403 protein-coding genes, 4 tRNA genes, 1 other RNA gene, 2 pseudogenes, 1 riboswitch and 2 other annotated features (2 of these 413 cut by a window edge) are annotated in these 461,373 nt (G+C 44.1%); of the genes and pseudogenes, 77 read left to right on the forward strand and 333 right to left on the reverse strand.

The features are described from left to right. The 5 genes from MHI15_RS04890 to MHI15_RS04910 form a co-directional block, all read right to left on the reverse strand. A protein-coding gene (locus MHI15_RS04890; protein ID WP_341164170.1) for a metal ABC transporter substrate-binding protein crosses the window boundary here: on the reverse strand, positions 1–606 show its 5' portion. The gene continues 393 nt to the left of window position 1, outside the view; only the first 606 of its 999 coding nucleotides appear in the window; it begins with the start codon at positions 604–606; its stop codon lies off the left edge, out of view. 203 nt (positions 607–809) lie between these two features. Continuing rightward, a complete protein-coding gene (gene metG, locus MHI15_RS04895) occupies positions 810–2,843 on the reverse strand; it encodes a methionine--tRNA ligase (protein WP_341164171.1) in 2,034 nt (677 codons plus the stop codon). Between the two features lie 47 nt (positions 2,844–2,890). After that, positions 2,891–3,151: a binding site (T-box leader), on the reverse strand. Positions 3,152–3,191: 40 nt separating this feature from the next. After that, complete coding sequence (gene yidD, locus MHI15_RS04900) at positions 3,192–3,455, reverse strand: membrane protein insertion efficiency factor YidD (protein WP_036682893.1); 264 nt, start codon at positions 3,453–3,455, stop codon at positions 3,192–3,194. Positions 3,456–3,457: 2 nt separating this feature from the next. Then, positions 3,458–3,919 carry a Fur family transcriptional regulator gene (locus tag MHI15_RS04905; protein WP_036682896.1) on the reverse strand — a complete coding sequence of 154 codons (462 nt, stop codon included), beginning with the start codon at positions 3,917–3,919 and terminating at the stop codon, positions 3,458–3,460. 219 nt (positions 3,920–4,138) lie between these two features. Beyond that, the gene (locus tag MHI15_RS04910; protein WP_341164172.1) at positions 4,139–6,373 is read right to left on the reverse strand and encodes a copper amine oxidase N-terminal domain-containing protein; all 2,235 of its coding nucleotides are present in this window, start codon (positions 6,371–6,373) and stop codon (positions 4,139–4,141) included. A gap of 346 nt (positions 6,374–6,719) precedes the next feature. On the opposite strand from MHI15_RS04910, the gene MHI15_RS04915 reads away from it, so the two are divergent. From MHI15_RS04915 to MHI15_RS04925, 3 genes are read left to right on the forward strand one after another with little or no spacing between them, the layout of a single operon-like run. After that, complete coding sequence (locus MHI15_RS04915) at positions 6,720–8,489, forward strand: sensor histidine kinase (protein WP_076134511.1); 1,770 nt, start codon at positions 6,720–6,722, stop codon at positions 8,487–8,489. 12 nt (positions 8,490–8,501) lie between these two features. Beyond that, positions 8,502–9,746, forward strand: coding sequence for a response regulator (locus MHI15_RS04920; RefSeq protein WP_341164173.1), 1,245 nt, complete (start codon positions 8,502–8,504; stop codon positions 9,744–9,746). 18 nt (positions 9,747–9,764) lie between these two features. Beyond that, complete coding sequence (locus MHI15_RS04925) at positions 9,765–11,048, forward strand: ABC transporter substrate-binding protein (protein WP_076281379.1); 1,284 nt, start codon at positions 9,765–9,767, stop codon at positions 11,046–11,048. Between the two features lie 73 nt (positions 11,049–11,121). On the opposite strand, the gene MHI15_RS04930 is transcribed toward MHI15_RS04925, so the two are convergent. The 19 genes from MHI15_RS04930 to MHI15_RS05020 all read right to left on the reverse strand — a co-directional run bounded on the left by MHI15_RS04930 (position 11,122) and on the right by MHI15_RS05020 (position 41,896). Next, entirely contained in the window at positions 11,122–12,720 is a 1,599-nt protein-coding gene (locus tag MHI15_RS04930) for an ABC transporter substrate-binding protein (RefSeq protein ID WP_076193080.1), read from the reverse strand. A 94-nt stretch (positions 12,721–12,814) separates the two neighbouring features. Next, the gene (locus MHI15_RS04935; RefSeq protein ID WP_235219483.1) at positions 12,815–13,777 is read right to left on the reverse strand and encodes a carbohydrate ABC transporter permease; all 963 of its coding nucleotides are present in this window, start codon (positions 13,775–13,777) and stop codon (positions 12,815–12,817) included. A gap of 15 nt (positions 13,778–13,792) precedes the next feature. Continuing rightward, entirely contained in the window at positions 13,793–14,785 is a 993-nt protein-coding gene (locus MHI15_RS04940; protein ID WP_305953563.1) for an ABC transporter permease, read from the reverse strand. 787 nt (positions 14,786–15,572) lie between these two features. After that, the gene (locus tag MHI15_RS04945; RefSeq protein ID WP_036682908.1) at positions 15,573–16,364 is read right to left on the reverse strand and encodes a response regulator transcription factor; all 792 of its coding nucleotides are present in this window, start codon (positions 16,362–16,364) and stop codon (positions 15,573–15,575) included. Next, positions 16,342–18,195 carry a cache domain-containing sensor histidine kinase gene (locus MHI15_RS04950; RefSeq protein WP_076179044.1) on the reverse strand — a complete coding sequence of 618 codons (1,854 nt, stop codon included), beginning with the start codon at positions 18,193–18,195 and terminating at the stop codon, positions 16,342–16,344. The genes MHI15_RS04945 and MHI15_RS04950 overlap by 23 nt, the downstream gene beginning before the upstream one ends. Before the next feature lie 28 nt (positions 18,196–18,223). Next, a complete protein-coding gene (locus MHI15_RS04955; protein ID WP_036682912.1) occupies positions 18,224–19,054 on the reverse strand; it encodes a carbohydrate ABC transporter permease in 831 nt (276 codons plus the stop codon). After that, positions 19,054–19,938 carry a carbohydrate ABC transporter permease gene (locus tag MHI15_RS04960; RefSeq protein ID WP_036682917.1) on the reverse strand — a complete coding sequence of 295 codons (885 nt, stop codon included), beginning with the start codon at positions 19,936–19,938 and terminating at the stop codon, positions 19,054–19,056. The genes MHI15_RS04955 and MHI15_RS04960 overlap by 1 nt, the downstream gene beginning before the upstream one ends. Before the next feature lie 128 nt (positions 19,939–20,066). Beyond that, entirely contained in the window at positions 20,067–21,473 is a 1,407-nt protein-coding gene (locus MHI15_RS04965; protein ID WP_076129628.1) for an extracellular solute-binding protein, read from the reverse strand. A gap of 435 nt (positions 21,474–21,908) precedes the next feature. Next, complete coding sequence (pflA, locus tag MHI15_RS04970; RefSeq protein ID WP_036682920.1) at positions 21,909–22,646, reverse strand: pyruvate formate-lyase-activating protein; 738 nt, start codon at positions 22,644–22,646, stop codon at positions 21,909–21,911. Between the two features lie 217 nt (positions 22,647–22,863). Beyond that, on the reverse strand, positions 22,864–25,125 hold the full coding sequence (gene pflB / locus MHI15_RS04975) for a formate C-acetyltransferase (RefSeq protein WP_248548410.1): 2,262 nt from the start codon (positions 25,123–25,125) through the stop codon (positions 22,864–22,866). A 254-nt stretch (positions 25,126–25,379) separates the two neighbouring features. Then, positions 25,380–28,001 (reverse strand): bifunctional acetaldehyde-CoA/alcohol dehydrogenase, encoded by a 2,622-nt coding sequence (adhE, locus tag MHI15_RS04980; protein WP_036682925.1) that lies wholly within the window; start codon positions 27,999–28,001, stop codon positions 25,380–25,382. A gap of 408 nt (positions 28,002–28,409) precedes the next feature. Then, a complete protein-coding gene (locus MHI15_RS04985) occupies positions 28,410–29,876 on the reverse strand; it encodes an ABC transporter substrate-binding protein (RefSeq protein WP_076129626.1) in 1,467 nt (488 codons plus the stop codon). A 132-nt stretch (positions 29,877–30,008) separates the two neighbouring features. Further along, positions 30,009–30,881: a carbohydrate ABC transporter permease gene (locus tag MHI15_RS04990; RefSeq protein WP_076278411.1), complete on the reverse strand. Its 873-nt coding sequence runs from the start codon at positions 30,879–30,881 to the stop codon at positions 30,009–30,011. Position 30,882: 1 nt separating this feature from the next. Further along, complete coding sequence (locus MHI15_RS04995; protein ID WP_370510708.1) at positions 30,883–31,710, reverse strand: carbohydrate ABC transporter permease; 828 nt, start codon at positions 31,708–31,710, stop codon at positions 30,883–30,885. Between the two features lie 210 nt (positions 31,711–31,920). Continuing rightward, positions 31,921–33,249 carry a response regulator gene (locus MHI15_RS05000; RefSeq protein WP_076278412.1) on the reverse strand — a complete coding sequence of 443 codons (1,329 nt, stop codon included), beginning with the start codon at positions 33,247–33,249 and terminating at the stop codon, positions 31,921–31,923. 19 nt (positions 33,250–33,268) lie between these two features. Then, complete coding sequence (locus MHI15_RS05005; RefSeq protein ID WP_076193077.1) at positions 33,269–35,062, reverse strand: cache domain-containing sensor histidine kinase; 1,794 nt, start codon at positions 35,060–35,062, stop codon at positions 33,269–33,271. A 1,577-nt stretch (positions 35,063–36,639) separates the two neighbouring features. Beyond that, positions 36,640–37,278, reverse strand: a complete 639-nt coding sequence (pgmB, locus tag MHI15_RS05010; protein WP_076130680.1) for a beta-phosphoglucomutase — start codon at positions 37,276–37,278, stop codon at positions 36,640–36,642. A gap of 32 nt (positions 37,279–37,310) precedes the next feature. After that, positions 37,311–39,593 (reverse strand): glycosyl hydrolase family 65 protein, encoded by a 2,283-nt coding sequence (locus MHI15_RS05015; protein ID WP_076130681.1) that lies wholly within the window; start codon positions 39,591–39,593, stop codon positions 37,311–37,313. Continuing rightward, positions 39,590–41,896 carry a glycoside hydrolase family 65 protein gene (locus MHI15_RS05020; protein WP_341164174.1) on the reverse strand — a complete coding sequence of 769 codons (2,307 nt, stop codon included), beginning with the start codon at positions 41,894–41,896 and terminating at the stop codon, positions 39,590–39,592. The genes MHI15_RS05015 and MHI15_RS05020 overlap by 4 nt, the downstream gene beginning before the upstream one ends. A 422-nt stretch (positions 41,897–42,318) precedes the next feature. Here MHI15_RS05020 and MHI15_RS05025 point away from each other — a divergent pair, with 422 nt between their 5' ends. After that, on the forward strand, positions 42,319–43,044 hold the full coding sequence (locus MHI15_RS05025) for a Crp/Fnr family transcriptional regulator (protein ID WP_036682945.1): 726 nt from the start codon (positions 42,319–42,321) through the stop codon (positions 43,042–43,044). A 179-nt stretch (positions 43,045–43,223) separates the two neighbouring features. On the opposite strand, the gene MHI15_RS05030 is transcribed toward MHI15_RS05025, so the two are convergent. The 11 genes from MHI15_RS05030 to MHI15_RS05080 all read right to left on the reverse strand — a co-directional run bounded on the left by MHI15_RS05030 (position 43,224) and on the right by MHI15_RS05080 (position 52,660). After that, the gene (locus MHI15_RS05030) at positions 43,224–44,015 is read right to left on the reverse strand and encodes a formate/nitrite transporter family protein (protein ID WP_076280502.1); all 792 of its coding nucleotides are present in this window, start codon (positions 44,013–44,015) and stop codon (positions 43,224–43,226) included. A 52-nt stretch (positions 44,016–44,067) separates the two neighbouring features. Beyond that, positions 44,068–44,388, reverse strand: a complete 321-nt coding sequence (gene nirD / locus MHI15_RS05035; RefSeq protein ID WP_076193069.1) for a nitrite reductase small subunit NirD — start codon at positions 44,386–44,388, stop codon at positions 44,068–44,070. A 32-nt stretch (positions 44,389–44,420) separates the two neighbouring features. After that, the gene (gene nirB, locus MHI15_RS05040) at positions 44,421–46,844 is read right to left on the reverse strand and encodes a nitrite reductase large subunit NirB (protein ID WP_312150459.1); all 2,424 of its coding nucleotides are present in this window, start codon (positions 46,842–46,844) and stop codon (positions 44,421–44,423) included. A 231-nt stretch (positions 46,845–47,075) separates the two neighbouring features. Beyond that, on the reverse strand, positions 47,076–47,786 hold the full coding sequence (locus MHI15_RS05045) for a hypothetical protein (RefSeq protein WP_076310104.1): 711 nt from the start codon (positions 47,784–47,786) through the stop codon (positions 47,076–47,078). Between the two features lie 150 nt (positions 47,787–47,936). Then, complete coding sequence (gene ric, locus MHI15_RS05050; RefSeq protein WP_076218902.1) at positions 47,937–48,632, reverse strand: iron-sulfur cluster repair di-iron protein; 696 nt, start codon at positions 48,630–48,632, stop codon at positions 47,937–47,939. A gap of 382 nt (positions 48,633–49,014) precedes the next feature. Then, positions 49,015–49,407, reverse strand: a complete 393-nt coding sequence (locus tag MHI15_RS05055) for a hypothetical protein (protein WP_341164175.1) — start codon at positions 49,405–49,407, stop codon at positions 49,015–49,017. A gap of 27 nt (positions 49,408–49,434) precedes the next feature. Further along, on the reverse strand, positions 49,435–49,728 hold the full coding sequence (locus tag MHI15_RS05060) for a hypothetical protein (RefSeq protein ID WP_076218895.1): 294 nt from the start codon (positions 49,726–49,728) through the stop codon (positions 49,435–49,437). A gap of 270 nt (positions 49,729–49,998) precedes the next feature. Next, positions 49,999–50,724 (reverse strand): hypothetical protein, encoded by a 726-nt coding sequence (locus MHI15_RS05065; RefSeq protein WP_076130692.1) that lies wholly within the window; start codon positions 50,722–50,724, stop codon positions 49,999–50,001. Between the two features lie 211 nt (positions 50,725–50,935). After that, positions 50,936–51,253, reverse strand: coding sequence for a winged helix-turn-helix transcriptional regulator (locus tag MHI15_RS05070; protein WP_036682958.1), 318 nt, complete (start codon positions 51,251–51,253; stop codon positions 50,936–50,938). Positions 51,254–51,377: 124 nt separating this feature from the next. Next, positions 51,378–51,701 (reverse strand): hypothetical protein, encoded by a 324-nt coding sequence (locus MHI15_RS05075; protein WP_076184188.1) that lies wholly within the window; start codon positions 51,699–51,701, stop codon positions 51,378–51,380. A 23-nt stretch (positions 51,702–51,724) separates the two neighbouring features. Next, positions 51,725–52,660: a Gfo/Idh/MocA family protein gene (locus tag MHI15_RS05080; RefSeq protein ID WP_076280504.1), complete on the reverse strand. Its 936-nt coding sequence runs from the start codon at positions 52,658–52,660 to the stop codon at positions 51,725–51,727. A gap of 163 nt (positions 52,661–52,823) precedes the next feature. Between MHI15_RS05080 and MHI15_RS05085 the strand changes: the two genes are divergently transcribed. Together MHI15_RS05085 and msrA are read left to right on the forward strand one after the other, a co-directional pair. Then, entirely contained in the window at positions 52,824–53,444 is a 621-nt protein-coding gene (locus MHI15_RS05085) for a TVP38/TMEM64 family protein (RefSeq protein WP_076193058.1), read from the forward strand. A gap of 98 nt (positions 53,445–53,542) precedes the next feature. Further along, the gene (gene msrA, locus MHI15_RS05090; protein ID WP_076280505.1) at positions 53,543–54,529 is read left to right on the forward strand and encodes a peptide-methionine (S)-S-oxide reductase MsrA; all 987 of its coding nucleotides are present in this window, start codon (positions 53,543–53,545) and stop codon (positions 54,527–54,529) included. Between the two features lie 97 nt (positions 54,530–54,626). Here msrA and MHI15_RS05095 read toward each other — a convergent pair whose 3' ends face one another. Further along, positions 54,627–55,742: a DUF4349 domain-containing protein gene (locus tag MHI15_RS05095; protein ID WP_175620038.1), complete on the reverse strand. Its 1,116-nt coding sequence runs from the start codon at positions 55,740–55,742 to the stop codon at positions 54,627–54,629. Positions 55,743–56,170: 428 nt separating this feature from the next. Here MHI15_RS05095 and MHI15_RS05100 point away from each other — a divergent pair, with 428 nt between their 5' ends. Beyond that, complete coding sequence (locus MHI15_RS05100; protein ID WP_076098619.1) at positions 56,171–56,323, forward strand: DUF1540 domain-containing protein; 153 nt, start codon at positions 56,171–56,173, stop codon at positions 56,321–56,323. A gap of 146 nt (positions 56,324–56,469) precedes the next feature. Here the strand turns inward: MHI15_RS05100 and metE are convergent, their stop codons facing one another. The 8 genes from metE to MHI15_RS05140 form a co-directional block, all read right to left on the reverse strand. Then, positions 56,470–58,773, reverse strand: a complete 2,304-nt coding sequence (gene metE, locus MHI15_RS05105; RefSeq protein WP_076130698.1) for a 5-methyltetrahydropteroyltriglutamate--homocysteine S-methyltransferase — start codon at positions 58,771–58,773, stop codon at positions 56,470–56,472. Positions 58,774–58,928: 155 nt separating this feature from the next. Next, positions 58,929–59,134: riboswitch (cobalamin riboswitch) on the reverse strand. Positions 59,135–59,233: 99 nt separating this feature from the next. Then, on the reverse strand, positions 59,234–60,094 hold the full coding sequence (locus tag MHI15_RS05110; protein WP_341164176.1) for an undecaprenyl-diphosphate phosphatase: 861 nt from the start codon (positions 60,092–60,094) through the stop codon (positions 59,234–59,236). A gap of 50 nt (positions 60,095–60,144) precedes the next feature. Then, the gene (locus MHI15_RS05115; protein ID WP_076281532.1) at positions 60,145–60,768 is read right to left on the reverse strand and encodes a DedA family protein; all 624 of its coding nucleotides are present in this window, start codon (positions 60,766–60,768) and stop codon (positions 60,145–60,147) included. Between the two features lie 17 nt (positions 60,769–60,785). Beyond that, positions 60,786–62,735 (reverse strand): FtsX-like permease family protein, encoded by a 1,950-nt coding sequence (locus MHI15_RS05120; RefSeq protein ID WP_076304674.1) that lies wholly within the window; start codon positions 62,733–62,735, stop codon positions 60,786–60,788. Beyond that, entirely contained in the window at positions 62,710–63,480 is a 771-nt protein-coding gene (locus MHI15_RS05125) for an ABC transporter ATP-binding protein (protein WP_076304673.1), read from the reverse strand. The genes MHI15_RS05120 and MHI15_RS05125 overlap by 26 nt, the downstream gene beginning before the upstream one ends. 85 nt (positions 63,481–63,565) lie before the next feature. Continuing rightward, entirely contained in the window at positions 63,566–64,573 is a 1,008-nt protein-coding gene (locus tag MHI15_RS05130; RefSeq protein WP_076130702.1) for a sensor histidine kinase, read from the reverse strand. Further along, positions 64,570–65,271: a response regulator transcription factor gene (locus MHI15_RS05135; protein ID WP_076280510.1), complete on the reverse strand. Its 702-nt coding sequence runs from the start codon at positions 65,269–65,271 to the stop codon at positions 64,570–64,572. The genes MHI15_RS05130 and MHI15_RS05135 overlap by 4 nt, the downstream gene beginning before the upstream one ends. 162 nt (positions 65,272–65,433) lie before the next feature. Then, positions 65,434–65,880: an NlpC/P60 family protein gene (locus MHI15_RS05140; protein WP_341164510.1), complete on the reverse strand. Its 447-nt coding sequence runs from the start codon at positions 65,878–65,880 to the stop codon at positions 65,434–65,436. Positions 65,881–66,108: 228 nt separating this feature from the next. On the opposite strand from MHI15_RS05140, the gene MHI15_RS05145 reads away from it, so the two are divergent. Beyond that, positions 66,109–66,678, forward strand: a complete 570-nt coding sequence (locus MHI15_RS05145) for a hypothetical protein (protein WP_341164177.1) — start codon at positions 66,109–66,111, stop codon at positions 66,676–66,678. Between the two features lie 791 nt (positions 66,679–67,469). Here the strand turns inward: MHI15_RS05145 and MHI15_RS05150 are convergent. After that, positions 67,470–68,264: a TIGR00266 family protein gene (locus MHI15_RS05150; protein ID WP_038572584.1), complete on the reverse strand. Its 795-nt coding sequence runs from the start codon at positions 68,262–68,264 to the stop codon at positions 67,470–67,472. A gap of 300 nt (positions 68,265–68,564) precedes the next feature. Between MHI15_RS05150 and trhO the strand changes: the two genes are divergently transcribed. Continuing rightward, a complete protein-coding gene (trhO, locus tag MHI15_RS05155; RefSeq protein ID WP_076302702.1) occupies positions 68,565–69,461 on the forward strand; it encodes an oxygen-dependent tRNA uridine(34) hydroxylase TrhO in 897 nt (298 codons plus the stop codon). Positions 69,462–69,716: 255 nt separating this feature from the next. Here trhO and MHI15_RS05160 read toward each other — a convergent pair whose 3' ends face one another. The 5 genes from MHI15_RS05160 to MHI15_RS05180 all read right to left on the reverse strand — a co-directional run bounded on the left by MHI15_RS05160 (position 69,717) and on the right by MHI15_RS05180 (position 75,140). After that, positions 69,717–70,388 carry a YitT family protein gene (locus MHI15_RS05160; RefSeq protein WP_076130250.1) on the reverse strand — a complete coding sequence of 224 codons (672 nt, stop codon included), beginning with the start codon at positions 70,386–70,388 and terminating at the stop codon, positions 69,717–69,719. A 315-nt stretch (positions 70,389–70,703) separates the two neighbouring features. After that, positions 70,704–71,204: a Crp/Fnr family transcriptional regulator gene (locus MHI15_RS05165; RefSeq protein ID WP_076134543.1), complete on the reverse strand. Its 501-nt coding sequence runs from the start codon at positions 71,202–71,204 to the stop codon at positions 70,704–70,706. Positions 71,205–71,379: 175 nt separating this feature from the next. Continuing rightward, positions 71,380–73,308 carry a PTS fructose transporter subunit IIABC gene (locus MHI15_RS05170; RefSeq protein ID WP_341164511.1) on the reverse strand — a complete coding sequence of 643 codons (1,929 nt, stop codon included), beginning with the start codon at positions 73,306–73,308 and terminating at the stop codon, positions 71,380–71,382. Between the two features lie 38 nt (positions 73,309–73,346). Beyond that, positions 73,347–74,258, reverse strand: coding sequence for a 1-phosphofructokinase (gene pfkB, locus MHI15_RS05175; protein ID WP_076279191.1), 912 nt, complete (start codon positions 74,256–74,258; stop codon positions 73,347–73,349). A gap of 117 nt (positions 74,259–74,375) precedes the next feature. After that, a complete protein-coding gene (locus MHI15_RS05180; protein ID WP_339244350.1) occupies positions 74,376–75,140 on the reverse strand; it encodes a DeoR/GlpR family DNA-binding transcription regulator in 765 nt (254 codons plus the stop codon). 251 nt (positions 75,141–75,391) lie between these two features. On the opposite strand from MHI15_RS05180, the gene MHI15_RS05185 reads away from it, so the two are divergent. Together MHI15_RS05185 and MHI15_RS05190 are read left to right on the forward strand one after the other, a co-directional pair. Next, entirely contained in the window at positions 75,392–75,664 is a 273-nt protein-coding gene (locus tag MHI15_RS05185) for a hypothetical protein (protein WP_076130246.1), read from the forward strand. Between the two features lie 190 nt (positions 75,665–75,854). After that, positions 75,855–76,964, forward strand: a complete 1,110-nt coding sequence (locus tag MHI15_RS05190) for an AI-2E family transporter (RefSeq protein WP_076130245.1) — start codon at positions 75,855–75,857, stop codon at positions 76,962–76,964. A 110-nt stretch (positions 76,965–77,074) separates the two neighbouring features. Here MHI15_RS05190 and MHI15_RS05195 read toward each other — a convergent pair whose 3' ends face one another. Genes MHI15_RS05195 through rnhA form a run of 3 tightly spaced genes read right to left on the reverse strand, consistent with a single transcriptional unit; the run spans position 77,075 to position 78,879 of the window. Beyond that, the gene (locus MHI15_RS05195; protein WP_036683006.1) at positions 77,075–77,479 is read right to left on the reverse strand and encodes a hypothetical protein; all 405 of its coding nucleotides are present in this window, start codon (positions 77,477–77,479) and stop codon (positions 77,075–77,077) included. A gap of 30 nt (positions 77,480–77,509) precedes the next feature. Further along, positions 77,510–78,178 carry a uracil-DNA glycosylase gene (gene ung / locus MHI15_RS05200; protein WP_340010869.1) on the reverse strand — a complete coding sequence of 223 codons (669 nt, stop codon included), beginning with the start codon at positions 78,176–78,178 and terminating at the stop codon, positions 77,510–77,512. A 44-nt stretch (positions 78,179–78,222) separates the two neighbouring features. Next, a complete protein-coding gene (gene rnhA / locus MHI15_RS05205; protein WP_076184205.1) occupies positions 78,223–78,879 on the reverse strand; it encodes a ribonuclease H in 657 nt (218 codons plus the stop codon). Between the two features lie 208 nt (positions 78,880–79,087). On the opposite strand from rnhA, the gene MHI15_RS05210 reads away from it, so the two are divergent. Continuing rightward, positions 79,088–79,681 carry a hypothetical protein gene (locus MHI15_RS05210; RefSeq protein ID WP_076130242.1) on the forward strand — a complete coding sequence of 198 codons (594 nt, stop codon included), beginning with the start codon at positions 79,088–79,090 and terminating at the stop codon, positions 79,679–79,681. A gap of 65 nt (positions 79,682–79,746) precedes the next feature. Here MHI15_RS05210 and MHI15_RS05215 read toward each other — a convergent pair whose 3' ends face one another. The 4 genes from MHI15_RS05215 to MHI15_RS05230 form a co-directional block, all read right to left on the reverse strand. Then, positions 79,747–80,319 carry a type 1 glutamine amidotransferase family protein gene (locus MHI15_RS05215; RefSeq protein ID WP_076184206.1) on the reverse strand — a complete coding sequence of 191 codons (573 nt, stop codon included), beginning with the start codon at positions 80,317–80,319 and terminating at the stop codon, positions 79,747–79,749. Next, positions 80,316–81,434 carry a hypothetical protein gene (locus tag MHI15_RS05220; RefSeq protein ID WP_341164178.1) on the reverse strand — a complete coding sequence of 373 codons (1,119 nt, stop codon included), beginning with the start codon at positions 81,432–81,434 and terminating at the stop codon, positions 80,316–80,318. Before MHI15_RS05220 ends, MHI15_RS05215 begins: the two co-directional genes overlap by 4 nt. Before the next feature lie 97 nt (positions 81,435–81,531). Beyond that, positions 81,532–82,065 carry a hypothetical protein gene (locus MHI15_RS05225; protein WP_076134553.1) on the reverse strand — a complete coding sequence of 178 codons (534 nt, stop codon included), beginning with the start codon at positions 82,063–82,065 and terminating at the stop codon, positions 81,532–81,534. A 118-nt stretch (positions 82,066–82,183) separates the two neighbouring features. Then, the gene (locus MHI15_RS05230) at positions 82,184–82,498 is read right to left on the reverse strand and encodes a hypothetical protein (protein ID WP_076130239.1); all 315 of its coding nucleotides are present in this window, start codon (positions 82,496–82,498) and stop codon (positions 82,184–82,186) included. Between the two features lie 205 nt (positions 82,499–82,703). On the opposite strand from MHI15_RS05230, the gene MHI15_RS05235 reads away from it, so the two are divergent. Continuing rightward, on the forward strand, positions 82,704–82,913 hold the full coding sequence (locus tag MHI15_RS05235; protein ID WP_036683023.1) for a hypothetical protein: 210 nt from the start codon (positions 82,704–82,706) through the stop codon (positions 82,911–82,913). Positions 82,914–82,990: 77 nt separating this feature from the next. On the opposite strand, the gene MHI15_RS05240 is transcribed toward MHI15_RS05235, so the two are convergent. The 3 genes from MHI15_RS05240 to MHI15_RS05250 are packed head-to-tail and all read right to left on the reverse strand — an operon-like array spanning position 82,991 to position 85,918. Then, positions 82,991–84,004 carry a Gfo/Idh/MocA family protein gene (locus tag MHI15_RS05240; protein WP_076302700.1) on the reverse strand — a complete coding sequence of 338 codons (1,014 nt, stop codon included), beginning with the start codon at positions 84,002–84,004 and terminating at the stop codon, positions 82,991–82,993. 31 nt (positions 84,005–84,035) lie between these two features. After that, positions 84,036–85,049: a Gfo/Idh/MocA family protein gene (locus MHI15_RS05245; RefSeq protein ID WP_341164179.1), complete on the reverse strand. Its 1,014-nt coding sequence runs from the start codon at positions 85,047–85,049 to the stop codon at positions 84,036–84,038. A 20-nt stretch (positions 85,050–85,069) separates the two neighbouring features. Then, positions 85,070–85,918: a sugar phosphate isomerase/epimerase family protein gene (locus MHI15_RS05250; RefSeq protein ID WP_341143383.1), complete on the reverse strand. Its 849-nt coding sequence runs from the start codon at positions 85,916–85,918 to the stop codon at positions 85,070–85,072. Positions 85,919–86,100: 182 nt separating this feature from the next. On the opposite strand from MHI15_RS05250, the gene MHI15_RS05255 reads away from it, so the two are divergent. After that, positions 86,101–87,006, forward strand: coding sequence for an AraC family transcriptional regulator (locus MHI15_RS05255; protein ID WP_341164180.1), 906 nt, complete (start codon positions 86,101–86,103; stop codon positions 87,004–87,006). 467 nt (positions 87,007–87,473) lie between these two features. Here MHI15_RS05255 and gnpA read toward each other — a convergent pair whose 3' ends face one another. The 4 genes from gnpA to MHI15_RS05275 form a co-directional block, all read right to left on the reverse strand. Then, entirely contained in the window at positions 87,474–89,633 is a 2,160-nt protein-coding gene (gene gnpA / locus MHI15_RS05260) for a 1,3-beta-galactosyl-N-acetylhexosamine phosphorylase (RefSeq protein ID WP_341164181.1), read from the reverse strand. 26 nt (positions 89,634–89,659) lie between these two features. Next, positions 89,660–90,514: a carbohydrate ABC transporter permease gene (locus MHI15_RS05265; protein ID WP_076130233.1), complete on the reverse strand. Its 855-nt coding sequence runs from the start codon at positions 90,512–90,514 to the stop codon at positions 89,660–89,662. Positions 90,515–90,523: 9 nt separating this feature from the next. After that, positions 90,524–91,465, reverse strand: coding sequence for a carbohydrate ABC transporter permease (locus tag MHI15_RS05270; protein WP_244886367.1), 942 nt, complete (start codon positions 91,463–91,465; stop codon positions 90,524–90,526). Positions 91,466–91,555: 90 nt separating this feature from the next. Further along, entirely contained in the window at positions 91,556–93,031 is a 1,476-nt protein-coding gene (locus tag MHI15_RS05275; RefSeq protein WP_341164182.1) for a carbohydrate ABC transporter substrate-binding protein, read from the reverse strand. A 347-nt stretch (positions 93,032–93,378) separates the two neighbouring features. Between MHI15_RS05275 and MHI15_RS05280 the strand changes: the two genes are divergently transcribed. Continuing rightward, positions 93,379–95,118 (forward strand): cache domain-containing sensor histidine kinase, encoded by a 1,740-nt coding sequence (locus MHI15_RS05280; RefSeq protein ID WP_076130231.1) that lies wholly within the window; start codon positions 93,379–93,381, stop codon positions 95,116–95,118. Positions 95,119–95,122: 4 nt separating this feature from the next. Further along, a complete protein-coding gene (locus MHI15_RS05285; RefSeq protein ID WP_341164183.1) occupies positions 95,123–96,739 on the forward strand; it encodes a response regulator transcription factor in 1,617 nt (538 codons plus the stop codon). Positions 96,740–96,756: 17 nt separating this feature from the next. On the opposite strand, the gene MHI15_RS05290 is transcribed toward MHI15_RS05285, so the two are convergent. From MHI15_RS05290 to MHI15_RS05300, 3 genes are all read right to left on the reverse strand, one after another. Further along, complete coding sequence (locus MHI15_RS05290) at positions 96,757–97,350, reverse strand: DinB family protein (protein ID WP_076130254.1); 594 nt, start codon at positions 97,348–97,350, stop codon at positions 96,757–96,759. A gap of 67 nt (positions 97,351–97,417) precedes the next feature. After that, positions 97,418–98,365: a helix-turn-helix transcriptional regulator gene (locus tag MHI15_RS05295; protein WP_076310120.1), complete on the reverse strand. Its 948-nt coding sequence runs from the start codon at positions 98,363–98,365 to the stop codon at positions 97,418–97,420. Next, positions 98,362–99,558, reverse strand: coding sequence for a macrolide family glycosyltransferase (locus MHI15_RS05300; protein ID WP_076217957.1), 1,197 nt, complete (start codon positions 99,556–99,558; stop codon positions 98,362–98,364). Before MHI15_RS05300 ends, MHI15_RS05295 begins: the two co-directional genes overlap by 4 nt. A 147-nt stretch (positions 99,559–99,705) precedes the next feature. Here MHI15_RS05300 and MHI15_RS05305 point away from each other — a divergent pair, with 147 nt between their 5' ends. The 3 genes from MHI15_RS05305 (at position 99,706) to MHI15_RS05315 (ending at position 102,907) form a co-directional block, all read left to right on the forward strand. Further along, complete coding sequence (locus tag MHI15_RS05305) at positions 99,706–100,896, forward strand: coenzyme F420-0:L-glutamate ligase (protein WP_076130227.1); 1,191 nt, start codon at positions 99,706–99,708, stop codon at positions 100,894–100,896. Between the two features lie 91 nt (positions 100,897–100,987). Then, a complete protein-coding gene (locus MHI15_RS05310) occupies positions 100,988–101,887 on the forward strand; it encodes a LysR family transcriptional regulator (RefSeq protein ID WP_076194987.1) in 900 nt (299 codons plus the stop codon). Positions 101,888–101,965: 78 nt separating this feature from the next. Then, a complete protein-coding gene (locus MHI15_RS05315; protein WP_076217959.1) occupies positions 101,966–102,907 on the forward strand; it encodes an NAD(P)H-binding protein in 942 nt (313 codons plus the stop codon). Between the two features lie 445 nt (positions 102,908–103,352). Here MHI15_RS05315 and MHI15_RS05320 read toward each other — a convergent pair whose 3' ends face one another. The 5 genes from MHI15_RS05320 to MHI15_RS05340 all read right to left on the reverse strand — a co-directional run bounded on the left by MHI15_RS05320 (position 103,353) and on the right by MHI15_RS05340 (position 106,940). Continuing rightward, the gene (locus tag MHI15_RS05320; protein ID WP_076281355.1) at positions 103,353–104,492 is read right to left on the reverse strand and encodes a 5-methyltetrahydropteroyltriglutamate--homocysteine S-methyltransferase; all 1,140 of its coding nucleotides are present in this window, start codon (positions 104,490–104,492) and stop codon (positions 103,353–103,355) included. Positions 104,493–104,667: 175 nt separating this feature from the next. Then, positions 104,668–105,429 (reverse strand): GNAT family N-acetyltransferase, encoded by a 762-nt coding sequence (locus tag MHI15_RS05325; protein ID WP_341164184.1) that lies wholly within the window; start codon positions 105,427–105,429, stop codon positions 104,668–104,670. A 244-nt stretch (positions 105,430–105,673) separates the two neighbouring features. Next, the gene (locus MHI15_RS05330; RefSeq protein WP_076104342.1) at positions 105,674–105,865 is read right to left on the reverse strand and encodes a hypothetical protein; all 192 of its coding nucleotides are present in this window, start codon (positions 105,863–105,865) and stop codon (positions 105,674–105,676) included. A 77-nt stretch (positions 105,866–105,942) separates the two neighbouring features. Continuing rightward, entirely contained in the window at positions 105,943–106,293 is a 351-nt protein-coding gene (locus MHI15_RS05335) for an MmcQ/YjbR family DNA-binding protein (protein ID WP_076281353.1), read from the reverse strand. A 23-nt stretch (positions 106,294–106,316) separates the two neighbouring features. Then, entirely contained in the window at positions 106,317–106,940 is a 624-nt protein-coding gene (locus tag MHI15_RS05340) for a hypothetical protein (RefSeq protein ID WP_076217963.1), read from the reverse strand. Between the two features lie 97 nt (positions 106,941–107,037). Here MHI15_RS05340 and MHI15_RS05345 point away from each other — a divergent pair, with 97 nt between their 5' ends. Further along, positions 107,038–107,235, forward strand: a complete 198-nt coding sequence (locus MHI15_RS05345; RefSeq protein ID WP_076130220.1) for a hypothetical protein — start codon at positions 107,038–107,040, stop codon at positions 107,233–107,235. A 139-nt stretch (positions 107,236–107,374) separates the two neighbouring features. Here the strand turns inward: MHI15_RS05345 and MHI15_RS05350 are convergent, their stop codons facing one another. The 20 genes and pseudogenes from MHI15_RS05350 to MHI15_RS05440 all read right to left on the reverse strand — a co-directional run bounded on the left by MHI15_RS05350 (position 107,375) and on the right by MHI15_RS05440 (position 128,430). Further along, positions 107,375–107,950 (reverse strand): dihydrofolate reductase family protein, encoded by a 576-nt coding sequence (locus MHI15_RS05350; RefSeq protein ID WP_076307288.1) that lies wholly within the window; start codon positions 107,948–107,950, stop codon positions 107,375–107,377. Between the two features lie 199 nt (positions 107,951–108,149). Next, positions 108,150–109,490, reverse strand: a pseudogene (locus MHI15_RS05355) (amidase family protein); the annotation flags it as partial. Beyond that, positions 109,486–109,947 (reverse strand): GNAT family N-acetyltransferase, encoded by a 462-nt coding sequence (locus MHI15_RS05360; RefSeq protein WP_341164185.1) that lies wholly within the window; start codon positions 109,945–109,947, stop codon positions 109,486–109,488. The gene MHI15_RS05360 and the pseudogene MHI15_RS05355, both read right to left, overlap by 5 nt. A 154-nt stretch (positions 109,948–110,101) precedes the next feature. Beyond that, positions 110,102–111,211 carry a hypothetical protein gene (locus MHI15_RS05365; RefSeq protein WP_076194982.1) on the reverse strand — a complete coding sequence of 370 codons (1,110 nt, stop codon included), beginning with the start codon at positions 111,209–111,211 and terminating at the stop codon, positions 110,102–110,104. 114 nt (positions 111,212–111,325) lie between these two features. Beyond that, complete coding sequence (locus MHI15_RS05370; protein ID WP_341164186.1) at positions 111,326–112,390, reverse strand: serine hydrolase domain-containing protein; 1,065 nt, start codon at positions 112,388–112,390, stop codon at positions 111,326–111,328. 201 nt (positions 112,391–112,591) lie between these two features. After that, positions 112,592–113,776 carry an MGDG synthase family glycosyltransferase gene (locus tag MHI15_RS05375; RefSeq protein ID WP_341164187.1) on the reverse strand — a complete coding sequence of 395 codons (1,185 nt, stop codon included), beginning with the start codon at positions 113,774–113,776 and terminating at the stop codon, positions 112,592–112,594. A gap of 223 nt (positions 113,777–113,999) precedes the next feature. Continuing rightward, the gene (locus MHI15_RS05380) at positions 114,000–114,623 is read right to left on the reverse strand and encodes an HXXEE domain-containing protein (protein WP_076281346.1); all 624 of its coding nucleotides are present in this window, start codon (positions 114,621–114,623) and stop codon (positions 114,000–114,002) included. Positions 114,624–114,646: 23 nt separating this feature from the next. After that, positions 114,647–115,228 carry a TetR/AcrR family transcriptional regulator gene (locus MHI15_RS05385; protein ID WP_076184227.1) on the reverse strand — a complete coding sequence of 194 codons (582 nt, stop codon included), beginning with the start codon at positions 115,226–115,228 and terminating at the stop codon, positions 114,647–114,649. 183 nt (positions 115,229–115,411) lie between these two features. Next, a complete protein-coding gene (locus tag MHI15_RS05390; RefSeq protein WP_081386470.1) occupies positions 115,412–115,852 on the reverse strand; it encodes a DUF6678 family protein in 441 nt (146 codons plus the stop codon). 95 nt (positions 115,853–115,947) lie between these two features. Then, positions 115,948–116,391 (reverse strand): GNAT family N-acetyltransferase, encoded by a 444-nt coding sequence (locus MHI15_RS05395; RefSeq protein ID WP_076130210.1) that lies wholly within the window; start codon positions 116,389–116,391, stop codon positions 115,948–115,950. Between the two features lie 178 nt (positions 116,392–116,569). Continuing rightward, positions 116,570–117,424, reverse strand: coding sequence for a hypothetical protein (locus tag MHI15_RS05400; protein ID WP_341164188.1), 855 nt, complete (start codon positions 117,422–117,424; stop codon positions 116,570–116,572). A gap of 737 nt (positions 117,425–118,161) precedes the next feature. Next, positions 118,162–118,617 (reverse strand): hypothetical protein, encoded by a 456-nt coding sequence (locus MHI15_RS05405; protein ID WP_139331142.1) that lies wholly within the window; start codon positions 118,615–118,617, stop codon positions 118,162–118,164. A gap of 919 nt (positions 118,618–119,536) precedes the next feature. Further along, positions 119,537–120,676: a DUF4367 domain-containing protein gene (locus tag MHI15_RS05410; RefSeq protein ID WP_341164189.1), complete on the reverse strand. Its 1,140-nt coding sequence runs from the start codon at positions 120,674–120,676 to the stop codon at positions 119,537–119,539. After that, positions 120,658–121,206, reverse strand: coding sequence for an RNA polymerase sigma factor (locus tag MHI15_RS05415; protein ID WP_076279283.1), 549 nt, complete (start codon positions 121,204–121,206; stop codon positions 120,658–120,660). Before MHI15_RS05415 ends, MHI15_RS05410 begins: the two co-directional genes overlap by 19 nt. 65 nt (positions 121,207–121,271) lie before the next feature. Next, the gene (locus MHI15_RS30760) at positions 121,272–121,505 is read right to left on the reverse strand and encodes a pyridoxamine 5'-phosphate oxidase family protein (RefSeq protein ID WP_143759939.1); all 234 of its coding nucleotides are present in this window, start codon (positions 121,503–121,505) and stop codon (positions 121,272–121,274) included. Between the two features lie 656 nt (positions 121,506–122,161). Further along, on the reverse strand, positions 122,162–123,331 hold the full coding sequence (locus MHI15_RS05420; protein ID WP_076217973.1) for an MFS transporter: 1,170 nt from the start codon (positions 123,329–123,331) through the stop codon (positions 122,162–122,164). A 23-nt stretch (positions 123,332–123,354) separates the two neighbouring features. Beyond that, on the reverse strand, positions 123,355–124,173 hold the full coding sequence (locus MHI15_RS05425; RefSeq protein WP_076194965.1) for a MerR family transcriptional regulator: 819 nt from the start codon (positions 124,171–124,173) through the stop codon (positions 123,355–123,357). A gap of 648 nt (positions 124,174–124,821) precedes the next feature. Next, complete coding sequence (locus tag MHI15_RS05430; RefSeq protein ID WP_076277409.1) at positions 124,822–125,799, reverse strand: phosphotransferase enzyme family protein; 978 nt, start codon at positions 125,797–125,799, stop codon at positions 124,822–124,824. Between the two features lie 249 nt (positions 125,800–126,048). Further along, positions 126,049–126,972 carry a helix-turn-helix transcriptional regulator gene (locus MHI15_RS05435; RefSeq protein ID WP_076218443.1) on the reverse strand — a complete coding sequence of 308 codons (924 nt, stop codon included), beginning with the start codon at positions 126,970–126,972 and terminating at the stop codon, positions 126,049–126,051. A gap of 276 nt (positions 126,973–127,248) precedes the next feature. Continuing rightward, positions 127,249–128,430: an MFS transporter gene (locus tag MHI15_RS05440; protein WP_076277410.1), complete on the reverse strand. Its 1,182-nt coding sequence runs from the start codon at positions 128,428–128,430 to the stop codon at positions 127,249–127,251. Between the two features lie 181 nt (positions 128,431–128,611). On the opposite strand from MHI15_RS05440, the gene MHI15_RS05445 reads away from it, so the two are divergent. The 3 genes from MHI15_RS05445 (at position 128,612) to MHI15_RS05455 (ending at position 130,519) form a co-directional block, all read left to right on the forward strand. Then, positions 128,612–129,472, forward strand: a complete 861-nt coding sequence (locus MHI15_RS05445) for a LysR family transcriptional regulator (protein WP_254847659.1) — start codon at positions 128,612–128,614, stop codon at positions 129,470–129,472. Positions 129,473–129,552: 80 nt separating this feature from the next. Then, positions 129,553–129,960 (forward strand): VOC family protein, encoded by a 408-nt coding sequence (locus MHI15_RS05450; protein ID WP_076277412.1) that lies wholly within the window; start codon positions 129,553–129,555, stop codon positions 129,958–129,960. Positions 129,961–130,042: 82 nt separating this feature from the next. After that, a complete protein-coding gene (locus tag MHI15_RS05455) occupies positions 130,043–130,519 on the forward strand; it encodes a hypothetical protein (RefSeq protein ID WP_341164190.1) in 477 nt (158 codons plus the stop codon). A gap of 103 nt (positions 130,520–130,622) precedes the next feature. On the opposite strand, the gene MHI15_RS05460 is transcribed toward MHI15_RS05455, so the two are convergent. The 6 genes from MHI15_RS05460 to MHI15_RS05485 all read right to left on the reverse strand — a co-directional run bounded on the left by MHI15_RS05460 (position 130,623) and on the right by MHI15_RS05485 (position 135,832). After that, positions 130,623–130,973, reverse strand: coding sequence for a DUF6678 family protein (locus MHI15_RS05460; protein WP_217696514.1), 351 nt, complete (start codon positions 130,971–130,973; stop codon positions 130,623–130,625). Between the two features lie 323 nt (positions 130,974–131,296). After that, positions 131,297–132,442, reverse strand: a complete 1,146-nt coding sequence (locus MHI15_RS05465; RefSeq protein WP_139332058.1) for a hypothetical protein — start codon at positions 132,440–132,442, stop codon at positions 131,297–131,299. Positions 132,443–132,765: 323 nt separating this feature from the next. Then, a complete protein-coding gene (locus MHI15_RS05470; RefSeq protein ID WP_076218439.1) occupies positions 132,766–133,269 on the reverse strand; it encodes a DinB family protein in 504 nt (167 codons plus the stop codon). 425 nt (positions 133,270–133,694) lie between these two features. Further along, positions 133,695–134,414, reverse strand: a complete 720-nt coding sequence (locus MHI15_RS05475; RefSeq protein ID WP_076130262.1) for an SDR family NAD(P)-dependent oxidoreductase — start codon at positions 134,412–134,414, stop codon at positions 133,695–133,697. A 292-nt stretch (positions 134,415–134,706) separates the two neighbouring features. After that, complete coding sequence (locus MHI15_RS05480; protein WP_076186911.1) at positions 134,707–135,060, reverse strand: VOC family protein; 354 nt, start codon at positions 135,058–135,060, stop codon at positions 134,707–134,709. 160 nt (positions 135,061–135,220) lie between these two features. Further along, the gene (locus MHI15_RS05485) at positions 135,221–135,832 is read right to left on the reverse strand and encodes a DedA family protein (protein ID WP_341164191.1); all 612 of its coding nucleotides are present in this window, start codon (positions 135,830–135,832) and stop codon (positions 135,221–135,223) included. A gap of 86 nt (positions 135,833–135,918) precedes the next feature. Between MHI15_RS05485 and MHI15_RS05490 the strand changes: the two genes are divergently transcribed. Together MHI15_RS05490 and MHI15_RS05495 are read left to right on the forward strand one after the other, a co-directional pair. Beyond that, positions 135,919–137,364: a hypothetical protein gene (locus MHI15_RS05490; RefSeq protein ID WP_076194767.1), complete on the forward strand. Its 1,446-nt coding sequence runs from the start codon at positions 135,919–135,921 to the stop codon at positions 137,362–137,364. A gap of 244 nt (positions 137,365–137,608) precedes the next feature. Beyond that, positions 137,609–137,821 carry a hypothetical protein gene (locus MHI15_RS05495; protein ID WP_038572647.1) on the forward strand — a complete coding sequence of 71 codons (213 nt, stop codon included), beginning with the start codon at positions 137,609–137,611 and terminating at the stop codon, positions 137,819–137,821. An 85-nt stretch (positions 137,822–137,906) separates the two neighbouring features. Here the strand turns inward: MHI15_RS05495 and MHI15_RS05500 are convergent, their stop codons facing one another. From MHI15_RS05500 to MHI15_RS05605, 22 genes are all read right to left on the reverse strand, one after another. Next, entirely contained in the window at positions 137,907–138,218 is a 312-nt protein-coding gene (locus MHI15_RS05500; protein WP_076194804.1) for a hypothetical protein, read from the reverse strand. A gap of 120 nt (positions 138,219–138,338) precedes the next feature. Further along, positions 138,339–139,214, reverse strand: coding sequence for a cysteine ABC transporter substrate-binding protein (locus tag MHI15_RS05505; RefSeq protein ID WP_036683125.1), 876 nt, complete (start codon positions 139,212–139,214; stop codon positions 138,339–138,341). A gap of 19 nt (positions 139,215–139,233) precedes the next feature. Continuing rightward, entirely contained in the window at positions 139,234–139,989 is a 756-nt protein-coding gene (locus MHI15_RS05510) for an amino acid ABC transporter ATP-binding protein (RefSeq protein WP_076134604.1), read from the reverse strand. Positions 139,990–140,011: 22 nt separating this feature from the next. Next, positions 140,012–140,689, reverse strand: a complete 678-nt coding sequence (locus MHI15_RS05515) for an amino acid ABC transporter permease (RefSeq protein ID WP_340392536.1) — start codon at positions 140,687–140,689, stop codon at positions 140,012–140,014. Next, positions 140,670–141,335: an amino acid ABC transporter permease gene (locus MHI15_RS05520; RefSeq protein WP_340010914.1), complete on the reverse strand. Its 666-nt coding sequence runs from the start codon at positions 141,333–141,335 to the stop codon at positions 140,670–140,672. The genes MHI15_RS05515 and MHI15_RS05520 overlap by 20 nt, the downstream gene beginning before the upstream one ends. 218 nt (positions 141,336–141,553) lie before the next feature. Next, positions 141,554–142,669: a glycoside hydrolase family 88 protein gene (locus MHI15_RS05525; RefSeq protein WP_341164192.1), complete on the reverse strand. Its 1,116-nt coding sequence runs from the start codon at positions 142,667–142,669 to the stop codon at positions 141,554–141,556. Beyond that, positions 142,659–144,524: a DUF2264 domain-containing protein gene (locus MHI15_RS05530; RefSeq protein ID WP_341164193.1), complete on the reverse strand. Its 1,866-nt coding sequence runs from the start codon at positions 144,522–144,524 to the stop codon at positions 142,659–142,661. Before MHI15_RS05530 ends, MHI15_RS05525 begins: the two co-directional genes overlap by 11 nt. A gap of 24 nt (positions 144,525–144,548) precedes the next feature. Then, positions 144,549–146,147 carry a response regulator transcription factor gene (locus MHI15_RS05535; RefSeq protein WP_076194771.1) on the reverse strand — a complete coding sequence of 533 codons (1,599 nt, stop codon included), beginning with the start codon at positions 146,145–146,147 and terminating at the stop codon, positions 144,549–144,551. Next, a complete protein-coding gene (locus tag MHI15_RS05540; RefSeq protein ID WP_341164194.1) occupies positions 146,122–147,921 on the reverse strand; it encodes a cache domain-containing sensor histidine kinase in 1,800 nt (599 codons plus the stop codon). The genes MHI15_RS05535 and MHI15_RS05540 overlap by 26 nt, the downstream gene beginning before the upstream one ends. A 104-nt stretch (positions 147,922–148,025) precedes the next feature. After that, complete coding sequence (locus MHI15_RS05545) at positions 148,026–149,390, reverse strand: ABC transporter substrate-binding protein (protein ID WP_341164195.1); 1,365 nt, start codon at positions 149,388–149,390, stop codon at positions 148,026–148,028. Between the two features lie 140 nt (positions 149,391–149,530). Continuing rightward, positions 149,531–150,313 carry a carbohydrate ABC transporter permease gene (locus MHI15_RS05550; protein WP_052097522.1) on the reverse strand — a complete coding sequence of 261 codons (783 nt, stop codon included), beginning with the start codon at positions 150,311–150,313 and terminating at the stop codon, positions 149,531–149,533. Between the two features lie 63 nt (positions 150,314–150,376). Next, the gene (locus tag MHI15_RS05555; protein WP_036683142.1) at positions 150,377–151,282 is read right to left on the reverse strand and encodes a carbohydrate ABC transporter permease; all 906 of its coding nucleotides are present in this window, start codon (positions 151,280–151,282) and stop codon (positions 150,377–150,379) included. Positions 151,283–151,472: 190 nt separating this feature from the next. Beyond that, positions 151,473–152,855, reverse strand: coding sequence for an MATE family efflux transporter (locus MHI15_RS05560; RefSeq protein WP_076130275.1), 1,383 nt, complete (start codon positions 152,853–152,855; stop codon positions 151,473–151,475). An 18-nt stretch (positions 152,856–152,873) separates the two neighbouring features. After that, positions 152,874–153,305: a MarR family winged helix-turn-helix transcriptional regulator gene (locus MHI15_RS05565; protein ID WP_341164196.1), complete on the reverse strand. Its 432-nt coding sequence runs from the start codon at positions 153,303–153,305 to the stop codon at positions 152,874–152,876. Between the two features lie 156 nt (positions 153,306–153,461). Beyond that, a complete protein-coding gene (locus MHI15_RS05570) occupies positions 153,462–156,392 on the reverse strand; it encodes an insulinase family protein (protein ID WP_341164197.1) in 2,931 nt (976 codons plus the stop codon). 71 nt (positions 156,393–156,463) lie between these two features. Next, positions 156,464–158,605 carry an S-layer homology domain-containing protein gene (locus tag MHI15_RS05575; protein ID WP_341164198.1) on the reverse strand — a complete coding sequence of 714 codons (2,142 nt, stop codon included), beginning with the start codon at positions 158,603–158,605 and terminating at the stop codon, positions 156,464–156,466. Between the two features lie 167 nt (positions 158,606–158,772). Then, on the reverse strand, positions 158,773–160,578 hold the full coding sequence (locus MHI15_RS05580; RefSeq protein WP_340892339.1) for a DUF4838 domain-containing protein: 1,806 nt from the start codon (positions 160,576–160,578) through the stop codon (positions 158,773–158,775). A 26-nt stretch (positions 160,579–160,604) separates the two neighbouring features. Next, positions 160,605–161,765 (reverse strand): N-acetylglucosamine-6-phosphate deacetylase, encoded by a 1,161-nt coding sequence (locus MHI15_RS05585; RefSeq protein ID WP_341164199.1) that lies wholly within the window; start codon positions 161,763–161,765, stop codon positions 160,605–160,607. Further along, a complete protein-coding gene (locus MHI15_RS05590; RefSeq protein WP_339244405.1) occupies positions 161,762–162,550 on the reverse strand; it encodes a glucosamine-6-phosphate deaminase in 789 nt (262 codons plus the stop codon). The genes MHI15_RS05585 and MHI15_RS05590 overlap by 4 nt, the downstream gene beginning before the upstream one ends. Positions 162,551–162,587: 37 nt before the next feature. Beyond that, positions 162,588–164,150 carry an extracellular solute-binding protein gene (locus MHI15_RS05595; protein ID WP_341164200.1) on the reverse strand — a complete coding sequence of 521 codons (1,563 nt, stop codon included), beginning with the start codon at positions 164,148–164,150 and terminating at the stop codon, positions 162,588–162,590. Between the two features lie 43 nt (positions 164,151–164,193). Then, positions 164,194–165,063, reverse strand: a complete 870-nt coding sequence (locus MHI15_RS05600) for a carbohydrate ABC transporter permease (RefSeq protein ID WP_341164201.1) — start codon at positions 165,061–165,063, stop codon at positions 164,194–164,196. Between the two features lie 15 nt (positions 165,064–165,078). After that, positions 165,079–166,059 carry an ABC transporter permease gene (locus tag MHI15_RS05605; protein WP_081386549.1) on the reverse strand — a complete coding sequence of 327 codons (981 nt, stop codon included), beginning with the start codon at positions 166,057–166,059 and terminating at the stop codon, positions 165,079–165,081. A 263-nt stretch (positions 166,060–166,322) separates the two neighbouring features. On the opposite strand from MHI15_RS05605, the gene MHI15_RS05610 reads away from it, so the two are divergent. Continuing rightward, positions 166,323–168,611, forward strand: a complete 2,289-nt coding sequence (locus MHI15_RS05610) for a helix-turn-helix domain-containing protein (protein WP_341164202.1) — start codon at positions 166,323–166,325, stop codon at positions 168,609–168,611. 76 nt (positions 168,612–168,687) lie between these two features. Here the strand turns inward: MHI15_RS05610 and MHI15_RS05615 are convergent, their stop codons facing one another. From MHI15_RS05615 to MHI15_RS05635, 5 genes are all read right to left on the reverse strand, one after another. Continuing rightward, on the reverse strand, positions 168,688–170,691 hold the full coding sequence (locus tag MHI15_RS05615) for a beta-galactosidase (RefSeq protein ID WP_076306420.1): 2,004 nt from the start codon (positions 170,689–170,691) through the stop codon (positions 168,688–168,690). Positions 170,692–170,717: 26 nt separating this feature from the next. Beyond that, positions 170,718–172,142: a family 43 glycosylhydrolase gene (locus MHI15_RS05620; RefSeq protein ID WP_076130285.1), complete on the reverse strand. Its 1,425-nt coding sequence runs from the start codon at positions 172,140–172,142 to the stop codon at positions 170,718–170,720. An 86-nt stretch (positions 172,143–172,228) separates the two neighbouring features. Continuing rightward, positions 172,229–173,902 (reverse strand): hypothetical protein, encoded by a 1,674-nt coding sequence (locus MHI15_RS05625; RefSeq protein WP_341164203.1) that lies wholly within the window; start codon positions 173,900–173,902, stop codon positions 172,229–172,231. A 41-nt stretch (positions 173,903–173,943) separates the two neighbouring features. Beyond that, on the reverse strand, positions 173,944–174,813 hold the full coding sequence (locus MHI15_RS05630) for a carbohydrate ABC transporter permease (protein WP_081383383.1): 870 nt from the start codon (positions 174,811–174,813) through the stop codon (positions 173,944–173,946). Positions 174,814–174,855: 42 nt separating this feature from the next. Beyond that, a complete protein-coding gene (locus MHI15_RS05635) occupies positions 174,856–175,812 on the reverse strand; it encodes an ABC transporter permease (protein ID WP_081382600.1) in 957 nt (318 codons plus the stop codon). 228 nt (positions 175,813–176,040) lie between these two features. Here MHI15_RS05635 and MHI15_RS05640 point away from each other — a divergent pair, with 228 nt between their 5' ends. The 3 genes from MHI15_RS05640 to MHI15_RS05650 all read left to right on the forward strand — a co-directional run bounded on the left by MHI15_RS05640 (position 176,041) and on the right by MHI15_RS05650 (position 180,061). Beyond that, positions 176,041–177,771 (forward strand): sensor histidine kinase, encoded by a 1,731-nt coding sequence (locus tag MHI15_RS05640; protein WP_076302658.1) that lies wholly within the window; start codon positions 176,041–176,043, stop codon positions 177,769–177,771. Further along, positions 177,752–179,107 carry a response regulator transcription factor gene (locus MHI15_RS05645; RefSeq protein WP_341164204.1) on the forward strand — a complete coding sequence of 452 codons (1,356 nt, stop codon included), beginning with the start codon at positions 177,752–177,754 and terminating at the stop codon, positions 179,105–179,107. The genes MHI15_RS05640 and MHI15_RS05645 overlap by 20 nt, the downstream gene beginning before the upstream one ends. Positions 179,108–179,182: 75 nt before the next feature. Then, positions 179,183–180,061 carry a helix-turn-helix transcriptional regulator gene (locus tag MHI15_RS05650; protein ID WP_076130289.1) on the forward strand — a complete coding sequence of 293 codons (879 nt, stop codon included), beginning with the start codon at positions 179,183–179,185 and terminating at the stop codon, positions 180,059–180,061. Between the two features lie 1,393 nt (positions 180,062–181,454). Here MHI15_RS05650 and MHI15_RS05655 read toward each other — a convergent pair. Beyond that, positions 181,455–183,644 carry an alpha-galactosidase gene (locus tag MHI15_RS05655; RefSeq protein ID WP_076304597.1) on the reverse strand — a complete coding sequence of 730 codons (2,190 nt, stop codon included), beginning with the start codon at positions 183,642–183,644 and terminating at the stop codon, positions 181,455–181,457. Positions 183,645–183,879: 235 nt separating this feature from the next. After that, positions 183,880–186,345, reverse strand: coding sequence for a beta-mannosidase (locus tag MHI15_RS05660; RefSeq protein WP_341164205.1), 2,466 nt, complete (start codon positions 186,343–186,345; stop codon positions 183,880–183,882). Between the two features lie 133 nt (positions 186,346–186,478). Between MHI15_RS05660 and MHI15_RS05665 the strand changes: the two genes are divergently transcribed. Next, a complete protein-coding gene (locus MHI15_RS05665; RefSeq protein ID WP_076128941.1) occupies positions 186,479–187,330 on the forward strand; it encodes a helix-turn-helix domain-containing protein in 852 nt (283 codons plus the stop codon). A 71-nt stretch (positions 187,331–187,401) separates the two neighbouring features. Here MHI15_RS05665 and MHI15_RS05670 read toward each other — a convergent pair whose 3' ends face one another. The 3 genes from MHI15_RS05670 to MHI15_RS05680 all read right to left on the reverse strand — a co-directional run bounded on the left by MHI15_RS05670 (position 187,402) and on the right by MHI15_RS05680 (position 191,027). Next, positions 187,402–189,015 (reverse strand): extracellular solute-binding protein, encoded by a 1,614-nt coding sequence (locus tag MHI15_RS05670; RefSeq protein WP_076194808.1) that lies wholly within the window; start codon positions 189,013–189,015, stop codon positions 187,402–187,404. Positions 189,016–189,153: 138 nt separating this feature from the next. After that, positions 189,154–190,044, reverse strand: coding sequence for a carbohydrate ABC transporter permease (locus MHI15_RS05675; RefSeq protein WP_036683186.1), 891 nt, complete (start codon positions 190,042–190,044; stop codon positions 189,154–189,156). 26 nt (positions 190,045–190,070) lie between these two features. Further along, a complete protein-coding gene (locus MHI15_RS05680; protein WP_051491272.1) occupies positions 190,071–191,027 on the reverse strand; it encodes an ABC transporter permease in 957 nt (318 codons plus the stop codon). A 257-nt stretch (positions 191,028–191,284) separates the two neighbouring features. Here MHI15_RS05680 and MHI15_RS05685 point away from each other — a divergent pair, with 257 nt between their 5' ends. Continuing rightward, positions 191,285–193,009, forward strand: coding sequence for a cache domain-containing sensor histidine kinase (locus MHI15_RS05685; protein ID WP_175623557.1), 1,725 nt, complete (start codon positions 191,285–191,287; stop codon positions 193,007–193,009). Between the two features lie 1,017 nt (positions 193,010–194,026). Here MHI15_RS05685 and MHI15_RS05690 read toward each other — a convergent pair. From MHI15_RS05690 to MHI15_RS05700, 3 genes are all read right to left on the reverse strand, one after another. After that, positions 194,027–199,006, reverse strand: a complete 4,980-nt coding sequence (locus MHI15_RS05690) for an S-layer homology domain-containing protein (RefSeq protein WP_076281320.1) — start codon at positions 199,004–199,006, stop codon at positions 194,027–194,029. A gap of 382 nt (positions 199,007–199,388) precedes the next feature. Beyond that, on the reverse strand, positions 199,389–200,930 hold the full coding sequence (locus MHI15_RS05695) for a response regulator (protein WP_076281319.1): 1,542 nt from the start codon (positions 200,928–200,930) through the stop codon (positions 199,389–199,391). Between the two features lie 242 nt (positions 200,931–201,172). Next, positions 201,173–203,494, reverse strand: a complete 2,322-nt coding sequence (locus MHI15_RS05700) for a glycoside hydrolase family 95 protein (protein ID WP_076281318.1) — start codon at positions 203,492–203,494, stop codon at positions 201,173–201,175. A 214-nt stretch (positions 203,495–203,708) separates the two neighbouring features. On the opposite strand from MHI15_RS05700, the gene MHI15_RS05705 reads away from it, so the two are divergent. Beyond that, positions 203,709–204,578 (forward strand): helix-turn-helix domain-containing protein, encoded by an 870-nt coding sequence (locus tag MHI15_RS05705; protein ID WP_076128933.1) that lies wholly within the window; start codon positions 203,709–203,711, stop codon positions 204,576–204,578. Positions 204,579–204,633: 55 nt separating this feature from the next. On the opposite strand, the gene MHI15_RS05710 is transcribed toward MHI15_RS05705, so the two are convergent. From MHI15_RS05710 to MHI15_RS05750, 9 genes are all read right to left on the reverse strand, one after another. Further along, positions 204,634–206,688 carry an alpha-galactosidase gene (locus MHI15_RS05710; RefSeq protein WP_076281317.1) on the reverse strand — a complete coding sequence of 685 codons (2,055 nt, stop codon included), beginning with the start codon at positions 206,686–206,688 and terminating at the stop codon, positions 204,634–204,636. A gap of 249 nt (positions 206,689–206,937) precedes the next feature. After that, positions 206,938–209,322, reverse strand: coding sequence for a glycoside hydrolase family 95 protein (locus MHI15_RS05715; RefSeq protein ID WP_076281316.1), 2,385 nt, complete (start codon positions 209,320–209,322; stop codon positions 206,938–206,940). A gap of 11 nt (positions 209,323–209,333) precedes the next feature. Next, the gene (locus MHI15_RS05720) at positions 209,334–211,049 is read right to left on the reverse strand and encodes a right-handed parallel beta-helix repeat-containing protein (RefSeq protein WP_139332056.1); all 1,716 of its coding nucleotides are present in this window, start codon (positions 211,047–211,049) and stop codon (positions 209,334–209,336) included. Positions 211,050–211,115: 66 nt separating this feature from the next. Further along, positions 211,116–212,249: an SGNH/GDSL hydrolase family protein gene (locus MHI15_RS05725; RefSeq protein WP_076128927.1), complete on the reverse strand. Its 1,134-nt coding sequence runs from the start codon at positions 212,247–212,249 to the stop codon at positions 211,116–211,118. A gap of 96 nt (positions 212,250–212,345) precedes the next feature. Further along, a complete protein-coding gene (locus MHI15_RS05730) occupies positions 212,346–213,971 on the reverse strand; it encodes an extracellular solute-binding protein (RefSeq protein ID WP_076281524.1) in 1,626 nt (541 codons plus the stop codon). A 136-nt stretch (positions 213,972–214,107) separates the two neighbouring features. Next, entirely contained in the window at positions 214,108–215,010 is a 903-nt protein-coding gene (locus MHI15_RS05735) for a carbohydrate ABC transporter permease (RefSeq protein WP_036683268.1), read from the reverse strand. Positions 215,011–215,025: 15 nt separating this feature from the next. Next, on the reverse strand, positions 215,026–215,880 hold the full coding sequence (locus MHI15_RS05740) for an ABC transporter permease (RefSeq protein ID WP_038574727.1): 855 nt from the start codon (positions 215,878–215,880) through the stop codon (positions 215,026–215,028). A gap of 350 nt (positions 215,881–216,230) precedes the next feature. After that, the gene (locus MHI15_RS05745) at positions 216,231–218,441 is read right to left on the reverse strand and encodes a helix-turn-helix domain-containing protein (protein ID WP_341164206.1); all 2,211 of its coding nucleotides are present in this window, start codon (positions 218,439–218,441) and stop codon (positions 216,231–216,233) included. A gap of 338 nt (positions 218,442–218,779) precedes the next feature. Further along, positions 218,780–222,679, reverse strand: coding sequence for a X2-like carbohydrate binding domain-containing protein (locus MHI15_RS05750; protein ID WP_341164512.1), 3,900 nt, complete (start codon positions 222,677–222,679; stop codon positions 218,780–218,782). Between the two features lie 365 nt (positions 222,680–223,044). Here MHI15_RS05750 and MHI15_RS05755 point away from each other — a divergent pair, with 365 nt between their 5' ends. Then, positions 223,045–223,887 carry a hypothetical protein gene (locus tag MHI15_RS05755; RefSeq protein ID WP_076128919.1) on the forward strand — a complete coding sequence of 281 codons (843 nt, stop codon included), beginning with the start codon at positions 223,045–223,047 and terminating at the stop codon, positions 223,885–223,887. Positions 223,888–224,145: 258 nt separating this feature from the next. Here MHI15_RS05755 and MHI15_RS05760 read toward each other — a convergent pair whose 3' ends face one another. From MHI15_RS05760 to uxuA, 14 genes are all read right to left on the reverse strand, one after another. Next, positions 224,146–224,544 carry a hypothetical protein gene (locus tag MHI15_RS05760; protein WP_341164207.1) on the reverse strand — a complete coding sequence of 133 codons (399 nt, stop codon included), beginning with the start codon at positions 224,542–224,544 and terminating at the stop codon, positions 224,146–224,148. 422 nt (positions 224,545–224,966) lie between these two features. After that, a complete protein-coding gene (locus tag MHI15_RS05765; RefSeq protein WP_341164208.1) occupies positions 224,967–227,012 on the reverse strand; it encodes a carbohydrate-binding protein in 2,046 nt (681 codons plus the stop codon). 200 nt (positions 227,013–227,212) lie between these two features. After that, on the reverse strand, positions 227,213–228,196 hold the full coding sequence (locus tag MHI15_RS05770) for a glycoside hydrolase family 43 protein (RefSeq protein WP_076219248.1): 984 nt from the start codon (positions 228,194–228,196) through the stop codon (positions 227,213–227,215). 46 nt (positions 228,197–228,242) lie between these two features. Next, complete coding sequence (locus MHI15_RS05775; protein WP_341164209.1) at positions 228,243–229,802, reverse strand: glycoside hydrolase family 43 protein; 1,560 nt, start codon at positions 229,800–229,802, stop codon at positions 228,243–228,245. A gap of 30 nt (positions 229,803–229,832) precedes the next feature. Next, the gene (locus MHI15_RS05780; RefSeq protein ID WP_076128910.1) at positions 229,833–230,672 is read right to left on the reverse strand and encodes a carbohydrate ABC transporter permease; all 840 of its coding nucleotides are present in this window, start codon (positions 230,670–230,672) and stop codon (positions 229,833–229,835) included. Then, entirely contained in the window at positions 230,665–231,609 is a 945-nt protein-coding gene (locus MHI15_RS05785) for a carbohydrate ABC transporter permease (protein ID WP_076128908.1), read from the reverse strand. Before MHI15_RS05785 ends, MHI15_RS05780 begins: the two co-directional genes overlap by 8 nt. A gap of 164 nt (positions 231,610–231,773) precedes the next feature. Continuing rightward, positions 231,774–233,045, reverse strand: a complete 1,272-nt coding sequence (locus MHI15_RS05790) for a response regulator (protein WP_076310150.1) — start codon at positions 233,043–233,045, stop codon at positions 231,774–231,776. After that, positions 233,038–234,840, reverse strand: a complete 1,803-nt coding sequence (locus tag MHI15_RS05795; RefSeq protein ID WP_076219245.1) for a cache domain-containing sensor histidine kinase — start codon at positions 234,838–234,840, stop codon at positions 233,038–233,040. The genes MHI15_RS05790 and MHI15_RS05795 overlap by 8 nt, the downstream gene beginning before the upstream one ends. 152 nt (positions 234,841–234,992) lie before the next feature. After that, complete coding sequence (locus MHI15_RS05800; RefSeq protein WP_341164210.1) at positions 234,993–241,730, reverse strand: pectinesterase family protein; 6,738 nt, start codon at positions 241,728–241,730, stop codon at positions 234,993–234,995. Between the two features lie 38 nt (positions 241,731–241,768). Then, positions 241,769–243,526, reverse strand: a complete 1,758-nt coding sequence (locus MHI15_RS05805) for an S-layer homology domain-containing protein (protein ID WP_341164211.1) — start codon at positions 243,524–243,526, stop codon at positions 241,769–241,771. 81 nt (positions 243,527–243,607) lie between these two features. Continuing rightward, positions 243,608–248,689 carry a pectinesterase family protein gene (locus tag MHI15_RS05810; protein ID WP_341164212.1) on the reverse strand — a complete coding sequence of 1,694 codons (5,082 nt, stop codon included), beginning with the start codon at positions 248,687–248,689 and terminating at the stop codon, positions 243,608–243,610. Between the two features lie 150 nt (positions 248,690–248,839). Further along, a complete protein-coding gene (locus MHI15_RS05815) occupies positions 248,840–250,219 on the reverse strand; it encodes an ABC transporter substrate-binding protein (RefSeq protein ID WP_076128897.1) in 1,380 nt (459 codons plus the stop codon). 221 nt (positions 250,220–250,440) lie between these two features. Next, on the reverse strand, positions 250,441–252,051 hold the full coding sequence (locus MHI15_RS05820) for a mannitol dehydrogenase family protein (RefSeq protein ID WP_340392563.1): 1,611 nt from the start codon (positions 252,049–252,051) through the stop codon (positions 250,441–250,443). Further along, complete coding sequence (gene uxuA / locus MHI15_RS05825; protein WP_076128893.1) at positions 252,052–253,128, reverse strand: mannonate dehydratase; 1,077 nt, start codon at positions 253,126–253,128, stop codon at positions 252,052–252,054. Positions 253,129–253,347: 219 nt separating this feature from the next. Between uxuA and MHI15_RS05830 the strand changes: the two genes are divergently transcribed. Beyond that, a complete protein-coding gene (locus MHI15_RS05830) occupies positions 253,348–254,001 on the forward strand; it encodes a GntR family transcriptional regulator (protein WP_076128891.1) in 654 nt (217 codons plus the stop codon). Positions 254,002–254,159: 158 nt separating this feature from the next. On the opposite strand, the gene MHI15_RS05835 is transcribed toward MHI15_RS05830, so the two are convergent. The 13 genes from MHI15_RS05835 to MHI15_RS05895 form a co-directional block, all read right to left on the reverse strand. Continuing rightward, complete coding sequence (locus tag MHI15_RS05835; protein ID WP_341164213.1) at positions 254,160–255,620, reverse strand: glycoside hydrolase family 1 protein; 1,461 nt, start codon at positions 255,618–255,620, stop codon at positions 254,160–254,162. An 18-nt stretch (positions 255,621–255,638) separates the two neighbouring features. Continuing rightward, complete coding sequence (locus MHI15_RS05840; RefSeq protein ID WP_076128887.1) at positions 255,639–256,937, reverse strand: PTS sugar transporter subunit IIC; 1,299 nt, start codon at positions 256,935–256,937, stop codon at positions 255,639–255,641. Positions 256,938–256,940: 3 nt separating this feature from the next. After that, positions 256,941–257,246 (reverse strand): PTS sugar transporter subunit IIB, encoded by a 306-nt coding sequence (locus MHI15_RS05845; protein WP_036683292.1) that lies wholly within the window; start codon positions 257,244–257,246, stop codon positions 256,941–256,943. 1 nt (position 257,247) lies between these two features. After that, positions 257,248–257,586, reverse strand: coding sequence for a PTS lactose/cellobiose transporter subunit IIA (locus MHI15_RS05850; protein WP_038572728.1), 339 nt, complete (start codon positions 257,584–257,586; stop codon positions 257,248–257,250). A gap of 29 nt (positions 257,587–257,615) precedes the next feature. Next, positions 257,616–259,538 carry a BglG family transcription antiterminator gene (locus tag MHI15_RS05855; RefSeq protein WP_076191835.1) on the reverse strand — a complete coding sequence of 641 codons (1,923 nt, stop codon included), beginning with the start codon at positions 259,536–259,538 and terminating at the stop codon, positions 257,616–257,618. A gap of 327 nt (positions 259,539–259,865) precedes the next feature. Continuing rightward, entirely contained in the window at positions 259,866–260,324 is a 459-nt protein-coding gene (locus MHI15_RS05860) for a hypothetical protein (RefSeq protein WP_341164214.1), read from the reverse strand. A gap of 88 nt (positions 260,325–260,412) precedes the next feature. Beyond that, positions 260,413–262,371, reverse strand: coding sequence for a carbohydrate-binding protein (locus tag MHI15_RS05865; RefSeq protein WP_076279257.1), 1,959 nt, complete (start codon positions 262,369–262,371; stop codon positions 260,413–260,415). 381 nt (positions 262,372–262,752) lie between these two features. Next, positions 262,753–263,763: a glycoside hydrolase family 130 protein gene (locus tag MHI15_RS05870; protein WP_143759935.1), complete on the reverse strand. Its 1,011-nt coding sequence runs from the start codon at positions 263,761–263,763 to the stop codon at positions 262,753–262,755. A 56-nt stretch (positions 263,764–263,819) separates the two neighbouring features. Further along, on the reverse strand, positions 263,820–264,656 hold the full coding sequence (locus MHI15_RS05875) for a carbohydrate ABC transporter permease (protein WP_036683306.1): 837 nt from the start codon (positions 264,654–264,656) through the stop codon (positions 263,820–263,822). Between the two features lie 14 nt (positions 264,657–264,670). Then, positions 264,671–265,573, reverse strand: coding sequence for a carbohydrate ABC transporter permease (locus tag MHI15_RS05880; RefSeq protein ID WP_036683309.1), 903 nt, complete (start codon positions 265,571–265,573; stop codon positions 264,671–264,673). 104 nt (positions 265,574–265,677) lie between these two features. Further along, complete coding sequence (locus tag MHI15_RS05885; protein WP_036683312.1) at positions 265,678–267,060, reverse strand: ABC transporter substrate-binding protein; 1,383 nt, start codon at positions 267,058–267,060, stop codon at positions 265,678–265,680. Between the two features lie 172 nt (positions 267,061–267,232). Further along, positions 267,233–268,864, reverse strand: coding sequence for a response regulator (locus tag MHI15_RS05890; protein ID WP_341164215.1), 1,632 nt, complete (start codon positions 268,862–268,864; stop codon positions 267,233–267,235). Positions 268,865–268,867: 3 nt separating this feature from the next. Beyond that, positions 268,868–270,676, reverse strand: coding sequence for a cache domain-containing sensor histidine kinase (locus tag MHI15_RS05895; protein ID WP_341164216.1), 1,809 nt, complete (start codon positions 270,674–270,676; stop codon positions 268,868–268,870). A gap of 200 nt (positions 270,677–270,876) precedes the next feature. Between MHI15_RS05895 and MHI15_RS05900 the strand changes: the two genes are divergently transcribed. Next, entirely contained in the window at positions 270,877–271,164 is a 288-nt protein-coding gene (locus MHI15_RS05900) for a hypothetical protein (RefSeq protein ID WP_036683320.1), read from the forward strand. A 175-nt stretch (positions 271,165–271,339) separates the two neighbouring features. Here the strand turns inward: MHI15_RS05900 and MHI15_RS05905 are convergent, their stop codons facing one another. The 5 genes from MHI15_RS05905 to MHI15_RS05925 all read right to left on the reverse strand — a co-directional run bounded on the left by MHI15_RS05905 (position 271,340) and on the right by MHI15_RS05925 (position 273,924). After that, positions 271,340–271,585 (reverse strand): helix-turn-helix domain-containing protein, encoded by a 246-nt coding sequence (locus MHI15_RS05905; protein WP_340976653.1) that lies wholly within the window; start codon positions 271,583–271,585, stop codon positions 271,340–271,342. Between the two features lie 205 nt (positions 271,586–271,790). Beyond that, the gene (locus tag MHI15_RS05910) at positions 271,791–272,051 is read right to left on the reverse strand and encodes a hypothetical protein (protein WP_340977048.1); all 261 of its coding nucleotides are present in this window, start codon (positions 272,049–272,051) and stop codon (positions 271,791–271,793) included. Next, positions 272,045–272,260: a hypothetical protein gene (locus tag MHI15_RS05915; RefSeq protein ID WP_076128872.1), complete on the reverse strand. Its 216-nt coding sequence runs from the start codon at positions 272,258–272,260 to the stop codon at positions 272,045–272,047. Before MHI15_RS05915 ends, MHI15_RS05910 begins: the two co-directional genes overlap by 7 nt. A 275-nt stretch (positions 272,261–272,535) precedes the next feature. Continuing rightward, entirely contained in the window at positions 272,536–273,222 is a 687-nt protein-coding gene (locus MHI15_RS05920) for a cyclase family protein (RefSeq protein ID WP_076310155.1), read from the reverse strand. A 183-nt stretch (positions 273,223–273,405) separates the two neighbouring features. Then, positions 273,406–273,924, reverse strand: a complete 519-nt coding sequence (locus MHI15_RS05925; RefSeq protein WP_076128868.1) for a TetR/AcrR family transcriptional regulator — start codon at positions 273,922–273,924, stop codon at positions 273,406–273,408. Positions 273,925–274,123: 199 nt separating this feature from the next. Between MHI15_RS05925 and MHI15_RS05930 the strand changes: the two genes are divergently transcribed. Continuing rightward, positions 274,124–275,149: a ketopantoate reductase family protein gene (locus MHI15_RS05930; protein WP_076302547.1), complete on the forward strand. Its 1,026-nt coding sequence runs from the start codon at positions 274,124–274,126 to the stop codon at positions 275,147–275,149. A 198-nt stretch (positions 275,150–275,347) separates the two neighbouring features. Here the strand turns inward: MHI15_RS05930 and MHI15_RS05935 are convergent, their stop codons facing one another. Next, positions 275,348–276,940, reverse strand: a complete 1,593-nt coding sequence (locus tag MHI15_RS05935) for a sensor domain-containing diguanylate cyclase (RefSeq protein ID WP_340976656.1) — start codon at positions 276,938–276,940, stop codon at positions 275,348–275,350. Positions 276,941–277,343: 403 nt separating this feature from the next. Beyond that, positions 277,344–279,011, reverse strand: coding sequence for an ATP-dependent nuclease (locus MHI15_RS05940; protein ID WP_340976657.1), 1,668 nt, complete (start codon positions 279,009–279,011; stop codon positions 277,344–277,346). Positions 279,012–280,181: 1,170 nt separating this feature from the next. Here MHI15_RS05940 and MHI15_RS05945 point away from each other — a divergent pair. Then, entirely contained in the window at positions 280,182–281,039 is an 858-nt protein-coding gene (locus tag MHI15_RS05945; RefSeq protein ID WP_340976658.1) for a discoidin domain-containing protein, read from the forward strand. Positions 281,040–281,379: 340 nt separating this feature from the next. Here the strand turns inward: MHI15_RS05945 and MHI15_RS05950 are convergent, their stop codons facing one another. The 12 genes from MHI15_RS05950 to MHI15_RS06005 all read right to left on the reverse strand — a co-directional run bounded on the left by MHI15_RS05950 (position 281,380) and on the right by MHI15_RS06005 (position 295,977). Then, entirely contained in the window at positions 281,380–281,664 is a 285-nt protein-coding gene (locus MHI15_RS05950; RefSeq protein WP_341164217.1) for a M15 family metallopeptidase, read from the reverse strand. A gap of 247 nt (positions 281,665–281,911) precedes the next feature. Further along, positions 281,912–282,082 (reverse strand): hypothetical protein, encoded by a 171-nt coding sequence (locus MHI15_RS05955; protein ID WP_143759088.1) that lies wholly within the window; start codon positions 282,080–282,082, stop codon positions 281,912–281,914. A gap of 804 nt (positions 282,083–282,886) precedes the next feature. After that, on the reverse strand, positions 282,887–283,771 hold the full coding sequence (locus tag MHI15_RS05960) for a hypothetical protein (RefSeq protein ID WP_340976665.1): 885 nt from the start codon (positions 283,769–283,771) through the stop codon (positions 282,887–282,889). Between the two features lie 64 nt (positions 283,772–283,835). Next, entirely contained in the window at positions 283,836–283,997 is a 162-nt protein-coding gene (locus tag MHI15_RS05965) for a hypothetical protein (RefSeq protein ID WP_340976667.1), read from the reverse strand. A gap of 165 nt (positions 283,998–284,162) precedes the next feature. Further along, entirely contained in the window at positions 284,163–285,296 is a 1,134-nt protein-coding gene (locus tag MHI15_RS05970) for a hypothetical protein (protein WP_340976669.1), read from the reverse strand. A gap of 1,535 nt (positions 285,297–286,831) precedes the next feature. Further along, positions 286,832–287,437, reverse strand: coding sequence for a site-specific integrase (locus tag MHI15_RS05975; RefSeq protein ID WP_340976670.1), 606 nt, complete (start codon positions 287,435–287,437; stop codon positions 286,832–286,834). Between the two features lie 565 nt (positions 287,438–288,002). Further along, positions 288,003–289,040 (reverse strand): reverse transcriptase family protein, encoded by a 1,038-nt coding sequence (locus MHI15_RS05980; protein WP_341164218.1) that lies wholly within the window; start codon positions 289,038–289,040, stop codon positions 288,003–288,005. Positions 289,041–289,308: 268 nt separating this feature from the next. Beyond that, on the reverse strand, positions 289,309–291,393 hold the full coding sequence (locus MHI15_RS05985) for a retron Eco8 family effector endonuclease (RefSeq protein ID WP_341164219.1): 2,085 nt from the start codon (positions 291,391–291,393) through the stop codon (positions 289,309–289,311). A 203-nt stretch (positions 291,394–291,596) separates the two neighbouring features. Beyond that, positions 291,597–292,172 (reverse strand): DUF6037 family protein, encoded by a 576-nt coding sequence (locus MHI15_RS05990; protein ID WP_341164220.1) that lies wholly within the window; start codon positions 292,170–292,172, stop codon positions 291,597–291,599. Positions 292,173–292,404: 232 nt separating this feature from the next. Continuing rightward, a complete protein-coding gene (locus MHI15_RS05995; RefSeq protein ID WP_341164221.1) occupies positions 292,405–294,273 on the reverse strand; it encodes a DUF3732 domain-containing protein in 1,869 nt (622 codons plus the stop codon). Positions 294,274–294,278: 5 nt separating this feature from the next. Continuing rightward, positions 294,279–294,737, reverse strand: a complete 459-nt coding sequence (locus MHI15_RS06000) for a three component ABC system middle component (protein WP_315415650.1) — start codon at positions 294,735–294,737, stop codon at positions 294,279–294,281. Next, entirely contained in the window at positions 294,721–295,977 is a 1,257-nt protein-coding gene (locus MHI15_RS06005) for an ABC-three component system protein (protein WP_341164222.1), read from the reverse strand. The genes MHI15_RS06000 and MHI15_RS06005 overlap by 17 nt, the downstream gene beginning before the upstream one ends. 447 nt (positions 295,978–296,424) lie before the next feature. On the opposite strand from MHI15_RS06005, the gene radC reads away from it, so the two are divergent. The 5 genes from radC (at position 296,425) to MHI15_RS06030 (ending at position 298,852) form a co-directional block, all read left to right on the forward strand. Then, positions 296,425–297,021: a RadC family protein gene (radC, locus tag MHI15_RS06010; RefSeq protein ID WP_341164223.1), complete on the forward strand. Its 597-nt coding sequence runs from the start codon at positions 296,425–296,427 to the stop codon at positions 297,019–297,021. 177 nt (positions 297,022–297,198) lie between these two features. Next, the gene (locus MHI15_RS06015; RefSeq protein ID WP_341164224.1) at positions 297,199–297,549 is read left to right on the forward strand and encodes a helix-turn-helix domain-containing protein; all 351 of its coding nucleotides are present in this window, start codon (positions 297,199–297,201) and stop codon (positions 297,547–297,549) included. 70 nt (positions 297,550–297,619) lie between these two features. After that, positions 297,620–298,432, forward strand: a complete 813-nt coding sequence (locus tag MHI15_RS06020) for a stalk domain-containing protein (protein WP_341164225.1) — start codon at positions 297,620–297,622, stop codon at positions 298,430–298,432. Positions 298,433–298,517: 85 nt separating this feature from the next. Next, complete coding sequence (locus tag MHI15_RS06025) at positions 298,518–298,697, forward strand: hypothetical protein (RefSeq protein ID WP_339192131.1); 180 nt, start codon at positions 298,518–298,520, stop codon at positions 298,695–298,697. A gap of 29 nt (positions 298,698–298,726) precedes the next feature. Beyond that, positions 298,727–298,852, forward strand: a complete 126-nt coding sequence (locus MHI15_RS06030; RefSeq protein ID WP_341164226.1) for a hypothetical protein — start codon at positions 298,727–298,729, stop codon at positions 298,850–298,852. A 122-nt stretch (positions 298,853–298,974) separates the two neighbouring features. Here the strand turns inward: MHI15_RS06030 and MHI15_RS06035 are convergent, their stop codons facing one another. Beyond that, positions 298,975–300,039 (reverse strand): hypothetical protein, encoded by a 1,065-nt coding sequence (locus tag MHI15_RS06035; RefSeq protein ID WP_076276768.1) that lies wholly within the window; start codon positions 300,037–300,039, stop codon positions 298,975–298,977. Between the two features lie 149 nt (positions 300,040–300,188). Then, positions 300,189–301,250, reverse strand: coding sequence for a hypothetical protein (locus MHI15_RS06040; RefSeq protein ID WP_341164227.1), 1,062 nt, complete (start codon positions 301,248–301,250; stop codon positions 300,189–300,191). A gap of 350 nt (positions 301,251–301,600) precedes the next feature. On the opposite strand from MHI15_RS06040, the gene MHI15_RS30765 reads away from it, so the two are divergent. From MHI15_RS30765 to MHI15_RS06050, 3 genes are all read left to right on the forward strand, one after another. Beyond that, positions 301,601–301,801, forward strand: a complete 201-nt coding sequence (locus MHI15_RS30765; RefSeq protein ID WP_076276766.1) for a helix-turn-helix domain-containing protein — start codon at positions 301,601–301,603, stop codon at positions 301,799–301,801. An 80-nt stretch (positions 301,802–301,881) separates the two neighbouring features. Beyond that, a complete protein-coding gene (locus MHI15_RS06045; RefSeq protein WP_341164228.1) occupies positions 301,882–303,051 on the forward strand; it encodes a tyrosine-type recombinase/integrase in 1,170 nt (389 codons plus the stop codon). Further along, positions 303,048–303,242 (forward strand): hypothetical protein, encoded by a 195-nt coding sequence (locus tag MHI15_RS06050; protein ID WP_341164229.1) that lies wholly within the window; start codon positions 303,048–303,050, stop codon positions 303,240–303,242. The genes MHI15_RS06045 and MHI15_RS06050 overlap by 4 nt, the downstream gene beginning before the upstream one ends. Before the next feature lie 162 nt (positions 303,243–303,404). Here the strand turns inward: MHI15_RS06050 and MHI15_RS06055 are convergent. The 3 genes from MHI15_RS06055 to MHI15_RS06065 form a co-directional block, all read right to left on the reverse strand. Beyond that, a tRNA-Leu gene (locus MHI15_RS06055) sits at positions 303,405–303,490 on the reverse strand. Between the two features lie 159 nt (positions 303,491–303,649). After that, positions 303,650–304,126: a WGxxGxxG-CTERM domain-containing protein gene (locus MHI15_RS06060; RefSeq protein ID WP_076136668.1), complete on the reverse strand. Its 477-nt coding sequence runs from the start codon at positions 304,124–304,126 to the stop codon at positions 303,650–303,652. A 75-nt stretch (positions 304,127–304,201) separates the two neighbouring features. Continuing rightward, positions 304,202–304,888: a M15 family metallopeptidase gene (locus MHI15_RS06065; RefSeq protein ID WP_076220018.1), complete on the reverse strand. Its 687-nt coding sequence runs from the start codon at positions 304,886–304,888 to the stop codon at positions 304,202–304,204. Positions 304,889–305,005: 117 nt separating this feature from the next. Between MHI15_RS06065 and MHI15_RS06070 the strand changes: the two genes are divergently transcribed. Then, positions 305,006–305,170, forward strand: coding sequence for a hypothetical protein (locus tag MHI15_RS06070; protein ID WP_169744799.1), 165 nt, complete (start codon positions 305,006–305,008; stop codon positions 305,168–305,170). Here MHI15_RS06070 and MHI15_RS06075 read toward each other — a convergent pair. Both MHI15_RS06075 and MHI15_RS06080 read right to left on the reverse strand, forming a co-directional pair. Continuing rightward, positions 305,167–305,502, reverse strand: coding sequence for a YolD-like family protein (locus MHI15_RS06075; protein WP_076185234.1), 336 nt, complete (start codon positions 305,500–305,502; stop codon positions 305,167–305,169). The two genes, MHI15_RS06070 and MHI15_RS06075, sit on opposite strands and share 4 nt — an antisense overlap. A 214-nt stretch (positions 305,503–305,716) precedes the next feature. After that, positions 305,717–306,277, reverse strand: a complete 561-nt coding sequence (locus MHI15_RS06080) for a hypothetical protein (RefSeq protein WP_076128860.1) — start codon at positions 306,275–306,277, stop codon at positions 305,717–305,719. A 117-nt stretch (positions 306,278–306,394) separates the two neighbouring features. Between MHI15_RS06080 and MHI15_RS06085 the strand changes: the two genes are divergently transcribed. Then, positions 306,395–306,886: a PH domain-containing protein gene (locus MHI15_RS06085; protein ID WP_339188114.1), complete on the forward strand. Its 492-nt coding sequence runs from the start codon at positions 306,395–306,397 to the stop codon at positions 306,884–306,886. Between the two features lie 73 nt (positions 306,887–306,959). Here MHI15_RS06085 and MHI15_RS06090 read toward each other — a convergent pair whose 3' ends face one another. Both MHI15_RS06090 and MHI15_RS06095 read right to left on the reverse strand, forming a co-directional pair. After that, positions 306,960–308,435 (reverse strand): glycosyl hydrolase, encoded by a 1,476-nt coding sequence (locus MHI15_RS06090; RefSeq protein WP_339188116.1) that lies wholly within the window; start codon positions 308,433–308,435, stop codon positions 306,960–306,962. A gap of 174 nt (positions 308,436–308,609) precedes the next feature. Then, positions 308,610–309,026 (reverse strand): cytidine deaminase, encoded by a 417-nt coding sequence (locus MHI15_RS06095; protein ID WP_076128854.1) that lies wholly within the window; start codon positions 309,024–309,026, stop codon positions 308,610–308,612. A gap of 100 nt (positions 309,027–309,126) precedes the next feature. Here MHI15_RS06095 and MHI15_RS06100 point away from each other — a divergent pair, with 100 nt between their 5' ends. Continuing rightward, positions 309,127–309,564, forward strand: a complete 438-nt coding sequence (locus tag MHI15_RS06100) for a NucA/NucB deoxyribonuclease domain-containing protein (RefSeq protein WP_076128851.1) — start codon at positions 309,127–309,129, stop codon at positions 309,562–309,564. An 81-nt stretch (positions 309,565–309,645) separates the two neighbouring features. Here the strand turns inward: MHI15_RS06100 and MHI15_RS06105 are convergent, their stop codons facing one another. Next, entirely contained in the window at positions 309,646–309,795 is a 150-nt protein-coding gene (locus tag MHI15_RS06105) for a hypothetical protein (RefSeq protein ID WP_155288175.1), read from the reverse strand. Positions 309,796–309,944: 149 nt separating this feature from the next. On the opposite strand from MHI15_RS06105, the gene MHI15_RS06110 reads away from it, so the two are divergent. The 7 genes and pseudogenes from MHI15_RS06110 (at position 309,945) to MHI15_RS06140 (ending at position 313,809) form a co-directional block, all read left to right on the forward strand. After that, the gene (locus tag MHI15_RS06110; RefSeq protein WP_076098563.1) at positions 309,945–310,121 is read left to right on the forward strand and encodes a YjfB family protein; all 177 of its coding nucleotides are present in this window, start codon (positions 309,945–309,947) and stop codon (positions 310,119–310,121) included. 163 nt (positions 310,122–310,284) lie between these two features. Then, on the forward strand, positions 310,285–310,836 hold the full coding sequence (locus MHI15_RS06115) for an ImmA/IrrE family metallo-endopeptidase (RefSeq protein WP_036683410.1): 552 nt from the start codon (positions 310,285–310,287) through the stop codon (positions 310,834–310,836). A 66-nt stretch (positions 310,837–310,902) separates the two neighbouring features. Next, a complete protein-coding gene (locus tag MHI15_RS06120) occupies positions 310,903–311,064 on the forward strand; it encodes a hypothetical protein (RefSeq protein ID WP_155288176.1) in 162 nt (53 codons plus the stop codon). Positions 311,065–311,428: 364 nt separating this feature from the next. Further along, complete coding sequence (locus MHI15_RS06125) at positions 311,429–311,764, forward strand: DUF3139 domain-containing protein (RefSeq protein ID WP_076302540.1); 336 nt, start codon at positions 311,429–311,431, stop codon at positions 311,762–311,764. A gap of 115 nt (positions 311,765–311,879) precedes the next feature. Further along, positions 311,880–311,999: pseudogene (locus MHI15_RS06130) on the forward strand (phosphomethylpyrimidine synthase ThiC); the annotation flags it as partial. A gap of 329 nt (positions 312,000–312,328) precedes the next feature. Further along, positions 312,329–312,823, forward strand: a complete 495-nt coding sequence (locus tag MHI15_RS06135) for an RNA polymerase sigma factor (protein WP_076220021.1) — start codon at positions 312,329–312,331, stop codon at positions 312,821–312,823. Beyond that, the gene (locus tag MHI15_RS06140) at positions 312,820–313,809 is read left to right on the forward strand and encodes a hypothetical protein (protein ID WP_341164230.1); all 990 of its coding nucleotides are present in this window, start codon (positions 312,820–312,822) and stop codon (positions 313,807–313,809) included. Before MHI15_RS06135 ends, MHI15_RS06140 begins: the two co-directional genes overlap by 4 nt. A gap of 729 nt (positions 313,810–314,538) precedes the next feature. On the opposite strand, the gene MHI15_RS06145 is transcribed toward MHI15_RS06140, so the two are convergent. Continuing rightward, entirely contained in the window at positions 314,539–315,042 is a 504-nt protein-coding gene (locus MHI15_RS06145) for a hypothetical protein (RefSeq protein ID WP_076128844.1), read from the reverse strand. A gap of 409 nt (positions 315,043–315,451) precedes the next feature. Between MHI15_RS06145 and MHI15_RS06150 the strand changes: the two genes are divergently transcribed. After that, positions 315,452–315,817 (forward strand): hypothetical protein, encoded by a 366-nt coding sequence (locus MHI15_RS06150; protein WP_076128842.1) that lies wholly within the window; start codon positions 315,452–315,454, stop codon positions 315,815–315,817. A 114-nt stretch (positions 315,818–315,931) separates the two neighbouring features. Beyond that, a complete protein-coding gene (locus tag MHI15_RS06155; protein ID WP_254847654.1) occupies positions 315,932–317,068 on the forward strand; it encodes a sialidase family protein in 1,137 nt (378 codons plus the stop codon). 436 nt (positions 317,069–317,504) lie between these two features. Here MHI15_RS06155 and MHI15_RS06160 read toward each other — a convergent pair. Beyond that, positions 317,505–317,570: transfer RNA gene (locus MHI15_RS06160), tRNA-Met, on the reverse strand. Between the two features lie 194 nt (positions 317,571–317,764). On the opposite strand from MHI15_RS06160, the gene MHI15_RS06165 reads away from it, so the two are divergent. Next, on the forward strand, positions 317,765–318,817 hold the full coding sequence (locus tag MHI15_RS06165) for an MBL fold metallo-hydrolase (protein ID WP_341164231.1): 1,053 nt from the start codon (positions 317,765–317,767) through the stop codon (positions 318,815–318,817). Continuing rightward, complete coding sequence (locus MHI15_RS06170) at positions 318,818–319,033, forward strand: DUF3006 domain-containing protein (protein WP_076220886.1); 216 nt, start codon at positions 318,818–318,820, stop codon at positions 319,031–319,033. It abuts the gene before it with no gap. Positions 319,034–319,236: 203 nt separating this feature from the next. Here MHI15_RS06170 and MHI15_RS06175 read toward each other — a convergent pair whose 3' ends face one another. Next, positions 319,237–320,274 carry a hypothetical protein gene (locus tag MHI15_RS06175; RefSeq protein WP_340033457.1) on the reverse strand — a complete coding sequence of 346 codons (1,038 nt, stop codon included), beginning with the start codon at positions 320,272–320,274 and terminating at the stop codon, positions 319,237–319,239. A 783-nt stretch (positions 320,275–321,057) separates the two neighbouring features. Here MHI15_RS06175 and MHI15_RS06180 point away from each other — a divergent pair. After that, complete coding sequence (locus MHI15_RS06180; protein ID WP_076219548.1) at positions 321,058–322,188, forward strand: thermonuclease family protein; 1,131 nt, start codon at positions 321,058–321,060, stop codon at positions 322,186–322,188. 61 nt (positions 322,189–322,249) lie between these two features. Here the strand turns inward: MHI15_RS06180 and MHI15_RS06185 are convergent, their stop codons facing one another. Next, a complete protein-coding gene (locus tag MHI15_RS06185; protein WP_076219549.1) occupies positions 322,250–322,537 on the reverse strand; it encodes a hypothetical protein in 288 nt (95 codons plus the stop codon). A gap of 524 nt (positions 322,538–323,061) precedes the next feature. Here MHI15_RS06185 and MHI15_RS06190 point away from each other — a divergent pair. Then, positions 323,062–323,607: a hypothetical protein gene (locus tag MHI15_RS06190; protein WP_076219551.1), complete on the forward strand. Its 546-nt coding sequence runs from the start codon at positions 323,062–323,064 to the stop codon at positions 323,605–323,607. A 77-nt stretch (positions 323,608–323,684) separates the two neighbouring features. Further along, positions 323,685–324,401, forward strand: coding sequence for a hypothetical protein (locus MHI15_RS06195; protein WP_076219552.1), 717 nt, complete (start codon positions 323,685–323,687; stop codon positions 324,399–324,401). Positions 324,402–324,726: 325 nt separating this feature from the next. Here MHI15_RS06195 and MHI15_RS06200 read toward each other — a convergent pair whose 3' ends face one another. The 13 genes from MHI15_RS06200 to MHI15_RS06260 form a co-directional block, all read right to left on the reverse strand. Further along, positions 324,727–325,464, reverse strand: a complete 738-nt coding sequence (locus MHI15_RS06200) for an N-acetylmuramoyl-L-alanine amidase (protein WP_076219553.1) — start codon at positions 325,462–325,464, stop codon at positions 324,727–324,729. Continuing rightward, positions 325,461–325,736, reverse strand: coding sequence for a phage holin family protein (locus MHI15_RS06205; RefSeq protein WP_076219554.1), 276 nt, complete (start codon positions 325,734–325,736; stop codon positions 325,461–325,463). Before MHI15_RS06205 ends, MHI15_RS06200 begins: the two co-directional genes overlap by 4 nt. A gap of 15 nt (positions 325,737–325,751) precedes the next feature. Next, positions 325,752–326,030, reverse strand: coding sequence for a hypothetical protein (locus MHI15_RS06210; protein ID WP_076219555.1), 279 nt, complete (start codon positions 326,028–326,030; stop codon positions 325,752–325,754). A 117-nt stretch (positions 326,031–326,147) separates the two neighbouring features. Further along, positions 326,148–326,750 (reverse strand): hypothetical protein, encoded by a 603-nt coding sequence (locus tag MHI15_RS06215; RefSeq protein ID WP_076219556.1) that lies wholly within the window; start codon positions 326,748–326,750, stop codon positions 326,148–326,150. 5 nt (positions 326,751–326,755) lie between these two features. Next, on the reverse strand, positions 326,756–330,166 hold the full coding sequence (locus MHI15_RS06220) for a pyocin knob domain-containing protein (RefSeq protein ID WP_179087529.1): 3,411 nt from the start codon (positions 330,164–330,166) through the stop codon (positions 326,756–326,758). Then, positions 330,156–330,479: a hypothetical protein gene (locus MHI15_RS06225; protein ID WP_076219557.1), complete on the reverse strand. Its 324-nt coding sequence runs from the start codon at positions 330,477–330,479 to the stop codon at positions 330,156–330,158. The genes MHI15_RS06220 and MHI15_RS06225 overlap by 11 nt, the downstream gene beginning before the upstream one ends. Next, positions 330,479–331,024, reverse strand: a complete 546-nt coding sequence (locus MHI15_RS06230) for a DUF2313 domain-containing protein (RefSeq protein WP_076219558.1) — start codon at positions 331,022–331,024, stop codon at positions 330,479–330,481. Before MHI15_RS06230 ends, MHI15_RS06225 begins: the two co-directional genes overlap by 1 nt. Beyond that, positions 331,021–331,851, reverse strand: coding sequence for a baseplate J/gp47 family protein (locus tag MHI15_RS06235; RefSeq protein ID WP_076219559.1), 831 nt, complete (start codon positions 331,849–331,851; stop codon positions 331,021–331,023). Before MHI15_RS06235 ends, MHI15_RS06230 begins: the two co-directional genes overlap by 4 nt. Further along, positions 331,848–332,285, reverse strand: a complete 438-nt coding sequence (locus MHI15_RS06240) for a contractile injection system sheath initiator (protein WP_256715244.1) — start codon at positions 332,283–332,285, stop codon at positions 331,848–331,850. Before MHI15_RS06240 ends, MHI15_RS06235 begins: the two co-directional genes overlap by 4 nt. After that, entirely contained in the window at positions 332,275–332,616 is a 342-nt protein-coding gene (locus MHI15_RS06245; RefSeq protein WP_076138588.1) for a hypothetical protein, read from the reverse strand. Before MHI15_RS06245 ends, MHI15_RS06240 begins: the two co-directional genes overlap by 11 nt. Before the next feature lie 2 nt (positions 332,617–332,618). Next, a complete protein-coding gene (locus tag MHI15_RS06250; RefSeq protein WP_076219560.1) occupies positions 332,619–333,599 on the reverse strand; it encodes an XkdQ/YqbQ family protein in 981 nt (326 codons plus the stop codon). Positions 333,600–333,613: 14 nt separating this feature from the next. Then, complete coding sequence (locus MHI15_RS06255; protein WP_076302520.1) at positions 333,614–334,264, reverse strand: hypothetical protein; 651 nt, start codon at positions 334,262–334,264, stop codon at positions 333,614–333,616. Positions 334,265–334,266: 2 nt separating this feature from the next. Then, the gene (locus MHI15_RS06260) at positions 334,267–338,460 is read right to left on the reverse strand and encodes a hypothetical protein (protein WP_076302519.1); all 4,194 of its coding nucleotides are present in this window, start codon (positions 338,458–338,460) and stop codon (positions 334,267–334,269) included. Positions 338,461–338,663: 203 nt separating this feature from the next. Here MHI15_RS06260 and MHI15_RS06265 point away from each other — a divergent pair, with 203 nt between their 5' ends. Beyond that, the gene (locus tag MHI15_RS06265) at positions 338,664–339,131 is read left to right on the forward strand and encodes a hypothetical protein (protein WP_076302518.1); all 468 of its coding nucleotides are present in this window, start codon (positions 338,664–338,666) and stop codon (positions 339,129–339,131) included. 205 nt (positions 339,132–339,336) lie between these two features. Here MHI15_RS06265 and MHI15_RS06270 read toward each other — a convergent pair whose 3' ends face one another. The 25 genes from MHI15_RS06270 to MHI15_RS06390 form a co-directional block, all read right to left on the reverse strand. Beyond that, the gene (locus MHI15_RS06270; RefSeq protein WP_076138584.1) at positions 339,337–339,747 is read right to left on the reverse strand and encodes a hypothetical protein; all 411 of its coding nucleotides are present in this window, start codon (positions 339,745–339,747) and stop codon (positions 339,337–339,339) included. A 62-nt stretch (positions 339,748–339,809) separates the two neighbouring features. Further along, a complete protein-coding gene (locus tag MHI15_RS06275) occupies positions 339,810–340,253 on the reverse strand; it encodes a phage tail tube protein (RefSeq protein WP_060622117.1) in 444 nt (147 codons plus the stop codon). A 3-nt stretch (positions 340,254–340,256) separates the two neighbouring features. After that, positions 340,257–341,609 carry a phage tail sheath subtilisin-like domain-containing protein gene (locus MHI15_RS06280; protein ID WP_341164232.1) on the reverse strand — a complete coding sequence of 451 codons (1,353 nt, stop codon included), beginning with the start codon at positions 341,607–341,609 and terminating at the stop codon, positions 340,257–340,259. After that, positions 341,590–341,826 (reverse strand): hypothetical protein, encoded by a 237-nt coding sequence (locus tag MHI15_RS06285; RefSeq protein WP_341164233.1) that lies wholly within the window; start codon positions 341,824–341,826, stop codon positions 341,590–341,592. The genes MHI15_RS06280 and MHI15_RS06285 overlap by 20 nt, the downstream gene beginning before the upstream one ends. A gap of 104 nt (positions 341,827–341,930) precedes the next feature. Beyond that, entirely contained in the window at positions 341,931–342,983 is a 1,053-nt protein-coding gene (locus MHI15_RS06290; RefSeq protein ID WP_341164234.1) for a hypothetical protein, read from the reverse strand. Positions 342,984–343,136: 153 nt separating this feature from the next. After that, positions 343,137–343,604 (reverse strand): hypothetical protein, encoded by a 468-nt coding sequence (locus MHI15_RS06295; RefSeq protein WP_341164513.1) that lies wholly within the window; start codon positions 343,602–343,604, stop codon positions 343,137–343,139. A gap of 5 nt (positions 343,605–343,609) precedes the next feature. Next, a complete protein-coding gene (locus tag MHI15_RS06300; RefSeq protein WP_341164514.1) occupies positions 343,610–344,098 on the reverse strand; it encodes an HK97 gp10 family phage protein in 489 nt (162 codons plus the stop codon). Then, positions 344,091–344,417: a hypothetical protein gene (locus MHI15_RS06305; protein ID WP_341164235.1), complete on the reverse strand. Its 327-nt coding sequence runs from the start codon at positions 344,415–344,417 to the stop codon at positions 344,091–344,093. The genes MHI15_RS06300 and MHI15_RS06305 overlap by 8 nt, the downstream gene beginning before the upstream one ends. Next, positions 344,414–344,800, reverse strand: a complete 387-nt coding sequence (locus MHI15_RS06310; protein ID WP_341164236.1) for a hypothetical protein — start codon at positions 344,798–344,800, stop codon at positions 344,414–344,416. The genes MHI15_RS06305 and MHI15_RS06310 overlap by 4 nt, the downstream gene beginning before the upstream one ends. Then, positions 344,778–345,083, reverse strand: a complete 306-nt coding sequence (locus tag MHI15_RS06315) for a Rho termination factor N-terminal domain-containing protein (protein ID WP_076220670.1) — start codon at positions 345,081–345,083, stop codon at positions 344,778–344,780. The genes MHI15_RS06310 and MHI15_RS06315 overlap by 23 nt, the downstream gene beginning before the upstream one ends. Continuing rightward, on the reverse strand, positions 345,083–346,030 hold the full coding sequence (locus tag MHI15_RS06320) for a major capsid protein (RefSeq protein ID WP_076220671.1): 948 nt from the start codon (positions 346,028–346,030) through the stop codon (positions 345,083–345,085). The genes MHI15_RS06315 and MHI15_RS06320 overlap by 1 nt, the downstream gene beginning before the upstream one ends. A 21-nt stretch (positions 346,031–346,051) precedes the next feature. After that, positions 346,052–347,278 carry an XkdF-like putative serine protease domain-containing protein gene (locus MHI15_RS06325; RefSeq protein WP_076220672.1) on the reverse strand — a complete coding sequence of 409 codons (1,227 nt, stop codon included), beginning with the start codon at positions 347,276–347,278 and terminating at the stop codon, positions 346,052–346,054. 245 nt (positions 347,279–347,523) lie between these two features. Further along, complete coding sequence (locus MHI15_RS06330) at positions 347,524–348,000, reverse strand: GNAT family N-acetyltransferase (RefSeq protein WP_076220673.1); 477 nt, start codon at positions 347,998–348,000, stop codon at positions 347,524–347,526. Positions 348,001–348,311: 311 nt separating this feature from the next. Continuing rightward, a complete protein-coding gene (locus tag MHI15_RS06335) occupies positions 348,312–348,752 on the reverse strand; it encodes a GNAT family N-acetyltransferase (protein WP_341164237.1) in 441 nt (146 codons plus the stop codon). A 269-nt stretch (positions 348,753–349,021) separates the two neighbouring features. Further along, entirely contained in the window at positions 349,022–349,852 is an 831-nt protein-coding gene (locus MHI15_RS06340) for a phage minor head protein (RefSeq protein ID WP_076219677.1), read from the reverse strand. Continuing rightward, on the reverse strand, positions 349,845–351,323 hold the full coding sequence (locus MHI15_RS06345) for a phage portal protein (protein WP_076219676.1): 1,479 nt from the start codon (positions 351,321–351,323) through the stop codon (positions 349,845–349,847). The genes MHI15_RS06340 and MHI15_RS06345 overlap by 8 nt, the downstream gene beginning before the upstream one ends. Positions 351,324–351,326: 3 nt before the next feature. After that, positions 351,327–352,562 (reverse strand): PBSX family phage terminase large subunit, encoded by a 1,236-nt coding sequence (locus MHI15_RS06350; RefSeq protein ID WP_445667997.1) that lies wholly within the window; start codon positions 352,560–352,562, stop codon positions 351,327–351,329. Between the two features lie 67 nt (positions 352,563–352,629). Next, entirely contained in the window at positions 352,630–353,529 is a 900-nt protein-coding gene (gene terS, locus MHI15_RS06355) for a phage terminase small subunit (protein ID WP_341164239.1), read from the reverse strand. Between the two features lie 48 nt (positions 353,530–353,577). Then, entirely contained in the window at positions 353,578–353,847 is a 270-nt protein-coding gene (locus MHI15_RS06360; RefSeq protein WP_341164240.1) for a hypothetical protein, read from the reverse strand. Positions 353,848–353,929: 82 nt separating this feature from the next. After that, positions 353,930–354,139: a hypothetical protein gene (locus MHI15_RS06365; RefSeq protein ID WP_076220554.1), complete on the reverse strand. Its 210-nt coding sequence runs from the start codon at positions 354,137–354,139 to the stop codon at positions 353,930–353,932. 180 nt (positions 354,140–354,319) lie between these two features. Next, positions 354,320–354,790, reverse strand: coding sequence for a hypothetical protein (locus MHI15_RS06370; protein WP_341164241.1), 471 nt, complete (start codon positions 354,788–354,790; stop codon positions 354,320–354,322). A 43-nt stretch (positions 354,791–354,833) separates the two neighbouring features. Next, entirely contained in the window at positions 354,834–355,883 is a 1,050-nt protein-coding gene (locus MHI15_RS06375) for a DNA cytosine methyltransferase (RefSeq protein ID WP_341164242.1), read from the reverse strand. Then, the gene (locus MHI15_RS06380; protein WP_341164243.1) at positions 355,880–356,416 is read right to left on the reverse strand and encodes a transcriptional regulator; all 537 of its coding nucleotides are present in this window, start codon (positions 356,414–356,416) and stop codon (positions 355,880–355,882) included. The genes MHI15_RS06375 and MHI15_RS06380 overlap by 4 nt, the downstream gene beginning before the upstream one ends. A 62-nt stretch (positions 356,417–356,478) precedes the next feature. Continuing rightward, entirely contained in the window at positions 356,479–357,168 is a 690-nt protein-coding gene (locus MHI15_RS06385) for a hypothetical protein (RefSeq protein WP_076219669.1), read from the reverse strand. Between the two features lie 255 nt (positions 357,169–357,423). Continuing rightward, entirely contained in the window at positions 357,424–358,146 is a 723-nt protein-coding gene (locus MHI15_RS06390) for a hypothetical protein (protein WP_341164244.1), read from the reverse strand. Between the two features lie 620 nt (positions 358,147–358,766). Between MHI15_RS06390 and MHI15_RS06395 the strand changes: the two genes are divergently transcribed. Together MHI15_RS06395 and MHI15_RS06400 are read left to right on the forward strand one after the other, a co-directional pair. After that, complete coding sequence (locus tag MHI15_RS06395; RefSeq protein WP_341164245.1) at positions 358,767–359,186, forward strand: hypothetical protein; 420 nt, start codon at positions 358,767–358,769, stop codon at positions 359,184–359,186. Between the two features lie 256 nt (positions 359,187–359,442). Continuing rightward, a complete protein-coding gene (locus tag MHI15_RS06400; RefSeq protein ID WP_341164246.1) occupies positions 359,443–360,507 on the forward strand; it encodes a GTP pyrophosphokinase in 1,065 nt (354 codons plus the stop codon). 235 nt (positions 360,508–360,742) lie between these two features. On the opposite strand, the gene MHI15_RS06405 is transcribed toward MHI15_RS06400, so the two are convergent. From MHI15_RS06405 to MHI15_RS06415, 3 genes are all read right to left on the reverse strand, one after another. Continuing rightward, positions 360,743–361,216 carry a hypothetical protein gene (locus MHI15_RS06405; protein WP_341164247.1) on the reverse strand — a complete coding sequence of 158 codons (474 nt, stop codon included), beginning with the start codon at positions 361,214–361,216 and terminating at the stop codon, positions 360,743–360,745. A 116-nt stretch (positions 361,217–361,332) separates the two neighbouring features. Beyond that, entirely contained in the window at positions 361,333–361,920 is a 588-nt protein-coding gene (locus MHI15_RS06410) for an HNH endonuclease signature motif containing protein (protein WP_341164248.1), read from the reverse strand. A gap of 2 nt (positions 361,921–361,922) precedes the next feature. Beyond that, positions 361,923–362,153 carry a hypothetical protein gene (locus tag MHI15_RS06415; protein ID WP_341164249.1) on the reverse strand — a complete coding sequence of 77 codons (231 nt, stop codon included), beginning with the start codon at positions 362,151–362,153 and terminating at the stop codon, positions 361,923–361,925. A gap of 139 nt (positions 362,154–362,292) precedes the next feature. Between MHI15_RS06415 and MHI15_RS06420 the strand changes: the two genes are divergently transcribed. Continuing rightward, positions 362,293–362,580, forward strand: a complete 288-nt coding sequence (locus tag MHI15_RS06420; RefSeq protein ID WP_341164250.1) for a hypothetical protein — start codon at positions 362,293–362,295, stop codon at positions 362,578–362,580. Positions 362,581–362,612: 32 nt separating this feature from the next. On the opposite strand, the gene MHI15_RS06425 is transcribed toward MHI15_RS06420, so the two are convergent. The 20 genes from MHI15_RS06425 to MHI15_RS06520 form a co-directional block, all read right to left on the reverse strand. Next, complete coding sequence (locus MHI15_RS06425; RefSeq protein WP_341164251.1) at positions 362,613–363,047, reverse strand: DUF5348 domain-containing protein; 435 nt, start codon at positions 363,045–363,047, stop codon at positions 362,613–362,615. 4 nt (positions 363,048–363,051) lie between these two features. After that, positions 363,052–363,234, reverse strand: a complete 183-nt coding sequence (locus MHI15_RS06430; protein WP_341164252.1) for an IDEAL domain-containing protein — start codon at positions 363,232–363,234, stop codon at positions 363,052–363,054. 32 nt (positions 363,235–363,266) lie between these two features. Beyond that, complete coding sequence (locus MHI15_RS06435; RefSeq protein ID WP_341164253.1) at positions 363,267–364,103, reverse strand: hypothetical protein; 837 nt, start codon at positions 364,101–364,103, stop codon at positions 363,267–363,269. 23 nt (positions 364,104–364,126) lie between these two features. After that, positions 364,127–364,540 carry a RusA family crossover junction endodeoxyribonuclease gene (locus MHI15_RS06440; protein WP_076302491.1) on the reverse strand — a complete coding sequence of 138 codons (414 nt, stop codon included), beginning with the start codon at positions 364,538–364,540 and terminating at the stop codon, positions 364,127–364,129. After that, a complete protein-coding gene (locus MHI15_RS06445) occupies positions 364,491–364,688 on the reverse strand; it encodes a hypothetical protein (protein ID WP_143766465.1) in 198 nt (65 codons plus the stop codon). Before MHI15_RS06445 ends, MHI15_RS06440 begins: the two co-directional genes overlap by 50 nt. Further along, positions 364,669–364,872, reverse strand: a complete 204-nt coding sequence (locus MHI15_RS06450) for a hypothetical protein (protein WP_076302490.1) — start codon at positions 364,870–364,872, stop codon at positions 364,669–364,671. The genes MHI15_RS06445 and MHI15_RS06450 overlap by 20 nt, the downstream gene beginning before the upstream one ends. A 2-nt stretch (positions 364,873–364,874) precedes the next feature. After that, positions 364,875–365,036: a DUF6906 family protein gene (locus MHI15_RS06455; RefSeq protein ID WP_179089428.1), complete on the reverse strand. Its 162-nt coding sequence runs from the start codon at positions 365,034–365,036 to the stop codon at positions 364,875–364,877. Positions 365,037–365,048: 12 nt separating this feature from the next. After that, the gene (locus tag MHI15_RS06460; protein WP_081383356.1) at positions 365,049–366,335 is read right to left on the reverse strand and encodes a DnaB-like helicase C-terminal domain-containing protein; all 1,287 of its coding nucleotides are present in this window, start codon (positions 366,333–366,335) and stop codon (positions 365,049–365,051) included. Further along, positions 366,301–367,326: a replication protein gene (locus MHI15_RS06465; RefSeq protein ID WP_076302488.1), complete on the reverse strand. Its 1,026-nt coding sequence runs from the start codon at positions 367,324–367,326 to the stop codon at positions 366,301–366,303. The genes MHI15_RS06460 and MHI15_RS06465 overlap by 35 nt, the downstream gene beginning before the upstream one ends. Before the next feature lie 17 nt (positions 367,327–367,343). Next, entirely contained in the window at positions 367,344–367,529 is a 186-nt protein-coding gene (locus tag MHI15_RS06470; RefSeq protein WP_076302487.1) for a hypothetical protein, read from the reverse strand. After that, entirely contained in the window at positions 367,526–368,233 is a 708-nt protein-coding gene (locus MHI15_RS06475) for an MBL fold metallo-hydrolase (RefSeq protein ID WP_076302486.1), read from the reverse strand. The genes MHI15_RS06470 and MHI15_RS06475 overlap by 4 nt, the downstream gene beginning before the upstream one ends. Then, positions 368,233–369,282, reverse strand: coding sequence for a recombinase RecT (locus tag MHI15_RS06480; RefSeq protein ID WP_076302485.1), 1,050 nt, complete (start codon positions 369,280–369,282; stop codon positions 368,233–368,235). Before MHI15_RS06480 ends, MHI15_RS06475 begins: the two co-directional genes overlap by 1 nt. After that, complete coding sequence (locus MHI15_RS06485) at positions 369,283–371,271, reverse strand: hypothetical protein (RefSeq protein WP_341164254.1); 1,989 nt, start codon at positions 371,269–371,271, stop codon at positions 369,283–369,285. Beyond that, entirely contained in the window at positions 371,268–371,528 is a 261-nt protein-coding gene (locus MHI15_RS06490; RefSeq protein WP_341164255.1) for a hypothetical protein, read from the reverse strand. Before MHI15_RS06490 ends, MHI15_RS06485 begins: the two co-directional genes overlap by 4 nt. A 99-nt stretch (positions 371,529–371,627) precedes the next feature. Continuing rightward, the gene (locus tag MHI15_RS06495) at positions 371,628–371,840 is read right to left on the reverse strand and encodes a hypothetical protein (protein ID WP_341164256.1); all 213 of its coding nucleotides are present in this window, start codon (positions 371,838–371,840) and stop codon (positions 371,628–371,630) included. 141 nt (positions 371,841–371,981) lie between these two features. Next, entirely contained in the window at positions 371,982–372,236 is a 255-nt protein-coding gene (locus tag MHI15_RS06500) for an AbrB/MazE/SpoVT family DNA-binding domain-containing protein (protein WP_076302481.1), read from the reverse strand. Position 372,237: 1 nt separating this feature from the next. Continuing rightward, positions 372,238–372,510, reverse strand: a complete 273-nt coding sequence (locus tag MHI15_RS06505) for a hypothetical protein (protein WP_076136484.1) — start codon at positions 372,508–372,510, stop codon at positions 372,238–372,240. Beyond that, complete coding sequence (locus MHI15_RS06510; RefSeq protein ID WP_076220922.1) at positions 372,507–372,779, reverse strand: hypothetical protein; 273 nt, start codon at positions 372,777–372,779, stop codon at positions 372,507–372,509. Before MHI15_RS06510 ends, MHI15_RS06505 begins: the two co-directional genes overlap by 4 nt. A 9-nt stretch (positions 372,780–372,788) precedes the next feature. Beyond that, positions 372,789–373,304: a transcriptional regulator gene (locus MHI15_RS06515; protein WP_076136489.1), complete on the reverse strand. Its 516-nt coding sequence runs from the start codon at positions 373,302–373,304 to the stop codon at positions 372,789–372,791. A gap of 128 nt (positions 373,305–373,432) precedes the next feature. Beyond that, the gene (locus tag MHI15_RS06520; RefSeq protein ID WP_076220921.1) at positions 373,433–373,735 is read right to left on the reverse strand and encodes a hypothetical protein; all 303 of its coding nucleotides are present in this window, start codon (positions 373,733–373,735) and stop codon (positions 373,433–373,435) included. A gap of 244 nt (positions 373,736–373,979) precedes the next feature. Between MHI15_RS06520 and MHI15_RS06525 the strand changes: the two genes are divergently transcribed. Then, the gene (locus tag MHI15_RS06525) at positions 373,980–374,561 is read left to right on the forward strand and encodes a hypothetical protein (protein ID WP_076302478.1); all 582 of its coding nucleotides are present in this window, start codon (positions 373,980–373,982) and stop codon (positions 374,559–374,561) included. Between the two features lies 1 nt (position 374,562). Here the strand turns inward: MHI15_RS06525 and MHI15_RS06530 are convergent, their stop codons facing one another. Then, entirely contained in the window at positions 374,563–374,790 is a 228-nt protein-coding gene (locus MHI15_RS06530) for a helix-turn-helix transcriptional regulator (protein WP_076302477.1), read from the reverse strand. Positions 374,791–374,837: 47 nt separating this feature from the next. Here MHI15_RS06530 and MHI15_RS06535 point away from each other — a divergent pair, with 47 nt between their 5' ends. The 3 genes from MHI15_RS06535 to MHI15_RS06545 all read left to right on the forward strand — a co-directional run bounded on the left by MHI15_RS06535 (position 374,838) and on the right by MHI15_RS06545 (position 377,710). Next, entirely contained in the window at positions 374,838–375,308 is a 471-nt protein-coding gene (locus MHI15_RS06535) for a helix-turn-helix domain-containing protein (protein ID WP_305953962.1), read from the forward strand. Between the two features lie 339 nt (positions 375,309–375,647). After that, complete coding sequence (locus MHI15_RS06540) at positions 375,648–376,529, forward strand: ImmA/IrrE family metallo-endopeptidase (protein WP_341164257.1); 882 nt, start codon at positions 375,648–375,650, stop codon at positions 376,527–376,529. Between the two features lie 20 nt (positions 376,530–376,549). Further along, the gene (locus tag MHI15_RS06545; protein WP_076302473.1) at positions 376,550–377,710 is read left to right on the forward strand and encodes a site-specific integrase; all 1,161 of its coding nucleotides are present in this window, start codon (positions 376,550–376,552) and stop codon (positions 377,708–377,710) included. A gap of 119 nt (positions 377,711–377,829) precedes the next feature. On the opposite strand, the gene MHI15_RS06550 is transcribed toward MHI15_RS06545, so the two are convergent. The 14 genes from MHI15_RS06550 to lspA all read right to left on the reverse strand — a co-directional run bounded on the left by MHI15_RS06550 (position 377,830) and on the right by lspA (position 393,918). After that, a tRNA-Ile gene (locus tag MHI15_RS06550) sits at positions 377,830–377,903 on the reverse strand. A gap of 44 nt (positions 377,904–377,947) precedes the next feature. After that, positions 377,948–378,024, reverse strand: a tRNA-Met gene (locus MHI15_RS06555). 82 nt (positions 378,025–378,106) lie between these two features. Next, positions 378,107–378,271, reverse strand: a complete 165-nt coding sequence (locus MHI15_RS06560; RefSeq protein ID WP_167347621.1) for a hypothetical protein — start codon at positions 378,269–378,271, stop codon at positions 378,107–378,109. A 112-nt stretch (positions 378,272–378,383) separates the two neighbouring features. Further along, positions 378,384–379,871, reverse strand: a complete 1,488-nt coding sequence (locus tag MHI15_RS06565) for an ABC transporter substrate-binding protein (RefSeq protein WP_341164258.1) — start codon at positions 379,869–379,871, stop codon at positions 378,384–378,386. Positions 379,872–381,140: 1,269 nt separating this feature from the next. Next, positions 381,141–381,779, reverse strand: coding sequence for an orotate phosphoribosyltransferase (gene pyrE, locus MHI15_RS06570; protein ID WP_076128834.1), 639 nt, complete (start codon positions 381,777–381,779; stop codon positions 381,141–381,143). After that, a complete protein-coding gene (gene pyrF / locus MHI15_RS06575; protein ID WP_076146022.1) occupies positions 381,776–382,522 on the reverse strand; it encodes an orotidine-5'-phosphate decarboxylase in 747 nt (248 codons plus the stop codon). Before pyrF ends, pyrE begins: the two co-directional genes overlap by 4 nt. Positions 382,523–382,633: 111 nt before the next feature. After that, a complete protein-coding gene (gene carB, locus MHI15_RS06580) occupies positions 382,634–385,861 on the reverse strand; it encodes a carbamoyl-phosphate synthase large subunit (protein ID WP_076185242.1) in 3,228 nt (1,075 codons plus the stop codon). Position 385,862: 1 nt separating this feature from the next. Beyond that, a complete protein-coding gene (carA, locus tag MHI15_RS06585; protein WP_051491286.1) occupies positions 385,863–387,044 on the reverse strand; it encodes a glutamine-hydrolyzing carbamoyl-phosphate synthase small subunit in 1,182 nt (393 codons plus the stop codon). A gap of 115 nt (positions 387,045–387,159) precedes the next feature. Beyond that, positions 387,160–388,443 (reverse strand): dihydroorotase, encoded by a 1,284-nt coding sequence (locus tag MHI15_RS06590; protein ID WP_076128828.1) that lies wholly within the window; start codon positions 388,441–388,443, stop codon positions 387,160–387,162. Positions 388,444–388,552: 109 nt separating this feature from the next. Continuing rightward, positions 388,553–389,458, reverse strand: a complete 906-nt coding sequence (locus MHI15_RS06595; RefSeq protein WP_036683376.1) for an aspartate carbamoyltransferase catalytic subunit — start codon at positions 389,456–389,458, stop codon at positions 388,553–388,555. A 4-nt stretch (positions 389,459–389,462) separates the two neighbouring features. Further along, a complete protein-coding gene (gene pyrR / locus MHI15_RS06600) occupies positions 389,463–390,026 on the reverse strand; it encodes a bifunctional pyr operon transcriptional regulator/uracil phosphoribosyltransferase PyrR (protein ID WP_036683379.1) in 564 nt (187 codons plus the stop codon). 956 nt (positions 390,027–390,982) lie between these two features. Further along, complete coding sequence (locus MHI15_RS06605; RefSeq protein ID WP_076098555.1) at positions 390,983–392,236, reverse strand: LL-diaminopimelate aminotransferase; 1,254 nt, start codon at positions 392,234–392,236, stop codon at positions 390,983–390,985. Positions 392,237–392,441: 205 nt separating this feature from the next. Beyond that, positions 392,442–393,413 carry an RluA family pseudouridine synthase gene (locus MHI15_RS06610; protein WP_076192046.1) on the reverse strand — a complete coding sequence of 324 codons (972 nt, stop codon included), beginning with the start codon at positions 393,411–393,413 and terminating at the stop codon, positions 392,442–392,444. Next, positions 393,406–393,918 (reverse strand): signal peptidase II, encoded by a 513-nt coding sequence (gene lspA / locus MHI15_RS06615; RefSeq protein ID WP_036683603.1) that lies wholly within the window; start codon positions 393,916–393,918, stop codon positions 393,406–393,408. The genes MHI15_RS06610 and lspA overlap by 8 nt, the downstream gene beginning before the upstream one ends. A 246-nt stretch (positions 393,919–394,164) precedes the next feature. Here lspA and MHI15_RS06620 point away from each other — a divergent pair, with 246 nt between their 5' ends. Continuing rightward, positions 394,165–394,887 (forward strand): TraR/DksA C4-type zinc finger protein, encoded by a 723-nt coding sequence (locus MHI15_RS06620; RefSeq protein WP_341164259.1) that lies wholly within the window; start codon positions 394,165–394,167, stop codon positions 394,885–394,887. Between the two features lie 92 nt (positions 394,888–394,979). On the opposite strand, the gene MHI15_RS06625 is transcribed toward MHI15_RS06620, so the two are convergent. The 37 genes from MHI15_RS06625 to MHI15_RS06805 all read right to left on the reverse strand — a co-directional run bounded on the left by MHI15_RS06625 (position 394,980) and on the right by MHI15_RS06805 (position 437,778). After that, the gene (locus MHI15_RS06625; protein WP_282579970.1) at positions 394,980–395,270 is read right to left on the reverse strand and encodes a DUF5665 domain-containing protein; all 291 of its coding nucleotides are present in this window, start codon (positions 395,268–395,270) and stop codon (positions 394,980–394,982) included. A 335-nt stretch (positions 395,271–395,605) separates the two neighbouring features. Further along, entirely contained in the window at positions 395,606–398,698 is a 3,093-nt protein-coding gene (ileS, locus tag MHI15_RS06630; RefSeq protein WP_076128823.1) for an isoleucine--tRNA ligase, read from the reverse strand. 922 nt (positions 398,699–399,620) lie between these two features. Further along, positions 399,621–399,895: a binding site (T-box leader), on the reverse strand. A gap of 185 nt (positions 399,896–400,080) precedes the next feature. Beyond that, complete coding sequence (locus MHI15_RS06635; RefSeq protein ID WP_051491297.1) at positions 400,081–400,593, reverse strand: DivIVA domain-containing protein; 513 nt, start codon at positions 400,591–400,593, stop codon at positions 400,081–400,083. A gap of 227 nt (positions 400,594–400,820) precedes the next feature. Next, positions 400,821–401,603 carry a YlmH family RNA-binding protein gene (locus MHI15_RS06640; RefSeq protein WP_036683613.1) on the reverse strand — a complete coding sequence of 261 codons (783 nt, stop codon included), beginning with the start codon at positions 401,601–401,603 and terminating at the stop codon, positions 400,821–400,823. Between the two features lie 9 nt (positions 401,604–401,612). Then, complete coding sequence (locus MHI15_RS06645; RefSeq protein WP_036683616.1) at positions 401,613–401,879, reverse strand: YggT family protein; 267 nt, start codon at positions 401,877–401,879, stop codon at positions 401,613–401,615. 7 nt (positions 401,880–401,886) lie between these two features. Continuing rightward, positions 401,887–402,327 carry a cell division protein SepF gene (locus tag MHI15_RS06650; protein WP_036683619.1) on the reverse strand — a complete coding sequence of 147 codons (441 nt, stop codon included), beginning with the start codon at positions 402,325–402,327 and terminating at the stop codon, positions 401,887–401,889. Between the two features lie 11 nt (positions 402,328–402,338). Then, entirely contained in the window at positions 402,339–403,025 is a 687-nt protein-coding gene (locus MHI15_RS06655) for a YggS family pyridoxal phosphate-dependent enzyme (RefSeq protein ID WP_340394477.1), read from the reverse strand. A 3-nt stretch (positions 403,026–403,028) separates the two neighbouring features. Beyond that, positions 403,029–403,886 carry a peptidoglycan editing factor PgeF gene (gene pgeF, locus MHI15_RS06660; protein ID WP_340394480.1) on the reverse strand — a complete coding sequence of 286 codons (858 nt, stop codon included), beginning with the start codon at positions 403,884–403,886 and terminating at the stop codon, positions 403,029–403,031. Positions 403,887–403,990: 104 nt separating this feature from the next. Then, the gene (locus MHI15_RS06665; protein WP_036683628.1) at positions 403,991–404,335 is read right to left on the reverse strand and encodes a YlmC/YmxH family sporulation protein; all 345 of its coding nucleotides are present in this window, start codon (positions 404,333–404,335) and stop codon (positions 403,991–403,993) included. 130 nt (positions 404,336–404,465) lie between these two features. Then, complete coding sequence (gene sigG, locus MHI15_RS06670; protein WP_036683631.1) at positions 404,466–405,248, reverse strand: RNA polymerase sporulation sigma factor SigG; 783 nt, start codon at positions 405,246–405,248, stop codon at positions 404,466–404,468. A 78-nt stretch (positions 405,249–405,326) separates the two neighbouring features. Beyond that, entirely contained in the window at positions 405,327–406,049 is a 723-nt protein-coding gene (gene sigE, locus MHI15_RS06675) for an RNA polymerase sporulation sigma factor SigE (protein ID WP_036683937.1), read from the reverse strand. A gap of 92 nt (positions 406,050–406,141) precedes the next feature. Beyond that, entirely contained in the window at positions 406,142–407,089 is a 948-nt protein-coding gene (gene spoIIGA, locus MHI15_RS06680; RefSeq protein WP_076129086.1) for a sigma-E processing peptidase SpoIIGA, read from the reverse strand. Between the two features lie 269 nt (positions 407,090–407,358). After that, positions 407,359–408,480, reverse strand: coding sequence for a cell division protein FtsZ (ftsZ, locus tag MHI15_RS06685; RefSeq protein ID WP_076129065.1), 1,122 nt, complete (start codon positions 408,478–408,480; stop codon positions 407,359–407,361). Positions 408,481–408,541: 61 nt separating this feature from the next. Further along, complete coding sequence (ftsA, locus tag MHI15_RS06690; RefSeq protein WP_341164260.1) at positions 408,542–409,804, reverse strand: cell division protein FtsA; 1,263 nt, start codon at positions 409,802–409,804, stop codon at positions 408,542–408,544. 343 nt (positions 409,805–410,147) lie between these two features. Continuing rightward, positions 410,148–410,903, reverse strand: coding sequence for a cell division protein FtsQ/DivIB (locus tag MHI15_RS06695; protein WP_339188128.1), 756 nt, complete (start codon positions 410,901–410,903; stop codon positions 410,148–410,150). 65 nt (positions 410,904–410,968) lie between these two features. Beyond that, positions 410,969–412,252 carry a UDP-N-acetylglucosamine 1-carboxyvinyltransferase gene (murA, locus tag MHI15_RS06700; protein WP_036683642.1) on the reverse strand — a complete coding sequence of 428 codons (1,284 nt, stop codon included), beginning with the start codon at positions 412,250–412,252 and terminating at the stop codon, positions 410,969–410,971. Between the two features lie 205 nt (positions 412,253–412,457). Next, the gene (gene murG / locus MHI15_RS06705; protein WP_341164261.1) at positions 412,458–413,570 is read right to left on the reverse strand and encodes an undecaprenyldiphospho-muramoylpentapeptide beta-N-acetylglucosaminyltransferase; all 1,113 of its coding nucleotides are present in this window, start codon (positions 413,568–413,570) and stop codon (positions 412,458–412,460) included. 5 nt (positions 413,571–413,575) lie between these two features. Beyond that, positions 413,576–414,673: a stage V sporulation protein E gene (gene spoVE / locus MHI15_RS06710; protein WP_036683647.1), complete on the reverse strand. Its 1,098-nt coding sequence runs from the start codon at positions 414,671–414,673 to the stop codon at positions 413,576–413,578. A 49-nt stretch (positions 414,674–414,722) separates the two neighbouring features. After that, the gene (murD, locus tag MHI15_RS06715; protein ID WP_341164262.1) at positions 414,723–416,144 is read right to left on the reverse strand and encodes a UDP-N-acetylmuramoyl-L-alanine--D-glutamate ligase; all 1,422 of its coding nucleotides are present in this window, start codon (positions 416,142–416,144) and stop codon (positions 414,723–414,725) included. Positions 416,145–416,147: 3 nt separating this feature from the next. Further along, complete coding sequence (gene mraY, locus MHI15_RS06720) at positions 416,148–417,113, reverse strand: phospho-N-acetylmuramoyl-pentapeptide-transferase (protein ID WP_036683653.1); 966 nt, start codon at positions 417,111–417,113, stop codon at positions 416,148–416,150. A 21-nt stretch (positions 417,114–417,134) separates the two neighbouring features. Further along, positions 417,135–418,541: a UDP-N-acetylmuramoyl-tripeptide--D-alanyl-D-alanine ligase gene (locus MHI15_RS06725; RefSeq protein WP_340011009.1), complete on the reverse strand. Its 1,407-nt coding sequence runs from the start codon at positions 418,539–418,541 to the stop codon at positions 417,135–417,137. Continuing rightward, positions 418,538–420,025, reverse strand: coding sequence for a UDP-N-acetylmuramoyl-L-alanyl-D-glutamate--2,6-diaminopimelate ligase (locus MHI15_RS06730; RefSeq protein WP_038572864.1), 1,488 nt, complete (start codon positions 420,023–420,025; stop codon positions 418,538–418,540). Before MHI15_RS06730 ends, MHI15_RS06725 begins: the two co-directional genes overlap by 4 nt. 55 nt (positions 420,026–420,080) lie before the next feature. Continuing rightward, positions 420,081–422,006, reverse strand: a complete 1,926-nt coding sequence (locus tag MHI15_RS06735) for a stage V sporulation protein D (protein WP_076136530.1) — start codon at positions 422,004–422,006, stop codon at positions 420,081–420,083. 79 nt (positions 422,007–422,085) lie between these two features. Further along, positions 422,086–424,320: a penicillin-binding transpeptidase domain-containing protein gene (locus tag MHI15_RS06740; protein WP_076179292.1), complete on the reverse strand. Its 2,235-nt coding sequence runs from the start codon at positions 424,318–424,320 to the stop codon at positions 422,086–422,088. A gap of 46 nt (positions 424,321–424,366) precedes the next feature. Continuing rightward, positions 424,367–424,759: a septum formation initiator family protein gene (locus MHI15_RS06745; protein ID WP_036683668.1), complete on the reverse strand. Its 393-nt coding sequence runs from the start codon at positions 424,757–424,759 to the stop codon at positions 424,367–424,369. Between the two features lie 23 nt (positions 424,760–424,782). Continuing rightward, a complete protein-coding gene (rsmH, locus tag MHI15_RS06750) occupies positions 424,783–425,736 on the reverse strand; it encodes a 16S rRNA (cytosine(1402)-N(4))-methyltransferase RsmH (RefSeq protein ID WP_036683671.1) in 954 nt (317 codons plus the stop codon). Between the two features lie 36 nt (positions 425,737–425,772). Continuing rightward, positions 425,773–426,210, reverse strand: a complete 438-nt coding sequence (gene mraZ, locus MHI15_RS06755; protein ID WP_036683674.1) for a division/cell wall cluster transcriptional repressor MraZ — start codon at positions 426,208–426,210, stop codon at positions 425,773–425,775. A gap of 262 nt (positions 426,211–426,472) precedes the next feature. Further along, positions 426,473–427,744 carry an adenosylhomocysteinase gene (locus MHI15_RS06760; RefSeq protein ID WP_179087396.1) on the reverse strand — a complete coding sequence of 424 codons (1,272 nt, stop codon included), beginning with the start codon at positions 427,742–427,744 and terminating at the stop codon, positions 426,473–426,475. A gap of 166 nt (positions 427,745–427,910) precedes the next feature. Next, positions 427,911–429,542, reverse strand: coding sequence for a bacillithiol biosynthesis cysteine-adding enzyme BshC (gene bshC / locus MHI15_RS06765; protein ID WP_076179290.1), 1,632 nt, complete (start codon positions 429,540–429,542; stop codon positions 427,911–427,913). A gap of 230 nt (positions 429,543–429,772) precedes the next feature. Further along, positions 429,773–430,693 carry an ABC transporter ATP-binding protein gene (locus MHI15_RS06770; RefSeq protein WP_036683682.1) on the reverse strand — a complete coding sequence of 307 codons (921 nt, stop codon included), beginning with the start codon at positions 430,691–430,693 and terminating at the stop codon, positions 429,773–429,775. After that, positions 430,690–431,685 carry an ABC transporter ATP-binding protein gene (locus MHI15_RS06775; protein ID WP_036683686.1) on the reverse strand — a complete coding sequence of 332 codons (996 nt, stop codon included), beginning with the start codon at positions 431,683–431,685 and terminating at the stop codon, positions 430,690–430,692. Before MHI15_RS06775 ends, MHI15_RS06770 begins: the two co-directional genes overlap by 4 nt. A gap of 11 nt (positions 431,686–431,696) precedes the next feature. Continuing rightward, complete coding sequence (locus MHI15_RS06780) at positions 431,697–432,632, reverse strand: ABC transporter permease (protein WP_036683689.1); 936 nt, start codon at positions 432,630–432,632, stop codon at positions 431,697–431,699. A gap of 3 nt (positions 432,633–432,635) precedes the next feature. Then, positions 432,636–433,568: an ABC transporter permease gene (locus MHI15_RS06785; RefSeq protein WP_036683691.1), complete on the reverse strand. Its 933-nt coding sequence runs from the start codon at positions 433,566–433,568 to the stop codon at positions 432,636–432,638. Between the two features lie 221 nt (positions 433,569–433,789). Beyond that, on the reverse strand, positions 433,790–435,499 hold the full coding sequence (locus MHI15_RS06790) for a peptide ABC transporter substrate-binding protein (protein ID WP_076129042.1): 1,710 nt from the start codon (positions 435,497–435,499) through the stop codon (positions 433,790–433,792). Positions 435,500–435,649: 150 nt separating this feature from the next. Beyond that, positions 435,650–436,036, reverse strand: a complete 387-nt coding sequence (locus MHI15_RS06795; protein ID WP_076129040.1) for a DUF3397 domain-containing protein — start codon at positions 436,034–436,036, stop codon at positions 435,650–435,652. Between the two features lie 21 nt (positions 436,037–436,057). After that, positions 436,058–437,020: a ketopantoate reductase family protein gene (locus MHI15_RS06800; protein ID WP_076129038.1), complete on the reverse strand. Its 963-nt coding sequence runs from the start codon at positions 437,018–437,020 to the stop codon at positions 436,058–436,060. 107 nt (positions 437,021–437,127) lie between these two features. Then, positions 437,128–437,778 carry an RsfA family transcriptional regulator gene (locus tag MHI15_RS06805; RefSeq protein ID WP_036683702.1) on the reverse strand — a complete coding sequence of 217 codons (651 nt, stop codon included), beginning with the start codon at positions 437,776–437,778 and terminating at the stop codon, positions 437,128–437,130. Between the two features lie 345 nt (positions 437,779–438,123). Between MHI15_RS06805 and MHI15_RS06810 the strand changes: the two genes are divergently transcribed. Both MHI15_RS06810 and MHI15_RS06815 read left to right on the forward strand, forming a co-directional pair. Then, complete coding sequence (locus tag MHI15_RS06810; protein ID WP_036683705.1) at positions 438,124–438,360, forward strand: DUF2626 family protein; 237 nt, start codon at positions 438,124–438,126, stop codon at positions 438,358–438,360. Between the two features lie 167 nt (positions 438,361–438,527). After that, a complete protein-coding gene (locus MHI15_RS06815) occupies positions 438,528–439,628 on the forward strand; it encodes a coiled-coil domain-containing protein (RefSeq protein ID WP_341164263.1) in 1,101 nt (366 codons plus the stop codon). On the opposite strand, the gene MHI15_RS06820 is transcribed toward MHI15_RS06815, so the two are convergent. Together MHI15_RS06820 and MHI15_RS06825 are read right to left on the reverse strand one after the other, a co-directional pair. Further along, positions 439,620–440,846, reverse strand: a complete 1,227-nt coding sequence (locus MHI15_RS06820) for an extracellular solute-binding protein (protein WP_076185253.1) — start codon at positions 440,844–440,846, stop codon at positions 439,620–439,622. The genes MHI15_RS06815 and MHI15_RS06820 overlap by 9 nt on opposite strands. A gap of 380 nt (positions 440,847–441,226) precedes the next feature. Then, complete coding sequence (locus MHI15_RS06825) at positions 441,227–442,558, reverse strand: PhoH family protein (RefSeq protein ID WP_036683710.1); 1,332 nt, start codon at positions 442,556–442,558, stop codon at positions 441,227–441,229. 107 nt (positions 442,559–442,665) lie between these two features. On the opposite strand from MHI15_RS06825, the gene MHI15_RS06830 reads away from it, so the two are divergent. Further along, complete coding sequence (locus MHI15_RS06830; RefSeq protein WP_076129034.1) at positions 442,666–443,241, forward strand: YhcN/YlaJ family sporulation lipoprotein; 576 nt, start codon at positions 442,666–442,668, stop codon at positions 443,239–443,241. A 55-nt stretch (positions 443,242–443,296) separates the two neighbouring features. On the opposite strand, the gene MHI15_RS06835 is transcribed toward MHI15_RS06830, so the two are convergent. The 6 genes from MHI15_RS06835 to MHI15_RS06860 form a co-directional block, all read right to left on the reverse strand. Further along, a complete protein-coding gene (locus tag MHI15_RS06835; RefSeq protein ID WP_076129033.1) occupies positions 443,297–443,749 on the reverse strand; it encodes a pyridoxamine 5'-phosphate oxidase family protein in 453 nt (150 codons plus the stop codon). Positions 443,750–443,850: 101 nt separating this feature from the next. Further along, complete coding sequence (locus MHI15_RS06840) at positions 443,851–444,951, reverse strand: LCP family protein (protein WP_076129031.1); 1,101 nt, start codon at positions 444,949–444,951, stop codon at positions 443,851–443,853. An 82-nt stretch (positions 444,952–445,033) separates the two neighbouring features. Next, entirely contained in the window at positions 445,034–445,330 is a 297-nt protein-coding gene (locus MHI15_RS06845; protein WP_036683721.1) for a YlaH-like family protein, read from the reverse strand. Positions 445,331–445,459: 129 nt separating this feature from the next. Next, positions 445,460–447,301 carry a translational GTPase TypA gene (gene typA, locus MHI15_RS06850; protein WP_076129029.1) on the reverse strand — a complete coding sequence of 614 codons (1,842 nt, stop codon included), beginning with the start codon at positions 447,299–447,301 and terminating at the stop codon, positions 445,460–445,462. A 205-nt stretch (positions 447,302–447,506) separates the two neighbouring features. Continuing rightward, on the reverse strand, positions 447,507–448,016 hold the full coding sequence (locus tag MHI15_RS06855) for a hypothetical protein (RefSeq protein WP_076217856.1): 510 nt from the start codon (positions 448,014–448,016) through the stop codon (positions 447,507–447,509). A 220-nt stretch (positions 448,017–448,236) separates the two neighbouring features. Continuing rightward, complete coding sequence (locus MHI15_RS06860; protein ID WP_076136549.1) at positions 448,237–448,896, reverse strand: TerC family protein; 660 nt, start codon at positions 448,894–448,896, stop codon at positions 448,237–448,239. A gap of 171 nt (positions 448,897–449,067) precedes the next feature. Here MHI15_RS06860 and MHI15_RS06865 point away from each other — a divergent pair, with 171 nt between their 5' ends. Continuing rightward, a complete protein-coding gene (locus tag MHI15_RS06865) occupies positions 449,068–449,760 on the forward strand; it encodes a TerC family protein (protein ID WP_076278783.1) in 693 nt (230 codons plus the stop codon). Positions 449,761–449,827: 67 nt separating this feature from the next. Here MHI15_RS06865 and thiI read toward each other — a convergent pair whose 3' ends face one another. The 6 genes from thiI to MHI15_RS06895 all read right to left on the reverse strand — a co-directional run bounded on the left by thiI (position 449,828) and on the right by MHI15_RS06895 (position 454,551). Next, entirely contained in the window at positions 449,828–451,114 is a 1,287-nt protein-coding gene (gene thiI, locus MHI15_RS06870) for a tRNA uracil 4-sulfurtransferase ThiI (RefSeq protein ID WP_445667998.1), read from the reverse strand. 3 nt (positions 451,115–451,117) lie between these two features. Continuing rightward, positions 451,118–452,269 (reverse strand): cysteine desulfurase family protein, encoded by a 1,152-nt coding sequence (locus MHI15_RS06875; RefSeq protein ID WP_341164264.1) that lies wholly within the window; start codon positions 452,267–452,269, stop codon positions 451,118–451,120. Between the two features lie 82 nt (positions 452,270–452,351). Then, entirely contained in the window at positions 452,352–453,056 is a 705-nt protein-coding gene (locus MHI15_RS06880; RefSeq protein ID WP_038572880.1) for a lytic transglycosylase domain-containing protein, read from the reverse strand. 186 nt (positions 453,057–453,242) lie between these two features. Further along, entirely contained in the window at positions 453,243–453,653 is a 411-nt protein-coding gene (locus MHI15_RS06885) for a hypothetical protein (RefSeq protein ID WP_038572882.1), read from the reverse strand. A 12-nt stretch (positions 453,654–453,665) separates the two neighbouring features. Further along, entirely contained in the window at positions 453,666–453,854 is a 189-nt protein-coding gene (locus tag MHI15_RS06890) for a DUF1540 domain-containing protein (RefSeq protein ID WP_370511262.1), read from the reverse strand. 199 nt (positions 453,855–454,053) lie between these two features. Further along, positions 454,054–454,551, reverse strand: coding sequence for a YpuI family protein (locus MHI15_RS06895; RefSeq protein ID WP_036683764.1), 498 nt, complete (start codon positions 454,549–454,551; stop codon positions 454,054–454,056). Positions 454,552–454,867: 316 nt separating this feature from the next. On the opposite strand from MHI15_RS06895, the gene MHI15_RS06900 reads away from it, so the two are divergent. Then, entirely contained in the window at positions 454,868–456,802 is a 1,935-nt protein-coding gene (locus MHI15_RS06900) for a S8 family peptidase (RefSeq protein WP_341164265.1), read from the forward strand. 5 nt (positions 456,803–456,807) lie between these two features. On the opposite strand, the gene pdxR is transcribed toward MHI15_RS06900, so the two are convergent. After that, a complete protein-coding gene (gene pdxR, locus MHI15_RS06905) occupies positions 456,808–458,238 on the reverse strand; it encodes a MocR-like pyridoxine biosynthesis transcription factor PdxR (protein ID WP_248549389.1) in 1,431 nt (476 codons plus the stop codon). A gap of 93 nt (positions 458,239–458,331) precedes the next feature. Here pdxR and MHI15_RS06910 point away from each other — a divergent pair, with 93 nt between their 5' ends. Continuing rightward, positions 458,332–459,552 carry an aminotransferase-like domain-containing protein gene (locus MHI15_RS06910; RefSeq protein ID WP_341164266.1) on the forward strand — a complete coding sequence of 407 codons (1,221 nt, stop codon included), beginning with the start codon at positions 458,332–458,334 and terminating at the stop codon, positions 459,550–459,552. 1,005 nt (positions 459,553–460,557) lie between these two features. On the opposite strand, the gene MHI15_RS06915 is transcribed toward MHI15_RS06910, so the two are convergent. The 3 genes from MHI15_RS06915 to MHI15_RS06925 form a co-directional block, all read right to left on the reverse strand. Further along, a complete protein-coding gene (locus tag MHI15_RS06915) occupies positions 460,558–460,713 on the reverse strand; it encodes a hypothetical protein (RefSeq protein ID WP_341164267.1) in 156 nt (51 codons plus the stop codon). A gap of 71 nt (positions 460,714–460,784) precedes the next feature. Further along, positions 460,785–461,187, reverse strand: an RNA gene (gene rnpB / locus MHI15_RS06920) — RNase P RNA component class A. A gap of 64 nt (positions 461,188–461,251) precedes the next feature. Next, positions 461,252–461,373: the 3' end of a Nif3-like dinuclear metal center hexameric protein gene (locus MHI15_RS06925; protein WP_076098536.1), read on the reverse strand. It continues 994 nt past the right edge of the window; the window shows 122 of its 1,116 coding nt (coding positions 995–1,116); its start codon lies beyond the right edge, outside the window; it ends in the stop codon at positions 461,252–461,254.

Below are 461,373 nucleotides of genomic sequence, written 5' to 3' on the forward strand. Positions count from 1 at the left end.
CGCAAGCTTATTGTAACGCTCTTCATAACCTTCTTTATGCTCAGGATCCACGGACTGAAGGCTTTCTTTAATATTCTGAGCCATGACAATGGCTGATTTTGGACTTACCCAAGTATGCGGGTCTGTATGCAGGCTGTCTCCTGAGGCATTACTGTTATGATCCGTGTCCTCATTTTGATGAGACTCTTCCTCACTTGCCCCATGATCATGCCCGTCATCTTCATCGGTCATGATATAATCAATACCTTGACTTACTTCAACCGCCTTAACTTTACTGCTGCTATCAAGGCCTTTTAAAAAGTTAGGAACCCAGCCTTCTAAGCCTGCACCGTTATATAGAAATAGCTGTGCCTTAGAAGTGTTGATAATATCTTGACTGCGCGGTGTCCAATCATGTGGCTCCACACCCACTGGAAGCAGGTTAATAGCATTGATATCTTCCCCGCCAATCTCCTTAGCAAACTCGTAAATAGGATAAAAGGTTGTAACTACATTTACTTTCCCTTCAACTATACTTCCACTGCTCTTAGGTCCGCATGCACTTAGTGTAAATACAAGTATCAGTGCAAGGACGAGCAAACTTATACGTGATTTCATTGCCGCCATTATATTGATCTACCCCTCAAATCGTAAATTTTACTATTAGTAGTATAATAGTAATCGTTACGATAAGTCAACAAAGAAACCTCACTCAGAAGAAAGACGGTATCGTCCTTTATAAAAAAGAAATGCTCCCACAACCAACCCGGCTGAAGGAGCATTCCCTTGTTCAAGCAACCTCATTAAAAAATTTCTACAACAGTATTGTCTTATTTCACTACTGCTCCGTTTGGCATACTGTCCGGCACGGTAGCGATCGTTAGCTGGTCATCTTTAGAAGCCGCCAAAATCATCCCTTGGGACAACTCCCCACGCAGCTTCACCGGTTTAAGGTTTACGATACAAATCACTTTACGTCCCACCAGCTCTTCCGGTGTATAGAATTTCGCGATACCAGAAACCACTTGACGTTGTTCATAACCCAGATCCAGTTGCAGCTTCAGCAGCTTGTCAGCTTTTTTCACTGGCTCTGCAGCAATAACCTGGGCTACCCGCAGCTCTGCTTTAGCGAAATCGTCAATGCCGATTTCCTCTTTATGCTCTTCCACTGGCTCGGAGTCCTCAGCAGCAGGAGCAGCCGCTTCCGCCACTTCAGCAGCCGCTTCCGCCACTTCAGCAGCCGCTTTGCCAGCACCCATAGCCTCGGCAATATAAGCTACCTCTTGCTCCACATCCAGACGTGGGAAGATTGGATTGCCTTTCACCAGCTTTGTTCCTGCCGGAATCAGGCCAAAGGTCTTACCGCTATCCCAAGTCGTTAACTCACCAGGCTCAATACCCAGCTGTTCCCAGATCTTCGCTGGTGTTTGTGTCAAGAACGGCTGCAGCAGGATTGAAGCGGTACGCAGACCTTCCACCAGATGTCTCATCACAGAAGCCAGCTCGGCAGTTCTATTTTCATCTTTGGCAAGCACCCAAGGTTGTGTCTCATCGATATATTTGTTGGTGCGGCTAATGAATATTCCGATAGCTGTCAGCGCCACGGAAAACTCCATTTTTTCCATAGCTTCTTCTACTTTGGCATAAGTATTCTCAGCCGCAGCTTGAAGCTCACCATCAAATGCTGTTACATTTCCTTCATATGCCGGAATCTCGCCTGCAAAATACTTTTCAACCATAGCCCCTGTACGGTTCAACAGGTTCCCAAGGTCGTTGGCAAGATCATAGTTAACCCGGTCTACAAAGCTTTCCGGTGTGAACGTGCCATCCGAACCAAACGGTACTTCGCGCAGCAGGTAATAACGCAATGCATCCAAGCCATAACGATCAATCAGTGTCACAGGATCAACTACGTTACCTTTAGATTTCGACATTTTTCCATCTTTCATGAGCAACCAGCCATGGGCAAATACCTTTTTCGGAAGGGGTTCCCCAAGCGCCATCAGAATGATCGGCCAGTAAATCGTATGGAAACGAACGATTTCTTTACCAACGATGTGTACATCCGCAGGCCAGAACTTGTCATACAAGGTGCGATCCTCGGAACCATAACCCAGAGCAGTAATATAGTTAGTCAAAGCATCAATCCACACGTACACGACATGCTTCTCGTCGCCCTTAACTTTTACGCCCCAATCAAAGGTTGTACGGGAAACTGCAAGGTCTTCCAGTCCGGGTTTGATGAAATTGTTAATCATTTCGTTCTTACGGGATTCCGGCAAAATAAACTCTGGATTCTCCTCGTAAAATTGCAGCAAACGATCCGCATATTTACTCATCCGGAAGAAATAACTTGCTTCCTTCACCAGCTCAACCGGGTGGCCGCTATCTGGGCTTTTTGCACCAGTAATCACACCGTTGTCATCACGCACTATATCAACTAATTGCGTTTCTGTGTAAAAGGTTTCATCTGGGATACTATACCAGCCTTCATATTCACCTTTATAGATGTCTCCTTGCTGCAGCAACCGATCAAAAATATCCTGTACCACTTTTTTATGACGCTCTTCCGTAGTACGGATGAAGTCATCGTTCGAAATGTCCAGCTTACGCCATAGCTCCTTAATACCAACAACAATGTCGTCTACGAACTGCTGAGGGGTCTTTCCTGCTTCCTCTGCCTTCCGCTCGATCTTTTGTCCATGTTCGTCTGTACCGGTTAGATAACGCACTTCGTAGCCGCGCAGACGTTTGTAACGGGCCATTGCGTCTCCTGCCACGGTTGAATAAGCATGTCCGATATGTAGCTTGTCACTTGGATAATAAATTGGTGTCGTTAGGTAAAACGTTTTTTTCTCACTCATTCAGTAATCATCCTTTCTTATTAAAAAACAAAAAACTCCCGCCCCCATAATGGGGCGAGAGTATAACTCACGCGATACCACCCAAATTTCCTGTCTCTTCACAGAGCGCAGGCTTCGCCAGTTCCCTCGCGGGAACTGTCCATTAACGCTGGATCACGCTGTTATCTTACGTGAACCACAATTGCAGTTCCCGCTCGAACACAGTTCCTCCCGGACCATATTCAATCTAACGCTCCATACCGGATTTCAGCATATTCCGGCTCTCTGTAATGGACGTAACGATTTACTTATCCGTTCTTCGGAATTCATACTATTACTTGTGAATATACCCAATGGTAAGGCCCCATGTCAAGTCGCAGGGGCAGAATCCTTCTCAGCAGATTCATCTTGAAGAGGCGGCACAGGATCAAGTCCTCCAGGATGAAAGGGATGACATCTGGCAATCCGCTTAGCTGCAAGCCATGAGCCTTTCAATGGACCATGGACTTCAATGGCTTCCAGGGCATAGGCAGAGCAGGTTGGATAGAAGCGGCAGGTTGCAGGTTTAATAGGGGAAATGTACCTGCGATACACCCGAATAGGCGCCTGAATCGTTCTGCGTAGGGTCACCATTTCTAAAGTCCCTTTTGTTTATCTGATGCTGCAACTAATTCTTCTTCCCGGTTCTCTTCACATTCTTTGCAATAACCGAACACCTCAAATTTATGCTTGACTACCCGGAATTGATCGGGTGTATCCGTTAAATTCATCGGGCAGAAATTAATCGGGTAGGTCTTTTGGCATTGAAGGCAGATCATATGATGGTGATGATCCTGATGATTGCAGCTTCCCTTGAACTTCACTCCGTCTTCAAAGACAATCTGTTCAAGCACACCAAGCTCTTCCATTACACGAAGATTGCGGTACACCGTATCAAAGCTAAGTCCGCTATACTTACGGCCCATATGCTCATATACATCCTTCGCTGACAAATATCCCTTATTCTCGCCGAATAACTGGGCAAGCGTTTTGCGTTGGTCGGTGATTCGCAGTCCTTGCCCCGACATGACTTCTAATATTTGTTCTGTCGACAGCATACGCTCATCTCCCATAAGATCAGTTCATTTATATTTCACTCTCTTAATAATGCCCCAAAATAAATGCCCCGTCAATGAAGCACCATGATGCGCCCCTACGCAACCTCTGAATTATTATATTTAAACAAAAGCCCGGCTGCGTATTCCTTTACGGAATATTCAGCCGGGCCTTTATTGTAGATAATTCCCCAATAGAGCTTATAGGGATATTCCTATTTGTTATTTCTTTGCTGGAAGTGGAGTGATGAGGAAATTGACCGGCAAGTTACTGCCTGAAGCTGCTGTGAACAAAATCTCCACAGAACCTCCATACTCACCACTACGATAAACCACACTGTTCATGTCAGCGTTCGAGAGACTTCCCACGCTTGGCATATGCACGATTTGGTTATTAACCATAACCGGCCCCATATAGTTACCGCCACGTGGATTAAACGTAATCAATGAGTTTGGTGCAACATTTTCGAATCTGATCTTGTATAATACCCCGAAATTACCGGCATTGGATGCTTCCGTACCTGCCATTGGGTCTACGCCAGCCAGGTTCTTATCACTGTAATTATCGCCTAGCAGAAGTTTTGCAGGAGTTTTTCCTACCTCATCGGTAACCGTGATAATACGAGTAGAATCTTCGTAAGTTCCCCGATTATGCACTCCGTCTCGATCCAGAACTGGAAGTGTTGGAAGTGTAGTCAGTGGATCTTTATTCGCATCAATCAACATGACATTATAATCGATTGGATAATCACTAAATAAGTCCGCTTGAAGTGAAACAATTTCACTTGGTTTCATAGCAATTTGGTTTAGATCGGTCAGAATTGAGACACTTTCCCCTGGTTGCAGAACAATCGTTTTATAATGCTCATTTGTAAGCATAGATTTCCAATAACGTTCTACAGACATTTTACCAGTACCTTCAGGATATGTGCTTGGGCCTGCAAAGCCCACATATTCGGTTGTAAGCGTCGTTGGGTACAAATTGTTATTCGTAGCAATCACATACACTTTAGCTTTAATATTCAGGTTATTCTTGTGGTGAATCAAGAAGCGGGTTTTACCCAAAGAAGTCTCACGGTAAGTAACACCTTCTGTATACACCGTTTCTGGGCTGTTGCTGCGAATTAGTTTATAAGGCTCGGAAGAAAGATTATAAGCTACTTGCTGCCAAGTAGGAACCATCGATCCATCGATGCTAAACACACTGCCCGGAGATGCAAATAATCTGTTGAAATCTTCTTTACTGTACAAGATTTCATCCGAAATATTAACGGTTTTCTCAAACGTGCTGATCGCGCCATGTGAATCTTTTACTTGGACAGCAATTGTCGCTGGACCCGGAGTAAAGAAAGCCTCGGCCTTGTTCGTCCAAGTTACGGTAATTTCATCACCATCAGGATCGCTACTTAGATCGGTATAAGTAATCATTTCACCCATCTTGTATGAATCCTTGTCTGTAGTGAAATTAGCAACTGGAGGTGTATTAGGTTTAAGCACTGTGATGGTCATGGTGTAAGGATCACTCCACTGTTGATTCGCATCCATTACGGAATAGGTTACTACATAATATCCTGGTTGATCATAGATATCCTGCTTGTTACCTCCCCAGCTTTCATCCACAATAGCTACACCATTTGGTGACGAGCTGGAGGTTACGAAGGTCACTGGTTCACCGGCGTAAATTTCAGTTGGCACTGTGAAGGAAGCTTTAGGTTTGTTGTTTAATGTAAGGATTACTCGTTTTTGCACATTATCAACGGTATATGGAATGCCCAGTGCTCCAGTTATGGATGTCAATGGAACCATGAAAGTCCCCTTGTATTGGTAAGCTGGACCTTTCATCGTCTTCTTCTCACCATTAACTGTATAGACCTTGCTGTCGGTCTTAAAGCGCATAACGTCGCTTCCCTTGGTAACAATGGTTTCTTTCGTTTTATAATCATAAACGTATTTCACGCCTACACGTTCTACCATAGCCCGGATCGAAACGTAGGATACGCCGTTTTTCACTGCCATAGGCTGATTAGCTAAATATTCCTGGCCGTTCTGATACATTTTGTTGCTGTTCATCATAAGAATAAGCTGACTGTTAGCCGCAGCACGAGCACCATCTGTTGTTGTAGGTTCTGTAGTAACTCCAGGTGTTGCAGTCGGAAGCGGTGTTGCAGTAGGTGCAATTGTTGCTGTAGGTTCAACAGTAGCCGTAGGATCAACTGTCTCTGAAGGAATTGGAGTAGGTGTTGGTGTCGGTGACACTACTCCTCCTGGCGTCTCCGTCGGCAATGGCGGCAATGGATCAGTAGATTCTGGCATTACCTCCGGCGCAGCTGAAACAACTGTCCCAACTACAGTAGTATTACTTGGGGTATTATTGACAGCTTCAGCAAAAGCCGGCACTGCCGCGGCGGCCTGAGATACGGCCAAAACAGCAACTAACGTTAACTTTTTCAAATCCATGATATAACTCCTCTGCTCCTATTTGTAAATATAAGTAGGTCTCTGTCTTTTTCATACTCCTCTTATATTCCCCGCAAAATGCTGCCACCCACGGTAGGGCGGCAAAAAGCTTTTGCCACGATCGTCATAACAAACATAGTATTAGACGCATGCCACCATAAAAAGTTTCATTATTAAGTAAAGAAAGATTAACGCTGTATTAAATATTGTTGGACAACCACGCTGTTTCCCCTGAAAAAAATGAGATTTTTTCTATAAATATGTTTATTTTTCGTCTGACTATATTCGCTTTCATTTGCTTTTGTTACAATGTATGGAAGAATATCTTTTACATGCGAGGGATAACATGTCCAAAAAAATCTCCATCCTCGTTCAATTAATCATGGGCTTCTCTCTAATCATCTTCACCATCGTAGGATTCACCATTTTTTTGTCCTACCGCTCTTCCTCTCAAGCTGTTCTAAACCGCTCCAATCAATATATCCTGGAATCCGTCAAGCAACTTCAAGGTAAAATGGACGCAATTCTTCAGGATAACGATAAGCTTTCTTCTACGATCATGTTCAGTCCCTTGATTCAAGAAACCTTGGGAGACTTAGCGTTGTCACGTTCACCTCGTACAGACGCCATGGAAATTACTCGTTACATAGATCAACAGACACGTTCCATAAACTCTGACATCCAGTTCAAGCTGCTCGGTCTGTCCGATGATCAGGTGTATACCAACAGCAGTTCCTTAAAGGTCATCTGGGACAGCGAAAAGGAAATCCGCGATGCTTATTGGTTTCCGGCTATAGCACAGAATAAAGGCCGAATGGTCTGGTTCGGTGTAGATGTATGGCAGAACGGTAATATCCCTGTGGTGATGGGAGCCAGACAAATTAATGATTGGAATGATCTAAACCGGTTAGGAACCCTGTTTCTTGTCCTCCCTGTCGAGGTTATCCATAACGCTGTCAGCCAATTTCACCTCGGCAAAAACGAGAAAATCCAAGTTGTTGATTCATTTAATACCATTGTCTATTCCACAGATCCAAAAGAAATTGGACTCTATATGAACGACGGGCTTCTAAAACAATTCAGCAATCATAAAGCCAGAATCGTTCCACAAAAAATAAACTCACGCAATCTGTTCGTATCCTATGCCTATTCCGACTATAGCGAGTGGAGCGTTTTTGCTTACATTGATTCTAAAGACGCTGTTAAAGATTTAAATACGATTCGCCGGAATATTATTTTAATTGGCCTGCTGGGGATGGGTGCTGCCCTACTATTCACTTTCTTTTTCTCTTGGACCCTATCCAAGCCCCTTCGTAATCTGGCAACCAAGCTGAGCAATGTCGAACGGGGAACTACTTTACCTTTTGTAAAAACAACCATGAACAAAGAAATGGCTATCCTTTATTCAAGCTATAATTCGATGCTCCAAAACCTGGATCATACTATAGCTGACCTATCCAGCAAACAAATTAGTGAAAAGCAAGCTCAGATCGTAGCACTCAAAGCGCAATTCCGCCCGCATTTTCTTTATAACACTTTGAATACAATCTATTGGTCGCTCGCCAACAAGCGCATGCAGGAAGAGTCCCAAATGGTACTCGCTCTAAGTGATCTGCTCCGCTATAGTATTGACCGCGGATCCGAATTCGTTACAGTTGAGGAGGATTTAAAGCAATTAGAACGATTCATTTTTCTCCAGAAGCTGCGCTACGAGGACAAATTGCAGATTGATCTTTTTGTAAATCCTGAGGTTATGAATGGCCAGCTTATGAAATTAACCCTTCAGCCACTTGTCGAAAATGCCATTACTCATGGACTTGAACCCACACTTCGGGAAGTATGGCTAATTCGCATACGCGCCTATAGTGAAGGAACATCTCTGGTGTTAACTGTAGAAGACAACGGGGACGGCATGAGCGAGGAAAGTATGGCAGACGCATTAGTCGGCGGTGAGGTTAATCCGGAGAAGCTGCTTCATACCGGAATTGGACTATCTAATCTAAATCATCGCATAGAGCTAATCTACGGACAGGAATTTGGTCTACAGCTATCAACAAGCGAGCTTGGTGGCTTATTTGTGAAGGTCACTGTTCCATTACAGTATGATCAAAGTTAAGGGGGCACAACGATGAATGTGTTAATCGTGGACGATGAAAGTTTTGTTCGCCGTTCTCTGTCAGAAATGCTGGGAAGTGCGAATCACAACTTTATCATTATTGGCTCGGCAGAGAACGGTTTAGAGGCTGTGCAATTGTTAAAAGAGCATATGGTTGATCTGGTGATATCCGATATCCGAATGCCCGGCATGGATGGGCTGGAACTCGCTAAGCATATCCATGAATGTTATCCAGACACTGAAACCGTGCTGCTCACAGGTTATCAGGACTTCACCTATGCCAGTCAAGCCATCCGTTATGGTGTAAAGGAATATTTGGTTAAACCAAATTCAGTAGAACATATTCTTGAAGTCGCAACAGGCGTATATGAACGTCTTCAATTGAAGAAACAGCAGAGGCAATTAACGCAGCTAAGAGAAAAAAACCTTCGGGAGAAACGCTTATCTGATCTTCTTTACGGCATCCCGTTGCCCTATTTTGAAGAACAACTTATTCCTCCTTTTCATTCCTTTGTAGTCGTAACCGTAAACCATCTTGGAGTGGGCATGCCTCAGAACTGGTCGGAACAAGCCATGTATGCAGCAGTTATAAATATATTAGAAGAATGTTTTGCGCTGTACGCCAACGTTGTTGGCATTCAAGAAGAGCAGGAAGCCATCATGCTATTATTCTATCCTCTTGAGCAGCCTAACGGCGTTGATGAGGTATTGACACAAGAGCTGCTGCATAAGCTATCGGGCATTCTGAAATCGCCATTTTGTGCAGGGGTCTCCAACCCTCACTATCAATTGGGGGCGCTCGCAACCGCCTATCATGAGAGTCTGGAAGCTTGTCAGCAGGTCAAAAAAGAGAGTACGCCATCCGTTATCTTTTTCAGAGACCTCTCCATGCATTCGGCTTCTCCACAGCTCACTGAACAACTACAAGTAAAGGCAACGCGCAGGGTAATCTCTATGATGATTGAGGTTATGAATTCCCGGCTCCAAGAAAATCTCTCCCTCAAAATGATCGCAGACGAACTGTATATGAATCCAACGTATCTCGGCCGATTGTTTAAAGATGATGTAGGGGAGCCTTTCTCTAGCTTTCTTACCAAACTTCGTATTCAAAAAGCTACTGAATTATTAGAGAATGTTACTCTCAAGGTATATGAGGTTAGCGAATTAGTAGGCTTTAAGGATCCTGCGTATTTCAGTCTCATTTTCAAGAAATACATGGGGATGACTCCTCAGGAATTTCAGAAGCACAACAAATAAAGCAGAGGTGTGTTTCTCTTGAATGTAAATGGTAAGTTGATTACTGTCCTATTAACATTTGGCTTGTTACTTAATACAAGTGGTTGTCAGCTCTCCCCTTCCAAGGAAGATACCGCTTTACAAGACCCGATACAGCTGAACATCTGGCTCACTGCTGGATCAGGTCTTGAGTCGCTCATTGACCAATATCAATCCCAACATCCCGAGCTAGAGATTCATATTCAGACCTCCACCTCCACGCAGCTTCCAGCCAAGCTACAGACCTCGTTCGCAGCTGGATATAGTTCGCCGGATGTGGCTGCCATTGATATTAGCTATTTAGATCGCTTCAAACAATTTCCTGATTATTTTTATAATCTAAAAACCTTTGAAGCTGACAATCTGAAGGACCAATTTCTGAATTGGAAGTGGCAGGAGGTGCTGGGTAATGATTTTATTTTCGGATTACCAACGGAAATTGGACCCTATGCCATGTTATATCGAACGGATATATTCGCATTATCAGGCCTCCCTACTAAACCAGAGGAAGTGGCTAAAGAAATCCAAACTTGGGATCAATTCCTTGAAGCGGGCACCAAAGTACAGGAGAGAACAGGAAAAGCTTTTGTAAATGACTTGGAGAACCTCTATCTCACCCTTCTACGTCAGTCCAAGCTTCAATATTACAGTCCCACAACGCAAGAATTGATCCTCGACAATAATCCAGCGGTCAAACGAGCCTGGGACTTCTCAATTCAAGCCCTTAAGCTAAATCTGTCCGCCAGTATTGCAGTGGATACCCAACGCTGGGGTGCAGGCCTGCTCAACGGAGATTTTGCAGTCATGCTCTGTCCGGCTTGGATGATTGGTCATATCAAGAGCAGTGCTCCAACTGCCAGCGGTTTATGGAATGTAACACAAATCCCAGAAAACAGCGCTAATCGCGGAGGCTCCGTTCTGACCTTACCAAAGACAGGTAATCATCCTGATGAATCCTTTGCTCTTATTAAATGGCTAACCGAACCAACGCAGCAATTGGTTTCTTTCAAGGTACAAGGGGCTTTCCCTTCCACCCCCGAAATCTATGATGACCCAGAAATCCACGATCTGCATGATCCTTATTTTCCTAATTCAGAGCTTGGTCTGACCCTTTCGTCAGCAGCAAAAGCAGTAATTCCCACCTATTACGGCCCTCATCATGCTGACGTGGAGACAAGCATGCTCGAATACTTGACCAAAGCTGAAAAAGGCGAGCTAACTCCTGAACTGGCTTGGACCCTTGCTGTTCAAACCGCAAAGCAAATAGACAGCGCCTTCCGCTAAGTACTATCATAAAAAGGCTCTCCCCGGCTAAATTAACCTGCCGGGGAGAGCCTTTTTTGAATTCATTTTCGCTTTATTTTTGCGCAGCCAGGAAAGCATCCAGCTGTTTTTGTTTCTCTGCAATAATCTTATCGAGCCCTGCCTTTTTCAGCTTATCAGCATACTTAGTCAGTACGGTATCAGGATCAACAGAACCCGTATCCAAGCTGATGTCGTATTCATCCATTACAGCTTTACAAGCAGCCATTTCAGTCTTCATTGAGGAGGCATCGAAGTTGAAACCAAGCGCTACAGAGGCTTTACCTTTAGAGTTAAAGGCTTTGAATTGTTCCCATTTGTCTGGAGCTTCACTTTCCCACACGGGGTTCAGGAATTGACTTCCAAGCATCCAAGCTGCAGCCGTATTATAATCAGCTGTTTTATCTGTAGCTTTGATCGTATCACCACTTACGACTTCATAGTGCACACCTTTTATACCGAAAACAAGCAGATTGTTGATATCTTTATCTGTGTGCAGAATATCTAGCACCATCATGGCCCGAGCCGGATCACCAGAGGAAGCGGAGATCGCAAGCATCGATCCAGCAGCATCACTTGTAGAAATCGTTGGATCATTGAATGCAATTTGTTTCAGCTTGCCAACCAAGCCGGTAGCGTTAGCCAGCTCACTATCTTTACCCGGTTTAAGCGATTGCACTGTCATAAAGACATTGCCAGCCTTCATTGCATCCTGAGTCGAATTCGTAGCAACAGCTGCGTCTTTGTTAATGTAACCTTTTTTCATATACTCACGAGTAAGTTTAATGATTTCTTTATAACGATCCATCTCAATCATCGATTGAATCTTAGTATCTGAGGAATCTTTAAGCAGAACACCAGGAATGGCAGCATCACCAAGGGTATCGTATTGTGCCATGTATTGTGAGTTAAAGGTCTCACCTTGTTTGAAATACAATGGAGTCAGGTCAGGTCTTTTCTCCTTCACTACTTTGAGAACTGCATCCAGATCTTGAATGGATTTCACATTCGACATATCGATGCCCAGTTCATCCGCAATATCGGAGCGATAGACAACCCCACCTTGTGCAGCCAGCTCCTTGTTTGTAGGAACAGCATAATTCACACCATTGATCGCTGAACCTTTTAAGAATTGTGGATCCAGATTTTTTAGAATTCCTTGGCCGTATTCATTTAGGAGATTACCATATTTGCCGCTATCGTCATTAATCGGGAGATAAGCGCCTTTAGCTGCATTCGTTACGTAGTTCTTCCATTGAGCTGTAAAGATGATATCGAATTTTTCCTGACTCGCAATTTTCAGATTGACATCATTGTCCCATGGACCCCAATCGATCGGTGCGATATCCAATTTGGCGTTGATTTTAGGTTCCAATAACTTATTGATTTCATCTTCTACAGCTTTTTCATCCTTTTGCACGGCACCGACATAAATTAACTTGACGGTATAAGGCTCCAATTCTTTTGCCGGTTCGGCAGTAGGATCCGCGGCTGGCTCATCCGTAGCAGCAGCATTGGTAGCGGTTGCATTTTCGCTTGGAGCAGGTGAAGCTGCTTCATTATTCCCGTTATTCCCACCGCAGCCTGCTAAACTAAGACTCAGTACCATCGTTAGCAATAGTGTCATTAGTGCGCTTTTTCTAACAGCTTTCATATACACCATAACCTCCCTCAAAATATTTATATATGCTGAATCGGCCGTTCACACCTTAGCATAAAGCGGCCGAATTAAGCCATTACAATCGTCCTTAACCTTTGACAGCACCCACGGTAAGCCCTTTAATAAAATACTTCTGGAAGAAGGAATATACAAACACGATAGGTCCGATACCAATAACAGCCATCGCCATTCTTACCGTTTCTGTTGGAATATTGATTTCTACACCCTGTGCAGCCAAGGCAGCCATCGCCTGAGGACTTGCTGTCAGGAATTGAACATTCAGCATCGTCTTATACATTAGGTATTGTAAATTGACATGACCTTCGGGTGAGATAAAGATCAAACTAAGGTACCAATCATTCCAATAGGCCAGGGTCTGAAACAAACCTACTGTAGCTAACACTGGCATAGACAAAGGCAAAATAATTTGAACGAAGATCCGGAATTCTGGTGCCCCATCGATCTTAGCAGATTCGATTAAAGCTGGCGGTATGGTATTGGCAAAAAAGGTCCGTAAGATGATAACAAAGAAAGCAGAAACCAGCAGCGGCATAATTAGAATCCATAACGTATCCTTCATATGCATCATTCGCGTGTAGACCAGATACCAAGGCACAAGGCCCCCATTAAACAACATTGTAAAAAACATAAAAAATGAGAAGAAATTACGATGTGGAAAATCTCCACGTGAGATAGGGTAAGCGTACATAGCCATAATGATAAGACTCAGAATCGTGCCCACCACAGTCACAAATAACGAAACGGAAGCTGCATCGATAATTTGCCAATAATCTTTTAACAGAAATTCATAAGAAGAAATATCCCACTTGTTAGGAAAAAAGCTGTAGCCGTTCTGAATAACGGAATTCTCGTCCGAAAACGATACAATAACTACGAGGATCAGCGGCACCACACAAATCGCTGTGTATATCCAAAAGAATATATTAATTAGCAAATTAGATATATTAGATATTTCATTGGGTTGTCTTTGCCGTTTTGTGCGCTTTCCTGTACGCCGTGACGACCCTATTGCTGTTTCTGTCTGGCTCAACACTCCCACCTCCCTTTAGAATAAAGCATCATCTTTACTGATTCGCCGCACTGCTAGATTCGCTAAGAAAATCAATAGAAATCCTACAACAGATTGAACGAGACCCGCGGCTGAAGACATTCCTATATCACCGATTGCGAGGAAGGTTTGATATACATATGTGTCGATAACCTGCGTCGTCGAGTATAACGCTCCTGCATTTCTCGTAACCTGAAAGAATAATCCGAAGTCTGCGTTAAAAATCCTGCCTATCTGCAGCAGCGTCATTACTATAATAACTGGGCTGATTAGCGGCAGTGTGATTTTTCGAATCTGCTTCCATTTAGAAGCTCCATCAATAAGTGCAGCCTCATAATATTCATTATCTATTCCAATAATAGCGGCCATATAAATAACCGTTGTATACCCAATCTCTTTCCATATCTTCACGATTACTAGAATCCCAGGCCAATATTTGGACTGTGAATACCATTCGATAGGATCCACCCCAAAGAACGGGAGTAATGTCTTGTTCATGAACCCATGCTCTGCACTCAGAAAGCCGTATACTAAGTAACTTACGACGACCCAAGAGAGAAAATAAGGGAGAAACATAGCGCTTTGATGGAATTTCGATAGCCATCTGCTGCGCATTTCGTTAAACATAATTGCGAAAGCCAGCGAAAAAAATAGCGTCAGTATAATAAACGCTGTATTATACAATAACGTATTCCTCGTAATGATCCAGGCCGTCTCCGTCGAGATTAAATATTTGAAGTTCGCTAACCCGACCCAATCACTACCCAGAATCCCTTTTTGGTAATTGATATCCTTAAATGCAATTACCGTCCCTAACATCGGTATGTAATTATTGATGATTAGAATCACTATCGCAGGTAACATCATCAAATAGAACACCCAATATTTCTTCATTACTCTAAGAAAATTCGGCGTTCTTCCCCTGCCTGGTTTCTTTACTTCTGACAAGCTGACGGAAGGATTCGTCACACTCATTTTTGGTTCCCCCATTCTCCATCATCCCATTCTTAAGCCCCAATTACTCTTGCTTGCCTAACGTTTTGTGTATCCTCCTTACACTTTAATTAAAACATATGATAATTTATGGGAGTATAGGGAACATATTATATTTCTATAAAAAAAGAGACGATTATCCTCGAAAATCGAGGAAAACCATCTCTTCAGCCTCTAATAGAGGCAAAAAATTTAATTAATCATAGCTTATGTACCTTAATCGCATTTATCACAGCCAAGGGCTGGTTGATAATCTTTTCTCTTCATCACAGCCAAGGCTGGTTGATAATCTTTTCTCTTCATCACAGCCAAGGGCTGGTTGATAATCTTCGTACTTTATCACAGCCAAGGGCTGGTTGATAATCTTTTCTCTTCATCACAGCCAAGGGCTGGTTGATAATCTTCGTACTTTATCACAGCCAAGGGCTGGTTGATAATCTTTTCTCTTCATCACAGCTAAGGGCTGGTTGATAATTTCTGCCTTAGATTAACTAGGCAATCAGTCCTTGTGTTCCCAGAGAGGCCCACATCCGCAGGTGTGGGACGGCCCTATACTACTACGAAGAGGGGTGAGGGAGAAGGAACGGAAAGGAAGTTTGGAACTGTAGGAGCGTAGCGTTCGCCTTTATCCTCGGATTTCAACCGCTAATAGCGGTTTCTAATCAAGAAATCTGAGGATAACAGCGACCGGAAGTCCAAACATTCCTTGGAGCGACGCTAACCTCACCACTCAGCAACAAACATTCCTTGGAGCGACGCTAACCTCACCACTCAGCAGCCGACCTCACTGCACTTCGGTCCGGCATCGGTCGCGATACTCCTTAGGCGACATTCCTGTCTGCTTCTGAAATACCTTGGTAAAATAACGCCGCTCCTGATAGCCAACTCCCGAGCCAATCATCGTAATACTCTTATCGCTGTTAGTTAGCATAAACTTAGCAGCTTCAATTCGTTGTAGGGTCACGTATTCCACGAAGGTCATAGCAAAACGATTCTTAAATAAGAGACAGAAATAACTGCCACTAATCCCGATCTTATTCGCCACTTCCTCAATCCCAATATCTGAATGGAGATGTTCTGTGATGTACTTAGCTGCTTGGTTCATCAGCTGATCCGGTGTTTTTTTGCCAGAATCATCTTCACCTTCAGGGATTTCCTGAAAAATTGGAATGCTATTATACAGTTTATTCTTAAACTGCTTACTACGGATCTTAGCCCCAATCTCCCGTACCTTATTGCCAAGCTCTTCATAATGTATCGGCTTACAAATATACTCTTTAACACCTAGCCGAATCGCTTCCCGTGCATAATCAAACTCCTGATATCCGGTAAGAAGCAGCACCTCGCTATCCAATCCCATCTCCCGCAACTTACCGATAAAAGTTAACCCGTCCATCACTGGCATACGGATGTCACATAACACAAGATCAGGCTGTTTCTCCTCGGCAATACGCAAAGCATCCATTCCGCTTCGCGCCATACCGACAACCTCCATCCCCATCTCCTGCCAAGGCAACACCCTGTTCAGATTATTCAGAATTGGGGCTTCGTCATCAACCAATAATACTTTTAGCATAATGATCTTCCCCCTGCTCGTATTTAGGTATGACACATTGGATAATAGTACCATGACCTGGACTAGAACAGATAAATATTCCGTACCTGTCACCGTATTCAATGCGGATGCGATCTGCTACACTGCGAATACCAAGACCTCTGCGTTCAAGATTCATCCGGTTATCCCGTTCAACCTTAACTTCTTGCTCCACAGGATCATTCACAATATATTGAAAAATAGCTAACTGAGAAGGTGTAATACCAATACCATTATCTTCAATACGTAAAATCAAATCCCCCTGCTTCTCCCAAACTTTCACAGAAACATGACCTTTGTAATCAATGCCCTCAAACCCATGTTGAATGCTGTTCTCTACAAGCGGTTGTAACGTGAGTTTAAGGATACCGCAACTCATCAATTCATTCGGAATATCGATCTCGTATTCGAACAAATCTTCAAAGCGGAATTTTTGTATATCCAAATAATTGCGTAAATGTTTAACTTCTTCATCCAGTGTAATCTCTTCCCGATCCTGAATGCTGATTCGCAAAATACTGGCCAGCCTGTAGACCATCTCACTAACTTTTTTGCCTTCATTCTGTATAGCGAGAACATTGATTGATTCTAATGTATTGAATAAAAAATGTGGTTTAATCTGTGCCTGCAGAACACGCATCTCAGCTTGATTCTTGCGACGCTGCTCCACATGAATTCTGTTAAACAACCCATTGATTTTATCCATAAGATCATTAAAACCCTTAGCAAGCAGCGTTAACTCATCATTTCCTTTAACTTCTACCCTAGTGGTCAGATCTCCGTCTTCAACCCGGCGCATAAAACGAACAATGACAGCGATGCCGCCGGTAATCCGGTTCATAAAAAATAAATTGAAGATCACAGCTGCCAATAAGCAAAGGAAAATCACAGCGACGAACCAACGAGCAAATACTGTAACTTCATGAGACAACGTATTCCAAGAAGTCACAGATACCAGACTCCATGGATAGTCCTTCAAGTGATACATGGAAAGAATGCTTTTCTCCCCGTTGTACTCTGTTTTGAAACTCTGAAACCCTTTTTTAAAGGTAATCTCTTTATCCGCGAAAGACTGGAAGTCCTGTCCATCCAGCTTTTGATCTGGGTCAAAAAGAATCATTCCATCATCATTTACAAGCATAAAGGAAACATCCTGATTGCTATCCCCAATTTTTAGATTGCGAAATATGGATTCGAACTCCCAATTCTTGATCTGCACAACTAGGATACCTATGTTTTGAAAGAAGCTCAATTCCTTCACTAGCCGAATTTGTGTAAACACAGGTTCAGTACCCGTAAGCTCGGGATACTCGTGAGGAGCCAGCCATTTCGGCACACCATTCAAGTCCATAACTTCCTGGTACAGATCACTTTTTTTGAATGTATCATAGGGTAGCGTTCGGAAATTTTCCTTGTTAAAAAGCGACACGATTTCAGAGTTACCTCTACCGTTAAAATTGTACAAAAATGCATAGCTGATCGATGGATGATTAAACAACAGACTACGGAAATTGCGCTGGCTCGCATTCAGATTCAGTTGCTCAGCATCAGTCAAATCCTGGTTGTTAGGATCATCTGCACTAAGGGCCATATGAAATACCGAGGTAGCAATTCCGTTGTCTGTAACGTTATCCATATCTTTTAATACATTAGAAATACTGTAGCTAATCGCTTTAAGTGAGTATTCCGACTGCTGACTGTACTTTTTCTCAATAGAATTATAAGTCACAAAAAACATAAGCATGCCTAGAATAAATAAAGGAATGATAATCAGGCCCAAAAATGCCGTAAATAATTTATAGCGCAAATTCATCGGCTAGTGCTCCTGACTGAGAATAAAGTTATCCTTTTACGCCGCCCGCTGTTACACCTTCAATAATCTTCTCCTGCAGAATAGCATAAATGATAATTACCGGCAGGACGCTGAAGACGATACCGGCTGACATTTGTGCATAGTTCATCTGGTATTGATCACGGAATTGGACCATACCTACTGGAAGCGTTCGCAGCTCGTCATTCGACAGGAAGTAGTTAGCTAGCAAGAACTCGTTCCAATTTCCCAGGAAATTAACAATGAATACAGTAACCATAGCCGGAACCGTTAGAGGTACAATAATTCTAGCAAAGATACCCGGTGCCTTCAAGCCATCCATGACCGCAGCTTCTTCTATTTCTCTAGGTAAATTTCGCATAAATGCTGCTAAAATAATGATGGTAAATGGAATCGCATTGGCGATATAAGGAATGATCAACGCCCAGTGGGTGTTCAGTATTCCTAACTTACGTACAATCGTATAAATCGGCAGCATTAAAGCATTATTCGGAATGAGCATTCCCACTAAAACCAGTGAGAACAAAATAGTATTCCATTTCCCCTGACGCATCCGTGTAACCGCAAAAGCAAACATAGACGCAAGCAGAATGGACACTACAGAGGCAAGGATCGAAATGTACAAACTGTTGAAAAAGTAAGTACTGATCTTGGCATTTACCCAAGCTTCCACGTAGTTGTTGAAGACGAATTCCTTTGGAATACCGAAAGGATTAAGCGCAATCTCATTGTTATCCTTTTTCACAGAAGAGAATAATACGAATAGGAAAGGAAACAGGATCACTAACAAATAGAATAAAAGGGCAATATGTGGCAGACTCTTTTTCAGGGCGCGTGGCATCAGTATTCAATCCTTTCTGTACGACGTGCAATCAGCAGCTGATAAAGGACTGTAACCACCAGTGTAAACGCAAAGATCAGGACAGCGATGGCATTTCCGTATCCATACTTAAAGTTCGTGATCGCATATTTAATCATGTATGTTGCCATTACATCGGTTGAACCTGCAGGTCCCCCCTTAGTCATAACGATGACGATATCCGCAGCTTTCATTGCTCCAGCAATGGATAGCATAATTACAACCGAGATGATCGGTACGATTAGTGGAAGCGTGATACGAGTAGCGCGTTGAAATCCAGTTGCGCCGTCAATGGCTGCAGCTTCATCCAATTCACCAGGAATAGCTAGAATCGCCGCTAGGACCATAACGATATAAAATCCAGTCCACTGCCAAGCATTCGTCAACAAAATAGAAAGCATTGCAAATCTTTCATCTGACAGCCAGTAAATAGGATTAATTCCTACTAGACTAAGGAGCTTATTAAAAAGTCCAATGTTGGGCTCATAGATAAACCCCCAGAGAATACCGATAACCGCTGTAGACATAATGGAAGGCATAAAGACTGCTGTCTTATATAAGCCCTTTAACTTCTTCACATTAGAAATTAATAACGAGAAGAATACGATCAACGGTACCTGTATACATACGGAGAAAAGAATAAACCAACCGTTGTTTTTAACGGATATCCAGAATCGTTCATCTCCTAGTGCTTTCTCATAATTACTTAATCCGGCTGATTTAACCGTCTCCGATACACCGTTCCAACTAGTAAAGCTGTAATAAATAGAACTAAAAATGGGGTAAATGAAAAACATCGTGAACAATATCAATGCTGGAAGAACGAAAAGGAAAAATACCACTGGATTTCTTAATGCTTTATTCATGACTACCTCCGGTTGCTTTGACATCTGGCGAATAGTGAATGCTTCAGATCAAGTGCAAACACATATTTTCTTTGATTTTAAAAATGTACCCTGGATTTAGCACCAGGGTACATTCAGTTTGCAGCTATTTATTCAACTGCTGCGTTTGCTTCTTCTTGTACCTTTTGCAAAGCTTCGCCCATTTTCTCAGGAGTCGTCTGATCGCCAATCAGTTTTTGAATTTGAATGTTACTGATTTCTGTAGTTACATCAGCTTGAACAAGAGAGTCAAATGCTGGGAACGAAGATTGTGAGTTGTTAAGTACACCTACGATTTCGCTCATCAGATCATCAGTAATATTCTCATTCAATACGTTTTGGTCAATCTTCATTGCTGGCAATACACCATCTTCAACAAGTCCGCGCAATTGCATTTCTTCATTAAATAAGTTTTTAATAAAAGATTTCACAGCAGCCAATTGACGTGGATCTTTCTCAGCAGATGCAGAGAAACCATAACCATTGTTCACATCGCGCATCAATGCAGTTTGGTCACCCGCTCCGCCTTCAACTGCTGGGATGTTGAAGAATCCAACTTTACCAATCAAACCTTCGCCAGATTGGCCCGTTTTAAATACGGAGGATTTCCAAGTACCATCATACAGCAGGATCGCTTCACCACTAGTGAATTGTGTTGTGTATTCAGCATATTCAAAGCCAAGTTCGCCTTTTTTGAAGTAGCCTTTATCAACCCATTCTTTGTATTTCGCAAATCCTTTTACTACATTTGGATCAGACCATTTAGCTTCGCCTGTTGCAAATTTAGCAGTTACATCCGGACCTGCATAACGTGACCACAGGTGGTTAGCTAACATAAGTGGTACCCAACCAGCTTTGGATGCACCAGCCAAAGGTACTTTTCCATCAGCCTTGATATCAGCCAATTGTTGTTCCAATTCAGCAAATGTTGTTGGAGCCTTCCAGCCCTTGCTTGTATAGTATTCTTTGTTATAGAAGAAACCTTCACCAGAACCACCGATAGGCAATCCATAGATTTTTCCTTCATAAGTGAAAGGATCTAGATTTGAGAATTTATCCTTAATTCCAAGTTCCTCAAGAATTGGAGTCAGGTCAAGTAATTTACCTTCTTTAGCATAGATCTTGGAGTCAGGGCTACCGAACAGATCGAAGATTTCCGGTGGATTACCCGCAGCCATTTCACCACGCAATTTTTCTTTACGGTTTACATCTGAATCTACCCCATCGAGTTTAAAGGTCAGACCCGGTACATCCTCTTGTACTTTGTTAACTACTTCTTCGAGAATAGCCAGACGTTTCTGCTTGTCTGCACCGATTTGAGTGTGACGAATCGTCATTTCAAATGGCTCGTTATTTACCGGTTCTTCTGTTGCTGGAGCATTTGTAGCGGCTGAGTTAGTCGCGGTAGCGTTTCCATCTCCTTTGTTAGAAGACGCATTGTTGTTGCCTCCGCAACCAGTCAGTAAAGCTGATGATACGAAAATCAGGGACAATAGCAAAGTCATACTTTTTTTCATTTCTTGTGACCCTCCCTATATATTGATGTGCTTTACACTTCTTATTATAGAAAACAGACTTCATTATCGTAAGGTTAAGATTCATCCACTATAGGGATAAAAATCTCTAATGTAAGCGGAATCAACTACATGATAAGTTATATTTTATAACATCAAAATGTTAAATCGCTTTATTCATTTGTTTTTCTCATCACAAAAGTTTGTTTTTCTTTAAAACATTTAATTAAAATATTAAATTAGTCATATTACCTGACATATTTATTTATTATCTACCCCATAAACCACGTGTAACTATAGCATGTCTTTATTAGGAATAATATAAAATTCCCCCTCAGAGGAGCTTTAACCCCTCCCTTTTTACTTCCTCATAACAAAAAACCGCACCTTCAGTGATCAACCACTGAGGGTACGGTCTCTCTTAAAAATAAATATCTATTATACCAATGCCGTTTGCTTACGACCTTCTTCGACCAAGCGATATGCCCGTTGCACTTCTTCTTCTGTTGGAGAAGGTACTCCATCCAGTTCATAAGCTTTGCCGAGCATTTCCCATTTATAGATACCCATCTGATGATAAGGTAAGATTTCGAATTTCTCGACGCCATTTAAGGTTCCAATATAACGACCTAAGTTAATGAGATCCTCTTCACGATCATGAATACCAGGAACATATACATGTCGGATCCACATCTTACGATTATGGTCTGAGAGCCAGCGTGCAAGCTTCAAAGTTCGATCATTGGATTTACCGGTTAATTTGATATGCGCTTCTTCATCAATATGCTTCAGATCAAGCATAACCAAATCTGTTACATCCAATAAGTCATTAATCTTGTCACCTTCGTTGTAACCATTACTGTCTAATGTGGTATGCAGATTCCAACGCTTCTTCACTTCCGTGAATAACTGCTTTACAAATTGCGCCTGCAAGGTTGGTTCTCCACCGGATACAGTTAACCCGCCACCGGATGAACGATAGTAGTTTATATATGGCTCGATCTCCGAAAGTACTTCTTCTAGAGTCATTTCTTTACCTTCATCTAAAGCCCAAGTATCAGGGTTATGGCAATACTGACATTTCAGCAAGCAGCCTTGCATAAATAAGACAAATCGAATACCAGGTCCATCAACGGTTCCAAAGGTTTCCAAAGAGTGTATGCGACCTTTAATCATAGGATGTCATCCTTTCGCCACGACAGACTAACAGTCCCTTTTTCAACGATGAAGATCCCTGTCCTTGAGACTGTCATATCCCTATATCGCGGCAATAAAATTTAAAATTTTAACAATTCTCAAACAAGATATTACCGCCCTTGAGACAAGGGCGGTATCTTCCTTGCAATTATTTCAATAGTAGTACTAATTCAAAGATCTTCATGACAGGAACAAATTACATCGAACCGTGGAATGTACGGTTGATTACATCCATTTGTTGTTCACGAGTCAGCTTGATGAAGTTAACTGCATAACCGGATACACGGATAGTCAATTGTGGATAGTTCTCTGGGTGCTCCATAGCGTCCATCAGCTGTTCACGGTTAAATACGTTAACATTCAAATGCTGAGCGTTGTTATGGAAGTATCCATCCATCATGTGTACCAGGTTAGACTTACGGGAATCCTCGTCTTTACCAAGTGCCTTAGGTACGATGGAGAACGTATTAGAGATACCATCTTGTGCATCGGAGTAAGGCAGTTTAGCTACAGAGTTCAGGGAAGCCAAGGCGCCTTTCTTGTCACGTCCGTGCATTGGGTTAGCACCTGGTGCGAAAGGTTCACCTTTCTTCCGTCCGTCAGGTGTAGTACCTGTCTTCTTACCGTACACTACATTCGAAGTAATGGTCAGTACCGATTGAGTCGGTACAGAATCACGATATGTTTTGTTTTTACGGATCATAGTCATGAAGGTTTCAACCAATTCTACTGCGATGCTGTCTACAGCATCGTCATTGTTACCGTAGCAAGGGAATTCGCCTTCGGTTTCGAAGTCGATCGCAATACCTTGTTCGTTACGAATAGGTTTTACTTTGGCGTATTTAATTGCGCTTAGTGAGTCAGCTGCAACGGACAGCCCAGCAATACCACAAGCCATCGTACGCAGAATGTCACGGTCATGCAGCGCCATTTCGATACGTTCGTAAGAATATTTGTCATGCATATAGTGAATGATGTTCAAAGTGTTAACATAAGTCTTAGCCAACCACTCCATCATCGGTTTGAAACGTTTCATTACTTCGTCATAATCCAGATATTCAGAAGTGATCGCTGGGAATTCCGGTCCAACTTGTGCTCCGGATTTTTCGTCTATACCACCATTGATAGCATACAGCAATGCTTTTGCCAGGTTGGCACGAGCGCCGAAGAACTGCATTTGTTTACCGATACGCATTGGAGATACGCAGCAAGCAATCGCATAATCTTCACCCCAGTATGGACGCATTACATCGTCATTTTCATACTGAATTGCACTAGTTTCGATGGAAACCTTAGCACAATATTTTTTGAAGGCTTCAGGCAATTTTTCGGACCACAGTACAGTTAAGTTTGGTTCCGGAGCTGGACCCAAGTTGTACAGGGTGTTCAAGAAACGGAAGCTGTTCTTAGTAACACGAGTTGTTCCGTCTTCAGCCATACCACCGATGGATTCAGTTACCCATGTTGGGTCGCCGGAGAACAGATCATTATAGTCAGGTGTACGCAAGAATTTCACGATACGCAGTTTCATTACGAAATGATCGACGATTTCTTGTACTTGTTCTTCAGTCAAAGTACCTTCAGCAATATCGCGTTCTGCATAGATGTCCAGGAAAGAGGACACACGGCCCAGGGACATCGCCGCACCATTTTGCTCTTTAACTGCTGCCAGATATCCGAAGTATACCCATTGAGTAGCTTCTTTGAAGTTGGTCGCCGGTCTGGAAATATCCATACCATGAGCAGCTGCCATTTCTTTCAATTCGCCAAGTGCACGAATTTGCTCAGACAGCTCTTCACGCAAACGAATGATATCTTCAGTCATGGAATCTACTTCAAGCTCAGTTTGTTGTTGTTTTTTGTCTTTAATGAGGAAATCAATACCGTACAGAGCAATGCGGCGGTAGTCGCCGATGATGCGTCCGCGGCCGTAAGCATCAGGAAGACCTGTAATTACGCCGGATTTACGCACAGCTCTCATGTCTGGTGTATATGCATCAAATACGCCTTGGTTATGCGTTTTGCGAATGTTCGTAAACATGTCAACGATGTTTTGTGGAAGCTCGAAGCCATAAGCCTTCGTAGCATCAACCATCATCTTGATCCCGCCGAATGGCTGGATGGAACGTTTGAAAGGAGCATCAGTCTGTACGCCTACAATTTGTTCCTTGTCCTTGTCAATGTAGCCTGGAGCATGTGAAGTGATTGTGGAGACAGTATCTAGGGAAACATCCCATACGCCGCCTCTTTCTCTTTCTTCCTTGCTCAATTGGGAAATAATCTTCCACAGTTCAGTTGTGTTACTAGTAGGTCCTACGAGGAATTCTTCGTTTCCTTCATAAGGCTTAATGTTGCTTGCGATAAAGTTGTTAACGTCAACTTTTCTGGACCATTTACCTTTTGCAAAACTTCTCCAACCGGATTTCACTTCTTGTACATCTTTTTCAATCACCGACATGCTAAATCCCTCCATCTATATTTATATTATATTTGTAGAGATCGCGGGCTTGAAGGTTGATCCCGTGTCTCGTGATCCCAAGAAAAACATGGTTGTTCGAAAATTCACAATCATTGTTCCATATATGGGACCGTTGTTTATATAAACATTTTAGTTTATTTTCTATAAATAGACTGTGACAAATATCACCTTTCGGGTGATATTTGTCACTTATATCTAATCCACAACCATCCTATTATCTACTTAACCAAATATTAATTATCAAATCTTCCGTAGAAAGCATTACGGTATACATCTGCAAGTTCAGATACCAGTGGCAGCTTAGGATTGGCAGTTGTACATTGATCTTCAAATGCACGGTCAGCCAAGTAATCTACATGGGATTCAAAATCCTTAGGATCAAAGCCCAATTGTTGGAAGGATTCTTCGATACCCAGTTTTTTGTTCATGTCGCGAATAGCATTGATCAGGCTAGTTACACCTTCTTCAGTTGTGCGAGCTGGCAATCCCAGAATACGGGCGATTTCTGCATAACGCTCGTCAGCTACGAAGTGTGAATATTTAGGGAACGAAGCGAACTTCGTAGGTTTCTTAGCATTGTAACGAATAACGTGTGGCATAAGGATCGCATTAGTACGACCATGAGCAGTGTGATATTGACCGCCCCATTTATGCGCCAAGCTGTGGTTAATACCCAGGAAAGCATTAGCAAAGGCCATACCAGCAAGTGTTGATGCGTTATGCATTTTTTCACGGGCAACTCTGTCGCCTTCAAGAGCCGATTTTTCAAGGTATTGGAATACCAATTGGATTGCTTTAATTGCCAGACCATCCGTGTAGTCACTCGCCATAACAGATACATAAGCTTCGATGGCATGTGTCAATACGTCCATACCTGTATCAGCTACAGCAGTTTTTGGCAAGCTATATACGAACTCTGGATCAATGATAGCTACGTCTGGAGTTAGCTCGTAGTCAGCCAAAGGATATTTAGTGTGTTGTTCAGTTGTTTTATCGGTAATAACTGCGAAAGATGTTACTTCCGAACCCGTACCCGAAGTAGTTGGAATCGCTACAAACTTAGCTTTGTTTCCAAGTTTAGGGAATTTGTAAACCCGTTTACGGATATCCATGAATTTTTGTTTCAGACCGTTAAAGTCTGCGTCTGGATGTTCATAGAATAACCACATTCCTTTTGCAGCATCCATTGGGGAACCACCGCCAAGTGCGATGATGCAGTCCGGTTGGAATCTGTTCATCATTGCTGTACCTTTTTCAACTGTAGTTGTCGATGGATCTGGTTCAACTTCCGAGAACACTTCGATCGCTACAGGAGTTTGGCGTTGACGCAGGTAATGTTCAACTCTCTCCACATATCCAAGCTTAACCATCATTGGGTCAGTGATAATTGCGACACGTGTGATATCAGGCATTTTGGTCAGGTACTGAGTAGCGCCTTTTTCGAAATAGATCTTGTCAGGTACTTTAAACCATTGCATATTCACGGTACGACGATTCACCCTTTTCACGTTGATCAAATTGATTGCTGTAACGTTTTGCGACACGGAGTTACGACCATAAGATCCGCAGCCCAGCGTCAACGAAGGGATGTTAGTGTTATAGATATCGCCGATCGCACCATGAGTGGAAGGCGAGTTAACAAGAATACGTCCTGTTTGCAGACGGTTGGAGAACTTCATGATTACTTCTTCGTTGTTGGAGTGGATAGCCGAACTATGGCCCATACCACCAAATTCAACAACTTGTGCTGCGCGTTCAATACCTTGATCTGCGTTTTTAACTTTGTAGCAAGCAAGCACAGGACTCAATTTTTCAGCGGACAATGGATATTTAGTGCCTACACCTTCAAGTTCTGCTACCAGAATCTTAGTGCCGGCAGGAACTTGAATGCCGCACATTTCAGCAATTTTCACTGCGGATTGTCCTACGATTGCTGGGTTAACTGCACATTTATCAACGTTCATAGCGCCGCTAGTCAGTTTGGCAGCTTCTTCTTTGTTAACAAAGTAGCAGCCATTAGCGATCATTTTCTTTTTCACTTGATCGAAGATTGGTTCTTCGATAATAACAGCTTGCTCGGAAGCACAGATCATACCATTATCAAATGTTTTGGAAAGAATGATGTCCGTTACGGCTTGATCGATATCCGCGCTCTTTTCGATGAATGCAGGTACGTTACCAGGACCTACGCCAAGAGCTGGTTTACCACAGCTATAAGCTGCTTTTACCATTGCAGAACCGCCTGTTGCGAGAATAAGTGCAACGTCAGGGTTGTTCATCAAAGCGTTTGTTTTGTCCATCGTTGGCATTTCAATCCATTGGATACAGTTCTCAGGTGCGCCAGCTTTTACAGCCGCATCATGAAGAATTCTAGCAGCTGCTGCACTACACTCTTGCGCAGATGGGTGGAAACCGAATATAATAGGGTTCCGTGTCTTAATCGAAATCAACGCTTTAAACATCGTGGTGGATGTAGGGTTGGTTACCGGTGTGATACCCATTACAATTCCGACGGGCTCAGCAATTTTTTGGAAGCTTTCATAAGCATTGTCTTCAATAACGCCTACTGTTTTATCGTATTTAATTCCGTGCCAGATATATTCTGTCGAGAAGATGTTTTTAGTAATTTTGTCTTCGTAAACCCCGCGGCCAGTTTCTTCTACAGCCAATTTAGCGAGGTACATATGTTTGTCGAGTCCAGCCAACGCCATTGCATGAACGATTGTGTCAACTTGCTCTTGATCCAGCGCCATGAATGCCTCATGTGCTTTTTTCGCTTTATCCACCAAAGTCTGAATATACTCTTCAGCGGTAGTTTGTTTAACTTGGGCGGCGACTTCGTTCTTAACTGCCATCTCCCTCGTCCTCCTGTCAATTTTTAGGTTGTTTTTCTCTACACATTTATCTTATCACATCATTTCCACCTTGTATAGTGAAATCTTTCACAAAGTATAAAGTTTTTTTGATTTGTTTTCAAAGCGCTTTCATTCGATCATATTATAGGTTTTTTACCATTATTTATGCTGTATTATTCCTTAAATCTAAAGTTTATGTTTAAAAAGACAAGAACCGATACCCATTTTCTACCTTTCCGCTCGCAAAAATATTTTAAAAATGCAAATCTAATTTTGTTGACACTCTATTTTTCTCATGACCCTCTAAAAAATAGTCGGAAGCCATCCGTTGGGTTGATTTATAAAAATATCAATAATATAAACATAAAAAAACCGACTCCTAAAGGAGCCGGTTCTGTTCTTCCTTGCCTATTCTACTTTAATTGTATCGAAGAATTTCTCTTGCACTGTTTTGGCAGCAGCTTCAAGCTGTGTCTTGGAATCTGTTCCTTTTTTGGAGAACAGCTCTTGTATTACATTGGACATGGTTGCGTAGTAGTCCTGTGTATTGTATTGCGCTTCCGGTTTACCGTCCAGCAAGCCTAAAATATCAGGGCTGTATTGATATACATTTGTATATTTATCATACACAGCTTTTGTTTTCTTGCCGAAGTCAGAATCTGCAGAATAGTAATCTAAGAGCGGCGGAATAAAGTATTTGCCATCCGTTGTACGTTGTTGCAGAACCGCATCCAGTGCTTCTAGACCTTTATCGGAGAAGTAATCAAATGTAATATAACGAAATGCCATTTCTTGCTCGTCTGGTGTTGCATTTGGATTGATTACAAGGTAGTCACCACCAAGTACCCCAGTGTGTTTTCCGCCTTTTTCCATCGCAGGCATTGGATACGTAAGTACATCTTCTGGTTTCAGACCGCCTTGATTCAACGCTTGCTCAATAACACCGTCAGATCCAGCCATTACCATTGCTGTACGACTTTGTTGGAATGCGCCTACAGCATCACCCCAGCCCAGTGCCCAGTCCTGAGGAATCGCGTTTGCTTCCCATCTAAGTTTCTTGTAGAAATCCAGCGCTTTAATCCCAGCCTCAGAATTAAAAGTAGCTACAACCTTACCGCCTTCAATCTTCTGAATTTCACCGCCAGCCTCGAACAGGAAGTTGGTCCAGTTCCAGCCTGCTTCATTCCCTTTACCCATTGGAGCAATACCGGAAATCCCTTTTTTGGTATCAGCTACACCTTTCGCGGTATTCAGCATATCATCCCAAGTCCAATCCATAGATGGAACAGCAACGCCTTTTTCATCCAGCATTTTTTTGTTGATCATTGTGGTTGTTACATAACCCTTTTGAGTAACGCCGAATACTTTTCCGTCAATGATAAATTGGTTTTGGAGAACCGGGTTAATTTGATCCTTAAATTCGTATTTATTCCACAGATCCGTAATGTCAGCTACCCAGCCTTTTTCAACTAGGAATTTTGCTTCTGTAGCGTAAGTGTTAAAGAAGGTTGGAGCTTCATTCGCTGCCATTTTGATGCCGATTTCACTTACATTGTACTGCCAATCGTCTTTGACGATTTCAACATTCGGATACTCCTCTTGGAAACGTTTGATCTTGTCATCTTCCTGTGCTCTAACTTCGGTTAGGTCAGGGGTTGGATAGTGAATTTTGATGGTCACTTTTCTTTGTGTGATATCATCAGTTGGCGCTGCTGTAGCACTGCCAGCATTATCTGTTGCAGCATTCGTTGGCGCAGTAGTCGCTTCCCCTTCCTTGTTTCCTGTTGTGTTTCCGTTATTGTTGTTACCGCCGCATGCGGTTAACAATGATCCGGCCACAAGGAGGCTTAGTAGCACGCTAGAGTACTTACGCATTGAAACTCCCCTTTTCAATTCATAGTTATCTTACATATCGATCATAAAAGAGAAATCGTTTACAAACGAGGTGCATTTATATTCCTTTCATGTGCATGTTTACGATCCGTGACTAAATTCGTCGATCCGCGCTTATCCCTTAACTGCTGATAATGCGACGCCACGCATAATGAACTTTTGGAAGATCAGGAAGACAAGGATCGGCGGCAACGATACGATAAATAGGATAGCGAATTTAATATTCGTATTAAGTGCCTTTACATTAATAACGTATTTATAGATTGCTGTCGCGAGCGTATATTTCTCTTCACTGTGCATAACCAGAGATGGCCAGAACCAGTCATTCCATGCAGTAGAAAAGATAAAGATCGCCAGCGTAGCAAATATCGGAACCGACAATGGCACTGCAATGGAGAAAAAGCTTCTCGGCTCAGAGGAGCCGTCAATCCGCGCGGCTTCAAAAATTTCAGGATGTATCCCATCAAAAAAGTTCTTTAAGAGTAGAAAATAGAATGTATTCGCACCAGCCGGCAGCCAAAAGGCAGCGTACTGATTCAGTAATCCAAGCTCTTTTAGATTGACAAAGTTGGGAATCATGTAGCTGGTCGCCGGAATAAACAATGTCATCAGGAAAAAGAAATAAATTGCCTTTCTGTAAGGAACATTCATACGAGAAATGCTGAAAGCAGACATTCCCAATACGACTAGTGTCACGACCATATTCCCCACAAAAATATAAATAGTGTTCTTAAGGAACATCAGCAGATCAATGTAGCTCATCGCTTCTTTAAGGTTGCTGAAGTGCCATTCCTGCGGGAAAAAATGCGGTGGGAATGAGTTCACCTCTTGATTCGATTTCAGTCCGTTAAATAACGTCATACAAATCGGATACAGCATGCTAAACACCATAATCAAAATAACCACGCACATCAAGCCATAAAAGATCTTATTGCTTGTTTTTTTCAAATCATGTTCTGAGAGAATCCCTCTATCTGCGCTCTTCATCTTAGTTGTCCTCCTTGTTAAGCTTGAACTGTAAAATGCCCAAACCACCTAGGACTATGAACATTAGCATGCCAAGCGCAGTCGCTGTTCCATAATCGAGTCGCGTAAAAGCATATTTTACGATCAGCAGCGCATAGGTAAGCGTAGTATTATTCGGCCCACCATCAAGCAGCGCCATTTGTGACTGATACCCTTGTGAAGTCCCGATAATCTGTAATATAAACATCAAAATGATCAAATTACGTAGCGAAGGCAATGTGATGTACTTTATACGTGCCCACACACCCGCCCCATCAATCTCAGCTGCTTCATACCAATCCCGCGGAATGCTGAGTACAGCAGCCAAGTATATTAACATCCCTGATCCAAACTGCTGCCACGTCTCCATAAAAACAAGGGAAATCATCGACCACCTTGTATCTGTCAGGAAGGCAACCTGGTCCACACCAAGCGAGCTTAATACTGCATTGATTGGGCCCACAGGATCATAAAGCCATCTCCAGAGTCCATATAGCACCACACCAGGCATTACAAAAGGTAGGTAAGCCGCTACCCGCACAAAGCCCCCAAACCTTCTCAGCTCCGAGATCATAATAGCAAAAGCAATCGGAACCCAGAACCCGATAATAAGACATAGAAGCATGTAATACCCTGTATTTTTTAACGCGGTCAAAACATCCGGATCACTAAGGGCTCTAGCATAGTTCTCAAAGCCAACAAAGCTATTCCCTTTTACAAAATCAACATGGTAGAAGCTGTACAACAAGCCTTTAAAAATTGGCACCCACAAGAACATTACAAAAATAATCACAGCAGGTACGAGGAACATATATCCCCAAAAGTTTTTCTTCCAGCGGTTTTGCTTGTAAGGTGTACCCTTCAGCGCCGGCGGATTTTCGGATACAACTGCGGTTTGATTCATCAGGCTCCCTCATTCCATTTTTCTTTCAGCATTTTTCGCAAAATGCTTCCTACCTTAAATTGTAGAAAATGAGGGTTGTACTGAACATGTCTAAATCTACCGAAGTAGTATGTGTTTTTACTTCTTCAATTCACTGGGGCTAATCCCATAATATTTTTTGAAAATTTTACTAAAATGCTCCGGTGATTCATAACCTACACGCTCGGCGATTTCGTATCTGCGAAGATCTGTGTTCAAAATCATCTCCCGGCTTTCTTCCATCCGCAGCTTAATTACATATTCCCACAGGTTGTAACCTGTATTTTTCTTAAACAGATAGCTCAAATAATTGGGGCTGACATGGTTTTTCTTAGCCACTTCATGGATGGTTAATCCTTTTTGCGCATAGTTCTCGTCAATATACTCTCTCGCTTTCTCTACAATCAGATTGCTGCGTGTATGAAGCTCTTCTACTGAAGGATCGGTTGTGTAGCTGTTCCAATTAAAATCCCCGTAGTAAAACACATAATGGTCATTGTGTTCATTATTCCAGAGAATGGCTTTGGAGGCTTGACGGTTCAATACAGCCATAAAAGAAAGACCCTTGAGAATCTGGCTGATGCCGATAACTGCATTTAAGTGCAGATATTTTTGAATATTAAAATGAAGACTACGGCCAAGGATATCTAGCCTATTAATTTGGCTGGCAGACGAATCTTCATAGCTTTTTTCATCCCACTGAATAATGATCGTAATCTCTTCATCCTCTGCGTAAAAGGCTGTCGAGTTCCACTCCTGATCCATCAGCTCTTTGGCGATATTCAGCGCGGCATAACAAAGAAGCCGTCTGTCCCGCAGGGTGTAGTGCTTCTCCTGATTCGTTCCAGCCAGAGGTACCTTAATTTTTAAGACGGAAAAATACGGCCCTTGCAGCTTCAGGTTATCCAGCTTTTGCAAGCGTTCTGCATCACACAGTACACCTTCAGGCTCAATGAGCAGCTCATTCAATAACTTGCTGTATTCCGGAAGCGGCTCTTCCAGCCGAAAGCTTTCGTTAATTCCTGACATGAAAATATCCAATTCTGGTGATGGTTTCCCCATCTTAAGCAGCACATTTCGCACCGAATCCAGAAATTGCTCACTATTCAAAGGTTTGATCAAATAATCCTTCGCTCCAAGCCTAACGGCCATTTGCGCATATTGAAACGTCTCGTGTGCAGAAATCACGATGGTCTGTACCCAGGGTTTGGCCAATTTTGCATGCTGCATTAGATCAATCCCGCTCATTGCACCCATCTGAATATCAGTAACGAGCAGGTCTATTTCCTCCATCCGAATGCAGTCCAGCGCTTCAAAACCACTGTTTGCTGTATAAATATGGTCTATGTTTAACCCCGAAGAAGCTAATAAATTGCTCAGCCCTTTACAAATCAAGGGTTCGTCATCCACAACTAATATATTGAACATATCTGTATGCTCCCCTTCCTTAGTCCTGATTCTCTGATTTCGGAAGCTTAACCGTCACCAATGTACCGCCCTCTTTACGAGGGGTATAGCTGATGCCATAATCAGAGCCGAAGTGTAAATGAATACGCTGGTTAATGTTGCGAATCCCGTAACCGCTGGCCGGATTTGGACTGTCGTCATTCAGCACAGCTTCGATGGCCTGATAATCAACAGTCTTATAGCCATTATCTTCAATAGTGATCTCGACGGTATCGTCCACACAAACTGCGCTAATGATGATTTCCCCATCCTCGCCCATATTTTTGACACCATGAATAATAGCATTCTCAATTAACGGCTGCAGGGTAATTTTAGGAATTAGATTTCTTTTCGTATCTGGATGAATCTCCATTACTACACGAAATATATAATCATACCGGTGCTGCTGCAGCTTGATGTAGGCCGTTGCATGCTCCAGCTCTTCTTCAAGGCTAATCAGCTCCCTTCCCCGACTGAGGCTAATCTTCATAAGCTTGGATAATTCCTTGATCATCTCGGCGGATTCAACGTTACCTTCCAGCGAGCTTTTCCAGTAAATACTCTCCAAAGTGTTGTAGAGCAAATGCGGATTGATCTGCTGATAGAGCAGTTGAAGCTGTGATTCCTTCTGTTTTAGCTCCATCTGGTATTTATAAGTAATTAGTCCATTTAGCCTGCGGGCCATGTCATAGGTAGAGCCAATCAGCACACTGACCTCATCGTTACTCCCTCTTTTTGGCGTCTCAGGGACACGATTGCCTGGCTCAAACTTCCGGACGAAAAAAGCTAACTTTTGCAAAGGCGTCATTAATGAACGCCAGAAATAAGTAATCATGATTAATCCAAAAACAGCATAGGCCACAGTTATGTATTGAATCACACTTTTCATTTCGTTTTGTTGCTGCAGCAGCGCTTTTACGGCGATTTTGTAGACTAGCTTCTGTCCTAAGGCATGGTTATTATTGACCACATAAATAAAATCCGAGGTAATAACATCCACGGTTCCCTCCAAATCCTCAGCAACGACCGTCTCCGGCAGCGTAATGATCTCACCAGTATTATTCGTAGTAGAAGCGAGTACACGATTATCCAGATCTGTTAAGTAAATATCACCATCAGGCAACGATATGGATTTAAGGGATTCTCCGATTTTTGCGTCCATTTTGGTAATGACTAAAACCCCAATGGTCTCAGCTTTTCTGGAGATGTTATTGACAGCTCTCATATAGGTAAGAGTCTTCAAGTTTTCCGCTTGTGCACTTAGCTTCCCTGTAAATTTTAGAGATCCGCGACCCTTTTTCTGGACAACCTCCTCGAACCAATAGGGCTCTTCCGCTTTGGAAAAGAAATATACCCCCGCCTTCTTAACCTGTGGGAAATTGGGTGCAAAAAAATAATAATCCTCGGGATCGTATATATAAAGGGAATAATAGATGCCGTCCCCACGCTCCGCTCCCTGCGAGTAACTGACCAACAGCTTCTCTATCGTCTCATAACGTTTAACCCGCTCCAGAATGGTATCCGAACCCGTCATATTAATCTGTTGAATCAGAGGATTTTGAATTACAGTGGTAGTAATTTTATTTACGGTATCAATATCTCGGTTAATGATGGTGAAGTTTTGCTTGTTCAGCTCTACATAAGCATTCGTCACATGGCGCTTCAGAATTTGCTCAGCCTTCATATTCCCGTAAATGTTCAAAAACAGAATCGGCGAGATCATAATCAGAAACAGCAGGATAAGCTGTTGTTTGACGTTTAGCTTCAAAATCGGCCTAATCAGCCTAGACAACATCGAGATACACCTCCGGGTTCAATAACTATATCAAAGTGATAAACGCTTACATATGTTTATTTTAAAGTTTTTTATGTTCATTTGTATGTAGTTTTTTCTGTTGGGCGGATAAAAAGAGCATGATGATATGTCCGCCACTACGTAGAGCGTTTGGGCTTACGATCGCTGTTATCCTCAGATTTCCTGATTTTATACCGCTGAGCGGTAGAAATCCGAGGATAAAGGCGACCACTGGCGTTTCTCCAGCTCCAAACCTCCACTTCGCAACTCTATCAACGGAACTCTTAAAAACCGCAAACAGAAAAAGTGGGAGGCGACGTAAAGGACACTGCGTGAGGCTAGGAGAAATGAACTCTATATGGAAGAAGTGCCATGTATGTTCTTGAACACTTGAATACTCAAGTACTTCAATACATGAATGTACTTTGTCTGTTGGGCGTCTGGATTGCTTGATGTGCGATGGTGGCGTTGTAGGGCGTTGGGTTGCTTGATGTGCGATGGTGGTGCTTACTGTGCGTTGGATTGCTTGATGTGCGACTTACTACTTATTCGGCGTTTTACATTCCCACACACCCTCTTCACGATGAGTTATCGGACTCAGATGCAGCTATTGGGCTGATTTTTGGCTTTTACGGGGAGGTTCGGACTCCAGAGGCGTTATTCGTTCCAAACATGCGCGATACGCGGGCTTTTCGAGTCAATAGCGGCTATGGAGTCCGATAGGTTCTCAAATGAGCCGGATTATTACTTATAAAGACTATGAGGTCCGATACACTGTCCGAACTTTTGACTAACGTTCTGAATTACTTAATATGCAGCTAATAGCGACTATGGGATCCGATCACCGTCTGAGCTTAAGACTAACTATCTGAATTACTTAATGTGCAGCTCAGCTACTTATTCAGCGTTTACATTCCCACACACCCTCTTCACGTTGAGCGATCGGACTCAGATGCAGCTATTGGGCTGATTTTTGGCTTTTACAGGGAGGTTCGGACTCCAGAGGCGTTATTCGTTCCAAACATACGCGATACGAGGACTTTTCGAGCCATTAGCGACTATGGAGTCCGATATCTTCTCAAATGAGCGTAATTTTGGCTAATAGCGACTATGAGGTCCGATACACTGTCCGAGCTTTTGACTAACTTTCTGAATTACTTAATGTACGGCTAATAGCGACTATGGGGGTCCGATCTCCGTCTGAGCTTTAGACTAACTATCTGAATTACTTAATGTGCAGCTCAGCTACTTATTCGACGTTTTGCATTCCAACACACACTATTTTCATGATAAGCTATCGGACTCAGATGCAGCTATTTGAACAAATTCCTGCTTTTACGGGGAGGTTCGGACTCCAGAGGCGTTATTCGTTCCAAACATGCGCGATACGAGGGCTTTTCGAGCCATTAGCGACTATGGAGTCCGATATCTTCTCAAATGAGCGTAATTTTGGCTAATAGCGACTATGAGGTCCGATAGACAGTCTGAGCCAGCTAAATACAGAGACTTTGCACAAAAAAAGACCGCCCCCAAAGTCATCCGCTACTTTGGAGTCGGTCCCATGTTCATTTAGAGCTTTAGTCTGTCAGCAGCTCATACAATCCTTTAACGACCAGATCTGCTTCCTTCAGCACCTCAGGTTTGCCGATACCTACAACCTTCATCCCAGCAGCTTTACCTGCTTGAACGCCTGCCTCAGCATCTTCAAACACAACACATTCATCCGGCTGCAAGCCTATCTCCTGAGCCGCGATCAGGAACACCTCTGGGTCCGGTTTGGCTAGTGACACTTTGTTGCCGTCAACAACTGCATCAAATAAGTCTGTAATGTTCAGCTTATTCAAAATAAACTCAGCGTTCTTACTGGCTGAACCTAACGCAATCCCAATCCCACGTGATCTCATTCCTGTCAGGTATTCTTTCACTCCAGGCAGCAGCTCCGATTCCTCGAGCCGAGAAATGTATTCTACGTACAGGCGGTTTTTCTTCTCCGCCATTGCCAGCTTCTCTGCTTCCTTAAATTCCAGGCCACCCACTTCCAGCAGGATATCAAGCGATCTCATCCGGCTCACACCTTTAAGCCGCTCGTTATCCTCCTCCGTGAATTTAAAGCCAAGCTCATCTGCAAGACTCGCCCACGCCAAATAATGATATTTGGCTGTATCTACGATCACGCCATCCAGATCAAAGATGGCGCCTTTCATATTTTCCAACATTGATTTGCTTCCTCTCCGTTGTGTATTAATATTTATAATCCCGTTTCGTCAAAGGCCAGTCGAAGGATCTCACCTGCAGAGCAGGACTTGCCTTCTCCGCCTTGCACCGAGAATACCAAGTCTCCACTGTAATCAGCAGCTGTGATCACAGTGACTTCATCCTTACTGATCCGCAGTTGGATGGTGTCGCCGCGCAGGGTAACCGGAAGCTGAACGGACTGCCAATGTTGCGGCAGAGATGGATTGATGTGCACAACCCCTCCATCGTAGTCCAACCCAGCGAAGCCAAGAACCGCCGCCATCCAAGCACCACCATTCGCAGCCGGATGAGTCCCTCCGATGTAGAGATCCCCTACATATTGCTTAGATTCGCCGGTGAGATCGACGGTAGCCGTACGCATAAAATACGGATAGCCCCAATCCGGTGAACCAATATCAGCAGCTACCAAAGCGTAGATACAAGGGCTTAAGCTTGATCCGTGTTCCGTACGCGGTTCGTAAAATTCCCAGTTCGCTTGTTTCACTTCCTTGCTAAAGGAGTGCTTGAACAAATTCAGCATCAACACAACATCTGCTTGTTTAAGTATGGTTGTGGTGGTAGCTAAGCCATTGCCGCCGCCAAAATACTCATTTTTATTAAGCACACGTGATTTCAGTTCTGTTAGTTCTACATCCTCCAAGGTGAGGTACCGGTCGAATTGTTCAATAACAAGACTGGCAGGATCAGGCTGTGGAACATAAAAGCTATCCAGCATCGTTTTGAACTCCTTCAGGAATGGCCCTGAGCTAAACTGAGCGGACAATTGACTGTAGTCCTCAGGATACTTCTCTTGCAGCAAAGCTGCCGTACGCAAGGCAATCTCAAGCGTCTCTTTAACCAGTGCATTCGTAAAAGCATTATTGTTCACACGCTCATGATATTCATCCGGACCTGTAACATCCAGAATCTCAAACCGCTGTTTAACCGAATTATAGTAAGCGTAAGAGTAGAAAAAGCGAGCGCATTCCCAAATGACCTCTGCTCCTCCACTAGTAAGCAGACTTTCATCGCCTGTGAATTGAACATATTTCCAGATCCCATGCACAACGTCACCACTGATATGAACCTGCTTATCGCGGAAATAGGTGCGCATCGGCCGGCCTGTAAATACATCATTCACATTAAACAAAGTACAGGCATCGTCTCCCGTATCCTGACTTTCCCAAGCATAAAATGCGCCCAAAAATCCATATTCCGCTGCCTTACGGCGAGCACCATCCAATGTATGAATCCGGTACATCATCAAGTTCCGCGCTACCTTAGGATCACTGTGCAGGAAAAACGGCAACATAAACATTTCCGTATCCCAAAATACAGCTCCCTTATATACCTGACCCGATAATCCCCGGGCTGGAATAGACACCTTCTCCGAAACTGTAGGCGCAATGATTAACAGCTGATAGATACTATATCTCAAGGCAAATTGGGCAGCTTCATCACCTTCGATGATTACATCACTGTGTGACCATCTCTCATCCCATATCAGACGGTGAGACTTAAATAACGCCTCATAACCCAGCGCCTCAGCAGCATGGACAGATTTAACAGCTTCCGTCTCCGGCTGATCAGCATCAAGTCCAGTATAGACTGCTACATACTTAAACCATTCATACGTCTCACCCGCACGGGCATCAAAAGAAATCCGGCGAACAGCAGCCCCATCTTCCAGTAGCTCCTCACCAAAACTGAATACCGCCCTCTCCGCCACAACCACCGGAATCTTCAATTCTCCGCTAACCGATGAAGAGATCAGCACCTCGTCCTTCAATTGCACCGTTTGTCCGTAGAGATGAGGTCCATTGATATCCCACACATCTACGTCAATTCCCGTCTCAATGGCTACTCGGCAGTCTTGTGTGCTGCGAATAGAGTATTTACTAACGAGCAAGTGAAGATTATCCTGGCTTACGAATCGATCTGCGGTAAACGTCAACGTCCCTCCGTCAGATACAGCAAATTCAGTGCTCCGATGATGAATGGCATTTCGGATATTTAGCTCCTGAGTATGAGCGACCGGTTCACGGTCAAGCACACTTAAGAGCTGATCATTACAGAAAATTTTGGTCAACAATCCATTAGGGGCATTAACGGGTTCTCTCCATTTGTCTCCTGCTCTGTCATATAGACCTGCGAGGGTGACAGCTGCTAGCTCGGTTTTACTGAATTCCTCCAGTGTGCCGCGATATCCCATGTAGCCGTTGCCTAACATATATTTGTTACCGTTCGTCGTCACAAGCTGTTTATCAAAACAACTATCCTTTACGATCCAGTTCATCCTGCCAGCATCCCTTCACCTAGTGGAAGCGTCTTTCCGGAAGCATCCACTGTAATCGACTGTCCGTACACTATAATTTCGGTACTTCCACCATTAACCGCAGTGATTGTTACTGAATTTTTGTCGACCACAATTCTCAGAAGCACTCCTTCATACAACAATTGGAAGCTATATTCATCCCAGCGTTCTGGCAGGGTTGGCTGAAAGGACAGACGCGCTCCATCCGATCGCATTCCGCCAAAGCCGTAAACAATATTCATCCAAGCAGCAGCAATTGAGGTAGTATGCAGCCCTTCACGGGTATTGCGGTTATAGTTGTCTAAATCCAGTCGAGTAGCGAATTCAAAAAACGAATATGCTTCCTCGGGTTTGCCGATTTCACTTGCCAAAATGGAGTGGATCGAAGGTGACAGCGAAGACTCATGAATACATCTAGGCTCGTAGTATTCGTAGTTCGCCAGCTTCGCTTCTTTAGAGAATTGTCCGCTGTACAAGAACATAAACATAAGTACATCCGGCTGCTTAATCATGTCATAGCGATACAAACGATCATATGACCAGTTCGAATATAATGGGAATTCTGTTACCGGAATCGAATGAATATCAATATGTGGCATATCGAAGAACCCATCATGCTCTTCATAAACTCCTGTCACTTCGTCAACCGGAATCCGCATATGCTGCGCCTTATTTTCCCAATCGGTGAGTTCCTCGTCATGGAGTCCAGTTTTTTCTACCACAGCTGCAAAAGCAGCAGGAGCCTGTTCTTTCATCTCCCGAAGAGTCTCTAGGGTGTATTCAAAAGATTGTTGAGCCATCAGATTAATGTAACAGTTGTTATTGACCATCAATTGGAACTCATCAGGACCCATTACGCCAAAATAACCATATTCCCCGCTGCGTTGCCCCCATTGACCACGTGTAGCATAGAATCTGCTGATCTGAATCAGCATCTCAGCCCCTTTACTATGCAGGAAGCTTTTATCACCGGTATTTTTGACATAATGCCAAATGCCATAAGAAACAGCAGTCCCTACATGAAGCTGAAGATTAGAGTGCTGCCAGAGATCACAGCTTTCTGTTCCATCTATAGTAGCAATAGGATAGCAGGCTCCCTCACAATCCACTTCTTTAGCGCGCTGCATAGCCTGTGGCAATGTTTTATATCTGAATTCCAATAAGCTCCGGGCAGCTTTTGGATTATTGAACATATAGAACGGTAAGCAATAGGATTCTGTATCCCAAAAAGCCAACCCACGATATACTTCCCCCGTCAGCCCTTTGGCACCAATATTAAAACCGGGATGATCGCCATGATAGGTCTGATAAAGCTGGAAGATACAGAAACGAATACCCTGTTGATTCTCAGGATCGCCCTCAATTCGGATATCACTTGTCTCCCAGATGCCCTTCCAATAAGCTGTCTGATCAGCGATTATTTGAGTATCCGTCAATTGGCTTGCTGTTTCAGCAAGAGACAGACCTTTGCTCCACAGCTCTTCAGCTGTATGGGCAGAATCACTATCCGAATAGTTCATAACCAGTTTGGTAAAATAGGAGACTTCTCCTTTCGTAAGGTCCAGGGTGAAATTTTGACCAACAAACTTATCACTCTCGACAGCAGTAAGCTGCAACGGCTGCGAGGATTGTAAGGTAAAGCTTGAGAACAGCTTGTTCCCAGTATTCACGGTACTCGCCATAATAGCAGAGGACGCTCCACTTACTCCGCTGCGGAGACTGTTCCACATACATTCGCCGCGTTCTTCATGAATAATGCCGAAATCAAGACCTGCACAAATGTCCACGCTCCCCGAGAAATTAAGGGGTTCAAATTCCACCCGCTGCAACCCCAAATGAGACATAGTCATGCTGACCAGACGTGTAAAGACTACTTTTAGCGACTTGCCATCGTTTAGATGCCAGACTAGCTCTCTCCGATACGTACCCTTACGAAGATCCAACCTACGCACATAATCCGTTACGTTACTTTTTGCTAAATCAAGCTGTTCACCATCTACAGATAGACGTGTATACAGCCAGTCCACCGCATTCACCATATATCTCAGCGAGCGAATAATCCCTTTGTAGTGATTGCCAATATCCAATTGTTCATTTAATCCATTAAAATAACTTCCTTGCAGGGTGTCACCTGAATACCCTTCCTCTGCATATCCCCGTACACCCATATATTCATTACCCAATGAAAAAATAGATTCCGAAGTCCGGTTTCGCTCTGGATCAAAGCCCTCTTCAATAATTGCCCACGGATCAACCTTAAGATATTTGTCTGCTACTTTAGCCATTTATGATTTCTCCTTCTCCTGATTTTTGCTCCAATTTCAGGATATCGCTGCATAGCAGTAGAGCCAATGTCCGACCGTAATGAAGATGTGTGCATTTATACGGAGTTGAGATAAAACTAATTTCTTGAACATGAATTTCAACTGTGTTATATGTTACAATCTAACGGGGACGCAAAAAAACAGCGATTAACCCAGTATTTGAGAATAATGGATAGCCGCTGTTCATATATCATAAACGTGAGATCACTTACTCTTTTTTAGTTAAAAAGAATATTACATCGAACACTTTAGAAGTGAAATTTATCACAATGTTGAAAATTCGACACTTTTAAACGATTTTTTATAACCAATTCGAGGGATTTTCAAGGTATAATTAATTTAAAATTTACTGAAAAACTGAGGGAATAAAGGGGATGTCGATTATGCTAAAAGAACATTACAATGTTATCGAAGCCCACGGAAATACAAACTGTTTCTCCGAACAGAATTTCAACAGACTTCTAGTTACAATGAAAGAGCGCATAGTTCCAGAGGGTTCACATCTATTCTGGGAAGGCGACTACTCGGATAAATTGTTTTATATCAAACGTGGACGTGTGAAATTAACTAAATCTACTGATGAAGGTAAAGAACTCATTCTTTATATGTATCAAGCTGGTGATATGGTAGGTCAAGCAGATCCATTCTTCAGCACTAAGCATAGCTTTACAGCCGAAGTGATTGAAGAAAGTGAAGTTGGCGTCATCGAACAAAAGGATCTAGAAATTCTCATCTGCCAACATTGTGACTTTGCTATCGACTTTATGAAATGGATGGGTATTCATCACCGTCTCACCCAAACTAAATTCCGTGATCTAATGATGTACGGCAAACCAGGTGCACTCTGCTCCACGCTCATTCGTCTTGGCAACACCTACGGTGAGAAGAGCAGCGATGGTGAGAATATCCTTATCAACAAAAAAATTACGCATACAGATTTGTCCAACATGATCGGTGCCACTCGTGAAAGTGTTAACCGGATGCTGAGCGACCTGCGTAAAAAAGATGCTGTTGAGTATGAGAACGGTATGATTGTCATCAAGGACCTTGGCATGCTGCAAGAAATTTGCCACTGCGAATTGTGTCCGAACGAAATCTGCCGGATCTAATTCCGTTATAATATACCCTCTATTCACCTCAATGAAACATACATGACCCAATTATTCTGCATAATATAAAATAGAGTGGTCCAAGGCGCCTAATGCAGGTGTCTTTTTTTTATATTCAACAAAAAAAGAGCTAAACCCAAGATCGGTTCAGCTCTAATATAGTTAATTAAAAATGGATCTTAACGGTTGTTGCGAGCACCACGCACTGGTGAGATCACCCAATAGGCCATACCGACGAATACGCCTCCACCAATGATATTCCCCAAAGTTACAGGGATCATATTATGCAGCCATCCAGCTATCGTAATGGTTTCCGGATGATTTGGAAGCAACACAGCAACACTAAGCAGAGTCATATTAGCCACACTATGCTCATATCCGCTTGCGATAAAGGCGAACAGACACCACCAGATTAAAATTAGCTTAGCAGATTCACTTTTAGCGCGTGAGGACATCCATAGCGCTAAACAGACCAGCCAGTTACACAGGATTCCACGAAAAAACAGCTCGGAGAACGGGAGACTCATTTTTTTAGCAGCGGCTGTAAAAATCAAATGCTCCGGCGGCGCAGCACTGAACAACCCAGTCCCACGAATTAAAAGTGCTAAAATCACTGCACCTACCACATTCCCGATGAATACAAGAATCCAGTTCTTAACGGTATCCCAGATACTGGTTCTGCCTGCCAGTGTACTTACAGTAAAAAACATATTATTCCCGGTAAACAGCTCTGAGCCTGCAAATACTACAAGCGTCAGGGCGATGCCGAAGGATGTGCCCATAATAAGCGGTTGGAAAGGAGATTTGGCAGCCGCTAGCGGTGCTCCTAGGGAGAAAATAAGGATAATCCCAATACCTACATAAGCACCTGCCAATAGGGCTGCTAGAAAATATCTTGGTATGCTTTCATTCATTTTGTCCCGCTTACTGACTGCCGTCTCTACGATGCTCTCCACACTTTGCGTAAACATAATACTCCACCCCACCGTTTTCTATTAAATCTATTACTACAAGCTTCGGTGTCTACACGCTCACTGTAACTTTCTCTCCGTCCAGTGTGACTGGATAAGTCACCACACTACCTTGGTCTGGTGCCTGCACCTCACCCGTGCGCAGATCGATTTTCCAATCGTACAGTGGATCGTACAGATAGTGACCTGACACGATCCCTTCAGCAAGCGGTCCCCCCTTAGGATGAGGACTGCGATTCTCTACTGCATAGATGGCTCCGTCAGAGGCACGGAACACAGCCAGTTCAATATTTCCAGCAATCACTACGCGGCCAATTTGCAGCAGGAAATCCTGTACTGATCCTATTGCATACGTTTGTGTGGTCTTATTCATTGGTCTCTCCCCTTCTGTGTGTGTTATATCCGTTAGACTCTTGTTTCTTCAAAAAGCGCAGTACGAGTGCTGCTGTCATTGAGCATTTTTTTCCAAGGATCCGTAACCTGAGTCAGAGCAAAGTCAATCCGTGCGGCCAGCTCTTTGCGGTTATCTTCATTATTCAAAATGACCATTTGAATCTGCTCAAGTCCCATACGCTCAACCCACTCGGAGGTTCTCTCCAAATAATTGCCGGTCTCACGGTAATATTGCATCACAGCGGAGCACACTTCGATCAACTCTTCATCGGTCTTTATTTTGCAGAAGGAGTCAGCGATCCGTGGCTTGATCCCACCGTTACCACCGATAAACACTTCCCAACCGCCATCATTACCGACGATGCCAATATCCTTCGTACAGGATTCCGCACAGTTACGCGGGCAGCCGTTGACAGCTATTTTAAACTTGGCAGGAAAATCAAGACGTTCATACTTACGTTCTATGAGCGCGCCCATTCCCAGCGAATCCTGTGTGCCGAAACGGCAGAACTGTGAACCCACACAAGTCTTAACGGTACGTAGCGACTTGGCATAACCATAACCTGATGGCATATCGAGCTCTTCCCATACTTTCGGCAGATCCTCTTTTTTCACCCCGATTAGATCCAGGCGTTGCCCACCCGTCACCTTCACAACTTTTACATCATATTTAAGGGAGACATCGGCGATTTTCTTCAAATCCTCCGGTGTCGTTACCCCGCCGTACATGCGTGGAATAACGGTATAGGTTCCGTCTTTCTGAATATTGGCTCCCATACGTTCATTAACAAAGCGTGATTCCTTCTCGTCTTGATGTGTATCCGGATTTATCATCCCCAGATAATAGTTAATCGCCGGACGGCATTTAGAGCAGCCTTCCTCTTGTTTCCAACCCAGTACATGCATAACCTCTTTAGTAGTACTAAGACCTTTAGCTGTAATCTCAGCAACAATCTCATCCCGGCTAAGCGTTGTGCAGCTACAAATTCCTTGCTTGGCAGACTGCTCAAAACTATCACCCAGGACAAATTGTAAAATTTGTTCTACAACCGGTTTACAACCTCCGCAAGAGCGCGTCGCTCCTGTACATGCTTTTATTTCGTCCACAGTAGTAAAACCATTTTCTATGACCGCATCCACAATCGCTTTTTTCGTAACCCCGTTACAGCCACAAACGATTTCTTCGTCCGCCATCGCTTCTACGGACGTGCTCTTTTTGGATCCACTTCCGCAGCAGCCCGTCCCCATAACCTCTGTATAAATTTCATCGGTCATTACAGCGCCTTGTTTTACTAACTTTTGCAGGTTAGCCGACTCTGTCACATCCCCGAATAGGACTGCACCAACAATGACATTGTCTTTGAGCAGAATTTTCTTATAGGTTCGCTTCCATTCATCTTTGCTTGAGATTACAGTATGTTCAGGAGAATCCATAAACTCACCTGCAGAAAATACATCCACTCCGGAAATTTTTAATTTGGTGGAGACAACAGAACCTTCATATGGGTTTGTGTCGCTTCCGCAGAGATGTTTAGCTAGAACCATCCCCTGCTCAAAGAGCGGCGCTACTAATCCGTAACAAACTCCGCGATGTTCGGCACATTCGCCAATGGAATATACATTTTGCATAGAGGTCTGCAGATAATCGTCCACTACAATCCCACGATTAACAGCAATTCCGCTTTCTTTTGCCACAGTTATATTCGGTTTGATGCCTACAGCCATAACTACAAAATCAGCCGCAAGTGAAGTGCCATCACTAAATTGTAATCCACTTACTCTCTGTTCCCCGGTCAATTCTACTGTTTGTTTGCCCATGGCAAATTTCACGCCTTGACGCTCTAGCTCAGCTTGCAACATAGAAGAGGCATTACGATCCAGCTGGCGCTCCATTAGATCTTCCATCAGATGTACTACAGTAACGTCCATGCCAAGGTTCACAAGACCCTTTGCCGCTTCCAATCCAAGTAAACCCCCGCCGATTACCGCCGCTTTGTTGTATCGTTTAGCCGCAGCCAGCATCGCATCACAATCTGCAATATCCCGGAAACCCACTACGCCTTCCTTATCACAACCAGGTACAGGTAAAATAAATGAATTCGAACCCGTTGCAATAATCACTTTATCGTAAGAAACAGCCATGCCGTTATCCGCAATTACTTGCTTGGAATGCTCGTCAATTCGTGTAACTGTTGTTGCTGTATGCAAGGTAATGTTGTTATCTTCATACCAATTCCAGTCGTTTAGGATGATATCGTTGATGGTTTTGCTGCCTTCGAGAACATAGGACAACATGATCCGATTATAATTGGGATGAGGTTCGCTTCCAAAGACCGTAATGTCATAAGCTCCACCTAGCTTCAATATCTGCTCTAGCGTACCTATGCCTGCCATACCGTTGCCGACTAATACTAATTTTTCTCTCTTCGCTGCCATGGTTAGGTGCCTCCTCAGTCTTATCCGTTCTTGTTGAACTTTGCTTCAACTTCTCTTCTACATAATGGAATTATACATTTCAAAATTTAAGAGAGATTGTGATTACAGTCACATTAAATGTGAATGTTTTCACATAAAAATAAGACAACTTTATTAGGTTATAACTTCCAATTAAAAAAGCCAGATCACGGATTCTGAGCAACCGTAGATCTGGCATTTATGTACTTTTTTTTAACGTATAGCCAATAAAATCTCCAATTCATCCTGCACTCTAAGCTTCATGTCCATTCCATTCTCAAGCAGCTGCTTCCCATTCACCTTCATCTTCCAAACTTCATTGCTAAGAGGAGTATAATCACCAATGGATAACACCTTTTTGTTGTCTTCGGTCAACTGCACCACACTGCTGTTCTTCAACAAACCTCTCACTGTTAAATCTTCAGTAAATCCCATAACATATGAATGATTCAAATTCACTTGCTCACTTCCACCATTCACGGTCAACAACACAATTTGAAGGGGTTCCTCTTGTTCCTTAGACATCGCCGTAATTACTAATTTTGATTCATGCCCGACTGTTCGCCCCCAATCCTCAGATCCAATGGTCTCTCCATCCATTTGCAGCTCCCAATTCATTCCTGGACCGAGTGAAATATTATTTACCGTTAGAATGCTTGTGTTATCCTCAGAAAAGGTGGCCTTCCCACTACCTTTCAGTAGGTCAAAGATCGTTATCCCTTTTCTGTAGCTCTCGCTAAGCTGCTTGTCCAAAGGGTTGGTAAGCAAGTCATTTCCCGCAACGATAAGCGAAAGCGTAGGCCCGTCTGATCCTGCTAAGCCATTATTCCCTTCATTATTAATGTCAGCAAGAGTGGAACACCCACCTATTATGAATACGATGACTAATCCTAGTAACAACCTCCACATATATTTCGTGGGCATAGTGACACCGCCTTGTCCCGCCTAATGACCACACAGCGTCTCAGGCTTGTAGTAAGTTATGCATACTGTCTATTTAAGAATAACGTAAATAAGCTTTGTTCTCAAATATAAAAAAAGTCCCCTAAGGGACTCTATGAAAACTCATTTTTTCTACTGGAATCTAGGGAACAATATATTATTCTCCAGATGAACATGTTCAAAAGTCATGCTCTCCAGCTCCTCTAGCCGGGCATAAGTCAAACGATAGGTTGTACAAGCATGAGCCGGTGGGGTGAAATCAGCTGTTATTTTGCGTATTTGTCTCAATATATCGCCTGCTGTGTCATGTTCACTCTCGAGTTCAATTAATGCCTCGCGAAGTATGGTCAGCCCTTCTTCACTTGGATTGGCATCATACGCTAATAATTTTGGAAACTCGTCTTCCTCTTCTTTAGCTGTATGCTGAAGCAGATCTTCCTTGAGTGCATTAAACAAACTATATAACTCTTCTAAATGAGGGGAATCTCCGCCATGAACCCGGTATACCTTAGTTACATTTTGGCTAATCAGGGGCAGCTCTTCCCGCAGGTAATGGTGATGTTTACTCACGATATGCTCGATTAACTCTGCAGAAGGTGCTGTATTCCATGCGAGTTCTTCTTGAGGTACCGGATATTCCTCGAACAGCTTGTTGAGATCACTAATGATCATCTCTTGATCTAGTCCACGCTCTACCGCTGCTTCAGCAAGAGGTTTGGCGCCTCCACAGCAGAAATCAATCCGTTTGGACTTGAAATAATCCGCAGCTTTTGGGAATTGCAGCACTATATCTTTTACCAGGGCATCTGGAGTAAATCCAGGTTGCACCGATTGCTTATGCTGTAAATCCGAAATTCTATCATTAGGTTGTTTAGTTTCCATAATAGTTCCTCCTCAGGATATGTGATCAGGTTCTGAAAAAATCTTTTCCACCTGTTCACCTTAACCCTGAAAGGAGTTTTGACTTGTGATTGTACTCACGAAAATTGTATCTCTTTGTTGAACGAAAAAGGTCAATTATGGTGATCTCTGACCACAATCAACCTGTTTACATAACGCTTTAGCGTACTTTAGGTTAAAATTACCAAGCATTATTGTATGTACAAACGAAATGACGAAATTTTATACAGGTATTATATGTGTTATTGGCTGAATAATAGATTACTTAGGCACTGGGTAGCCCCACCAAAAGAAGAAACTTGAGCAATACTTAAAAAGTTTCTTCTGTTACAGCCTTAAAAGGAGCGTGTCCAGTTTCTGCATTTCTTAATAAAGTCGGCTTTCTAAACCTTAAACTACACCGCAACTTATAAATAGCCGTGTCTTCATTCATTTCAATGAAGATTACATCTATCCATATTGGTACTAATGGTTCTAATCCACAAAGTATATTTATAGTTTTATCCAGTGTTAATTGCTTATTCCCAATGTTTTCTTCACTTAAAATGTTTAGCCTCATCATATCATCTGCACCGTTTAGCGGCTTGTCTTTTTCTTTCACAGGCTCTATAACAAATTTACAATTGGTAAAAATCAATCCTTTCTTTCTTGATATTTCCTCAATAGTTTTTAATAAATTCCCTTTAAAAATATCTTTATTCATCTGTTTTATCTCTTCCACGTTCATCACCTACTTTATCTGAATACTAGAAATCTTAACAAGTTCATTTGTATTAACGTAACCTGAAGGAGTTGTTTCTATGGTGTATATTTCAAGCCATGCATTTTTAGTTTTCACCCCTATTTGCTCAAGAACTTGTGAGAATAATTTTGCTTGCTCAATTGAAGGAGTATAGTGACCGGATAAGTTAGATATGCTTCGGACCTGTCCCTGATTATTAAGTTTTAGCTTTCCTGCCGCTTGAACAGACTCCCCATTTGCCAAAAAGGAATGCCCTCTCCCAATATGAAGTTTGCCATTCATGACCTCCAGTTCTTACACTTAGACCATCCAATGTGCTACACTCTTCGACTCATCATTCCAGATCTTTATGTACTATTTTATCTTTAAATACTTAAGTAAAAGGAGCGCATATCTAACCTATATATCGGCTTAACTTCCCATTATTTTACTTTAAATCCTTTCTTTTAATTTTTTAATTCTAATTACTGCCCTGAAAATAGCAGATAACAAAAACAGGTCAATCATGGAGATAAATCTCCACAATCGACCTGACACTAAAATCTGTATCTTCTATTGAACATAAGCCTGCATATACGTTCGCTTCCCCTTTGCGTCCTTCAAATAAGGTCCTAAGCCAGCAAAGCGGGAGTGATCCATATAAACACCAGTCATCCATCTGCCTTCTGTTAGGCCTCCGTTCCATTTGAGGACAAGGTCAGGGGCGGATATCCATTCCTGATAAATCTGTATATTCTGATCTTTGTACTCTTTACAAGGCTTAGACTGCTCCAGAAGACGTAGATCATTAAGGTAAGTTGGCACGAAATAAGAGGATATCGTATGCAAATCATCTTCATCAAAAAAGGGCTCATCCCCTAAAAAGGGTTTGAATAATACGGTATTCTCGTACATGGACCAAATTAGGGCTTGTAGCACCATGCTTTGGCGAATGCCATTATGGAACTTATATTGTCGTTGATTACTCGCCACATTCACTTCTTGAAGAGGTTCCGTCGACTCCAGGCAATGCCGTTCACAGCCGATACATTTCCAGCCAGAAGGACTTTGAATCCATTTTTGAAAAATAGTCCCGCTATCATTGTTGCCTTTGTAGAGTGAAGAGATAATGCTGTAAGGCACGCCAATCCACGCATCCCATAAGGAATCTGGAAGATGGCTATGCAGCATGAACAACGTCTTGTCATAGATGAGCTGTACTTTGATCGAAGCGTTCTCCAGCTCAGCAACATCCTTTTTTCCATACGTTATTTCCCGGGAAAACAGGGTGGTCTTCATCTCCCTCGCCTCCTAATAGTTTTGCTATGCCTGTACTCCAGCTGAGTAGATTTGAGCAAAAACCAATATTGCAAGCGTTTCCACGCAAGGAACATACAACGTTTTTTCTATTATATTACAGATTTTTTCGATCTGTGCAAGGTTTTTATTTAAAAATTGAAAAGCCCTCCTCCGTTCTTCAGGAAAAAGGGCCACAACACGACTTTGATTTCTACTCTACCCAGCTCTCAGCCCAAGACTGAATCTGCTGCATAACAGGCTCCAGCGCACGGCCTTTGTCTGTTAGTTCATATTCAATACGCACAGGTGTTTCCGGGTATACATGTCTAACCAGAATACCCTCACCTTCCAAATCCTTCATCCGCTCGGACAGCATCTTATCGCTCATTGAAGGAATGAGGCCGGAAATATCTTTAAACCGCTTCGGTCCACTCATCAATGTCTGAATAATAAGTCCATTCCAACGTTTGCCTAAGAAAGAGAAGGCTGTCTCAAATCTGGGACACATCGAAATTTGATGTTCTTCCATTGTTCTCACCTCTCACTAGCGAAACTTACTATTAGTTAGTATATATAATATTAACACATTTTATCCCTGATGAACATCGTTTACTAAAAAAAGTTCATCTGACATTATCATTATATCCTCGTTGTCAATCCCCTGTATGTGCTTTAGATTCCCTTTTAGAGATCGCTTCTGTCACGATTTGCGCCAAGTCATCATTTCCGAATAAGGAGAGTACGCCCAGAACTGTGTCATCAGAAATATCCCCTGCTTCCTCCGCAGAAACCGTTAGGGCAAGCGCTTTTCGCAAGGCTTCATTCCCTTCTTGCTGTGGATAAGCCTGTAAATATAAACTGTGCGGGTCGAGCCCTTGATTCACGCACCACTGGGCGAATACAAGGATCATCATCTCTTCCTCACGCTTATAGCTTTCGATGATTTGTTCCTCCACTAATTTACGGTTGTCTTCCATATTTTACTCCTTTCTTAGAGACCTCATTCAGCAAGCTGAGCTGCCAATCTATGACTAGGCAGAACTGCTGAAGCAGCAATACTGCATAACTCTGGTGTATTTATATTGTTCAGGAAATGATCTACCACTCCACCAAAACCTCTTCTATCCAGCACCGTATCCCAGCTTCCAAAGCTCTGGGTCCGTGGCAAAGCATTTTTTTCATATAGGATGGCTTGGTCCAGATCTGCCACTTCCACCGAACGTCCATTACCGTGCAGCTCCAGCTTCTCCAAATCAACACCCGCCTCACGAAGCATGCTATACATCCCCACTGAGCCTTGCTCCCAACCCAGCATTCCAGATGCCTGCACAAGTCGCCCCTCTCCATTGGATTGAAGATTACTGCGAAGCAGCTCATACTGATCTCCACATAACCATAACAGCAGATCAAGCATATGAATCAAGTCGTCATGCACAGTCTCACGGCTGCTGCCTAACTGCAGCTTCGTGCGATGTTTAATCGCGTGGCAATGGCTAATGCCTCCGGCTTCCTCGAGCCAACTCTTGGCAGTGACATACATTGGGGCAAAACGCCGATTAAAGCCCACGCCTAGTAGCAGCCCTTTATTTTCTGCCAGCTCTGCCATCCTTCTGGATTCTTCCAGATCATAGGACAGCGGCTTATCTACATACACCGAAATCCCATGCTCGAGACATTTTGTTACTATATCATAATGGGTCGTCGTTGGGCTATGCACAAATACTGCATCCAGATCCCAAGACAACAGCTCGTCCAAATTTGTCGTACTTTTAGGAAAACGGTAGGCTTTAACAGCTTGCTCTACTGTTGTGGATGAGTAACTGAGAACCCCCACTACCTCAACTTGTCCATGCTGAGAGAGCAGTGGCAAATATACTTTGCGGGCGATATTGCCAATCCCGATGATGGCGACTCTTTTGCGTGCAGAAACGATCACTGATTTAACTCCCCTCTTTATAATTCAAGAATTTATCTCTCTCTTTGTTCTCTATAAATGCTATTATACCTGCTTGGCGTTCGCCGACAATGATCTTCACTTCAATATTTACTTTTTATCCCGTATGATGAGATGAATGAGTGGAAGAAAGGGTATATTAGCTATGAGAAAATGGTTCTCGATTATTCTTTATGTTTCGGGCACAATCCTTGCGTTTATCTACAGATATGACATCCTTAGCTGGATGAAAGAGGATCATAATCTTTTCAGCTCTATAGGGATCGCAACTTTACTGGCTCTCTTTCCAGTTGTACCGTACAAAGCGGTCATCGGATTTTTTGGTTATGCATACGGAAGTTTGGCAGGTGCTTTAATTTGCTGGGTAGCTACAACCCTTGCTGCCGCATTCCTTTTTGGCGTAGTGAAATTCTTATTTCAAGATCAAGCGAGAGCTTATCTGACTTCTATTCCCCTACTCGAAAAATTCACAAAAGGCATAGAACGGCGGCCCTTTGCTTCTATTGTCTTAGCACGTCTCTTGCCGATTATCCCGCAGACAGCAGTTAACATCTATGCCGGAGCAGCCGGACTGCCCTTCTGGGGTTATCTTGCTGCCTCAGCTATTGGAAAAATCCCAGGCATCGCCTTGTATGCCTTCCTTGGGGATCAACTGTTCCAGAACCCAGGTAATGCGATTATAGCCATTATTGTTTATGCCATTGTGCTTATTATAGCCGGACTAAGCTTTCGTTACAGTTCACAGGAAGTAAAAAACACTAGGTAACAGAGAGCTTATTTGGCGGAAGCTGGCAGGCTGTGGTTATTTGCTTTATAATTAGATTGTGATCTATTTAATTGCATTACATGAATGGAGGGATATTAATGAGTGAACATCAGACTAACCATATAAATTCCAAGGCGGAAAAAGCAACCTTTGCAGGTGGATGCTTCTGGTGCATGGTCTCGCCGTTCGAGGAATTGCCAGGCATTATTAGTGTCGTCTCCGGCTATACTGGCGGGCATACAGTGAATCCTACCTATGAAGAGGTATGCTCCGAAACTACAGGACATGTTGAAGCCGTACAAATTACGTTCAATCCAGAAATTTTCCCTTATAGCAAGCTGCTTGAGTTATTCTGGCAGCAAATTGACCCAACCGACGCGGGTGGACAATTCCATGATCGCGGCACCTCTTACGGAACGGCTATCTTCACCCATTCTGAAGAGCAGAAGCAACAAGCAGAGGCTTCCAAGGCAGCTTTGCAAGAAAGCGGCCGATTCGCTAGCCCGATTGTTACCCCGATCCTCCCGGCAGCAACCTTCTATCCTGCCGAAGAATATCATCAGGGCTACCATCGTAAGAACCCGGGCCACTACAAACGTTACCGTAAGGGTTCCGGACGAGAGGATTTTATCGAAACCCACTGGACACATAAAGAAGACAAACTAAGCTTGAAAGAACGTCTGACGCCACTTCAATATGAAGTCACTCAGAATAGCGCTACAGAGTCACCTTTCCGAAATGATTTTTGGGATCACCACGGAGAAGGCATTTATGTAGATATCGTATCTGGTGAAGCATTATTCAGTTCGCAGGATAAATACGATTCCGGTTGTGGCTGGCCCAGCTTTACACGTCCGATTCGCGATTACGCCGTGAAGGAAAAGACGGACCTCAGCCATTTGATGGTTCGCACAGAAGTGCGCAGCAAAGTAGCAGATTCCCATCTAGGTCATGTCTTCGACGATGGTCCAGGGGAAAACGGCCTGCGCTACTGCATTAATTCAGCGGCACTGCGCTTTATACCAAAAGAGGATCTGGAGAAAGAGGGCTATGGCGAGTATCGTGTAATCTTCCAGCCTGCCTAATCTTCGATAAAAGCGAAATACTGTACTGTCTTACAGAAAAGAAAAGCCTCCAATTCACGGTATACCATGAATTGGAGGCTTTTTAATTCATAGGAGCTTATTCTTTATTCTCGTCCTCGTTAGCTTTCTTATCCTTTATTGAGGTTGTCACCTTTGGCTCTGCTGGTCCAGGGAGTACCGCCTTGTTCAGTTCCCGATTTTCCTGCCGTATCCGCTGGGTCTGCTGCTCCCGTCGTGCACGGATATTTTTGCGGGCAAACCAAACGATGACTAAAATAATGCCCGCACCGATTAGAATCGGCAATGCACCTGCAAGAATTACAAAAATCCACTGAAACATAACAGATAGTGCGTTCAGGCTTCCTTTTAAAGCATCCGATGCCCGTTCTAGCAATGGACCTTGCTCTGCCTTTTCCTTCACGGCTAAGCTCTCATCCGTCTGGTACACTCTAAGCTCTACCGTTGAAAAAGATACGTTCTGATCTATATATCGCATTCTGCCTTTGATCTGCTCAATCGTTTCTTGAATCGAACCAAGCTCGTTTGCAAAGGCGACCAGATCACTTGATTTCGTTGCTTTTTTCATAAACTCTGTGTATTGAGCTTCCATTAACTGCTTTGCCTTTAGACGCGACTCCAGATCAACATACTCCTCCGAGACATCCTGACCTTGAATACTGCGTTGTAGCGATTCGTGTTTTACTTTTTCCAAATTATTCAGAAAAGGAGAGAACCCGGAGGCAGGCACCTTAAGGATAAACGTCCCTCCTTGCTCATATTGCGACATGTTTTCGTTAAACTCTATAATATATCCTTTAGCCATCGTTACCATGTTGCGGATTTCAGTCTGAGCTTTACCGTAATCTTCTACTTCCATAGTCAGATTGGCATGATAGATTAGCTTCTTGTTCAATCCTTCCACGACATCACTGCCCGTGAATCCCGCGTTCCCTTGATCCGTGTTCTCTGATGTCAAACCTTTTTCAACTGGGGCTTCGTTGCCTCCCGCTGCTGTCTCAGCTTCTGCTGAGGTGCTCTTATCCGCTAATGTAGCTTTCGAAGATTGCTCAGTGGTTGCTGCAGCAGAATTACTCGTATTTCCGCCGTCACCAGCTAATTTGTCTGCCGCCGAATTGTTATCACCCGAGCCACAACCTGCCAATACCACCGCAAGAATTAATAAACATAAGTAATGCAGACCCCATTTGCGCATTCTCATTCCTCCAAAAGTGTAGTGGTTATCCCTAGCATTGTAACGTTACGGAATGTCATGTTCTGTACAGATCTCTTCCGTCTCTCATTTCTATAACGCCCCAAAACTTGGAAGGTTGCACTGGAATATGGAATTTCGGTAAATTTCTTTTGGTTTTTCTTGTTGAATACACAAAAAGCCGCATTTCTGCGGCTCTTATTGGACATATTTTTGATGTGGGAAGGTGACCCGAAAGTTAAAGAACTTATTTGCTTACAAACTCATTATTTGGTACAATTACCACGTCTAACCTAGTAAAAAAAGCCAAATACCCTCTATTCATAATGAATGAGGGCGTGACACGGCTTTGTTGAGACAAGCTCCACCTTGCTGAACAGAGCCGTTCATTGAATGATACTATCAATTACTATAAGGGGAGGTGAACCCTCATGGCAAAAGACGTAGTTTGTGAAGTTAACTCCTGCACCCACTGGGCAGAAGAGAACAAATGCAGCGCTGAATCGATCTTCGTAGCTTTCCACAGCTCCCAAGAACCAAAACGCGCAGAAGAAACAGATTGCAAAACTTTCGAAAGTAAATAAGTAAATGCCTGAAGGGACCCTCCACGGTTCCTTCTTTTTCTTTTTCATTCTAACAAGATTGAGAATTATTATCAAGTAGCTGATTATAAAAAAATAAGTGAACTAAAAAGCCAGGGTAAATTACCCTGGCTCTAATTTATTTATGTCTATTTTGATGCAATAACCCCTGACTTTTCCCTCGCAATAGCAGCAGCGCTTACCATGTTACGTAGTGCATCCTCTGTCTCCTGCCAGCCACGTGTTTTCAGACCGCAATCCGGATTAATCCAGAACTGTTCAGGGTCCAGCACCCGCAGCGCACGATCGATATTCGCCGTCATTTCTTCTACAGCCGGAACCCGCGGGCTATGGATGTCATACACTCCAAGACCGATTCCTTTATCATAGGCCTGCTCCTCAAAGCTGATAATCAGCTCCCCATGGCTACGTGAAGTCTCAATGGAGATTACATCAGCATCCATAGCCGATATGGAATCGATCATGTCATTGAATTCGCTATAGCACATATGCGTATGAATTTGTGTCGTAGCCTTCACATGGTTCGTAGCAACGCGGAACGACTTCACTGCCCAGTTCAGGTAATGCTCACGGTCTTCTGCCTTAAGCGGAAGTCCTTCACGTATAGCCGGCTCATCCACTTGAATCATTTCGATGCCTGCATCTTCCAACGCTTTTACTTCATGGCGAAGGGCAAGAGCAATTTGATTGGCTACCTCTTCCCGGCTGAGATCATCACGTACAAATGACCAATTGAGGATAGTTACAGGACCCGTCAACATTCCTTTAACCGGAAGCTTCGTCAACGATTGTGCATAGACACTTTCTTTAACAGTCATAGGCTGTATAAATGCAACATCCGCGTAGATCACCGGTGGCTTAACGCAACGGGAACCGTAGGATTGAACCCAGCCATTACTAGTAAACAAGTATCCATCCAGCTTTTCTCCGAAAAACTCCACCATATCTGTACGCTCGAACTCACCGTGGACCAGAACATCCAGACCTAGCTTTTCTTGGAAGGTAATTGCATCCGCGATCTGCTCACGAACAAATCCATCATAACGCTCCTGATTCCAGACCCCTTTACGCCATTTCAATCTCGCCTGACGCACTTCTACTGTCTGCGGGAAGCTACCAATTGTAGTGGTTGGCAGAAGTGGAAGCTGCCATTTCTCTTGCTGCACCTTTAAGCGTTCAGCAAAAGGCAAACTGCGTTGGTCCGGCAAAGCTGCAAGTGCAAGCACTTGCTCCGCCACATCCTTACGGCCACGCTCAGGTAGTGCGCGGAATGCTGCAATAGCTTCACGACTAGCGGCCAGCGCTGCTTTAGAAGCTTCTCCTTTATCTGCGAGGGCTGCTCCGAGCAAACTAAGCTCTGCAAGCTTCTCATCGGCAAAAGCTAACGCATTCTTAACTGTCGCCTTCTGCTTCACCTCACCTTGAACGGTGACTGGGACATGCAGCAGACTGCAAGAAGGCTGAAGAATAAGACGATCAAGCGGCACATGAACGCTGAGCTTTTCTACCAGTTGCAGCTTAGCGTCTAAATCGGAACGCCAGATGTTCCGTCCATCAATAATTCCGGCACCCAGCCATTTGTCCTTCGGCCAGCCAAGACGTTCGATAGAAGCCAGATTCGCTCCACCATCGTGCACAAAGTCAAGACCCAAGCCTTGAACAGGCAACTCTAGCAGTGCCTCCAACGGTTCAGCAGCTTCGAAATACGTCTGTAAAATAATATTCAAGCCCGGCACGGAGCCGGCAATTTCTGTGTATATCGAGTTAAGCAGTGTTAATTCTTCTTTACTTATGCCTGTAACAATCGCTGGCTCATCGATTTGTACCCAGCTTACCCCTTCTTGCTTCAGTTCCTGTAGCAGTTGAACATAGACTGGAACAAAACGTGCAGCAATCTTGGCGATATCTGCCGCTGCGTAACCTTTGGACAGCTTAAGGAAGGTATACAGACCTAAAAGTACCGGTTTACCTTCAATCCCTGCCTGCGATTTAGCAAAACGATAAGCCGCTAGAGGTTTATTTTCAGTCAGGCGTGGTGTTTGTGTGCCGATCTCTGGAACGATATAGTGATAGTTCGTATTGAACCATTTGGTCATCTCACAGGCAGTAGCCTCAGTATTACCACGGGCCATTGCAAAATAAAGATCAAGCCCGATGTCGCCGCCATCATACGTGTACCGTGGAGGTACAATTCCAAACATAACAGCCGTATCCAACACATGGTCATAAAAAGTAAAATCATTCACCGGAATAAGCTCAATTCCTGCCTCTTGCTGGGTCTTCAAATGCTGCAGCTGAATTGCTGCCATTTCGGAGCGGAATTGCTCTTCATTTATTTTCCCCTGCCAGTAGGCTTCCAGTGTCTTTTTCCACTCGCGGTTCTTTCCGATTCTCGGATATCCAAGATTACTTACTTTTACTTTATTCGTCATCTCGATACACTCCCTCTTCCATCTCTTATTTCAAACTCCAAAGCTACTTGCTTTCCTATAAAAAAGAGCGCCCTTCCCTAAAAAAGTCAAAGGGAAAGACGCCCATGATATACCCATGGTTAACGTCTAACACCTCCCTATCTTCCGTAGGTGAAGCAGTGCTGTTGAAACAGGCAGGTCTCCTGGCTAGCGGCGTCAACATCTTGAGCAGTCTTCCCAGCAGTAGTAAATTGCCAGTGACCTCTGTTGCTCGAGATTCTTCCGTTACAGTGGCGGGACCGCATCGGCTTCGAACCGAATTTCCCTATTAAGCCTACCGAATTACTATTTTCCGGTCAGCACCTGTCTCCGATATCATTCATCATTTGAGTGTCTTAATCTGATGTCATCATACGTGAAAGCCCCAGCAATCTGCAATAGATTACTGGGGCTTCTGTTATATCGATTCCTTATAACGGACTTAGAAAAATACGAAATATACTACAGCAGCAAGAATTATACGGTATATAGCAAACGGTAAGAGCTTGATACGATTGATCAGTTTTAAGAAGAAACGCATCGATAACAGCGCAAATAGGAAGGCACTAATAAAGCCTGCAATAAAAAACGGCAACGCGTCCATGGTGAAATATTGCCAGTTTTTCATCAGTGACAACAGACTGGCACCTGCCATGATGGGTACTGCCATAATAAACGTAAAATCAGCAGCGGCACGATGGCTCATCCCGAGGAGTACTCCACCAGAAATCGTCGAGCCCGAGCGTGAAAATCCAGGCCATAACGAAAAACACTGTACAAGACCTACACCAAGTGCCTGTTTGTATGTAATCTGATCTACACTCTCAGTTCTGATCTTCTTCGGCCCAAACAGATCGGCAATAATCATTAATATAGCCCCAATCACTAGACCAATTAACACTGTTGAGGTAGAGAATAAATGCTCATCAATATAATCATTAAACAGAACACCTAACACACCTGCAGGCACTAACCCTACCAGAACCTGAGTCAGCTTGAGATGCCCGCCCTGCTCCAACTGCTGTAGCTCCTCTGTTACAGGATCCAACTGCTTACGGCTGAAACGCTTTAAGCCTAACAAATCAATGAACCGATTTCTAAAGATCACAACAACCGCTAATATTGAACCCAGTTGAATAACTACTTTGAAGGTATTTGCTGTATATTGTCCAAATAACTCCTGTGATTTCAGCCACATATCATCAACAATAATCATATGACCCGTGGAGGATACTGGAGCAAATTCGGTTAAACCTTCAACAAGCCCCAAAATAATGGCTTTAATAATCGTTAATAGCTCCATTTGTTTCCCTCCTTTTTAATAGTCATTTCTATTATCAGTCCACTACCCGCTTAGCCCTCAGTGTTCATTCTCCGGCTGCGTTTGCGGAAGTACAGAAACCCAAGAATAACTAATCCGCCAGCAATTAGTACATAGACTACATTGGAGTACACATCCATGTACACGGCAATGTCTTCCCAGGATTCGCCCAATACCGCGCCAATAAGCACAAGCAGCAAATTCCATCCCAATGTGCCAATCGTTGTGAAGATCATAAATACTCCAAATTTCATGCCCGACATTCCCGCCGGAATCGAAATCAGACTGCGGACCAGCGGAACCATCCGACAAAACAATACAGTCCAGTAGCCATATTTATCAAACCAGGCGTCAGCCTTGTGGATATCTTTTTTACTGACCCTAATTAGGCTACCCCAGCGTTCAACCAGTTTCTCTAACCGGCTCACATCCAATAATCGGCCAATATAATAGAGAATTACTGCACCCAGTAGTGAACCAGCCGTGGCAGCAATGATTACACCAGGGATCGTCAAGCTCGTCGTAGTCGTCATAAATCCTCCAAAGGGCAGGATCACTTCTGAAGGAATTGGTGGAAATATATTTTCAAAGGCCAGCATCAGAAAAATACCGAAGTAACCAAACTGCTCCATAAAATCTGTAATCCATGCTTGCATCTTGTTACCCCCATTTCTCATATCAAGTTCTTCTTCAGGTTGCGTAAATAGCGGCTGCGAATAAAAAAGAAGTATAGTCCTTGAACAGCCAAATATCCGAGTAACACCGCGCCTGTCTCCGTTGCGATAGATAAGTAGAACAACCGTTGAAGCGCAATAAAGGCAAACACACTGTGTAAAATAGCTATTCCGACCGGCACAAAAAACAACAAAGACAGCTGAATCGTAACTATTCGATTGAGTTCTTTATCCGTAAGTCCCATCTTGGACAAAGTGGAATATTGATTGCGATCATGATCAAGATCGGTATATAACCGGAAGTAAAGAAAGCTGCCTGCCGCGATAAAAAAGACAGTACCCACCAGCAAGGAAGCAAAAAGCATTGTGTTATACAATGTTTTCTGAAGCTCAAACAGCGTGCCGCTGATCACAATCGCATACGGAGAATCACTTTCATAGGACTGTTTGCCTTTATGGGCAAGATCAGCAGCGATACCTACCGTCTGTGGAAAATCCTCTACATAAAAACCTGTATAAAGATCCGTCTGCACGGGATCAATAGCGCTGTAGAGCTCATCACTGATCACGACACCACTAAAATCCCCGCCATCTCTACCATCCAGCTCCGGCAATAAATATTCGGCGATGGGAACTTGCTCGGTATAACCTATTTCTTTAATGGCAAGTCCTTGCTGCAAGGAATAGACCGCTTTTACTCTGCCTTCTGTTAAACTGCGATCCCGCTGTGAACCAATCATCACCAGACCTTCGTTGCCCACCAGAGCACGCTCATCTGTTGGGAAACCTGCACGTTGCAGGGCGAAATTATAATCACTGAAAGCAATCAAGGGAAGGCGTAAAGTGCGATCGGGTCCAGTCTGAGCTTCAACCTCAGCATATTTAATCGGGATACTAAGCGCCTCATAAGGGAGTTCGTGCGTCTTGAGCTCTTCCTTAATTTCGTTCAGATGCTGATCAAAGGGTACACCCGTCTGATTTCCTTTGGCTACATAACCCACTGCTGCAGGATAATCCAATTTCAGCTCTCTGGAAAGTGTATGTATCGATGCAAATACCCCTACGGAAGTGAAGGAGACTGCGGATACAATCGTCACCATAAAAAACATTCGGCCATTCTCTTTCCAGCGGTAGGACAAACCGGATAAAGTGATGATATTCGTACGATGCCAATACAAGCGCCGAATGTCCTTAAGCAGCTTAACCAAACAAATACTTAGCTGGGTATAAAAGAGATACGTCCCGATAACCGTAATCGCAACGACCGGAAACATGACTTTCTCTACGGAAGCAGCTTTTGCAGTAGCCGCCATATAATAACCACTGATCAGCAGTACAGCAGAAATAATAGATAATACAAAGGATACTTTGGGTTCTTCTTCTGCCTTACGCTCTCCCTGAAACAGACGCATCAGTGACTCATTGCCGATAAAAACAAAGGTGCAAAGCGATATCAGAAAAAACAATAACACGAAGCTGCAGATCGTAAGCACAAGTGCCTGCCATGGGAGATGAAAGGTTAACAGGGGAATTCCCAAAAAAGTGGATCCGATCATCAAAAATAATTTGCCCAGAAGTAACCCGAGAAGGGTACCTGTCAGGATGGCAGAGGTGCCGATCATCATATTTTCCAGAAAAACCATGGTGTTCAGCTGTCTCTTCGTCATTCCGTGCATCAATAAAATTCCGAACTCCATCTTGCGCGACTGCAGGAAGGATCCAACGGATACGAGTACGAACAAAGAACAAAAGACATAAATAATTGCCTCTGCCACCATCATCGTATGAGCCGCCGTACTATAAATTAAGCTCTTTGAAATATCCGGATGGTAAATAAACAAAGCGCACACGAAAAAGATCATCACCGAAAAAGCACTGACGACAAAATAAGCGGCATATTTGCGTTTATTACGTGTTACATTCCTATAAGCGAATTGCCGAAAGGTCATGGCTGGTTCCCCCAAGCAGAGACAGCATATCAATAATACTTTGGAAGAAAGCGCCTCTATTACTGCCCTTGTACATTTCACTATAGAAACGTCCGTCTTTAATAAAGATGACCCGGTTGCAAAAGCTTGCAGCCACTGCGTCATGTGTGACCATCAGTACCGTAGCTCCTTCTTCCTTATTCACCTCTGTCAACATATTCATGACTTCCCCTGAGGCTTTGGAGTCCAGATTGCCTGTGGGCTCATCCGCCAAAATTAACGATGGACGATGAATCATCGCCCGGGCGATAGCCGCCCGCTGCATTTGTCCGCCTGAGACCTCGTACGTGCGCTTCTTCAGCAAATGTTCGATGCCAAGCAAGGTAGTGACCTCTTTCAGCCTGCTCTCCATCTCTGGGACACGAGCACCTGCAAGCGTCAAAGGTAATACGATGTTTTCCTCTATAGTGAGCGTATCCAGTAGATTAAAATGCTGAAAGACGAAGCCTAGCTCATGACGGCGAAAAAGCGCCTTTTCTTTTCTGCTAAGCAGATTAGGATCTCGGCCGTTGATCAGAATCTGACCGGAGGTCGGTTGGTCGATGGTGGCAATCGTGTTGAGCAGCGTTGTTTTCCCGCTCCCGGATGGACCCATTATGCCAACAAACTCCCCCTTTTCTACAGAAAAGCGGATATGATTCAGCGCCTGAGTGGACACTTTACCCTCATATATTTTTGATAAATTATGAACATCTAGAATGGGCAAGTGTTACCTCTCCTTCTTTCGACTGGATTGCCTTCATTATACAAAGTGTACACATAGGCTGCTATTTCTGAAACTTACAATGCCCTTACACATTTGTAAGGTTTGTTATATGCTGCTCCCTAAATACAATCCGCACGGTGGTCCCGCTTCCTTCTTCGGAACGGATACTCACCTCATGTCCAAGCTTGCCGCAGATCTGCTTCACGAGATATAAACCCATCCCCGTAGATTCCTGGAAGGTTCGTCCATTCACCCCGGTAAAATAAGCATCGAACACGCGCGGCAGATCTCCTGCTGGTATGCCTACTCCTTCATCCCGGATCTCAAGCACAGTCTGCTTATCTTCCGTGACCATCCCTTGGAAATAAACATGTTTGCCCTCTTCTGTCGTATAACGTACAGCGTTCGTAATCAGCTGCGTAAGGACAAAAGTGAGCCATTTTTCATCCGTGGTTACGGTAATCTGCTCATCTATTTGTATAGCTGGAAATACTCTTTTTCGAATAAAAAGACGCTTCTGCTCAGAGGTCACACCACGTACGATGGTCTCCAAATTCAGCCGTTCCACATAAAAATCGTGCTCGAAAGTATCCAGACGGGCCGTATAAAGCACGGTATCCAGTCCTTTTTTCAGACGATCCAGTTCATCACCAATTGCCGTAAAAGGAGGGCCATCCTTATCCTGAATGATCAGATGAATGACAGACAACGGCGTCTTCATGCCATGTACCCATTGATTAATAAAGTGAATATGTTCTTCTAATTTGTGGCGGTAGCTGTGCAAATCATTTTTGTAGAGGCGGAATTGCGACCCCAGTAAACCTCGCAAGCTTACGGCTAGCGGAGAATCCTGTGTAGGGCCACCTGCCTCATCGAGAGAGGAGGGCGTAGTCTCCAAACGTTCATAAAACGTGCGATTGGTGACGTAACGGTAAGCGAGGTAGCCAATCAGTAGACAAGTGCTGAGCAGCGCGGCATATAAACTTACATTCAGACCGCTGCCTCCATCCAGCCGGTACACTAATGTGATCAGGACTAGCTGGGCTAGATAGACCACGATCAGGGGGAACTGTTCCCGTAATAACAACTTCATTCCTCATCCCCCCAATTCGGAATCAAACGATAGCCTTGACCGCGCACGGTTTGTAGTCCATCTGTGATAGCGAGAGCGGCAAGTTTTTTGCGTACACGTGTAACATATACATTTAAGGTATTTTCATCCACGAAGGCTTGATCATCCCAGATTTTTTCGAGCAGCCTGTCCCGGGTAACGATGGCACCTGATTTTTGCATTAGCTCATCTAGTATCTTGGCTTCCGTGTGGCTTAAGTCCACTTTAGCTTCGCCTCGGGTAAGGATTAGCCGCTCTACATCCAGCGTCATTCCGGCAACGTTTAGTGTGCGTTCATTATTCCCACCGGCATAGGTGCCGTAGGCGCGCCGCAGCTGACTTTTGATTTTGGCCATCGCGATTTCGTAATCAAAAGGCTTAGTGATATAATCGTCGGCTCCATTTTCCAGCGCCATTACTTGGTCCATTTTGCCATCGCGGGCAGATATAAAAAGAATAGGGCAGGTTGAAATTCCGCGAATCTGGCGGCACCAGTAATAACCATCGTATTTTGGCAAATTAACATCAAGGAGTACCAGATGTGGCGTGAACGCCTCAAACTGAGTGCGGACCCGCTCAAAATCACTCACCGCCTGCGTTTCATATCCAAACTTATGTAAATAATCCTGTAGCAAAGCCACAAGTCCACGGTCATCTTCTATAATAAATATTTTGAACATATCATGCCTCCGGTCCAGCCTTAACAATATAAGGGGGTCTGCCAAATAATATATACACCGTGCATAGGGTTAGTCAAATCGGAAGGAAGAAAAAAGAACCCATGAAGCACCTGTTTACGGCACCTTCTAGGTTCTTGGATAAGTTAGGTTTAAGGATATCAACTAGTCCCATTGTTTCTTCTGAATCCCGGCAAGAACTCTCTCTACAGGTGCCCAGCCGATAAGTTCTGGTTGGCTCCAGCCCGGAGCAGCTTGCAGATGGCAAATTTCCATGTAGTGATCTATCCTAACTTTATCCCAGGCATGAATGGCCTCGCCATTCCCAAGGGCCAAAGCTACATGCCCCCAATCCTTAAACTCACCGTCCACCAACCCTGAGCAAGCATAAAAAACAAACGCGCCAGCTGGCGGAGCCCCGGTATTCTTGTGCGCATCGTACAGCCCTGCGGATTCGCGTGCATCGCTGCCTCCCCACATTTCGATTCCATTGCTTCTTTCATATGCATCTTCAACAAAAGCAAGACAACGCAGCGGATACTCCTGCGACCCCAGCCGCTCCTTAGCCCAACAAATAGCACTCTCAATTTCCTTGCCAAATTCCACGTCCATTACCAATATACATTCCTCCAAAGTACGAAATAGTGTTGAACACATCATACCTGAACCAGCTACTCATGAGCTGGTATTATATAGTTATCAATTAAACTATCCCAATTGTACCTGAGTGGTCATCTACTTCGGCCAACCATTACTTAAAAAACATAAAAAACCGTAAATGAGCATAGCTCATTACGGCTCTAACAAACTATAAATTGGTTTAAAGATACAGGAGTGGTGGTGGTAGCGATAGCGGTAGTGGAGGACAATTTAAAGTTGATATTGCAGACACCGAACGGTGATATCCTATCGAACATAAGCAACTTATTACTTGTTGGAGTAGCTCATCTGCGGGATTTATACCGTACATCTGACCGCAACTGCTCCCACTGCTTCATTCTACGGGATTTATACCGTACATCTGACCGTATACGCTCGATCGGCTCTATTCTACGGGATTTATACCGCTCATTTGACTGTAGGTACTCCATCGGCTCTATTCTACGGGATTTATACCGTACATTTGGCTATATATGCTCCATCGGCTCCATTCTACGGGATTTATACCGTACATCTGACCGTATACGCTCGATCGGCTCCATTCTACGGGATTTATACCGTACATCTGACCGTATACGCTCGATCGGCTCCATTCTACGGGATTTATACCGTACATTTGGCTATATGTGCTCCATCGGCTCTATTCTACGGGATTTATACCGTACATTTGGCTATATGTGCTCCATCGGCTCTATCTGCGGGATTTATACCGTACATTTGGCTATATGTGCTCCATCGGCTCTATTCTAAGGGATTTATACCGTACATTTGGCTATATGTGCTCCATCGGCTCTATTCTAAGGGATTTATACCGTACATTTGGCTATATGTGCTCCATCGGCTCTATCTGCGGGATTTATACCGTACATTTGACAGTGTCGAGTAAATCAAAGGCACTTTTGCCCTTCTTTCGCGCCACACTAGCTCATTCGAGCAAATCAAAGGCATTATTGCCCTTCTTTCGCGCGATACTAGCTCATTCGAGCAAATCAAGGGCACTTTTGCCCTTGTCTCACGCGATACTAAACCTTTACAGCAAAACAAGGGCATTTCTGCCCTTGTTTCACCACACCCTATAGCGCCACCGCTGAAACGACGCGTCCTCTTGTAATGTTGTATACCTCGTATGTTCCACATTTCGCACGCTCTCTGCTTCATATACTAAGCATTTCCATGCTCACTCCACATCTCGCACGCTCTTTGCCTCATATGCTCAGCAATGCCACGCTCACTCCACATCTCGCACGCTCTTTGCCTCATATGCTCAGCAATGCCACGCTCACTCCATATTTCGCACGCTCTTTGCTTCATATGCTCAGCATTTCCACGCTCACTCCACATTTCGCATGCTCTTTGCTTCATATGCTCAGCATTTCCACGCTCACTCCACATCTCGCACGCTCATCGCCTCATATGCTCAGCAATTCCACGCTCACTCCACATTACGCACGCTCTCTGCCTCATCTACTCAGCACTTCACACGCTCACTCCACATTCTATATATCCTCTACTTCCACGCTGTGCAATGCGCTCACGCAGACTTATCTACCATCCAGCAAATTGCCGAGTCCGCCAAGTACGCTTCCTTCTTCTTTCCGACCGCTGTTGCCAGCAGCGGACAGGATGCGATCGGCCATTCGGCTGAATGGCAGCGACTGTACCCACACCTTGCCGGGTCCGCGCAACGTTGCGAAGAACAGGCCTTCGCCGCCGAACAGCGCGGTTTTGACCCCTTTTACAAACTCAATATTATAATCCACCGAAGACGTCATAGCGACTAAACAGCCAGTGTCCAGCTTAAGCGTCTCTCCCGGTTGAAGTGTGCGTTCCATAACATAACCGCCAGAGTGTACAAATGAAAGTCCGTCACCCTCCAGCTTTTGCATAATAAAACCTTCACCACCAAAAAAGCCGGTACCCAGCTTACGCTGAAATTCAATACCGATTGAAACGCCCTTTGCCGCGCAAAGGAATGAATCCTTTTGACAGATGATTTTTCCACCGTATTGCTGCAGGTCGAGCGGGATGATTTTGCCTGGGTACGGAGCAGCAAAGGTGACACTTTTACGTCCATAAGAACCACTGTGTGTAAAGACAGTCATAAACAAGCTTTCACCTGTCAACAGACGTTTGCCCGCGCCCATCAGCTTCCCCATCAAGCCACTTCCTCGCGAGCCTCCGCTGCCGTCGCCAAATATCGTCTCCATTGTTATTTCCTGATCCATCATCATGAAGCTCCCGGCTTCGGCAATTACACTCTCTCCTGGGTCAAGCTGCACCTCTACACACTGTATTTCCTCACCCATAATGGCATAATCAATCTCATGAGCACTCATCCCGCAGTTCCTCCTTATAATTAAAGTCAACATGTGACTTATGAATGAAAATATATACGTGCGTTGCGATTCACGGTTTCGCAAATCCTAACTATCCATGAAAACCGCATATATTCAGCAAAAAAATCAACCAGAGGTTCTGGCTGACCTTAATCCGGTATCCCTGAAAAATGTTATTTATTCCAGCTTTCTTCAGGTTACTGTACCACATCTCTTGTCAATACTTGATAATATGTTACAATACTTTTTATACTTAAATGTTTATTTAGTAGTCTAATTCTAATGATAAAGGTGAAATGAATGAATCCACAATCGGAATATGCAATTCTGCTATACTATAAATTTGTAAAAGTGCCGGATGCAGAACAATTCGCCCAGGAGCATTTGGCTTACTGCAAAGAGCTTGATGTAAAGGGACGAATTCTCATCTCAGATGAAGGCATTAACGGAACACTATCAGGTACGGTTGCCCAAACCGAGCAATATATGAAGGATTTGCGCGCAAACCCTCTGTTTAGCGATATCGTCTTCAAGATCGATGAGGCTGAGGGTCATGCCTTCAAAAAGATCTTCGTTCGTTATAAAAAAGAACTCGTGACGTTCCGGGTCGAGGATGAACTGGACCCTAACGTGATTACCGGAAAGCATCTGGCGCCTAAAGATTTCTATGAAATGATGCAGCGCGACGATGTGGTGATTCTGGATGGTCGTACCGGTTACGAATTCGATCTTGGTCATTTCCGCGGCTCCATCCGCCCCGAAGTAGACAGCTTCAAAGAATTCCCGGACTGGATTCGCGAGAATATGAGCGACCTTAAGGATAAACCAATCCTGACCTACTGTACAGGCGGGATCCGCTGCGAGAAATTAAGCGGGTTTATGATGAAGGAAGGTTTTGGACAGGTGTACCAGCTGGATGGCGGCATTGTGACTTACGGTAAAGACCCTGAGGTACAGGGCCAACTGTTTGATGGAAAATGTTATGTCTTCGATGAGCGGATTTCCGTACAGATTAATCATACCGACGAGGATATCGTTGTCGGACGTTGCCATCACTGCGGTCAGCCAGCTGACCAATTTATCAATTGTGCTAACGATGCTTGTCATCTTCAGCATATTTGCTGTGAGGACTGTGAAACACAGCACAGTGGTCATTGCTCGGACGAATGCGAAGCAATCACGAATGCCGTGGGCTAAATAAAAGGACAAGCTGGCCGCAAATGTTTCTACACGATTCAAAGACGAGCACTAGTGAGTCTTAAGTTAACTAAAAGGTGGCGTACAGGATTTTCACTGTACGTCACCTTTTGTTATGAGCGAAACGTCCGAGCAACGCTCCTAAGGACTGCACCTATTAAATTACGTCATATCCAGCAAAAAAAAGTCAACCAGAAACTCTGGCTGACCTTAAATGTAGTATATCCCCGAATAAGCTGTTTATACCAGCCTTTTTCACATTACCGTACCATCATGCGGTTTACGTAGTGTAGATTGAATCTTTGGCGCCTTCACTAGCTTTGGTTTGCCTAAAGAGGTTGTAAAGGTGATCACATAGCCGGCTACGACTACTGCCATCACTGTATACATCGTTTCTTTAACAGGCATATAAAAGAGTGATAGTGCCAGAACGATTACATCCATCATGATGAATACCGTACCTACTTTGATTCCCTTCCATTCACTAACCAGCAGCGACAAAATATCGTCTCCACCGCTAGCCCCGCCACTCCGCAGGATAATTCCCGCTCCTAAACCTGTCAGTACGCCGGACAAAAGAGCTGCTAATGCCAAATTGTCCTGCAAGTTGATGACCAAACCGGAATAACGTTCCATGAGACCATAGAAGATTGTAAAAGCTCCTACAGAAACAAAAGTGTTGCACACGAACGCTTTCCCTTTGAACATCCATGCTATCAAGAGTACTGGAACGTCTAGAAGCAGAGTTGAAATCGAAGGTGAAATTCCTAATACGTATTTGCCAAGCAGCGATAATCCTACGAATCCGCCCTCTGACAAATGATTCTGAAAATTGATGTGATAATAAGTAAATGCAAGCAAAAATGTTCCAAACAAAATGACTGTCAATCGGAGCAGTACATTCACTCCGTAATTGTGGTTCCTCATACAGGTCTCCCCTTATCGTATATGGCGGCTAGACGTCCCACCAACCTCTACGACGGGTAAAACCGGAGGTATTGCTCCTTCGCATATATATACTCCTTCCCCTCGCAGAGGCGGTTCGTCAAGTAACAACGGTTTACGCACCTTCTACAGGGAAGCTAAGTATAAGACAGATCATAACGTTTCCAAATCGTCCTTTGGGGAATCGTCCTTCGGGGACACATGGTATCCTGATCCTTTCTCTAATTTGATAAGTTCTGTTTACATTATACCACGGAGCCACCCTACTCTAAACAGTTTGCCAGAAAAAAGCAGGAATCACTCTGTACTCCGCAGCAAACGGTTGATTGTTTCACGTCTTACACCGATCAATTGTCCTATTTCTTCCTGGGTCAATAACTCTGTTAGCGCTGCGCCATGAGAGTAGTCATTAAACCAGCGGGTTAGCAATTCCATACGTTCTGCAGGTGTACCTACAGTAAGATGATCCAGCCGTGTCTGCATAAACCGTACCTTCTCCTGAAGCAGTCTGGCAATTTCCATCGCTTGACCAGAATCATCCCGCAGTTGTTGATACCATTCTGCTGATGGAACTGCCTCCACCTCGCTCTTCATCATCGCAACTGCCGTTCCATGCGCCTCCTTTGGCGAAATGAGTGAATGATGGGGAACCATCTCACCGGGATACAGGATGTTGAATAACACCATGTTCCCATTCTCATGAAGTCTTGTGACCTTGAACAGCCCGCTTTTTACCTTAAATAAAAAATCACAGCTGTCTCCTTGGCGGAACAAGACTTCCCCCTTATGTAATATCATCTCGCTCGCTCCTTTTCCTTCTGATTATATATATTTTCAATTATATAAAATTAAACCTCATTTATGGAGATAAATCTACCTATGGGCGAGGAGGTGGGTGATTAATGTCCATGCAAAAACTGCTGGGTGCCAGAATGAAAATTCTGGCACCCAGCAGTTCAATTTATTTATAAAGTTACTTTGCTTCAAGCGGTTTCTTCCATAATCCGAGCATCAATCCGGAGATGACCGAACCGATCAGAACAGCTAAGAGGAACAACAGCGCGTGGCTTGAAAGGGCAGCTACAAAGATCCCGCCATGCGGAGCCGGCACGTTGATATTCCAAAGCTGTGTAAGACCTCCAGCAACGGCCGAACCAAGAATACAAGAGGTTAGGACACGAAGCGGATCGGCTGCGGCGAATGGAATGGCCCCTTCCGTAATGAACGACAAGCCCAGCACATAGTTCGTTAAGCCTGATTTACGTTCTTCTTCCGTGAATTTATTCTTAAAGAAAGTAGAAGCCAGTGCTATTGCAAGTGGAGGCACCATCCCCCCCGCCATTACAGCAGCCATCATGAAGCCGTTGGTATTGCCACTGGTAGTGAATACACCGATGGCAAAAGTATAAGCAGCTTTATTGAAAGGTCCACCCATATCTATGGCCATCATGCCACCGAGAACCAGACCCAGAATAACAGCATTAACAGTTCCAAGATCATTAAGCCAATCAATCAGTCCTACATTGATCCAGCTAAAGACCGGATCGAACAGGTAATACATCAATCCACCGGTAATTAGAAGCCCGAATACCGGATATAACAGGATCGGCTTCAGTCCGTCAAGTGTTTTAGGCAGTCCTGCAAATACTTTACGTAATCCGATAATTACATACCCCGCCAAGAAACCAGCAGCCAGCCCGCCGAGGAACCCAGCGTTGGAATTCAAGGCCATGTAACCCCCAACCATACCTGGCATCAGAGCCGGACGATCACCAATGCTAAGCGCTATAAATCCAGCAAGGACTGGAATTAGGAAATGGAAGGCACCATCTCCACCACCAATTGTCCGCAGTAACTGGAACAGCGGATGATCTGCTCCACCTACTTGTTCAATCAGGAAGGAGATTGCTAGCAGAATACCGCCACCGACTACAAACGGGAGCATGTGGGAGATCCCATTCATTAAGTCCTTATATATTTTACTGCCGATACTGCCAGATTTCTCTTTAGACCCTTCGTCATTGCCACCGCGACCTTCATTGTGATAAATCGGCGCTTCCCCATTCATAGCTTTACGAATAAGCTCTTCCGACTTACGGATGCCATCACTTACAGGTCTTTGCAGTACAGGTTTACCGTCAAAACGGGCCATTTCCACCTTTTTATCAGCTGCAACAATTACACCGCTTGCACGCCGAATCTCATCAGGGGTAAGTACGTTTTTGGCCCCTTCTGAACCATTCGTCTCTACACGGATATTAACTCCCATTTCCAGAGCTTTTTTCTTAAGGGCATCTTCAGCCATAAAAGTGTGTGCAATGCCTGTAGGACAAGCAGTTACAGCTACGACAAAAGCTTGGGAATCCGGGTTGCCCACGATTATACGTTCAGGCTCTGACTTCGCGGCAGTTTCAGCAGCTTCGTTCTCTTTCTCCTTAGCTTCACCTTCCGCCTGCTTGGCATCAAACAAAGCTGATACCTCGTCAGGAGTCTGAGTATTCATAAGCTGTTCAATGAACTCGCTATCGATCAGTAGTCTGGACAATGAGGCCAGTGTACGAAGATGCATATTGCCTGCTCCTTCTGGAGCGGCAATCATAAAGAAGATACGTGCTGGCTCATCATCAAGGGATTCAAACTCCACTCCCTTTGCGCTCTTAGCAAATACAACCGTCGCTTCATTTACCGCTTTAGTCTTAGCGTGCGGCATTGCAATGCCGCCGCCAATCCCAGTGCTGGACTGCTCTTCGCGCTTCAGAATCATCTCTTTAAAAAGGATCGGATCATTAATTCGGCCACTTGCAGCAAGACTCGCAATCAATTCATCAATTGCAGCTTCCTTAGTTGTAGCTTTTAGATCCATGATCATCGTTTCTTTTATCATTAAATCCGTTATTCTCATCATGCTCAACTCCCTTAAGTACTTTGAATGCTGTCGGCTTACACTTCTGAGATTTGGATCAGCGGTCTCAGCTGTTCAATGAATTCTCTGTCCGCTAAGTCATCAGAGAATGCGGTTGCACTGCCCGAGGCAACGCCTGCACGGAACGCCTCCAACAAGTCTCCTGTCAAAGACAGTGTCCCTACAAAACCAGCGATCATGGAATCTCCTGCACCTACAGAATTTTTCACTTTACCTGATGGTGCGTTGGCGTGGTATACCCCTTGCTCCGTAATGAACAAAGCCCCTTCACCCGCCATGGAAACCAGTACATTTTTCGCTCCTGCATCCAGCAGCTTGCGTCCATAAGTAATAATCTCTTCCCTCGTATCTATGGTTACGCCGAACAGCTCTGCGAGCTCATGATGGTTCGGTTTAACCAGCAATGGCTGATACGCCAGTGCTTTTTGAAGTGCAGCACCAGTAGTGTCAATGACGAATTCCGCTCCACTCTGTTTGCACACAGCTATAAGCTTGTCATAGAAATCTGCACCCAGTGATGGGGGAACGCTTCCCGACAAAATCACTACATCCTCCGCGTTCAGAGCAGCCAGCTTTTGCAATAGTGCGTCGGCTTCAGGATCATGAATGACGGGTCCAACACCGTTAATCTCCGTTTCCTCTCCATGCTTGAGCTTGATATTAATCCGCGTATCATCAGAAACAAACACGAAATCGCTTGAAATTGACTCTTCGTGTAACCAATCCTCAATATATCGGCCGGTGAAGCCTCCAAGGAATCCCATAGCCTTATTCTGAACCCCAAGCTGATTAAGCACTCGGGATACGTTAATTCCCTTCCCTCCCGGAAGCTTCAAATCACGTTTCATCCGGTTCAAGTCACCCAGTCTCAAATCTTCCACTTCCACGATATAATCAATGGAAGGATTAAGCGTTACAGTATAGATCATGATTATCCCTCAATTATGTTGGTTTTCTAAGCCATAGATTACCGATCACAAGTACGGCATCTGTAATTTCTCCAAACGATCACACGGTAATTCATAATTGCTTATCCTATATAAAATTTATACCAGCGTGAAATCCACACCCAATTGCGTGATCTCACGGATGAATTTGTCAGACGCTCCTGAATCTATAATGCAATGATCCATTTCCGTCACATCTGCAACCTTGCTAAAGGATATCTGCCCCAGCTTACTGTGATCTGCCAGTAGAATAACTTGCTTGGCGACTGCGATCATTTTGCGTTTTGTAGCTGCCTCTAACATGTTCGGAGTTGTGATGCCTTCCCGCAAATCCAGTCCATTAGTGGCAAGAAAAGTTTTATCTACTCTCACCATATCTAATGAACGTTCTGTCATCGGTCCAACAAAAGCCATCGTATCCGGGCGAAGCATACCGCCTGTAATTGAGACTTCGATATTGCGGCAATCCCGCAGCTCATTCAGCGCCATAATCGAGTTCGTAATGACTTTGATATTCGAAAAGTTCTTCAGCTCTCTGGCAATCTGCAGTGTTGTTGTTCCTGCATCAAGCAGTATTGCGTCCCCCTCCTGAATCATCTCCACGGCCTTACGGGCAATCCGTTGCTTCTCATCCAATAAATGGTCTTCCTTATCAGGATAAGCCGCTTCAAAATTGACGCTCTGCAGGGAAACCGCTCCGCCATGAGTACGCTTTAATAGCTTGGCTTCTTCCAGCTCCTTCAGATCACGGCGCACAGTAGACTCAGATACGCCCATTTCCTGACTTAGCTCCTGTACAGAAGCTCTGGAGTTCTTTTCCACAAAAAGCACGATTTTTTGTTTTCTCTCTTCCTCAAACATCATCGTGGCTCGCTCCTTTATGTGACAGCGCGACCTATGCAATTCCTTGCGCTCATCTATGAATTTTATTGACCGTTAATCGATTATATATGACCGTTATTGATCGTTTGTGCTCGTTTATGATTTTAACAGCGTTTTCATCCTGTGTAAAGTGCTAAAAAGAGACAGTGCAAAATTACATCCGAATTGCCTATCTCATATGCGGCATTTATAACATATTAATAATACATACCGGGAAAAGCGGGTGATCAGAAATGGCCAATGGAAGAAACAGCGGGAGAAATAAAGGCAACAGCAATGCTAATAAGAATGGGACCACCAATAACAATAATCCAGTGGAATCCGCAGAACTTAGCGCTGAGGATTATGAGATCATCGCAGCTGGACTTGTAGCCTTAGGTGAGATTTTTTCCTTTTTATCTCTTGTTAAAGCAAGACAAGTTACCAAAGAAACCGGAGGCGAAGATGTAGTTCCTGAAATCTTCACTTTATCCACTAGAAAATCTCATAGACGAAAGTCAAGATAATCTGTGAAAAAGCAGAGAAATAGTTATACCCCCTTGTTAAATTGCGAACTTTTTACTTGGCGTAACCTTTGTAACTAGAACCTCTATATGGGTATGCCAAGAACTACCTAAAAGGAATTGCCCGCTTTTGAATCAATACTTGTAAATTAGGGTTATTAAACTACATAGACATAAATTTGAATTTTGGGGGATGTTTTTATTGCCACAACAGAAGTATTTTCGGACAAGCCTTGCTATTATCGCCTTTTTACTGATTTTGTACTTAGGCTCCAAAGTAATGTTTCTCTTCGCCCCACTGGGTGCCATTTTCAAATTATTACTTGTTCCCATGATGTTATCAGGGTTCATGTACTACCTGCTGCGTCCGTTAGTAAGAATCCTTGAGAAAAGAAAATTAAACCGGGCGTTCTCCATCCTGCTCATTTATTTTCTGATTGCCGGCTTGTTCGTTCTCTTCTGGATTCTAGTCTGGCCGACACTTCAAGAACAAATTCAGAACTTTATTGATAACACTCCTTACCTCGTGCAAGGTTTGCAGGATCAGTTCAATGCATTGAGGGAGAATCCGACACTTTCGCGTTTTTTCAAAGGGGATTCCGACGTCGCAGCCCGTTTATCAGAATTTCTTAGCGATACTATTACCTGGGTTACCAATTCCATGTCCAATTTGATTGGCGTTGTTTCCAGCATTGTAGTGTTAATCGCAACTTTGCCCATCATTCTGTACTACATGCTAAAAGATGACTATAAGCTATCGCCTAAGCTTCAAGGCTTAATTCCGAGAAAATATCGTAAGGAAGGGCAAGAGATGTTTGGAGATATCGACAGCGCCTTAAGCAGCTTCATCGTCACACGCGTGGTGCTAAATGTCGTACTCGGTATTATGTTATATATAGGGTTCCTTATCATCGGACTGCCTTACTCCCTGTTGCTCGCCGTAATTTCAGTGCCCCTTAACTTCATTCCATATGTGGGATCATTCTTAGCAGCGATTCCGGTAATTATAGTGGGTTTCATTGAATCACCGACGATGGCCATATGGTCCCTGGTTGTAATCTTCATTGCCCAGCAGATCCAGGATAATGTACTCTCACCGATTATTTACGGAAAATCATTGGATGTTCATCCACTGACTACGGTCATCCTTGTCCTTATAGGTGGAGACTTCTACGGTATTATCGGAGTTCTTATTGCGCTCCCTGTTTATATGATTATAAAAATTGTTTTCCTGCGCGTGTATGAGATTATTATTGCAGACCGGATAGATGAAACTGAGCCTATCAAAAAAGAGGAGCTATAACGGTTGTAATCTACTTCGTGAACGGGCGGAGCTTATCTATAAAATAAAAAAGGGTACGTCTCCAATCACTCGGAGTCGTACCCTTTTTTATTCTTTACAGGTGCCTGAAATCATCCTCGTAAAGAACGAACTACAAAGATGTGATTGCCCTTCATCAGGTTTTGGCCGTTCTGAAGAGTAACTGAACCTTTCGTATGTGAGGTAATAATCGTATTAAAGGCAATAAGCTGATCTTCTTTCCAGACGCTAACCGCCGATTTAAAATACACTGCATTGTCAAATTGCTGCCGATCCCTCATCACATAACCTACGGAATGGAGAACTGGAGGCAGCGCTCTTTCTTTTGGAGCCAGAGCCTTAATAACAACAATATCCCGAAACGGCACAGCAATTTCCTGATGGCCAATCACCGCCACCGATGCGGAAAGGTCCCATTTGCGGAGGATTCCCTTCATAATGGTATAAGGTTTCTCCCCGCAGTACATTATAACGGGTTTACCTACCCAATGCTTCATAGCTACCTCCCCTTCGCATCACTCCATAAATTATAAGTCCGGAATGAACCAATCTATTCCTGCCAACCCCTGCGACTCTAAAAATTGGTTGGCCTTTGAGAACGGACGACTGCCAAAAAATCCACGATGCGATGAAAGTGGGCTTGGATGAGGCGATTGCAGCACCTTATGCCGGCTTTGATCGATGAAGGCGCCTTTTTTCTGCGCATGACTTCCCCATAATATAAACACCATAGGCGTAGATCTTTCATTTAGCTTTTGCATAATAGTGTCTGTGAATGTCTCCCAGCCCAGACCTTTATGCGAACCAGCCTCACCTTCACGTACCGTCAGCACGGTGTTCAGCAACAACACTCCCTGCTCTGCTAAGTGCAGCAAAGAGCCGTGGTTCGGAACAGGCACACCGACGTCCTCCTTCAGCTCTGCATAAATATTGCGCAGTGACGGAGGGATACGTACCCCCAGATTGACAGAGAAGCTTAGTCCGTGCGCTTGTCCGGGACCATGATAAGGATCTTGACCTAAAATAACTACATGGGTCTCCTTATAAGGCGTTAATTTCAATGCTGTGAACAATAATTCTTTTGGCGGATAAACGGTATGTTCCTTATATTCTTGTGTTAGTGCGTCCATTAATTTTAGAAAATAGGGCTTTTGCATTTCATCCTGCAATACCTCATCCCAATCGTTGCCAAACATCCCCAAACTCCTCCTTTAACCGAAACCATAGCGATATAGCTTTTTTATTTCCGACCATAATCCGCTTTGATCTCGCCCCACTCTTTGGTCTGCCACTTGAGCACCTTATTGTCATATGTATTGGTTTGCAACCAACGCTCTGCCCGATCAATAAGCACCCAAATTTCCTCTGTTGAAGAATCGCGCGGCAAGGTTGTTGCCACCTTCTTCTGCTTCACCCACTTCATTGCATTTACTGAATCACTGTAGACCGTTTTATCGCTTCCCTCTTTCTTTAACAACGCCAAGGCATGAACAATCGCTAAAAATTCGCCTAAATTATTAGTGCCCTTTTTGATCGGACCACAGGAGAAAATGATATCTCCCGTTTGTGTATCTACACCCTTATATTCAACAGGCCCCGGATTACCACGAGTCCCCACATCTACTGAAATACTGTTGTAATCAATCTCCTCAGAGGTCTCTACTGTAGCACTGCGTTTAAAAGAACTAGTCCCCTTAGACTTTGCTGCTCCAGCTGCCCCTGTTCCCCAATTCCCCTTCCAGCCCGCTTTATATGCCGCATCAGCTGCTGCTTTAGATTCATAGGATTTATATTTTGCACCGGTATAATGATCTGTCTGTGCCTGGCATTCTGCCCAAGTGCTATAGACTCCCGGTTGTTTACCTTCCCAGACTACATAATATTTCTGTTTGGCCATGGATAATGCTCCTTTTCTACTGCCTGTACTTATTGTAATCCATATTGCTCGTGAATTCATCGGATAAATCACATTTTTCAGGTCATACTATACGCCAGAGATGTCCAGGCCTATATTACCATTTGTAGATTGATTGGTAAATTACTAACTAATCACTCTATAGTAAGCTCGAAGGATATCAGTACAATTACTTAGGGAGGTTATACAGATGAGAAAGATAGCAAGTGTTGCTGCGGTATTTGCTTTTGTGTTAATGGTCGGATGTGGAAATGCAACAAACAATGCCAATAATGCTACTGCAACAAGCACTCCTGAGAACACGAATAATGCGGGAACCACTAATAATACAGGCACGGCTAATAATCAAAATAACACCACAGATGCTGTAACCTCAGCTTCCGTAGTAGATAATGAAGAAGCCTTCAAACGCGCCATCAGTCCAGAAGGAACCTGGATTGCTGCTACACTTAAAGACTTAACCTTCACCGAAGATCTCGTGGTGGATGGAGAATTCATGAATAAAGAGGAACCCGCCAGAAAAATTGCTCTATACACACAAGATGCGGATCACAACATCACCAACTCCTTTAAACTGACTGCTCCAAAATTGACCATCAAGAGTAAAAACGCCCGCATCCAAGGCGGCACTTTTATTGGAGATGTATACGTAGAAGCGGATGGATTTACCCTGGTGAACGCAACCGTTGAAGGCAATGTCTACTTCGCAAACGATCAATATAAATCCACCTTTAATTCATCCGATCAAGGAAAAGTAACTGGTGTTACAGAAGTGAAAAAATAAACTTCAACCTCAAAAAGGTGATCTCAAGTCGTTAAGACTTGAGATCACCTTTTTTATATACACCCTTATTCTTGATAAAAACCATCTTTGAAAAAGTTGTACCATCCCTCGACGGTTTCGATTGGGAAACCCTCTAACTTCTTCATAACTTCCCTTGCAAATTCTAAAGAAGCTGTGCCATTAGCTGTAATAATATATTCACTCGAAACTGCCTGTTTTTCTATATAATTTGCTTCTCCTTTATAATTAGGAGCATTTTGTTTTAAATAATCCAATGAATTTCCGGTATGCGGTATGTTGTCTAAATAGCCATGTTCAGCCAAAAAAGTTGTAGCGTCACATATAGCGGCTATAGGCACACTCTCCTGCAGACATTTTTCAATCACTGGAGTAATAGCTGAATTATCTTTCCAGCCTGTGCCCCCGATTAAAATCAACATTTCATACTGAGCAGGTAAACTGTCTAAAGTATAGTCAGGTACAACAGTAAATCCACCCATAGATTTGACATTGTCGCTAGTTAGAGCAACTGTTCTTACTTTATATTCACTTTCCTGCTTATTTAGTTCGGCACTAATATATCCGCTTTCCCAATCAGCGTAGCCATTGGATAGAAACATCAAAACTTCTTTTTTCATATATTAGCACTCCCTTTAAGTTCTAACGCCACTTCCGCCACTTCTCGCCCATTTACCAGCAGCACAATCCGGTGCTCTCCTGGATAATGACGCCGAGTTGTTAAATCAGCCCAACGATGTGTCCGTTTACCTGATAGAATTGTACCTCCAGGTACGGTCTTATCCGATAACAAAAAAGATTTACGGGAGGTTCGACCTGCCGCTTTCACGAAATAGATTCCGTATTCAATCCGAATCCGTGCCGGAGCTCCCTCACGAACTTGAAGCTTATACTGTAATTCGGAGCTTTCGCCAATGGTCAGGATTGAAGGTTCCAATAGAATGAAGGCACTCGTTATAAGTGGAGCAGCTTCGTCTGTCTGCTCTGCGTATCCGAATAAAGCCATAATCTCTGGCTCAGCTTTACGAATCAAAGAACGGCAGCCGTGCCGCACAATCCAGTCTGTATCGGGATGTGTTCCCTTCCAGCGCCGAGCGGTATCGAGCACCACTTCCGAATGATCCTTTGCAATATCATTCAAATGATTAGCGACACTTTTACGTACATACAGGGATGTATCCGCCTTAAGCTGCTCAAGTACAGGTAATACCGGAGCTGGGTCAAGCTTGAACATGGGAAGCGCCTGTCCCCAAGGCAGACGAGGCCGACAGCCCTCACTAGCCAGCCTACGTACATGCTCATCAGGGTGCTCCGCCCATACCAGCATTTGAGCCATCATCCGCTCTGGTTCCCGTAAGAGAAACGGCCTAACTGCAAATTCAGCCGATGATTTCGCTGTGAATCTTTCCAGCGCCTGCATAGACAATTCCCAATGATCGTCTCCCTGACCATATACCTCAACAAAATCCGGAAAAATCAAATAAGGAAATCCCACGCAATCGTCAGCAATGGCGAATAGGATAGCCAGCGCTTCCTCATAAGGAAGCTTTAAGTGGCTGCCCAACGTCTCGGTGATCCGCCGCATTCTTGCCTTCAGCTCAAGCGTTTCCCACGGTTCAGTCATGGCTGAGCTTACAAATGCCTCAGTCTCGAAGACATTATGTACGCCACGAATCTTTTCGCCGAACTCACGCAGAAATTGTTCATTGTACATTGCTTTTAAAGGTTCAGCCATTCGATAATCCCTCATTTTCTTCTTTAGATCAGCAGACTTGATTCTGTCATGAAATCGTAGCACACCCAATTTGACAACAGTATGTCAACTTTGGCAGCTAAGAATTAATAAGTACCTTTACCTCTTCAATCCCTTGTTGGGCTCGACTGTTTAACGCGCGCTTATCTTTAAGGTTATGTTCTTTAAGTTCGTGTCCAGGATCAATGACCAGCGGCTGTGAGATTACATCCTCGAGAATTTGCACAGCAACCTTACAGCCTTGAAATAACAGTTCTTTTGTGATCACTTGGTTATGAGAACGAATGATTTCAAGCATTTTTTCCGCATAAATCAGTCTAACCAAACTATCAGCGCTCATAATATTCCGCGAAGCAAAAGAAGCCACTTTTTCCACAATCCAGCTATCCTGATAATTCCGCGAGATGGATTCCAGTATCGTAATCGCATCCCAGTCCCGTATCGACAACTGCTTGACGTGCTCCATAGCCCATTCCTGCAGCCATTCCAGCTCCACTTCTCTTGGAATTTCAAAACTCTTGTACTCCTTAAGTACTCCTGCTTTATGCATATTTAAAAAATGACCCAAAAACTGAATGTACAGCTCCTTGGCTCTTTGTGTCGGTTCTGTCATCTGGCAATCATCCTTTCATTATCCAAATCATATCCATTCCCCGGTTTCTTTTCAAATTAAAAATAAAAAAGGACAGGTAGCGAAATCATCGCAATACCTGCCCTTTAATAACTTTGGGTTATGGTAAATAGTTTGCTTCAACCGGAGGGGTTTTCTCCACTATTTTCAGTTCTAGTCCTCCGAATCTCTTCGCCAGCTTGTTATATACCAGCGCTACCAGCATACCCACCAATCCATAAATGAGTATCAAAATAACCGGCATAATCAAATAAGGGATACCCATAACAACGATAAACGTCTCTTTAATGATAAGCCCGACCACCACCATCCCTAAACCTACTATAAACAATAGCAGTGTAGGAATGATCATAAAATAGATAGTTGTTTTAAAAAAACTCTTTTTGTTAATTTCCAGCACTTCATAGTCTTTCATTATGTAATCCCCTTAATTTATTTAGAGTGGTAAAATTACCCTCTTCGTTTCATTAAAGACGATCTTAAATACAATTTCAACCAAATTTCTCATATTTTCGACTTTTACCAAAGAATTCTTCCTAAAACTCAACGATAAATCATGGTAAAATAACTCCTATGGTTTAATATATCATCATGTACAAGATGTCACCGGAGGGAATAACATGCCACAAACATTAGTGAAAAATATTGATTTTTTTATAGCTGCCTTATCCCAAACCTATATTTCTGCGCTACAGCTTGATCCTGATGGAATGTATTCAGAGGTTGCTTCAGGAATTGTTGAATTGTTCTCTGACGAACAAGTACGGCTGAGAAGATATGACGGATCAGTATCCCATTATGCAAGAGACAACACCAAATTTCAGCGATGACAAAAGGACGTGAACTGGAAAAAGGTCATTGTGAATGATCCTCTTCCAGCTCACGTCCTTATTCACTCTACACACAACTAATCTAGCACAATCCATTCGCCTTCAGCATCCGCTGACTTCATTTCTGCTTCCACGATTCTTAGAGACTCCGCTGTACTCTCTGGCGTACAAATAATGATAGGCTTATCCTGGATAATAACATCCAGAAAATATACAAGCTCTCTATAGTAGCCAACATCCGGTGAAAGTTCCGCTAAATAGCCTGCCCCGTCATTCGGATTGACCTTGACCTCGCTGCCATCAAACACTATATTTCCACGTTCAAAATTAACCCGGTACCCCATGTAAAAACCAAAGTCACCTTCCAGCGTCCAATCCACCTGAGCATTAATTACTTTTGCATCCTTATAAAAATAGTGAGTCGATGCGATATCATATCCGCTACCCGGAAGGACATTACGTCCTAAGGATGATACTTTATCCGGTCTGCCGAACAGATAGTTAATCATATCCGTATCGTGAATATGCATATCCATAATGCCTCCACCGCTTAGTGTCTCATCAAGAAACCAATCCTTAGGAGCACCAGATCCCCTGTAAAAATACCCTTCCGTGACCTGACCGAACTGCCCGCTCTCTATCACTTCTTTTAAATATTCATACCCCGGCCAAAAACGGAGACAATGTCCGATCATCAGTTTTTTCCCACAGCGGGCTGCCGTTTCCACCATTTCCAGCGCTTGTACGGAAGTTCTGGCCATCGGTTTCTCACAAAAAACATGATATCCACGCTCCAGCAGCGAACAAGTCATTTCCGCATGCAGATAAGTAGGAACCGCAATGTCGATCATATCCAGTTCCTCACTGGCTATCATTTTCTCCAGATCATCGTATAGATTGTAAGCTGACAAATCATAGACTTCCTGGGCAGTGCTCATATTCCCGGCTGCTTTTCCATCCTTTAATTCCTCAATTCGCAAATCACAGATGGCTTTAAGGGCAATGGGCTGCCCCTCTTTCGTTAAGCGCACATAATTATCAAAATGCATCCGGCCCATAAATCCAAAGCCGATCAAGCCTATTTTCAACATCGTGAAGTCTCCTTTACTAAAAGTATGGTACTTAACGTATCCGTATCCAGGCCCCTTCTTGATCAGCCGATTGGATTTCAGCCTCAATGATTTCTATGGACTGGGCAGCACTTTCGGGCATACATAGGGTCACTGGCTCATCGTTCTGGATGATTTTCAAGAAATATACCAACTCTCTGTAATATCCGGTATGCGAAGAAAGCTTCGCAATGAACCCCGGTTGACGATTAGGATTTACCTTAACTTCCGCGCCATCAAAGACTACATTACCCCGTTCAAAATTAATCCGATAGCCCATGTAAAAACCAAAGTCGCCTTCCAGTGTCCAGTCCGCTTGGGCATTGACCACTTTTCCATCCTGATAAAAATAATGAGTGGAGACGATATCATAGCCACTTCCCGGTAAAACCTTCCGCCCAAGCGTTGATACTTTATCTGGTTTCCCAAACAAGTGATGGATGATGTCCGTATCGTGTACATGCATATCCAGCATACAGCCGCCACTTAGCTCATCATTGACCAACCACCCTTTAGGAGCACCGGAACCCCGGTAAAAATAAGCCTCTGTCACTTCACCGAACTCACCGCTAGCTATAACCCCCTTCAAATATCCATATCCCGGCCAGAAGCGAAGACAATGACCAATCAGCAATTTTTTTCCGCTGCTTTGCGCCGCCGCTACCATCTTCCAAGCTTCTGCGGAATGTCTCGCCATCGGCTTTTCACAGAACACATGATACCCTCGTTCCAGCAGCGAACAAGTCATTTCAGCATGCAAGTACGTAGGTACTGCAAGGCTAATAGCATCTAGTTCTTCTTTTTCGAGCATATGCTCCAAATTCTCATAAAGGTTGTAAGGGGATAAATCATATACCTCGTGGGCTGTGTTCATATTCCCCGCGGATTTAGTATGTTTAAGGACTTTAATCTGCGGGTCACAAATGGCAACCAGAGAAATCGGATGGCCGTCTTCCTGCAATTGAACATACTGATCAAAGTTCATTCGGCCCATAAATCCAAAACCCACCAGCCCCACTCTGAGCACAGCCTTCACCTCTCTTAAACTTAGTAACTAGTGCGTCCTAAAATAGCATCCATCGCTGCAGAAGTATTAAAAATGATTTGCTCCGAATAATGCGTATATGGCGGTATCATTTCTCCAGTAACATAATTGCTGTAGCCGATCTCTTGCAGTGCTTCCATAACAGCAGGATAATCCACATCCCCAGCAAGTAGATCAACAAATCCATGAAGTCCTCCGGCTGCCCGGCGGTAATCTTTGAAATGCACCTTCTTGACTCTATGACCTAGAATCCGTATCCACTGCTCTGGATAACCAGAATGAACGATATTCCCTACATCCAGATAGGAACCTACATAATTGGAGCCTACAGCATCTATAAAAGAACGTAATTCGAGCGGAGACAGCAGGAATTTATTCCACACATTTTCAATCCCAATAGAAACACCCGCCATTTTTGCATCCTGAGCTAGATCACTGATCGCCTTCAAGGCTCGATCATAAGCTTTTTCATAATCGACTATTTCACAGCCCTCAATAAAATCCACACCAACCGCACCAGGAATGACAAGAATCGTATCTACGCCAAGTGTTGCTGCCAGCTCCAATTGTTTTTTACATACATCGATAGCCTTCGTCCGGTTCGCCGCGGATTCACTTGTCATGGCATATGACCAATATAGTCCTGTCGCCAGTCCTGCAATTTCTAATCCCATCTCCTGAATGGAATTTTTGATCTTAATAGCTTCTTTCTCAGTGGTTTGCAGGCCAAGTTCACCCGATTCATTCAAAGATAACTCAATTCCGTCGAAACCTGCCGCTTTAGCCAGACGTGCACATTCTTCGATCTCAGTACCTTCGCGAAACGACCAAATGTTTATTCCCTTTTTCATCTGAATCCTCCTCAAATTTGTTATTTTCCGTTTTTTAAGATTCTGCCCTAAATGCGCTTATATCCTTGATTTATTTATATTATAATAGATTGTAAGTTAGATTTATTTAGGTGAAAAAGAGATTTGTTGCACGATTCCGGTCTATTTAATAAATCATTTTATACTGTATGGGAGGTTTATTCGTGGCTGAAAAAGAACCCCGTTATCCCCTGAGAAAACAGGTCCCCTCCCGGGAGTGGTCACCTGGCATTCACTACGCACAATTCCAAACCCTCTCACCTTGCCTCTTTCCAAGAAGAAGATTGTATGATTTCGAGCTGCTATACGTTCGCCAGGGGAAATTATCAACAAAGATGGATACGGAGGAATATATCCTGAATTCAGGACAACTGATATTTCTTTCTTCCGGGGTATATCATCAAAATGCGATTGTCTCAGATTCGGAAACCAAACTCATTGGGATCCATTTTGATTTTTTTGGGGAATCGCTTATTACAAGCGATGAAGACATGCTGGTCAATGAGGAGGAGGTTATGGACGAGAAGTTTGCCTTGGAAGCTGTGACCGCTCCTTTTATGCCATTGTCACAGGAGCCCATTTATACCCCGCCACCCGAATGTATCCATGCGATGGAACAGCTCGTGCATGAATTTACGATGCGGCCTGCCGGTTATGAATGGGTCTGTCGGGGGTTACTGCTCGGCGTTCTAACCTCGCTGCTCCGAACACAAAGCTCCCGGAATGCAGCTAAATCTTCCGTTCATACCGGGCGGATCAGAGCTTTAATCGATGAGATGGATTCAAAGCTAGCAGACCGCTGGAGCAATAAATCCATGGCTGGTGCCATGAATATGCATGAAGACCATTTCTCCAAGTTATTTCGTGAGGTAGCTGGCATGCCTCCTGGTGAATATCTCCGTTCCATCCGGCATCGAGAAGCACGCAAGCTGCTGCGTGAAACGGATTGGCCGATTGAACAGGTCGGGGATAAGGTTGGTTATCCTGATATCCATTATTTCAGCAGGGTATTTACCGCAAATGAGGGGATTTCTCCGCGGGCTTATCGCAAAATGTCCCGGATACTCTAGATACGGAAAACTCAAGATATCTCAATCCAAGTAAGAAAAACTCCCAAAACATTGAGGGTGATGGGTCATCTGCTTTGTGTGATACCTGTGGGGGCCGATAAACAATATACATTGTACGGTGAGATGTGCAATATGCGGGGCGGCGAACGTTCGTGTTTTCTGCGTTAATGCAGTATGCGGGGACGGCTCTAAAACTAATTAGGGAAAAACTCCCTGAAAACAGCCAATATTCGCTCTAAATGAACGAAATCAGGGAATTCCTCCCTAATAATAAGAGGAATAACTATAATTGCTAACGAATCAGCTAAACTTTGGGGAGGTTTTCCCTGATTATTAGTCTGATGACCAAATATCCCGGAATTTCAGGGAGAAATTCCCCAATCACTCTATCGAAGCAGTACAATTCAGGAAAGTTGGAGATAACAGCAGCCGGAAGTCTAATTATTCGCCGTAGTTACGGCTGACTCTTAATGTATGATCTCAAATTGAAACCACACACTTTCCATCCCACCCAACTCTATTTCTTGGATCACGGCGTTATCCATCAGGATCGTCGTCTTTTGGATCTCGGAAGTGTTATTTACGGCACAATATCGACCCGTCTCAGGATACGCGTGACATTCAACATTCGGATTCACTGAGAACCATGAATACAATTGCTCCTCTTGATGTGCGGCCCAAAAGATCGCTCGGCTGAGTAGTCTGGTATTCTGAATACTATAGGGAAGCCCCGCGATATAAACGCCCCGCCCCTGACCAAATGAGTTCACGGCAAGATTGCAGCTGCCTTGATGCACGTCCAATATTTCTGCTCCGGCCTCCGCTTGATAAATCATGGTCATCCCTTCACCATAATTAATCTCACCTTCCAGATCTTCCGTTATGAAATGACCCTGCACAGGCGTTACCTTGGGCTTATTGATGCTTGCTGTAAATCCAATTTCCTTCTGAACACCTAGAATATCCGCTAGTTGAAAAAGAACCCCTTGATGTTCATAAGCTGATGGATCACCAATCCCAATAAAACCGCCCCCTTGCTCCACCCACTCACGAAGTGTTGCCACAACTTGCGGATCGCTCCATTGATCTCCACCGCTCCAAGAGGTGTGTACATCACCCGCGTTAATAATCACACCGATACTAGGATCAATCCCACTTAACCTGATGTCATCAAAGCTTATAAACTCAATGTCGAACGGCAAGCCCGCCAATGACTCTAATGCCCCTATGTAGGAGTAACATCTTTGATTCCATAATGAATGAGCCACTTGATGTGTCTGCCAGCTTCGAAGGGAGCCCCAAGTATTCAGAACCGCCACTTTAAAAGGAGCTTTAAAAGGCTGTGTCCCTTCTGCATTGGCATGAATCCCTTTGAACTGCGTCGCAATCTCTGTCACATGATCTATAAAATCCGGAAATTGATGCGCTAGACTTAAATATCCGCCATACCCCATCCTGCCAACTGGTTTACGCATGAGCGCACGCCGGCATTTGATCCAGATCGGCATGGACTCTCCGACAGGGTCCCCCCCTTCAAAAAAGACATCAGGAAAGAAATAAGGATAGAAACGTGCCTCGGTATCCTTAATAGGTATATCCGCAATCATACGGGTTGTAACGCCATCTCCTGCTGCCCCTACCACTGCGTCGAGCCCGATCTCCGGAAAATATTTTCCATAAGGCTCTGTACCAGCCCAGTGATCCCCAAAAAACATAATCGCTTTCTTCCCGAAATCATGCACCATATCTACACATTGTTTAGCATAACCTGCGATGAATTTCTGATTGAAGTCCATCCAGTCCAGATATCTTTGGGTCGGGTTCTTAAATGGTGTGTTATATCGCCCCTGATCCACAAAATCTTCTGCAGTCAATCGGTACCCATAAGCTTGCTCGAATTGCTCTAACGCAAGTGGACTCACACAACTCAGATAGCCAAACCAATTCACCTGTTTCTCCTTACCTTCCTTGTTAAAAATCAAATCAAAATTATAAAAGAAGGTCGTAAAACGTACGATATCAGTCTTGGGATGTTTCTTTAGCCAATCCTCCAGCACCTTCAAAACATGCCCTTGAGCCTCGGGGTAACGAACATCCAACGGTAAACGATGCTCCTCATCCCAATCATTCGTGATGTGATTGTACATGGAGACCGGCTCCCATTTCTGGTAGGCCAAGAAACTGACCGTATACTTGTGAAATTGTACCGCCTGTTCAAGTGTGACAATTCCCTCTGCGTAACTCCAACATTCAGAAGGTAATACTTCTCCTGTAGTCCGGTTTACAACCTGCCAATATTTTTTTATATCCACATCTGTGTTAGGAATAAATTGATCGGCAAAATAATCAGCCATAATATCGATGGCCTTCACCTTTGAAGTTACTATTACTGGAGCAGACATCAGATAAATCTGCTGTCTATATTGCGGATGCTGCTTCGCCCACTCGTTGTCCTCACGGACAAGACAAAGCGTTGAATAAATTTGCAGACCCATATCGAGAATGTCCTGCGATAGATTCGTGCCATCACTGTCACGTACGGCATCTACACCCCATCTTTCGACGAGATCGGCTATGACCTCTTCCATCCCTGTTTCACCAGGCAGTGTAAATCTTCCTTTGTCCACGTAACTTCCCTCCATATCTTTGCTGTTCAGCCCTTAATTCCGCCTGCGCTTATTCCTTGGAGCAATTGCTTTTGTCCTATCACATATAAAAGAATCGTTGGAATCAGCACTAGGATCAGCGCGGCAAAAAGTGCACTCCAATCAGTAGCATAACGTTGAACCTCAAAAAGATTGGCTAAACCTACTGGCAATGTTTTTTTGCTATCACTTTGAATTAAGACCAATGCCAGCGGATACTCATTCCAAAAGCCCATCGCTGCCAGCATACAGACCGTCACAATGCCCGGTTTAGCAAGCGGCGCAACAATTCTGACGAGCACTCCCGTGTTGCCACAACCGTCAATCTTAGCGGCTTCTTCATAATCTCTAGGGACGGACTTCAGAAATCCACTTAATACAAAGATGGCAAAGGGAAACTGCAGAACAGCATAGATTAAACTGAGCATCCCGCGATTGTCCAACATCCCGAATGAATTCACCTGCAGAAATAAAGGAACCATAATGTAGGAGGCTTGCAGAAAGATACAGGCCATATAAAGGTTAAGGATTAGTTTGGAGCCCCAAAACTTAAATCTCGTTAAGACGTAAGCCATAGGAACCACAAAAATAACTAGAATCGCCGTGGATAACACCACAAGAAAGATAGAGTTCAGGAAATAACTCCCCATCTTGGATTTCTGAAAAGCACGTACATAGTTATCAAAGTGTAAGGCTTGTGGAAAGGAGAAGGGGTCGGTCAGAAATTCCGTATTGCTTTTAAATGAAGCTAAGAGATTCCATACAAACGGATATAACAAAACAATGGTGGCTACAATCAGAAACAGCCGGGTAATCCAGTGGGCAATATTCATTTTTAGAAGACTCTGTTGATTGCTCGTCATCCTTCTCCCCTACCCTTCTGCTCGATTTGTAAGTAGTCTGGACAGAAAAGAAAGCACAAAGGCGAACACCAGCGTAAATATAGCTATAGCCATGGCATAACCAAAGTTCGCATTCTGGAAGGCCTGCGTGTACATGTAGTGGAGTAAAACAGTAGTTCCACCTGCCGGACCACCGCCAGTCATTACAGTTACAACTATAAAACTTAAATTGATCGTACCTGCCAGAGACAACACAAACGTAATGCCAATAATATCTTTTAGCAGAGGGATCGTAATACTGGTAAGCTTCCGGAAATATCCCGCACCATCAATAGTCGCCGATTCAAACACATCCGCAGAAATCCCATCAATCGCAGCGATATACATGACCATATAATAACCAACCGCTTGCCAGATCAGTGTAACGGCTACACACCACAATGCTGTTCGGCTATCTCCAAGCCAGGGTCTGCTCAGTTGATCTAATCCGATGCTCCCCAGAATATTATTCAAAATGCCCATGTTGGGATGAAACACAAAGGACCAGATAATTCCGACTACCGTCAAAGAGATGATACTAGGAAAGAAAAATACGGTTCGGTAAAATCCTCTTTCCTTCAGCTTCGTCTGCGTTAATAGAAAAGCAAGCACCAGCCCAAAAATCAACGTAATCACTGGCACGACCAGCATCAGTTTAAATGTATTGCTCAGAGCTTTGAGGAACATCTCATCTTGAAACATATATTTATAGTTATCCAAAAAGATAAACTTGTTCTCATCACTCATCCCGGTAGCATCCGTAAAAGACATAAAAAATGCCCGAAAGGTTGGAATAATCATAAATACGAGGGTCAACAGGAGCGTTGGAATCGTGCATACCGCTATGAATAGCTTAGGATTTCTGGTTTTCGCTGTCCTAATCTTTGATTTCCTCTGTCTAGGAGCTACTTCTGCCAGCTGCATTTCAGACATCTTTCACACTCCCCTTCATACAAAATGCATCCCGTTCATAGATAACCTTATCCATTCCTAACAGGATGCATTTGCATGAGATACTATAGATTATTTACTAGCCGCTTTCTCTTTACGAATCTGTGCAAAAGCTTTTTCCACATTATCCATCCATTGATCTGTGGTCATTTGGCCTGTCATCACTGGTGTGACCGTATTCTTGAACATTTCAGTGACTACACTAACCTTGGAACCCTTCGGTAACGATTGCCAGCCCTGTAGAATAGAAATGGAACCATTATAAGCCTCGAACATGTCATAGACACCTTTAGTCAAAAATGGCTTAGACAGCTCCTTCGCATCGTTAAGCGCATACGCCCCATTCGCTTTTTCCGCAAATAGTTTTACAGATTCATCGGTATACAGGAACTTTAAGAATTCCTTAGCGAGCTCAGGATTTTTGGCCTTAGCAGGGATGGAGAATTGCTCGTAGCTGGAAAGCACATACTTCTGATCGCCTTTATTGAACACAGGTACTGTTGTCATCCCAAATTCAAATCCATTTTCTCTAGGTGAATCCTTCATTTCATTTTCCATCCAGTTCCCGTTTACGATAAACAAAGCTTTACCCATCATCATATCGGTCTGCGACTGTGTATGGTTCAAGGCAACCGTGCCGTCCATCAGATAACCGTCTTTAGAGATTTTATAGAAAATATCCAGTACTTTTTTGATCGTGTCGTTCTTAAATGAACCTTCCTCATAAGCAAAGACTTTATCCAGCGTTTCTTTTCCCCCCGCACTCGCAATGGCCGGGTAGAGAATTTCCTCCAAATAATCCGGATAGATGCCTTGGTAAGTGAATAAAGCCCGCTTCGTTTTGGTTCCATCTGCATTAACCAGGTAGTTCTCCTCTTTGTTCAGCTCATCCCCTAAAGCAAAGAACTCCTCCCAAGTCTCAGGAACACTCCAGCCTTTTTCTGCGAACAGTGTTTTATTGTAAATCAAGCCCATCGGTCCAGCATTAAAAGGTGCAAGATACGTCTTTACATCTTGATAGGGCTGAAATCTTGTACTGTCCAGCATCCCCGGTAGAATCATATCCTTAAGCGTCTCCTCTTTATCAAGCGCTTTGCTTTCAAATACATCGCTGATATCTAGCAGTCCTTTTTCTTTAATCAATGAAAGCACGATGCCACTTTGCTCTGTATCTGTAACGGATAGGAAGTCGGGAGGATTACCCGCAACAATCTGCGGCCGGATTACTTCACCAACTTTAGGATTAATCGTCATGTTCACTTTCACACCTGGATAAGCACTTTCGAATTTGCTGACAATTTCATTCCAATAATCCGCACCATATCCCCCTTGGAATACAGCAATGCTAAGTTCCTTGTTATCAAAATCTTTAGCAGGTTCTTCTTTAGTCTTCCCGGCGTTCGTTGTACTTGTAGCTTGCGCGGTGCTCGCAGCTTTCGTTGAATCTGATTCATTAGAGGCAGCAGGTTTATTATTGCTGTTCCCACAGCCGAGCACCCCCACACCTAGCAGCATCACTGCTAATAATGTACTCATAGTCTTTTTCATAAACGCCCTCCTTAAGATATTCTTGTAAACGCTTTTTTAATAATTTAAGTATAGAAGGATTTACGCTATATTTACATTTACAATACAAACCTACCTATGTATTATCTTATCCATCTTCCAATGCGAGCTCGTATAAGCTTATTCATCAGGATCACATAACCTGTAAACTTAGCCGTTAACGGAATGGATAATATTATCCATTCCATAGATTATTCTCACTTTTCGCCGCTGCATATATATTCCATTGTTCTTTTTATGTTAACTTGTAAGTAAAAGATAGTGAATGGGAGGTCATCCACCTGAGTCGACGCAAAGGGAAGCTGCATTTTCCTAATCCTCCGCAAATCATGCGCAAGGTTAAAATTCAAAATCGCTTAACCGTCATTTTCTTAATCGTATCCGTGATCCCAATCATCTTTATAGGTTTCTACTCCTACACCATTTACTCCAAATCTATTAACAATAAATTAAGTAAATCCACATTTCAGGCTTTAACCCTGCTTAATCGAACGATGTTAAGTGAACTTAACAACTATCAATATCTTGCAGGCTCTGTTTCTACCAATAGTATTATTCAGGAGCGTTTATCGGCAGCACCAAATGAACCCGCTCCTAGCAATGCTGCCATTAATCATGCCATGGACAATTTATATAGAACCATCTACCCCGGATATGTCCAGAACGTTCGGGTCATCGACGCCAAGAACCAACCTATTTATGAATTAGGCTACGATGGCATCCCCAATCCTAAGTATGAAGAAATTATGAAACAAGTAGAGCTCAATGCCCCTTATGACAGTCTTAACTACGCAAAAAGCTATCGCGCTTACAATACCATTGTCCTGGGCCGGAAAATTTTTGATCAAGATGACATTGGCGTTCCCTTAGGTCATGTGTTTGTTTTTATTGGTGGGGAGTTATTTTCAAAAGTCATCCTTTCCAGTGTGGATTTAGGTACAGGTTCCAGTCTCCTTATTATGAATAGGGAGGGAAAAGTAATGTCCTCGAATCAAAAGGATACTCCGCTAGGAGAACCCTATTATAAAGATGAGCTTTTTAAGCAAATCAAGACACAAGAGGCAAAGAAAAACCATTCCTTCCAAGGCATGGTCAATGGCAAAATGCAGCAAATCTCCTATATTAACAATAATCAATTAGGCTGGTACATGATTTCTACCGTGCCCTTCTCTTATATCAATTCAGAGACAAGTAAAATCACCACTGGACTACTTATTGTTGTCAGCATCATTGTAGTCGTGTGTATTCTAATTATTATCGTATTGTATAAAAGCATCCTGAAACCAATCAAACAAATCATCGTCTTCTGCAATCAAATTTTTTATGGTGATCTATCGAGCCGGATCGAAGATCACAGCAACGATGAAATGGGCGTGTTGGCCAATAGAATTAACAGCATGGTCAGTAGAATGGAACAGCTGATGAAGGATCAAAAGAAAGATCTGAAAAGAAGACGTTCGCTCGAATTGCAAATGCTGCAATCGCAGATTAATCCTCACTTTCTTTTTAATACACTTAACTCCTTACGATGGCTGGCGATGATTAACCAGGTTCCCGTCCTTAGCGACGGCATCTCCTCACTAGCTGAATTGCTGCGTAGTACCATTATCGATCAAGATGAGCAAATCACCATCAAGCAGGAGCTGAACAATCTGGATCATTATTTTGCCATTCAAAAAATACGTTATGCCGACAGGTTTGACATTGAATATGACTTGGATGAGTCTTTATTACAGAGCATGATCCCCAAGCTCATCCTGCAGCCGATCGCAGAGAACGCGATTCTTCATGGAGTTACAGATATAGGAGGAAAAGTTCTAATCCAAATTAAGGTATACGCAAAAAATGAATACACCCTTATTATTGAGATCATCGATAACGGAAAAGGGTTTGACACCACCAAATCTGAAAAGGCTGACAATCTGTCGGGTATCGGAATTTCAAATGTGGCCGATCGCATTAAACTTCAATACGGTGAGAGTTACGGGCTGTTCATCACAAGCTCAATGGGTCATGGAACCTGCTGCCGCCTAATTATCCCTAAACAAACATACGAACTTAAGGGGTGATACTATGTATCCTATGTATAATGTAATGCTAGTGGATGACGAACCTATTGTTAAAGTCGCGCTCAGAACCATGATTCCATGGGAAGAGCTTGGATACATGATCTGTGCTACTGCCTCTGACGGAGTTGAAGCCTTAACACTTGTAGACAAGTTTAATCCCCATATCATCATTACAGATCTCAAAATGCCTAATATGGATGGTCTGCAGCTGATAAAAGAACTGAATAACAGAGGGTTTGCAGGAAAAATTCTGGTGGCGAGCAACCACGGGGAGTATGAGTTAGTTCGTGAAGCCTTAGTGCTTGGGGCTATAGATTATATGCTGAAGATTAGTATGAAAACGGGGGATTTGATCCATTTGCTGGAGAAATCTACGAAGCTAATTCAAGAGCAGCTTCAATCTAGGCAGCAGCAGGAGACCCAAACACAGTTATTACAGCACAATTTAAAAAGCGTGAAAAATGCGCTGCTAAAAGATTATTTCACCGATCCTTATTACGATGTGCAGCAGCTTGATCAGCATGATGCTATAAGTTTCGCTTTCAGCGAAAGCAGCTGTTATTTATTCTACGTGACTTTTGAGCAGAATAACGCCACCCAAAACGAAAGACAAAATCACATCTCCGTATCCTTTATTGAAAACATCATCTTGGATATCTTGGAGACCGTAGATCAGTTAGAAATTATTCAGCTAGAATCTAATGGGCTGCTGCTTCTAATCTCCTGTGATACCTTAGACGATCATCAAATTATCCGCACAGACTTTATCCAGAGGGTCATTCGGTTAATCAAAATGTATATTTCTATCACCCCTACTATTGTTTTTTCTGATCCTGTACGGGGATATGCTGAAGCAAAACGAACCCTAGAGCAATGTAAAGAATCCTTGCAAATCCAATTTTACAACGAAATAACGATTATAGATCCAACGGATGTCCATTTAAAGGATACGCTGGACTTCGAGGATGTACATGATTTCTCGACGCAATTAATTCAGAACTGGAAGCTTTCAGGGGTTGAAGCCGTTAATCAAGCAACTCAGCAATTTCTCGACACCTGTAAATCCAAGCAAATTAATCCTGCTGAAACCAAAAAGTTCATCGTAAATTGTCTGCATTATCTTCCCTTATGCGATGCTCATCTCATTGTCGAGGATCCGAAGCTTTTGAAGACCTATATAGAAAATATCGCCAGCAGTAAACGTACCACTGACGTTCTATCTATAATGGAGCTTGTGTTCCAACTATTCTCCCATCAAAAGCAACAGATCGTAACTACACACAATAGAGATGTTAAACAAGCGATTGACTATATCAACACACATTATCAGAAGAAGCTCACCTTATCTCTGATTGCCAAGCATGTCAACTTAAGTGAGAACTATCTGTCCAGAATCTTCAAAGAAGAAGTGGGGCAAAGCATCATTCACTACATTAATACTGTGAAAATGGAAAAAGCTGCAGAATTAATACTTAAAGGGAATCCATACATTAAAGAAATTTCCACGCAAATCGGTATACACGATCAATTTTATTTCACCCGGTTATTCAAAAAACACTTTGGTGTTAATCCTAGTGAATATAAGAATCACGTTCAGGCCACGCTTGGTTCAGAAAATTAAGACCATTCAAACTCTTTTTATGATCCTTTCACAACCTGAATGTTATTGATGAACCCTTCTTTAGGTGCAAATATGGAATTAAACAACAACTCTTTGTTTAACCGCTCCAGCTGCAGAAGATGATGACGATAGTGCATTTCAATAAGTAGGAACCATTCCTCCGCGCATAGTCCACCAAATCGCGGGTGAGATACGGTATTTTGTTTGGACGCTTTTTCAAGAGAGGGTTCGATCTCTCTCATTCTTTGAATGACTGTACGTAACCCTTGAATTAATTGTTCTTTGCTCTCCGGCTGCTCCGGCGTATATTGGGCGGAAGGCGGAACCTGAATACGAATGGGCGGAAAGCTTCCTTGCGCAAATATAGCCGCACCATCCTCAGTTTTCCCCACATGAGCTACTAAGGGATCTTGGTCTAGCACAAGGCATTGATCAATATTACGAAGCTGCATATACAGCGCCGAGTTAATGAGATGCTGAAACATCTGTCCGATGGACCAGGCGTTTTCACTCGGCTTTTGCTTCAACTGCTCCAGATTGAATCGCTCCAATTCTTGAATATAGTATGTCGCAGTTTCTTCAAATCGTTGTAAGACTTCTTTTGTTGTAATCATCATATATCAGCTCCTGTAGTCATTGATGGTCCAAGTATACAAAAACGCTACTGACAGCGTTATGTCAGTAGCGTTTTAACATTATTTCTATTTCATTTCTAACCTGATCACGGAAAGATTCGGGCTCCAGCACAACCATACCGCCTCCCCAGCCAAGCACCCATTGCAGCAATTCCCCTGGCTCGCGAACGCGAAAAGTAACAAGTACCCCCTCCGCATGCTCCTCAATAGTTTCCATATAGAAATTATTTGATTCCCTTACCTTATCGGCTATGTCAGCTTGGACTAAGATAAGCACATGAACGTTGCGATCATCAGGAGGTTGGTATACCTCCAGATGAAAATCTGCTGGCAGTATAAATTCATCTTCCAGATTAATAAGCTCCCTCATTCGGGATAACCGGAAATGACGGATGTCTTGACGCAATTCACACCAGGCGATGAGTACCCATGACCCGTGATGAAGCACAAGTCCATAAGGAGCAACCGTACGAATACTTTGACGGTTCCCATCGGCTTCGGCGATTCTTTTGGAATAACGAAATCTTATTTTCCTTCCCTCCAATATCGCTCCACGAATGGCTTCCAAACATGACTTCTCTTGTATGGGTGCTATATCTTCTGCGGATGCAAATAAACGAAAACTTTTGCGAATCTGTGATGCTTCACTGCGGATAGCTTCCGGCAGGATGGCTTCTATCTTTGCTTTAGAACTTCTAGCCTTATTACCATAGTGTGCATCAAACCGCTGCTCGATAAAATCAGTTCCGATAAGCAATGTCACTGCTTCGTCCAGCGTGAAACTAACGGGTGGCAGGAAATACCCCTCGATTAAGGAGTAACCCTGCCCTGGCGCTCCTATTATGGAAACGCCCGCTTCACTCAGTGCCTGAATATCCCGATAGATCGTTCTTACGCTCGTTTCAAACGTAGCAGCCAAATCCTCCGCCCGTAACATTTTGTTACGCTGCAGTTCAAGCACTATAGCTAACAACCGGTCCATTTTGTTCATACGACTCCCCCTCCCCGAACAATCTCATCAACAGCTCGTCGATACCCACCCGAGTTCCGAAACGATTCACTGATATTGGAGACAGCTTTTTTATAAGATAAATCGCTTAATATATGATCTACTGCTTCTCGTAGTTGAGTTGCAGTTAAACTTTGCATTTGTAACTTAATGCCTGCTCCGACATGGACGACTTGATCCGCAATTATTGGCTGATCCGCACTTTGTGGAATTACAATTAGCGGAACCCCGTAATAAAGCCCTTCATTGATACTGTTCATTCCACCATGTGTAATAAATAACTTTGTGTATTGCAGGATATCCGTTTGTGGAACATAATTTTTCACGAAAAAGTTTTGCGGAATTTCCCCTAAATCCGTGATTTGGACTTTATCTCCAATTGACATCACAATAGTGTGCTCCGTGTTCCCCAATGCTTCAATACAAAGTTTATAGAATTCAATGGCTTGGTTAAAAACTGTGCCGAGTGAAATGTAAATTGGACTTTTCCCCTTAATTGCCATGAGGTCGAAGTTTTCTGGAGCTAATCGTGAAGAGATGGAGGGTCCTACAAAGATATAAGACGGGTCGAAAGCTTCTCCCTCAGGTTGAAACTCCCTAGTTGTATAAACGATAGTAAGTGGGGCAGGATTACAAAACACTTCATAAGGGGATTCGATGTCCACATCATATTTGCCCTTCACCATTTGCGTCAAGCTTTGGAATTTATCCTTTATAGGATTAGTTACTTCTGCAGGAACTGTAGTATAAAATTGTTCTAACATTTCATCGAATGCTGCTTTTGTCTGCGCAAAAGAAGTACAGGAGCTAATGGCCGGAAGCCTAAGAATTTGAGCTAACAAACGTCCACAACCAAACATAGAATCATGAATGATGTAATCAAAATGCTCCCCTTTGATCTGTTCAAGAACGCTTGGAATAACTATATCTGTCGTAAGTAATAGACCGTTGATTCTTTCGAGTACATAATTTCTTCCACCTGAGATAAAAGCTTGTATAAATTTCTGATCGTCAAATGTTCGTACTGTAGCCCCCGTCATCTCCATACGTTCTCTATAAGCTTCTATACAAAAATACACTACCTCTTCGCCACGAGAAATAAGCTCTTCCACAACGCCAATCGTGGGATTAATATGTCCCTCTGATCCACCATTAATAAATAACACACGCGCCAATTGTAATCCTCCTTAACTATAAATCATTTTTATATTAGATATTATAAACATTAATTTTACTTATATCGCTCTAAAAGGGTATAGTAATATAGGCTTTAAAACCATTTTAATAATATAGAGTATACCCTTATTAGAGGAGAGATCATATTGGAAAGAGTAGTTGGAACAGTTGTACGTGGACTTCGCGGACCTATCATTAACAATGGGGATAACATTGAAGAAATCGTAGTTCAGACGGTATTGAATGCAGCAACAGTCGAGGGTTTTTCGATCGAAGATCGTGACATTGTGACCGTAACTGAATCCATTGTTGCTCGGGCACAAGGAAACTATGCAACGATTGACAATATTGCTGCTGATATAAAGGGGAAATTCGGCGAAGAAACTGTAGGGGTCATTTTTCCAATCCTTAGCCGTAACCGGTTTGCTAACTGCTTACGCGGTATTGCCAAAGGGGCACAAAAAGTAGTCCTAATGTTAAGCTATCCAGCTGATGAAGTAGGCAACCACCTTGTAGACATCGACGAACTAGATGCTAAAGGTATCAATCCATGGACGGATGTATTAACAGAAGCTCAGTTCCGTGAGTTTTTCGGCTATATTAAGCACCCATTCACAGGGGTTGACTATATTGAATATTATAAAGGTTTAATTGAAGCTGAAGGTGTGGCTTGTGAAGTCATCTTCTCCAACAACCCAAAAACCATTTTAAACTATACAAAAAATGTATTAACTTGCGATATTCACACTCGCTTCAGAACCAAACGCATTCTCACAAACAACGGTGCTGAAAAAGTATTTGGTTTGGATGATATTCTTACACAATCAATCGATGGCAGCGGCTTTAACGAAGCTTATGGTCTGCTAGGATCAAACAAAGCTACAGAAGAAAGTGTAAAGCTATTTCCAAACAACTGCCAGCCTATCGTGGATGGTATCCAAGCAAAAATCAAAGAAATTACAGGTAAAACTGTAGAAGTTATGGTTTATGGCGATGGAGCATTCAAAGATCCAGTCGGAAAAATCTGGGAGCTCGCAGATCCAGTTGTCTCCCCTGCTTACACTGCCGGACTTGATGGAACACCAAATGAAGTAAAATTGAAATACTTGGCCGATAACAACTTCTCTCATCTTCGTGGTGAAGAGTTAAAACAAGCCATTTCTAAATACATCCAGAATAAAAATGATGATCTAGTTGGTGCGATGGAAGCCCAAGGGACTACACCTCGTAGATTAACTGACCTGATTGGATCATTATCTGATTTGACTTCTGGTAGTGGCGATAAAGGAACACCAATGATTTATATCCAAGGTTATTTCGATAACTATACAAAATAAGAGTAGTACAACAAAGGGAGTCTCTAAACGAGGCTCTCTTTTTTACTTTCTGGGTTATAATAAAAGCAAACAGCGGCAGGCGGAGGATACTATGAACATAAGAAGGATTAAATATTTTATCGATCTCGTGGAATGCAGAAATTTTACGGAAACAGCTAAAAAGAACTATGTTTCGCAGACCACCATTAGTCAACAAATCGCCGCGCTTGAAGAGGAATTCAACATTCAATTGATTGACAGAAAGCAGATCCCTATTGAGCCAACCAAAGCCGGATGGCTTTTCTATGGCGAAGCCCTCATCCTCTGGAAGCAATATAATCATATGAAGCTGAGCATGGAAAACTTTCAAAAGTATAATACGCAATCCCTGAGTATCGAATATGCGGCGATGACGGATATCCAAAGTTTGTTGAAATTGATTCCCTCGTTTCAGGATCATCATCCGAATATTAAGCTGGAACTGAATAAAGTATTGCTAAAAGATATTGCAGAATACTTGCTAAAAGGGATTTACGACGTGGCTATTGCCTTTGATTCCGAGTTTCAGGGAAAAGAGGACATTGTAACCTATCCCTTATATAAGGGACGTTATTGTGCGGCTGTGAGTCATCACCATCCCCTGTTTCATCATGAATCGATCGCCAAAGAGGAGTTATATGAACATCCGCTAGTCATGCTGAATCCAACAGCTATTGGAAACTCTTATCATCTAATGATCCAGCATGCAATTGAAGACGGCTATCAGCCGAACATTCTTCGAACCGCAGACGATGTGGAGACAGAATTGTTTTATATCATCACAGAGAATTTGATTGGCTTTTTCCCGGATAACTATCAGCTCGCTTATCTTCAAGATGAAGTCAGGCTAATTCCTTTAGATGATTCACACCATACCTTTGCAATCGAAGCAGGTTATCTCAAAAATAATACAAACCCGGCCTTGCCCTCCTTCCTGCAACAAATCCAAATTGGATTTAGCAATCGACCATAAGTTTTATGTGTTAGACTATGTTCTTTTTTTCACATACTATAAGGGTATAAATCATATCCACAAGGAGTGACAACGATCATGGGTAAATTATTGTTGACGGGTGTCGATGGAAATCTAGGGAAGCAAGCTGCGGAATACTTGTTGGAGCTGGTAGATAAAGACCAAATCATTTTTTGCGCTTACGATCCAGCATGTTTGAAAGAATATGCGGAACAAGGGATTGAAACACATGTGACCAACTTTAATAACAAGGAAGGCCTTGCCGAAGCTTTTGCTCATGCCGATAAACTCGCTCTAATCTCCATGCCTTTTGTTGGAGAGAAACGTCAAAATGCACAAAAAAATGTGGTTGATGCTGCCAAAGAAGCTGGAGTCAAACAGATCATTTATACTTCTTTGGTCAACGCAGCCGATGAAAGCAATCCAAGCGTAGAAAAAATTGACCATGTGTATACCGAACGTTATATTCAAAGCGTTGGGCTAGATTATATCTTCCTTCGGAATTCCCAATATGCGGAAGCCATGATAACCAATTACTTTACGTATGTGAAGGGTGACGGGGTATTAACAAACAATCAAGGTGACGGTAAAATGGCTTATATCTCGCGGAAGGATTGCGCAAAAGCCGTTGCGTATGCCCTAGCCTCCAATAACTATCAGGAAGCGATTCTAAATATCAACGGGCTTGAATTGATGACAATTACCGACTTCATTAAGATTGGTAATGAAGTAACGGGCAATCATATCACCTACAAAGAAAACACGGACGAAGAAAATTATGCCGTATTCGAAGCAATGGGCGTGCCTAGAACCACCGATGGTGCATTTAAAGAAGGTTCCGAAGCCCCCTTTTCTTCAGAAGGTATGGTTACTTTCGGACAAGCTATTCGTGAAGGAAAAATGGATGTTTATACGGACGACTTCAAACAACTTACTGGTCAAGACCCTTTGACCGTGAAATATATGTTTGAACATGCCGATGAATTCCAGGTTGGCGAAAGACACTCTAAAGACAATTAAAAGCTGCCACTCTTACTTCTTAGGCTAAATCACCCCCGTTTATTAAACGGGGGTGATTTCTTTTATACTGAGCGTGGCACAAAAACTCCGTAAAGCTCAATCATATGCTCGCCCTGGAGATAATCAGGGAAAACCTCCCTAATATTCTGAGGATTCTGGTCATCAGACTAATAATCAGGGAATTCTTCCCTGAAATTTAAGTGATTTGGCTGTAAATCTTGATATTGCTCTGTTTTTAGGGAGTTATTCCTTAATTTCATTCATTTAGAGCAATTATCGACTTTTATTAGGGAGGTTTTCCCTAATCCTCCGTCACGGTATAGATAGAACTAGCCAAGTATATCGGTAAAATCGCTGTAGAACAAAATACACCTTTAACTGTACGGATAAACATCCGAATGGCTAAAGGTGCATTATCTTTATCTCTGTCTATTTTTAATTAAAGTTAGTTCCAGATCTCTTCAGCAATTTCTTTAATATAAGCAAGCTTACGCCATTGCTGCTCTTCAGTCAGGTGGTTGCCTTCTTCCGTGGAAGCAAAGCCACATTGCGGGCTAAGGCAAATCCGGTTTAGATCAACATATTGCTTCGCTTCCTCAATACGCTTCAGAATATCCTCCTTGCTTTCAAGCTCACCAAATTTGGATGAGAACAGACCTAACACAACCTGCTGATTGTCTTTCAAGAAGCGCAATGGTTTGAAATCGCCTGCACGTTCGGTATCAAACTCCAGATAATAACCCGAGTAGTTATTGATATTAAGAAGCGTTTGTGCGATAGGCTCGTAGCCTCCACCTACTCCAGCATAAGTCGAAACATAATTGCCCCGGCATACATGGGTCGTTACAACAAGATCTTCCGGCAGACCCGTTACAACTTCCTCGTTCAATTTTGCCAGTTCGCTTGCATATTCAGCTACGTTCACGCCAATCTGATTCATAAACGCTATAAACTGTTCGTCGCAAAGTGCTCCCCACGTACAATCGTCGATTTGAATGCTGCGGCAGCCCGTTGCATAGAAGGCAAGAATCGATGCTTTGTATGCTTTGGCAATATCCGAGATAAGCTCTTCGCGATTCGGGTATAATTCATTTGTGCTCTCCTTGTTTTCCGCCCGATCTAGCTCGAACAGGAATTGTGCAGCCGCAGGAATCGATTGACGCGCAACAACGTCCTCACCAGCAGCATCTTTTAAAAATTCATAATGCGAAACAAAAGGATGGCTGCTGTAGCTTATTTTCCCGGTCAGTCGGGCTGTTTCTGGTCTGGACTCCGCACCGTTAAATTGGTAACCTTGATCAATAATTGTCCGTTCTACACCGTCAAGTCCCCAGAAGAAGTCGAGGTGCCACCAAGAGCGGCGGAATTCACCATCAGTCACCGCTTGAAGCCCCACCTCTTTTTGTTTCTGCACGAGCTTAACGATCTCGTCGTTCTCTACTTCCTTCAACTGCTCGGCAGTAATTTCACCGTTCTTGAATTTTAATCTAGCCTCTTTCAACGCTTGGGGGCGCAGGAAGCTGCCCACGATATCATATCGAAATGGAGTAACGGTTCGTTTTTGGGGTTTGGTCTGAATGCTCATATATTAATCTCCTCGTAAACAAATTATTAGAATTAATATAGCATAACCGACTGACTATACCGATCTACCAATGCGCTATGGCAGGTTATAAGTATTAACTATAGCTAGATTCAGCGTGATAATTAGAAGGACATACCAAAAAAGAAAGAGGCGCATGAGTAGCGCCTCTTCCTTATCAAATCATATCGACGGAAATTACATAGTAATTAAACTGCGCAGTCACCTCGAACCCAACCGACTGATAGAGGGATAATGCATTTCTATTTTGAGTGACCACGCTAAGACGAATCTGGGAATTCTTCTGATCTCGCAAGATTTTAACTACCTCTGAAAGAATTTCACGACCGTATCCTCTACCTTGACACGAAGGAAGCACACAAAAATCATGTATAACCGCAGTATTTGTATCTAAATCATTGACTCTAATCATCCCAACCGGAATCATGTTCTCCACAGCAATGTAAGTAATCCGTGCCGGTTCTCTGGTACGAGTTAAATAATTCCTAGTCCAGGACTCTGAATCACCAAAGGCTTGTGATGAACATTTAACCATGAACTCTAAATCCTGATCTTCTTCCAATCGCACAACTAAACCGGAGTGGCTTGATCCAGCGATTTGTGCCCGATTAAAAACCATGAGGAATTCAGACGGTGCAGCACTTGCCCCTAAATGCCGGATATAATCCATCCCTGATTCAGAATTAGAAGGTATCCTAAAACGGCAAGTTTGTATGCCTTGCATTTGCATATCTGCTGCGGCACTTTTCAGTAAGTCGTGGAATACCCCTTGGCGACGAAAGTCCGGGTGAACCATTCCGTTAATATTAGCTTCGATGCCATCCGAAGTATACCAACTGAGAAATCCAACTAATTGGTTATCGATCTGGCACAAGAATGCCTCATCTCCGTCTATCTCCTTAAGGCTTTCTACACCCACCCTCAAACTTGACCTGTCGGACGTCTTGCAAAGGTGTTCTAATATTCGGATTTGGTCAATGTAATGCTTTGAAAAGTCTTTCATTGTACTAATGTTATATTCTTGCATCTAGTACCCTCATTCAGAAGGAAATACGCAGTTTATGGACGAGTAGGCGTTATCCTTCTAAATTCTGTCCACCTAATGATAGTTACCAATGGAACCGCCTCCTAAAAGTCAATATCTTCACTCTAATCTAGGGTAATCATAAAACAAACCTTATAACTAAAAAAATGACGGCAATTATAGCCACAACGATCAACAGATTGGTTACCTCGCTCCAAAATCCAGGAACGCCTTCAGTATGATATTTTTGCGCATTTACATCATGGTTTGCTTTATGACCTGCAGGGTCCGACAAATTGGGATTAGGTCCTGAATTAAAAAAGTCAGACATAAAAACAACTCCTTTCCATGATTATAAACCATATTATACCAGTCCTTTACCATTTAAACGACAAATTAATGCCATATTCAGTAGATCGTTTGTCGGAGGCTCTTGGGAAGATTTTGGACAACCCTATCGTAAGAATGATCAATCATTAAATAGATATCCGACTCTGGTAAGGAGCCATCCAAAACAATCGTATTCCAGTGTTTTTTGTTCATGTGGTATCCTGGCCGAACGCTCTCATGCTGCTCTCGCAAGTTCCCTGCAATCACCGGATCACATTTTAGATTTATGTAAGCAGAATTCCCCTTATTCTCAAAAATAAGCGCGAACATTTTACCGGCAATCTTAATCACCAATGGATCGAATCCGAAAGGATAGTCCTTTGTTGCTCCGTTCTTTTTTAAACAGTATTCAATAATATTATAGGTCAAAATCAGTCCCTCGCCTTCTCAGCCTAACCAATTTGGGAATAAAAATAAGATAAGTGTTCCTTTGATAAGGCTTTATCGATTAGTTCTTTATCATAGCCATTTTTTTGTAATGCAGCGATAATCGCTTGTGTCCTATCTGATCTTTTTCGTCTTAAATTAGATTCCAACTGTATTTCTAACGGAACCGTAGGAATAGTATACGGTCCGATCTCCACGTTTTTGAAATGGCTCCAAATGAATTGTCCACCTTCCCATATCCCCCCACCATCCATAGAATCAGGAATTCCAGCTGAATTGGAAATATGAACAACCTCCACCTTAAATCCATCGATTATCCAACTCCCTTTTGTCCAAGAAAATCCCGAAGAAAAGGTTTGAGTGAATGTAGGTTCTTCTAAAGAAGATAACCAGTTATCCCCATGAGGAAATTCACATTTATCCAAAAGGGAAAATTCTTTAAGAAGTTCTGCAAATTGGTCAAGCCCTTCCTTATTCCTTGTATAAATATCAACGTCTCCTGGGGTCATTTCACAGCCCTGAAGAACCGAACCGACCGAGCCAACCAAGATCCATTCTAAATTCGAATTCATTTTGGATGAAAAATAAAGTTCACATACCTTTGACAAAGCTTTTTTCCAGCTAAACATAACTTCACCCCAAATTAACTAGTAAGTTCAAGTGCACGAAACCTGAATAACCTCAAATACGTTAAAGTATTATACAAATCCACAGGAGGTTTTTAAAATGAGATACAGTGCTGCAGGCGCACCAATAATCTGTCCTTGCTGTCAAAACGATACTTTTGATCTGGATTATAAACTGCTTAACACAAGCGGCGCATCATTTTTAGGCTTTGACTGGGCGAACAAAAACGCTGCCATCCTTATTTGTAAGCGATGCACCCATATTTCATGGTTTATGAAAGAACCAACATCTGATTAGTGTTTGGTAAAAATAAAGTATTAGACTGGATCCATTAAAAGAAGCAGCGGCGGACCAAGACTTGATAAATAAAGTCTTAGACTGCCGCTGTTGTCGTTCCAATAACGTTCCCCGTGAGCAATCACCTTAAGTGACAAGGTTATCTTACCGTCTGGTAAACGAGACCTATGGCTCCAGAATCAAAGGTCTTGTTTTCGATTAGCTTAAGATTTCTCTTCTCCTTGAGACCTTGGAATAATGGCAATCCCTTACCGATCAGGACGGGAGAAACCGTAATTTTATACTCATCAATTAAATCAAGCTGCATAAGGTGGTGTGCGAATCTAGGACTGCCGAGGATGACCATATCCTTGCCGGGCTGCTGTTTGAGGATATTGATCTCTTTCTCGACAGCTTCTTTCACGAGTCTGGAATTATTCCATTCGACTTTCTCCAGCGTCGTGGAAAAAACAATTTTGGCTGTCTTTTCGATCCACTCGGCGTGATTCCGTTCATGCTGCGAAGCTGATGGGTTCGAAGGGACAGATGGCCAGTAACTGTGCATCATCTGATAAGTCCCACGTCCCCAAATGACAGTGTCGGCAGTACTCAGAATTTCTTTCGCATGGTTCTCCAAATCAGCATCGTAGGAAACCCAGCCAATGTCCATTTCACCATTCGGCCCTTCTACAAAACCGTCAAGCGATGCGTGAAGAAATAGAACGAGTTTTCTCATTTTCAGTTCTCCTTTGTTCATGAGGGATATCTACATTAGACATTAACTACATTTTAGCAGAATTCAACTTGGGTTGTTTCTTATGGATTGCTAATCTCAAACGCTTTTTTCTTCACTTTGGTATTTTTATCCACATCAACATTTTAGCAAACATACGTTCGTTTGTAAATGCACCTTTTTCTAATTTTCAATTCATCTTTCATTTCTTTAGAGCCGGCATTTTCCTGTGTTTCGTTTGTTGTTCGAATGCAAATGCAATCCGAATGAGTGTCGGTTCACTAAATGCCGTTCCTGCAAATGTGATCCCAAAGGCTCTTCCATTCTCTTGAAAGCCTGCGGGCACTGCTATAGTTGGATAACCTGCTCTAGCACTTAAATCAGCTCCGACATAAGCAGGAAACAGGATTGCATCCAATCCATACTTTTCTAAAGCATGATCGATCCCCATATTTTGCGAATAATATAAGTCAGAGATAGACTCTACTATATATTCCGAATGATTCAACGGTTTATCTAGCTGTGATCGATAGTTCAGCATATCTTGTCCATATTTCAAAGCCTTTTCCGAATTCCGCTCGTTCCATTCCATCAATTCATTTAGGTTATGGACAGGAAGTTGAGCCGGAAGGTTATATAAGTAATTTTCAACGGAATGCTTAAATTCAAGATTCATTTTGTTATATTTCCACTCTCTATGGAACGATGGAATATCTATATCTTCTATTATGTTGGCTCCAGAACCTTTTAATTTAGCCACAGCATCATTAAATAAATGTTCATCATATTCACCCATGTCACAATAATTCTTAGGTAGAGCATTTCTAAAAACGCCTATGGTCGCTTTATTTAATCCGTCTTTATCCAAAAATGCTGTGTAGTCCATAGTAGAATATTCATTTTTCCAAGTAGCAGGATCACTTTCATCTTTTCCCGTAAGCGCATTTAATAAGATCGCAACATCTGTCACATTCCTTGCCATAGGTCCAGCTGTATCCTGAGAATATGACCATGGAATTATGCCTGATCTACTTATTAGACCTACAGTTGGCTTTAAACCAACTATTGCGTTTTGCACAGCTGGACTTAAAATAGAGCCAGACGTCTCTGTCCCCACGGCTACTGTTGAAAAGTTGGCTGCAACGGAAGCGGCAGAACCCGTACTGGAACCTCCCGGAAAATGATCACCGTATGGATTTTTGGTTTGTCCTCCTATTGAGCTATACCCAGCCCACATGGATGATGACATCCCATTTGCCCATTCCGTCATATTTGTTTTTGCAAGTATAATGGCCCCAGCATCCCTTAGTTTTTGGACAAGAAAGGCATCGTTTGAGCTAGCATGGTTTTCCAAAGCTAATGCGCCCGCAGTTGTATGCATTTTATCATTCGTTTCAATATTTCCTTCCAATAATACAGGCACACCATGTAGAAGACTTCGTGCTCCGCTTAATTTCCTTTCCTGATCTAATGCCTCGGCACTATAAATCGCATCTGGATTCATTTCCATAATAGAGTTTATCATGGGACCACTCTGGTCAAACGTTAATAGTGTCATGTTCATATATTTTGGTGGGCCGTCCCCACTCGAAGTTATCCAGACCTATTTCCTTAAATCCATATTTCTCATAATAAAGAATATGATCCGTCGCCAAGTAGACTTTTGCATAACCTAGTTGCCCAGCTATTTTTCTGGCATGCTCCAACAAAACGGCTCCCAGTGCTTTGCCCCTCTCACTTTCGTCAATAAACAATGGCGCAATCCAAGGTGATAAATCTTTTCGAGTTATAAATTCCTGCTCAATTAATTGATAAAACCCGATGATTACATCATGTTTCAACAGCAAAAATGTAAAAGGAAACTCCTCATCTTTTGGGATTAAACTTTCTTGTATATTGGGGAGCACAACTTGTTGTACTTTTGGCCACCGTTTTTTGACATACTCAATAAGCTCATTTTGGCGAAGAGGACATTCTTGTAAGGATTTAATATCTGGCATCTAACCATCCCTTCTTGTAAAAAGAAATTCCTATACCCATGCCTGCTCTCACAATAGTTATCAACCAGCTCTCAAAATGCAGAGCAGCAAGCCCCGAGTGGGGCTTGCTGTAGGTTGTAAATACTAAAGTAGTTTATAACGCTGGTTCACTTCATTACTTGGAAACCGGTGTATAGATCAGGCAGCGCAGAGTCTTCTCCGGATAGCGCAGCTCTACCGTGTAGGAGCTACCGTCTTTCAGTTTGACCAAGACCGCTACTACTCCGCTTTTGTCATATGCACTGTCTTTAATGATAGAGGAGCTGGTTATCGCACGGGTCTCGCCCTGCTTGTCCACCACAATGGATTTAGCGGCTTGAAGCCAGCTGGAATCCTGGCTAATCTGTTTATTCATAGCTGCTGTAATCGGCGTTCTCTTATAGGACAGGTCCACTATCGTGGTATCAAGTACGGTCCCGCTCTTTGCATCCACGAACGTATTATACATGAAATAAGACTTATCCTGAGCCCGCAGTGTCTCTGCACGGTAAGGTAGAAAATTAACGAACCATTGCCCTTTCGAATCAGGAAAAGGTTTATAATATGAGGTCTGAGCCTGCAACTTTGAGAGATCGACACCGAATAGACGGCTTACGCTCTCTTCTGCTCTGCGTAGGGCTTCATCCTGACTGATGTCCTTCTTATCTGGCTGTGCCACGACAAGATTGAGGCTTACCACATAATTAAAGCGATAATTCCAGTCGATCAATTGCAGCATTTCTTCATCGGTCAGTTCGCGCTTAGGAATTACATAGGTAAATTTGCTTTGATCCAGATAAAATTCGGAACTCCCTGATTTCAAAGGTAGCTTCTGCTTGGGCCGTAAGCCATCGTACTTGTATTGATCATCCAATAACATCCGCCGCTTATTCTCCTGGTCCGTAAATTGCCGCGTAAGCTGTTCATCCTTGCCAGTGAGCCTGGCCTTCTCTGCATACTCATTAATCTGCTTAATTTCTTCAGCAGTGACTGTGCGCTCAAAATACGACTTGATCGTCGAGACCGGTGTTTTGGTTGCAACCTTAAGTACCGGGATCTGGCTACTCGCCAGTTGAACAGCTGGCTTCTGGTTGAGTTCTTGCGTGTAGGAAACGTTCGCTTGAGACACATTCTGGTTCACTGTAGTATAAGCGACGATTGTGGGCACTGCCAAAGCAGTGAGGGCTAGCAGACCACTGGATATCGCGATCACCCCGAGGGCTGATTTCACATCTTTACTCTTCATTTCTCATAACCTCCATAGTGTAAGTGGGCTTGACTTACATGTACTTTAAGATACGAATGTTATAAAGTACGAAGCCCCTTGTTATGAAGTTGTAAAATCATTTACAGACTCATTTTAAATATTGGAGCCAAGCAACAGATCAAGGATTGGGAAGCATACACTGCCCATGTTGACATAGTCACAATTACTCATAACAGAAATAGCGATTTTTTTATCAGGAAGCAGGAACAGATTGCTTAAGAATCCAGTATCCCAGCCGGAATGTGAGAGAATACGAGAACCCTTATATTCTCCTAGAAACCAGCCCAATCCTATCTGTGCATTTTCCGGATCATAGCCCGTTTGTGCATGAGGTTTCCACATTTCATTATAGCTACCTGGCTGAAGGACTTCATTGCCGTTCCCGGCTGTTCCACCGTTTAGATGCATCAGCAGATATTGGCACATATCTTCGGCATGGGTATATAAAGTGGAGCTAGGTGCATGAGCCCTGTTATATGGAAAAACACTACTAACGCAGCCATCACATTCATGGGTAGCTCCAAGCACATGAGGTGCAGCAATATAAGCTTCAACCTCCTGTTTAAGAAAAGAACTGGACTGCATTCCTGTCGGTTTCAGAATATTTTTTTCCATATACTGCTCGAAGCTCATATCGCTGACTTTTGCTATCATATCTCCCAAGATCTCATATCCTATATTACTATAGGCAAATTTCTCTCCCGGTTGGCTTAACAGCTTGTGGTGACCTATCCCTTTTACATATCGTTCAAGACTTTGCTCGTCGTATTCAGGGCGTTCCCACGCGTAATCTTCCTCATCAGGCATACCAGAGGTATGATTCATAAGCTGTCTTATTGTTATATTTTGATACCGCTCATCCTCTAACTTAAAATATGACAGATATTTAGTGATGGGAGCATCCAATTCTACCTTACCACGCTCAACTAATTGCATAATGGCGGTTGCTACGAAGGTTTTGGAGACAGAGGCTTGGTGAAACAAAGTGCCACGAACTACAGGATCACCCGTCGATAAATTTGCCGTCCCATATTCACCAGTAAACAGAACTTGGTTGTCCTTTACGATTCCGGCCGCTAATCCCGGAAACTTTTCATTTTCCACAGACTTGATTAGCATTTCATGCAAAATATCCTCTAACTTCTGATTCGTGTACAATTTGACCTCCCCAATGACAATAAAGCACCATTTTCAATAAATTCACCCATACAAATAATAACATCTTATCGACCCTTTATCTGGTAATAAATAATTATAATCAAATAAACAGTGCTTACTTGAAAAGGCAGCAATTCATTCCCCGAGCTTCCGAGCCAGCCTCCTATTAGAGGACCCACAACGCGTGGTCTTTCTACCTTGCTAATAATATCCATGAATCGTCTTCGCCTGCCCTTCAACAACCATAGATTTTACGGCTGTAACAGACGGCTGCCGCAGCTTGATAACCTCTAAAGCCTCAGTAACGATAGCATCCGCGGCTGATTTCCGGGAAAAGTTCTTCATATCCTGCACCTTTTCATCCCTGTACCCCAGATGCTCCAATCTCTGAAGCTGCTCTACTAACTGCTCCTCGTTTCGAGCAATCTCTATTAAATTGTGCTCAGACAACCATTCTGCATTACCTGCCTCCTGACCGGGGAGCGGACGATAGACAATTACAGGAAGTGCTAGAGCCATCGCCTCAGTCAAGGTAATCCCCCCTGCTTTGGTCAACAGACAGGAGGATATGCACATTAGCTCCTGCATTTCTTCTGTATAACCCCGTATATGTACCCGAGGATTCCCTTGAAAAAGCTCTTCCGTAGCCATCTGGAGCTTATGATTATTCCCGCACAATACCATTACATCGAAGTTTGATAGCTGCAGCGCCCTTATTATTAAATGGTTAATATCACTCAACACGCCGTAAGCCCCTGCCGCAAGTAATAGATAATGCCGATTTCCATCTAGTCCATGCTTACGTAAAAGGGCTTCACGTTCCTGAGTCTGTTCAAAAGCTTCACGAATCGGAATCCCGCTAACCACAAGCTTTTCTTCAGCAATACCTAATGACAACAGTTCTGCTTTCATGCTTTCCGTAGCGATAAAATACTTTGTGGTTTGTGGATGAAGCCATCTGCCATGAACCACATAATCCGTCATGACAGTGAAAAGGGGGATCCGTCTCCCCTTTGTTGATGCAAGCTCTGCAGCGGCCAAATAAGGAAAGGTATGAATGATAATATCCGGTCCGATCTCGTCGATGATCCTTTGCACTTTCCGCTTGCCCATAGAATGAATCCATCTGCCCATGAACTGGTCTGGGTTCATCTTGCTCGTCAACTTGTACACTAATCCATAAAATTCTTGAGTATAACCTGTGCTGTTCAGGTAGAATCTGCGGGACAGCTCATTCAGAGTAGGGTAGACTGCAGCGAAAAGATCCAAGGTGACAATCCGGCTGATCCCTCTACGTCTAAAAGAATGATCAATCGCTTCTGCTACTTTGAGATGCCCGTCTCCAAATGCCGAAGTTACAATAAGCACTTTAGGATCTGTGTTCATGAGAAAGCTCCTTTTTCGCTTGGCCTTCTCTAACTCTAACTCTGAATCGTAAACAGATAGTGATGAGATCCTCAACAGAATATTAACTTCAACATTTTCATAGCGCGAAGCAAACGAAGAAATCCGCAGAAAAAAACACAGTGCATCAACCTCCAGTAACGATAGGATTAATGTTCTGTGTTTAGTTAAAGGCCAACTGAACCTTCTGGTGGGTTATGAGGAGCTACTTATGAAAAGACCATAATTGCTTTTGCGAAAATTTGTGAATGGAGTTTTTGTTTTTCATCCATGTATTTCCTTTCACTATTAAAATATAAACAGCTATGGCAAAATAAATTGCGCTCCAAATCCAGTCTGAGAGGGTTATTAAATGATGCTCATATAAGTAGTTGATGTACCAGATCCCCACCGGCAAATGTACAAAAATTGCGGAGACTAATCCTGGATTATACATGCTTTTTGCTCTTATATTAATGACGACTCCATGGAAAATGATTTGGAAAAAGCCCATTAAAACAGGTGCCATCCCCAGCCATACTACTGACGGGAAGAATACAGGGAGCAAGTAGAACACATAGGCGATGACCACATTAATAATCATTGCCGACTGTTTATTTAATGGATAGTTGTCAGGGGATTCACTTTTAAAAAGGGCTATATTGAATATGCCTGGAAAGTACCCTGGCCAGCGGTATTCCTCAAATTGATGAAGAAGGATCGCCACAAAGCTTAACCATAATATGCTGTTGATCCGCGGTATTGTTTGCCAATTCATTAGAAGATACATGCATATAACAATGCCAATGAATAGTCCTATATCCTGCCAATATTTTCTTAAAAAATTCATTTAATCACCTCAATCTGAGTTTATTAATGAAAGTATCTTGCAAAGAGCAGGTCAATCTGTTCCTCTATAGGTGCAATCTTCACGGAAGCTCCTGTTTCTAGAATAGGACTCATAAGTGCCGGTAGAAAAAGCGCTCCAAAAATCTGCATCGTCATGGTCATCAGGTGCTCTGGTTGCTGTTCATCGGTTAACTCTCTTAAAGTATTTTGTATCTTAGGAAACCCCAATAGATTCAAAAATGATCCATATTCATGCTGGGAGGAGAAAACGGTCTTGCCCATCAGGATGATTCTGGAGAGCAATTCGGGATATTGAAGGATCACTTGCAAATAATCCAGTAAAAATTGCCTCAATCTATCTCGTGAGGATATAGAGAAATCGTCAAGTATGGCAAAGGTATGCTGAAAGCTGTTCAATATCAATTTGATGGACTCGCTAAACAAGTTTTCTTTGGACCCAAAGTAATAGTTAACTAGAGCGACATTCGTGCTTGAGGCTTCTGCAATTTTTTTTATAGTGATCCTTTCAAAGCCTTCTTGTTTGGTCAACTCCAGTGTGGCACGCATAATCTTCTCTTTTGTTTCCAACTTTTTGTCTGTCTCCATACGCAACCTCCAAGTATATTTCCTTTGATTTAAATGACATTTAAAATAACGTTTAAATTTAGTATAGCAATCTTTTTCCTTTTTGCAACTTTTATTTATCCGGAATCAAACCAAGTTTAAATGAAAAAGCAGCCGGTTGTTTGAGCGGCTGCTTACATGTTTTTATTAAATTAACGTTTCCTGTTAGCTTAATTGATTACCTTTGAAAAGTGAGTCTGTATTTGATATATATCCATAAATAAAAAATGTATTATTTTCTTCTCTATACGGAATTCTTAATTCATGTAAAATCGAAAGAAATTCTTTACTTATGTCAATTAATTCAGGAGGAAGCAGATTCCCCTTGTGCTTCTGATACCTTGGTCTAACCCGTATCCATTCTACAGAAAAAAAAGGTGAAAGTCCTTCTATCCAATCCCCTAAATACCAGACGTCGTTTTCGAAGTTCTCTGGATAAAGTATATCGTCTAAGACATACTTAGCTTGATATGGAGGGGTAAAAGGTAGTTTATTTAGTACATCACTTTGTAAGTTTCCCCACTTAGTGTCATTCATAACTGAACATAGTTGTTTCTGTTTAATAACTTCATGTACCCTTTTTTTAAAATCCTGTTCATAACCCACAATCAAAAATCCTCCTGAATAAACAACATAAATCCCACGCTGACCTGCCTGTGTGTCATTATTGAGTTATCGTTTCCCGGTAAATTAATTCAAAATTAGTCAAGTTTAATAATCTTATCAAAGCAGTATGAATCTTTGTCATAGCCATTATGCACATAGAAAGCATGGGCGTCGGTTCGCTTAAATCCGCTACATAAAATAATACTTGATATTCCCATTTCTTTAGCATAATTCTCAGTGTGTCTTAGTAGTTCTGTACCTATCCCACTATGCTGTAATTCCTTTTTAACGGCAAGCCCTTGAATATGTAGATAACCATTCGAAGACCCTACGGATAACGCCTGAACTATAGTGACAAAACCAACCACTTCATTTTCAAATAATGCAACGAATGTTTTATAATTTCCAGCCTTATTCATGTTTTCCATAGTAACTCGAAAATTTTCAATATTAACATTGCGAACACCAAGTACATCATTCCATAAAAAAACCACTTCAGTGTAATCATTTGCTACAACTTCTCGTATCTTAATTTCCATCCCCTCCTTTATAGAAATATTCAAGCAAAGGATTCGACAGTGGATGAAGCAATCCTGCCCGTTACTTCAACAAATAAAAAAGGAGCATTGCCATGGCAATGCACCTCAGCTATCGTTTCCCGTAAGCTTTATAGATTGCCTCTTTTTCAGCCTGCAATCCCTAGAATCCAATCTCTCATTAGTTTGTTGATTTATAATATTCTGATAAAATGCCCTCTAAAACTTGCTTATAATCGTTTTTATTATAAGAAGAGTTATCAACTTTTATCTTGGTAATGTTTAATCTGGTAAAAATCTCTTTTTCTAGTTCCCTTCTTGCTTTAAGAACCTGCAGTGTTCCATCTAACCCTTTATAATTTTGTGTTTTTCCATACCCCTGGTTCGTGTAATATTCAATAAATCCCTCTGACCATTCCTGAGGTCTTTCCTTTACAGCCTTTCTGAAAGAATGATCAAGATCATTCTGCTGTACGTATATCAACAATGGATTCAGCCGCTCTACAATTGTTGCCAGTTCAATAACATAACTTATAACGTCTTCCTTCTCCGCACCATGTTTAATCATGCCTATAGTTACAGGGTTTTGTATAAAACAACAATCAAAAACAAAGGTGTCTGCGCCATACAAAACACGATCCGCAAACTTCGTCCATCGTTCTGTTATCAGTTTCCTATTCTGATCTAGCGGCAATTCATAAATATCATGTTTAAAAACTGCGCGATGCAATTCATCTGGAAAACTTGACCAGACTTCACTTTTTATTTTCCGATATTCTAGGAAGTAATCGTTATCTTGTTGAATCATTAGATTACTCAACAAATCTTTAAACTTTTTATGGGTATTCAATAATTCATCGCATTCAGTTTTCTTAAAGAAAGCGACTCCATCATAATCAGCAGGATGTTCCAAATTTCCTTCTAAAAATAGCTGGGATGTAATGTTCACTTCCGTAAGAATTTCATGAACGAGCTGAGCAGTTGTTGTTTTACCAGATCCTGGCATTCCCTCAATCAAGACTAATTTCGATCGCATAATAAATTTCCTCCACTCGCTAGTAGAAGGATAAACAGGTAGGAATCAATAGAGATGCTGTTTCCCACAAATAAAAGCGGATACCATCAGGTATCCGCAGGATGGGTATATGATACACCTTTCCCTGCACACCTTGTAAGATTAAAGAAAAGCACACCTAATAAAATAGTGTAATCACTATTTCAGGCATTCTTTCAAATTGTTAATCTTTACAGAGTATTCCACATGATAAGGTTTATGCTCCTTTGTTAGCATCTCTATCGTTTAGATTAACAGTAAGCATAGGTAAATACAATCAGGGACTTTCTAAACAATCCTGCCCGTTAGCTTAACGGAACTTCGATATTATTGTTATTATCTGATTTAGGATGAAGACGATTTTCTATCACAAAAAAATGATTGAAAATACCTACTACTCGTATTTTTGTTATCTGCCTCTCCAAAAATTTTTGTTTCTGCTGTCATAAAAATAATCTGATGTGTGAGACTTGATGATTTCAAGTCATTAATAGTATGAAAGCAATTTGAGCTTTCGGAACTGTCACATTTAAGACCGTGAACCTTATGGAGGTAATTATCATAATATTGACTACTTGGTTTTGTATAAGCCATCACAAATAATAATATGGAAACGATTAGAAAAGCATATTTCTTCTTGATAAAGGCACCTCATCTCTTATGGATAATCGTACTATATAATACCGCATTTAACCGCCGAATAGTGCTTTTGAATACACTTATATCCACGTTTGAAACGATTTATTGACCATCTTAACATTGTTCATTTTTGCCCAACTCTTTAAATCCGAGATACCTTTATCTTCATCCTTTGAATACCTAAATGCCATATCTAATGGGACGATCTTCCTCCTGTAAGGTAATATCCCAATAACAGGTTTAAAGTACCCCCTGGTCATTATCACTTTAATATCCTTTGAATTAATAATATTTCCATTTAATATAATTTGCTCATTGGATAGGCATAACTCCGTTGGTTTCTTAAAAAATGTTCTGTACAATGCGAGTAACAATAAAACTAAACACAAAAGAACCACAGTTAACGAAGTGTAGAATACCCCCCTCTGATTCCATAATCTCAATCCAAGAATAGATTGACTCGATATAAGAGCAATCATGCCTATAATAGTTCCAATTCTGGATGGATTCTTAACTGGATATTTTATTTCCGTCAACATGGCTCCCCCCTGTTCAAATCCCATACCTTAGAATACCACATATTGGAAGTATTCTGCCCGTTAGTTGAACATAGGCAGCCGATCCATTGACCGACTGCCTGTGTGTCGTTATTGAGTTATCGTTTCACGTTAACGTAAAGTTAAGGTAATGAATCGACATGTGATTCGACTTCAAAAATAAATTCTTCGAGCTTATCGCAGTCAAACCAACCACTTTTTTCATTGGTTTCATAAAGCACTTGAATTTTGCTGCTGGGGCAGTGGAACGCTACGTAACTTCCCCGTCCAAGATGAGCTAATGCCTGCACTAGGGCTTGTTCAGCATCTTTCCATGTTGCAAAACCGGCTTTGAGGCGCTACCGTCTCCTTTGTGTAACAGGATGTTTCCCGAGTTCAATCGTGTATGCATAGGTTTCATTCTTTCGTTTGCTGATACAGCCTCGCATCGTTATTCAGCCTCCTCGTTGATTTTCAGTCGTGTTACACTTGTACTGGAAAACAGAACAGCGGGATTGTCGTTATACATAGAGGACAAACTTGAACCACTGAAGACGGTCTTTATGTATAGAGGGCAGACTTCGAGTGTTACATTGCGCAGCAGTATAGCACACTGTACCCACTTGAGGTTTGCCCTTTTTTTGAAACTGGTTTTCATAATCCATCTTTTCCAGCTCTAATTATGCACTTTCTCTGGTTTAGCCCCTCCATGCTGCTCCTTATTCCGAGAGGCTATAATCTGCATTATCTTGCTACATTGCTACATTAATAATATGAATCGGAAGTTCATATGAGAGCAATGCAAGAATTCTTATAAAATCTCACGAATATGCAGTGCTTCGCATATGCAAAAAACGCTCGAGGGCTGTCCCGCTATCATAGATAGCGAAACAGTCCTGAGCGTAATATCTGTGTTCGTTTAATTCATCATACTGGCAGCAATACGGATGACCTCATCCTTGGTCAACTCAGATTTCTCCTGGCGAACCGACACATTATAGTTGATCTGCGCTTCCGGGTCAGACCAGACTAGTCTATACTTATACCCCAGGTCAATCTTTTCGTTGCTGGAAGGTTCGAGATAAATGAGCTGCTTGCCGCCAATATCAATATTCTCCACCTTTGTCGTTTTGGTCCACAGCAGGCTTTCTACCGGTGTAGCTTTTTCATCAACACGTGAGGCACTGATTCTCACCTGAATCTTCCCCTTCTTGTACACAAGTGTAGAAGAATCATAGGCAATATTCTCCGCCTTCTCCCGTTTCCAAGTCATCCGGAAGTTGTCTCCTAGGTCTATCTCGCTTTCGCCTTTAAACTGCTTGTCATCTTCGACCTTTATAAAAGAAGGCTTGATAAACGCCTCGTCCAAGGTATACCCGTCCGGCATATATCCCGGTTGCTTCACTTCGGGAGCGTGGTGCTTCTCAACACTGGTCTTATAAGTGGAATAGTCCTTGACTATGATCGGCGGGCAGTATAACCCAAGATGAGATTCTTCTTTCCCGTCTTCACGTTTGATAACATAGGTGGCATACTCTCCAGGAAGCAGCAACTTCTCAATGGCATTGTAGCCCTTTGCATATTTCATCTTGTAGAGTTCATCCTCTTTGCTCAGCTGCGCTTTGGCCGGCCAGGGAATCAAGGGTTCATTCGGCTTCTCTATCATTCCACCTGATTTCGTTGCCAGAAGTGGCTTATAGGGCAGCACCTTGTACTGAATTTGGGCCCCCTGCCGGAGTTCACCGGAATACTGGGTATAACCGCCGCCCAACAAGACCATTACAAGTAGTGCCGCCACCCAGCCCTGCACCGGAATCCGCAGGATTCTCCTCCGGCTCCGCCCCGTTCCGGCTTCTGTCTTTAGCCTGCGCATAACGTTAGGAGCCCCTTCGTTTGACGGAAGTGTCTGCAGAGGGGTCTGCTCTTCTGCAGCAGGTAAGATCCCGCCAAGCCCGAGCGCTGTCATTACCTGTTCATGAACATCAACGGGGATGAAATTGGCGGACCGGTCTCCGTGCTTCAGAAACCGCTCCTCCGAGGTTAATTCACTCTTGTCCATAGTTGTTTCTCCTTTCTCTCCAACACCTTTTTAAGCTTGCCTTTGGTCCGTTCATATCTTTTGCGTACGGTAGCCGTACTGACACCCAGAATTTCGCCGATTTCCGCAAACGATTTATCTTCATAAATACGCAGAATCAACAAATTCCGGTCTTCCACATTCAGCTTCCCCAGGGCGGTCGAGACTGGCTCGCTGAACAGGCGGTCCTCGACCATTTGTTCGGCACTGTTCACCGCAACCTCCTGCCAGAGCAGCTTGCGCAATTGAAACTGAAATTTCTGCCGCCGCAACTGATTCAGACAATGGTGGTACGCGATCTTGTAGAGCCATGATACGAAATCCGCCTGCGGCTTGTATTGCCCGATATTCTGATAGGCCTTAATCAGGACATCCTGCACCGCATCCTCCGCCTCTTCCCTGCTGTTCAGCATCCGGAAGCAGTAGAGGTATATCCGCTGCTGGTACAGCTTGATTACATCTGAGAACAGGCGGGCATCTCCGGCCTGTATTCTCCTAATCTTCTCTTCCATAGAATCCACGTTGGTCTCCTTTCTTCTATTTCTTCTGTTTCTATAGATATAACACTTGAGTAGCCTCAGGCGTGACATTTATTTCTTCCGGCTGCACAGCAAATGAGACCTACAGATGAATCCCGGTTGGTGATCCGCTTGAACATTTGCATCACCTTCTCCGCCAGGTTCCTGTTTTTCCAGTATTGGACTGCATCGGCATGGACCTTAATCAGAATTACATCCGGGTCATCATAGCCGGTCTTCAGGAGCGCCCCGCAAATAAAGGCAGGACCAACATTGGTGGGGGTTGGCGGCAGTGACTTTCTCTCGCTGGACTTTCCTAGGGATCGGTAACGTAAATGGAGTTACACTTAGCTTAGCTGTCAGCTGACAGCTGACAGCAGCCTGACTCCACGATGTAGAATCCGGTACTTTTACTACAAGCTAACCGCTCTAGGCACCCTTGAACCCCTCGCGGACAAGAACACCAAAACACTTTTGGCCGACAAACTTCTCGCCATGAACTATCCAATAGTAACGATAGCACGTATCGTGATCCATTTTTCTCGTCCTAAGTATGCCAATCTGGTCGTAATAACGCAGTGTCATCTCCTATCTACAACATAATGTGAGTATACAGTTTCCCGTGCTGAGAAACGTCAATGATGCTTTTATTCATTCGAGAAATTACTCTTAGATGAACAAAAGCAGCCGATCGTGTTGATCGGCTGCCTTCTTGTTTTTATTAAGATATCGTTTCACTCTAGCTTAAAGTTCAGGTAATGAATCGACATGTGATTCGACTTCAAAAATAAATTCTTCGAGGTCATCGCTTCTAATATCTGACAGTAATCAAATAAACACTCAACATCAGCTCTGTCCATTAAATTGGAATGCTGATACTCAGTCCCAGATGGCTCTGGAAAAATTCGGCGATAAAGTTCTCTTTGTCGTTCTCCAATCCATTTCTTATTTAAACCATAGTAGTTTTAGTCCTACTGCTCATTTTTTTAAATAGTAAGCTAGCAAGAAGTAAAGCTATGCATACAGCGGCAAAACCCAACCAATTCAAATATAGGACAGAGGTACGACTGATGACTAACCCGCCTAATCCAGATCCCAGTGCAAAGCCAAATTGGATGAACGAAGTATTTACACTAAGAGCAATGTCCGGATTTCGAGGCGCCAGAGTAACCAGATATAGTTGCTGGGCCGGGGAAATACTCCACGTTGCTAACATAAAAATCATTAAAACCAAGATTAAAACCAACAAATTGACTCCGGCTAGAGCGAATAAAAGCAGTGTCGTCCCTTGTAACAGGAGCCCGAGACAAATGGTGAATTTCGATCCCTTTGCATCTGCCAGTTGTCCGCCCAGCTTTGATCCGACAAAGCTGCAAATGCCCGCCAGGAACAGAACACCGCTAATTTCGGTCATGGAAAGAGAGGACGTGGCTTGCAAGAAAGGCGTAATATAAGTAAACAGTGTAGAATAGCCGCCGACATAAAATAACGTAATAACCAAGGCCATCAGAATGGTTGGATTTTTTAAAATAGAGAGCTGCATTCTGAGGGTAACCTTTTCCTCTTCTTTGATTGCCGGAACCTTTTTATAGATGATAAGTAATGGAAGAATACTTAATAATCCGATTAAAACAAATAGCACTCTCCATCCAAACATCTCACTAAAAAATGTGCCCACAGGAACACCAAGCACTAGTGAACTGCTAAGCCCCATCAAAATGATACCGATGGCATTGCCCCTTTTTTCTTTTTCAACGAGTCGGGTCGCTATTGCCATGGCTACAACGGTAGCGACTCCTCCGCTAGCCCCTTGGATAATACGTATCCATAGTACTGTTTCATAAGCAAGATCTACAAACATAAGTCCGTTGCTGGCAATAAACACACCTAGGGTGATCATTAGTAGTTTCTTGCGATCTGCATTGATCGTTAATGCAATCAAAACCGGAGCGACAATGGCTGCAGAGAGGGCAAACACAGTCACCAATAATCCAACTTCAGAAGTAGATACTCCCAAGTCCACAGCAATCATCTCAATAACTCCTGTAATAATATATTCAATGGTTCCAATCAGAAAAACAGCCAGTGCCAGAATATAAATGATCCGTTTATTTTTCAATTTCCCCCACTCCACTTCTTCTGTTATCTATTTATAATGGGAATTTGTATTTCTATGAATTGTGCATCTCGTTCTGGAGATAACGGTAAATATAACTCCCTGCCCGGTTCGTTCTCCTTGATCTGATAGTTGTTTTTCTCAATCCATTTAGCTAAATGAACACAGGCCGCACAATCAAAACTAGTATTTGAATGAAAAGCCATTGTGGCCATCATCGGTTCAGGAGGAAGAGTCCGTAGCTGAAACGGTTCTGGAAATGATCGCAGCTCACAGGTTAAAAAATACCCGACTTCAAACTCAAACTCATCCTCTTTTCCTTCGACTTCTTTCCACAAAACAACCTGAGGGCCTTGAATGAATTGACGATTTTCCGTCGTTATAAACTGATCAAATTGACGAAGCAAATCCGGAATGTCCTCTTCTTTCCCGCATGCTTTCTGATAAAGAAACAATTGAGCACCCTCTGCTTTGACTCTGATTTCTTGACCCGTTTCGAATTGCCCCTCTTTTTCTATAAGCTGCATACGTTCCTCAATCCTGACGAGTTTAGCTTGTTCCGTATCGATGATATGCTGGATTTCGCTTCTTTTCAGCTTAAACATGCCTTGAATATTTTCTAATGAAATATTTTCCTGAAGCAGCTGTTTAATTTGAGGCAATGTAAAACCCAATTCCTTATAGATTAAAATTCGGTTGAGCTCAAGGAGCTGATCTGCGGAATAGTAACGGTAGCACGTATCCTGATCCACTTTTTTCGGCCTTAGTATGCCAATCTGGTCGTAATAACGCAGTGTTTTTAAGGATACCTTGCTTAGCCTAGAAAATGCACTGATTTTGAACAAAATATCATCTCCAATCTATAACATAAGGTGAGTATACAATTTCCCGTGCAGGGGAAAGTCAAGGATGCTTTTATTTATTTGAGAAATTACTCTTAGATGAACAAAAGCAGCTGATCGTGTTGATCGGCTGCCTTCTTGTTTATATTAAGCTTCTTTCCAAGGTTTAATTGGTGCGTTATAAGCCAATAAACGTTTTCACCATTGCCCATCCTTCAATTATCGCACGGAGTAGCTAGCTTGAGCTATAGGTAGCTAATTCCGCGCACAGTGTAGATAGCTCGAGCTGTAGGTAGCTAATTCCGCGCACGGTGTAGATAGCTTGAGCTATAGACGGCTAGTTTAAACACTGGGTAGCACGTTTAGGAGCAAATTTGGCAGGCGGCGTTCTTTTCACCAACTGTTCGGACTCAATTGCTCTTATTTCCACAATTCAGCTCGTTTTGCCACACTATCGGACTCAGTTGCAGCTATTCGCTCAAATGTACTTCTTTTCTACGCAAATCAAGGGCAATAAGAGCTATACAGTCCGAAACCTTCGCAATATGAACCCATATGCTGGAATAGCTGCAATACGGTCCGATACGATCAAGATCGCGCAAAGGGCAGCTGATCGTGATTTGAGACAACGTTTCCCGTTAGTAGAACAAACTACTCCCAGTAAGGAGTCCCACTAAAAAGAAATTCTTTTTTATTTACATATAACTTAAATTCCCGACTTGCTAATCTACTAATGTGACTGGGTAACCACTCATTAGATTCAGGCAACCCAAGCCAAAAATTCATTGTTTCGAGTTGGGCAGCTACAAAGAAGCCTTCTAACTGTTGAACATAGTTATGAGGCAGGTCGAATTGTTTGGCGTATGATTCTAGCAACTGGCTTCTGAACGCTGGGTGGATATAAGAAAGTGCCCAACCTAAATCGAATAAATAATATCCGAACCCGCAAGCTCCAAAATCAATGGCTCTAGCTTCTTGTTTATGAAACACATAATTACTTGGAATCAAGTCTGCGTGAATTATCCCCCAGTTGCCAGGTGTTCTTTCTATATCGTTCATCATTAAAATTGCACGCTCACCGGCCAATTGCAGAATTTCCACATCATTTTTATTGAGCTCACCACCGTCAGCAAGCTGTTTGAGCTTTTCTAATGATTGTGAAATTCTAGTATTATCAAAGGATGGTCTAGTAAATGATTGCGGAACCTTCCAAATAGATGATTGTTTATGAAGCTTTCCGATCAATTCACCTACGCACTCGGCATCATTGACTGTTGGAACAAATTGTTTTTGTTCACCCTCTACCCATTTTACCAATGTACAGTTCATGTCAGCTATCTTAGTAACATATTCACCAATGTTATTTTTTATAGGTGACGGTAACACCAGATCAGTATCATTTATTAATGATTCCAGCCAAATCATTTCTGAATGAATGACTTTTTCCTCAGACCAAATACTTTCCATCGAATCATTTTTTGATAGATGTATCCGCAAACTATAGTAGTTACTTTCCTTATCTGTCACTTTATAGATGGTGTTTGCATTTTGGCCAATATGAGCTATTGATTGATAAGTAATCGAATAACAAGTTAATGCTTCTATTGCAACATCATGAGTATTTAACATGTTCTCCTCACTCCCCCTGAAACAACCGAATAAGGACATCGTACCATGACTTTTTCTAATAGTTCGGGAGAGAACTCTTATATTTATATTTTATCCACCACTTAGTTTATTAAGGTAACTTGCCCGTTAGTTGAATAAAGGCAGCCGATCACATTTACTGACGGGCTGCCTTTATCGTGTTTATGGAACTAGCGTTTCCCGTTAGCTTAACGCCATTGCCTATGCATCACCAATCTCCGATATACGTGTCTACTTTACTTTATTTAATAAGTTTGTCACCATTCTACTCAATGTCCCTTGATCGACGAAAGGAGCAAGGCTTGCCAGCAGATCTGGGCTAAGATGTTCAGCTTCGACTCCACTAATTAACTTCTCGAGATTTTCCCTGTCCAGAAAAGGTGCGAGGCTTATGATCCGGTTCGCATCAATAGTGCCATCTGCAACCCGGTCTACCAAGCGGCTTAACGTTTCTCTGCTAATAAAGGGTGCCAGCCCTTGAACGAAATGCCAGCTCAAGCTACCCTCTTCTGCTTGTTGAACCAACCGATCTACATGTTCTCTTTCAAGAAACGGGGCAATTCCAACAAGATTGTGCACTTCTAAGGAACCGTCAATCGATTTATCTACCAGTCGGCTTAATGTGTCGCTGCTGACGAATGGAGCGAGTCCAGTAATGGCATTCCACACAATTTCGCCCTCTTCTGCCTGACGAACCAGTTCATCCAATGTATCTGTTCCAAGGAACGGAGCCAGCCGCATGATCACGTCTAACTTAAGGACGCTGCTGTCTAATCGTTCTGTAACCTTATGCAGAGCGCTTGCTTTTACAAACGGTGCTACTTCTACAAGCTCTTCCACCTTCATCTCACCGGTATTGACCATCTCTGCAACTTGGTCCGGCCTGTTCTCTGCGATCTCCTCAACGATCGTTCCTAGGTGCTGGTGCTCCCGATTTTCTGAGTTGTCTCCTGCATTTAAAATGTCGTCTACCGTTTTGCCGAATAACCTCGCAAACTGCGGAAGCGTTCCGATATCCGGTAGCGAGTCGCCCCGTTCCCATTTCGATACCGCTTGATGACTTACATTCAGTTGATCGGCAAGTTCCAATTGGGTCAAATCCTGGTCTTTGCGAAGCTTCGAAATATAAGCTCCAATTTTACGCAAGTCGAGCATTGTATACCTCCAATAAAACAAAATGTACAGTGCGCACTGTCGAAAACAGCATAGCATTTCCTCAAACGCAATCCTATCAAGCGGTGGTTGAATTTTCATAGGCGCTTTATTCAACTGTCGGTAGAATTCTCCACTTTTGTCACTTTCATTTATAGGTTTTTTTCTACAGTTCATTTCCATTATCCTGCCTGCTAGTTGAATTACACCACGTACGTTCATAGGTCCATGCAAGCACAACTTCACTAATTGATCAACATGAAGTATCACACGAAACCTTTAATGGAGACGAGAAATGGATGGAGAACTTTTTTTATTTCCTATAGCCATTTGAACGATAATCTGAAGCACGATGATTACAGCCAAACCATAGAATGCTTGAACGAAGCTGCCTGTTGCATCGTGGAGCCAGCCAATCGCTAGCGGCCCAAGCGCTCCGAGAATGTAGCCACCAGATTGGGTCATTGCGGACCAGCTACTAGCTTCTTGAGCATTACTTGTTTCATCAATGGGCAACATCAGTGCAATCGGGAACAGCCCACCCGCTCCAATACCGAGTGGAATCGCCGCGAGCCAGGGGCTAACGGATAGGTTCAGCATCAAGACACCCGTCAACTCTAATATTGCACACCCGACAAGCCAGAATACACGTCTTTGGTAACGATGTACAAGCATCGGAATGAACAAAGTAGAGGGCAGCGATATCAAGGTAAATAAAGTTTGGATTTTGCCGGCAGTCTCTTGGCTATACCCCTGGCTTTGGATTGCTGGCGCAAGCCAAGCGGTCAACGAATAGAAGATCGCTGCCATCAGCCCGAAGAATAATGTCAGCACCCAGGCACGTCTATTGTTCACCGGAAGTGGTGCATTAAGTACACTCGAGATTTTACCGGATTGTCGATCTGTGCGCGCAGACCAGGCTAATCTCAACCAAATCGGCAATGCAATGACTGCCAGTAATGCCCATACAGCCAACGAGCCTCTCCACGAACCACCCAATGTATACTGTAGCGGAACCGATAGTCCCACACTAATGCTGGCCCCCATCACCATCGCTGTAGAGTAAATACCCACCATGGATGCCACTCGGTCAGGGAAGTACTGCTTAATGAAACTGGACAACAGCGGCCCTGCCAATGCAATTCCTACACCGGAAAGAAAAGAAGTGAACATCATCAAAGGAGTTGTACCAACAAACCATCGTAATCCCGTACCTAACCCAATGAGGATTAAAGCCAGAACAATTGCGCCCTCATTTCCCCACCTTCTGCTTAATCGTACGGAGAACGGAGCAAATATGCCCATGCATAATACCGGAAGTGTGGTTAACAAACTGGCGGTAATCCCGCTTATACCCAGATCATTCTGAATGATGCTCATTAGAGGAGAAATGGATGTAATGGGTGGTCGTAAATTCAGTGAAGCCAGGATAAGCGCCAAGACGATATAAAAAAGTTTCATTATGAATCACCTCATGGTAGTAGTATCGCTGCATTCTCCCATGACCCTTTGTTAATAACAGATCTTTGGGCGGTGCACGATTAAGTATAGAATCATTAGAATGATTGAACAATACTATTGTTTCTATTAAAATGATTACTAAAACCAATGATTAGAGGTCATTCATATGGAGATTCGTCAGATGGAAAACTTCATTGCTGTGTGTGAGGAGCTTCATTTTACACGAGCAGCTGAGAAGCTTGGCATATCTCAGCCTACGTTGAGTCAACAAATACGCGCGCTTGAGGATGAACTCGGAGTTCCCTTATTTGACCGAGTCGGCAAAAAGATTGTGATGACTCAAGCAGGAAATCTGTTTTTGGAGCACTGTGTACAGATGATTCGGCATTTACAGAATACCCAGGATGCGTTAGCTGAATTACGCAATGATCAACGAGGTCGGTTGGTAATTGGTGTTCTCCCTTCCGATCTGGACTATCGGCTCACCCCATTGCTCGTGAATTTTCATACGCGATTCCCCAAGGTGCAGCTGAAGCTTATCTCTTCGATCTACGTCTTGAATCAAGTACTAGATAATGAAGTAGACATCGGGATCGAGATCACCTCTGCTCCAGATGATCGGCTTGTACGCATTCCCTTGTGCAGTGAAGAATATGTACTTGTCGTTTCTGAGAATCATGATTGGGCTGAACGAAGCACGATTGGAATCCAGGAACTGCGTAATATCCAAACTGTGATGTTCCCCGAAGGATTTACAGGCAGAGAATTAGTTGATGGCTATTGTCGTAAATATGGATTCAGCTTAGATACGATCATGGAGACCAGTTCGGCAACTTCCATTATTAGCTTGGTGAAAGCCAATGTCGGAGGAACATTGCTGCCTTACCGTTTGATCCAAGCAATGAATGAACCAACATTACGCTGCATCCGAATTACAGACGATCCGCCATATCGTCACTTTGAGATCATTCATCGGTCCGACCGTTTTCTGACAAAATCGGCCAAGGCATTTATTGAGAAAACTATCGAGTATTTCAACTAAAGGTGAGATGCGAAAGAGATCGCTTCTGCTGCCAGAAGTAGAGTATAGTAGGAATGAAAATATATTAGGAGGCTACAGCCATGTCACAGGAGATTTGGATTAACCTGCCAGTCAAAGATGTTGAGAGGTCAACTGTCTTTTTCAATGAGATTGGATTCCAAGCGGTGAGTGTTGGTAACGAGAGAGCTAAGCTTGTTATAGGTCAAACAACAATTCTGCTGTTCCCGGATGCGGCGTTTGAGAAATTTACTGGTTCAAAAACCGCAGATACTTCCCATAGCGCTGAAGTAATCTTCTCCATTGGTGCTGAAAGCAGAGAAGAAGTAGATGCCTTTGTCCAAAAAGCAGAGGCTGCTGGAGGAAACATCTTTGGCAAGCCAAGTGAGACTGACGGCTGGATGTACGGCGCAGGATTTGCCGACCTGGACGGTCACCGCTGGAATCTGCTGTACATGGATGAGAGCAAAATGCCAAAACGCGAAATTTGAAGCGAAAAGCCAACACCAACAAATCCAAGATATGGTGTAATGATTCGGGCTTATACGTTGATGAAAAGAGCTGGGGAACGGAATGAATAAAGAAAATAGGGACTTCGCTGTACGAGTTCTTAAACATCTTTGTATTGGGGCAAAAATTGATGGTCTTAGATTTGGAGTATCAAGTGGTGCTACTCTAGTCTATTTAACTAAGTATGAAGGCTTCGATGATTTAGCTGGTCAACTGTACCTGAACATTGAATCAAAGTGGACTATATTTGATTCAGTTCCCTCTCAATACCCTAGTAATGAAAGCCAAATTGCAGATGTTTCTGAGGAAGAAAAATACAGTCAGATCATAAAGGTGAGACGTGAAAAGATTATAGATATACAATTGGGAGACAGCACTCCACATTTAATTATAAGCTTTGAATCAGGTAGCATACTATTTGTTATTGGTTTTCATGAGAAGTATGAATGTTGGCAGGTGGGAGTAGAATCTGATAACTGGCTAGTTGTTGCATGTCCAATGAATGGAATTGCTACATGGACTTCAAATAAATTTGAATAATAATAAAACACTCCATTGTCAGGAGTGTTTTTTCTTTTATATACAGATATACATTTAATGGTCAAACTGTACTTTGTGTTTGGAAGCATTGAGGTGAAGCGTATTATATATAATCAATGAATTCATTAGTTTTGTTATATCCATAAATTATGATGGAGTCGGTAGTTACTTCACCTGGAACATGTATTTTTTTCAAGATTTGAATTAAATCAGCATTTATCGAGTCATCTTCAGCATGAATTTCTAACCACTCAATAAATTTGTAACCACCATCTGAAAAATGGTAATACCAATCTCCATCCCAAAGGCTGATATAGCCAGTATCAATGTCTTTAATCCTCCATTTGGTTGGAAAGGCATAGTTGAGCATTGCTTGTCTTATTTCTTCCCATTTTGTGTTGTTCATTAAAGGTTTTAGTTCATTTGAATCCATATATTCACCTTTTTCATCCATCAGTACTGCACGTGTTTATTCCACTTCATCATTTTCTCTTGTACAAAACTTCCCGGTAGTTGAATGAAGGCAGCTGATCGCTTTGACTAACGGCTGCCTAATCGTATTTGAGCTAGCGTCTCCCGTTAGCGTAATGCAATCAGTAAAAAGCTTCCCCCTACTTACGGTTCACCGCTTTGGTTGAAGCTGTGAATTTTGGAGCCACTCTTATATCAACCGAGCACTCATTTTCGGCACATGACAATTTTCCCAATTAGCTTTTATGAACGCCCGATGCATGAGCGAGCGTGTTGTACTTGAGATAATCATCATATTACTGATCGTCACTCTGCTGTGAATTGTTGTGTTGAGTTCACACCCTCCACAACTTGGCCGCTAGACAGATAGTAATCTCTTTGCACTGAACCGTCTGTTTTGGTGCTGTTGACCACAAAGACCTGGCCTACTTCTATCGGCATCAGATAGTTATCGTAAGGAAGATAATTGTCCACCAGTGGAAGGTCTTTGATATCTTCATAGGCGTCCTCCAATCGCCAAAATTCTCGATAGGCGTAATCCTTGAACCCGTTCAAATCCTGCTTACCAAAATAAGATGCTGCATATTCCTTGCCCTGTAAGGAGATGTAATCTACTCTGGATGGCTCAATATCTTTAGCAATCCAACTTAGGTTCTCAGAATAAATGTTATCGCCATAATGCTCCTGTAATTGATTGCCCATACAAGGGATGGATTGGGTCTTATAGTCCATTTCATCAAGCCCGGTATGCGCTGAGCCGTAAATGCCCATAACGCTCTCATTGCCCAACTTCTCAAATTCGCGAATAAAGTTTTCCGTCATCGTGTCTTCCCGATATACGCCGTCTTCTTTGCTGTAAAAAACACGGCCTTGCCGGATCGCTTCCATTGTTAAAGTATACTTCTCCGATTCTCCCAGATCGTTTGCCACAAGATAAGATAAATAGCGGCTCCCGGTAGTTTCATATTGATGCCCGATGTCTGTGCCGTGGAAAATCGTCTCCGGACACTCGCTCTTTATTTTTTTGTAGAACTCTTTGACATCAGGGTTGTGACTACGTGTCCGTTCCCAATCATCATAAATCTCCTCTAAAATATCATCATTGTCCGACTGCATCCATAGATTCAAGTATTCGGCGGTAAAATAGGGCAGCTCGACGAATAAGTGCCTCATGCCCTCGTTATGGTAGTATTGAGACCACAATTTATATTCCTTGTCAAATATCTTGGCTACGCCGTGTGCTTCACCGTACAGATAAATGCTGCCCGATGCTTGCGCTACCACAGGTACATCCTTGGTCGGCTGCGCAGACTTGCTTGCTGTCTTGCCTGCGGTGGAATTATCGCAGGCAGTAAGGCTACTGACCACAAGTATAACGATCAGGGCAAGCAGCAAAGGGTATACAAGCATCATTTTCGCTTTTGCTACGAAGATGAGATTACGGTCATTCATAAACTAAGATCAACCTTTCATATACATTTATAAATCCATAATTTGGTATTCCCTAGCTGTTGCAAGATTTCCTGCTATCTCATCTTCAATTCTATATAGATTAAGGGAAAATGTGTCCTTTAGCGCAACGAAGGTAGCCGTTCATATAGACCAGCTACCTTCGTTTTAGATTAAGCTATTGTTTCCCGTTAGTTCAATAGAATCAACAGTTTCAGTCCGATGGTATCCTCTTGTCTATGATTCAAGCCACCACTTTTAATCCCATGATAAAATACTTATAAATCCCACTATAGCCAAACGGCCAAAGCGGATATAATCTTACTCTAAATTACTGGAGGTAGCGCTCCATACTCGGCCCACTGCTCTTTTGTCGGGCCGTAAAGATCCGGCACACGAAGGCCTGCCTGACGCATCAGTACTGTCATCTGACCACGATGATGAATCTCATGCTTTACGAGAATTTCCAGCATTAAGCCGTTTGGCCATTGATCACCATACATATCGCTCATGATAAGCAGATTCTCATCTTTCCAACTGGACTGTATAGCATCAAGGAGCGCTTGTGAGGTCCTCTTATAGACTGACGCGATGTCTGCTGCCGAAGCTGGCACCGGCATATCTTCGCCCGGTCCTTCGAAAGACAGTCCCGTCCGAGATGGCATTTCGTGCAACGTCTGTACAAGGTGCCATGCAACACGTCCAAGCGTTCTATGATCGCTTGTTATCTGTTGGCCAAGAGACTCGTCCGTCAGCATCTCCAGTGTCCGCATTGTTGCTTCCGTTTCATTCTGCCAAGTTGCGGCAAAATCTTTAATGTGTTTATACATATCCAACATCTCCTTTTTGTAATGGAATCAAGTTTATTGTACCGAACATTAGTTCGCAAGTAAATATTTACATTTACTTAAACTACCCCCGTTAACCAAACGAAGCTGCCGAAAATCATTGTGCTAATCCCGAAATGTAATTAACTACGTATGGTTAATACTTTTGATCATTTTGTTTACGCTAGCCTGCCTATTAGCTTAATAAAAAGAGCAGGATACCGAAGCACTTGCTTATCAATGTAATGTATTATTCAACTATCGTATCCCGTTAGCTCAACCGTTATTTATGATACGGCTCACCGTAGTATATCTAAGCATAAATTAGAGTTTGACCAAACTTTACATATTCATGTATAAAGCGAAAACCACTCCTTTACTATGGAGTGGTTTTCGCTTTTTCGCACTATCATTCTCAATGGAGTCGACTACGCATTTGTATCCAACATTGCTGGAATATTTATTTCTTTTACACAAGAGGCTTTGGAAAGGTTCATTAAGCATTTAACTAAAGAAACAATATCTTGAAGAGGAATCTGTGTACCGCCATACGCAGACAAGACTTTCTCAATTCCATCTTCCAATGGAATTTGGGTTGCAATTTCACCAGGATTTATACAAGTCACACCGATCCCATACTTTTTTACATGCTCCCTTATAGAATTTCCAATACCACGCAAACCGAACTTAGAAGCTACAAATGAAACTTGCGTAAAATCATTATGTTCAAGACCTGCCGTAGAACCAATTAAGAAAATTTTTGCGTTATCTGACTTTTTTAGATTCGGTAAAAGCTTCTGTATGCAGGTAATAGCTGAAGTAACATTTACATTAATGATGTTGACGATTTCAGCTGGGTCATCTTTTTCAAAATCATAGTCATCCCTGAAGCCTTTGCTCTCCCATATCCCTACATTATATATTAATACGTCTATTGTAACGTCATTTACTGTATTCGCAATCAGCTTGCTTGCATCAGATTTCGCTAAATCAGCCTCAATCCAATATTTCTGTACACCATCTTCAAGATTTAAATTGTTAGGATAAGTTCTAGAAACCACCCAAACACGATCACCTTTTTCTGGCAATCCTTTGAAGAATGCCTCACCTAATCCTTTACTTGCTCCGAAGATAATAAAATTCCTCATAAGTTATCCTTTCGATATGATTTATCTCTGCATTTAATCATTAAATTCACAGTGAATGCTGAAAATCATTCAATATAAGAATCACCAAGAACATTGAATTTTTATATGACGCTTCCCTCACCAATGAATTTATACTTACTTATAATACGGTTATGCTTGATTATGTTCAACTATCCTGCCCGTTAATTGAATAAAGGCGGCCGATCCACTGATCGGCTGCCTTATGTCATCATTTAGCTATCGCTATTCGATAGTTTAACAATCAAGATTTCTGCACGCCGTGACCACTCTTCTAATGTCTATGCTCAAGGATGTTGATAAGTTTGCCAAACGGGTCGCGGACATAGAATCGCCGAACACCCCAAGGCTCATCAACAAGCCCATATTCTATCGGAAATCCAGCTTTCTTCATGCTTTCAAATGTAGCATCGACATCATCGACTTCAATTGATAGATCAGGCGTAGGCGTTTCTGAGCCACCCTGTGAGGCAAAACTAATCTGAATACTCATCTCCTCGTCTAAACCATAAGTTCTAATCCAACCATGATCCATCATTAAATCAAGACCGAGCACATCCTCGTAAAAGCATTTAGCTGCCGTGAGATCCTTCGTGTTTATATTGGCGACGATTCGTTTGACCTTCATTTCAAACCTCCCAGACATAAGTAGATTATCCTTGAATATAGAATGCATTCAACATATAACAGTTAATTCTAGCCTCGACGTTCCTGACCTTTATTTATCCATATTTAGCTGCGGAGGCTCACCGAGCAGAAAACACCAGAAAACACCCGAAGAACTGGCATTAAGTCTGGTTACGAAATCTCCGTACTAACAACCTCAACACAAGAAGCACCACGATTCCGCAAATGGTATAACTGATTGGGCGAATAAATTGCTCCACGATACCCCAGTTGTCACCTAAGCGGTATCCCAGATAGATCAAAGCTAAGTTCCACGGGATACAGCCGAGTGCTGTAAATGTTATGAATCTCCAAGCTTTCATTCCAGCAACCCCTGCGGGCAGTGAGATAAAAGTACGAATAAAGGGCAACATACGAGTAAAAAATACGGTACTCTCTCCATAACGCTCGAACCAACGCTCCGATTGCTCCAAATGATGCTCATTTAGGAGAATATATTTTCCGTATTTTTCTAATAACCGGCGTCCACCAGCCTTACCAATATAGTAGGCAATGATGGAACCCAGTAGGTTTCCGAATATCCCAGCGACAGCAACTTCCATAAAAGTAAGCGAGCCTTGCGCAATCAGCCAGCCACCGCTGAGCATAATCACTTCACTGGGAATGGGAATACAGGCACTCTCTAGAATCATCCCTAACCATATGCCCCAAATGCCCATAGAATTGACAAGGTGAAGCGCGGATTCAGATATCCACGTAAATAGTTGATGCATGAGTGTTCACTCCGCTTCATAAATTTTACTATTCCTTAAGAAAGTCTCGTTATAATTGAACAAAAAACGGGGGGGAAAACAAAATAATGATGAAATTCAATATACACAAATTTTTGTATGGCATATTCGTTATAGCCGCTATCTTGCTGATGTTCCCTAAATTTTCTTACAATGATCCCGATACCTTCTGGCATATAGAGCTAGGACAATATATGATCGAGCACGGACAAGTTCTACATCATGCCATACATACTTTTTACGGAGATAAGCTGCCCTACGTCCCTCATGAATTCGGATTCCAACTGCTCGTTGCCCCGCTTTATGCAGCTTTTGGATGGCCGGGTGTGTATATTTTGACCGCTGTATGCTTGTTCTTTTTAGTGCTCGGATTGCTTCGGCTGGGCAAGGTTTCACGCAAAGAACTGGGACTTCAAGAAGACCATGTTCTCCTGCTCCCTTTTGTGCTGCTAATTTCTTGCTGGATTTATTATAATTATTTCAAAGGCCGTCCACAGATGATCTCTTCGTTTATGATTGTCTGGTTTTTCGTATATTTACGTGAATATCAAATGAGTTCTCAAAAGAAATATGCCGCTGCGATGATTGCTCTTTCTATTGCCATTGCCAATTTTCATGCAGGAGTATGGCTTGTAATTGCTGTATTTACAGGGATGGCTCTGCTTGAATCCTTGATCCAAAAAACGCTGAATGGGCGTAAAATCATAGTCTTCAGTCTCGTCTGGTTCGTTGGCATTCTAAATCCAGGCGGCGTAAAAAGTCTCTTGTTTATTTTGACAGTTACGAAAAAGAACTTTAACCTGCTGATCAATGAATGGCAGCCGATTCGGTTCAATAGCTTGGAGAATTTGCCCATCTTACTATTGCTTTTGTTCTTTGCCTGCACACTTCCTTTTGCACTCCAGCGTAAACCGTTCCGTTTTTTTCTTATGCTTGGGATTCTATACCTCGGTGTATCAAACTTCAAGCAAAACCTATTTATGTGGCTGTTCATCCCCTATTTTGCGGCTGTATTTTTTGATGTGCTTCCTGAATTCACCAAAACAGGTATTCTAGTCCGACAAAGTACATTACGAGGGTTACTGGCAGTTGGCCTGCTGCTAAACATTGCTTATCTATTCCTTGTACCACCAGTTATTGACGCCAAAAAATATCCTGTCGATGAAATGGACTATATTCTACAGCATACATCTGAAGGTACACGTCCGAAAGTTCTCGCACACTACGGTTCATCCGGCTATGTCATGTTTCGAGGGGGAGATGTGTTATGTGATGGCAGACAAGATCCCTTCGTGACAAAAGATTCTCTTGGCGTATTGGGTTGGACTGCTTTTGAACGCTCGATGCACGGATTCTCTGAATACCTTCCCGAGATCGTTAATTACGATCAGCCCGATTATGTAATTACGAGCAAAAAGGTCTCCTATAAACTACTCAAGGAATGGACACAAAAATTCGGTCAGCCCGTATTTACAGGGACCTATGGCAGTGTCTTCTCGTTTATCCCAGAGTGATGATCCGGCTCGTTAATTCCTCACTCTGTAGAACGCAAAAAAACGCTGACCTGAGGCAATCTAGCCAATAGTCACCATCCGCAATTAAGTATTCTGATTAATAACATCCGTATGGTAAGGATATACATAATTACGACAAATAAGAAAAATAAGTTAGTAAAATATCAAATCTAGCGTTGATTGTTCCTAAATTGTATAGTATTTTATGGAAGAAAGGTAATTTAAAAGAAGGGAGGAATTAAAAATGGACAAGATGTGTATGGAAATGATGATGAACATGTGTATGGATGATATGATGTCTAAGATGAACTGTATGAAGATGGGCATGGAAAAAATGTCTGAAATGGGCATGATGGATATGAACATGGATATGATGATGAAAAAAATGCAGGACTGCGATGAAATGATGACTATGTGTATGACAATGATGCGCGAAGGAATGCAAATGTCTAAGTAGCCTATAGACCATCGTAAGTTTGGCAGAGCAGACTAACTGCATGCCTTTTTTTATTTTCTATTTATTATTACAATGTGAGCTTAAATTATATCCTGATATATCTACTCTGAATCTTCTTCGATAGATTAATCCGTTCCTGCTTTAACTCCCAGACTTTCTCTTTCCACCGGTACTGCTCTACTGGATCCGCACTTTCCCTCAGCTTATTAAATAAATCCATTAATATTGCATTTATATCGTCGAATTGAATCCACAGCTCTTTCACACTTTGTTCTGTTGTCTCAGCATGAGAATTCTTACTCAGCTTATTCAAACGATCTATGATGTCAGCTTGCCACTGTCCATCGTTAATTGCTTTGGCGTAGTTTAGAAGATCCAGATAATCATCGACAGACATTTTCACCGACTCCTTATTCTGTGTATACCCAGTATTATACTCGGCATTATAGAAATTGCAATAGTCTATCTGTAGAAAAGGCATCTTCTCAGATGCCCCCGCAATGTTATTCCCAATCCGTTACTGGATTTTCCCGCCTTCAACGACAAGCTCATCAGTATATCCTTCACCGTAAATTTCATTTAAGGTTTCTTTGTAGGCTTGATGGATAAATTGTTCTTTACCAAGGGTATCAAGTTCTGTATTAATCCAGTCCAGCAATTCCTTATTCCCCTTTGCCACTGCTGGAGCTATTGTATCCTGACCCCCGAAAGCAGGAATGCTGACCGTAAATCCAGGATTTGATTTAGCCCAAGCAATGAGTTCTGTATTATCGTTAGCGATTGCCGCCCCCCGACCATCTTTAAGCGCTGCAAAAATCTCGGTGTACTGATCGAATTTGAGCAATTCAATATCCGGATATTCTTTGGTAAAATAGGTTTCCGCTGTCGTACCTTTAGCTACAATGAGCTTTTGCTTGTTCCCTTTTAATTGATCAATGGAAGTGATTGGAGCACTGTCTGGGGATACGATCCCAAAGGATAATTTCATGTACGGATTAGCAAAATCCACTTTTTCTTTTCTTTCCTCGGTGACCGTAAAGTTAGCCATAATGATATCAACCTTACCCGATTCAAGATATGCCACGCGGCTGGCAGCATCAACTAACACAAATTCAACCTTCGATTCATCCCCTAGCAGATCCTTGGCAAAGCGTTTGGCAATATACACATCAAACCCTTGGTTTTTACCCTCAGCGTCCACATAACCAAAAGGTGGTTTGTCTGCAAATACGCCGATCTTAATCTTCCCTTTCTTCTTTAGCTGTTCAATAGAAGTGAATTTAGAAGATGCTGAGTTTCCGTTGTTATCCGAACTATTTCCGCAAGCAGCCAATCCCATCAATAATATACTTACACCTACCAGCATCGTTAGCCATTTCAAACTTTTCTTCATTTCTCTTCCTCTCCTATTTCTATAATTTTTCGTACTGAAATATATCCAGAAAATGCTGGGCACGTTCTGTCGCAGGGTGGGTAAAAAATTGTTGCGGGGCAGCGATCTCACATATCTTGCCTTGATCCATAAACACGATCCGATCCCCAACCGATTTGGCAAACCCCATTTCATGAGTCACGATGATCATCGTCATTCCTTGCTGAGCAAGCCCTAAGATGACATCAAGCACTTCCCGAACCATTTCCGGATCCAAGGATGCTGTCACTTCATCAAATAACATAATCTCCGGATTCATACATAAAGCTCTTACTATAGCTATTCTCTGCTTTTGTCCACCGGAAAGCTGGCGTGGATAGTCCAGTTTACGCTCAAGCAGCCCAACCCGCTCTAAGAGCTGTTCCGCTTGCTGTGTTGCTTCTTTAAGCTCTCTCTTTTGTACTTTCAGAGGGCCTAGAAGAATGTTATCCATAACCGTCATATGCGGGAATAACTCATAATTTTGAAAGACCATTCCGATATGCTGCCTAACTTCACGCCAATCTACAGCAGCCCCCGCGAGGTTCTGCCCACGATATTGTATCGCCCCTTCCTGAACCGGTTCCAAACCGTTAAGACAACGTAGGAACGTACTTTTTCCACAGCCAGAGGGACCGAGAATAACGATTACTTCTCCTTTTTCCACCTGCAATTCAATGCCGTCCAGAACCTTTCGCTCTCCAAAATATTTGTGTAATTGTGTAACCTCCAGCAGGAGTTCTCCGGAATCTGCCATTACAACCGTTCCTTCCTAAGCCTTAATTTTGCCATCTGCTTTCAACTTTTTTCGAAAGTCTGGATAACGGAAAACATACAGAAAAATATAATATAAAGATAAAGCCGTATACCCAGAATGAAGCGGTGGGCGCTTTTATTACGCCGAGTTCAATGATCTGCTGCCCGATCTTTACCACCTCAATCACTCCAATCAGCACCACCAGTGATGTTGTCTTGATCATTCGTGTGGCAAGATTAATCATTCCCGGCAGCATTCTGCGTACAGCCTGCGGGATCAAAATATGCCGATAAAGTTGACTGCTGCTCAGACCTAGCGCCCTAGCAGATTCCACCTGATGTTTTGGCATAGATTGCAAAGCTCCACGAACAAGATCGCCAATTTCCGCAGCTCCCCATAAGCTGAACACCAATATAGAGGTAGTCTCCCCGCTAATATCGATATGAAGTAATGGAGAGAAACTGAAATGTACTACATACAGCCACACTAGAATCGGAATAATTCTAAAGGTCTCCAAATAAAGACGTAATATAAACCTTAATGGCCTCGATCCCAGCGTCCGGAGCAATCCCATAACGATCCCTAATAACGTACCGATTCCAATAGAGAGAAATGAAATTTCAATCGTTACAAGTAAGCCCCCTAATAATCGTTCGAAATTAGAACCTTCAAAAAGCACCTCAATCCCCGAATTCTGCATATCTCACCTTCCTTTCCACCCAAGTCAATAAAAGCGATAAGGGCAGGACTAACACCAAATAGGCGAGTACCAGAAGGAGCAGAGACTCCGCTGTTTTGTAATGCATGCCGATCAAGTCTTTTGCCACATTCATCAAATCCATTAAAGCAATGGCACCTACAATAGAGGTCTCCTTCAGCAGAAAGATCGCATTTGCCCCTAAAGAAGGAATACTTATCGCAAAGGCTTGGGGAAAAATAACATATCTGACCAGCTGCAGCTTAGACAGTCCAATGCTCTGACCTGATTCAATCTGCGTTTGGCTAACTGCCTCGAACCCACTTCGAAAAGCCTCCGTCATATAGCTCCCGCCCAAAAATGTCATGCCTACAATCGCACAGGTCATTTCACTAAAGTGAATTCCGATCTTAGGTAAGCCATAGTAAAGAAAAAAGAGCTGCACAAGTAAAGGGGTGTTCCGTGAAAGCTCAATGTAGATCTTAATAACATCACTGACGATTTTGACCTTATAGTACAAGACGATACTGAACAGTAATCCAATAAGGAGTGAGAATACAATAGCTAACAACGCTAGCTTCACTGTCAGCCACATCGCCTCACCATAAAGCGGCAAACTCTCGTAGATAAACTCCCAGTCTAAATTCATATCTGAGTAACCCGATCCCCTTTTCTTAATTTCTAATAATTATCAAAATCTTACATTAAACCTTACGCGTGGTGATATGATTTTATTCATACTATTCCAAGTAAATAACTACGTTTTAAAACTCTTGTATAGTAGTCCACAAAAAAAAACCGCTAAGAGATTAGTCTTAGCAGTTTCTTTGTCCTATAGGATAAACCTTGCCCCACCCTAACATCCCACTACCAATAGCCTCGGATGCCGGTCTGCAAGCGGATCAACGCTTCCAAATAATAATAATCTCCCCAAATCATATGACCATCAGGCACACGTCCACCTCTCACATGATAAGAACCATGCTTTAGAAGTCCCTCTGCTTCCCGATTTCCAGATGTCGCATAATCTTCCACTAGGGATTTCATACTACGGTGTAAAGCAACTTCATAAATGGCCCGGTCCGGATCGTCTACGCCTAGGTGATCGAGCAGTTCCAAAAGACCGGCTGCCGCAATCGCCGAAGCCGAGCTGTCGCGAGGGGTATCCGCTCCCACTGGCACATCGAAATCCCAATAAGCCACACTATCCTCCGGTAGATGGCTGATAAAATAATCCGCTAGGCTCTTAGAAGTCTTAAGAAAATCCTCATTCTGCGTATAGCGATATGCCAGAGCAAAACCGTATATTCCCCAAGCTTGACCACGTGTCCAGGTCGATCCGTCCTCATAACCTTGATGTGTTCCTCCACGAATTGCATTTCCGGTAGCCGGATCAAAATAAAAAGTATGGTAAGAGGAGGCATCCCCACGCACAAGAAATTTCCGGCTCTTAAACGCATGTTCGAGCGCTATTTCATAATAGCGCTTATCTCCTGTTTCCTCAGCTGCCCAGAATAATAGAGGTAAATTCATCAAGCAGTCAATAATGATACGTCCCGCATTCTCCGGGTCACTCTCCAGTCCCCAGGCCTGAAGAATCCCTGCTGGTTCACGCCAGCGCTTGCACAGCGTGTCCGCAGCTTGCAGACCGACAGCTCGCGCCGCTTCGCTGCCCGTTATTTTCCACTCCGCTACTGCGGTCAGTGTATACAAGAAACCAATGTCATGATGGTCCAGGGCGATGTGCTGATCCAGACGATGCTTGAAGTCCCCTAACCAAGAGGCTGCCGCCTCCTTATAGCATGAATCCTCACTATATTCATAAGCAAGCCACATCATCCCAACATAGAAACCCTCTATCCAGTCGTCGTTGTCTCCCCATTCGTACTGTTGCCCCTCAGCGATATGAGGCAGTTTGCCCGGATGGTTAGCCATATTGCTCCCAACTTTGTGAATCGCATCCTCAATAGCCTTATTCCACATCTTTGTTTCTCCCTCCCCTTAAATCAACAGTATGCAAAAGTGTATCGTTACTAGGTTCGTATACAGCAACCCTTCCGTCCGAGTGCCATTGAATAAGCGGCGGTGAAGCAAGACTTGTCTGGTTCTCCGGAGTATTCGTCGCTCCGAAGACAGCAGATATCAATACTTGATCTCCCGGTTCCAGTCTGGAGCACAAGCTCGGAAGAAGTGTCCGCGGCTTCAGCAGATTGGTATTTGGCTCGGGATATACGCACTCTCCCCGATCAAAGCCGCTTAGCCTATGTATGGCACTGATTCCCAAGGGCAGCTGCACCGAAACAGCAGTGTTCGATACCTTAATGATTTCCCGTTCACTGTGCGAGAAGCCAGCTGACTGGCCAATGGCAAATCCACCCTCCGCTACATCCAGCCGCCGGGCAGTATGAATGCTGTGAACACGAACATGCCATAGACCTGCCGGAATAATCCATGTCTCCACATGTACATCACTCCAGGGATGCCAGCGGGAATATACATAGCTGTCCCCGATTTCCCAGGTCTCGCAGAATCTGCGTACCCGATAGTGTTCATCACATTCGCATAGTGCGAGTGTAGAATCGTAAGCGCCTTGAACCAACCCGTAACCCGCTTTCGGGACACTAAAACCAAACAGAGTGGAATATGCAAATTTAGAATATTTGGCTGCACTATGGGCCATATCAAAGTTAGCCATCTGGCCAGAGGTATAGGCAATAACCTGCCTGTTTCCTTCCGGACGACTCACAAGCATTCGCGCCTCTTGGAGAGCCCGTACCTCTTTCAAAATAGGCAACGGCTCTTCCTCCGCCTGCCAAAAAGGATGATCATCTGGCAAGGCAAGAATAAGCATAGCTTTAAAGGCCCAATACGGAGATCCGGGGGCGTTGTAGTTCTCTGTCATAACTAGATTCGGATAAGCATATCCGATGCTAAGCAGTCCGTCTAATCCCATAATAGGTTGTTCAAACCACCAACGAAAATGGCGCATAATGATTCCTTTAAGAACGCCATATGAAAAAGGAACCATATCTGCATACACCAGCGCACTCCAGAATGAAACCTGTGCAAAACGATAGGTCAGGCTACGACCAAAAGGAAGTGCGCTTCCGTCCTCAGCGAACCAATAAATGAAATCCTCGGCAAATCGTACTGATCTTTCCCGATAAACAGCAGCTCTCTGAGGATCATCATCCGCCATCAGCTTAGCGTATATCAGCGTATAATAATGCATAGCAAAAGCAATATAATAGTCCCTCTGATCGGTCAATCCATCGGAATACCAACCGTCACCAAGATAGTAATTATCGATCTGCGCTAGATATTCATCCATTATGCTCTGATCATAAGGTAATCCGACTTTCTTGAAGCCCACATTCACAAGAACCGTGAACATCAGCCAGTTATTCGGATTGGAACGATCCACATGATTAATCTGATTTAGCCAGTTATATACATTCATTTTCTGCGTGTCGCTCAGCGGCTCCCACATTTTATGTGGTGCAAGAGCAAGCCCCAGTCCCAACACGGCCTGCTCTACCATACGCTGATCTTTGGTAGTAAATTGCCCCCAATATTCTTCATGCTCCGGGTCTGTTCCGTTGATGATCCCTTCCAGAAACATCGGCCAGAGTGCACTTTCCCCTCCACCGCTGGCATGGGGAACAAGGCCCCATAGAGGACGGGCGAAAGCTTCCATAAGCGCTGTAGCTTCATTGTAAATCGATCCTGTAGCGCCCATATTAATTCCTGCACAACCAGAGGTAAATCTGCGCTCCAGTGGAGTATATAGTTCATTTAGGAACATCTGTAATTCATTTTTAGTGCCCTTTATTCCCACAGCAATGTTTCCTCCTGTCCACACTCAATGCCAAGCGGCATATTCACTAGGCCTCATGCCCATTTCCCGTTTAAACAGCTTGATGAAATAACTTTTGTTGGCATATCCCAGATACTCGGAGATCTCTTCCACTGTCTTTTCAGATTGGTTAAGCAGCTCCTTTGCCTTCTGAAGCTTTAGCATATTTACATATTCGATGAAGTTCTGGTTTGTTTCCCGTTTGAATAAGCGGCTGAAATAACTGGCATTTAAGTTAAGGCGGCCTGCCATGTCCTCCAGCGTTATTTTCTCCGTCACATGACTAATCACGAACTGCTGGGCTTTGATGACCTCACTCCGTTTAGACTTGATGGAGAACATACTTATTTTCCGCGCTAATTCCTCCAAGTACTGCACCAGCCATTGTTCTAAATGCTCCAGAGTTTCAATGTCACCAACCACGCTAAATAGCTTTTCTTCAGTTATAGGCAATGGAGATTGCAGAAGCTGTTTCGTCTTCATCTGCAAGTCCATCAGCAAGCGAAGCACACATTCCTTGACTTCATTCGGATGGAATTTTTGCGAGGCCACCCATTCCCTCCATTCCTTTACATGAACGCGAAGCTCCGTGTTCCTGTTCAAGGCAATATCATCATTGATAACAGCGTACAAGGTTCCATATTCAGCATAAATATCTTCTCCGGAAAAGCAGACTTCTTCAAAACGGTGGATTCCCGCCGCAGGGAGATAAAAGCGCTGTATTTTCTCCCTCAGCATCCGCTGCAATGTTCCGCGAATTTCCTCAGGACTGCGCGCCTCAGCGCCAAATAAGCAAGAGACAGAGAGTTTAAGATATTTTTGAACCGCAGAGGCTGCATTTTGAATGGAGTGATAGATTGCCTGGTGATCTTTAGAAGGCTGGTCGCTGCAAAAGAGAATGACGATCTCCTTATGGCTGTATCTCGAAATAAACAGACTGTGATCAGCCTCAAGCACTTCCTGCATAATATTCTCAACCGCAAAAGAAATCGTATATTCACTCATCCGGCGCACCCTTGAAGCTTCCTCTGGACGATCAATTACAATAACCAGCGGGATATAGTTTTTGGCATGGATCATAATTCCGTTTGATCGGGCCTGCTCGATCCAAGCCCCCTTATCCCAGGATTGATACAAGGTATCTTTTAGAAACTTTTCCTTCAGCGCGGCGCGATTTTGAGACTGCTTTTGCTTATAAACCAGCATCTCTGTATGCTGCTGCCTATTCAGTCCCACTTCCGCCACAAGGGTGCTAATCGCTTGCTGTAACTGCTCAATATCCAGTGATTCTTTTAAAATATATTCTCCTACGTTTAATTTCAGCGCTTGCTGGGCGTATTTGAATTCGTTGTGGCAGGAGAGAATAATCGCACGGATTCCGGGCTGCACAGCTCTGAATAGCTCCAGCATCTCCAGCCCGTTCATCTTGGGCATGCCAATATCGGTAATAATAAGATCTGGTGGACTCTGCTGTGCTTTTTCCCAAGCCTCGAGACCGCTATAATAACATCCGATGAGTTCAATACCGAGCTCACTCCAAGGTACGGCCTGCGACAAATAACGGATAACCGGATAGTCATCATCCACCAATATTGCCGTCAGCATTCTCCACACCCACCTTTCCGTAATCCAGAGGAAACTCCAGACAAATCTCTGTGCCCACATCAGGTTCACTTTGAATATTCAGCTTAAAAGAAGCGCCATAAATCATACTGAGGCGTTGGGCCACATTGCGTAAACCTATGCCGGAGAACCCTTTTCTGTCCTCCTCTGTAATTTTTTCGCTGCTGTATGCGGTTTCACGAAGTCTTGTTAAAGTTTCCGGCGACATCCCGATCCCATTATCCTTAATGGTGATAACCAAGCTTCCCGTAGTTGCAACAATACGAGCTTCAATAAAAATCTCGCCACCAAACTGCTCGAAGCCATGGATGATGGCATTCTCGATCATGGGTTGAATCATAAATCGAGGCACCAGTGCTTCAGCGCTACCATCCGCTAAATTCATTTCCAGCCTGACCTGATTGGCATGGCGGAAATTCATTAACGTGACATAATGCGATATCGTATCTGTCTCCTCACGAAGCGGGATAAACTCATTGTCCCTGTTAAAGGTCATCCGGAGCAAAGACGACAGCGAACCAATCAACTCAGCATTCTCCCGATCGCCTTGCATCAGGATATTTAAGCGAATCGAATTCAGCAGATTAAACATAAAATGTGGATTGATCTGCGCTTGCAGCATCTCTAGTTCGGCTTTTCTTTTTCCCGTCTGTTCATAAGTGATTTGTTCAATCATAGACTCGATCCGATCCAGCATCTGGTCAATGGTGCGGGCGAGCTGTGCTGCCTCATTATTCCCTCGAATGAACGAACGTTCATCCAACTGACCACGACCTATTCGCTTTACAAAAGCGCTTAATTTTACGATTGGCTGAGTCAGCTTTGAGATTAGAACGGTTAAGAGAACGGAAAACAAGGTAAAGAAAAGAATCTGCACCGCCAGGCTGATAAATAAAATCTGCTTATTTTTCGACAAGGCTGCCTTCAGCGGGATAATGCTGACCATCCGCCATTTGTTACTGCTCAGCTCCTGATCAACATATAAAAACTTCTCTCCGTCGATTTCCACAGTGTCAAGCTCGCCATCCATTTTCAACCACGTCATCGTCTCTCCGATTCGGGTCTTGTCAGCATGGGAAACTACAGTTCCCTTGTCATCCAAAAGCATCATCTCTTTATCATTATCGTTATTTAGATAAGGACGGAGCTTACGCTCATTGATATTAATAATTAAATATCCGATGGTACTGCTGGAGGTCGATTGAATCGGCCTCGCAATGGTTACCCAATCGGCTGAGCCTTTATCAGAATAATTGTAGTACGTATCGTGCTCCGCTCTCCAATAAGTCGAAATGGGTTGAATTTGTTTCAGCAACGATGTCCAATTTTTGTTGTAGAAATTTTTCGGATTAAAGTCACTGTAAGGATAGCTGGTATAAATCAAACCATTTTTTCCGATTAACGTCACCTTCAAATATTCTGTTAAAACAAACATATCATCCAGCATCCGCGACATACGGTTATACTGAATGATTTGCTTTGGTGCACGGAGCGACTCTGAATCGGCAGACATCATCTGCCTGATCTCGCTGTTCTGGAGCACAAAGTTGGACTGTTCCAGTGTCTGTTCAAATATGGCATTCATATTGGTGCTGGCTGCATTTAAAGATTCTCTTGCGCTACCAACCGCTTTCTCCAGAATGAGATCCCGGGTCAAATAATCTGTAACCATGTAAATGCAGACAAGCGGGATCAGCACGCAGATCAGCGATGACCAGACAAGTTTCTTACGGAGGGATTGATGCTTTCTAAACACGGATTACAGGCCCCACATCTGTTTGAATTTGGAGCAGGAGGCAGAAATGCTTTCCTGCCCCCACATTATAAGCCCCCTTTGAAAAGCGTACAATCAGCCTCCGCTTACTTTCCGCTATTGTTCTGAACAACTTCCGTTATTTTTTTATCGATATTGGCAACTGTGACATCCAGATCCTGTTGGCCAAGGAGATACATCTCCGCTTCTGGAATAACGTTGTTCTTAGCTTCATCCGCATATTTAGCCGGAACCTGCGTTGCACCAGGTGTCGAGTTCTCCATAGTATATTTCAGAGAATCCACATCAATCTTAGAGGAATCCTTAGAACCACTCACAATTGTATCCACTAATTTATTCGTATCCGATTTGGCCCAGCCAGAGAAAACGCGTCCACCGATTTCCAGTCCTTCTGAGGTATACCAGCGCACAAAGGTATAGGCAGCCTCCTTATGCTTGGATTTAGCGGCTATTCCCATGTAGGTCGGCTGTACGGGTGAGTAATGTTTGCTCTCACTGTCAAGACGGGGGATCGGCGCAAACGCGGTAACAAAGGTTGCCGGAATGGCATCCGTTCCACCCGATTCCGCAACCATCCAGTCGCCCATCGGAAGCATCGCTGCTAAACCGTTAAAATACTGATTCCGGTAGGCTAGTTTTTGCGAAATAATATCCTCATAAGGAGTGGCACTCTTATCTTCGTACATCATTTTCTTCATCATCTGCAGGTTAGCCTTAAATTGCGGGTCAAGTGCATTGGAGGTTCCATCAGCTTTTAGAAAAGTATTATCCGTAGACTTGCTCATCAGCTGGAGCTGGAAATAATCCGGCCAATTATGCAAATACGCACCAAAACGTTTCGTTGCGCCCTCACCCTTGGTCAATTTCTTGGCATACTCTTCGAAATCCGCCCATGTCCAGTCGGTCGGAATCGGAAGGCCCGCCTCATCTAACATTTCTTTGTTAAGGAGCACGAACCAGCGCTGCATGGAAGACGGTAATGCATAGATTTTGCCATTGACCGTAGTGTCCACCAGATATTCATCTGCGAGTTTATAACCTTCCTTCTGAATATAGTCATCCATCGGTTCCAACAAACCGATATCTGCACGCTGTGAATAGTTGGTATAAGGCAGTTCGACAATATCCAGCGGATCGCTCGCAGCCGCCATCAAATCCAGCTTCTGCATAGAGGCAACCGAATCACCTTTTTCGTTCAGCAAATCTACTTCCACATGAATATCGGGATGCGTCTTCTCAAACTCCGCGATAATCGTGCTCCATTTCGCTTTGGCTTCTGTCTGCCAGGTGCTCAGCTTCAGGGTAACCTTCTCTGCTGCAGGCTTTGAATTTCCACCAGCATCGGGTGCATTAGTCGCTCCTGCATTATTGGTTTTCGCATTTCCGCCGCAAGCGGCCAATGATAACGCCATCGATGTGATGATGAATGCAGATAATAATTTCTTTTTCATATAGACCCTCCTATAAATGTGTTGGGCATCACTTGCTTAACAACCAGTGACTATGTAACTGCTTACAAGAACATCCTAACATGCAGGATTGACGAGGAAAGTTCTCATATTCTACCGAAGAGAAACTATTTTGACTTTTATTATCCTTTCACACCTCCGAGGGCAATTCCCTCAATAACCTGCTTCTGTCCGAGTGCAAAAATGATCAGCAACGGCAGAATTGCAGATACCGCACCAGCCATCATGAGTGAATAGACATCCCCGTATTGGTCCCCGAACAGCCGGATCCCCAGCTGAATCGTAAACAGCTCCTTGGATTTCAAAAAAATGAGTGGATATTGATAGTCGTTCCAGGTCCAAATAAAGCGCAAAATAGCATAAGTAGCTACAGCGGGACGGATCAGCGGAAAGGCAATCTGTAGAAAAGAGCGAAAATGCCCTGCTCCATCCATCCGCGCCGATTCAAGATACTCGTTGTTTACCCCCATAAAAAATTGCTTGAGCATAAACGCTCCAATAATACTAAAGCTGTTAATCAGGATTAATCCCAAATGTGTGTCAATCAAATTCAGCCAGTTAAACAGTAGAAACTGTGGAACCAACGATGCCTGCGGAGGAACCATATAAAGTGCCAATACAACTATAAACATCGCATCCCTGCCCGGAAAACGTAGCTTGGAGAACCCATAAGCAGCAAGTGCGCATATCAGCACATTAATTATAGTCGTAGCCAGCGTAATATAAATGGAATTTCCATAATAGCGAGCAAAGTCACCCGACCATACCTGTTTATAATTTTCAATGAGGTTCCACTGCTGTGGCAACCATTGAATTGGAAAGTTAAATACATCTTTCTCCAGCTTAAAGGAAGTGGATAACATCCATAGGAACGGTAAAAGAAATGCGATACCTAGCAGTCCCATGGCGATGGTCCAGAAGGTTCTGGATAAAAGCTCTTTTTTCACTGTAATTTCTCCTTTCCGCCTTTAATAGTTGACCCATTTTTTTTGCGCCAACATCTGCAAGGCTGTAATGATCAGGCAAATAAGGAACAGAACGAGTGCCATGCTAGAGGCGTAACCTGTCTTCAGCTGATTGAAGGCTGTATCATATAACTCGTAGACGATAACGGTCGTGGAGTTAGCCGGCCCACCCTGGGTCAATACTTGTATCAGATCAAAGATTTTAAATGAGCCGATAACCCCTGTTACCAGCAGGAAAAAGGTAGTTGGCGAAATGCAGGGAACCGTGATGTTGCGGAATTTGCGCCAGACGTTGGCACCGTCAATATCAGCCGCTTCATAAAGATCCTTAGGAATACTCTGTAAACCTGCAATAAAAATAATAATGTTGTAACCGAGCTGAATCCAGACTTGAATCAACATCAGCGACGGCAGAGCATAATGGATATCCGCTAACCATTTGGGTGGGTTGTTCCACCCCAGTGACATCAGGAATTGATTGACGGGTCCCAGCGAAGGGTGAAACATAACCTGCCAAACCATAGCGATGGCAACTACACTGGAAATGTACGGAAGGAAATAAATCACTTTAAACAAATCCTTCAGAAAAACCTGTTTATCAATCAGGATAGCCAGCAGCAGGGCAACGATGATCGTAACCGGTACTGTGATAATAAAGAGTAAATTGTTCAGCAAGCTTTTCATAAAAGCATCATCATGAAACAGCCTGATGAAATTATCCACGCCCGCGAACTTAATCCCCCCTAACCCAGCCACAAAGTTCCAGTCCGTGAAGCTTAACAGCAGTGAGCCCAGCACCGGGATCAACGTCAAGATGATCAGCCCAAGCATAAGCGGAGCAACGAATAGATATCCCGCCATCGCTTCGCGTGTGTCCATGTTAAGATGAAACCTTTTTTTGCGTATCATAGTTCTCCTCCTTTACTTATCCATAATTGTAGAAAAAGTAAGCAGTCTTCATAAGAACTAGAATTGTTCATTTTGGAACGAATTTTACCGATCCTTTAATTATGAATTCTTTTGCACAACGCAAAAAAAGCGCGAGCCAAGCTCCCGCAGTAAACAAAATCCATATTGAGTTTTACATAAAGCAATCGCGTTATACCGGCGTAACCTCTACAGCACCTTTTCCATCAACGCCCGCACTATTCAGCTTTTTCCGAAAAATCATAAACAAAACCACACCCATCACACTCGTTATTACCTCAGTCACAGTCATCGACCAAATCACACCATGCAGGCCAAAAATAGAATGCAATACGATAATCATCGGTATAAATAATACACCTTGGCTTATCGCCATAATAGTAGTGGGTGTGCCTTGCCCTGTTGCTTGAAAAATGCTCATAAATAATCCGGTAAATCCATTAAATAAAGCGGAGATCAGCATCGCTGCCAAAATATAAGTTCCCATGCTTAACACAGAAGGATCGCCTGAGAACCAATGAAGAATCGTTCCTCTAAACACATATACTAGACTCACAAAAACAACTGCAATGCTGCCTATATATGCAAAAGCGTATTTGATGCTGGATTTAAGTCTCTCCGTATTTTTACTAGCAAAGTTAAAAGCAAATAGCGGAATCAATCCCAAAAATAAACCCATCGATAGAAATTCTGGAATCTGCACAATTCTTAAAGCCACACCAAATCCGGCGACCACACTCTCCCCATATTGAATGGAATAGTTATTTAACAAAAGCGTGCTGACAATTAAAAAACTGGCTTGCAATAGCTCGGCTGTACCTATTTTATAAACCTCAAGCTGATCTCGTACAGATATCTTGAAATGCTTCAAAAATCCTCTTAAATGCTCACTTTTCGTTTCCAAAAAGTAAATATAATAAATGGCAGAGCCCAAATTTGCTAAAACCATAGCCAAAGCAGCTCCGGCAACATGCCAATTCAGCACGAGAATAAATAAAGGATCAAAAATCAAACTTAAAGCCGTACTGATAAAAATACCATACATCGATTCCTTCGAGGCACCTTCCGAACGGACCAGTTGTTCCAAAGCAAAATTAAGCACAACAGCAAATCCGCCTGCAAAAAGAGTGAGCACATAAGACTTCGTAAAGTCTAAGGTAGCAGCATCTGCACCAAGCATTCGCGTGATCGGATTTATAGCTAACCAAGCGATGAGCGCGATAAGAAGCCCCACTACAATACTCCCGTAAAAAGTATATCCGGCAACCTTTTTCCCTTTTTCCGTCTCTTTTTGCCCCGCCAAGCGAGTTATAAATGTTCCTCCGCCTACCCCCAGCACATTTCCAAAAGCCATTAAAACGGTAAAAATAGGCAGGCCCAGCGTGATTGCGGTCAGCATACTGGTATTGTGTAATAAGCCGATGAAGTAAGCATTGATTACATTATAAATAGTACCCACAGACATCCCAATCATCATGGGAATCGATAAATGAGCGATCGCTTTTTTCATGGGCGCCGACTCTAAATAATATTGATTTGAGAACTCATTTGTCATAAGTGAACCTCCGAACGTTTATAAACTTGAACTAACTTTTTGAAGTAACGACTTTAGGGTTGCAGTTTCTTCCGGACTAAGCGCCTTAGTAATGCTTGCTTCTACCTCAGAGAAAATCTCATTGAACTCTTCCACTAAAAGAGCACCTTTTTCCAATACAAAAATACTCTTTTGACGTTCATCATTTTCAGGAGTGACACGCTGGATATACCCTTTCTTCTCCAACCCCTGAAGCATACTGGTAATGCTCGCCCCCTTCCTGTTAAAGACCTCCGCTAAATCCTTCTGAATAACCCCTTCTTCTTGATTCTCAAAAATATAGCCGATCATGCGGCCTTGTTGTGAGTTCAGACCTAACTCATTTAACCTGGTGTCAGCTGTACCTTTTATTTTTATCCCAATCTCTCGTATTAAATTAGAAAATGGTGTGTCTACCACGGGTTTGTTCATTGTTATTTCCTCCTCTTGCGGATTAGTTAGAACTCTAAGTAACATCATTATCATAATAGATAGAACTCTAACTGTCAAGGTTCTAACTAAATACAAAAAACTCCTCTCCAGCACTTGTCGAGTAGACAGGTACTGAAGAGGAGTTTATAGAGAGAATTACATCACAAGTTCTTCTAGGTGTCCAAATAAGACTTTTGTTGATTTCAGCTTGGATTCATTGCCGACAACTGTGAAATAATTTTGTTCCGTCACAGCCTTAAGCAAATCGGCATACTGTCTGATGTCTTCCGGTGTGGTCGACAAGATTTCATCCCGTTCCTGCTGCAGCTCGGCCCCAGTCACCTGTTCAAAATAATGCCGGTCCGCCCGCCGTCCCTGAGCGCTTGGGCTCAGCGGCTGGTCCAACATGGACAGGGTGCCGATAATTGCTTTGGTCATCTCGTCGGCATCCGCTTCATATCCTTCGGTGAATCGGTACGCCTGATCATAAACCTCCAGCGTCTCCTGCAAATTGGGATCACGGTAGGAAGTGAACATCAATATCCCATCTCTGCGCAGCATCAGGCTGCCGCCATAAGCTCCGCCCTTCACGCGCACGGCATTCCACAGATAGGTGAGGCTCATGATTTTTTTGAGCACCTGCATTTTGCCGGAATACGTAAATCCTAGCTTGTTGAAGTCGTAGCCTTTAACCACATATTGCACCTGGCTGGAAGACATAAAACCTTCATTATCCGCATGCCCCTGCGCCGTAATCTTAGGTTTATTCACCACTGGCTGATCCTGAATATCCGGCTTCGCTACATTAGCGGCGAATTCTTCATACAAATCAGGGGTACCCGTCACGCTGATGATCAAGTTCTGTTTATTGAATAAAACCGTACAGATATCCTTCAGCGTGTTTGCCACCTCTGCTCCCTGCTGATCGATCTTCTCGGCAAGCTCACGGATAAAGCGGTAATAGGCCACGCCACCCTGTTGCTCCTGATACGCTCCCATGTCCGAAAAATAAGACATCAGGCGGCTGGCCGCGATTTCATTACCTTTTTGATTCAGGACTGATTCCATCTGTGAGGCTTCCCGCCGGACGATTTCCTGTAGCTTCGTCAAGTTATCGAGCGCGCTGGTATAGAGCATCTCACGCAGCAGATCCAGCGATTCGCCAATATGCCCCGCCATCACCTTAACCTGCGCAGTGAATTTAGGCTGATAACTGGCCCCAGTATCTTTTGCAGCGCCAAAGATCTCATTTTTAAAATGAATGCCTCCGGTTTTGATCCCAATTTCACTAGTGAGCTCTTCAATGCTGTAAGAAGCTGTCTCCATTTGGCCCAATACCTCTGCCAGCAGCACAAGATAAGGAATTTGCTCAGGAGCCACAACACTCGTATCCCAATAAAACTTGCAGTACGCAATCTTTTGAGTAGATACGTCATGGTGGATCAGCTTTAGACCCTCAAGGTTATATTCATGGGATGGCACCTGAGGTTCAGCACTGCGGTTAATGTCCTGTAGAGATAAACTTGGCAGCTTCTGCAAATCCTCGGCTGCATCTGCACGACCTTGCCGCGCCAGAAGATGCTGTGTACTCTGCACAAGCTGCTCCAGCTGGTCTGGTTGCTGTGATGATTTGTATTGACTTAATTGACGCTGGGTGCTCGCTTCCTTGTCGGCTGCAATCGTCTTGGACGGGTTCAGCACCACCAGACTGCAATGATCACTGTTCAGTAAGTAGACCTCAATCAGCTTCTCAAAATAACGATCCGTTATCTTTTCCCGAATGGTAGTGAATACCTCTTCATAAAGCATATGAGTAGACGGCTGACCGTCATAGAGCCAGGACTTCATCACTTCGATATTGTAAGTAAGTCCCTTTGGATATCGGCTAAAGTCCGCTTCCCGCAGCTCAAATTCTTTGCTGTTGACCGCCGCCAGCACCAGCTTCTCATCCAGCCCGTTCTTAACCAAGCTGCTTAATGTGGTCTTCACCAGCTCCACGAAGGCATCTTTGGCGGAAGCGTTCGAATGTGTCAGAGTAATGCCAAGCAGCGGCTGAACCATACTGTCGGAATAAAAAGCAAAGGCATCTTTACCCAGACCGCTTTCCAGCAGGGCTTGCTTAAGCGGAGCTGCATTGCTGTCCATCAGCATGCTTTTCAAAATATCAAAAGCCAGATTCAGTTCCCGATCCGTAGAGGTTCCAATTACATAGTTCAGACTCAAATAAGTTTTGTCGTCGGCCGTTTCTGCTTCCAGAATCGGATAATCCGCTACCAGCTCCGTCATTCCGGTAGGCTGTTGTAGGGGAATGGAGGTATCAAAGCTGTTTTTTTCATAACGGCTAAGGTATTCCTGGTCTATAAATTGCAGCTTCTCTTCAATAGAGACGTCTCCGTACAGATAAAAATAACTGTTGGACGGATGATAATAATTGCTGTGCGCCTCAAGGAATTGCTCATACGTAAGCGCAGGAATCTCCTGCGGATCTCCACCTGAAGAATGACGGTAAATCGTGTCTGGATACAACGACTTTTTGATCCTGTCCATCAGTACCGTAAACGGCGAGGAATAGGAACCCTTCATCTCGTTGTAAACCACGCCTTTATAGATCAGCTCAGCTTCTGTTTGCTGAAGCTCGTAATGCCAGCCCTCTTGCTCAAAAATCTCCTTTTGCTTATAAATATTCGGCTGAAAAACACTATCCAGGTAGACCTCCATCAGATTGGAGAAATCCTGCTCATTCCGGCTCGCCACCGGATACATCGTCTTATCCCCAAACGTAAATGCGTTCAGGAATGTCTGCATCGAACCCTTTAGCAATTCTACAAAAGGTTCCTTCACCGGATATTTCTCCGAACCACATAATACAGAATGCTCCAAAATATGAAAGACCCCTGTACTATCTTCAGGCGGGGTCCTGAAGCTCACGCTGAATACCTTGTTGTCATCCTGATTCTGCACGAAAAGCAGCCTGGCGCCGCTCTTCAGATGTTCCATCGTGAATACGGCGGAATCGATCTCCCGGATAAATTCCTCATTAACGACCTGAAATCCATAATATATATTGCCTGTGATCAAGCGGCTCATAGATTTGCCTCCTCTGCACTGGATGTGATAACTCTATCTGAAGCTTATCATATCCCTGGACGTTTATTCCATTAATAGAAGGCTTCCGGGATTAATTTCTGCAGTCTGACTAAAATTGCCGCTGCCTGCTCACGCACCAGAATCTGCTTTGGATCGAAGCGGCCCCCGCTGCCGGTCATTACTTCATGTTCATTCACGGCCTGAATCGCCTGGCGGCTCGCCTCTGACAAACTGGAAGTATCGGCAAACTTCACACGGTCCGGGCTGCCGTACGTAGACAACCGGGCGGCTTTGGTTACCATAACCGCCGCTTCTTCCCGCGTAATACCGCGGTCCGGCTCGAACTTACCGGTTGGAGAGCTGATAATGCCCAGCTCCTCAGCCTTGGCGATGGTACGGCTGTACCATTTGTCCGCCGGAACATCCTTAAAGCTAGAAGTGGCCTTGGCATCGGGGAACTCATGCAATAGCCGCAGCAGCAGGGTCAGAAATTCAGCCCGGGTCAGCTTCTGCTTAGGAGCCAGCACATTTCCGCTGGCACTCACGCCCTGAATATATCCGCTGCTGAGCGCTGTTGCGATATCCAAACGTGCCCAAGCTGCGACTTTATTGGCATCCGTAAAGCTGGCCAATTCCGGGGAAGAGACATGCAGCGCAAACGTCCGTTTGGAAAGTGCTGGAGCGGCATCTTTACGGTATTTGGTGACTTGCACAGGATAGACACCGGGCTTCATGCCGGCAAATGACACCTTTCCCGTGCTGTCAGCCACTACGCTTTTTCCTTGAAGTGTCACAGTAGCGCCGAAAGCCGGAAGACCGCCCAGCTGACCGTTTGACTTGGTGATATGGAGGGAAAACGGCATATTGGCGCTTGCGTATCCACCCATTTCCTGGCCGTTTTTATCTTTCCATTTCACTTCCATCCGGTCAAGCAGTTCTGTATCGTCCGCGTAGTAAACAAGCAGCTGATCCCCATTGCCTATCGTCAGTCTGTACGGGCTATTCTCAGGATACATCCATGCACTGCCCCCGCTGAATACAGCAATCTTCCATTCTCCGCGTCCATTGTATCGCCCGTTCTGAATCCCCTCGATAGCTGTGAAGGCCGGTTTAGCTGCATCCGCATTCAGCTTATACGCCAGACCCTTCGCCTGTAAAAAAGCTGCCGCTGCCTTCACAGCATCTCCGCCAACAATATGCCCCCCGGCAACGGTGCCACCGGGTCCTTCGACCTGAATTGTTGCCCGGTCAAGTCCAGCATGATGCAGTCCGCTATACAGCATGCCAGCCTGCTTGGACAGCAGCTTATAGGAAGTCAGGGCAAGATAGGCTTGCACAGTTGCGGGACTATCGTTTCCTCCGCCTGCTGTCTGCGCAAAGCCGCCACCCGGGAGCTTCCGCGCTAGCAAATGGTCCAGCAGCGAGGCTCCGCCTTCCTTGGTGAAATCTGCTGCATCGACTCCCTGCGAGGATAAAGCAACAATCACCTGCGCTGTCGTCGCAGTTTTACCATCGAACCCTCCGTCTAGCTGCTGCTTGCTCTTAAGCCACTGCAAAGCCTTCTCGATCGGCTGCGCTGTTTGTTCTGAACTCACTTCCGAAGCAAGTGCGGTTAGTACCCAGGCAGTAGCTACCAGATCTCCTTGCTTCTGCCCGGCCAGCGGCCAACTACCGTCCGCTAGCTGCATATCAAGCAACTGATAAAACAACAAATCGGGGTAACGGTTTGTCCGCTCCAATGAATTTGAAATGGAATTCTTCGAGGTAATATAGGCGGCTGCTACCGCTGCTGCCCCTTCCGAATCAATTCCGTCATGATTCATCAGGAATGGATAAAGATCAATACCAGCGATGTTGTTGATGTTGCCCCCCGCAGCACTGTAAGCCAGCGCTGTTCGAGTTAGCTCTGCCACCTTGGTGAACTTGCCCCGCTGTTCCAGAATCTTATCGGCAGTCTGCTCCAGATATCCCTTGGGCAGACTGCGCCCATTCTTGAAGAAACCTACGGCTGCTTCGTCCGGGAATGGCTGTATCGTCAGCAGCACATTCTGTGCCCCTTCCAAGGCACTCTGCATCTCCGCTGTGAATACCGCGGGTTTCTTTTGTGCCGGAGACGGCTCCGCCATTACCCTGCCACTCAGCAATACAAGCAAAATACATAATGCGGTAAGTGTAACCTTCCTTATAGTCCGGTTTATGGGTGTAGCTCTCATATTCATTCTCCTCCAATGTAGTTTGCTAGAACTTTATAAGTTAGACGCAGCAAACTGGGATTTAGTTCCTGAATATGTTGTAATATGTAGCTTCATCCAGCTATGAATTAAAAAAAGACCGCACTGCTACCCGCTTACACGATAGCCCTACGATCTTTTCAAAACTCTTATTCTACCTGAGCAAACCCCAGCTCACGGTATAATGTCCGCTCCAGATAATCGTGAAGATAGAAGCGGGATTTCACAAAATGCTCCGCCATATCGGATGGCTGGTAACGCTCCAAAGCCGCTTTCATGCGAGGCAAAACGTTCTCACGTCCGCGGCGATTTCGCATGTAATTGTTCAGCAGCGAGTGCCTTTCCGCTTCGTCTCCCGGATAGAGCTCCCAGCGGTAGACATATTTGTGGATCGCCCGCGAACGGTCCGTCGCCGCTTCAAAATCATGCATAATGGCAATCAGCTCTGCTTCATCCTTATGATCCTTCACCTTGTCCAGCAGCTTCCAGATAACATCATAATAATCTTCCAGCTGATAATTCCCGAGCTGAGCGTGACCTGTTCTAGGACCGATGCCATGAAACTGCTCCATGAATCGATCGATAAATGTTGCTGAGTCCGCTTTACGGTTCCAGGCCAAATCGGCATGCAGCAGCATCGGATACCACGTCGTTTCAAAGATCCCATAAGGAACACCAAGGCTGAACGGCCCTGTCCAGTTCGTGGCGACGATGCAACCGAGGTCCAGCTTATCCGCTGTCTCCGCCCATTGGAGCAGATTATCCGTCCGGTTCAATAGTACCGGATAATTCTGATGTTCAGCCCAGTCAAAGCTGCGAACCGCCGGTGCTCCCATAACCTCGATGCCTAGTGACCTGAATTTATCCGCAAGAGAAGAAACCTCAGCTTCAATATTACGTCCGTTGTATATCCAGATCATCGCCGCACTCCGCTTATCCAGCTTTGCCAGTTCCTCCGGCGGGCATTTGTCCAGCATGTCATGCCAGAAAATCACTTTTTTACCACGGCTGGCTGTAAATTCAATCAAAGTGTTCAAAAAAGCGATAAACGCCCGCTCCCGTACCCCTCCGAACAACGTTTTACAGCGTTCGCATTCACATAAGCTGTACACCTCGTCGCAGCCGAGGTGAATATAACGGGAATCCGGATGAGCATCCATCATCTCCTGTAACAGATCGGTAATCAGCTCGAAGGATTCCGGATGCGATGGACAGATCTCCCCGAGGGATAACTCCGTTTCGCGCAAGTGCCGCCAAGCGTCGTGGCGGAGTACATACTCCAGATGCCCGAAACTCTGCTGCAGCGGAATGATCTCAATAAAATATTCATGGGCTGTACGTTTCAGTTCCTCTAGCTGTGTGAGGCTTAACGAATGCTGAGGATGCACGAATTCCGGGTACTTCTGGAACGGGAATTTATCTTCGTATTCAATCAGAACCGCATTCGTTTTATACCGGGCAAAATCCGCCAAATACGATAGCAGCAGCTCTGGCTTGGAAAATGTCTGGCGAAGATCAAAGTTCATCGCCCGCAAGGTAGTGTCAGGCCAGTCCGTGATAGACACAGCAGGAACTTCCCCTACTGACTTACGCAGTTGTAGTAACGTTTGTAGCCCGTAAAACAGACCCGGCGCATTCAGTGCACGGATTACCACCCGGCGCTCCGACACCTCCAGCCTGTACCCTTCCGCCCGGCCGTTAAGCAATTTCAGATCCACTTCATCTGGCTGTGCTCCTTTCGTTTCTGGCTGCGAGAGACTCTGAAGAATAAGTGAATATCCTTTTCCCGAGATAACATGTGTACATTCCAGCTCCGGAAACGAGCGGCGGCAATGAACCACCAGTCTCGGATCATGCTGCTCCATGTAGAGGCTCAGGCTTACATCCTCGCTGATCTGAAAAGCTTCGCCCTCTTTCACTTGGATCTGCTTCGGTTGCGGTATCAAGCTCTGCATCGTTCTCCTCCTAATCTTTGCTGTAATTAATTACTGCAAGCCCTGCTATGACCCTTTTTCCAGCATTCCAGCACGGTAAGTGTCCTGTCTTCATAGCAGAAGCTCACGAGATCGGCAGGCGCTCCAGCCCTAAGCCCTGCCGCCTGCTCCAGCCCCAGCAGTGTGGCCGGATGAGCAGAAGCACAATCCCAGGCTTCATACAACCGAGCTAATCCAGCCTTGGCAAGATAGGCCACCTGATCTGGAAGCATCATGGTGGAACCTGCAAGCAGCTGCTGATTGCCAGCCAGATGCAGCCGCCCTTCTGCTGTTAATACAACCTCTCCACCAATGTGCAGGTGATAAGTTCCCGGCGGCATTCCGCTCAGTGATACAGCATCGCTGACCAAGATGGTGCGGCTGCGCTTCATCCGTAGGATTACTTTCAGCAGAGCGGGTGGTAAATGTTGACCATCTGCAATCATACAGCCATATAGTTCATCCGCCGCCAGCTGCTCCCACAAATAGTTGGGATGACGGGGCAGTGTTAGATGTGCACCATTGCCGAGATGCGTAGACATCACCGCTCCTGCGGCAACCGCCTCCCTAATCTGCTCGGAGGAAGCTGCTGTATGCCCTATGGAAACAAGGATGCCTGATTCACTGCACCGGGCGATAAATGCAGCGGCGTTTGGCCATTCCGGGGAAACGGTGAGGATACGGATAAGCCCTTCAGCCGCTTCTTGCCAGCGGCATAACCTATCCCAATCTGGCGGGCCAATATGTTCCCTTGGATGGGCGCCGCGTGGCCCCTCTTCTGGTGACAGAAAAGGACCTTCCAGATGAATTCCTACAATCCCCCCAGCATCTTCCGGATACAGCGAAGCGGCTTCCGCAATGGCGGAGACCGCTTGAGCCAGCGCTTCTTTGCCATTAGTAATCAGAGTTGGACAATAGCTGGTTACCCCGTTTCCTAGCAAAAGTCCGGATAGTTCCAATACCGTGGAAGGCTGTAAAGGCAGCGTATTGAGATCCAGCCCCCAGCCCCCGTTCACTTGCAGATCCACCAACCCGGGTGCCAGCCAGGGCCAATCAGCCCTGGCTGGACTCTCCGCAAGTTCGGTGACCGAAGTGATTCGCCCCTGCTCGACACTTACCTCAACCGGCCGCCCAGTTTTATAGTGCTTTCCCTTAATTGGCGCGTTCATAGGCCGAAGGCAGCCCGATCCGTGAACATCGTGATCTCCGGATGGGTGCGCAGAATAGTAGCTGGACATGCCGTGCTGATCGAATCATGAAGTGCCGCGTGTAAAGCCTTGCGTTTGGACACTCCCGGTACAATTCCGTACAGGTGACGGCCAGCCAGCAAGGCTGGTACCGTAAGCGTCAGCGCATGGGTTGGCACCTCGTCCAGCGAGGTAAAACAACCGTCATTCACCTGCTGGCGGCGGCAGGCTTCCTCCAGTTCGACCGCTTTGACCAGCTGCGGGTCGGTAAAATTAGCGACTGGCGGATCATTAAACGCGATATGCCCGTTTTCCCCGATCCCGAGGCAAACGATATCAATAGGCGCCTCGCTCAACAAAGCCGAATATCTCTGGCATTCCTGCACCACATCAGCGGCGAGACCATCCAGCAGTTCTACCCGGCCAGGGTTAACCCGACTGTATAGCCGATCTGTCAAAAAACGGCCGAAACGCTGGGGAGCCGAAGCCGCAAGGCCAATGTATTCATCCATATGAAAAGCATTGACCCGGGACCAATCCATCCCCTGCTCCCGCACCAGCCCCTCGTACAGTTCATTTTGCGAAGGTGCGGCAGCAAACACAATTCGGACCTGACGCGCAGAATCTTGAAGCAAAGCTCTAATTTTCTGCGCAACCTGCGATGCCGCCGCAGCGCCCATCAGGTTACGATCTTCATAAACCTGAACGGACATCTGCTCCACTCTGTGTGTCTCTAAAGGCTTAATGATGTCATTCATCCCGCTCATCCTTTCCGGGCAACTATTGTCCTTGGCACCAGACAGATTAATTCCCGTTTAACTGAATGTTCTGAACACGGTCGTAAGCTTCCTTATAAGTAGCCAGCAGCTTATCCACGCCGAGATTGTTCATCTCCTCCACATATTTGTCCCAGTCGGCCAGCTTTCGGGAGCCGGTAACAAACTTGGCAAAGCTTTCATCGCGGTGTTTTTGGATCGCCTGGCCGGTAATCGCAATAATTTCATTCTCTTTCTCCGTAAATGCAGGCCGTGGCTGCATCATGGACGGATCATATTTCGTCGCTTCTTCAAAGGCATACTTCAAATTGTCTGAGAACAACGACAGATGTGCACCAAAGTCGATCCAGGTGTACGTTCCGCTAGTCTGAAGTCCTGTCTGCTTCCGCATTTCGATCACATCGTTGTACTCTGGTTTGAACTTAATCGTGTCGCCTTCCTTCACATACGTCTCGCCCTCCACGCCCCAGCTGCTGAGCGTACGTCCCTCTTCGGAATAGAAAAAGTCCATATAGCTCATCACATCATCGATGTTCTTTGAGGTTGAAGCCACGGTTAGGCCACCTTCCATATAATGAAAATACGGGTTCAGTTGCTTGCCGCCGGCAATGCCCGCTGGAGGAGCCATGAACTGCGTGTTGAACTCCGGATTTTCCTGCTGCATCGCATTGTTAAAAAAATCGATCCGGCTGATGTAATCAATGGTCACAAACGATTTGCCCGTGGACACCATGTCCTGCCATTGCTTAGTTTGCAGAGATAGAAAGTCGGGCGGAATCAGCCCTTCGTCATAAAATATTTTCCACATACCCACCATTTCCTTGTAACTATCTTCCGTGGGTCCAAAAAGCCACTCTTTTTTATCAAAATCATAATAAGCCCCTTCACCCGTCCCGTAATTCACTGTCATATTGGCATTCATTTCATCGGGAATTTGTCCGTAGCGGATCGAAAGCGGATAGCTGTCCGGATATTTCGCCTTCAAGGTTTTTAGAGCTGTATGCAGCTCCTCATATGTGGCTGGTGCCTGGATTCCTTCTTTGTCAAAAATGTCTTTACGGTATAACCAGATCATGCGGTTCGTCTCGCCAAAGCCCTGATTCGGGAACATATACATTTTGCCATCAGCAGATAGTGCAGCCTTCGCTTCCTCTGGATACTTCTTTACCCAGGCGGTCAGATTCGGCATTTTGTCCATATACTCCATCAAATCCACCAACGCACCCTGTTGCCCGAATTTATTCGATTCTTTGCGGTTAGGCATATACATCAGATCCGGCATTGCCTTCGAGGCAATCGCCAGGTTCAAGCTCTCTTCAAGCTTTCCGGAAGGGGTCTGTACCTCGAGTGTGACACCGGTTTTCTCTTTCAGCCAGCTCCAAATAGGCCAGCTTTTCGAATAAGGGAACGTAGCATTGTTGTCTAAGAGCGCAGTGAAGGTTTTTTCCGTTTTGGACGAATCAGCAGGTGAAGCGGTACTGCTGCCCTGAGTATTACTCTGCGGCGAGATGTCATTGCCCCCTCCGCTGCAGCCAGTTACTACGGTTGCTGCAATCATCAGTGGCAGCAGTACAGATTTCCATTTATTCATTACGATCTCTCCCTTATGCTGAATTTTTGACGGTTCCACCCGCCTATCCCTTAACCGCGCCAATCATGGCCCCCTTAACGAAATACTTCTGTACAAATGGATACACAATCAGAATCGGAAGCGTCGAGACCATAATCGTCGCGTACTTCAGCGATTCTTCTATCACCATGTTGTCACCTCCAATGCTAGTAACATCTCCCGAGCTAGCACTGCCAGCCAGCACCAGATTGCGCAACAGAACTTGCAGCGGGAACAAACCCGGTGAGCGAAGGTAGAGCAGCGGGTAAATAAAGTTATTCCACATGCCAACCGCGTAAAAGAGCGCTATGGTGGCGAAGGAAGCCTTGGAAAGCGGAACAATAATACGGATAAATATGCCGATATCATTCAGTCCGTCGATGCGGCCAGACTCCTCCAGCTCTTTAGGAATGCCGGAGAAAAAGGTCCGCATCAGAATCAGATTCCAAGTGCTAACCGCACCCGGCAGCACCATGCCCCATACGGTATCGACCATATCCAGGGAGCGAACCACGAGGAACGTGGGAATCATTCCTCCGCTGAAAAACATCGTCACCACAATCAACAGGGTGAAGCTCTTGCGCAGCGCCATATCACTGCGTGAGAGTGCATAGGCACCCGTGGAGGTGACCACCAGCGAGATAAGGGTGCCAAGCACGGTGTAAATGAGTGTATTTTTGTAAGCCACCCAGATTTGCGAATCTCCGAGTACAAGCTTATACATATTCAGGTTAAATCCCTTAGGCCAAAAAGAAACGGTATTCTTCATGACATGCACATCACTACTGAGAGAGACAGCGAGCATATGCAGGAACGGATAAAGCGTGACCACCACAACCACGAGAAGGATAAAAGTGCTCACGACATTAAACCAGGATAAACGGGGTGATCTCATCACCACACCTCTTTTCTACCATAAACTTGTCTCGCTTACACGACGGCTGATGTAATTTGCTGTATAGATGAAGATCAAGCTAATCACGCCCATAAAAAGATCAATAGAAGCGCCATAGCTGAAGTTCCCCTGCACCATACCCACCCTATAGACATAAGTACTGATAATATCCGCTGTGTCGTAGATCGCCGGGTTCTGCATCAGGAACACCTTCTCGAAGCCAATCTCGAGCACTTTACCGATATTAAGAATCAAGGTGATCACGATGGCGGGTGAAATGCCGGGCAAGGTGACATGCCATATTTTACGCATGCGGCTGGCTCCGTCCATATCAGCAGCTTCATACAGCTGCGGGTCGATAGCGGTCAACGCGGCCAAGTAGATAATAGTCTCCCAGCCGATATGCTGCCAGATCTCCGACAGGACATAAATACCGCGGAACAATCCAGGTTCATTCATGAAATTGATCGGTCCAATCCCTATGGCACCAAGCAGATTATTAATCAGCCCTCCGGTTGGGGATAAAAACATGATCACCATACTGGCTACAATGACATTTGAGATAAAATGTGGAAGATAGCTGACGGTCTGCACAACTCGTTTGAAAGCAGCCTTGCGCACCTCATTAAGCAGAATCGCCAGGAGAATGGGTGCCGGGAAGCCAAAAAACAGCTTATATAAACCAAGCAGAAAAGTGTTTTTCATCAGCGGCCAAAAATCGGGATTCTCTATAAACATCCTGTAATATTTGAGTCCCACCCAATCACTGGCCCAAATCCCTTTAAAAAGATTGTAATCCTTGAAAGTGATAACTAATCCAAACATCGGTGCATAGCGGAAGATCAAATAATACAACAGGCACGGCAGGAACAGCAGCCAGAGCGCCTTGTTTTTATTCCAAGTTCGAAGGATTCCCGCTTTGTGGCGTTGAGGTCGTTGGGGTCGCCGGTGCACTTTCTTTCGCATTTTGTCCTGCACTACGCTAGCTTGAGCCATATGCATGTCTCCTCTTGTTAAAATGATCATAAATCATATAGATGTCAGATTACTTCCCCCTTTTTCCTGGGATTTGTCTCCGAATTATAGCTGCATTTCTTTGGAAAGCGCTATCTACATGTTATATAACATTTCGCCTTAACTGCGGATTTCCATAGAATAGCGTACAAATCAGCAAAATTGCATATTGTTGGTGTTAGCTTTTTGCCGCTATGATAGAATTAATCCAATTCATTTACGGGTGCATCCAAAGGGGGATACATATGAAGAGATCCGTTACAGGCAAATTTGCGCTGAATGCCCTGTTCGTTAAGCTGATGCTAAGCTTCCTCAGTGTCATCTTGATTTTGGCATCATTTAATCTGTTCTCCCATCTGTATTTAAGCGGCAAAATCTATAAGGAGATGATCCGGCAAAATGAGCTTGGCCTCGCACAAACGGTCGAAGGCTACGAAAATCATTTCCGGTTGACCCAGAACATGATTCTTGCCCTCACCCAATCCGATTCATGGACTGCCAATCTGGGCATTCTAAGCCACCTCAAAGAGAACCGACGATATGATATCCCGGCAGAAGTGATATCGGATCTCTCAACGCTGTATGCTAATCCTTTTCTGCATATCGAAAATTTCATTCTTTATTTTAAAAAGGAAAATTATGTACTGGAGAGGGAGGGCCTAAGCAGCGCCGCAGATATGTTCGGTAAATACTACTTCAGTGCAGAATACCCTCCGGAGTACTGGAGCCGGCAAACGATGGACAATCAATTTTTAAAAGTCATGCCCGCCGTAACCTTTACCGAGAAAACCATACATTCCACCCGTACGCTCGGAAGGTTAATGCCAGTGCTGGTCAAAGCGATTCCTTATGAGGAAGTGTACGGCATTGTCATGCTGAATCCGCAGCTGATGCAGGCTGCCTACGGAGATGCCGGCAATACCCCGTTCTATATCCTGGATGCGCAGAAGAATCTATTGTTCTCTACATCAGAGGGTAAACTGCAAACAAGCCAGCTTCCGGAAAGTGGCAATGCCCATGAGCGGGTCGGAGACCAATATTACTTCTATGAAAAAGGTAAACAGACTGGATTCACCTATATCCGAGTGACCCAGGTGGCGGCTATTGCTGCGGAAATGCGGGGGATGCAGCTATTGCTGGCTGTATTACTCTCTGCCGCAGTACTGATCAGTGTTCTCTCATCCCTAATCTTCAGCCACCGGCTTAACCAACCGCTCCAGCGCCTGATTGCCGCCTTGGACCGTAAGGCAGGCAGCCGGCCTGAAAAATTGAGCAGTGTGAAGGAATTCGCCATTATTGGCGACCGCCTGAGCTCCATTTTGGAGAGTAACCGCTTCATCCAGACCGATCTTGATCATAAGAACTCATTGGTGCGCCAATATGCCTATACTCATAAAGTGAAAAATATCCCGCTGAGTAAAAGCCTCGCGGAGCTTGAAGATGTAAGGCAATCCGAACAGCCCTATGCCTCCATTCTGTTCAAGGTCAGCTTCAAAACCTTACCGGACGAATTGGAGAAACACACACTGATGTTATGGAAGCTGGTTCAAAACTTGATCACTGGTGGTGAAAGCGAAAGCGTCGCACTCCAGCCGGAACATGATCAGCTCATGCTGCTCCTGTTCAATCCCGGACCGCAGAGCAGTTTTCTGCAGGCTCTTGATACCCTTAAGGAGCTGCTGGATTCGGAGACATCCTTATATCTGACTATTGCTGTAAGTCCGGTATATTCAGGCGAAACCTCATTTACCGATGCCTACAATAATCTATCGATGTTGTTAAATGAGCGTAGATTGAACGGGGAAACACAAATTATCGTAGAACCTAGAGCCTCATCCGCCAAATCCTTTCATTTAAAGGTGACACACGGAGAGGAGCTGCACAATCTGCTGCAGTCTGGCAATGAGGAGGCTGTATTCGCTTGGTTGGATCGTCAGCTGGAGCAGCTGCAGCACAAGGACGCGGCGGCGGCGGATTTTCGGGCATTTGCCTTGGGAGCAGCGGAACAGACAAGCAAAACGGTGACGAGGCTGAATCTGCCCCAAGCGGAAGCGGAGCGTCTCTTACCACCGCGACTAGAGCCATTTAACGCTTTCCACTCAATGGATCAATACAAGGAATGGCTGCGTGATCTGGTTCGTCCTGTGCTCGTGGTCATCAGTAGCCGCTCGGAGTCGCGCGACCCCATTATCAGCTTTGTACTGGATTACTTAGACAAACATTACGGCGAGGACATCAACCTCAACCTAGTAGCAGACAAGTTAAATTTAACTCCAGGTTACCTGTCCAGCATTTTTAAAGAGAAAACAAACATCAACTTCAGTGAATATCTGAACAATCTGCGGATTGAGCGGGCCAAAGAGCTGCTAATGAATCTGGAACTGCGGATTCAGGATATCGCGCTTCAGGTCGGTTATCAGAACGTAAATTCCTTCATCCGTATGTTCAAACGTTGTGCCGGAATAACTCCGGGCGAATACCGCAAGCGCTATTCCCGTGATGGTTCACTCCCCTCCTCCGGCCTTGGCTTGTAAAGAGGCTACATTGCAGAGGAGAGGACAAAAAAGGCCCCCCATTGGCTGGGGGCCTTTTTGTTGTAAAGATTTGCAATCAGAATCCCGTTTTCGGAATCTCCATTGGCACAATATTATAGGGCGCTGTCATACCCGTCCGCACCTGATACATCTGGTCATGGGCCTTTCTCGCTGCGTGCACGAAAGGTTCATATGGACGGTTGCAGACATCCACTACACCGATTTGATAGTTTTCTCCGTCATAACGTCCGAGCACAGGCTGATCATTCCATTGAAAATAATGAACTCCGATGAGCTGCGGGATGGCTGCCCCCTGCTCCACATAATAACGGTAAGCCTCACCGCGCTCCTTCTGGGTTGCCACCGCACGGATCCCATAAGCCAACATGCCGCCTTCAGCCGCACCAAAATGATATTCCCCAATCATGACTGGTTTGTTCAGTCGTCCGCTGATCTGGGCGATCTGTTCCTTGTCAGGACTAAACTGATAGCAGTTCATAGAGAATACATCAAACCATTCGCAGCCCTCCAGCACCTCATCACTGCCAACCCAGGCATAACGCATTCCCAAATTCAGATGATTCGGATCCGTCTGCTTGCAAAGACGGGCTGGCACTTCTACATACCGTCGAATCATGATCCGGTTAAACTGGTTATAATCCACTTCTCGGGCAGAAGTGAGATTATCCCCGGTTACATTCACATTCGATACATCGTATAAATCCTCGAATTCTACAAAAACGCTATCCCACGCCATGTTTAATCGTTCCACTGTTTTGTACTTTTCTGCAAGCCAGCGAATGAATTCCTTCTTACTGGCATAACGGACCGGAGATTTCAGCATCTGCCCGGTCAAATTCAACCCATCCACGAATGCCCAATGCGGCTCATTACGCATGAAATAACCGACCATTCTCTGGTCTTCCCTTAATGGAAGAAGCTGCTCCGCAAAGCTTCCGGCATTCCGCTCATACTCCGGGCTAAACACATCCGGGAAATCCCGGAAAATAGTTTGCTCCGTCAGCGGAAAGTCCACTAGAGGATAAACATACGGAAGCTGGGATTCGTTGATAAATCTATCATTAGACCAGTTGCCGATGGTGTTAAATCCCCATTGTTGTAAGCGAAAATCCGTCATAGCCACCCAGTTAGAGCGCCACTCCGCCCCAAAAGCAGTGATCAGATTAGCAATCTCGAAGCTGAATTCCTCGCCATCCTGTGACCAAGCTTCTTGATAGATTCCTTCCCGCTCCGGCAATGAGGGTATCAAGTGTTCCATGCCAGTTACATGCATAGAACAAGCTGGACCCACACAGTCCATCCCCGTACTGAACAGGGCATAACCCTCTGGATCAACGAACCACCAGCGGCTGCCGTCAAACTCCGTGCGGAAATATCCAGTTGCCGCGAATCTCAGCGCCTTCCAACCTCCGTACCTGCTGAGGTCACCTCCATTGTGATCAGCATGTTCCGCAAGTTTCCGCTCTGTGCGCAGCCGATCCGTCATCGCTTCTGCATCAACCGTTTTCCCTGGCCAATCCCTTCCCTTTAATTGGCCCAGATCATCTATATATGGTTGCTGTTCATACTCAAAGACGGGCTCAGTTAGACTTAGAGCCAAGCCACTAATTTGCACAGCTCTACTTGTTGTTGAAGGGAGAGTAGCGATAGAGAATCGGGTGATATGCTTGCGATCGATGCCTGCATCTCCCCTCAGTACTGTCTGCATCACACCCGGATAACGGGGAAGGAACAGCTTCTCACCATTTAAATGAATCAAGGGTAAACAAATTTTCGTGCGCACACCGGGTAAAATTCCTACATGATAAGTAATGACGCGATGATCCCGATCATAAAAACTGAATAACAGCACCAGAACGTCACGGCTTTCATGGTACACCTCCGCATTAACGAAACCATAATCGCACCAAGCGGCGGATTCCAGATGCCCTGACTGAAGCTCAAATCCACCACCTTCTGGTGTAGTGATGAACTGAAACGCCTCAGAGGAAGTCGCAGTAAGTTGTGTATGGGGGTCACTTTTAAACCATTCCATAGGGAAGGAGACAGATAAACTCATCGGTATACCTCTTTTCTCTAAACTGTTTACCTTACTGAAATCAGTTGAAAAAGCTGCGGGTCTGCACCTAGACGGGGATCATGGCAGCGTTTGGATTCAAGAAACACACAACCCCAGCCCCCACGCTGTTCTCCTGCTACGGTAAGAACTCTTCCGTCATTGCTCCCAATAGTCAGTGAACCTGCTTCTGTCTCTGTAAGCAACCATATAAACTGATCTTCGTTGTCACGAATAGGCTCCAGCAGCAAGGAATTCAACGGGCCAATAGATAAGGCCTTTTCACTGTTTCGAATTCTCGCCCTACCCTTCTCCCCGTATTCAACCGTCCATCTCTGCTGCTGATCTTCATACGAAAGCGTCCGGACTTCGACGTTCAGGGTCTCCTCATGTTCAATGGATTGATTTCCCGCCGCCAGATAAAGCCCCATTCCTAAGCTTTTCAATCTGAACAGACCACTACCAGAGCCGCATTCCACAGCTACGATTCCCTTCCTTAGGTCAATCACCGTTCGCTCTGCCCAGTCAAGCTTCATTTCCCGGTCAGAAGGAAAGCCGAGCGGCAGAAATACATAGGAAGAGGCATAATAATCCGCAGGGTCCCAGCGATCCCCAACATACAGGTAAGAGCACTGGTCATTGTCTGTTCCTACAATAGGAACTATAAAAGCAGGCTGGCTGTCGTATGTAGTGATGTCGCCCAAAGGCAGCAAGGGTGACCAACGACCAAATAATTCCTCGGACCAGGCATAGGTTCCTTGGTTAGGCAACCAGCCCGTACAGGCGGACGAGATGAGGAAGTATACACCCTGACGTTTCATTAATGCAGGTGCTTCACGCGCTTGTCCGGGCCACAAGGTCTTGACCTGTTCTTCTATGCTGAGGTAATCAGGTGACAGACGATACATAATAAGATCAGCATTTTCCCTTGCCGCGGAGATAAAATATGCCGTCCCATCGTCATCCTGGAACAAGGTGCAGTCCCGAGACATGTTACCTATCGGATTAAAGCTGCCCCGGTAAACATAATCCCCATCTACCGTCCCGCAATCAGCGATCGCGCAGCGCGCATCAGAGTAGTCGCGTCCATTTTCCCAATGCATCCACATAACAAATCTCCCTGTAAGTTTGTTGTAGAGTACTTTTGGGCGCTCAATTACCGCACCCGTTGGGCGCCCCTCCCTGTCCAAGGGTTCAAGCTCTAATGTGGTGCGATGATAAATCGGCTGTACCGGTGAATCGAGTGTGAGCACATCATTGCGCCATTCCCAATTCACTAGATCCACAGATCGGTAGCAGCTCACTCTCCGCCGATCCATCCGGTTCTCACCAAACCAGTAATAATATCCATCCGTATAGAGCATATGTCCACCATGTGCATGTACAGGATTTCCGCTCATATCCAGAAGTGGAGCGCTATTTAGTAGGGTGACTGTACTCGCATTTTCGTCCATGATTAACCTCCAGAGGATCAGATTTTTAGACAAAAAAGCAGGTCCGGCCAAGGATGACCTTAACTGAACCTGCTGTTCTTGCGAACTTATTTCAATCCCATCTGAGACATCACATCCACCTTGCTAGCATTGTTATACCATTCGTTGATTTCTTCGGAAATTTTCGTACCGCCTTTGTCATGCCATTGCTTCACGAAGTCATCGTACGCAGTTAGCGGCTCTTTACTGTAAATAATTTTGGTGAAGGTTTCCTTTTCCATCGTATTCAGTTGCTCCCAAGTTGTCTGCATGGTCTTGGTAGGTGGACCGTTAAATGCATTTGGAAGCAGTGACTCTCTATTCTCATAGGAAATCACATATCCCTCTTTGGCTGTTTCATCATTTGATGCCGATCTGATCAAGACCCCATTCTCAGCTTTTGCACCTTTGGAAAGATCATAAAAAGATTTACCTGGGCCATCCACACTTGGTGTATTTTTGGTAAAAGCCATTTTCCCTACACCTTGAGCGGCATCCAAAGGCGTATTGAATTTCTTGGAATCGAATACCACTTCATCGCCAACGATGTCATAATCATATCCCTGAGCATAACCATATTTGAAATCTCCGGTACCAAATGCTGCATCGTAAAGCTTGTCATAATACAAGAAGAAAGCTTCCATATTGTTAAAGTCTTTATTAAACATAAAGACACCATCGTTCTGTTGACCGGATTGGTAGGTTCGATCCCCACTTACACCGTTAATTGTTGGGTAAGCTTTGATTTTAGCCCCTTTTACGTTAGTTTCCACATCTTTAACACTGCCGTACAGCCAAGGACGGCCAATAATAATCCCTGCTTTACCTTCAGTGAAATCCGCCAGTGCATCCCATGCACCCTGTGTAGCCAACTCCTTATTTAAATACCCTTTGGAGTACCAATCGCGAAGTTTAGCTAACGCATCTTTTGTCCCATCAGCGACGGAACCGTAAGTGAGTTTTCCATTGTCGTTATACCATTGGCCGGGGAGACTCTTCCCTGTATAAGCACTAAAAATCATTACAGAGTCGCTTACCCAGCCCGTGTTGTAAGAATCTTTTCCCGAGAAATCAAATCCATAAGTATCATTTTTTCCGTTACCATCCGGATCATCATTCGTAAAAGCAGCGATTACCTGTTCAAATTCATCTATATTTGTTGGCGCTTTTAAATTTAATGTATCTAACCAATCTTGACGGATAAGCATGACCTCACCTTCAGTGAGATTGGGCGAGATCGCCATCCCATAAACCTTGCCGTCCTGGATAACCGGGTTGAACGTTGTTGGATATTGTTTATATATTTCTTTCAGACGCTCAGGCATGTATTTGTTAATGTCCTCCGCAATATCTTTTACAAGTCCAGATTGAATCAGATCATTTTCTAATGAGGTATCATACACTGGCAAAACATCCGGAAGCTTCTCGGAACCAGTGAGCGCTAAACGAAGTTTCGTATTATATTGGGAGGCATCACCGCCCAAAAGAGTAGTTTGGATGTTAATCCCTAGATTCTCGACACCCCAGCGGGTCAACACATTATCATTTAAGCTCTCCCCGTTGATATATTTACCGGCATTCTCATCTTGTTGCTTGGCGATGTTGATAGTAATAGGAGGATCGTATTTGCCGTCTTTGAGAACCGCTTCTGCCGCAGTAGATTCTTTACCGTTTGAGCCGCAGCCCGCTAGCAATCCTGCCATCAATACAGTAGTCGTTATTAAGGCCCCTGTTTTTTTCATCAATAAGCTCCTTTGAATTAAAGTTTTATATGTTGGTCACGTTATTCTTTTACAGCACCCAGAACGATGCCTTTGACAAAATACTTCTGTAGAAAAGGGTACACAAGGATAATGGGCAGTGTGCTAATAAAAATTTGCGCAGCTTTGATACTCTGTTCTGACAACGCGGCTGCTTCTGATTGACTAAGTGCCATACTCTGCGCTGAACCTTGCACCACTACAGTCTGTAAGAATGAAGCTAACGGATAGTCCGTTGTATTCGACATATACAAAATCCCATCAAACCATGCGTTCCAGCTCCCCACCATGATAAACAATCCAACGGTTGCCAGACCGGGAAGGGAAAGCGGAAGATAGATTTTCCGGAAAATGACGAAGAACGAAGCCCCATCGATAAATGCCGCCTCTTCAAGCGCCTTAGGGATTGTTTTAAAGAAATTCATAATCAGAATCAAATTATAAGCTCCGAAGGCACCGGGAAGCACGAGCGACCAGATCGTGTCCTTGAGCCCAAGTTTCGTAACCAATATATAAGAAGGAATCAATCCACCGGAAAACAACATCGTGAATATAAAAATCCACATTAAAGCATTACGCCCACGGAAATCTTTGGATAAGGCATACCCCGCCGTTGTAATAATGAACATGCTGATTAACGTCCCTAGTACCGTCCGGACCACTGAGATTCTCATGGAGCCTGTAAAATTCGTGTTTTTAAAAGTTTTCACATAGGCTTCGATATTAAAGTCCACCGGCCAAAAGGATACCAAATTCCCATTTACCGCTGTCTTACTACTAAATGATTGTGCTAGCAAATGAAGCATAGGCAATAAACACGATAAGGCTACTAGAATCAGGAGGATATGATTGAAAATCGAAAATATCCTATATCCCTTGGATTTATAATACACTCCCATTCCTCCTAACAGTTTTGTAAGCTTAACAACTTCGACTTAAAATATTTTATAGTTAGCTACCTTGTAAGCAATTCGATAGGAAATTACGATTAATATGAAGCTGATGCCGGATTTAAACAATCCAACAGCGGTACCAAAACCGTATTGTCCATTCAATAAGGATGACCGGTAAACATAAGTATCGATGATATCTCCCGTACTATATACGAGTGGATTGTATAAGTTAAAGATTTGGTCAAATCCAGCATCCAGGATATTCCCAAGGCTTAACGTTGCAATTACGATGATCATTGGCATCATACTCGGTAAGGTAACATGGCGTATTTGTTGGCGGCGTGAAGCGCCGTCGATCTCAGCTGCCTCATAATAAGAAGGATCGATCCCTGTAATCACCGCTAAGTAGACAATCATGCCAAATCCGAAGTTTTTCCATAAATCACTGATGATGATCGTCGGTCTGAACAGCGTAGGATCCCCCAAAAAGAAAATCGGTTTCAGTCCGAGGAAATTCGTAAGAAAATGATTTATGCCCCCATCCAGACCTAAGATATCAATCATGATTCCGGCAACGGTTACCCAAGAGAGAAAATGCGGTAAATAGACCAAGGTTTGAATACTCTTTTTAATCCCCATGTTTCTAATCTCGCTTAGCAGAATCGCCATAAAGATAGGAACAATAATTCCGACTATAATTTTGATTACAGCAATAATAAGGGTGTTGATAATGGATTGTGTTGCCTCTTTATATTGAAAGATTCTTGCGAAGTTATCCCAACCAATCCAAGTTGAACCTGTAATTCCAAGCCAGGGCTTGTAATCCTGAAAGGCCATCACTAATCCGACCATAGGACCGTAGGCAAAAATTAGAACGAATACCAAAGCTGGGATACATAAAACATACAACGGCCAATTTTTTTTGATTTCCTTTTTCCAAGGATTCTTTCTGCTTTTTTTAACGTTGGCTTTCTCACTCCATTTGAGCTGGGTATTCATTATCTGTGCTATTGTGCTTACCCCCTTTTACATTCTTGGCTGCTAATTTCTTTCTGGTTTAATGTTAACAAAAGCGCTTTCATTCGAAAATGTCTCAAATTAAATATCATAACCACTCGCTAAACATCTTTATAAACGCTTTCATTTTGCGAGAGCTCTTCTCTTTTTCTTTTGGAATATATGGCTTATGATGAATTCACACGAGTCCTAGCGACAGGAGTAATGCTTATGATTAAAAAAGTAAATATGAAACGATTCATATATTTTTTCGTTTTTTTCCTTTTACTTACCTTAAGTTTGTTTTTCGTAATGAACTCCCTAGGTTCCAAAACCATTCAAGAGAGCTTGGTTAACTCCTCCAAAAATCAGCTAGCCTATACGGAAAGCATTCTGGATGGCATCATCTCTGAGGCAAGTTTGTATGGCATCCAATATACAGCCGACACCTCCGTACGTTTCTATCAAAGCAAAATACAAGAGATGAACAATTACGATGCCCAGATGAAAAAAAACGATATCTATGACCGCATATCAGCACCACTTCTCTCCAGTCAGGCGATTGAATCTATCGGTATCTACTGGAAATCGGATGGCACTTTTATTTTTACGGGTCATGATTCGCTTGCCAAACAGCCCTTTCAGAAGGTCACGCAGCGAGGCTGGCAGATTGTTAATAACAATTTGTATTATTTTTCAATCTATCCTTATATTCATGAACCTAAGAATCCTGCCAATATTCAGTACATCGTGGGCGTTAAGCTGAAAAAGGAGTATTTAACAAGTCTTTTAGAGAAAGCAGTGAGTGGCGGCGAGAGCTCCAATGCCTTTTTACTTGTGAACAAGAGTTTAATGATTAGCAATAAAGCGGTGGATATTCGAATCGAGGAAAAAGCCAAGGAGACGATAACACCCAATGCACATGAAATTTTAAAGTTTGACTATCATATCAACGATGACGATTATTATGTTTTATCGAAGTATATTGAGCCGATTGATACGTATCTTGTTACCTATACGCGAATGAGTGATTTTTTGAATCCGCTTAACCGGAATAAACAGGTGTTTTTTGTCAGCATCTTAATGATCTTGATCATTGGCCTTATCGTGATTTTTATGTTCTATCGAAACTATTATCGTAATGTATATTTGCTCGACAAGAAATTCTACCAAGTGGAACAAGGGAATTACAGCACCAGAATTAGTGAGAACCCGGACAATCAATTTTATAGTCTATTTAAAAGCTTTAACCACATGGTCGCCAAAATACAGGCTTTATTCGCTTCATTAAAAATAGAAACCGAGCTGCGCAGAAACGCCGAAGTGAAACAGCTACAGGCTCAGATCAATCCACATTTTCTTTACAATAATCTGTTTTTCATTATGGCTGTGGCAAAAACTTCACCGGAAGCCGTAATGCAGATGAGCAAGCATTTAGCAGAGTACTATCGTTATTTAACAAAAATGAATTCAGATAATGTCACATTGGCCTCTGAATTGCAGCTTGCCGATCATTTTTTATCCATCATGTCACTTTCCAAAAAAATAAATTATGAAATCAACCTGCCTCCTGAACTGGGAGAGCATCTGATTATGCCACTGATTATCCAGCCTATGGTCGAGAACGCAATCCAGCATGGGATTGAAGAACAGCAAGGGGCTTATCGCGTTACTATAGATGTAAAAGAACTTGATACTGGAGCGTTAATTATTGTAGCCGATGACGGTAAGGGGCTATCTAATGAGGAAATACACCAGCTAATGGCCAGACTTGAGAATGAGTCCCCCCCTGAAGGATCAAGAGGAATTGGTCTTTGGAACATTCATCATCGCCTCAAAAATGCGTATGGTGAATTAAGCGGACTGCGGTTCTTCATCAATGACTGGGGTGGTTTATCCGTGCTGGCATTCATAGATTTCTCGCTGGATGAAGGAGGACAATATGCGATTATTGATAGTTGATGACGGACATTACATCGTTGAATATTTAAAACACCTGCTGGATTGGAGCAAATTTGGAATTGAGCATATTGAGACGACAACAAATTCGATTGAAGCCAAGGAGCTATTGAATCAGAATCATATAGATATCCTTATTACAGATATTCGTATGCCCGAGGTATCCGGCATTGATTTGCTGCATCATGTTCATGAGAAAAAGCTCATTACCAAGGTAATTTTCCTTTCCGGTTATTCTCAATTTGATTATGCACAACAAGCCATTCGTTTGGGTGCACTCGATTATTTACTCAAGCCGGTTGATAAAGAGGATATGGAAAAAGCCATGAGTCAAGTTATTAAGAGTATCGCTGAGAAACCCCCAAAAACCCCAGTGGCAGAGAAAAAGATAGATGGGCTAGGTTACTTGCTTTCTGTTATTAGCGGACCTTCCCCACTACGTTATGATCACAGCACACTCGATACTGCTTTACGGAATGAGCACTTTTGCTTTTTTCACGCCTCAGGGGCTAGAGGGAAAGATGAAATGATGTTAAAAGATCATAATGGTGGACGGGACTTTATTTGGATCACTCCATCAGCCATTACTGGAATTATTCCAGAATCCAATACCGAAACTGTGGCAAGCAGCGTCGATTCCATTTCTTTTTCCGAGCCGTTTGAATTTTCTCAAAAGCATGCTGTTCGGCATATTTTTTATCATTTCTTTTTTAATGAAAATATTGGGGCCAGTGACTTTACTATGCTGAGTGCCTCTAGTGCTCTCCCTAAATTAGAGCTTGGAGAATGGGAACAAACCAGAAAAAACATTTTAAAAAACTTTGCCAAGCTCACTGTCAAAAAACAAAAGCTCCTCTACCTGCTCGAATTCATTAATTTGCTGTATTCCACAACTGATAAAATCCAATCAGCTGAGGTCGCAGACTGGATTTTCAATCAATTATTAGAGCCAAATACGGCTCTTCAATCCATCTTGCAGAGCCTCACCCAATTAGATAGAAGCGCTAAATTTTCCAATCAAAACATTGTTCATACCATTCAAGCCTATATCTCCAATCATATTAGTGATTGCTTGAGCCTGGAGGACTTAGGGAAAATTGTTCACCTACATCCTGTTTACCTGTCTAAATTTTATAAGCAGGAGACGGGCGAAAATTTATCGAGCTACATTTCTTCTAAACGCTTGGAAAAGGCCTCCAAGTTATTAATCGATTCCAACTTACATGTGCTCGATATTTCACATCTAGTCGGCTACAAAAAGCCACAATATTTCATTAAGCTGTTCAAAGATCAGTATGGCATTACGCCTTATCAATATCGAAGACAGCAGATTAAATGAAACAAAAATTGAACAGATCAACAAAAAAGTTTACACTTTGAATGTAGTAACGAACCACGGAAAGGAAACCTGCTAATGTTGCGCTCCTCCTACACCATTCGCTCGGAAGAACAAGCTTCTATGCTTCTGTTTGATTCTATTGGCTGGGAACAAGCCGAGACTCCGGCATATTCATTCAACGGCCAGAACCGGACGGAGAGAAGTTGTGTTATTTTTCAGTACACCTTATCTGGAGAGGGTAGAATTGAAATAGACGGGGTTGTTCACCCATTAACGAAGGGCAAAGCTTTCCTAGTGACTGTCCCCAGTATACACAGATATTATTATCCGGAGGAAGGTACAGAGCCCTGGGAATTCATTTGGCTGAATGTACGAGGACCTCTAGCTATTTCACTCTGGAACCAGCTGATCGCACATGGCGGTCCCATTATAGAACTCCCTCAGGAATCGGTTCCGATGGATTTATTGTGGAGTATGTTCAAGGACATCCAGGTTGATGAAGAAAGAGATTTGCATTTTCTAACGGGGAAAGCCTTTCAGTGGATATTGTCCATGGAGAAATACCTCAAGAAACCGAGTTTGTTAACCACCTATATAAAAAATGACAAACTCCATGCCGCTATACAATTCATGAAAAATGATCTGCACAATAATAACCTTAGCTTAGACGATGTCGCCGCACATGTTGGAATTTCCAAACATCATCTTTGCAGGCTATTTCAAAAAAACATCAATCTCTCGCCCTTTGAGTATTTAAGAAGGAGACGGATCGAGCTGGCAGCATCTATGCTGAAAACAACAGATCAGACGATCTACCAGATCGCTGTGGACACCGGGTTTGACAATGCCAGCTATTTCGGCAAAGTTTTTCGTTCCTACTTTGGAGTTAGCCCCTCCACTTACCGCGAGCAGGACCTAGAGTTCCTGTCCAAACATGTGTTTTTTGAAAATTGATGTTGCAAGGCATATCTATTCGGCTTCGATAGAGCTGAGTGGCAGGCGTGGCAGGCGTGGCAGGCGTGGCAGGCGTGGCGTGCGTGGCGTGCTAATTCGGGGCCGGTGGATGCAAGTAGTAACCATTCAGATCTGGTGGTGCCAACTCACAATTGCAAGGCGTACCAACTCGCGTACGGCAGCCCCCGCCTAGGTAAACATCCTGCTAAACACCCTAATTCGCATACAGCAGCACCGCGGGATAACCACCCTCCGCCGCTTTCGGACCCAGATGACGCTATTTGCCAATTTTTCGTCTTTTGAGCACAGTTTCGGACTCCAGTGCAGCTATTCCTTCGAAAGAGGTGCTTATTAGGTACTTTTCGAGCCAATAGCGACTATACGGTCCGATAAAACTCTAAATGTGTGAAAAGACTATGTTTAGCGGCATCTGAGTCCGATAGCACTGTGTTGGACGGGTAAGTAACTTGCAAGGCGTACTAATTGGCGTCCAGCGGCCCACGGCTAAGGAAGCAACTTGCTAAACACCCAAATTCGCATACGAAAGCACCGTGTCACCCCCTCTACCGCCGCTTTCGGACTCAGATGACGCTATTTGCCAATTTTTCGCCTTTTGAGCACAGTTTCGGACTCCAGTGCAGCGATTCCTTCGAAAAAGGTGCATATTAGGTACTTTTCGAGCCAATAGCGACTATGCGGTCCGATAAAACTCTAAATGTGTGAAAAGACTATGTTTAGCGGCATCTGAGTCCGATAGCACTGTGTTGGACGGGTATGCAACTTGCATGTCGTACTAATTCGCGTACGGCAGCCCCCGCCTAGGTAAACATCCTGCTAAACACCCAAAATCGCGTACGAAAGCACCGAGTCCCCCTTCCCCCGCCGCTTTCGGACTCAGATGACGCTATTTGCCAATTTTTCGTCTTTTGAGCACAGTTTCGGACTCCAGTGCAGCTATTCCTTCGAAAGAGGTGCTTATTAGGTACTTTTCGAGCCAATAGCGACTATACAGTCCGATAAAACTCTAAATGTGTGAAAAGACTGCGGATAGCTTCATTTGAGTCCGATAGCACCGTGTTGGCTGGGGAAGCAACTTACATGGTGCACCAATTTGAGCCCGCCGACTTCGAGTTATAAACACTCAACTCCAGTGGCGTCAAGCTACTTACAAGGTGCACTAATTCGCGTACGGCAGCACCTGGCTAGCAAAGCATCTTGCTAAACACCCTTATTCGAGCCCGCTATCCCCGGCTAAGGCTAGGTAAACATTCTGCTAAACACCCCATCCAATAACAGCTTCGGGCGCGCAGCTAGTCACAAAAGAACTCAAAAAAGGAGAAAAAAAGGAAGGTGCCCAGCAGCCAATGGCTTTTGGGACACCCTCCTTTTTTGATTAAACTTCTCTAAGCACGAAAAGTAGGCTTCTGAAATCGCCCTCAAGCTGTGGAAGCGTGAGTCCGAAGTGCATCAGCTCATCCCCTCTGTATACTCCGCCGTTAAGCTCAAGCTTATACGATTTCGCAGGGTCGAGTCCTTTCAGACGCAATCTGCGCAACGGTGGATTAGGCCCGGCCAAAACTTGGAAGTAGGTGGCGAAGGCTTCTTTTTTATCAGCGGAAACAAACATCCATGCCGTCTCGTTTCCTTCAAAAGGACTAAGCAGTCGATAGAAATCACCGTACTGAATCAGCATTCTCAGTTCCTTGTACTCTGAAACCTGCTTGCGGATATCCTCGCGCTCAGCTTCAGTAAGCTTGGTCAAATCCAGCTCGTAGCCGAAATTACCCGACATCGCGACATGACCACGTGTCTCCAAAGGTGTAATACGATGTACCTGATGGTTAGGAACAGCCGACACATGGGCACCCATTGAACTCGCAGGATACACCATACTTGTTCCATATTGGATCTTCAATCTTTCCACTGCATCCGTATCATCGCTAGTCCAGGTCTGTGGCATATAATACAGCATTCCCGGGTCAAATCGTCCGCCACCGCCGGAGCAGCTTTCAAACAAAATATGAGGGAAACGGGAAACGATACGTTCCAGCACATCATAAAGTCCAAGGATATAACGGTGTGCCGTTTCACGTTGACGTTCGGCTGGAAGAAGCGCTGATCCAATCTCCGTCATATTCCGGTTCATATCCCATTTCACATAAGTAATCGGAGCGGATGATAATACCGAGCTAACTGACTCGACGATATAATCACATACATCCTTACGGGATAAATCCAGCACTAGCTGCTGGCGGGCTAATGAACTTTTATGCCCAGGTACATGGAGACACCAGTCTGGATGTTCACGGTAAAGATCACTTTCAGGCGATACCATTTCTGGCTCGAACCATAATCCGAATTCCATGCCCATTGCCGTGATATCTTCGCCTAGCTTTCCAAGACCTTCAGGCAGCTTGCGACGATCCTCTACCCAATCTCCCAGGGAGCTGTCGTCGTTATCACGTTTGCCGAACCAGCCGTCATCCAGCACGAACAGCTCTAGGCCTAGCTCTTTGCCTGCTTTAGCAATTTCTTTGATTTTATCCGCGTTAAAATTAAAATAAGTCGCTTCCCAGTTGTTAATCAGAATAGGACGCTTGCTATCGCGGAATTCACCTCTGCATAACCGGGTCCGATACAGACGGTGATAGGTTCTCGATAATCCGCCAAGCCCTTCACTGGATCTTACTAATACTGCTTCAGGTGCCTGAAAGGATTCGCCCGGTTCAAGCAACCACTGAAAGTTAAAAGGTTGAATACCGATCCCTACTCTGGAAATTCCGTATTGATCCACTTCTGCTTGGGCGAGGAAACTCCCGCTATACACAAGGCTGAATCCATAAACTTCGCCATGGTCCTCTGTCGCATCTTTTGCAAGCAAGGCCATAAAAGGATTCTGCTGATGGCTACTGGAGCCGCGTTTGCTGTCAATCCGTTGGATGCCAGGAACGAGGGGTCTTTTGTGAATATGGCGTTCTCTAGTCCAAGTACCGGATAATTGCAGCATGTCATAGTCAGAATCATGGAAGTCAACATTCGCGCTTAATACTCTTTTCAAAACCAGATTGTCCTTACCCAGATTCTCAATCCGCACGGAACGTGTTATAACATCCTGATCGTTAAATACGGTATAGCTCAAGGCAGCGATCAATCCTGTTTTATCATCTTGCAGTATAATTTCCAAGGTCTCTGCTTCTTCATCACTTTCAACATAAGTAGCAGGCAGACCTTTGAGTGCAGGTTTTCCTTTATTAATGGTGTAGCTCTTATAACGGAAATCCGTTACGGTCGTGCCATCTACTAGGTGAACCTCCAGTGCCGGTTCGCGGAAATCCCCGTTTCCATAGGAAGGGAATTCGCTTGGCAAGGTGTCGAGAGAGATATTTTTATCCTCCTGCAAATAAGTTGGACTAAAAGAGCAACGTTCCACCAAATTCAACGGGTGTTGAAATTCTCTCCCTGCCAATTTTGGGCCCCAGTAGACATGCGCTGGAATAACACCTTTGATCATTTCAATAATATAGCTGGATTTCTCTGACTGTAAATGAAACACCTTGCGGTTGTCGTCATAATAAATACCCATAATATGTTTGCACTCTCCTTAAGGTAGCTCAATAGAACGTTTATTGTTTGTAGTTAATGCTTCTTCGAAGTCTATTTTAGAGTGAAATGGAAGGGGATACAATCTTAATATCTATACCTATTATAGTAAAATATTGATCTATCTATACACAGGATCTAAACCACTAGAATATATATCATCAAACTGTCATTTGGAGTTTGGTAGCCTAAGATATAGTAGGAAAATAACCTTTTGCTTAAATATCAAAGACGGAACGTACAGTAAGCTGGGCACGCAGTTCCTCAGCTGTAGCTGGTTTATCGAGATCTTTTTTGGCAACCGTAACGATTCTTGAAACGCCAGCTGACAGGTCGAAATAGCTATCACTGAAGATCGCATCTCTTTCCTTGAAATCAAGTCCAACGAAACGGGCATATGCTTTTGACTTCACAGTAATAACGAATTGTTCTGCTTCCTCTGTGACTACGGCTTCAAGCTCAGGATCAACAAAGCTGAAGTGTTTCGGCTTAACGAACAAGACGGTTCCCCCGCTTATCGTCTCCCCCTCTACCTCAAATACATATTCCAGATAGGCTTCACGTTTCTTCTCTTTTGTATCCAAGACATGACCAAAATCAAGCCGATCGAACTCGGCACTGCTTAAAGCCTCAACTTTCACCGACTTCGCACCTTCCATTAGAACCTCTGATGTCGGAGTAAGCAGTCTCCATCTTAATTCACCGCTCACCTTCTCTCTGCTCTCATTAGAGACATGCAGGGAAACTACGGTTCCTTCGTCATGTGCAGAAGCAAGAACTGGAGCAAAAAAACGTCTTGCTGTATAATGCATTGCTTTCCACCGGCCATAATAATCGATGCTAGACCAGGAAGCAACCGGCCAACAATCGTTCAACTGCCAATACAATGCGCCCATGCAGCGCCCTCTATGTCTACGCCAATGCTCTACGCCACAGCGCATGCCTTCGGCTTGGATAAGCTGGGACGCATAGAGAATAGATTCAAAATCCTTCGGATATTTGTAGGTCTCGCTGATATAATAGAGAATTTTCTCATTTCCGGTATTGTTCTTTTGGTGGGACTCCATGACATAGGAGAAAATATTGCGATCCTCCGGCAGCGTAAAGGATTCAATCGTCTTTAAGCTTGGGAAGGATTGCAGGCCAAACTCAGACATATAACGCGGATAGAGCTTCCGGTAATCGGTAAAAGGCTCCTTGCCATGCCAAACTCCCCAGTAATGCATGTCTCCATAGTTCTCGTCATTCGGCTTATCAAAGCTTCCTTTAGAGGAAGGAGAGGCACGCCAGTAAAAGGTATTGGGATCAACTTCCTTAGCAATGGCTGGCAGAAGCACTTCATATTGCTTGATATAGTCGGCCTTTAGCTGGAGCGAATAATGATTCTCCCAATCCCAATCGCCCCAAGCCATCTCCTGTTCGTTGTTACCGCACCACAAGCCTAACGATGCGTGATGGCGCAGGCGCTTCATATTGTCGATCGTCTCATGTGTGATATTGTTCTCAAAAGATTCTGTCAGTGCATAGATCCCGCAGGCATACAGATGATCCTGCCAGACGATAAGCCCATATTCATCGCATAGATCATAAAAATAATCGTCAGGATAATAACCGCCACCCCATACGCGAATGGTATTAAAGTTAGCAGCCACGCAGCTTTGGAGCAGGCGATCCGTGCGCTCCTTAGTCACGCGAGGCAGAAGATTATCTTCCAGAATATAATCAGCACCTGTAGAAAAGATAAGCACGCCGTTGACTTCAAAAGCGAATGATTGTCCCCACTGGTCTTCTTCCTGCTTCACAGAAATCGTTCTTAATCCAATCCGCAGTTCTCGACGATCCAGCTCCTGTCCCTTCTGTAACAGCACAACCTCGACGTTATACAGGGGTTGTGCACCCAGATTATTCGGCCACCACAGCTCTGGCTCGATAATTTCCAGTGTAATATGATGATCTTCTCCGGCAGTTTCGAACACACGACGTTCAACGGCCACACCTGCTGGAGTGTGAACACTGACTACGATTTCCCGTTCAACCTCCTGCCAGCTCTCTGTTCTTACCCGAACATCCAGAGTAACCTTATCCGGCTCGTGAAATTGTGTAATATAAACATCGTCAACACGGGCACTGTCATACCCCTGAATGGAGAGACTTCTCCAGATTCCAAGATCGGGCAGCTTCGGACCCCAGTCCCAGCCGAACATGGAATGTGCTTTGCGCAGATGGGATATTCCCTCCACTGCATCAGCACAACTGCTAAGCGGCAGCTCCGCTTGCTTCCGCAGAGCAAATTCCACTGGGGAACGGAAAATCGCGTGAATGGTGTTATCGCCTTGCTTCAACACTGACTTAATGTCCACTTCATACGTCCGGTGCATATTATCACTGTTCAGAATGTTATTTCCATTCACAAAAAGCTCGCATAACGTATCCAACCCCTCACACAGCAGAAATACGCGCTCATGCTGTAACACTTCAGCTTCCACTTGAAAGCAACGCTGATATTCGTAATCGTCATTGGATAATTCCAGAACCTCATATTCCTGCTCACGATAGAACGGATCCGGCATTTCTCCGGCATTCAATAAATCGTGATAGACAGAACCTGGCACACTAGCCTCCAGCCAGCTCGGCTCATGCAGACGTCTCATTTTCCATTTTCCATTTAGATCTACAAGATGCATTTTCTCCGCCTCCAAAATGTGCTATTTTACCTTCTTATAGATCAAGTCTATCAATAATATCTTTATATTTCTTGTGTTGTGTTCTCGAGAATCATGTGCTATTTTAACATCACTAATACCCTGGAGGACGAACATGCTCAAATACACCGAGGCAAGCCATATGAATCCTGAACTACTAGCAGACCCTTTCTGGGTGGAGTCCTTAAGTCAGGTATCTCCAGAGCATACGCATGATTTCTATGAATTTTTCATTCTCACAGAAGGCAGATGTCAGCATATTGTTAACGGGACAGCGCAGCTGCTTCAGACGGGCTGCCTTGTCTTTATTCGGCCCAGTGATACCCACAGATATGAAGCAGATGGTGATAGCGATTGCCGTTTCCTGAACATTCCCTGCCGCAAAAGCCTCATTGAAGATGCTTTAACTTATCTGAATGAAGAGGAGTTTTTGCACGGATTGCTGAACACGCCTCTCCCCCGAATCGCCATGTTATCTCAGCTGGAAATGGCTAGTTTCATCCGTTCTATGGAACGCATTCGCATCCTATCAACCCTAGACAAGGTTAAGTCCCGGATTTTTCTAAAAGGCCTGCTCGTCGATACACTCACCCAGCATTTTTTCTCCGCAGAGACAGTCGCTCAACCAGAATTCCCGCTCTGGCTAGAGCATGCCATAACCAAAATGCATTTAAAGGATAATTTGCACCGTGGACTTCATGCCTTGTACGAGCTGTCAGGGAGAAGCGCCGGCCATGTGAACCGCGCCTTCCGGCAATACTTGAACCAGACACCTACGGAATATATCAACCAGCTAAAGCTCAATGTAGCCCGCAACCTACTGCTCACTACCGAGCTGCGTGTGGTCGATATCGCTTTGGAATCCGGCTTCGAGAATGTCAGTCATTTCTATCATCAATTCAAAAAATTCTATCATCAAGCCCCGCTTGATTTCCGCAGGAATGCACATGTTAATCGGCTGGTTTAGTTTTTTTATACAACAAAAAAAGCTTCCCTCTGCTGAAATGCAGAGAGGAAGCTTTTACATAGATAAATATATTATTTTGAGTTCCACAATTCCATACGTTCGCTATACTTCTGATTGAAGATTTCTTCTACTTTTTCATCCCCAGCTTTTTTCATATCCGCAAGCATCTTGTCGAATGTAGAATTGGCTTCGGCTTCAGAAGGAGCGATGATTACTCTCGTAATGCTTTGATCCATAATATCTTTTACTTTTTGCGCGGTCAGCGCTTCAGGCGTTCCGCCGTCAGGACCTAAGTTATCAAATTCTGCTGTATCCCATACGGAATCTCCAAGGCTCTTAATGGCCATTTCGTCAATTTCACTACGTTGGTATTTAACGGCCATATCGTATGGCTGTTCATTGGCATCCAGACCATTTTTAACAAACCACAACCATTTACGAACACCGCTCTTCTTCACAGCATCGTCCCAGTTATCCTTGAAGCTTTGCAGGAATGCAGGGTCTGGTTGTCTCTTTCCATCCACCATGGTGTACTGCTCGCCTTCCTTACCCCATAGCAGCAAATGTTGTCCTTCGTCACTCGCTAGGTAGTTGAACAGCTTAATAGTTTCTTCAGGGTGTTTGTTATTTTTCGTAATGGCAATAGCATCCCATCCAAGTGAGCTTCTTGGTCCGAATGTTGTTTGGGAGGTCTCTGTGCCTGGTGCTACAACCTTGTACGGGAAGAACTGATTATCATCTCCGCCATCCTTCTTCAGAGTACCATTTGCGTTACCTGGGTCCCAGTATGCGCCTGGTGTGGAGAACACTGTGCCGGTAGCCAGCTTTTGAATCCAGGTTTGTGTTTTGCTGATGGCAAATTCTTTTTCGATTAGACCTTCTCTATACAGACTGTTCACATAAAGCAGCATCTCGCGATACTTTGGATCCTTAACATCATATTGTAATGTTCCATTATTATCGTAGTAGGTTCTCAGACCCCACATCCCTTTAAATGTACCCAGGTTGGCGCCCATATTTTCACCGTTCATCGTCATTGGAACAGTTTCTTTTCCATCAATTGTCTTGTTTTTCTCTTTAAAATTCTTTAAAAGTGCTTCAAACTCATCCGTTGTGAGTGGGGTGGAGCCATCTGCCTTATCTGGAGCCAGGTCAGCAACCAGATTTTTTCTCATCAGCATACCGAAGACAGGATCACTATCCAGGCCATACCAGTTAGCTAGGTAATAGTTTTTTCCATCTTTATAACGTGTTTTGATCAATGTGTCGCCGTACATTTCTTTAATGTCTGGTCCACTTTTCTCAATTAAATCATCGAGCGCTATAAATGCGCCACTTGTAATGTATTTATCGAGAGAAGCATCACCCCGGCTCATTACAACTACATCTGGATAGTCACCGCTGGCTAGCATCAAGCTCAGCTTTTCCGTAGGATTACCCGTTGGCTGCTGGATTGAGATCGAAATGCCCGTTTTTTTGGTGATTTCTTGCGCAATAGCATCAGTGAAAGGCTCACCCTTGGTATTTGAATCAAACCAGGTCAATGTAATCGGCTCTTGTTTTTTATCGTCTCCGGCCGTTTGGTTTGTATTGTTTTTTCCATCATTTGAAGCACAACCCGCTAATACACCAACGGCTAATGCGGCAGTAATACTCACGTTCAACCATTTGTTTTTCTTTATCATAGACACCCTAATTCCTCCCATTAAGTAAGTTACTTCATAAGTCTATCAAGCAACCAAGCAAGTCTGTCCGCTCACCCCCCTTCAGGGCCGTCAGCCGGACAAGATTTCTCCAGCTGACGTTCGGTTTATTTAATCATATTAACTCTTAACCGCTCCCAAAGTCATACCCTTAACAAAGTACTTTTGCAGGAATGGGTATACCAGTACGATAGGCAATGTTGCCACCATCGTCGCTGCCATCCGGATAGTATCACTTGAAACCGCATTCCGCTTAGCCGAGTTAGCTAGCATTTGCGATTGCGATACCATGCCTCCGGTTTGGAATTGACTTAATATTTTCACGAGTACGGCTTGTAAGGTCTTTAAGTCAGAACTATAGGTAAACGCATAGGAGTCAAACCACGAATTCCAATGTGAGATTGCCTGAAAAAGTCCTACAGTCGCAAGCACGGGTGTGGTCAAAGGTAGAACAATCCGGAAGAAAATCGTCAGGTCATTCGCCCCGTCTACCTTCGCCGACTCCTCGATCTCACCAGGCAGCCCCTCCATAAAGGTACGGACAATAATCATATAGAAGACATTCATCAGCCCTGGCAAAATAAATACGGAAAACGTGTCAATCATATTCAGCGCTTTAAGCACCATGTAATAAGGAATCAGTCCGCCTCCAAAATACATCGTGAAGACAAAATATAGATTCCATCCTTTACGTCCCATCAAATTCCGGCGGCTTAGCGGATAAGCAAGCATCGTAATGACAAGGACAGATAGCGGCGCTCCAATTACGGTACGTTTGACAGTAACCCATAAGCCATTCAAAATCTCGCTATCTTTTAAGATTTGACTGTAGCTATCAAAGGTGAGGACTCTGGGCCATAAATAGACGCCACCACGTACGGTATCCTCAGCAGCATTTAATGAAAGAACGAGAATATTCCAAAAAGGCAGAAAGGTAACTAACAACACAAGTATAAGAATGAAATAAACTATAAATTTAAAAATATGATCCCCGTATCTATTCGAAATCATCACAAGCGCTCCTCTCTTTTTCGTGTTTAGAACAACGCTTGGTCGTTCACTTTTCTAGAAATACGATTCACAATTACAACAAGTATGAAGGCAATCACGGATTTAAATACCCCAACGGCAGCTCCGTAGGAGAACATGCTGTTTTGTAGCCCGTATTTATATGCATAAATATCGATAACCTCTGAATACTCAAGCACGGTATTATTTTGCAGCAGGTATTGTTGTTCAAAGCCCGCATTCAAAATGCCTCCGACGGCTAGAATCCCTAAAATAACAATGGTTGGACGCAAGGCTGGCAACGTAATATGCCACATTTGCCGGAAGCGACTGGCTCCATCCACTCTTGCTGCTTCGTAGAGCTCTGGATTAATAGCGGAAATTGCAGCAAGATACATAATGGCGCTGAAGCCCATTTCCTTCCACATGTTAGACAAAGCGATAATCCACCAGAATAGTGGTCCATTTTGTAGAAAAGCAACTGGTTCCTGAACAATGCCCAACGTCACCAGTAAATTGTTAAACATCCCATCGGAAGCCAGCAGCGTAATCACGATGTTTGCAGCGATAACCCATGAGATAAAATGCGGCAGATAAGAAACCGTCTGTACAAATCTTTTGAAAAATCCCTGCCTAGCTTCATTCAGTACAAGTGCGAGGATGATCGGCGCTGGAAATCCGAATAACAAGGTCAGCAAGCTTGTAGCGAGCGTATTACGCATTACACGGTAGAAATCTCCGGTAGTAAAGAAATACTCAAACCACTTGAAGCCTACAAACTCTGCATGGAAAAATTGTTGAAAAAACGTTCCTCCGCCCGGCTGATAATTCGTAAACGCCATATACATCCCAAACATAGGACCATAAGAAAATAGCAATGTCGCAATTAAGGCAGGCAGCATCAGCAAAAATAACCATTTCTGCTCTTTTAATCTGTACCACAGATTATTGCCTCTGACTGTTTTGATAGCGCTTGCTTTATGCATCAAATACCCTCCCTTTTTATTTAGTGCAGCATGTCGAGCCACATCTCGATTCAACTTCTCTCCTATTCATCTTAAGTCCGCAACAGGTGGCTTTCTATACTTCAATCCTCCGAATGATAGCGCTTTTTAAAGGAGTTTCGGCAGATTCGAGCATTGGATTTCGATATTCAGTCTGCTATGATGAACATGGCAAACAGCGAATTTACAGTAAAGAAGGGACTTCTTCTATGCGCCATATATATAGGAAATATATTTATATGCCTTTTATTGATTTGAGCTTTCGTTCCAAGCTGTTCAGCGTATTTGTGCTAGTGACCATTATTCCGATGATGCTTTTCGCCTACCTTTCCTACGAATTAACAAAATCAAAATTAACGGATCAGATTTACAGCAATATGATGAATTCAACAGCTCAGATTAATAAAAATTTGGAAAACAAGCTGGACAGCTATGAACATATTTCAGCTTCCATCTACCTGGATAACAGACTTGCCAGCTACCTCACGAGTGAATACCAGGATGATCCTTCTTATCTGGATGTCTATCAATATATAGGCAACCGCATGGACACGATAATGACTGCCTATCCTGATTTTGATAGCGTTTTCATTTATTCGGACAATGAATCACTTCCCAAAGATGATTACTATATCAAGCCGGTAACAGCTGAGGTTAAAGAGACCGAGCTGTTCAAGCAGCTTCAGCAGTCACACGGGAATATCATTCATCTGTCCTCACCGCAAACCGAAGATAGTCCGGCCATGTTTACCTTAGCAAGATTTTTGAACAATAACCGCAATCAATATCCCTACGGTATTCTGGTCTTCAGAATCTCCGAATCGGTAATCTATTCTTTAATGGAGGAAGAAGCGGGCGGGAAAGATATTTTTATTATTAATGACAAAGGGCTTATTCTCTCAGCAGCAGACAAGCACTTATTAAATACGAGCCTGCCGGAATTGCTTGATCAGAAATTCGATGAATCGCCATCGGGCAGATTTGACACAACTTACAAAGGGGTAAAGGCTTTCGCCGTCTATAACACGCTCAAAAATGGATGGAAAACCGTGTCCATCTTCCCTTATGACAGCATTATTCAGGATGCTAAATCACTCTCAGATCTGATTATCAAAATCTCCCTGGGCTTTATTGGCGTGGCCCTCCTGCTGATTTACATTACGGCGTCGCTATTCAGCAAGCGTATCCGTACTTTAATCCGGATGATCCGCCGCCTGGAACGGGGGGATTTCAATCATAGTACAGAAGAACATTTGGGAAATGATGAGATTGGCCAGCTGCATTTTGCCTTCAAGCAAATGACCACCCGGCTCAAAAGTCTCATTACCGAGGTGTATCAGAAGGAGCTGCAGAGCAAGGAAGCCGAGCTTGACCTGCTGCAAGCGCAGATCAACCCTCATTTTCTGTACAACACACTGGGTTCCATCTCGTCGCTTGCCCTAAAACATCAAGATACGCGTATACAAGATTTGGTGCTTCATCTAGCCAAGTTTTATCGAATCTCCCTGAATAAAGGGAAAAGTATATTGACCATCCACGAGGAATTAAAGCTGACCCAGAGCTACAACGCCATTCAGCTAATCCGCTTTAAAGGACAACTGAACATTACCTACACAGTAGATGAAGCGATTCTGCCTTACTCTACAGTCAAACTTGCCTTACAGCCTTTTGTGGAGAATGCAGTGCTGCATGCCGTGTGGAGTCAAGAAAGTCCGCTGAATATTCATATCAAAGGTGTCATGGAAGCGAACGATATTATTTTGTCAGTAATCGATGATGGCATGGGGATGAGCCGCGAGACCTTCAGCTCTTTGCTTGAGGATAAGCCTGGACGAGGGTACGGAATCACTAACGTTGATCGCCGCATCAAACTGAAATTTGGTGAGCACTACGGCGTTAAAGTGTTTAGCAGACTAGGAATAGGCACCACCGTGCAGATTCGTTTACCCCAAAAAGAGGTGTAGGAGCGGTGACGAGGGGATTCTCCATTGCGGGGATCGTTTGGCTTGCTTCTCCTTGGATATGATGGGATCGATGGGATCGTTTAGATCGCTCGGTACTATTTGCTCCCTGCTCATTCGTATCGGACCGAGGGGACCTTATTTCGATGATTCGGGGCATTTTGCTCGACTATCGGACTCAGATGCAGCTATTGACTCATTTGCACAGTAATTCTGGACATTTTTATAGCAATAAGAGCTATACAGTCCGAAATCTTTGTAAAATGACTTAAATATCCAAAATAGCTGCAATACGGTCCGATGTGTTCGACTTTGCGCGGGATTCTACTTTGCTGAGGTGTGTTCAACTTATACTCCTTCCTCATACGCATCGGACCGAGGGGACCCTATTTCGATGAATCAGGGTACTTTGCTCGACTATCGGACTCAGATGCAGCTATTGACTCATTTGCACAGTAATTCTGGACATTTTTATAGCAATAAGAGCTATACAGTCCGATGCCTTTGTAGAATAGCTCAAATATCCGAAATAGCTGCGATACGGTCCGATGTGTTCTAACTACGATCTACTTTGTCGGGGTGTGTTCGACTTTTGCGGGGGATTCTACATTGCCGGGGTGTGATCTACTTTTGCACGGGATTCTAATTTGCCGGAGTGTGTTCTACTTTTGCGGGGGATTCTACTTTGTCGGGGTGGGTTCGACTTTTGCGGGGGATTCTACTTTGCCGGGGTGTGTTCGACTTTTGCACGGGATTCTACTTTGCTGGAGTGTGTTCTACTTTTACACGGGATTCTACTTTGCTGGAGTGTGTTCTACTTTTGCACGGGATTCTACTTTGCTGGAGTAAGTTCCGATAGATAGTAAAGTGCGGTATTAGTAACTGCCGAACAGCAATGTACCAAACAGTAATGTAATATCTATTAGCAAAGTTCGATAAAGTAGCTAATTTCATCAACTGATCTATCAAAAGAGCGACTCTTCGGTTAATGGAGAGTCGCTCTTTTGTAGTCATTTCAGCTTACTTCAAAATCAAATTATAGATCACTTGAGCCGCTTCTGCGCGCGAAGCGATTCCTTTTGGTGCAAACCGTTCATGACTTTGACCTTGAATCAGTCCTAGACTGGCCGCTTCATTTACAGAAGAAGTGGCCCAAGCAGACACCTGATTCATGTCGGTGAACGCTGCGGCAGTTGCACCGTTGGTTGTTGCGCCGTTAGTTGTTGCACCGTTGGTTGTTACGCCGTCGGTTGTTGCACCATTGGCTGTTACGCCGTTGTTCAGCTCGTAAGCCTTCATTAGCATCACCGTGATTTCTTCACGGGTAATCTGTGCGCCCGGCTCAAACTTGGACGCACTTCTGCCACTCACGATTCCCGCCTTGTAAGCGATTGAGATAGGCTCCGCATACCAGGCGGATGGAGCAACATCAGCAAAGCTTTCTTTTCCTGTCGCGGTCAGTCCAAGGGCATGAACAAGCATCGAGGTGAACTCGGCACGTGTAACTGCCCGGCTTGGTTCAAACTTTTCTTTGCTTGTGCCCTGCACATATAGCTTGGACGCCAGCTCTTGGATTACTGGGTTAGCCCAGTGATTGGCCGGAACATCGACAAAGATGCGGTTCAACTCCAGCACAGCATATTTGCTGAAGTGGCTGACCTCAGCTTTTAATACACCGTTAGCATAATCAGCTTGAATATATTCCAGCCTGCCATTGTCCGCGATATAATAAACACCGCCTCGTTTAGCATTGAAGCCTTCTGCCACTGGCATGATGAGTGTTATTGGCTTATCAAATGTAGCGAGTGTGTCTGTAATGCCTGACTTGGTGGTAATAGAAAGACTAAATTCATAGATGTCTCCCTTGAGTACAACAGCCGCATTAGTAGAACTAGCCACTGTAGCAACTAACTCATCGGCCTTGCTGCTGAGGTTCACCATCTTCAGGGCAATCTTGCTATCTTCCCGCTGTCCCTCTGGCAGCTTGTTTTGTAGCTGGTGAATTAGCTCCGCTGGTACCTGCAAGGAGAGCTTACCCGCATTCAAAACTAGGGTGTGGTTCGCCAACTGTCGGACTACAGCAGAGGATAACTGAACTTGTTGGATGTCCCCTTTAATCTCAACCACTACCTGACCAGAAGCACTGTCCACTTTCAGCATATCTGGCTTGAGAATCAAGGTTCCAGCAGCATTCTCCAAGCCCGAAGTACTGTCAGAGGTACCGCTATTGTTTCCTGGATTCCCAGGATTACTAGGCTCTCCTGGATTTCCCGGTTCTCCTGGATTACTAGGCTCTCCCGGATTTCCCGGATTTCCCGGCTCTCCCGGATTACTAGGCTCTCCCGGATTTCCCGGATCGCTCGGTTCTCCTGGATTTCCCGGCTCTCCTGTAGAGGCCTCTTTGACTGTGATTTCTGCCGATGCTTTGAACCCACCGTCTACCGTTTCCACAGTAATGGTGGCCTTTCCAGCTTCTACAGCGGTTACTGTTCCGTACACTACGGTAGCTACAGAGGTATCGCTCGAAGTCCAAAGTACTGCTTTATCCGTCGCATCATCCGGCGATACTGTAGCCGTCATCTTGCCGGTTTCACCAGCGGTCAACGAAAGCTCTGTCTTATCCAGTGTTATACCGGTTACTTTCTTAGGTGCAGCCGTCAATTTTACCAGTTTCGACTCTGTCGGCTGCAAGGACAATTTCATAGCTCCTGTGGCAGAGGAAACTTCTCCTGTCCAGAGATCTTGCGTAGTATAAATCTCTGCAGTATCCAATCCAGCGCGGCCAAGATCAACTTGCTTATCTGCCGAAGCAGATGCACTGTAATTGAATACGGCCAGATAATAATCATTGCCATCCTTCATAACAAAAGTATCGGCGGCATTGGCGTTTGTATTTCCTTCAAGTGGCTTGAACACTTTTCCTTTTAAAGCTAAATCGAGAACATCTTTGTTGTTGAACAAAGCGGTCATGTACTCCTGTGCTTTTGGATCGTTAACATCGTCAGAGCCAAGCAGTACTGTTCCAGCGATAACGCCAGAGTTCATACGGGTACGCGCTTCAGTCAAGCTGGTAGCACGGGCCAATGCCAAATGATCAGGATCGGTGTAGGTGTAGATCGTGCCATTTTGCCAAAAGCCATAGGTTAATGAATTCAGCATATATTCGGTTTCATTGATCTTGCCGTAGGTGTCGCAGGAAATTCGTCGGCTATGCGCATATTGGCTCGGGAAAATTGGCGCAATTGATGCGCTAATGAACATTTTTCCATCCAGACGTTCTTTCACATAACGCATTCCTTCATTATAAGCTTGGATTCCTGTCGTTATAGTTGGATCGAAATGTTGCCCCTCAAGCGAACCATGCGTTAAGAAATCCAATTTGATGAAGGTGAAGCCCAGAGCTTTAAATTTGTCCAAAAAATAGTTCATGCGCAATTGTGCACCAGGATGTGTTACATCCAAAGGAAAAGCCCCGTCCAGAGTCGGCAGCGGTTGACCCGCGGCATCCTTAAGGACAATATCGCCGTAAGTATATTTATTGTCAGTTCCCTCTACAATCTGGTCCATATTGTTGCCCCAGTATACAAACGGTGCCCAATAAATACCCGCATGCTGGCCATTCCCTTTAATAACCGATACGGCGTCAGTCAGCTGCTTATCATTCAGATTATCCCAATAAGAATCCATGTTAATAAATACATTGCCGTTATTATTGAAATTTTGCAGATTCTCTTTGTAGTAATTGGAGACATCCACTACATCTTGATACGAAAGCGTACCCTCGTAAGCTCCCCAGCTATTAAAACCAACCGGTACGCCTTGTGGCAGCTCGGGGTTTAGCACAAGTGCAGGTGTAATGATCGCATTAGCTTTGCCATACTCCTCAAGTCCTGTACGGTAATCACTGAAGGCCCCTACCATGATCATAGGTGAGGACAAGTTTGTTCCACTTAAGCTGCCATGAGGCTGGGTATCCCGGGTAACATCACTAGCTGCACCGCCATATACGACCAGCTCATTCAGCCGATTGGAGGAACCTTTCCAGTCGATGCCTGTCTTCCAGGTATCATGAGTTACAGAGCCAAGCACAAGGCCGCTGCGTGTCGAGTTGTTAAACACAGTCGTCATCTCATAGCTGGTATCTGCACGATTCATAGATTGAGATTTATAACGAATCCAAGCATCGTTGTCAAAAGGAACCGTAAGCACACGATTATCCGCACTAGCTCCGATATCCACACCACCTGTACGTTTTACGGTAATAGGTGACATATAGTTGGTCTTGACTGCTGTATCGCTGGCCGCATCCAGACAGGTCAGAAAATACTTTTGGTCGTCATAAAACTTGTAGACCTGCTTTAACGTCGGTTTTCCTGTGGAAGTGTGGACAAAAGTTAGCTCCACGCCTTTGCCGAAACCATCCTGAATGTCTACCGGAGCACCAACACTTGTATGACTCTCATAGCTTGTAGTCTCAACGAGCGTATCGCCGATTTTGATACTGCTATAGATCCCTTGCAGCTTCTGTCCGTCAGACCAGTTATAGCTTACATATCCGGACTTGGTATTATAGGACACTTCATATTGGCCATTTGATACAAGCAGTCCGTAAGTATATTCGGTAACTGTGATAGCTCCGTAGATCTTAGAAGCGCCCGGTGTTCCTAAATCACCGTCTTCCTCCACTGGGGGATTAGGATCCACACCCATAGCTGGCTCAACTATAATCCGGTCCAGATCTGGCGCATACCCGTTGCCATCTGTAAATTTGATTGTATTCTCGCCTTCGTTCAGTGGCAGTGTAAGTTCATACATTCCAACCGTATCCCAGTCCGGTGTCTTGGGCAGCTCATAATACTGCACTGCTCCACCATTCGCACTAACGTAGAAGCTGCGTGGGTCACCTGAAATATAGGCGACTGTGATTCGGTAATCACCAGTCATAGGGGCTGTAATCTTGTTGAAGGTTATGGAACTGCCGTTATTCAAGTACCCTACCTTCTGACCACCCGAAGCATTCGGGCTAGCGGAAACTTGGGCCTCGCCTGTCAAATCATTGAGTGGAGATTCTGCTTCATAGCTGAGGGTATAAGGAATAATTTCTATCCGGTCGAAATCTGGAGAATACCAATCATGATCTGAGAAGGTGATAGTATTCAAACCCTCTACCAAAGAGGCCTCCACATCATAGGATCCCACGGTGCTCCAGCTTGCCGTCTTTGGCAGGTCAATCATTTCATCCAGTCCATCGTTAACCTGCATATAGACAGGACGTTGATCGCCGGAAATATAGGAGATGCGGATTAAATACGTTCCCGCTGCTGGTACTGCAACATTTGTGAACTGTAAGGAACTGTTTTTGTTCAGATCCGTTACGATTTTACCGCCAGAGCCCACACTGCTGTCCGCCACTTTGGCGTTGCCTGTAAGCATATTCTCAGTAGCCTCGGCTTCCATGATCACACCATGCAGCTTCTCCTTCCAGTCACCCCCGGGTCCTTCACCTGGATCGCTGTCGTCCAGTCCATGGATTACGATCTTATCGATGTCCGGAGAATACCAGTTGTTGTCATCGATCAAGATGGTATTAGCACCCGAGTTCAGCGGAAGCGTCACATCATAAGTGCCTACCGTATCCCAGTCCACAGTCTTGGACGGTTCTTCAAATTGCTTGTCACCGCCATTGGCACTGATATTAAACGGGCGTGAATCGCCAGAAATATAATACACTGTAATTTTATAATTCCCCGGCTCGCTCACGGTCACATTATTGAACAACAAGGAGCTGCCTTGATACATGCCGCCAACTTTTTTCCCTCCGGAAGCCGCTGGGTGGTCAGAAATTGACGCATTACCCGTCAGAATATTCCCATCCGCTTCAGCTTCATAGCTATTTGTATCCTCGGCGTAGACCTTGCCGGCAAACTGAACACCGCTGCCTAACACTAAGCTGATCATAAGAAAGAACAAGACCCCTCTTTTCATTACACGTCCAAACATTTAATCCCTCCATTTAACTTTCTGATATAAGAAAAGCCTTCCGGTTGCAATTCATCAGTTGTTCCTCTTTCCAAATAACGTCTTCAGAACTCCTCTCCTTGTTGTAAGTAACGTCATGTAAGGAATGTACGGCCCGTACCGATTACTCTCTCAAGAATGCTGTATCCAACTATTGCCGTCTGGATTTCTTGAAAGCGCTATCGCAATTAGATGTGTAAAAAAGCTTCCTTTAATCGCAATAATGAATCAAGCCCCTCACATGTGCTGAGTTGTAATACATGCTTATTGTAAAAAGCAAAGGGGCATCTTTCCATATCGCAAGTTTACAATTCATAAAGGAAAGCGACTTTTCTTTCTATTCAGTAAGCAGAAGTGCGGAAGGTTAAATATTTTTCCTGTACTCGTTAGGTGTGACCCCAAGGTTCTTCAGAAATAGAGAAATAAAATAAGACGTGCTTTCGTACCCCACTCTCTGGGCAATATCTTGAATCTTCAGTGACCCGTCTGCGAGCAGCTCCTTAGCCTTATCAAGCCGAATACGGGTTAAATAATCGTGGATCGTGATGCCTGTTTTATCCTTAAAAATAGATCTTAAGTAGTTCGGTGACAGATAAACCTGATCAGACAGACTATTAATCGTAATCGGCTGATCGTAATTTTGTTCAATCACGCTGCGAACCTTGTGGACGAGCTTTGTATTTTTATCCATAAGTCGCTCACCTAGCATGCTCACGGCATCACCCGCAGTGCCCAGGATTAAATCCTCGATCTCATGTAAAGTCAGCGCATTATAGATGGAATGATAGAGCTCCGCCCGCTTAAAGCCCTCGGGAACAGACTGATGCAGCTGCTCTAGCAGTTCATCAACAAGATCAATCGCCCAATCACAGATGATTTTTTTCTTGATTCTCAGTGTGGCCAGTCCCACGAAATATTGATGCAGCTTTTGTGCGGCCTGCTCGAAGTCCAGCTGATGGATAGCTTCAAACCACTCTTTTCTCTCAAAAGGTGGCATATGTTCACTGTCGAACTGATTCGAAATAGCCTCGGCATGAATAATTAAGCCCGTGCCTTTATAAAAACGTTCATTTAAAATCACACGCGTCTGCTTATACAGATTATAGACCAGCGCTAATTCTGCTGCCTGCGCTCCGACTGCTGCCGTCACCGTAAAATCCAGCGCACTACGAATAGCCACAGCTAAATCCTCCCAAGCATAATAGCCAGGCTGTTGAGTCGCTTCCATGAACACACCTGTCTCGCCATCCTTGTAAGGAACAAAAACAACCTCTATATTTTTCGCCTTAAAAAAGTGATCCAGATAAGAAATCAACCGGCTCATACACTCTTCCAGACTCTGCTGCTCACCCTCCGCCTCTTTGGGATCTATGCTGAACAGTGCCATGGTATAACGATTACTCTCTGGGAGACGTGTCAGCCTATTGAAGTTATTTGCCAGCTCTGCGGCTTGCTCCGCATTTTTTTCAAAAGAAAGCTCCTTAAGAATCTTAGTTTTAGCAGCCTCCATAGAACGTTGTTTCATCTGAACCTCTTCGCAGCGCGCTTTAACCTTTTCGATAACGCTTTCAATTTCAGTCAAATCTAGCGGCTTCAGTAAATATCCAACAGCTCCTACATTAAGGGCCGATTTAACATAGTGGAATTCATCATGTCCGGTGAGGAACATAATTTGCATCTGGTCATAACATTCATGTATTTTTTTAGCCAACTCAATTCCATTCATTATCGGCATCTGAACATCTGTAAGAATAATATCCGGTTGAAAAGCCTCTATTTTCTCCAAAGCTTCTCTACCATTGCTCGCTGTTCCGACTACATAGATGCCCATCTCTTCCCAGCGGATATAATCTCTCATCATCTCAAGACCCATTTCTTCATCATCTACCAAAAAAATACTATACACCTGAGGTTCCCTCCTTCTTGTTGTCTGTATTTGCTCCTATTATATTCTTTTCCCCTTAGGCGATCATCGACCAAATAAATGTAAGTCATTTTCAGGCATGAATCGTTACTTTGTAAGATCTAATCCCAACGTGCTCGTAAAAAGGCTATCGGGTCCTAAGCAGACCAGATAGCCCTTCGATACCTACTCATCATTATTCGGACGCATAATGAAAACGGAGGCTCATCGCCCCCGCCGAATCATTATAACAGCTCCAATTGGCTGTTGAAATAGTAGCTTCCTCCTGTTTCTGCTTGGAAGGTAGTTCTCTGATCTCCCCATCGAAGGGTCACCGTTCCCGGTGCGTAGGTGCGAAGCGTAGCTTCCGTCAACTGCCCCTTCTCCCAAACTACGTCTACCTCTACCTTTCCTTTGGCTCGTAATCCAGACACCGATCCTGTATTCCAGGCTTGCGGAAGCGCTGGCAACAGATGAATTTCATCCGCGTGGCTTTGCAGCAGCATCTCTGCAATGGTAGCCGTCCCGCCAAAGTTGCCATCCACGACAAAGATATTGCACTCTGCCCCACCAATCCCTGATTTGGAGAAACTGAACAGATTATCGAAGCACAGTCCGCTAATTAAATGAGAGATATGCTTATACGCCTTCTCCCCGTCATATAGTCTGGCAAAACTAAGACCGAATAAGGCGGCGGTGAACTCTACATCCTCCAGTTCTTCCTGAGCCATCCGGTTCTCCAGCGTTACCCTTGCTGCCGCGCTTAACTCCGGTGTTCTGTCCGGTGTAATCTGGTTGCTTGGATACAAAGCGAACAAATGAGCCAAGTGTCGATGCTCAGGTTGCGCTTCTTCATAATCTTCAAGCCACTCCTGCAGCTGACCTCTTTTACCAATCTGTAGCGGGGGTAACTTAGCCATAGCTTCCTTTAGCTTCAGCTGAAGCTCCACATCTGTATCGAGCAACACCGCAGACTTCAGGCAGAACTCGAAAAGATCTTGCACGAGCACTTGATCCATGGTCGAGCCCATAGACAGCTGCTGTGCACCCTCGCTGCTATCTGCGGGATAGAAGCTGTTCTCTGGCGAGTTAGAAGGACCCGTCACCAGCCAGCCATATTTCGGATGAATCGTCATATAGTCGAGGAAGAATTCTGCGGCTTCTTTTAGCACAGGATATGCCTGGCGCTCTAGAAATACACGATCCTGACTATATTCATAATGCTCCATCAGATGGGTTGCAATCCATAATCCGCCTGTGACATTGAGCCCCCATGAGGTTTCCCAGCCCGGAGCTGTAAACCCCCAGACGTTAGAGAATACATGCGCTACCCATCCTTTGCTGCCATATAAATCGCGTGCAGTTGATTTTCCCGCCTGAGATAAATCTTCAATATATCGCATCAATGGAAGGTGGCTGTCTGCAAGGTTCACGACTTCTGTCGGATAATAATTCATCTGTGTATTAATATCGAGATGATAGTCGCAGCTCCAGCCCATACGGCAAGCCTCACCGTCATTCCAGATTCCCTGCAAGTGCAGTGGAAGAGGTGAATCTTCTCGTGATCCGGCAATGGTTAGGTAGCGGCCATACTGGAGGAACAATGCGAACAACTGAGGGTCCTCAGCCTGATCCTGTGCCAGTAACCTAATCCGCTGATCGGTAGGCAGACCTTCTTTCCCGGAGCTACCCAATTGAATATCCACCTTTGCATAATCCTGACGGTAATCTTGAATATGATCTTCTTTTAACTGTGCATAACCTTTGGTTAATGCCTGCCTTAGGTTGCTGTAGCTCTCCGTCTCCCAATCCTGATTGCTCCGGCGATAATCGGTACTGACCCCAAAATAAATCCGGGCCTCATTAGCTCCGGAAACTCTTAATCGGCCATCCCCCCTGTAGATCGTACCGCCGGATAGACTTATTTTGAGCTGCCCTTTTGCCCATACCCCGCATTTACCATTACTGTGCACCTTTTCTGTAGCTTGCCCCTTGAATTCAATAGTGTCGCCATCCACAACCTCAGTCGTAAACGATTCTGTCCCACCTTCGATGGCAATCGTAAAGGATACACCTCCAGGCCTATCGCTCCAAATTCTTGAAACTACCAGATCATCGGCATGTGAAGCGAAGACCTCTCGACGGATTGTTGTTTCGCCGCTCTCATAGACCGCCCCAGCCACTGCACTTGTCAATTCCAGCTCCCGCTGAAACATACCGCCTGATTTAACATCCGCATCCTGGGCAAAATCAATAACCACCTCGCATAATCCCAGGTTCGTACCGAAATTTTGTTTTTTAGGCTGTAAATACTGTTTGGCTAAACGATCACCGCTGTCATAATCGCCGGCAAAAAAGTGACTTCGCATCTCTTCCAGCGCAGTTCTACCTCCGGCAGGAGCAGGGTCGGGATCCGTTTGCCCAGACCAATAGGTCACCTCGCTCATGCTCCACACTTCACGATGCGGCGCCGCCATTACAACAGCACCTATTCTTCCGTTACCCAACGGCAACCCTTGCGACCAGCTTGTTGCAGGGGTTGAATACCACAATTTAAAATCGCTCATTTGATCGTCTCCTGTCTGTAATAGACCTTCAAAAGTTGTTGTTAATTAATCCGCTTTCTCTGTTATTAACATTGTGTATTTATCGCATTTATCGTAACATCATCAGTACTACTAGTCTTTGTTGACTCGTTCATTCATTTGACAATTTATCCGTTATCCCAAATATTTAACTACAGGCCAAAATTAAGAAATGCTGCTAGCAAAGGGGTATAGTATGAACAAACTATCTGAAATCACACCGTATGTTGGAGCAATCATGCCTTATCTGTACGACGGAAGCAGCAATGAGCATCTGCGCGTCGGCAATGCCTACGCCTTTCATCTGTTTACCGATGGCCCCGGTGAGATGGAAATCGACGGAGTTCGTTATCCGATTGAGCGTAGAACACTGGTGTTTCTGCGCCCCGGCCAGCCACATGCCTTTCATATTTCCCCTTCTCATCCACTCTCGTCCTACAATGTCTATTTTGATTTGTGGGACAAGCAGTCGCCTATGTCTACTAATCTTTCTTTTATCCATGCGCCTGAACCCTTTAGGCTTGAGAAAAAGGCCACCGAAGTCCCCTGTGCCGAGCTGAAAGAATTGCCCTGCGTTTTCCCGCTAGCTAAATATCCACAGCTATACGATAGTCTTGTGATGATTGCTAAAATATACAATGAAGCGATATTCTACCGGAATGAAGCGGTTCATAGCTTGTTATACGGTTGGATATTAAGCTGGTATAATGCCCTCCATCAGCATCAGCCAAGCGATTATCGGATTGTCCGCCTGTTGGAGTATTTGAACACTCATCCCGAACGTGGTAAATCTATCGAAGACTGGGCACAGCTCTGCGGACTCAAGCGAACTTATTTTCATGAGCTGTTTCTGCGAGAAACCGGAATGACGCCGCGCGCTTATCATCATAATCTCGTTATGCGGCGGGCGGCAGGTCTGCTTCTGGAGAGCGAGCTAAGTGTTACTGCCATTGCTGAGAAATTGGGCTATCCTTCAATCCATCCCTTTTCCAGACATTTCAGTGCCTGCTACGGCATAAATCCCACACAATACCGCCTTAATCCGCAAAGCCGAAAACAAATATAGGTTGTAAAAAAGAATACGCGCTATCCGCAAGAAGCAGAGGGCGCGTATTCTTTTGTTATTTTGCCGTCAATTTGAAGATTTTAGATTCTGCGGGTTCAAGCGTAACTTCCAGCTTTCCTGAGGTTTCCCCTTCTACACCTTCCCATAGGTCCAGTAGCTGGTAAGCAGCTTGAGCATTCAGCCCTGCCCGTTCTAATGAGAGGGATTTAGGAGCAGATTTCGTGACATCGTAATTGAAGACAGCTATATAAAAGGCATTTTCTTCTGCAGATTCGAGCACAAAAGTATCACAGGATTGCTTGCCGAAGTCCCCTTCGATCGGTCTGAAGGTTTTGCCAAGACGAGCAACATCCATAATGTCCTTATTGCTCAGCCAAGCTTTAGCCCGGGCGGCGGCTTCCTCTTTTCGGAAGTCATCCCCTAGCAGCAGCACCGTTCCCGCGATCACCGAAGCGGTTAGCCGGCTCCGGCCTTCATGCCAGCCCGTGGCTTCCTGGTTATGACTCTTGTACAGTACGGAATGGTCGGGATCATTGAAACGGTACAATGAATCGCTCATCCACCAGCCATGGGTCAAAGAGTTGAGCATATATTCTGTGTCCTGCAGCGTGCCAAAAACATCACAAGAGACACGCCGGCTATGTGCAAATGCATAAGGGAACAACGGTGCGATGGACAGATTAATAAAGAACGGTCGACCAATAACCTCTGGAGACAGCTTATTCTGCAAGTAGGACATACCGTAGTGATACGCCGCAATGCCCGTCGTAATCTCCGGATTGTGATGCTGGCCTTCCAGTGCGCCATGTGCCAGGAAATCCAGCTTGATATACTCGAATCCTTCCGAGATGAATTTATTTGTATACCAATCTATTCTTTGCAGGTTCCCCGGATGTGTGGGGTCAATGGCTAGCCCTCCATCAACATCCGGCAGAATCTCTCCTTCGCTGTCCCGAAGTAGGATATCGCCATAGGTGTATTTACCGTTCGTACCCTCCACGACATCTCCGAACTGAGTAGGACTTCCCCAGAAAGCGAAAGGGGTCCAGTAAGTTCCCGGTCTATGACCATTCTTCCGCACTAGCTCAAGTGCATTTTTCATTTCTTCTGCTGTGAAATTATCCCAAAAAGCGTCAAAGTTGATGTACAGCGTATCCTCATTCTGGAATCCTAACGGCTGCACTTCTTTTTTCAAAAACTCACTGGTCGACGTATACAAATCATAATCCAGATCAGCCATTGCAGCAGACCAGCTATTCCAGCCAACAGGAACGCCACCCTCCCAAGCCAGTGGAGCTTCAATCCATGTATTGGCCCGGCCGTAAGCTTCAAGACCTTCTCTGTAATCATCATAAAAACCTACGAATACGAGCGGAGACTCCACTCTTTTGCCTTTTACATAACCGTGCGGCTGAAAGTCGCGGGTTAATTCACTCACAGCCCCACCGTAAAGATCCAGCTCCTCGATCTGGCCGCTTCGCTCGCTTTTGATACGAATACCCGTTTTCCACACCTTGTGAGTTATGGAACCCATGATAATTCCTCGCCGGCTATCCGGCGCGAACACTGCCGTTACCTCGTAGCTCTCTGTATCCATAGGTGGCTTCACCACTGTATATCTGACCCATTTATCGTTGTCGTAAGGCACACGCAGGATGCTTGGTTCATCCGGTTGACCTGACTCGCCGCCGAGGGATACCGATTTGCTCTGAATGACCGCCATGCGGTTCGCTTTGATATCCTCATCGCTTGCGATCACACTTTGCATCAACACATATGAGGAGGACTCATAAATATAAAAATGCTGCTCCAGCTGAGGCAGCAGGGATGTTTCATGTACAATCACTAGATGAACACCTTTGCCAAAACCTTCACGAACGACCTCTTCCTGCAACTTCAGCACGTGGCTCTGATAGTGTTCAGTATTATATTCCCGGCCCTGCCAGCGAAAGGCGCTGCGAATCCCCTTTACATGTGCAGAAGTCCCGCCGACAACGGATGACTCACCCGTTCCGAGATCAATCTCCAGATTCACCAGGCCATTGGTTACACGGATAAGAGACGTTGTGTCTGTATTCACGTTTACGGTTGTATTACTGTCAGTTAGCATAATTTGCCTCCTTGTTGCTGCATTTTGGACCTTGAAGGCCGCAGTCTCAGTAGCTGTATCCCCCAAGTATGACCTCATTATAAAGAGCGGATAAAGCGTTTTCTATACAACGATCTTCCGATCCATACCGCGATCTAACACATCTTACCTAAACTCTGCTGGTCCTGAAGCTTCATGCTGAAAATGCAAAAAACAGCAGCAGGACCAAACGTTCAGGTCCTACTGCTGTTCATACGCTTATAAAACGGATTATTGCTGATCACCAATGATAAGCTTGTAGGATTGTCCCGCGGTTGTAGCGAAACTTACCCTTCCTTCGGCGGAACGTTCACACTGTATATCCTGACTGCCACAGGTTACCTTAAGTGGGGTATCCATGCGGATCACACATTCTGTGCCCAGCAGGGAAGTGATCTGCGCTTCCACTAGCTTGCCGTTGTCCCACTGAATGCTGACTTCAAAGCCACCGCGGGCACGTAAACCTGCAACGCTTCCCTCCTGCCATTCATTTGGCAATGCAGGCAGTAGTTCGAGATAGCCGCGGTGAGATTGCAGCAGCATTTCGGCAATCCCGGCGGAGGCTGCAAAGTTGCCATCAATCTGGAACGGCGGATGCGCGCCGAGCAGATTGGCATAAACTCCGCCGTGATTATATTGCTCCGACTCCCCGTCCTTCACCAGCCGCAACATGTTGGAGAGCAGACGCAAGGAACGGTTTCCATCCCGGAAGCGGCTCCATAAAGCGACTCTCCAGCCCAGACTCCAGCCTGTGCTTTCATCCCCGCGCCGCTCCAGCGAGGTTCTTGCCGCAGCAAATAGCTCAGGGGTCTCTTCTTCTGACAACTGGCGGCCCGGATAAATTCCAACCAGATGCGAGGTATGTCTGTGGTACATGTCCTCATCCTCAAAATCAGAGGACCATTCCTGCAGTTGCCCGTACTTGCCAACCTGCAGTGGCAATAGACGCTCACGGGTACTTTTCAGCTCTTCACGCAAAGCCTCATCCGTTCCAAGAATCACTGATGCCTCGATACAGTTCGTGAACAACTCCCAGATCAGTGATATATCCATTGTGGCACCCGGGCTGACCGCAGCCACACCCTCCGCTGTCCGGAATTTATGCTCTGGTGAAGTGGACGGGGAGGTCACAAGATTACCCTTGCCGTCGTCAATCAGCCAATCCAATGCGAACAGAGCCGCCTCCTTCATGACAGGATAAGCCGAAGTCCGCAAGTATTCAGTATCTCCGCCAAAAGCAAAATGTTCCCAAAGATGCTGGGTCAGCCAGATGCCGCCCATTGGCCAATAGGCCCAGCTTGGATCTCCATCACCATAATCACCTACCGGTGCAGTGTGTGCCCAAAGATCCGAGTTATGATGAGCTACCCAGCCCCGGGTGCCATAGTTGGTCCGAGCGGTATCCGCCCCTCTCTTCGCCAGATTGCCGACGAAATCCAAAAGTGGCTCATGACATTCTGCCAGATTGCAAATCTCAGCGGGCCAATAGTTCATTTCTGTATTGATATTCAGTGTATAGTTACTGCTCCAAGGCGGACGAGTAGAGGCATTCCATATTCCCTGAAGATTGGCGGCCTGCGTTCCGGGACGCGAGCTTGCGATCAGCAAATAACGTCCGAAATGAAACAGCAGCTCAACTAGACCCGGATCTTGCGCGGAGTAAGTCGTAATCCGCTGCTCGGTTGACATTCCTTCCGGTGCCAGCGGCTTGCCCAGCCGAAGCTTCACCCGATCGAAAAGTGCCCGGTAATCAGTGATATGCGCTTGAAGCAGGCTGGTGTAAGACTTGCCTTGAGCACTTGCCAAGAAGGAGGCTGCAATGGTGGAGGCATCTTTTCCTTCAATTCCCGGGATTAGGTCATACCCGTTAAAACCTGTAGCCGCACTGAAATAAAAGGTTGCCGCTGTCGCACCCAGCAAATGAATCCCACTGCCATCAACCGTTACTTGGCCGTCATCCGCCGTCACGGAGAGTTGTCCTTCGAAAGCCATTCCCTTGCTGCTGCCTAATTCACCGTATTGGATGGGATTGTCGCTCCCGAAATAGCTTGGATCTACATGCTCCGGTGCCGTTCCCGATAGAACAAAGCTGTCACCTTGCGGATAAAGGTTGTGCCGGAGTGGACTTTCCAGCGTGGCATGCACATTCAATGCGCCTGGCACACTTGCGGTCAAACGAAGAACAAGCAACTGATCAGGATGAGAAGCGAACATCTCACGGGTATAAGTAACATTGCCAATCTGATATTCAATGCGATGCAGCGCATTTTCCACATCCAGTGTACGCTGATAAGAATGATAGACGTTGCCATGTTCAAAACGAAGCAATAGATCACCAAAAGGTAAATAAGATTGAGTATACGGCCCCATCATTTCTCTGGTCAGCGTGTCCGCCTCAACATAACGGCCTTCTTGAATCAGCTGTCGCACCTTTGGCAGAACGTTCTTAGCACCGGGATTGTTACCCTCTTTTGGGTATCCTGACCAAAGCGTATCCTCGTTTAGACTAATTTTCTCCTGTTCCACACCACCGAAGATCATACCGCCCAGACGTCCATTCCCAATTGGAAGTCCTTCCGTCCATACATTTGCTGGCTTGTCATATTGAAGTTTCATACGCGCTCTCCTCACCATCTGTCATTTAATAAATTATCAGTAATTTCAACCTCACTGCAGGCATTTAATTCAATCGCATCATCAAGATTCGAAAGACTCGCCTCACCACTGCCTGCCAGAATTCCATTGCACTTAAAGACCAGTCCGCAGGCGCTCTTGGCACTAAGGGCCAACACATCAATACTTTCAAACTTGTTATTCGTGATGACAATTCTCTGGTGAACGGGAGCACGCTTATCTATCTCCACATTCTCAGGCGAAATAAAGATAACCGGATGCTTTTGACTTCCACATTCCAGAAAATGATTGCCGCTGATGATCACATCCTCCACCTTGCCGGATTCATACCAGGACTCAGCATCCACTGCAATCAGAATGGCATTCATATGCATCCGTTCAAAAATGTTACCCTTAATTTCCACTTTGCGCCGGGTTGTCACAAGAATACCGCGGGTGGGTACTCTCGCGAAGTGATTATTAGTGACTTCAACCTCTGGAGTCCAGGTAACATTCTCTATAACATCATGGCTGCCTATATCATCAGGAGCCAGATGAGCCAACGTCAACAAAAGCTCGCGTGGATTTAGCCGCTTCACTTCGACCACTTCATTAGCCGCATAAGTGGTCAATGAACCGGAGCGAACAAATTCAATTTCGTCCCCCGGATAGAAAGCCATAAATCCGTAGGTCTGATGATGCATGAACCGGACCTTTACTACATTCGCCGATGGCTGCTCTACGATCCGCAGATAAGTACCATGGACATTAACGGGATCGTCATGTGAACCGGAAAAATTACTATCGGCAATGATCACCTTTCCCCGGCAGCTAGACATGTGAATAAAGTCCGCAAAGCCTGTGACCGTTCGTCCCGTTTCCGGACGCGGTGAGAGATCCATACGGCGGAAGCTGAGATTCTCGCTGAACTGGCCAACGATGCCAAGTCCATGCAGAAAATGTATCCCAATATCGCTCAAGGTGATGTTCGAGCTTTCCGTAATGAATACGCCCACCTGATCACGGATGCCGTCACGGCTTTGTAGAACATGCCCCGGAATAACCTCAGGCTGAAAATTAAAATGCAGACGGAGCTTCATCGGCTCCAGTTCCTCGACAGTGTCTGCCTGCTCCAGCCAGTTATCCATCCGCCAAGTCGTATTGCGCTGCGGATCATAAGTCTGCATTGGGCCTTCAGAAAAGCTCCAGCCCTCACCGATCCAGACCAACTTATCCTCCCTAATCTCATAACGTGAATCGGGATGTACTTGGACATCGAATGAATGGTCACCGCTTTCGGTAATCGTCATCTCCGTCACAGTTGGCCGGGCATAGTCGGTATGTAAATTACGGATCTCCACATTCTTGCAGCCATCCAGCAGGAGCATCGTTTGCTTGCCGTGAAAAATAAATAATGAACCATTGCCTTCCAGCGTTAAATTATATTGTCCCTTCAGCAAAATACCGATGGTCTTAGTGACATCCCTGTTCTCTTCTTCACTGGCAGTATTTGAGATAAAATAAGGTTTGCGGATGGCCTCGTCCGGATAGAAATGATAGCAGCCCTTCGGGCAATCCAGTAGTACCGGACCGGGAATTTCAGCGACAGCCTGTATAGCCCGAACCATGGCTGGCTGCGCGTCTAAACCAGAATCCGGCAGCACTCCATAATCCGTCAGGCGGATTACAGCAGGAGTAGTTAAGGCGTTATTTTCAGCAGAAGTAATCATCGGCACCGCCTTTCTTTTTTTGTAAACGCTTAATATTTGGCAGTATAATCTCTCCGCTTAAAATAATCAATTGTGCAGCAGTTTCAGAATACGCAGACTGGTGCCTTTACTCTGTTCATCCTTCAGCCCCGTAATGCGTACTGAAACATGCAATTCTTGACGTTGTTCCTGGATCGGAAACATGGCGATAATAGGCCGAAAGGCAAGCGGACACCATTCATCGAATAAGTTCACAGCTTTATAAGAACTGCCATTTAGCGAATATTCAAAAATCCCGCTATCCGGTCCGTAGAGCAGCATCAAGCCTGCGCTTTGCCCGGTCACTGTAAAAGAAAAAACAGCCTCCTTGCTATGGGTATACAGATGCTCTGTTCCAAAACGCCAGTTCATCAGCGGATCTCCTGCAGCCAGTTCGCGAAGTTCGTAACCGTTCACAAGATCAGCCGCACGGAAATCAAGCAGGCTGCCGTATTCATAATTTTGCTCCGCCAAAGGTGGAATATCTAAAGAGCTTTCGCTACTCAAATTCGTCTTGTTAGGAACAAGCGCTGTCTCCAGATACTCTCGCAAAAAAGAGGCATACAGCGCATGACCTTCATCATTGGGATGATATCCATCCGGTGCCAGCTTAGTCCACTCCATTTGTTCCGCCTCTAGCTGCGCATAGACTCTAGCTGCAAAATTAACAGAGGGAAGCTGATAATGTTCAGCTACTTCTTCATGGACAGCAATATTAAAGGGATTGCTCCCGGAGAGATTCTTCTCTGCTGCTGTATACAAAAAGCAAATATCAGTGCCCGGTGACAACCGCCTGCATTGGCGGACAATGCCCTCCATCCCTCTAATGGATTCTTCCCGGTCATTGCCGTCATTGACGCTAAATTCAACGAATAACAAATCAATTGTGCCCTGCTGCAGGACATGCTCCTGTAATCGATGAGCACCTAAAGTTGAGTTCGTCCCCCCCACTCCCGCGTTGATGAAGCGGAACTCCTGATCCGCAAACCGCTCCTGAAGATACTTACCAGTGAGTGCTCTCCAGCTATATGTGTCTGCTTCGGAAGCACCTGCCCCCTCCGTAATTGAGCCGCCTAAAAAGGCAACGGTTACAGTCCCTTTTTCCGTAAGCCTGCCGTTAATTTGAGGTAGTCCACGGCGCGGAACTACAAATGAATGATTGCAATGATTCTCGTCTGTCATAACTCAACCTCCATCCACAAAAACCCATATTTTCCCCTGAAATCAAGAAATCAGGTGCGGGGTCTATCATACAGCACCTGATTCTGATTTCAATATTTATTTTTTTGAAGTATCATAAGCCTTTTGTAAAATTTCGAGATAACGGTCAAGCTTCAAGTTCTGCAATCCCTTTACATAAGCGTCCCAGTCCTTGTTCAGATCCTTGTTGCCTGTGATGAATTGCAGCTCATTTTGTTCGATGTAATTTTTCAAATTTGTCTGCAGCAAGCTGGCTTCATCAATCTCACTTGGATCAATCCAGATCGACCAGATGGGGAATAACTCTTTAGGCTCATGACCTTCGTATAGCAGAGTCGCATCATACAGTCTACGTTCATAACCATCAGAAGCAAAGATGTCGGTACCTTGAACGTAAGTATCACGGTATTCTTTAGGCTCATAGAAGTGAGCCATACCACTCCAGCCTGCATTACGTGGTGCTGCGCCTTCTTCACCTGGAATTAGTTTGATCATCGGTTTAACATCTTTACCCAACGCCACATCGCCTTCAACCGGATCTGTCCAATCGGTTCCCTTCAGGCCAGCTGCGCCATTCGTTTGGCCTTCTGGTGTAAACATATAATCCACCATCTTGATCAGTGTAATTTGTGCTTCTTCACTTGCTTTGTTTGTGATCACGAATTTTGCACCCGGGACTACGCCGCCTCCATCATGAGTCGCATAGGAAATTCCTTGAGGTCCCGAAATCGGAGGAAGCGGGTTGTAATGTGCTGAACGGGTATTCCCCGGGTCGATATTTACGAAGATCGCTGGGTGCATACCTGCACCTGCGCCTAGAATTTCTGCATCAGCATTTTCACCGATTTTCTTAAAAGCTTCCGCGTTTTGTGTAAAGGCACCCGGATCAATCAAACCTTCGTCAAACAGGGATTTAATATAGGTCAATCCTTCTTTCCACTCCGGAGTAATGGCAGCAGATTGCACCTTTCCATCCTTCATGTTCAGGTAATTACGATCATCATCATAAACAAATGCGTTCATCAAGAAAGGAACGATCCGTACGCCGAACTCCTCGATGGAACCGCTTAGCGGCACTTCATCCGCTTTGCCATTGCCGTTCGGGTCTTGAGTTTTAAAGGCTTTCAGTACATTTTTGAAATCCTCAGTGGTCTTCGGCATCTCCAAGTTAAGCTTTTTCATCCACTCAGAATTCAGCCACATTTTGCTAGGATAGGAACAGTGGAAACATTCTGTATAAGCTACAAGTCCGTAAATGTTGCCATCAGGTGTAGTATTAAGCGTTCTTAGGTCAGAGTTCTTTTCCATGGCTGCTTTAATATTTGGAGCATATTTATCAATCAGATCATTTAGAGGAATGAGTACACCTTGCTTACCGTATTTCAGTAGATCGGCCTGTGAGAATTGATCAATATAGTGAGTAAGCAGGTAAGCATCCGGATAGTCACCACTCGCCAGTGAGATCTGGCGTTTTTCCTGAGCACCATCCGATGGGTTGATCTGCCAGTTGAATTTGAAATTAAATTTCTCTTCTACATGTTTTGTGAATTTATTGGTCGGAAGGTCGATGCCGGATTCCTGAACTGAGAACACGCTGATCTCAACCGGCTTGCCAGACGAACCCGAACCAGAACCCTGCTGCGTGCTGGATGCGTTATCTGTATTTTTATTTGCACATCCGCTAATTACAACCGTAAATGCCATGACCAGAATTAGTAAAGTAATCAAGCTTTGCTTCTTCAAATATTATCACTCCCTTTTGTAATTTAGCAGGTGATACGATGATACCTTAAGTGTGTACTCCGGGCATACCTCCTTTCCAAAAAAGAGACTCCTAAGATCAACCCTTGACGGAACCAACAAGCATCCCCTGTACAAAATAACGCTGTACGAAAGGATAGATAACAAGTACCGGCAAGGTGGCAATCACAATTAAGGAATACTTCAGCAGCTCGGAAAGCTGTTGTTTCTCGACCAGTTTCCCCACGTCCATGGCCCCACCAGCGCTGTTGTTCTGAATGATGATGCTTCTCAGGACAAGCTGTAAGGGGAACAAATCTGCTGATTTCAGATAAATCAACGCATCGAAATAGGCATTCCATTGACCTACCGCGTACATAAGCACCAACACTGCGAGAATCGGCTTGGATAAGGGAAGCACTACGCTCCAGATGAATCTCATATCACTACAGCCGTCGATTTCACTAGCTTCCAAAAGCTCCTCCGGAATCGAGGATTGAAAGAAGGAGCGGGCAATAATGACCTGCCAGACCCAAATGGCGTTCGGAATCAGCAGCGCCCAGCGAGTGTCGATCAGATGCATCTCCTTCACTACCAAATAGGTGGGAATTAGCCCCCCACTGAAGATCATGGTGAAGGTAATGATCATCATCAGTGTATTTCGTCCGAAAAAACCTTTTCGAGACAGCGGGTAAGCGATCATGACCGTTAAAGTTATACTAATCAGCGTTCCCGCTGCGGTGTAGAAAATTGAGTTTCCATAACCAGTGATAATCTCAGGCGTATTCAGCAATACTTTGAAACCCTTGAAGGATATATCTACAGGCCAGAGCCAGACACGACCAGAGGTCACTGCTGCCGGACTACTGATTGAGCTGCTGATGATAAAAATAAGCGGATAAAGTACAGCGATTACCACAAGAGTAAGCACGATATAGATTGTGATCAGGAACGCTTTGTCGCCGACGGATTCTTTAATCTTTTTTTGAACTGCTGCTGCCATAGATGAGCTCCTTTCCTACCAGATGCTGTTCTTAGTGATTCTTTTCGCCAGACCGTTTACTGTAAATAAGAGAACCAAGTTGATGATGGAGTTGAACAGGCCCACCGCAGTTGCAAAGCTGTAATTGGCATTCAACAGGCCGACCCGATAGACATACGTGGCAATGATCTCAGAATTAACGAGGTTAAGCGGGTTCTGTAGCAGGTAGACTTTTTCAAAGCCAATCGCCATTACATTCCCTACATTCAGAATCAGAATGATAACGATGGTTGGCACAATCCCTGGCAAATCGACGTGGCGGATTTTTTGAAACCGCGAGGCTCCATCAACTTTGGCAGCTTCATAAAGTGTTGGGTCTATCCCTGCAAGCGCTGCCAAATATACGACTGCACTGTAGCCCGCTGTCTGCCAAATATCAGACCACACATAAATCGAACGGAACATGCCGGGTTCACCTAGGAAGTTAATAGAATCCAGTCCGAAGAAGTTGAGTGCAATGTTGGCAAAACCGAGCCGAGGGGCCAGAAAGAGCATAACGATTGACACCATGACAACCGTCGAGATGAAATAAGGGGCAAACGATACAAGCTGAACGAATTTCTTAAACCTTCCTCCCCGTACCTCATTAATCATGAGCGCAAGAATAATCGGGATTGGAAAACCCGCCAGCAGCTGATAGCCACTAAGCATAATAGTATTCTTGAGCAGTGTCCAAAACTGCGGATTCTCAAAGAAGAGCTGAAAGTTTTTAAATCCGACCCATGGACTTCCCCATATCCCTTTTATGACGTTATAGTCCTTAAAGGCTAGGACAGTGTTCAGCATCGGATAATACTTGAAGATAATAAAAAACAGCAAAGGCGGAATCACAAGCAGATGTAACTGCCAGTGCTTTTTTATGCTTTTGCGAGCATTTTGTAAGAATACGGGGCCTTTGCTTTTCGGCAACGACTTGCGATGTAATACTAATTCTTTCTCCAGAACAATTCCCCCTAAGCAGATGTCTGTGATATGTGATAGCGCTTTCTACGGATTGATCATAGATGACTTTTATCTCCAAAAGAAAGGTACACTTGGGTGCTTCAGCGTACAAATCGCCCTATCTGAGGAGCACAAAATAGCAGTAGAACGGCCATTTTTCCGAATTGCAGGGTTGAAATCAGAAAAAAGACTGCATCGTCCAAAGTGGACAGTGCAGCCTTATGTTTTGGCATATTTTTTTATTCATCCACAGATTGTCTATAGGCACTCGGGGAAACACCCATCAACCTTTTGAATGCGCGCCTGAAGGAATGTGAACTGTTGTAGCCCACCCGCACGGCAATCTCATCCACCGTTAATCCGCTCTCTTTGAGCAGGATGATGGCCTGATCCATTCTGACTTTTATCAAATGGTCGGAGAAATTAACACCCGTGACCTCTTTAAACAGCTGGGAAATATATTTTTCCGGCCGCTCCACCTGTTCCGCCACCCGGTAAAGGGTTAGTTCCGTATCCGAATAGTTTTTTGCTGTGTAGTCCTTAATCTGCTTGATGATTTGAATATGAATATCTTTCTTTTTATTCGCAATGAGTCCGCACAGCTCTTCCATAATGTCAAAAAATTCGTTCTGGATCGTCTCAAGCGACTCTGATGAGCCAATGTCTATGACCCGCCGTTTGACACTCTCGATATCTGAATATTCGGTAAATGCCTTTTGATCCAATAGCTTGAGAAAAGTCCCCTTCATTTCCCCGACAAGCTGGTGCTTCATTTCGATGGATAATTCTCGCTGCTCCATATTCTGGACAATAATCGCACGCACAATCCGTTTGGCTTCCTCAAGCTCTCCGGCTCGAATCGTGCTGATTAACCGTTGCTCCGAATCCAGCGGATAATAATAAGTTGTATTCTCAATTTGAGCTTCACTGCTCCAGATAATCCCTTTTTTATTCATATAAACAGCATATTCCAGTGCCTGCTTCGCTTGATCATACGAAAGGCTAACCTCTGTTACCTCTGTGAATAGATCCCCGAAGCCCGCCAGAATGGTAATGCGGTACTCATTAAAGACATTTGTAGCGAGCTCCTCCATCGTCTGGGTGATATTCGCTGCTTCCTGTTCCTTGTCAGCTCCTTCTTCCCTAGAAAAGAACAGCGTTACAACTTTATCAGAGCCCATATCCGTCATCAGGACATCCACGCCAAGCTCAGCCAAGGTCTGTTTCAGCAGCAGCCGGGAAGCACTCAGCTCGTTCAGAATTTCAACACTGTCCATACCCGCATAACCGTTAATCTGAACAATTCCTACGTAGCCAGTATTCTGATTCATGCTGATATCCGCCTGTTTGGCGGCAGAGATAATTTCATCCCGCGTTTTGAATTCACCGGCAATCAGCCGTTTCAGGAAGGCATCTCGGACCAGAGGAAGCTGGCGGTTAAGCTCGGACTCGAGCAGCTTATTTTTGGTAATCATATCGGCTATATTGCCGCTCAAAAAGTCAAATTCATTTCTCTCCGAGGCTTCTTCTTTGCCGAATTGCTCCTTCATGACACTGAGCATACGGTTGATTGGCGCGCTGTTACGGTAAGCTAATATCAGTCCGGCAATCAAACCGATAATTAGAGTGCCTCCCGTAATTTGTATGGAGATTCTCTTGATTTTGTTAGCATTCTCCATCAAAATATCTTGGGGAATCCCGGTCTGATACACCCAGCCATTGGAATCGGAACGGGTAGTAATCACCAGATCATCCTTATAAAACTGACTGACCTTGTTCTTATCAAAAGCTGGATCGTCGAGCATTTTGACCATTTTCTGCTCATCACTTCCTTGCAGAACAATCGTATTCCCTTTAGCATCACTAATATGCACCCAACCCCCATATCGCTCGGTCAGGCCTGAAAGCAGGCTGGAGATATTTTTTTCATCAATAATCACTACTGCGACAGCCGGCGAGGAATCACTAAAGCTATCCAAGGGGAGTGACTGCATATAGGTAATAACCGAGGTTTGCATCCCCCTGCTGACAAAATCACTAAGTGGCTTGATCTCGCTGCGGTGGGTTGTCTCAAGCACTTCTTTTCTCCAATCCTGTAACGAAAGATCCTTATAGTTGAAATTAGAATAGTAATGCTCCGGACGATAGGTCGAACCTGGGGTTAGGATAAGATTATAGTTGGCGAGGTAAATATAATAGTTTTGCAAAAAATCATTAGTCTGGCCGAAGGTCAAAACATTCCGCATCGTTTTCCAAATCCCATACACATTCGTCTCATTTTCACTTTCATTCATAAGAACATTTAGCTCCTGGTTGACCGCCAATTGCCTGGTAAAGCCTTCAACCTCCGCCATACGGCGCTCCAATATCTCCTGACTTTTCTGAAGCTGAGTGACTCCATTCTCAATCGAGATGGACTGTGTCACGGAGATCGAGGTTAGATAGGACATGTACCCGCCAATGCTGGGTATGACCAAAATGACCACATAAGAGATTAGAAATTTACGAAAGATATTGGAATATTTCAGCGTAGTTAGCCTCCCTCAATATGACATTTCGATAGCGCTATCATTACCATAGATTAAAACATTTTGCTTCATAGTCAAGGGTTTGAACTCACTTCACCCTCCTGCACCTCTTCAGAAATGGAAAAAAAACAGCGATCTACGCCGTTATCACTGCCTTTTATCGGCAATTCCGATATTTTATCTATAGTGCGTGACCCTCCTGTCATTTAGAAAAAAGGGGCCAGTAACGGCCCCCCTTCTTCAATGCTTTGGCTAGACAATCAGTTCTTCTTCTGATCTCTGGCCTCTGATCCAGATGTAAAGACATGATCCGTCGAAGCTTCTTCAATGTCGCCGAAGGCCCAATGCGTTGCCGGAACATCTGCCCACTGTGGATTTGTTACATTGGTTAGAGGACCTCTGCCCAAAGCCCTATTCATAACCACAACAGCTTCGGCACGAGTAAGCTTGGCATTAGGACGGAAAGTCCCGTCATTATAACCAGTCAAAATGCCCGTACCTTGGGCTTGCAAAATCGCCGCCTGTGCCCAATGTCCATTGATGTCAGAGAAACCGGAGCCCTTCTGCGTCGAAACCGTTCTAACCAGGGTCACCAGACTGGCCATTTCTGCACGCGTCAATGGTTGATTAGGTTTAAAGGTGCCATCGCTGTAACCCTTCATTAGTCCCATCTTCGCTGCTTTAGTTATGGCATCAGCACCCCAGTAACCAGAAGGCACATCACTGAACACAACCCCTGCTCCAGTAGCTCCCTTCTCAGCAACATTGGCAAGAATCGTTGCCATCTCAGCACGCGTAATTTCGTGCTCCGGCTGGAAGAACCCACCCGGATAACCTTTGATATATGCGGTATGACGGATCGGATTAGACTCGCCATTCCCTGCAGATCCATCCTCGTTTCCAGTTGCCGGAGTTGGCGTCGGTGTCAGGGCAGGTGGTGTAGAAGATGGCTGAGCTGGAATGTACGAGCCACCTGAGTCCGTTGATGTTGATGTTGGTGTTGGTGTCGGACTTGGCGTTGGTGTCGGAGATACAGCAGGACTCGTTGAAACTGTGAATTTCAATTGATCCGTCAGCATGAAATCACCAGATTTCTTCACAGCTTTAAGCGTGTGTATCCCGCCTTCCAATCCCGAAATACTATAAATTTCCTGACGGGTCAGGCGGCTCTGACTATACGCATTTACAGTTTGGACCCGTTGTCCATCCACAAAAATATCCATATCACCTTGCTCTGGACCCATAGGTGTGATCAGGCTGATTCCGGTACCCTTGAAGGTATATTCAAAGAAATCACCGTCCACTGATGTGGAGTGAACATCGTTAAGATAATCTCCCTCCACAGTAAACTTAAGGTTCAGCGTCCCCACTGGCTGTGCAGCAAGATAAGATTTATTCAGTGTAACACGGTTACCTGCTACTGAATAATCAGTCCCGAGAACCAGATCATATAATCCGTTAGTAATGCCGGCAAAGCTTTCCGCTTGCTGCAGTAATGTCACCTCAATATCTACCTGAGCGGAAGCAGCTTTATCAAAGCTGGCAGCGATCGGATTAATCATATTCGGAATTTCTACCTTAAGCATATCAAGGAGCATAAATCTGCCTGATTTCTTCACAACCTTGAGCGTGTGCATTCCATCCGGTAAGCCAGAAATGCTGTAAAGGTTCTGAAGTGACATTTGTCCATGATGATAGGCACTGACGGTTTCCTTAAATTGATCGTCAACATATATATTCATATCCCCCTGTGACTCATCTACCTCTGTGAACAGCTGAATCCCCGTTCCTCTGAAGGTATATTCAAAAGAATCACCATTCTGCTCCGTATATTGCACATCGTCTTTATAGTCACCCAATCCTCTGCCACTGCTGCGGTTCCAAGTGCCATTGTACTTAACTGTCGAATCATCGTTATTTATCATCACATAACGAATGCCTGTAGAATCACTAATTTGTATCGACAGAGTCTGTGGATCACCAGCGTTAAAAATGAAAATCAAGTCGGTTGTGCCTGCCGGCTGCTGCGCAAGGTATTGCTTATGAATGGTCAATTTATCATTCGTCACCGTAAAATCGTCTTCCGAAAGTGCCTCGCCATTATTTTCAATACCGCTCAGTGTATTACCATTCAAATTCAGAGTGACAGTAACATCCTCTTGTTGTTCTATTGCTTGGTCGAATCGCGCAGATATCGGAGTAATGGTACTATTCTGTTCTCCTGCTGGAGTTTCTGTAGTCACCTTAAATGCGTCAAGCAGCATAAAATCACCTGAGCTTTTGACCACTTTAAGCGTGTGAGAGCCGTTTGCCAGTCCCGAGACACTGTACAGATTTTGCTGTACCTCTCTTGATCCAGTTTTATAAGCACTAACGGTCTGTGCAGCCTCATTGTCCAGCGTAATAATCACATCTCCCTGAGATTCATGCTTTTCGGTCAGCAGGTCAATGCCAGTGCCCGTAAAGGTGTACTCAAAGGAATCCCCGTTCTTCTCGGCATAATGCACATCGTCTTTATAATCACCCAATCCTCGAGATGAGCTTACCTGCCATGCGCCATTATATTTAATGCCGCTGTCATTATCATTAATGTAAACTACATTGGTGACCGTTGCCTTGTTCGCAGCAGACGAATTCTCAGACGGGTCAGTCCCATAGTTCATAACATCCGATTGTGAAGCCATCGACGGAGCAAACGAGGAATCCTTGATCGTAATGCTCAAATCCTGCTTTCCTTCTAGCAGCTCTTTGCCGCCATTACGCTTCCAATCCCCGCTGTAGCGCATACCTGTATCATCATCATTGACTGTAGAGGTGCCACCTAATGCTGTAACTTTAAGCATCCGTGACGCATGAGGTTCAAGTATGCCTCCGCTAAATTCCTTCTCAAAGTCTCCCAGCTCAGTGTGACTCCATAAATCGCGAACAGATGCCGGGCCTTCAAGGCCGAGATCACTCCATTTGACTTTCACCTCCGCACTCCGACTGCCCAGATTGAACAGAGCTACGCTGTAAGTGCCATCTCCATTATTGGCATACCAAACCTGCTGCTGGGTATCCATAGATACCGGATGGCCTGGACGTCCTGCCTGATTTACGGCAATTACCTCATCATTGGTAAGCAATTCTAGACCATAGCTGTCCAGCCTAGTCATGTCATTCCCTGTATACAGTGGTACGGAAGAGATTGACCAGAATGTCATCGCGGATTTCCGCTCGTCTTTGGTCAGACCATCCATAGATCCGTTACCAACGTTCAGGGAATCAAAATCATTCCAACCCCCAGGACCTGCATCCCTCCACCAAAGTGCTGCTTTGGGGAACAAGCGGGAAATACTCGGCCAGGCTGTCAGCCCACTGCCATCGTAAGCTTCCACATCCCAGTCAATTCGCCAACCGTTGGCATACTTTTTCCAGAAATCCACGTAATTGTGATCGAGCGCCCAGGACAGCTCAAACCAGATGTTATTTCTGTCAAAAGCCTTAGACCATGCCTCTACATCGCCGCGCGCATCACGGCTCAAGTTGTCAATCCCCGAGCCAGGAGTCACGCTGTCAAATTTGACGAAATCAATGCCCCACTCGCCAATCATATCGGCAATAGAATCCACATACTTCTGGGCACATGGATTCGTGAAATCAATTTTATAAGTGTAGGAATTCCAATAATCCATAATAGTAAGCGGCTTGGCTGTAATGTCCTGTATACGGCATTGGCCACCAGTCCCGTAAATCTCAAGATTCCGATTATAGGCATCGATGGATACCCCCGGAATCATATAGATTCCAATTTTCTGTCCATTATTATGAACATAGTCGATGACCTCTTGAAATCCGTTAGGATATAAGGTCTCACTTGGAATCGGTCTGCCGTATTCATCCATGTCGCCATTCCAGCCCGCATCAATATTGATGTATTCATATCCATGGGCTTGCAACTTCTCATGCATAACATCCGATTGTTTCTTAATGCTTTCGGCCGAGGTCCAGTTACCTGCACCGTCGTACACCTGCATGCTGTAACTGCTCCAGCCCATATACGGCTTTTGCGCCATACTTTTCTCAGCTGCTAGTGCCACATTGCCCTGCGTTCCTGTGAAACCGAACTGCGCTGCTGCAATTATAAATACCAACAGGCTCATTCCCAGCTTTTTTCCCATTCGCTTCAAATCATCCTTACCCCCTCATGAAATGTGGTTAAAATTTCTTTGACAGCGCTTTCTTTACGGGATGATCATAAAGGAAGAACGAGTTCCACGATAGGTACATTTCCGCATTTTACGTACAAATAACCCAAAAACCAGGGGACAAATGAACAACGGAACAAACATTATTCCTTCAACACTAGAAACTTAAGGAAGCTAATGGGGGCTGGATGTATTTTGAAAATTATTAATAAAGACCCTTTTGACCTTATGTAACGTGATGGAAATCACATGATTTAATGTAAAATAAATGAATAATTTAGAAATGAAATACAATTATCTTAATCGATGCATGATATGCTCTAGAAAGGGAGATAGGATTGAAGTTGGATTTGGAAGAGTTGAATGTGGATTCCTTGATTCAGATGCTTAAGGCATCATTTTCATTTGAGAATTGGGATGCCATGATTGAAATTGCAGACAAGCTACATGAACAAATTTCCATCATATATGAAAACAATAGTAACCTCATAAGAGGTCCTAAACTGAAGCGGAGTATCCCCTATTATTTTGGATATAGCTCCTGCGCAAAAGGTATAGCACTACAAAAGTCCGGTAAGTATGACGAGGCAAAACTATGTATTCAGAAGTATGCTGACCTGGGCTGGATAGTAGGTTTAGATGAAGAGGCCATTTATGAAGTCGAATATTACCGCAATATAGCAAAAGCCAATTCATACGTTATCGATCTGCTGGAAGGCAAAATGGGAGTGCTACATAAATACGTTGAGTTTATTAGAAAAAGTGATGATGAAGAATTATTGCCGGGACTCATTACAATCTTAGAATCTTCGATAATACATGATTATTCCGTTGATTGGATTCTGAAGGAATTCAAAATCAATGTTGATGACATAGGAGAACATGAGACTATTGTGAATATCAAATACCATGAGGATTACATTTATTTGCTGGCGATGTACTACTATAAACAAGAGAATATGTACGATACAATCAACACTATTCTAGAAATCTTGTTATTAAGCATCAAGCTAGACGATGATACAGGCTTCAAAAAATCAGCAGCGCTCTTTGAACTCCTTAGAGACCACGCCGATCAATCACAACTCAAAGTGCATCACAACATCATGAAAACAATAATCGAAAAAGAGTTTACCAGGTCCTTCAGCTCGCGAATCGAGTTCAGCAAAATACACAGTTAAGCATCACGGAGGTCGTCGTTGATCGGATTATAAAGTTGGTTATAAAAAAGGAGTGGTTCTCCGGTTAATGGGGGGAATCACTCCTTTGGGTGTATTGATCCGGACCGGACCGGTCCGCTCGATCCTTTGCTTTCTGCGGGATTTATCCCGTTTATTTCGCCACATACGCTCGATCACCTGCATTCTGCGGGATTTATACCGTTTATTTCGCCACATTCGCCCGATCAGCTGCATTCTGCGGGATTTATACCGTTCATTTCACCACATTCGCTCGATCAGCTGCATTCTGCGGGATTTATACCGTAGATTTCTCCGTATTCGCCCGATCAGCTGCATTCTGCGGGATTTATACCGTTCATTTCGCCACATTCGCTCGATCAGCTGCATTCTGCGGGATTTATACCGTTCATTTCGCCACATCCGCTCGATCAGCTGCATTCTGCGGGATTTATCCTGTTCATTTCTCCACATTTGCTCGATCCGGTACATTCTGCGGGATTTATCCCGTTCATTTCTCCACATTCGCTCGATCCGGTACATTCTGCGGGATTTATACCGTTCATTTCCCCGCATCCGCCCGATCGACTGCATTCTACGGGATTTATACCGCTCATTTCTCCGCGTTTTGCTCGATCCGGTAACATCCACTCCATCCACCACAATCTAATGCATTTTTGCCTCTCTTTTCGCCACATCCGCTCCATTCGCCTCATTTTAGGGCATTTTTACCTCTCTTTTCGTCACATCCGCTCGATCCGCCACATTCTAAGGCATTTTTGCCTCTCTTTTCGCCACTCCCACTCCATCCCCCACATTCTAAGGCATTTTTGCCTCTCTTTTCGTCACATCCGCTCGATCCGCCACATTCTAAGGCATTTTTGCCTCTCTTTTCGCCACTCCCACTCCATCCGCCACATTCTAGGGCATTTTTGCCTCTCTTTTCGCCACTTCCGCTCCATCCGCCACATTCTACGGTACAACTCCCGCTCCCTTTTCGCCGCTTCCACTCCAGCCGAGGTCTATCTGCCCGCCCCAGCATAAAGGTTTTTCACTCCCCCTCAGAACCTCGCTTAATAAAATCACTTAATAAACTTGAACCCATTAAGATTCAATAAATATCCGCTAGAACCGGTAAATTTTAGATATACATTATGCGTGCCGGTGGCGCCGCTGATTGCACATGTTTTAGTCACCCAGGTCTGCCAGCCGCCTGTTCCCGCTACCGGACAAGTTCCAACCAGAGTTCCAGTTGAGCTGTCCAGTCTAATTTCGATAGTTCCTCCCGATGTACCGCTCGCTACTCTTGCTTCGAAACTTGTGGGTCCGACGCTTCCAAAGTTAACATTATTAAACGCGATATAATCGCCATTCTCTATATAGCCGACATTCTGACCGTCTTCGGAACTCGCTTCATTTTTCACACCAGACATGCTGGTATAACGTTCTGCTTCGATCGTCGAATAGGCATCATAATAATTTGTTTTTAACCACTCCGCAGTGTTCCAAGAAACTTTTGAGACCCCGGCATATTGATTTACTGTGGAGACAACGCCAGATAGAGGAACTGTTTTATAAGCATAAGGCAATTGCTCGTTATACCCATAAGTGAATGTAAAAGGTGTAGATGGCGGGTTTGATTTACTCATATTTTCAATTCCGACTATTGATGATGACCAAGCCCACTGGCCAATGGTTGCTTTGTTATTCCAATTCATTCCGTTAGTAAAGGCATTAACGCCATTATTATCCCAGCTGCTGCCTGTATAGGTTGTTCCGCTACTAGTTGTTACTGTAGAATTTACAATTAAACTATGGTTCATCGCATCCTTAAACAATACGTCAAAAGGTGCATTCATATTAGCAGTATCATCCCCTTGAAGCTCCGCACCAATCAGCGGTTCATTAAAAGCATTATAGACATTGGTGTCCCCCGCTATAGAAGCTCCATTTCTGGCGTTCATTCCACGCGATAATTTATCATGGCCATATTTGGAGATTGCAGTAACGCTGTCGAGTACATTCTGATGTGTAGAATTATCAAAAGAATTATTAAATAGATGCCCGACTCCTTGACGAATCATTGGCAGACGCGACCCAACATTTGTATAACGATTGTATGCTAAAGTTAAGCGAAGTCTTTGATTTCCATCTTTAATTTCCACACCGTTAGAACCCACATAATTCGTATAATCCTTGTCACCCGATCCTACCAAATGAACTTTGGAGTGATAGGCGGCATAAGCCATAATTTGATTTTTGGTAGCCCCTTCGTTACGCATTTTATAATAAAGGCTGGTGGAGGAGTTCAGTGATCCTGTTGCATATTTTTGCTCCATATATTCAATTGACTTATAAATAGAGCTACTAGTCGCTGGATTTTGAGCTGCCGCTAGACCAAATTCGTTCCAAGAATAAGTTACATTCGTTGAACCATTTTCCATATCAATCATTCCATCCGCGGCTATCGAAAACTTACAGTGGTCTATCCATACATTGTTTGCGCCATTTACCTTGATAAAAGTCCAGCCTACCTCTTTGTGCTCACCTGTATCATCCCATTGCCACATTTCATCAAAATTGAGATTTCTAATGACAATATCGTTCACTGAGCTCTGCAATTTTAATTCTGCGTGTTTAATAGTTTTACCTGGAGCTGAAAAAATCGTTAATCCATCAATATTGGCTATGCTTAATTTGGATACACCGGAGGTTATTAAGAGTGGGTTCGTGAATCCGTTTGATGGATCAGGATATTTTGTAACAAAGCTATATTTTGAAATTTCAGTAGAATTTAGTGCTAATTCAGTCCACCCTAAGTTTAGATTATCTGTAACTTCAATAACTTTTACAGCACCACTGCCTGCATCCAAGATTGCTTGTAAAAACTCTCGGCCACTGCTGACCGTTCGATAATATGAGGTACCTGCATAACTGCTTCTATCTTTTACACCTAATGATGCAAAACCAGGAACTGATAAAAAACTGCTGTCATAACCCTGCTCAACCTTAGACGCGTTAGGAATTGTATTTACCGCTGCCGCCTCTGCTTTGCCTGCTAGATTAGAACAAGTTAAAGTCACCAATAAACTTCCCAGCATTAAACTACGTAGCACTTTTTTAATCATTTGATCCGATCCCTCCTACTTATTTTAGTGAAACGACCTTACCTGAATGATCACCCCCTTTAATGAAAGCGCATCCAATCATGATATAAAAAGATCCCCTCCGATTGACGGTGATTAGACTCATCTACCATGAGGTCTGTTTCCACTGCCTACCTGAGGGGAATCCTACAAAACCATTCCTTGTTGCCATACAAGTCTATCTATACTAAATTTGGATCGATCATTCGCAGCGTTCCGTCCGCATTATACTTTAATTCAGTAACCTTCACACAGCGCTTATGGCTCACACCGTCCGACAAAGAACTATCATGATAAAATAGGTACCATTTGTCCCGAAAGTTCACGATGGAATGATGCGTTGTCCATCCGATCACCGGGGTCAGAAGTGTGCCTTGAAACGTAAAGGGTCCCAGCGGATTGTCTCCAATGGCGTAGACGATTTTATGTGTGTTCCCTGTAGAATAACTGAGGTAGTATTTCCCCTCGTATTTATGCATCCAAGGACCTTCAAAAAATCTTCGTTCTTCATCGCCTGCCAGAATAGGACGTCCTTCAGTATCAATGATGGAGATTTCCATTAATTTGTCCTGAAAGGACAACATATCCTTGCTTAGCTTTGCCACGCGAGGTCCCAATGCAGGTTCGTGTGGAGCCGGCCCTGTGCCATCAGGCATGTAGGTATCCGTACTCCACTTCTCCAGCTGCCCCCCGCGAAGCCCTCCTAAGATCAGATAAACCTCGTCGTCATCGTCGTTGAATACGGCCGGATCAATGCTGAAGCTTTCCTCCATGTAATCCGCCTCCGGCGTAAAAGGTCCCGCCGGTGAATCCGCTGTCGCCACACCAATCCGAAACACCCCGCTGAGATCCCGCGCCGGAAAATAAAGATAATATTTGCCGTTTCGGAAGCCAGCGTCTGGAGCCCACATTTGCTTGGATACCCACGGGACATCCTTCATATGGAGTATTTCACCATCGTCTACGAATTCTGCTGACCTATCATCCATAGTTAGAACATGGTAATCCTCCATAGCATAATGATCTCCATCTAAGTTGTTGGGAACGCTGATTTCAAGATCGTGAGACACATAAATATATAGTTTATCCTCAAAAACATGAGCCGACGGATCAGCAGTGTAAATATGTTTTACCAGAGGCTCATTCCGCTTCGAAACATTCAGCATAAGCTTCTCCTTTGTTTTGGGGTTATTCGGTTACTTGGTTATTCACTTACTTGGTGATTCGGAACCAATCGATATCAAGATATCCTCCATTGCCGGAACCTACGGCAAATAGACCTGTCTTAGCTCCCACCCAATGTCCTTCTATAGCTTGAAATGACTCTACAGGTACGGAAGTGAAGTCTGTACCCTCCAAGCTGTAGCCGAAATGGCAAGTCGCATCCTCTAATACCTCGACCCGCAAGAAGAGATTATCCGTGTCTATCAAAGGATATGACCACATTTCTGTCTCTCCCGTATCATCTCCTTGCATAAGCGATAGGGCTAGCGTCCCCTTCAGTTCTTGATCCTCTAATCTTCGTACCACCAAGCAACAATAACGATAACCAAAAATCATCAAACCTCCGGACTCCCCTATTCCCAAGCCCGAAGGGTCAACCTTGCAGGCTGCTGTAAACGAAAGTGCTGGGAATTTCTGCAGCAAGAGCTGCGGACTATGGTATAGCCCTTTGTTGTCTACGGGTTTATGTTCAGCATTTAACCGAAGATAGCTCTCTCTTGCCTCGAGACTATACCAAGACGATTTGGGGTTAGACTGCCACTGCCACTGCAATCCAAGCGTTGAAGACTCGAAATCGTCAGAAGTTGCAGGCACTGACACTGCGTATGCCTTCCCGACCTCAGGCTTTCGGTAACGTATCACTGGCACTCCAGCTCCATCGCTTGCTTGAAGCTCTCCCATCAAAGGCCAGTCATCTACCCAACTGACCGGCTGCAAATGAACGACCCGGCCATAAGGTCCTTTATCCTGGAAATGGATAAACCACGATTCGCCCGAATCCAGCTCCACTAGTCCGCCTTGATGCGGGCCGTTTACTGAGGTCTGCCCTTGTTGCAGAACGATTCGGTCCTCGTAAGGGCCCCAGATGTTTCGGGAACGGAACACTGTCTGCCATCCGGTTGCCACGCCCCCTGCCGGAGCAAGGATATAATAATATCCGTTGCGCTGGTATAACTTTGGTCCTTCCAGAGTCGGATGATTTTCGGTTCCATCATAAATAATCCGGCCTTTGTCCAGCAGCCCTTTACCGTCAGCGGACATTCGGCACAGCCGCAGCTTGTGCTTAATGCCGCTGCGGCTCTTCGCATAGGCATGAATCAAATACGCCTGTCCGTCCTCATCCCAGAAGGGACAAGCATCAATTAAGCCTTTGCCTGCCTGAACCAGATGCAATGGCGTCCATTCTCCGGCAGGGTCCACCGCCGAAGTCATCATGATGCCGACATCTGGATCGCCATAGAAGATCCAGAACTTCCCGCCATGGAATCTTAGGCTAGGTGCCCAAATGCCATTGCCATGCTGCGGACGGTCATACCCCTCCAAGTTCATCTCCAGCACAGCATGATTGATGATTGCCCAATTGACTAAGTCCTTCGAATGCAGGATCGGCAATCCGGGAATGTGCCCGAAGCTAGAAGCGGTCATATAAAAGTCATCACCGACGCGAATTACGTCCGGGTCCGAATAGTCCGCATGCAGGATTGGATTGATATAAGTTCCGTCTCCCTGATCTGAAACCCAAGGCTCTGCGTATTCTCCAAGATTCATGTAGTAATCCTCCCCACGTCCTTTTCCTTTTTATCCTTTGACCGAACCGCCTGTCAGACCTTGAATCAGATAACGCTGAATAAACATAAAGAGCACAATAGGCGGTATCAATCCAATAATGCTGCCTGCTGCGAGCGATCCATACTCTACACTGTACTGGCCGATTAAATACTTCAGTCCGATTGGGATCGTAAATTTGGACGCATCTGTCAGGAATGAGAAAGCAACCAAGAACTCATTCCAGCAGCCGATAAAGGCGAACAGAGCAGTCGCTACGATCCCCGGTAGAATCACTGGCGTAATGATCGTGAACAAGACCCGGAATCTTCCTGCTCCGTCGACCATAGCCGCTTCGTCAATTTCCTTCGGAATACCAGATACAAATCCTTGCATCAACAGCGAGTTGAACGCAACCTGTGAAACGATATAGAACAATATGATCGCAAAAGGCGTATTCATAATCCCCATGCTCTTAAAAATCAGGAACAACGGGATGACGAATAAGATAACCGGAAGCATCTGAGTGCCCAGCATCATAAGCATAAAAGCATTTTTTCCAACAAATTTAAATCTGCTCAAAGCATAGCCGTTGAAAATCGACAGCAATGTAATAAAAATCACCGACACCGTACAGATGAAAAGACTGTTTACAAAAAATCTCGAAAAATTGTTGACACTCCACACCTTTATGAAATTATCAAACGTAATTGGATGCGGAAGGTAACGAATCGTGGAGCTGATAATATCATTCTCATGTTTAAGGGAAGTTGAGATGTCCCAAAGAAAAGGCAGCAGGACAAACAACAACGTAACAGTCATAGGAATATAGAACAAACACAAAGTGGTTAAAAAACGTTTAAGCTTACTCATTTTGGCCACCTCTGCTTAATTTCATATAGACGACCACGAAAATCATTAGAACAGCGAAGGAAAGGACCCCCATAGCCGAACTATAGCCATAATTCCCGTTCAAAATTGCCGTCTGGAACATATAAATCGGGAGAGTGGTTGTCATATTCATTGGACCGCCGTTTGTCATCGTGAAGATCATATCGATAGAATTGAACTCCCAGATGGCTCTTAGCATCGTAGTGAAAATAATACTTTCCTTAAGATAAGGCAGGGTAATGGAAAATAACTTTCTTGCCTTTCCGCAACCGTCGACTTCGCAGGACTCGTAGACTTCTTTCGGAATAGACTGCAAGGAAGCAAGCAGTGCGACTGCAAAGAACGGGATCCCTCTCCACAACTCGGCCAGTACAACCGAACCGAATACGGTATGGGTGTTCGACAGCCAAGCGATATTCTCGTGAATAATCCCTAACCTCTTCAAAAGATCGTTAATGACTCCGATATGCTGGTTGTACATGAGCGACCACAGCATTGTCGTAAGAACGCCTGATACCGCCCAAGGAATCAGCACGAGCGAACGTATAACGCCTCTAAACCGGAAGGCCTGATTAAGCAGCAGGGCCACACCTAAGCCGAACACGAGCTGAAGAACGACTTCAATAACCACCCACTTGATGGTTATCCATAGCGAGCTTGGGAACAGATCGTCATGGAATAAAATCTGCTTAAAGTTACTCCACCCGGCAAAACCGTCATCCATCGGCCGAGTCAAGTCATAGTTCTGAAAGCTTAGTTGGAAGACTTGTAAAATAGGGTAGAACATAATGACCGCCATGAGAACGACAGTCGGGATAATCAGAACGTAAGGAAATATCCTGTCGCTGCCGATCATCTTGTTTTTTCTCTTGGACGTTCCCGTCACTTGTCCTGTTGCTAATTGTTGTTTCACCTTCATGAAATAATCACCTCAATAAGAATAATAGGCTATGCATGAAGCTAGCTAAATAATATATCTTGCAAAGTTTGTTTGTTTTTTTGAAAATAAAAAATAGCAGCAAAAAAACAACCTTATTCCAATCACTGACTGGAATAAGGTTGTTTGTGAACGCTTTCCAACTATTACGAGCTATGCTGCTGTCTATACTCCATCGGGGTAAACCCTGTATGCCGCTTGAACAAAACACTAAAATACTGGGTATTCACATACCCAATTTTCTCAGCAACCTCATATACCTTTAAATCGGTATGCACAAGCAGTTCAGTAGCTTTATCTATTCGCACTTGGACAATATACTCACAAAAATTAACATCCGTATACTTTTTAAACAAAGTACTGACGTACGATGGTGTAATGTGGACCGTCTCCGCTACTTCTTTTAAGTCCAGATTCTCATTCTGATAATGATTTGCGATATAATCCATAATTGTGCGAAGAATAGCTTGATGCGAATTGCTTGAATATTTGACCTGATCATAGAAAATAATCGATTGATCCATCCGGACATCCTTCATCTGTGTCGCAATCAATGCTTCCTCATAGGAGACGCCAATATGTTTAAACCCTTCACCAATACTGCCTATACCGATCTTGGCGTGAACTTTGAGATATTGCTCAATCATCACTGTTAAGCGGCGGGCAATAAGCTCGGTATCCTGCTTCAGCTTCTCCGCACCCTCGTTTCGGTAGTTGAACAACAGATTGATCCGGTGGTTATATTGAATCGCATACACCTGAACCCCGTCGCAAATTGCAGATTCTAGCACCTCATTGCAAAGGTTTTTGAGAGTGAACAATAATAGCTCCAGATCGACGGGTTTATTGGGTTTAAGAAACCTTCCGACACCATCCAAGCTCAGAACAGCCATCACGAACACCGAGCCGCAAAACGTTAAATCGAGCAGCTTCGCCTCCCTATCAATCGCTTCCTCATTCCCCGACCCAGAGATCAACTCGCTAAAAAATTGGTTCACGATAAGACCATGGCTTTTTATATCCTTCTCACGTTTTCTCCGCTCTTCCTCCAGTGCCTCAGACGCATTCATGATTGTCCGCAGGATTTTATCGTTATCTTCATACTTTAATATGTAATCAAACGCTTGAAGCTGTAGCGCCTCCTTAGCATAAGAAAAATCATCATACCCCGTTAAGAAGACAATCTTCAAATCCAAGCCATTCTCCTTCACTTGGGCGGCAAGCTTCAGTCCATCCATAAAAGGCATGCGAATATCCGAGAGCAGTAGATCCGGCTTCTCCCTTTGGATAAGTTCCCAAGCTTCCTTCCCGTCCACTGCAACTCCTGCCACCTGAATGTTTCCCTGATCCCAATGAATATTCCTGCGAAGCCCTTCCCTAATCCATTCATCATCGTCTGCAATGACCAGCTTATGCACGATTCGTCACCTCATTTTTCGTATATGGAATCCTTACAGTCACTATGGTATAAACCCCTTCTTCACTATCCAGCCGAATCCCGAACCCGTAGCCGAATTGCAGCGCCAGCCGTCGGTGAACATTACGCAGCCCGAATGTCACTGGAGCCTCTTGAACATTCTGCGCTTGAATAGAAGTATTCATCTCCTGTACCTTCTCTACATCCATCCCTGCACCATCGTCGAAGACTTCAATTATCGCTGCATCCCCGCTTGGCCTTCCTGTTATTCTGATGATCCCTTTTCCCTTCTTGTTTTTGATGCCATGATAGATGGCGTTCTCGACAATTGGCTGCAAGGTCAGTTTCATGATAGGAAGATGCATAATGCTCTCTTCAACTTGAATCTCAAATTCAAAATCTTTCTGGTAACGGATATTTTGAATTTGCAAGTAGCTTTGAACATGCTCGATCTCTTCTCTAAGCGTTATGACCTCCCGCCCTCTGCTAATGCCGATCCGAAAAAAGTGGGCCAGCGCACTAACCATTGTCGATGCCTTTTCCTTCTCACCCAAATCAATCATATGTTTGATAGATCCGAGAGTGTTGTATAGAAAATGTGGTTGAATTTGCGACTGCAATGCTAATAACTCCATTTGCCGCTTCTGTTCCTGTTCATCCTTAACTTGCTCCAGCAATTGGCGAACCGAATCGACCAAATTCTCCAACCCACTGGCTAATACACCAATTTCATTTTGCTCTTTCAGCTGAAAGTTAACATTTAGGTTCCCTTGTCTAAAACTCTTCACTTGTTTGGACAAATAACGGATGGGATTCGTCAGGCTGCTGGCAAAATAGGTTGCCATGATAATAAAAACTACGAGAATAACAGCTACGATTGTAAGCGTTATCGATTTAATCTGGCTTGCCTTGGCTAAGATATCGCTTTCAGGAACGATGGCGGCGAGCTTCCACCCGTTCAGCGATAACGTTGTAAAGTGAATCATCATACGTTGGTCCGACTTGCTGGCCGCCCTTAAATCTCCCTGGTGATTAGCGTTATTACGGATATCGTTCACGATCTCATCGCCGATAGCGTACTCTTTGGATAACGGCTTGGAATACATCACCCCATCTGGACTGATCAGAGCCAGCGAGCCGTTGGGACTAATATTGACATTCTGTAAAATGTCGAGCAGATAGGATTCCTTCATATTAATGAGAGCCATGCCACTGACCTCGGAATCAAGATTTCCGATAATTTTAAATACGCTTACAACATTACGTTTCGTGACAGTTGTAAACACTTGATCCTCATGCGTATTCAACCAGTAATAACTGCTTTCTGCATCCTTTTGGTTGTATCGGGCCAGCCATTCATTAAGATTCACACCGACATGCCGGGGAATAAAGTCCTTCTGTATGTTGAAGGTCCGGCCATTATTAAACGTGACAAAAATTGAATCGATGACTTGCAAATGATTCCGGTAGGCTTCCTCGAACTGTTTATGAAGATCGATGATATCATCGTAGCGATGTTCTCCTTCGTCTTGTCCATTATCTAATAAAATATATTGAAAAGCCGAATTGTTCTCGATTGACACTAGCTGTTCGAAGATCGTATAAAGCTTATCGTTAAGAAAAAAGCCCGTTTGCTCGGTCGTATCGCTTAGCAAATAATAAGCGTTTTGTTCGAGCTGCTTAACGGCAGTGAAATAGGAAAAAAAACCGGTAAGCGCAACGGATGACACAAGAATAGGCAAAAAATAGATAAGCAGCTTAATTTTGATTGGGCTTCTAGAAAGATACGAGAACATGTATTTCCCCCAAATGAAGTCGTTTCGGATTCTCCTCTTATAATAACTCCTAGCTCGAAGAGATGGGTTTGTTTTTTATCAAACCTTGTTTGTTTTTATTCAATTTCTCAAAAAAAAGACGAGCCCCTGATTGGGACTCGTCTTTGGCTACTTTATGGATGTAGAATAAGCTGGGCTAACGCCGCAAGATCCACAATATCCAAAAGACCATCTTTATTCAGATCATAAATCTGATATCGGATCCAATCCGTATGTGCGGAGCTTATACCGTAATGAGCGGACAGAATAGCCAAATCACCGATACTTGCTGGATTGGCCGAGCTCAAGAAAGTTGCCAGCGCCGCATCCAGATCAATGATTGCCTGCTCCACAGAAACCTTAGTTGCGTTCGGATTATTCACGACCTGCATAGCTTTACCGATTGCATTATTAAGCTCATTCACTACCGTCTTCGTATATTGCCCCCATTTACTGCCAATAGTGGCGTAATCGGATGTTGCTTGTGCTATAGCAATCTTTAATGCCAGAGCCGATTTGTCCGAGGCGCCGTCTAACCCATCCATAGCCAACTGCAAGTTCGAGGCAGCTGCATTCACCTGATTCTGTGTAGCTTGCGATCCAGCAAGAATCACTTTCGCAGAGGTTAGATAGGTTTGCAAGATTAACCAAGTGGATGGATTGTATTGATCTGCCGTAAGGCTCTTCGCTACATCAACCCTGCTGGCCAGGACCGTTTTGTCTATCATGATCTTCATGCCATAGATCGTATTAGATAGCTTTGATACCGTTTGGCTACCATCGGCAATCAAAACGGGGTGCAAATGAAGATAGGCCGTCTTATCGCCGGCATAGTTCAGGTTTGATGAATGCCAGAGCATTTTGAGCATGTCTCCGCTTGGAAGGATACCAGCTCCAGTGCTTGCGAGCTTGATTGTGATTTTTCCATTCACCTCATCCTTATCGACGGATTCCACTCCCCATTCATCCGCTAAGCATTCTACCGAATCGTAAAGAATTAGGTCCGGGTCATATTCAAACATCAACTCTTGACCATAAACAACAGTGCTGACACTTTCTGTAACGTAATCATTATTTAAGCCATAAACCAAACCAAATTGTTGGCCGGCAAACGTTGTTCCTTCTCCCATAACCGTAGCATAGGGAAGACTTAAGGACGGAGCATTTACAATCGCGCTGACCTCGTTAGAGTTATCGCTCTCACCTCCAACATTAACTGCCGTAATCACATAATAATAATTACCAGCAGTAAGATCGGCATTGTCCAAATAAGTGCTGTCCGTGACATTGGAGGCAATGGTTACATACCCCTCTGAGCTATTTACGCTTCGCTTCACTGCATAATAATCAGCTCCGGCAACCTCATCCCAGCGTAGCAAGATTTCGGCCCTGCCCGTAGTTGCACTTACGTTTGCGGGTGCTTTAGGAATCTGAATGGAACCCGGATTAGAGACCGTAATAACTGAAGGACTTATGCCTGAATCCAAGTGAAACGGTATCCCCGCCTGCGAAAAATCCGTATCCTGCAATAGGATATTACTCGCGAATCCCTTCAAATGGATAAAGGTGCTTGTGCCAGGCGGACAAAGAACGTCATTCAATAAAATATCGGCTGCATTGTTCATGGTATAGAGGGTTCCGTTCGCCGGAACGATCTGAACATGATTGAAATGAATATCAGTCGTATTACTGGACACGAATCCAGTTTGAGTCGACATTTTTACATTGGTCAACTCCACATTACGCAAAGGCACATTGGCCAGTGCATCGATGGACACTGCTTCCGAAGCTCCGTCCACCGTAACGTTACGAATGTGGATATTTTTAACCTCTGGAACCCGGTTATCGACTCCCAGCTGCGCATTATCCACTGCTTCGCTGTGCCCCGTATAGAAATCATTAATGGATAATGCCGTATAACCAATATTCTGCATATGGAGACCATCGATATAGATATTCTCGATAGGACCACCACCACCAACAAAACTTTTAATATTGATCCCATTATCCGTTCCGATATATTGATTGTTGCGAACCGCAAGGTTATGAATGCCTCCGGATGTGTTACTTCCGATAGACAATCCGCCATGGCCACGAAAAACAATGTTGTCGGCAATTACGACTTCGGACAAAGCGTTTGTCGGACTCGGGTCATAGCTGGCCTTCATCCCGATTCCATCATCTCCGGCATTCACCGTGTTGTGATATAAAACAACATTCTGCGAAGAAGTGACATCAAGACCGTCTCCGTTCTGGTACCAAGCGTCGTTATTGACCGTTGAATTACGGATCACCAGATTCCGAATCTTCGTAAAGCTAGTCGCAAATTGCGGTGAATTCATAAAGGTAGGTCCATCAACTAACACATTGCTGCTATTATAGATGTCGACCATGATAGGACGATATACCCCAACAGCTTGTTGAGACGGATACCAAACACTGCCGTTATCGGTCAACACTCCGCCCAAGGACAACAGATAATTCCACTGCGTGGTTGTGACCTTGCCCTTCTTCACATAACGCCAATATTGCCCATTGCCATCGATAACACCTTTTCCTGTGATCGCGATGTTGCTGAGCCCCGATGCCGCCAGCATCGGTTGATATTTTGCATTCACCAAATTGTAGTCATCATAGTCGGGACTAAATTGAATGAGTGCACCAGCCTCTACATGCAGATCAATATTACTTGCCATTTGGATACTTCCTGTCAGCCATACACCAGCAGGTACGACGACACGCCCTCCACCTGCCAGTGTAGCCGCCTCAATTGCCTTTGCGAATGCCGCCGTATTTTTGGTTATACCATCTCCAACAGCGCCATAATCTTCAATATTAAAATCTACGTTTGGAAATGTTGGAAGCGTAATCGCTGGCATATCGAATGGCAGATCTTTTTGATACGTTTGCAAGTCATCCCCGCCCGTTACAACCCCCACGGAATCCGCGGATTTGACGCTAACCTTCGCAGTCGCCTTTACATCGGTGCCCGTTACAGTTCCCTGCACAGTAAAGTTCCCCACAGATGCATACTTAGCTGGATCGATTGAACTCCACACGACAGCCAATGCTTTCTCCGATCCATCCGTAAATTGAACGGGAACGATGCTTGGCAAAAATGGAGCTACCCCCTCAAGGCTATAAAGCTCCAGTGTCGGTATGTTCGATAGGGTCTGTCCCGGCAGCATGGTGGAATTCACAACTTCTATGGCTAACAGAATTTTAGTACCGGAAGCGAAAGTGAAAGTTAGTGTATTTTTTCCAATCGGCAACTGAGACAAGAAGACATCACGAAGAGTATAAATACTTCCATTGGCAGTGTAATCGGTCCCCTTATTCAGTGCATGGGTTCCGAGCATAATTCCCGTCATTGTGTCTCCCGAGCGTTTAACAGATACAGTCAGATCCGCTTGATTCTCATGATTACGATCAAATTTCACCGGAGCTGAAGACAAAGATACTTCAGTTGAATAGACGCTCTCTCCATTCGCATTCACAGCAGTTACTACATAATAAAAAGGAGCTCCTGTGTTCACAACCATATCCGAATATTGAACCTTATCTTTCACTCCCTCCGTCAAGCGGAGCCAGTTCAAGTTGTAGCTCCCCGTTACGGAATAAAGGCGTAAAGTTTGATTCCCAGCGGGAAGATTGACATTCACACTGACCGTTGTCCAGCTCTGCCAATCACCGGTTTGCGGAATATCTACGGTGCTCAGCACGCTGCCATTCCCACTCTTTAATTGAAGCTGTTTACCGCTGTCCGGAGCAGAGACGCGCAGATCCAAGGTGTAGAATCCACCCGCAGGAACCTGTATCGCGTAATCCATCCAATCTCCCGGATCGATATAACTGACATTTAGACCTCCGCCTTCATCACTCGTATTCTGAGTTTTGACACCGTACATCGCTGTCCAATCCTCACCTTGGATCGTTGCCAGCGGGGAAGTGGATGACGGAATCAGATCGGATGCAATCGGCAAGTAAGGACCACCCGCTTCGCTTCCGCGATAGACACGATAAGAACTTGCTCCTTCAACCGTGTTCCACGACAGAGCTACGGGAGAATCGCCTAATGTCGCATCAACACCGCTCGGGAAAGTCACACTCAGTCCGGTTGGAGAAGCAGGTTGCTGTTCATTCTGTTCATGCCCAGGAAGCGTGCCGAACAGCGTAGGATCCCACCCATCCGCTCCTTTCAGCACATTCTGAACGGTGTATTGATTGGCTTCGTCAGATGTCAATTGGCTCGACCAGCGATAGCGGCCCTTCGCATTGGCACCTGGTCCCGAAGAGTTGTATTCACCATACCGCGCCGTCGATTCGTTAGAAGGATTTCCCCAATTATCCCAACCTACTGCTTTGATATGCGCATCCATCCAGGTATTAATGTACTTCACGTTGGCGTTAGCTCTCCAAGGTCTACCCAGATCTAGCGAACCGTTAGTAGCAGCCAGCTTAGTGTCGATATCCCATTCCGGTCTCCAAGGATCATGAGTCACCGATTCCTTCAAAGAAGAAGTACCGCGGGTCAATCGCGAGTTCATGAAAACATAGCCAAACTCAGCTTTCTCATCCGTAGAGGCTGCCGTCATATGACCGCCAAAGCCACCAACGAACTTAATCTCCGAATCGTAGAAATAAGCCGCAGCATTCCCAAAGATCCAGTCGACGTCCCCTTCAATTATGCATCGGTTAAAGTACTGTCGCCCGCCGTTTGCGTACAAGGTATCTTGGAACCCTGCCAGATAAACGTTCGTAAAAATTGCTCTGTCGCCCGTTACGTTAAGTGCGACTGCGGGACCTACATTTCCTCTCTCAAACGAAGTATTGCGAATCGTCATATTTTCTGCCGTAAAGTCGCTGGCAGAAACTAACAACGTGTGGCTGTTTCCAGTACCTATTCCGGAATTAGCATAATCGTCATAGGTCAAAATCGTTCCGTCTCTGCTTTCACCAACTAAACTAACTAATGGCTTAGAATTCGGCACGGCTACCTTTTCATGATAGATACCGTCTTGGATATAGATCACCCGCCGGGTCGAATTCCCAGTTGGAATCGAATTCAGAGCATCCGTAACGGTCGTATAATCTCCCGTTCCATCCTTCGCAACTACAATTACTTTAGCTGGAGTGGCGATTTGGATCAGGCTATCTGCTCCCGAGCCCCTCGCATTAACAGCAGATACAACATAATAATAGGTCAGACCGTTTGTTATGCTGTTGTCCAGATAGTTTGTTTGGGTTACGCTAGCGATCGTTGTAAAGGGTCCCGCCAACGAAGCCGCCCGTTTAACGAGGTATGAATCAGCCTCAGCAACCTCGGTCCACTGCAAGTTAACCTTGCTAACTCCCGCTTGTGCTGTTACTTCATTCGGCGAAGAAGGTACCCCCTGCTGGAAATGAACCGGAGATACGCGTGCTTGATCGGAATTCATACTTTCCGTCTGAGCACTTAAGGCAGATACAACATAATAATAATTCGTTCCGTTGTGTACGGTGCTATCAGTAAATTCCGGAGCGGTCAGGTTGCTAGCCACGACCGAATACGTTCTCCCCGATATTACACTTCGCTTCACTGAGTACGAGGAGGCTCCCGGCACAGGGTTCCATGTTATATCCACGCGGGCATCACCAGGAACAGCAATCAATCCAGCTGGTTTCGCTAAAGGGGTAACTGGAGAAATCTTAGCGGAGACCGAATTTTCGCTTAAGCCACCCGCATTTTGAGCTTGAACGGTGTATTCATATACCATTCCGTCAGTCAATCCGGCGTCGTTATATTGGGTTGCCGTCAAATCCGACGCGATGACCGAATACTTAGCCCCTCCGTCATCCCTTCTGAGCAAATGGTATTGCTCCGCACCTTCGACAGACTCCCATTTCAGGGTCACTTGGCTGTCCCTTGCTATTCCCGTCAACCCTGTCGGAGCAGCTGGTATGTCGGGTAGCAGAATTGGCGTGATGCCTACTTCCATGGAATTTGGGCTTTCGCCGGAATCGGTTACTGCACTGACGACATAATAATAGGTTTTATCGTTCATCAATTTGCTATCTACATACCGGTTGGAATCCATGTTCTTAATCAGCTCGTAGGGCCCGCCAGTTGTTTCACTACGCTTCACATTATACGAAATCGCTCCGGTAACCGCCGGCCAATTAAGCATCGCTTGTGTATCACCAGCCTTGCCGGTTACTCCTGTCGGGGTCGAGGCTGATAATACATCAGTGAACATCATCCAGTTAATATTGAAGTTGCCGGTATTCGTCGTGATGCGCAGGGTTTGCGGACCCGCACTCAGATTTGCCGACACGCTTACAGTCGTCCATTTTTGCCAACCGGTCGTATTTGGCACATAAACCGCTGCCAGAACAGTTCCTCTGCTATCTTGCAATTGAAGCTCCTTATCTGAATACTTCGTAGCAAGACGAAAATCTACGGTGTAGATTCCTGCGGAAGCCACATTTACCTTGTATTCCAGCCAATCTCCGGCTTCAATATTGCCCACATCTAAACCGGCTCCAGTATCCGTGGTTGCCTCGTTCTGAACCCCTTGCATGCTATCCCAGTTCTCGGCTTCAAGCTTGCCCGGAATCGGCTTGCCATTCTTCGCCCAATACGCCACCGCAATTGAAGGTTTCAGCCCTTCCTCCGAGGTGTGTGCTTGTATACACTGATATTCCAGATCATTATAGATGACCCAATCGTTGATCGTATAAGTGGTATTCGCCTGCCAGCTGGCAGCAGCGGCCGCAGCGGTTCGCGGAGAATAACCATATAAAAGACTCATTATCATCGCCACGATTATGGCTATAGCCGTTACTTTTCGGCTTATGGTGTCTTCTTGCCCCCAGGGTGCGGTCCTGTTCATATCTTCTTCCTCCTTAGAATAGAAGTGCACGAATACTATCAGAGGTTATATATGTTGTACATTAACACAGCTGCTTCCGCTCGTGTCGTCGTAGACTTAGGCTCGATTTGGCGGCCATTCCCGTGAATCAAACCCGCTTTCACTAGACTTGCGACAGATTCAGACGCATAGGCAGAAATCTTCGCAACATCGCTGAACGGTTGAAGCACGGATGTATCTCCACCTGTAACCTGTTGACCTGACGCCTTCAAGGCTCTGGCGGTTAGGACCATCATGTCCTCACGGGTGATTGGCTCAAGCGGTTTGAACAAGTTGTCTCCTGAGCCTTCCGCAATGCCAAGTGCCCGAGCAATGCCAACGGCCTCGTAATAATAAGCTTGGGATGGGACGTCCGCGAAGGTATCTCCAGCTTTTCCGCTCAGTTCTAGCGTCCTAACGAGCAATACCAAAAAGTCGGCTCTAGTAACAGCTTGAGATGGGCGGAATTCTGTATCGGACACACCACTAATAATTCCCTTGGAAGCCATAACCTCGATCGGATTTTTAGCCCAAGCCACAGACTCAAGATCCTTAAAGGATTTATTCGTATAACCAATTGCATACATGCTGAAATGTGTAGTCTTAAAGCTGACGCGACCGGACTTCGCATCATATCTACCACTAGGAACCGAAGTAAGTTTCCCTTGACTGTCTACATACCACACAACGATATGCTCTGGATTAAGCAGCTCTTGTGCAGTAGGAACGTAGGGGATGCTGACTGTGACCGGAGCTTGGCGATTATCCCAGGTTATGATCTTGCCACCCGACGTTAAAGTTAATTGAATGACGGGATGGTTGCCGATTTGGTTTTGCACGGACGGCTGCAAGGATTTAGGATCAACACTTGTGATATGAAGACTTATTTGTTCATTGGAGGTAACCCCAGCTTGCAGCATATTATCAGGGAGAGTGAGGTTAGCCAGTGGTGTTACAATTTCAATTCCCGCCTTTTTGACATCATTGGATATAGCCGAAGTTGGAATCGTCTGAACGTACTCTTTTGCCCCGGGCTTCGACTCGACTTCAATGATTACTTTTTTTACTCCTTTGTCGTTGGCGGTAGTTTGGTTAAGAGCTTTCTGCAGTGATTCTAGATCCACGGTTGATTGAACCGATTGTGCAGCTGCGTCATAACGAATCACCGGTTTGATCGTAGAACCGTTGACATTACTCGGAGTTGTAGGCTGGATCGAACTGCCGTTTCCTCCCGCTCCGTTATTACTATTGTTGCTGTTGTTTCCATTGTTACCGTTATTGCCGTTGTTTCCGTTGTTGTCATCGATACTAACAATATGCGCGATCGCCGATGCATCAGGGGTATAGTTAACCGCAGCCAGCTGCGAATCTACTAACTTCACACGGGATAGAACGATTTTGACATCGCCACTCTCAAGCGCTTTGAAAGTAACTGTGGCCAGTTTCAGATCTCCGTTCTTGCCAGATTTCTTCTCAAGCTCTGTATGCGCTAGCCGCACGCCGTTATTCGTCAATAGGGCGTCAATGTTGAAGCCGCCCTCGCCTGCTGTGTAACTCACGAACTCCAGCTTTGAGCGATCATAGGTCAGATTCAACTCGTACGCGTACAAATCCGTCATTAGGTTCGCTGCAATCTCAACAGTAAAGGTACTGTTGAGGGTAGGACTTTCTTTTGATAACACAGTTTGGAAGTTGGGTTCACTACTAGCCTGCGTTACCACAGGTCTCGCTAGAAAAAAGACAAGGAGCATAAGCATCGCGATTCTGAGTTTAGCCATTTCGATTCATCCACCCTTTCAATAGCAAGATAGGAGAGAGCGCCGCTGCCGTTGAGTCAGCGCCCTCCAGATTTAGCAAACTTAATTTGAAGTGATTTTACGGGCCATTCCAGCCAGATCGACGATGTCGATCTGCTGGTCTTTATTCAGATCATACCTACTTACCTCACTCCAACCGTTATCACTTGAAGTGATGCCATATTTGGAGCTCAGAAGAAGAAGATCATCCATGCCGGCCTCGAGATTCATCGCTGTAGCGAGCTTTTGAAGTGCAGTAGACAAATCTTGAGCCGCTAGATTCACTTCCTCTTGTGTAGCATCGCTGTCGTTTAAAACAACGGTTGCGTTCGCAATGGCATCCTTAAAGATAGCAATAGCTGACTGCGAATATTGCCCCCAAAGTGTACCCATCGATGCCGACGCCAAAGTGCTGGCGGCTTCGTGAAGGATAGACTGGAGTGCTGTTCTAATGACATCTCCCGAACCTGTATCAGTCACAGTAATGTTAACCTGATAAGCAGTGCCTTCCACAGAAGATTCATTACCTTCGCCATCGCTCATAATAATGCGGGTCGCTTCTAATGAAGCAAACGTCGCTTCCGTTACATCTTTTGCAGTGAAGTGAAGTTGAAGAATTCTCGGCAAATCGCCGCTCATGCCAACCCCTGGGGTTGTGCTTGCCATGAGAATCCTTGTTTGTCCCTCATTATCAAAGGAATCGATGACACGAATTCCATCCAGCAAGGATTCCGCTGCCAAGAACTGAATTTGCTCAGGATCGTAGTTCAGCGTCAAATCCAAGCCATATACATCACTTGTAACACGAGACATGCCATATACGACTTCAAAGGACTGCCCCTTCTCCACAGAGCCCGGTCCGATTAAAAAACTTCCCGATCGAACAGTAACTTTGGCTTCGGCCTTTAACTCCGTGCCATAGACAGCGCCCGTAACTGTAAATCGCCCTTCTACCGCATATAACTCAGGGTTGATAGCTTCCCAAACGACAGGCACTTGCTTCACTGTTTCATCTGCATAAACAGCGCCTACAACTGTTGGCAAAATAGGAGCCACACCTACTGGTGTCTCAACATGAACTGGCAGAAGCGATTCGATTGGATTGTCGGAAGCGAGCTGGGTAGGATCCCAATCCTCTTTCCCGTTGATCGCACTCGTTGCGCTGAAAATACTGTGCAATGTATACGCTTCGGCTTCCATGTCCGTTAATTGATGGGTCCAGTTCATTCTAGCCTGCGGATTTGCTCCCGGACCAAAGCTTTGATATTCACCGTAATATGCGGTTGCTTCGTTTTTTGAATTGCCGAAGTTGTTCCAGCCACTTGGAGCAATGTGATCTCCCATATAGCTGTTCAGATATACAGTCTTCGCATATGAACGCCATGGTCTTCCCAAATCAACAGCGGATATAGACGAAAGCAACGCTTCGCCGGTCACTTTGCTGTTCAGGAATACATAGCCATACTCCTGTCCCTCAGGAGTGGAAGCTGCCGTCACATGCCCAGCCAATCTGGAATGAATCTCGCTGTTATCAAAAACAGCAATACCCGGACCAAAGATAAAGTCTACCGAACCCGAGATGAAACAATCCTTGAAGTAGGAACGATAGGATTGAATGGTTGCATTATTGGCATAGTTGTTAGGATCCGCGTTATCGGTCAGATTGCGGGTTAACAGTGTATCCTGATAACCGATGATGTTGCAATTTTCGAAAAAAGCTTTATCCGCATATACGTCGACGGCAACGGATTGACCTGCTCCGGAGCCCGAGGAATTAATGACCGTTAGATCCTTGGCATAGAAATCATGGCCTTTAATCATGAGCGTATAATCCGTATAAGTGCCCAAACCTAACGAGGTATCATCCGGGGCCGTTTTTTTCGGATTATCATCGTAGGTGAGAATCGTTCCATCCTTGCTCTCACCCATTAAAGAGATGTAAGGCTTGGTATCTGGAATAAGAACTTTCTCATAATACAAGCCGTTTTTCACAAAAATAATGATGCGATTGCGGTTCTGGTCCGGGACTGCATCGACAGCAGCTTGGATACTTTTATAATCTCCGCTTCCATCTGCGGCAACGACGATAACCTTCGCGTCTGGAGCGATATCAGACAGAACATATACATGAGCAGTAACCGGTAGGTCCGATCCTTGTACCGTACCCATAACCTTGAACCCGTCAATATTTGTATCCGCATACAAGTCTGGGGAGATGGGTTCCCAGGACACTGGCAGAGATTTGGTCATTTGATCATTGAAGATTGCCGTTACGTGATCTGGCAAACTCGGTGCGATGCCCTTCGCAGTTGTCGCGATGACAGGCCGATAACCGGTCATGCCAGCCGAAACCACTTCCACTTGAATTTCAGCTCTTGCTGAATATCCCGTTACTGTACCCTGTAAAGTGAATGCTCCTATCTGCTGATATTCAGACGCCGGAACTAAATCCCAGATTACCGGAGCATAACTTACCGCTCCATCCTCTCTCAAAATCGGCATCTGATTCGGCAGATTAGGCTTCGTGCCTAATGCGGTCGTTACCTGTAAGGACTTATAGCCAACAACTGTTTCTTGTCCTGTTATGGTGATTGGCATCAATCCGATAATCGCTGTTCCGTCAGTCATCGTCGCTGCGACGATGACTTTACCATTGCTATTAGCGGTCAGTACTCCATTATCGTCGATAGTAGCCACATCTGTAGGGGTCAGATCACTATTATAGACAGCCCATGTAACCTGCGAAGTTTCTCCCGTAGTTTTGGTGGCACTAAAGGTTAAACGCCCTCCTTGATCGGAGATTGAATTCGTCGAACCTGAGTGTGTTAGCTGGATTCCATAACCGCTGGTAGCTTCCTCAGAAGCACTAATGTACAGATTATCCAAGTAAACTTGAGATGCCACTGTCGTATTATTATTAGGCCCTATGGATTTGAAGGTGCTAATATCCGCCATCGCCAGGGTTGAATCATAGAATGGCTGTTTGCTTAACACCTTCGTTCCGTTGTAATAAACATCCACAAGCTTGTTTGGAAAATCTACCACAGTCTTGACTGTAAACCACTTATCAAGCGGGATCGCAGGAATGATGATAGGAGATGTTTTTCCGTTGATGACATAACTTAATGCTCCCGAATTCTCAGTGTTTAACCAGACGGCTACTTTACCATTCGATCCGAGCAGCTGAAATACCCGATTATTCGAGGTAGGTTTGTTCGCATAAGTACCGTTCGGCACACCGTTCGTTAAGTTGGGAGGGGCCGGGAACTTCAGATGCACTTCTGCCGATAAGGTTCCCGTCTGCGAACCAAAACCACGGGATACACTTACATAACCGCTATCCTGGTCATTAAGGAAAATACTGTTCGGATTCAAATCTCCGTCCGCCGCAATAGTGATCAGACCCGGGGCATAGCTCGAAGCACTCCAATATCCGCCCGGCGTATCCCCGGCTTTGTATTCAGTGAAATCCTCGTGAACCGGGAAGGCTTTATCAGTTACAACCACACCATCCTGAACGATATTCGCACTGTTCGTAGCGCTAATTCCTTTGGGCAAGCTGCTATTGGTGAAAAAGATATTCTCCGTGTAGGCTAATTGAGCTTTAGCAAAAGCACAATTAATGAACTGCAAATTCTTCAAAGCGTTATCAGCTGTTGAAGTGGAGGCTGCCCCTGTCAACGAAATAATGTTATCCGTTCCAGAGATATCGTTGTTCCGCAGGTTGGTAAACCGGAAATTACTCATGTCCGGTGGGTAAATATCAGGAACAGGAAGCTTGTCATAGTTGGAATTCAGATCAATCTTGTTGATAAGCGAATCCCTCACTTGAATGTTCCGAATGTAGCCGCCCCGGGATGTGCTTGTTTTGATCTTAAAGCCCGGTGCCACAGTGTTCGACTTGACGTCGAGGGGAATCAGATTGCAGTCTTCCACGTAGATGTCGCTTATTCCGCCAGACATCTCGCTTCCGATAACGACCCCGCCGTGTCCACCACTAAAGGTATCTCCGCGATAATAAATAAATCTGGAGGGTCTGCCGATATCCCGGCCTTCTTGATTGATCCCGGATTTAATTGCACTGCCGTCGTCCCCGGTTTGAAAGGTAGAATTCAAAATGTAAACGCTCTCGGAAGAATTCGGATTAAAGCCGTCTCCATTATGTTGCGTGGTGTTAATATCGAGGTTATAGGCGGTGATGTCTTTGCTGTATACAGGTACTACGGTCCACATCATTCCATTGCGGATTTTCAATCCATCGATATAGACATTGTGTGCGTTATTAAAAGATAGCAGATGTCCACCACCGTAGGTTGTTCCAACTTCAACCTTGTCGTTATCGTATTCCTCACGCAGCTTCAAGCCGCTCTCCTCGTCACCAATTGTTCCGGGTCCAAGGAATGTAATATCAGTTACACTATAATCATCGTACTTGTCATGATCCATAACTCCGGCGTTAAATAAACTTTGATAAGCCTCGGGTTCCTCAATACTGTGTCTGGCCGTTACGAACGGCAAGAAGTCAGCCTTGTGTGAACTAGGCATCACTTGAGCCCCTGCATCTACAAATACAGTCATATTGCTGTGCAGGAACAATCCGCCAGTCACATACTTCCCGGGTGGAAAGTATAAAGTGTCTCCTGGAGTAACCGCGTCAATCGCGGTTTGAATTGCCACGGTATCCAATGTGTTGCCATCTCCGGATGCTCCATAATCCTTAACATTAAACCTGATGCCCGTCTTTTTAGTTGTGATTTGGACCGTATTGCTATCTAAAGATTCGTTGCCAGATGTATCCTGGGCTCGTACCGTGTAGGTATATGTCCTCTCTGGAGTTAATCCTAAAAACTTATAGTAAGTTTTGTCCGTCGAACCAACCCGGGTTCCATCACTGTCATAAATATTGTACTTAGTAATGTTGGAATAAAATAGCGGTTTCTCCCATGCTAACACTACGGTTGTATCCGTATTAGAGGCAGGTGCCATTCGTAAATCCGTCGGGGAGTAAATATTAGCCGATAAGGAATCATTAATGTTCGCAGCGGCATAAGCCGTGTTGGTCTCTCCGGCAAAGGCGATTTCAGGTACGATCGGGATGAGCAATAAAGCGCATAATGCAATAAGGACACTCTTAATTCTTTTCATAACTTACCTCCTGTTCATTTGCAGGTGATGAAAACGCTGTCAATTAGTGGCATTAATCATTAGGGAGTTGTCATTCAAAAGACAGGCGGCCCAAGTATCGTCAAGAGCCCGCCTGCTGAGATTATTTATTGTTCGGGGATATTAACTGTTTTATTTCGAAGAGTCAAAACTTGCTTTTTCTTTTTCAAGCTGCTTTGCCCATTCATCCAATAGTTCTTTGGCACTCATCTTTTTGGCCATTACCTTCTGGATCATAGGCTCCATATTCGTCTGAACCTTGTTATAGCCCGGCAGATAAACGGGATTATCGGTAAACTTCGTGTCCGGTGAGCTCATCAGGTCTGCGCCCGTCTTCACGTAAGGCACGTTTACAATCCAATCAGCATCCAAAGCATCAAGATAAGTCGGAATTTCGCCATAGAGCTCTCCGTACTCACTATCATTGTGCGTTACGAAATACGTCATGAATTCCCATGCTGCTTCCTTATTCTCGGAGTTCTTTGTCATCATCATCACCGATGGTGTAACGCCGGGGTGAACGCGATAGCCTTTGGCACCCATAGGGAATGGAACAGCTGTAAACTTGGTTAAATCGTCATTGAATGCTTTACTGTGAGCGCTTGCGGAACCAAGGTTATGGAAAATCATACCTACCTTGCCGGACTGGAACGAAGCAGCCAATTCCGTCCAACCTTTGTTCAAGTCATCTTCAGGTGTATTGACATTATAACCGCTCAAGTATTTCTCCAGAAACTCTACATTCAGTGGATCGTTGATCGTGGCTTTGCCTTCTGGCGTGAAATAGTTCGTAATTCCCGAGTATGAATACATAAGATATTCCAGCGAGGTTGCACTTCCGGCTCCACCCCGTATAGAGTATCCGTAACGATCCTTGGACTTGTCAGTCAACTTCTGTGCGTTGTCAAAGAATTGATCCCATGTGTCCGGATTCGGTAGATTTGATTCCTTCAGCCAATCCGAACGAATCCATTCCATCCAAGGCAGAACGCCATAAGGCAATCCATATAACTTCTTGTCAACCGGATCCGCTGCTCTCATTGAGGTAACCGAACCCGTTGTGATCTTGTCCTTTCCTTCCCAGCTATCGAAATAAGAATCGATTGGCTCAAGCACATCGCGTGCAATAAAGTCGGACGTAAAGTTATTGATCAGGTCCGGCCCTTGTCCAGCAGCAATAGCGACATTCAGCTTTTGTATATAACCGTTCAAATCTCCAGGCACGCCCAAGTATTCGATTTTAATATTCGGATGCTCAGCCATGAACTCCTTCGTAACTTTTTGCCAGAATACATCACGGTCCGGTGTAGTAGCCGCAGCCCAGAACGTAAGCGTTGTCTTCTTGCCGGAATCTTTCGTTTCAGTACCACTGTCGCTAGTCGAGCTGCTTGGCTGGGGACTGGCATTCGACGAGTTGTTGTTATTGTTACTGCTTCCGCAACCACTTAACACGCCTCCAGCCAACATGACCGAAGCCATGACAAGTGCCCAGCTTTTTTTTCTTTTGAACATGGTGTTGAACCCCCTCAAAATTCGTCGCTCAGTTGACGAACACCGGTTATTCGTCATGTGTTTAGTTTAACTTTCGTCCTTCTCATTTTACATAAGATTCTTTTCACACTTTGTTTGGATTTTTTAAAATCATACAAAAAAAAGCCCCGATTGATTGCCTCGGGACTTTTTTCGCTTTATTTTCTTCTATATTAATTCAAATCTACTTAACTGCCTAGCTTTCACTTTAAATAGTGCTCTAATGTTCTCCGTACCGCTCCTGGGCCTGCCATCATTTCTTGGAACATAATCTCAATCTTATCACCTAGACCAATCTCGTACAACGGAACCCCAAAAAGTCGCTCATCTTCAAGAATGGGGCGCACACTTGCAGTTTGGTCTCCAAGCGAAACTCCCTGCAGGTAACCTTGCAGTGTTTCTAGTAACGGATCTGAACTCAATGTGAAGACTTCTCCAGCATCATTCACTCCAAGTAAGTAACGACACCACACAGCGATAGCCAGTGGAATCGCCGTTAGCTGCGCTGGATCGAGCTCCTCCCGTCGAATATAGGATTTAATAGTTTCACCAAACCGTATACCTACCTTCTGCGAAGTGTCTGTAGCAATCCGCTGCGGAGTATCGGGGATAAATGGATTGGCAAAACGCTCCGTAAGGACTTCGTCCAGGAACTGCTTTGGACTGAGAATCCCCGGGTCCACTACGACGGGCAGGCCTTCTTTGTAACCGATTATCTCCACAAACCTCCGCAAAGTATCGTCCTTCATCTCATCCGCGATCAAGGTGTAGCCAAGCAGACAACCGGAAACAGCAAGCGCCGTATGCAGCGGATTAAGGCAGGTCGTTACTTTCATCGTCTCCACCTTGTTGACTGTCTCCCGGTCCGTAAAAATAATTCCGGCTTCCTCTAGTGGTGGACGTCCGTTCGTAAAGTTATCCTCCACTACAAGATATTCGCTGATCTCAGCATTTACGAAAGGAGCGGTATATGTGTTTTTGGAGGTAATGATCACATCCATATCACCAATTCCCTGTTCCAGAAGCGCTGCCTGTACACTCTCCGAAGGACGTGGTGTGATTTTATCGATCATGGACAAGGGAAAGGTTATTACTCGTTCATCTTCCAGATAATGCACGAAGTCTTCTATAACAAGTCCTCTTTGGGCCCATTCCTTAGCGATGGACACAACACCATTCTTCAGCTTGTCGCCATTGTGTGAGCAGTTGTCCATGCTGACAAAGGTCATCGGATATTGGCCTTTCAGATATCTTCGATAAGCAAGCGAAGCAACAATGCTCATGACATGAACAGGATGCTCCGGTCCGCTCACAATATCCTTTTCCACAATGCCAAGATATTTATCGTGCGGATCCGTCAACGAGTATCCCTTCTCCGTGATGGTGAAGCTAGCCATTTGCAGGCTGGGATTCTCGAACACCTCGATCAATCTACGGTACTCCGCTTCGCGGTTTTTGTCCGCTGCGATTCCCTCCACAATACTACTGACTACTCTTTTCTGGAAATCACCACGAGCATTCATCAGCACTAAAAGGGTCAGATTGTCGTAGGGCTTGTAGACTTTATCAATCATTTCGAAATCAAAGGTTTCCACCGCAATAATACCTGTATCCGACTTCCTGCCATCCAGCAGCTTCTGATGAGCATTTGCCACGAATCCTCTGAAAATATTACCTGCACCGAAATGAATCCATTCCGGTTTAAGCTGTGTATTGTTTGCTATCTGCTCATAGTCGAACTGCGGAAGCTCCACTCCAGCAGCTTTCCAAGCTGCTTTTTCCCCTTGGATACTGCTTCTGGTCAGATGCAGCATTTATTTTGCCTCCTTGACATTATCCAAGCTATCCCAGACACCAAGCAAATACATGATGCCCATAGCTCTATCATACAAGCCATAACCCGGTCGGCAGTTCTTCTCTTCCCCCCACAGATGCCGCCCGTGATCCGGACGTACATAACCAATGTATCCGTTCTCATGATAGGCTTTGACCACCTCGGCCACATCAACGCTTCCGTCACGCCCACGGTGCGACACCTCAATGAAATCACCGTTCTCAAATACCTTCACATTGCGGATATGGGCAAAATGAATACGATCATGGAACTCGCGGATCATCGCTGGCAGATCGTTATCCGGATTCGTGCCGAGTGACCCTGTGCAGAACGTCAAACCGTTGTACGGGCTGTCCACCAAATCCAGAAAGCGGCGGATCATATCCCGATTGCGGATAATACGCGGCAGTCCAAAGATCGGCCAAGCCGGATCATCGGGATGGATAGCCATCTTGATGTCCACTTCCTCACATACTGGAATAATGCGTTCCAGAAAATACTGGAGGTTGTCGAACAGTTTATCTTCCGTCACATCCGCATAAGCCGCAAACAGCTCATCCAGCTTTGCCAGCCGCTCCGGCTCCCAGCCCGGCATCGTGAACTTTCCAGCTCCCTTCAGAATCCGGTCCACCATCTCACGCGGATTATCGGTAATGGCAGCCTTTTCATAAAAGAGAGCATTCGAGCCATCAGGCAACTCTTTATACAGCTCTGTGCGGGTCCAATCGAAAACAGGCATAAAATTATAGCAGATCACCTTAACGCCAACCTTGGCGAGTTTACGAATGGTGTCGATATAAATATCGATATATTTATCACGGGTCGGCAAGCCGATTTTGATATCATCATGAACGTTGACGCTTTCTACTACAGCCGTGCTGAAACCCTTGCTGGTGATTTGGTCCGCCACTTCTTGGATCCGTTCCATTTCCCACACTTCTCCGGCTACTTTCTCATGCAAAGACCAGACAATCCCCATAACACCCGGAATCTGACGAATATGATCCAGCGTGATATTGTCATTGCCCTCGCCATACCATCTCCACGTCATGTTCATTGATAAACCCTCCTGTGAATTCGTTTTCAACTATCTTGTATACAAGATTTACTTGATCATAGAATAAGAACAATTCTTTGTCAATCACAATTTGATCAGGAATTTCATCATGAAAACAAGGGATATCCATCCTATTTTCGTCTCGATGATTTTAATGAACGAACTTATCATGTATACTAGTACTGTATCTGTCATCAACAATTGAAAGCAGGAACAGAAATGTCAATTAAAGCTGAAATTCTAAACACACTGAAGCAAGAAATCCTCACGCTGGCGTTAAAGCCAGGCACCATTCTGAGTGAAACAGCCTTGTCTGAGCGGTTTCAGATTTCACGTACGCCGTTGCGTGATGTTCTCAAACAGCTTGCACTGGAATCTTATACCGATATCTATCCGAAAAAAGGTAATATTGTCTCCTTTATTGATCTTGAATCTGTTGAACAAATCACATACTTGCGTTGCACACTGGAAAAGGAGATCCTCAAGGATCTTTCTGCACAGCTTTTACTACCAGGAGTGCACGAGCTTAAAGAAATTCTTAAGAAACAGAAAGAGGTCATCGGGCAGGAGAATGCTGTAGATTCTTTCCTTAATTTAGACGACGAGTTTCACCGGGCCTTGTACAGGCTTGCTGGACGTGAGTATCTGTGGACTCTGATCCAGCAGTCGAATGTACATTATCTCAGGTACCGCAGACTGCACATGCTTAAGACCGACAAGCTGGAAGAAATCTGGAACGAACACCAATCCATTCTTGAGCTTATGGTGCAAAAAGAAACCGCCAAAATCGGCCCGCTAATCCACCACCATCTCCGGGAAGATATTCATTCACTGGATTTTCAGGAGAATTTCTCGGAATATTTAAAGAAATAGTCAGCTAAAAGGCAGCTTGCCCATAAGTTAAGTGCCTTCCCGGATAAAACTTCGTTATAAGAAGAAGCACACACGATCTCTATTCCCTATTAAAAAAACAAAAAAACCTTGATTTCTCAAGGTTTTCGTAAAAAATGAACAAGAACTATAACCCCGCACTAATAGCTTAAATCTGCACCGTTAGAGGTTATGACCTTTTTGTACCAGTAAAAGCTGTCCTTACGCAGACGCAGCAGCGTTCCATTGCCTGCATCATCCTGATCAACATAAATGAAGCCGTACCGCTTGCGCATCTCCGAGGTGGAAGCCGAGATCAGATCAATACAGCCCCAACTGGTGTAGCCCATCAGCTCCACGCCATCGGCAATGGCTTCCGCCATCTGCTCAATATGCTGTGCCAGATACTCTATCCGGTATGGATCACGGATCGTGCCATCCAGTTCGAGCACATCTGCAGCACCCAGACCATTCTCTACTACGAACAAAGGAAGCTGGTAGCGGTCATGCATCTCCTTGAGCACAAACCGCAGCCCCTTTGGATCGATCTGCCAGCCCCAATCGGAAGTTTTCAGGAAGGGATTCTTCAGCCCTGAGGACAGGTTACCTTCCGTGGTGGCTGTGATATTCTCATCTACACTGACTACTGAGGACATGTAATAACTAAAGGAAAGAAAATCCACAAGATTGTCCCGCAGCAAAGCTTCGTCTCCCGGCAACATGGTTATTGTCACTCCATGCTGCTCCAAATGCCGGCGGATATAAGAAGGATAATAGCCTCTAACCTGAACATCGGAGCAGAACATTGCCATTTGGTTCTCAGCTTGTGCTTTCAGCACATCACCGGGATGACAGGAATATGGGTAGAGCAGCTTGCGGGCCAGCATGCAGCCGATCTGGAACTGCGGATTGATCTCCCGGCCCCGCTTAATCGCAAGCGCACTGGCTACGAACTGGTGATGCAAAGCCTGAAAAGCAATCTGCTTCTCATTTGACCTGCCATCCAGAATAATCCCTGCGCCCAGAAACGGCGCTTTGAGTGTACAGTTGATTTCGTTGAAAGTCAGCCAATACTTCACCTTATCCCGGTAACGGGTGAACACAGTCTCCGCATAACGGACGAACAGTTCAACCAGTTCTCTGGATTCCCAGCCGTTGTATTTGGTGACTAGGTGCACCGGCATTTCATAATGGGAAATGGTGACCAGCGGCTCGATATTATATTTGCGCAACTCATCAAAAACATCGTCGTAGAAACGCAGTCCTGCCTCGTTAGGTACCTGCTCATCGCCATTCGGATAAATACGAGGCCAGGAGATGGACATACGGAATACCTTAAAACCCATCTCAGCGAACAAGGCGATATCTTCTTTGTAGCGGTGGTAGAAATCAATCCCTCTGCGTTTTGGGTAATTCCCCAGATTATCATCCTGTATGGCCTCTTCTAGCTGTGGACCGGACATGGACAATAGCTGTTCCAGGCTCTGCCGTTCCTTAGGAGGACAATATTTGACTACGTCAGCAGTGGACAAACCCTTGCCGCCCTCATTATACGCGCCTTCGACCTGATTGGCGGCTACCGCACCGCCCCACAGGAAGTTTTCCGGAAATGGATAAGTCATCGGTTGAGCCTCCTTTTATTAATGGGTGGCAGCGGTTGCTGCCGCCTTAGCTTCAGCCTGCTGTTCTTGCTCCAGCGCTTCGGCATCGGCTTTTTTAAAGAATGGATAGTAGATCATGAAGCTTGCACCAATCATAACCAGCTGGAACGCACTTACGCGCCAGCCCCCGTTCATCCAGCCATTAACCAGCACCGGAATGCCCAGCGGCACCTGAATCCCGTGCAGCACAGGAAGGATACCCAGCGTCGTCAGAAGAATCGCCAGACCACTACTCACCAGCGGAGTCAGGATAAACGGAATCATAAACCGAACATTCAGCACCAATGGCATCCCGAAAATCACCGGCTCATTGACACCGATCAGACTTGGAATAATTGCCAGTTTACCAAGTGTCTTATAACGTGTAGATTTGGCAAACAGCATCGCAATAATGAGACCTAACGTTGCCCCCGCACCACCGATCAGTACATAAACCGGGAAGAACGGTGAACCAATGATATGCGTACCTTCCACACCTCTTTGGTAAGCGTCCAGATTCTCAAGTCCCAAAGCCACCCAAATCGGGCCGACAACGGAATAGACTACCAAGGTGCCGTGAACTCCAAAGAACCACAGCAGGTGAATTACGAAGATGCAGATCAGCATCGCCCACCAGGTACCCCCCAGACTAGTCAGTGGCAGCTGGATAATCGAGAAGACAAACTCGTGCATATTGCCATATTTCGTTGCGGCGAAAATCGCCGTCAGCACCAGCATCAGAACCGCTACGATAAAACCAGGCGTAAGCGCGGCAAAAGATTTCTCAACCGTGGGCGGAACACCCTTCGGCATTTTGATATAGAATTTCTTTTCCAATACAAAGGTATAGATCTTACCTACCAGCAGTGCCAGGATGATTGCCACGAACAATCCTTTGGCGCCCAACCAGGAGTAACCAAATGCTTTGGTCACACCGTCATCCAGCAGTCCTTTTGGTGTAACTAGCAAGAAACTCATCAGCGCCAAAATCCCTGCCGAAAAGCCTTGCTGCTTATGTTGGGTAGCGAAATTGTAAGCGATGGAGAACACCGCGTAGAGTGCGATCAAATCGGTGGTTACAGTTGCCGGAATCGAAGTATAAGTTTTGAGTCCAGTGCTTTCCAGGAAATTCTGATAAGGATCAAGCTTGAGTGCATTAATCAGGGAAAAAATAGCGCCCAGAATCAAAATTGGCATCAAGGCCATCAGACCGTTGGAAATAGCGCTGATATAGGTATTTTTTTGGATTTTCGTGCTGACTTTCTGGATCTTGGCTCTCCATTCTGCGCCGCCTGCCATGACTTAAGCCCCCTTCTCCATCAGTTCAAGTGCTGTAGCCAGCACCTTGTCCCCATCCATCATGCCATAGTCCATCATATCGATCGTAGTTACTGGAATGTTCGGATATTCTGCGGCCAGATCGCCTTCGGCATGTCCCATTTGTGGTCCAAGCATAATGATGTCAAAAGGCTTTTGATCGGCGATGTCACTCTCCGCCACCGCATCAATAACCACTTCAACCCCTTGTGTCCGTGCCGATTCTTTCATCCGTTCCACCAGCATACTTGTCGAGAATCCGCCTGCACAGGCGAGCAATATTTTTTTCATCTTAGTTCACCGATCCTTTCAATTCTAGTTCGAGCGCTTTGCGTTCTTTGATTTCTTCGATCAGTTCCACAGCCAGTTCTCTAACCGTCAGGGCATTCATCAAATGATCCTGCGCGTGAATCATCAGCAGCGTAATTTCTGTCTTTTCGCCCCGGCCTTCAGCCTGGATCAGCCCCGTTTGTACTTTATGTGCTTTGGTCAAGCTGGTCTTGGCGTTCTTAATCATCTCGCCCGCTTCTTCCAGGTTTCCGGCGCGCGCGGTTCTTACCGCTTTTAAGCTAAGGCTTCTTGCCTCTCCGCTGCTGGCAATAATCTGCATAATCGTTTGTTCATAATCCATGGGTTCTCCACTCCGTATCGTCATTTTATTTATAGTAGGTTCTCTATCTCATTCATAAATTGCTCATAACTATTCGTGTTTAGCAGCCGATTGCGACTGTCTTCCTTCTCCATTAGAACCAGTAGCAGCTTGCTGATCTCTTTGTGCAGGAACAACTGCCCCGGACCCAGATTGATCAGAAAAATCAATTGGACCGGCTTCCCCTCATAGATCAGCGGTTTCTTCAACACGGTTACACTGATACAGTCGCGGATCGCGCTCATCCGCATCGGATGCGGGCCGGCCACCCCATTTTTGTAAATGGTGGTGAATTTCTGCTCTCTGAGCAGCACTTGTTCGGGAAAATCGTCAGCTGCATAATGATTGCCCACGATCTCCCGGCAGCGCTGCTTTAACAGCTCCATGTAATCTTCGTCCGAACCAGACAGATGAAACAGCTCCCTGCGGAACAAATCCTTGAAATCCATCAGCTTGTAGGACGGTTCTGTGCGATTAATCTGCAAAGACAATATTTCTTTGATCCGCTGAATCTCTTGATCATCCAGCAGCTGTTTGATATGGATCACCGGTTTTTCCTTAATCTCTGTTGCCAGCGGTACAGTAGAGAGAATCAGATCCACAGGCTTGCTGCTGATCTCCTCCACCTCCGTGATGGAGGCTGTGATCACCGACGCTTTGGGGAATACCGCTTCCAGCTTCAGCCGGATTAACTGGGCACTGCCCCCTCCCGTCGAGCAGATCACGGCAATCCGCTTGAACTTCTCCAGATTGCGCTGCTGCATCCGTTCCAGATGGGTGGCAAAATGCAACGCGACATACCCTGCCTCATCGCGCGACATCCGAAACCCGTACTGCTCCTCTACAATCTCAGCGAAGCGGAAGGAAATGACGAACACATTGGCATACTGGCTGTAAACATCCTCCACCAATGGGTTGCCGAGCTGAAGATTGTAATACAACCGGTTCAGCAGCGGGAACATATGCAATAGCAGTGCTTCGCGCAGCTCTTGATCTTGAGTGAATCCAGTAAGGAACTCGCGGTCCAAGCGCTCCAGAATAGCCGTGATTCCCTCCCGCAGATGCGATTTGGTCTCTTCCGACATCCGCTCCATAATGGTCTTGCCAGAAATGTGCAGCGCCAAATAATCAATCTCATCCGCCGGAAGCTTAATCTGGTATTGAGAGGAGATGAAATCTGCAATACTCCCGGCAATATCCTGATACAGCGGCTCAGGTGTTCCCTGCAAGGCTTGTCCAGCCACAATGAAATTGTGCTTGGAAACCCTGTAAAGAAGAATGAACAGATGGGTCAAGATATTATCCAGAAACACATCCGAGATCTTCAGTTCTTTTTCCTTGAGGATTTGCAGTAGAAATCCCTTAAGCTGCTCAGCATCGAAGTCCTGACTAAAAGCATGAAAATCCTCCGTATGCTGCAGCGTATGACCCGATTGCAAGATAAAGTAAGAAAAGGCTTTACGGAAGTCTTGCTCTTCCCCCTCGATTTTCATGCCATAATGAGCCCGACGTTTCAAGCTAAGCCGGAAAGCGGCAAGTCGCTGCTCTACTTCCTTCAGATCGGAAATAATAGTAGAACGGCTAACGCCGATTTCTTCCGCCATGTTATCCATAGACTGATAGCTATCGTTCTGCAAGAGATAGAATAGTAAATACTGCTGGCGTGATTGCTTATTATCGAGATCCACCTGATCCAGCTGCAGCATTCCTTTTTCCTGGTAGCTACTGAATTTGGCTTCATCGCCAATCTCCAGTAGATAACCCTGGCCGCGGATCATACGGATACCGAAACCATTCGCCTCTCCTGTTTTGTCGAGTGCACGGATCACGTCACGGAGAGTCCGTTCGGACAACCCCACTTCGGCAATCAGCTCACTCATGCGCACAGGACTCTTGCGGGTATATAAAATATTAACAATCGTATATTCTCTCACCTTAAATTCCCTCATTTGTGATACTAGTATCGGATGAAGCACTCAGCTGGTTATGAATACATCATACGTGGAAGCGTTATCTTCTGAACAGTTTGTATTCTGCTGTTTGGAACGGCAGAAACTGACGGATAGGAAAATAACGGATTAAATTCTTAGCATACATTATTTGTGGCCACAAATCAGGAGGAAATATACAACAAAGAGGAGAGTGTGATGTGAGGGTAATAGGATCAATATGTAGAGTCAAAAATCCCAAGGTCAGTATGACCTTGGGATTTTAATTATCTTCTGCAGGAAATCACGCATGGCTTTGCAATATTTTATCCACTACATGCCCACAGCTGAGGAAACTGCGGCAAAGATTGCCGCCACCAGCCAAAGAATCGGAAACAGCTTGAGTATTACCTTTAACCATTGTCCAAAATTGATCCGGGCGATGGCCAAACCTGCCAGCAGCACACCGCCCGTTGGCGAAATGAGATTCGTTAATCCATTTCCAAATTGGTATGCGGTTACTACCGATTCGCGGTTAACACCCACAAGATCGCCTAATGGTGCAAGCACAGGCATCGTCAAGGCCGCCTCTCCTGATGAAGAAGGAACCAAGAACGTAATAATATTATGCACGACCAGCATGATGGTGGTGAACAAGTAATTCGGCAAACCCTTAAGCATAGTAGCCAGGCCATTCAAAATGGTATCGATAATCATCCCGTTCTCTGCAACGACGAGGATCCCCCGGGCCAAACCGATGATCACAGCAGCGTAGTGTGAGTTATATTTCATCTTGGCATTAAAAAGGCCTCAATTCGGCGATTCTGCCACAACAATAGCTAGATCCATCTTATTGCAATTAAATCAAACCGTTTCCATTCTATTTGAACTGGAACCAGGTTAAATTTGCAACTGTGGTTGAATCTGACTTAACAAAAGTTACATATACGGTATGGGTCCCTACAGCGGTCCCGGCATTAAGCGGGATATTCTTGACTGACCATGTCTGCCATCCGCCTGTGCTTTCTGCTGTCCAATAACCCAGCATAGTGCCCGTAGGACTGTCCAAGTGGAATTCTATTCTTCCGCCGGAATTAGCGGATGCAACCTTCAAATCAATACTTGTTTTAGCTGTACTACCAAAATCTACATTTTTAAATGCTATATAGTCGCCATTACTCCCTCCACCAACATCCAGCCCACCATCAGTGCTTGCCTCATAGGAAATAACACCTGAACTAAGGTTATAGCCTTCCGCTTCAAATTTCAATGTGTTGAATTTTGGAGCTGCAGCATAGCTGTTAGTATCTGTTATTTTCAATTCTGCCAATGTAGTTGCCGCAACTCCACCAACGCGAACATTGTTTAATGTAACTCCGGAGACAGTAGATGTGTCACTCCAACCCTTCATGATTGAAACTTCACCTAAAGCGCGTAAATTTATATTATTATAGACCACATTTTTTATCGGACCGGTTTTCGCAGAAAGATCAAACCATCTGGAGTGAACACCGGATCTTGGCCAGAAGCCTTCTACATCTATATTGTCAAATATGATGTTTTGTGCTGCTGGAGTTCCATAAAGATGACCTACTGCTAAAGCACGCCAGCACCGGTATACATAAGAGTTTTTAACAACTATGCCATCCTGAAGCTGTTTCACTCCATCTCCAACCTTAAATGCTCCACATCTGCTCCAAGCCAAAGCATCATCCACAACTACATTTGACTGGCTTTCAGGACTTCCAGGCCAGTTTGCAGCTATATCCGTAGTTTCTACATCCCATGTCTTAAATGAGTATGTGTCATCCTCCGATACTGCTACAGTGTGCTTTATGAGTACATTCTGGCTCTCTTGAATGTCGATTGCATCATTTTCATAATCAAGTTCATTGTTGTTGAAGTGCTTTGTATTCTGGAATGTTACGTTATTAGATCTTGTAACTATTGTAGCCCAGCCACCGCTGTCTCTTATTGTTATGCCGTCAACCGTGAAGTTGCTGCACTGCAAGGGTACAAGAATATTGTTCAAATAATTGTTTGTATTTCTCATATAATGGCCATTGCCGTCAATAGTCCCCCTGCCGTATATCTTAATATTGTTTGCATTTGTTTCAGTATAAATAAACCATGTTCCATCCTTACCCAGAGAATTCTTATGAAAATGGGTAGTGTAATCGCTTGGATTTCCTGAACCCCTTATAACAGAACCACCCTCCAGATAAACCGAAACATTGCTTTTTAAAACAAGGTTTCCGCACTTATAAACACCGGCTGGAACGTATACTATACCGCCACCTGCTGCGTTAGCCGCATTTATGGCGTTTTGTATTGCAGTTGTAGCCATAGCGGCACCGGTACTGTCGGCACCGTACCCGGTTTTAACATTGTATATACCTGTACCGGATGAAGCCGGAACATTGGTTTCAAGAGCATCTGCCGCAATAACCAGATCTTTCAGGTTATTGATTTTAACTATAAGATATGTTGGTGATGAAAGTGTAAATGTAAGTGTATTTCCGCTCTTTGTTGCAGTGATTCCCAAAGCTTTGGGAGAAATATTATAGGTATTGATTGTCTCGCTTGCTGTTATTGTGATTGTAGTAGTACCTGAAAAAGAGAAATTACAATAATTATAGTTTACAAATACCGCCGAAGTGTCGATTACCGGTATATTTGTAGAGTCTGCTGTTACCGTGTATTGACTGGTCGTGGTATAGATCGACGGTAATGGATAGCTTACAATTGTGCCCGCCGCTCTTGCTGTCAAAGGAACGACAGCTAAAAGACTGGCGAGCATACAAACAATTAAACTTAATAGTTTTAACCTTTTTAGCATAAATAAACACCTCTTTCATATCTTCAGAAAATACTCTGTCATCAGTGAATAATGATTTCACCAGTGATGCTCTATTACTCTTTTCATAAAGTCGATATATTCCTGTTCAGCTTCGGAAGTGGCAGAGTAATACTAACCTTTTCTGCATCAGCAAAGTTTCCTTTTAAAATACGGCCCCGGTTTTGTTCACCTTGTGCAGAATTTCTGCGTTGGTCGCTACTACTGAGCTGTATTGTTGCATTTTATGCACAATCTCCCCACGGTCGCTGCTATTGATTTAGCATTGTTGCACTTCATGCACAATCTCCGCGCAAGCCGCTCCAATCATGGCATATGGCCCTACTGTTACTCCGCATTTCCGCCCTCAGCCTGCTTCCAATCTTATCTATGCTCCGGCTCCAGACAGAGCCGGAGCATATCGTCCACATGGGCCGTTGCCAGACATTCCACCGTATCCGCAGAGCCGTAATAGATCTTGACCTCGCCGTCATCCTCCAGAATCATCCCTCCCGGAAAAATCACATGATTGCGGAAGCCCCCGCCAATCTCATAGTCTGTCTCCGGTGCCAGCAGTGGCTGCCTGCTCATGCCGATCACCTTGCGGGGGTCCTCCAGATCCAGCAGCATAATTCCGGCGGTATAGCGCTTCTTCCAGGTGTCCTCCCAACCTTGCTTGCCTCTGGCCGGGTCCACATCCACCGCATGGAAGGTGGTCAGCCAGCCCTTATCCGTCCGGACCGGAGGTGCGGCCGGGCCAACCTTGTCATTGGCAAACGGCACCTGCTCGACGGCGAGCAGTAGGCTGGAGTTGCCCCAATGCTTCAGGTCCGGCGACTCGGAGATCCAGGCATCGAAGCGGTCCCGGCCGCCGCGGCTGTATACCGTGAAGGGACGCTCCAGCCGGACATACTTGCCGCCGATCAACTCGGGAAACAGTACCATATTGCGCAGGTCCGGTGTAGACAGGCTGAGCACCTCGAAGTGCTCCAGATCATCGGTAACGGCAATTCCGCCGCGGATGCCATGGTGCGTATCCACGGCAAAACACATATAACAACGGCCGCCGATCACGGTCAGGCGCGGGTCGTAGGCGCGGATAATTTCCTCGTCATGAATTTTGAACACTGGCTTCGGGCCGGCGGTCCAGCTCAGCCCGTCGTCACTGTAAGCAATGCCGAGATCCGTGGTGTGGTGCGGCTCAAGCGTCTGATCTACCAGTGAGCCGTAATCATTACGGAAGATCATCACATACTTGCCGTTAAATTTCGTTACACCGGCATTGAATACCAGTGCGGTGGGGTAAGGAACCTTCGTTGCATCCAGCACAGGATTGCCCGGATACCGCCGGATGAACGGGGCAGATTGCAGAATTGCCGGAGCGTGTTGAGTCATGGGGTGTACCTCCTTGAATGTCAAATATGGAATATGGGTTGCGCAGGGCCGGACCGCTACCCTTTGAGGGAACCGGCTGTCATCTGCATGAAGGATTTGTTGGCGAACAGATAGGCTACGAGAATCGGCAGAATGGACAAGCAGGCGCCTGCCATCATATAGTGGGTCTGGGAAGCGGCCGAAATCCCGTATTTCAGGTTCGCCAGCCCGACAGTCAGCGTCTGCAGCTCCGGCTTCGTCATCGTGAACACGAGTGGCAGCAGATATTCATTCCACGCGCCGCGGAAGGTGAACAGCGCACCTACGCCGAGTCCGGGTCCGAGCAGCGGCAGAATAATCCGCCAGAAGGTGCGGCCGGGGGAGCTGCCGTCCATCAGCGCCGCCTCATCCAGCTCACGGGGAATCCCCTTCATGAAGCTGGACAGAATGAAGAAGATCGAAGCATGGGCGGAGATCAGAATCAATATGACCCCCCACAGGCTGCTGTGCAGATGAAGCTTGACCATCAGATCAAACTGCGGACGCAGCACGACCGCCCCTACTGCCACGAACATAGTGAAGGATTGCAGGCCGATATACAGTTTCTTGCCTGCAAAATCCATCCGGTCCACCACATAAGCCGCCATGGATGATACCAGCAGCGTGCCAACCACCGCCGCCAGAGAGACAATCAGGCTGTTCAGCGTATATCTGGAGAAATTCGCCTGTGCCCAGGCTTCGGCATAGTTCGAGAAATGCCAGCTATCCGGCAGGAAGGTGGCTCCCGCAGTCAGTTCGGCATTTGTCTTGAAGGAGCCGAGAATGGTGATAACAACCGGAATCAGGGTGATAAAAGCAAATGCCAGCAAAAAAATCCACAGGATGATATTGCCCAGTATGGTTCTTATTCTCATAATAGCCTCTCTCCTCAATCGGTCTGATTCATACGTCTGGATGCGTAGAAATAAATGAGCGATATGATCCCGACGATGACCGCAGACACGAAGGCGACCGCACTGCCGTATCCGAACTCTTGGACCTGGACCGCCGCGCTGCCTCCGCCGACAGGGAAAAATAATTTGTACAAATACAGGAACATCACCTCTGTCTTGCCTACAGGACCGCCTTCGGTCAGCACCATAATGCTCTCGTATCCCTTCAAAGCTGTAATGATCGCCAGCATAATGACCATCTGCATGACAGGCCCGAGCATCGGCAGGGTGACATAGCGGAACTGCTGGAGTCTGCCTGCTCCGTCCAGGGAAGAGGCTTCATAAACATCCTCCGGGATATTCTGCAGACCGGCGAGGAAGAGCAGCATGTAATTGCCGACCGCCCCCCAAGCCGCAACCAAAATGACGGTGAGCATGGCATATTTCGGCCCCAGCCAGTCCACACCGGAATCGGAAAGGCCCGAACGGATCAGGAACTGGTTGAGAATCCCGTTATACGAGTTAAAGATCGTGAAGAAGACTACGGCCATTACGGCGGTACTGATGACAGTCGGCATGAAGAAAATCCCCCGCAGCAGCTGTCTGCCCCGCAGCCCCCGATTCAATATGGAGGCCAGCAGCAGAGCCAGCGGAATAGTGATCAGCAGCTTGCCGCCTGCATAGACAAACGTATTCACCACCGAATCCCAGAACTGGGTATCCTTCAGGATGCGGCTGAAATTGGCCAGCCCGGTAAACCGGGCCGTTCCGAACCCTTTGTAATCATAGAACATATAGCGGAACGCCCAGGCAATCGGATAAATCCCGAGGACCAACGTGAGCAAGGCACTTGGAAAGATAAAGCTGTATGAAAATAAGGCTTGTTTTGTTTTGTTCATCTGGTTTCTTCCGGCTCCTCTCCCTTGCGGCCAGAGCAGAGGGATGGGAAAGCTGCTTCCTCATCCCTCTGCTTTGGCCTATATCTCTATTCCTGACCTTCCATCTACTTGGCGAACTTGCCGCCCAATGCGGCGGGGTCAAAGCCGGCATCCGGCTCGGCCTTCACGCCATCATTCGCAATCACGCTGTCCAGTGCAGTGTTATAGCGTTTGTTCAGATCGGCGATAATTGCCTTCAGATCGCCGCCGTTCAGCATATACTTGAAGAAGGCGTCATCCGATTTCATCCCTTCCGGTGCTACAGACGGATAGACCGGCCACACTCCATCGTGCTTGTTCGGCAGGAAGCCTTCAATGCCGTTCACATCCGGTGTCTTGGCTACTGCGCTGACGGATGGAACCATGGAGATGCCAAAGCCTTTTTCCTGATAATCCGTCAGCACCTGATCGCCGTACATGAACTCCATGAACTTCCAGGCTGCTCCTTTGTGCTCCGACTTCGAGCTCAGCGCCAGCCACTGGCCCCCGAGGAAGCCCGAAGCCCCCTTCACGGTGCCGTCGATGGTCGGAACCGGAGCGGCTGCCCAGTCAATCTTGGCCGGGAACTGATTCTTGTAGACGCCCGGCTCCGAGGAGTAGGACATATACATTCCGATTTTGCCCTCTGCAAACTGCGCCCGCAGCGGATCAATATCCAGCGATTCCACACCCGGCAGCATGCTGCCGTTGTCCCGGATCTGCTTAAAGGCATTGATGATCGACTCGAAGCCGCTGAAATCGTAGCGGGCCGTCTTGAAATCATACCCGAAACCGCCGTAGCCGCTCATCTCCGCAATCACCCGCGCCGAACGCGCAAACGCGCTTCCGGGGCTTTTGAAGTTCTGGGCGAAGCCGTAAGCGCCGTCCGCTTTACCGGCTTCCGTCAATTTTTTGGCGGTATCCACCAGCTCCTGCAGGGTAGCTGGCGGATGCTCAACGCCTGCTTTGGCGAACAGATCCTTGTTGTATACTAGACGCATGGTTGTTCCATAATTCGGCAGACTGTAACGCTTGCCGTCAAATTCATTCAGATCCGGCATGACCGGGAATTTCGTCTTCAGCTCATCGGTGAGGAACTCGTCAATGGGAGCGAGAAAGCCTTTTTTGTAGAAGGTCTGGATGGTATTCTCCTTCACCCGGATTACATCCGGCGCATCGGAGGTCTGGAAGGACAGATCGAGTGCGGTATCGAAGTCGTCGCCCTTGACGACCAGCTCCACCTCAATCCCGTCAGTATTGGTTGCGTTGAACTCGGCTACCTTGTCCTTCACGAAATCCGCATCATGACGGTCGCCGGTCCAGTAGCTGATTTTGGTCTTGTCCCCCGAGCCGCCTGTCTTCCCGTCTCCCTTACCTTCTGCAGCATTGCCACCGTTACCGTTGCCGCAGGCTGTCAGGCCAAGTGCCAGGACCAGGCTCAGAGATGTTATTAGCATACGCTTCATCATTGGTAGTTCCCCCTTATATATCCCTGTTGTATTCGCTTACAACCTGATTATAGACGGATTGGCGCATCCGGATAAGGCGGGTAAGCCCACTTTAAGGGCAGATTTCTGCAGGAGCTTTATACAGTGAAGGGAGGCCACCTCCGCCCTGCGGACATGCCTCCCCTGCGCATTTTTATTCTTTTCCAAGATAATGCAGTTTGAACTCGGACGGGGTCATTCCGGTATATTTCTTGAACACCTCGCTGAAATAGCGCCTGTGCTCATACCCGAGATCCTGGGCGATCTCCTGAACCTGCCGGCCGCTGATCAGCATCGCCTTAGCCTTCTCCATCTTCTCGTGCATCACATACTGCTGAAACGAAATCCCCTGCACCTTCTTGAACAGGTTGGAGAAATACCCCTGGCTGAGGTTAATCTGCTTCGCCACCTGCTCCAGCGACAGCCCCGTATCCAGATGGCTATCGATATAAGCGGCGGCCTGGCGGATAATCCGCGTGGACTCCAGGGAACGGGCCTCCGTAACCAGCGCACAGGCCTCCCGGCACAGCCCGGACAGCAGGTCCCGGATATCCTGCAGGGAAGGATGCACCCGGTTCTTCAAGACGGCAATCCTGTGCTCCAGCGGCTCCACCTGCCCGTAGGGGAACTGCTCCAGCAGGACCCGGCAGATCCTGTAGCCCAGCTCATAGCCGACGCTTTCCACATAACGCGGCTCAGGCAAATGCCCGCTGTCCAGCAGCTCCGCGAATAGCTGATCGAGCATCTGCAGGCTTTTGGCAGAATTGCCGGAACGCAGGGCGAACAGTAGCTCCTGCTCGACGGCGGCGGAGTAGCTGTGAAGTGCGAGCGGTTTATTCTCGACATTGCTGTAAATGTAGACCCCGTTTCCTCCGGTGTAGAAATGATAACCCAGCGCGCTAATCGCCTGCCTGTACGCTGTGCCCAGCTCCTGAATCGCCGCTGCGCTCAGCCCCACGCCAATGGAAAGCGTATGCCGGGAGAATCGGCTTACATTCGTGCAGCAGGCCTCCGTAACCAGCGCGGCCGTATCCGGGTCCGAGCCGTTCATGATGCAGACGTACCGGTCTGTCGCCTCCCGGATGATAACGCCGCGGGTCCAGGCGGAAATCGTCTCTTCGAGAATATTATGCAGGCTGAACCGCAGCAGCTCGACCTCCTGCACAGGCTGGCCGCTCAGCTTCTCCGTGAAATGATCGATTTCGGCGACAAACACGAAGAAATCATGCTGGTCCAGAGGGATATCGAGATAGGCCCAACGGGAACGTGCATCCGATTCTGTCGTCTGGTGGTGCAGCAGGAAGATGAGATATTCCTGGCGGAGAATAGGTAGACTTTCTCTAATTTTGGCCTCCATCACAGCAAGTCTGGTGGTCTCCTGACGCTCCTCCCGGCACAACTCCCTGGCCTTCAGCACAGCCTGCACAATCTCGTCCAGGGAAAAGGGCTTCTTGACGAAATCAAGCGCCCCTAGTCGGATGGCTTCCTGGGCATAAGAAAACTCCGAGTAGGCGCTGAGGATAATAATCTTGCAGTCCGGCAGTTCCTCCAGAATCGCCCGGGTCATCTGCAGACCGTCCATTCTTGGCATCCGGATATCAGTCAGCACAATGTCCGGCCGGGTCTCGCGGATAATCTGCAGCCCCGCTTCACCGTCCAGCGCTGTACCGACTACCTCAATACCGTGCTCCTGCCATGGCGGCTTGCTCGAGACCATCTCCACCACACTTTTAATATCGTCGATTACACATAATTTGAACTTTTCCAGCTCCAGCTTCCGGTCCATCCTTCATCTCTCCTCTTCTGAGGGAATCCACAGATCCGTCCATGATCCCTTACTTGGTTCGCCGCCCACATCCATACGGGCTTCGTCCCCGTAATACAGCGCCAGCCGGTGCCTGATGTTGAACAGGGCATAACCTTTCCTCGACTGCGGAGCCCTGACCATCCCCTGCTTGACCCGTACAGCATCAAGTCCCCGTCCATTGTCGGTAATGCAAATATGCAGCAGCCCCTGCTCCCGGCTGACCGTGATGTCTATCCTGCCTCCTATAGTCCGGTCGCTGAATCCATGCTGGATGCTGTTCTCCACTACCGGCTGCAGGATAATCTTGGGCATCAGACAGCTAAGCAGTGCCTCATCCTCTACCGTCACCGTGTATTCGAACAGACCTTCATAGCATTTCTGCTGAATAGCGAAATACTGCCGCACGTGGGACAGCTCATCCGCAAGGGTAATCAGATCCTTGCCGCCGCTGAGCCCGATCTGGAACATCTGCGACAACGACAGGATCATCTCATTTACATCGTCATTCTCCCCCATGACCGATTTGCAATAAATGGTATTGAGTGTATTGTACAGAAAGTGCGGCTCCATCTGGGCCGTAAGCGCGCGGATCTCTGCATGCCGCTTGTCCTCCTCCTTGGTCTTCACATCTGCGATCAGCGTCTTAATCTCTGACATCATCCGGTTGAACTGAAAGCCCACCTGGGCAACCTCGTCCTCATAACGGCTCTCATACACCACGCTGAGCTGGTTCTCTTCGACTCTGCGCATCAGCCGCCGCAGCTTGAACAGGGGCTTCAGCAGCACAGATGTCAGCTGGTTGGAGATCAGCCAGGTGGCCAGCAGGAAAACAACAATGACATAGAGGGTAATGCGCTGCACCCGCTGCAGCTTGCCCAGCAGCTGGTCCCGCGACTGCATGCCGGAGATGATCCAGTCGGGTGATACCGCTGAGCTTGTATAATTAACCAGATACTCCTTGCCGCCATAGCTGTAGTAGTGGTCCTGCGGATCGGCCGCTTTCCCGGCTTCGGCAAGCACCGGCTTCCAGGGGAACCTGCCCCGGAACGGCCAGCGGGACTCCACCACCGCCTCTCCTTCCCCGCTCACCAGATAATAATTTCTCCCTGCTTGTTCTCCGCCTGTATTCAGCAGCTCATCTATCCGGCTCTCCCTGATATTGACCACAATAAATACATTGCTGATCGGCGTGTAAGGGTATTCATAAATCCCCCGGACTACGAAGGAGACCACCCGCTGGCTGCCCGTGAACAACCGGTCATAATGTCCTTTGGCCCAGTAGCCGCCCGGCCGCTCCTTGCTCAGATCATATAATTCCGAGCCGTAGAACGAGTTGTCCTGCGCCCGGATCTGCGTAGTGGAATAGAAATCGCCAATCGGGGTAACGATCAGCACGTTTTCGATGATCGGCTGATTGAACGTTACCTGGGAGAGCACATATTGCAGATCCGACAGATGGACATAGTAATTCGACACATCATGGCTGAACACATCGAGCATCATCTTGCGGTACGCATCGCTCAGCATCAGGGACTGCACAGACAGCGCCACATCATTCAGGCGGGAATCCAGCAGCTGTGCCGTCTTGCTTACGGTCTCCCGGCTGCCGGCGTAGGCATTATCCTCGATCTCCTGCGCGGCAATCCAATACGAGAAGCTGCCCATTGCACCGATGGACAGCGTAATCAGCACGATGAACGAGAACAGAATCCTCTGTTTGATGGATATCCGGTAATACCTGCCGGCGATCTGCTGCCGGATCTTACGGCCATAGGCTGTGAATATATTCATAGTTCCCCCTTCTTGAGCATGTATCTCCCTATGTTTGTATGTTCTTGTCACTTGTACCATATGGCTGCTCCAGTCCGGTGTCAAGACAGGGCATGATTATTTAGCGGATTCCGTCCCTTATTATCAATAGGCAGGGGGCCCTCCGCATAACATGGTGCGGATTCACTAATCATGGCTCAAGTTGACGGGAAGCTGCGCGATTGAGTAATTATGCTTGTGACGGTCAGTCCATTCCGTTTGATGCCTTTCTGCGGCAAATGTTGAACGATCCAACAGTAGCAGAGCTCACTGATTTTGTTGCCTCATACGTAAAAAATAATACAATTAGCCAAACTGACGGTTTCAAGGGCGATTCTATGAAGCATGAAACAGAGATGGGGGGAACGTTGAGCGAAGTCCTGCCCCAACTGAATACTGGCGGCAACGCAGTGTTCACTTATTATGGCGGCGGGCAATCTGGTCTGCTTCATGTGGTATTCCATGTATAGGTCTGGTAACAATATACTGCTTCCATTTGCTGCTTCGACATCTGGATGTGAAGATGTAAAACTACGTCAAAATTTCAATTTTACGTTTTTATTTCCGCTTGATCATCTTTACAGTAAATCACGCTTAATTTTTGCGATCTGTCACAGTTCTAGTTGTTCTCTAGGGTTAAGCCCCTTAACAGTCTGCAATAACTCCACTTAATTCACCAATAGTTGAATGCTCCTTCCCGGTTAAAAGCCATTCATAAGAACAACCGAACTCAGAGCAAATTGAGAAAACCGTCTCTATTGCCGGCTTACCTTTTCCAGATTCCAAATCACTAAGGCTGCCTTGAGAAACACCGATTTTATTAGCAAAATCCGTTTGATTAAGATTATGTATTTTTCGTAGTTGTTTAATATTTGCCCCAATAGTGTTCATTTAACCGCCTCCACACTACGATTTGTGCCAACAATTGATCCACGAGCTTTTGAACCTAAAATCAGTTTTAGCCATTTAGAGTATCTTTAATAATACTCAAGGAAAACCATTAAAAAAGCCCTGATAAATCAAGGGTTTCTTGACCATCAGGACTAAGATACTTGTGCCAAAAATCGTTACAAACGCTGACAAGATGAATTACAACTCACACGTAGATAAATTCTCCGCAACCTTTAACAAAATTCTCGGCAATTTCCTTTTGACTCATCCGGGTGACAATCCCTGAAAAAATACCAAGTGCAAAGAAAAGCGCTCCGATCTCAGTCATATACCAGCCTTTGCTCAGTATTCCCCAGACAATAAGCCCCAAGGTAAAGATGAAGCCGCCAATAATTAATTTATCCCGATTCGAGAAACTTACTTCTATCCCATCGTTCTCGTTGATGAAGTGTTGGCGGTTTAGAATATCATTTTGGAATACCGCTGAAAATCACCATGGCTATCGGAATCACTTTTGAGTCTTCCGGCTAAAGCCATCAGTGCCCGGTCAATCGCCCCCGTCTGCAGAATAATTCTAAAAGCTCCCCCTACAATCAGGACGAAGGCGACGACATCAGCAGCATTGATGATTCCCTCCAACGGCGCACTGGCAATTTGGGCAAATCCTTGTCTCAAATCCCCTTGCTCACTGATTTTAGGAACGGTATGATAGGTTCCTTGTCAACTATTAATTTATTCAGAATTCAACTCCAAAATATCTTCGGCAGCGACGATCTGTAATGCTCTGATTTTTAAAATAAAAAAATCGCATGACCTCAATATTTCATGAGAGTCATGCGATCTTCTGGTCAAGGATGATAAGACGGGGATAGAACCCCTACGGTATAGGAACAGTCCGAGATGATGTTGCAGATATAATCACAGGCGAAACAATTATTACTGAATAGCCTTTAATCTTCTATTTCAACGATTACATTAATGATAGAAGCATCATGGTCTTTAATACGAAGTGGTGCTGCGAAGGCAGAAATGAGTTTTTTGCCAACTAATGGAGCTGGGTTAATATCTTCATAAATGAGCATTGTCGGCTCTTTATATTTCTCATGATCTAAAAAGGCATGATGGACAAAATAGCCGTTTCTTTTTGCTTCTGCCAAATTTTCAATGCTCAAGGTATCAATAGCTACTGCTTTGCAGTTTGGGAGCTTCGTCCGGATGTATTCGGCAGCTTCCGAAGAGACAGCAGGAAAATTATTGGCGTATTTTTCGAAATCCGTATCTCTGTGTTTCCAATAGCTCGTGTTGAAGATTAGAATATCCGCTTCATTAAGTTCTTCATATTCCTCAAGCATGTCGATTGTGATAAAGCCGTTTGGGCCAAGCGGGCAGTCAATTAATAGTGGGCTTCTGTAGATGAAGTCTTCTATAGGAACAGCATCTATCCCCTTACCGTTATTCAAATGATGCCATGGTGCATCGACATGGGTACCAGCATGAAGATAAATGCTTAACACACTTCCGTTCCATTCATCTCCTTTAATCAAGCGCTCTCTAGGATCTAATTTCACTTCTGGTAATCCTGGAAAAATAGGCATTCCTTCATAAATTGGGTAACCAATTTCGACGAATTTTGAAATAGTAACACGCTCCTATAGATCACATAATTCCCCTCTACGTATACTCATTTTTTGTACAGGATTTATGCTGGTCCGATAATGTAACGATAATATTACAGCTTAAAGTTGTTGATAAATAGTACATTATTGCAGTAATTATTATATAGCTTCCTAAAATGCCACTCTTAGTGTGTATTTTTCAAACTATTTGTTCTGATGACCCAAAGAATAAATTATATTGGCAATGGTTTGCGGACTTTCTCCCCCGTTTGACTCGAGCCACTGATTAATGACACCAATAGATCCATAAACCTTGTAAGTGAAAGAATAGTCCCTTAGAAAGGGTTCGTTCCAATTTTGTTCAAGTAAAACTCGTGTTAAAAATTCACTTTTTCCACTCTCTGAAATTAGAAGCTGATACATGGTTTTCTTATCTTGAATAATGTTTAACAGTTTGACCATGGATTCTTCAGATGTGCAAGGACTGCCTCCTTCTTGTAATGCTTCCACCAATTCTTTATTAAATTCATTCTGCATCACTTCAAATAATTCAAAAGGATCTTTGTAGTGCAAATAAAAGGTGCCACGGTTGATATCAGCGTAGTTACATATTTCAGTGACCGTTATTTGAGGTAACTTTTTAGTTTCTAATAAAACCAGGAAGCTCTCTTTAATGAGATTAATCGTATATTTAGTTCTTCTGTTATTCTTGGTTCCAACCATATGCTCCTCCTGTTCTATCCTTTCAACATAATAGATGTAATCTGTTTACTTCATAACATTTACAAAGGTATTGATTATTGTGATTGTTCAGACGTATAGATTATACTGACAACACGACATTAAATCAACACATGTCCACTTAATGAGGAATTAATAAGCCAAAATCTATTTTTATATAATACAAGGAGATGAACTAACAATGACAATCACTTCAGATAAAACAAACATTCTTATAGTAGGTGCAGGAGCAGTAGGTTTCTCTGTAGGTTACCATCTACACTTATCAGGCACCGATGTTACCTTTCTTGTACGAAAAGGACGAAAAGCAGACTTCGCTCCTCCTCAGAAACTATATTGCTATGACGATGCTACATTGAAAGATTTTAGCAACTTTAATGTCATAGAAGATATAGAAGAAATAGAACCTCAGCAGTATCAATTTATTATTATTACATTGGACGGAAATGTGAGCCGTTCACCAGAAGGCGTAGCTACGTTATCCAAATTGGGAGATGTCGTTCGTAATTCTAAAACTACGGTGATTATGAGTGCGTTTGGAAGCGGGATTCGTGAACATTACATTCAGTACATGAGACTTCCGGAAGACCAGCTGTTAAGAGGAATACTGGGTACGTTAAGTCATCAATCCAAGGCTGATTTGCCTGTGCATGCACCAACAGACCCCAAACTCATTAACCAAGCCATTGTCTGTTACAAACATCCGGCGAACAAGGTCGGTTTCCAGGTCGAGAACAATAATAAATCAGCTGCCAAACAATTTAGCGCACTTTACAATAACTCTGGGGTCTCACGCTGTGGTCAAGTAAGTCCGGCGATGTTCAATATTTACTCTAGTATAGGTTTTCCTGTATACGCTGCTTGTGATATCGTAGGTTGGCCTAAATTCTCAGCCGTTATTGCAAATAAAGATCTTTGGCAGCTCGCTTGCCGTGCTCAGGGTGAAATAGCATCCCTGCCCAAGCATGGTCTAATCGGTAAGATTATGAGTTTTGTGATGGGGCCACGCATGACAGCAAAAATACATCTCAAAATGGAACAAGATATGCTGCCGCTAGATTATCAAGCATTCAATCGTTTCCATCATGGGGGTAAAGTGAAGGCTCAGGATGTAGAATCTATACGGAATTCGATTGTAGAGGGAGAACTTCAAGGCCGGCAGATGAAGGCTTTAAAGGAATTATTGCAACGTGTTGAACATAATTAACATCCGCACAAAAAACAGTATTTCATCAAAGATGAAATACTGTTTCCGCTCCGAACATTCATAATAGCGAATAACATTTTCCTTGTTCAGCTTAGAAGGTTACACTTTCGTCCTTTGCTGCCCGCTGACTTCGTGCCACCCGTGCTGATATGCAGCATTCGGTCAGCCCACATATGGCAGGTCTGCGTAGCCATTGTTTCAAACATCAGCGACCATCGTCTGGTTTCTTCCCCTGCTCTTGGCCAAGTATAACGCCTGATCCGCCTTCTCCAGCAGCCCCTCCCGCTCCAATGTATGAAAAGGATAATGGGCGATTCCTAGAGAGATTGTAACCTGTGTCTCGATTGGCCCCCTGCTTTGTTCCATTGCCCGCCGGACTCTTTCAGCTATGATGAAAGCTTCCTCAGGTCTTGTGTGGGCTAGCAAGATGATGAACTCTTCACCGCCGTAGCGGTAGCAAACATCGTCTGGACGAACCGAGGTAACTATAACTTTGGCTACAAGTTTCAGCACTTCGTCGCCGATGAGATGACCGTAAGTGTCGTTCACGAGTTTGAATTTGTCTACATCCAGTACAATGAGCGAAAACGGTTGTCCTGAGTCAATCCACTGACTCATCGTATACTCTAACGATCTCCGGTTCATTAAACCGGTCAGAGCATCCGTCGTAGCCTCTTGGGTCAGTTGATCCGTCTGCTTCTGAATATCCGTCACGGCAAGCAACACAGCCTTGGTCAGCAGATCTGCCTCTCGGCTCCATTGCGGCTTCGCTTCTGGCAATTCAATCCTTTCCTTGCCCATCCTGCTCACCAGATTTGCCAGGTACACAAAAGGCCGGGCCAGCTTGCGTGCTACGAGAATGACGCCCATCAGGAGGATAATGAACGGAAACAACGAATACCAGAGAATGGTCCGAAGGTGCCCCATCAGTTGATGATGGATGACACTAATCGGCGAAACGACCACAATTCCCCATCCGTTGGCTGGAACGCTGGAGTATCCGGCAAGCATTTCAACGTCACGGGTGTTACGCACTTGCTGTTCCCCACTCTCCCCATTCATGAGTTTCTGCACAACCTTGTTATTGCTGACATCCTCCCCAATGAGCTGCTTATCCGGGTGGTACAACAGATGCCCGCTGGAATCCACAATATAATAATAGGAGCCAGAATCGTCCACGTTATTGTCGCCAAAAATCATAGACAAAATATTGTTCTCCTGCAGATAAAATGTGCCGCTCAAAATACCGCGATATGTACCATTCTTGCTAAAAATCGGCTGACTCATAAAAACGATTAGTCTATTGGTGGTTTGGGTCATGTAGGGGGAGGATATGTAAGGTTTTTTTAACGCCAGAGCTTCCAAACCGACCTTAGAAGTAATATGGTTTCCTACTGACCCCAAACTAGCCGGTACTACATTGCGGATCAGCCCGTCGGCATCGAGCACGGCGATAGAATTGAAGTAATTGCTACTATTGCGCATCAGTTCCAAATTATCATCCACTTGCTTCGGCGTTGAGGTTTCGTCATCGGAGAGTGTGTCAGCACTGTATTCCAAACTGCTGCGCATGGACTGAAATAAGGAATCCATTGTTTTGGTCATTCGGTCAGCGTTGTAGTAATTCAGATGGAGTGTAGTCTCCATCAAGGACTGTTTTTTGGACTCGTAAGAGCCAATCAGAAGGATGCTTGAGGTTAGTAGAACCACCAGCGTAACCAAGCCCGTAAGCAGCGATGTAAGACTGAGCTTTTTACTTTGACCCGGGTCGGCTCTTCTCAGTGTAAGCAAACTTTAACCCTCCTTGGTTCTTGAAAACTAGATTAATCAATAATACAACAAATTAAGATGTTATTCGACAGTAATCAATGGGCTCGGATCTCTCATACCACTGTGCGTACCGTTTGATATACGGCGGTTCATGAAATCTTACATATTAAAAAACTCCCTCCAGAGCTTGTGATTAGACAAGCACTGAAAAGGAGTGTTATTACCCTGAGTCCTGTGTGTTTGAATGTGATTCCCAGATATACAGAACCTTAGCTTTTGATGGAAGCTTTACTCAAGAAAAACAAAAAAAACCTTGATTTCTCAAGGTTTTCACTGTGATGCCGAGGACGGGGGTCGAACCCGTACGGTACTCACGTACAGCAGGATTTTAAGTATCACATAAAAAGCCTATATCACAGAACAATCAGTCTAAATAATCCTCTATCTCTGCTGCCACTTCGTCATTATCAATAAGTGGTAAAAAGAACTCCTCATAAATACTCTCGTGAGTAATTTCAATTATATCTATACCAATCTTATCAGACTTTTCAATGTTAAATATCGTATCGAAAAAGGTATAAATTCGATTTTTAATAGGCAAACCATCTGCCTCATTCATGATTCGAAATATTGTTGCTGTCTTTTTTCTATCTGCTACATCTCCAATTCCAATTGCCTGTTCAAAATTCGCTACAGATGAATAGATTTGGGTTGCATCAGTCTTTAATTTGAATATATTTTTACAATTTGTTAATTGTGCTTTTAATGTTTTCTGTTCATATTTTTTATTATTATCCATATCATGCATGATGATATAAGGTGTTTTGAATTGATTGAGTATTTTCATTAGAGAACAAATTGTTCCTTTTCCTCTTGCTCTGATAACGTGAATAGGAAGTTCACGATCTTTAATGTAATGATTTAGGGCTACGTATTCCGTGTCTCCTTCCACAACAACTATATTCTTGGCAAAGAAAAATTCATTCACATAAGAATCCACATAATTGAGTATCTTCATGTTAGTAATATCGTTATTGTCAAAAACTGAATTTGAGGATTGAAATAACTCAATTGCCTTATTGGTGCCAATACGAAAAACTTGAATTGAAGTATGATTTTCTGATAAGTCAATCAAAACTGGTGAATGAGTTGAAATAATTAATGGCATTTCATTTCCAATCGCATATAACGAACGGCTTAATGCCCTAACCGCTTCAGGATGCAAAAATGCTTCTGGTTCGTCAATCAATAACATCTTATCTTTATTAGTCCCTAGTAACCCTTGTTCAATCATATTTTGAAATATATAGATCAGGCTCATCCTTTGTATCCCTGTACCCTGTGTAGACAAAGGCATTCCCCTATACAACTTATTATCAATAGTGACACTAGAATTTGTTGATTTGACCATATCTGCTATCGAGAAGCCGTTGCTTTCGCCACCTGCTACTGCAAGCTGTAAATCTTTGTTTGAAAATAAACCTTGTAGATTTTTAGAAACTTTTTCACTTACTGCTCTTAGAGCTTGATCTGTATTACTTTTCAATTGTGAAAGTAATTTGGGAATAGCTTTTTTAACTTCTAAATATTCTTGTTTAGATTTCGATTCATCTGAATTATCATTCTCAAGTCTTGTTAATTCGGATGTTAATATCTGAGAATAAATATCGTTCACTTGCTTGTCCACTTCATCGGTTGTCATATAAGGAGTTATGTAATACGGAGAGTTTTCCAGAATTTGATCTAGAATTGTTTTTATTGCATGTCCCCTCTTTATTTCTTTGCCTTCAGTATCATAGTATTTACCATTGTCATTTGCATACTTCTTTATAATCGTCAATTCTTCTCCATCTATTACAAACACAGCTTCTAATTCAATAATTTTATTCTCGTCTTGAGCTGAATAACATTCTATCGGTATTTTAGTTTTGGCGACTGTCGGAAGATAAAATTGGTTGATTGCTTCAAGAAAAGTTGATTTCCCAGTATTATTTTTCCCAGTTAGTATAACAATATCTTTCTCAGAAAATTGAATACAAAACTTCTCACAAAAGACCTTGTAATTCGTCACACTAAATTTCTTTAACCTCATGTTAATACCCCCTGTAAATGAGAACTCCCATGAGATATATTACATCAAATTACAAATTAAGTAATTATATATTATTTCATTTCACAAAACTTTCTCTTATATAATCATCATAATAATGTCTAGTTTTTGAGTAGATATAGAAAATAACATCCATATAAAGAAACTATAAATTGTTGGTGGCATTGAGTAGAGCAAGGTTTTCAGAATCACAAATCATTTATTCATTCTTTTAATTATAAATTCCTAACTATTCTCATGAACTACTCCCACTTCGAACAGTAAAGCAGCTTTTATGTATATAACGCTCTGGAATTGAATCCAATTCACTCATTGCGAATTATAGTATCGTAATGTCAGCTAGAAATTAGTTGTCTCAGTCTCGATACTATAACCTCAGTAAAAATCACCACACAGTTACTCCAGTAAATCAACAAAAATATTTAATTATTCCAAAACCGCTGTAAAAATTCTCATCAAAATGACTATACTTTTCCTCTTCAAAATATAGATCTTTTGCCTGTACAATAAAAGTAGACATGACAGTACCACCGAGAAAAGCAGAGAAGCCCATCCGTCGACTCCCTTACGAGGTATGTTCTTACCTCTCTGGGTATGTACCTCTTAATCTCTAGGCGCTCCATGTGCGTATGTATTACCGCTACAGAAGATAACCCTACCTCCTTGGCAAGTTCACGTTAGTGGGTAGGGATTGATTTCGATCATCCTAATTAATGATCTGAGTACTTCTTTTCTTTATCAGTTAATGGCTTTATACAATGCTCATTTATCACTTGGCTGCCAAGTTAATATGTTTATCGCTTGAAACAGCCTTGGCGCTCCAGTGTTTAGACAAGTTGCAAGATTCTTTTCATCTTTTATGCCCTTCACTTCAATTTGCTTAGTGATTTTGCCAACTTATCTAAGTAAACAATTTCAATGGTTTGACCAATCTACATTTGCATGTTGATAGCCTCCCCAAAATAAGAACTTTCGTTTGCATAACAACCAAACTCGCGTTCGGAAATCAACGGAAATCCAATCACTAAATGTAATTATTATGAATTAATAAATATAACACACTTTTTATTACATATTTAAGAAATTTTGTTTGGACTGTTTTTGTTGCATTATGTATCTTTGATTCCTATAAACATACTAAAGGAGATACATATGAAAAAGAAAATTTACGTACCTATCATTTTTTCCTTACTTCTGCTATTTAGTTTTGTTTCTATTACTAAAGCAAATACCACAACAGTATCAAGTTTAATTCCGGTAATGACATCTAATACTTCTCCTTCTGGAGTGGTAAGTGCAAGTAGCGAATGGGGTATTGACCATCAAGCATTCAACGCATTTAACAATAACAACAACGACTATGGGTGGGCTTCTAAAGAAGGTGTGCCATATGGATGGATAGCTTATGAATTTGAAAGTCCACAAATTGTTAACTCTTACTCTCTAACAGGTCGTGGCAAAAACGAGAATGTAGCAAAAGAATCACCTAAAAATTGGACTTTCGAAGGATGGGATGGGGAAAACTGGGTTGTTCTTGACACTCAAAACAACATTACTGGTTGGACTACATCAGCGGATAAAGTCTTCGCGTTTAATAATGAAAAAGAGTATAAAAAATACAGATTAAATATATCAGAAAATAATGGATACTCTTATTTTGTTACTATTGGCGAAATAAAAATGAACTACACTCCTGCTCCAGAACCAACTACCACACCAACACCAGAACCAACTTTCACGCCAGTACCAACTCCATCTGCTACTCCGGAAGTTCCAACAGGTAACAGAGCAATTTTGACAGTGACTCTAACCACTGGGTTAGAAAAAGAATTTGATCTACCAATGTCAGAAGTTACTACATTCCTAAATTGGTACGACAGTGCTTCGGAATCTGCACGTTATGGAATAGATAAGCACGAGAACAACAAAGGCCCTTTCAGCAAACGTACAGAATATGTTGTACACGATAAGATACTTACATTTGAAGTTAGTGAATACACAATTGAATAAATAAAAACACCTCGCCGACCAATAAAGGTTGGCGGGGTGTTCTTATCACTGCTCAAAATTCAAATCGCACTCGCACGAAATGGGCACGAGCAATCTTAATTGAGTCTGGTGTATATCCCTCTACGATTCCGTCGTAATCCATCTTGGTACCATTAAGATACCATAAATTAAACCAATACTGTCATAAGAAACTCGCCGCTTCCTTGTACTTCTCTATATTAGTCAAATCTTTAGCCATTTCCGTTTCAGTCGGCTTAGTACCCGCACGTAATTGTGAGGTTGTCAGTCCAGAAGTCATTTGAAAATGCTGTGCATCCTTATTAAGGAAAAAAACATCGCCTCAGTTGAAGCCAAAAGATTTTGCCTCTTGAACTACCTCCGTCCAATCAGCCACTTTACCACCGTCACCGTCACGTTTTATATCCCAAGATACTTGTTTCCCATCGGGTAGTAACACTGCAAGGTCGATAGCTAGTCCAAAGTTATAATAACTAGTTCCACCCTTTGCATTGATAACACTAAAGCTGAGTTTAATGCTTCCTAGTGCATTTAGAGCGACTTGCTCAGCAATAGTTCGAAATAGTTGAGTGAAACGGATAGGCATTCCGAGTGTAACAGCGTTCAATTAAAACTGTGATAGCTAAAATAACGGGATGGAAACCAATAAATCTCGTAGATGATTTACTCTTTACTCGATCCAGTGTCAGAGACATTAATCATCGCCTCCCTTTCTGCTGGTAGCGCGTTTAACATTCTTATCCAACTCACTACCTCCCCACTTGAGCACTACATCCAAGACAGGTAATGGAAGTGAATCTCCCCACACTGTCCGAATTAAGTTAGGACTCATGCTTTGTAAAACATGAAATAGGTTACTGATGGACAGTGCTCCAAACCTCAGGCAGTCCAAACACCATGTTCAAAAGATGTCCATCAGCCGGAAGCAGTAACATAAAAAATGTTCGGGAGACTCCATCAATTCCGTATTTACTAGCATGGGTGTTGTCTTTCTTGCCTGCTCTAATACCTGATAACCAATCCATGATAATAAAAGCGCGACCATGATGGTTACGACTTCGTCCGCCTCCCCATATTAATAATCATATGTCGGAATAAGAACTGCACCTACTGTTGACGTAGCGATTTGTGATTTAGTCATTATAATTCGCCCCTTTCTATTGTTTTTCCGAATTAACTAGCACTTCTAAATTTGAATCTTCTTTTGGTTGCAACGCAGCTAATATTTCACCGACTCTAAGATCAACTTGCTGCAATATCTCAAGTTGTGGCCCGGGGTAAAATTCTTATACTGTTATAATCGCTTCAACTTGTCTCGTCAGAAGAAGTGCTAATTCAAGTTTTTTATAAATATCAGCCCTGTTCCTCCTTCCAGACAAAAGTAAAAGCCCCCAAAATATTGGAAAGGATTTCTTATAAATTGAGCTTATCACTAGAAATATTCGTAATCACTGCGGATTTGATGACCACCGTTAACTCCAAGGCATTTAAGGAGGATACAGTGAAATAATGTATAATTATGGTAATGGAATGAAGAGGATTTTATTATGCCAAAGAAAGAGGTCATTAATGGATCTGTCGATAAGGTATCGGATGGAATTACTGATATTGATTTTAGCCATGATAACCCAATGTGGAGAATATACCAGCTATCAATGAGGAAAAAATAAATTATTCTTTAGAAGGTCTTGATGATTATCTTCCTGAAATTACTACAGGTAATAGAGATATTGGTATTTATGAGAAAAAACAGACTGTCCTAATGAGGTTTTCCCCATTGTAACTGATATTATTCGTTGGAAATTAAAGCTTCCTAAACGGTTTTTTTATCAATTTTGTTCATCAAATATACTATCGGTGCTAATTAATTTTGGGGGAGTAACTCTTTCTAAATAATTCCCTTCACTTTTTAATTTCACTTTAAATGTTTGAACATATCTATTTCCGTGAAGATCATTTATCTTAATAATAAATATATGGTCTCCCTCTGGAAAATCCCTATCAAATACGAATCTCAGCACATTCAATTCACTTACTCTCAAATTGAATGAAGGCATGATTGCATAATCACTAAAAGAGTTACTGTTTAATTCAAGAGTAACATCAATCGCAGAAGACATACCTATATTACACAATGTTATTCCTGCCATTTGAATTTTTGAATCATAGAAAGAAATCACATTACCCTCTTGTCTTTGTTCAATCCCACCTTGCTCAAGAATAGCTTTATACTTCTTATCTAGCTTGTTAGAATAAGTTATATTCTCATTTTTAAATAAAATATAACCTGATGGAAATTGTACTGTCTTTTCTTCTGATCCTTGTCCTTCTTTTGATTTATCTTCTTCCTCAAACAACCCCTTGAACATAAAGTAAGCTGGGTTACCCATAGAATTATCCAGAAATAATCTCACATCAATATACGGAATAATGTCCTTCCTTGACTTTTCATATTGAATATTAAGATTATTTTGATTTTGCTCGATATTTTGTTTAAGAGTGTAATACACCGCAAATAGAGTTGCAACGCCGCCTAAACTTCCACCCAAGAAACTCCCCCAGAACGCAAGCCAATCTTTATTTCCCAAGTCATTAGCAGTTGTTGGATAAGGTAAGAACAACACACGATTGATAATGATTGGGATAATAATTGTTGTAATCAAGAAAACGATAATAATTGTAGTGTTTACAGAAATATTTTTTCTTTTCTTCATTTTATATCTCCTTATTTTCATGAGCATTGATTATACCATCCCTGCATTCACGAACCAGAAGAGATTATGTATACGAATAGCTGTGGGAGGTTCGCAATTTATCCCATGTGATATCGGGCAGACCAGGACCGTTAAGTCCCCAGGTGAACGGGGTGTTATAAGCTGTGTTTCTCTTGATCGAGATATCTATAATATCCCATGACTTTTGATTTTCCCGCTTGTACATCCAATATCTCCTGGGCAATTTAGAAATATGGTATATATCGTCTTTCATTACTCGATGGAGTTATGTCTTAGTAATTACTTTCTATAAATATCTACCGAAAAAAAGGAGCTACCCCGGTATGTGAATGCATTGCTAGACGAAATACTGAAACCTAAATTTTAAATTCTAATTTCTAATTAATTTATTGCTTACTTGCAGTTTTCTTGCCTTATCAAAAAAATATTTAGGTTGCCACTTCTTAACAACATGAGGCATCAAGTACTCATTTGCAGCAGACATTAAGACTGCTTCAACTGGTTTTATAAAGGACATAACTTGTAAAAAACCAAATATAACCGTTCTTGTTGGAAGGGACATTCCTTTGTTTGAGTTAATTAATAATTTGGTAAATTCCCTAGAGAATGGTTGCTTAGATTTTATACAGTCCCTTGTAGCACTATCTAACCAAGCTCTTAAAAATTGCCCCTCTTTTTTCCTCAACGTCAAAATATCCTTTAATGTGAGCATTCCTGAAGCTACTAACTCTTTTATATCTGGAAAGTCATATATTTCGCAAAGTTCAAGTAGATTTTCACTTTGCTGTTTATAATGTCCTGTTCTAAAAGACTGTCTTAATTTTTTAACGAAAAAATTTTCAAGCTCACTTTCACATATTATTTCATCAAATTGAGAGAGCAATGCTGATTTATAATTAATATCGGCTAATAAATGGAGTCCATATGTCGCCTCATTAAGTACTCGTTTTGCTACTTCTTTATTTTTAGTATTAGGAATTATATAACATCCACCGTCTTCTATTTCTAACTTATACTCCGGTAAGTTAAATTCCTCTTTCACATAATCAAAGATACTAGTAATGAAATCTACGTTTTTAAAATCTAATTGTATGTTTTCAAGAAGTAATTCATGATCAACATTACAAGCAATTGATTTTTCTTGAATTGAATCAATGATACTCTTGGGAAATACCGGTTTAAAAACTTCATTCATATATTCAAAGTCAATTGGAGGTATGCCATTCTTTTTGTACTCAAGTAGCATAATACTATTCAATGTCTTCTTCGTTTGTTTTGCAACAACGGGTGCAAATAAATCGTAAACAGGAATAATAATGTTTTCGTCAAGTAACGTTTCTAATGTCCTAGGACCAATGTTAGCTGCTAGAACATTAAAGCTACTTCTTGTTGATAGATCTAGGGCAACTTGATCATAAAGGAGTAATGCTTCCCCTAATAGGGGCAACAGTTCACTAGGTTTATTGGGTGTAATATATACTACTTTTTTTTCTCTTGCTAGCATGTATATCCCTCATTATTAATAGATTTTAGTATTTAAGAATTGTTTAACTGATTCACTCCCCTCGATCTAGCCCTGAGAAACTCAAGAGCGAAAGTGATACAACGGAATACGATATTGCATGCTGTAGAGACTTCATCAAGTTAAAACAAAAAACTTTACTTCAAACATTTATAATCTTGTGAATATTTAACCTTATCCTTTACTCTAATCTTGGTTCATTTTCATTGAGGTTTACTACTTCATCGAGTTTTTAAAGTTTTAAGATTTACAGTGTTGCCCACTCTTATCATACCTTCTGTTACTCATATTTGATTATGTAGGCTTTTGTCTAAAACGTTCTATCTGCATAGGATCGATCTTGGTTGATCTATAAGGCTTGATACAAATATACCACTCCCCCTAATAAATGGTAATGAAAAAATAGATCTTTGTACAAGTTTTATCGATTAAGAGTGATCTCACACAGGCTGAGATTAGCTGTTTGGTACTTCCATTCTATTAAAACTTGTATTCATAGGTTGTTAAACGGATGTTCTAAACTAATTCCAATAACTAAGTTTAAAGAGCCTCACTCTTGTGTTATCAGACATAATAACGATACCGAACTCAGATTTTAAGTGTACGTTCCAGTTGATCATTTGCTTAAGTTTTTGTTCTCCTACATTCGTGATGACAGGTAAAGAAGAAAAATTCATACGGTGACATAAGGTGAACCTTGTCTTTTGCAGTGTAAAAGATCATACCATCTGCTGTTTTATAGGTCTTTTCAATTGCATACTCCATACCATTTTCAACTCCATTTCTATTTTCATACTCATTACATATACGTCTAATAGCACTAGACTAAATGCTCTCACTACATTTACAAGTACTACATAAAATCATCAGTGAAGGACAAATAGCTTTTACTTGACTAATACACATCTCACACAAAGCAAAAAGCCATCCCAGTATAGGAATGGCTCTAATAATATAAGTCTCATATAGTCTGACCACAGGCAGTAGCTCGTCCGATAAATTTGGGTGTGCGGTACAAAATAATCAGTCTTGAAATGTTCCAGCAGAAATCTCAGATTGATTAATGTATAATTTCAAACTAGAACCAGAGTCTCATGGCTGATATAGTAAAAAAATAGTCTGTTATACCATTATTAAATGTGCTGATTCAGCTTGCAGTAAACATTCCAGACAGTAGATGACAGTGCTCTTTGTACTGACACATATTTGTCCGAGTCATTTTGTGAGATATATCTATAGTTTCTTAAACCTCTTTGTTTCTAGCATCAATTTATGAAGCGGACTAGCTACGCTATGCTCTTTTTTTTAATCATTATTGGTCAACGCCACATAACGTTTTGTCATGGTCAGATCAATATGTCCCAATGTTTTTTTTACAAAATCAGAGCATTAACACCATTTCGAATATACTCCAAAGCGAACGTGTGCCTCAGATCGTATGGACGTATATGCACTCCCAATTCTTTGCTATAGCGTTCCATTCTGTCTCCCATGTGTGACGGTTCAGCGCTTTGCCCTCAAGTGTGCAGAAGATTGGAGCGGATGGTTGGCATTGAGATTGGCAATGTTCTGGAGACTCTCGTTTTTGCTTTCTCAGATGTAATATAGATTTCTTGAGAATGAGCGTTAAAGTCTGGAATAATCAGTGACAAAGCTTCTTTAGGTCTGATACCTGTGTCTAGGGTTAAAAGAATCAACGCATAGTCTCGTAATCCCACAAAAGTATCCCTGTTAGGAAGGGACAACAGCTTTATCAGTACCTCCTGATCTATATTCACAACTCGTCCTTCGTCTTTACGCTTCTTGAGCGATTTCACAGGATTAGTGTCAATCAACTCCTGTTCAACACACCAATTCAGAAAAGTCCGTAAATAGACTAGACGATTGTTGTAAGTACATGGTTTAATACCTTCTTGTCCAAGATATTCAAACAGATTATTTTTTAGATATTCTACAGTCTCTAATGAGTTGCTGTACCTCTTAAAGAAGAGCTTCACATGTTGCTCATAGTCCTTTTGCGTCTGTTCGCTAACTCCCTGTGCTTTCTTCCAAAATAGAAACTGCTTTAATGCTTCTTTCCAATCCACTGCCTTATTCTTTTTAATTTTTGTAACTCTAACCATAATAAAAACCCCTCTCCAGAACTTGTGATTAGACAAGCACTGAAAAGGAGTATTATCGTCAGGGTTCTGTGTGTTGGATATCAATTTCTAGACACACAGAACCTTTGGCTTTCAACAGAAACATTACTTGATGACAATAAGTTAAAAAACCTTGATTTCTCAAGGTTTTCACTATGATGCCGAGGACGGGGGTCGAACCCGTACGGTACTCACGTACCGCAGGATTTTAAGTCCTGAAATGGTCTTCGTAGACCCTTTTCTTCGCTACGGGAAGATCGAGTATAAAGCCTTTAGCCATGCGGGTTTAAGGCATTTTTTTTGCTCCATACGCTCTATATTCGAGGATTTGGATATGCAGTCATGTTAGCAAAAATGTTAGCAGAATGAAGGGCAGAAGCTTTGCGTCACTGTCAGTGGTGCGATGTGTTTTGTATACAAAAGAAATTGAACCTCTTACTTAGTAGGACAAGGCTCTAAATCTTTAGGTCCGGTCTCTACGTTTGAGTTGCTGCTGCACTCAAAGGCACAAGAGTGTGACCAGAAATGTAAACAACCTCTTAGGCCTCTAAATTTCAAACGCAATTATATCTAATATCTTTTCAATCTCATTAATCTTAAATAATAATTTTCGGTGTACTTTAGTCGTATCTTCTGGCATCACCCCTACGCTATCAAATGGAAGTAATCCCAGTAAAAAAGAACGATATCCTGCTAGGTAATTATGGAGCCAAAGTAAATTAATTTTTTTATTTGAATCCAAATTAAAATGATTTCTTATCTCACATAGCAAATTGTCAATATTCTTTTTCTGAGAGTGTTGGTAGCAGTATATAAGTGAAGAAAGAAGGGCTGTTTTTTTTCTTGATAAACGTATGTCCGTTCCAACCACGAATCCATTTAAAGAAATTTCCTTTTTAGTTTTTAAAACTTTCTTATTATTCAGATAAAATCCACAAGATTTTAAAATTTTTATGATTCCATTTAAAAAGACTTTTTTATGAATATATAATTCATTTGATGAAAAGAGCATGTCATCAACATATCGACTATATTCGATTCCGAATTTTTTGCAATATCTAGAAATCCTAATATCCAAATGCCTGAAAAAAATATTTGACAGAACAGGCGATGTGACAGCACCTTGTGGAAGACTACCATTTAGCGTTACTATTTTCATAATAAAATCCAATAACGATATATCTTCATTAATTTTAATATCATCATCAATAGTATATTTTAATACTTCTCTTAGTTTCTTTTCCTTAATAGATTCAAAAAAATTTTTTATATCTAATCTTAAATAGAAATTATTATTTATATGTGGTTTTAAATAATCATAGTATGATTTTCCTTTAACATAGCCATATGCGTAGTTTGATAGTGGAATGAAATCAAAATAATTATTTTTTAATTGTTTTTGAATTTTAAATAAAACATGTTCATTGTCAATACACTGTAAAATTCTATCAGAATTATCTTTCTTTTTTATGGTTTTTGTGTAATATGCCTCAGGTATTGACTCTAACATTAAAGAGTCTATATGTTCGGCTACACTCCCACGAAGGACTTTCTTTTCAAAATTATTTAAACTTTCAATGCGCACATTTCATTTCTCCTAAGATATAAGTATAAGGGTAAGTACATCCCAGAATCTCGAAATTGATCAGCTAGTAGGCCAATTTGCGTAAAATAGTCGAGCGCGACAATTAGCAAGCCTAAAACCATGGATTTTCCCTAAAACCGCTAATGGAACGTTACAAGAGCTTTTTAGTTTCTTGATACTAGGGATAAAAAAACTTTTCATCATGGCATCCATAGTCAAAATACAACTATATCAGATTTTACTACTTACCCTTTACTTTACAATAATCTTACACCATTCCCTCTAATCGATCAATTACCTTTCCTAATTCAGGAAAACTCGCATGGAACAAACTTCTATTAATAAATAAGTTTTCAGTCTTCACTAAGTCTAATTTATTATTAAAAAACCAGTTAAGATATAAAGTGATCCATCCACTAGTTTTATCGCCAAAATCAAGATTTGATTTTTCTAATTCATTACGAATTTCTTTAATTATTTTAAAAATCTTCACAAACTCTGAATTAGAACTAGCATTCTTATCTTCTTTCTTACCATTTAACCACTCCGTTTTCCCGAAAAAGATTACCCTAAGTAAACTAGTTTTTTGACTATCAGTTTGTAAAGAAGTATATACGGTTTCAAATTTTGAATCTTCCCAGTTGTATCCTTTAATCCATTCATAGAACAGATGATAGTTTGCCCTATTAATAATTGCTCCTTCTATAGTCGTTTCGAATGGCATAAAGTTATATTGAGCATAATATTGTTGCATTAATTCAATTAACTCATATCTTTCCTGATTTTGCTTAATACAAAGTCCAGTAGAATCTATCTCAAATGTAGTAGATTTTAGCTTTTCTGCAATCTCGTTTCTAATTCTAAAAGTATCCTTAAACTTCTTTTTGTAATGGTATTTTTCGCGATTCACAATATTGTTATTCTTCATTACATTCAGATAGGCGTTACCTGACGTTTTATATTTTTTTGACTTAGAAGAATAATTCAATATCTTATCCATATCAATTAGAACTAGATATTTAATTTTTGACTTCCTGTCATTCGGATTAACCAGTTTAAGCTTATCTTCTTTTCCATCAAAAGAATAAATATCTACTCTATGTAGTTTAGGAAACAAAGTACGAAGATATCCATTTCTGAATATCTCTAATTCTGTTTCTCCTTCAACAAATAAACATATCTCGGAGAAGAATAGATTAGCTTCATTATCTGATAACAGTTTATATTTTTTCTGTTTAAATCCATTGATTCTTGTAATATGAGACTTATTAAATAATTCAGTGTTGGTAACATGAAATATTTCATACTCCTCATTTTCAATAATAATATTTTTAGTGAATGATGGAGAATGAGTAGAAAATATCCATTTCGTTGTGACATATCTATCATATTGCTTAATTTCTCTAACAAATTCCTCTATTTTTTTTAAATGAATGTGTAATTCTGGTTCATCTATCATGATTAATGGACTTGAGAGATGCTTATTCTCAAATAATCGCAATATTAATTTTACATATAAACTCATAAATGAATATGAATTCATTCCATAAGAACCTAATTTCAACTGATGAGACTCATAATCAAAATCTTTACCACCCAATTGTAGCTGTATTATCTGGCTGATTTTTTCATAAACACTATCCTGACGAATTTTAATATTCGATTTTTCAAATTCTTCAATAATTCCATAAATAACGTTTTCATAATTCCCTTCAATTTCATCATCCAATTCAAAAACACCTTTTATACTTTTACTTATAGATACTTTTTTTCTGAAAGGAGCTATCTCTCCAATAACTTTCCATATCAACTCCCAATTATAAAGATTAATATTTCTAGACTCTAAAAAGAAAATTGGAAATCTTACCGAAACGAAGGCTCTAAAGTCATATTCCTTCACGTTCCAATATATAGATTTATTCCTTCTGTTGTACTTTAAAGTCAAAGTACATTTATTGTTTGTAGTATATTCTTCAACATAATTCATGATTTTATCTACGATTTCATTTGTAGGGTCTATGTTACTACCAAAATCATTAAATTTCATTTCAGAGAAGAATTCACTAAAAAAACCTTCAAAAGGATCAGTAATAGTTTGCACTTTATTGATCAGTTCACTGAAATCATATTCTACGGAAATTTCAATTTCATCATTATAAGGATTAGTTTTATTAAACATTGAATCATCAAAAACTTCTCTTGTTAGATTAAGATGAAAAAAATATAATATCTTCATGATATTAGATTTACCAACATTATTAATTCCAATAAAACAATTAACGTTTTTCTTTAAATTCAACTCCATGAACTCTATTGATTTACAATTTTTTATTGTAATTTTATTAATGGACATCAAAACCATCCCTTTAAATTGTGGTCCCCATATCTAGTTTAGTGTGTGGTTTCCCATCTACATTTTGTTTTTCATTATACCCACAAAGAATTTTTCGCTGATTCCACCTGGTCTTAGTATAAGCTCGTACATCTGAGTCTCCTATTGGGAACTAAATCAACTCTACTACAAAGAATAATCCTTCCACCAGTATTGAACATTAGTCAGAAATCAAGGGTAACTTCTTGAGCTTTTTTGAAATCATCAGTCCATCTACTGCTCACATTTTTAGCATTACACCGTTTATAAGCATCATTCCCCAATAATAACCTTGTCTTTTCAAGATTTTTGGAAGTAACTTTGTTATCTTTGGTTGTGTTATCTAGCCACCCCATAAAATATATTTTATCAGCTTCTTCCACATCTTTTCGATAACCCGCTATTTCATGTGGTTTGGGAGTATTCTTCCCATCAGCTTTTTGTGGAATGTTCTTATTAAACTCGCAGAAGAAATAGATGGGCTTAAATTTATTTGTGGGATCAAATTGCAATCCAAGAATTCGACATAATTCAGAATACTTTTCGTAGGACACGGTTGAATCAATAATAAATCCTTTTTTAACATCCACTTCAAAATAGAAGTTTTCAGCTTTCACACCAAACATTAATTTGTAAGGATTTTCATCAATGAAAAAAAACACATCGAAGGCCACGTTATTGTATCCGAAACCAAATCTATACCTTTTAAGGCTGAGTCGCCGCATATCATTGTATAAAGAAATGATTCCGTCTAGTTTCATGTTCTACCACCTTCTCTTAGCATTTCTCACGGCATGACAACACATCCTGTAGTGATCAAACCGTTTTAATTAAATTCATTGTTTGCATAAAAAACATTTGTCGCGGGGAAAATGCCCAGAAAGCTCTATAGGACTAAGTTCTGCGTTTGAGTACGCCGTAGCGCTCGGAAAAGAAAAATGTAGACACAAAACAGACTTCAAGTATGGCAAACCCAAGCTAGTTTACTTTTTATCAAATCATTGATTCCGGTATTAACGCATTTCCATTTTTAAACTCGTTATCAACCAAGTTGACATTTATTAAATTTGCTTCTTCCCATATAGTTTGAGGTATATGCTCAAAAATAATCATTTGAAAAGAATGATTATACTCTTGGTTAATACGTGTAATAAAATCATTCAGGACAGTAAATGCAACTGTGATTTTGGTTCTATCGTCTTGTGGTATTTGCGACCATGACTTCTTATCATCTTTTCTTTTTCTGTCCTCACCGTAGTAAGGTCGGCTAGGCTGATCTAGGATTAAGAAACTCGGCACAAATGGCGCTTGTTGCTTTATTATTAGTTCATGTAATCCAAGCATGAAACAAATATGCATAAACATGTGATTGGAACTGCTACCCACAATTGAAGGTACAAGAGACCCTGGCTTTTTTAATTGCAACACTTTTTTTCTATAATCAAATACTGGTTGGTAACCTTCATATATTCCAAGAGCATTAGACGACTCTATTAAATATTTTTGAATTAATTCCTCTAATAATCTAATAACTAATTCCCTATCAACAATTTCATTCTCTAGTACAGATTTTAATTGATCGAGTTCTTCTTGTTTTTTTTGTAAGTCATTCTCGCTAAAATCTTTTTGTTCACCATTGGCGTATAGCTCCAATTTAGCTTTAATTTCCCCAATGAATATAAATTTCTCAACTTCAGAATTAAAAGATTTTTTTCTTATTGGCAGTTTGTCTATTTCCTTTTGAATACTTTCCAGTTCACTCTTCAGTTTTTTTATATCTCCAACCAAATTCATATCAAAAGGTCTTTTGTCTGTAAGTTCATTTTTAATTTTTCTCATTTCTTTATCCAAAATATCCATTAAAACCGACAAATCAGGATGTTGAATGAGTTCACCAAACTTTTCATTTAGATACTCTAAGGGCTTCAAGCTTTCAAAAGTAGTCGATTTAAGATGTATATAATTGTTATATTCGTCCATAAATTTACTATAACTTCTTATATTAAATCTTAATTCATTTTTCTTCTTTTGTAATTTTTCTAGTTGTTTTAGATTATCTGATGTATTAATCGAAGTTGCATTAGAGATAATCATTTTTAAATTTACAACATCATTATCTAATGAGCGGGATTCATTTGTAATTAAATCGAATTCTTTTGCCTTTCTTACAATCTCTCTTAAATTTGCATCAAATGCATTTTTTTCTTTTTCAACTGCAGTCTTTTGTCGTTCTAATCTAACAATATCTTTTTCCAAATTAGATATTTTTTCTTTAATTAATATGTTTTTTACTGAATCTATACCAGTTGCAAGGTCAAAGATTCTATGTAATGCTTCAGAGTATTTTTCATCATTTTGTTTATCAAAAAACACTTCGCTATGATCAATTGTATCCCCCGATTGAGTGTTAAACATAAAAAAATATCTAAGCGATATTTTACTTCCGGCCTTAAGATTTCTACCACTATAAGGAATCACAACATTACTATCGATACTAAATTCTTTCTCAATTACATTTTTTAATTCTGTATCAGATATGTTCTGAAAAGGTTCCTGTGGCACTTCTCCTATCGGTGAAAAGTAGTACATAGAACTCACTTTTCTGTTCTCAGTTAAGGCGCCTCTTGCGATAAGATACTCTTTATCATTGATATAAAATTTTAGTCCATACCAAGAAATGTTCTCATTAATTTTTTCTTGGGGAATTTTAGTTTTACTTGCAAAAAAACAGTAGTCAATAATATCGATAATAACTGATTTACCAGTTCCACTGTCTCCAGTTATTACATTTATTTTGTTTTCTTCAAACTCAATAATACGGACTTTATTATTTTTGAGCCAAAGGACAATTTCCTTAATCACAAATCTCATAGTTTCACCCTCAGTTGTAAATATAAATTTCTTTCATTATCTGTAAGAATTGTTGCGAGTTTCGGTGCGGCCTCTGCTATATTTAAAGCTCTTTGTCCTACCGTATCTTTTTCTAACTTAAGCGATTCTTGTTCATTTAAAATTATCTGAGAATCTTGTATTTGTATTAAACGAATTTCTTTAAGAAATAATAAAGAGTTAATCGATAAAGTTAAAAACGAATAATATCTTTCGTTATAATTTGAGAAATAGCTTGGTTTTTTAATGATAAACTCTTCAAGACTTCTTATTGTGGTATTATTATTTTTCAGAAAATCTAAAGATCCTTGGTGAGAAACAATCGGGAATATTAATAGCGCCTTTGAGATACTTATATATTTTAAATGTTGAAGAACTGAATAAATAGATATTGCACAAATAATTTCATTGTTATATAGGTCACTTTGTGGGATCATTTTTTTTATATTTCTCCTCCCAATCGAATCGCCAGCCGATAATCGGCTTATTTGACAATAGATAGTACTGTCCATTGCTTAACTCAGTATCTAAAGGAGTTTCATCGATTATTAGTTCCTTTTTTCTTATCTCATCTAGGCATTTTTGCCCTGCAAGAGCTATTTCTTTTTCTGTTGGAGTTGACACATTTAACATAATATCTAAATTGATTTCTCTATGCGCTTCATCATAAGTGTTTTTCCATTTCGTAACACAATCTTGCTCAAAATGCTCAAGTTGTTCTTTAACAATAAACCCTTTTTTTAACCATTCAGATATATGATTATCAGTTCGCAGCATATGGCTTGCCAGACGCAATTTTTCAGCAGTAGCGTTATTATTTATTGCGTAGATTTCTTTTAATTGGATAATAAAGAGTTGATCATCAATTGGCTTATCAAAATGAACTGGATCATTATTTATCGGCAATTTATCATTTCTTCCTTTATCAAACAATACATGATAATTACGATAAAATTCTTCAAATGTTATGATATTTTTAACTTTTGATTTTATATTTATATAATTACGTTTTCTTATGTTACTATCAACTGCTTCAAAAACATCATCTATCTTCGATTCCTTTACTTGCTTTGATTTAATTCTACTTTTGATCTTAGTAATAAGATCATCTTGGTCTAGCTCAAACTCAAGTTTTTTCAAAAACTCTATAAGCCATCGATTGGATTGGTTTTCGATTTGTTTCATATATTTATTGAGTGTTGCATCAGTTGTCCCTTTTATTAAATTATCTAAATAACTTTTAAAATCTTGTATACTTATTTTATTAAGTTTGAAATCTTTAACTTTTTGAAGAAAAGCATTATTTTCATTATCTACTTTATTCGATACTATGATAAAAGTGGTTTTTTTTATGAAATTCGATTGATCATTCCAACTATTTCTTCCATCAAGGGGATCATTAATAATTTTCGCCCAATTATAAAGACTTTTCCACAAGTCACCATCTCGCTCTGAAAGATTAACTATTTTGCCGGAAGTATTTGTTTGAACTGTATGTTTTAATTGAAGTAATACCATCTGACCATCCGATAAATTAATATGAACATCATCCTTTACTTCGATACCTATTTCCTCACCTTCTTCAAGTCCTAAAAGTCGGTATAAGAAATAGTAATATTGATAATCAAAACCTATTGATTTATTATCAGCGGTTGTTTTATCTTGAAAAGTACTCAAATGCACACACCTCTAATTCACTATTTATTAATATGCCGACAAATCCCAATATTCCTTTATGCATTAGCGCACTCACAGCTATTCTCAAACCTTAACAACTGATGTCATTCTTTTCTTATTAATATGATATTTATTTCATTCTCTATAAGCATTGCTCCCGAATTATCCTCGCTTCAATCCATAAAACTAGAAGTTCAAAAATGCTTGAAATCCTATACCTTTACCTCAAATAACCTGTATTTATTCTAACTTAGTTCTATTAACTCAAAACAAAGTAGGACTTTTAAACTAAGCTAAAATACATATTTCGTCATTTTCTTACCATCACCTTCCAAACAAACGTTCTATTACCAGGGAAATATGAATATATTTCGTGAACTGTCGTTTTTCAAATCTATATTATAAATTTGAATCATAACAAAATAGATGTTAGAGGGGAGCAAACAGATGAATCAAGAACTAAAGAATTTGGTATTAGAATCATTAAGAGAAAGACAAGATAGTTATGCAATCAAAGAATTATTTGAAAAATTCCCTACAGCAACAGAATTAGTAACCGCAACAGAAAAACAATTACAATCTGTTAAAGGTATCGGAAAAGGTAAGGCACGGCAAATTACAGCTATGCTTAAACTTGCAAAAGCACTCACCTACCCTGAGCAGACTAACAATTCTATTCGAAGTCCCAAAGACGTATATAATCTCCTCGAACCCGAACTCCGCTTTGAACAGAAAGAACACTTCATTTGTCTATTCCTCAATACCAAGAACCGCCTCCTCTTCAAAGAAGTCATCTCCATAGGCTCTCTAAACGCCGCTATCGTCCACCCAAGGGAAGTATTCCATGCAGCAATAAGACGCTGTAGTGCCTCGCTCATTTGCGCTCACAACCACCCGAGCGGTGACCCGGAGGCATCAATAGAGGATGTAAATCTGACAAAACGACTCATAGCTGCTGGAGAAATCATAGGAATAGAAGTCCTTGATCATGTAATCATTGGCGGTAATCGCTTCTACAGTTTGAAGGAGCACGGATTGATATAATCCTACTTTTACCTTGTCAATGTATGTTCCTCTTAATAAAAGCCTCTCAATAAATGCCTCTGGCATCTGAATTGCCACAGCCTGTATCAATTCGTGGTTATAACCACTAAAATCCTCACTATATCCTGTTGAGCATCTTTCCAAAAAATTCTATCGTTTTGTTAGGGGTGAGGGGAATTGAACAACATCGAATTTATCGGAGAAAGCATCCGGATTCTGCGAACTGGAAAAGGACAGAGCCAGGAACAGCTGGCTTTGAATGCAGGAGTAAATACCTCCTACATCGGCCAGATTGAACGTGGAGAGAAAAATCCAACGATAAAAACTTTGGAGAAAATAGCGGTAGCTCTCGAAGTAACCTTACTCGATTTACTTTTATACTCAAATTCGAAGAAAGGAGTAAGTAACCAATCCATACAAATTCTTACCCCCGCTAGAATTAAGCAATGCTTGTTGGAAGTTCTACTTGAGCACACAGATTTGGTGACAATGAACGTTCTGAAGTCATATCGACACTTCGAAGAATGATTTCAAGTGTACCCAGCAGCTACATAGCTTATCAAATCTCACCTACTCCAGAACAAAGGATGATTAATGAATGCGAAAATGGGTCGTTGCAATAACCGCCGCTTCTATAATTATGGCTTATGGGAACGCTGCTTCAGCAGAATCAGCCATAACTCCCAAGAAGGTTATCTTAAAAGTCAATAACACCGGAATGTTTGTAGATGAAGCCACCACCTCTACACTTCTTGATCCACAATTGTACGCAACCCCTGAAATCAAAAATAACCGAGTTATGATTCCTATCGCTAGTGTTATTCAAGAATTTGGAGGATCGTCAAGCTGGTCGGCTAAGGAGAAAAAAGTCTCGCTGACATTAGGTAACAACAATGTCGCTCTTTACTTAAATAATACCAAAGCCTATGTGAACGGAGTTTTGAAGACTTTGGACTCTGCTCCTATTACTTCAAATCAGGGACGCACACTTGTTCCATTGAAATTTGTAAGTGACAACCTCGGAATTACACTTATATGGGATAGCAAAAACCAAGTCATTGCGTTATATCGTGGCGAATTTGACGCTTACCCAAATGATTACAGCAACTACTTTGTTCCTTTATCTGATTCAAATAGTAATAATAACAATAGTAAGCCTAACACTACTCCTAACAGTAATAAGCCAATTGATCAAAATGGAATTCAGATTAACGTAGGTGATCGAGTATCAAATGGTTTCTTCTACGGAGAGGTTCAGAAAGTGGATGGAGGAAGAATTCTTGTTTATTGGGATAGCAAGAACGATCTTTACATTAGCGATGCAGACACCGACTATTGGGCGATGCTTTCTGGAGTCAGATATATGTCAAGCAGTTGGGTAAATGCCAGTACATTGACCGTGGAATCTTAAGTCTAAAACAAAATTTAATATAAAAATTTAGAAAAGAGGAGCGACTATTCGCTTCTCTTTTCTTGCTTGAAGGGAGGTGAGAATCATGGATAAAGTAATTGAAACCGCCGGGAAGACAGCTCTGACCGCAGCGGGCGCACTAATCGGAGGAGGAGCAGGAGCAGCACTTGGCACTGCAATATTCCCCGGTGCTGGAACAGCCGTTGGTTATTTATTTGGTGTTGGATACGGAACACTCAGCGGTCTTAAAGCTTGGAAACATTAATCAAAATAAATTATTGGAGGAATAAAACGATGAGTGATTTTTGGGAACGTGTAGTAGAGTCTGCTGTAGATGCGGTAAGCCAAACAATTGAAAACAAATTTGATGTGGTAGAGACTGCACAGGATTTGTACGATAAGTATAGAGAAGAAGAATAACGAGAGTTAGTTCACTTGAAGCCCGTGATTTAATTTATGGCGGGCTTCATTTTATTTAAGAGAAGAATCAGTAGCCTTAAATGAACCGTCCATTGTGAAGGAGGTAAGCTTCCTTCTTTTTTCTATTCACAGTACTGATCTTCAAAATATTCGTGTATCCTGCCATCCAAATTTGGGAGCATACTAATGCCCCATTCAGGAGGAAGACATACCGGATTGATACCCAGCTTCCGCAATTTGCAAAGTCTGCTACTGAACCTGTCCATGATTTGCTTTTGATCTTGTGTTCCGTTCGAAAACTCCACCTGCTCAGCAAACTGCAATTTAGCCGCCCACACGCTGCCGCATTGATTGATTAATTCAAGGAGTCGGATTAGAGACATTCTTTTTTCAGCTTTCTTGACTTTCTCATTGATGATCTCTCTAGCTTTATCAAGCGTGTAGTAGTCGCCTGTCCCAATAATTGAATAGTAAAAGTAGTACAACCGTTGTTGACAACGATCTATGGACAAGATGTCTTGAACTTTCTCATTACCGTCCTTGCATTGAACTTCAAACCTAAAAATCCCCTTCGTTCCACTGTAATCTTTATATGACTTCTTTGATTTCCTCTCTTTGTCTTGTAACGTTTTGAACCTATCGTACCATTGTACCGTTACTGTAGTAGAATTCAGATACAGATTCGTCTCTGATTCGAAGTTCTCTTGTGTTACTTTATTATGAAGCATATATAGCGGTATGTTTCCTTTTTTATACAGGAACAATATTTTAGGAATTAGTGCTTCTTCAATATTTAAATCAACGGTATACTCTACTCTTTTAGCTGTCCATTCAAAGAACGATGGGACGCTAAGACCTAAAATATCTTTCGTAATGTAGTCAAACTTCGTTCCAACCTCTCCAAAGTCACTGATACGAGTTAGCCCGTAATAATTTGAATCGTCAATTACTTCAAGCAGTTCCGGGCGCAAACGTATTTCAATAGAGCGATACTTCCATACGCTGCGCAATCGTATTTCTTGAAAACCATATTTGGATAATCCGTTAGTCACGTATACGTATTTATCCCATTGATCACGCCGCAGACCATGTCGAGTATCCTTAAAGTAGGCTTTCAGCTTCGTGAATACGTCACGATACTCTGATTCCGTCATCTCATAAACAAGGTATAGCTTATCTATAGTCATATAAACATCACCCTATCCACCACCACCGACACAGGAACCCAGACCAATAGGACTAACTGCCGGAGGGGGTATATTATTTAAGTCTCAAAGTGATGTTTGTATAACAATAAAAAAGTACATGAGCAGCCAATGCGCTCATGTACTTCTTTTTATTCTATAAATTGTTCATTTTCAGTTAAAAATTCATGAAGCTGTACCTTATTCAAAACGAAAGCTCTATTGGTACCATTTCCGAATTTCGTATCTGCTCTAGGATTATTATCAACATCACCCTCAATAGAGAGTACCCCTTGCCTGAACAAGAAAGCATGTAGCTTTGAGTCTATCTTAAAATACGTTCCCTTTCTCTTCAACTCACTTACTGCCTGAGACTTAATCAGCCCATATTTAATTGCCCATCTCTTTTCATCTTCCCATCCGATGAAGTCGCCTTCAGGCTTTGTAGGATCATCCATTGTAAGAAATTTAGATTTATTTATAAATTCTTGAACGGCCTTTAAGAAGAGAATTGCATTGAACTTTATCGGATCAATCTCTATACATGTATCTTCTGTTTCTTCCCAAATACGAATTAAACCATTTTTTAAGTAGTGCAAGTTGCCAGATACACTTCCTCGCCAAATGCCATCTACCCAGCCTAGCTCATCGTTAAAAATGATTTTTTCATCATCATCATCTAATAAACGGGTAGCAAGTCTAATAGCCCGTAACAAATAAGGATACAAACTCTCTTTATAAAGATAGAAATCATAATCAAGATAATTAGGATTGATCCACTTCGAAGTAGCTAACGTTTCATTAAGCAAGTCAAGTTCGACACATTTATATATCCTTTTGCCGATTTTGGTAAAAACCTTAATATTAAGTCCTACCTCCGTGAACTTGCGCGTGTGCAAATCATAAACTCGAAGGCGGTTTATTGGAACAACAAAGAAATTGCCTATGAGCGCGTCTTTTGCTCCCTTCCCTTCTTGACTCCTACCTGATTTAGTTTCTACGCTCTCTATTTCATCCTTGGCTTGATTAATTCTTTTTCGTGATACCTTCAGCATCTTGTGATCTTTTATAAGAAAATCCTCGCACATTTCCGAGAAGATAGCATTCATTTCAGCTACAGTAGCTTTTATCCATTCATATTCTCTTTCATTTATTTTCCGTTCGGTATAATGTACGTACTTTTCAGAGCAGTGAATACCTACGTCATTAATCATAATGTCACCCTTTTTATTGTCGTGAGTAAAAAATAATATATCGTATTACATTAAGATAATCGAATCGAAGTTACGTCTGCAAGCAAATTATCGCAACATTTTTCAACAATAACAATTGCACAAAAAATTTTGGGATTTTCGGGATACTTGGGATTTTTGGGAATTAGTATTTTCACTATAAATTCATAGGTTTTTAAACTCCATGACTTATAAACAAAAATAGAGAAAGGTAAAGAACAATTACAAAAGGTATGAACAGATAACATAAGGTACGGGATAACAGTATCAGAACCGCACTGACAAAAATTAAAAATATATATTATTACTATGAACAGGAGGTGAATAACTTGATGCTAAAAGGCTATCCAGAAGTTATTACCGTTGAAGAACTTTTAGACATATTATTGATCGGTAGAAACACTGCCTATAGACTACTGAAATCTGGCGAGATCAAAGCTATAAAAATTGGACATACGTACAGAATCCCTATACTAAGTGTAAAGGAATATATTCTCTGCAAAGCACGATTGGACATTTCTAAATACATGTAATCAAATAGCAGTTTCGCAGGCAGGGGCAATTACGCTCCTGTCTTTTTCATATCCAAAAAAATCACTGGAGGTCGAAGCACATGAAAGGCAGTTTACTTAAACGCAATAAATACTGGTACATTATTGTTGAAACGAAGGACGAGTCCGGAAAGCGAAAGCCAAAGTGGATTAATACCAAGTGCGAAAAGAAATCAGATGCAGAAAAATTTCTGCGAGAAACGCTTACCAAGATGGACAACAACAGTTTTGTTCTACCACAGCGAAAACTCAAATTCACCGACTTTATGCTGGATTGGCTTAATAACGTTATTAAAAGTGAGGTCGAGGAAACGACTTGGGAAGGTTATGAGATGATTGTAACAAAGCATATCATCCCATATTTCAAGAGTAAGAATGATATATTGCTACAAGAATTACAGCCTATGCATCTGCAAAAATATTACGAGACAAAGCATCAAGATGATCCAACAACAGGCGCAAAAGGCTTATCCGCTCAAACTCTACGAAGACACCATGCCAATATCAGGAGTGCATTGAAATTCGGATTGCGAATGGACTTGATTCCATTTAATCCCGCTGATCGGATCGTACTTCCAAAGCAGGAGAAGTTCTATGCCAGCTACTACACTGTCGAACAGCTCGAAAAGCTATTTGAGGTATGTTTGGGTACACTGATCGAGTCGGCTGTATATCTCGCGGCTCATTATGGGCTTCGGCGTTCCGAGGTACTTGGGCTAAAGTGGGATTGTATCAATTTCAAAGAAAAGACAATCTCGATTAGAGAGGTTCGCGTGAAGTACGGCAAAGAGGTCGTCGTAAAGAAACCTAAAAGTGAAAGCAGCCAGCGCATTCTGCCTTTGATGGATGATATCGCAGATTACTTATTACATCTAAAGACACAGCAAAAGAAAAACAAGCTGCTGTATGGGAAAGAATACGTCGATAGCGGTCTTGTGTGCTGCTTGCCTGATGGAAATCCCATAAAGACAGAATACTTGAATCATAAATTCAAGGACATACTCGCAAAGAACAAATTACCGCATATCAGATTCCATGATCTTAGGCACTCGACAGCCAGCTACTTGATTAAAAATGGTGTAAGCCTGAAAGAAATTCAGGTATGGCTAGGACATTCAACCATCAGTATTACAGCCAATACCTATACGCACATTGATATGGAGACTAAAAAAGACACGGCACAAAAGATCAGTGATATATTTTCCAAAAAAGCAAAGGAAGCAGCTCAATGAAGTATACTGTTTGGCGAGTATTGGATGATGAAAAAATCAATTCCACGTTGCTGGACATTGCTGTACTCCATGTAAAGCTTGCCTTGGAGTACAGTAACAATAATACATTACCTTGCCGTAAAGAAGTCATTAGAGCAGAAATCCTGCGACTGAGAATGGAGCGTGACATAATTCTCGAACGCAGAGAATGAACCTGAACCGCTCAACGGGAAGTCAGTACAATCACCAGTCCGAGCGTGTCGGAAATTTCGAATCTACAAGAAAAAGAGGCACCGTTAGCAAAATGCTAGCAAACCATCTTAAAAACAAACAAGGGTTCCAGCTCTAATGAGCTGAAACCCTTGTTGTTCTAGTGCCGAGGACGGGGGTCGAACCCGTACGGTACTCACGTACCGCAGGATTTTAAGTCCTGTGCGTCTGCCTGTTCCGCCACCCCGGCATATTATGTGTTGAAGCTTCATACGTTGTTCACATATAACGCGACAAGAAATATAATATCATGAATATCGATAACGCGCAATCCTTTTTCGAAAAAAATTTATTCACAATAAAAATAACCCGTTCAGCCAGAACCGACACGGGTTATTATAGACGTGGATTATCTACGCTCGTCACTTCTGCTTCTCATTCCGGCAAGACCCAAAAGTCCAAGCAGACCGAGCCAGCCCCAGTTAGATCCTTTGTTAGTTGCAGCATTCGTTGTTGTACTAGTTGCACGGTATTTGCCGGTCTGTGTGGTGTTGGTTGCCGGGTTGACAGTGCTGTTGGTTCTGTAGTTATTTCGGGTGTCATTGTAGTTATTGGTGTTGTAGTTGTTAGGTCTGTAATTATCATCGATGCGGATCTTATCTTTCATAATGCTCTCATGCTGATTCAGCGTTCCCGTGGTGCCGTTCATTAGATTGCCTTCCGTGTTCATCATCCGAGTGTGTTCCGCAGTCCCATCCATCCCGGTATTCGCGGCTGGGATACCGCCCAATGCTGCTGATCCCACGGCATTTGATGCATAGCTAGCTCCCATTAGACTCATTGATAATACAGTACCGCATGCAAGGCTTGTTATCAGCTTGTTCACAGTGTTATGCCTCCCTTTAAGGTTAGTTATCACTGATAATTTCCCCTTGGACGGCACTGTCTATGCATGGTGGTTTTACTCTTTTACTACATTAACTGTCTTTGTCACAGCATCATAAGTAACCTTTGCTCCAAGCGCCTCAGCCAGCGCACGTATGGGTACATAAGTTGTTCCGGTATCGAGAACGCCATCGGTAAGCTTGCGGCCGTTTAGGTTAATGGTCACTGTAACGTCTTTGTTCACCTGATCATCCCCTCCGGTAATCTTTTTTAAAGCCTCTTTGGCTTGGTCCGTCGTTGGACGTTTACCTGCCCGAAGTTGATCTATAGTTAAACCGAAAGTCATTTGCAGATGTGAATAATCTTTAAAAGAGGTCCAGTCCCCGCCCCATTCTAAACCAAGCCGCTTAGCCTCCTGTACAACCTCTTGCCAATCTGCTGTCTTATCCTTATCACCATCACGATTGATATCCCAAGAAAGGCTAGTGCCATTCGGCAGCAAAAGCGCAAAATCAAACGCAAGACCATAATTATGATAGCTGGTACCGCCTTTAGCGTTGGTAACTATCGGTCCTGGTTTGCTTCTACCCTGCGCATACAAAGCATTTTGCTCAGCAATGGTCCGTAGACCCTGAGTAATAACGATAGGGACTCCTCTCGCATGGCTTTGCTGAATCAAAACATTCGCACCTGCCGCCAAGACAGGATGAAGCCCGACCAGACGCGCCGCGGATTTTTCCCTCAATTGCTCCAAAGTCAGCATAGAATCACCCCTTTGGTATATTCAATGATGCCGCTGCCCTATTTGCCTGTACCCCTGTCCCCTTTAGGATGATTTCCACAAAAAAGGACAAAATATTTAACGAAAGGTGGGAGACATATGGATATTCATAGCGATAGCTATAAAGTTGCAGCCCTTAGTGAACAGGAAGAAGCACTGGAAATTATTCGGAATGCTGAAGCTTCCATTGCACATCTGACCGGTAATCCTACCGTTACCTTAATCGCTTATGAAAAAAGCGAAGGCAACGGTTCTCAGCATTAAACGATGTAGACCTCGACAATATCATCCACATCGATCCACTTCCATTCCTCCGCCCACTGCAGCTTAAACTCACGCGAGTGGGTGTGAATGGAAGTCACAAAACCACTTAACATCGTATTTTCAAAAGGGTCAAAAAGAATAACTGTCACTCGTACATGACTCCGCAACGACAAAGCCAGTGTACATTCAATCTCCTCCAGCTTCTGCTCATCCAGAATAGGCTTGATGCGGCGCAGCGTTTCCCGTTCATCTCTTATAATTCGTATCTTATGCTCCGGCAGCATCATGCGGCTGCTTTCCCACAGCCCGTTTTTCTCCAGCTTTTTGCCCATGGTAACCCCTCCTTAATTATATATCTATTCCTCTGAACACGAACGTATGTTTGTATTATATCCGCATCTTCGCATATTAATCAATAATCAGGAAAAAGATACCTTTTTAAGGGTCACTCTTTATTCAAAAGATGTATATTAATGTATATCTATCCAAGCTAAAATTCGCAGCAAAAAGACGCTGACAGATAAACTGCGCAGCGCCTGATTTGATTTATTCTTGAACAACGTCCCCAGACTCTGAGGTAGCCTGACCTTCGGAGTCTATAAGTCCTGTTGCTTCTCTTGCCTCGTTAAGCTTGGAAATACCGAATAACATCGCTACATCAGCGTTCTGATTCAATTCATTAAATTGCTCAGCCGTAACGTTTGCGGAATCAGCACCTTGAGAGGCCTCTTCTTTTAAAGAATAAGCACTTTCAAAGGCAACTTTAGACTCTTCGAGCAACTTACGAATGTCTTCAGGCAAGCTGGAGGAAATTTTTACTTTCTCGGCTTGATTCGATAAATCAGTTGCGGTACTCTGGAATTGCTTAATTTTCTTCTCCAACTGCTTGTCCGTGAGTTCTCCTGCTGAATAACCCGCAATGGCTTCGTTGAACTCCGCTAAAGAAGTTTTTCCTGACTCTTCAAGTTTAGACATTTCATTGTAGAAGTTTTGCACGGTCTCCTGCACTTCTTCCTCCGTGGCAGGTGCCGATGAAGTTGAATTATTGCTGCAGGCGCTAAGGATGACAGTCATCATCAGCATTCCTATTAGTAAAGCTTTTTTCATTATTTATCCCTCCACTTAACAGGATAATGTCGGTTTGTGTAAAGCGCAAATGAAATATATGTAAAATGACTGTTATGTTATAATTATTTTAATTGTGATCAGGAAAGGAGAGTATTTATGCCTTATTGCACCACCTGTGGAGCGGAATACAAGCAGGGCGCTAAATTTTGTGGAGTATGTGGAACCAGCCTTGACGGTACCGCTCCAGTAACCGCTCATCGACCCGCAGTAGATAATAATCATGTCATCCAAGAAGTCGTGCTCTGGAAAGGCAAACCTGCCGGCATCTCGGATCGACTCAAAGGAATCGTAGGACTTAACACAACTTCATATACCATTACAAGTCAGCGTATTATGGTAAAGACCGGACTTATCGGTAAAAATGTTGAAGAAATCGAATTGCTGCGCGTACGCGATTTATCCGTAAAACAGTCTATCATGGACCGGATGCTTGGCATTGGATCATTAACTGTATTTTCTGATGATGCCTCAGCGCCTCAGCTTCTTTTTCGAAAAATCCATGATGCCCAAACCGTCAAAGATGTTCTGCGCAAAGCCGTTCGTGACGAGAAGATCGCCAACAACATTAGCTACCGCGAGCAAATTTAAGACGTTCATACGTAAAAAGGCCCCGGAAAACCGGGGCTTTTTGCTTGCGCTTGCACACTTGAAGTACTCTTTTTTAAGGAAGATAAAATGCCCCCGCTGGGATAACCCCCTTGATCTGGCTCGGACTCTCCCACTGCAAAACAACCCGGGCGTCGCCCGCATTCTCATAATACTCCACCTTTATTTCATACGGCTTACCTGCAATCAGGTTTATGCTCCCTTTTCGTTCCTGGCCGCTCTGATTCACCCAACTATCAATGACTAGCCCGCCATCAATCCATACCCGTATCCCATCATCAGAGTAGGAATAAATGGTATACACCTCGCTAAAAGCAGCCGTCAGCTTCCCACTCCACCGCACAGAGAACGCATCTACACGAATGGCAGGATCAGGCGAACCTTGTCTCCATGAAAAGTTAATATTGGCATCCGTACGCAACAGTGCAGGCGTGCCGCTAAGCGTCATGTTATTGTAATATTGGCCACAGAGTCCACTCTCCAGCACACTATCCCCGATAGCAGCGAAAGCGGCGGCCTCAGCAGCATACTCCTCTCGTGTGAATACCATTTTATCGTTCATAAAAGCTTTTATCACAGCATCGGTATTCTTCTCATAGAGGAGTTTCCCCCAGGTCAGCTGATAAGACCATTTGGGCTGTGTTTTGGACAACAGTTCAGCAGACGGAAGCTCTCCATTCTCACCAATCGCAATCAGCTTGCCACGACCCAGATCCCATAAATTATCATAATGACTAATCTTGAAATCCGCGTCATAAATGTCGAGCGCCAGCACATCTACCTTATCACTGCCCGGATAGTATTCTGCCGGCTCATCACACCACTGATTTTTTGCATTTGGACTCCAAACCCACAATAAATTATGCAGCTTATGATAATTGGTAAAACGATCGAACATAAGGTTCCACAATGCAGCGTAATTGCTCTTTTGCCCCCACCAAAACCATCCACCATTCATTTCATGATACGGCCGCCAAAGTACAGGAACCCCTGCGTCATTAAGCTTTTTCAGCGACAGGGCCATCTTATCCAGATCAGCTAACAGAGCATTATACTGGGTGGTACCTGGGGTTATATATTTATCAAAATCAGCATTGCTTAGGCTCGTATTTACATTCCCCCAAGTTGGCGCTGTCCCCGGTAATGCAGCGTGATAACACATCGTTACGATCCCGCCGGCCCTAGACCAGCGTATCGCACTGCTGACGACCCAATTCCGTTGATTGTCAATTAGAGCCTGTGACTGATTATTGATTGCGCCCAGCTCGTAGCCATGCAGCGCAGCATATTGCCCGCTGCTATTTTTAAGCTTCTCCATGAGCTCGTCTGCACTTTCCAAATAATCATGTTGGCCGCTTATCACACCCTTTCCCTGCAAGTAATAGAGGGTATTCAGCAATAGCTGAGCCGAGGACGACAGCCCCGAATCCGCCGGAGCCATTTGTAATCTGCGAAAAGCCATCTGCCACTGCACATCGCCCACGAACCTTGATGCTGAATCAACCATCTGACGAATAATCCGCTGCTCCATCTATTCTCACCATCCTTTTAAATCTTTTTAAGTTATAGTATGGGGACAATAATGACATGAACTCAGCGAATGGACATGAAGTTGTAAAATAAGTTGGGACGATATAAGGAACTGCTGAATAAATTCACGGCTCAACAAAAAAAGGAGCTCCGCGGCTCCTCATTACTTTTTTTCTTATCTCGTGTACCTTAAAGGCAATAGTTCAGTGATTTCATATTTAGCTAATCGGTCATCCTCCGATACAATTATCTTGCAGTCTATTCCGTAATCCGCAATTAACTCTCGGCACATGCCGCAGGGAGAAACTACTTTAATCTCTTTTCCCTCGCTGTCTGGATCAGAATGCCTTACCGCAACAATCGTATCAAATTCCTTATAACCTTCGGATATCGCTTTGCCAATCACCATCGCTTCTGCACAGACTGTAATCCTCCCCATGCTGGCTTCCACATGTACCGCTGTAAAAATCTCTCCTGTTTTAGTACGAAGCGCTGCACCCACATGGTGCCGTCCCCATTCATAACGCCTGGTAATTATATCTTCGGCAGCCGCAATAAGCGTCTGATCCTCAATGGTAATTATGTACTCCATATCCAGTTCCGTCCTCCTTTATTTTACCTAATTATATTAAATCGCACTGAATTATGATATAAGATATACTATTTTAAGTGCCAAAAAAGGAGGAGCAGAATTGAAAGTAAAAAAATGGATCTCCAGTCTCATCATTGTTGCATTACTTGCTTTGGCTAGTTACTGGTTTGAACAAAACGGAGAGCCTACAGACCCCTCGTCTCCATCCGATTCGAGTGTTGTTCAGCTAACCTTCCCATCAGACCGCTATCCTGAGACCGCCAAACATATTCAGGATGCCATTGCGAAAGGTGAATCCGCCACATGTACGATTAACCGAGAGCAGGCTGAAGAGAACCGTAAAGAGTCCTTAAAAGGGATTCCCACTAAAAAGGGGTATGACCGGGATGAATGGCCAATGGCTATGTGTAAGGAAGGCGGCGTTGGTGCCGACATTGAATACATAACGCCAAGCGATAACCGCGGGGCAGGAAGCTGGGTTGGCAATCAGCTGGAGGATTATGCAGACGGAACCCGGGTAGAATTTATGTTTAAATAACGGTCTGTCTGACCAGCCCCAGGCAACAGAATAGCCCCACCTGGCATTCGCCAGATGGGGCTACACTGCACATCAGCTAACTTAGAATAAGCAAGCTTTAGTGATGATAACCAGCAAGATGAAAAGTACCAGAATTGCTCCTGTTGAAGTCCAAGGACTACACACCGGACCTACTGATGCTGGACTTACTACCGGACCTACGTTACAACCACAACCATGTTCCATTCCCATTTTCAATTCCTCCTAATGATTAATGACTACAGCACAAGATATGTAAAAAGGAGATAAGCCGTTTGGGCGAATTGGCAAACAAATGCCAATCACCTAATGAATTGAAGGTGGACAGTCGATAAACAGGATATACACAAAGGAGGTGCAATATGGATATAGCTGCATTATCAATGGCAATGAGCCAAGCATCCTTAGCTCAAAATGTTGGGATACAGGTCATGAATATTGCCAAGAATCAGGCTGAAACCCAGAGCCAAACCATGGTGGAAATGCTGGGCAAAAGCGTTGCTCCTAATTTGGGAAAAACACTTGATATTAGTGTGTAATTGCTTTATGCTAAGGATACATGAGAACGAATGTTCCTGTGTATCCTTAGCATTTTTTTACTCTACATAGCCCTTCGGGCTTTTCTTTTGCGCATTTATGCGAACATACGATCCCATTAGTGATTTATTAGTGATTTTAAACGAGGTGAATAAGTTGGAGAACATGAAATCATATTATCAAATGACTGTGCTTGAGAAATGGACGGAGGATTTATACAAGCGATTAAATCTTCATCAGCCCTCACAAATTTCAATATCGTATATTGCAGAGCGGCTTAATATCTGGGTTCATTATTTGGATGTGAGAAGCAAGAGCATTGAAGCGTCTGCAGGGATGTACAGCCTGTTTATCGACAACCGCCTTCCAGCCAATCTTCAACGGCTAGAGTTTCTTCATGAACTGTGTCACCTCCTTCGCCATGGCAGTGATAATCAGACCTTGATGCCAGAGCATTTCACGCGGGCACAGGAGGATGAATCCGAGCGTTTTATCTTGTATGCGGCGATGCCTTACTCCATGATCTCCCGCATGACATTGCCTGAGCAACGGGAGGATGCCATCTCCTATCTCGCAGCAGAATTTCAAGTTCCTGCCGAGCTGGCCTTACAGCGGATTGATCAGATCCAAAGACGTGTGTTCCAAGGGCAATTATTGGCCGTGATGGGAAGAAACGAAGAACGACTGACACATATTCGCAACGGATCACGGAGATAATAAGCTTAGTTGCAATAGTGCTCTGCATATTCATTTATGGTGGAATTTCTCGTGAGGGGGAACGACATGGAAGCCATTAAAGTAATTGAATTATTACTGACTCATCCGGATTATAATGTAGATGCAGTACACCCCGAAATCCCGGATTTCGTGGGCATTGAGACGATTGAGGTGGATCACGAAACGGGGACCTTCTCCATTTTATTACAAGAACCCAAAGAGGACTAAAAGAGAATCATTATTCTTCATAAGTTAAAAGGCAGCAAATATAGTATGTCCCGGCAATTCTTCTTTCGCTTACGCCTGGATTACTATCAGTATTTGCTGCCTTTTTGTATAATCTGTTATGCAAATACAAACTGTATCACACCAATAAGAATTAGAATAACGAATACACCTACAAAACCCCATATTAAAAACTAAAAGATTTTCACCCCCGGCAGCCTCGGACTTGCCTGGTCCTCCAGCATCTTAATTTGCTGCTCCAGCTCCAGTATTTTCTCTTCCTCCTGCGTCATATATCTATGAATGACATACCAGTCTCAGTATATTATCTTATACTATATACAAATTATTTATATGGAGGGAATTAATGAAGAAAAAAACAAAACTAATCTTCATCGTTCTAATCCTTTTAATCTATGGAATAACATCCTTAGCCTTCCACTACTTCCAAAATCATATGAACAGAGAAGTCATTCATTATCTAGTAGAGACGAGAAATTATAAGAAAGAAGATTTTGATAAAGTATACACCCAGATTGCCAAAGCTCCCCTCGTAAGTACCACGGTGATTTTTGCAGACGAACCCTACGCAAGATACTTTTATCGAAAAGAAAATGGAAGGATCTTTCAATACAGCAGGGCTCCTGTTAAAGGTAATAATCCGAGCTATACATATAAACATATCGAGGAAAATCTCCCGTGAAGGAGTTGCCCTATTAAAAAGACGCGTTTGTTCAGCAGTCAGCATCATGGCTGCTTGGGCAAACGCGTTTTTTTGATCTTCCCTGCTCTAAATAGGTAAACATCGTTTGCGTAAACAGGTGATGGTAGAGGGTCCAGGACATGTGCCGATGCACTTGATTAAAGAGAATATGGATAAGCAACTTGAAACTTGTAACGAAGCCCCTTTTTATACATTAGGTCCACTGACTACAGATAACATTGGCGTGGTTCTTAGCAGCTATCGGACACAGTTGATCTTATGCGCGGTATAACCCTCCATTTCAAAGTGTGGCGGACCCCATAGCCTTTATTGGCATGAAAAACACCATATAAGACCTCCTTTTTAAGGAATAGCGTCACTGGAGTCCGCGAACCTGATCAAAAGCCTATAAATATGCAAATAACGACTTCTGAGTCCGTAAGCCTCTGGAGATAATTTATGAATAGGCATTCTTTACGCTCAAACACAAAGGAATTTTCTCAGGAACAAAATGTGACCTAATGCCGTCCTAAATGGTGTTATAGGTAAAGGGGGCACAGTATCATGCAGCGATCCATGACCCGGCCGGGAAATCATGTGATGAAGAGTTACGAAATCTACGCAGATATGCTGTTCCGGATCGCTTTGGTCCATCTAGGCAGCCGGCAAGATGCCGAAGAAGCCACTCAGGATACCTTCATCAAGCTAATAGAAAAAGCGCCGGAGTTCAAAGATGCCGAACATCAGAAGGCATGGCTGATCCGGGTAATCACCAACCATTGTAAAACACTACTGGGCAGAGGCTGGCGCAAGCGTGAGGTTAAGCTGGAGAGCGCTGAGCCAATTGCGGCAGACAGCCCCGAGGATTGGGCTCTGCTGCAGTTAGTTATGGCGATGCCCATGAAGTATAAAACCGTAATCCATCTTTATTATTACGAGGACTATCCCATCCAGGAGATCAGCAAGATTCTGCAGATTAGTCAGTCTGCCGTGAAGATGAGACTTCAGCGGGGACGGCAACTGTTAAAACTGGAGCTGGAAGGAGCGGAACCACAGTGAAGGAAGATCAGTTTCGAACATCATATAAGAAAGCGGTGGATTCGATGAAACCAGGTGAAGAGATGAAAAGAGAACTTTTCGATAAAATAGAGCAGCGGCAGGAGCGGAAGCGTCCGCGCAAAACCGTTTATATCGCGGCAAGTGTCGTGCTCGCCGCAGGAATCGGTCTGGCTGGGCCTAGTATATGGCAGCAGTTGAACAGTCAGACCTCCCCGGGGCAGGTTGCCCAGGTAACTCCGGGTGCAAGCAATGCTGGCAATTCAGGCACAGCTACATCCGGCAGCATTGTCATTCCCAAGCTGAAACTGCCAGATAAGGAGTCTGGCGTGAAGGCAGATATGATCGCCTTGGTCGTGTATAAAAATAATATTTATACACAGTCAGCGACTCGCATTGACGCTGCCGATGCTGCTGCTCTGCGCGGTGATAAGTTGGGACGCACTACAGGCGGCATCAACGAATGGAGCGGTAACGACGAATATATTGAGTTAGCCTCGAACATCGGCGAAACGGATCTCTATTCCGTGAAGGGCTATGACTCCAGCTTTCTGATTATGTCCTATTCGGAAATCAACGGCGAGGTATTCGCCGAACTGTATGAGCACACCAACGGCATCACCATAAACAGCGGCGCCGACCTGTTCGGCAAGCTGAATCTTGAAGGCCGAGTTACTTCTGCACAATGGGAAAGCTTCAACAGCTGGAACAACGGCCTCCAGCAGCAGGCGCCACTTGCCAATGGCGAGGCGCTTGATGGCTTCCTGACAGCCCTCCAAGCTGCTAAACCGCTGGCAGCAGAGCCGCTGATCGAGCAAGGCATCTACGACAGCGAAGACCGCAAGATCATCTATTTACAGCTGGAAGACAACGCCCGAGTAGAGCTGACGCTGTTCGGTCAAGGACTTGTACGCTACGGTCAAGCACCGGCATTCTTCGAGGTCGAATCCGGGGCATTCCAGCAGCTGTGGAACAGCATGAAACTTTAGGGATGCTGGTGGAAACCCAGGGAAAGCGGTTGGGACTGCGATCGGGACTGCGATCGGGACTGCGATCGGGACTGCGATCGGGACTGCGATCGGGACGGCGACTGGGACTGCGATCGGAAGTAATTGAGTACCTCGTTTCGGTCGCCCTGCTCTCCATTGGACAATTTAGCTGGCTGCTAACAAAAACGGCACTGCTTCAAAACCATTTCATGGTTTGGAGCAGTGCCGTTTTGTGCTTTACTGTATGGTTTACGAGCCCGCATACTAGATATTATGGTTGTAGAGGTGAGACTACTGATTGTTCCTTTAAAAGCTGCTTCTCATTGTAATTTCTGCAACTAAATCTGTGAGGAGCACGGCACTAACGAGCTAACGAATTAACGAACTAACCTCCTCCACCTCGAGCTATCGGACCCAGATGTCGCTATTTGCTGATTTTCAGCCTTAAGAGCATGGTTTCGGACTCCATGGACGCTAATGCCTAGAAAGAGGCTCAAATGCGGTACTTTTTATGCCAATAGCGACTATGGAGTCCGTTAGAATTGCAAATGTGGAAAAAAACCGCTTTAAGGGTCAGCAGTGTCCGACAGGAGAAGCATCTTTCACGTAATTGTTATCGAATCAAATTTCAAAGGAACACAGGGTCTCTCTCCACTTCCGATTGCTACAAAAAAGAAACGCCCACCATGGACGCTCCTTTTTCTTATTCGTCTACAAAATTCTAGCTAGTTACGCATTTACACTTTCTGTTTTACGATCCTGTCTTGCGTGTAATGTTTTCATCGCAAATCTTGCGATCGGCTGCGCAACCAACAGTTCAATCCAAAATGCTATTCCAAAGTTTCTCGGCCAGATGTGAAGGAAGTTTTTAAGTGGATCCAGGCTTATTTGTTTCGTCCCAACCCATGTGCCGATAATTGATAGTAAAATAGATAACACTGTGACATTCAATAAAGTATTCAACAGAATCCTTGCATTAAATCCATCGGTTTGTCCCATGAATTTCGGCATCACTTTTCCAACAATCGGTCCTGCAACTAATCTTACGGATAAAACTACGATCATCCACATAAACGGAATAACCTTTAGTGTATCTATATACACTTCCTTACTGAAGCCGCGTTCCAACCCCACAATAATAGGGGCAATAGTGTTAACTGAAATGATTGAAATAATGAGTAAAAATAGTATACCTTCTTTTCCGTTTCTGGGCAGTCTTGTGTCTCCATGCATGTTTGTCATCTCCGTGAATAATATTTCAGATGGCAGACGTATCATGAGACATATATTTTTGGCCCAATAAAAAAGACCAATATCTCTACACACTGATATTATAATTATAACATTTATTTAAAATGAATGTCAGACCTTCTATTTAAAATTCTAAAATTCTCCTGCGGATAGCGAATAGTTACCTGCATGCGCCTTACGAAGATCAGCAGTGGCAGAGAAGTCGTAAAAATCGTCAATTGCTGTTCAACTTATAATCAAGTTGCTTCAGATCATGCTGAAATTTTATATGTGTTTCCCCACCTAATAAGACCTCTCAGTATTCATTTCCGCGATTTTTCTGATTCCCTTGTCCAAACACAATGAATCTCAATTCATATATATATAGCAAACTAATAAAGAGGTGAAGCTCATGGCAACAACAACAGGCATCATTACGAACACAGGGACTACCCCAGCATCCAACGTGCTCATTAATATCGATAATGACAACCTTAGTTTTTCATCTAACGTAGTCTATCACGTTTACGTATGGAATACCTTGGTTAGTAAAGGTTTAGTCTACTCCAACTCATTAAATGTTAATGCTAACACCAGCCAGTTTCTCGGTTTTAATATCGCAGGCAATTCAGCTTATGAAGTCCAATTTCTCGTAACTGGAAACGCACCGGCAGACACGATTATCACGGTGTTCGGAACGGATTCGTCAGGAAACGTCATTCCCCATCAAAGAGTGCTGCAATCCGAACTTACTTTCATAGCTCAGCTGAACCCATAAGTACCAAAAACTCTCTGACGAAAGGAGCTTAGCATGGCTAATATTCAAATTTCGCCGAGCGCAAGCGTTCAGTTTGAGCCCACCATCGCGGTAAATTGGCTTAATCCTTCAGTTATGGTTGCCGTAGCTGTAGATCTTCGATTAGGCCCTCCTAATATAGGTTTATACAAATCTATTGACGCAGGTGCCACTTGGACAACAACGTTATTGCCGTTACCGACAGGATTTGCAGGCATCGAAGCACCACATATTGATTATATTTTCCCGACCACTTTCGTAGTATTAGCCCACGCCTTCGATTCAGACGGTCTCAGCGGGTCGATCGTCTCCTATACATCTGCCGACAATGCCTCTTCATTCGGACCGCCAGTCATCGTGAATCAAGGGTTTGGGCAGTTTGTAAATGATGATCAGGTAGTCGTTGTCACCGACAAAGCTGGATCAAGTCCCTTTTTTGGAAATGTATATACTGGTTATACGCATGATTACAACACACAATTCATACCGGGAAATACGATATTCTTCAATCGTTCCCTAGATAACGGTAGTACCTATTCCAGTCCCTCCCTGCTGTCTTCGGTCGAAGAATTCGAAGAATTCCCCGGTATAGCAATTACATTAAATGGGATTGTTATCGTGGGATGGATCAATCAGCCTCCCGGTAATACTGATCTTAAAATTCGCACATCCTCAGACGGTGGGGTCATTTTTACTCCTGAAACCATGGTCGCCAGCGTTGTAGTCCCACCAGATCCATTGCCGGGATATACATTTAGATGTCTGACATACCCTTCCCTCGCAGCAGATATTTCTAATGCACCGACGACGCGAGGTAATGTCTATGCTGTATGGCAAGATTTTCGAGAAGGTTATTCCGATATTTTTCTTGCCACTTCCACCAATTTTGGTGTGGATTGGGGGGCACCAATATCCATTACAGGTAGTCCGGTGGGCTCCCAAAACTTTTTCCCAGCCATCACCGTATCCCCTGCGGATGGTGCAATATTCGTTACCTATTACACTAATCGAGTCAACCCCCTCAACCTTGATGTTTATCTAGCAACATCTAGAGATGGCGGTATGACGTATACAAACACCCGGATAACAACAACTTCCTTTGACGTCACCGGCATCCCCCTAATTGGGGACTACATCGGTAATGCCATCGTCCCCCAAACAGGCCGTCTAGTGAGCGTATGGACAGACACGCGGACCGGTACTGAGAACATCTGGTTTGGGGATAATCAATAAGCTATTAATCAACTTCTGATGATAAATTAAAAGGCTGTTAAGTTAGTATATCTACTTGCAATAAAGGATGCCGAGCGAACATGCGGCATCCTTTATTGCTTCTTATCAAAATAGCATTAACCTGTTCAAAGAAATCATCAATTTCAGCGTATTGGACATGCTTTTAATTCAATCAAAATCTACGGCGTATGGTGCTTGCTACTTAATAGTCTATATGTCTTGACTGTCCCCCTTTCCTCTACAAGAGTGCAGTTCCACAGAATACATACTTTTTACCGTTTTCCAGATGATCTGTGATAAAACCAGAGGATCTAACAACGCCGTGACCAAAATGTGATCATTTTCTATTTTGTCGCTTTTCCAACTCATCCACTTCTACTTACAAGGGAACCTACAGACAGCAAAAAACCCTTACAAAGTAAGGGTTTTTGATAAGTGGGCCCTGAGGGACTCGAACCCCCGACCAATCGGTTATGAGCCGACCGCTCTAACCAACTGAGCTTGGGGAAAGGTTAAAATAAGCTTAACTGTGTTTCTTTTTCTTCTATTATAGGGGTTTTTCTATTCATGAATTTAACTCTATATCAGATACTTCGTTTACAAATTCGTTAGCAAGTTTTCGTAATGTTCTCTAGAAAAAATTACCTATAACTGATAGAATACTCCCAGAATCATACATTGGGGGTTTATTTTTTTATGAAAAGAATTATTGTGCCAATCTTCATGTCACTTGTTTTATTGTTGATGCCTGTACTTGCTGAGGCGCATCCAGGACGCACCGATGCAAATGGCGGTCATTATTGCCGCACCAATTGCGCAAAGTGGGGACTAAAAAACGGAGAATACCATTACCACAATGGTGGAAGTTCAAATTCAAAACCGGCTGCCACTGCTAAACCAGCTGTTAAGCCTACCGCGAAACCAACAGCAAAGCCTACAGCTACACCAGCTCCAACTTTGCTTTTACCAAAGAAACAAAACGTTGGCACTCTTCAGGTGTACTTTTTTGATGTTGGACAAGGTGACTCTACTCTAATTCGAACTCCGAACAATCAATATGTCCTCATTGACGGAGGTAATAACGATCAGGGTAAGAATGTAGTAAAGTACCTGAATGCTCTTGGTGTAAAAACACTTGATGCCCTGGTTGCTACTCATCCTGACGCGGATCACATTGGTGGATTAGATGATGTTCTAAAAGCATTGGACGTTAAATCTGTCTACGCTCCAAAAGTATCACATACCACTGAAACATACAAAGATTTTTTGACTGCTGTGAAGAATGAAAGACGTACCATCAAAGCTGTGACTAAAGGAGTTACTATTCCTTTAACTGGTGTTGAGGCGAAGTTCCTGGCACCTACCAGAGAATATGGAGATAACCTTAACGACTGGAGTGCCGTCTTAAAGGTTACATATAAAAACAAGTCCTTCCTCTTTACCGGCGATGCCGAGAAGGCTTCTGAGAACGATATGTTAGCCGATGGCATGAATTTAAAAGCTGACGTATTAAAAGTCGGGCATCATGGCTCCAGTAGTTCGACCAGTAAAGCATTCATCGACGCTGTTAAACCACAGTACGCAGTAATAAGCGTCGGTAAAAACAATTACGGGCATCCAGATTCCGGGATTCTTACAAGGTTAAAAAATGCGAATACTTCAGTGTTACGAACTGACCAAAAAGGTACAATTACTGCAATAAGTGATGGAAATAAAATCACTTTTACATCGACTAAGGGGGCTAAGTAAATGCATAAAGGAATCATTGACCGCTTTGAAGGTGAGTATGCCGTTGTAGAATTTGAAGGGCAAACTGAGGATATCTTAAAATCAATTTTACCTAAAGAGGCAAAGTCTGGAGATACCCTTATTTTTAAAGATAATGAAATTCTGATCGATAAGAATGACTCGAAAAAGAGAAAAGAAGACATTCAGCAGCTAATGGACGATTTGTTCGAAGATTAAAAATGAACCCCGGTGAATATCCGGGGTTTTATTATGTACTAACTCTTATCCATCCTCTTTCCAAATTCAAATCCGAGAATATCCTTGATCATTAATGCTACCAATGTACATTTAAGAGAAGCGGTAGTATCATAGATCGGCATATATCTTGAATACTTTTAATTTAGTATCCAAACAATCGCATTTCCATAATATGAAGCTTATCAAGCTGTCAGCTCATCAAATACTTTAATCAAAATAAATCTTGTAATTCTTTCAATCAATATCAAAAGTGAATATAACTTAATTTCAATCGATATATCTTCTCCACGGTGCAAGTAATTTGATCGTAGATTATAAATTCTGTTCAATAATTCTTCTATTTCCTCTTTACTAATAGCACTTCTATCTATTCCTCGATCTTCCCAAATTTCATAAAAGTTCTCATTCAAAAATTGAAGCACAAAATCTACAAATTTCATCTTTACCTTATATCTCTCTAAAACAAATCCCTTCAAAAAATCACGATTTTCAGATTGACCAACATCCGTTTCGATAATATTTATAATTTTGGTAAAGAAATAATCATCTGAATCTAGATTTCGAGATGTTATATTACTTTTTTTAGAATACTTATGTGTTAAAGTTTCTATGGATGTAACAAACAACATAAAACTTAGTGTTTCATTTATATTATACTGCTCTAATGCATTGTAGTATAGATTTAGTGATTTCAAAAAATCCTTGTTCTTATTTGTACCCTTCTTCAATAAAACCCCAAGCCTTTTCAAGCTGTCTTCACTGTTAGAAAGCTCACCAGATTGACTAAAATCCAACCTATCCAACATATTACAAACTGGATGTCTAGCATTTTTCAGTGGGATAAAATAATTAATATTTGGTAGACTGAAATGATCATTTATTCTCGTAACACCATGATCAAAGAAAATTTTCCCATAATGCAAAGACAAAAAGTTTCTAAATACTTTCAGAGCTCGTACTCCATCCATGTCTGCAATCTCAAGTGGAGTTTTATGATACGGGCCAAGAGATTTATTATCCACCCCTAAAGGATTAATGCTATCGACTTCAACAGTAAGACTTAAAACAAACATACTTCTAAAAACACTTGTATATTGAAATTCTTCATATCTAGGCATATGATTTGGGGGAGAAATTGGTCTCAATGCGAAACTTTCCGATTCAAGTCTGCCATTTATCATAAAAGGTGTGGAAAGCAGCATCTCATTATATGTCTTCAAGGATTCGTCTCCTTTGTGTCAAAATAATTCAATCACTCAATGTTAGCATAATATGGATTCGATATGCTTCATGATCAGTAAAAATTAAATCAGTCCCCTCTTCTATACGGTCTATATCTTGGATCGTAATCTTAAGAGGATCAATCACTGTATTCTTTGAATACACTTCTGCCTTTTTGGCAGAAAAATATAGACTACAACTGCTGAAATGATAATTATCAATATCATGAGGACGACGGTTTTAACAATGTATCCCCCCCTAGAATATAAGAAAGAGACTTGGCGGTTACTGATCCGCGAGGTCTCTTCTTGATACTTCCGGATTACACTGCCGATGCTTCCAAACTGTGTATTCTAAATATAATCCATTTCCCACAACATGTATGTAACGATAAAGGAAAATTTTTCTGATCGCAAAAATACCCAGCTGATATTGGCAAGGTACAATACTTCATATTATCTTTTTACATAGCCCATAAAAACAGGTCATAACCAGTTTGAAATATGATCTATTTTTTCTACTCGTGGAGTAGAAACAGGTACAAACTGATGAAAATAGATTATGTAATTTCCCCGAGATTTTATCAGGTGATTTTCTTTTGTTATAGTTTGTATAATCGTATTTCTTATATATAAATGAACCCACCCCGTCAATCTCAGAATCTCAAGCTTCCGCTGTGCCAATCATGAATATTCTGATAAAGTTCCCGTTTGAATTTAATAGTCATAATCTCCCATTTCTGCTAAGCTAACTTCATCTATTTATAGAAAAGGGGTTCCTTGATGCTCAGATCAAAAAAGTTTCTGATTTCTCTTAGTATTATCGCTTTAATAGAAATTCTTATTTTTACGGGCATATCTTTTCGGGATGCTATAGCTATTAACTTTTTCTTGATATCCTTTGTTGCAATACCGATTTGGATTATAGGTCTGATTAAGCCTTCACTAATTATTCGCTGGGGAGATCCAACTAAAAAGACACGCAAAGCGGTTACCACATATTCATTAATCACTATTGCGATATCTCTTATATTGTTTGTAGTAACTATTCCTAAAGTTACAACTGTCGAGCAAGGAAACTCCGTAGCAAAAGAAAAAATTGTGGAAAATGTTAACAAGACTGAAAGTACTGAAAAAGTGTCAACGTCGGTTGATACAAAGCAAAATATCGAACCAGCAAGTTTAATGTCATCTGCGGAAACAATTGAAGTTCAGGTAATCTCCGTCACTGATGGGGATACCTTTACGGTCAAATTACAAGACGGCACATCTGAGAAAGTGCGGCTCATACTTATTGATACACCGGAGACTAAACATCCTTCTAAGCCGGTTCAACCTTTTGGCCTTGAAGCGAGTGCTTATACAGCAGAAATCCTTACAGGAAAAACTGTAAAACTCGAATATGACGTATCTGAGCGGGATAAATATGGACGCATTTTAGCATATGCATACGTTGGTGATAAGATGGTAAATGAAATGTTGCTTGAAAAGGGGCTTGCGAGGGTTGCTGTTTATCAGCCTGATGTCAAATATGTTGATCAATTTAGGGAGATCCAAAAGAAAGCACAGTCGGCTAAGTTAGGGATTTGGAGCATAGAAGATTACGCAACTGATAAAGGGTATGATGATACTGTAGTTGCGAAAGTAAGTACTCAACCAACTGCTACTGTCAAACCCTCACCAAAACCAGTGGCTACTTTGAAACCTGTTGAAACGAAAAAACCTGCAGCACAAACAAAGAAGCCAACTGCTGCTCCTACTAAAAAGCCAACAGCAACACCCCAACCAGTCCAAGATGTTTATTACAAAAACTGTTCCGCCGTTAGGGCAGCCGGCGCAGATCCAATCTATGCAGGTGACCCTGGCTACTCAAGAAAGCTCGATCGAGACGGAGACGGTATAGGTTGTGAATAAAATTAAACCCCAGGAAGTGCTCCTGTGGTTTAGCTATGTCATTACAATTATGTATACCTTCCTAGTAATCTGTCCAGTAATCTATATGGCCACCGTCAATGCCCCATGAAACATATGCTGGTCGATCCTCTTTTCGCTCCCATCCCTCAACGACAACTGCACTCTCAGGTGGTTTCCCAAATTCCCACAGAATGTAGTTGTCCTCTGCCAATTCCTGCAGCCCGGCTAGAATCTTTTCTGGTGTCCGTCCGCTCTTTGTCTCCAGTACCTCTATCGTAGGCATGTATCCATGATGCACCGAGCAATGCCGCATAATCATCAACAGCTTGCGGGCCGTATCGCTAAGCATAGCGTCTCTCCTGTATGGGTTGCCATGACAGGATACTGGATTCTAAGAATACACGGGGCGAGTTGGTGGTCAGGCATGTAGCCCGGATACGACCGTCACGAATACCATAGACCTCGATCTTGCGTTGCGTAATCTTTTCCGCTTTGTCCTGATATATAATTTCAACTGTTTGGCCAACACTCATTTTCATGTGATCGCCTCCAAAAAATAAGAACACTTGTTTGTATTATAACCGCATTAGGAAATTTTAAGCAATGAAAAAAAGAGACAGTGATTCCCATGATCCAAGACTTACCTGCCCTCCTACGTCATTCTAAAAATTATAATTATGGAGTGGTGAAACTATGTTTATATCCCCAATACTGTTGCAAACGGCTCCCAGGCCATTTCTCACAGCGATTGTATATTTGCACTAAAGACCGTTAGGAGATTCCTTATAATTGGTATTTATCATTAAATAATGTAATATAAAGATATGTTTGTAAATATAAACTATCTTTTAAAATTGGAAGGAGAGTTGAATTTTGAGAATTAAATTACTTTCATTTTTATTAATTTTATCAGTGCTTCTTTTAGGATGTCAGGAGAATAAAACTGTAACAAATAATAGCGAACTATATGACCTACCTACAATCCCTTTAGAAATTGCTATCGTAGGAAAGAATCCGTTTCAACAAGTTGAGAATATTAACTACAAACCAATAGAATTAACGGATCTCTTAGAGGAAAAAAACAAGACCTATGATGCTCTTATTGTAACGAGGGAATATTTTAATCAAGCTGCAACCAAAGCATACCAAGATTACTTTAGTCGTATTGAATACCCTGTTTTCTTCATTGGAACAGAGGATATACTCCCCGGAGTTTTTAGAGACTCAAGATTAACATTAAATGATGTCGAATTTGGCAAATCAGGACAGTATGTTTCTGGGTTTGTTCGTACTAATGATAGATATCAAGTTTGGGGGTTGGATCTTCCTGAAAACCCTACTGAGAAAGACAAAAAACTAAATATAATTCTAAGAATATCCAAGATAGTCCAAATTTTCAATAATGGTGGTTATAGATGATTATAATTCAATAGTTTACAAGATATACCACATTATGATATATTGTGTAAGAAATTAATAGAAAAGGAGACATTATTATGAAAAAAGTTTTATCAGCATTTGCCTTATCCTTAACTCTATGTGCATCACTTATTTTGCCAGCTTCTCATTCTTACGCAGCAAGCACTGAAGGCGATTCAAGTTCACAGCAACTCCAAGAAATTAATTCTGATTTGCTTCAAGGAAAAATTGATTTGAACAATTTGGAAAGTTTGGGGGATCGAGTGACTGTAGAAGAAATGAGTTATGAAGAAGCTATTGCTGAAATTGCAGAAAATAGTGGTAGAACAGTAGAAGAAGTACGAACTACACACCCCGATAAAACATCAAATTCATCTACAAATTCTAAAAATTCAACTTTGGCTGCTGCAAGTACAGGAGTATCAAAATTTTCAGTTGTTTTAGATGTAAATCCGTATTACAATCCAACTCTAATGGTTTATGCAATTACGTACCATTCTGGATCTTTTTATCAATTTAATGAAATGTTCGATGTTCAAATGAATGCAAAAAACACACTTTCCGGTCTTACATTACCTTATTCTAAAGTATACGGAGGTAATCTTACTGCAAAAATAGTAAATCCAACACAAATCTATTGGATTGTGAATGGTCAGTTCTGCAACAATGGAGAAACTTCTACCTCCGGAGGTGTTCAAGCTGGCAACCAGGCGGTATCTGTCACTGTATCATTTACTTACACTTCATCTCATTACGCATACTACAATAATGAAGGGGCTATATTTGCTCCCTAATAAAAATACAGTCACTGGAAACTCGACAGACATTATAACGTTACTACATAGAATTTAGTTTCTGGATGAAATCACTTTTTCGAGTTTAGCCAGCGGTCATTTGTCCGCTGGCTCTTCTATTCTTGCCAAGTTTTTTCGAGTCAGATAGAAAAACTCCGTGGATTCTCCGACCTCCATTGTTGATCGTCTAGTCTATGATAACTTTACTTCTTTGTACACCCTCAACTTTTGTTAGATAACTAGATAATGCGTGCCTCTGGGCAAGCTAAACAAAAAAAACACCAGCTTAGGCCAGTGGATATATAATCTTAAGATGTTTAAAAAGTTACTTTGTAATGTTAACCTTCTTTCTTACTGCGTCATATACAACTGTAGCCCCTAGAGCCTCTGCTACAGCTCGTGCAGGAGTATAGGTAGTGCCGTTATCAAGTACGCCGTCAGCCACCTTCTTGCCATTTACGAATACAGCCACTTTATTTTCTCTATTCACTTGATTCCCTTCTTCCTTCTTCTTCAGTCCCAAATACTTTGCAATCCCGATCACATGGCCATCAATGATTGCTTGGATAACCACATCTTTTTTGAGTTTGGCAGCGTCAGTTGCCACGTCCAAAAACAAATTTTCTGTGAGTACTGCTGGCATTTTACTCTCCCGTACCATGTGCAGGTTATCCGCCTTTTGTCCTCGGTCAATCACGCCAACAGCGACCTTATTGAGCGTGTCCATAATCGCTGAGTGCAGGACGTTTTGCAGTGCTGCCGATGTGGCTGAGGCTTTTATATATCTAAATGTCTCAAATCCACCAGAGCCACCCCCAGCGTTACCATGGATTGAAACCAGGATATCAGCGCCTGCTTTGTTGGCTAGATTTGTGCGCTCTTTTAATTCCAGAAACACATCAGTGCTACGGGATAGTAACACCTGAACTCCATCATAATTTGTCTCGAGTCGCTTTTTAATCTCCAAAGCCACTGACAGTACGATGTCTTTCTCTTTTAAACCATTTGCAACTGCTCCTGGATCCTTACCACCATGTCCTGCGTCGATCCATACCTTCTTCATTGTTCATTCCCCTCCTTCGCTTTAGCCGTTTGTTTAACCAGTTGATTACCGTACACAGCAACTGCACTACATAAAATCGCCTGTAGAACACTGTCTACGTTTAATCCAGTAGTCAGTACAACCAGGATAATTGCAGCTAAAGTAACTGCGTAAATGATTGTCCAATCGGGTATCTTTGGGGTTTGTTTAAGGATATAGCCAATCACCCAGCACACAGCGACAACCATCAGCAATTCTGGCTTAATAAAATTCGCAACTGCATTCCATTCCATATAAATTCATCCTCTCTATTCTTCGATTTTGTCCAAGCGTTTATGGGCTTGCTTGGTAGATTCTTCAACTCGTGTTACTCGCTCTGTTAATGCATCAAATCGTCTTATCTGGTCTTTTAACTCAAATCGAACATCATCAACACCATGTTTGATGTACTCAACGTCTGTACGCAATGCCGCACCACTACCAGCCTCTTGTGCCACATCCTTTTTAAATGCAGACGTTCTGGTAACCCACCCTAATACAACGCCGCTTACTGCTGCGACTAATGCTGTAATCGTTGTAATCTCCACTACCTTCCCCCCTTAATATAAATAGCCCCCGGGGATCCGAGGGCAAAATAAAAACGCCTATATGGCGTAGTTTCAAGACAAACAAAGCATTATAGATTGGAATATTTTATCGAAAAGTTACGTTCCATAGCTTATCAAGTAGCAGTTTTGTGAGAACCCCGCTGGATTCGTTAAGGTAAAGGAGGGCTTCCCATCCAATAGAGTTATATTACTAACCTCTAACGGGTTTGACTGTCCCTTTACCGTCATGTACTTATAGGATTCCCCAGGTCTTTTGTAAATCACAGAATGTGGTATTTGCGCAACGAAATATGAGTCTATAATCATCATTTCAATGGTATTAAAAGGAGCCGATTCCTTTACAGAAATTGAACTTTGCGCTGGGACGTTTAAATATGTGGAACGCACAACTTTTGCACTAGCAGCAGCCATAGTGCCTTGTATCCCAAACATGATCATGTCTTTAGGGATATTCTCTGGCTGTAGGTTAGGTTCTTCCACTGTGTACTTGGTGGTTTCGTCGTGGTAACCGTTGTAAACACCGTCAGCCTGTGAGAAAGCCACGCGACCAAATGAGGCATCGTATAACGTGACAGGCACATAAAAATCTGTTTGCTTCTTCATGGTTCCAGTTCCGTTCATAACCGTTCCCGCGCTGTATTTAACGCCTTCAAGCACTTGGGATGCTTTCGCATCCCCTGGCAATACTAGTTTAGTCATTCCATCTACTCCCTTCTTATTGCGGCTGTTACATATGCCGGGTTTGTTGTATTGTTGTGAGTCACTAAAAGCGACACTGTTTCATTCGCCTTTACTCTAATGAACGCCGGAACAAACACGTAGCCGTCGTATGGTGCTGGTGTCGCTGACACGGGCAAGAATTCATAAGCTGTCAGTCCAAGTCTAGGATCAACATACTGAACGTATATCGAGATTTTAGTATCGTATAACAGGGAAAGATAAACCAAAACAGTAATGGTCTCGTCTGCCGTAGGTGTATACGCCAGCACCGGAACCCCGCTTGTTGAATTAGCTACCGGCAGGTCTTCTACTTTCGCCGCCGTACTGGTTATACCCGGGATTTCCCCTTTGCTATTGCGGACAACTACTGTATTTGGTGTTGGAGCCTGAGAAGGAGACCACCCGGACAGTGTATCGGCGTTACCCCACTTTATCGGTACAATGACAGCGTTCGTTATACCTGTTTCGCTTGTGATATTTGTAATCGTCCAGTTACCCGCAGAGGCCAAGGCGCTGGCTCCATTGTGAGACGCTAACACCTCTGTTACCTCTATGTGCGGGTACTGAGATACGTTAGTAGTCGTTCCTAATAAGATACAGCACTTAGTACCATCGTAAGCAAGACGCACAGACGTAAACGGTAAACTCCCCGCCGCAGAATCTGCCAGAGCTGAGGTCATCATCCACCCGCCAGTGAAGTTATACCCGCCAATGATAAGTTCCCACGCCCCGCGATTAGATGCGTACTCATACCCCGTTATTTTTATGGTCATCATAGTGGCGTTCCAACCAACCGGAAGGGTTATCTTAATCGCACCTGTGTTATTAATATTGCCCTTGTAAGAAGCTACGTTGCTGAGTTTTACCGATTCAGAACTATAAGTTCTTGATACAGGGCCAGTGAAGTTACCCCCAGCACTGCTGATACTAGATACCCAAGCCGTCCAAATAGCGCTTGTCCCCGATCTTCCTCGCGTGTAGATTGCGCCCGATATGACATCAATAACCTCTTGTTTGATATAAAAAGTCCCGTTGTGATCCACTCTCGAAACTTGGAGAAGACCGTAATTCACTAGCGGGGAGTTCACATAGGTTATTGGCGGCTCTTGGAACATGGCGTAAAGACCACTAGTTACTATGTTGTTGAAATTAGTCGCGTTGGCGATCAACCCTCTATCCCTAATAAATGGGCTGTCGTTGTTACCCGTCCACCACGGAACCCAGGTACTCCATGCAGCCGCAGCGTCTTTAAATCTCACATAAGAACCACCGCTAGATTGCAATAGTAGCTGCCAAGTCCATGTATTCGCGTTATTATGCGTTTCTGCGCCGCTGATAAAAACCAACACTTGCCCCCACATACTTGCGGCTGGCTTGTTAAGTGTAACAGGACTAATAGGATATACTCCCGCCGTTAGTGCAAGGTCTAAATCCACAGTAGGGATAGTGTTAGCTCCACCCAAAGAGTTATACACATTGTTACGTGGTACTCTAATAGACGCATCCAGTCCCGCATATCCACTAGCTACATTCTTTCTTCCACTGTGCTCTATCTCCATCCAATCCGACCATTGAGGAGAACCTGGCGAATAGTAATTGCGTGTGTAAATTCTAAATGACGCAGAATTATACGAGATGATGGACTGGTTAACTCCTGCATGTGTGTTATTTCTAAGGTAAAAAGATTGTCCCGCAATAGCTGTAGGCATATTCAAGATAGTTGCCGCAGTCGCGTTACTAGGGCAGAAGTAGTCTCCCTCATTTCTAAACGCGTTTAAGTCTGTGTTAGCAGGTATGATTTGCGATGTTCTAGCAATGCTAGCAGGAATGTGGGCATCAAGTAATTTAGTATTTGCATCAAGTCCCGCATACCCGTTAGCTGTGTTCTTTTTATCCGTTGTCTCTGATAACTTCCAAGCTGACCAGACCGCGACACTACTTCTTGCCCGAATATAGGTGTTTCCATTGGTAACATCTATAACTTCTTGCTTAACATACGTAGTACTTTTGTCAGAGACGTACACAAACAGAAGCCCATAGGTTACAGCTGGAGCGTTAGTAATTCCCGTAGGCATATAAATTGACCATATACCGTTAGTTAGTAAGGTGTTAAAGTCTGTGTTATTAGTAATACGTGCTCTGGGCATAAATACAGGGGAGTCATTATACCCTGTCCACAGAGGTACCCACTCTTGCCACTCTTTTTCATTTATTTTTCTTCGAACGTATATCGGACCTATCGTACTAAAGAACATTTGCCATATCCAGTTAGCTACGTTGTCGTGAGTGTCACCAGAGCTTACATGAACTATAACTTGTCCATAGTTAGCTTCTGGGGCGCCTGTAGCCGTATTAGTAACTGAGTACGTACCAGCAGTGTATAAGGTGTTGAGGTTGGTCGCACCTCCAGCTCCACCTAATGAACTGTATGTGTTAACACGTGGAACCTTAGAGGTAGCGTCCATCGCAGCTACACCACTAGCAGCACCCTTTTCTGTCTTGGGAATAGATGCATTCTTTGCGTTACTCTCTGCTGCGTTCCAGGCAGTACGCTCTGTGGCTGTAATGTGCCTTGTAGTGTCGTCAACGTGTGTCTTAGTTGCGGCTAGTGTTATGTCAGGTGTGTCAAATGGATTAGCTTTGCCTGTTATGGATTTAAGATACTTGGTAAGCCAGGAAAACCACTGAGTGATAGTGCCCGTCAAGCTATAGGGAGTAGTAATCGAAGGATCAGCTGTACGGTTACCTATCGTAGCATCTGTAGCCGATCCTGCCCCCCCAGCCCCAGGAGTAAGCCCCGCCAACTTCGCCTTCTCAGAAGATGAATAATCCTCTGTTGAAAGTTGTTTTCCCGCGACCTTATCCACTTTGCCTGAGAGTTGATTGGTGACCGTGGCTGCAAAGTTCGGATCATTATTCAGTGCGTCCCCAATTTCTTTAAGTGTATCGAGAGCGTCCGGTGCAGCACCGACCACAGCTTGAATACGCTGGTCAGTCTCTGTTTTGCTGTAAGTGGATGATTTATCTGCCTTTGCAAGTAGCGCGGTATCTGCATAGGTTTTGGCAGCTGATAGAGCAGCATCAGCTTTAGTCTGAGCACCTGCAAGTGTCTCCTTGGCTTTCCATTCCGCTCTTTCAGCAGCCGTTATGTGCTTAACTGTATCTTTTTTATGTGTATCAATATCCGCAGCGTTTTGATCTGTCAGTTCATGGACGATCTCAATACCATCTTCTATGTGATTCAAACGCTGAGATGTAAGACGTGTACCTTCTTGGACCAGTTCATACAAAGGCCTCCCGGTTTGTGGGTCAGTCTTTTGCTTTCCCGAGGAATCCTTTATCGGCTTGGTCAAGTCGGGAATCTCGTCCTTCCACTGCTGCTTGTTATACGCCACCAGCACTCGCCTCCAATCTCAAAACAAATTCAAAGGCAATCAAAAACCCCTTATCGTTTTTAGTTACGAGAAGGGGTTGATCTGCCAGTATATTACCTTCAGCATCCAGCAAGGCTGCGCCTAAAAGTTGTTTGCCGATAGCTTGAGTCTCCGTTAGATAAATGTACTTTCGAACAGACATACCAGATACAATTGTGTTGTAAATAGGATACGTCGTCTGAACCCCTCCTATATTCACCCGCGCGCTGACGATGTGACCATTCAAATTCGAAATCAACTTCTCAAGAAGCAACTGCTTAATAACGTCTGCCATTACTCCCCTCCTCCAAACGGAACTTCAAACCCGCAAATCGGGAAGTCCACTCCATGCGAGTAGCCAGTACCTTTTATATTAATGACTTGCGTCGGAACTGCTGAACTAAATACTGCTCGACGAATATGAACCGGACGCACGTATTCAAAATCAGCCTGCAGACCTGCCATGTTAAACGGTTGAACTAAGGAAAATTCAAAATGGATCTCTTTTGCTAAAAAATCCTCTGAAACACTTATCAACATACCATGCTGATTCCCTAGTTCTCGAAGCAGAGGAAGCTTAAAAGGACGATCGCCCCAGCGCTTCCGGCGTATCGCCTCCCTACGTTCATCGTCGCTTCCCTCTTGAGTCTTCCGGAAGTACATCCATTCCCAGATCCACAACGCCCAGGTCGATCTTCGCAGAATAAACTGATTGCTCAGATCGTCTATAGTTTGCAAACGATCGTCCATTTCCTTCTCAAAAACTGAAAAATGACGATCTGCCATATCAATCTCATACCAATAAGGTGGCAGCATTTCGCGGTATCTAAGCGGAATCATAGCAGGATCACTTCCACTCTCAAAACAGACGACAAGGGGAGAACAATATCCTCCTCATCCCCATTGAGGGTCAAACTCTCGTAATCATCCACGCCAGGCAATAGTAGTAAGGCAGCCACGTAATTGTATATTAGTTTGGATCGTCCGCTTGCGTAATCCAATACACGCTGCTGAATGGTCGCTGCCAGGACAGTAAGATCTGTACCGCTAGACGTTAGCAAACGTGTCTCTAAAAGCACATTAAAGACCGGAGCCGGATGTACCAATAAGTCATGCCCAGCGATCCGTCGCTCCTCCCACATCCATACTTTGACCGTCTCAGCAAATTCCTCAGTAATTGGCTGTCCGTCCAGGTTGGTCAAGTAAAGATCGATGGAGTTATCATGCCGTTCCTTTTCACGAGCTATCGCTCCACCAACACCGGCCATCTCTGTAGCCCAGGTTTCATAATCTTTGCGACGTCCGCTCCCGATTTCGGTAGCAGCACGCCCCAACATCCGTAGGCGAAATGTATCGTCACTCTCCCCATCCTTGCGGATAAGACCTGCAGCCCATCCGTGACCATCAAGATACTCGGAATCTGCCCAAATCGGAAACCCTTGAACGAATCCATAAGTCCATAGCATTTGCTGCTCCGCAAGCTCTAACGCAAGTGGATACCAAAGATCATAAAAGTATTCTCCTTCTCCTGTTGGCGGCGGTGGTAGCCCTCGTTCAAGCGCCAAGGCTATGGCACGGTTAACCCAACGTTGATAGATTTCCTCCGGCTCTTCTTCTAGGATAGGCATGTAGGGGAGTGACGGTAAATCACTCAGTTTAATGGTCATACACTAATCGCCTCCTCCAGTTCCACTTGACCCGCTAAGCCAGTTATCAATATTCTAAGATGCATCTCCTGTCCTTCTCGAATCATCGATCGCACCTCAGCACGCACAATCTCGGTATGAGCAGTCAAAGCTTCCTCCATATCTCGTTTGATCTCTACATCCTCCCAAGTAGACCACTCCGATCTCTCCACGCCAACCTCCTCGCCGTATAACACATACCTGAAACGCTCAGTATTCAGAATCTTGAGTGCTGTCTGAACTAGATATTCTTCATAAGTGCTGGTCTTCTTCGGGTAACCATCTTCAGTAAGAACGGCGCGCCGATTACGGTAATCGATTAAGTACGTCCATTTCGTAGCCGATACAACAGATTCAGTAAGTTCGACTTCTCCAATGTCCGATATATCTAACTCAGGAAAGAAACTATCCGCCACTACTGCCCACATCCTTCCCGAGCACATAATACCGCTGGCCTGTCATCCGAGAAACAATAAGCTGATCTCCAACCTTCAGAGGGCTGGGGATCGTTAGGACACCGGTTAACTTTGAAACCTCAAGTTGCTCAACCTCAAAGACTGCATCGATACGGCGTTCCTGCAGATATTCTGCAAAGACCAGTTTATCTGCAAGATAAGGTTCCGGGTCACCTTCTACCTGAATTTTCGGATTACCTGGCCAGCTCAATAATGTCGCTCGTTCGGTATCTCGAGAGTCAATATGACCTTTCGTCTTTTCCTTCAACAAATTCAATGCGTCATTTAGCAACGTTATTCCCTCCTTTCCAGTTCAAGCTTCACAGTGTATAACCCATTCTTAAAACTGCTTTCTGCAGACTCTACAATCCACTTGGAGGTATGGTCCGTTTTGATCAACACCATCCATCCAGCCCGAAGCCCTGTCAGCGTATGGTCTTCATGCTTGACAGTAATTTTCTTAATCTGCTTCGCCTGCGACAAAGCCTTCAGGCGCTGCGTAGCAATCGTAGCTGGGTCCTCATCTTCTTCCACTTCAATGATCTCTTCCATCCTGCCCATGGCTTGAACTGCACCTGCTGCTGTTTTGGTGACTGAGGAAGCCAGCTTATCGTCCTTATACTTCTGTGCGGTAACAACTGTGTAAGTCTCCTCAATGCTATAACCAGCGGTGCTGGCTTCCATCTGCTCCGGAATGAAGACTGGAACAAGGGTGTTCGTTCCCTCCCTAACTACCTGCAGGTAGAAACTAGTTTCCGTTCGGACTACATCTACATGATAGCGGTAGCCGCTACGCTCATATGCCTTTTGCAACACATCCAAGATAACTTCTGAATGGAACATCGTGCCATAGCGTTCATCCAGGTTGAACCCTAACGAAGGACATCGAAAATCAATTCCGGTAGTCTTGATATAACGCTGCAGCTCTGCACCGGCTTCACCCTTCAAGTATGGGCGTGTGCCTTTGTTCTTCGCTAAATACCAACTCATCTCCCGCGCTTCAACCTCCCATTCATCCGTGAACTCATTTTGTTCATACTTGATGATGGGACCATGGAAGAACTGATTCTTGTGATGAAGCACACCCACACCTTTTAATCGTTGTGAAAAGCACATCAGCATACCGGCTACCTTCAGATCAGCAGCGTTGCGGAGTCGAACAGTTGAGCTGCGTGCGATTTCATCTCGTGCTGAAGACCAGGACAATTCAACTGCCGCATCCGTCAACAGCTGCCGATTGCTCTCCTTTCCGTAAAGGATCGCAAAGTTATCCATCTCAACCCCGCCTTTTATTTAACGCTAGAGTTCTTATCCAAAATCCGTTCTTTTTGAGCCAGATAATCAAAGTTGCCTTTAGCGTTAGCAGTGGATTTCTTCTCTTCATTTTTCTTCTTTTTTTCCTCTGCTTTCTTCGATTTCTCATTTTTCTTCGTCTTATTCTTCTTGTCCGTTTTCCCCGTTGTATTAGGTCGACTTTTGGATGACTTGGTTATGATTACACCCGGTTTCAAAAGCTGCTTTGTGTTGGAATACGAAACAATTTTAACTGGGTTGAACTCTACAAAATTAAATGTGATATGCAGATTCGCCTGACCATCTTTATACGTGGCCTCGAAACTTTCAAACCACATGGTTTGCGAAAAGAGCGATTCAAAGTTGATCACAACCGGCTTGAGCTTCCATTCCTCCATCAACTTCCAAGCCTGTTCAGGAGACTGGTAAGCGACCGTCTCTTTTCCAGTCTCCCAAAGCTCTTCCCAGGCTCGTGGGAAGAGCACAGAAAAAGAAACCCGCTTCAGCTTCGAAGTGAGTCTCTTACTTGTCTTCTCTTCACCGGTGATTACAACAAAGGAGTCTACCTCATTGCTGCTAGTAATCTGTATCTCTGCCGGTGTAATTGGAAAGGTGAAACGATTCTTATCACGTATCATGGTCAGCATGATTATCCCCCACTTTCCAGAGCATTGTACAACTCTTCGCCGAAAACCTTGCGGAACAACGCTCGTCCCTGCGGGCTGGTCAGCATCTTAGCGAATTCAGCAAAGTTGGTAATTCCCTTGGCCAGTTCACCAAAATCGATGTTGATGTTCTCAATTACGATATCGCGGATCGCTGCAGGTGCCTGCGCTAATGTCTTCGCTACCGGGATACTGGAAGATCTCATACCTACCGCACCACCATCTGCGTAGGGACGAACACCAAGCAGGCTCCCCGCCTGTTCCCACAATGCTCTTCCTCGTTTACTCCGCTGCCGCGAAAGTGGAATGATCATCTCTGGACCAGCTTCGCCGACCAGTCCCATATGTGGAGCACTGATAAGTCCACCCTCAGCGTACTTCTTCTTGCGCTTTTTTCGACGGCCAAAGAATCCAGAAATACCATCATACATTTTTGTGGCCAACTTCTCACCGCCGATTGTTCCTAACAGCCCCCCGATTGCACCTCCAACGGCTGTTCCTACACCAGGCATGAGGAAGGTACCAAGCATTGCACCTGTTGCCGCGCCACCTAAGATCCCCCCTCCAATTCCACCAGCTACTTTAGCAGTCTGTCGCCCGCGCTTTCCTTTGCCAGCAAAGAGGATATCCCAAGCATCCATGGCGTAGCCAACAGGTCGAACCACTTTGCCAAGTAATTTCGTACTTCTGGCAAAGGTTTTCATCTTGGCAGCCTGCCTACGCAATTGATGACCCGTCGAGCGTATTTTATAAGCATCAGTGAGGCTACTCGCTTTACTCATCGCCTTGGTGTAACGCTTCAGACCTTGCCTTTTCACCATTTCAAGCGAACCATGGATCCCTTCGGCATAGCCAGCTCCGTAACCTATCCTATCGTTGTTATCATCAATATAGGCCTTCGCCTTATAAGCTTGAGTTCGCAAAGGCTGTGCGCCAACAATGCCTCCATTTGCATACGCACGGACACCCAGCATCGCACCAGCTCGTTCCCACAATTTCACCCCGCGTTGCCGGCGCCCTGCTGAGAGAGGAATAATAGCTTCCGGTCCCGCCTCACCGACTAACCCGATATGAGGTCGAGTAATAATATCGCCGTTTGCATATGCGGCACCACCACTGGATTTCATAAGACTTGGTGTACCAAATGATTTCGTAGACCCTGCTCCAGTCAGGGTATTCAGAATACCCATAGCACCGATTGCTGTCGACTTAAGTTCTGGGAATTTACTCTGCATCCCCTTGGAAATCCTCGTAATAATGGTACTGCCCCAGCTTTCACTCTGACTCGTAACCGTTTGTATCGATAGCAGCTGCTGCTTCGTCTCATCCGTCGCCGTCTTTACTGCATTTCCGATTCCGAGCATACTCGCTCCCGCTGCACCAGCACCCTGAACAATTCCAGCAGTACTGGCTTTCGTAGTCACACCCAACTGCTGGGTCTGCCCAGCCGTTTTCTGTGCAGCTGCTCCAACAGCCTGTACGTTTTGCTGAGCATTGCCCGATTCTGTGCTTTTCCACGCGCCAACAAATGTATTCTTAATCTTATCGACCGTTTCCTTAACACCGCTCTCGTTAACAGCACTGGTCAATGCGGTCTTTAATCCATCCTTGGCGACATTGGCTCGGAAAACGTTGAAGGTCTCCTGTAATTGTTTTTCTCGTTCCGGTGTCAAGTTACCAAAGGTGATCTTTGCTTCAGGTGGGGGTTTAACCTCTGGCTTCTTCTCTTCTTTTTTGCCGAAGCCGAGCCAACCACCTATTGAAGCTGCCGCATCCTTAATACCGCCAGCAGCCGAAACCACTCCATCAACAACGGATTTGGTAACCCCGCTCGAATCGGCTAGGGAACCCAATTTATCGCCAACCCATCCGCCTGCTGCTGCTCCTACTGCAGTGCCTATTGGTCCAGCTAATGAACCAACAACACCCCCAAGGATTCCCCCTGCTGTACCTCCGACCAATGATCCGCCTGTAGATGATACTCCGGCTTTAAACCCATCGTCTCTTGATGCTTGATACAGGTCATAGCCTGTCATGCCAATACCCGCCACAGTACCTGCAATTCCTAATGCTTTTACAGCTTTGGTCCCACCTTTAGCAAATCCCTTTAACAACCCTCGTCTCGCAGGTATATCCGAGACATCCGAGATGATATCCGGAACAGCAGACGTCCCCCGAAGCCGAGCGGTATTACGATAGGAAACTCGTCCTCTTCTTCCAGCAACGTCTGGAATTGCATCGATATCAGGAATATTAGTAGTTCGAGTGCCTCGACGCGCTCTGATTGAGCCACCTGTATCGCTGCCGCCAGTTGTTGTTCGGGTGTTTGAACCAGTCGCACCGGTGCGCCCGCGTCGAGAAAACCTACCTCCTGAGCGACTATCTTTACCGCCAATTGAGCCACCCAAACCACCAGCCTCATTAAGATAAACAACACTGGCATTAACAGTCATAGATGATAGAGAGCTCAGGCTGCCACCCAAACCTCCACTTGATCCAGTAGTACCACGTCTGAGTGTAAATCGTTTTCGTGAAGAGCTACCGACTTCTTCTATTGGTAATGAGTCAGAACTGGTTGATCTTCTTCCAAAAAGCCCACGTATGTCAGAGGCTACATCTTTACTTTTTTGGTATCCCTTATAAACCTTATTCGCAGCAAAGGTTCCTATCAGCAATCCAACACCGACATTGATTTCATCAAAGAACTTTCCGTACAAGTCAGTCGCAGTTGTAACCACTTTTACAATCCCCGAACCAAATGTTTGGATTTGCTCTTTATTTTCTGTGATAAGAGTATTGAATTCTTTAAGTGCTGGAAGAACTGCTGTTGATAGATTTGCTCCCAACTCCTGCATTTGTTGATCAATTTGTGCCCGTGTCTGAATAATATCCTGCATTGGATTAGCATCTTGCTGAGCCTTGACCATTCTCTCTGTTGTCCCTGCAATACCTGAAGGTGCAGGTTGAAAAGGTACTTGGAATGTCTTGAGCACAGCACTCCCGTTGTCTTCTGCTGTAGCTGATCCAAGAGATACCAGAGAAGCTTTCAGCTCACTCTGTGATTGACTGGCTAAATCAGCAACTAGGGCCATGAGCGCACCCTTTGCACGTTGTTCTTCACCGGAGTTAATGTCTCCAGTAAATGAGGCAGCTTGTTTTGCTGCTTCGGCTTTTCCAGCTCCGCGTAGAGCAAAATACTTCTCCATATCGCCAGCGTCTAAAGCTTTAACTCCAAAAGTTTCCTTTATAAAATCGGCAGGTTTATCAAAATTGAAGGAGCCTTCCTTCACACTTTGGGTTAAGAAGTTGGCCATCTGACCAGAGTTTGCACCGGTGTTTTTAAAATAACCGCTGTACTCCCAAAATGTGTCGAACAGATCTTTCTGTCGATCTCCGACTTTTTCATAGGCATATATCATGCTGTCAGTTACAGAAGCATAAGTTTCACCGAACGTGTCAGCTGACTGCGCCAGTGCGCGATTGATCTCTTCGAAACCTGCATCTGGCAAGAGATATTTCATCATTGCTGAAGCTCTCAGAAATTCGCTAGTTTGCGATTTATCCCGGACTAGTGGGGCAATATCTGCTAATTGTCTGGCCCCTTCCGTCTGAGAAGGGATAATACCCTGAACATTTAGATCTTTCACAGTCTGAAGACCTTGATCACGTGCAGTCGCTGGCAATAAGGCAGCGCTTCGGGAAGCTTCGGAATAGTAGTCCATGACATTCCCGAATAATGCATCCTTGATTCCACCACCTAGCACTAGAGCACCTGCAGTTGCCGCAATCGTTGTAATCTTGGAAGATATTCCATCAAGGACTGGGCTCAATTCATCTTGAGCACGTATATGCACACGAGAATCACTCATTCCGCGAATCTCCGAATCTGCACGAGATGCTGAACGGCGTAAATCATCCGCTCCTGATTGTGCATGACGGAAGATATCATCAATGTTAGCCCGACCCAGTCGCCGAGCTTCGTCCGAGGCACTACCAATGCGACTGCCTAATTCATCTGCTGCGCTCCTGGATCGTCGTAAATCAGATACAAGGTTGTCCCCCATTTGTCCAGAAGTTCGACGAAAATCTAGTAAATCATTAGTCGCCCCAAGAATGGCCTTCCGCATATTCTGGACAGCACCGGAAATAAGATCCCGTGCTTCGAACGGGACCGTCACTTTTGTTGACGCTGCTGTTATGGTTGTTCACCTCCGCTCACACAAAAATAAATAATATATTTGATTGATTTCCAATAATTTGTTTTCTTATCTCAAATTGCTTATATGAGGTTAGCACTTGGACGATATAAGAATTAACCATGATCAGTAATAAATAATGCATCTAACAACTGAAATCAAAAACTAGTCAGGAGAAATATTAAATGGGCAAAAAATACATTTACTATCTTTTAGGTGCAATCATTGCCTCTATACTATTACAGTTTATAAGTATAGGTATTTTAGGCAATAGTATAGCTAGCAATACTCCCATACTTGGTGAATTACTTACAGTTATTGATTATTTTTATTTGACTCATTATCTTAATCATGGATTAGATATGAGCAATATGGAAAATTTTCTTCTAAGGGCTGTTAGCTTAGGCGCTACTGCATATACTGCGATCACGTTATATGATTGGGGATTCTATAAGTTGAAGGAATTATTTAAAGATTCAGATGAATTAGCTCCCATAATACAGTTGATTACAATTATAGTGGCGATAATCATCCATTTTGTAATATATTATTTCCTTTATACCGTATACGTTGAAACCCTGTTCACTCTCTTTCATAAACTTAATACTGAAATGGAAAAAATTAATAAAATGTTTGAAACGTTTAGTTACTAACCTCAAAAATCTGATGGATTTTGTGATATTTAGGTAGCATCTCAGTAATTTAAAGATGTATTACTCAATTATTTTTTCATGGCTCGTTTCGTCTCTTCTTCAGCAAGCATCCCAGCGGCAAGACAGAAAAAATACTGCCGCTGCTTATCCACCTCATAAGGTAGGATTTCAGCCGGCAGCCGTTTCTGGTTAATCCAAAAGGATGCTACCCAGCTTGCTTCTCCGTCTTGCTTGATGAGTTTTTTGCTTCTTTCATAAGTTCGTCCTTCGTTTCTTGGAAATTACGCACAGCTTTGCTAAGCTCCGAATAATCAGCAGGATTGTCTAGAATACGCGGTGGCAGCTCATATTTACTAGTGCAATTGAAGGCGAGTAGTAAATCTTTATTGTTCCAATCAAATTCATGTTCGGTTGCCTTAACGATCATGACGTCAATCTCGTTATAGGAATCTTTCGGATCACCATTTTCCTCATAGGCCAACTCATAGGCTCGGCGTACCTCAATAGTGGTCAGGCGGCGCACAGACCATTCTTCCCCGTCTGCCGGCACAGTAATAGTATCGTCTTTACGACCTGATTTACCTTTGGATAGGTATTTTTCTAATTTATCGCTCATAGTGATTCTTCCTCCAATTTTTAATTGATATGATATAAAGAAAAAGAGACGGTTACCCGTCCCTATGCCATATAATCCGGAAACTGTTCAATAAAATCAAAATCATTCGCGGTACCAGACAGTGTGATATCAATGCCATTGTTGTCATCAATCTTGGCAACTAGCAGATCCATTTCATCATGAATATGCACACCGCTGATCATCACTCGTTCTACATTACCAGTCTGCATGTCCTCAAGTGAGCCGGTGATCCGATCAAGGAACATCGTCTTCCCCGCCTTGAAATCAGCCAGGAGCCTGTAACGAAGAGAGGACTCCAGTTTTGACATAACCAACTTCACGGTAATTTCATAACCCACAATCTGCTTCGTTTTAGACATCTTTCGCGCACGGATAATATCCAATGTCTCTGGCTTCAGGATAACTTCCACTTCTTTAATGGTCTGAATCGAGTCCCCGTTGTCATCCTGCACGGATAAATTACGGCCAATAAGTTCGCGTTCCATCGATTACGCCACCTCCCAATCAATATTAAAGATCTCAATCGCGTCCAAGGGTTTTGCAGACAGGGAGAAATAAGCATAATCCATGTCACTGGTCTTCGTTGGATGTTCGGTAAATGTAAATTCTGAGCCAATCGCCTTCTGTCCCGCACGAGTCTTCAGATAACTAACGACTGCTGCGATAAACATACCCCGACCATCCTTGTCATTATCCAGCTTAGCCTTGTTTGCTTTGCCAGCAGCGTAGATGTCATTCAGGATTTGGTCAATCGTCATGGAAACTCGAATCTTGCCGAAGTCCTCCCGTTCCCCTGCACCAAGCGTGGTCAATGTGTTCACTGCGGACTCAATAATATAGTCGTAACCATCCCGTGTAGCCATCAGTGTGCCTTCGGCCAGCCCCTTCAAAACTTCACTATGACTCCAGTCCACAAGAGCTTCAGTCATTGGTACCTTAACACCCGTAAAGGATTTATTAGCAGGTGTTCCAGCGGCTAAACCAGCTACCCATGCCGCCCATTGTTGGGAAGTATAGATCTTTCCGTTAGAATGTTCGCCAGCCAAGGAGCAATTGATGATAAAACGAGCATTAGCAGCACGGCTGCGGGTGTTGTGAGCTTCAATATCATCATCAGATCCCGATGCTCCTGCAATGACCAGCTGCGCTAGCTTACGAGCCTTGGTACGTCGATCCAGCAGCCATTGCTTTGCCGCTGCCTGTACCCCAGCCTCTGAGGAAGGTAGATTAACGACATCAAATACCAGGCCATCAATTCGATTAAATATACCGCTCCAATTGGCTGCCGTAATCGCTGCAGTACCGGTAACTCCACCGGCCAACTTTGTATAGGCAACATCAGCCAGTGCCGTTGCACCAGTATCCTTAAAGCGCACCATGTTGGACTTTTTCAGCGTTTCTACAGCTTCGGCTTTATCAGACACCAGAAAAGTCTCTGTATCATAGATCCCTTTCGTGTCACGAATAACGATTTCTTTCTTCGCAGCATCTACCAGGCTTGCTCGGATGAGATATTCAAAATCGTTCCCTCGCGTTCCTGGATAACGGGCCTCAATTGTGTAGCTACTAGCTACAGCAACCGAGGCAGCTACCTCATTCCCATTCGTAACCCTATAACCCACTACCGTTGCGCCATTCTCTGCAGCCAGTTCCAACTCATCTACAAGTAGACCAGATTCGTTGAAGCGCTCGGACTGATCCGCCATATCCACTGCTTTATTCGGCAACCCCCACTCGGCTTGATACGGTATCAAAACACGGCCAGATACCGATAGGACACGAGACTTCGCAACCGCCTGCAGCTCCACATACGCGCCTGGTCTATTCCGTTGTATCGACATTCACTGTTTCCCCCTTTGTTATCAGTCCCAAATAGGCCTGCACCTTTTGAATAACTTCCTGCTGAGTCAGCAGGGTATCTTCGTCACAATCAAAAAGAGCGCCTGCAATTTCAAAGCGTTCCCGCTTTAAAACCACTGCACTCTCGATCCATTCCCGTTTGGTACGTAAATTATTGCTATCTGAGACTGATTGGCGAAGCTGCTTTCTCATACTCATACTTTTAATTCCTCCCTTATTACTATTTCCAAAATAAAAACCGCCAAATATAGGCGGTGTAGAAGGTTTAATTGCTCACTCAGATGTCAATTGGATAAATCAAATTAAGATAACCCACAATGCATTTTCTTTGTTATTTGCAATATATAATCACTCATAAAATATTCCCTTTTATTTTTCCAATCACAGATAAACCCATCCATTTCAAAAAAACCTTCATAACTCTCACATAAATTCACTTGGGTTGTGAACGCCTCACCATAAAAACTTATACATCCTCTTAATGATCTACCGTCTTGAATAACTACAAGTTTGTGAGCAAACTTAGGGAATGAAATGGGTAATCTGAGCTCCTCACCTATAAGTAAAGCAAATTTATTTTCACCACCTTTTACTATCCAATCTCTTAGTTCATCAAAACAACTATTCAAAACAAAATCTTGACCTTTTGCAAAGGCAAGATAATTAAACATTATCTTCGCACAAACTCTAAAATGTGAATCATCGAATGTAAGTGTCTGCATTACTTCTTTCTGGACTGTCTTATATTGAGGGGGATGACTTTTCAAAGGTTTCTGATGTATTAGCATTTTGACAAAACCAATAATTTTACCCTCAAAATCTTTATTGCTTAATGCAACGTACCATTTACCCTCATGATAACCAAGGACAAACTCATCTTCAGAGAATCTCTCATCCTCATACAATACATATTTGCCATCATACTTCTCTAAACTTTTCATGAAAATATCTAATTGTTCATTTATTTCTCCATGTGATCTGTCTGTTTTAAATCGGCATACCCCACTCTTATTAATAAGCACTTGAAGAATATTATAGGGTTGACCCAAGCTAACATAGCCTAATTCAACTGAGTTTTGGTCGTTGACATCAGTCATTAAGCACACTGTTGACTTCGAAGCATTTCTCGGATTTAGTTTACCTCGTTTTCCAGGTCCGTAAAACTGACGATCAAGCGAAATTAAAGAATTCCTCATGAATTTCAGTTCCATGGCTGAGAATGAATTATTACAATCGTGACTTACAAAGTCTATAGGAAGTTTTTGAATACCTCCTATTCCAGCAGGGAAAATATGTTCTTCAGAAGAAAAAGAAACTTCTGGCTCAGTTTGCTTCAGATAAATACAGAATTTCACATTCTCACCCCGAAATACTGATAATTATTTACTATTATATATTTTTCATCTTATCACCTTACTCCTTCAATGAACAATTTTAGTTAAGTCCTAAAATGCTGTACTACCTTCATTTAAAATACACATGTTAGTTTAATAAAATTAAACATCAATTCAACTGGGTTCAATAAAAAAGTCGTTGATCTTCTGGATCTGCCGCCCGTTATCTTTGATCACAAGTTTCGGAACATGCAGCAGGTACGAATACCGAAACGTAACTTCCATCCGATCATTCTGCGGCCGCGTGCGTGGAGCCTCAATTACCATCATGAATCCAAAGCGCTGCGAGACTACACAGAACCGTCGCTGGCGGAGGTAAAGGAAGAAGGGAGATAAGTCTAGGGGAATGGGCTCTCCGTCTTCCTCTACCACGCTACGGTCGATGTCGTAATGAAAGACTAACCCTACATCCTCAATAATTCGGTCTGCCCGCGGTGTGTGTGCTTTATCGGATACCAAATCCGTCTCGATAAATACACTAGGGCGATCAAACTGCCCCGCTAACCAGCGAGATCGATCTCGAAGAATCGGCAGCTCCGGGTATATCCGCTGCACGAGTTCTGCCCAGGCTTTCAATCCCACATCCATCATGACAGCATCCTCCCCAGCTCTTTCTCCAGCCGCTTCATAATCAGTGCATTCATCCCGCCCTCCAATTGCTGAACAGCGATGTCAAAGTAATGCCGGCCAATGAACGACCGTGGCTTAGCCATAAATCCTGTCTTCGCCCTAGGATCGTAGACAAATGTTCCATTCGTTGCCCAATAGCCCGGGACAAAGTGAGCCTTTTGGATGGTATAGCCATCATTGAGATGGCGTGCGTATGGAAGATTGGAACCGACTTCGATAGTAATAGAATTGCGGTCAATATCCCATTCCCAAATATTATTGTCCTCTCCACGAGTAAAGGAGTTCCACATCAATCCAGTGTCAATCAGATCCTGTTTATCAATCTCATCGATGACCAGGTTCAAAAGTGTTTCGCCCACAGCCTCAGCAATGTTCTTAAGGATCTGACTAACCCCTTCGTCGCTCAGCTTCTTGAATTTCTTCGCTAAACCATCAAAATCATGCATGTTCACTGCCTTTCACCTCGCAAGTCACCAATAACTCACGCCAGTAACGGCGCGGGTTAGAGTCAATCACCAGATATTTGCGTCCGAACAGCGACACCTCGTCACTAATTCGGACGTCTGCTGTCTTCGGAACCCCAATTGTCTTTTTAACAATGTATATGACAGGAGTGGAATCTGCCTTGGCATCAGTCTGCGTCTTAACAACGAAACATTTCAAGTCTGCGATCTTTCCTGCCTTCCGATCGCTGAATAGGTTGTCCGCATCCTGCTGACGACCGACCCGGTACACTGCCAGCGGTGTATTCATGCGGTGATTCATAGCAAATAGGCCGTGATGTTCCCATCATCCGGCCCGGACTGCTGCTTCTTGACCCACAGGAAGAGAATAGAATCCACATCAGCATTGCCTGTGGTCTTCCCTTCAACTGCCTGTCGGGTATATGTCCAAGCGCCGTCACTTTCTGCTGAGTAGCCGCGGGCGACTGAAGCCAGGTATTCCTCACTGTCCTGCAGAGCCAGTGACTCCGCAAGCTTCACCCAGGCCAGCATGAGCTGCTTGTCTACCACCTCCGGAAAATGAACAGGTAAGTACAACTCAATCCGGGTCTGTGCGTCATCAATGTACTGCTCAAGCTGATCGTCAGTAGCCTCCTGCACAGCGCTGACGCGGCTACGGCTCTTAAGGAGTGTCGCTGTCAGCATCCGGCACACCGCCGCTTTCCAGTGCCTTCAGGGCGACGATCAAATCCGGCTTCTTCATATCCGTGAAGCCTTCAATGCCTGCTTTCTTCGCCTTATCCTTCAGTTGCGGTAGAGACAAATCTTCCAGTGGAATGATCTTTTCCGTTTTAACCTCAAAATCAGGATGCTCCAGTAAGTGCTTCAGCACCGTCTCATTTTCCACCAACACCGGCACAGCAGGCACAAACCGGATACTATGCAGCCGAAGGGAGGCGTTTTTGCCTCGGTAAGTTACGTAGGACATTAAAATTCCACCCCTTCCACGAATGCCAGAGCCTGTGGCTCCTCATAGATCGCATCAAAATCTGAATGAATAGCATAGAAACGTTTATCTGTCCAAATTGCCTCTTTTCCCTCAGTCGTCTTACGGATCTGCATATCGTAGGTATGGACCATTGCAAAGTTCGGCTGATAAGTAAAGAGAATGGCACCTTCTGGCATACTCCAGACCTCTTCTACATCATAAGCGTTGACTTTCTTCGTCCCTCCCAAGATCTGCAACTGAATAGATGCGCTGGTGTCCTTCTCAGCCAGCATCTGAAGTCGCTCGCTGAAGGTATTTGGATGCATGAAGTATTTGAATACTCCACCAGCGCGATAACGGGTTGGTATCGCACGCTCAACCTCAAACAAAATCCCTGTTTTCTCTTTAGCCGAAAGTGTTTTCCAATCTAAATAATGACCGGTTGTTCTGGCCAGTTTCAACCAACCGTCATTAATGGTCAGGAACTCATAATCTGGGTCTGTATTAGGTGTATTCGTATCGCCATTAAAGGCAATGTCTTGCATATTCTCCCCGTAGTTGTTGGCCATGTTCCGCATGATAATTTCTTCAGCGTTTTGACCACGAACCCGTTGCGTCTGACGGATAAACTCTTCAGTGATATCAAAAGGAAGAACCACAGGTTCTACCGAATACGGAATTTGTGGAAAGGTCAGCCCTGGTGTATTAGTCGCCATGATGTTCTCTTTTTTACCGCGCATGTTCCGGCCACGCACACCAATTTTATCGATAGTTCCTTTGGAGCTCTTCCGATTCTCATGACGGATACCTTTTAGGAAGCCATTAGCTTCGTACGCCATATCCGTGAAGGCTTCGACTTCCTCATAGTTCAAGGCATTTTGGTCCATTGGTGTAACGATGGTTGATTTACGAATGCTCGTACTAGCGATGTTACCGTTTGTTCTCATGATTTGCATTCCTCCTTCGAATTATAGGAAGCGTCCGAAACTAACGGCGCCTTCTGATTTGCTGATTTCTTCTTCATCACCTTGCGCGGAAGCACCGCGGCTATTCTTTACCAACTGCACGTCAGCTGCCAGCGTCTGCATCTGCTGACTCAGCGGTGCAAGAGCCTTGGCAATGGCGTCGGTAATTGCAGTCTCTTCTGCGGTATTAACTGGAGCAGCCCCACCTGCAGGTTGCTCACCATCGACACCTTCCTCTTTCTTAAGATCCGCAATTTCTGCCGTCAAGCCTTCTACCTGCTTGGCGATCGGGGCCATTGCGGCCGTAACGGCCTTTGCAATATCTTCAGCTTTCAAATCGTCATCCTCCTCGAGCTCTTGTTCTACAGGAGCCGTTTTATTTTTCAATTCATTAAGCGCAGCAATCGCATCGTCCACATGTTTAAGATTGCCGGCAGATATCGCCTTTCCAGCTTTGGTAATGGATTCAGGCGGCGCGCCGATAGCTTTCACGATATCCTCCTTGGTCAACACGTCCTCAGCAATGTCCACAAAATCCTGTAGCGCCTCCCGAATAGTATCCGTATCGGTTTCCATCCCGCTTTCCCAACTACCCCAACGAAAAAGGACCGAGTTGAGCGCATCCTGTGCTGCCCAAAATTCTCGGTCCTTTCGGTTTTTATTGTATTTGTCAGCGACAGCGCCCTTTTCAATCAGACCCAGCGCTTTGGCTATCCTGTTCAAGAATCCCTTGGATACCTCCTCTTCTTCCTCGATCTCTTCCCTCTTGCCTACGCCCCACATTGAAAAGCCAGTTATCTCGCCTTTCTTGATTGCCTCCCAAGTATCGTCTTCAGTCACTTTCACAGCTGCCACCCAGGAGCCCTTCGCAATCTGCTGCTCACCAAGTGTCATGTCACAAGGAGCAATGTATGACTCAATGACAAAACCCTTATCGACCTCGAGATCATGCTGCTTGTCGATGTTGTAGGTATGCTGCTTCTCCATAAAGAGATGCGCTGCCTTCTCAATCTCCACTTCATCCATTTGATCATCATGGGCGTCTGCCACATCGGGCTGATACACCACGCCTTTGACAATCCGCTTATCGTCGTCAATCTTGGCGATCTGGACCTGCTTCTGGATGGCATTCTTCCCAACGTCTTTGATGATGGCGAACGGCACGCCGTTCGCTCCCTTGTCTACAAGGGAGATATGCGTGATCTTGGCGTCTTTCAGTTTATAGCTCATATTCTGTTCTCACCTCCTTTCAATAAAAAAAGCTATATTAGATAACTCCTTGCAGATTCTGAATTGTAATGGCGCCAAAATTCGTTAAATAAATAATGGACTGACCTAGAAATTGAAACAGCGACAGCAAAGGACGAGAAAATAATGTCCTTGACTGTCGCTGTTTCATTGAACTAACGTTTCCCGTTAGCTTAATGATCATTTACTGATTCAGTACATAAGGGGCATTTGAATTTCCCCATATATTAGTTATCAAGTATTTTTTCCATTATCGCATTTCCATCATTGTTCTCAACTTCTTTATATTTTAGTTTTTTATATAGATTGTAGGCTGGTTCATTGAAATTAAATACACTAAGTCTGAGTTTTCTAATTCCTTTATCTTTGGCATCCTGCTCTATCAATTTCATAGTTTCAAATCCATATCCCTTATTTCTGTAATTTTGCTTAACCAAAAAATCACAAATGAATCCTGATGTATTCTCTTTTTCATACCAAATAAAACCAATTTTTTCTAAACTATGATTTATCATTACATATAAATAATTATTTTTTGTTGATAAACCCATCGGAAGTAGTTCATTGAATTCTTTTTCAGCACATTTATAAGCATCTTTATCGCTACTCATTTTAGATTTGATTAAATCTTTTGCATAGTCATTAACAGACCACTCTTTAAATTTTTCAAATTCACTTTCTGTCATATTTCGAATCTTTATCATTTATTAACCCCTATTCATTTAAATTTCTCGTTCGTATTTTTTCACAAACATGTTCGAGTTGTATAAAAGAAATTCCACTAAAAAATCTTTTGCATAAGGCAACAGGATGTTGCGAATGAATTACTTTCAAAGTTTTTTGGGGCCGCTCTTTCAGATAACGAATATTTACGAACTTCGTAAATAATTCCATATGTAGAGTATTCGCGAATTTATTGAGCTATCCTGCCCGATAGTTGAACAGGTAGCCTATACCGACAGCCTGTTCGTCATGATGCTATCGTGTCCCGTTAGTTCAATAGAAAATATTTATACTATAATTTCTTCTTTAAGAAAAATTGTTTTATATCTTCTGGGTATTCATCATTAACTGCAAAAACCTCATAGCCCATGCGTTTATAAAATTCCGGCGATTGATACGTAAATGTACAAGTATGAGCAAATATACAGCCAAGTTCTTTCCCTAGCCCCTCAGCTTCTGCTATCATGATTTTTCCATATCCTTTGTTTCTGTATTCATCAGCTATCCAAAATACATCAATATACAAACCGTAAGACCAGGTTTCACAAAACAAACCGCCCACGGCTTTGCCTGATTCATCTTTTAGATATAAATTAATATCCTTCCCAGGCTTTTTGAGTAACCCATTTGTCGCACAAACATTGTACTCATATAAATTATTACATACCTGATTGTAATCAGTGTCATTTGAGTCTACTGTAATTTTGATATTGTCTAAAGTTATATCAGTCATAGGTCTCTCCCAATAGAATATTTGTACTTAATCATTTATTAGCATGAACTTTTTCAAATATATATTAATTAACAAATTATACCACAATCAGGTTATAATTCTTTGGCAAAAAACAATTAAAGCTAAAGAATCCTGCCCGTTAGCTTAATGATCATCATCAGTCTATTACTCTATTTACTCAGTCTTCTATTCCACATTCAAAATAATCCCCTCCAGTTTTTTTGTAATTCATATTAACTAAAAGAAAGATTAGTCAGGAAATCACCTTTTCATTCCATTACAGATTGCAAAGTACACCGACAGCGAATAATCTCCTCGGCTCGTCCTGCAGGATCACCTGGAAACATCAGTTTGCTTTTACCCACTTCAAAGGGCTTATCCAGCGGTTGCACCTGACCGTTGGCTTTTTTGTGTGTCTTTCGTGTGCGATCGCCCTTAGAAGACCTCCACTTCTTCCCAGTTACCACCTCTGACTGCTTCCAACCTTCCAGCTTGCCGCCGTTGGCTGCTGCCGTGCTCATGGTTCGGGAAACGGTAATGGCCCGCTCCATGTTGAATGGGCCGGCATCACCTTTGGCGGCCGTCGCGCTGATCTCACGCACCAACAGCGCTCGCTCGGAGGGGGTCTTTCCCTCCTTAATGGCTTTCTGAAAAGCCCGGGTCATAACATCCGCGCTGGTGCCGTTCATATCTGGTACCAGCTTCTTGAGGTTCTTCGCAAAACGGGAAGCTGCCTTGTTCTTAGTGGACCAGGTCTTGTTGGTATTCAGCGCCGTCAGCTCCGATTCACCAGCCAAATGGTACAGCGGAGTGAAAGCATCATATACCGCTTGCTCGAACTGAACTGTAAAGAGATCACCGCTTTGAACAGACAGCAGAACCTTTCCAAGCTCACCGATATCAATCAGCAACTCCTCGCTGAGGTCCAGAATCGCGTCATGCAATGCCTTCCCTTGTAGCTCAAGGATTTCAACTATTCGGTTTTCTCCCTGCTTGTACAACTCTTCCAGCACTTTACGCTCAGCATGTGTCAGCTCCAAACTATCCAAAAACTCAGTATCGTCTGCTTTGGCAATGAGCTCCCAGCAACCCTTACACATGGCCGACTACCTCATCATGACTCTGACGCAGCAGACGCTTGGCAATGGTGGATACCTGCTCTTGCAGATTGTCCACATCAGAGTTAGGTTCTGGCACAGTTAATGCCAGCTGACTATTAATCAGTTGAGCAACTGGTGTATCCAAATATTCATCAGTGTATTTTGACTCGTCGACCGTTGTATCAAGCACTTCCTCAGCAATTGGAATCAGATCACGGACCAGCATAATCCCGCGATCTGCGATAAAGTCCAGCAGCGCCTTGCGGTCTTCCGGGTCAATGATGCGTGGCCCACGCAGGGTCGCCCGTACGCGGAAGATGCCCATAGCCGGAAACAGGCGTTTATTGAAGATCTCATCCATGATCCACTTACGGTAAGGCTCGAACACCTGCTCTTCTGCAAATCGCAGTGCAGCTTGCGCCGTCGCACGGTTGTAATCAGAACTCTGGCCAACCAGTATAGGTGGCAGCCGAAACGCGGAGAGGATATCTGCTTTCTTGTCCTTCCCGTATTCTAGAAACAAGGCATCCTGCTGCAATAGATCATTCAGTTTGTCCAGCTTAATAGATACCTTCTCGACTTTCTCATCTAGTGGTCCACCAGTCTCTTCCCCGATAGCTTCCAGATAAAGAATACCTCCTTGGGACTGCGAACCTTTTACATTCTTCAGCAGCTCCATCGATTGCTTGGTCAGTCGGCCGTTAGTCACAGTCAACAACATGGAGAGCATTCGACCATTGCTGAAATAAGAAACGTTGAGTTCCTCCGCCTCACGACTACCAACCACTCCTGGTGCATTTCCGAACCAGCGTGGTTCACCATAAGGACCATCATTACCAAGTTTTAAGGGAATGATTTGATTGCCTCGACCCTCAGCTCCAAATGGACGGAACCACACCACGGACTGCCCTCTCCTCATGGCATACTTCCGGGCATAGATATCTTGGGAGAATTCCTCTACCTTCTTCGATGACCGGATCAGCCGCTTGCGCTTGATCGTCACCTTATCCGTCTCACGGGTACAACGAACGAATTTCGGATTGATTCGGTAGATTGTCGGGAACTCACTGCCGACAGGCCAGGCGACCTCCACATTTGCATTCCCGCTGCTCTCGATGTCCTCAATTAAGGAGCCGATAATCTCATCCGGTGTATCCTCCAGGTTACAGGTCTCCAAGAACTTATCAGCCTTGTTCCACTCCTCCTGCGCGGTCTGATCACTCTCACCAGGGAGGTACTCCAAAGCAATACCATATCCAGCAATGTTTCGCTTGTACGCCTCAATGCACTGCGGAATAATGTTACTGTTCTTGACCAACAGTTTGCAGGAGGCAGGGTCATTGCCTGATGGAAACGGAAGCAGCCCGTGCTGATCGTATAGGTTTTCAAAACTATCCGGTAGCTGTGCGCTCGAGGGAATATGCCTGTCCTCTGCTTTTGATATTTGGAACCACTGTGCCTCGCCACTCATGCCTTACACCCACCCCACATCATGATCAGATCGCTCCTCTCTCTCTTTTTTACGCTGCTTCACACGCTGCAACAGATAATCCGTATGGATACCGTATCGGCGTGCATCACAGGTATGGTCGTTTTGCTTAATAGGCTTGTCCTCGCCGCGCTCGGCGGCTTTTTCATCCCAAACGTAAGACACCAACTCCTGAAGGGAATTGGTGTTATCAGCACTGATAAAAAGTTCATTATTCTGAAATCGGTTAGATACCGTCTGAATACCATCTAGTACAGTATTCACCGCAGCACGGATATTGTTGATCCCCCGCTTCTTCAGTTCAATAATAAAAGCCTTCGCTGATGGGTCTATGAAGATTGAATACTCATCGCCATCAAGAAAGGCTTCCAGATCATCCGCATATTCACCATTCGTTTTCTCACCCTTATGGCGGATATTGTGATAATACTCATCCAGTTCATAATAGACGTTCCCTTGGACTCCGTATTTTAGGAATGCTGTTGGGTTGTTAGCCCCATAGTCGATACAAATGAATTTGCGATCAAACTTGGCCGGAAACCACTCTCTGGGTTTCTTATGAACTGCATCATTGAACTTGGAGAAGATTACCCCTTCAGCCATGACCCAGAGACCAAGAATGTACCGTTGGTAGAAGATCCCGCTGTACATGCGCCGGTACCGCTCCCGCACACGCTCGGAAAGAGAGAGATTATCCTCCATTGTAAAGTGTAGGTGCAGTGCGTGCTTCTTCTGCAGTTGATCCAGCCATTCCTTTTTGAACCAATGATATGGACCTGCAGGGTTACAGTTGAACCAGAGCTTGGCACCATCTACGGAACAACGAGCAGTCGCTTGGTCAACGAAAGACTTCGGCATGAGTGCCACTTCATCGAAGAACATCCCGGCCAGCGTGATCCCGGCAATCAGATCCTGGGAACTTTCATCTCGCCCACCAAATAAAAAGAACCGGTTGCTTATTAAGCCCCGGGTCACAGTCAAAACATTTTCAGATCGATTGTCATGAACATGATACCCACGGCTGGCCAGCATGCGTTTCAGCGGACCGACCACGTTACGTCGTAACGCACCAAGTGTCTTCCCTGACATACCGAACTGTTCTCCTCGGAAGGTATCCATCCCCCAGGCGATAAAGGAGAATGACATGCAGACCGTCTTGCCGGCCCGGACGGAACCATCACAGATGATTGCATCTTTATCGTGGTGCGGGCTCTCGGGCATCCACCAAGTCAGAACTTTAAGCTGCTTGTTGGAGAATGGAGCCCATTTGAATGCCGGCGGCTTGAGTTTAAGCTTCGCCATCGTTCCACACCTCCGCCGCCCTACCTTTCAGCGCATCCATAAAGCCATCGTCTTCGAAGTCTTCCTTACCACCGCCACGAAGCATCTGTAACTCATACTCCATGGTTTCGATGCGGATACGCTTCTCGTCGTCGGTCAGCCGGTTCTTGAGCTCGATAGCACGGATCTTCTTATCTTGGATGCGAGTCAGAGCTTCTTCCAACTTCACAATATCGTCCAGCTTTCGGAAGCCTTTCTCCTCGATTTTGGATTCCATCATCTCATTCCGGCTATGCGGAATCTTCTTCGTTATACCGGTCTTCTCATCGTGGATCTCGGCCACTTCCTTAATAGCCTTCATCTCATAGAGTACGCTGCGCTCGGTCTCGGATAACCCATCCATTAAAGATTTGATTCGGAGCATCATGCGGCGCTCCCTAATCGTCAAAAGGTAAAGGGATTCATTGGCCTGGATGATTGGATCAGTGTCCACCTGATCAATGAGCTGTTGCTCGGTTTCGGTCAGGGTATCCAACCAGATGGTTTCATGCTCACCTGTGGTGACTGCCTTCTTGTTGCCAAGCGGCCCACCGGCACCACCGCTGTTTCCCTTCCCGTTTTGATTGCCCGGAGGAGCACCGCCTCGATTACCGACTGCGTTTTTGTTCCCTTTGGGAGCGCCGCGATGTGGAACGTTCCCGTTTGTTTCAATTGGAACGCTCCCTTTGGATACAGATGGAACGTTCCCTTTGAGTTCCTCTTCCCAATGATCAATTGACTTCCATTTGCGGACCTTATTCTCGCCAACAAAAAGAGCAGCGGCGATGTCTTTAAGCTTCATCGTTCCGCCGCTCTCGAGCCACATTTGCTTTGCCTTGTCCCGCTCGGGACTGCGTTCTCTGGCCATGTTACATGTCACCACCCCCAACCTTATATTAAAAACAGGCAAAAATTACTACCTATTTTTAAAAACATCCACAAGTCGTCCCGCTCTTAACTCACCAATTCTAGTTAGCTTTATTCCAAGCGGATTTAAGTCACCTGGAACATCTGGACCTTCACTCCAAGACCATGACCCGGAGTTTACATAAATATAACCCTGAGCATTCAAGTCCAGAAGATTCAAGATTAAATGGTCTACCTCTCCTTTCTTTGCATAGTACGAATAGGTTTCCTGTGGGCCTTTGACAAAGAGTAGCATGAGTACAATTTCGTGGGCGAACATATAGTTCTGCCACCTCCTATAGATATTTAATTACTTTCATAGGATAGGCAGAAAAACTAATACCTTAACACTTGCAAGTAAATTACAATTCATCCTTCTGCAATTCAATATCTATCTCAATCAGCTTCTTCAGGTCATCCACCGTCTTGATCTCAATTCGACCGTCCTGAAAGTCCTTGACCCACTTTGCAATGCCAGCTTTAACGATTTTGCGGTACTGCGCCTTGCTTTCCAGGATACCGGCCATGACTTCGAGCTCATGCTGCAATAAAATTTCATCTTGTGTTCCCATTTACGTACCCCTCGACTTTCCGTTATGATGGAATGCGAGACAGCGGATGTCTGGAAATGCCACGCGTGGCGCGCCGCTGTCTCAGCCGGGGGATACCCTGGGTGATGGGGAGGACGTTACTGCGTCCTCCTTTTAATTTTTGATAAAAAGAACCACCACATATATTGTGGTGGTTCTTTCCTACTTTATAATTTCGTTTACAATAACCTTTGCCTCTGAGGCACTTATACATTTACCTATTGTAAGTCGATGTTTTCCTCCACCATCAATGTAATACTTCCCTTCGTAAAGAATTACATCAGGGTAATCAACATCAAACGAATCAGGATCAAGCAGTATTTCCTTATATGACTCAAGCGAATAACCCGGATCGAAATTTAACATTCTCCGGCAGTCCGCTAAACATTCAAACCAGTTTTCTCCTGGGATATGTCCACGAGCACTGCCTATCAAATCAGACAAGTTAATAGTCGCATAATAAGCTTTATAGTTATCACTTGTCTTATCCGGACCGTCATAATTTTTATAAGGCAAAGACTTTAGTTGCTCAATGTCTTCTTCCAAAAGATTTAAATGCGTTATTTTTTTTTTGAGCAACTCTTCCTCTTCCTTTTGAATCATTTGTAGAAACTCTTCATCTTTGGATAACATAATTTCTCCCCCGATACAGTTTAGAAGCTTCATTATCCTATCATTAAATTCTTCGTTTTTCTAGATTTAACCACTGCTTACAGATCTGTTCGGCGATACGTTTCATCATCAATGGTGGGACGCTCATACCGCATACATACTGCACATTTGCATCCATAAAATCATAATCTGCTGGAAAAGTCTGCATACGAATAGCATCCATATCGCTGATGTGTCGCGGCTGATCCGTCCGAAGAAATACAGATGAACTAGCTAGAGTGTTCGCTACTTTCTGATCTTTAAGCAAAATCGTATTGAAGTTGCTCATTTTCCCTTCTTCTCGTTCAGTCACATTGCCCATATTCAAATCTGGTGGACGTCGTTTGTGCCAGCGGGTATATGTCTTGCTGTCTGGATTTATCGGAGAGCCGTCTCCACTGCGAATGTCTCCATATAGTATAGGCAGCTCATTGAATTCCAATTGGAGCAATGGAAAGTCTTGATCCTCCCGAAAAGCGATAAAGAAAAGGCGTTCCCTTTTTTGAGGAACGCCCATAGTAGCAGAATTTAGTAGAAAGAGCTGCGGTCTATACCCGAGCTCTCGAAAGCGAGATAAGACCAGACTAACGAACCCACGAGCCTTACCAACCATCATTCCCCGAACGTTCTCGGCGACAATTACTCGAGGTCGAAGTTTTTCTGCAACGTCCAAAAAGTCGAAGAAAAGATCATCCAAACGTTGCACTGCCTGCCCCTCACGGAAAGCGTACTCTCCACCCCACTTGTCCTCTCGAACTCCTGCCATAGAAAACACGCTACATGGCGGTGATCCATCCAAGATATCTAGGTCAAACAACTCAGGTGGAAGCTCTGAATTAGGCAGCGCCTTAAAATCCTGAATAGGCATGAGAAAGGGATACTTCGGCTTATGGTTCTGCCGATAGATCCGCATCATCTGTGGATCAATCTCCACATTGCCCAGCACCGTGTATCCTGCAAGCTTATAACCCATCGTGGAGCCACCGCCGCAGCTGAAGCAGGAGAATACGGTCCGCCCATGCTTTGGCACGCTGGCAAGGTCTGATAGTTGCCAGTCCCATGCTGGACGACTCATGATGCGTCCTCTTTATCAAAGACGAATCCGCAACGAGGGCATTTACAGTCAAAGTGTGACTCATCGAATTCACTCACATCTAATTCACGGTTTTGAAAGTCTCCAAGCTGATCAGCAGCCGGCTCAGTGAAATCAGCAATTAATCTTTCGGCTTCGCCTGCATCAAAACCCGATAACATTAGATCTGCGCCGCCTTGCTGCAGTTCTGCAAGCAAACTGGCCAATGCCTCGTCATCCCAGCGACCAGACACTTTATTCAATGCCAGATTCAGTAGCCGCTCCCGATCCGGGTCTAAGTTGACTACCGAAACAGCCAGCTCCGTGCATCCTTGCTCATTCACCAGCACCTTGTATCGTTGGTGGCCACCGACCATGTTGCCCGTCTGTTCATTCCATACGATCGGGTCAACATAGCCGAATTCGTCCAGGCTGCGGCGAAGCTTTTCATACTCCGGATCTCCCGGCTGAAGGTCGACGCGGGGATTATAGACAGCTACATTGAGCTGGTTAATTGGTATAATTCTGATGTCCATAAGGACCCTCCTTAATAAAAAGAGGTGATCCTATGATAGGATCACCTCTGCAGAATCTATATTTAGTCAAGCCATTTCGTATATGTGCTAGCAGGCACACCCGGTACTTTATCTTTATTATCTCGCATGATACACATACTTGCCTCTCCAGCGAAATAGCTCGTAAATCTTCCAGCAGGGTGGCGATATCCTTCACGATGTAGCCAAGCGTGGAATAGTGAACCTGAAAGCATAGTAGTACCGACCGCTGTAGATGATAAATTAATTGGATTAACCGTTACAGTGAGTGAACTTTTCTCAGGACTTGAGGCATTCAGCCCCCTTATAGTAAAGGATTCTCCCGCAGTAGGTTCCTTGTACTTTATATAAGCTTTAGCCGCCCTCCCATATCCATTGGCTTGAATCTGAGTCGTAAAACCCGCCATTTGAACAGCTGCTGCTGCCCGCCCATTAGCTATTCTATCTGCAAACCAAACTGGCGCTAAATTGAAGCGAGCATATTTATTAACGCAGGACTCATACCTTGAAACTTCGCCATCATTTATTTGTTCCACATGTTCACCCCAATAAAATAGAACCGTTACAATCATTTCTCTTAACCGCTTTACCTGAGCAGTTGTAAATCGTGTATCCACGTAAAAAATCATCCTTTCAGGCATCGGTTCATCTGTCCGTACATCAGGCACTGTGACGTAAATGATTCGATATTCAGGAACAATAAACTCTGATCCCCGCTTAATTATGTCACCCATCTCCGGCCTCCAATATCATGATAGGCCATTGTATGTTTGACGGGGAATTCAGGGTTGGGCTACTACCCTTTTGAGTTGAGTTGGTTTTTCATCTTTGGGTAGGCAGGAACTCAGCAAGAGACGAAGAAAATCAGTCTACTCTGCTCTTTTCTACGTTCTACCTCACAAACGCACGTTCTCGTATATAAAGCCTGAGAATGACGCACAGAAGGTCGTTTATAGGTATAAAAAAAGCACCAAAAGGTGCTTAGCAAATTACGGTGTTTTACTGACTATTTCATATCGCGTCTCAATTTCACCTAAATACAAGTCGTTTAGTAGATCCTCTACTTCTCCAGAAAACCTAACCTTAAAGAACCCTTCACTACTTAAGAAGTGAAGCCCAACATCGCAAATTGAGCTAACAAACATTGACTCTTTAGATATTTCAGCGAAAATGGTGAGTATTCGACTTAAAACCTTGTTCAGGTCTCCGTCAAATTTAATATTCATTTCGTATCTTTTTTCTAATTCTCTGACTTTATCAATATCATCTAAATATTCAGATGGATACACAATTTTTATTTCTTCGTTACTTAATAGAGCTATATTTCTACCGAAATCATTATTTGAGAGTAATCCGACTCTAAAGAAGAATTCTGATAAATCCTCAAGAGCACTAAACCATGAAATCATGCCCACGCTATTATCAATATATTCAGCGAACTCAGGCTCATTTTTTTTTGCTTTTTCTACAACATCATGAAACAGTGATATAACATCATCGGAATTTTTAACAACACTTTCTGATAGTCTCTCTTTAAAACTATCCAAAAAACTAGCCAAGCCAGCACCTGTTGCCCATCCCATATCTTTGAGATTAACTAGTTTGTTATTATTATCAGAATATCCAAACTCCTGATTTTTACCATAATTTATTCTTCTATCAGTCACAATTATAGATAGGCATTTACTTGCATATCCTATATTCACAGTCAAATTGACGACCTCCATAATATTCTAATTTATAGAATATTTCTACATCAAATGACTTTTTCCTTCTGACATATTACTCTACAACAGAACTGTGCAGTTCCTTCCCAGCGCCCCCATATACAGCCCTTGCACTTGGCAGGCTGCTTGGGCGGATCTTTTAAACGCCGCTGCTGTTTCTTCGTCTTCAAATTAATTCCCCCAATGCAAAAAAGCCGCCCAAATAATGAGCGACTTCGTAATATACAATCAATTCAATCGTGCAATGAGTCTGGCCTGAAGAACGGCGTCCGCTCCGCATCCGCAGCAAATTCGCTACGCTCTTTGCTTATAATCTTTACGTACTTTGTGACAAAGGAGAACAAGACCATTTTACCGATTAGCTAAAAACAAAGTCAAAAGCACGATAAATCATAAAGATGATTCGTCTCATATTAATACTGTCATTACTCATCATTTCTCGCTTTTTCGCTGAGCTGCATTGATTGACTTTATATAGACGCTTAGAAAATCTAAAAATAGTTCTCCATGATGTCCACATATAATCAAACATAGCTTAAAGGAAGGTTATCCCACTTCAATGGCGAATTTATCAAAATGTAAAAAACATGAAAAGAGGGGAACTGATGAGTACACCAGAAGAAAAAAACAATAAAAATATATTTTATACTCTCTACTGCATAGCGACAATAATTATTTTATTTTTCATATTTGCAGGCACTAATGATACAAAAATCATTAATGAGATAGTCGATAAAATGACAACCATTAACTTTACCCTTGCAATTGGATATGCTGCCTTAGTTCCAGCTCTTGCTGCCATATCAACAAACAATAATACTGGGAATAATTCCAAAAAAGAAATTATCGATTTTATAAAAATGATTGTTGCTTATGTTCTAATTAACATTATCATTGTAAGCCTTACTTTTAACAATGTAGATTACTCGCCTTTATTAATGAGAGTGCTTATTAGTTTTATGATTGCGCTGATACTTTTGCTCTCACAAATACTTATCAATCTAACTAATAAACTGCTTAATTAATTCGTTCGTGTAAATATGCGAGAGGAGGTAAGCCACGGTTACTGCTACATCTCTGCAGCCGTGCGTGTCACTCACGCCTGATTTCCACGCTCTCATAGTATCATGGAATATCAATCAGATGATGCTCATCTTAGGTTCATACTAAGTTCAAATAGCAATCAGATTCTGTATTTTGAGTGAGGAAAATAAAGGAGTTAATAATCAAATAGCGAACTTTATAATCGTATCGAATTATTATAGAAGATGAGGGAGATAAATGTCGTCAACTCAAAGTAAAAACATAGATGACTTGAAAGCTTGGTATACAGAAAATCGACAAACTTACAGTAACCTCGCAAAAAAAGTGGAAACAATAATACAAGAGTTATTAGATTCTGAAGGGGTTACATATTATTCAATTTCAAGTAGAGCTAAAGATGTTGAAAGTTTTGTAAAGAAATCTCAGAAGGATAAGTACAATGATCCAAAAAAACAAATTCAAGATTTAGCTGGAATTCGAGTTATTACTTACGTAAGGAGTGAAGTGACCAAAGCTTGTGATATAATTAGACCTTTGTTTAAGATTGACGAAAAAAATAGCGTTGATAAAAGTAGCGAATTAGGTAAAGATAAAGTAGGATATCGCTCTGTTCATTACGTTGCAACTTTAACTGACGATAGGTTAGTTTTGCCAGACTATAGAATGTTTAAGGATCTTGTCTTTGAAATTCAGGTTAGAACATTACTTGAACATGCATGGGCTGATATTTCTCATGATAGAAGTTATAAATTTAAAGGGGATTTCCCTCAAGAATATGATATTGAGCGGAGATTTTCTCTTGCTTCAGCAACATTAGAACTTGTTGATAGAGAATTTGATTCAATTGTAAGTACACTTGATAAGTATGAAAAAGAAACTGAGGGAAAGACCAGAAAAGGTGATCTCGACCTTCCCATTAATGCAACTTCAGTAAGTAACTATCTGTTACATAAGTTTAAAGAGTCCATAAAAAATAATGATATCATCCCAACATTTAATAGTGCAGAAGCTTTAGTTATTGAAGAATTGTTAAATTTCGGCTTGAGTAACATTTATGAATTAGATGCAATTACAACTTCAGTAGTTGAGAGAAATCCATCAATTATTTTAAATACTAATTTCATAGGTTTATTAAGAGACATAATGATGCTTACTGATATTGATAATTATTTTACAAATGCTTGGAATGAAAATTGGTATGGGCTTGAAGAAAGTTTTATAAAGTTGGCGAAAAAAAATGGAATGAATATTTATAAATATGTTGATATCTGTGGGTTAGATGTTGATCCAGAGATAGATTAGTAACATTGCTCTAGCATAAACATAAACGCTAATTAAACATATATTAATGTTTTTTGTTGTATAAAAATTCAGTTCATCTAAGAAATTATTGTAAAGCGTACTACATATAAATAAACGTGTTCAAAAAATTATCAAAAAGCGCGTGCCGTTCGAATATTTGCACGCGCTAGTTTACCTTCTTTAACATTCCAGTTCCAGGATAGTTTTTTAGATTCAGCTAATTTCACTTCAATATCTACTCAAAAAAGCCCATCAATTTCAATGTATTTGCAATATTCTCAATTCCCTCAGCAAGTTTTCTCCGAACAGTGCTGTCGCTCATACCATGCCTAAAGAACAGAACAGTCTCCTTGAAGCTGTGTCCCTCAATATATCTGTGTTGGATAGCATTCTTCGTATCTTTATCCTGAATCAACCCAATTACCCGATGAATGGTACTTGTATACAGTTGGTATTGTTCATACACCCATCGCTGCTTATCCATCAGAATGATTGCATTGGCTGTCTTGTCCGCGTGTAATTCATCCCTATCAATTCGACGTGCAACTTCTCCGTCTATAGCCACTTGCTGCATATCGCTTTTAAATTGCTCATAATCATCCATCAACAAAGTCATGCTCTTATATTTGCCCAGGAGGAACTTTGTCCGCTGGATCTCTGTCTCGTTTGCTGTTGGAAAAAGCTCTCCCTGTTCCCAAACCATCGCCATCCCCCTACTCCCCTTTATGTTATAATATCAAGAGGAATAGTTTAAAAAGTGCCCCCCGCCCGGCCAAGGATATGGGGGTCTTTACATATTATAGCTTCTCAAAGTCCGCAAGCTTTTCAGCATCTCCGCTTTCTTTCCCCAATTTTCTGAATAATGTCAGCCAAAATAATACCGCTCCTCGTGAGCTCTGCATCATTTTCTATCAGCCCTCTTTTGTTCATGATGGCCAGCTGTCCGCGGGTAACCAGAATCAAATTATCCGGATCGAAATTCCGCCTGTCCCCATCTCCGAATATGACGGCATGTCCCTTCGGAACCGAGCGGCCGCAGTGCTGCTCCCAAACGATTAGATGCTTCCCGCGCCACATATTCGGATCAGCAATCTTTATATCTACATAATCATCCCCGTTAACCCTCTCAGAGCCTACAGAAACATAATTGTGCGGCTTATGGCCCTTCTTGAATTGAGTATCCTCACCGCCGGTCCATAACTTCTTCTTTCCCTTATTGGGTGGAATGCTACCCGGTTTGATCCTGGCATCGATTCCGCTCTTCAACCCGTTATTTTTGATGAAGGCTCTCATTTGAGAAGGCTGGATCTCCAAGTCGAACTTCTCATTGAATATTGAAGTCAATTCCAGAACATACCGTCCATGAATGTTGGTGCTAATAAACTCCTTTTGCTCCAAACTGAATCGAAACATTTTCACCCCTCCAACATCTTGGGAATGGTAGTATTAGCATTCATTTTATCGTCAGCCAGTTTTATGGCATCTAACACAAGAGATCCATTTGCAATAACTTGAGAAGCAACACTTGTTACAGCCTTAGCTCTGCTGATCTCGTCAGCCAATTTCTCTCCGGTTAACTCCTCGTCACTTAGGCGCTCTAATTGAGCAAACAAATGGTTATTCAGATCCCCTAATGTATTTCGCATAGTCATCCTCCCACTGATTTGAACTCTGTCCTTCCGTTCCATCAATTGCGACTGTGAATCAAACATACTTCCATATTATTGAATCTTTTCTTCTGAATCTTCGTAATAGATTCGAGGTGATATAATGTCGTTTAGAAAAATGAAACGATGGGTAAAAATAATATTTTCATTTCTTTATATCTTTGCAATTGGTGCCGTAATTGCATTAATGGGACTCATGATTACTGTGGCTTTCATCGATGACCAGGCAATCACAAATACAGCTTTAATTAATAGACTCACTTTGCTTCTAGCAGGATTATCTTTGCCTGGGTTGATTGTTCAACTCCTGTCATTCCTCACTATTAATGATAAAAAGACTTTTACCTTAGAAAAAAAGTGTCCCCATTGCAAGCAACTCATTGAGTTAAAACTTACCGAAGATTGAACGGATGGGATTTGCTCCATCCGTTCTTTGTATTAGTCCCAGAGAGGGAGCATCTTAACCCGAACTTTCAACCCTTCCATAGATAGATCTGGAGTATTAGAGATGTAATAATCATTGCCATTGTGCTCCATATGAGAGTACACCCAGCGACTCTCTCCTGTGGAATCTTCGAATAAGTATTCAATAGAAGCACCGGACGTGTAGTAAGCATGCTTTCCGTTTGTGTACCTGCCATCTTTCCCTTTGTGAAGTATACCTTCTTCAATCACAGGTGCCGTCACTTGGCGTATATAACGCCTAACCTCGTCCAATTTACTGCTAATCTGATAGAACATCCCCCGAAGATACATCTCTTGAGGATCTCCCTCGTTGTAAACCCCCTCATTTTCAGCTTCATTGATCATATTTGTAACCCACTTAATCCGCGGTTCAAGCTTCTCTAGCTCTACCTGTATTAGGTTTTTCATTTCTTCACTCCCCCTTCCTTAATCTTTTTAACTCCGCCGAATACCGATAAAAGCTCTTTCCATCTCGCTCATCCAGTGCTTGGTCGATCAGTGTCCGAAGCTCTGCAATCCGATGTTTCCGCACTGCAGTTTCCCACACAACTTCGATATATTTATCAATTGCGAGTGCATAAACCGCAAAGATCAAAGCGATACCTCCCTAGGTAAGAGAAAAGCAGCTTACGCTGCTCCTCCGCCATCCTTCATTTTCTTTGCTGCAAGCTTGCGATACGCTGTCCATCTGGCTGACAGCTGCCCACTGGTCATACCGTTTTCATTTGCAATTTCACGCCAGGTTTTATCTTCATTAATGCGTTTCTCCAAAAGAACTGGGAACTCAATAGTCTGTCCTTCATATTCGACTTCAGGAAAGATTGGACGTTCAGCAAGGATAAAAGCTTCCAGTTCTTCCTTACTCGTATCATCTGCAGAAGCTTCACCAAGATCAGAACCTCCACCATTCTCGACATTTTCTTGTTCTCCTGATTCATCAGGATCACCATCATTATCTTTGCTTTCAGATTCAGCTCCATCATTCATCCAATTCGGTTCGAGGTTTGTTTCCTCTGAATGCTCATCAGAACCGCCATCATTAATATCTTCTTCAGATGATTGAACTTCATTAGCCCCTTCTTCTTCTGCATCTGGTTCAACAATTTCAAAATTATCGTCCTTCTGCTCGCCATCCGAAGCACCTTCTTGCTGTTCGAATAACTTGCCTTGATCAGGATCATCTTCGCCAATCTTATCTGCGCTCATAACGACACCCGAGGCATCAGTTGTGACACGACGGCCAGTGACTTCTCGGTATATATCTCCATCCTCTTCATCGAAATCGAAAGCAGCCTGAGGATCACCAAGGAAAACATTGATCTTTTCCCCCTGATTGCTACTGAGGAACAAGAAGTTCTCCTGCATGACTCTCAGTGGCACAAGCAATTTAACTTCAACGTCGGCATCTCCGACTTTAATTCCTTTAGCAATAGTTGCACTGAATTTTGCATAATCCTTTATCATATCGATCTTCCCCTCAGTTTTTTTTATTGGAGTTGCTTGATCTTCACTTCAATGCGTGGTCGTGCGCTGTACCGTTTCCTTACGAATGCGTCCACAACTTGGCTATCATCCTTCCAGATGATGCCCTTCAGTGCATCCTTAACACCTTTCAGATAGTTGTCTGCATCCGGCTTAGTCACTGGGAGAATATCACCACGCTCTGCGGCAGCGGCCTTTTTCTTGCTAAAGCTCTTCGGAGTCGAGCGATAAGCGGTCACTGCGACCCCGAGGGCGCCCTCCAGCAGTGCTGCCGGCGCATACTCACTGGCAGCCAAACGGACGTAATCTTTATAATCCCGAGATTTGGCGGGATCATAGGCTCTCGGAAATCCACCGGCAGTGCTAAATTTAGGCCGGCCCTGGGCGACCGGTTCTCCGTAAACCGTAAACTGAATCATTACGTTTTCCTCCTCGATGCTTAGCCGGCATCATCGCTGTATCAAGCACATACACCATGCCTGCCGTTGCTCCAGTTTCATCCACAACCATGAAGTAATTTTGCTGCTGGAAGAACGGATCAATCGGCTTACGCTTCTTTACAACCATTAAGATCGACTCCCCTCATTCGTATACCAATCGCGAGTTCAAACTCAGCAATACCCTCGTCTACTTCCGCTGGATCCATGTCCGAAAACTCAGCTAGCAGATCGGTACGTCCCAGAGCAACTCCGGTATCTATATAATGACGACGCATCTGGTTATACACGTGCCAGTAATTCCGCCTACCCATCATTAGGCCCCCTTACTGATCGTCTTCGGCTTCCCAGATTTACGATGAATCAACACAAGTTGTGTTGATGTCTCCCTTTCCACCAACCAATTCTCCAGCACCAGACCCTTCGCTGCTGCAATCATAATTTTCTGTTTCTTCGTTGGCCGCTTCCCCTGCTTCATGCCATTGCCCCCTTATGCAATCTGCTGTGTCTCCTTCTTGAAATTGAGTTTTACCATTCCTGTTGGACCGTTCCGCTGCTTGGCCAGATTAACCTCCATGATTCCCGGATCAGGTGTATCTTGGTTGTAGTACTCATCCCGATACAACATGATAATGTCATCAGCCACCGCGCTTATCGCTGCACTTCCAGACAAGTCTGAGATGAACGGCCTCTTGTTCTGCCGTATATCCACTTCTTGTTTGACTTGGGATAATCCAACCATCACACAGTCACAATCCTTCGCTGCCTTACGAAGCTTCTGACAGACCCGGTGAAGACCAGATCCACTGTTGTCATTTGCCGCAGCTTCCTCAAGAACTTCCTGCAGATAATCCACGATTACTAAATCCAGACCTTCCTGTCTCTTTAACCGACGCATCTCCGAACAGATATAATCTGCTGTCACGCCACGGCTGTCATCAATGTGAATCCGTCGAACCAAATCCATGTGTCGAGAAATCATCTCCAAGTGACCTGGGGTCAAATTACCTGAACGAATCGCCTGCATTGATATTCCTGATAAATTCGATAGAGCTCGGTTGTACTTCTGGCCTTTGGACATTTCGAGTGAAAAGCTCGCCACCTTAAACCCTCGTTTGGTCACTCTGAGCTCGATTTCATTAGCGAATGCCGATTTACCGATACTCGTCCTGGCACCTACTACAATCAGATTTGTGCGCTGGAAGCCAAGAGTCAGGCGATCGATAGCATCCCAACCTGTCATTATGCCAAGAGCACGACCTGGATCTTGAGTTTTAAGAACCAATTCCTCGTACCAATCGATGATGTCATCCATCCTTGTATCCTGTTGAAGCGCCTTTGGTCGTATATCCAACGAACGCTGTTCAAACTCATCAAGAATGCTCTCGAAGCTACCGGCGGAAAAATCGGAGAATTTGTCTTTATACTCTTCAACCAGTGCCATTGCTTTTCTGCGTGCATCCGCTTCGATTAGTTCACGAACATTGTTCTCAATCCGTCCAGCAGTTACCGCCGAATGGGTTAATTTTGTCAGATAATCAAATCCGCCTACTCTTTCGAGGTGCTTCCCGAACACTGTTGCGAAAGTGGTAAAGGACAATTCCTTCCCCTGTCGGTGAAGCTCTTGAATCATCTTGATCAAATTACGATGCCAAGGCTGAGTGAATACAGAGGGCTGGATGGACATTGCAACTTCGGAAACAAGGGACGGATCAAGGAAGAAAGAACCTAAGATTTCAATTTCAAGCAGTTCCGTATTGAGCAAGTCGTTGTTCATCTGCCTTTCGTATCCGGTCCATGATCGGATCATTCTCAGGAATGGTTGTGATTGCAGGCGAATCACGTCCCCCACTAATCACAGCCTCAGGTCCTCCACGTTTTCGATAGCCCTTTAAAATCCCCCCGACATAAGCGAGGGTCAAAACCTTATGCCTGCTAGCCTCCCTCATTGCCTTCAGCATCCACTCTCCGCCATAATCATCGAAGAGTGCTCCAAATTCTTCAGTTTCAAAAGGAGTAACCTTACCGTCTTCTGTGAAGTTTTTTTCATAGGCTTGGTACAGGTATCCGAAGGAATAATTAGGGCTACTGTTGATGGCTTTTGACTCTGTATCTATTTCAGATAAAACACTCTTATTACTACTGCTTCTTTTAATAATTGCTTTAATACTTTCTTTAGAGACGCTGAAAGCCTTGATATGACTGGGATAGTGGCGCCTCACGGTTCCCGAATTGGGAACCGGAAAGTTCCCTTTTTGGGAACCGCGCAGTTCCCTTTTTAGGAACTTGGTTCCCGAATGTGTAACTGAGTTCCCTTTTTGGGAACCAATTTTCGGTTCCTTATTTGGGAACTGAGTTCCCTTTTTAGGAACCATTTTTGTAAGATTTGGTGAATGATTTTCGATATTTAAGTTGATTAATTCTTTCATTTTTTTGAGATCAAAACTCTCTATAGGATCAACACTCCACTGGTCATAGTGCTTGTTAATTTGGAAAATATTCAAACTTTGCTCCCATAGAATCACCTTTTTTTCACACAAAGCTATGAGTTCAGCTCGAATATGATTTTTACGAATACCACATAATTCAAAATGCTTCAGTTGCGGTATAATCGCCGATGGCTTCCCGCATCCCCAGCTCAACGTTAAAATGAAATCAATGATGTCGCGCTGTCGCTGAGTGAACTTCCGCCGGATCAGCTCTCTATGAATTTCGTGGTTGATTCGTATATGGGCATCCGTGGGTTGGGGGTTCACGTTGGAATCCACCGGCACCGCCTCCTTATTTAATGGCCGGGTCTATCATCCTGGAGGTAAACAATCGGATACTTCACCCGCTTCACCGTCCAGCCTGGATAAGCTCGAGCGAAGTAATCTCGAGTTTCCCGCTTAAACTCTTCTTGATCTACCTTCATCAGCTTCCAGATCCGCTCTCCCATCATGCTCTGCATCATAGGTTTATCGTTGATCATCGATCTGCCACCCTAACAAGAGCTCCGGTAGTCTCCTGAATCTCTCTCTTAAAGCGCTCTGCGTCACTATTACCGTCAGATAGATGCAGTAACCAAATCTCCTCAACATTACGGGTATCATTGGCTTTCAAGAATTCTTTCACATTCTCCAATCCGAAGTGAGAACGAAGCAGCCGTTTCTTTTGGGCAGGGTGTAAGTGCCCCGCAGCCACCCGCTTGTTAACGATATCTAAGGAATAATTGCACTCCACCATGATGTGAGTAAGGTCTTTGAAGCGATGCCGGCAATAGTAAGTATCAGTCAGGAAAACTAGTTTATCTCCCACTATATTTGCTAGCAGGAAGCCTAGTGGCTCCTCCACATCATGCTGAATATCAAACGGTAGAATTGTCCAAGTACCAATTGTGAACTGCTCCAACGCCTTTATGACCTTCAGGCGATGTCCTGACAACCCTCTAGCAGTTGCCGTACCTGCGCTGGTATAAATGTTGATGCCTGCTCTCATGATGTCAGGAGCAGCCTTGCTATGATCTAGGTGCTCATGAGTAATAAGGCAACCTGCAATGTCAGACATTCTAAAATTAAGCGCCCGCTGTATCGACTTATAAGGAAAACCGGCTTCCAACAGAAGCACGGTGTTGCCGTCCGATATTCGGTAGGCGTTACCGGCGCTGCTGGAGCCGAGGCACTGGATGTCGATCATTAGAATTCCATCTCTTGTTCCACAGAAGGTACATCACCAGAGAAATTATCAGGATCAGTTTCACATGTGGATTTATCATTTGCTGGCGGGCTTTTAGTAGCATCCGCTGGTGGACCATTCGGAGTAATATCAATAATCGTTCCGTTCGCATTCGCCCGAATTTCTTCGTCGACTTCCGCCTCTGCAAAATCACTTTCCATTTGCTTAAGGCGCAGGTAGTCGTCGTCAATCTTCTGAGAGTCGATAGTGATGTCGCCATAGGCGGCACGGTAAATGGTCTTCCAGGCCATCTTGTCATACCAGCCCTCCACTGTTTCCGTACCAACTTTTTTGTTATTTTCCCATTTGTCCTTTTCCCCTCCCCAGAATTCCGGAGAAGCATGATCTGGCTTTCTCTTTTCGATATCCTTTTTTGTCATGACGACAAGCTTGTTCTTTTCTGGAGCCTTTGAATAACTGTGATAATAAAAGCCTCCTATAATATCCCCGCGGTCAAAGGCATTGACGATCTCGAACTCATAGCCTTCATACTGATTCTTTGAATCCTTCTTGACCGGTCTGAACTTATCGGTTGAGTAGACCAGTTCAACGGTCACATGATCCGGAACGTCTAGACCATATTTAGTAGCTTTCAGTTCAATGCCTCGATACCCTTCGATGAAGGTGATATCGTATTTTCCGGTATGTTTGTTCTTATAAGGAATTGGGTTGATGTGGTTAGGTTGCGAAGGGTCAAATCCAACCCTTGCCATTGCCACCACATCACGAGCAAGCTTCTCCATGTTTACGTGTTGCCAAGTTACTGGCACAGCATCACGGAACTTCTCAGACTTCTTCAACCGCTTTTCTTCAGTTGTCTTAAGAATGGCATCCAGAGCGATGAAGTAATTCTGAGCCAGACGTTTCTGAAACTTGGTAAGAGCTACCTCACCCACGCCGGAACCAAACTCGGAAATTACCTTGGTCATGAAGCGTTCCGATTGAGTAGGTTCCTTTTTAGCAATCTCTGCCGGAGCTGTTTGTTGCTTTGTTTGATCTGTAGTACTCAATTAAATCGCCTCCTGTATGGCTGCCGTTTCTATGCGAAGCTTCTTATCTTTTTCACTAACTACCAGCCGAATGACCTGGGCATCTGTATCAATCAACCTCGTCACTGCTTCAGCGTTATCGACAAAGATTGGAGCAGAGAAGCCGTAATGAGCACCTAACGTGTTGATGATGTCCAAACCGACATTGATACGAGCCGCATTGTTGAGCCCACCATCATAAGGAACTCCCTTATACAGGGTGTCGCAGACTTCCTTGATCCCACCGTTGATTTGATCCTCAAAGAGTCGGAACCGTGCGAGCTTGAATTTGCTGTTGATCTTAGCATCCAGCATGCTGACCTTGGTCTTAGTGAATTCCTCGCAGAGGAACAGTTCATGCTGCAGGCGTTCGTACTCTGCTGCAAGTTCCCGCTCCTGTTTCTCTAGCTCCACCACCCGCATCTGCGCCCGGCGGACACCATCGAATTTAGCGAGATCGCGTTCCATTTCTTCGATCTCAGCACGTTGCTGGCGAATTTCGGAACGGGTTGTTGCAGCAGCATCTTCACCTGAAGTTCTCAATACTTCAATCTGCTGTTTAACTTGAGCAGCTTCAGTCTGCTTCTTGGCATATTCAGGATCAGTAGCCGGGTCCTTGACTCCTGTACGTAGCACAGTCAGCTGCTCATCAGCGGATGCGACCTCAGCCTGCAGGGTTTGGAGGGTACTAGTCAAACCTTCGATTTCTTCCCGTAGCCGAATGATTTCCTGCTCGAATTTTTGAGCTTCTGCTACCGCCGCTTTACCGGAATTATTGATACGCTCCTTACGCTCCGCTAGCCGACGATTAAATTCTGCCTCTGCTTTGTCGTGAGCCGCCTTAATTTGATCTTCTGGGAGTGACTGACCACAGGCTGGGCAATTGGAATCATGACCTTCAGGATATTCAAAGGTAAGACTCTTCAGTTCAGCAAATTCTGTTCTCAAGCGATCTGCTTCTTGCCGACGATCAGTAACTAAGCGCTCATTTTGCTTGATACGTTGCTCCTTGTCCTCTACTGTACGGCGGTACTTATCCAGCTCGTTATGCATCCGGTTCACTTCATCACGTTTGAGAGCCAACTTATCTAACACATTGGACTGCATACGACTCTTAATATCGATCAGCTCGCCTTCAATTTCACGAAGCCGCTTTTCCTTAACCGCTACCTCACCACCTGAAAGAATCCGCGAAAGCTCGGCCTCCCCTGATTCCACCCGATTACGTAGGATCGCGATATCTTCTTTGAGGAGTTCTTCATCCAGCTCCGCAACATCCGGCATTTGACGCTGCACTTCACTGATCCGCACTGGTAGCTCCTTGATCTCCTTATTAATCACAGTGCATCGGGAAGAGATAACCTTTTTATGTGACTCAAGGTCGTGATCTCCCAGGATACCTGGTAATGAAGCAAGTTCCTTGTTACCGTGAATGACCTCGGCGTCCGTAAGATCACCGCATACCTCTAGTAATGTCTTTCGGCGCTCTTCTTTCTTTAGCTGTTCATTGAAGTAAGAAGGTGAAGTCAATAGTTTGAATAAATCCTCTTTGATGATGAAATCGACTTCGGCGGTGTACTCTCCCTTTTTCACAGGAACACCATCAAGGAAGTAGTTCGTTTCATGCCCTTCGAAGGCGTCCGTCGCGGAACCGCGCTTCTTAGTCCACTTCTCGGAGAAGACACGGCGGAAAGTACGGCGGCGTCCATCGATCAGGAAAACTCCCTCGACCTCGTGTTCCAACTTGTGCTGAAGAACCTTCCCCGCTCCATCCAAACCCTTAATCTCGAAGTCAGCCTTGTTCTGGCTGTCCTTACCGAACAAGAGCCAGACAAAGCCGTCGAACATAGTGGTCTTCCCAGTAGCATTGTCACCATAGACATCAGCGTCCCCGCCATTAGCGGCGAGGACAAGTTCTTTAATACCTTTGAAATTACGGAGCGTCAGGCGCTCCAAAACGATACGTTTCAAGCGATACCCTCCTCGATGGCTTCATTGCATTCAGCATGTAAGATCATTTGTTGATCAGGTGTTTCTGGGTAACGAATACTTTTCAGATAAGTCCGAATGGCATATTCGACTTCAGCTAATTGATCCGGATCAGCGTGCAGCTGAAAGGTTCCAGATTGCTGCCGAATTGAAAGAACCGAAGGCGTATAGTGTGTTGGAGGCTGAATTTCAACCTCAATACGCTGACCACTAATGTCAGCAGAAAAGGCAGTTAACATTACTTTCACTCCCTCTTGTGTAGTGCGCCCCCACCTGCTAAGATGGAGGCAAGTGAATAATTAAGTTTTCAATGAACAGTGATAGCCCATGCCAGTGGGCTATTTTTCGTTGTCGTGTTCAGCAATTTGCTTGTAATCCACAATTACAGGAGCGTTCTCGACACTGGCTATCATGTGGCCATCTTCGTCCAGAACGACATACTCAGAATGAATATGGTCCTCATACTCAGAACCAACCTGCTTAATTTCAATTACTTCATGGCTATCAATCTCGGTTCCAACTTCAAATACTCGTGTTGGATTACTAACCACTGTTAACTTTTGAATGACTTGTATAAGCTGCCTCCTTCCATATGTATTGATGCGTCAGCCGCATCTCCAAACGCCAACCCGGAGGAAAGGTTATTTCTAAGGGTCGACGCTTGGAGACAGGGGCCGAAGCCCTTGCTTTTCTTACTTAATTCCTGCCGCAACAGCCATTTGCTGAATAATTGCGCGGCTGTACAGTTTCCCTTCGAACGGAACCAAATCTTCCTGGCTACCAGTGATCGCACAGCCCGGCGCATACTTGCGGAAGATGATCTTGTCGTCGTCAACAAAGATCTCTACAGGGTCTTTGATTTCCAGATTCATCGTTCTACGCAGTTCAATCGGGATAACAATCCGTCCAAGCTCGTCAATTTTGCGTACAATTCCAGTAGATTTCATATTATTTAGCCTCCATAGGATTTATTTTTTGGTAGTGTTCTTTAAAAGCGTTCTGAATCTCAGAAGGTAGATTTTCGGTGACTTCCTTCCAAGAATCAAAAGCGGCCTGAGCGATGTCTCGCTTCCGCTCCAGTTCTAGCACCTCAAACCGGATGGATGCTGGGGAGTAAAGCGATTCTCGAAACCGTCTCTCTGCAACGAGTCTTTCATCCCCCACTTGTTTAAAGCGTTCAGCCAGAGCTTGACCGAAGCTTCTTATCTGCTGTTCTGTCACACTGCCCCCTCCTTGCGCTTTTGACGCTTCGAGGTTAAAATGGACACCAAGAGATTCTCTAACCGAGATTTCAAACCAAGTGACTGCCCTGCCAGGCGGTCATTTTTTATTTCTACTTCTGCAACGCGTATCATATTGTTCAAATAGCTCTCCGCATCCTCAATCCTTCCAGGTAGCATCACACTCGGGTTCTTACGGATCATCTGCAAGTTATGTGTTGCATGTTGACCCGCTTCTCTTGCCTCAGCAACCAATTGTTCTCTTTCCAAAGCGCTCCCTCATTTCAAATATTTTTTTGCTTTCAGCTCAGCTCGATGCTCTTTCCAAGTTCCCAACCAACTAAAGGAATACTCTTTACATATCACTGCAGCCAGATGAGTCAGGGCCGTGATAGCTTCCACCGATTCCATAAGCAGTTGCTTTATTTGATGCCGCTCTGCATCCGTTATTTGTTCATTTGTTTTACTGATTGGAGCTTGCCCAGAGGCTTCAAGCACTTCTTGCATTTCTTCGATCGTTTTGAATAAAACGCTTGCTCTATGTAGGTCTACGTTGTCTAACCATGGGGCAAACGCCCCACCAGTTACATCTGCAGCAGCTGCTAGTGAGAGTTGCCCATCATCGTAATGTTCAATTACTGCTCTCATGACCGGTTTGGATGCTTTTCGAGTTCCCCTTGCAATTTTCCCTATTAAGGAAGCATCAGCATGAACGATAAGCCCTGCTTTTTCTCTGGTATCACCTGAGAGCTTTAATGCTTGCTCTAATGCTGGTCCGAATTGTCCGATTGCCAACTTTTGATCCTCTCCTTTGTCCGTTTTATGGGATGCTATCGGACAGAGGCCTGATGTATGATGTTGTTAAGCAATTCCCCTTGCCGAATCCCCCACCCGCCGTAGCCGGTACAGCTTGGCGGGTTTCCTCATTCATAACGCTCTGTTTTTAACCAGTGGTACAGATCCGATTTAAGAACAGTTACTGCCTCGCCCTTCTTCCTATTCCGATTCAAATGTGGAAAGGTAGGATGATTGGTAAGCTCTTGAACTTTTGGAGCGCTCATTCTCAGTAACTTCATAATATGAGCTGGTCGGAGCACTTCGGGATATTCTCCATTCAACCGTAGTTCCGCAAGCTGCATTTCCAATTTTTCATTCTGCTCGGCAAGATCAGCCGCCAGGCGGAGGGCTTCCGCGAAGGTCGCTGGTGTTTTTACAGCCTTAGCCATGACGGTACCTCCTTACTTAACTTTGATTAGCACATATCGAGAATAGCCTTGGCCATGCTCTCGGTAATCGAGTATCCAGCCATCATTTATTAGCTGAGTGGCTTCCTCCGCTTTACGCGTTTCTTTAATTTCACTGATATCCTGAGATTCCTGTTAGATCACCTCATTCACTGAATTAGTTTCCTCTTTCTGCTAAAATGGGAATGTCCAAATCACATACATTTAGAAAGGGGAATATAACGATTTGAATAATTTCCTTGTTAATTTTCACACCTTAAATATTCATGATAAGAAAACATTTGAGTATCTAAAAAAACTCTTCACAAATTATCGATACCGCAATACTTTCTTTGAAATTATTAGTAGGACAAGAAATTATGAATACGCCCTTTCTATATGTGATTTATTTGATCAAATACTTGAGTATCATGGAGGTAACCTAAATAAAGAGTTATTCAAAGATATAGACAGTGGAGTAGTTGATCTCCGATTGATGTGCCTTGATAGGAGCGATAGGTGGTTCAGATATCTTGATTATTTTGAAACTGTTTTTTTAGAAAAAAAATATGAGATTACATATTCACTTGATTCTGCAATTGAGCGATTTGAAAGGTACCTTATAAGAAGCGACGAGCATTCTCACTACGTTCATTTTCTTTACTTGAGTGATGACCGAAGATCTATAATCAAACGGAAAGCGGAACGTCAAGTAAACGGTAAAAGTTCATCCCACCTAAAACACCACACTCAAAATGAGCTTTCTGATATAGAAATCGAACGGCGTTATTATGAGGTTCTCAAATATGCAAATCTTCATAACGAATAGGTCAGATCACCTCCTTTTTAAATTGTTCTTTTAAGGAACAATTGTCATTAAAAAAATTTTCCCATGGGAAATTTAATGATTTTCCAATAGCTTTCGCAGCTGGAACTGCTGGAGTTTTAATTCCAGCTTCGATATTTGTATAGTAACTTCGAGAAATCCCAGCTTCATCAGCTACTTGTTCTTGTGTTTTTCCTAGTAGTTCACGAAGTTCCTTCAACCAGTTTCGCATGATCAACACCTCCATTGTTCCTAAAAGTAACTTTATGAATTGATTATATGTTACTTAAAGAAACATGTCAATATAATTTGATTCTTATAGGAACATTTATTTATTGTTCCTGTAAGGAACGTTATAATAGCTTTATTCTTATAGATGGTGTGGTGTATATGGAAATTGTCGCTAAACGATTAAAGGTTGAGAGAGAAAACCTTAAGAAGTCGGATTCTAAATGGACACAAGAATATGTGGCTGATCTTGTTGGTGTAGCAAGACCTACATATACTGCCTATGAAAACGCAACTAAACTCCCGCCAATAGATACGTTGAGTAGGCTTGCTGACGTATTCGATGTCGATACTGATTATTTAAGTGGTCGATCAGACATACGTAAAAGACCTGATACAAATATGTCCTTTTTCGGTGGTCCAGAGAATTATACTGAAGATGAGATAGAAGAAATGGAAGCTGCTCTCTTGCGTTACCGAGAAATGAAAAAACGCGCGGCCGAACAAACTCAAAAGAAATAATAAAATCCTCCATCCGATGGAGAAATATAAGGTTGGTAATACATGTGGTACTCATAATTATTCTTATATTAGCGGTACTTTATAGTAGAAGTTTGAAAAATATAATATCTTTCCTCTTCCTTGGATTTGTAGCTTTGTTTTTGTGGGAATTTGCTTGGTGGGGGAAAATCATTGACATCCTTTTTATCTCTATCATGTTACTAGTTTTAATATTAGGTTTTATAAGAGGATTTAAAGTTAACGAGAATAAACCCGATAAGCACTGAATTACTTAAGCCAGAAATGGCTTTTCTTTTCACAACAAAACAGAACATATGTACGTAAAACGGGGGCCATTATATGAATTATTCCAACTATTTCAAAACTCCTCTGGAACAATGGATTGAAGAACAATACCGATCAAACGGTGTTTTCACTCCTAATGATCTTGATATAGACAAGATCGCACTGAGTTTCGGGGTAGATATTGTTTATTACGACAAAACAACATTTAGTGAGAATGAAGAAAGAGTCATTTTTATAGACAACCGCAATGATCGTACAGAACAGCGTAAGGTTTTTTTTCATGAACTTTGTCATGTAATTCGTCACTCAGGTGATCAACGCTGGATGCCAGATTTGTTTCGTGAAGCTCAAGAGATTGACGCTAACCGTTTTGCGTTATACGCCACGATCCCATTCTTTATGCTTGAGCAGATAACACTTCCCATTCACAGGAGCGAAGCCATTAGCTTACTCGCTTTAGAATTCCATGCCTATCCAGAATTAGTAGAATTGCGTCTCAAACAAGTGGAAGATCGAATAAGCGATTCGGAGTTTATATCTACCTTTACATACAACAACCAGATTACGTCCAGTCTTGAAACTACAATCCACGAATCCCCTGTTTCAGGCCTCGACTACCTTCAGGAGCCCCGTATTCATTCATTGTATGGTCTAGAAGACTTCTCTCGCCCCCAAGCCTTAGTCATTGAGCAGCGTCAGGGTTTCAATTGGAACAAGCCACTGGACCTTAATGTCGAGCGAAACTATAAACTACATAGTTCGTCATTCCACCGTTCTCGACATGATGCTACCGTTCTGCCTGGAGACCTTTCTCTACTTCCGAATCGAAAAGGATATGTGACCATTAACTTATCTCGAGTGGCCTGGCGTCATGGTCAGAACGTAACACGGTTGATACTCCCTATCGATGCAATTGATGATGCTATAAATTTCTAGTTACGAAGGGATTGATGATTATGAAAGGCCATGTATACCCGAGGGGTAAAACATACACCTATGTCTTCGATTTGCCAGCAGATCCGTTGACAGGTGAAAGGAGCCAAAAATCAAAAGGTGGATTTAAAACCGAAAAAGAAGCATGGAGTGCATGCAGAAAAGCAATGACTGATGCTGAAAAAGGATTGGATCTAAAACAGTCTAAGATTACATTAGCAGAGTATTTGGTGGAATATTTGGAGACACATGCTAAACCCAACTTCAAACCAACCTCATATGACACAGAGAAAACCATAATTGAAGCCCGCATTATACCGGCACTAGGCAAAGTAAAGCTTCAGGCTCTCACCCCACGAACGATTAAGAGCTTCTATGCAGACCTTCGGAAGAAGTATTCGAAGGACTATGTAAAGAATATCCATGGTGTGCTGAAACGCGCTCTCAGACTTGCATACTCTGAATCTGGACTATTGGCAGAAGATATAATGAGTAAAGTATCTATGCGGAGTAAGATAAACGCGAACGAGCAAAAGGAGATGCAATTCTGGACCATAGAGGAATTCACCCAATTCCTTAATTCATCGAAGTATCATGTTCATTATATTGTGTTTTCATTGGCAATTTATACTGGAATGAGACGCGGTGAAATCCTTGGACTTCGCTGGGGTGATATCGACTTTGAAAAGAAAGAACTCAAGGTGATCCAGACGGCCAACTGGACACGTGATGGTTTAGTCATTCAACGTCCCAAGACGAATGATTCCATACGACGGGTAAAACTTTTTCAGAATATTATTGATGACCTTAAGGAACGCTACAAGCAAATCGAGGCTTATAAAAAAGAATATGGAGACTCATATGAGGATAATGACTTAGTATGTTGCTACCCTGGCGGAGGTTATATAAAGCCAAAACGAATTACTGAAGGTATGGACGTACTTGTACGTAAAGCAGGTGTCAAAAAAATTAGGTTCCACGACCAGCGACATACACATGCATCATTCTTATTGGCGATCGGAATAAATCCAAAGGTAGCTGCTGAACGACTGGGTATGACTCCAGCGATGTTCAACGAACGATACTCACACCTACTCCCAATCATGCAGGAAGAGGCCGTTGACAAAATTGAAGCAGAACTGAATAAATACGCTGAAAAACAGCTCGAAACTTCTGAAAAATAATTCCCGTTAGCAAATCCGTTAGCAAGCTCAAAATCCTGGTCTTTATCCATTCTATTTTCTTAATATTACAAAGCCTATAGACAGCAAAAAACCCTTACTACGTAAGGGTTTTCTCTAAGTGGGCCCTGAGGGACTCGAACCCCCGACCAATCGGTTATGAGCCGACCGCTCTAACCAACTGAGCTAAGGGCCCGGATCTAAAAATATCCGAATGTACAATTGCTGTTGTAATAAAATTGGTTGCGGGGGCAGGATTTGAACCTGCGACCTTCGGGTTATGAGCCCGACGAGCTACCGGGCTGCTCCACCCCGCGTCAGAAATAATATTCAAACAGCGACAATAAATAATATACAGTACAAAATGGGTCTACGTCAAGGATGAATTTGTAAAAGTTCTCAAGGTAAAAATCTAACCCCATATCTTCCTTTGCGGGATCGATAAATCTCCACAAAACTTGGGTCATGATAGCCATAAATCCAGCCATCTTGCTCCAGTCTTTTTGCCAAACAGCCTGCTTGAAATCTCGTTCTGAACAGTTTCGCGAAGTATATCCAATTCATGATGCCCTCTTCTCCTTTTCGCAAATTAATCTTACGCTGCTCTGAACTTATCATGCCCAAGTTCCACAAAATAAGCCACCGGAAATCCGGTGGCTGCTACATATTCCAAAACTCAATCTCCTATGGAGTCAAAATAATATGTGGGATCTTTTTCGAGCGTACCCAGCATCGTATTCCCTTGCTTCTCCCAAGCTTTAAGTGCACTCTCGACCGTTCTCTTGCCCTGATAAACTTCTGTGAACAGTTGACGCCCAACATCGTTAATACGGCTAATTCCAGGCTTCTGTGTTTGTAGGACGTTCATCAAAGGATCATTGGCTGGTAATGGTTTGAGCGTATAGAAGGACTCCAGATTTACTGAAGGTACTTTCGTGGTAATGTAATCCTTACGGGAAGTTAGTTCCCCGCGGGTATGGGCTTTAATTTTAGCTACTTCATTACTGTTGACGAATTTGATCAAATCCCACGCATCTTCCTTATTAGCAGCCATAGTGTTGATAGCCATCATATTACCTACCCAAGTACCTACAGCCACTCCTGGTTTCTCCTTAAAAGTAGGTACGGTAACGAAACCCCAATCGACAGGATTATAATTTTTAATTTTTGCTGCATTGCGGCTCACACCTGCAAGCTCATTAAGATAATCGTATTCTCCAATTACCATTGCAGCTTTTCCGGTAAGGAAGAGATCCCCTTGGACAGGACTATAGGTACTCCGTTCTGTTTCTATAAAATCCATACCGTTTAACCCAGGTGTAATTTGCTTTTTCACCAATTGGCTGTAGGTCGTCCAAGCTTGACTCCACTGTGTTTGGTTTACCTCCATCTTATGTCCCTTGTTGTCATACATAGCAAGCTCCAGCGGTGAGACATAGGTCTGCATATCCCAGAAAGGATCGCTCATATAACGGTTCATCGAAAAGCCATATATACGCTTATCTTTATTTGTCGATTTCTTGGTCACCTTTTCGGCCAGCGCGAACACTTCATCCCAAGTCATCTCATCTGTCGGATAACCTACACCAGCAGCATCAAAAATACCTTTGTTAAAATATAACGCACTCGACATAAAAGTCGGCGCTAACGCGTAAAGACTTCCTCCACCCAGCTCACGAACTCCACTTAGCATCGTAGGCGCCATATTGCTTAAATCATATTGATCTCGTGCGATAAGCGGCTCCAGCGGTTGCACCAGATTATGTTCCACCAAACTCTTCACCAATGTACTATCACCGACGATTACATCAACTGGCTCTGCACCGCCCATAATATCTCGGATATTCTCCAGATTATCTGGGTTAACCTCTGGATAGGTGCTGTCAAAACGAAGCTCATTCATATTGATGGCTGGAATAATCTCAAGTTTGATTTCAGGATGCTGCAATTCATACATATCTGTAAACTGCTGACGAAAAGAAGAATCGTCCTCTCCAGACCAGAGGCTGCCAATACGTAACACGCGCTGTTCTGTAGATGGCTTAGAAGCCTCCGCCCAAGCTGTATGCCTGCTTTCAGAAATTAAAGGCAATAGGAGTGCTGCACATATTCCAAAGCTTAACCAGCGCCGCCATAGCCTTCTATTATTATTTATATGATTCATTCTTGAACCCTCCCATAAAATACTCAATCCATCCACCTTATGAATAATTACCCATAATTCTAGTAACAGTATATAGCTTTATTCAGGAGGGGAAGTTACAGGCTGTTTAAAGTTATGCTACGATTTCTTCATATTATTTCTATAAAAAACGTTCCGCTAGTTCCCTGAGGATACTGAAATGCCCTTCTGCGACAGGATAATTGCACTTTGTGCAACTATTACAGCTGAGTGTGTTGTGCTTCTCCTTTTAATTGCACTATGTGCAGTTAAAAAACGTTATTAGGTGCTTTCAGCGGATTTCTGGCTGATTTAATTGCACAAAGTGCAACTATATCGCCAGATCCTCTAAGGAAGGTTAGTTTAAGTGCAGAAACTACAACTATTCGGCGTTTGAGACGACAGCGCAATGGAATCACCGGGGCAGAGTATAGTATTCCAGAGTGTCAGAGTATCAGAGTATCAGAGTGTTCAGAGCCAGAGCATAGAGCGTTAGCGCATAACAGCAGAGTTTCAGAATCCCGAGTGTCAGAGCGCAATATACCAGAGCGACAGAACGCAGGTCAGCCAAGTGTCAGAACGTGAATGTAAATGTAGATGTGAAATGTGAATGCAAACACCAAAACCCTACTCTCCACTCTACTTTTCCTTTTACCAGTACAGCATTCGCCTTCCCTACTAACTAACCTACTAACTAACCTACTAACTAACCTGCACCTTTCCTGTGATCGGTACAAATCGCCCCTTCTGCGACAGGATAATTGCACTTTGTGCAACTATTACAGCGGAGTGTGTTGTGCTTCTCCTTTTAATTGCACTATGTGCAGTTAAAAAACGTTATTAGGTGCTTTCGGCGGATTTCTGGCGGATGTAATTGCACAAAGTGCAACTATATCGACAGATCCTCTAAGGAAGGTTAGTTTAAGTGCACAAACTGCAACTATTCAGCGTTTGAGACGACAGCGCGATGGAATCACCGGGGCAGAGTATAAAGGAAGGTTAGTTTAAGTGCACAAACTGCAACTATTCAGCGTTTGAGACGACAGCGCGATGGAATCACCGGGGCAGAGTATAGTATTCCAGAGTGTCAGAATCTACACCTGCCGCGGCTGGATCATTGCATCTTTCAGCAATAAATAACAACGTACTTCATGCACCTATACAGCAGAGTGTGCTTTAAGCTTTCCTTTTTATTACACTCAGTGTAGTTAAAAAGAAAAACCTCCCACCAAAAAGTGAGAGGCCCGTCCAAACTATAATCAGATATTTAGTTTAAACGCCAAATGCGGAAGGATCTTTTCTCCAAGATTTCAGCAGTTCCACATCTGTAGCTGCGATCTTGCCTTGTGTAAGAGCCACATCAATCAATGTGCTGTAGTTGGATAAGCTTTGTAATGGCATTTCAGCTGCGGCAAAAGCATCCACCGCACGGTCCAGCTCGTAGCTGAAGATTGCCAATACAGCCAACGCTTCTGCGCCTGCTTCTTGCACAGCTTGAGCTGCTTTGATGGAGCTTCCGCCAGTGGAGATCAGGTCTTCGATAACGACTACCTTTTGCCCCGGCTTAATCAGTCCTTCGATCTGGTTCTGCTTGCCGTGACCTTTAGCTTTATCGCGGATATAAGCCATTGGCAGATTAAGTTTATCAGCTACCCAAGCTGCGTGAGGAATGCCTGCGGTTGCTGTACCTGCGATCACCTCTGCGTCTGGATACTGGCTTTTAATAAGCTCAGCGAAGGCATCAGCAATATAGTTACGTACCTCTGGGTAAGCCATAGTCAGACGGTTATCGCAATAGATCGGGGATTTAATACCAGAGGTCCAGGTAAAAGGCTCCTGCGGACGCAGTGCCACTGCTCCTATCGTAAGCAGATAACTTGCTACTTGTTCACTTCTATTTAATGTACTCATGCTAGGGTCATCTCCTCAATAATATTTAGTGCTGCTTGACGTGGATCAGCCGCAGTTGTAACAGGACGGCCCACCACCAGAAAGTGGCTGCCTTGCTGAATGGCTTTGCCCGGCGTCATCACCCGGGACTGGTCACCTAGGGATGCACCTGCTGGCCGGATACCAGGTGTAACTGTACAAAATGCGGGCCCACAAGCCTCTGCGATCGCTGAAGACTCTTGCGGTGAAGCCACCACTCCATCCAGACCTGCAGCGGCTGCCAGCTTAGCGTATCTGACTACAGTATCTGCTACGTCTCCTGCGATTCCAATTTCGTTATTCATCACTTCTTGGCTCGTGCTGGTCAGCTGTGTAACTGCAATAATCAAAGGCATTTTAAGCGCAGCATTCGCATTAACTACTGAAGCAGCGCCTTCCCGGGCTGCAGCCATCATCGCTGAGCCTCCTGCGGCATGTACGTTAAACATATCCACACCGAGGTTCGTAAGGCTTTCTGCCCCGCCTTTTACCGTGTTAGGAATATCATGCATTTTGACATCTGCAAATACAGAATACCCCCGAGATTTCAGTTCATTAATGAATTCCGGTCCGGCTGCATAAAAAAGCTGCATTCCCACTTTCATATAACAAGGAATCCCTTCCAGCTTGTCAATCAAGGTTCTTGCCCCTGCAACATCAGGGTAATCTAAGGCGATCATCAAGCGATTCGCCATTTCATTCCACTTTGCATCTCCCTGTCCCATAACCGTTCTCCCATCCAGTGCAGACTTAAATCCACACTCTTCATTTATTAGCCCCTAGGCATAGCGGAACGGTCTGCGTAAACGCAAACCGCCCTATACATCTTTATGAGATTAGTTTAATTGACCGACAAAAGCAGGCATGGACTGTGACGAGAAGTTGATCGTCTGCAGCATTCTGAGCAGTGCCGTTACTGTATCGAGTGATGTCATACATACGACGCCATTCTCAACCGCTTCACGACGGATACGGAATCCATCACGCTCTGGTGTTTTCCCTTTAGTCAGTGTATTAAAGACGAAGTTGGCTTGCCCACCACGAATCAAGTCGAGAATGTTCGGCGCACCTTCATCCAGCTTGTTTACGTTCATTACGTTGAGACCTGCTTCTTCAAGCGCTTGAGCGGTGCCTCCGGTAGCAATGATCTTGTAACCCAGCGAGTGGAAGCCTTTCATAAGCTCTACAGCTTCTGCTTTATCTTTATCTGCCACTGTAACGATGATAGCACCGGTTGCTGGAATTTTCATTCCTGCTCCGATTAGACCTTTATACAAAGCTTTTGCATACAATTTATCGCGGCCCATAACTTCACCCGTCGATTTCATTTCAGGTCCGAGCGTTGGTTCTACTCTACGCAGCTTGGCAAAAGAGAACACCGGCACTTTAACCGATACATAATCACTTTCCGGCCATAGACCTTCTGTATAACCGTCATCTTTCAGCTTGCCGCCGAGAATGATTTTGGTTGCCAGATGCGCCATTGGAATTCCAGTTACTTTACTCAAGAATGGAACCGTACGCGATGAACGTGGATTTACTTCAATTACGTACACTTCATTCTGATAGATAACGAACTGGATGTTGACCAGACCAATCGTTTTCAATTCCTTAGCAATCTTGATTGTGATCTCAGCAATTTTTGCTTTCAGACCTTCATCTAGATATTGCGGAGGATATACAGCGATGGAGTCACCGGAGTGAACACCTGCACGCTCAACATGCTCCATGATCCCTGGAATAACTACCGTCTCACCGTCACAAATTGCGTCTACCTCAACCTCTTTACCTAACATGTAACGGTCAATCAATACCGGATGCTCCGGATTCACCTTAACCGCTTCTACCATGTAGCTAAGCAATTCCGCATCATTATATACAATTTCCATTGCGCGTCCACCAAGTACATAGGAAGGACGTACCAGCACCGGATATCCAAGTGATTGTGCAGTTTCTACTGCTTGATCTACGTTGATAACCGTCTTTCCTTTTGGTTGGGCAATATCCAGACGAGCCAACAAAGCTTCGAATTTCTTCCGGTCTTCAGCTTCGTCAATACTGTCTAGGCTAGTTCCGAGAATCTTAACGCCAGCCGCACTTAGTGGTGCAGCAAGGTTAATGGCTGTTTGGCCTCCGAACTGTACGATAACCCCAATCGGATTCTCTTGCGCAATTACGTTCATTACATCTTCAAAGAATAACGGTTCGAAATACAACCGGTCCGAAGTATTAAAATCCGTAGATACAGTCTCAGGGTTATTATTGATAATAACTGCTTCATAACCTGCCTTCTGAATCGCCCACACTGCATGCACAGTGGAGTAATCGAACTCAATCCCTTGGCCGATCCGGATTGGACCCGATCCAAGCACGATAACCTTTTGTTTATCGGAATGAATGACCTCATTTTCAGTCTCATAAGTAGAGTAGTAGTAAGGTGTAGAAGCTTCGAACTCAGCTGCACAGGTATCTACCATTTTGAATACAGGCGTTAATCCTCGCTCTAAACGAAGCGCGCGTACATCAGCTTCTTTGGTGTATTTACCGTTCGCTTGTCCTTCTGCACGTATCTCAGCAATCGCACGGTCTGTAAAACCTCTGCGTTTAGCTTGATACAAGGTTTCTTCTGATAAGCTTTCATCCCCACGGATGACCTCTTCAAAGTTGATCAGTCCCTCGATTTTGGACAGGAACCACCAGTCTACGTTAGTAATGTCTTGAATCTCTTGCAAGCCAAATCCGCGGCGGAAAGCTTCAGCGATCAAGAACAACCGCTCATCATCAGGTTTTGCCAGACGTTCACGCAGGACGCTTTCTTCCAGATCCTCAGCGCCCGGCAGACGGAAACGGTGTACACCGATTTCCAGGGAACGAATTGCTTTATGAATGGACTCTTCAAAGGTACGACCGATGGCCATAACTTCTCCAGTTGCTTTCATTTGTGTGCCCAGCTTACGGTTCGCATGAATGAACTTGTCGAACGGCCAGCGTGGGATTTTGCTTACGATATAGTCAAGTGTAGGCTCGAAGCAAGCATAGGTCTGTCCAGTAACTGGATTGACGATTTCATCGAGTGTGTAACCAAGTGCGATTTTGGCAGCCATTTTGGCAATCGGATAACCGGTTGCTTTCGAAGCCAAAGCCGAAGAGCGGCTGACACGTGGATTTACTTCGATTACATAATATTGATAGCTTTGCGGATCCAGTGCGAACTGCACGTTGCAGCCACCCTCGATATTCAGCGCACGAATGATTTTGAGTGAAGCGCTGCGCAGCATTTGATATTCACGGTCGGATAAAGTTTGGCTAGGTGCCACAACGATACTGTCACCCGTATGCACACCTACCGGGTCAAAGTTCTCCATGTTGCAGACAACGATACAGTTGTCATTCGCATCACGCATAACCTCGTATTCAACTTCCTTCATGCCGGCAATACTTTTCTCCACCAAACATTGTCCAATTGGACTATAACGAATACCTGCTTTGACAGTCTCAAGCAGCTCTTCTTCGTTGTCGCAGATCCCGCCGCCGGTGCCGCCAAGCGTATAGGCTGGGCGTACAATCAGTGGGAAACCAATTTCCTCAGCGAATTTCATCGCTTCATCTACTGTGGTAATAATAGTGCTCTCTGGTACAGGCTGTTCCAATTCGCGCATCAAATCGCGGAACAAATCGCGATCCTCTGCTTTTTCAATGGATTCAAGCTGGGTACCTAGAAGCTTAACATTCTCTTGTTCTAGTACTCCTGCACGAGCCAATTCTACAGCCATATTAAGACCTGTCTGTCCTCCCAAAGTTGGCAACAAGCCATCCGGGCGCTCCTGGCGGATGATGCCAGTTACGAATTCAAGGGTAATCGGTTCGATATAAACTTTATCAGCCATATTGGTGTCAGTCATGATAGTCGCTGGGTTACTGTTGATCAGTACAACTTCCACGCCTTCTTCTTTCAGGGCCTGACAGGCCTGAGTTCCGGCGTAGTCAAATTCTGCGGCTTGCCCGATAACAATCGGTCCAGAACCAATTACTAATATTTTTTTAAGCTTTTCATTCTTAGGCATGTTATAGAGCTCCTTTCACGGCTTCAAGCTGTTTTACTGTAGGTTTTGGCGCCGTGATTCTGGCGTTTGCCGCAAGCTGCGCCTGGCGCGAGCTTACAGGTGTGTTAGCTTTATGGTCAGCGATCATCTGTAAGAAACGATCGAATAAATAGCTGCTGTCATGAGGTCCCGGTGCTGCTTCTGGATGGTACTGTACTGAAAATGCAGGGTAACGGGTATGTTTAAGTCCTTCAACGGTCTTATCATTATTATTAATGTGAGTAACTTCTAGATCCGTGCTCTTCACAGAATCTTCATTCACTGTGTAGCCATGGTTCTGAGAAGTAATGAAGCAACGTCCGCTCTCCAATTCTTTAACCGGATGGTTACCGCCACGGTGCCCGAATTTCAGCTTCTCTGTATCCGCGCCACAAGCCAGTGCAAACAGCTGGTGACCTAAGCAGATGCCGAAGATTGGGTATTCACCAAGCAATTCCGAGATCGTCTTCACTGCGTGTGGAACATCTTTCGGGTCCCCAGGGCCGTTGGACAGCTGGATACCATCTGGATTGAGGCGACGAATCTCATCAGCGGTTACGTCATGAGGTACAACTACAACATCACAACCGCGATTGTTCAACTCGCGCAAGATACCAGCCTTCGCACCGTAATCTACAAGCACGATGCGTTCTTTAGTTCCTGGGCTATTGTACATGCTTGGAGTAGATGTGCGAGCTACCTGATTGCGCAATTCTTCAATTGAGGTGTCGCCCATCATTTCCATCAATTCCTCTACACGTTTGTTAGAGGTAGTCAGGATCGCCTTCATTGTTCCGTAGTGGCGAATAATCCGCGTCAACATCCGGGTATCAATCTCGCTGATTCCAGGAATATCATATTCTTTCAGCAGGTCGTCCACACTGTATTCTGCGCGCCAGTTACTTGGAACTTCTTCATGACGACGCACTACAAAACCGTGTACGAAAGGTCGAACAGATTCGAAATCATCCCGCGTAATCCCGTAGTTCCCGATCAATGGGTACGTCATGGTAACGATTTGTCCGCAATATGAAGGGTCAGACAGCACCTCTTGATATCCTGTAATTCCTGTGTTAAAAACAACCTCGCCTGTCTTTTCACCTTCAGCGCCAAATGCGGTACCTGTAAATAAAGTTCCGTCTTGAAGCAGCAATCTCGCCTGCATTCCCTTCCACTCCTTCATGTTCTGTAGTCTAATACGTATGCCTTGCATGCCTTCCGGAGTGTACGCGCTCAAATTGCTGATCTGTAAAGATCAGCAATTTCGCCTCACCAGTCCGCTAGTTTTTCTCAGTCCATACGGCTTTGCCGTCCACCCAAGTTTTTACTGGCCAACCCTTAAGCTTCCAGCCGCCAAAAGGAGTGTTACGTCCTTTGCTTGCGAAGGAACTTGGATCTACTTCTTTTTCCTGCTCCAGATCGATCAGTGTCAAATCTGCAGGAGCTCCGATCTCCATAACCCCGGTGTTCAATCTGAATACCCGTGCAGGATCGGCAGTCATTCTTTGTACTAGTAAGGATAAATCCCATTTTCCTGTTTCTACAAACGCTGTGTATAAGAGTGGGAAAGCTGTCTCGAATCCAACGATACCAAAAGGTGCCAGCTGCATTCCCTTCGCCTTCTCTTCTTCACTATGTGGCGCATGATCTGTAACAATCATATCTAGTGTGCCATCAAGCAACCCTTCGATACACGCCTCAACATCGCGGCGGGAGCGCAGCGGCGGGTTCATTTTCCAATTGGCATCCAGGCCTGGAATATCGTCTTCAGCAAGAAGCAAGTGATGCGGACATACCTCAGCAGTTACTTTAATGCCGATCTCTTTTGCTTGGCGAATCAGCCGCACCGACTGTTCAGTACTGACATGGCATACATGGTAATGAACGCCTGTCGCTTCTGCCAGCAAAATATCGCGTCCAACATGGATCGCTTCTGACTCATTCGGAATTCCTTTGAGGCCATGCTTCTTAGCGAACTCACCTTCAGCTACACAGCAGCCTTCAACCAGCGAATTATCTTCGCAGTGGGCAATGACTGGCATATCGAGCGATGCTGCGATGTTCATTGCATCTTTCATCATTTGAGCACTTTGTACGCCCACACCGTCGTCTGTATAACCAATAGCTCCAGCTTCTTTGAGCGCCGCAAAATCCGTCAACTCACGTCCGAGCTCATTTTTCGTAATGGCTGCATAAGGAAGCACTTTAACTAGTCCTGCTTCACGCGCCTTGTCTTTCACAAATTGCACGATCTCCGGGCTATCTGTCACCGGACGAGTATTTGGCATACATGCAATGGTTGTAAATCCGCCTTTAGCAGCTGAGCGACTTCCGGTTTCCACTGTTTCCTTGTGTTCAAATCCCGGTTCACGCAAGTGCACATGCATATCAATGAGTCCCGGAATGAGCAGCTTACCTTCAGCATCAATGATCTCCGTGGCTTCTCCGATAGCTTCATTTCCGTCGATTATAGCCGAGATCACACCCTCCTGAAGTTCGATGTGTTTGCGCTCAAGCAAGCCTTCCTTATTCAATACGCTGGCGTTTCTAATAATCACTGTCATGATTCTACCTTTACCCTCAGATCACAGCTGCGGGCCCTCTCGTTATTATATAATAAAAATTCATATTTGTGTATATTTATTAGTCTCTATACGTTAGCATTCTGTAAGCTTATAGTAAAGCTCTTTCGAGAACCGCCATCCGGACCGGTACGCCATTAGACATTTGCGGGAAAATCCGCGATTGACTGCACTCAACTACTGCATCATCAATCTCTAGATTCCGGTTAACCGGAGCTGGATGCATAATGATTGTGTCTTTGGCCAGCTTAGCTGCCCGCTCTTCTGTTAGACCATAGTGGCTACGGTAATCTTCAGCAGACAGCTTAATGCCGGAAGTATGGCGCTCAAGCTGTACTCGAAGCATCATTACTACATCCGCTTTAAGAGCTTCTTCCATAGTTACGTAAGGCGCATACTCCATAAGCTCAGGAGCCTTCATATTATCCGGTGCGCAGAACTGCACCTTGGCTCCCATTTTCGTAAGCCCCCAGAGATTAGAGCGCGCTACGCGGCTATGCATAATGTCCCCAATGATGGAGACTGTCAGACCCTTTAGTTCCCCAAAGGTTTTGGTCATGGTGTATAAATCAAGCAGCGCCTGCGTAGGATGTTCATTGTTGCCGTCGCCCGCATTGATAAGCGGTATGGACACCTTCTCAGCTAACTGCTGCAGCACACCTGCAGGCTTCAAACGCACAACTCCGGCATCGATCCCCATCGATTCCAGTGTGCGCACTGTATCGTAGATCGACTCCCCTTTTTCTACACTAGAAGCTGCAGCCGTAAAATTAAGTACTTGCGCACCTAGTCGTTTCTCTGCCATCTCGAAAGAGAAGCGTGTGCGTGTGCTGTTCTCAAAAAACATGTTAGAAATAAAATGGGAGTTCAAGATGGGCGTTAGCTTTTCACTTTGATTGTCCCAAAATGCTGTTCTGTCAAGCAGTTGGATAATTTCCGACCGGTCAAGCTCTTTGATTCCCAGCAGACTACGTTCCTTTACCTTGGTAAGTGTCATGATGTTATCGTTCCTCCCGGTTTGAAATAATGTAGACCTCATCTTTGCCGTCGTATTCCTTCAGCGCCACTTCAATCTGCTCGTGCTTTGAGGTAGGTACATTCTTACCGATGTAGTCCGGCCGGATCGGCAGCTCGCGGTGTCCGCGGTCAGCCAGTACTGCCAGTTGAATCATTCGTGGGCGTCCGCAATCCATCAAAGCGTCCATCGCCGCGCGGATGGTGCGTCCGGTGTAAAGTACATCATCGAACAAAATGACTTTCTGATCATGGATGCCAGCACTTCCTGAAGTAATAACGACGTTACTCTTCACTACTGCTTCACTGCCTTCCACTTCACGGTCATCCCGGTAATGTGTGATATCCAGCTCACCGTATGGAATCTCGACGCCTTCAATCTCCTTGATGCGCTCAGCGATACGTTGTGCCAGATACACACCTCGTGTCCGAATGCCGACCAGCAGACAATTCTCGATACCTTTGTTCTTCTCCAAAATCTCATGAGCAATACGCGATAAGGCCCGGCGGATCGCCGTTTCATCCATAATGACATTTTTCTCAGTAACCATAATCTTGTCACCCTCCAGCTTGTTCGCCTATTCAAGTTCCCGGAAATCAAAAAACTCCTTGCCTATAACAGGCAAGGAGTGAAATCCGCAGATGAGGAAGATGACGGCCGCGCGCATAAAAAGACAGTTCCGTATTTACACACGGATACCTTTCTAAGAGTCGCGAACCTCGATTCACGTTACCTTGCCAGCCTCACAGGACTGAATTAAAGGCGCTATTCATTTAACAAGAATTATGACAGAACAACCCCCTCATGTCAACTTTCTCTGCCTAAACTTTTGCACTTCTCTTCCTTACTTCTATTAACAACAAGGGGGAGGCGGTACTCAGTATATCTGCATAAAAAACGAGGCTGGTCCCAAATAGCCGTTTCATCGCTTTTTGGACAGCCTCGTTTATGTTCTTAACACTACTTAATGTCCAAATGATTCAAAAGGCGCACCTAGTAATGCTGAAAATGATGCAATCGGTGAGGTACTTATATAGTAATTAAGGAATTTCTCCCTGAAATTCAGTGCTTTCTGTTCATCAAACTTGTTATTAGGGAAAACTTCCCTAATTGTTGGCCGATTCAGTGATTAATATAGAAAACCACCTAATTATTAGGGAGTTTTTCCCTGATTTCGTACATTTAGAGCGAATATCGGCTAATTTCAGGGATTTTTTCCCTAATTAGTTTATAACCCACTCTTTACTTCGCACAAACACAGAACGCATATCGCTCACCACACAAGCCCACCACACAAGTCTACTGCACAAAGTCCACGGTCACAGCTACCACAAATCATCTACTGCAAGCTGTACGAAAATCAAACATAGCAGTAATGCACAACACGTGGCATATAGTCATACGGCACAGTAACATCAACAACATTTCCTATTCCATAAAAAAGAAGCTGCCCCCAAGTAGAATTCACTACTTTTGGGACAGCCTCATTAATTTCAATAACAATGCTTAAAACTCAAATTCCACATCACTAAGACGTCTTTGAATTTCAGAGATGACACGTCTCTCTTCCTCTTCACCTTTAGCAATAAAGGTAACGGAGAAACGAACAAACGGACCTGCATCATCCCAAGGCACAGTGGAGATCAGCTTCTCACGAATGAGGAATTGGGAGAAATCTTCACCGGATTCAAAGCGACGGCCGTCTTTGATTCCCTTAGGTGCAGCGACATACAGGAAGAAGGAACCTTTTGGCTTCTCAGCTTTAAAGCCGAGACTGTTCAGTGCATCAACCAGCAGGTTGTGACGACGGGAGTATTTATCCGCTATCGCTTCAGTAATCTCCGGATGAGCAAGACCATAAGCCGCTGCTTTTTGAATCGCGATAAATTGGCCGGAATCGTTGTTATCCTTCACATCGCTGAAGGCTTTAACCACTAGCGGATTACCAGCCACAAAACCAATTCTCCAGCCCGTCATATTGTAAGACTTAGAAAGAGAATGCAGCTCTACACCCACATCCTTTGCACCTGGAACGGAGAGGAAGCTAAGTGGCTTCAAACCGTCATAGGTCAAGGCAGCATAAGGTGCGTCATGAATAACCACTACATCGTATTTTTTCGCCCATGCAACGACCTCAGCAAAAAACTCAGGAGTGGCACTAGCGCCCGTTGGATTGTTTGGATAGTTTAGATAAAGAAGCTTAGCTTTACGAGCAATGTCTTCCGGAATTTCATTCAGATCTGGAAGGAATTTGTTCTCCTTCTTCAGCTCCACTGTAAATACTTGTCCACCCAAATATTTAGTATGTGTACCCAAGACTGGATAACCCGGCACGGTCATAATCGTGATATCACCTGGATTGATGAAACAAGATGGCAACATAGCCAGCGCAGGCTTCGATCCGATGGAGTGAACTACCTCCGTGTCTGGATCAATTCCTTCCACCCGGAAAACTTCCCGCAAATATTCAGCAGCAGCAGTCTTGAATTCGGCAATTCCATTGTCCGCATATCCGCGGTTTTCTTCCTTCGCTGCTTCTTCAGCAAGCTTAGCTACGATACCCGCATCAGCCATCTCATCCGGCTCGCCTACGCCCATATCAATTAGTTCAATGTTAGGAAAATCCTGTTTTGCGGATGCTTTAGCACGTTTGATTTTCTCGAATTTATAAATCGAAGTGTCTTTGCCATAATTGGCACCGCCGATGCGGTCTGCAAAATTAGTCTGAATGAAGCTATCTTGGTATTGTTCAATACTCATACTGTCATCTCATCTCCTGAATATCTATTCTACTTTTAAAAGAAACGGCTTCGCCGTCCCTTGGATGGCGTATGTTTCCGGATATCCGTTTCATTATAAAAATAAGGATAAAGAATAAGGCATTACCCTTTCTTTATCCTTATGTTTTTAAATATGCCGTAAAGTAGTGTTCAATACCATAGACTAATTATCACTTCATTTGTACTTATCTGCTGCGTAGTGTGAACAGCACTTCTTCCATATCCTCTGGAATAGGTCTGCTGAATTCTTTATATTCACCTGTGGTAGGATGAACAAATCCAAGCACCGCCGCATGCAACGCTTGTCCATTCATCGTAGTGCCCTTGCTGCGTCCATATATCGGATCACCTACAAGTGGATGGCCAATGAACTTCATATGTACCCTGATTTGATGCGTGCGGCCAGTCTCCAGCTGCAGCTCCAGCAGTGTACAATCTCCGAAACGTTCCATTACTGTAAAATGGGTTACGGATTTCTTGCTGTTCTTTTCGGTTACTGTGTATAGCTTGCGATCATGTGGATCTCTGCCAATCGGTGCGTCAACAGTGCCCTTATCATGCGACAAGTTGCCGTGTACGACTGCAATATATCGGCGCGTAACACTATGCTCTTTAAGCTGTGCGGCAAGTGAGGCATGACTGGCATCATTCTTAGCCACCATGATAAGACCAGAGGTATCCTTATCGATCCGATGTACAATACCTGGACGAATCTCACCGTTAATGCCGGACAGATCCTTACAGTGATACATCAGCGCATTTACTAAAGTGCCTGACGGATGTCCCGCAGCTGGGTGCACAACCATGCCCCGGGGTTTATTAATCACAATGACATCGCTGTCTTCATATACAACTTCAAGAGGAATGTTCTCCGCGATCAAATCCGTTACTTCTGCTTCAGGGACAACAACGCTAACCACGTCGCCTTCCGATAACTTATAGTTGGCTTTCACTGGCTTGCCATTAACCGTAACGTTACCGCCGCTGATCCACAGCTGCACCTGAGAACGGGAAATTTCTTCTTCCCATGATTCCGTAATATATTTATCGATTCGCTCCCGCGCGTTCTCTGCCGAAACGGTCCATTCCGTGACGTCCCTCTCTTCTTCGCTCGTAGATGCCGCTTGGTGATTGACGTCTTTATTCAAATCATTCATTCCCTTCTCTTACTTCCTTTGCTTCTTTAACTTCTTTTATTTCCGTAATTTCTTCGCCATTCTTAAGGTCACGAAAAGAATCCAGAAGAATCAATCCAACCCCAATGACAATACAAGAATCCGCCACGTTAAAAATCGGGAAGCTATAGCTCCCAAAATTGAACAGAAGGAAATCAACAACCTCACCATTGATTATCCGGTCCAGGAAGTTACCGATAGCTCCACCCAGTACAAGCCCTAGGGCAACAGATAACAGCTTCCGCGAGTGTCTAGTCTTGTTCAAATACCAAACGATACCACTAACCACTACAACCGTAACTAGAAAGAAGAACCATTGCTGACCTTCGAGAATCCCAAAAGCAGCCCCGCGATTGCGATGAGAGGTAATCAGGAAAAAATCTCCGATAACAGAAATCTGTTCTCCGATCTCCAGACGTGTAGCAATGAGATACTTTGTCCCTTGATCCACCAAAAATACAATAAGAGCAATCAAATAGTACACCACAGAAGTTGTCACTCCGTTCTTATTTTTCCCGCTAAATGCGGTACGAATACTGTTTAAAGACTTGTATATTGTAGCACAGCCCTTAAAGAATCGTCTATTGCGGGACATCCGCTAAGTTCAATCTTGGGGACTATTTTCCAGCGCTAAAATCCCTGCTCTCCGGTCAACCTAACAGAAGAACCATCCGGTGTTATCCGGCAAGTCGGAATGATTCTTATAAAAGGTACAGAAAGGAGCTTTCTCATTATGACGCACCTGACAGTACAGCAGCTCTCAGAGCTACGCGCACGATTGGAAAAAGATCGGGATACGATTCAGCACAGGCTTCAGATTAATGAACATTACGGCTTAGATGAATCCATGCGGGATGGCTCCGGAGAACTTTCCGAGAATGACAACCATCCAGGAGATGCAGCCACCGATTTGTATAATCGCTCCATGGACATTTCACTGTTAGAGCGGGACGAGCATGAGCTGGACGATATTGAAGCTGCTTTATCTGCTATGGATAATGGCACCTATGGGATATGCAAGGCTAGTGGTGAGCCGATCCCTTTTGAACGTTTATCTGCCATTCCTTCCACACTTTATTGTAAAGAGCACAACCCGCGGCAAAACGCACCTTTCACTCGTCCAGTGGAAGAGGAGCTGTTATCTCCACCTTTTGGACGAACCAGTCTGGATGAACGCGACGATCAAAACGGTTTTGACGGTGAGGATGCCTGGCAGATTGTTGAAAGCTGGGGTACCTCGAATTCTCCCGCCATGGCGGAGGGCAACAATATTGATTCTTATAATGATATGGAGATTGAAGCCGATGAGCTGGAAGGCTGCGTAGAGCCTTGGGAGAACTTTATCGCCACTGATATCACGGGCAACAATCTAATTGTAGTGCCTGGACGGAGCTACCAGCGTTATTTGGACAGTGACGAGGCAACCCATAGCCTAGATCCTCTCGACGAAGACTAAACACAGATGTCCCCTACACAAAAATATTTAAACAGCGTACTGTTCCAGTTTTGAGGAATGGTTCGCTGTTTTTAATCTTAACGTTTCGATGGCTATTTGAATTCTAGCTGACGCTGTACGATCCGCACAATATCCGCAATATAATCACCAATGATCGGTAGATTGAGCGCGCCTAGTCCCTGAAGGATATAAATAATCGTTGCCGCAAAAAAAGTAAAACCCAGTGCAATCCCAACTCCCCGAGCTGCTCCAAATAAAATATTTCTCCAAATCAACCGCCAAGGTGAATATAGCAGATCCGTATATTGATAAATTCGGGATTTTTCCAAAATATGAGCCCACTCAAAGGTCAAACGGTACATCGTATTCATTTTTTCTTCCAGCGGAATATCCTCGGGATTACGCGGATCTGCTGTTAGATACTCAGGATTAACTTCAGGAAAAGCCTTATTCTCCTTTTCCTTGTCTGGGTTATTCTTATTGCCGGATGTCTTAATGGAGATTCTCCTCTTATTTCCCTCCACAGCTACGGCTCCTCTCATATGTCTTTCCTTCGCTACAAAGTAAACGAGCCCGGCCAAAGAGAATTCATCTCCTTAAGCTCGGGACTCGTTAGTTTTGCGCCGAAATATAAAGACTATATTTCCCGCATAAACGGAAGATCTCCGTTTACACTTATGCCGCTAGTATATGCTGTTTTGGGACAGGTAATGCAGAATTATGCTTCGATATGGATACCGATGGATTTATCACCGACTTCTACCGTCTCAAAAGCATGTTCTCCATCAAAATCAACCGTAGTCACAAGAACATTGTCTCGCAATACATTGTCAAATGCTGTAACAGCTGCTTTTAGCTCATCATCTAATTTCAAGGTGAGTGCGATCCGTTTCTCGATCGGCAGATCCAGACGTTTACGGTAATCTTGAACCGCGCGAATGATCTCACGAACCCAGCCTTCTTGTTCAAGCTCAGGCGTGATTTCGGTATTGAGCGCAACCGTAACTCCATATCCGGAAGCTGCGGCGAAACCTGCTTTGGCTTGTTTTTCAACAAGCAGCTCTTCAGAAGTGATTACAAGCTCTTCACCTTCAGGTGTCGCAATTGCAATTTTACCGTCCTGTACCGCTTTGCGGGTAGAATCACTGTCGAGGCTTTTCAGGAAGCCTTGCAGGAAGCCTACATTTTTACCGTATTTTTTACCGGCTACCTTAAGATTCAGCTTGAGTGTGAAATCAACAAATCCGCTGTCACTGTTCTCCAGCACGATGTTCTTGATGTTGATCTCATCTTTGATGATCTCTTCATACTCAGCCAAATGGAAGTCACGGTTCATCGAAACGATCAGCTCGGACAGCGGTTGACGATTCTTAATGCCTGTTTCGTTACGTACGTTACGCGCCAACTCAACGATCTGTCTTGCACTTTCCATATCCTCTTCCAGCTCTTTATCGATCAAGTTCTCGTCAGCAACCGGGTAGTCTGCCAAATGCACACTTTCTCCGCCGCCAAGGTTCGTGAAGATATCTTCGGACAACATCGGTGTAAATGGAGCCATCAAAGTTGCTGTCGCCAAAAGCACATGAGTCAACGTACGGTAAGCATCCAGTTTATCTTCACCTAGGCCACTCCCCCAGAAACGGTCACGGGAACGACGGATATACCAGTTACTCAGCTCATCCACAAAGTTCTCAATAGCTCTAGATGTATTCACGAAGTCATTTACCGCAAGTCCTTTATCCACCAAAAGAATCAAGCTGTTCAGACGGGACAGAATCCAGCGGTCCAGCTTATGTTTTGATACTTTAAAAGGATGATCGGCTGGATCGTAACCATCAATGCCCGCATACAGCGTCAAGAAGGCATGTGTATTTACCAGCGTATCCACTACTTTAGATTTCGTCTCACCTACAAGACCACGCGAGAAACGTTTATTATTCCACGGTGCACTGTCGGACAAAATAGCCCAACGGAAAGCATCCGTACCATACTCATTCATGATTTCCCAAGGATCAATAACATTGCCCTTGGATTTGGACATTTTTTGACCATTCTCATCGAGGATATGGCCTGTAGCAATTACCGCTTTATAAGGTGCTTTACCCTTGAACAAGGTGGATACTGCAAGCAAGCTATAGAACCATCCACGGGTCTGGTCGATCCCTTCACAGATCATATCTGCCGGATACTGATCATTCAGCTTATCCTCGTTCTCAAACGGATAATGGCTTTGTGCAAAAGGCATCGAGCCACTATCGAACCATACGTCGATCACTTCCGATGTACGAACCATCTCTGCACCTTCGCTAAACGGACTGCGCAGCTTGATCTTATCCACGAAAGGTTTATGCAGTTCGATATCTTCAGGAACATCACCAATCGCCATCGCTCTTAGCTCTTCAATGCTGTGTGGAGCAAACTCTTTACCCGTCTCTTGACATACCCAGACATTGAGGGGTGTACCCCAATAACGGTTACGGCTGATATTCCAGTCAACCAGTTCATCCAAGAACTTCCCGAAACGGCCTTCTCGTACATGCTCAGGGTACCAAGTTACACTGTTGTTGTTAGCAATCAGCTGATCTTTGATCGCTGTAGTGTTGATGAACCAGCTGTCTGTTGCGTAATACAAAAGTGGTGTATCACAACGCCAGCAGAACGGATAGCTGTGCTCGTATTTCTCTTTACCGTAAAGCAATCCTTTTTCAGACAAAACCTTAATGATATCCAGATCGCAATCCTTAACAAAACGTCCCGCAAAATCAGAGACTACATCCGTATACTTACCGGAATTATCAACCACATTTACGAAGCTGATGCCATTCTCACGGCAAGTCTTGTAGTCATCTTCACCATGTGCTGGTGCCATGTGTACGATCCCTGTACCACTGGAATCTGTAACGAAAGAAGCGCCTACGATAACATTGCTTTTCTCTGCCTTAATATATCCGAATGGAGGTGCGTAAGTTTTACCGATAAACTCGGAACCTTTATGTGTAGAAAGGACTGTGTGCTCGCCTTTCATTACTTCTTCGACCAAGTTTTTAGCAACGATGTACACACCATCTTCTTGTTGCACACGTACATAATCCATGTCCGGGTTCATAGCTAGCGCCATATGGGCTGGCAAGGTCCAAGGTGTTGTCGTCCAAGCCAATACGTAGTCTCCGCTGTCATCCAGCTTGAACTTCGCGGTTGCACTGAGATCCTTAACGGTTTTGTAGCCTTGAGCAACTTCATGCGAGCTTAGTGTAGTCTGGCAGCTCGGGCAATACGGGCTAACACGGTGTCCGCGGTAAAGCAACCCGTTCTCATGCACTGTAGCCAAGATGTTCCATACACTTTCGATATAGGTGTTATCCAAGGTTACGTAAGGATTATCTAGATCTGTCCAGTATCCAATCGCTTCTGTAAATTCACGCCATTGCTTCTCATAACCAAAGACGCTGTCTTTACATTCCTGGATGAATTTTTCTACGCCATATTCCTCGATCTCTTGTTTACCGGAGATGCCAAGCTTCTTTTGTACGCCTAGTTCTACTGGCAGACCGTGTGTATCCCAGCCTGCTTTACGTACCACGCGGTAACCTTTCATTGTCTGGTAACGACCGATGAAATCCTTGATTACCCGTCCCAGCACGTGTCCGATATGCGGCGCACCGTTTGCTGTAGGCGGACCTTCATAGAATACATAATTTGGACGTCCCTCACGGTTCTCCATGGACTTGCGGAACGTATTTTCGTCGCTCCATTTCTTTAATATGCGGACATCTCTTGCCCGCGCCTTTTCTCTGACATCTACTTTTTGCATGTGATGGTCAATCCTTTCATGGATTAGTCTATAAAGCTCTTTTCGATCTTTGGGCGATCCTTGCGCAGCTGGTCGCTCACCGCTCTTGCCCGGGCTCCCGAGCCGCGATCCCGCAGGGCAGCAATCGCTCGGGGCGCTATACGCGACCTTGCGCAGCTGGTCGCTCACCACTCTTGCCCTGGCTCTCGAGCCGCGTTCCCGCAGGGCAGCAATTGCTCGGGGCGCCAATGGGCGACCTTGCGCAGCTGGTCGCTCACCGCTCTTGCCCGGGCTCCCGAGCCGCGATCCCGTTAGGGCAGCAATTGCTCGGGGCGCCAATGGGCGACCTTGCGCAGCTGGTCGCTCACCGCTCTTGCCCTGGCTCCCGAGCTGCGATCCCGCAGGGCAGCAATCGCTCGGGGCGCCATACGCGACCTTGCGCAGCTGGTCGCTCACCGCTCTTGCCCGGGCTCCCGAGCCGCGATCCCGTTAGGGCAGCAATTGCTCGGGGCGCCATGGGCGACCTTGCGCAGCTGGTCGCTCACCGCTCTTGCCCGGGCTCCCGAGCTGCGATCCCGTAGGGCAGCAATCGCTCGGGGCGCCATACGCGACCTTGCGCAGCTGGTCGCTCACCGCTCTTGCCCGGGCTCCCGAGCCGCGATCCCGTAGGGCAGCAATCGCTCGGGGCGCCATACGCGACCTTGCGCAGCTGGGCGCTCACCGCTCTTGCCGTAAAGGCCCCGCAGGCGAACCCGCCAGGGGAGCCTAAGAAGGGCCGCTCCTTCAGCCACATGAATCCGTTCGTTTCCACCACCGTACCTAGTTTGCACGAGGCTTTACTTTGCGGGTGTCCAGAGGGCAGCAGCCCTTGGGGTCCCCCTTAGAAAGGGGGATTTAGGGGGATGGCCGCCCCGGAACAACAAAATAAGCGTCATCCCACCCCCAAAGGGGCGAGACGACGCTCGCGATACCACCCTAATTCTGCGCATGAGCACATCCTTAAGGGGAGTGTATTCAGCACAATCTCAGTCCTGCGCGTAAATCTTGTGCACAGGTCCGGTGTAACGTCCGGCAGACGGTTAGGCTTACGCACGATCAACGCTTCAGCTTAACTTCTAGGGGAAGATCTTCCGGCAGGGTTCGAACAATCGGCTCGCAGCAATCGCCGACTCTCTGGAGAACGTTACCTTGTCGTACTTGTCCCGTCATCGAATACATATAAACATTATACAGATATGTTCTATTTATAGACTTTTTGAATCTAAATGTCAACAACCATTCGCCCAATCTAGCTATTATGAGCGTACTTGCACATGGAGTTCACTTTATTATGGTCTATTTTATCGGAAAATAAAAATAGAGGGAATAGCTCCCTCTATTTAGCCAATTATCGTCTGAAACCTTTAGATGCGATGAAGAACATCATCCTTGAAAGCTACATTCTCGCTCGCCTCACGACTCTCTAAGGCATTCCAGTCATCCTGTGATAACAGCTCCAGCTGAGCTTCCACTAATGTCCGGAAACGAGTGCGATAGATCGAAGCTTGCTTGCGCAATTCTTCAGTCTCAATAGCAACCTTACGGGATTTGGATAACGCTTCGTTAATAATACGATCGGCGTTTTTCTCCGCTTCCTTGATAATGAGCTGGGATTCCTTCTTGGAGTTGTTCTTCACATCATCCGCCGCTTCCTGAGCGACTAAGATCGTCTTCGATAAACTTTCTTCAATATTCACAAAATGATCCAGACGCTCTTGAATAGACAAAAGCTGATTCTGCAGTTCCTTGTTCTCACGGATGACGCTTTCGTAATCCTTGATCACTTGATCCAGAAATTCGTTGACCTCGTCCTCATCATAACCGCGAAGTCTCCGAGAAAACTCCTTGTTATGTATATCGAGCGGTGTTAATGGCATGCTGTGCACCTCCTAGAAATTTCGGACCTTCTTTATCTCTAAATCGCAACTAAGCGGCAGACAAAGAAGAAAGACTGTACTTCAAGTAAAGGCAGAAGGTGTTCCTGTGTTCCGCCTGCCATTCATGGTCCGCCTCTTCTTAAAAGTATCGGCGTCCAGCTTAAAAAATGTTTGATTCCCTCGAAATAATCAATTTCGACAAGTAAGACCGTATTCCTGCAAGGGATTCACACAAATTTACCAATCTGAACACGGTATCGGCCCTTTTTCGTCAAACTGCCGACCTCTAGAACCTTGAAGCGACCAAAGCCTTGAATAGATACCATGTCACCATCCTTAAGACCGCAGGATGGGTCTTCCTCCACTTTCCAGTTTACCCGAACACGTCCAGCCTTGATGGGAGCAAGAATTTTGCTTCGGCTAAGCCGTGTTACATCTGCGGCAATGCCATCCAATCGCAGGGATGCTACAGTCAAATCCATCAATTCCAGCTTAACCTCACTATTACGCAAGGCGGAAAGGGGTAATACTTCCGTACTTACCTGTATCCGGTGCACTCCAGTTAAATTCATAGCTAAATAATCTGCAATATCAGCAGCGACTACAACATGACAACCATCGTCCAGAACATGAATATCACCGATTTTGCCTCGTTTAACGCCCAGCCCCAGAATAGAACCCATGTAGTCCCCATGCTCCAGAGCCAGAAACTTCTGCTCCCCTGAGGTTATTGCAAGCACCTTCAGCTCCATGTCTTCCTGATCCAGGTCACGATAATCAGGAGCGACAAGCGCTCGCTTCCGCTCTGCCTCAGCATGTCCACCTTCCCATTTAACAATCACATCAGGATGGCGGTTAACTAAAGTTTGCAGAATAAAACCTTGGCGGGGATCGAGAAATTCAGTTAATTTAGTCTCATGATATTCTCCAGCGTTGGTAACCCATTCGAAGGCCTTGTCCACAAATTGACGTTCATCGGGATGAAAATGCCCGTAAACTTCGTTCTTCATCACAATTGCCTAAAAAATCAAATGCAGGATAGATTTAAGTCCGCCTGCAGCGAATTCCAAGACAAGTAATGCAATAATTGGAGAGATATCAAGTGTACCGAAGAGCGGTGGAATAAACCGTCTGAAAGGTGTTAAATACGGCTCTACGAGTTTGCTTAGCAGTTCTCCAATGAAGTTATCACGAACGTTGGGTAACCAGGACATTAGCACATAGAAAATAATCATGTAAAAATAAATGTTAAACAAAATATCGATAATGTAATCAATTTGAAGCAAAGCCCATTCACCTCATTCTGTTATAGTCTTGATCGTCACCTAGGATTTCTGTAATGGAGCCTTGAATTTCAACAGTATCTGGAGTGCACATAAATATATTGCCCCCAATTTTAGAGATTCCTCCCCCAAGGGCATAAACAGTTCCGCTGAGAAAATCAATAATTCGCATTGCTTGATCATTGCGAACACGCTGCAGGTTAATTACTACCGTCCGATGCGAACGGAGATGATCAGCAATCTCCTGTGCCTCATCATATGAACGTGGTTCATATAATACAACCTTGACATTTTTTTGCGAATGGATACTGACAACGTTGCCCCTCTGATTTTTGCGGGTTTCTACAGGGGCCGGCTCATACTCATCCTCTTCGTGGATTTGCTCCCGCTCCACAACTTCCTCTTCCTCCTGCAAGCCCAAAAAACTCATAAATCGGTTCATAACGCTCATCACGATCCCTCCTAATGGCCTACTAACACCGTACCCAGGCGTACCCAGGTGGCTCCTTCCTGTATCGCCACTTCAAAATCATTCGACATTCCCATGGACAGCTCCGTAATCGGCTCAGGTGTCAAAGCAAGTTGATTAAGCTCATCGCGCAGCTCACGAAGTCCGCGAAATACAGGACGGGTAAGCTCTGAATCACCTTCTAAAGGTGCCATCGTCATAAGTCCAATTACCTTAACGCGGTCCAAACTAGCGATTTCACGTAAAAATCCAGGTACTGCCTCAGGTGACAGACCAAACTTCGTATCTTCGCCAGAGATATTCACTTGAAGAAACACATTCACTTCCTGATCAGCGGCAAGCGCCTTTTTGTGTAATTCTTGCGCCAGAGACATCCGGTCCAAAGAGTGTATATATTGAAATTTGCCAATAACGTCTTTAACCTTATTGGTTTGCAAATGCCCGATAAAATGCCATGTCCCTTTGTCCCCTAAAACCTTCCATTTGTGCTCAGCATCCTGCCAGCGACTCTCAGCAACATGCTCTAGGCCTGCCTCCAATACGGAGGATACCATTTCCAGAGAAACATATTTCGTCACTGCAATTACCTTGACGTCATTACGATCCCGGCCGCTTGCCGCACAGGCACGTGCTACACGTTCCTCTACCTCAGCAATTCTCTCCTGCAGTGTTAAAGACAACTTTCAACTCTCCTTTATTCCGATCCAGCTCGTCATTCTGCCTGTAATACCGTTTTCTTTGCGATAAGAAAAAAACAAATCACGATTACAGCTTGTACACCATGTTGTACATTCGATATGAGTCGGCAATATTCCTGCTTTTATCATAATGCGTCGATTCATTTCTTTCAAGTTTAGCAAGTATTTACTCTGATCAGTCTCTGAGGCTCTGTAAAGCTCCACAGCATCGAAAGTTTTTATCCCCTCATTCAAGCTGCCCTCCAGCTGCCGAACATGCTCCATCACATAATCATCCACCTCATAACAGCAGTCGCCAATGGATGGACCGATCGCTGCCACAATATCATGTGGATGGCTGCCGTATACCGTTTGCAGCTTACTCACCATAGCTGCGGCAATCTGAGCCACCGTTCCTTTCCAGCCTGCATGCGCAAGACCAACGACTCTACGCACGGGATCATAAAAATAAAGGGGCACACAATCCGCATAAAAAGAAGTCAACAAAACCCCAGGCACATCCGTCAGCAGACCATCCGTAGCTTGAAATGCCGATGCTCTGTCCTGTTGTCCCCGCCCACGGTCTACTTCCCTTACTACAGCTATCTCTGCCCCATGAGTTTGTTCTCCACAGGTCCATGCTTCCGGCTTGAAATCAAGAGCTTCGGCAAGCGCTCTCCGATTGCTCAGGACATCTTCAGGAGCATCCCCAACGTGAAACGCACAATTCAGGCTGTCATAGGGCACCTTGCTAGCCCCTCCCTGTCTACCAGTAAACCCCGCTGTAATTTCGTTATGCTCCACTCGCCAAGGCTCCAGATGGAGCAGCATAAGCATTTCTTTCCCCTGCACAAACGGTTCCATTTCCTCACCTCCGCCTTAGTGTACCACATGTAAATACCCGTACAAAGTGACGGTTAAGCCTGATCGCCTAAATTCTTAAATAAAAAAACAAAAAACGCACCTAATTAATAAGTGCGCCGTTCGCTGCGATCTCCCCGTTCCAGATACATCGTTTCACGCTCTTCCTGTCCCGGAGACATCCGCGACTCTTCAATCTTCACGAGTACTACATCGGACCCGATCTTAACTATATTCCGCCATGGAATAATCAGATCTGTCCCGCCTCCGAACAATCCCATAAACCGAGTGTATCCGGGTATAACGATGGCATCAATGACACCACGGCGCAAATCAAGCTCCAGATCACTAATCTGCCCCAGCCGCTTGCCATCTACAATGTTGATAACATCCTTCGTCTGAAAATCTGAGATTTTCATTTTTTTGGCAGACCCTTGATAATCCTCATTCATCTCACCACCCCTGTACAATCCGACCTATAGTCCAATATATGATCCGGAAGCTTGTCAACATGCATTAAAAAGAGGAGACAACCCAAAATCCTTAACCCGGATTCTGGAATATCTCCTCATGGCTACTGCTCTAAGATTTCACGTGTTTTTGCATTTGCTGAATCGCAGATTTCTCCAGACGTGAGACCTGTGCCTGTGAAATGCCAATCTCATCTGCGACCTCCATCTGTGTTTTCCCTTCGAAAAACCGCATGGATAAAATTCGTTTCTCCCTTTGTCCTAACTTACGCATCGCTTCACGTAATGCAATTTCTTCGATCCACGACACATCCTTATTCTTATCGTCGCTAATCTGGTCCATTACATAAATAGGATCGCCGCCGTCATGATAGATCGGCTCGAATAAGGACACTGGATCCTGAATGGCATCAAGAGCAAAAACAACATCTTCCTTCGGCACACCCAGCGCTTCTGATATTTCGAATATCGTCGGTTCCCGTGAGTTCTGATTGGTCAGACTATCACGTACCTGGAGCGCCTTGTAGGCGATATCTCTGAGAGAACGTGATACCCGAATCGGGTTGTTATCACGCAGGTAACGCCGAATCTCACCGATAATCATCGGAACTGCATATGTGGAGAATTTAACGTTTTGTGATAAATCGAAATTATCGATGGCTTTCATCAGACCGATGCAACCCACCTGGAACAAATCGTCAACAAATTCTCCCCTATTATTGAACCTCTGGATAACGCTTAGAACAAGTCTAAGATTACCGTTTACCAATTTCTCTCTGGCGGATCGCTCGCCCTGCTGCTGCAGCGAAGTGAACAGTTGCCGCATTTCCACATTCGTTAGAACAGGCAGCTTAGCAGTATCCACACCGCAAATCTCGACTTTATTACGGGTCATGATGATTTACCTCCCAAGGAGAAACATTACTGTACATTATCTCCCGGGCTCGCCATTTTATTCCTTGCTAATTTCACCTTACACCATCTTGTTAAACTCCTTGCGCAGCCGCTTGATAATTCTTTTCTCCAGCCGCGAAATATAAGATTGGGAGATGCCAAGCAGATCAGCCACATCTTTTTGTGTCTTTTCTTCGCCTCCGCGCAGGCCAAATCTCAGCTCCATAATGAGTCTTTCCCGGTCACTCAGCTTTTCCAGTGCCTTTTGCAGCAGCTTGCGATCAACCTGTTCTTCTATGTTCCGATAAATGGTATCATTTTCCGTTCCTAATACGTCAGAAAGCAATAATTCATTGCCATCCCAATCAATATTAAGCGGCTCATCAAAAGAAACCTCACTCCGTGTCTTGCTGTTCCGCCGCAGATACATTAAGATTTCGTTCTCTATGCAGCGGGATGCATAAGTAGCCAGTTTTATTTTTTTCTCAGGATCAAAAGTGTTCACAGCCTTAATTAAGCCAATAGCGCCAATCGAAACCAGATCCTCGATATTGATTCCGGTATTCTCAAATTTACGAGCGATATATACTACCAAGCGAAGATTGCGCTCAATCAACATCGCACGAACAGCTGCATCGCCGCTAGACAGCCGCTGAAGCAGATATTCTTCTTCTTCCCGTGTCAGCGGTGGAGGAAGTGCCTCACTCCCGCCAATATAATAGATTTCCTGACTCTTCAGCCCTAGTAGAAACAGCATGCGGTAATATTGCAGCTGCAGAGCAATTTTCCATTTGACCATTATTTGTTCCTCCTCCAAGAAGTGCACGGTTCGCGTGTGAAGCTTTCAAATCCCGCTTTCAGCCATCAGAAGTTTGGTTCAGCTAGCTTTAAAGATTAGGAAGGCAGTGCTGCAACAGTAGCGCTCTCTTTTTGAGTCAAATCAGGATGTATTACAGCCCGATAGGCTCCATCCCCCGACAATGTCCCACCATCCAGCCCAATCAAGACTCTTTTACAATAAAAGATATCTTCACCAAGCTTTATCGTCACCTGATCAGGCTTCAGTGCGAGCATAAATGATGCCCCCCGGTTAACTCCCCTGTAAGGCACCAGTCGCATCCTGTCCTGCCAAGCAAACGACTGCCCGTCCGTTTCTAGTAAAAGTTTGTCCGCTCCGTCCTGAGTGAGTCTACCTTTCCATGTTTCAGGCAGATGTCCCTCCCAGAGCGAAGATTCCATAACCATCACCGGTATGCGGGTCAAAGGATCACAAAGCCGGTTACCTGTGTCTAGCAGGCCGGGACAGGAAACAGTCACTCCATCAATTTCTACTACCACCTCACCGATATAGGTTTCAAGCTGCTCCCTTCTGATTCGTGAGGAGTGCACTGCCTTGAAGCAGATTAACACCAGGGGAAATACTGCAATTACAAACCAAAAGCCAATCTTTAGGCGGTAAGCATGCCCTCCTGAAGCAGTGAACATAATACCATTCCAAATATCACCGGAGCTCTGCAGCAAATAGTGAATACCTACAATCCCACCAGCCGCTGCGAAATTGATAATATAAAAAGCTCCCATAGTGCGAAGGTAGCTTTGCAGACTCCCAAAACCAAAGGCAATCCATAGCATAACCACCGACAATCCAAACTTAATGAGGAAGGTATACATGAAAGACAACTCCGGCACAAACATCATCACCACATACAGCGCACCAACCAGAGCTGAGAGGACTAAACGCCACCATGATATCCTCAGCTTGACCATCCAGCCTGTCAGCCACAAAAGAATTCCGTCGATCACTAGATTGGCGGCGAATATCAAGTCAATATAAACAACCAGTGCATTCACCTGCTTACTATGGCGGAATCTATCCTGTAGCCAAAATAGATCAGGCTCTGTTTTTTTGGACGATATGATTAGTATAAAAAGTCTCGCATTCAAAGTCTGTCTAAACTTGGGGGGCATTCTTAAGGTTTTTTTGTCGAGTTATAGCGCGGGAGGGTTTTATTCCTACTGAACAGCATTTCACATAAAAAAAAGCACCGCATTGCCCTAGCTCTATTAGCTGGGGAATACGGTGCTTCATATCTCTTAATAAAAATATTTAATTAGTCATTGTTGCCACGATTACGGTTACGCAGGAACGTTGGAATATCTAACTGATCTGACGTGTTCTGATTCCCGAACGGACGCAGATTAGCAGCGTTCTTATCCGGTGCTGCCGCTGGCTCGTTATTCGTCGAGACCGGACGGCGTCCTGGAGCTTCAGGCGATGGTTTATGTTCAAAGCCAGTAGCAATTACTGTTACTTTGATATCATCCTTCAGGCCTTCATCAATTATCGCACCAAAGATCATATTCACTTCAGGATCAGAGGCGGATGTAACAATCTCAGCCGCTTCATTGACTTCGTATAGAGAGAGGTTAGATCCTCCCGTAATGTTCATGATTACGCCGCGGGCGCCTTCAATAGACGTTTCCAAGAGTGGGCTCATGATGGCTTTACGTGCTGCTTCAGACGCACGGTTCTCACCATTTGCAATACCAATACCCATAAGCGCTGAACCGCGCTCTGTCATGATCGTCTTTACATCCGCAAAGTCAAGGTTAATCAGACCAGGAACCTTAATTAGGTCAGAGATACCTTGAACAGCCTGCCGGAGAACATTATCTGCTTCACGGAAAGCTTCCAACATCGGTGTTTTCTTATCAACAATTTCAAGCAAACGGTCATTTGGAATGACGATTAGTGTGTCGACTTTTTCTTTCAAAGCTTCGATTCCAAGCATTGCCTGGTTATAACGTTTTCTTCCTTCAAATGTGAACGGGCGAGTCACTACACCCACAGTCAGGGCTCCACACTCTCTAGCAATTTCAGCTATAACTGGCGCCGCACCTGTACCTGTACCGCCACCCATTCCTGCAGTAACAAATACCATATCTGCACCTTTAAGGGTATTCGAAATCAGATCACGGGATTCCTCCGCTGCTTTCTTACCGACTTCAGGGTTGGCGCCTGCACCCAAACCGCGGGTCAGCTTGTCCCCAATCTGCAGCTTGTGCTCCGATTTGGCCATATGCAACGCTTGGGCGTCTGTATTAACCGTAATAAATTCTACACCCTGAACGCCGTTTTCAATCATCCGGTTGACAGCATTACTACCTCCGCCGCCCACGCCGATGACTTTTATTTGCGCCAAGCTCTCCATTTCAAAATCAAATTCTAACATATTGTTCCATCTCCCCCTCAATGTGCTTGGATGGCCGGTCCAAGTATATCTGGACTTACACTTATATAAACTCGCTAAACATATTTTTTAGACGCTCCACAAATCCGGGCTTCTGAACAGTTTCCTGACTCGGATTGGCGTTCTGCTTGCTCCGGTTGACCGTCTTTTTGTTGCTGCTTCCACCACTGTTTCTTCCACGGAAACTACGGACAACATTATGCAGAATACCGACACCGCCGGTAAACCCAGGGTCCCGTACACCGATATAATCCGGCACGGCGATGCGTACAGATGCAGCCAGCTCAGTCTGAGCAGCCTTCAATACACCCGGCATCGAGACAGTCCCACCTGTTAGTATATAACCTCCAGGCAGTTCACTGTAACCAAGCCGTTTAACTTCTTGACGAATCAGGTGGAATATTTCTTGCACCCTTGGCTCGATAATGGCCGCCAGATCCTCTTGGTTAAATTCCTTCTCCACGTTACTGCCAATGCGCAATACCTTGAAGACAACGTCTGAGGCTGCATCGTCAATCCAAGCACAACCATATTTAAGTTTTACCTTCTCCGCTTGATCAGTAAGTGTCCGAAGTCCGTAGGCAATATCATTGGTTACGAATTCTCCTCCGATCGGAATCGTGGAGGTTGCACTAAGAGAACCCTCTTCGTATATGGCTATTGTTGTTGAGCCCGCACCGATATCAACCAGAACAGATCCCATCGATTTCTCGTCCTTGGACAGCGCCAATCCACCAGCTCCAAGAGACATCAGCACAAGATCCTTTACCTTCAGCCCTGATTTCTCAACACAGCGTAGTAGATTATGTATTGGCGTCTTAGCACCCGTAATGATTGTTGCCTCAACTTCCAGACGAACACCAATCATTCCGCGCGGGTCTTGAATTCCTTCAAGACCATCGACGATAAATTGTTTGGGAACAACATCAATCACTTCACGCTCCGGAGGCATAGCAATGACTTCCGCAGCTTTAATTACGCGATCGATATCATCATCGCCGATTTCACGATCCTCATTCTGAACGGCCACAACGCCGTGGCTGGATTGCAGGCCAATATGATTACCGGAAATGCCTACATAAACCTCTGATATTTGAATACCCACCATCTGCTCTGCATGATCTATAGCACTTTTGATCGATTGCACAGTTTGGTCGATATCTACAATCGCGCCTTTACGTATTCCTTCCGAATCGGCAGATCCAACGCCAATAATATTAAAGGTTCCATTGGTAACTTCCCCAATTATTGCCCGAACTTTGGATGTACCGATGTCCAAACTAACAATGATGTCATTGTTGCTCAAGTCCTATGGCACCTCCTGTTATAATCATAATTAATTGCATTACCTTATCCCGGTCCCGGGAAACTTCTCTGTACATATTCAACATACCTAATCCTTTCCCTCTTTTTTCTACAAATTTTTTGAACGGAATAATATTCCAACATCCCCAAATGTGAATAGTTACTCATATGTTATTGTAAAAATAGCAATTATCACAAGAAATATCGGCCTAATTGGTCATTTCAACCAAATATAGTACTATATCTCAAAAAAATCGAAGAAAAAAGAGGGATATAGCTTCTTGCCCGTAACTCCGATTGTAGCATTTTTTTAACTCTATTAGTAGGGACTATTTACCTCCACACTACTCTTGCGCAACATCTTCTTCATCGCTTACAACCTGAAAGGGAACATATGAATCGGCTTCTAGCATTTTAATCAGTCCAGGCTGTTCAGTCTCTATAATCTGATTCAAATAGGACACCTTGCTCTTTAGCAATGAGATGGCTGTAATCACCTCAAAACGGGATCTAGTATAGAGCTTGATCCGGTCTGGAAAAGACAAGGTCGGCGAGGGAACAATCTCAGAGATATCACTTGTCAATTCATTAGGAATGCTTGCTAATGCTTGACATAGCTTAGCCTTATTCGGATCTTCCGGGTCCCAGTTCGTTAATATGGGTTTCTCAACGGCAATTCCTGTCTCATTAACAGGGACTGCAGCTCCACTGGACAGAATTGCCTTCAAGAGGCCTCCCTGTTCCAGTTCATAGGCTACCGCTGAAAACTCCTCAATCTTCACTGTGATCACCCCGGGGAAATCCTTCTGCACGCTGACGTCTTTAATCGTCTTAAGCTTCAGCAGAGATTCTTCCACATCTTTCGTTGATACAGCAAAGAATTGCCCACCTATTTTAATTCCACTTTGTGAGAGTAGCTCTTCACTAGTAGAATACTTACTACCTTGAAAATCTATCACTGTAATATGGCTAATAGACGATCTAAAAAAAATCACAGCAAGAAGCGCAGTGAACAGCAGCAGCAGGATCGCCGTAATCTTACGGCTCATTTTTTTCTTAGGCTTGTCCTCTTTAAGAAGAGGTAATCGGGTTGTAGTCATTCTCATATTCTCCGTAATAAGGCCCTGTCTCCTTCTCTGGGAGATCTGGAAGGAGACAGGGAGCTTTAATTGGCCAAATCAAGTGGATCCGTTACAGGCACCTTACGGCTTATACGCGCGCCAAGCTTCTGAAACAGCTTCTCTATTCCATCATAACCACGGTCAATGTGATGCGCTTGCTCAACGACCGTAGTCCCTTGTGCAGCAAGCCCGGCAATGACCAGAGCTGCACCCGCCCGCAAATCAGTAGCTTCCACAGTAGCACCATACAATCTCTGAACGCCGCGAATAAACGCACGATTCAAATCGATAGAAATGTCAGCACCCATCCGGGCCATTTCTTCCACATGTTTGAACCGTCCCTCAAACACCGTCTCCTTGATCACACTAAAACCATCGGCGAGCGACAGCAGCACCATGACCTGAGATTGCAGATCCGTCGGGAAAGAAGGATAAGGAGAGGTTACAATTCTCTCAACCGCACGCGGACGCCCCATGCAGCTGACATTAATTATATCATTGCATACTGTGATTTGAACACCAGCCCGCTTAAGCACATGAATAAGCGAAGTCAGATGCCCGGCGTTCGTATGTGTCAAGGTCACATTCCCACGTGTAGCTGCCGCAGCAATCATTACAGTTCCAGCCACTATCCGGTCTGGGATTACCTCGTACGTACAGGGATATAAGTTTTTGACACCCTGGATCGTAATGGTATCCGTGCCTGCACCGATAATCTGAGCACCCATACTATTCAAAAATTGCTGTAGATCCTGTATTTCCGGCTCTCTTGCTGCTCCCGATATCGTCGTTGTCCCCTCTGCCTTGGCGGCAGCCATCATAATATTCTCCGTGGCTCCAACACTTGGATAGTCGAGATGAATATCACTCCCTACAAGCTTTGAGCCCCGACAGGATATTCGTCCGTTGCTTTCCTCGATCTCCGCCCCCAGTGCTTTAAGACCCTGCAAATGAAGATCGATTTTACGCTCCCCGATCGCACAGCCACCAGGCTGATAGATCGTTACCTCACCAAATCTGGATAACAGCGGTCCCATTAAAAAAATGGAAGATCTCATCTGCCGCATCAAATCCTCAGGTACATGAGATGTCCCCACGGCTGACGTATCTATCGTCACCGTATCCTCTTGATGCACGCACCTGCAGCCCAGCCGATCCAAGATGTCTAGCATAGTCTCGATGTCCAGCAGCTTCGGCACATTATGCAGTGAGTGAACTCCTTCGGCCAGCAGGCTTGCCGCTAGAATCGGCAGCGCCGCATTTTTTGCTCCATGGATACGAATGGTGCCTGACAGGGGACTTCCACCCTCAATCACCAATTTGTCCAATGTATCACCTCCGAGATTACCGCTCACCCACCACAAACACTTCCGATACAAGGTCATATGAAATGTACAAGATTATCCTGCACTACCTTTCAGGTTAGGAAGTGTCCTGGGTGATTGTCACGATTATAGGATTATCCTATGTTCGTTCCTCCAAGTGTGTGACAGAGAGCTGCCAATAAGGAAAAACCTCTCAAAGGTTAATGGCTTAAGACTGTTTACCGGCTAGTCTTCGGAGTTCGTTAGTGACAATGGCAGCAGAATCCCTTTTGCCCAGTCGTTTGGAAGCCTCGGACATTTTTTGGCATACAGCTTCAGTTCCAATGATTGCTTGCACAGCTTCATAAAGCGCCTTACCATTCAAATCCTTCTCAAGCAGCACCACAGCGGCTCCTTCGCGTTCCAGCTGTCTTGCATTCGCCTCTTGGTGATTATTCGTCACATTAGGAGAAGGGATAAGTACAGAAGGAATGCCCAGCGCTGTAATCTCAGCGAGAAAGGATGCCCCCGCCCGATTTACGATTAAGGAGGTACAAGCCAAGACCTCCGGCATATTGTGAACATAAGGCAGGACATGCAGCCAGTTCGGTGTGCTACCCAGCTTCTGACGCAATTCAGCACGGGTATCCTCAAAATAAGGCTCACCTGTAACGTAAACATAATGAACACCATTACCCTTACCCACAAATGGGGCCATTTCAATCATGGCTTTATTAATTGCCTTAGCCCCTTGACTGCCGCCAACAACCAAAACAACCGTGCTGTTATCCGGAATGCCCAGCGAGGCAAACCCCCGTTGTGGACTAGCCGTAGTAACGGTCGTTGCCCGAGGATTACCTGTGTAGATTACGTGCTTGCTCCCCGGAAAAGCAGATTCTGTCCCTTCAAAGCTTACGGCCACTGTACTCGCGTAACGACTTAGAAAACGATTTGTTAAACCAGGGATAGCATTTTGCTCATGGATCAAGGTTGGGATGCCCAGCCGGGATGCAGCGTAAACGACTGGACCACATACATAACCGCCTGTACCAATTACAACATCAGGCTTAAACTCTCTTAACATTTCTTTGGAAGCCTTAACGCCCTTTAAAAAACGCATCACCGTCTTGACGTTGTCCATGGACAGCTTGCGCCGAAAGCCAGTGATGTCGATAGATTTGAAAGGGATATTCTCTTGGGGAACAAGCTTGCTCTCTAAGCCACGCGTTCCACCAATATACAGGAAGGTAGATTCACTATCTTCTGATTCCAGTTGTCTAGCAACAGCGACTGCGGGATAGATATGACCACCCGTGCCTCCGCCGCTTAATACGATACGCATGTCTTTCACCTCGCATAACGGGATAAGTTCAATAGAATGCCCAGGGAGGTTAACATCAGTGTAAGCGAAGAACCTCCATAGCTAATCAGAGGAAGCGTAATGCCTGTTACAGGCATCAGACCAATGACCACACCAATATTAATAATGACTTGCACAGCCACCATACAGACGATGCCAACGGCCAAATAGCTTCCAAAACGGTCAGGCAGACTCATCGCCACCTTCATTCCGCGCCAGATTAGAATAAGAAACAGGATCAACACTGCCAAACCACCGATAAACCCCAGTTCCTCGGCCAATATAGAAAAAATAAAATCGGTCTGCGGCTCAGGTACATAACTGTACTTCTGCCGGCTCATTCCAAGTCCGAGACCCCCGAGCCCTCCAGGCCCAATCGCGTATAGCGACTGAATAATCTGGTAGCCTGCACCGAGGGGATCGGACCAAGGATCAAGAAAAGCGGTGATCCGCTGCAACCGGTAAGGTGCTGCGGCAACCAAAGCAACAAAACCAGCCACCCCAGCTACTCCTAGTGAGAGTAGATGTTTCATTCTTGCCCCAGCTGTAAAGACCATCATCAAGGCTGCGCCAAACATAACGGTACCTGTACCCAGATCCGGCTGGAGCATAATCAGTGCAAAAGCTGATCCGATAAGCGCTAACGGGGGAAGTAAGCCACGAGTGAAGGAGGTGATATCATACTCTTCTTTTCCCAGCCAATTCGCCAGAAATAGAATCATCCCCATCTTCATGAACTCGGAGGGCTGAATCCCGAAGGAGCTGATTCCGAGCCAGCTGCGCGCTCCCCCGCGAACTACACCAATGCCGGGAATAAGCACCATAACGAGCAGGATAAAGCAGACAATCAGTGCCGGCTTAGCCAGCTTTTTTAACACTTTGTAGTCTGTATTCGCTGTAACAAACATTGCAACAAGTCCCAGTCCTGCAAACAAAAGCTGCCTCTTTACAAAGTAAAACGAATCTCCATAATTGCGGAAGCCTAAAACAGATCCGGCGCTGTATACCATCACCATGCCGATCACCAGCAAAGAAAGAATGGGAATCAGCAACCAAATATCGGGAGCATGACGAGTTTTGTTCATCAGGAGCACACCTCTTGCATCCGTAGTAGGGGCTTATCCACCCCCCTACTTAAAGGTTATGCACCGCCTCTTTAAAAATACACCCGCGCTCTTCATAGGATGTAAACATATCCCAACTAGCACATGCAGGAGACAGGAGAACGATATCTCCTTCTTCCGCCAGAGCGGAAGCTTCCCGCACAGCTGCTTGCAGCACGGCGGCGGCGCTCTCCCCATTATCGACGGAGATAATCTGCTTTAATCCTGCAAGCTGTGCTACATTTATTAGCTTGTCCTTGGTTTGTCCTAACGCCACCAAAGCTTTGACGCGTCCGCTCAGGACAGGCAGCAGCTCCATATAATCGGAGCCACGGTCTAATCCGCCAGCGATCAATACCACCGGCCGCTGAAACGATGTCAAAGCCGTAATTGTCGCTTTGGAGTTCGTTGCTTTGGAATTGTTATAATAAGCGGCTCCAGCCTTATCAGCTACATACTCCAGGCGGTGCTCCACACCGCGAAAAGAAGAAAGCACTTCGCTTAATAGAGAGGGGGCAGCTCCAGCGGCAATAGCAATACCACAGGCAGCCAGCGCATTCCCCACATTAAAGCGACCCGGTAGGGCGATGGAATCCACATCCGCGATTATCGTTTCCTTGTCCGCAGATTCGCGATAGATAATGTGGCGCTTCAGCTCATCATCTTGCCCCGTAATGTAGGACGGGCTAACAAATACTCCATGAGGCAGCTCCTCAAACAAGGAAAATGGAAGAATCGAAGCCTTTATATAGGGTACAAGTTCCCGGCAGACAGGATCATCCCAGTTCAGCACTGCTGTATCCGTAGCTAATTGATTAGCGAACAGCTTGGTTTTGGAATCCACATAATCTTTCATGCTTCCATGATAATCCAGATGGGTCTCTGCAATATTCAGCAGACAGCCTATCTTAGGCTGGAAGGTCTCCGTACCTTTAAGTTGAAAGCTGCTAAGCTCAACTACCATCCAGTTATCCTCGGTAGCCTCTTGTGCAGCCTGACAGAGAGGCGTACCAATATTGCCCGCAATTATAGGGTTCATTCCCGCAGCTTCCAGCATATGGCCTACCCAGGTCGTCGTCGTCGTCTTACCATTGGAACCCGTGATCCCGATCATCGGCGCTGCACAAAGTCGATATGCCACCTCTACCTCTGTGACCACTTCAATTCCAAGCTCAATTGCCTTTTGTACAGGGGACGCAGAATAAGGAATGCCTGGATTCTTGATTACCAGACTTACACCTTCATGAATAAGACCTTCCGGATGCCCACCGCATATAACACAAATTCCCAAAGATTCCAATTCGGAAGCTTCGGGACTTTGATCTCTTTCCTTTTTATCATTCACCGTAACTACAGCGCCGCGTTCATGCAGCACTTTAGCCACCTGGACACCGCTTTTAGCAAGCCCAAGAACCACAACTTCTTCACCACGATACTTATCTGGATGTTTCATTCTCTACAACCCCTTGCTAATAAATAGTCCCACAGCAGCCAACACCAAGCTAACCGCCCAGAACGAAATTACCACACGCCACTCCGACCAGCCACCAAGCTCAAAATGATGGTGAATCGGGCTCATTCTGAATACACGTTTGCCACGGGTTTTAAATGAAACGACTTGAATCACAACGGACAACATTTCAATTACAAAAACACCGCCAATGATGAGAAACAGCAGCTCACTCTTCGTGACAATAGCAATAGCACCTATCGCGCCACCAATACCAAACGAACCCGTATCCCCCATAAATACTTTAGCAGGGTGGGCATTAAACACAAGAAAGCCAAGTACAGCACCAATCATGGCCGCAGCACATACACCTGCCGCAATAGACGTAGCCTGCATTGCCACCACCGCGTATGCGGCCAAAGCAATGGCACTAACCCCAGACAACAGTCCATCGACTCCATCTGTAAAGTTAACGGCATTCGTCACTGCCATCATCATAATAATGATGAATGGATAATAGAACCAGCCACCCCAATCAAAGCTGAAATCAGTACCTGGTACGCTGATACTTGTACTGTGTCCGGCATAAATCAGAAGACCGCACATCAGAGCACCAACCAGCAGCTGTCCAAATAACTTTTGACGTGCTGTGAGCCCTAAGGAACGCTTAAATACAATTTTGATATAGTCATCCAAAAACCCGATCAATCCAAAACCAAGCGTAGCTACGAGCAGTACGTAAAAATCTGTATTCACCACAGAAAATTTCAGATAAGACAAGGTAAAAGCTACGATAATCACGATACCGCCCATAGTCGGCGTTCCCGCTTTCTTCAAATGGGTTTGCGGTCCGTCATCTCGCACCTGCTGTCCGAATTTCATCCTGCGCAGAAGCGGAATGAAGAGCGGAGCGGCAATGACCGCAAGGATAAAGGAAACAGCAATAGTCAATAACAATAGTTGATAATCCATGGGTACACCCCCTCCAATGATTTAGGTCTGTTGAATATCTTTATTTAGGCTCTGAAGCACTTCCTCGAGCTTCATCCCTCTTGATCCTTTAAATAGAACAATATCCTTAGCACTGCATTTCTCTAGAAGGACAGCGGCTAGTTCCGCTTTATCTGTAAAAGCTTTTACGCGCTCTTTGCCGAATTTCTCTTCTGCTGCTTTGGCAATATGAACGGATAATGGTCCGTAAGTACATACAAAATCAGTTAATGAAGGGTCAAGGTAGTAGCCTATTTCTTGATGAAATTCTACTTCCTCCGGCCCAAGTTCCAGCATGTCCCCGAGCACAGCGATTTTATTGCCACTGCATTTCATAGATTGCAGGACATCTATAGCCGCCTTCATAGAAGTAGGGCTGGCATTATAAGCATCGTTTAAAAGCGTAAGTCCGGAGGAAGTCCGAATCACTTCAATCCGCATGCCCGTCAACTTGAGCCTGCTGAGACCCTCCTTCATATTCTGCTCCGTAACCCCAAAATGACGAGCAACCGCTAGTGCAGCCAGAGCGTTAACAACGTTATGCTGACCTGGCAGCGGTAATGTAAAAGCATGTTCCTTATGACGGCTTGACGTGAACGTCATGCCACCAGTATGGGACATCATCCCTGTTGGATAATCATCATTATCCTCATTTAGACCAAATCGGAAGGTTCTCATCCCTTCTGGAGCCTTAAAAGTGGACTCTTGCATTACCTCAGTCAGCAGCGGTTCGTCACCATTATAAATCAGTAATCCCCCCGGCTTCAGCCCTTCAGCAATCTCCAGCTTGGCGCGGGCTATTTCTTTACGTGACCCCAGCTGCAGTAAATGCGACTCGCCTACATTAGTAATTACCGCTACGTCTGGTTCAGCCAAAGAAGCCAGCAGAGCAATTTCTCCCCGCGAGCTCATCCCCATTTCAAGTACAGCGATCTCTGTATCCTCAGCCATGGATAAAATAGTAAGCGGAAGACCGATATGATTATTGAAATTCCCTGCTGTCTTATGCACTTTGAACTGCACTTCAAGCAGAGACATAATGATATCTTTTGTTGTTGTTTTTCCGTTGCTGCCCGTAACAGCGACAACCTGCGGAGCCACTTCCTTCAGATAAGCAGCGGACAACTTCTGAAGAGCCTCTAGTGTATCTTCAACAATAATAACTCCGCCACCTTCAGGTACCGGTCCTTTATCGCGTTGCCACAAGGTTGCACCCGCACCAGCAGCCAGTGCTGCGGCAGCATAGTGGTGACCATCGAATTTGTCTCCAGATAGAGGCACAAACAGGCAACCGGGTGTGATCTTACGGGAGTCGGTAACGACTCCCGTAAGGGTTGTATTCATAGCTTCGACAGCAGCAGGTTCCCCTGCGCACATGGCAGCAATATTTTCAAGCGTTCTTGTAATCAATAGTTTCGGCCCCTTATAACTTCTTTAGCGACGATGCGGTCATCGAAATCATGAACCACTCCGCCAATCAGTTGATAGGTCTCATGACCTTTCCCCGCAATCAATACTACATCGCCAGGGCTTGCCATTTCAATAGCCTTCCCGATAGCTTCTCGGCGATCAACAATCATATGATACCGGTCAGAGGTGACTCCATCCTCTACTAGTCCTGCTTCTATATCCTTCAAGATTAGTTGAGGGTCCTCCGTCCGAGGGTTGTCAGAAGTTACGAATACCATGTCGCTATATCGTGCAGCGATCTTCCCCATTAATGGACGTTTCGTCCGGTCTCTGTCACCGCCACAGCCAAACACTGTAAGCACTTTGCCGGTAGCAAATTCGCAGACCGTTTTTAATACATTCTCTAGCCCGTCTGGTGTATGTGCGTAGTCAACGATAACAGCAAATTCCTGACCTTCATCCACTGACTCCACCCGTCCAGCTACACCATCGATTGCCTCAAGACTAGTCTTGATATCAGCCAGAGAGACATCTTCCAATAAAGCAGCTGTAATCGCCGCGAGTGCATTGTAGACATTGAACTTACCAACCATACGGAGCGAAATGTCCGTCTTCCCCTTAAACGTATCTACATGGAAAAAAGTTCCTTTTGCGGTGATCGATATTTGCGAAGCTCGGACATTAGCGTTGTTATCAATGCCATATGTAATCACTTCCGCCGCAGTTTGGGCTGCAAAATATTGACTGGCTTCATCATCCGCGTTCAACACCGCATATTTGCGTTCTTCCTTCCACGGAGAGATCACATTTCCCAATCTGGAGAAAAAGAGCCCTTTAACCGCCCGATACTCCTCCATTGTATGATGATAATCCAGATGATCTTGGGTTAAGTTCGTAAAAATTGCCGTACGGAAGTCCGCACCCTTCACACGTCCTTGCTGAAGTGCGTGAGAGGATACTTCCATTACACAACATTCCACACCTTTGGAAGCCATATCATGAAGGGAACGCTGCAGATCTAGCGATTCTGGAGTTGTGCCTGACATAGGGTAGCTTTTGCCGTCATAGCGCATTTGAATTGTTCCAATCAGACCTGTCTTCATATTCTGATCCTGCATAATCCGCTCAATGAGATAAGTCGTTGTTGTTTTGCCGTTTGTGCCCGTCACCCCGATCATTCTCATCCGGCTGCTAGGTGAGCCAAAGAATGCATTCGACATGACAGACATCGCAAACCGGCAGTCATCTACAACAATCTGCGGGATATCAAGCTCCAGCTTGTGCTCACATACAATAGCCGCCGCTCCGGAGGCTACTGCTTGCGGCGCATATTTGTGCCCGTCCACGGTGTGGCCAGGCAAACAAATGAATAGATCTCCCGGGCCTACACGGCGGGAATCCGTCTGAAGATCAGTAATCTCCACATCTCCATCCCCGTATAGTTGCGAAGTAGCAAGACAAGCAGATAATTCGTTAACTTTCATAGTAATCCCTCACTCTACATTTTCGGATACGAGCTGAAACCTTATACCTTAATCATTATTCACTAGATGCTCCCATATAAATCCTGATGGTTGAGCCCTGTTCTACTCTGGCCCCAGCCTTAGGAGCTTGATTGATGACCGTATTTCCTGTGCCTGAACGTGCAAGATTAAAATTCATATTTAAATCCTCATAGATATCCTGCACCGTTGCTCCGGTAAGATCAGGTACGGTCACTATCGGAGTTTCGCCATACTTATAAGTTTTGGGAAGCTGATCACTGCGCTCCGGAATCTTCATATAGTGCAGCGAGTCTTCCAAAATATTTTGCACGATTGGAGCTGCAACCACACCCCCAAATTGAATCCCTTTCGGATTATCCACGGCAGTGTACACAACGATCTGAGGATCATCCGCTGGCGCAAAGCCAATAAAAGAAACAATGTGCTCTGTTGGAGAATAACGTCCATTTACAACCTTCTGTGCAGTACCCGTCTTGCCACCTACACGATAGCCGTCAATAAAAGCCGGCCGTCCTGTGCCTTTGGCAACCACGCTCTCAAGTGCTGCCCGCACCTTCTTGGATGTTTCCTCCGAAATGACCTGCCGCACAAGCTCTGGCTTCACCTCTGATACAGTCTCTCCAGTAACCGGGTTAACCCATGCTTTTGTTACATGAGGTTTATAGAGATTACCGCCGTTGATAGCCGCGGATACCGCAGCAATCTGCTGAATAGGCGTAACCGAAACCCCTTGACCAAAGGCTGTAGTCGAAAGCTCTACCGGACCTACTTGATTAAGCTTGAACAGAATACCATTAGCTTCCCCATTCAGATCAATTCCCGTTTTGCTGCCAAAACCAAAATCACGAATATATTTGAAAAGTGATTCTTTTCCCAGCCGTTGCCCTAAGGCGACAAACCCAGGGTTACAGGAGTTCTCAACTACCTGTAGAAAGGTTTGACTACCATGACCGCCCTTTTTCCAGCAGCGCAGCTTTGCGCCCGCCACCTCGATAAACCCCGGATCATAGAAATGATCGTTCTGAAGATCTACTTTACCTTCCTGCAGCGCAGCAGCCAGAGTGATGATTTTGAACGTTGAACCAGGTTCATAGGTCATCCAGATAGGCAGATTCCGGTTGTAAATCTGCGCATCATATTCCTTGTATGATGCTGGTTCATACCCCGGTCTGCTAGCCATGGCTAGTATCTCACCATTCTTCGGATTCATAGCTATAGCCCAAGCACCCTGCGCCTGATATTTTACCATAGCCTGATCAAGCTCACGTTCCATAATGGACTGGATCTGTTTATCAATCGTCAGCTCCAGATTAAGTCCGTCTTGAGGGGCAGAATATTTCTCAGATGAGCCAGGCATAAGTCTTCCGCCCGCATCAGACAAATAAGAAATATTGCCGGCTATACCTTTGAGCAGATTGTCATATATACTCTCTACTCCTGTAATACCCTGGTTATCTATACCTGTGAAGCCTAGAATATGCGCGGCTAAATCGCCGTAAGGGTAATACCTTTTGCTATCCTCAGCGACAACGATGCCCGGCAGCTGCAAATCACGGATGCTCGCGGCAAGATCCATCGTAATTTTGCGGCCGCCGGGCTGAAGTTTCACCGACATTTCTTTTTTGGACAGCAATGTCATCAGCTTCTCCTCAGTCATCCCAAGCAGTGGAGCTAATTGCTGTGCTGTCTTTTGCTTCTCTTTTACCTGCACCGGTACTGCATACACTGTAGGTGTGGTGATATTAGAAACGAGCGGCACACCTTCACGATCCATAATTTCACCACGTTTAGCGGTAAAAGGAATATTGCGGCGCAAGGAATCTTCTACCTTCGCAGTCAGTTCCTCGCCTTGAGATAATTGTACATACGCAAGACGCACGACCAGCGAACCGAATAACACTGCCAGTCCCAGCAATGTCCACAGCATTCTCCGCCGTGTTACGACTTTGGAAACCTTCATTCCGTTCTCCCCCACTTTCAACAATAGACATGAGCTCTTATCTTCATGACTATTCGGGACAAACAGGGGTTAGAACAAGCTATGTTCCGCTCTCGGAATCTGACCCCTCATCAGCAGGCGGGGCCACGGGAATATCTTCGCCATAATCATTTAATGGCTTCATTTTCAAAGTGACCAGGGTCTTGCCATTTTGCGTGCCTACAATCTGTTCTGAGACGTAACCTTCACCATCTACCGCAATCTCTACTTTTAGTAGAGTTAGAATTTCAAGTGCATCACGCAGGGATTCCCCTTTTAAATCTGGAATGGTAGGCTGAGCCCCCTGCGGACTTAATAAATAGATCCGTTGCCCTGTAGCAAGCTTAGTACCTGCCTCAGGATATTGACTCTCTACAGTAGATCCTTCACCGACCACTACATAATCGAAGCCTTGATCCAAAAGTGCTTCTCTTGCTTCCTTCATCGTCTTGTCTGTTAGATCTGGTGTAGTCCGAAGTGCGACTGTTTCAGTCTTAGCCGGCTTTTTGCTGCTGCTATCACTAGCCTCAGACGCCAGCTTAGGTACTCCCATGTATTGCAGAGACTGGGATACAATCTCTTTAAATACTGGAGCAGCTGCCTTACCGCCGCCAACCTCAACGTTCGGTTCGTCAATAATGACAATAACAGCGATCTTTGGATCATCAACAGGAGCATAACCAATAAAGGAGACAAGTACTTTGGATTTCACATAATCCTTTCCTTCAACCTTGATAGCCGTTCCTGTCTTACCTGCCACACGATAGCCGTCAATATAAGCGTTGCGGCCTGTTCCTTTTACTTGGTCAGCAACAACCTGCTCCAAATATTCACCCGTTTTCTTGGCACTTTCCTCATCAATCACCTGACGCACTACACTAGGCTGAGTAACCTTTGTCTCACCAGTGTTAGGGTTTGTGACCTCCTTAACTACATACGGAGTCATCAACTTCCCCCCATTAGCGATAGCAGATACGGCAACGAGCTGCTGAAGTGGGGTTACTAGCACTTTTCCGTGTCCATATGCGAGTGTCGCAATTTCTATAGGACGTCCAACATTAGGGTTAACGACTCCGCTTGCTTCTCCTGGCAGATCGATTCCCGTTTTCTCATTGAAGCCAAAATCATTGATATACTGTAATAGCTTGTCCTGTCCGAGCATTTCATATAGCTTAACGAATAGAACGTTACTAGAACGTTTCACACCTTCAAGAAAACTGATTTGCCCCCATCCAGCATGATTAATATCATGCAGTGCCTTACTATATCCCTTTATCCGGATGGACCCGGACAAAAATGTCGCAACAGGATCAAAAAGCTTCTCTTCTACTGCGGCGGCAAGCGTTACAATTTTGAAGGTGGAACCAGGCTCATAAGTAGATTTAATAGCATGATTATAGAATCCTGCCCCTTCAGCCCCGGTCTTCCAAAATTCATTTGGATTATAGGTAGGCATGTTGGCTAATCCCAAAATCTCCATCGTGTTCGGATCAGCAGCAATGACACTCATACTTTTTGGCTTATATTGCGCATACGCCTTTTGCATGGCCTCTTCTATATAATGCTGGATCGTACTATCGATTGTAAGCTTAAAATTACTTCCATTTACTACTGGCTTATAGGTATCTTGTGAATCCGGCAATTTTACCCCTTGACCGTCACTTTGATAAAGCAGCTTGCCATCGGCACCCTTAAGCTCCGTATCAAAGTATTTTTCCAGTCCCATGATAGCATTGCCGTCCCTATCTGTATAACCTAAGATATGTGCAGCTAATTCATCTTTTGGATAATATCGTTTCTGCTCTCTAACAAGCCCAATACCGGTCTCTTGAATTTTATGTTCTTTACCTAGGGCTACATAAAATTCTTTCACCTTATCGGCAAGCTCCTGATCAATCTTCCAGCCTTCATTACGAATCTCACGGTTCTTGAGGTAAGCACCCGTCTTTTCGTCCTTGGCTTCAACCAGCTTACGCAGCTCATCCTCTGGTTTGCCGAGCAATTCGTGTAATCCTGTGATGACCTCTTCCCCGATGCCTTGTTGTTGAATCACTTCAGGATTCACCACCACGGTATAAGCAGGGACATCGCTAGCAAGCACACTCCCGTTACGGTCAGAAATCGTACCTCGCTCCGCTTTGATAGTTGAGGTATGCGCCCAAAGTGTGGCGGCCTTTTCCTGCCATTCCTCACCTTGCATAACTTGAATCCAGAATACTCTAACGATCAAAACAAGAAAAAAGAGGGTAATACACCCTCCTATAAACAGCGTGCGAAGTTTTATTCTTTTCAGCATAAGCGAACCTCACAACTTTTTTTATTGCGATCTTGCCAATCGCTCACTAATTATCACCTGGAGTCGTTGCTGAGCTTGCCGGAATATAGATTGTTGCATTCTCATCCGGGGACACATAACCAAGATCCCGTGCTTTTTGGGCGACTTTCTGCTCTAGATTCTGCTTTTCCATCTGATACGTAGAAATCTGCTTCTTGGCTGTTGCAATATCCTGATCTAATTTCTGAGCCTGCAAGTTCAAATCATAAATTTGGACGTAACGTGAAATCAGGGTGATCGCCACCAGAACGCATACTCCTAGCGTCAGCATATACAAAAGTTTCTCTTGCAGCGGAAGTACTCTTCGTCTGGTAACTACTTTTGTCTTCTCGCGGTAAAGGGGGTTTACCTCTTCTTTTCTTTTGGGCTGAACTGCTAAATTGCCGCGGGTATAGGCCATCTCTGACTCTCCTTTATCGTCAATTACAATTTTTCTGCAATGCGCAGCTTAGCTGAGCGGGCTCGGGTATTAAGCTCAAGCTCTTCTTCAGAAGGCACAAGCGGTTTACGATTGATTAACTTAAGCGTGCCTTTCGCGCCGCATACGCAAAACGGAAAGTCAGGCGGGCATGTACATCTGCTTAAATAGCTGCTAAAAATTTGCTTGCAAATTCGGTCTTCGAGCGAATGAAAGGTGATGACGGATACTCTGCCTCCTGGTGCAAGGCAACGTACTGCACTATGTAGCCCTTCTTCAAAAGCACCCAATTCGTCATTCACAGCAATCCTTAATCCTTGAAAGCTACGTTTAGCGGGATGCCCGCCTGTTCTTCGAGCAGCTGCCGGGATACCTTCCTTGATCAGTTCTGCTAATTCTCCTGTTGTCTCAATAGGAGCTTCTTCTCTTCTGTCTACAATTTTTCTAGCGATTCTCCGCGAGAATTTCTCTTCTCCATATTGGAAAAGAACACGGGCAATCTCCTGCTCGGACCATGTATTCACAATTTCAGCAGCCGTCAAAAGTGCTGACTGATCCATGCGCATGTCCAGCGGAGCATCATGATTGTAACTAAAGCCTCGTTCCCCTTCGTCAAACTGAGGAGAGGATACGCCAAGATCAAAGAGCACTCCATCTACTTGGGGAATACCATCTGTTTGTGGCACAAAGGGCACATCCTTAAGTACACTCTCCAGATCACGGAAGTTAGTCTTAATAGTCACAACCTTGTCTCCGTATTCCGCTAATCTTTCTTTGGCGTTCTCCAAAGCCCAATCATCTTGATCCAAACAGATTAAACGGCCTTCGCCGCTAAGCTTGGAAGCGATAAGTGAGCTGTGTCCCGCTCCACCGAGAGTGCAATCTACATAGATTCCGTCTTTTTTGATGTGCAGCCCTTCTGTCGCTTCTTCCTTAAGCACCGTGATGTGGTGAAACAAGCTGCATCCCTCCAGGACAGTATTCGTTATTGTGTTTTATAGATCAAAATTGAAATCCACCAATTTCTCAGCGATTTCGTTGAACGATTCCTCTGACTGTTCGAAGTACTGTTCCCAAAGCTCTTTGTTCCAGATTTCCACCCGGTTCGAAACGCCCAGAATGACACAGTCTTTGTCCAGTTTGGCATACTGCCGTAAATTGGCCGGCAGATTTACCCTTCCCTGCTTATCCCAAACACATTCAGTTGCACCTGAGAAAAAAAAGCGGCTAAATGCGCGGGCATCTGATTTCATCAGCGAAAGGCTTTTAAGCTTTTGTTCCATGATTGCCCATTCTTCCATGGGATAAACAAACAGGCAGGAGTCTAGGCCGCGGGTCGTCACGAAGGAGGTTCCGAGCAATTCACGGAGTTTAGCCGGAATAATGATTCGGCCTTTGTCGTCAATGCTGTGTTGATACTCTCCCATGAACATCCTTTTTCCCACCCCTAATCCCCGAATCCCCACTTTACCCCACTTTTCACCACTTAAGCATAATAGATTCGCCATTAAAAATCAAAAACCTTTTTCTGGCCAAGGAAATTTTTCCTAAATCAGATAGCTCGTTTCCCGTAAAACATTTCTCCACAGAAAAAAGCCATACAATCGGAATCTTGTCCGTTGCATGGCTTTGTTAAAAAGTTGCTTCAGTTCAAGGTACACTGGTTAATACACTTTATTGTTATGCGTTCAGTTATTAATCGTTCAAATTCCAGCTGTCCAAATAATCGACTTGTGCCGGAGTGAGGCTATCGATGTTAATGCCCAGACTTTCCAACTTATAACGTGCTACTTGCTCATCCAGCTCATAAGGAACATTTTCAACTTTTACGCCAATGCTCTTATAATTATCATTTACATATTTCAGCGACAGTGCCTGGAGTGCAAAGGTTGTATCCATAATTTCAGCAGGATGACCATCAGCAGCACCCAGATTTACAAGTCTGCCTTCAGCAAGCAGATATAATTTACGTCCGTCACGAAGCTGGTACTCTTCGATATTTTTGCGAACGGTACGTTGGGATACGGATCTTTCCGACAGCTCAGGCTTATTCACTTCAACGTCGAAATGGCCCGCGTTGCACATGATTGCTCCATCCTTCATCACATCATAATGTTCACCGCGAATTACATAACGGTTACCAGTTACTGTAACGAAGAAATCACCAACCTTAGCTGCTTCCAGCATTGGCATTACTTCAAAACCGTCCATATGTGCTTCAACGGCTTTAATCGCATCAACTTCTGTGACAACCACTTTTGCTCCAAGTCCTTTGGCGCGCATGGCAACACCTTTACCACACCAGCCGTAACCGACAACAACTACTGTTTTGCCCGCTACGATAAGGTTGGTTGTGCGAATAATTCCATCCCATGCCGATTGGCCAGTGCCATAACGGTTATCAAACAAATATTTGCAGTAGGCATCATTAACCGCGACCATTGGGAACTTCAATACGCCTTGCTTTTGCAGAGCTTTTAGACGAATAATCCCGGTAGTTGTTTCTTCAGCACCCCCGCGAATATTCTCCATCAGATCAGGACGCTCCGAATGCAGCAATGTAGCAAAATCGCCACCGTCATCAATAATCAAGTCCGGTTTGCTCTCCAGTGCTTTGATATTAAGGGCTTTAAATTCTTCAGGAGACGGATTGTATTTAGCAAATACTGTGATTCCATCCTCCACAAGCGCTGCACAAACATCATCCTGTGTAGAAAGTGGATTCGAACCTGTAATGGTTACATCTGCACCACCAGCTTTGACAACCTTCGCCAAATAAGCGGTTTTAGCTTCCAAATGCAATGTGATCGATACTTTCAGACCTTTAAATGGCTGTTCTGCTTCAAACTGCTCACGAATACGGTTCAGTACCGGCATATGCTGGCGAACCCAGTCGATTTTCAAATGCCCTTCCGGTGCGAGTGACATATCAGCCACGATACTATTTTGATTAGATGAACTCATTATGAAACCTCCTAAAAGTTTTATGGAGCTATACTTCTATGATCCACTTCGCAATAAAACTTGCTCCGTAAGCATACGCTTTGTTTTGTGAGCGTTACTCCAGTGATCTGCTTCGTACAAAACTCACTTCGTAAGCAAAAGCTTAGTTTTGTGGAAAGCGATACTTCCATTACATATAAATGATGCGATGTGTTCCACTGTAATCCGGTTCAACCGTCATTAACTCATCCAGCCAAGCAAGTCCGTACCGGTTCAAGTAATACATGATATTGTACACTCTTTCCTGCAGTTTACCCAGTGGCATTAACGACAGCTCGATTCGCTCCCATTGCCGGATTGCAGCTTCGTTCTGTTTTGCCATTGCATCTTGGGCTTTCGCCTGTAAAAAAGTAATTTGATCTAGAATCTTCTCTTTATTGTTATTCCCCAGCTTAAGCAGACCGGCCTGAACCGTTCCAAGCTGCTCAATAAGCGGTTCGTACATAGCGGCGAATGAGGTCTTGGTTTCTTCAAAACGACGTTCTATCCCCAGCTCATCCTGTGCGGCCAGCCATTCATGTCTTTTGTGATCCAGTCCTTTTCTTACATCCTCAAAGCTAAGTTGATATTTATCCATATGCTTGTGCAGCGTACCTTCTACGACAGTAAAAGACATTCTAGGGATAATTAACGGCATTTCTCCCCCAATGGTCTCAAACGCACGACGCGGAATGGCCCAGTAAGCAATCTCACCTTGACCCAGCACCGTTGCCAGAACAGGCAACACATAATCCTGCATAAGTGGACGTGTCAGCACATTATTGCTAAAGCGTTCCGGATGTGCCTGCACCTCCTCAAGTAATTCATCACGGGAAAAGGATACCTGACCCTTGCGATCCGTAAAGATTCCGTCCTTCTTGTGAAGCAGAAGCCGTGTACCTTCATGAATATAAAAGAGGTTGGCATTGCCAGCTGTAACATCAGCCTGAAGCTCATATCCGGCGCCCACAATATCAGAAGCAGAATTCATATACGCTGTTTCCAGTGCATCATTCTGCATAATTAGCGAAGTGAAAAATGGCTGTTCTAACTTACGTAAGTTGGGATCAGCAGAATCAAGCAGAATTAGACCAAATTTACCAAATAATGAACCCATCAGCTTGGCAAATGCATCCGTCATACTATCTGCTCTAAAAGAAGAAGTGCGAATGAATTCCATAATCTGCGGCTTAAAGTCGCTTTCCTGAAGCAGACCGTCTAACTGTTCTACTACCTGCTGCCAGCTTTCCTCTTCTACACGAATATCACTTACTGAGGAGCGTTTCTCTTCTGACTTTTCTATCTTAATCTTAGTAATCTCCTGCGTACGATTCAGTACATACGTATGATTCACTTCATCCCAGTCATGATCTTCACCTGCAATCCAGAATAAAGGAACTACAGGTCGGCCGAGTTGTTCAGCTGCTTCTTTTGCCGCCATAATAGTAGTTGCAGCTTTATATACCACTAACAGGGGTCCAGTAAATAGTCCGCTTTGCTGCCCACCTGTCACCACTAATGTCCCCGGCTGCTCTAAGAGCGCCAGCGAAGCCATCACCGCATCATGCGAGTTATGCTTTTCATTATATTGACGCAGACACTCAGCAATCTGAGTCCGGTCGGCACGAAGGCTTTCTCTGCCGTCTAGCCACTCTGCCCTTCTACTTCTACTTTCTTTATTGCGGAAATCCCCACCGTACAAATGACTAACCTTTTCAAAATGATCTATATAGTCGCGCGAGAGTGCAGATCCACCCTTGAGCGGTTCCGTTACAATATTCATTTGCTAGTGCCTCCAGTTCTACTAAGCAGTTATATGTAAATCCAAGTTCGTAAAAACTCTCTATGATTGTATCCAAAGTCAGGAGCCGCGTCAAAGTAAAACATGTCTTGATATCAGCAACACAGGTACAGCCAACTGTTCAATTATACTATAAATTCATTAAATAATATCCTAAATACATACAAGAGGCGAGAGCATAATGCTCCCGCCTTTGAAAACCTAAGTATAAATTATGCGAATTTTTTGCTGACAAAGTGGCCTTTAGATACTTCTACTAATTCAAAGTCACTGTCATTGGTCTTATCGTTAGCAGAATAAATAGGGCTGCCAAGCTCATCATGCAAGTGAATACGTTTTTTGTTGACTTCAATTTCCGGATCCGGAACTGGAATAGCCGACAATAGGGATTTAGTATAAGGGTGGATAGGATTTGCATACAGCTCTTCACTTTCCGCCAACTCAACCATTTTACCCAAGTACATAACTGCTACGCGATCACTGATATGTTTAACCATGGACAGATCATGCGCGATGAAAAGATAAGTCAATCCAAGACGATCTTGCAATTCTTTAAGCAAGTTAACGACCTGAGCTTGAATGGATACGTCAAGTGCGGAAATCGGCTCATCACAAACGATGAACTTAGGATTAACCGCTAACGAACGGGCAATCCCGATACGTTGACGTTGTCCACCGGAGAATTCATGCGGATAACGGGTTGCATGGTCATGGTTAAGACCAACCATATCCAGCAGTTCTTCAATCCGTTTCTTACGTTCTGCACGGCTGCCAGCCATTCCGTGAATGTCCAGTGCCTCGCCGATGATATCAGAAACCGTAAACCGCGGGTTAAGCGATGCGTACGGATCTTGGAAAATCATTTGCATGTCACGGCGCATAGCCTTCATTTGATTTCCAGGCAATTTATAAATGTCTGTACCATTATATTTCACACTTCCAGCAGTAGGCTCATACAAGCGAAGAATCGTACGTCCAGCAGTAGTCTTACCACAACCGGACTCACCTACCATCCCAAGTGTCTCGCCCTCACGGATCGTGAAGTTAATATTATCAACAGCCTTAAGAACCTTACCTTTACCTACATTAAAATATTTCTTAAGACCTTCTACCTCTATTAGGTTCTTACTCAAGAGTACTGCACCTCCTTGGCCATCGAATGCAGATTCCAGCAACGCGCCATATGCGTTTCGCTGAATTCTGTGGCGCCGGGATCGATTTGTTCGCACACATGCATCGCTTCATTACAACGAGCAGTGAACGGACAGCCGATCGGCGGCTTGATCAGATCTGGCGGTGTGCCGATGATCGGAATAAGCGGCTCGCCTTTCTTTTGGTCCAGACGCGGCATTGAGCGCAGCAGACCTTTGGTGTATGGATGTTGTGGATTTTTAAAGATTTCCCATCTTGTTCCGGTCTCCACAACCTCACCTGCATACATTACAATCACCCGATCACACATGCCAGCAACTACGCCCAGATCATGTGTAATCAGAATAATGGAGGTACCTAGTTTTTGCTGCATCTCTCTCATAACTTCCATGATCTGCGCCTGAATGGTTACATCTAGAGCTGTTGTAGGCTCATCTGCTATCAGCAAAGCCGGACGGCAAGCTAACGCGATTGCGATCATTACACGCTGGCGCATACCGCCTGAGAATTCGTGGGGATATTGGTTAAAGCGAGCCTCCGCATTTTTGATGCCTACTAATTTCAACATCTCCATACCTTGCTTTTTCGCTTCGGCCGCTGACATTTTCTGATGTTTAATCAAAACTTCAGTGATCTGTTTGCCCACTTTGATGGTTGGGTTCAGAGAAGTCATCGGGTCTTGAAAAATCATGCCAATATCTTTACCGCGAATAGATTCCATTTCTTTCATGCTTTTGTCTAGCAGATTCTGTCCTTGAAAAATAATCTCTCCCTTTTTCACTTTAGAAGGTGGGGAAGGGATCAAACGCATAATCGATTGAGCAGTTACACTCTTACCGCTGCCGGACTCGCCGACGATGGCAACCGTTTCGCCTTTGCCAATTTCAAAATTCATACCACGGACAGCTTGTACTTCTCCGCCCTTAACAAAAAAGGAAATATGCAAATCTTTGACTTGTAAAATAGGTTCCATCCATATTCCTCCTATTTCTTCAGCTTAGGATCAAGCGCGTCACGAAGACCATCACCGAAAATGTTGAAAGAAAGCATTGTTAAGCTGATTAGGATCGCAGGGAACAAGAAGCGCCATGGATAGTACAACCAGCCGGTGAGTGAGTCATTGATCATCGATCCAAGTGAAGCAACAGGAGCTTGTACACCAAGACCCAAGAAGCTTAGGAAGGCCTCAGCAAAGATAGCATTTGGTACAGACAGTGTAATGGTTACGATAATCGGACCAACCGCATTCGGCAGAAGGTGCTTGAACAACAGTCTCGCAGAACCAGCACCCATGGAACGGGACGCCAATACGAATTCACGATTCTTGAGCTGCATAATTTCTCCACGCACAATCCACGACATCGTAATCCAGCCTGTAATGGTTAGAGCTAGGATGATTGTTCCAAGACTTGGCTCAAGAACGACCAAGAGCAAGATTACAACCAGCAAATAAGGAATAGAATACAAAATTTCAGAGAATTTATTCATAATATTATCTACACGGCCGCCGAAGAAGCCCATAATGCCTCCGTAGATAACACCGATGAACAAGTCGATGGCTGCCGCAGCAAGACCAACGATCAAGGAAATCCGTGCACCGTACCAAGTACGAACAAAGATATCACGACCAAGATCATCCGTTCCAAACCAGTGATCGGAGGAAGGGGGCTTATTGGTGCTCATCAAATCATTAGAATAATAGTTATATTTCGAGATAAAAGGTGCAAAAATCGCTGCAAGTACAATCAAACCCAGGATACCGAGCGCAGTCATCGCCATTTTATTTTGACGCAACCGTTGCCAAGAGTCTTTCCAAGCAGAGAGACTCTCACGCTGGATAACTTCGGCTTCTTTTTCATCTACACCGACTTTTTGAAAATCTTCCGGTTTTAGATTTAGCAAGTTATTTTCAGTAGCCACTATTTAGCCCTCCTTTCCTCCACTTAATTTCATACGTGGGTCAATTAATACATAAGCAATATCCGTAATAAAGCGGGCAACCATGAGTAATACACCATAGAAAATGGTTATCCCCATAATAACGGTATAGTCACGGACACCAATCGCTTCCACGAACTGTTTACCAATACCCCCAACACCAAAGATCTGCTCGATAACAACCGAACCAGTTACGATGTTAGCTGTCATTGGACCCATATAAGTAACAACAGGTAGAATTCCGTTACGAAGTACATGGCGGCTCAGAATAGCCATCCAGCTCAATCCCTTTGCTTTAGCCGTTTTGATATAATCCGCATTCAAAACTTCAAGCATACTTGAACGGGTCAAGCGGGCGATAAAGGCGATCGGCTGTGCCGAGAGCGCGGCCACGGGTAAGAAATAATAGATTGGCCCTTTAAAACCTGAAACCGGTACCCAACCCAGTTTGAAAGCAAATACATACTGCAGTAATGACGCGACTACAAAGCTCGGAACCGCAATCCCCAGAACTGCCAGCACCATAGCTGCGCTGTCAATAAACTTTCTGTGATAGAGTGCCGCCAACATGCCGAGAAATACTCCGACAATAACCGCCACAACGATTGCGACGAGTCCCAGCTTCAGCGACGCTGAAAAGGTTTGACTGATCAAATGTGATACATCTTGATTTAGGCGTTTCATTGAGACTCCTAGGTCACCTTGGATAATATCACCTAAATACTTAAAATACTGATGAGAGAGCGGCTTGTCCAGACCATATTGTTCCATCAGACGTGCTTTAATTTCTGGCGGTACCTTCTTTTCAGAAGTAAACGGATCCCCCGGAATAGCTTTCATCAAGAAAAAGGTAGCTGAAATCAATACAAATAGAGAAACCAACATATAGAAAAACTTATTTGCGACATAACGAACCATCCCCATCACACCTCCTCCGACAATTTTTGATACACATAATAATGATTTTATGAAAAAAACGGATTTTTGTCTATTTTCTATATATGTTATTAATAACATTAATTAACAAATAGACAGGAATACAAAAAAAAGGGATATATATGGAATTCCACATATATATCCCGAAGTATTCTGCAACTTCAGTCAACTAACTATTCTGTTGTAATTACTAAAGCAATATCTTAGTGCTCAAGCAAGTATCCGCGAGTCAAGTCAATTGCACCACTAAAGTCAAGAGTAACACCTTTAAGGTACTCTTTAGTCAGGGAGTTGTTAGTGTAGTAGTACAAAGGAATCAGAACCATATCTTGCTCAATGAGCAATTTCTCAGCTGCAGCAAACTTTTCTTGACGTACTGCCAAGTCAGTGCTTGTTTTAGCTTCGCTGATCAATTTGTCATACTCAGGGTTAGCGTAACCAGTATCATTGTTACCGCCACCTGTTACCCACATATCAAGGAAAGTCATTGGATCATTGTAATCCGCAGTCCAACCAGCACGAGCAACTTGGTAGTTCAGGTTTTGACGGTTTTCAATAAATACAGCCCACTCTTGGTTAACGGTTTGTACGTCGATACCAAGATTGTTTTTCCACATATCAGCAATCGCCAAAGCGATTTTCTTGTGACCTTCACTTGTGTTGTAAGTCAGGGAGAATGTAGGCAGTTTATCCATACCTTCTTCTTTCAGACCTTCAGCAAGCAATGTTTTAGCTTGTTCTAGATCTTCAGTGAAGTAGCTATCTTTAACTGCTGTACGGTATTCACCATCAGCACCAGCGATACCCGGAGGTACATAACCGTAGGCTGGGAATTGTCCACCTTGTACTACATTGTCAATCAAAGCTTGACGGTTAATGGACATTGCAAGAGCCTTACGGATTTTAGCGTTTGTGAAAGGTTTTTCAGTGATATTGAATTCGTAGTAGTATACGGAAGCAATACCTTTACGGCTGAATTCGTTAGGAAGTTCTTTTTGCACGATTGGAATTTGTTCTGATGGAATTTCACCAGTTGGTCCACCGGCACGATCGTATTCACCGTTCTTGTAGCTGAGCAGCTCAGTTGCACCGCTGTTTACAAGGGAGAAGTCGATTTTGTTAAGTTTAATGGAATCTTTATCCCAATATTTATCGTTTTTAGTTACAACAAGTGTTTGACCTGTAGTCCACTCAGTAAGAGTGAAAGCACCGTTAACGATCATAGTATCTTTGCTTGTTGCCCATTTAGGATTACTCTCAATGGATTTGTGTACAGGGTAATAAGTGTAGAAGGAAAGCAATCCAAGGAAGTAAGGAGTTGGGGCTTCAAGAGTAACTTCAAGAGTTTTCTCATCAACCGCTTTGACACCTACTTGACTGAAATCGGTAATTTCCTTGTTGTAGAACTTTTGAGCATTTTTGATGTAGTACAATTGATAAGCGTAAGGTGCAGCGGATGCAGCAGCAGGATCGAGCACGCGTTTCCAAGCGCGAACGAAGTCTTCTGTTGTTACAGGATCGCCATTACTCCATTGTGAATCACGGAGTTTGAAAGTATATACCAGACCGTCAGCGGAAACTTCCCAGCTTTCAGCAACACCTGGTTCAGCTTGACCAGATTCAGCATTCATGCGAGTCAGACCTTCGTACATTGTTGTCAGGACAGTGTGAGCTTGGCTATCTTGAGCCAATCCTGGGTCAAATGTTGGAGGCTCAGAACTAAGGTTAATTCTCAATGTTTGGTCAGCAGCCAATTTTTCTTCTGTAGCTGCATTACCAGTTGCCGTGTTACCAGTGTTAGCATTGTTACCTTTATTGCCGCTGTTTGCATTGTTTCCGCCGCAGCCAGCAAGCACTGTGCCGATAACAAGTACTAATGCAATCATTAGCAATAGACTTTTACTCTTCTTCATCTAGCAGTTCCCCCTAAATAGAATGTGGTATATGGTTTATGATTATACAACCAGTGGTCAAAAAAATCTAGTGCAATGTTTTCAGAAAATATTTTTTTTAAAAAACTTTAAACTTTTGTGACGTTGACGCTTCACCGAAGCAGTGGAACGTTACATCGCTTGTGATATGTAGGTAATTAGCCCAACAAACATAAATAATAAATATCCGAAGCTCATAAAAAAGAACGAAAGTCTCCAAACTGCCCGAAATAACCGCTTCCCATCTACCTTTCCTTTCATCCGATTTTGAGCTCCGCCAATCAGTCCAGCGGATATTAATACAATAATTAGTATAAGGTAAAACCCAAAACCGGAATTAAAGATGTTATTAAACAATGCGGAGACCGACAATAATAAAAAAAATGTGGTCACGTCCATAGCGAGCATAAAAGTTTTCTTTTTATCTTTTTTTAAGCCCTTTCCAATGAAAAAAACAATCAAAAACGGCACAATCGGAATAACGCTTAAAGTAATAACCGAATCCATCAGCAGTCCCATAGCTTCACCTCTCCCCAGAGATCATACCCCAATACCTTCTACTAATTGGCAGAGCCAGCGATTTAATGGTGCCGACACTCCAGATCGTTCTGCCATTTCTACAAGACTTCCATTGATCCAACGAATTTCTGTGGTTCTTGAAGCAAGTACATCTGCCAGCATAGATGAAATATTGCCAGACGTTAACCGGCACACCTGAAGGATGTTATCCCAAGCATCCTTATCATAAGTAATTTCACAGAAATCATACACCATTATTGCTTCTTCAAAAACTTCCTTCATTAATTGGAGGCGTTGCTCTGAAGACAACAGCTCCCCATTTGGAATACGCCAAATCGCCGTGAGTGGATTAATAACGGCATTGATCAAGAGCTTCCGGTAAATCATGGTATCCACTTCATTCGACAAAAAGGCTGCGAATCCTGCCATTATGAGAACTTCTATTAAATTATTCGCTTTTAAATCATTATGTATGCTATGAGCTTGTCCATCCCCTAAGCTCCATTTTCCTATCCACACCTCCCCTGCTCCTGCATGAATGACCTCAGTTAATGATTTGCGCTTCGCAGCCTCCGTAGTCACAGCTACATATAAATTGGCGTTTGGCAACAAGCCTCCTAACATCTCCATATGTCCTGTACCATTCTGAAAACAAATCATATGTACTTGCTCTTCCTTAAGTAGGGATAGAAATTCAGGCAAATCATTATGTAGAGTATTCTGTTTAACCGTCACCACGATCCAATCACTCGGCTCTTCTAGATAAGCACCAGCGAACTCCCCTATTGGCGCGGATACAAACTGATCTTCCGAAATTGTTATCGGCTCGCGTCCATCCTCGTAGGTAACCGTTAAGCCATCACGCCCTAATCGTTGGCATTGTTCTATCCCTCGGCACCATAGCCTCACATCATTCCCGGCTTGGATCAGTCTCCCTGCCAGCAGCAGCCCGAGTGAACCTGCACCAATTATATCAATTTTCATATAACCCTCCTGCTGATCTTAAGCACAATTTTTCTAAGTATACCAAAAACCCCGCAAGTGGTGCTTAAAAAGCAGACCACTTGCGGGGTTGTTAGTTAACCTATCGTTTATTCAATGCGTTCTAAATTTCCGTTACCATCCATTTTGAAACGAGTCTTCATTTCTTCTTCTTCTTCATTTAAGAAAGCAAGCCTGCGAGCACGATCCATAATCTGAATTAAAGCTTTGTAATCATCGTTGACTACCCGGTAGTCGCTTTGAGCAAGATTAACCTCTTTAGACAACCGCTCATTCTCAGATCGTAATTCTGTTAATTCATCTTCCTTCTCGCGCAGATCTCTTTCCAGCATTTTCAGCTGACGTCCTGCTTCCTGGATCGTACCTTTCCATTGTCTTAAGAAACGAATGACCGCATCAATGGATAATGTGTTTTCACTTAATCCCTCACCGCGCCCAAATTCCTCATCGACATCACCCAGAATCAGACCAGCTACTTGCGCTCCTCTTACTGACGGCTGCTTTTTCAGGTAGCTACGCTTTTGACGTTGCCCTTTAGCAATACCGATTGCACCTTCATAACTTTTCCGAACACAACTGTTCCAGCGGAATCCGCAAGCGGCCGAAGTTCTGCCGATTTTTTCACCCACCTCTTCAAAAGCGGCAAGCTGTGTGCTGCCCTCCCGAATGTGTCGCAAAGTTACTTCTGCCAATATTAGATCATCTTCTGCACTCCAAGCGTCCTGTCTAACGGCTGTCATAAAGCCAAACCTCCTAACAACGTCATGAAATAACCATCTCCATAACCGGCAGTTCTGCCGGGTAGTGAATAGGGATAAAAGCTGCTTACTCCATTTCTATGCTTCTCATAGAGTTCATAGAATCTATTTGATACTAATTTGTATTTCCATTATCTGCGTACATCATACGCATAAAACTATAAATTCTCTTTTTTAAAGCACTAATCACTCAGGTCAATTATAAAAATCACATTTTTTGAAGATTAGTGCATTTTTTTCAATGAATTCGTTTACACATAATTATGTTGAGGGTATAATAAATCGAAGGAATATTCGTGAGATACATACTGGAAGGGGGACTCTCTCTTGGACCGCATGTTTCGGGTATTAGGTTTTTTCACATTAGCTATTGGATTGATGGCTTTCGCCGGAGGTCTAACAGAAATGGCCTTGCTTTTCTTTTTACAAACTGCATTTTTCGTAATACTTGGCTATATGAAATTTACTGAAAAAACTTATGTTCTTCTCTTCTGGGCATACATGATTCTGACTTTCACCGGATTTAGTTATTGGACGATCTTTCAAATGGGTCTTCCACTATAAATTGCAGTACTCTTTTGGAGCGGATGAGGTCCTTATCTTATAAGGATCACTTCCGTTTTTTTGTTTGTATGCTATTTTAGAAGGGTTAAACATATTATTAGTACATACATATATCATTTCAAAAAAAAGGTGGTGGTGTGGTGCGCTCCCGCAATTTACAAAGCCGCATGATTGCAACCATACTAATTCTCTTCTGCTGTACTTTGTTTCCGTTACAACCTGTGAAGTACTTGTCTGCCGATCCTAGCGCTGATTTTTTCAATTCTGCTATACCAGATAATGAAGAAACCCGTAAACTACTTGAACAGACCTTGTCTTCTGCAGAAATTGAACGTGAAATCATCAAGATTACAGCCGAACAAAAAGCACTTGAACAAAAGGTAGAAAGCCTGAACAGACAAGCTACCCAGAAAAAAACAGCCATTGCGGACCAACAGGAACGGGCAGGTGCAGTTGTGCGTTCTTATTATATGGGGGATAGAGATAATCTTCTGGCCGCGTTTTTTTCAGCAAAAAGTATCAGCAGATTCCTGGCTCTGTTCGATTATTATGAGATTATTATTGGAAATGACCGCGATATTCTCTCACAATATGAAGAACAATATAAGGATTTGAAGGATACCCTTCAGACTGCGAAGCGAAACTCGGAAGAGCTCGCCCGATTGCGTACGGCTCTGGAGGAACAGCAAGTTCGGGTAAACGCGCTCAACAAGGATATTGAGGGTGGGATTAAAAATAGCAGCGATCCTGAAAATATGAGTACTCTACTTAAAGAATTCACATTATATTGGGAGAATATCGGCCTGCACGAGGTAAAAACTTATTTCAAGGCGTTATCCTCCGCAATGAATAAACTACCACAGTTTGTTCAGAATCGAGAGGGTGTACTGACCCGAAAAGGAATGACTTATGAGCTAAACCTGAAGGAAGAGGATCTGAATGAATTTTTGCAATCGCAGAATTCGCTGTTTAAAGACTTCGCCTTTCATTTCAATGACGGATCGATTACTGCCACTGGAAAAAGCGGAGCGCTAGCCCTTTCACTGACCGGTCACTATACCATTCAGGAAGAACCGATCAACGGCCTTATATTCCAAGTCGATCATATTGTATTTAACGGTCTTGAATTGCCTGACACAACAAGAAAAACGTTGGAAGAAGAATTTGACTTAGGCTTTTATCCAGGCAAAATAGTATCTTTCCTTCGTGCCACGGCAGTAGATAGCCAAGAGGGCGTCTTGCATGTTAAGCTTTCCATTTCATTTTAGGCCTTCTTTTAGAAATTCTTTATAGCCTTCCGCATCTATCTGCCCTGTTAATAGTAACGATACAGCTTCAACAACCTTACTCCAGCCGCCCTGTGACTCATCCTCCGGGGCGGTTTCTTCTGTCAGCAATAGCTCAACATCGAAAGGAAGCTTGTATTTAAAAGCATGCTCCGAACGATAAAGAACATCAAGCGCCGGCAAGCTCCCCGTATTCTCCAACCAATCCAGCTGAGCATCCTCTGAGGTGATAAAGGTCAGCCAATTCACAGCTTCCTTTGGACTTTGAGATTGAGCTGGAAGGGCAAAAGATCGACTGTAACAGGATTCAAACCCACCCCCATTATTAGCAGTCAGGGCCGGTACAGCAGCAAGGGATGAATTTCCATGCTTCTGCCACTCGGATAACGGTAATGAAGCAACGGCGACACTACCTCCTTGTAGCATATCCCAGACATCTTTATTGTAGCGGCTGGTGAGATAAAAATAACTGCGGGCGTTCTGAATCCAATTCAACACCTCTTGGTTATCTGCTAACAAGCTGCTATTCATGCTCTCCATTACCGCTGACAATCCATAAGGATTGCGGGTATCCATCGCAAGTAAATATTTCCCTTGCTCTTTTAGCACATTCTGAAGCAGGATATTCCACTCTTCGAGGCTTTTGGGTAATGCATTAAAACCCAGCTCCGCCAGCCGTTGTGGGGAATAAACAAGCACGTAAGGATCTATATCTAACGGGACTCCCCAATTATATCCATTCCACTGCATCCAGGGGATCAACTGTGTTAACGGTGCACTCCCCGGAACGCTCTGATACACATCCATCGGCAATAAATATCCACGTGTGGCCCAGTCCAGAATGCTTCGTCCATCTGCCATGACTATATCCGGGCTGTCCCCGATCGTTAAATCATGCTTCAATACCTCATCGGCATCCTCCATATCCACATTGCTTAAAATAACCTTTACTCCACTTTCTAAGGTATAACGGTTGCTAAGGAGCTCCAGTTCACTAAATTCTTCGCTATTTAACGATACTCTTATGTGTAAGCTATCTATAGTTCCCTCATCTCCGGAAGAGGGATGGGTCGACTGACTTTGTGGTCTTTTCATAGGACGTGGATCGTTACTGGTACTCAATTCCATACTGGGCGACAGGCTTGTCAGCGATAGTAGTAAAATTGCAAAAAGCAGCCAATAATTTTTGCGTTTCAGCACGATTTCCCACCTTCCCTTTTGATTGGTCTCCCCTATTTTACCAAACCCTCCGGTACTTGTCTTTAGTTTGTGAAACCGTTCTCTTTCTATTATATGGGTGAAACGCCAGAGGCATTAAAAATAGGAAGGTAATCTGACCGCCATTACAAGAAAGCTTTGGACTTCCGATCGCTGTTATCCTCAGATTTCCTGAACTAATTACCGCATCATGCGGTTAAAATCCGAGGATAAAGGCGAACGCTTCGCTTCTACAGTTCCAAACTTTCTTTCCATGGCTCTAATCACCACAACCAACTTTAAATTCCTCTGCCGTTTCCGGGCGGGCAGGAAAAAGCCGGGAGTGTTTGCTTCTCCCGGCTGAAAATAGGATTGATGAACGGTTAGAGTAGATCCGCGGCCAATTGCGCCAAGCGGGAACGCTCACCTTTTTCCAAAGTAATATGTCCGCTAATCCCTTGCTGCTTAAACTTCTCGACGATATAGCTCAGTCCGTTGCTCGCAGCATCCAGATATGGATGATCGATTTGCTCCGGATCGCCCATTAGAATGACTTTACTTCCTTCTCCCGCTCTGGAGACAATGGTCTTCACCTCATGACGGGAAAGGTTCTGCGCCTCATCAATAATAATGAACTGCGATGGGATTGAACGGCCGCGAATATAGGTTAAGGCTTCTACCTGTATACTTCCTAGCCCCATTAAGATTTTATCGATATCGCCAGCTTTTTTGGTATCGAACAGGAATTCCAGATTATCATAAATAGGCTGCATCCAGGGTCTAAGCTTCTCATCCTTCTCACCGGGCAAGTAACCAATGTCCTTACCCATAGGAACAACCGGACGGGCGATAAGCAATTTTTTGTATTTATGTTCATCCTCCACTTTGAATAGTCCGGCTGCAAGCGCCAATAACGTCTTCCCTGTCCCAGCCTTACCCGTGATCGTTACGAGTGGGATTTCATCATTTAGCAGCAGCTCCAGTGCCATTCGTTGTTGAGCATTACGGGCGCTAATCCCCCAAACCGAATCATTGCCCAGATAGAGTGGCTCCAGACGTGTGGCATCACTATTCACTTTGAGAAGAGCTGATTTGCCAGTGCCAATCTCATCCTTGAGAATCACAAATTCATGAGGGTACAACGGATACGACAACGCAAGCTGTTTTACCGTCAGAGAGCGGTGACTGTAATATTCATCAATCAATGCGGGATGAACCTGCAGAGATTGGTAACCAGTGTATAGTTCATTTAAGTCTCCAGTACGATCTGACAAATAATCCTCTGGCGTAATTCCCAGAACATCCGCTTTAATACGAACCAGTACATCCTTGCTCACAAGCACAACGGGACGCGGATCGGGCTTCTCATTCTCTTCATTCAAATAATTGAGAGCAACAGCCAAAATCCGATTGTCGTTAGACACCTCGCCAAACATTTCCTGTACCTTCACAAAACTGCGATGGTTAAGTTCTACCTTCAGCTTGCCTCCATGCTCCAGTTCCACACCACTATGCAAATGACCTAGTTCCCGGAGTCCATCAAGCAATCGGGATACCGTACGGGCATTCCGACCGATTTCGTCAGCATTGCGCTTCTTGGAGTCGATTTCTTCCAGCACAACAGCCGGAATAACCACCTCATGCTCCTTGAAAGAGAAAATTGAATTGGGGTCGTGCAAAAGCACGTTGGTATCTAGCACAAATATCTTGTTCATATTATCCCCTCCACAGCGCCTGGTTTGATTGATCATACATAACTCTTTCCGCCAAGGGAAAAGATATGGTACAGAAACGATTCTTTGGCTGAAAGGAGTAATCACATATGAGAAAATCAATATGTCTGTTGCTGGTACTGCTGCTACTGACAAGCTGCGGTATCGCTAATAAAAAGACATCACCCTCTCCTCAGAATAAACAATCTGCGAATGCTGTAAAGGGTACGGGGAACCATGAGGTTCGGCAATTGTCCAATGATGGTGCGACTAATCCTAAAGCCACCTCAAAAGCTGGTCAAGCCGTCAATGTTAATGGAGAAAGTGAAATTGCACTTAAGGATCATTTTGAACAGTTGGCCAAAAGAGTTCCCGGTGTAAATGGCGCACACTGTGTAGTCATGAACAAAGTTGCCATAGTTGGTCTTGATGTAGAAGGTTCTCTGGGCCGTTCACGTGTAGGAAGCATCAAATATTCTGTAGCGGAAGCCATCCGCAAAGACCCAAGAAGTGTACGGGCGCTTGTCACTGCGGATATGGATCTCTCCAGCAGATTAGCGGAAATGAGCCGCCATATCTCCAAGGGACATCCGATATCCGGATTCTCATCCGAGCTGGCCGATATTATCGGACGAATCATGCCACAGCTGCCAGAGGATACCAAGCCGCAAAAAAATGCACAGTAGAGATTAAGAACAAAAGATGTTCTTTGAGTTCAAAAAAAGCCCAGTGATATTTTCACTAGGCTTTTTTCATGGCAGCAAATACTTGTCCGTCCAACTTCTCAGCGGCACGTCCATCATAAACTTTCGCATATCTTGGGGCGGAGTCAAGCTGCGCGCCGTAAAAAAGCGCGTTGCGGACCGCTTGAATTTCAACATCAAAACAGCACATCTTAAAAGGAACATCTTCTAGCGGGTCCTGCCTTACAGCAGCACTACCGTTAATGGCATAGACAGTTCCTTCACCAAACACAGTTATAGTTATTAATGGATTAACCTTCATATTATTCACAAGTCTTGAACGATGATCAATAGCCAAACGCACAGTACTAGGACTAACAGCATAAAGCCACGAAATAGCTGTGGATGTAGGACCGCCTGTCTCCGCATCAACTGTGTTTAGAAGAACAAAGGTTTCCGATTGCAGCATCGATAGTAAAGTTTCATTCAGCTGAGCAACGGCTTCGGACATAAGTACTGGCCCCCTATGCGACGTTAATTCATTCGATTTATTATATTATAGCACAGGCTGAAACTTGCATTCAATTTTAGCTATGGAAGATATTAAGGTCCTCAAGGCGTCTCAGCAGCTGTCGAATCAGCTCCCGTGGAAATTCCTGCAATCCGATCCTGCAAGCTTTTCTTAGCGGCCTCAAACTCCTCATCATTAATATATACATATGGACTTCGCCACGTTCCAGTAACCGGCTTGAATTCGATATTCTCTTTGGAAATCTTCCAATACGTCGCAATCATATCTTTGATTTGCGAATTTTCGATATCTGTCTTCATGTTACTGTCCACTGCATCAAGCACCTTGCCGATTTTTAATACGCCACCAAGCGATTGCATCTGATCCACCAGACTGTTCAGAACTTCGTTCTGGCGTTTGTTGCGATCAAAATCATCTGATGCGTTGGTCTTAGGCTTGCAATTGGATTTACGATACCGCACATAGTCCAGTGCATTTTTTCCATCCAGCTCTGCCGGACCCTTTTTCAGATTGATATTCGTGCCATCCACAGTGTCTGTATAACACATATTTTCACTAATATTTACTTCGACTCCCCCAAGCTCGTCCACTACATCACGGAAGCCCTGAAAATCAAGAATCGTTGTATAATCTACATCAATATCCAAATACTTACCCATCATCGTCTTCATCTCATCTTCAGCCAGTAGACCAGAGGATTTCTCCTTACCCTTGAAGCGAGCATAAAATTCATTAATTTTCGTCTTCTTATAGCCGCTTAGCTCCACATAGGTATCACGAGGAAGCGAAACAATAGTCGCTGATTTAGTCTTAGGATTAAGTGCTGCAACCATGATTACGTCAGTCAAATAAGACTCGTGTTTAGGTCTGTTATCCGTTCCCAGTATAAGCATTGTCAGTGGTTTTTCTGAGGCGGAATGCCCTGGAGCAACCGTACCCTCAACCCCTGCATTAAATACGCCATGCTCAAGCTTCCAATACAGATAACCGCCATAACCCAGCACGCCGAGGATCGCAATAATTAGCAAAGTTAACAATACTCTAACTAATCTGCCAAAAAAACCTCTCTTTTTCACTTTCTTTTTCGTTTTTTTCTTAGAAGCACCCTTCACAGGCTGTTTTCTATTAGTAGGTTGTTGCCCGTTTGCTCTTGGAGGTAAACCGCTGTTTCTTGTACTCATAATAGAATAAAGTCCTTTTCATTTCATTTAGAATTAGAATTGCTACATTAATTAGACGATCCTTAAGGTACAAAAGTTGCGATTACGATCTCTTCGCTGCTGCCGCAGCCTTTCTCTTCTGTCGAGCTTCTACTATATAACGTATCCGTACCATCAGCATTAATCCGACAGCAACCAACAGACACTGGATAATCGGAAGCTTATCATGTTGGAAAATGAGGAGCATGCCAGAGCCAATCGCCATCATTATGTAGAGCATGATTTCCTTGCCAATCGATAACTTTTGATTCACACGAAAGACTTGATTATAAACAAAAGTAAGCAATATAAAGATAACAATATAAGCGACGATTGGATGCTCAGCGAACCACACCTGCATAGATAACCGCACTCCTCCCAAATTTAAGATACGTTTACATTATATCATCAGTAGGGGAATTTTTTGTTTCTTATATTAAAAAAAGCCGCCGGATGCAATAATCCGGCGGTCTTATTCATAAGCATGTGTTTACGCGTTGGCTTGTGCTGTTTTACGTTGTTTCTCTACACGTTCGCGTTCGCCTTTGTTCAGAATCTTTTTACGCAAACGAATGGATTTAGGTGTAATTTCACAATATTCATCATCGTTCAAATATTCAAGTGCGCCTTCCAAAGAGAAGGTGCGTGGTGTCTTCATTTTTACAGTATCATCTTTTCCTGAGGTACGCATGTTGGTAAGTGCTTTTTCCTTACAGATGTTAACGATAATATCGTTATCACGGGTATGCTCGCCTACGATCATACCTTCATAAATTTCTGTACCTGCATCCAAGAAGAGAATACCACGATCCTCAACACCCACGATTCCGTATTGAGTTGTTGATCCAGTCTCACTTGCTACAAGCACACCTTGATGACGTCCGCCAACTTGACCAGCAACCAGTGGAGCGTAGCTGTCAAAAGCATGGTTCATAACGCCGTAACCGCGTGTCAAAGTCAAGAAGTAAGTGTTGTAACCAATCAATCCACGTGCAGGAATCAGGAACTCCAGACGTACTTGACCCGTACCGTTGTTAATCATATTGACCATTTCGGCTTTACGAGTACCCAGACTCTCCATAACAGAGCCCATGCTCTCTTCTGGAATATCAATCATTAGACGCTCAAGCGGCTCCATTTTGACACCGTCGATTTCTTTAATGATTACTTGTGGTTTAGAAACTTGCATTTCATAACCTTCACGACGCATATTCTCGATCAGAATACCAAGGTGAAGCTCACCGCGTCCAGAAACGATAAATGCATCAGGACTATCAGTTTCTTCCACACGCAAACTCACGTCTGTTTCAAGTTCTTTAAATAGACGCTCACGTAGTTTACGGGAAGTTACCCATTTACCTTCTTTACCAGCAAAAGGACTGTTATTCACTAGGAATGTCATTTGCATGGTTGGTTCGTCAATCTTCAGAACCGGAAGTGCTTCAGGGTTTGCAGGATCAGCAATGGTCTCACCAATGTTGATGTCCTTGATCCCTGCAATAGCAACGATATCCCCTGCGCCCGCTTGCTCTGTTTCAATACGTTTCAAACCTTGGAAGCCGAACAATTTCTCGATACGTGCAGTTTTGCTCTTACCATCACGCATAATAACTGTTACAGATTGACCTTGTTTGATCACACCGCGGTTAACACGTCCAATCGCAATACGACCCAAGTATTCGTTATAATCCATCAACGTTACGAGGAATTGAAGCGGTTCTTCAACACTTTCGGTTGGAGCTGGAATATGTTCAACAATGGTTTCGTAGAGCGAAAGCATCGTTTCATCTTGTTTCTCAGGAACCATGCTTGATGTACCATTAAGAGCAGATGCATAAACAACAGGGAATTCCAATTGTTCGTCATTTGCTTCAAGTTCGATGAACAAATCGAGCACTTCATCAATAACTTCCTTAGGACGAGCAGCTGGACGGTCAATCTTGTTCACGACAACGATCGGTGTAAGTTTTTGTTCCAATGCTTTACGCAGAACGAATTTCGTTTGCGGCATGCAGCCTTCATAAGCATCAACAACCAGCAATACACCGTCAACCATTTTCATGATCCGTTCTACTTCGCCACCAAAGTCAGCATGTCCAGGTGTATCCACAATGTTGATCAAAAACTCTTTATAAGTAATTGCTGTATTTTTAGCTAGGATTGTAATTCCACGTTCCCGTTCGATATCATTAGAGTCCATAGCACGTTCTTGCAAGTGCTCATGGGCGCTGAAGATCCCCGATTGTTGAAGGAGCTGATCGACGAGTGTTGTTTTGCCATGGTCAACGTGGGCAATGATCGCAATGTTGCGAATATCTTTTCTTGAATGCATGATTTGTATCCAAATCCTCTCATTTATCAAATTAAAACTGTTAAAATTCATAGCATGTCACGGCAGTCTCACAAAAGAAGCGCCAGGCAGAAAGCCGACGCTTCAACATAACATTAATATTATAGTGAAAGTACCATGAAAAGCAAGTCTTTTTATGAAAAAACAGTTACCAATTTCCGTTTTTTTTCACAAGATCCTACAGCAATTAGCTTCGATACCATCTATTCCGGCCACGTGCTCTGCCTCGACCGGTAATCAGCCAAATTCCTACAGCTATTAATACAATCCCGATCAGGTAGATCGCGCCGGTGCCCATAAGGCTGAAAATACAAAGCGCAAGGCTTAGTAAGCCTAATGTTACAGCAATTGCTGACAGGCCACCCGTCCGTCTAGGTTCATAGATGGAGTATTCATACAAGCCCACGGCAAGACCAAGCAACAGCACAGGCCATAAGCTGCTCATAAGCCCCCATCCCCAAATATTGCAGAGGCCAAACAACAAACCATACACCGTTAATATCCCGGCAGGAACCAATACCGAGGCCGAAGCACGACGGCTGAAAAATAACATGTGTAGTACTATTCCTGGAATTAAAATCACTAGAGGCCAAAGCGCGCGCCCCAAAAATCCGAAGACGCCCAGCTTACCTAATAAAATCACGATGCCAGCAGCAACAATAAAAATTCCTAGCTGTATATCTTTCTTTGAAGACATCCTTCACCCATCCCTTCAATTTCACGTCTACCTCATTTCCTCGTCACCTTATAGCCTGAAAGCGACAGGATTCTTACTCATATATTATCCGAAACATACACAAAATGCCATCACTCCCTGTGATTAATCAGTGTCGATAACCGCTTCTGATCACGCAAAAAAAACGGACAATTCCAATTTATGGAGATGTCCGTTTAGTATTGCCTTTTATTGCAATTTATTAACCTGCAGATGTTTTTCTGCGTTTTATTGCTCCCGTAACGACAACTAATATTCCTAAGGCAATGGGCAAATAGGAATGTGAGGAAGGGAACAAAAAGGAGAGCATCGTCCCTAATTTTGCATCCTGAAGCAACATATCCCCTGCTGTAAACGCCAATATATAAGCACCGATAAATACGAGCACTGGAAACCGGTGCAGCCAGCCTACAATAATGCCGCTTCCCCACACTACTATCGGAATGCTAAGGGCAATCCCGATGACAATTAAAGCCAAATCTCCTTTAGCTACTCCTGCAATAGCTAGTACATTATCCAGGCTCATAATGAAGTCTGCTACAAGAATCGTTCGGATTGCTTTCCAGACTGAGGATGATTCCCTTACTCTGAGATCCTCCTCTTCCTCCAAAAGCAGCTTGAACGCTATCCATAGCAGCAGCATTCCCCCTCCAGCCTGAATATAAGGGATTTTTAATAGCAATACCGCAACAAAAGTAAGCAAACACCGCAGAACAACTGCGCCTGCTGAGCCCCACCATACTGCAGTCTTTCGGTGCTTCGCCGAAAGATCCTTGCTGGCCATTGCGATAACCATTGCATTATCTCCGCTCAGCACCAGATTAATCATCAATATTTCACCAAGGAGCAATAATGAATCCATTCGCACTTACCTCCCCGAGTCACATGTAACTACTTGTATGTTCGGAAATGACAAGCTATGCTTCCTGTCCAACTTTTTTTGAGCGTGAACGCATGTTGGCTCCTTTTTTTGCGTATACAAAACTAAGCATATTTTGAAGCTCAATCTAACAAACTTGGGAGTGACTTCGCTTTGAATACATCCATTTGGGAGTTTATATTATCGCTGCTCAACATTATTTTTCTAGATCTTATTTTGGCGGGAGATAATGCCATTGTGATCGGTCTAGCGGCGCGTAATTTACCGTCAGACACGCAAAAGAAGGCTATCGTATTTGGAACAGCAGGTGCTGTAGTGTTGCGGATCTTCGCAACGATTCTGGTCGTATGGCTCTTGAAAATCCCCTGGTTACTGCTTGCCGGAGGGATTTTACTCATTCTGATTGCCTATAAGCTGTTAACCAGTGAAAACACTTCAACAGATATCAAGGCAGGTCAAAGCTTGTGGTCCGCTGTAGGGACAATCATTTTAGCTGATGCTGCCATGGGCCTTGATAATGTGATCGCCATTGCCGGAGCTGCCAAGCATAATATCTCATTGGTTATCATAGGACTGCTGATCAGTGTTCCCATCGTTGTGTGGGGAAGTACCCTTTTTATTAAATTAATCAACAAATATCCATGGATCATTTATATTGGTTCTGCTGTCTTAGGTTTCACTGCTTCAAGTATGATTACGGATGAACATCAGCTTGCGCCATTTTTTGATCATCATCCGCTGCTCAAATATCTGTTTATAATCGTGATCATTATAGGTATTTTGGCAGCGGGACATTGGAAACGCCAATCAAAACCAGAAGAGCCTCAGGAGGGCACAATCGTCTAAACCACAAAAAAACTGCCTCAGAACGTAGATTTCACTACGCTTCAAGGCAGTTTTTTGGTTTATTATTTTAGAACCATTCTTCCTGTAATCCAGCCTCGACACTTACAACATCACTAGGCTTCTCATCTCCATAGGGAGTGATTAACACGGTCTCTGTGGCTTCAATCGCCGCTTCCAAAAGTTCAGAATATCCCGGAAGTGTAGCCTCTATCTTATCCACAATCCGTAAATTCGGATTTGTTGTAGGTGATTTTGGAACAAATAAAGTACAGCAATCCTCATAAGGAAGGATAGACAAATCATAGGTACCGATGTTCTTCGACAGGTCCACAATATCACTTTTGTCCATCATTACCAGCGGACGCAGAAGGGGCAGGGTTGTCGCCCGGCCAATCACGTTCATGCTTGGCAAGGTCTGGCTAGCGACTTGTCCCAGACTATCCCCGGTTACAATCGCCAATGCACCTTCGCGCTCAGCAAGCTGGGTAGTAATTCTCAGCATTGCCCGTCGCATCAGTGTAATAATCAGATTATCCTGGCCGATGCCGGTAAAGGAAGTCTGCACTTCAGTAAAGGGTACCAGATGCAGCTTGATTACACCCGCATAACGTGACAATACCCGCGCAAGATCCACAACTTTTTGTCTAGCAAGCTCGCTTGTATAAGGATAACTGTAGAAGTGCACGCACTCCACTTCAAGTCCGCGCCGCATGGATGACCAGCCTGCTACGGGACTATCAATGCCACCGGACAGCAATAACATCGCTTTTCCATTAGTGCCTAATGGAAATCCACCTACACCGGCAATATTTTCACAGAAAATATAAGTATGTCCCTGACGAATTTCGACCCTCAGCTCTAATTCAGGCGATTTAACGTCTACGGTGAGGCCAGGATATCCTTGCAATAGTGGTGTCGCGATCAGTTTATTCATCTCAATGGATCCGTAAGGGAACTCTTTCCATACCCGCCGAGCATTAACCTTACATCTGGTGCCCGGAGCAGGCGCGATTATCTCCAAAAATTGACGGCTGACCGCTACAATATCCTCAAGCTCTGACTTAGAAACCTTCACTGGACTAACTGAAGCAATGCCAAATACATTCTTCAGTGCTTGTACCAATTCAATCGCAGATTCCCCGTTCAATTCCACGTAAATTCTTCCGAATTCCTTGCTCAGAACTACGTTTGGATAAGGCTTAATCAATTCCTTCACATGACGCAGTACGGTTTTTTCAAATCGGGTACGATTTTTGCCCTTTAAAGTAAACTCTCCAAAACGCAGGAGCAGCATATCAGCGTATTCTATACTATGGGCTCTGCCTTCTGCAGATTCCTTGTTCATCATGCTCATTTGTTACTTCATTCCTCCTTCAGCAATCTTTAAAGCTTGTACCGCAGTGGTTAATGCTTGCTCAAGCGCAGCGACATCCTCATCTGTATGACTGTCGCCAAGGCTAATACGAATCCCACCTGAAGCACTGGAGACATCTTTACCCATAGACAATAATACACGACTAGGCTCAGCCAGTCGTGAGGAGCAGGCCGAACGGGTGGAGACAGCCATCCCCAGTTCCTCCAGCTTGCGGGCGAATACCTCTCCCTTCATGCCAGGGTAAGAGAAATGCACAATATGGGGAGCTCCATCCTCTCTGCTGTTTATAACAAATTCAGGAACGGTGCGCAAGAAGCGTAATAATCGATCTCGGAGTGGAACCAACTGGGCAACGAAGGTTTCGCGCTGCTCACCACTAATGCGGATAGCTTTGGAGGATGCGACAATCGCAGGTACATTTTCAGTTCCAGCGCGTTGTCCTTCTTCATGAGAGCCCCCTGTAAGCAATGGGAATAGCTTAATTCCCTCTTTGATATACAGTAATCCCACTCCACGTGGGCCTCGAAGCTTATGAGGAGACAGGCTATAAAGATCCACCTGCCAATCCTTTAAGTCAACTGCAAGCTTACCATATCCCTGAACACCATCTACATGAAATAAGGTTCGCGGATTCACAGCTTTAATCAGCTTCCCCATCTCTTTAAGCGGTTGTATCGTTCCAATCTCGTTATTGACATGCATCACACTAACAAGCACTGTGTCGCGCCGGACAGCAGCAGCTACGCGCTCAGGATCAACAACGCCAGTGCTATCGGGTGCTACAAAAGTAACCTCCCAGCCCATTCGCTGCAATTGCAGGAAACTCTCATATACAGAGGGATGCTCTATTTCTGTAGTTACCAAATGGCGGCCTCTAGTCTGATATTGCAGAGCAGCGCCTTTTATCGCCAAATTATTGCTTTCCGTTGCACCAGAAGTAAATAGAATCTCCTGCGGTTGTACAGATAAAGCAGCAGCGCATACTTCACGCGACCGTCTGATCAGCTTACCCGCTTCACTGCCCGCACGGTGCAAAGAGGAAGGGTTCGCATAATGCAGCTTCATAATTTGTTCCATCGTCTGCACCACTTCTACATAGGGCGGTGTAGCGGCGGCATAATCCCAGTAAAGCATATGTCAAATGTCTCCTTTACTTCGTTGAGTGAACTTATTATCGAAAAAGGATCAAACGGTGTTTCCCGTTTGATCCTTTTTATTATACCGCGTATTGAGCGCGAGCGCGTTCTATTTTAAAGATATAAGATTGTGTCTCTTTTGGAAGCAGGCTAAGTTTCTCCAATAATTCCTGATCATTGGTTACTCCCAGATCTGTTACCCGTCCCGGCCCTGCGTTGTACGCTGCAAGTGCCATCTTTTCCTCTCCGCCAAAGCGTTTCAGTTGATAAGATAAATAACGTACGCCGCCATCAATGTTTTGCGCCGGATCGAACGAATCAGTAACCCCTAAGCCGCTCGCGGTCCCATCCATAAGCTGCATTAAACCTTTAGCCCCTGCCGAAGAGACCACATTAGGATTAAACGAAGATTCAGTATCAATCACTGCTTTGATCAGATCAATCGGCACGCCATATTTAGCACTCGCCTTCTGGATGAGATCATCATAGCTCGTAGGTGTGGAACCCGTTATTTCCCCGGAAATTATGTTATTGAAGGTTTCTGTTGTCCCACCTATCTGCTGCCATAACAAGCTGCTGACTGAAGTTGCATCCGGGAGAGAAGTCAAATAGCTTGAACTTTCACTACTCGTTGACATTGCCTGAAGCATTGTCGCAAATCCAGAAGCTGAAACTCCCGTTGACCGTTCATTTCCATTCGCGGAGCTAGTTTTTTCGGTTGTAGCCTTAAGGTTGATCCATTTAAGCTGCCCTAACCCGTCGGTTACAGCGGGATTGATCTGCATGCTGGCGCACTCCTTTTTTGTCCTACTCGAATCATATATAAGGTTTCGCGTTGAAATTTCGATGAATTACGGCTTAATCTTACATTTTATCTGAGATTATTGCTATATGTTGGAATGAAAAAACAGACTTCAGACCCTGATATTTAGGTCTAAAAGCCTGTTTAGATCAAAGCCATTCAGTTCTTTTTAGCGCGCAAAGGGAATCATCACGAAGTAACTTAGTGTCGCAACAATCCCTAAGCCCATTGCCCATGCCCCAAGCGTTTTTTGCTCTTTGACATAGGAATAATAACCAACTACGGCAGCGATGGGTCCGAGAATAAAGGACCAGATGAACAATGAGGCGATCCCCATCCCCAGTCCAACATACCCCATTACCCGGCTTCCACTATATTCCGCTTCACTGTCCTTGCGCTCTTCCACTATCCGCGGGGCATCCCGAACCTGCATTGGAACCGGATTTACCTCAGCAGCGTATTCTTCGCGATGCTCTCTGTCCCGACGAGGATAGTCCACTCTCCGCGGACGAAGAATGACTTTTCTCGGACCGGATTGTTCCCGTGATGAGCTTGATTCATTATCCTTTTCTGTGTCCATTCTGGCGGCCTCCTAAGCGTTCGGCTTAAACGTCAGACAACATGTTGCAGATGATGTACTGGCATGATCGCGGTGACCTTCATTTGTCATTTCTTCAGCATATTCTTCCTTATAACCATTGCCTACGTGCTTATCGATCTCGATGACAATTTCTTCAGCCCGGCATAAATTATGCTCGCCCCAATAATGACAATTGCTCACGCTACATTTTACTAATGGTTTTTCACTCGACATAATTATCACCTCGGCTTCATTATGTCCGCTCCATTTACCCGCTATTCGACAGAGTGGTTTCCAGTTGATGTATCGAGACAGGGCTTTTAATCCACGCAAAAAAGGACCAGCTCATCGTCATTACAAAATGACAAAGTGCTGATCCCTTTAGATCACTATTTAGAAGTTAAACCTGATTTTGCATACGTTTCTCGGTCAAATAGTCGTTCTCATAATAAATGAGATCATCGCGAAGATCTTCATACGTTTTGGTGATTTCTAGGATGATATCACGCGCGGGACGTACTGGCTTTTTGCGGAAACGGATTGCATCCTGACCTGTATAAGCGTAACGGCCATCTTCAGAATAGCTTTCATTTTTCGGATAAAAGAAGTTGTTCACGCCATAGTGATATACATTATAAAGCGCTTTCTGTGCAAAAGATTCATCGAATGTCGCACGACGCAGCGCAACGCCTAATTTCTCATATGACATTTCCGAGAACACTAATAGGTGACGAAGATCGGACAGAAAACCTTGGTAAAATTGTACGGTTTCCTCATCTCCCTCAACTACAAGCTGAGGCAATGCATGCTCATTTAGAAATACTTCCATTTTGTCGATTACCACTTTAAGTTTATCTCTCGTCGATTCACATAATTTCTGCACATTGGCTGCTGACATAGCGGTTGCTCCTCCTTATTATTCCCTGCTCTTGTAGTCAATAAAGTTAATCCTCTGAAAGAAACCGCCCTAAAGACGTATCTCTTTATTCTTGCAATATCAGGATGTGAACACAGAGAAGTCTAACCTTCTGAACAATTATTAAGAACAACATCTAATGAGGTATCTCTTACAAAATCAAGAAGACAATTCGAGATACTTATTCTCTCTGATATTATCATAAAAAACGTTAGGAAGGTATCCTTTTCTAAGATGCATAAAAGATACGCTCTCTTCTAAACCTATAGACATTACATTGCATAGAGGAGCGGAAATCATGTCACGAAAAAATCTAACAGTTGCAGGTTTGGTTACAGCAGCTTTTACAGTTGGGTTACTTACCTTTGCCCTGCGCCCTGCCACTAATGGGACGACCAGAGATGTCGCAAAAGTCGCTGTTCAGAATCCGGCTCCAACTTCAGCTTTGCATTCACCTCCAAATCCCTCTCAGGAAAAAACATTAAAGAAAACCTCCTTAAGCCAGGATGTGGAGGCAACAGATCATCTGAATAGAGTCGATGTCAGTAGACACTTAACTAAACTCCTGTCTGAAACAGACGGGATGTCTTCGATTCATGATAAATCAGTGTATGCGAAACGATTGCAGCAAGACCACGGGTTTATCTCCATGCTGATGTGGATCGATTTCCGCACACAAAAGACTGAGACCTTTAAGTCGTCTTTTCCAAAAGGAACCGAACAGGAGAACAAACAGCTTCTAAAATATCTCAATACGGCAAAATCAGCAATCCACGGTCATCAATCCTATGAATCTCCAACGTTTACAATCGGTAAAGAAAAATATTACTTTATCGCTCAGCGGAACAAACAGAAAAATGTAGGGATTATTTCTCTTATTAACCAAAAGGTGCTTGGGCGTGTGGCAGACCATCAGCTGAAGAACCTGCGTCTCATTCCGTATCCTAAGGAAGGCAAATACCATGTGGAATCAGTCCATACCGATAACTTAAAGGACATTACAGTCAAGACCGGCCATGATAACGAAAATGCCAGCCATTTTTATGAGAATGAAATTGTAGTCCGTTTTAAGGGAAATGCTCCGACTCAGGGACAGCTCCAGACGATAACCGCCGATATCCACTGCAAGCAGCCACGCAAGCTGGGATATGCCTATATCTTTCGCTCTGAGAAGATGACCTATTATCAGCTGAAATCCTATTTCACCAACAAATGGCATCCCGAGTATACGGAACCTCACTATATGTATTTAACCAATGATACCATCACTAAAAACGCTGAAGGAACTGTCACGCCTAACGACATGTTATTCTCCACTTACCAATGGAACCTCCCGGCGATTGAAACTGAGCTAGGTTGGAATCTTTCCAAAGGCAGCAAAGAAGTGGTTGTAGCCGTAGTCGATACGGGAGTACAGATTAATCATCCTGATTTACAAGGTAAGCTTTTGACTGGTTACAATGCCATTACCAATGGTTCCACACCCGAGGATGATGTAGGTCACGGTACACATGTATCTGGAATCATTGGCGCACTTGTTAACAACGGGGAAGGTGTAGCTGGCATCAGCTGGTACAATAAGATCCTCCCTGTAAAAGCGCTAGATAACTCAGGTGCCGGAACGACTTATTCCGTAGCAGAAGGTATCATATGGGCAGCTGACAATGGCGCAAAGGTTATTAACTTAAGTTTAGGGAATTATGCCGACTCGCAGTTCCTCCATGATGCGATTAAATACGCCTATGACCGGGACATCGTGCTTGTGTCTGCAGCAGGCAATGATAATACAGAACGGCCTGGATACCCTGCAGCTTATCCCGAAGTGATTGCAGTGGCTGCTACAAATGCTTCAGGGGAAAAAGCCTCCTTCTCCAACTACGGCGATTATATTGATGTCGCTGCACCCGGAGAAAGCATCGCAAGCACCTATCCGGACAGCCAGTATGCCGCTTTATCCGGCACGTCGATGGCCAGTCCCCATGTCGCTGCGCTGGCGGGTCTGGTACGTTCACTGAATCCTAATCTGACGAATAAGGAAGTTATGGACCTTATGACCAAAAACGCTGTTGATCTGGGAACTTCCGGCCATGATAAATACTTTGGCTGGGGTCAGGTCGATATTTATAAAACGCTACAAGCGGCAAGCGGCAATCAAGTTCCATTGCAGCTTTTTCCTCAACATGTACGCCAGCAAATGAATCAATTAAAACAAAGAACAAATAACACCCCATAACCGTGTCATTGCAAAAACCGGCCAAGTAAGCGCAGAAACCGCTGTAACCCTTCCTCCATTTCCGATTCCTTCATTTGCGAATAGCAAAGACGGATGTGGCGGGAAGGCGTTTCCGCAGAGTAACAGACATCACCGGGTAAAAAAGAAATGCTCTCCTGCTCCGCCAAGTCATGCAGGCTTGCGATATCAGGAGAAGGGGGCAGCTCCAGCCAGAGATTAAGTCCTCCCTCTGGTAGAATATAGTTCACTCCAGGCGGAGCGTACAGCTTCAGAAGCTTCGCCGCCTTTTCCATACGACCACGGAGTGTTATTCGTAGCTGTGCTGCGTAGGCGTCGTATTTTTCAGCGATGAAGGGTAATACGGCCTTCTGTGTCAGCAAGGGACTTCCTAGATCACTCGCAGATTTAGCGGCGATCAGCCGGGACAGAATATTTCCTTCTGCAGCCACACAGGCGATTCGGCAACCAGGTGCAAGTACTTTGCTAAAGCTTTTCATATAGACTACATGTCCATCGGGATCCATTGATTTAATCGCCCTAGGTGGTGGTGCATGGAAATATAAATCACTAAATGGGTCATCCTCAACAATGAGGCAACGGTAGCTGCGCGCTAATTCCAGCAGTCGTTGTCTTCTTGTGATGCTCATAGTTACGCCGCTTGGATTTTGAAAAGTAGGGATGGTATAAATTAGCTTTGGAGGTCTTTGATCACACATTTTTGTAAGAACATCCACTCGCATCCCTTCACTATCCGTAGGCACAAAAATCATCTCTGCACCTCGTCCCGCAAAAACATCAATAGCACCAGTATAGCTAGGCGCCTCAAGATAGACTGTATCTCCAGGACCAACAAATGTACGAGCCACCAGATCAATGCCTTGCTGGGTCCCGCTGGTTATCATCAAATCGGAAGAAGTTAGCGAAATCCCACGCGATTTCAAATGTTCTCTCATGACATTCCGCAGCTCAAGATCTCCCTGAAAATTCCCGTAGGTTGCCATAAGCTCCGGTTGCTCTTTGACCAAGGATGCGTAGGTGTCACCAATATCTTGAAGTGGCAGCAGCTCACTGTGGATGGCGGCTAAATGAAAGGGATATTTCACTTCTGAAACATCAAAATTCCGCCAAAGCTGAGCCCTCGGCAAATAATCATCATATAAATCCTGCCAGCAACCCTCTTCTTGACGTCTATTATGGGTTGGATCGGCCACAAAGCAGCCTTTGCCCTGTCTGCAGTATATAAGTCCTCGTTTCTCAAGCATATCGTAAGCCTTGCTTACTGTAACCTGACTCACGTTCAATGTTATAGCTAGACTTCTAACGGAGGGCAGCCGGACACCTTGCTGAAGCAGTCCTGATGAGATCCGCTGACTGAGGGTTTCACTGATTTGATGGGGCAGAGTTTTACTGCCGCTGCGATTCAAATCGATATGCATGAACCCTTCACCTCCACTGTTATATTCAACGCTTTACTGTTATACAGCACTCCTATTATGATAGCATCAAATCGAAAGGTGGAGAACTAATTTATGGATATCAAATACTCAACGGCAGCCAATCATCTAGGATCATCAGCAGTTCGGGAGATTCTAAAAGTTACACAGGGCAATGACATCATTTCACTTGCAGGCGGGCTGCCTGGGGAGGATTTGTTTCCCTTGGAGGCCGTACGTGATGCCTATAATCGCGTGCTCTCCAGCGACACCTCAGCGCTTCAATATGGGCTTACCGAGGGTTTTACTCCACTACGTGACAAAATTGCTGAAAGGCTTACCCGGCAAGGCATCCCGGTTACAGCCTCTGAGATGGTATTGACTACAGGCTCACAGCAAGCTATAGATCTGTTATGCAAAATATTGCTGGATCCCGGCGATGCAGTTTTTGTGGAAGCGCCCACCTATCTGGCAGCACTACAAGTGCTCGGTTCTTACCGGGCTGCTATTCATTCGATACCAAATGATGAACATGGCATTCTGCCGGATCAGTTGGAAGAGCAGATTCGGATACATCGGCCAAAACTGCTATACGCAGTTCCGACCTTCAACAATCCGTCTGGAGCAACATGGAGTAAAGAACGCCGCGAGAAGGTGGTTGAAATCTGCCGCCGTTACGGTGTTCTTATTCTAGAGGACAATCCCTATGGAGAAATAACCTTTGATGAAGATAAAACTCTATATCCACCCTCATTAGCCTCCATCGATAGAAGCTTCGGCGGGGATCATTGTGTAGTCTACACAGGGACCTTCTCCAAGATCGTCGCCCCTGCCCTACGCACCGGCTGGATTATCGGCGATTCCGAACTAATCAAGACCATCGCCAAGGCAAAGCAAGCAGCCGATCTGCATTCCAGCACCATCGACCAGCGTGCTTTAGATGAACTGCTGTTGCATTTTGATATTGAGCAGCATATCCGCCTCATCTCAAGAGAGTATTATTCGCGTATGAAGCTCCTGTCCGCGGAACTCAGATCACATAACTGGGAAGGAGCACATTTCCTCGAGCCAAGAGGCGGCATGTTCCTATGGCTTACCCTTTCCGAAGAGATCAATACTAAGGAATTACTCCCGCTGGCAGTGGAAAACGGAGTAGCGTTCGTACCCGGAGAGGTATTCTATTCAGCGGAGCCTCACAAAAACAAAATGCGCCTTAACTTCACACACACGCCACCAGAGCAAGTTCCTGTTGCTGTCCAGCGTCTAGAGAAAGCATTGGTACAATGGCAGCAAAATCAAAACATCGTTCGGTCGTAAACAACTGCTCGTAATCAATACCTACGATGGCAAAATAAAACGGCTTCTCCATCCTTTATTGGACGGGGAAGCCGTTTTTTGTGAGCAGATTTCTGAGCTTTCACTTTTGCGCATTTGCAGAATGTGACCTTTACGCATTTCTGCAAATCACATTTTTGTATTTTTACTTTTGTGGCACTACATAGCTCATTTCGTATTTTCACATTTCACATTTCACATTCAGCAATTTTTGCTCGTCACATTTCGTATTTCCATTATTCAGCGCCTCTGTACAGCTTATTTCGTATTTCCACATTTCAGCGTTCCTGCACATCTCATTTCGCATTTTCACATTCGCATTTCTACACATCTCATTTCGTATTTTCACATTCGCATTTCTACACATCTCATTTCGCATTTTCACATTCGCATTTCTACACATCTCATTTCGCATTTCCACATTCGTATTTCTACACATCTCATTTCGCATTCAGCAAATTTGCACGTCATATATTCCATTTCCCACATTTCGCTTTCCGCATCACCAAACATCCTCTAGTTACTCAACACATCTACCACTCAATTAACTCCGATTTCACAGCGAAGTACAGCCAGAGGTTCTTATTGATATGATGCTTCTGATACCAATCTTTCCGCAGAAGATTAGCCAAGCTCCGCATTGTTACAGTTTGCTAGCTACTAGTCTAATTCTGGCGTCAAAGTAACCATGGAGTTCAGGAGTTCTGGAGTTCTGGAGTTCTGGAGGTTTTTATCGGACCCCAGCGCTCTTATTTGCATCAATTCCGCTCATTTGGTTTGCTATCGGACCCCATAGTCACTATTCGATCCAAAACGCCCGATATCCACCCTATTTATGCCGAATAACGGCTCTCCAGTCCGAAACTCCTCCAAAAAGGCATAAAATACACAAATAGCTGCATCTCGGTCCGTTAGCATATCAGCTCATCAAACCATCAACCATCTATTCATCAACCACCAGCCATCTATTCATCAACCACCAGCCATCTATTCATCAACCACCAGCCATCTGCTCATCAGCCCATCAGCCGCTAGCAATTCTTCTAAAAAGTCTAATTTCTGCATATCACGTTCCAAATCCCTGCATGTTATCGCATTCACCGCTTTATATATATTTGCCGTATCCGCATTTGTTTGCAACAAAAAAGGCGGCGTAAGCCGGGTTACCGGGATACGTCGCCGTTTGTATGGTGTTGTTATTATAACGTTGCAGTTAGGAAAGTTTGCCGTAAGCCGGGTTCTGTGCTCGTCGTGGTTCGATCGGGAACTACCCTCCCACCATAAGCGACAATCATCTATCTAGGCCATACATTACTGCACAGCTCCAGCGACCAACCTAGACGCGCCTCAGGCTAAGGCTGCTTATTCAGCTGCGTCTCATTAGGTCTTGCTCCAGATGGGGTTTACCAGGAACGAAGTCACCAGCGTTCCTCGGGGTCTCTTACACCTCGGTTCCATCCTTGCCTGTGCCGCCCTAAGGCGGCCATCGGCGGTCCATTTCTGTGGCACTATCCTTCAGCTCGCGCCGACTGGACGTTATCCAGCATCCTGCCTTATGGAGCCCGGACTTTCCTCCCGTGACGTCTTCACGTCACCGGCGATTGTCTGTCAAACTTTCCGAACAACATTATATATTATACAGACATCACATGTCTGGCACAAGCATTATTAAATGGCAATTTTATAGGAACTTAAATGGCTCCGTATTCACCTGCGAAGCATGCACAGCTGTATCATACTTATGCTCGGCCAATTTTCCAGCCATCCACTCTGCTACTTTCTCTTTCATGATCTTCTCCGCAT

Origin of the sequence: Paenibacillus sp. FSL H7-0918 (assembly GCF_038007025.1) — a bacterium.
Classification (GTDB): domain Bacteria; phylum Bacillota; class Bacilli; order Paenibacillales; family Paenibacillaceae; genus Paenibacillus_AQ; species Paenibacillus_AQ odorifer.

Coding starts and splice junctions, on each gene's coding strand:
- MHI15_RS05100 (WP_076098619.1), top strand. CDS start 56,171: ATGGCAAAAGACGTAGTTTGTGAAGTTAACTCCTGCACCCACTGGGCA.
- MHI15_RS06400 (WP_341164246.1), top strand. CDS start 359,443: ATGTCGTCAACTCAAAGTAAAAACATAGATGACTTGAAAGCTTGGTAT.
- MHI15_RS06085 (WP_339188114.1), top strand. CDS start 306,395: ATGCCTTATTGCACCACCTGTGGAGCGGAATACAAGCAGGGCGCTAAA.
- MHI15_RS05460 (WP_217696514.1), bottom strand. CDS start 130,973: ATGGATGAAAAAGGTGAATATATGGATTCAAATGAACTAAAACCTTTA.
- MHI15_RS06910 (WP_341164266.1), top strand. CDS start 458,332: ATGGATATCAAATACTCAACGGCAGCCAATCATCTAGGATCATCAGCA.
- MHI15_RS04965 (WP_076129628.1), bottom strand. CDS start 21,473: ATGAAAAAAAGTATGACTTTGCTATTGTCCCTGATTTTCGTATCATCA.
- MHI15_RS06410 (WP_341164248.1), bottom strand. CDS start 361,920: ATGTTTCGATTCAGTTTGGAGCAAAAGGAGTTTATTAGCACCAACATT.
- MHI15_RS06050 (WP_341164229.1), top strand. CDS start 303,048: ATGAAGTATACTGTTTGGCGAGTATTGGATGATGAAAAAATCAATTCC.
- MHI15_RS05470 (WP_076218439.1), bottom strand. CDS start 133,269: ATGTATAAACACATTAAAGATTTTGCCGCAACTTGGCAGAATGAAACG.
- MHI15_RS05150 (WP_038572584.1), bottom strand. CDS start 68,264: ATGAGTGCTCATGAGATTGATTATGCCATTATGGGTGAGGAAATACAG.
- ung (WP_340010869.1), bottom strand. CDS start 78,178: ATGTTTGGCAACGATTGGGATGAGGTATTGCAGGATGAAATGCAAAAG.
- MHI15_RS05130 (WP_076130702.1), bottom strand. CDS start 64,573: ATGAAGTTGTTATTACGGGAACAGTTCCCCCTGATCGTGGTCTATCTA.
- MHI15_RS06420 (WP_341164250.1), top strand. CDS start 362,293: ATGAAACGATGGGTAAAAATAATATTTTCATTTCTTTATATCTTTGCA.
- MHI15_RS05660 (WP_341164205.1), bottom strand. CDS start 186,345: ATGCATCTTGTAGATCTAAATGGAAAATGGAAAATGAGACGTCTGCAT.
- MHI15_RS05670 (WP_076194808.1), bottom strand. CDS start 189,015: ATGATAAAGAAAAACAAATGGTTGAACGTGAGTATTACTGCCGCATTA.
- MHI15_RS05890 (WP_341164215.1), bottom strand. CDS start 268,864: ATGGACCGGAAGCTGGAGCTGGAAAAGTTCAAATTATGTGTAATCGAC.
- MHI15_RS05545 (WP_341164195.1), bottom strand. CDS start 149,390: ATGAAAAAGAAATTATTATCTGCATTCATCATCACATCGATGGCGTTA.
- trhO (WP_076302702.1), top strand. CDS start 68,565: ATGAATCCACAATCGGAATATGCAATTCTGCTATACTATAAATTTGTA.
- MHI15_RS05395 (WP_076130210.1), bottom strand. CDS start 116,391: ATGGAAATTAAGATACGAGAAGTTGTAGCAAATGATTACACTGAAGTG.
- pyrE (WP_076128834.1), bottom strand. CDS start 381,779: ATGAGTACATTAAATAGAAGTGAACAAGTAGCAAGTTATCTGCTTACG.
- MHI15_RS06695 (WP_339188128.1), bottom strand. CDS start 410,903: ATGACTACAACCCGATTACCTCTTCTTAAAGAGGACAAGCCTAAGAAA.
- MHI15_RS06135 (WP_076220021.1), top strand. CDS start 312,329: ATGCAGCGATCCATGACCCGGCCGGGAAATCATGTGATGAAGAGTTAC.
- MHI15_RS05945 (WP_340976658.1), top strand. CDS start 280,182: ATGAAAAAGAAAATTTACGTACCTATCATTTTTTCCTTACTTCTGCTA.
- MHI15_RS06150 (WP_076128842.1), top strand. CDS start 315,452: ATGGCAACAACAACAGGCATCATTACGAACACAGGGACTACCCCAGCA.
- MHI15_RS05735 (WP_036683268.1), bottom strand. CDS start 215,010: ATGGCAGCAGCAGTTCAAAAAAAGATTAAAGAATCCGTCGGCGACAAA.
- MHI15_RS05285 (WP_341164183.1), top strand. CDS start 95,123: ATGTATCCTATGTATAATGTAATGCTAGTGGATGACGAACCTATTGTT.
- MHI15_RS05360 (WP_341164185.1), bottom strand. CDS start 109,947: ATGCCAGATATTAAATCCTTACAAGAATGTCCTCTTCGCCAAAATGAG.
- MHI15_RS05000 (WP_076278412.1), bottom strand. CDS start 33,249: ATGTTCAATATATTAGTTGTGGATGACGAACCCTTGATTTGTAAAGGG.
- MHI15_RS05590 (WP_339244405.1), bottom strand. CDS start 162,550: ATGAGCGGGATGAATGACATCATTAAGCCTTTAGAGACACACAGAGTG.
- MHI15_RS05750 (WP_341164512.1), bottom strand. CDS start 222,679: ATGGGAAAAAAGCTGGGAATGAGCCTGTTGGTATTTATAATTGCAGCA.
- MHI15_RS05515 (WP_340392536.1), bottom strand. CDS start 140,689: ATGCAGAATTCGGGGATTGAGGTGCTTTTTGAAGGTTCTAATTTCGAA.
- MHI15_RS06500 (WP_076302481.1), bottom strand. CDS start 372,236: ATGAAATCTACTGGAATTGTACGCAAAATTGACGAGCTTGGACGGATT.
- thiI (WP_445667998.1), bottom strand. CDS start 451,114: ATGAGCATGATGAACAAGGAATCTGCAGAAGGCAGAGCCCATAGTATA.
- mraY (WP_036683653.1), bottom strand. CDS start 417,113: ATGGATTATCAACTATTGTTATTGACTATTGCTGTTTCCTTTATCCTT.
- MHI15_RS05135 (WP_076280510.1), bottom strand. CDS start 65,271: ATGTTCAAAATATTTATTATAGAAGATGACCGTGGACTTGTGGCTTTG.
- MHI15_RS06735 (WP_076136530.1), bottom strand. CDS start 422,006: ATGAAGGTTTCCAAAGTCGTAACACGGCGGAGAATGCTGTGGACATTG.
- MHI15_RS05880 (WP_036683309.1), bottom strand. CDS start 265,573: ATGAACAAAACAAAACAAGCCTTATTTTCATACAGCTTTATCTTTCCA.
- MHI15_RS05805 (WP_341164211.1), bottom strand. CDS start 243,526: ATGGCTAAACTCAGAATCGCGATGCTTATGCTCCTTGTCTTTTTTCTA.
- MHI15_RS05210 (WP_076130242.1), top strand. CDS start 79,088: ATGAGAAAGATAGCAAGTGTTGCTGCGGTATTTGCTTTTGTGTTAATG.
- MHI15_RS05555 (WP_036683142.1), bottom strand. CDS start 151,282: ATGATACGCAAAAAAAGGTTTCATCTTAACATGGACACACGCGAAGCG.
- MHI15_RS06565 (WP_341164258.1), bottom strand. CDS start 379,871: ATGAATCATATAAATAATAATAGAAGGCTATGGCGGCGCTGGTTAAGC.
- MHI15_RS06370 (WP_341164241.1), bottom strand. CDS start 354,790: ATGTTATCCAAAGATGAAGAGTTTCTACAAATGATTCAAAAGGAAGAG.
- MHI15_RS06885 (WP_038572882.1), bottom strand. CDS start 453,653: ATGGACACAGAAAAGGATAATGAATCAAGCTCATCACGGGAACAATCC.
- MHI15_RS30765 (WP_076276766.1), top strand. CDS start 301,601: ATGCTAAAAGGCTATCCAGAAGTTATTACCGTTGAAGAACTTTTAGAC.
- MHI15_RS06900 (WP_341164265.1), top strand. CDS start 454,868: ATGTCACGAAAAAATCTAACAGTTGCAGGTTTGGTTACAGCAGCTTTT.
- MHI15_RS06340 (WP_076219677.1), bottom strand. CDS start 349,852: ATGTGTAAGGGTTGCTGGGAGCTCATTGCCAAAGCAGACGATACTGAG.
- MHI15_RS05225 (WP_076134553.1), bottom strand. CDS start 82,065: ATGACAGAACCGACACAAAGAGCCAAGGAGCTGTACATTCAGTTTTTG.
- MHI15_RS05315 (WP_076217959.1), top strand. CDS start 101,966: ATGGGTAAATTATTGTTGACGGGTGTCGATGGAAATCTAGGGAAGCAA.
- MHI15_RS06445 (WP_143766465.1), bottom strand. CDS start 364,688: ATGGTTGTAAAGAAGCGTAAGCCGATTGATCCGTTCTTCCAGCAGCAA.
- MHI15_RS06195 (WP_076219552.1), top strand. CDS start 323,685: ATGAAAAAAGTTTTATCAGCATTTGCCTTATCCTTAACTCTATGTGCA.
- MHI15_RS06825 (WP_036683710.1), bottom strand. CDS start 442,558: ATGAACAAGATATTTGTGCTAGATACCAACGTGCTTTTGCACGACCCC.
- MHI15_RS05270 (WP_244886367.1), bottom strand. CDS start 91,465: ATGTCTGAAATGCAGCTGGCAGAAGTAGCTCCTAGACAGAGGAAATCA.
- MHI15_RS06790 (WP_076129042.1), bottom strand. CDS start 435,499: ATGAAGAAGAGTAAAAGTCTATTGCTAATGATTGCATTAGTACTTGTT.
- MHI15_RS06360 (WP_341164240.1), bottom strand. CDS start 353,847: ATGTTCGCCCACGAAATTGTACTCATGCTACTCTTTGTCAAAGGCCCA.
- MHI15_RS05120 (WP_076304674.1), bottom strand. CDS start 62,735: ATGACCTTTCGGCAATTCGCTTATAGGAATGTAACACGTAATAAACGC.
- MHI15_RS05905 (WP_340976653.1), bottom strand. CDS start 271,585: ATGAACACTATTGGGGCAAATATTAAACAACTACGAAAAATACATAAT.
- mraZ (WP_036683674.1), bottom strand. CDS start 426,210: ATGTTCATGGGAGAGTATCAACACAGCATTGACGACAAAGGCCGAATC.
- MHI15_RS06840 (WP_076129031.1), bottom strand. CDS start 444,951: ATGAGTACAAGAAACAGCGGTTTACCTCCAAGAGCAAACGGGCAACAA.
- MHI15_RS06380 (WP_341164243.1), bottom strand. CDS start 356,416: ATGGACATCAGAATTATACCAATTAACCAGCTCAATGTAGCTGTCTAT.
- MHI15_RS06095 (WP_076128854.1), bottom strand. CDS start 309,026: ATGGAGTACATAATTACCATTGAGGATCAGACGCTTATTGCGGCTGCC.
- MHI15_RS05045 (WP_076310104.1), bottom strand. CDS start 47,786: ATGCCCACGAAATATATGTGGAGGTTGTTACTAGGATTAGTCATCGTA.
- MHI15_RS06545 (WP_076302473.1), top strand. CDS start 376,550: ATGAAAGGCCATGTATACCCGAGGGGTAAAACATACACCTATGTCTTC.
- MHI15_RS05895 (WP_341164216.1), bottom strand. CDS start 270,676: ATGAATATATTCACAGCCTATGGCCGTAAGATCCGGCAGCAGATCGCC.
- MHI15_RS05310 (WP_076194987.1), top strand. CDS start 100,988: ATGAACATAAGAAGGATTAAATATTTTATCGATCTCGTGGAATGCAGA.
- MHI15_RS05490 (WP_076194767.1), top strand. CDS start 135,919: ATGATGAAATTCAATATACACAAATTTTTGTATGGCATATTCGTTATA.
- MHI15_RS05060 (WP_076218895.1), bottom strand. CDS start 49,728: ATGAATGGCAAACTTCATATTGGGAGAGGGCATTCCTTTTTGGCAAAT.
- MHI15_RS05700 (WP_076281318.1), bottom strand. CDS start 203,494: ATGAGCGATTTTAAATTGTGGTATTCAACCCCTGCAACAAGCTGGTCG.
- MHI15_RS06325 (WP_076220672.1), bottom strand. CDS start 347,278: ATGAGCTATAAACTGAAAGACGCCAAGATCACGCATATCTCCCTTGTA.
- MHI15_RS05070 (WP_036682958.1), bottom strand. CDS start 51,253: ATGGAAGAACATCAAATTTCGATGTGTCCCAGATTTGAGACAGCCTTC.
- MHI15_RS05430 (WP_076277409.1), bottom strand. CDS start 125,799: ATGTTAAATACTCATGATGTTGCAATAGAAGCATTAACTTGTTATTCG.
- ftsZ (WP_076129065.1), bottom strand. CDS start 408,480: ATGTTAGAATTTGATTTTGAAATGGAGAGCTTGGCGCAAATAAAAGTC.
- MHI15_RS06080 (WP_076128860.1), bottom strand. CDS start 306,277: ATGAAAAAAGCTTTACTAATAGGAATGCTGATGATGACTGTCATCCTT.
- MHI15_RS06620 (WP_341164259.1), top strand. CDS start 394,165: ATGACGCACCTGACAGTACAGCAGCTCTCAGAGCTACGCGCACGATTG.
- MHI15_RS05605 (WP_081386549.1), bottom strand. CDS start 166,059: ATGGCTCAAGCTAGCGTAGTGCAGGACAAAATGCGAAAGAAAGTGCAC.
- MHI15_RS05170 (WP_341164511.1), bottom strand. CDS start 73,308: ATGAGAATAACGGATTTAATGATAAAAGAAACGATGATCATGGATCTA.
- MHI15_RS05180 (WP_339244350.1), bottom strand. CDS start 75,140: ATGATGTTTGAGGAAGAGAGAAAACAAAAAATCGTGCTTTTTGTGGAA.
- metG (WP_341164171.1), bottom strand. CDS start 2,843: ATGAGTGAGAAAAAAACGTTTTACCTAACGACACCAATTTATTATCCA.
- carA (WP_051491286.1), bottom strand. CDS start 387,044: ATGCAGGCGAGATTGCTGCTTCAAGACGGAACTTTATTTACAGGTACC.
- MHI15_RS06560 (WP_167347621.1), bottom strand. CDS start 378,271: ATGAATTGGATATACTTCGCGAAACTGTTCAGAACGAGATTTCAAGCA.
- MHI15_RS06440 (WP_076302491.1), bottom strand. CDS start 364,540: ATGATTCAGTTTACGGTTTACGGAGAACCGGTCGCCCAGGGCCGGCCT.
- MHI15_RS04995 (WP_370510708.1), bottom strand. CDS start 31,710: ATGTTCCTCGTACCTGCTGTGATTATTTTTGTAATGTTCTTGTGGGTG.
- MHI15_RS05020 (WP_341164174.1), bottom strand. CDS start 41,896: ATGGCTAAAGTAGCAGACAAATATCTTAAGGTTGATCCGTGGGCAATT.
- MHI15_RS06875 (WP_341164264.1), bottom strand. CDS start 452,269: ATGCTTTACTGGGATTATGCCGCCGCTACACCGCCCTATGTAGAAGTG.
- MHI15_RS05115 (WP_076281532.1), bottom strand. CDS start 60,768: ATGCAAGCATGGATTACAGATTTTATGGAGCAGTTTGGTTACTTCGGT.
- MHI15_RS05380 (WP_076281346.1), bottom strand. CDS start 114,623: ATGAATTTTTTAAGAAAATATTGGCAGGATATAGGACTATTCATTGGC.
- MHI15_RS05580 (WP_340892339.1), bottom strand. CDS start 160,578: ATGCAGAGCTTGATACCGCAACCGAAGCAGATCCAAGTGAAAGAGGGC.
- murG (WP_341164261.1), bottom strand. CDS start 413,570: ATGCGTATCGTATTAAGCGGCGGAGGCACGGGTGGTCATATCTATCCC.
- MHI15_RS04920 (WP_341164173.1), top strand. CDS start 8,502: ATGAATGTGTTAATCGTGGACGATGAAAGTTTTGTTCGCCGTTCTCTG.
- MHI15_RS04950 (WP_076179044.1), bottom strand. CDS start 18,195: ATGAATTTGCGCTATAAATTATTTACGGCATTTTTGGGCCTGATTATC.
- MHI15_RS05850 (WP_038572728.1), bottom strand. CDS start 257,586: ATGGATTATGAACAAACGATTATGCAGATTATTGCCAGCAGCGGAGAG.
- MHI15_RS05055 (WP_341164175.1), bottom strand. CDS start 49,407: ATGAATAAAGATATTTTTAAAGGGAATTTATTAAAAACTATTGAGGAA.
- MHI15_RS06650 (WP_036683619.1), bottom strand. CDS start 402,327: ATGAGCGTTATGAACCGATTTATGAGTTTTTTGGGCTTGCAGGAGGAA.
- MHI15_RS05575 (WP_341164198.1), bottom strand. CDS start 158,605: ATGAGAGCTACACCCATAAACCGGACTATAAGGAAGGTTACACTTACC.
- MHI15_RS05690 (WP_076281320.1), bottom strand. CDS start 199,006: ATGTTTGGACGTGTAATGAAAAGAGGGGTCTTGTTCTTTCTTATGATC.
- MHI15_RS05645 (WP_341164204.1), top strand. CDS start 177,752: ATGCGATTATTGATAGTTGATGACGGACATTACATCGTTGAATATTTA.
- msrA (WP_076280505.1), top strand. CDS start 53,543: ATGAGTGAACATCAGACTAACCATATAAATTCCAAGGCGGAAAAAGCA.
- MHI15_RS05655 (WP_076304597.1), bottom strand. CDS start 183,644: ATGGGTATTTATTATGACGACAACCGCAAGGTGTTTCATTTACAGTCA.
- MHI15_RS05165 (WP_076134543.1), bottom strand. CDS start 71,204: ATGATATTACATAAGGGGGAAGTCTTGTTCCGCCAAGGAGACAGCTGT.
- pgeF (WP_340394480.1), bottom strand. CDS start 403,886: ATGGAACCGTTTGTGCAGGGGAAAGAAATGCTTATGCTGCTCCATCTG.
- MHI15_RS06895 (WP_036683764.1), bottom strand. CDS start 454,551: ATGTCAGCAGCCAATGTGCAGAAATTATGTGAATCGACGAGAGATAAA.
- MHI15_RS06490 (WP_341164255.1), bottom strand. CDS start 371,528: ATGTTAACTGCCTTTTCTGCTGACATTAGTGGTCAGCGTATTGAGGTT.
- MHI15_RS05520 (WP_340010914.1), bottom strand. CDS start 141,335: ATGAATTTAGACTGGGAGTTTATCTACGAGAGTTTGCCGCTTTATGGT.
- MHI15_RS06740 (WP_076179292.1), bottom strand. CDS start 424,320: ATGCTGAAAAGAATAAAACTTCGCACGCTGTTTATAGGAGGGTGTATT.
- MHI15_RS06450 (WP_076302490.1), bottom strand. CDS start 364,872: ATGGGTAGGCGGAATTACTGGCACGTGTATAACCAGATGCGTCGTCAT.
- MHI15_RS05085 (WP_076193058.1), top strand. CDS start 52,824: ATGAGAAAATGGTTCTCGATTATTCTTTATGTTTCGGGCACAATCCTT.
- MHI15_RS06205 (WP_076219554.1), bottom strand. CDS start 325,736: ATGGAATGGAATGCAGTTGCGAATTTTATTAAGCCAGAATTGCTGATG.
- MHI15_RS05710 (WP_076281317.1), bottom strand. CDS start 206,688: ATGCTAACTGACAGTAATACAACCGTAAACGTGAATACAGACACAACG.
- MHI15_RS06375 (WP_341164242.1), bottom strand. CDS start 355,883: ATGAGTCGTCCAGCATGGGACTGGCAACTATCAGACCTTGCCAGCGTG.
- MHI15_RS05675 (WP_036683186.1), bottom strand. CDS start 190,044: ATGATTTCGAATAGATACGGGGATCATATTTTTAAATTTATAGTTTAT.
- MHI15_RS05765 (WP_341164208.1), bottom strand. CDS start 227,012: ATGATTAAAAAAGTGCTACGTAGTTTAATGCTGGGAAGTTTATTGGTG.
- MHI15_RS06405 (WP_341164247.1), bottom strand. CDS start 361,216: ATGGCGATGGTTTGGGAACAGGGAGAGCTTTTTCCAACAGCAAACGAG.
- pyrF (WP_076146022.1), bottom strand. CDS start 382,522: ATGGGACAGGGAGATGCAAAGTGGAATGAAATGGCGAATCGCTTGATG.
- MHI15_RS05795 (WP_076219245.1), bottom strand. CDS start 234,840: ATGTTCTCGTATCTTTCTAGAAGCCCAATCAAAATTAAGCTGCTTATC.
- spoVE (WP_036683647.1), bottom strand. CDS start 414,673: ATGAACAAAACTCGTCATGCTCCCGATATTTGGTTGCTGATTCCCATT.
- MHI15_RS05785 (WP_076128908.1), bottom strand. CDS start 231,609: ATGAAGGTGAAACAACAATTAGCAACAGGACAAGTGACGGGAACGTCC.
- MHI15_RS06215 (WP_076219556.1), bottom strand. CDS start 326,750: ATGACTAAACTAGTATTGCCAGGGGATGCGAAAGCATCCCAAGTGCTT.
- MHI15_RS05975 (WP_340976670.1), bottom strand. CDS start 287,437: ATGGTTAGAGTTACAAAAATTAAAAAGAATAAGGCAGTGGATTGGAAA.
- MHI15_RS05230 (WP_076130239.1), bottom strand. CDS start 82,498: ATGAAAGACTATGAAGTGCTGGAAATTAACAAAAAGAGTTTTTTTAAA.
- MHI15_RS06530 (WP_076302477.1), bottom strand. CDS start 374,790: ATGCGAAACTGGTTGAAGGAACTTCGTGAACTACTAGGAAAAACACAA.
- MHI15_RS06125 (WP_076302540.1), top strand. CDS start 311,429: ATGAAGAAAAAAACAAAACTAATCTTCATCGTTCTAATCCTTTTAATC.
- MHI15_RS06280 (WP_341164232.1), bottom strand. CDS start 341,609: ATGTCGATACAACGGAATAGACCAGGCGCGTATGTGGAGCTGCAGGCG.
- adhE (WP_036682925.1), bottom strand. CDS start 28,001: ATGGCAGTTAAGAACGAAGTCGCCGCCCAAGTTAAACAAACTACCGCT.
- MHI15_RS05865 (WP_076279257.1), bottom strand. CDS start 262,371: ATGCTAAAAAGGTTAAAACTATTAAGTTTAATTGTTTGTATGCTCGCC.
- MHI15_RS05600 (WP_341164201.1), bottom strand. CDS start 165,063: ATGAGATCACCCCGTTTATCCTGGTTTAATGTCGTGAGCACTTTTATC.
- MHI15_RS05485 (WP_341164191.1), bottom strand. CDS start 135,832: ATGCATCAACTATTTACGTGGATATCTGAATCCGCGCTTCACCTTGTC.
- pflA (WP_036682920.1), bottom strand. CDS start 22,646: ATGATTAAAGGTCGCATACACTCTTTGGAAACCTTTGGAACCGTTGAT.
- MHI15_RS04905 (WP_036682896.1), bottom strand. CDS start 3,919: ATGCTGTCGACAGAACAAATATTAGAAGTCATGTCGGGGCAAGGACTG.
- pyrR (WP_036683379.1), bottom strand. CDS start 390,026: ATGGTTACTGAGAAAAATGTCATTATGGATGAAACGGCGATCCGCCGG.
- MHI15_RS05500 (WP_076194804.1), bottom strand. CDS start 138,218: ATGTCTGTCGATGATTATCTGGATCTTCTAAACTACGCCAAAGCAATT.
- MHI15_RS05075 (WP_076184188.1), bottom strand. CDS start 51,701: ATGGAAGACAACCGTAAATTAGTGGAGGAACAAATCATCGAAAGCTAT.
- MHI15_RS05985 (WP_341164219.1), bottom strand. CDS start 291,393: ATGTCCATTAATAAAATTACAATAAAAAATTGTAAATCAATAGAGTTC.
- MHI15_RS06605 (WP_076098555.1), bottom strand. CDS start 392,236: ATGAGTATTGAACAATACCAAGATAGCTTCATTCAGACTAATTTTGCA.
- MHI15_RS05745 (WP_341164206.1), bottom strand. CDS start 218,441: ATGTCCTATCTAACCTCGATCTCCGTGACACAGTCCATCTCGATTGAG.
- MHI15_RS05265 (WP_076130233.1), bottom strand. CDS start 90,514: ATGACGAGCAATCAACAGAGTCTTCTAAAAATGAATATTGCCCACTGG.
- rnhA (WP_076184205.1), bottom strand. CDS start 78,879: ATGGCCAAACAGAAATATTATGTAGTCTGGGAAGGTAAACAACCGGGA.
- MHI15_RS05215 (WP_076184206.1), bottom strand. CDS start 80,319: ATGAAAAAAGAAGTTTTGATGTTTCTATCCAATGGCTACGCTGATTGG.
- MHI15_RS06090 (WP_339188116.1), bottom strand. CDS start 308,435: ATGGAGCAGCGGATTATTCGTCAGATGGTTGATTCAGCATCAAGGTTC.
- sigG (WP_036683631.1), bottom strand. CDS start 405,248: ATGACCCGTAATAAAGTCGAGATTTGCGGTGTGGATACTGCTAAGCTG.
- MHI15_RS04955 (WP_036682912.1), bottom strand. CDS start 19,054: ATGCCACGCGCCCTGAAAAAGAGTCTGCCACATATTGCCCTTTTATTC.
- MHI15_RS05620 (WP_076130285.1), bottom strand. CDS start 172,142: ATGGACGAAAATGCGAGTACAGTCACCCTACTAAATAGCGCTCCACTT.
- MHI15_RS06455 (WP_179089428.1), bottom strand. CDS start 365,036: ATGAAGCAGGGGAAGCGGCCAACGAAGAAACAGAAAATTATGATTGCA.
- carB (WP_076185242.1), bottom strand. CDS start 385,861: ATGCCTAAGAATGAAAAGCTTAAAAAAATATTAGTAATTGGTTCTGGA.
- MHI15_RS05190 (WP_076130245.1), top strand. CDS start 75,855: ATGTTTTTATTGCCACAACAGAAGTATTTTCGGACAAGCCTTGCTATT.
- MHI15_RS05845 (WP_036683292.1), bottom strand. CDS start 257,246: ATGAAAAAAATATTGCTCGCCTGTGCAGGCGGATTCTCGACAAGTATG.
- MHI15_RS06435 (WP_341164253.1), bottom strand. CDS start 364,103: ATGATAAAGGATTATGCAAAATTCAGTGCAACTATTGCTAAAGGAATT.
- MHI15_RS05375 (WP_341164187.1), bottom strand. CDS start 113,776: ATGAACACAGATCCTAAAGTGCTTATTGTAACTTCGGCATTTGGAGAC.
- MHI15_RS05195 (WP_036683006.1), bottom strand. CDS start 77,479: ATGAAGCATTGGGTAGGTAAACCCGTTATAATGTACTGCGGGGAGAAA.
- MHI15_RS06800 (WP_076129038.1), bottom strand. CDS start 437,020: ATGAAAATTGATATAATTGGTGCAGGTTCACTCGGGCTGCTGCTGGCA.
- MHI15_RS05860 (WP_341164214.1), bottom strand. CDS start 260,324: ATGAAATATAACTCACACTACGCTGCTGTGATCATCGGTTTGGCCCGG.
- MHI15_RS05350 (WP_076307288.1), bottom strand. CDS start 107,950: ATGAGAAAACTCGTTCTATTTCTTCACGCATCGCTTGACGGTTTTGTA.
- MHI15_RS05930 (WP_076302547.1), top strand. CDS start 274,124: ATGACAATCACTTCAGATAAAACAAACATTCTTATAGTAGGTGCAGGA.
- pgmB (WP_076130680.1), bottom strand. CDS start 37,278: ATGTTGGAAAATATGAAAGGCGCCATCTTTGATCTGGATGGCGTGATC.
- MHI15_RS06045 (WP_341164228.1), top strand. CDS start 301,882: ATGAAAGGCAGTTTACTTAAACGCAATAAATACTGGTACATTATTGTT.
- MHI15_RS06730 (WP_038572864.1), bottom strand. CDS start 420,025: ATGAAAGTTAACGAATTATCTGCTTGTCTTGCTACTTCGCAACTATAC.
- MHI15_RS06145 (WP_076128844.1), bottom strand. CDS start 315,042: ATGCATGGAGACACAAGACTGCCCAGAAACGGAAAAGAAGGTATACTA.
- MHI15_RS05815 (WP_076128897.1), bottom strand. CDS start 250,219: ATGTTCAAAAGAAAAAAAAGCTGGGCACTTGTCATGGCTTCGGTCATG.
- MHI15_RS05885 (WP_036683312.1), bottom strand. CDS start 267,060: ATGATGAAGCGTATGCTAATAACATCTCTGAGCCTGGTCCTGGCACTT.
- MHI15_RS05445 (WP_254847659.1), top strand. CDS start 128,612: ATGGAAAACTTCATTGCTGTGTGTGAGGAGCTTCATTTTACACGAGCA.
- MHI15_RS06745 (WP_036683668.1), bottom strand. CDS start 424,759: ATGGCCTATACCCGCGGCAATTTAGCAGTTCAGCCCAAAAGAAAAGAA.
- MHI15_RS06860 (WP_076136549.1), bottom strand. CDS start 448,896: ATGGATTCATTATTGCTCCTTGGTGAAATATTGATGATTAATCTGGTG.
- MHI15_RS05730 (WP_076281524.1), bottom strand. CDS start 213,971: ATGGCATTTACGGTTGTAATTAGCGGATGTGCAAATAAAAATACAGAT.
- MHI15_RS05345 (WP_076130220.1), top strand. CDS start 107,038: ATGAGATACAGTGCTGCAGGCGCACCAATAATCTGTCCTTGCTGTCAA.
- MHI15_RS06120 (WP_155288176.1), top strand. CDS start 310,903: ATGGAAGCCATTAAAGTAATTGAATTATTACTGACTCATCCGGATTAT.
- MHI15_RS05685 (WP_175623557.1), top strand. CDS start 191,285: ATGCCTTTTATTGATTTGAGCTTTCGTTCCAAGCTGTTCAGCGTATTT.
- MHI15_RS06110 (WP_076098563.1), top strand. CDS start 309,945: ATGGATATAGCTGCATTATCAATGGCAATGAGCCAAGCATCCTTAGCT.
- MHI15_RS06350 (WP_445667997.1), bottom strand. CDS start 352,562: ATGCCCGAGAGCCCGCACCACGATAAAGATGCAATCATCTGTGATGGT.
- MHI15_RS05780 (WP_076128910.1), bottom strand. CDS start 230,672: ATGAGTAAGCTTAAACGTTTTTTAACCACTTTGTGTTTGTTCTATATT.
- MHI15_RS06385 (WP_076219669.1), bottom strand. CDS start 357,168: ATGGGTGACATAATTAAGCGGGGATCAGAGTTTATTGTTCCTGAATAT.
- MHI15_RS06235 (WP_076219559.1), bottom strand. CDS start 331,851: ATGACCATTAAACTGAGTGATTTACCGTCACTCCCCTACATGCCTATC.
- MHI15_RS05025 (WP_036682945.1), top strand. CDS start 42,319: ATGCTAAAAGAACATTACAATGTTATCGAAGCCCACGGAAATACAAAC.
- MHI15_RS05295 (WP_076310120.1), bottom strand. CDS start 98,365: ATGAACAAAATGGACCGGTTGTTAGCTATAGTGCTTGAACTGCAGCGT.
- MHI15_RS05320 (WP_076281355.1), bottom strand. CDS start 104,492: ATGAGCATTCAGACCAAACCCCAAAAACGAACCGTTACTCCATTTCGA.
- MHI15_RS04915 (WP_076134511.1), top strand. CDS start 6,720: ATGTCCAAAAAAATCTCCATCCTCGTTCAATTAATCATGGGCTTCTCT.
- MHI15_RS06040 (WP_341164227.1), bottom strand. CDS start 301,250: ATGATTAATGACGTAGGTATTCACTGCTCTGAAAAGTACGTACATTAT.
- MHI15_RS04960 (WP_036682917.1), bottom strand. CDS start 19,938: ATGAATAAAGCATTAAGAAATCCAGTGGTATTTTTCCTTTTCGTTCTT.
- MHI15_RS05990 (WP_341164220.1), bottom strand. CDS start 292,172: ATGAAACTAGACGGAATCATTTCTTTATACAATGATATGCGGCGACTC.
- MHI15_RS06815 (WP_341164263.1), top strand. CDS start 438,528: ATGATTGCAACCATACTAATTCTCTTCTGCTGTACTTTGTTTCCGTTA.
- MHI15_RS06345 (WP_076219676.1), bottom strand. CDS start 351,323: ATGAGTGGCGAGGCACAGTGGTTCCAAATATCAAAAGCAGAGGACAGG.
- MHI15_RS05385 (WP_076184227.1), bottom strand. CDS start 115,228: ATGGAGACAGACAAAAAGTTGGAAACAAAAGAGAAGATTATGCGTGCC.
- MHI15_RS05185 (WP_076130246.1), top strand. CDS start 75,392: ATGGCCAATGGAAGAAACAGCGGGAGAAATAAAGGCAACAGCAATGCT.
- MHI15_RS06425 (WP_341164251.1), bottom strand. CDS start 363,047: ATGAAAAACCTAATACAGGTAGAGCTAGAGAAGCTTGAACCGCGGATT.
- MHI15_RS05505 (WP_036683125.1), bottom strand. CDS start 139,214: ATGAAGAAAAGTTTGAAATGGCTAACGATGCTGGTAGGTGTAAGTATA.
- MHI15_RS06185 (WP_076219549.1), bottom strand. CDS start 322,537: ATGCTTAGCGATACGGCCCGCAAGCTGTTGATGATTATGCGGCATTGC.
- MHI15_RS06475 (WP_076302486.1), bottom strand. CDS start 368,233: ATGATCGACATCCAGTGCCTCGGCTCCAGCAGCGCCGGTAACGCCTAC.
- MHI15_RS06020 (WP_341164225.1), top strand. CDS start 297,620: ATGCGAAAATGGGTCGTTGCAATAACCGCCGCTTCTATAATTATGGCT.
- MHI15_RS06335 (WP_341164237.1), bottom strand. CDS start 348,752: ATGACTGATATAACTTTAGACAATATCAAAATTACAGTAGACTCAAAT.
- MHI15_RS05725 (WP_076128927.1), bottom strand. CDS start 212,249: ATGACAGACGAGAATCATTGCAATCATTCATTTGTAGTTCCGCGCCGT.
- MHI15_RS06030 (WP_341164226.1), top strand. CDS start 298,727: ATGAGTGATTTTTGGGAACGTGTAGTAGAGTCTGCTGTAGATGCGGTA.
- MHI15_RS06595 (WP_036683376.1), bottom strand. CDS start 389,458: ATGACACTTACCAAGGTAAAGGAACGTAGTCTGCTGGGAATCAAAGAG.
- MHI15_RS06075 (WP_076185234.1), bottom strand. CDS start 305,502: ATGGGCAAAAAGCTGGAGAAAAACGGGCTGTGGGAAAGCAGCCGCATG.
- MHI15_RS06180 (WP_076219548.1), top strand. CDS start 321,058: ATGCTCAGATCAAAAAAGTTTCTGATTTCTCTTAGTATTATCGCTTTA.
- MHI15_RS06105 (WP_155288175.1), bottom strand. CDS start 309,795: ATGGGAATGGAACATGGTTGTGGTTGTAACGTAGGTCCGGTAGTAAGT.
- MHI15_RS04910 (WP_341164172.1), bottom strand. CDS start 6,373: ATGGATTTGAAAAAGTTAACGTTAGTTGCTGTTTTGGCCGTATCTCAG.
- MHI15_RS04985 (WP_076129626.1), bottom strand. CDS start 29,876: ATGCGTAAGTACTCTAGCGTGCTACTAAGCCTCCTTGTGGCCGGATCA.
- MHI15_RS06115 (WP_036683410.1), top strand. CDS start 310,285: ATGAAATCATATTATCAAATGACTGTGCTTGAGAAATGGACGGAGGAT.
- typA (WP_076129029.1), bottom strand. CDS start 447,301: ATGCATTCAAGAAAAGATATTCGCAACATTGCGATCATTGCCCACGTT.
- MHI15_RS06795 (WP_076129040.1), bottom strand. CDS start 436,036: ATGGGACTGCTGATGGATTCGGTTATTACTTTAAGCGTTATTCCGATT.
- radC (WP_341164223.1), top strand. CDS start 296,425: ATGAATCAAGAACTAAAGAATTTGGTATTAGAATCATTAAGAGAAAGA.
- MHI15_RS06830 (WP_076129034.1), top strand. CDS start 442,666: ATGAGAAAATCAATATGTCTGTTGCTGGTACTGCTGCTACTGACAAGC.
- MHI15_RS06200 (WP_076219553.1), bottom strand. CDS start 325,464: ATGAAGAAGGTATGGATCGACGCAGGACATGGTGGTAAGGATCCAGGA.
- MHI15_RS06320 (WP_076220671.1), bottom strand. CDS start 346,030: ATGAGAACAAACGGTAACATCGCTAGTACGAGCATTCGTAAATCAACC.
- MHI15_RS05250 (WP_341143383.1), bottom strand. CDS start 85,918: ATGAAAAAGGGAATAAACATTTGGTCGTTTCGCGAAGGTACTGAGATC.
- MHI15_RS06535 (WP_305953962.1), top strand. CDS start 374,838: ATGTTACTTAAAGAAACATGTCAATATAATTTGATTCTTATAGGAACA.
- MHI15_RS06165 (WP_341164231.1), top strand. CDS start 317,765: ATGAAAAGAATTATTGTGCCAATCTTCATGTCACTTGTTTTATTGTTG.
- MHI15_RS06315 (WP_076220670.1), bottom strand. CDS start 345,083: ATGTCCTACGTAACTTACCGAGGCAAAAACGCCTCCCTTCGGCTGCAT.
- MHI15_RS06845 (WP_036683721.1), bottom strand. CDS start 445,330: ATGCAGGTGTGGTTCGCTGAGCATCCAATCGTCGCTTATATTGTTATC.
- MHI15_RS04940 (WP_305953563.1), bottom strand. CDS start 14,785: ATGGGGGAACCAAAAATGAGTGTGACGAATCCTTCCGTCAGCTTGTCA.
- MHI15_RS06665 (WP_036683628.1), bottom strand. CDS start 404,335: ATGAATGAGGATTATCAAGGGTCTGCCAAAAAAATGAAAATCTCAGAT.
- MHI15_RS05720 (WP_139332056.1), bottom strand. CDS start 211,049: ATGATTACTTCTGCTGAAAATAACGCCTTAACTACTCCTGCTGTAATC.
- MHI15_RS05705 (WP_076128933.1), top strand. CDS start 203,709: ATGAACAAACTATCTGAAATCACACCGTATGTTGGAGCAATCATGCCT.
- MHI15_RS05280 (WP_076130231.1), top strand. CDS start 93,379: ATGCGCAAGGTTAAAATTCAAAATCGCTTAACCGTCATTTTCTTAATC.
- MHI15_RS05435 (WP_076218443.1), bottom strand. CDS start 126,972: ATGCTCGACTTGCGTAAAATTGGAGCTTATATTTCGAAGCTTCGCAAA.
- MHI15_RS05400 (WP_341164188.1), bottom strand. CDS start 117,424: ATGCGATCGAAATTAGTCTTGATTGAGGGAATGCCAGGATCTGGTAAA.
- MHI15_RS05775 (WP_341164209.1), bottom strand. CDS start 229,802: ATGAATCTTGGAGAATACGCAGAGCCTTGGGTTTCAGATCAGGGAGAC.
- MHI15_RS05835 (WP_341164213.1), bottom strand. CDS start 255,620: ATGACTTATCCATTTCCGGAAAACTTCCTGTGGGGCGGTGCGGTAGCC.
- MHI15_RS06635 (WP_051491297.1), bottom strand. CDS start 400,593: ATGCCATTAACACCGCTCGATATACATAACAAGGAGTTTTCTCGGAGA.
- MHI15_RS06470 (WP_076302487.1), bottom strand. CDS start 367,529: ATGATCAACGATAAACCTATGATGCAGAGCATGATGGGAGAGCGGATC.
- MHI15_RS05925 (WP_076128868.1), bottom strand. CDS start 273,924: ATGGTTGGAACCAAGAATAACAGAAGAACTAAATATACGATTAATCTC.
- MHI15_RS05005 (WP_076193077.1), bottom strand. CDS start 35,062: ATGTTGTCTAGGCTGATTAGGCCGATTTTGAAGCTAAACGTCAAACAA.
- bshC (WP_076179290.1), bottom strand. CDS start 429,542: ATGAATATTGTAACGGAACCGCTCAAGGGTGGATCTGCACTCTCGCGC.
- MHI15_RS05870 (WP_143759935.1), bottom strand. CDS start 263,763: ATGACTCAACACGCTCCGGCAATTCTGCAATCTGCCCCGTTCATCCGG.
- MHI15_RS06035 (WP_076276768.1), bottom strand. CDS start 300,039: ATGACTATAGATAAGCTATACCTTGTTTATGAGATGACGGAATCAGAG.
- MHI15_RS05140 (WP_341164510.1), bottom strand. CDS start 65,880: ATGGACGTGGAATTTGGCAAGGAAATTGAGAGTGCTATTTGTTGGGCT.
- MHI15_RS05680 (WP_051491272.1), bottom strand. CDS start 191,027: ATGCATAAAGCAAGCGCTATCAAAACAGTCAGAGGCAATAATCTGTGG.
- MHI15_RS05330 (WP_076104342.1), bottom strand. CDS start 105,865: ATGTCTGACTTTTTTAATTCAGGACCTAATCCCAATTTGTCGGACCCT.
- MHI15_RS05585 (WP_341164199.1), bottom strand. CDS start 161,765: ATGAACGCGCCAATTAAGGGAAAGCACTATAAAACTGGGCGGCCGGTT.
- MHI15_RS05665 (WP_076128941.1), top strand. CDS start 186,479: ATGCTCAAATACACCGAGGCAAGCCATATGAATCCTGAACTACTAGCA.
- MHI15_RS05110 (WP_341164176.1), bottom strand. CDS start 60,094: ATGGAGCTATTAACGATTATTAAAGCCATTATTTTGGGGCTTGTTGAA.
- metE (WP_076130698.1), bottom strand. CDS start 58,773: ATGACGAATAAAGTAAAAGTAAGTAATCTTGGATATCCGAGAATCGGA.
- MHI15_RS05220 (WP_341164178.1), bottom strand. CDS start 81,434: ATGGCTGAACCTTTAAAAGCAATGTACAATGAACAATTTCTGCGTGAG.
- MHI15_RS05570 (WP_341164197.1), bottom strand. CDS start 156,392: ATGAGCCGCTTGATCACAGGCAATATATATTATGGATTTCAGGTCGTT.
- MHI15_RS05615 (WP_076306420.1), bottom strand. CDS start 170,691: ATGAGTTTATCTGTCTCCTTCCCTATGGAATGGTTTAAAAGTGACCCC.
- MHI15_RS06230 (WP_076219558.1), bottom strand. CDS start 331,024: ATGATTCCGCTTAGATACCGCGAAATGCTGCCACCTTATTGGTATGAG.
- MHI15_RS05465 (WP_139332058.1), bottom strand. CDS start 132,442: ATGAATGACCGTAATCTCATCTTCGTAGCAAAAGCGAAAATGATGCTT.
- MHI15_RS05610 (WP_341164202.1), top strand. CDS start 166,323: ATGAAGAGATCCGTTACAGGCAAATTTGCGCTGAATGCCCTGTTCGTT.
- MHI15_RS05340 (WP_076217963.1), bottom strand. CDS start 106,940: ATGTTTAGCTGGAAAAAAGCTTTGTCAAAGGTATGTGAACTTTATTTT.
- MHI15_RS06065 (WP_076220018.1), bottom strand. CDS start 304,888: ATGCTGACTTTGGAGCAATTGAGGGAAAAATCCGCGGCGCGTCTGGTC.
- MHI15_RS05595 (WP_341164200.1), bottom strand. CDS start 164,150: ATGAATAAATGGAAATCTGTACTGCTGCCACTGATGATTGCAGCAACC.
- MHI15_RS05535 (WP_076194771.1), bottom strand. CDS start 146,147: ATGCTGACGGCAATATTGGTGGATGATGACTATCCGGTTATCCGTTAT.
- MHI15_RS05625 (WP_341164203.1), bottom strand. CDS start 173,902: ATGAAAAAAACAGGGGCCTTAATAACGACTACTGTATTGATGGCAGGA.
- MHI15_RS06310 (WP_341164236.1), bottom strand. CDS start 344,800: ATGCTGACAGCGACACTCCTTAAGAGCCGTAGCCGCGTCAGCGCTGTG.
- MHI15_RS05965 (WP_340976667.1), bottom strand. CDS start 283,997: ATGTACAAGCGGGAAAATCAAAAGTCATGGGATATTATAGATATCTCG.
- murD (WP_341164262.1), bottom strand. CDS start 416,144: ATGAAACATCCAGATAAGTATCGTGGTGAAGAAGTTGTGGTTCTTGGG.
- MHI15_RS06365 (WP_076220554.1), bottom strand. CDS start 354,139: ATGGGAACACAAGATGAAATTTTATTGCAGCATGAGCTCGAAGTCATG.
- MHI15_RS06785 (WP_036683691.1), bottom strand. CDS start 433,568: ATGGTTCGTTATGTCGCAAATAAGTTTTTCTATATGTTGGTTTCTCTA.
- MHI15_RS05940 (WP_340976657.1), bottom strand. CDS start 279,011: ATGAGGTTAAAGAAATTTAGTGTGACGAATTACAAGGTCTTTTGTGAG.
- MHI15_RS05475 (WP_076130262.1), bottom strand. CDS start 134,414: ATGAGGAATTTTATTATCTTCGGAGCAAGTAAAGGATTAGGTGAGGCA.
- yidD (WP_036682893.1), bottom strand. CDS start 3,455: ATGGTGACCCTACGCAGAACGATTCAGGCGCCTATTCGGGTGTATCGC.
- MHI15_RS05640 (WP_076302658.1), top strand. CDS start 176,041: ATGATTAAAAAAGTAAATATGAAACGATTCATATATTTTTTCGTTTTT.
- MHI15_RS06305 (WP_341164235.1), bottom strand. CDS start 344,417: ATGAATCACCGCATGAATACACCGCTGGCAGTGTACCGGGTCGGTCGT.
- MHI15_RS05275 (WP_341164182.1), bottom strand. CDS start 93,031: ATGAAAAAGACTATGAGTACATTATTAGCAGTGATGCTGCTAGGTGTG.
- MHI15_RS06610 (WP_076192046.1), bottom strand. CDS start 393,413: ATGAATGATTTGAATAAAGACGTCAATCACCAAGCGGCATCTACGAGC.
- MHI15_RS05015 (WP_076130681.1), bottom strand. CDS start 39,593: ATGAACTGGATCGTAAAGGATAGTTGTTTTGATAAACAGCTTGTGACG.
- MHI15_RS05650 (WP_076130289.1), top strand. CDS start 179,183: ATGTTGCGCTCCTCCTACACCATTCGCTCGGAAGAACAAGCTTCTATG.
- ileS (WP_076128823.1), bottom strand. CDS start 398,698: ATGCAAAAAGTAGATGTCAGAGAAAAGGCGCGGGCAAGAGATGTCCGC.
- MHI15_RS05160 (WP_076130250.1), bottom strand. CDS start 70,388: ATGAGGAACCACAATTACGGAGTGAATGTACTGCTCCGATTGACAGTC.
- MHI15_RS04945 (WP_036682908.1), bottom strand. CDS start 16,364: ATGCTAAAAGTATTATTGGTTGATGACGAAGCCCCAATTCTGAATAAT.
- MHI15_RS05820 (WP_340392563.1), bottom strand. CDS start 252,051: ATGCTGCATCTGACCAGAAGCAGTATCCAAGGGGAAAAAGCAGCTTGG.
- MHI15_RS05565 (WP_341164196.1), bottom strand. CDS start 153,305: ATGAACAAACCCGTGGTAGACACACCATTTTCTAATTTAATACGAGAG.
- MHI15_RS06835 (WP_076129033.1), bottom strand. CDS start 443,749: ATGTCCGAAGCCGTTGCTCAGCTGAATGAAACTTTACTATCGATGCTG.
- MHI15_RS05095 (WP_175620038.1), bottom strand. CDS start 55,742: ATGCGCAAATGGGGTCTGCATTACTTATGTTTATTAATTCTTGCGGTG.
- MHI15_RS06415 (WP_341164249.1), bottom strand. CDS start 362,153: ATGCGAAATACATTAGGGGATCTGAATAACCATTTGTTTGCTCAATTA.
- MHI15_RS04930 (WP_076193080.1), bottom strand. CDS start 12,720: ATGAAAGCTGTTAGAAAAAGCGCACTAATGACACTATTGCTAACGATG.
- MHI15_RS06285 (WP_341164233.1), bottom strand. CDS start 341,826: ATGAGTATGAGAAAGCAGCTTCGCCAATCAGTCTCAGATAGCAATAAT.
- MHI15_RS05955 (WP_143759088.1), bottom strand. CDS start 282,082: ATGGATTGGTTATCAGGTATTAGAGCAGGCAAGAAAGACAACACCCAT.
- pflB (WP_248548410.1), bottom strand. CDS start 25,125: ATGTCGGTGATTGAAAAAGATGTACAAGAAGTGAAATCCGGTTGGAGA.
- MHI15_RS06460 (WP_081383356.1), bottom strand. CDS start 366,335: ATGAACAACGACTTGCTCAATACGGAACTGCTTGAAATTGAAATCTTA.
- MHI15_RS06540 (WP_341164257.1), top strand. CDS start 375,648: ATGAATTATTCCAACTATTTCAAAACTCCTCTGGAACAATGGATTGAA.
- MHI15_RS06275 (WP_060622117.1), bottom strand. CDS start 340,253: ATGGAACGCGAACTTATTGGCCGTAATTTATCCGTGCAGGATGACAAC.
- MHI15_RS05440 (WP_076277410.1), bottom strand. CDS start 128,430: ATGAAACTTTTTTATATCGTCTTGGCGCTTATCCTGGCTTCACTGAAT.
- MHI15_RS05415 (WP_076279283.1), bottom strand. CDS start 121,206: ATGGAAGAGAAGATTAGGAGAATACAGGCCGGAGATGCCCGCCTGTTC.
- MHI15_RS05810 (WP_341164212.1), bottom strand. CDS start 248,689: ATGAAAAGAATTAAGAGTGTCCTTATTGCATTATGCGCTTTATTGCTC.
- MHI15_RS06250 (WP_076219560.1), bottom strand. CDS start 333,599: ATGGATAACTTTGCGATCCTTTACGGAAAGGAGAGCAATCGGCAGCTG.
- MHI15_RS05550 (WP_052097522.1), bottom strand. CDS start 150,313: ATGGGACTGCTAGGTATCGCATTTCTTTTACCGTTCCTATGGATGTTA.
- MHI15_RS06590 (WP_076128828.1), bottom strand. CDS start 388,443: ATGACAGTGATTATTAGAAACGCCAGCGTATTGAATAAGGAAGGCTTG.
- MHI15_RS06520 (WP_076220921.1), bottom strand. CDS start 373,735: ATGGCTAAGGCTGTAAAAACACCAGCGACCTTCGCGGAAGCCCTCCGC.
- uxuA (WP_076128893.1), bottom strand. CDS start 253,128: ATGAACATGACGTGGAGATGGTATGGCGAGGGCAATGACAATATCACG.
- nirB (WP_312150459.1), bottom strand. CDS start 46,844: ATGGCAGCGAAGAGAGAAAAATTAGTATTAGTCGGCAACGGTATGGCA.
- MHI15_RS05240 (WP_076302700.1), bottom strand. CDS start 84,004: ATGTTGAAAATAGGCTTGATCGGCTTTGGATTTATGGGCCGGATGCAT.
- MHI15_RS05235 (WP_036683023.1), top strand. CDS start 82,704: ATGCCACAAACATTAGTGAAAAATATTGATTTTTTTATAGCTGCCTTA.
- MHI15_RS06805 (WP_036683702.1), bottom strand. CDS start 437,778: ATGACAGCCGTTAGACAGGACGCTTGGAGTGCAGAAGATGATCTAATA.
- MHI15_RS05480 (WP_076186911.1), bottom strand. CDS start 135,060: ATGAAGGTCAAACGAATCGTCGCCAATATAAACACGAAGGATCTCACG.
- MHI15_RS05830 (WP_076128891.1), top strand. CDS start 253,348: ATGTCAATTAAAGCTGAAATTCTAAACACACTGAAGCAAGAAATCCTC.
- MHI15_RS05715 (WP_076281316.1), bottom strand. CDS start 209,322: ATGAAACTTCAATATGACAAGCCAGCAAATGTATGGACGGAAGGACTT.
- MHI15_RS05365 (WP_076194982.1), bottom strand. CDS start 111,211: ATGAAGAGTAAAGATGTGAAATCAGCCCTCGGGGTGATCGCGATATCC.
- MHI15_RS05455 (WP_341164190.1), top strand. CDS start 130,043: ATGAATAAAGAAAATAGGGACTTCGCTGTACGAGTTCTTAAACATCTT.
- MHI15_RS04990 (WP_076278411.1), bottom strand. CDS start 30,881: ATGAAGAGCGCAGATAGAGGGATTCTCTCAGAACATGATTTGAAAAAA.
- MHI15_RS06225 (WP_076219557.1), bottom strand. CDS start 330,479: ATGGCAGACGTTATTAAGCAGTTGCTTCTTGAGAAGTTGATTTCGAAT.
- MHI15_RS05495 (WP_038572647.1), top strand. CDS start 137,609: ATGGACAAGATGTGTATGGAAATGATGATGAACATGTGTATGGATGAT.
- MHI15_RS06025 (WP_339192131.1), top strand. CDS start 298,518: ATGGATAAAGTAATTGAAACCGCCGGGAAGACAGCTCTGACCGCAGCG.
- pdxR (WP_248549389.1), bottom strand. CDS start 458,238: ATGCATATCGATTTGAATCGCAGCGGCAGTAAAACTCTGCCCCATCAA.
- MHI15_RS06000 (WP_315415650.1), bottom strand. CDS start 294,737: ATGATCCCACAAAGTGACCTATATAACAATGAAATTATTTGTGCAATA.
- MHI15_RS05875 (WP_036683306.1), bottom strand. CDS start 264,656: ATGAGAATAAGAACCATACTGGGCAATATCATCCTGTGGATTTTTTTG.
- MHI15_RS06155 (WP_254847654.1), top strand. CDS start 315,932: ATGGTTGCCGTAGCTGTAGATCTTCGATTAGGCCCTCCTAATATAGGT.
- MHI15_RS06170 (WP_076220886.1), top strand. CDS start 318,818: ATGCATAAAGGAATCATTGACCGCTTTGAAGGTGAGTATGCCGTTGTA.
- MHI15_RS06880 (WP_038572880.1), bottom strand. CDS start 453,056: ATGCAGATCAATCCCGCTGTAACCGACGGGTTAGGGCAGCTTAAATGG.
- MHI15_RS06855 (WP_076217856.1), bottom strand. CDS start 448,016: ATGTCTTCAAAGAAAGATATACAGCTAGGAATTTTTATTGTTGCTGCT.
- MHI15_RS05065 (WP_076130692.1), bottom strand. CDS start 50,724: ATGAAGACCACCCTGTTTTCCCGGGAAATAACGTATGGAAAAAAGGAT.
- MHI15_RS05410 (WP_341164189.1), bottom strand. CDS start 120,676: ATGGACAAGAGTGAATTAACCTCGGAGGAGCGGTTTCTGAAGCACGGA.
- MHI15_RS06270 (WP_076138584.1), bottom strand. CDS start 339,747: ATGAGCGATAAATTAGAAAAATACCTATCCAAAGGTAAATCAGGTCGT.
- MHI15_RS05635 (WP_081382600.1), bottom strand. CDS start 175,812: ATGAATACCCAGCTCAAATGGAGTGAGAAAGCCAACGTTAAAAAAAGC.
- MHI15_RS05770 (WP_076219248.1), bottom strand. CDS start 228,196: ATGCTGAATGTTTCGAAGCGGAATGAGCCTCTGGTAAAACATATTTAC.
- MHI15_RS05450 (WP_076277412.1), top strand. CDS start 129,553: ATGTCACAGGAGATTTGGATTAACCTGCCAGTCAAAGATGTTGAGAGG.
- MHI15_RS05970 (WP_340976669.1), bottom strand. CDS start 285,296: ATGCTAGCAAGAGAAAAAAAAGTAGTATATATTACACCCAATAAACCT.
- MHI15_RS05960 (WP_340976665.1), bottom strand. CDS start 283,771: ATGAAGAAAAGAAAAAATATTTCTGTAAACACTACAATTATTATCGTT.
- MHI15_RS05525 (WP_341164192.1), bottom strand. CDS start 142,669: ATGTGGAATAAGGCTATTGAGGATGCGATTCACAAAGTTGGGAGCAAT.
- MHI15_RS06070 (WP_169744799.1), top strand. CDS start 305,006: ATGGATATTCATAGCGATAGCTATAAAGTTGCAGCCCTTAGTGAACAG.
- MHI15_RS06775 (WP_036683686.1), bottom strand. CDS start 431,685: ATGGAACCTATTTTACAAGTCAAAGATTTGCATATTTCCTTTTTTGTT.
- terS (WP_341164239.1), bottom strand. CDS start 353,529: ATGGCCAGAGAACGCAGTCCCGAGCGGGACAAGGCAAAGCAAATGTGG.
- MHI15_RS05840 (WP_076128887.1), bottom strand. CDS start 256,937: ATGGCAGGCGGCGCAGAATGGAGAGCCAAGATCCAGAAAGTCAGCACG.
- MHI15_RS05030 (WP_076280502.1), bottom strand. CDS start 44,015: ATGTTTACGCAAAGTGTGGAGAGCATCGTAGAGACGGCAGTCAGTAAG.
- MHI15_RS06395 (WP_341164245.1), top strand. CDS start 358,767: ATGAGTACACCAGAAGAAAAAAACAATAAAAATATATTTTATACTCTC.
- MHI15_RS06640 (WP_036683613.1), bottom strand. CDS start 401,603: ATGAAGAACGAAGTTTACGGGCATTTTCATCCCGATGAACGTCAATTT.
- MHI15_RS06265 (WP_076302518.1), top strand. CDS start 338,664: ATGGGCAAAAAATACATTTACTATCTTTTAGGTGCAATCATTGCCTCT.
- MHI15_RS05800 (WP_341164210.1), bottom strand. CDS start 241,730: ATGAACAGGACCGCACCCTGGGGGCAAGAAGACACCATAAGCCGAAAA.
- MHI15_RS05510 (WP_076134604.1), bottom strand. CDS start 139,989: ATGGCAGATTCCGGAGAACTCCTGCTGGAGGTTACACAATTACACAAA.
- pfkB (WP_076279191.1), bottom strand. CDS start 74,258: ATGATCTATACTGTAACGCTTAATCCTTCCATTGATTATATCGTGGAA.
- MHI15_RS06330 (WP_076220673.1), bottom strand. CDS start 348,000: ATGATAAAGATTCGAAATATGACAGAAAGTGAATTTGAAAAATTTAAA.
- MHI15_RS06255 (WP_076302520.1), bottom strand. CDS start 334,264: ATGCTGACCATGATACGTGATAAGAATCGTTTCACCTTTCCAATTACA.
- nirD (WP_076193069.1), bottom strand. CDS start 44,388: ATGAATAAGACCACACAAACGTATGCAATAGGATCAGTACAGGATTTC.
- MHI15_RS06300 (WP_341164514.1), bottom strand. CDS start 344,098: ATGCATGATTTTGATGGTTTAGCGAAGAAATTCAAGAAGCTGAGCGAC.
- MHI15_RS05560 (WP_076130275.1), bottom strand. CDS start 152,855: ATGACAAATGAGTTCTCAAATCAATATTATTTAGAGTCGGCGCCCATG.